The 461,373-nt window shown below is 52.5% G+C and carries 430 protein-coding genes, 8 tRNA genes and 3 pseudogenes (2 of these 441 cut by a window edge); 264 read left to right on the forward strand and 177 right to left on the reverse strand.

Annotated features, from left to right (window positions below):
- Together ABXT62_RS01270 and ABXT62_RS01275 are read right to left on the reverse strand one after the other, a co-directional pair.
- A protein-coding gene (locus tag ABXT62_RS01270; protein WP_415356739.1) for a lipase family alpha/beta hydrolase crosses the window boundary here: on the reverse strand, positions 1-308 show its beginning. 373 nt of this gene lie to the left of the window's left edge; 308 of the gene's 681 nt are visible here — the first part of the coding sequence; the start codon lies at positions 306-308; its stop codon lies off the left edge, out of view.
- Positions 305-1,813 (reverse strand): WS/DGAT/MGAT family O-acyltransferase, encoded by a 1,509-nt coding sequence (locus ABXT62_RS01275; protein WP_415356740.1) that lies wholly within the window; start codon positions 1,811-1,813, stop codon positions 305-307. Before ABXT62_RS01275 ends, ABXT62_RS01270 begins: the two co-directional genes overlap by 4 nt.
- A 366-nt stretch (positions 1,814-2,179) precedes the next feature.
- Here ABXT62_RS01275 and ABXT62_RS01280 point away from each other — a divergent pair, with 366 nt between their 5' ends.
- Complete coding sequence (locus ABXT62_RS01280; RefSeq protein ID WP_415356741.1) at positions 2,180-2,539, forward strand: YMGG-like glycine zipper-containing protein; 360 nt, start codon at positions 2,180-2,182, stop codon at positions 2,537-2,539.
- Positions 2,540-2,551: 12 nt separating this feature from the next.
- Here ABXT62_RS01280 and ABXT62_RS01285 read toward each other — a convergent pair whose 3' ends face one another.
- Complete coding sequence (locus tag ABXT62_RS01285; RefSeq protein WP_415356742.1) at positions 2,552-4,336, reverse strand: AsmA family protein; 1,785 nt, start codon at positions 4,334-4,336, stop codon at positions 2,552-2,554.
- Between the two features lie 232 nt (positions 4,337-4,568).
- Here ABXT62_RS01285 and ABXT62_RS01290 point away from each other — a divergent pair, with 232 nt between their 5' ends.
- Both ABXT62_RS01290 and ABXT62_RS01295 read left to right on the forward strand, forming a co-directional pair.
- On the forward strand, positions 4,569-5,849 hold the full coding sequence (locus tag ABXT62_RS01290; RefSeq protein ID WP_415356743.1) for a serine hydrolase domain-containing protein: 1,281 nt from the start codon (positions 4,569-4,571) through the stop codon (positions 5,847-5,849).
- 114 nt (positions 5,850-5,963) lie between these two features.
- Positions 5,964-6,719 (forward strand): hypothetical protein, encoded by a 756-nt coding sequence (locus ABXT62_RS01295; RefSeq protein WP_415356744.1) that lies wholly within the window; start codon positions 5,964-5,966, stop codon positions 6,717-6,719.
- Between the two features lie 17 nt (positions 6,720-6,736).
- Here the strand turns inward: ABXT62_RS01295 and ABXT62_RS01300 are convergent, their stop codons facing one another.
- The 9 genes from ABXT62_RS01300 to ABXT62_RS01340 all read right to left on the reverse strand — a co-directional run bounded on the left by ABXT62_RS01300 (position 6,737) and on the right by ABXT62_RS01340 (position 18,634).
- Positions 6,737-8,035 (reverse strand): glycosyltransferase family 4 protein, encoded by a 1,299-nt coding sequence (locus ABXT62_RS01300; RefSeq protein WP_415356745.1) that lies wholly within the window; start codon positions 8,033-8,035, stop codon positions 6,737-6,739.
- A 305-nt stretch (positions 8,036-8,340) separates the two neighbouring features.
- Entirely contained in the window at positions 8,341-9,273 is a 933-nt protein-coding gene (locus ABXT62_RS01305; RefSeq protein WP_415356746.1) for a lysophospholipid acyltransferase family protein, read from the reverse strand.
- A 9-nt stretch (positions 9,274-9,282) separates the two neighbouring features.
- Positions 9,283-9,912 carry a sterol desaturase family protein gene (locus ABXT62_RS01310; protein ID WP_415356747.1) on the reverse strand — a complete coding sequence of 210 codons (630 nt, stop codon included), beginning with the start codon at positions 9,910-9,912 and terminating at the stop codon, positions 9,283-9,285.
- Positions 9,884-10,870 carry a lysophospholipid acyltransferase family protein gene (locus ABXT62_RS01315; RefSeq protein WP_415356748.1) on the reverse strand — a complete coding sequence of 329 codons (987 nt, stop codon included), beginning with the start codon at positions 10,868-10,870 and terminating at the stop codon, positions 9,884-9,886. Before ABXT62_RS01315 ends, ABXT62_RS01310 begins: the two co-directional genes overlap by 29 nt.
- A gap of 73 nt (positions 10,871-10,943) precedes the next feature.
- Positions 10,944-11,882, reverse strand: a complete 939-nt coding sequence (locus ABXT62_RS01320) for an NAD-dependent epimerase/dehydratase family protein (RefSeq protein WP_415358244.1) — start codon at positions 11,880-11,882, stop codon at positions 10,944-10,946.
- Complete coding sequence (locus ABXT62_RS01325) at positions 11,879-13,711, reverse strand: fatty acyl-AMP ligase (RefSeq protein WP_415356749.1); 1,833 nt, start codon at positions 13,709-13,711, stop codon at positions 11,879-11,881. Before ABXT62_RS01325 ends, ABXT62_RS01320 begins: the two co-directional genes overlap by 4 nt.
- 475 nt (positions 13,712-14,186) lie before the next feature.
- Positions 14,187-16,145, reverse strand: coding sequence for an asparagine synthase (glutamine-hydrolyzing) (gene asnB, locus ABXT62_RS01330; protein WP_415356750.1), 1,959 nt, complete (start codon positions 16,143-16,145; stop codon positions 14,187-14,189).
- Between the two features lie 13 nt (positions 16,146-16,158).
- On the reverse strand, positions 16,159-17,412 hold the full coding sequence (locus ABXT62_RS01335) for a glycosyltransferase (RefSeq protein ID WP_415356751.1): 1,254 nt from the start codon (positions 17,410-17,412) through the stop codon (positions 16,159-16,161).
- Between the two features lie 4 nt (positions 17,413-17,416).
- Complete coding sequence (locus tag ABXT62_RS01340; protein WP_415356752.1) at positions 17,417-18,634, reverse strand: O-antigen ligase family protein; 1,218 nt, start codon at positions 18,632-18,634, stop codon at positions 17,417-17,419.
- A gap of 189 nt (positions 18,635-18,823) precedes the next feature.
- On the opposite strand from ABXT62_RS01340, the gene ABXT62_RS01345 reads away from it, so the two are divergent.
- Entirely contained in the window at positions 18,824-19,966 is a 1,143-nt protein-coding gene (locus ABXT62_RS01345; protein WP_415356753.1) for a hypothetical protein, read from the forward strand.
- 2 nt (positions 19,967-19,968) lie between these two features.
- Positions 19,969-20,787, forward strand: coding sequence for an NTP transferase domain-containing protein (locus tag ABXT62_RS01350; protein WP_415356754.1), 819 nt, complete (start codon positions 19,969-19,971; stop codon positions 20,785-20,787).
- Between the two features lie 7 nt (positions 20,788-20,794).
- On the opposite strand, the gene ABXT62_RS01355 is transcribed toward ABXT62_RS01350, so the two are convergent.
- Genes ABXT62_RS01355 through ABXT62_RS01370 form a run of 4 tightly spaced genes read right to left on the reverse strand, consistent with a single transcriptional unit; the run spans position 20,795 to position 24,532 of the window.
- Entirely contained in the window at positions 20,795-21,742 is a 948-nt protein-coding gene (locus ABXT62_RS01355) for a metallophosphoesterase family protein (protein WP_415356755.1), read from the reverse strand.
- Between the two features lie 59 nt (positions 21,743-21,801).
- A complete protein-coding gene (murA, locus tag ABXT62_RS01360) occupies positions 21,802-23,052 on the reverse strand; it encodes a UDP-N-acetylglucosamine 1-carboxyvinyltransferase (protein WP_415356756.1) in 1,251 nt (416 codons plus the stop codon).
- Positions 23,052-24,254: a serine palmitoyltransferase gene (gene spt, locus ABXT62_RS01365; protein ID WP_415356757.1), complete on the reverse strand. Its 1,203-nt coding sequence runs from the start codon at positions 24,252-24,254 to the stop codon at positions 23,052-23,054. Before spt ends, murA begins: the two co-directional genes overlap by 1 nt.
- A 35-nt stretch (positions 24,255-24,289) precedes the next feature.
- Positions 24,290-24,532: an acyl carrier protein gene (locus tag ABXT62_RS01370; protein WP_415356758.1), complete on the reverse strand. Its 243-nt coding sequence runs from the start codon at positions 24,530-24,532 to the stop codon at positions 24,290-24,292.
- 77 nt (positions 24,533-24,609) lie between these two features.
- Between ABXT62_RS01370 and ABXT62_RS01375 the strand changes: the two genes are divergently transcribed.
- On the forward strand, positions 24,610-25,656 hold the full coding sequence (locus tag ABXT62_RS01375) for a mitochondrial fission ELM1 family protein (RefSeq protein ID WP_415356759.1): 1,047 nt from the start codon (positions 24,610-24,612) through the stop codon (positions 25,654-25,656).
- Here ABXT62_RS01375 and ABXT62_RS01380 read toward each other — a convergent pair.
- The 3 genes from ABXT62_RS01380 to lptF form a co-directional block, all read right to left on the reverse strand.
- Complete coding sequence (locus ABXT62_RS01380) at positions 25,639-27,384, reverse strand: ABC transporter ATP-binding protein (protein WP_415356760.1); 1,746 nt, start codon at positions 27,382-27,384, stop codon at positions 25,639-25,641. The genes ABXT62_RS01375 and ABXT62_RS01380 overlap by 18 nt on opposite strands.
- A 73-nt stretch (positions 27,385-27,457) precedes the next feature.
- Positions 27,458-28,528, reverse strand: coding sequence for an LPS export ABC transporter permease LptG (gene lptG / locus ABXT62_RS01385; RefSeq protein ID WP_415356761.1), 1,071 nt, complete (start codon positions 28,526-28,528; stop codon positions 27,458-27,460).
- Entirely contained in the window at positions 28,525-29,592 is a 1,068-nt protein-coding gene (gene lptF / locus ABXT62_RS01390) for an LPS export ABC transporter permease LptF (RefSeq protein ID WP_415356762.1), read from the reverse strand. Before lptF ends, lptG begins: the two co-directional genes overlap by 4 nt.
- A gap of 132 nt (positions 29,593-29,724) precedes the next feature.
- On the opposite strand from lptF, the gene ABXT62_RS01395 reads away from it, so the two are divergent.
- Both ABXT62_RS01395 and ABXT62_RS01400 read left to right on the forward strand, forming a co-directional pair.
- Complete coding sequence (locus ABXT62_RS01395) at positions 29,725-30,666, forward strand: sulfotransferase domain-containing protein (RefSeq protein ID WP_415356763.1); 942 nt, start codon at positions 29,725-29,727, stop codon at positions 30,664-30,666.
- A complete protein-coding gene (locus tag ABXT62_RS01400) occupies positions 30,642-31,763 on the forward strand; it encodes a mitochondrial fission ELM1 family protein (RefSeq protein WP_415356764.1) in 1,122 nt (373 codons plus the stop codon). The genes ABXT62_RS01395 and ABXT62_RS01400 overlap by 25 nt, the downstream gene beginning before the upstream one ends.
- Before the next feature lie 91 nt (positions 31,764-31,854).
- On the opposite strand, the gene ABXT62_RS01405 is transcribed toward ABXT62_RS01400, so the two are convergent.
- Both ABXT62_RS01405 and ABXT62_RS01410 read right to left on the reverse strand, forming a co-directional pair.
- Entirely contained in the window at positions 31,855-32,970 is a 1,116-nt protein-coding gene (locus ABXT62_RS01405) for an FAD-dependent oxidoreductase (protein ID WP_415356765.1), read from the reverse strand.
- 65 nt (positions 32,971-33,035) lie between these two features.
- A complete protein-coding gene (locus ABXT62_RS01410) occupies positions 33,036-33,662 on the reverse strand; it encodes a 2OG-Fe(II) oxygenase (protein WP_415356766.1) in 627 nt (208 codons plus the stop codon).
- A gap of 160 nt (positions 33,663-33,822) precedes the next feature.
- Here ABXT62_RS01410 and ABXT62_RS01415 point away from each other — a divergent pair, with 160 nt between their 5' ends.
- On the forward strand, positions 33,823-34,734 hold the full coding sequence (locus tag ABXT62_RS01415) for a sulfotransferase domain-containing protein (protein ID WP_415356767.1): 912 nt from the start codon (positions 33,823-33,825) through the stop codon (positions 34,732-34,734).
- Positions 34,735-34,736: 2 nt separating this feature from the next.
- Positions 34,737-35,669 carry a sulfotransferase domain-containing protein gene (locus tag ABXT62_RS01420; RefSeq protein WP_415356768.1) on the forward strand — a complete coding sequence of 311 codons (933 nt, stop codon included), beginning with the start codon at positions 34,737-34,739 and terminating at the stop codon, positions 35,667-35,669.
- Positions 35,670-35,787: 118 nt separating this feature from the next.
- Here the strand turns inward: ABXT62_RS01420 and ABXT62_RS01425 are convergent, their stop codons facing one another.
- Positions 35,788-36,675, reverse strand: a complete 888-nt coding sequence (locus tag ABXT62_RS01425) for a hypothetical protein (RefSeq protein ID WP_415356769.1) — start codon at positions 36,673-36,675, stop codon at positions 35,788-35,790.
- 135 nt (positions 36,676-36,810) lie between these two features.
- Here ABXT62_RS01425 and ABXT62_RS01430 point away from each other — a divergent pair, with 135 nt between their 5' ends.
- Complete coding sequence (locus ABXT62_RS01430; protein WP_415356770.1) at positions 36,811-37,923, forward strand: mitochondrial fission ELM1 family protein; 1,113 nt, start codon at positions 36,811-36,813, stop codon at positions 37,921-37,923.
- Here the strand turns inward: ABXT62_RS01430 and ABXT62_RS01435 are convergent.
- From ABXT62_RS01435 to ABXT62_RS01450, 4 genes are all read right to left on the reverse strand, one after another.
- Entirely contained in the window at positions 37,898-38,869 is a 972-nt protein-coding gene (locus ABXT62_RS01435; RefSeq protein ID WP_415356771.1) for a hypothetical protein, read from the reverse strand. The two genes, ABXT62_RS01430 and ABXT62_RS01435, sit on opposite strands and share 26 nt — an antisense overlap.
- 102 nt (positions 38,870-38,971) lie before the next feature.
- Entirely contained in the window at positions 38,972-39,925 is a 954-nt protein-coding gene (locus ABXT62_RS01440; protein ID WP_415356772.1) for a hypothetical protein, read from the reverse strand.
- Entirely contained in the window at positions 39,922-40,878 is a 957-nt protein-coding gene (locus ABXT62_RS01445; protein ID WP_415358245.1) for a diacylglycerol/lipid kinase family protein, read from the reverse strand. Before ABXT62_RS01445 ends, ABXT62_RS01440 begins: the two co-directional genes overlap by 4 nt.
- A gap of 5 nt (positions 40,879-40,883) precedes the next feature.
- Complete coding sequence (locus tag ABXT62_RS01450; RefSeq protein ID WP_415356773.1) at positions 40,884-41,723, reverse strand: hypothetical protein; 840 nt, start codon at positions 41,721-41,723, stop codon at positions 40,884-40,886.
- Between the two features lie 273 nt (positions 41,724-41,996).
- On the opposite strand from ABXT62_RS01450, the gene ABXT62_RS01455 reads away from it, so the two are divergent.
- The 4 genes from ABXT62_RS01455 to ABXT62_RS01470 all read left to right on the forward strand — a co-directional run bounded on the left by ABXT62_RS01455 (position 41,997) and on the right by ABXT62_RS01470 (position 45,360).
- Positions 41,997-42,920 (forward strand): sulfotransferase domain-containing protein, encoded by a 924-nt coding sequence (locus tag ABXT62_RS01455; protein ID WP_415356774.1) that lies wholly within the window; start codon positions 41,997-41,999, stop codon positions 42,918-42,920.
- Positions 42,920-43,834, forward strand: a complete 915-nt coding sequence (locus tag ABXT62_RS01460; protein ID WP_415356775.1) for a hypothetical protein — start codon at positions 42,920-42,922, stop codon at positions 43,832-43,834. The genes ABXT62_RS01455 and ABXT62_RS01460 overlap by 1 nt, the downstream gene beginning before the upstream one ends.
- Positions 43,831-44,547, forward strand: a complete 717-nt coding sequence (locus tag ABXT62_RS01465) for a hypothetical protein (protein WP_415356776.1) — start codon at positions 43,831-43,833, stop codon at positions 44,545-44,547. The genes ABXT62_RS01460 and ABXT62_RS01465 overlap by 4 nt, the downstream gene beginning before the upstream one ends.
- Before the next feature lie 108 nt (positions 44,548-44,655).
- Positions 44,656-45,360, forward strand: coding sequence for a DUF3581 family protein (locus ABXT62_RS01470; RefSeq protein ID WP_415356777.1), 705 nt, complete (start codon positions 44,656-44,658; stop codon positions 45,358-45,360).
- A 63-nt stretch (positions 45,361-45,423) separates the two neighbouring features.
- Here ABXT62_RS01470 and ABXT62_RS01475 read toward each other — a convergent pair whose 3' ends face one another.
- Together ABXT62_RS01475 and ABXT62_RS01480 are read right to left on the reverse strand one after the other, a co-directional pair.
- Positions 45,424-46,113 carry a DUF3313 family protein gene (locus ABXT62_RS01475; RefSeq protein WP_415356778.1) on the reverse strand — a complete coding sequence of 230 codons (690 nt, stop codon included), beginning with the start codon at positions 46,111-46,113 and terminating at the stop codon, positions 45,424-45,426.
- Positions 46,114-46,229: 116 nt separating this feature from the next.
- Positions 46,230-47,705, reverse strand: coding sequence for a sulfatase (locus ABXT62_RS01480; protein WP_415356779.1), 1,476 nt, complete (start codon positions 47,703-47,705; stop codon positions 46,230-46,232).
- Positions 47,706-47,847: 142 nt separating this feature from the next.
- On the opposite strand from ABXT62_RS01480, the gene ABXT62_RS01485 reads away from it, so the two are divergent.
- The 6 genes from ABXT62_RS01485 (at position 47,848) to ppnN (ending at position 53,248) form a co-directional block, all read left to right on the forward strand.
- Entirely contained in the window at positions 47,848-48,612 is a 765-nt protein-coding gene (locus tag ABXT62_RS01485; RefSeq protein ID WP_415356780.1) for an SDR family NAD(P)-dependent oxidoreductase, read from the forward strand.
- A 45-nt stretch (positions 48,613-48,657) separates the two neighbouring features.
- The gene (locus ABXT62_RS01490; RefSeq protein WP_415356781.1) at positions 48,658-49,107 is read left to right on the forward strand and encodes an SRPBCC domain-containing protein; all 450 of its coding nucleotides are present in this window, start codon (positions 48,658-48,660) and stop codon (positions 49,105-49,107) included.
- Positions 49,108-49,168: 61 nt separating this feature from the next.
- Entirely contained in the window at positions 49,169-49,855 is a 687-nt protein-coding gene (locus ABXT62_RS01495) for a hypothetical protein (protein WP_415356782.1), read from the forward strand.
- Between the two features lie 333 nt (positions 49,856-50,188).
- Positions 50,189-51,058, forward strand: coding sequence for a TauD/TfdA dioxygenase family protein (locus ABXT62_RS01500; RefSeq protein WP_415356783.1), 870 nt, complete (start codon positions 50,189-50,191; stop codon positions 51,056-51,058).
- Between the two features lie 110 nt (positions 51,059-51,168).
- Positions 51,169-51,762 carry a hypothetical protein gene (locus ABXT62_RS01505; protein WP_415356784.1) on the forward strand — a complete coding sequence of 198 codons (594 nt, stop codon included), beginning with the start codon at positions 51,169-51,171 and terminating at the stop codon, positions 51,760-51,762.
- Positions 51,763-51,889: 127 nt separating this feature from the next.
- On the forward strand, positions 51,890-53,248 hold the full coding sequence (ppnN, locus tag ABXT62_RS01510) for a nucleotide 5'-monophosphate nucleosidase PpnN (RefSeq protein ID WP_415356785.1): 1,359 nt from the start codon (positions 51,890-51,892) through the stop codon (positions 53,246-53,248).
- On the opposite strand, the gene ABXT62_RS01515 is transcribed toward ppnN, so the two are convergent.
- Positions 53,233-53,502 (reverse strand): CBU_0592 family membrane protein, encoded by a 270-nt coding sequence (locus ABXT62_RS01515; protein ID WP_415356786.1) that lies wholly within the window; start codon positions 53,500-53,502, stop codon positions 53,233-53,235. The two genes, ppnN and ABXT62_RS01515, sit on opposite strands and share 16 nt — an antisense overlap.
- Before the next feature lie 125 nt (positions 53,503-53,627).
- Between ABXT62_RS01515 and ABXT62_RS01520 the strand changes: the two genes are divergently transcribed.
- Together ABXT62_RS01520 and ABXT62_RS01525 are read left to right on the forward strand one after the other, a co-directional pair.
- Positions 53,628-54,860 carry an NAD(P)/FAD-dependent oxidoreductase gene (locus tag ABXT62_RS01520; protein ID WP_415356787.1) on the forward strand — a complete coding sequence of 411 codons (1,233 nt, stop codon included), beginning with the start codon at positions 53,628-53,630 and terminating at the stop codon, positions 54,858-54,860.
- Positions 54,861-55,026: 166 nt separating this feature from the next.
- On the forward strand, positions 55,027-56,661 hold the full coding sequence (locus ABXT62_RS01525; protein WP_415356788.1) for an NAD(P)/FAD-dependent oxidoreductase: 1,635 nt from the start codon (positions 55,027-55,029) through the stop codon (positions 56,659-56,661).
- 111 nt (positions 56,662-56,772) lie between these two features.
- Here ABXT62_RS01525 and ABXT62_RS01530 read toward each other — a convergent pair whose 3' ends face one another.
- The 4 genes from ABXT62_RS01530 to speA form a co-directional block, all read right to left on the reverse strand.
- On the reverse strand, positions 56,773-58,695 hold the full coding sequence (locus tag ABXT62_RS01530; RefSeq protein WP_415356789.1) for a B12-binding domain-containing radical SAM protein: 1,923 nt from the start codon (positions 58,693-58,695) through the stop codon (positions 56,773-56,775).
- 102 nt (positions 58,696-58,797) lie between these two features.
- Positions 58,798-59,964 (reverse strand): carboxynorspermidine decarboxylase, encoded by a 1,167-nt coding sequence (gene nspC, locus ABXT62_RS01535; RefSeq protein WP_415356790.1) that lies wholly within the window; start codon positions 59,962-59,964, stop codon positions 58,798-58,800.
- 16 nt (positions 59,965-59,980) lie between these two features.
- A complete protein-coding gene (locus ABXT62_RS01540; protein WP_415356791.1) occupies positions 59,981-61,192 on the reverse strand; it encodes a saccharopine dehydrogenase family protein in 1,212 nt (403 codons plus the stop codon).
- Between the two features lie 26 nt (positions 61,193-61,218).
- Positions 61,219-63,165, reverse strand: a complete 1,947-nt coding sequence (gene speA / locus ABXT62_RS01545) for a biosynthetic arginine decarboxylase (RefSeq protein ID WP_415356792.1) — start codon at positions 63,163-63,165, stop codon at positions 61,219-61,221.
- Positions 63,166-63,567: 402 nt separating this feature from the next.
- Between speA and ABXT62_RS01550 the strand changes: the two genes are divergently transcribed.
- Together ABXT62_RS01550 and ABXT62_RS01555 are read left to right on the forward strand one after the other, a co-directional pair.
- Positions 63,568-65,067: a LysM peptidoglycan-binding domain-containing protein gene (locus ABXT62_RS01550; protein WP_415356793.1), complete on the forward strand. Its 1,500-nt coding sequence runs from the start codon at positions 63,568-63,570 to the stop codon at positions 65,065-65,067.
- A 70-nt stretch (positions 65,068-65,137) separates the two neighbouring features.
- Positions 65,138-65,875 carry an NUDIX hydrolase gene (locus tag ABXT62_RS01555; RefSeq protein ID WP_415356794.1) on the forward strand — a complete coding sequence of 246 codons (738 nt, stop codon included), beginning with the start codon at positions 65,138-65,140 and terminating at the stop codon, positions 65,873-65,875.
- A gap of 114 nt (positions 65,876-65,989) precedes the next feature.
- On the opposite strand, the gene ABXT62_RS01560 is transcribed toward ABXT62_RS01555, so the two are convergent.
- From ABXT62_RS01560 to ABXT62_RS01570, 3 genes are all read right to left on the reverse strand, one after another.
- Positions 65,990-66,619 carry a DUF4136 domain-containing protein gene (locus ABXT62_RS01560; RefSeq protein ID WP_415356795.1) on the reverse strand — a complete coding sequence of 210 codons (630 nt, stop codon included), beginning with the start codon at positions 66,617-66,619 and terminating at the stop codon, positions 65,990-65,992.
- A gap of 85 nt (positions 66,620-66,704) precedes the next feature.
- Entirely contained in the window at positions 66,705-67,607 is a 903-nt protein-coding gene (locus ABXT62_RS01565; protein WP_415356796.1) for a DUF3080 family protein, read from the reverse strand.
- Between the two features lie 93 nt (positions 67,608-67,700).
- Positions 67,701-68,321, reverse strand: a complete 621-nt coding sequence (locus ABXT62_RS01570; RefSeq protein ID WP_415356797.1) for a glutathione S-transferase family protein — start codon at positions 68,319-68,321, stop codon at positions 67,701-67,703.
- Between the two features lie 179 nt (positions 68,322-68,500).
- On the opposite strand from ABXT62_RS01570, the gene ABXT62_RS01575 reads away from it, so the two are divergent.
- Positions 68,501-68,926, forward strand: a complete 426-nt coding sequence (locus tag ABXT62_RS01575) for a c-type cytochrome (RefSeq protein ID WP_415356798.1) — start codon at positions 68,501-68,503, stop codon at positions 68,924-68,926.
- A gap of 11 nt (positions 68,927-68,937) precedes the next feature.
- Here ABXT62_RS01575 and rep read toward each other — a convergent pair whose 3' ends face one another.
- The 6 genes from rep to ABXT62_RS01605 form a co-directional block, all read right to left on the reverse strand.
- Positions 68,938-70,935, reverse strand: coding sequence for a DNA helicase Rep (rep, locus tag ABXT62_RS01580; RefSeq protein WP_415356799.1), 1,998 nt, complete (start codon positions 70,933-70,935; stop codon positions 68,938-68,940).
- Positions 70,936-70,939: 4 nt separating this feature from the next.
- Positions 70,940-71,356, reverse strand: a complete 417-nt coding sequence (locus tag ABXT62_RS01585) for a PaaI family thioesterase (protein WP_415356800.1) — start codon at positions 71,354-71,356, stop codon at positions 70,940-70,942.
- Between the two features lie 44 nt (positions 71,357-71,400).
- Entirely contained in the window at positions 71,401-71,682 is a 282-nt protein-coding gene (locus ABXT62_RS01590; RefSeq protein ID WP_415356801.1) for a pyrimidine/purine nucleoside phosphorylase, read from the reverse strand.
- A gap of 230 nt (positions 71,683-71,912) precedes the next feature.
- A complete protein-coding gene (locus tag ABXT62_RS01595; protein WP_415356802.1) occupies positions 71,913-72,557 on the reverse strand; it encodes a hypothetical protein in 645 nt (214 codons plus the stop codon).
- Positions 72,558-72,759: 202 nt separating this feature from the next.
- The gene (locus ABXT62_RS01600) at positions 72,760-74,247 is read right to left on the reverse strand and encodes a YifB family Mg chelatase-like AAA ATPase (RefSeq protein ID WP_415356803.1); all 1,488 of its coding nucleotides are present in this window, start codon (positions 74,245-74,247) and stop codon (positions 72,760-72,762) included.
- 69 nt (positions 74,248-74,316) lie between these two features.
- On the reverse strand, positions 74,317-74,577 hold the full coding sequence (locus tag ABXT62_RS01605) for an accessory factor UbiK family protein (RefSeq protein ID WP_415356804.1): 261 nt from the start codon (positions 74,575-74,577) through the stop codon (positions 74,317-74,319).
- A 311-nt stretch (positions 74,578-74,888) separates the two neighbouring features.
- Between ABXT62_RS01605 and ABXT62_RS01610 the strand changes: the two genes are divergently transcribed.
- From ABXT62_RS01610 to ABXT62_RS01625, 4 genes are all read left to right on the forward strand, one after another.
- Positions 74,889-75,623 carry a TorF family putative porin gene (locus tag ABXT62_RS01610; protein ID WP_415356805.1) on the forward strand — a complete coding sequence of 245 codons (735 nt, stop codon included), beginning with the start codon at positions 74,889-74,891 and terminating at the stop codon, positions 75,621-75,623.
- A 52-nt stretch (positions 75,624-75,675) separates the two neighbouring features.
- The gene (gene glnK, locus ABXT62_RS01615) at positions 75,676-76,014 is read left to right on the forward strand and encodes a P-II family nitrogen regulator (RefSeq protein WP_415356806.1); all 339 of its coding nucleotides are present in this window, start codon (positions 75,676-75,678) and stop codon (positions 76,012-76,014) included.
- Positions 76,015-76,052: 38 nt separating this feature from the next.
- Positions 76,053-77,309 carry an ammonium transporter gene (locus ABXT62_RS01620; RefSeq protein WP_415356807.1) on the forward strand — a complete coding sequence of 419 codons (1,257 nt, stop codon included), beginning with the start codon at positions 76,053-76,055 and terminating at the stop codon, positions 77,307-77,309.
- A gap of 180 nt (positions 77,310-77,489) precedes the next feature.
- The gene (locus tag ABXT62_RS01625; RefSeq protein WP_415356808.1) at positions 77,490-77,693 is read left to right on the forward strand and encodes an SHOCT domain-containing protein; all 204 of its coding nucleotides are present in this window, start codon (positions 77,490-77,492) and stop codon (positions 77,691-77,693) included.
- Between the two features lie 11 nt (positions 77,694-77,704).
- Here ABXT62_RS01625 and ABXT62_RS01630 read toward each other — a convergent pair whose 3' ends face one another.
- From ABXT62_RS01630 to trhA, 10 genes are all read right to left on the reverse strand, one after another.
- Positions 77,705-78,412, reverse strand: a complete 708-nt coding sequence (locus tag ABXT62_RS01630; protein WP_415356809.1) for an HAD family hydrolase — start codon at positions 78,410-78,412, stop codon at positions 77,705-77,707.
- 1 nt (position 78,413) lies between these two features.
- A complete protein-coding gene (gene xerC, locus ABXT62_RS01635) occupies positions 78,414-79,346 on the reverse strand; it encodes a tyrosine recombinase XerC (protein WP_415356810.1) in 933 nt (310 codons plus the stop codon).
- A gap of 7 nt (positions 79,347-79,353) precedes the next feature.
- Entirely contained in the window at positions 79,354-80,061 is a 708-nt protein-coding gene (locus ABXT62_RS01640) for a DUF484 family protein (RefSeq protein WP_415356811.1), read from the reverse strand.
- A 43-nt stretch (positions 80,062-80,104) separates the two neighbouring features.
- Entirely contained in the window at positions 80,105-80,935 is an 831-nt protein-coding gene (gene dapF, locus ABXT62_RS01645; RefSeq protein WP_415356812.1) for a diaminopimelate epimerase, read from the reverse strand.
- A gap of 18 nt (positions 80,936-80,953) precedes the next feature.
- Positions 80,954-82,219, reverse strand: a complete 1,266-nt coding sequence (gene lysA / locus ABXT62_RS01650; protein WP_415356813.1) for a diaminopimelate decarboxylase — start codon at positions 82,217-82,219, stop codon at positions 80,954-80,956.
- Positions 82,220-82,233: 14 nt separating this feature from the next.
- Positions 82,234-82,416 carry an LPS translocon maturation chaperone LptM gene (gene lptM / locus ABXT62_RS01655; protein WP_415356814.1) on the reverse strand — a complete coding sequence of 61 codons (183 nt, stop codon included), beginning with the start codon at positions 82,414-82,416 and terminating at the stop codon, positions 82,234-82,236.
- A 104-nt stretch (positions 82,417-82,520) separates the two neighbouring features.
- Positions 82,521-82,652: a hypothetical protein gene (locus tag ABXT62_RS01660; protein WP_415356815.1), complete on the reverse strand. Its 132-nt coding sequence runs from the start codon at positions 82,650-82,652 to the stop codon at positions 82,521-82,523.
- 226 nt (positions 82,653-82,878) lie between these two features.
- Positions 82,879-83,739 (reverse strand): class I SAM-dependent methyltransferase, encoded by an 861-nt coding sequence (locus tag ABXT62_RS01665; protein ID WP_415356816.1) that lies wholly within the window; start codon positions 83,737-83,739, stop codon positions 82,879-82,881.
- 674 nt (positions 83,740-84,413) lie between these two features.
- Positions 84,414-85,211, reverse strand: coding sequence for a phytanoyl-CoA dioxygenase family protein (locus ABXT62_RS01670; protein WP_415356817.1), 798 nt, complete (start codon positions 85,209-85,211; stop codon positions 84,414-84,416).
- Positions 85,212-85,774: 563 nt separating this feature from the next.
- Entirely contained in the window at positions 85,775-86,401 is a 627-nt protein-coding gene (gene trhA / locus ABXT62_RS01675; RefSeq protein ID WP_415356818.1) for a PAQR family membrane homeostasis protein TrhA, read from the reverse strand.
- 262 nt (positions 86,402-86,663) lie between these two features.
- Here trhA and ABXT62_RS01680 point away from each other — a divergent pair, with 262 nt between their 5' ends.
- Positions 86,664-86,855: a hypothetical protein gene (locus ABXT62_RS01680; protein ID WP_415356819.1), complete on the forward strand. Its 192-nt coding sequence runs from the start codon at positions 86,664-86,666 to the stop codon at positions 86,853-86,855.
- A 115-nt stretch (positions 86,856-86,970) separates the two neighbouring features.
- Here ABXT62_RS01680 and ABXT62_RS01685 read toward each other — a convergent pair whose 3' ends face one another.
- A complete protein-coding gene (locus ABXT62_RS01685; protein WP_415356820.1) occupies positions 86,971-87,237 on the reverse strand; it encodes a hypothetical protein in 267 nt (88 codons plus the stop codon).
- Between the two features lie 292 nt (positions 87,238-87,529).
- Between ABXT62_RS01685 and cyaY (ABXT62_RS01690) the strand changes: the two genes are divergently transcribed.
- Together cyaY (ABXT62_RS01690) and ABXT62_RS01695 are read left to right on the forward strand one after the other, a co-directional pair.
- The gene (cyaY, locus tag ABXT62_RS01690; protein WP_415356821.1) at positions 87,530-87,853 is read left to right on the forward strand and encodes an iron donor protein CyaY; all 324 of its coding nucleotides are present in this window, start codon (positions 87,530-87,532) and stop codon (positions 87,851-87,853) included.
- Positions 87,854-88,252: 399 nt separating this feature from the next.
- Positions 88,253-89,122, forward strand: a complete 870-nt coding sequence (locus tag ABXT62_RS01695; RefSeq protein ID WP_415356822.1) for a hypothetical protein — start codon at positions 88,253-88,255, stop codon at positions 89,120-89,122.
- A 305-nt stretch (positions 89,123-89,427) separates the two neighbouring features.
- On the opposite strand, the gene ABXT62_RS01700 is transcribed toward ABXT62_RS01695, so the two are convergent.
- Together ABXT62_RS01700 and ABXT62_RS01705 are read right to left on the reverse strand one after the other, a co-directional pair.
- Positions 89,428-89,577, reverse strand: a complete 150-nt coding sequence (locus tag ABXT62_RS01700) for a hypothetical protein (RefSeq protein ID WP_415356823.1) — start codon at positions 89,575-89,577, stop codon at positions 89,428-89,430.
- Positions 89,578-89,849: 272 nt separating this feature from the next.
- The gene (locus tag ABXT62_RS01705; RefSeq protein WP_415356824.1) at positions 89,850-92,390 is read right to left on the reverse strand and encodes a hypothetical protein; all 2,541 of its coding nucleotides are present in this window, start codon (positions 92,388-92,390) and stop codon (positions 89,850-89,852) included.
- Between the two features lie 337 nt (positions 92,391-92,727).
- Between ABXT62_RS01705 and ABXT62_RS01710 the strand changes: the two genes are divergently transcribed.
- From ABXT62_RS01710 to ABXT62_RS01725, 4 genes are all read left to right on the forward strand, one after another.
- Positions 92,728-93,078 (forward strand): hypothetical protein, encoded by a 351-nt coding sequence (locus ABXT62_RS01710; RefSeq protein ID WP_415356825.1) that lies wholly within the window; start codon positions 92,728-92,730, stop codon positions 93,076-93,078.
- A gap of 400 nt (positions 93,079-93,478) precedes the next feature.
- Complete coding sequence (locus ABXT62_RS01715) at positions 93,479-96,100, forward strand: B12-binding domain-containing radical SAM protein (protein ID WP_415356826.1); 2,622 nt, start codon at positions 93,479-93,481, stop codon at positions 96,098-96,100.
- A 279-nt stretch (positions 96,101-96,379) separates the two neighbouring features.
- A complete protein-coding gene (gene cyaY / locus ABXT62_RS01720) occupies positions 96,380-96,703 on the forward strand; it encodes an iron donor protein CyaY (protein WP_415356827.1) in 324 nt (107 codons plus the stop codon).
- Positions 96,690-97,706 carry a DUF3187 family protein gene (locus ABXT62_RS01725; protein ID WP_415356828.1) on the forward strand — a complete coding sequence of 339 codons (1,017 nt, stop codon included), beginning with the start codon at positions 96,690-96,692 and terminating at the stop codon, positions 97,704-97,706. Before cyaY (ABXT62_RS01720) ends, ABXT62_RS01725 begins: the two co-directional genes overlap by 14 nt.
- Positions 97,707-97,743: 37 nt before the next feature.
- Here the strand turns inward: ABXT62_RS01725 and argH are convergent, their stop codons facing one another.
- Positions 97,744-99,150, reverse strand: coding sequence for an argininosuccinate lyase (gene argH, locus ABXT62_RS01730; RefSeq protein ID WP_415356829.1), 1,407 nt, complete (start codon positions 99,148-99,150; stop codon positions 97,744-97,746).
- 219 nt (positions 99,151-99,369) lie between these two features.
- On the opposite strand from argH, the gene hemC reads away from it, so the two are divergent.
- The 5 genes from hemC to ABXT62_RS01755 are packed head-to-tail and all read left to right on the forward strand — an operon-like array spanning position 99,370 to position 103,469.
- Positions 99,370-100,302, forward strand: a complete 933-nt coding sequence (gene hemC, locus ABXT62_RS01735; RefSeq protein WP_415356830.1) for a hydroxymethylbilane synthase — start codon at positions 99,370-99,372, stop codon at positions 100,300-100,302.
- The gene (locus ABXT62_RS01740; protein WP_415356831.1) at positions 100,292-101,083 is read left to right on the forward strand and encodes a uroporphyrinogen-III synthase; all 792 of its coding nucleotides are present in this window, start codon (positions 100,292-100,294) and stop codon (positions 101,081-101,083) included. Before hemC ends, ABXT62_RS01740 begins: the two co-directional genes overlap by 11 nt.
- A gap of 3 nt (positions 101,084-101,086) precedes the next feature.
- Entirely contained in the window at positions 101,087-102,241 is a 1,155-nt protein-coding gene (locus tag ABXT62_RS01745) for a uroporphyrinogen-III C-methyltransferase (protein ID WP_415356832.1), read from the forward strand.
- Positions 102,242-102,244: 3 nt separating this feature from the next.
- Positions 102,245-102,496, forward strand: coding sequence for a hypothetical protein (locus ABXT62_RS01750; RefSeq protein WP_415356833.1), 252 nt, complete (start codon positions 102,245-102,247; stop codon positions 102,494-102,496).
- A 4-nt stretch (positions 102,497-102,500) separates the two neighbouring features.
- Positions 102,501-103,469, forward strand: coding sequence for a heme biosynthesis protein HemY (locus tag ABXT62_RS01755; RefSeq protein WP_415358246.1), 969 nt, complete (start codon positions 102,501-102,503; stop codon positions 103,467-103,469).
- A 64-nt stretch (positions 103,470-103,533) separates the two neighbouring features.
- Here ABXT62_RS01755 and ubiD read toward each other — a convergent pair whose 3' ends face one another.
- The 3 genes from ubiD to trxA form a co-directional block, all read right to left on the reverse strand.
- On the reverse strand, positions 103,534-105,018 hold the full coding sequence (ubiD, locus tag ABXT62_RS01760; RefSeq protein WP_415356834.1) for a 4-hydroxy-3-polyprenylbenzoate decarboxylase: 1,485 nt from the start codon (positions 105,016-105,018) through the stop codon (positions 103,534-103,536).
- 148 nt (positions 105,019-105,166) lie between these two features.
- The gene (gene rho / locus ABXT62_RS01765) at positions 105,167-106,435 is read right to left on the reverse strand and encodes a transcription termination factor Rho (protein ID WP_415356835.1); all 1,269 of its coding nucleotides are present in this window, start codon (positions 106,433-106,435) and stop codon (positions 105,167-105,169) included.
- A gap of 235 nt (positions 106,436-106,670) precedes the next feature.
- Entirely contained in the window at positions 106,671-106,997 is a 327-nt protein-coding gene (trxA, locus tag ABXT62_RS01770) for a thioredoxin TrxA (RefSeq protein ID WP_415356836.1), read from the reverse strand.
- Between the two features lie 374 nt (positions 106,998-107,371).
- Here trxA and ABXT62_RS01775 point away from each other — a divergent pair, with 374 nt between their 5' ends.
- On the forward strand, positions 107,372-109,507 hold the full coding sequence (locus ABXT62_RS01775) for an FAD-dependent oxidoreductase (RefSeq protein WP_415356837.1): 2,136 nt from the start codon (positions 107,372-107,374) through the stop codon (positions 109,505-109,507).
- Positions 109,508-109,522: 15 nt separating this feature from the next.
- Positions 109,523-109,795, forward strand: a complete 273-nt coding sequence (locus ABXT62_RS01780) for a GIY-YIG nuclease family protein (protein ID WP_415356838.1) — start codon at positions 109,523-109,525, stop codon at positions 109,793-109,795.
- 141 nt (positions 109,796-109,936) lie between these two features.
- On the opposite strand, the gene ABXT62_RS01785 is transcribed toward ABXT62_RS01780, so the two are convergent.
- Positions 109,937-111,820, reverse strand: a complete 1,884-nt coding sequence (locus ABXT62_RS01785) for an ABC-F family ATP-binding cassette domain-containing protein (protein WP_415356839.1) — start codon at positions 111,818-111,820, stop codon at positions 109,937-109,939.
- A 76-nt stretch (positions 111,821-111,896) separates the two neighbouring features.
- Between ABXT62_RS01785 and ABXT62_RS01790 the strand changes: the two genes are divergently transcribed.
- Together ABXT62_RS01790 and ABXT62_RS01795 are read left to right on the forward strand one after the other, a co-directional pair.
- Complete coding sequence (locus tag ABXT62_RS01790) at positions 111,897-112,391, forward strand: TIGR02444 family protein (protein ID WP_415356840.1); 495 nt, start codon at positions 111,897-111,899, stop codon at positions 112,389-112,391.
- 152 nt (positions 112,392-112,543) lie between these two features.
- Positions 112,544-113,350: an FKBP-type peptidyl-prolyl cis-trans isomerase gene (locus tag ABXT62_RS01795; protein WP_415356841.1), complete on the forward strand. Its 807-nt coding sequence runs from the start codon at positions 112,544-112,546 to the stop codon at positions 113,348-113,350.
- Between the two features lie 216 nt (positions 113,351-113,566).
- On the opposite strand, the gene ABXT62_RS01800 is transcribed toward ABXT62_RS01795, so the two are convergent.
- The 7 genes from ABXT62_RS01800 to moaA form a co-directional block, all read right to left on the reverse strand.
- Positions 113,567-114,070, reverse strand: a complete 504-nt coding sequence (locus tag ABXT62_RS01800; RefSeq protein WP_415356842.1) for a disulfide bond formation protein B — start codon at positions 114,068-114,070, stop codon at positions 113,567-113,569.
- A 283-nt stretch (positions 114,071-114,353) separates the two neighbouring features.
- Complete coding sequence (gene gshA, locus ABXT62_RS01805) at positions 114,354-115,940, reverse strand: glutamate--cysteine ligase (protein ID WP_415356843.1); 1,587 nt, start codon at positions 115,938-115,940, stop codon at positions 114,354-114,356.
- Between the two features lie 161 nt (positions 115,941-116,101).
- Positions 116,102-117,166 carry a phosphotransferase family protein gene (locus ABXT62_RS01810; protein ID WP_415356844.1) on the reverse strand — a complete coding sequence of 355 codons (1,065 nt, stop codon included), beginning with the start codon at positions 117,164-117,166 and terminating at the stop codon, positions 116,102-116,104.
- 223 nt (positions 117,167-117,389) lie between these two features.
- On the reverse strand, positions 117,390-118,382 hold the full coding sequence (locus ABXT62_RS01815) for an LLM class flavin-dependent oxidoreductase (RefSeq protein WP_415356845.1): 993 nt from the start codon (positions 118,380-118,382) through the stop codon (positions 117,390-117,392).
- A 242-nt stretch (positions 118,383-118,624) separates the two neighbouring features.
- Entirely contained in the window at positions 118,625-120,046 is a 1,422-nt protein-coding gene (locus tag ABXT62_RS01820) for a VWA domain-containing protein (protein WP_415356846.1), read from the reverse strand.
- A gap of 56 nt (positions 120,047-120,102) precedes the next feature.
- The gene (locus tag ABXT62_RS01825) at positions 120,103-121,056 is read right to left on the reverse strand and encodes an AAA family ATPase (RefSeq protein WP_415356847.1); all 954 of its coding nucleotides are present in this window, start codon (positions 121,054-121,056) and stop codon (positions 120,103-120,105) included.
- 59 nt (positions 121,057-121,115) lie between these two features.
- On the reverse strand, positions 121,116-122,123 hold the full coding sequence (gene moaA / locus ABXT62_RS01830; protein WP_415356848.1) for a GTP 3',8-cyclase MoaA: 1,008 nt from the start codon (positions 122,121-122,123) through the stop codon (positions 121,116-121,118).
- A gap of 100 nt (positions 122,124-122,223) precedes the next feature.
- On the opposite strand from moaA, the gene ABXT62_RS01835 reads away from it, so the two are divergent.
- Positions 122,224-123,609: an SLC13 family permease gene (locus ABXT62_RS01835; RefSeq protein ID WP_415356849.1), complete on the forward strand. Its 1,386-nt coding sequence runs from the start codon at positions 122,224-122,226 to the stop codon at positions 123,607-123,609.
- Between the two features lie 24 nt (positions 123,610-123,633).
- Here the strand turns inward: ABXT62_RS01835 and ABXT62_RS01840 are convergent, their stop codons facing one another.
- Positions 123,634-124,113: a peroxiredoxin gene (locus ABXT62_RS01840; RefSeq protein WP_415356850.1), complete on the reverse strand. Its 480-nt coding sequence runs from the start codon at positions 124,111-124,113 to the stop codon at positions 123,634-123,636.
- A 96-nt stretch (positions 124,114-124,209) separates the two neighbouring features.
- On the opposite strand from ABXT62_RS01840, the gene ABXT62_RS01845 reads away from it, so the two are divergent.
- On the forward strand, positions 124,210-124,812 hold the full coding sequence (locus tag ABXT62_RS01845; protein ID WP_415356851.1) for a class I SAM-dependent methyltransferase: 603 nt from the start codon (positions 124,210-124,212) through the stop codon (positions 124,810-124,812).
- On the opposite strand, the gene ABXT62_RS01850 is transcribed toward ABXT62_RS01845, so the two are convergent.
- The 5 genes from ABXT62_RS01850 to hslO all read right to left on the reverse strand — a co-directional run bounded on the left by ABXT62_RS01850 (position 124,809) and on the right by hslO (position 129,425).
- A complete protein-coding gene (locus ABXT62_RS01850; protein WP_415356852.1) occupies positions 124,809-125,465 on the reverse strand; it encodes a TetR/AcrR family transcriptional regulator in 657 nt (218 codons plus the stop codon). The two genes, ABXT62_RS01845 and ABXT62_RS01850, sit on opposite strands and share 4 nt — an antisense overlap.
- Before the next feature lie 12 nt (positions 125,466-125,477).
- Positions 125,478-125,972, reverse strand: coding sequence for a phasin family protein (locus tag ABXT62_RS01855; protein WP_415356853.1), 495 nt, complete (start codon positions 125,970-125,972; stop codon positions 125,478-125,480).
- 153 nt (positions 125,973-126,125) lie between these two features.
- Positions 126,126-126,614: a hypothetical protein gene (locus ABXT62_RS01860; protein WP_415356854.1), complete on the reverse strand. Its 489-nt coding sequence runs from the start codon at positions 126,612-126,614 to the stop codon at positions 126,126-126,128.
- A gap of 200 nt (positions 126,615-126,814) precedes the next feature.
- Positions 126,815-128,377, reverse strand: a complete 1,563-nt coding sequence (locus tag ABXT62_RS01865) for a phosphoenolpyruvate carboxykinase (protein WP_415356855.1) — start codon at positions 128,375-128,377, stop codon at positions 126,815-126,817.
- A 145-nt stretch (positions 128,378-128,522) separates the two neighbouring features.
- Positions 128,523-129,425 carry an Hsp33 family molecular chaperone HslO gene (hslO, locus tag ABXT62_RS01870; RefSeq protein ID WP_415356856.1) on the reverse strand — a complete coding sequence of 301 codons (903 nt, stop codon included), beginning with the start codon at positions 129,423-129,425 and terminating at the stop codon, positions 128,523-128,525.
- A gap of 427 nt (positions 129,426-129,852) precedes the next feature.
- On the opposite strand from hslO, the gene ABXT62_RS01875 reads away from it, so the two are divergent.
- The gene (locus tag ABXT62_RS01875; protein ID WP_415356857.1) at positions 129,853-130,719 is read left to right on the forward strand and encodes a TIGR03619 family F420-dependent LLM class oxidoreductase; all 867 of its coding nucleotides are present in this window, start codon (positions 129,853-129,855) and stop codon (positions 130,717-130,719) included.
- Positions 130,712-132,187, forward strand: a complete 1,476-nt coding sequence (locus ABXT62_RS01880; protein ID WP_415356858.1) for a thiolase C-terminal domain-containing protein — start codon at positions 130,712-130,714, stop codon at positions 132,185-132,187. The genes ABXT62_RS01875 and ABXT62_RS01880 overlap by 8 nt, the downstream gene beginning before the upstream one ends.
- On the opposite strand, the gene ABXT62_RS01885 is transcribed toward ABXT62_RS01880, so the two are convergent.
- Positions 132,184-133,215: an AraC family transcriptional regulator gene (locus tag ABXT62_RS01885; protein ID WP_415356859.1), complete on the reverse strand. Its 1,032-nt coding sequence runs from the start codon at positions 133,213-133,215 to the stop codon at positions 132,184-132,186. The two genes, ABXT62_RS01880 and ABXT62_RS01885, sit on opposite strands and share 4 nt — an antisense overlap.
- A 78-nt stretch (positions 133,216-133,293) precedes the next feature.
- On the opposite strand from ABXT62_RS01885, the gene ABXT62_RS01890 reads away from it, so the two are divergent.
- A complete protein-coding gene (locus tag ABXT62_RS01890) occupies positions 133,294-134,481 on the forward strand; it encodes a ferritin-like domain-containing protein (RefSeq protein WP_415356860.1) in 1,188 nt (395 codons plus the stop codon).
- A gap of 108 nt (positions 134,482-134,589) precedes the next feature.
- Here the strand turns inward: ABXT62_RS01890 and rpsT are convergent, their stop codons facing one another.
- Entirely contained in the window at positions 134,590-134,856 is a 267-nt protein-coding gene (gene rpsT / locus ABXT62_RS01895; protein ID WP_415356861.1) for a 30S ribosomal protein S20, read from the reverse strand.
- Positions 134,857-135,019: 163 nt separating this feature from the next.
- On the opposite strand from rpsT, the gene ABXT62_RS01900 reads away from it, so the two are divergent.
- Both ABXT62_RS01900 and ABXT62_RS01905 read left to right on the forward strand, forming a co-directional pair.
- Positions 135,020-135,646, forward strand: a complete 627-nt coding sequence (locus ABXT62_RS01900; protein ID WP_415356862.1) for a TetR/AcrR family transcriptional regulator — start codon at positions 135,020-135,022, stop codon at positions 135,644-135,646.
- Between the two features lie 63 nt (positions 135,647-135,709).
- On the forward strand, positions 135,710-136,705 hold the full coding sequence (locus tag ABXT62_RS01905; RefSeq protein WP_415356863.1) for a tyrosine-protein phosphatase: 996 nt from the start codon (positions 135,710-135,712) through the stop codon (positions 136,703-136,705).
- Positions 136,706-136,766: 61 nt separating this feature from the next.
- Here the strand turns inward: ABXT62_RS01905 and ABXT62_RS01910 are convergent, their stop codons facing one another.
- Positions 136,767-137,039, reverse strand: a complete 273-nt coding sequence (locus ABXT62_RS01910) for a hypothetical protein (protein WP_415356864.1) — start codon at positions 137,037-137,039, stop codon at positions 136,767-136,769.
- A gap of 630 nt (positions 137,040-137,669) precedes the next feature.
- Between ABXT62_RS01910 and ABXT62_RS01915 the strand changes: the two genes are divergently transcribed.
- Both ABXT62_RS01915 and dinG read left to right on the forward strand, forming a co-directional pair.
- Positions 137,670-138,833: a 1-acyl-sn-glycerol-3-phosphate acyltransferase gene (locus ABXT62_RS01915; RefSeq protein WP_415356865.1), complete on the forward strand. Its 1,164-nt coding sequence runs from the start codon at positions 137,670-137,672 to the stop codon at positions 138,831-138,833.
- Positions 138,827-140,953: an ATP-dependent DNA helicase DinG gene (gene dinG, locus ABXT62_RS01920; RefSeq protein ID WP_415356866.1), complete on the forward strand. Its 2,127-nt coding sequence runs from the start codon at positions 138,827-138,829 to the stop codon at positions 140,951-140,953. Before ABXT62_RS01915 ends, dinG begins: the two co-directional genes overlap by 7 nt.
- Before the next feature lie 12 nt (positions 140,954-140,965).
- On the opposite strand, the gene ABXT62_RS01925 is transcribed toward dinG, so the two are convergent.
- Both ABXT62_RS01925 and ABXT62_RS01930 read right to left on the reverse strand, forming a co-directional pair.
- Complete coding sequence (locus tag ABXT62_RS01925) at positions 140,966-143,215, reverse strand: molybdopterin-dependent oxidoreductase (RefSeq protein ID WP_415356867.1); 2,250 nt, start codon at positions 143,213-143,215, stop codon at positions 140,966-140,968.
- Positions 143,208-143,873: a TetR/AcrR family transcriptional regulator gene (locus tag ABXT62_RS01930; protein WP_415356868.1), complete on the reverse strand. Its 666-nt coding sequence runs from the start codon at positions 143,871-143,873 to the stop codon at positions 143,208-143,210. The genes ABXT62_RS01925 and ABXT62_RS01930 overlap by 8 nt, the downstream gene beginning before the upstream one ends.
- Positions 143,874-143,997: 124 nt before the next feature.
- On the opposite strand from ABXT62_RS01930, the gene ABXT62_RS01935 reads away from it, so the two are divergent.
- The 6 genes from ABXT62_RS01935 to ABXT62_RS01960 all read left to right on the forward strand — a co-directional run bounded on the left by ABXT62_RS01935 (position 143,998) and on the right by ABXT62_RS01960 (position 149,680).
- A complete protein-coding gene (locus tag ABXT62_RS01935) occupies positions 143,998-146,184 on the forward strand; it encodes a molybdopterin-containing oxidoreductase family protein (RefSeq protein ID WP_415356869.1) in 2,187 nt (728 codons plus the stop codon).
- Positions 146,185-146,385: 201 nt separating this feature from the next.
- Positions 146,386-146,697: a YqcC family protein gene (locus ABXT62_RS01940; RefSeq protein ID WP_415356870.1), complete on the forward strand. Its 312-nt coding sequence runs from the start codon at positions 146,386-146,388 to the stop codon at positions 146,695-146,697.
- Positions 146,698-146,939: 242 nt separating this feature from the next.
- Positions 146,940-147,365: a TlpA family protein disulfide reductase gene (locus ABXT62_RS01945; protein ID WP_415356871.1), complete on the forward strand. Its 426-nt coding sequence runs from the start codon at positions 146,940-146,942 to the stop codon at positions 147,363-147,365.
- A gap of 14 nt (positions 147,366-147,379) precedes the next feature.
- The gene (locus tag ABXT62_RS01950) at positions 147,380-147,577 is read left to right on the forward strand and encodes a DUF4266 domain-containing protein (RefSeq protein ID WP_415356872.1); all 198 of its coding nucleotides are present in this window, start codon (positions 147,380-147,382) and stop codon (positions 147,575-147,577) included.
- A complete protein-coding gene (locus ABXT62_RS01955) occupies positions 147,577-148,752 on the forward strand; it encodes a DUF3570 domain-containing protein (protein WP_415356873.1) in 1,176 nt (391 codons plus the stop codon). The genes ABXT62_RS01950 and ABXT62_RS01955 overlap by 1 nt, the downstream gene beginning before the upstream one ends.
- A gap of 13 nt (positions 148,753-148,765) precedes the next feature.
- Positions 148,766-149,680 carry an FAD:protein FMN transferase gene (locus ABXT62_RS01960; RefSeq protein WP_415356874.1) on the forward strand — a complete coding sequence of 305 codons (915 nt, stop codon included), beginning with the start codon at positions 148,766-148,768 and terminating at the stop codon, positions 149,678-149,680.
- 54 nt (positions 149,681-149,734) lie between these two features.
- Here the strand turns inward: ABXT62_RS01960 and ABXT62_RS01965 are convergent, their stop codons facing one another.
- From ABXT62_RS01965 to ABXT62_RS01985, 5 genes are all read right to left on the reverse strand, one after another.
- The gene (locus ABXT62_RS01965) at positions 149,735-149,929 is read right to left on the reverse strand and encodes a hypothetical protein (protein ID WP_415356875.1); all 195 of its coding nucleotides are present in this window, start codon (positions 149,927-149,929) and stop codon (positions 149,735-149,737) included.
- An 85-nt stretch (positions 149,930-150,014) separates the two neighbouring features.
- Complete coding sequence (locus ABXT62_RS01970) at positions 150,015-151,271, reverse strand: ribonucleotide-diphosphate reductase subunit beta (protein ID WP_415356876.1); 1,257 nt, start codon at positions 151,269-151,271, stop codon at positions 150,015-150,017.
- A gap of 57 nt (positions 151,272-151,328) precedes the next feature.
- On the reverse strand, positions 151,329-154,208 hold the full coding sequence (locus ABXT62_RS01975; RefSeq protein ID WP_415356877.1) for a ribonucleoside-diphosphate reductase subunit alpha: 2,880 nt from the start codon (positions 154,206-154,208) through the stop codon (positions 151,329-151,331).
- Between the two features lie 498 nt (positions 154,209-154,706).
- The gene (gene argF / locus ABXT62_RS01980; protein WP_415356878.1) at positions 154,707-155,624 is read right to left on the reverse strand and encodes an ornithine carbamoyltransferase; all 918 of its coding nucleotides are present in this window, start codon (positions 155,622-155,624) and stop codon (positions 154,707-154,709) included.
- A gap of 37 nt (positions 155,625-155,661) precedes the next feature.
- Positions 155,662-156,828 (reverse strand): aspartate aminotransferase family protein, encoded by a 1,167-nt coding sequence (locus ABXT62_RS01985; protein ID WP_415356879.1) that lies wholly within the window; start codon positions 156,826-156,828, stop codon positions 155,662-155,664.
- Between the two features lie 182 nt (positions 156,829-157,010).
- Here ABXT62_RS01985 and grxD point away from each other — a divergent pair, with 182 nt between their 5' ends.
- Positions 157,011-157,340, forward strand: coding sequence for a Grx4 family monothiol glutaredoxin (gene grxD, locus ABXT62_RS01990; RefSeq protein WP_415356880.1), 330 nt, complete (start codon positions 157,011-157,013; stop codon positions 157,338-157,340).
- Positions 157,341-157,487: 147 nt separating this feature from the next.
- Positions 157,488-158,090 (forward strand): peroxiredoxin, encoded by a 603-nt coding sequence (locus ABXT62_RS01995; RefSeq protein ID WP_415356881.1) that lies wholly within the window; start codon positions 157,488-157,490, stop codon positions 158,088-158,090.
- A 97-nt stretch (positions 158,091-158,187) separates the two neighbouring features.
- Here the strand turns inward: ABXT62_RS01995 and ABXT62_RS02000 are convergent, their stop codons facing one another.
- A complete protein-coding gene (locus tag ABXT62_RS02000; protein ID WP_415356882.1) occupies positions 158,188-158,826 on the reverse strand; it encodes a 2-hydroxychromene-2-carboxylate isomerase in 639 nt (212 codons plus the stop codon).
- Positions 158,827-158,921: 95 nt separating this feature from the next.
- Here ABXT62_RS02000 and ABXT62_RS02005 point away from each other — a divergent pair, with 95 nt between their 5' ends.
- From ABXT62_RS02005 to ABXT62_RS02065, 13 genes are all read left to right on the forward strand, one after another.
- Entirely contained in the window at positions 158,922-160,178 is a 1,257-nt protein-coding gene (locus tag ABXT62_RS02005; protein ID WP_415358247.1) for a glutamate-5-semialdehyde dehydrogenase, read from the forward strand.
- A complete protein-coding gene (nadD, locus tag ABXT62_RS02010) occupies positions 160,175-160,843 on the forward strand; it encodes a nicotinate-nucleotide adenylyltransferase (RefSeq protein WP_415356883.1) in 669 nt (222 codons plus the stop codon). Before ABXT62_RS02005 ends, nadD begins: the two co-directional genes overlap by 4 nt.
- A gap of 22 nt (positions 160,844-160,865) precedes the next feature.
- Positions 160,866-161,222: a ribosome silencing factor gene (gene rsfS / locus ABXT62_RS02015; protein WP_415356884.1), complete on the forward strand. Its 357-nt coding sequence runs from the start codon at positions 160,866-160,868 to the stop codon at positions 161,220-161,222.
- Positions 161,222-161,692 (forward strand): 23S rRNA (pseudouridine(1915)-N(3))-methyltransferase RlmH, encoded by a 471-nt coding sequence (gene rlmH, locus ABXT62_RS02020; protein ID WP_415356885.1) that lies wholly within the window; start codon positions 161,222-161,224, stop codon positions 161,690-161,692. The genes rsfS and rlmH overlap by 1 nt, the downstream gene beginning before the upstream one ends.
- Positions 161,693-161,735: 43 nt before the next feature.
- Positions 161,736-163,577 (forward strand): penicillin-binding protein 2, encoded by a 1,842-nt coding sequence (gene mrdA, locus ABXT62_RS02025; protein WP_415356886.1) that lies wholly within the window; start codon positions 161,736-161,738, stop codon positions 163,575-163,577.
- Positions 163,577-164,719 carry a rod shape-determining protein RodA gene (gene rodA / locus ABXT62_RS02030; protein WP_415356887.1) on the forward strand — a complete coding sequence of 381 codons (1,143 nt, stop codon included), beginning with the start codon at positions 163,577-163,579 and terminating at the stop codon, positions 164,717-164,719. Before mrdA ends, rodA begins: the two co-directional genes overlap by 1 nt.
- A gap of 61 nt (positions 164,720-164,780) precedes the next feature.
- The gene (gene mltB / locus ABXT62_RS02035) at positions 164,781-165,776 is read left to right on the forward strand and encodes a lytic murein transglycosylase B (protein WP_415356888.1); all 996 of its coding nucleotides are present in this window, start codon (positions 164,781-164,783) and stop codon (positions 165,774-165,776) included.
- Positions 165,773-166,615 (forward strand): septal ring lytic transglycosylase RlpA family protein, encoded by an 843-nt coding sequence (locus tag ABXT62_RS02040; protein WP_415356889.1) that lies wholly within the window; start codon positions 165,773-165,775, stop codon positions 166,613-166,615. Before mltB ends, ABXT62_RS02040 begins: the two co-directional genes overlap by 4 nt.
- Positions 166,616-166,704: 89 nt before the next feature.
- Positions 166,705-167,868, forward strand: coding sequence for a D-alanyl-D-alanine carboxypeptidase family protein (locus ABXT62_RS02045; RefSeq protein WP_415356890.1), 1,164 nt, complete (start codon positions 166,705-166,707; stop codon positions 167,866-167,868).
- A gap of 33 nt (positions 167,869-167,901) precedes the next feature.
- Positions 167,902-168,171, forward strand: coding sequence for a YbeD family protein (locus ABXT62_RS02050; protein WP_415356891.1), 270 nt, complete (start codon positions 167,902-167,904; stop codon positions 168,169-168,171).
- Positions 168,172-168,174: 3 nt separating this feature from the next.
- On the forward strand, positions 168,175-168,798 hold the full coding sequence (gene lipB, locus ABXT62_RS02055; RefSeq protein WP_415356892.1) for a lipoyl(octanoyl) transferase LipB: 624 nt from the start codon (positions 168,175-168,177) through the stop codon (positions 168,796-168,798).
- A gap of 117 nt (positions 168,799-168,915) precedes the next feature.
- A complete protein-coding gene (locus ABXT62_RS02060) occupies positions 168,916-170,499 on the forward strand; it encodes a peptide chain release factor 3 (protein ID WP_415356893.1) in 1,584 nt (527 codons plus the stop codon).
- Between the two features lie 185 nt (positions 170,500-170,684).
- A complete protein-coding gene (locus ABXT62_RS02065) occupies positions 170,685-171,713 on the forward strand; it encodes an aldo/keto reductase (protein WP_415356894.1) in 1,029 nt (342 codons plus the stop codon).
- Positions 171,714-171,815: 102 nt separating this feature from the next.
- Here ABXT62_RS02065 and ABXT62_RS02070 read toward each other — a convergent pair whose 3' ends face one another.
- From ABXT62_RS02070 to ABXT62_RS02085, 4 genes are all read right to left on the reverse strand, one after another.
- Entirely contained in the window at positions 171,816-172,301 is a 486-nt protein-coding gene (locus ABXT62_RS02070) for a glutathione peroxidase (protein WP_415356895.1), read from the reverse strand.
- Between the two features lie 24 nt (positions 172,302-172,325).
- Positions 172,326-173,507, reverse strand: a complete 1,182-nt coding sequence (locus tag ABXT62_RS02075) for a fatty acid desaturase (RefSeq protein WP_415356896.1) — start codon at positions 173,505-173,507, stop codon at positions 172,326-172,328.
- 386 nt (positions 173,508-173,893) lie between these two features.
- Positions 173,894-175,237, reverse strand: a complete 1,344-nt coding sequence (locus tag ABXT62_RS02080; RefSeq protein WP_415356897.1) for a glutamine synthetase family protein — start codon at positions 175,235-175,237, stop codon at positions 173,894-173,896.
- Positions 175,238-175,380: 143 nt separating this feature from the next.
- Complete coding sequence (locus ABXT62_RS02085; RefSeq protein ID WP_415356898.1) at positions 175,381-176,181, reverse strand: helix-turn-helix transcriptional regulator; 801 nt, start codon at positions 176,179-176,181, stop codon at positions 175,381-175,383.
- 291 nt (positions 176,182-176,472) lie between these two features.
- On the opposite strand from ABXT62_RS02085, the gene ABXT62_RS02090 reads away from it, so the two are divergent.
- Positions 176,473-177,471 (forward strand): AraC family transcriptional regulator ligand-binding domain-containing protein, encoded by a 999-nt coding sequence (locus tag ABXT62_RS02090; protein WP_415356899.1) that lies wholly within the window; start codon positions 176,473-176,475, stop codon positions 177,469-177,471.
- Here the strand turns inward: ABXT62_RS02090 and ABXT62_RS02095 are convergent.
- Entirely contained in the window at positions 177,468-179,177 is a 1,710-nt protein-coding gene (locus tag ABXT62_RS02095; RefSeq protein ID WP_415356900.1) for a proline--tRNA ligase, read from the reverse strand. The two genes, ABXT62_RS02090 and ABXT62_RS02095, sit on opposite strands and share 4 nt — an antisense overlap.
- A gap of 344 nt (positions 179,178-179,521) precedes the next feature.
- Between ABXT62_RS02095 and ABXT62_RS02100 the strand changes: the two genes are divergently transcribed.
- The 16 genes from ABXT62_RS02100 to ABXT62_RS02175 all read left to right on the forward strand — a co-directional run bounded on the left by ABXT62_RS02100 (position 179,522) and on the right by ABXT62_RS02175 (position 191,437).
- On the forward strand, positions 179,522-179,905 hold the full coding sequence (locus tag ABXT62_RS02100) for an HU family DNA-binding protein (protein WP_415356901.1): 384 nt from the start codon (positions 179,522-179,524) through the stop codon (positions 179,903-179,905).
- 191 nt (positions 179,906-180,096) lie between these two features.
- A complete protein-coding gene (locus ABXT62_RS02105; RefSeq protein ID WP_415356902.1) occupies positions 180,097-180,438 on the forward strand; it encodes an FmdB family zinc ribbon protein in 342 nt (113 codons plus the stop codon).
- A 50-nt stretch (positions 180,439-180,488) separates the two neighbouring features.
- Positions 180,489-182,273 carry an aspartate--tRNA ligase gene (gene aspS, locus ABXT62_RS02110; protein WP_415356903.1) on the forward strand — a complete coding sequence of 595 codons (1,785 nt, stop codon included), beginning with the start codon at positions 180,489-180,491 and terminating at the stop codon, positions 182,271-182,273.
- Positions 182,274-182,454: 181 nt separating this feature from the next.
- Positions 182,455-182,973, forward strand: a complete 519-nt coding sequence (gene ruvC / locus ABXT62_RS02115) for a crossover junction endodeoxyribonuclease RuvC (RefSeq protein WP_415356904.1) — start codon at positions 182,455-182,457, stop codon at positions 182,971-182,973.
- A gap of 15 nt (positions 182,974-182,988) precedes the next feature.
- Positions 182,989-183,606 (forward strand): Holliday junction branch migration protein RuvA, encoded by a 618-nt coding sequence (gene ruvA / locus ABXT62_RS02120; protein WP_415356905.1) that lies wholly within the window; start codon positions 182,989-182,991, stop codon positions 183,604-183,606.
- 10 nt (positions 183,607-183,616) lie between these two features.
- Positions 183,617-184,678 (forward strand): Holliday junction branch migration DNA helicase RuvB, encoded by a 1,062-nt coding sequence (gene ruvB / locus ABXT62_RS02125; RefSeq protein ID WP_415356906.1) that lies wholly within the window; start codon positions 183,617-183,619, stop codon positions 184,676-184,678.
- Positions 184,678-185,097, forward strand: a complete 420-nt coding sequence (gene ybgC, locus ABXT62_RS02130) for a tol-pal system-associated acyl-CoA thioesterase (RefSeq protein ID WP_415356907.1) — start codon at positions 184,678-184,680, stop codon at positions 185,095-185,097. Before ruvB ends, ybgC begins: the two co-directional genes overlap by 1 nt.
- A gap of 17 nt (positions 185,098-185,114) precedes the next feature.
- Entirely contained in the window at positions 185,115-185,825 is a 711-nt protein-coding gene (tolQ, locus tag ABXT62_RS02135; RefSeq protein ID WP_415356908.1) for a protein TolQ, read from the forward strand.
- 34 nt (positions 185,826-185,859) lie between these two features.
- Entirely contained in the window at positions 185,860-186,249 is a 390-nt protein-coding gene (gene tolR, locus ABXT62_RS02140) for a protein TolR (protein WP_415358248.1), read from the forward strand.
- The gene (tolA, locus tag ABXT62_RS02145) at positions 186,246-187,025 is read left to right on the forward strand and encodes a cell envelope integrity protein TolA (RefSeq protein ID WP_415356909.1); all 780 of its coding nucleotides are present in this window, start codon (positions 186,246-186,248) and stop codon (positions 187,023-187,025) included. Before tolR ends, tolA begins: the two co-directional genes overlap by 4 nt.
- The gene (gene tolB / locus ABXT62_RS02150; protein WP_415356910.1) at positions 187,025-188,323 is read left to right on the forward strand and encodes a Tol-Pal system beta propeller repeat protein TolB; all 1,299 of its coding nucleotides are present in this window, start codon (positions 187,025-187,027) and stop codon (positions 188,321-188,323) included. Before tolA ends, tolB begins: the two co-directional genes overlap by 1 nt.
- A gap of 57 nt (positions 188,324-188,380) precedes the next feature.
- Positions 188,381-188,932: an OmpA family protein gene (locus tag ABXT62_RS02155; RefSeq protein WP_415356911.1), complete on the forward strand. Its 552-nt coding sequence runs from the start codon at positions 188,381-188,383 to the stop codon at positions 188,930-188,932.
- Positions 188,933-188,935: 3 nt separating this feature from the next.
- Positions 188,936-189,883: a tol-pal system protein YbgF gene (gene ybgF, locus ABXT62_RS02160; protein WP_415356912.1), complete on the forward strand. Its 948-nt coding sequence runs from the start codon at positions 188,936-188,938 to the stop codon at positions 189,881-189,883.
- A 76-nt stretch (positions 189,884-189,959) separates the two neighbouring features.
- Positions 189,960-190,601: a 7-carboxy-7-deazaguanine synthase QueE gene (queE, locus tag ABXT62_RS02165; RefSeq protein WP_415358249.1), complete on the forward strand. Its 642-nt coding sequence runs from the start codon at positions 189,960-189,962 to the stop codon at positions 190,599-190,601.
- Positions 190,602-190,606: 5 nt separating this feature from the next.
- Entirely contained in the window at positions 190,607-191,293 is a 687-nt protein-coding gene (gene queC, locus ABXT62_RS02170; RefSeq protein ID WP_415356913.1) for a 7-cyano-7-deazaguanine synthase QueC, read from the forward strand.
- A gap of 68 nt (positions 191,294-191,361) precedes the next feature.
- Positions 191,362-191,437, forward strand: a tRNA-Lys gene (locus tag ABXT62_RS02175).
- 969 nt (positions 191,438-192,406) lie between these two features.
- Here ABXT62_RS02175 and ABXT62_RS02180 read toward each other — a convergent pair.
- The 6 genes and pseudogenes from ABXT62_RS02180 to ABXT62_RS02205 form a co-directional block, all read right to left on the reverse strand.
- Positions 192,407-192,694 carry a PQQ-binding-like beta-propeller repeat protein gene (locus tag ABXT62_RS02180; RefSeq protein WP_415358250.1) on the reverse strand — a complete coding sequence of 96 codons (288 nt, stop codon included), beginning with the start codon at positions 192,692-192,694 and terminating at the stop codon, positions 192,407-192,409.
- A gap of 177 nt (positions 192,695-192,871) precedes the next feature.
- A complete protein-coding gene (locus ABXT62_RS02185; RefSeq protein ID WP_415356914.1) occupies positions 192,872-193,342 on the reverse strand; it encodes a PQQ-binding-like beta-propeller repeat protein in 471 nt (156 codons plus the stop codon).
- Positions 193,343-193,357: 15 nt separating this feature from the next.
- A complete protein-coding gene (locus ABXT62_RS02190) occupies positions 193,358-194,206 on the reverse strand; it encodes an SDR family NAD(P)-dependent oxidoreductase (protein ID WP_415356915.1) in 849 nt (282 codons plus the stop codon).
- Between the two features lie 73 nt (positions 194,207-194,279).
- Positions 194,280-195,065 carry an SDR family NAD(P)-dependent oxidoreductase gene (locus tag ABXT62_RS02195; protein WP_415356916.1) on the reverse strand — a complete coding sequence of 262 codons (786 nt, stop codon included), beginning with the start codon at positions 195,063-195,065 and terminating at the stop codon, positions 194,280-194,282.
- A gap of 18 nt (positions 195,066-195,083) precedes the next feature.
- The gene (locus ABXT62_RS02200; RefSeq protein ID WP_415356917.1) at positions 195,084-195,830 is read right to left on the reverse strand and encodes an acetoacetate decarboxylase family protein; all 747 of its coding nucleotides are present in this window, start codon (positions 195,828-195,830) and stop codon (positions 195,084-195,086) included.
- Positions 195,831-196,129: 299 nt separating this feature from the next.
- Positions 196,130-196,321, reverse strand: a pseudogene (locus ABXT62_RS02205) (IS91 family transposase); the annotation flags it as partial.
- A 72-nt stretch (positions 196,322-196,393) separates the two neighbouring features.
- On the opposite strand from ABXT62_RS02205, the gene ABXT62_RS02210 reads away from it, so the two are divergent.
- From ABXT62_RS02210 to ABXT62_RS02220, 3 genes are all read left to right on the forward strand, one after another.
- Positions 196,394-196,603, forward strand: coding sequence for a hypothetical protein (locus ABXT62_RS02210; RefSeq protein WP_415356918.1), 210 nt, complete (start codon positions 196,394-196,396; stop codon positions 196,601-196,603).
- A gap of 204 nt (positions 196,604-196,807) precedes the next feature.
- Positions 196,808-197,326: a hypothetical protein gene (locus tag ABXT62_RS02215; protein ID WP_415356919.1), complete on the forward strand. Its 519-nt coding sequence runs from the start codon at positions 196,808-196,810 to the stop codon at positions 197,324-197,326.
- A complete protein-coding gene (locus ABXT62_RS02220; protein WP_415356920.1) occupies positions 197,323-200,055 on the forward strand; it encodes a CotH kinase family protein in 2,733 nt (910 codons plus the stop codon). Before ABXT62_RS02215 ends, ABXT62_RS02220 begins: the two co-directional genes overlap by 4 nt.
- Before the next feature lie 340 nt (positions 200,056-200,395).
- Here ABXT62_RS02220 and ABXT62_RS02225 read toward each other — a convergent pair whose 3' ends face one another.
- Both ABXT62_RS02225 and ABXT62_RS02230 read right to left on the reverse strand, forming a co-directional pair.
- Positions 200,396-200,560, reverse strand: a complete 165-nt coding sequence (locus ABXT62_RS02225; protein ID WP_415356921.1) for a hypothetical protein — start codon at positions 200,558-200,560, stop codon at positions 200,396-200,398.
- 75 nt (positions 200,561-200,635) lie between these two features.
- Complete coding sequence (locus ABXT62_RS02230) at positions 200,636-201,400, reverse strand: class I SAM-dependent methyltransferase (RefSeq protein ID WP_415356922.1); 765 nt, start codon at positions 201,398-201,400, stop codon at positions 200,636-200,638.
- Positions 201,401-202,732: 1,332 nt separating this feature from the next.
- Between ABXT62_RS02230 and ABXT62_RS02235 the strand changes: the two genes are divergently transcribed.
- The gene (locus ABXT62_RS02235; RefSeq protein ID WP_415356923.1) at positions 202,733-203,017 is read left to right on the forward strand and encodes a hypothetical protein; all 285 of its coding nucleotides are present in this window, start codon (positions 202,733-202,735) and stop codon (positions 203,015-203,017) included.
- Between the two features lie 245 nt (positions 203,018-203,262).
- Here the strand turns inward: ABXT62_RS02235 and ABXT62_RS02240 are convergent, their stop codons facing one another.
- The 5 genes from ABXT62_RS02240 to ABXT62_RS02260 all read right to left on the reverse strand — a co-directional run bounded on the left by ABXT62_RS02240 (position 203,263) and on the right by ABXT62_RS02260 (position 209,801).
- Positions 203,263-204,405 (reverse strand): mechanosensitive ion channel family protein, encoded by a 1,143-nt coding sequence (locus ABXT62_RS02240; protein ID WP_415356924.1) that lies wholly within the window; start codon positions 204,403-204,405, stop codon positions 203,263-203,265.
- A 171-nt stretch (positions 204,406-204,576) separates the two neighbouring features.
- Complete coding sequence (gene ilvD, locus ABXT62_RS02245) at positions 204,577-206,256, reverse strand: dihydroxy-acid dehydratase (protein WP_415356925.1); 1,680 nt, start codon at positions 206,254-206,256, stop codon at positions 204,577-204,579.
- Positions 206,257-206,432: 176 nt separating this feature from the next.
- Entirely contained in the window at positions 206,433-208,400 is a 1,968-nt protein-coding gene (locus ABXT62_RS02250) for a M48 family metalloprotease (protein ID WP_415356926.1), read from the reverse strand.
- Positions 208,401-208,420: 20 nt separating this feature from the next.
- Positions 208,421-209,017, reverse strand: a complete 597-nt coding sequence (locus tag ABXT62_RS02255; RefSeq protein ID WP_415356927.1) for a LemA family protein — start codon at positions 209,015-209,017, stop codon at positions 208,421-208,423.
- A 58-nt stretch (positions 209,018-209,075) separates the two neighbouring features.
- A complete protein-coding gene (locus ABXT62_RS02260; protein ID WP_415356928.1) occupies positions 209,076-209,801 on the reverse strand; it encodes a DUF1080 domain-containing protein in 726 nt (241 codons plus the stop codon).
- Between the two features lie 314 nt (positions 209,802-210,115).
- On the opposite strand from ABXT62_RS02260, the gene ABXT62_RS02265 reads away from it, so the two are divergent.
- The 7 genes from ABXT62_RS02265 (at position 210,116) to ABXT62_RS02295 (ending at position 214,652) form a co-directional block, all read left to right on the forward strand.
- Entirely contained in the window at positions 210,116-210,583 is a 468-nt protein-coding gene (locus tag ABXT62_RS02265) for a nitroreductase family deazaflavin-dependent oxidoreductase (RefSeq protein WP_415356929.1), read from the forward strand.
- Between the two features lie 12 nt (positions 210,584-210,595).
- Positions 210,596-210,832, forward strand: coding sequence for a DUF1653 domain-containing protein (locus ABXT62_RS02270; protein WP_415356930.1), 237 nt, complete (start codon positions 210,596-210,598; stop codon positions 210,830-210,832).
- 105 nt (positions 210,833-210,937) lie between these two features.
- A complete protein-coding gene (locus tag ABXT62_RS02275; protein WP_415356931.1) occupies positions 210,938-211,585 on the forward strand; it encodes a flavin reductase family protein in 648 nt (215 codons plus the stop codon).
- Positions 211,586-211,713: 128 nt separating this feature from the next.
- Positions 211,714-212,901 carry a flavin-dependent monooxygenase gene (locus ABXT62_RS02280; protein WP_415356932.1) on the forward strand — a complete coding sequence of 396 codons (1,188 nt, stop codon included), beginning with the start codon at positions 211,714-211,716 and terminating at the stop codon, positions 212,899-212,901.
- Positions 212,902-213,111: 210 nt separating this feature from the next.
- Complete coding sequence (locus ABXT62_RS02285) at positions 213,112-213,342, forward strand: DUF2892 domain-containing protein (RefSeq protein WP_415356933.1); 231 nt, start codon at positions 213,112-213,114, stop codon at positions 213,340-213,342.
- A 75-nt stretch (positions 213,343-213,417) separates the two neighbouring features.
- Positions 213,418-213,945, forward strand: a complete 528-nt coding sequence (locus ABXT62_RS02290; protein WP_415358251.1) for a glutathione peroxidase — start codon at positions 213,418-213,420, stop codon at positions 213,943-213,945.
- 146 nt (positions 213,946-214,091) lie between these two features.
- Positions 214,092-214,652 carry a DUF2452 domain-containing protein gene (locus tag ABXT62_RS02295; protein ID WP_415356934.1) on the forward strand — a complete coding sequence of 187 codons (561 nt, stop codon included), beginning with the start codon at positions 214,092-214,094 and terminating at the stop codon, positions 214,650-214,652.
- A gap of 208 nt (positions 214,653-214,860) precedes the next feature.
- Here the strand turns inward: ABXT62_RS02295 and ABXT62_RS02300 are convergent, their stop codons facing one another.
- Entirely contained in the window at positions 214,861-216,201 is a 1,341-nt protein-coding gene (locus tag ABXT62_RS02300; protein ID WP_415356935.1) for a carotenoid oxygenase family protein, read from the reverse strand.
- Between the two features lie 178 nt (positions 216,202-216,379).
- Here ABXT62_RS02300 and ABXT62_RS02305 point away from each other — a divergent pair, with 178 nt between their 5' ends.
- The 4 genes from ABXT62_RS02305 to ABXT62_RS02320 all read left to right on the forward strand — a co-directional run bounded on the left by ABXT62_RS02305 (position 216,380) and on the right by ABXT62_RS02320 (position 219,906).
- Complete coding sequence (locus ABXT62_RS02305; protein ID WP_415356936.1) at positions 216,380-217,378, forward strand: NAD-dependent epimerase/dehydratase family protein; 999 nt, start codon at positions 216,380-216,382, stop codon at positions 217,376-217,378.
- 81 nt (positions 217,379-217,459) lie between these two features.
- The gene (locus ABXT62_RS02310) at positions 217,460-218,539 is read left to right on the forward strand and encodes a hypothetical protein (protein WP_415356937.1); all 1,080 of its coding nucleotides are present in this window, start codon (positions 217,460-217,462) and stop codon (positions 218,537-218,539) included.
- A gap of 3 nt (positions 218,540-218,542) precedes the next feature.
- Positions 218,543-219,376: a hypothetical protein gene (locus ABXT62_RS02315; RefSeq protein WP_415356938.1), complete on the forward strand. Its 834-nt coding sequence runs from the start codon at positions 218,543-218,545 to the stop codon at positions 219,374-219,376.
- Positions 219,373-219,906 carry a DUF3833 domain-containing protein gene (locus tag ABXT62_RS02320; protein WP_415356939.1) on the forward strand — a complete coding sequence of 178 codons (534 nt, stop codon included), beginning with the start codon at positions 219,373-219,375 and terminating at the stop codon, positions 219,904-219,906. Before ABXT62_RS02315 ends, ABXT62_RS02320 begins: the two co-directional genes overlap by 4 nt.
- Here the strand turns inward: ABXT62_RS02320 and ABXT62_RS02325 are convergent.
- Positions 219,890-220,030 (reverse strand): hypothetical protein, encoded by a 141-nt coding sequence (locus ABXT62_RS02325; protein ID WP_415356940.1) that lies wholly within the window; start codon positions 220,028-220,030, stop codon positions 219,890-219,892. The genes ABXT62_RS02320 and ABXT62_RS02325 overlap by 17 nt on opposite strands.
- Between ABXT62_RS02325 and ABXT62_RS02330 the strand changes: the two genes are divergently transcribed.
- A complete protein-coding gene (locus ABXT62_RS02330) occupies positions 220,029-220,487 on the forward strand; it encodes a pyridoxamine 5'-phosphate oxidase family protein (protein ID WP_415356941.1) in 459 nt (152 codons plus the stop codon). The two genes, ABXT62_RS02325 and ABXT62_RS02330, sit on opposite strands and share 2 nt — an antisense overlap.
- Here ABXT62_RS02330 and ABXT62_RS02335 read toward each other — a convergent pair.
- The gene (locus ABXT62_RS02335; RefSeq protein ID WP_415356942.1) at positions 220,441-221,319 is read right to left on the reverse strand and encodes an NAD-dependent protein deacetylase; all 879 of its coding nucleotides are present in this window, start codon (positions 221,317-221,319) and stop codon (positions 220,441-220,443) included. The two genes, ABXT62_RS02330 and ABXT62_RS02335, sit on opposite strands and share 47 nt — an antisense overlap.
- A 397-nt stretch (positions 221,320-221,716) precedes the next feature.
- Complete coding sequence (locus ABXT62_RS02340) at positions 221,717-221,833, reverse strand: DUF4124 domain-containing protein (protein ID WP_415358252.1); 117 nt, start codon at positions 221,831-221,833, stop codon at positions 221,717-221,719.
- 129 nt (positions 221,834-221,962) lie between these two features.
- Here ABXT62_RS02340 and ABXT62_RS02345 point away from each other — a divergent pair, with 129 nt between their 5' ends.
- The 3 genes from ABXT62_RS02345 to ABXT62_RS02355 are packed head-to-tail and all read left to right on the forward strand — an operon-like array spanning position 221,963 to position 223,323.
- A complete protein-coding gene (locus ABXT62_RS02345) occupies positions 221,963-222,292 on the forward strand; it encodes a heavy-metal-associated domain-containing protein (protein ID WP_415356943.1) in 330 nt (109 codons plus the stop codon).
- A complete protein-coding gene (locus ABXT62_RS02350; RefSeq protein WP_415356944.1) occupies positions 222,292-222,948 on the forward strand; it encodes a hypothetical protein in 657 nt (218 codons plus the stop codon). Before ABXT62_RS02345 ends, ABXT62_RS02350 begins: the two co-directional genes overlap by 1 nt.
- A gap of 9 nt (positions 222,949-222,957) precedes the next feature.
- The gene (locus tag ABXT62_RS02355; RefSeq protein ID WP_415356945.1) at positions 222,958-223,323 is read left to right on the forward strand and encodes a hypothetical protein; all 366 of its coding nucleotides are present in this window, start codon (positions 222,958-222,960) and stop codon (positions 223,321-223,323) included.
- 872 nt (positions 223,324-224,195) lie between these two features.
- On the opposite strand, the gene ABXT62_RS02360 is transcribed toward ABXT62_RS02355, so the two are convergent.
- Positions 224,196-226,220, reverse strand: a complete 2,025-nt coding sequence (locus ABXT62_RS02360) for a neutral/alkaline non-lysosomal ceramidase N-terminal domain-containing protein (RefSeq protein ID WP_415356946.1) — start codon at positions 226,218-226,220, stop codon at positions 224,196-224,198.
- Positions 226,221-226,581: 361 nt separating this feature from the next.
- Between ABXT62_RS02360 and ABXT62_RS02365 the strand changes: the two genes are divergently transcribed.
- Both ABXT62_RS02365 and purU read left to right on the forward strand, forming a co-directional pair.
- On the forward strand, positions 226,582-227,862 hold the full coding sequence (locus ABXT62_RS02365; RefSeq protein ID WP_415356947.1) for an NAD(P)/FAD-dependent oxidoreductase: 1,281 nt from the start codon (positions 226,582-226,584) through the stop codon (positions 227,860-227,862).
- Positions 227,863-227,906: 44 nt separating this feature from the next.
- Positions 227,907-228,779: a formyltetrahydrofolate deformylase gene (gene purU, locus ABXT62_RS02370; protein ID WP_415356948.1), complete on the forward strand. Its 873-nt coding sequence runs from the start codon at positions 227,907-227,909 to the stop codon at positions 228,777-228,779.
- A 20-nt stretch (positions 228,780-228,799) separates the two neighbouring features.
- On the opposite strand, the gene ABXT62_RS02375 is transcribed toward purU, so the two are convergent.
- On the reverse strand, positions 228,800-229,669 hold the full coding sequence (locus tag ABXT62_RS02375; RefSeq protein ID WP_415356949.1) for a DUF3014 domain-containing protein: 870 nt from the start codon (positions 229,667-229,669) through the stop codon (positions 228,800-228,802).
- 242 nt (positions 229,670-229,911) lie between these two features.
- Here ABXT62_RS02375 and ABXT62_RS02380 point away from each other — a divergent pair, with 242 nt between their 5' ends.
- The 5 genes from ABXT62_RS02380 (at position 229,912) to ABXT62_RS02400 (ending at position 234,996) form a co-directional block, all read left to right on the forward strand.
- Positions 229,912-230,607 (forward strand): DsbA family oxidoreductase, encoded by a 696-nt coding sequence (locus ABXT62_RS02380; RefSeq protein WP_415356950.1) that lies wholly within the window; start codon positions 229,912-229,914, stop codon positions 230,605-230,607.
- Positions 230,608-230,867: 260 nt separating this feature from the next.
- On the forward strand, positions 230,868-231,557 hold the full coding sequence (locus ABXT62_RS02385; protein WP_415356951.1) for an ATP-dependent zinc protease: 690 nt from the start codon (positions 230,868-230,870) through the stop codon (positions 231,555-231,557).
- A complete protein-coding gene (locus ABXT62_RS02390) occupies positions 231,554-233,071 on the forward strand; it encodes an inactive transglutaminase family protein (RefSeq protein ID WP_415356952.1) in 1,518 nt (505 codons plus the stop codon). Before ABXT62_RS02385 ends, ABXT62_RS02390 begins: the two co-directional genes overlap by 4 nt.
- Positions 233,071-234,057, forward strand: a complete 987-nt coding sequence (locus ABXT62_RS02395; protein WP_415356953.1) for an alpha-L-glutamate ligase-like protein — start codon at positions 233,071-233,073, stop codon at positions 234,055-234,057. The genes ABXT62_RS02390 and ABXT62_RS02395 overlap by 1 nt, the downstream gene beginning before the upstream one ends.
- Positions 234,058-234,060: 3 nt before the next feature.
- On the forward strand, positions 234,061-234,996 hold the full coding sequence (locus tag ABXT62_RS02400; protein ID WP_415356954.1) for a cation diffusion facilitator family transporter: 936 nt from the start codon (positions 234,061-234,063) through the stop codon (positions 234,994-234,996).
- Between the two features lie 22 nt (positions 234,997-235,018).
- On the opposite strand, the gene ABXT62_RS02405 is transcribed toward ABXT62_RS02400, so the two are convergent.
- Complete coding sequence (locus ABXT62_RS02405) at positions 235,019-237,094, reverse strand: TonB-dependent receptor (RefSeq protein ID WP_415356955.1); 2,076 nt, start codon at positions 237,092-237,094, stop codon at positions 235,019-235,021.
- 511 nt (positions 237,095-237,605) lie between these two features.
- On the opposite strand from ABXT62_RS02405, the gene ABXT62_RS02410 reads away from it, so the two are divergent.
- The 11 genes from ABXT62_RS02410 (at position 237,606) to ABXT62_RS02460 (ending at position 251,246) form a co-directional block, all read left to right on the forward strand.
- Complete coding sequence (locus ABXT62_RS02410; protein ID WP_415356956.1) at positions 237,606-238,787, forward strand: acyl-CoA dehydrogenase family protein; 1,182 nt, start codon at positions 237,606-237,608, stop codon at positions 238,785-238,787.
- Positions 238,788-238,814: 27 nt separating this feature from the next.
- Entirely contained in the window at positions 238,815-239,954 is a 1,140-nt protein-coding gene (locus tag ABXT62_RS02415) for an acyl-CoA dehydrogenase family protein (protein ID WP_415356957.1), read from the forward strand.
- 29 nt (positions 239,955-239,983) lie between these two features.
- On the forward strand, positions 239,984-241,738 hold the full coding sequence (locus tag ABXT62_RS02420; protein WP_415356958.1) for a class I adenylate-forming enzyme family protein: 1,755 nt from the start codon (positions 239,984-239,986) through the stop codon (positions 241,736-241,738).
- 2 nt (positions 241,739-241,740) lie between these two features.
- Positions 241,741-242,955, forward strand: coding sequence for an acyl-CoA dehydrogenase family protein (locus tag ABXT62_RS02425; protein ID WP_415358253.1), 1,215 nt, complete (start codon positions 241,741-241,743; stop codon positions 242,953-242,955).
- Positions 242,956-243,117: 162 nt separating this feature from the next.
- Complete coding sequence (locus tag ABXT62_RS02430) at positions 243,118-245,589, forward strand: TonB-dependent receptor (RefSeq protein WP_415356959.1); 2,472 nt, start codon at positions 243,118-243,120, stop codon at positions 245,587-245,589.
- A 340-nt stretch (positions 245,590-245,929) separates the two neighbouring features.
- Positions 245,930-246,394: a MaoC family dehydratase gene (locus ABXT62_RS02435; RefSeq protein WP_415356960.1), complete on the forward strand. Its 465-nt coding sequence runs from the start codon at positions 245,930-245,932 to the stop codon at positions 246,392-246,394.
- Between the two features lie 41 nt (positions 246,395-246,435).
- Positions 246,436-247,353, forward strand: a complete 918-nt coding sequence (locus ABXT62_RS02440; protein ID WP_415356961.1) for an SDR family NAD(P)-dependent oxidoreductase — start codon at positions 246,436-246,438, stop codon at positions 247,351-247,353.
- 51 nt (positions 247,354-247,404) lie between these two features.
- Positions 247,405-248,583: an acetyl-CoA C-acyltransferase gene (locus ABXT62_RS02445; RefSeq protein ID WP_415356962.1), complete on the forward strand. Its 1,179-nt coding sequence runs from the start codon at positions 247,405-247,407 to the stop codon at positions 248,581-248,583.
- Positions 248,584-248,666: 83 nt separating this feature from the next.
- Positions 248,667-249,644, forward strand: coding sequence for an NADPH:quinone oxidoreductase family protein (locus tag ABXT62_RS02450; protein ID WP_415356963.1), 978 nt, complete (start codon positions 248,667-248,669; stop codon positions 249,642-249,644).
- A 10-nt stretch (positions 249,645-249,654) separates the two neighbouring features.
- Positions 249,655-250,821, forward strand: coding sequence for an iron-containing alcohol dehydrogenase (locus ABXT62_RS02455; RefSeq protein WP_415356964.1), 1,167 nt, complete (start codon positions 249,655-249,657; stop codon positions 250,819-250,821).
- Complete coding sequence (locus ABXT62_RS02460; RefSeq protein ID WP_415356965.1) at positions 250,818-251,246, forward strand: acyl-CoA thioesterase; 429 nt, start codon at positions 250,818-250,820, stop codon at positions 251,244-251,246. Before ABXT62_RS02455 ends, ABXT62_RS02460 begins: the two co-directional genes overlap by 4 nt.
- Before the next feature lie 18 nt (positions 251,247-251,264).
- Here ABXT62_RS02460 and ABXT62_RS02465 read toward each other — a convergent pair whose 3' ends face one another.
- From ABXT62_RS02465 to ABXT62_RS02485, 5 genes are read right to left on the reverse strand one after another with little or no spacing between them, the layout of a single operon-like run.
- A complete protein-coding gene (locus ABXT62_RS02465; protein ID WP_415356966.1) occupies positions 251,265-252,452 on the reverse strand; it encodes an MFS transporter in 1,188 nt (395 codons plus the stop codon).
- Positions 252,453-252,473: 21 nt separating this feature from the next.
- A complete protein-coding gene (locus ABXT62_RS02470; RefSeq protein ID WP_415356967.1) occupies positions 252,474-253,673 on the reverse strand; it encodes an acyl-CoA dehydrogenase family protein in 1,200 nt (399 codons plus the stop codon).
- 32 nt (positions 253,674-253,705) lie between these two features.
- The gene (locus ABXT62_RS02475) at positions 253,706-254,821 is read right to left on the reverse strand and encodes an acyl-CoA dehydrogenase family protein (protein ID WP_415356968.1); all 1,116 of its coding nucleotides are present in this window, start codon (positions 254,819-254,821) and stop codon (positions 253,706-253,708) included.
- Between the two features lie 24 nt (positions 254,822-254,845).
- Complete coding sequence (locus ABXT62_RS02480; protein WP_415356969.1) at positions 254,846-255,502, reverse strand: TetR/AcrR family transcriptional regulator; 657 nt, start codon at positions 255,500-255,502, stop codon at positions 254,846-254,848.
- The gene (locus ABXT62_RS02485) at positions 255,499-256,326 is read right to left on the reverse strand and encodes an SDR family NAD(P)-dependent oxidoreductase (RefSeq protein ID WP_415356970.1); all 828 of its coding nucleotides are present in this window, start codon (positions 256,324-256,326) and stop codon (positions 255,499-255,501) included. The genes ABXT62_RS02480 and ABXT62_RS02485 overlap by 4 nt, the downstream gene beginning before the upstream one ends.
- 364 nt (positions 256,327-256,690) lie before the next feature.
- Between ABXT62_RS02485 and carA the strand changes: the two genes are divergently transcribed.
- The 5 genes from carA to feoB all read left to right on the forward strand — a co-directional run bounded on the left by carA (position 256,691) and on the right by feoB (position 263,787).
- Positions 256,691-257,833: a glutamine-hydrolyzing carbamoyl-phosphate synthase small subunit gene (carA, locus tag ABXT62_RS02490; protein ID WP_415356971.1), complete on the forward strand. Its 1,143-nt coding sequence runs from the start codon at positions 256,691-256,693 to the stop codon at positions 257,831-257,833.
- A 6-nt stretch (positions 257,834-257,839) separates the two neighbouring features.
- Positions 257,840-261,061 (forward strand): carbamoyl-phosphate synthase large subunit, encoded by a 3,222-nt coding sequence (gene carB, locus ABXT62_RS02495; protein WP_415356972.1) that lies wholly within the window; start codon positions 257,840-257,842, stop codon positions 261,059-261,061.
- A complete protein-coding gene (gene greA, locus ABXT62_RS02500; RefSeq protein WP_415356973.1) occupies positions 261,058-261,534 on the forward strand; it encodes a transcription elongation factor GreA in 477 nt (158 codons plus the stop codon). The genes carB and greA overlap by 4 nt, the downstream gene beginning before the upstream one ends.
- 188 nt (positions 261,535-261,722) lie before the next feature.
- Positions 261,723-261,971, forward strand: a complete 249-nt coding sequence (locus ABXT62_RS02505; protein ID WP_415356974.1) for a FeoA family protein — start codon at positions 261,723-261,725, stop codon at positions 261,969-261,971.
- A 10-nt stretch (positions 261,972-261,981) separates the two neighbouring features.
- A complete protein-coding gene (gene feoB, locus ABXT62_RS02510; RefSeq protein WP_415356975.1) occupies positions 261,982-263,787 on the forward strand; it encodes a ferrous iron transporter B in 1,806 nt (601 codons plus the stop codon).
- Positions 263,788-263,874: 87 nt separating this feature from the next.
- Here the strand turns inward: feoB and ABXT62_RS02515 are convergent, their stop codons facing one another.
- On the reverse strand, positions 263,875-264,186 hold the full coding sequence (locus ABXT62_RS02515) for a YhbY family RNA-binding protein (protein ID WP_415356976.1): 312 nt from the start codon (positions 264,184-264,186) through the stop codon (positions 263,875-263,877).
- 92 nt (positions 264,187-264,278) lie between these two features.
- Here ABXT62_RS02515 and rlmE point away from each other — a divergent pair, with 92 nt between their 5' ends.
- From rlmE to ABXT62_RS02555, 8 genes are all read left to right on the forward strand, one after another.
- Entirely contained in the window at positions 264,279-264,905 is a 627-nt protein-coding gene (rlmE, locus tag ABXT62_RS02520) for a 23S rRNA (uridine(2552)-2'-O)-methyltransferase RlmE (protein ID WP_415356977.1), read from the forward strand.
- A 254-nt stretch (positions 264,906-265,159) separates the two neighbouring features.
- Positions 265,160-267,079, forward strand: coding sequence for an ATP-dependent zinc metalloprotease FtsH (gene ftsH, locus ABXT62_RS02525; RefSeq protein ID WP_415358254.1), 1,920 nt, complete (start codon positions 265,160-265,162; stop codon positions 267,077-267,079).
- A 78-nt stretch (positions 267,080-267,157) separates the two neighbouring features.
- The gene (gene folP / locus ABXT62_RS02530; RefSeq protein WP_415356978.1) at positions 267,158-267,976 is read left to right on the forward strand and encodes a dihydropteroate synthase; all 819 of its coding nucleotides are present in this window, start codon (positions 267,158-267,160) and stop codon (positions 267,974-267,976) included.
- On the forward strand, positions 267,973-269,322 hold the full coding sequence (gene glmM / locus ABXT62_RS02535; protein ID WP_415356979.1) for a phosphoglucosamine mutase: 1,350 nt from the start codon (positions 267,973-267,975) through the stop codon (positions 269,320-269,322). The genes folP and glmM overlap by 4 nt, the downstream gene beginning before the upstream one ends.
- 106 nt (positions 269,323-269,428) lie before the next feature.
- A complete protein-coding gene (gene tpiA, locus ABXT62_RS02540) occupies positions 269,429-270,175 on the forward strand; it encodes a triose-phosphate isomerase (protein WP_415356980.1) in 747 nt (248 codons plus the stop codon).
- Positions 270,176-270,215: 40 nt separating this feature from the next.
- Positions 270,216-270,593 (forward strand): preprotein translocase subunit SecG, encoded by a 378-nt coding sequence (gene secG / locus ABXT62_RS02545; RefSeq protein WP_415356981.1) that lies wholly within the window; start codon positions 270,216-270,218, stop codon positions 270,591-270,593.
- A gap of 9 nt (positions 270,594-270,602) precedes the next feature.
- Positions 270,603-270,688, forward strand: a tRNA-Leu gene (locus tag ABXT62_RS02550).
- A 74-nt stretch (positions 270,689-270,762) separates the two neighbouring features.
- Entirely contained in the window at positions 270,763-270,963 is a 201-nt protein-coding gene (locus ABXT62_RS02555; RefSeq protein WP_415356982.1) for a DUF6538 domain-containing protein, read from the forward strand.
- A 280-nt stretch (positions 270,964-271,243) separates the two neighbouring features.
- On the opposite strand, the gene ABXT62_RS02560 is transcribed toward ABXT62_RS02555, so the two are convergent.
- Positions 271,244-271,900, reverse strand: a complete 657-nt coding sequence (locus ABXT62_RS02560; RefSeq protein ID WP_415356983.1) for a tetratricopeptide repeat protein — start codon at positions 271,898-271,900, stop codon at positions 271,244-271,246.
- Between the two features lie 524 nt (positions 271,901-272,424).
- Between ABXT62_RS02560 and ABXT62_RS02565 the strand changes: the two genes are divergently transcribed.
- Entirely contained in the window at positions 272,425-273,909 is a 1,485-nt protein-coding gene (locus tag ABXT62_RS02565; RefSeq protein ID WP_415356984.1) for a leucine-rich repeat domain-containing protein, read from the forward strand.
- 344 nt (positions 273,910-274,253) lie between these two features.
- Here ABXT62_RS02565 and ABXT62_RS02570 read toward each other — a convergent pair.
- Positions 274,254-274,416, reverse strand: a pseudogene (locus ABXT62_RS02570) (IS6 family transposase); the annotation flags it as partial.
- A gap of 125 nt (positions 274,417-274,541) precedes the next feature.
- Positions 274,542-275,861: a lipopolysaccharide biosynthesis protein gene (locus ABXT62_RS02575; RefSeq protein ID WP_415356985.1), complete on the reverse strand. Its 1,320-nt coding sequence runs from the start codon at positions 275,859-275,861 to the stop codon at positions 274,542-274,544.
- A 745-nt stretch (positions 275,862-276,606) separates the two neighbouring features.
- On the opposite strand from ABXT62_RS02575, the gene ABXT62_RS02580 reads away from it, so the two are divergent.
- Both ABXT62_RS02580 and ABXT62_RS02585 read left to right on the forward strand, forming a co-directional pair.
- A complete protein-coding gene (locus tag ABXT62_RS02580; protein ID WP_415356986.1) occupies positions 276,607-280,608 on the forward strand; it encodes a hypothetical protein in 4,002 nt (1,333 codons plus the stop codon).
- Between the two features lie 290 nt (positions 280,609-280,898).
- Positions 280,899-281,108 (forward strand): hypothetical protein, encoded by a 210-nt coding sequence (locus ABXT62_RS02585; protein WP_415356987.1) that lies wholly within the window; start codon positions 280,899-280,901, stop codon positions 281,106-281,108.
- Positions 281,109-281,111: 3 nt separating this feature from the next.
- On the opposite strand, the gene ABXT62_RS02590 is transcribed toward ABXT62_RS02585, so the two are convergent.
- Positions 281,112-281,288 (reverse strand): PqqD family protein, encoded by a 177-nt coding sequence (locus ABXT62_RS02590; protein WP_415358255.1) that lies wholly within the window; start codon positions 281,286-281,288, stop codon positions 281,112-281,114.
- Here ABXT62_RS02590 and ABXT62_RS02595 point away from each other — a divergent pair.
- Positions 281,214-281,411 (forward strand): hypothetical protein, encoded by a 198-nt coding sequence (locus ABXT62_RS02595; RefSeq protein WP_415358266.1) that lies wholly within the window; start codon positions 281,214-281,216, stop codon positions 281,409-281,411. The two genes, ABXT62_RS02590 and ABXT62_RS02595, sit on opposite strands and share 75 nt — an antisense overlap.
- A gap of 437 nt (positions 281,412-281,848) precedes the next feature.
- Here ABXT62_RS02595 and ABXT62_RS02600 read toward each other — a convergent pair whose 3' ends face one another.
- Both ABXT62_RS02600 and ABXT62_RS02605 read right to left on the reverse strand, forming a co-directional pair.
- The gene (locus ABXT62_RS02600) at positions 281,849-282,838 is read right to left on the reverse strand and encodes a hypothetical protein (RefSeq protein WP_415356988.1); all 990 of its coding nucleotides are present in this window, start codon (positions 282,836-282,838) and stop codon (positions 281,849-281,851) included.
- 202 nt (positions 282,839-283,040) lie between these two features.
- Positions 283,041-283,277, reverse strand: a complete 237-nt coding sequence (locus ABXT62_RS02605; RefSeq protein WP_415356989.1) for a DUF2846 domain-containing protein — start codon at positions 283,275-283,277, stop codon at positions 283,041-283,043.
- Between the two features lie 322 nt (positions 283,278-283,599).
- Between ABXT62_RS02605 and ABXT62_RS02610 the strand changes: the two genes are divergently transcribed.
- The 11 genes from ABXT62_RS02610 (at position 283,600) to ABXT62_RS02660 (ending at position 298,335) form a co-directional block, all read left to right on the forward strand.
- A complete protein-coding gene (locus ABXT62_RS02610) occupies positions 283,600-284,217 on the forward strand; it encodes a hypothetical protein (RefSeq protein WP_415356990.1) in 618 nt (205 codons plus the stop codon).
- A 201-nt stretch (positions 284,218-284,418) separates the two neighbouring features.
- Positions 284,419-285,279, forward strand: a complete 861-nt coding sequence (locus ABXT62_RS02615) for a leucine-rich repeat domain-containing protein (protein WP_415356991.1) — start codon at positions 284,419-284,421, stop codon at positions 285,277-285,279.
- A 602-nt stretch (positions 285,280-285,881) separates the two neighbouring features.
- Positions 285,882-287,300 carry a fibronectin type III domain-containing protein gene (locus ABXT62_RS02620; RefSeq protein WP_415356992.1) on the forward strand — a complete coding sequence of 473 codons (1,419 nt, stop codon included), beginning with the start codon at positions 285,882-285,884 and terminating at the stop codon, positions 287,298-287,300.
- Positions 287,301-287,550: 250 nt separating this feature from the next.
- On the forward strand, positions 287,551-287,760 hold the full coding sequence (locus ABXT62_RS02625; protein WP_415356993.1) for a hypothetical protein: 210 nt from the start codon (positions 287,551-287,553) through the stop codon (positions 287,758-287,760).
- A 376-nt stretch (positions 287,761-288,136) separates the two neighbouring features.
- A complete protein-coding gene (locus ABXT62_RS02630; protein ID WP_415356994.1) occupies positions 288,137-289,789 on the forward strand; it encodes a hypothetical protein in 1,653 nt (550 codons plus the stop codon).
- Between the two features lie 129 nt (positions 289,790-289,918).
- Complete coding sequence (locus ABXT62_RS02635) at positions 289,919-291,169, forward strand: imelysin family protein (protein WP_415356995.1); 1,251 nt, start codon at positions 289,919-289,921, stop codon at positions 291,167-291,169.
- 11 nt (positions 291,170-291,180) lie between these two features.
- Positions 291,181-293,370: a TonB-dependent receptor family protein gene (locus ABXT62_RS02640; RefSeq protein WP_415356996.1), complete on the forward strand. Its 2,190-nt coding sequence runs from the start codon at positions 291,181-291,183 to the stop codon at positions 293,368-293,370.
- A 19-nt stretch (positions 293,371-293,389) separates the two neighbouring features.
- Positions 293,390-294,328, forward strand: coding sequence for a sterol desaturase family protein (locus ABXT62_RS02645; protein WP_415356997.1), 939 nt, complete (start codon positions 293,390-293,392; stop codon positions 294,326-294,328).
- Between the two features lie 242 nt (positions 294,329-294,570).
- A complete protein-coding gene (locus ABXT62_RS02650) occupies positions 294,571-295,614 on the forward strand; it encodes a Fe(3+) ABC transporter substrate-binding protein (RefSeq protein ID WP_415356998.1) in 1,044 nt (347 codons plus the stop codon).
- Complete coding sequence (locus ABXT62_RS02655) at positions 295,605-297,299, forward strand: ABC transporter permease (protein WP_415356999.1); 1,695 nt, start codon at positions 295,605-295,607, stop codon at positions 297,297-297,299. Before ABXT62_RS02650 ends, ABXT62_RS02655 begins: the two co-directional genes overlap by 10 nt.
- Positions 297,292-298,335, forward strand: a complete 1,044-nt coding sequence (locus tag ABXT62_RS02660; protein ID WP_415357000.1) for an ABC transporter ATP-binding protein — start codon at positions 297,292-297,294, stop codon at positions 298,333-298,335. Before ABXT62_RS02655 ends, ABXT62_RS02660 begins: the two co-directional genes overlap by 8 nt.
- A 59-nt stretch (positions 298,336-298,394) precedes the next feature.
- On the opposite strand, the gene ABXT62_RS02665 is transcribed toward ABXT62_RS02660, so the two are convergent.
- Complete coding sequence (locus ABXT62_RS02665; RefSeq protein WP_415357001.1) at positions 298,395-299,498, reverse strand: choloylglycine hydrolase family protein; 1,104 nt, start codon at positions 299,496-299,498, stop codon at positions 298,395-298,397.
- A 394-nt stretch (positions 299,499-299,892) separates the two neighbouring features.
- Between ABXT62_RS02665 and ABXT62_RS02670 the strand changes: the two genes are divergently transcribed.
- Positions 299,893-300,828 carry a tetratricopeptide repeat protein gene (locus tag ABXT62_RS02670; RefSeq protein WP_415357002.1) on the forward strand — a complete coding sequence of 312 codons (936 nt, stop codon included), beginning with the start codon at positions 299,893-299,895 and terminating at the stop codon, positions 300,826-300,828.
- A gap of 172 nt (positions 300,829-301,000) precedes the next feature.
- Here the strand turns inward: ABXT62_RS02670 and ABXT62_RS02675 are convergent, their stop codons facing one another.
- Positions 301,001-303,397, reverse strand: a complete 2,397-nt coding sequence (locus ABXT62_RS02675) for a fatty acid cis/trans isomerase (protein WP_415357003.1) — start codon at positions 303,395-303,397, stop codon at positions 301,001-301,003.
- A 1,012-nt stretch (positions 303,398-304,409) separates the two neighbouring features.
- Here ABXT62_RS02675 and ABXT62_RS02680 point away from each other — a divergent pair.
- From ABXT62_RS02680 to pnp, 8 genes are all read left to right on the forward strand, one after another.
- Positions 304,410-304,486, forward strand: a tRNA-Met gene (locus ABXT62_RS02680).
- Positions 304,487-304,572: 86 nt separating this feature from the next.
- The gene (gene rimP / locus ABXT62_RS02685; RefSeq protein WP_415357004.1) at positions 304,573-305,028 is read left to right on the forward strand and encodes a ribosome maturation factor RimP; all 456 of its coding nucleotides are present in this window, start codon (positions 304,573-304,575) and stop codon (positions 305,026-305,028) included.
- Between the two features lie 29 nt (positions 305,029-305,057).
- Positions 305,058-306,551 carry a transcription termination factor NusA gene (gene nusA / locus ABXT62_RS02690; protein WP_415357005.1) on the forward strand — a complete coding sequence of 498 codons (1,494 nt, stop codon included), beginning with the start codon at positions 305,058-305,060 and terminating at the stop codon, positions 306,549-306,551.
- Between the two features lie 53 nt (positions 306,552-306,604).
- Entirely contained in the window at positions 306,605-309,271 is a 2,667-nt protein-coding gene (gene infB / locus ABXT62_RS02695) for a translation initiation factor IF-2 (protein ID WP_415357006.1), read from the forward strand.
- Positions 309,272-309,295: 24 nt separating this feature from the next.
- Complete coding sequence (gene rbfA / locus ABXT62_RS02700; protein WP_415357007.1) at positions 309,296-309,694, forward strand: 30S ribosome-binding factor RbfA; 399 nt, start codon at positions 309,296-309,298, stop codon at positions 309,692-309,694.
- A 3-nt stretch (positions 309,695-309,697) separates the two neighbouring features.
- On the forward strand, positions 309,698-310,627 hold the full coding sequence (truB, locus tag ABXT62_RS02705) for a tRNA pseudouridine(55) synthase TruB (protein ID WP_415357008.1): 930 nt from the start codon (positions 309,698-309,700) through the stop codon (positions 310,625-310,627).
- Positions 310,628-310,719: 92 nt separating this feature from the next.
- Positions 310,720-310,989, forward strand: a complete 270-nt coding sequence (gene rpsO, locus ABXT62_RS02710) for a 30S ribosomal protein S15 (RefSeq protein WP_415357009.1) — start codon at positions 310,720-310,722, stop codon at positions 310,987-310,989.
- A gap of 65 nt (positions 310,990-311,054) precedes the next feature.
- Positions 311,055-313,187, forward strand: coding sequence for a polyribonucleotide nucleotidyltransferase (gene pnp / locus ABXT62_RS02715; protein ID WP_415357010.1), 2,133 nt, complete (start codon positions 311,055-311,057; stop codon positions 313,185-313,187).
- 122 nt (positions 313,188-313,309) lie between these two features.
- On the opposite strand, the gene acs is transcribed toward pnp, so the two are convergent.
- The 11 genes and pseudogenes from acs to dksA all read right to left on the reverse strand — a co-directional run.
- Positions 313,310-315,241, reverse strand: coding sequence for an acetate--CoA ligase (gene acs / locus ABXT62_RS02720; protein ID WP_415357011.1), 1,932 nt, complete (start codon positions 315,239-315,241; stop codon positions 313,310-313,312).
- 98 nt (positions 315,242-315,339) lie between these two features.
- On the reverse strand, positions 315,340-316,227 hold the full coding sequence (panC, locus tag ABXT62_RS02725) for a pantoate--beta-alanine ligase (protein WP_415357012.1): 888 nt from the start codon (positions 316,225-316,227) through the stop codon (positions 315,340-315,342).
- A 268-nt stretch (positions 316,228-316,495) separates the two neighbouring features.
- A complete protein-coding gene (panB, locus tag ABXT62_RS02730) occupies positions 316,496-317,287 on the reverse strand; it encodes a 3-methyl-2-oxobutanoate hydroxymethyltransferase (RefSeq protein ID WP_415357013.1) in 792 nt (263 codons plus the stop codon).
- Between the two features lie 56 nt (positions 317,288-317,343).
- Positions 317,344-318,024: a deoxynucleoside kinase gene (locus ABXT62_RS02735; RefSeq protein ID WP_415357014.1), complete on the reverse strand. Its 681-nt coding sequence runs from the start codon at positions 318,022-318,024 to the stop codon at positions 317,344-317,346.
- A gap of 39 nt (positions 318,025-318,063) precedes the next feature.
- Entirely contained in the window at positions 318,064-318,564 is a 501-nt protein-coding gene (gene folK / locus ABXT62_RS02740; protein ID WP_415357015.1) for a 2-amino-4-hydroxy-6-hydroxymethyldihydropteridine diphosphokinase, read from the reverse strand.
- A complete protein-coding gene (gene pcnB / locus ABXT62_RS02745) occupies positions 318,561-319,925 on the reverse strand; it encodes a polynucleotide adenylyltransferase PcnB (RefSeq protein ID WP_415357016.1) in 1,365 nt (454 codons plus the stop codon). The genes folK and pcnB overlap by 4 nt, the downstream gene beginning before the upstream one ends.
- A 480-nt stretch (positions 319,926-320,405) precedes the next feature.
- On the reverse strand, positions 320,406-321,839 hold the full coding sequence (locus tag ABXT62_RS02750; RefSeq protein ID WP_415357017.1) for a sigma-54-dependent transcriptional regulator: 1,434 nt from the start codon (positions 321,837-321,839) through the stop codon (positions 320,406-320,408).
- Between the two features lie 89 nt (positions 321,840-321,928).
- On the reverse strand, positions 321,929-324,907 hold the full coding sequence (locus tag ABXT62_RS02755) for an ATP-binding protein (protein ID WP_415357018.1): 2,979 nt from the start codon (positions 324,905-324,907) through the stop codon (positions 321,929-321,931).
- A complete protein-coding gene (locus ABXT62_RS02760; protein ID WP_415357019.1) occupies positions 324,897-325,073 on the reverse strand; it encodes a hypothetical protein in 177 nt (58 codons plus the stop codon). The genes ABXT62_RS02755 and ABXT62_RS02760 overlap by 11 nt, the downstream gene beginning before the upstream one ends.
- 102 nt (positions 325,074-325,175) lie before the next feature.
- Entirely contained in the window at positions 325,176-326,078 is a 903-nt protein-coding gene (gene gluQRS, locus ABXT62_RS02765) for a tRNA glutamyl-Q(34) synthetase GluQRS (RefSeq protein ID WP_415357020.1), read from the reverse strand.
- An 18-nt stretch (positions 326,079-326,096) separates the two neighbouring features.
- Positions 326,097-326,504: pseudogene (gene dksA, locus ABXT62_RS02770) on the reverse strand (RNA polymerase-binding protein DksA); the annotation flags it as partial.
- Positions 326,505-327,060: 556 nt separating this feature from the next.
- Between dksA and ABXT62_RS02775 the strand changes: the two are divergent.
- Complete coding sequence (locus ABXT62_RS02775) at positions 327,061-328,248, forward strand: pyridoxal phosphate-dependent aminotransferase (protein WP_415357021.1); 1,188 nt, start codon at positions 327,061-327,063, stop codon at positions 328,246-328,248.
- Positions 328,249-328,360: 112 nt separating this feature from the next.
- The gene (locus ABXT62_RS02780; RefSeq protein ID WP_415357022.1) at positions 328,361-329,083 is read left to right on the forward strand and encodes a M15 family metallopeptidase; all 723 of its coding nucleotides are present in this window, start codon (positions 328,361-328,363) and stop codon (positions 329,081-329,083) included.
- A 54-nt stretch (positions 329,084-329,137) separates the two neighbouring features.
- On the opposite strand, the gene ABXT62_RS02785 is transcribed toward ABXT62_RS02780, so the two are convergent.
- On the reverse strand, positions 329,138-329,782 hold the full coding sequence (locus ABXT62_RS02785; RefSeq protein ID WP_415357023.1) for an inorganic pyrophosphatase: 645 nt from the start codon (positions 329,780-329,782) through the stop codon (positions 329,138-329,140).
- A gap of 120 nt (positions 329,783-329,902) precedes the next feature.
- A complete protein-coding gene (locus tag ABXT62_RS02790) occupies positions 329,903-331,165 on the reverse strand; it encodes a 6-phosphofructokinase (RefSeq protein WP_415357024.1) in 1,263 nt (420 codons plus the stop codon).
- Positions 331,166-331,348: 183 nt separating this feature from the next.
- On the opposite strand from ABXT62_RS02790, the gene mpl reads away from it, so the two are divergent.
- From mpl to ABXT62_RS02810, 4 genes are read left to right on the forward strand one after another with little or no spacing between them, the layout of a single operon-like run.
- On the forward strand, positions 331,349-332,731 hold the full coding sequence (gene mpl / locus ABXT62_RS02795; RefSeq protein ID WP_415357025.1) for a UDP-N-acetylmuramate:L-alanyl-gamma-D-glutamyl-meso-diaminopimelate ligase: 1,383 nt from the start codon (positions 331,349-331,351) through the stop codon (positions 332,729-332,731).
- Positions 332,728-335,307: an efflux RND transporter permease subunit gene (locus ABXT62_RS02800; protein ID WP_415357026.1), complete on the forward strand. Its 2,580-nt coding sequence runs from the start codon at positions 332,728-332,730 to the stop codon at positions 335,305-335,307. The genes mpl and ABXT62_RS02800 overlap by 4 nt, the downstream gene beginning before the upstream one ends.
- Before the next feature lie 46 nt (positions 335,308-335,353).
- Positions 335,354-335,635 carry a YkgJ family cysteine cluster protein gene (locus tag ABXT62_RS02805; protein ID WP_415357027.1) on the forward strand — a complete coding sequence of 94 codons (282 nt, stop codon included), beginning with the start codon at positions 335,354-335,356 and terminating at the stop codon, positions 335,633-335,635.
- Positions 335,632-336,228, forward strand: a complete 597-nt coding sequence (locus tag ABXT62_RS02810; protein WP_415357028.1) for an LON peptidase substrate-binding domain-containing protein — start codon at positions 335,632-335,634, stop codon at positions 336,226-336,228. The genes ABXT62_RS02805 and ABXT62_RS02810 overlap by 4 nt, the downstream gene beginning before the upstream one ends.
- A gap of 21 nt (positions 336,229-336,249) precedes the next feature.
- On the opposite strand, the gene rnt is transcribed toward ABXT62_RS02810, so the two are convergent.
- Both rnt and pyrC read right to left on the reverse strand, forming a co-directional pair.
- The gene (gene rnt, locus ABXT62_RS02815) at positions 336,250-336,885 is read right to left on the reverse strand and encodes a ribonuclease T (protein WP_415357029.1); all 636 of its coding nucleotides are present in this window, start codon (positions 336,883-336,885) and stop codon (positions 336,250-336,252) included.
- Complete coding sequence (gene pyrC / locus ABXT62_RS02820) at positions 336,882-337,934, reverse strand: dihydroorotase (RefSeq protein WP_415357030.1); 1,053 nt, start codon at positions 337,932-337,934, stop codon at positions 336,882-336,884. The genes rnt and pyrC overlap by 4 nt, the downstream gene beginning before the upstream one ends.
- A gap of 159 nt (positions 337,935-338,093) precedes the next feature.
- Between pyrC and ABXT62_RS02825 the strand changes: the two genes are divergently transcribed.
- Both ABXT62_RS02825 and ABXT62_RS02830 read left to right on the forward strand, forming a co-directional pair.
- Positions 338,094-339,314: an argininosuccinate synthase gene (locus ABXT62_RS02825; protein WP_415357031.1), complete on the forward strand. Its 1,221-nt coding sequence runs from the start codon at positions 338,094-338,096 to the stop codon at positions 339,312-339,314.
- Between the two features lie 69 nt (positions 339,315-339,383).
- Positions 339,384-340,166: a class I SAM-dependent methyltransferase gene (locus tag ABXT62_RS02830; RefSeq protein ID WP_415357032.1), complete on the forward strand. Its 783-nt coding sequence runs from the start codon at positions 339,384-339,386 to the stop codon at positions 340,164-340,166.
- Between the two features lie 208 nt (positions 340,167-340,374).
- On the opposite strand, the gene ABXT62_RS02835 is transcribed toward ABXT62_RS02830, so the two are convergent.
- On the reverse strand, positions 340,375-343,476 hold the full coding sequence (locus tag ABXT62_RS02835; RefSeq protein ID WP_415357033.1) for an error-prone DNA polymerase: 3,102 nt from the start codon (positions 343,474-343,476) through the stop codon (positions 340,375-340,377).
- A 232-nt stretch (positions 343,477-343,708) separates the two neighbouring features.
- On the opposite strand from ABXT62_RS02835, the gene ABXT62_RS02840 reads away from it, so the two are divergent.
- From ABXT62_RS02840 to yeiP, 3 genes are all read left to right on the forward strand, one after another.
- Positions 343,709-344,086, forward strand: coding sequence for a DUF3147 family protein (locus tag ABXT62_RS02840; RefSeq protein ID WP_415357034.1), 378 nt, complete (start codon positions 343,709-343,711; stop codon positions 344,084-344,086).
- Positions 344,087-344,240: 154 nt separating this feature from the next.
- Positions 344,241-345,470, forward strand: a complete 1,230-nt coding sequence (locus tag ABXT62_RS02845) for a phytanoyl-CoA dioxygenase family protein (protein WP_415357035.1) — start codon at positions 344,241-344,243, stop codon at positions 345,468-345,470.
- Between the two features lie 66 nt (positions 345,471-345,536).
- Positions 345,537-346,112: an elongation factor P-like protein YeiP gene (yeiP, locus tag ABXT62_RS02850; protein ID WP_415357036.1), complete on the forward strand. Its 576-nt coding sequence runs from the start codon at positions 345,537-345,539 to the stop codon at positions 346,110-346,112.
- Positions 346,113-346,272: 160 nt separating this feature from the next.
- Here yeiP and mqo read toward each other — a convergent pair whose 3' ends face one another.
- Together mqo and ABXT62_RS02860 are read right to left on the reverse strand one after the other, a co-directional pair.
- Positions 346,273-347,769, reverse strand: a complete 1,497-nt coding sequence (mqo, locus tag ABXT62_RS02855; protein ID WP_415357037.1) for a malate dehydrogenase (quinone) — start codon at positions 347,767-347,769, stop codon at positions 346,273-346,275.
- A gap of 61 nt (positions 347,770-347,830) precedes the next feature.
- On the reverse strand, positions 347,831-348,217 hold the full coding sequence (locus ABXT62_RS02860; RefSeq protein ID WP_415357038.1) for a cupin domain-containing protein: 387 nt from the start codon (positions 348,215-348,217) through the stop codon (positions 347,831-347,833).
- A 428-nt stretch (positions 348,218-348,645) separates the two neighbouring features.
- Between ABXT62_RS02860 and ABXT62_RS02865 the strand changes: the two genes are divergently transcribed.
- The 8 genes from ABXT62_RS02865 (at position 348,646) to ABXT62_RS02900 (ending at position 351,694) form a co-directional block, all read left to right on the forward strand.
- Positions 348,646-348,891: a hypothetical protein gene (locus ABXT62_RS02865; protein WP_415357039.1), complete on the forward strand. Its 246-nt coding sequence runs from the start codon at positions 348,646-348,648 to the stop codon at positions 348,889-348,891.
- A 3-nt stretch (positions 348,892-348,894) separates the two neighbouring features.
- Positions 348,895-349,305 carry a VOC family protein gene (locus ABXT62_RS02870; protein WP_415357040.1) on the forward strand — a complete coding sequence of 137 codons (411 nt, stop codon included), beginning with the start codon at positions 348,895-348,897 and terminating at the stop codon, positions 349,303-349,305.
- 162 nt (positions 349,306-349,467) lie between these two features.
- Positions 349,468-349,683 (forward strand): TIGR02450 family Trp-rich protein, encoded by a 216-nt coding sequence (locus ABXT62_RS02875; protein ID WP_415357041.1) that lies wholly within the window; start codon positions 349,468-349,470, stop codon positions 349,681-349,683.
- A 131-nt stretch (positions 349,684-349,814) separates the two neighbouring features.
- Positions 349,815-350,105, forward strand: a complete 291-nt coding sequence (locus ABXT62_RS02880; RefSeq protein ID WP_415357042.1) for an encapsulin-associated ferritin-like protein — start codon at positions 349,815-349,817, stop codon at positions 350,103-350,105.
- A gap of 194 nt (positions 350,106-350,299) precedes the next feature.
- Positions 350,300-350,497 carry a CPXCG motif-containing cysteine-rich protein gene (locus tag ABXT62_RS02885; RefSeq protein WP_415357043.1) on the forward strand — a complete coding sequence of 66 codons (198 nt, stop codon included), beginning with the start codon at positions 350,300-350,302 and terminating at the stop codon, positions 350,495-350,497.
- Between the two features lie 154 nt (positions 350,498-350,651).
- Positions 350,652-350,900 carry an RNA recognition motif domain-containing protein gene (locus tag ABXT62_RS02890; RefSeq protein ID WP_415357044.1) on the forward strand — a complete coding sequence of 83 codons (249 nt, stop codon included), beginning with the start codon at positions 350,652-350,654 and terminating at the stop codon, positions 350,898-350,900.
- 31 nt (positions 350,901-350,931) lie between these two features.
- Complete coding sequence (locus tag ABXT62_RS02895; RefSeq protein ID WP_415357045.1) at positions 350,932-351,192, forward strand: VF530 family DNA-binding protein; 261 nt, start codon at positions 350,932-350,934, stop codon at positions 351,190-351,192.
- Positions 351,193-351,271: 79 nt separating this feature from the next.
- The gene (locus ABXT62_RS02900) at positions 351,272-351,694 is read left to right on the forward strand and encodes a cupin domain-containing protein (RefSeq protein WP_415357046.1); all 423 of its coding nucleotides are present in this window, start codon (positions 351,272-351,274) and stop codon (positions 351,692-351,694) included.
- Positions 351,695-351,769: 75 nt separating this feature from the next.
- Here ABXT62_RS02900 and ABXT62_RS02905 read toward each other — a convergent pair whose 3' ends face one another.
- Complete coding sequence (locus ABXT62_RS02905) at positions 351,770-353,752, reverse strand: alkyl/aryl-sulfatase (RefSeq protein WP_415357047.1); 1,983 nt, start codon at positions 353,750-353,752, stop codon at positions 351,770-351,772.
- A gap of 234 nt (positions 353,753-353,986) precedes the next feature.
- On the opposite strand from ABXT62_RS02905, the gene ABXT62_RS02910 reads away from it, so the two are divergent.
- The 4 genes from ABXT62_RS02910 (at position 353,987) to ABXT62_RS02925 (ending at position 357,078) form a co-directional block, all read left to right on the forward strand.
- Positions 353,987-354,628, forward strand: a complete 642-nt coding sequence (locus tag ABXT62_RS02910; RefSeq protein WP_415357048.1) for an NAD(P)-dependent oxidoreductase — start codon at positions 353,987-353,989, stop codon at positions 354,626-354,628.
- 81 nt (positions 354,629-354,709) lie between these two features.
- Positions 354,710-355,099: a cupin domain-containing protein gene (locus ABXT62_RS02915; protein ID WP_415357049.1), complete on the forward strand. Its 390-nt coding sequence runs from the start codon at positions 354,710-354,712 to the stop codon at positions 355,097-355,099.
- 51 nt (positions 355,100-355,150) lie between these two features.
- Positions 355,151-355,687 carry a pyridoxamine 5'-phosphate oxidase family protein gene (locus ABXT62_RS02920; RefSeq protein WP_415357050.1) on the forward strand — a complete coding sequence of 179 codons (537 nt, stop codon included), beginning with the start codon at positions 355,151-355,153 and terminating at the stop codon, positions 355,685-355,687.
- Between the two features lie 167 nt (positions 355,688-355,854).
- Entirely contained in the window at positions 355,855-357,078 is a 1,224-nt protein-coding gene (locus ABXT62_RS02925; RefSeq protein WP_415357051.1) for a DUF1214 domain-containing protein, read from the forward strand.
- A gap of 113 nt (positions 357,079-357,191) precedes the next feature.
- Here the strand turns inward: ABXT62_RS02925 and ABXT62_RS02930 are convergent, their stop codons facing one another.
- On the reverse strand, positions 357,192-358,556 hold the full coding sequence (locus ABXT62_RS02930; RefSeq protein WP_415357052.1) for a phosphotransferase: 1,365 nt from the start codon (positions 358,554-358,556) through the stop codon (positions 357,192-357,194).
- A 288-nt stretch (positions 358,557-358,844) separates the two neighbouring features.
- On the opposite strand from ABXT62_RS02930, the gene ABXT62_RS02935 reads away from it, so the two are divergent.
- From ABXT62_RS02935 to ABXT62_RS02945, 3 genes are all read left to right on the forward strand, one after another.
- Complete coding sequence (locus ABXT62_RS02935; protein WP_415357053.1) at positions 358,845-360,092, forward strand: sulfotransferase family protein; 1,248 nt, start codon at positions 358,845-358,847, stop codon at positions 360,090-360,092.
- 274 nt (positions 360,093-360,366) lie between these two features.
- Entirely contained in the window at positions 360,367-360,621 is a 255-nt protein-coding gene (locus tag ABXT62_RS02940; RefSeq protein WP_415357054.1) for a DUF2164 domain-containing protein, read from the forward strand.
- Between the two features lie 83 nt (positions 360,622-360,704).
- Positions 360,705-361,727 carry an MBL fold metallo-hydrolase gene (locus ABXT62_RS02945; RefSeq protein ID WP_415357055.1) on the forward strand — a complete coding sequence of 341 codons (1,023 nt, stop codon included), beginning with the start codon at positions 360,705-360,707 and terminating at the stop codon, positions 361,725-361,727.
- A 24-nt stretch (positions 361,728-361,751) separates the two neighbouring features.
- Here the strand turns inward: ABXT62_RS02945 and ABXT62_RS02950 are convergent, their stop codons facing one another.
- Entirely contained in the window at positions 361,752-363,179 is a 1,428-nt protein-coding gene (locus tag ABXT62_RS02950; RefSeq protein WP_415357056.1) for a Y-family DNA polymerase, read from the reverse strand.
- 346 nt (positions 363,180-363,525) lie between these two features.
- On the opposite strand from ABXT62_RS02950, the gene ABXT62_RS02955 reads away from it, so the two are divergent.
- A complete protein-coding gene (locus tag ABXT62_RS02955) occupies positions 363,526-363,831 on the forward strand; it encodes a hypothetical protein (protein ID WP_415357057.1) in 306 nt (101 codons plus the stop codon).
- A 107-nt stretch (positions 363,832-363,938) separates the two neighbouring features.
- On the opposite strand, the gene imuA is transcribed toward ABXT62_RS02955, so the two are convergent.
- The 9 genes from imuA to miaB form a co-directional block, all read right to left on the reverse strand.
- Positions 363,939-364,667, reverse strand: a complete 729-nt coding sequence (gene imuA, locus ABXT62_RS02960) for a translesion DNA synthesis-associated protein ImuA (RefSeq protein ID WP_415357058.1) — start codon at positions 364,665-364,667, stop codon at positions 363,939-363,941.
- A gap of 135 nt (positions 364,668-364,802) precedes the next feature.
- Positions 364,803-365,813: a DNA polymerase III subunit delta gene (gene holA / locus ABXT62_RS02965; RefSeq protein WP_415357059.1), complete on the reverse strand. Its 1,011-nt coding sequence runs from the start codon at positions 365,811-365,813 to the stop codon at positions 364,803-364,805.
- 6 nt (positions 365,814-365,819) lie between these two features.
- Complete coding sequence (gene lptE, locus ABXT62_RS02970; protein WP_415357060.1) at positions 365,820-366,386, reverse strand: LPS assembly lipoprotein LptE; 567 nt, start codon at positions 366,384-366,386, stop codon at positions 365,820-365,822.
- 21 nt (positions 366,387-366,407) lie between these two features.
- Positions 366,408-368,855, reverse strand: a complete 2,448-nt coding sequence (gene leuS / locus ABXT62_RS02975; protein ID WP_415357061.1) for a leucine--tRNA ligase — start codon at positions 368,853-368,855, stop codon at positions 366,408-366,410.
- Between the two features lie 233 nt (positions 368,856-369,088).
- Positions 369,089-370,606 carry an apolipoprotein N-acyltransferase gene (gene lnt, locus ABXT62_RS02980; protein WP_415357062.1) on the reverse strand — a complete coding sequence of 506 codons (1,518 nt, stop codon included), beginning with the start codon at positions 370,604-370,606 and terminating at the stop codon, positions 369,089-369,091.
- A 23-nt stretch (positions 370,607-370,629) separates the two neighbouring features.
- On the reverse strand, positions 370,630-371,478 hold the full coding sequence (locus tag ABXT62_RS02985; RefSeq protein WP_415357063.1) for an HlyC/CorC family transporter: 849 nt from the start codon (positions 371,476-371,478) through the stop codon (positions 370,630-370,632).
- The gene (ybeY, locus tag ABXT62_RS02990; RefSeq protein WP_415357064.1) at positions 371,475-371,954 is read right to left on the reverse strand and encodes an rRNA maturation RNase YbeY; all 480 of its coding nucleotides are present in this window, start codon (positions 371,952-371,954) and stop codon (positions 371,475-371,477) included. Before ybeY ends, ABXT62_RS02985 begins: the two co-directional genes overlap by 4 nt.
- The gene (locus ABXT62_RS02995) at positions 371,951-372,982 is read right to left on the reverse strand and encodes a PhoH family protein (RefSeq protein WP_415357065.1); all 1,032 of its coding nucleotides are present in this window, start codon (positions 372,980-372,982) and stop codon (positions 371,951-371,953) included. Before ABXT62_RS02995 ends, ybeY begins: the two co-directional genes overlap by 4 nt.
- A gap of 63 nt (positions 372,983-373,045) precedes the next feature.
- Positions 373,046-374,377 (reverse strand): tRNA (N6-isopentenyl adenosine(37)-C2)-methylthiotransferase MiaB, encoded by a 1,332-nt coding sequence (gene miaB / locus ABXT62_RS03000; protein WP_415357066.1) that lies wholly within the window; start codon positions 374,375-374,377, stop codon positions 373,046-373,048.
- Positions 374,378-374,692: 315 nt separating this feature from the next.
- Here miaB and ABXT62_RS03005 point away from each other — a divergent pair, with 315 nt between their 5' ends.
- Entirely contained in the window at positions 374,693-375,037 is a 345-nt protein-coding gene (locus ABXT62_RS03005) for a DUF1820 family protein (protein ID WP_415357067.1), read from the forward strand.
- Positions 375,038-375,079: 42 nt separating this feature from the next.
- Here ABXT62_RS03005 and ABXT62_RS03010 read toward each other — a convergent pair whose 3' ends face one another.
- The 3 genes from ABXT62_RS03010 to cmoA all read right to left on the reverse strand — a co-directional run bounded on the left by ABXT62_RS03010 (position 375,080) and on the right by cmoA (position 378,350).
- Positions 375,080-376,363: an aminotransferase class I/II-fold pyridoxal phosphate-dependent enzyme gene (locus tag ABXT62_RS03010; protein ID WP_415357068.1), complete on the reverse strand. Its 1,284-nt coding sequence runs from the start codon at positions 376,361-376,363 to the stop codon at positions 375,080-375,082.
- 242 nt (positions 376,364-376,605) lie between these two features.
- Positions 376,606-377,583 carry a tRNA 5-methoxyuridine(34)/uridine 5-oxyacetic acid(34) synthase CmoB gene (cmoB, locus tag ABXT62_RS03015; RefSeq protein WP_415357069.1) on the reverse strand — a complete coding sequence of 326 codons (978 nt, stop codon included), beginning with the start codon at positions 377,581-377,583 and terminating at the stop codon, positions 376,606-376,608.
- Positions 377,580-378,350, reverse strand: coding sequence for a carboxy-S-adenosyl-L-methionine synthase CmoA (gene cmoA / locus ABXT62_RS03020; protein ID WP_415357070.1), 771 nt, complete (start codon positions 378,348-378,350; stop codon positions 377,580-377,582). Before cmoA ends, cmoB begins: the two co-directional genes overlap by 4 nt.
- A 153-nt stretch (positions 378,351-378,503) precedes the next feature.
- Between cmoA and ABXT62_RS03025 the strand changes: the two genes are divergently transcribed.
- Entirely contained in the window at positions 378,504-379,691 is a 1,188-nt protein-coding gene (locus ABXT62_RS03025) for an aromatic amino acid transaminase (RefSeq protein WP_415357071.1), read from the forward strand.
- Here the strand turns inward: ABXT62_RS03025 and ABXT62_RS03030 are convergent.
- Together ABXT62_RS03030 and ABXT62_RS03035 are read right to left on the reverse strand one after the other, a co-directional pair.
- The gene (locus ABXT62_RS03030) at positions 379,688-380,428 is read right to left on the reverse strand and encodes a phosphoribosyltransferase (protein WP_415357072.1); all 741 of its coding nucleotides are present in this window, start codon (positions 380,426-380,428) and stop codon (positions 379,688-379,690) included. The two genes, ABXT62_RS03025 and ABXT62_RS03030, sit on opposite strands and share 4 nt — an antisense overlap.
- 76 nt (positions 380,429-380,504) lie before the next feature.
- Positions 380,505-382,388, reverse strand: a complete 1,884-nt coding sequence (locus tag ABXT62_RS03035) for an ATP-binding cassette domain-containing protein (RefSeq protein WP_415357073.1) — start codon at positions 382,386-382,388, stop codon at positions 380,505-380,507.
- A 265-nt stretch (positions 382,389-382,653) separates the two neighbouring features.
- Here ABXT62_RS03035 and ABXT62_RS03040 point away from each other — a divergent pair, with 265 nt between their 5' ends.
- A complete protein-coding gene (locus tag ABXT62_RS03040) occupies positions 382,654-383,691 on the forward strand; it encodes a COX15/CtaA family protein (RefSeq protein ID WP_415357074.1) in 1,038 nt (345 codons plus the stop codon).
- Between the two features lie 52 nt (positions 383,692-383,743).
- Here the strand turns inward: ABXT62_RS03040 and ABXT62_RS03045 are convergent, their stop codons facing one another.
- Positions 383,744-384,412 (reverse strand): DNA-3-methyladenine glycosylase I, encoded by a 669-nt coding sequence (locus ABXT62_RS03045; protein ID WP_415357075.1) that lies wholly within the window; start codon positions 384,410-384,412, stop codon positions 383,744-383,746.
- Positions 384,413-384,485: 73 nt separating this feature from the next.
- Complete coding sequence (locus ABXT62_RS03050) at positions 384,486-385,733, reverse strand: cytochrome P450 (protein WP_415357076.1); 1,248 nt, start codon at positions 385,731-385,733, stop codon at positions 384,486-384,488.
- Positions 385,734-385,945: 212 nt separating this feature from the next.
- Between ABXT62_RS03050 and ABXT62_RS03055 the strand changes: the two genes are divergently transcribed.
- Together ABXT62_RS03055 and ABXT62_RS03060 are read left to right on the forward strand one after the other, a co-directional pair.
- A complete protein-coding gene (locus ABXT62_RS03055) occupies positions 385,946-386,776 on the forward strand; it encodes an HAD family hydrolase (RefSeq protein ID WP_415357077.1) in 831 nt (276 codons plus the stop codon).
- Positions 386,777-386,839: 63 nt separating this feature from the next.
- Positions 386,840-387,508, forward strand: coding sequence for a hypothetical protein (locus ABXT62_RS03060; RefSeq protein WP_415357078.1), 669 nt, complete (start codon positions 386,840-386,842; stop codon positions 387,506-387,508).
- A 10-nt stretch (positions 387,509-387,518) separates the two neighbouring features.
- Here ABXT62_RS03060 and ABXT62_RS03065 read toward each other — a convergent pair whose 3' ends face one another.
- The 8 genes from ABXT62_RS03065 to ABXT62_RS03100 all read right to left on the reverse strand — a co-directional run bounded on the left by ABXT62_RS03065 (position 387,519) and on the right by ABXT62_RS03100 (position 395,317).
- Complete coding sequence (locus tag ABXT62_RS03065; RefSeq protein WP_415357079.1) at positions 387,519-388,082, reverse strand: membrane integrity-associated transporter subunit PqiC; 564 nt, start codon at positions 388,080-388,082, stop codon at positions 387,519-387,521.
- A complete protein-coding gene (pqiB, locus tag ABXT62_RS03070) occupies positions 388,079-389,686 on the reverse strand; it encodes an intermembrane transport protein PqiB (RefSeq protein ID WP_415357080.1) in 1,608 nt (535 codons plus the stop codon). The genes ABXT62_RS03065 and pqiB overlap by 4 nt, the downstream gene beginning before the upstream one ends.
- Positions 389,676-390,194 carry a paraquat-inducible protein A gene (locus tag ABXT62_RS03075; RefSeq protein ID WP_415357081.1) on the reverse strand — a complete coding sequence of 173 codons (519 nt, stop codon included), beginning with the start codon at positions 390,192-390,194 and terminating at the stop codon, positions 389,676-389,678. The genes pqiB and ABXT62_RS03075 overlap by 11 nt, the downstream gene beginning before the upstream one ends.
- 104 nt (positions 390,195-390,298) lie before the next feature.
- Complete coding sequence (locus ABXT62_RS03080) at positions 390,299-390,808, reverse strand: paraquat-inducible protein A (RefSeq protein WP_415357082.1); 510 nt, start codon at positions 390,806-390,808, stop codon at positions 390,299-390,301.
- Positions 390,809-390,909: 101 nt separating this feature from the next.
- The gene (locus ABXT62_RS03085; protein ID WP_415357083.1) at positions 390,910-391,263 is read right to left on the reverse strand and encodes a hypothetical protein; all 354 of its coding nucleotides are present in this window, start codon (positions 391,261-391,263) and stop codon (positions 390,910-390,912) included.
- 149 nt (positions 391,264-391,412) lie between these two features.
- Positions 391,413-393,440 carry a DUF3604 domain-containing protein gene (locus ABXT62_RS03090; protein WP_415357084.1) on the reverse strand — a complete coding sequence of 676 codons (2,028 nt, stop codon included), beginning with the start codon at positions 393,438-393,440 and terminating at the stop codon, positions 391,413-391,415.
- Positions 393,441-393,500: 60 nt separating this feature from the next.
- Complete coding sequence (locus ABXT62_RS03095) at positions 393,501-394,679, reverse strand: alpha/beta hydrolase (RefSeq protein WP_415357085.1); 1,179 nt, start codon at positions 394,677-394,679, stop codon at positions 393,501-393,503.
- Positions 394,679-395,317 (reverse strand): VOC family protein, encoded by a 639-nt coding sequence (locus ABXT62_RS03100; protein ID WP_415357086.1) that lies wholly within the window; start codon positions 395,315-395,317, stop codon positions 394,679-394,681. The genes ABXT62_RS03095 and ABXT62_RS03100 overlap by 1 nt, the downstream gene beginning before the upstream one ends.
- A 345-nt stretch (positions 395,318-395,662) precedes the next feature.
- Between ABXT62_RS03100 and ABXT62_RS03105 the strand changes: the two genes are divergently transcribed.
- Positions 395,663-397,237: a sulfatase gene (locus ABXT62_RS03105; RefSeq protein WP_415357087.1), complete on the forward strand. Its 1,575-nt coding sequence runs from the start codon at positions 395,663-395,665 to the stop codon at positions 397,235-397,237.
- Positions 397,238-397,261: 24 nt separating this feature from the next.
- On the opposite strand, the gene ABXT62_RS03110 is transcribed toward ABXT62_RS03105, so the two are convergent.
- The gene (locus ABXT62_RS03110; RefSeq protein ID WP_415357088.1) at positions 397,262-397,627 is read right to left on the reverse strand and encodes a hypothetical protein; all 366 of its coding nucleotides are present in this window, start codon (positions 397,625-397,627) and stop codon (positions 397,262-397,264) included.
- Positions 397,628-397,659: 32 nt separating this feature from the next.
- On the opposite strand from ABXT62_RS03110, the gene ABXT62_RS03115 reads away from it, so the two are divergent.
- The 4 genes from ABXT62_RS03115 to ABXT62_RS03130 all read left to right on the forward strand — a co-directional run bounded on the left by ABXT62_RS03115 (position 397,660) and on the right by ABXT62_RS03130 (position 403,776).
- Positions 397,660-397,953 (forward strand): hypothetical protein, encoded by a 294-nt coding sequence (locus ABXT62_RS03115; protein ID WP_415357089.1) that lies wholly within the window; start codon positions 397,660-397,662, stop codon positions 397,951-397,953.
- Positions 397,937-399,934 (forward strand): DUF3604 domain-containing protein, encoded by a 1,998-nt coding sequence (locus tag ABXT62_RS03120; RefSeq protein WP_415357090.1) that lies wholly within the window; start codon positions 397,937-397,939, stop codon positions 399,932-399,934. The genes ABXT62_RS03115 and ABXT62_RS03120 overlap by 17 nt, the downstream gene beginning before the upstream one ends.
- 91 nt (positions 399,935-400,025) lie before the next feature.
- Entirely contained in the window at positions 400,026-400,799 is a 774-nt protein-coding gene (locus ABXT62_RS03125) for an SDR family NAD(P)-dependent oxidoreductase (protein WP_415357091.1), read from the forward strand.
- A gap of 70 nt (positions 400,800-400,869) precedes the next feature.
- Positions 400,870-403,776, forward strand: a complete 2,907-nt coding sequence (locus ABXT62_RS03130) for a c-type cytochrome (RefSeq protein ID WP_415357092.1) — start codon at positions 400,870-400,872, stop codon at positions 403,774-403,776.
- Between the two features lie 29 nt (positions 403,777-403,805).
- Here ABXT62_RS03130 and ABXT62_RS03135 read toward each other — a convergent pair whose 3' ends face one another.
- Positions 403,806-404,162, reverse strand: coding sequence for a transmembrane 220 family protein (locus tag ABXT62_RS03135; RefSeq protein WP_415357093.1), 357 nt, complete (start codon positions 404,160-404,162; stop codon positions 403,806-403,808).
- Between the two features lie 90 nt (positions 404,163-404,252).
- On the opposite strand from ABXT62_RS03135, the gene ABXT62_RS03140 reads away from it, so the two are divergent.
- The 20 genes from ABXT62_RS03140 (at position 404,253) to tuf (ABXT62_RS03235) (ending at position 426,860) form a co-directional block, all read left to right on the forward strand.
- A complete protein-coding gene (locus ABXT62_RS03140; RefSeq protein WP_415357094.1) occupies positions 404,253-406,133 on the forward strand; it encodes a TonB-dependent receptor plug domain-containing protein in 1,881 nt (626 codons plus the stop codon).
- Between the two features lie 179 nt (positions 406,134-406,312).
- Positions 406,313-406,388 (forward strand) — tRNA-Thr (locus ABXT62_RS03145).
- Positions 406,389-406,530: 142 nt separating this feature from the next.
- Entirely contained in the window at positions 406,531-408,054 is a 1,524-nt protein-coding gene (locus ABXT62_RS03150) for an AMP-binding protein (RefSeq protein WP_415357095.1), read from the forward strand.
- Positions 408,055-408,121: 67 nt separating this feature from the next.
- A tRNA-Tyr gene (locus ABXT62_RS03155) sits at positions 408,122-408,205 on the forward strand.
- 167 nt (positions 408,206-408,372) lie between these two features.
- Positions 408,373-408,446, forward strand: a tRNA-Gly gene (locus ABXT62_RS03160).
- A 16-nt stretch (positions 408,447-408,462) separates the two neighbouring features.
- Positions 408,463-408,538: transfer RNA gene (locus ABXT62_RS03165), tRNA-Thr, on the forward strand.
- Positions 408,539-408,631: 93 nt separating this feature from the next.
- A complete protein-coding gene (gene tuf, locus ABXT62_RS03170; protein ID WP_415357096.1) occupies positions 408,632-409,855 on the forward strand; it encodes an elongation factor Tu in 1,224 nt (407 codons plus the stop codon).
- Between the two features lie 106 nt (positions 409,856-409,961).
- A tRNA-Trp gene (locus tag ABXT62_RS03175) sits at positions 409,962-410,037 on the forward strand.
- Positions 410,038-410,095: 58 nt separating this feature from the next.
- Positions 410,096-410,458 carry a preprotein translocase subunit SecE gene (gene secE / locus ABXT62_RS03180; RefSeq protein ID WP_415357097.1) on the forward strand — a complete coding sequence of 121 codons (363 nt, stop codon included), beginning with the start codon at positions 410,096-410,098 and terminating at the stop codon, positions 410,456-410,458.
- 21 nt (positions 410,459-410,479) lie between these two features.
- Entirely contained in the window at positions 410,480-411,013 is a 534-nt protein-coding gene (gene nusG, locus ABXT62_RS03185) for a transcription termination/antitermination protein NusG (protein ID WP_415357098.1), read from the forward strand.
- Between the two features lie 128 nt (positions 411,014-411,141).
- Positions 411,142-411,576, forward strand: a complete 435-nt coding sequence (rplK, locus tag ABXT62_RS03190; protein ID WP_415357099.1) for a 50S ribosomal protein L11 — start codon at positions 411,142-411,144, stop codon at positions 411,574-411,576.
- A 1-nt stretch (position 411,577) separates the two neighbouring features.
- Entirely contained in the window at positions 411,578-412,273 is a 696-nt protein-coding gene (gene rplA, locus ABXT62_RS03195) for a 50S ribosomal protein L1 (protein WP_415357100.1), read from the forward strand.
- A 370-nt stretch (positions 412,274-412,643) separates the two neighbouring features.
- On the forward strand, positions 412,644-413,174 hold the full coding sequence (rplJ, locus tag ABXT62_RS03200) for a 50S ribosomal protein L10 (RefSeq protein ID WP_415357101.1): 531 nt from the start codon (positions 412,644-412,646) through the stop codon (positions 413,172-413,174).
- A gap of 46 nt (positions 413,175-413,220) precedes the next feature.
- Positions 413,221-413,601 carry a 50S ribosomal protein L7/L12 gene (gene rplL, locus ABXT62_RS03205; protein ID WP_415357102.1) on the forward strand — a complete coding sequence of 127 codons (381 nt, stop codon included), beginning with the start codon at positions 413,221-413,223 and terminating at the stop codon, positions 413,599-413,601.
- A gap of 195 nt (positions 413,602-413,796) precedes the next feature.
- Entirely contained in the window at positions 413,797-417,870 is a 4,074-nt protein-coding gene (gene rpoB / locus ABXT62_RS03210; protein ID WP_415357103.1) for a DNA-directed RNA polymerase subunit beta, read from the forward strand.
- 84 nt (positions 417,871-417,954) lie between these two features.
- Positions 417,955-422,178, forward strand: a complete 4,224-nt coding sequence (gene rpoC / locus ABXT62_RS03215; RefSeq protein WP_415357104.1) for a DNA-directed RNA polymerase subunit beta' — start codon at positions 417,955-417,957, stop codon at positions 422,176-422,178.
- Between the two features lie 323 nt (positions 422,179-422,501).
- A complete protein-coding gene (rpsL, locus tag ABXT62_RS03220; RefSeq protein WP_415357105.1) occupies positions 422,502-422,873 on the forward strand; it encodes a 30S ribosomal protein S12 in 372 nt (123 codons plus the stop codon).
- A gap of 111 nt (positions 422,874-422,984) precedes the next feature.
- Positions 422,985-423,455, forward strand: a complete 471-nt coding sequence (rpsG, locus tag ABXT62_RS03225) for a 30S ribosomal protein S7 (RefSeq protein WP_415357106.1) — start codon at positions 422,985-422,987, stop codon at positions 423,453-423,455.
- Between the two features lie 39 nt (positions 423,456-423,494).
- Positions 423,495-425,606 carry an elongation factor G gene (gene fusA / locus ABXT62_RS03230; RefSeq protein WP_415357107.1) on the forward strand — a complete coding sequence of 704 codons (2,112 nt, stop codon included), beginning with the start codon at positions 423,495-423,497 and terminating at the stop codon, positions 425,604-425,606.
- Positions 425,607-425,636: 30 nt separating this feature from the next.
- Positions 425,637-426,860 (forward strand): elongation factor Tu, encoded by a 1,224-nt coding sequence (gene tuf / locus ABXT62_RS03235; RefSeq protein WP_415357096.1) that lies wholly within the window; start codon positions 425,637-425,639, stop codon positions 426,858-426,860.
- Positions 426,861-427,031: 171 nt separating this feature from the next.
- Here the strand turns inward: tuf (ABXT62_RS03235) and ABXT62_RS03240 are convergent, their stop codons facing one another.
- The gene (locus ABXT62_RS03240; protein WP_415357108.1) at positions 427,032-427,460 is read right to left on the reverse strand and encodes a TM2 domain-containing protein; all 429 of its coding nucleotides are present in this window, start codon (positions 427,458-427,460) and stop codon (positions 427,032-427,034) included.
- Positions 427,461-427,788: 328 nt separating this feature from the next.
- Between ABXT62_RS03240 and rpsJ the strand changes: the two genes are divergently transcribed.
- From rpsJ to rplQ, 28 genes are all read left to right on the forward strand, one after another.
- Positions 427,789-428,100 carry a 30S ribosomal protein S10 gene (gene rpsJ / locus ABXT62_RS03245; RefSeq protein WP_415357109.1) on the forward strand — a complete coding sequence of 104 codons (312 nt, stop codon included), beginning with the start codon at positions 427,789-427,791 and terminating at the stop codon, positions 428,098-428,100.
- Positions 428,101-428,206: 106 nt separating this feature from the next.
- A complete protein-coding gene (rplC, locus tag ABXT62_RS03250) occupies positions 428,207-428,842 on the forward strand; it encodes a 50S ribosomal protein L3 (RefSeq protein WP_415357110.1) in 636 nt (211 codons plus the stop codon).
- Between the two features lie 18 nt (positions 428,843-428,860).
- On the forward strand, positions 428,861-429,478 hold the full coding sequence (gene rplD / locus ABXT62_RS03255) for a 50S ribosomal protein L4 (RefSeq protein ID WP_415357111.1): 618 nt from the start codon (positions 428,861-428,863) through the stop codon (positions 429,476-429,478).
- Entirely contained in the window at positions 429,475-429,771 is a 297-nt protein-coding gene (gene rplW, locus ABXT62_RS03260) for a 50S ribosomal protein L23 (RefSeq protein ID WP_415357112.1), read from the forward strand. Before rplD ends, rplW begins: the two co-directional genes overlap by 4 nt.
- Positions 429,772-429,785: 14 nt before the next feature.
- Positions 429,786-430,613, forward strand: a complete 828-nt coding sequence (rplB, locus tag ABXT62_RS03265) for a 50S ribosomal protein L2 (RefSeq protein WP_415357113.1) — start codon at positions 429,786-429,788, stop codon at positions 430,611-430,613.
- Between the two features lie 38 nt (positions 430,614-430,651).
- A complete protein-coding gene (rpsS, locus tag ABXT62_RS03270; protein WP_415357114.1) occupies positions 430,652-430,927 on the forward strand; it encodes a 30S ribosomal protein S19 in 276 nt (91 codons plus the stop codon).
- A gap of 27 nt (positions 430,928-430,954) precedes the next feature.
- Positions 430,955-431,293, forward strand: a complete 339-nt coding sequence (gene rplV, locus ABXT62_RS03275; protein WP_415357115.1) for a 50S ribosomal protein L22 — start codon at positions 430,955-430,957, stop codon at positions 431,291-431,293.
- 17 nt (positions 431,294-431,310) lie between these two features.
- Positions 431,311-431,982, forward strand: coding sequence for a 30S ribosomal protein S3 (gene rpsC / locus ABXT62_RS03280; protein WP_415357116.1), 672 nt, complete (start codon positions 431,311-431,313; stop codon positions 431,980-431,982).
- Between the two features lie 11 nt (positions 431,983-431,993).
- A complete protein-coding gene (gene rplP, locus ABXT62_RS03285; RefSeq protein WP_415357117.1) occupies positions 431,994-432,407 on the forward strand; it encodes a 50S ribosomal protein L16 in 414 nt (137 codons plus the stop codon).
- A complete protein-coding gene (gene rpmC / locus ABXT62_RS03290; protein ID WP_415357118.1) occupies positions 432,407-432,598 on the forward strand; it encodes a 50S ribosomal protein L29 in 192 nt (63 codons plus the stop codon). The genes rplP and rpmC overlap by 1 nt, the downstream gene beginning before the upstream one ends.
- Before the next feature lies 1 nt (position 432,599).
- Positions 432,600-432,860, forward strand: coding sequence for a 30S ribosomal protein S17 (rpsQ, locus tag ABXT62_RS03295; protein WP_415357119.1), 261 nt, complete (start codon positions 432,600-432,602; stop codon positions 432,858-432,860).
- A gap of 58 nt (positions 432,861-432,918) precedes the next feature.
- Positions 432,919-433,287 (forward strand): 50S ribosomal protein L14, encoded by a 369-nt coding sequence (gene rplN, locus ABXT62_RS03300; protein WP_415357120.1) that lies wholly within the window; start codon positions 432,919-432,921, stop codon positions 433,285-433,287.
- Positions 433,288-433,314: 27 nt separating this feature from the next.
- Positions 433,315-433,629: a 50S ribosomal protein L24 gene (gene rplX, locus ABXT62_RS03305; RefSeq protein WP_415357121.1), complete on the forward strand. Its 315-nt coding sequence runs from the start codon at positions 433,315-433,317 to the stop codon at positions 433,627-433,629.
- Between the two features lie 35 nt (positions 433,630-433,664).
- The gene (rplE, locus tag ABXT62_RS03310; protein ID WP_415357122.1) at positions 433,665-434,204 is read left to right on the forward strand and encodes a 50S ribosomal protein L5; all 540 of its coding nucleotides are present in this window, start codon (positions 433,665-433,667) and stop codon (positions 434,202-434,204) included.
- A 12-nt stretch (positions 434,205-434,216) separates the two neighbouring features.
- Entirely contained in the window at positions 434,217-434,522 is a 306-nt protein-coding gene (gene rpsN / locus ABXT62_RS03315) for a 30S ribosomal protein S14 (protein WP_415357123.1), read from the forward strand.
- 32 nt (positions 434,523-434,554) lie between these two features.
- Positions 434,555-434,950, forward strand: coding sequence for a 30S ribosomal protein S8 (gene rpsH / locus ABXT62_RS03320; RefSeq protein WP_415357124.1), 396 nt, complete (start codon positions 434,555-434,557; stop codon positions 434,948-434,950).
- Positions 434,951-434,980: 30 nt separating this feature from the next.
- Positions 434,981-435,508 carry a 50S ribosomal protein L6 gene (gene rplF, locus ABXT62_RS03325; protein ID WP_415357125.1) on the forward strand — a complete coding sequence of 176 codons (528 nt, stop codon included), beginning with the start codon at positions 434,981-434,983 and terminating at the stop codon, positions 435,506-435,508.
- Between the two features lie 9 nt (positions 435,509-435,517).
- Positions 435,518-435,868, forward strand: a complete 351-nt coding sequence (gene rplR, locus ABXT62_RS03330) for a 50S ribosomal protein L18 (RefSeq protein WP_415357126.1) — start codon at positions 435,518-435,520, stop codon at positions 435,866-435,868.
- A gap of 9 nt (positions 435,869-435,877) precedes the next feature.
- A complete protein-coding gene (rpsE, locus tag ABXT62_RS03335; protein WP_415357127.1) occupies positions 435,878-436,390 on the forward strand; it encodes a 30S ribosomal protein S5 in 513 nt (170 codons plus the stop codon).
- A gap of 18 nt (positions 436,391-436,408) precedes the next feature.
- Entirely contained in the window at positions 436,409-436,591 is a 183-nt protein-coding gene (rpmD, locus tag ABXT62_RS03340; protein ID WP_415357128.1) for a 50S ribosomal protein L30, read from the forward strand.
- A 15-nt stretch (positions 436,592-436,606) separates the two neighbouring features.
- Entirely contained in the window at positions 436,607-437,041 is a 435-nt protein-coding gene (gene rplO, locus ABXT62_RS03345) for a 50S ribosomal protein L15 (protein WP_415358256.1), read from the forward strand.
- A complete protein-coding gene (gene secY, locus ABXT62_RS03350) occupies positions 437,042-438,370 on the forward strand; it encodes a preprotein translocase subunit SecY (RefSeq protein WP_415357129.1) in 1,329 nt (442 codons plus the stop codon).
- Positions 438,371-438,409: 39 nt separating this feature from the next.
- Complete coding sequence (gene rpmJ, locus ABXT62_RS03355; protein ID WP_415357130.1) at positions 438,410-438,526, forward strand: 50S ribosomal protein L36; 117 nt, start codon at positions 438,410-438,412, stop codon at positions 438,524-438,526.
- 145 nt (positions 438,527-438,671) lie between these two features.
- Positions 438,672-439,028, forward strand: coding sequence for a 30S ribosomal protein S13 (gene rpsM, locus ABXT62_RS03360; protein ID WP_415357131.1), 357 nt, complete (start codon positions 438,672-438,674; stop codon positions 439,026-439,028).
- Between the two features lie 74 nt (positions 439,029-439,102).
- Complete coding sequence (gene rpsK / locus ABXT62_RS03365) at positions 439,103-439,495, forward strand: 30S ribosomal protein S11 (RefSeq protein WP_415357132.1); 393 nt, start codon at positions 439,103-439,105, stop codon at positions 439,493-439,495.
- A gap of 21 nt (positions 439,496-439,516) precedes the next feature.
- Positions 439,517-440,137 carry a 30S ribosomal protein S4 gene (rpsD, locus tag ABXT62_RS03370; protein ID WP_415357133.1) on the forward strand — a complete coding sequence of 207 codons (621 nt, stop codon included), beginning with the start codon at positions 439,517-439,519 and terminating at the stop codon, positions 440,135-440,137.
- A 36-nt stretch (positions 440,138-440,173) separates the two neighbouring features.
- The gene (locus ABXT62_RS03375) at positions 440,174-441,178 is read left to right on the forward strand and encodes a DNA-directed RNA polymerase subunit alpha (protein ID WP_415357134.1); all 1,005 of its coding nucleotides are present in this window, start codon (positions 440,174-440,176) and stop codon (positions 441,176-441,178) included.
- A gap of 58 nt (positions 441,179-441,236) precedes the next feature.
- The gene (rplQ, locus tag ABXT62_RS03380) at positions 441,237-441,626 is read left to right on the forward strand and encodes a 50S ribosomal protein L17 (RefSeq protein ID WP_415357135.1); all 390 of its coding nucleotides are present in this window, start codon (positions 441,237-441,239) and stop codon (positions 441,624-441,626) included.
- 80 nt (positions 441,627-441,706) lie between these two features.
- Here the strand turns inward: rplQ and uvrA are convergent, their stop codons facing one another.
- Positions 441,707-444,553, reverse strand: a complete 2,847-nt coding sequence (gene uvrA / locus ABXT62_RS03385; protein ID WP_415357136.1) for an excinuclease ABC subunit UvrA — start codon at positions 444,551-444,553, stop codon at positions 441,707-441,709.
- A gap of 175 nt (positions 444,554-444,728) precedes the next feature.
- Between uvrA and ABXT62_RS03390 the strand changes: the two genes are divergently transcribed.
- From ABXT62_RS03390 to glp, 5 genes are all read left to right on the forward strand, one after another.
- Positions 444,729-445,952, forward strand: a complete 1,224-nt coding sequence (locus tag ABXT62_RS03390; protein ID WP_415357137.1) for an MFS transporter — start codon at positions 444,729-444,731, stop codon at positions 445,950-445,952.
- Positions 445,953-446,099: 147 nt separating this feature from the next.
- A complete protein-coding gene (gene ssb / locus ABXT62_RS03395; RefSeq protein WP_415357138.1) occupies positions 446,100-446,588 on the forward strand; it encodes a single-stranded DNA-binding protein in 489 nt (162 codons plus the stop codon).
- A gap of 51 nt (positions 446,589-446,639) precedes the next feature.
- Positions 446,640-447,509, forward strand: coding sequence for an SDR family oxidoreductase (locus tag ABXT62_RS03400; RefSeq protein ID WP_415357139.1), 870 nt, complete (start codon positions 446,640-446,642; stop codon positions 447,507-447,509).
- A gap of 14 nt (positions 447,510-447,523) precedes the next feature.
- A complete protein-coding gene (gene moaB, locus ABXT62_RS03405; protein WP_415358257.1) occupies positions 447,524-448,042 on the forward strand; it encodes a molybdenum cofactor biosynthesis protein B in 519 nt (172 codons plus the stop codon).
- A 2-nt stretch (positions 448,043-448,044) separates the two neighbouring features.
- Positions 448,045-449,259, forward strand: a complete 1,215-nt coding sequence (gene glp / locus ABXT62_RS03410; protein ID WP_415357140.1) for a gephyrin-like molybdotransferase Glp — start codon at positions 448,045-448,047, stop codon at positions 449,257-449,259.
- 61 nt (positions 449,260-449,320) lie between these two features.
- Here glp and fabB read toward each other — a convergent pair whose 3' ends face one another.
- Positions 449,321-450,547, reverse strand: coding sequence for a beta-ketoacyl-ACP synthase I (gene fabB, locus ABXT62_RS03415; RefSeq protein ID WP_415357141.1), 1,227 nt, complete (start codon positions 450,545-450,547; stop codon positions 449,321-449,323).
- 4 nt (positions 450,548-450,551) lie between these two features.
- Positions 450,552-451,067, reverse strand: coding sequence for a 3-hydroxyacyl-[acyl-carrier-protein] dehydratase FabA (gene fabA, locus ABXT62_RS03420; RefSeq protein ID WP_415357142.1), 516 nt, complete (start codon positions 451,065-451,067; stop codon positions 450,552-450,554).
- A gap of 247 nt (positions 451,068-451,314) precedes the next feature.
- Between fabA and ABXT62_RS03425 the strand changes: the two genes are divergently transcribed.
- The 3 genes from ABXT62_RS03425 to ABXT62_RS03435 are packed head-to-tail and all read left to right on the forward strand — an operon-like array spanning position 451,315 to position 454,941.
- A complete protein-coding gene (locus tag ABXT62_RS03425) occupies positions 451,315-452,724 on the forward strand; it encodes a mannose-1-phosphate guanylyltransferase/mannose-6-phosphate isomerase (RefSeq protein ID WP_415357143.1) in 1,410 nt (469 codons plus the stop codon).
- Positions 452,725-452,752: 28 nt separating this feature from the next.
- Positions 452,753-453,580 carry a UTP--glucose-1-phosphate uridylyltransferase GalU gene (galU, locus tag ABXT62_RS03430; protein WP_415357144.1) on the forward strand — a complete coding sequence of 276 codons (828 nt, stop codon included), beginning with the start codon at positions 452,753-452,755 and terminating at the stop codon, positions 453,578-453,580.
- 11 nt (positions 453,581-453,591) lie between these two features.
- Entirely contained in the window at positions 453,592-454,941 is a 1,350-nt protein-coding gene (locus ABXT62_RS03435; RefSeq protein ID WP_415357145.1) for a phosphomannomutase, read from the forward strand.
- Between the two features lie 31 nt (positions 454,942-454,972).
- Here the strand turns inward: ABXT62_RS03435 and pgi are convergent, their stop codons facing one another.
- Complete coding sequence (gene pgi, locus ABXT62_RS03440; protein ID WP_415357146.1) at positions 454,973-456,610, reverse strand: glucose-6-phosphate isomerase; 1,638 nt, start codon at positions 456,608-456,610, stop codon at positions 454,973-454,975.
- 19 nt (positions 456,611-456,629) lie between these two features.
- On the reverse strand, positions 456,630-457,592 hold the full coding sequence (locus ABXT62_RS03445; RefSeq protein WP_415357147.1) for a polyprenyl synthetase family protein: 963 nt from the start codon (positions 457,590-457,592) through the stop codon (positions 456,630-456,632).
- Between the two features lie 290 nt (positions 457,593-457,882).
- Here ABXT62_RS03445 and rplU point away from each other — a divergent pair, with 290 nt between their 5' ends.
- The 4 genes from rplU to proB all read left to right on the forward strand — a co-directional run bounded on the left by rplU (position 457,883) and on the right by proB (position 460,926).
- On the forward strand, positions 457,883-458,191 hold the full coding sequence (rplU, locus tag ABXT62_RS03450) for a 50S ribosomal protein L21 (protein WP_415357148.1): 309 nt from the start codon (positions 457,883-457,885) through the stop codon (positions 458,189-458,191).
- Positions 458,192-458,206: 15 nt separating this feature from the next.
- Positions 458,207-458,464 carry a 50S ribosomal protein L27 gene (gene rpmA / locus ABXT62_RS03455; protein WP_415357149.1) on the forward strand — a complete coding sequence of 86 codons (258 nt, stop codon included), beginning with the start codon at positions 458,207-458,209 and terminating at the stop codon, positions 458,462-458,464.
- A 129-nt stretch (positions 458,465-458,593) separates the two neighbouring features.
- Entirely contained in the window at positions 458,594-459,796 is a 1,203-nt protein-coding gene (gene cgtA, locus ABXT62_RS03460) for an Obg family GTPase CgtA (protein WP_415357150.1), read from the forward strand.
- Between the two features lie 8 nt (positions 459,797-459,804).
- Complete coding sequence (gene proB, locus ABXT62_RS03465; protein ID WP_415357151.1) at positions 459,805-460,926, forward strand: glutamate 5-kinase; 1,122 nt, start codon at positions 459,805-459,807, stop codon at positions 460,924-460,926.
- 41 nt (positions 460,927-460,967) lie between these two features.
- Here the strand turns inward: proB and ABXT62_RS03470 are convergent, their stop codons facing one another.
- Positions 460,968-461,373, reverse strand: partial view of an aldehyde dehydrogenase family protein gene (locus ABXT62_RS03470; RefSeq protein ID WP_415357152.1) — the end only. The gene runs 1,136 nt beyond the window's last position; 406 of the gene's 1,542 nt are visible here — the last part of the coding sequence; the start codon falls outside the window, past its right edge — the gene reads right to left on this strand; the stop codon is at positions 460,968-460,970.

Consider the following 461,373-nt stretch of genomic DNA (forward strand, 5'->3'; position numbering starts at 1 on the left):
ATTTTGCCATTACCTGCTGCGATAAGCGACGCCATCGATTTACGTAGACCTCCTTCGTCGAAACTTTGAGTTCCCATGTTGCGGCCCTGGTCCCAGCCCACGGCGGTGTGGCCAAGATGCCGCAGGAACTCTATTAATGGCCGGTTGCCGCGGTCGTCACCCAGAAATCCCGGAATAACCATCACGCTTTGTGGTCGTTGGGTGGGTGGTAGTTTGCGTAGCAGTGGGGTGGCTATTTTTAGGAATATAGCGTCCGTCAGTGCGCGCGGGGCATCACTCAAAGCCAGCAGCAAATTGGGCGGCTTCACGCTTGAGCGGCACGCTTGGGCTTGGGCTTGGGCTTGGGCTTGGGCTTGGGTTTGGTGCTGGTGGCCTTTTTTGATTTGGCTGCCGTTGCTTTCACAGTGGAATTTGCTGCGGCTAACAATTCATCAAAACTGTCTTGCAAACACTGTCGATAGAAGTCTGGATCCGGCATCATCACGCGGCAACTGGTTGCGCTGATAGTGAACTGGCCACAGTAGCTGCCGATCACATGGAACAGCCCGACACCATCCTGAACGGGCCCGGTACCAAAATTCGCGACCATTTTTGCGCCGGTGTGATAAAGGGGTATTGGTGGCCCCGGCACGTTCGTAATCACGCAGTTGAAAGAAGGATTCATATGGTTGGCCAAGCCCCAGCGGCTCGCTAAGCGGGCCGCCTGCGCGGTCAGCATGGAGGGTATGAACTGTGTGTAATCCGTCATTGCTTTGGCGCCGATAGCGTTGGTCAGCTCCTTGGCCTTGCTGCTACTGTCATGCACCGCTTGCAGCCGCTCTAGAGGGTCTGCCACATCACTGCGCACCTGTACCGTCATGGTGGCGACGATATTGCCCCCGGACGTGTCCTTGTCCGAACGGATATTGATGGGTGCCATGGCCGCCAGTGAGTGCGCGGGCAATTCGTCATGAAATTGCAGGTACTTTCGCAGGGCGCCGCCGACGATGGCGATGGCGGCGTCATTGACGGTGGCACCGGCGACTGAATTCTTGATTTTTTTCACATCATCTAGGGCTACGCTCATCGCATTGAATACCCGGTGCGGCGATACCGTACGATTAAAGCGGGTGCGCGGCACATTCCTAACACGGCTCAGCTGGCCACGGGACAGTCCGGCAACTGCCTTGGCCATGCCCGGCATGGTATTGCGGGCCACACTGACAAAGTGGAACGGCTTGCGAATGTTGTTGAGCTGGGCTCTGAGCATGAGTTCTATTGAGGAGGGTTCGGTGTCGACACTGATCGTCTTGGTTTTGGGCGCAGCGGTGTAATCCGGTGTCAGGTCGTGGGTTGCCGCTGTCAATTCCATGCCAGAGGTGCCATCAATAGCGGCATGGTGTGTCTTGGAAAACATGGCAAAGCTGCCCTTGGGAACACCTTCTACGTTGTCCAAGCCTTCGATAATATAGAGCTCCCACAGCGGGTGCGCGCGGTCCAACTGCCGTGCGTGAAGGCGTGAGATTACAATGCACAGTTGACGCCAGTCGCCTGGCTTGGGCAGTGCGATGTGCCGGATGTGGAATTCTGGATCATAGGCACCGTCGGTGACCCAGTAGGGGTGATCAAAATTCAGTGGGACCTTCAGTAATTTCTGCGTCATCACAGGAAGACCCATCAAGCGATTGTTGGTGTTCCGTATGATTTCCTTGAACCGGACTTTGCCGCCGGGGGCGGTGGATTGATCATAAATTGACAGCCCCGATATGTGCATCGGGGCATTGGGTGTTTCCGCATAGAGAAATGAAGCGTCTAGGCCCGTTAGCTGTTTCATAGATTGGATCTCCTGTCATGGGCTAGAGGGCATACTGGACCTCGACACTATAGGTCTGCAGTTGGTTAGCGTAGCCGCTGATCGCGCCGAAGCTATTTATGGATTCACGCTGACCCAGATTTCTTCTTCGGTCAGATTCTCGCCACGGAGAATAACACGGATACCCTGGGCAGGGTCGCTACGCCATAAAAACTACTTGGGCGCCTGTCACATAGGTGACACTCGAGCCATTGTTTTCGATGCCACCCCTGATGACGGGCGGTTGCAGGCAGCGCTCTGATATCACCGCTCCTCGTGATCTCTAGCGCGTGGCGTGCTAGTCTTTAGGATACGCACATTGAATTAGCCATCTGCTGGAGAATAACTGTGAAGAATATAGTGGTCGCCATCATAGTGCCGCTGGTTATTATTGCCTGCACGACGACGGACGAAATCATCATCGATCAGAAAGGCGTCAATATGAGCGCTTATCAGCAGGACCTGGCCGAGTGCCAAACGTATGCCAAGCAGGTCAAGACTGGAGAGAAAGCCACCAAAGGCGCTGCTTCAGGTGCGTTAGTGGGCGGCTTAATCGGCGCGATTACCGGAGGCAGTAGCGGCGCAGTCACGGGGGCCGGTGTGGGTGCCGTTGGCGGTGGCGCAAAGGGTGCGAACCAGGGCCAGCAGAGTGAGGTGCAGGTTGTTAAGCGCTGCCTCAGTGGTCGCGGTTATCGGGTACTTAACTAGCAGCGAGGTGGGCTAGTCCCCTCTGTTAAATAGTTTATTGAACAGCTTGCTCGCCTTCTTTTCGAGCTTATCCAACCCTTCATTAATGGTTAGGTCTTGCACGATTTTCGCTGTGTCCACGCGGCACCAGCTGGCCGGCTCCGTGCCCACACTGCCGGCACAGTTGACCGGCCAGTCGATGGCAGTCAGACGCTTACTGACCCGACAGGCGTGATCCAGTTGCTCCAGTTTCTCTGACAAACGGCCTTTGAAGGCCGCAACAAAATTCTGTTTGACCAGATCGTAGTTTCCACTGCCGATGAGTGCAATCCCCGGCAGTTCGGCGCGGAGGGGGTTCAGGGTTGCCTTCCCGTTCGCTACCTGAATGCTGGCGAAAAGCGTCTCAAAGCGGGTGTTGGCAGGAAAACTCGCCGTTAGTGACTCATTATTGGTGAGCGCTACCGCTTTACACAGCGACTTCTCGACACTGATGCCCTGCAGTACCACGTTGTCAGTGGTTAGTTTGATGGGGCCATTCAGGGCCGCTATCAGCTCGTTTGTTGAGCGTCCCCGACTGCCCAGTTGCCAGTTCACTGTGGCGTTGCCGGAGAGCATCCGTGCTGATTCGGTTGCTGCCAAGGCCGTGGCGATATCGAGTCGTGTGAGGCTGCCTCTTGTCTTGAGAGAGGCGGTATCACCCCTGCCGTCCAAGGTGGCAGTAGCAGCCAGCTCGCCGCCATACAGATTCCCTGTCAGATCCGATACCTCGATCAGGCCATTAAGCGCGCGTAAATTGATATGTAGATTGTTCACTGTGTGGTCGCCAAAGCGGGCGCTTTTAATGTCGAGTACGGCCTGGGTGTCGATCAGGCGCAAGGCGGCCAGGGGCAGAGCTTCATTCCAGCCTGCCGATGTAGATACCTCCCCAGCCGCAGTAGCAGCCTTGGGCCCCGCCAGTGCCAGTAGTGCCTTATCCAAAACATTAATCTGTAAAACGGCGTCGACCCTAGGGCTCTCGCCGTTGGCATAATGTAGGCTTCCTGTGCCGTGAGTCTCTCCCGACTCGAATGTCAGCTGCAGGTCTGCCACCTCGCGTGAGACGTCAATGGTGCCGTTGGTTTGCACCTGGACAGGTATGGCTGTGGCCCCACTTATCTTCATCACGATGTTATCTAAGTTGATTTGTTGCGTGTGTTGGTTGATACGAAGATTGCCGTCCAGACTCAGCGCCATAGGCTGTTCGCCAGGCCGTGTTAATTGCAGTTCTATCGCAATAGGACTCTGCTCTAGGTTCAGGTTCATCGCCTGCAGTTTAACCAGCTCCAGTAGGGTAGAAACCGCGCCAGTCGAATCGATTTCTTCCCAGCGAGCATCGGTAATCAGCAGTCGCTTCACCCTGAGCGAAAGAGGCACTGCAAGGGCAGCAACTCCATCGGCAGCAATGTCAGTTCCACGGGTGCCGTTGTCGACCCCTTCCGTGTGAGGCTCACTGCGGACAATCAGACCTTCCAAGCTGACGGTGTCAATTGCGATATTGCCTTTGAGTAGAGGCAACAGTTGTACCCCCATTTTAACTGAGCGTGCCCGCAGGTCTCGATGGTCTTGCCCATCCAGCACCACAGCGACATCGGACAGAGAAATGCCCAGTGTTGGGAACAGGGTCAGTTCGGTGTCACCCGCGACGGTCAGCGTCGCGCCGGTCTGCTTATAGAGAGCCGATGTCGCGATGTCCAATATGGCTGCTTTGTCAGCCAGCAGTGGTATCAGCGCCACAGCCAAGATTAGTAGCAGCAGTGGAATCAAGACTATGCGGTACATGTAAGGCTCCTCATATTAGGTCGGCGCAGCGTCATTTCTTCACTCTGACAATAGTAAAGCAGGCTGTATTTTAGTGCTTGTGAATTCGACAAGTATCGCCATAAATGCGTTCAGTACGGCGGGCGACGAGGTAGGGTGTGTTTTCACCCGGCGTGCAATCTGTGATATGTTTTGTCGTGAGGCAATGTCAACTTGCCATAAGATAACGATAGGGATTAAGCGGGGACGCTCTGTGACATTAAAGCTTATACAGAATCGAACACTGCATCTGGACGGACGAATCCATCCGGACTTCGGGGCGGTGGAAGCGACGTTGCGAAATCAACTGGGGAGTCACCCTGGTGGCGCGGCAGTGTGTGTTTACCATCGAGGAGAATGTGTGGTGGACCTGTGGGGCGGGTACAAGGATGATGAGGGCACGCTCTGGACTCAGGACACAATGGCGCCGAGCTTTTCCACCACAAAAGGGGTTGCTGCTACCCTGCTGCATATCCACGCTGACCGAGGACTTATTGATTACGACGCTCGCGTCGCTGACTACTGGCCCGAATTCGGTCAGGCTGGAAAGGAGGAGATCACGGTGCGGCAGGTACTGTCACACCAATCAGGGTTGTACCATATTCGCCAGATGGTCGACCACGTGGATCGCCTGTTGGATTGGAAATATATGATCCGTGCTATCGAGCAGACCACGCCAGTGCATCCTCCAGGGACACGTACTGGCTATCATGGACTGACGTTTGGTTTCCTCGTTGGCGAGATCATCCAGCGCGTCACCGGGAAGAAATTCTCTCAATTAGTACAGAAGGAGATCGCCAAACCACTGAAGTTGGATGGATTGTTTATTGGCACGCCGGAGCATCAGATAGCACGAGCAGCCAAGCTGATTTTTCCAGCTTCGATCAAGCGGATGGCGCAGACCTCACTGGGTAGTAAACTTGAGGTCGGTGCTAGTCGGCTTAGTCAGCTACTACAGCGTCTTGGGGTAGACTCAGATCTTTCAAGTATATTCGACGCTCTCGCGCCGCGCGGAGTGAGTGATTTTGACTTCGGTTCCCCTGAGTCCCTGCGGGCTGCGATTCCGGCAGCCAACGGTTTGTTTACCGCCCGTTCCCTTGCCAAGATGTATGCTCTATTGGCTAATGGTGGAGAATTTGAAGGTGTGCGCTTGCTGTCGGAAAAATCTCTGGCGCGGGCTACTACCCTGCAAAAACCAACCGGAAAACTTTCAGTGATTCCTTTCGATATGCGCTGGCGCCTGGGTTATCACGGGGTAGCAACAACGCGCGGTTTTCCGCGCCAAGCTTTTGGCCACTTTGGCTTCGGTGGCTCTGGTGCTTGGGCAGATCCGGCGCAGGAGTTGTCGGTTGCCCTTATCGTTAATAGTGGAATGGGTTCGCCCTTTGGTGATTTGCGAACAGCGAGTATTGGTGGCGCCGCGTTGGCTTGTGTCAAAGCGCGCTCCAGGTCCGCGGGCTTGCTTAGGGAGCCGATGAGTCTAGCTACAATATGAGAAAGATTTAGACTCTGCGCCAGTCGGTCTCGGCTGCGCAATTTCCGCACTAAAAATCGGCTGTCCCTGTCCTTGACGTGGCCGTATACTAATGTTTTTGTCGGCAGCAAGACAATGATCAGCAATACTTACCTTAATTCCAACGTTCTGGATGCCATCGACGCCGGAAGCTTTCAGGCACAGAAGCCTTTCCCCTGGGTCAATCCACAGCATTTCATTGTTGAAGATCGCTATTGTGAATTGTTAGAAAATATACCTGACATAAGCAATTTTAATGCCTTTTTCGGCAAGCAGCGCAAACACGGGCAAGCCAGTCACGACCGCTATATTCTAGATTATGAGCGTGGCATGGAGCTTGCGCCGCAGTGGCGTGATTTTGTCGAAGAGCTATGCAATGACCGTTATCGTCGTTTTATTTGCGGTCTGTTGAATGTATCCCATGTGCGTTTTCGTTTTCACTGGCACTTCACACCTAGTGGCGGCGAGGTGTCCCCGCACTGTGATTCCAAAGGAAAGTTGGGTTCGCAGATTTTCTATCTCAATACTGCCGACGACTGGCAGTGGGGGTGGGGTGGTGAGACCACCATTCTTGACGATAAAGGTCGCTTTGCTGCCGATAACGCGCCTTCATTCGATGACTTCGACGCAGAGTACCCGGCGGCAACAAAAGATAACCGCAGTATACTTTTTGGGCGGCGGGGCAATTCATGGCACGGCGTAAGACGTATCAATTGCCCAGAGAATTATTATCGTAAAGTCTTTATCGTAGTTTTTGAGGAATACCGGCCACTACGAATGGCTTTCAAGAAAACCCGACGACTATTGACCGGGGCACAACAGGTGACAAAAAAAGAAAGCCTGATGTATTGATTCTTTGGTGTGCGGGTTTAGCGCCTGCGCATGGCGTTAACAGCGAGTTCTTCATAGAGCTCAGCGTAGTGATCAAGGCTCCGCTGTTGGTCGCCGTTATCAACGACATACCGATGGCCTTTATTGCCAAAGGTGGTTCTACGCTCTTGATTCTGCAATAGACTAGTCAGTGCCAAGGCAATGGCCTCGTGATTGCGCTCCACCAACTGGTAGTGTTCCCCAGCCTGGCCGATTCCCGCAGAAATACCAAGATAGGGCGTGACTAGGCAGGGTAACCCCGTTGCCATGGCTTCCAATACAGAGTTGGGTGTGCCTTCACGGTTTGATGCGAGCAGAGAGATATCCGACGCGCGTAAATAGTCCTCCACATCGTCCACAATGCCGGTGAAGTGAACCTGATCAGTGGCTCCCGAGTTCTCGATAAGATCTGTGATTTCACTGCCGAATGTCTTCAACTTGGGATCATGGATATCACTACGGGGACCCACAAACAGCATGTGCGTATTGGGGAACTGGTGCAATAGCTCGCGCCATGCACGAAGAGCGATGTCCGGTCCCTTGCGCGGCATCACTGCACCTACCATAACGACAACCTTGTGACCCTCGGGTATACCAAAACGACGGCGTAGAGCCTCTCTACTTCGCTGTTCTTGGTCTGACTGAATCGGGTGAAACCGCTGCAGATTAACGCCGTTAGGAATATATTCTATACGGGTGGTAACGCCGATACTGCGCAAAAACTCTTCGATCGCCTCGCTATTGGTTACCAGAGTATCGAATGCGTTGTAGACCCGGCGATAGCCGCGGCGTCGAAAAATACGTTTAGCCGGTTTTTGTTGCCAGGTGGGAAATTGGGAGACCGAGTATACGGTCGCGATACCAGCGCCTTTCAGTCGGCGCAGCCAGGGCAGTGCCTCGGGCCGCATGTTGGTTATGAGTTGGGCTACTGTGGGGCGATCGGTCTGGCTCTGGCATATTTCTAGCAGTGCGTCATAGTAGATCTGCGTGCGTGTTCGGCTCTTGCTGTCCGGTAAGCGGATGCGCTGCAGAGGGGCGCCATCGAGTACGCCCTCAGACAGCCATGATCCTGGTGTTGACTCGTACCAGTCTAGCTTTGTGTCCGCCTCACTGCGTTCCTGAATCTGGGGTGTGCCCGTCATAACCCGAACATCCAGATTGCGGTTAATCAATCCCGGGATGTAACTTCGATAGCGATTTTGAGCGCCACCATAAGTGGGGTAGAAGTGGGGTGAGGTCAGCCAAAGTCTCGTGCGTTTTTTATGATTAGACGAGATAGGGCTCTCTTCCTGAAACAAAGCTATGGCTGAAGCGAGGATCGAACCAGCGTGTTTATATTGCTAGTCTATCTGATTGTCTGCGATCGTAAAAGGCTGTCTGGATACGGGCATGGAATCTAATTGCCCTGCTGTATACCTCTCGGCGAAGTGCCATCCCCGCCCCGCATTGTTCTTGTCTCAGAAGCCTAAAGGAGCTGTGCTATGTTTTGTCGGTTTTTGAGGCATTTGCACAACGCCTGTAGTAGTCGTATTTAAATAACTCTTTCGATCTACGGGTCACCTACGGCGGTTTATGGTGGAGGAGCGCAGATACAGTGAGCACCCTATAGTTTGTGCGCTTTCGGCCAGCGACGCTTTAGGCAAACCCACTCCTGTGGATACTCCCTGATCCAGTCTTCGAAATGATGGTGGACAATTTCGGTCATCGCGACAGCCTGTTCCTTCACCGGTGCATCAGGAATAGGACTAACTAGGGGATCATAAACGGTTACCCGGTAACGTCCTCCGGGCAGACGTTCGGCGCGAGACACGACTACCGCTGCTCCCGTGCGCAGGGCCAGGCCGATTGCGCTGGTGTTGGTGAGCGCATCAACGCCAAAAAAGGGGATGAGCTTGCCAGCATCCGGACGCGTGTCCATCGCCATAATAATACTTTCGCCCGCTTTCAATGCTTTGATTAGGGGACGTGGCCCTGCATCTGCGGATATTAGCTTTTCACCGAAAGATCGGCGTGAGCCCAGTAAGAGGTGTTGTATGATCGGATTGGATTCTGGCGCATAGATGGCGTTGATGGTGAAGCCGAACTGTCGCGTGACCAGTGAGGCAACCTGCCAAGCTCCTACGTGTGCAGTCATAAATACAGTCGCTTGTTTGCTCTCCATGTGCTTTTGAGCCTGTGGCTCAAGTACAAACTCGATGCGTTGTTCGCGCTCCTCCCAGATCTGTTCCAGTTTGAGTAACTCCGCGGCAGAGTAACCCAAGTAGCGAAAAACTTTCTTTGTGGTTCGCTCTCGCCATTCTGGGGAGCTATCCGGAAATGCGATGGCAAAATTAGCACGCGCTTTATCCGCTTTGTCTGAATAAGCACTGCCCAAGCCGAAGGTAAAAGCAGACAATCGCAGAGCAAGCCCCAAACTGAGTTTGCGCATGAGCCAAAATATGAAGCGAAAGACTGCAGCTTCGACCCATTGAGCGGCAGAGGATAGAGCCGGCGCTTTGCGTGCCAGTCGCTTGGGGATCAGGTAAAACTCGGGCATCGGGCAGCCTCAGTGTCGCCCAGGGTCTGATCCGAATACCCAGTCCCAGATCGGAGAGCTGACGCCGAAGCGCCCGCCTTCTCCGGAATGATGATGTTTTAAATGGTAGTGCTTGATGAACTTCGCCACCGGATTTTTCATCGGGAAGTGATGCGTAGAATAGTGGATATAGTCATAAATTAGATAGCCAATAATAAAACCCCCACAAAATGGCTGAATCCACGGCTGTGGAATGACAAGCCCGAACAGAAAGTAGAGCGCTGCCATGATAGGAATCGCGCCGGTGGGGGGCATGACTAGCCGAGTTTTGTCCTTGGGGTCTGCATGGTGATTGCCGTGGAACAGAAACACTAACCATTTACTCGCCTTGTTGCTTGCAGGAAAATGAAACAAAAAGCGGTGAAGGCAGTATTCGCTGAGCGTCCACACAAACATGCCCGCCAGGGCTATAAAAAATACTGGCCAGCCCGGGAGCTCATAGAAAGACAAGCTCCGCCATAGCAGCCACCCCGCGATGGGTGTCCACATCAACAGCGGGGTAATGGGGTGCACATGCGACAAGCGTTCGAGAAGATCATTCTCGAACAGGCGTATAGATTGATGCTGTTTTTCAGCTTGCACAGGATTCGGTGTCGGCATCACTGTCAGACTCCTCCGTTTGTTGTGTTGTATTTTTTGGCCACAGTCGCTTCGAGCAGAACCAATCTTCCGGTTGCTGGCGAATCCAGTTTTCGAACTGGTGGTGAACCTGCTGGATCATATCGATGGCCTGGGTGGTTTCGTCAAGGCCGGTATCCTCGGGGACAATCGGCGGGTGAAACGTGACGCGGTAGTGGGCGTCCTTTAATCGCTCGACCTGCACTGGAACCAGATCGCAGTTGAGTTTCAGTGCGAGCTTCGCGGGCATGATAGTCGAGAGCTTATCACGTCCAAAAAATCGTATAAATTTTCCTTCGTCAACCCGTCTGTCCATTACCATGGCGACGCTCTGCCCTTTTTTCAATGCGCGCATCAGCAATCGGGCGCTGTTGTCTCTGGGCAATAGTTCGCTGTTCAATGCTTGGCGAGACTCTAACAGCATGCGGTCCAAAAGAGGATTGCTTGGAGGGCTGTAAAGGCTGACATTTCGAATGCCCAGTTTTGCCATGGCAGAGCACACCACCTCCCAGTTACTTTGGTGTGCCGTCACGATGACACAGGGCCTAGTGGGATTCTCGCAGGCCTCTAGCGGTTCGCGAATATTAATAATGAGCCGGTCATCCTCTTTCAGTATAGTGTCCAGATGTGGATATTCGGCCAATACGCGGCCCGAGCGGCCCCAGGCGCGAATGACCAGTTCATCGATTTCCGCATTATTCAGTTCAGGAAATGCGATCACCATATTCGCTCGGAATATCGCTGTTTTTTTCTTCAACTTTGGGCCGATCCAACTGCCTACAGAGTCGCCGAACCGGGATGCCATATCGATGGGCAGTAGCCTTGCTAGGCGCGTGATCAGCGAGACAACCACAACGTCCAGGCGCCACAGCAGAACCCGCAGGAACCGATGGTCGCGCGCCCATTTACTTAAAGAATTGCCGACAATGAACTCAGCCACAGGTGAAATTACCCAACATGTTTTCTTGCATCAAGTGGCTAATTATAACGCACTATACCCGACGGATTCGCGGTCATAATGTCGATAATTTTAGCTGATCTAGTCCTTCGCGTAGCTCTAGCCTAGGCATCCATCCGGTTACAGTGGTCATCGGACCGTTGTCTACCACCCAGTCCTCGTGGCGCAGTTCACGCAATTTGGATGGTGTCAGCATGGGCGCTTTGCCTGTGATTCTAGCGGCATTGCTATTGACCGCTGCGACACCGTTTAAGAGCCAATTGGGGATGCGCCAAAGGCGAACCTTTCGGGACCAGTGGTCTGCGGCAATATTGGCCAATTCACGCCAGCTATAGCCGCCATCTTTCCCATCACAGAGGGACAGAACCTGATGAATTGCCCCTTCGCTTTGTAGGCAGACCACGATGGCATCCACCAGGTCTGACACATGAATCAGCGACAGGCGGGCATCGGGTGAGCCTGGTACCAGGACTATCCCCCGCTGCATCCACTGAAATATCGGCAGCATCTCTTGGTCGCCTGGCCCATAGACGGCGGGTGGACGCAGGATAATCCACTCAAGGTCCCGAACCTGTGTGAGTAGTTTTTCTCCTTCGCATTTACTGTGGGCATACCATGATAGTTGGGGTTCACGGGCAGCAAGGGATGACAGTAGTAAAATCTTGGGTGGTCGCGTTTGAGCCCCAATCGCATTGAGCAATGCCAAGGTGCCTAATACGTTCACACGATCAAATGCGCCTTGAGAATTACCTCTTACAGCACCTGCGCCGTGTATCACGAAAGCACAATCGGTAACAAGTTGTTGCAGGGCGCAAGCGTCTTCGAGATCTCCTTGGATCAAGGCGACGCCCTGTGCGGCCAAACGTGATGCTTTAGGGCGATTTCTCACCAGTGCCCGGACCTGAAAGCCTTGCTCCAGCAAGCGCTGGCAGAGCACGGTGCCGATAAATCCGGTGGCTCCCGTAACGGCGATGAGGCTGCCTGTGGGAGTCAGGCTGAAGCCACCCTCAGGAGACCTTCTGCGGCGGCGTTGAGCTTGTCGATATCATTGTTGTTGATAAAGTCGAGTCGCGCCTTCGCCCGTGACAGTTTGCCGGAAGATGTTTTGGGCAGAGAATGAGTTGGAACCAGTTCTACGTAGCAGTCGAGACTCATCTCCATACGCACGAGCGCCGTGAGGCGGCGCACTAGGTTGTTGCGAATGCCGGGATCCCTTTGACGGCATTGCACTAGCAGTACACAGAGCTCTTCGCCTTTACTGTTCGGCGCGGAAAATGCCACCGCGTCGCCGGCCCGAACTTCGGATTGAGTTTCGGCAACATGCTCAAGATCCTGGGGCCAAATATTACGCCCGTGAATAATGATCAGGTCTTTCTTGCGGCCAGTAATGGTTAACGCACCATCGACCATGTAGCCGATATCTCCGGTGTTAAGCCAGCCGTCTTGACTGAGCACATGACCGGTTTCTTCCGGCAAATTGAAATATCCCGACATGACGCTGGGGCCGCGCAAATAGATCACGCCACTTCGCCAGTCTTCCAAGACTTGGTTGTCATCGCGGACTTCTACCTCAAAGCTGGGCATCGGAGTGCCGCAATTAACGAAATGACGACCCCGGCCTTGCGTATCTTCTTCATCCATCACTATCACCTGGTGGTGATCCGAGAGGTGGTCGCTGTCAATATGGTGTGTGGTGAAGCCTGTCCAAAGGGGTGAAAAACTGACTCCAAGAGTACATTCAGCCATGCCATAGCACGCCAGGAGCGCGCGACGATCGAAACCGGCCGGCTCCATCATTTCGGCGAAGTACTCTAATGTTTGCGGGTGGATCATTTCAGCGCCGATACCTGCTACGCGCCAATGACTGAGGTCGTAAGTTGAAATATCACTGGCACGGACCCGGCGTGCGCATAGATCATAACCGAATGAAGGGGCGAAGGAGATGGTGGCGCGGGTCTTGGTCATCAATGATAACCACTGGCGCGGCCGCATGGCGAACTCGCGAGTGTCTAGGTAGTCAATGGAAATCTGCGCGGCCATAGGAACCAATACGAAACCGACCAAGCCCATATCGTGGTAGAAGGGTAGCCAGGACATCATGCGGTCTGAACTGCTCATTTCCAGGCCGTGGGAGACAATACCGTGCAGATTGGCCATAGCGGTACGGTGCTTGATGACGACACCCCGAGGGAAGCGTGTACTGCCTGAGGTGTACTGAATGTAGGAAATATCATCAGGTTCAGCCTGATGTAGAGGCTGCACATCGGAGGGCAGAGCATGAAATGCCTTAGGTGCGTCCACCATGCGCATGGAAAGACCTTCGCTGGCCTCCTGCAAGAAGGAAAGATACCCCTCTGATGCTATACCGATCTCCGCGTCGCTGGCTTCCAGCAACTGTTTCAGCTGCGCCACGTAGGCGCAGTGAGCGCCGACTTTTACTGAGGCAGGCAGTGCCACAGGAATCAAGCCGGCGTATTGGCAGGCGTAGAAAAACCGAATGAATTCAGGGTTTGTTTCTGCGACAAGTGCAACACGGTCGCCTTTTGTCAGACCTAGCCCCATTAGCTTATGCGCCAGCTCAATTGCCTGTAGGCGCAGCTCGCGGTAGGTAATGCTGGCGTAGATGTCACCTCGGCCGGTGTAGAAGTTTGAGCCAGTGTCGCCCTGAGCCGCATAGTCGAGTGCTTCGGTTAATGTCGCGAAATCAGCTGAGCGAAATGGCATTAGGTGGCGTGTGGGTGTGGCAATGGCATTTACGTGTGACAATGTAGATTCCTCGTTTTCGGCGATCTGTCCGCCGCGCAACTCTTCGAAAATAAGCACTACTTACCGCTTAAGTACGCGGCAACGATGCGCATTTCAAAAATGTCTAAGTGCCGTTTTGTTGTTGTTCATGTATGTAGACGTACATGTTGGCACCCTTTGTCCAGGCCCCGGAAAAGGGCAACCTGATGAGGAGTTATCCTACCATTTGGTGCTTTTGTACTGATAGGAAATAATACCGCTGGCTGATGGGAACAATCCCATTGAAAGATTCTAGAGGCGATAGCGCAGGCTGCTGCGGGCGTCTGGAGTGCCGTCAGAGCTCGGTGAGCCTAGGCTGGTATCGAGGTCAAATCATGGGAAAATTAATTCTAACTACCTGTTTTTAAAGTATTATTTTTTATTCTAGTATTTTTGCGGCGCCAGAAGTGAAGGCGCTCACCGTGTGTGTTTCCAGGCGATTTTTTCGTGCAAGTGAGTTGATTGACCGCCGGGGCGGCCCTGTGCCTACCTCATTCGGGTTAATTTGAGGCGTTCATGTGTCAGAGGCCTGGGCCCTCCACCACGCCTGGAACATAAGGACTGACCATATCAGCTCAGAGTGATTGGCCCAGCCATAAAGGTGCTGATGCCAGGCGTCTCGGATGCTCTTCACGTCGAAAATGCCCTGCTCTGTTAAAGTTTTTTCTGAAATTAGGTCCTCGGCCCAATCCCTCAGCGGACCCACGAGCCACTCCTTGATCGGCACGCTGAATCCACGTTTTGGCCGGTCAATCAAAGCCGGCGGGACATACCGGCCCAACAGGTCTCTAAGTACGCGTTTACCCGTGTTGCCGTCGAATAAATAGGCGCTAGGTAGCGACCAAGCGAGTTCTAGCACCCGGTGGTCCAGAAGAGGTGCTCGTGCCTCAAGGCCGACCGCCATGCTGGCGCGGTCAACCTTGACCAAAATGTCGTCTGGAAGATAGCCCGTGTAATCATAGTGGAGCATAGCCAGCAGTGGATCCTCAACATCTGCCCAGTAGGCTGGGTCGGACAATGGTGTTGCTGGAGTTACCGCTCCTGATACAAATTGATCTACGCTCAGACATTTATTGAATTTGTTGGCCAGAATCTCCTGCGGTGAATTGGCCGTCCAGTTACAGGAGCGTTGGCTGATTTTTGCGAGTTTGCGAGTCCAGCGAGGTACGTTCACGCCTTTGCTCGCATAGCTCTTCGCGTAGCGCCAACTTCCTGTGCCCAGCGCACCTGTAACTGGGCGGGCAATGCTCCTTGCGCTCGCGGGCATACGTTGCACATCGCGCCAGTGATTCAGGCAGTTTCTGTAGCGTCGGTAGCCGGCCATCTGCTCATCGCCGCCATCACCGGTCAGGACGACTTTAAGCTGCTCCCGTGCCAGCTTACAGACCAGGTAGGTGGGAATCTGTGAGGAATCAGCGAATGGCTCATCGTACATATGTGGCAACTGTTCAACCACATCCAGCGCCTGATCGGGGGTGACATACATTTCGTAGTGATCAGTTTTCAGATGTTTGGCCACGGCGGAAGCGTACTCGGCCTCATTGTATTTTTCTTCCCAAAATCCGATGCTGAACGTCTTGACAGGTCGGTCCGACACCTTCTGCATCAATGCGACGATCATGGAAGAGTCGATGCCCCCAGACAGCAATGCCCCAAGCTCTACGTCCGCCACCATGCGGTCTCCAACCGCCTCCTGCAGCACTTCGTCCAGCTTGTCGATCGCACCGTCATAACTCCCTGTGAATCTATTTCGTTCACCGTGTTCGGCAATATTTTTCGCGGACCAAAACTGGGTTGGGTGCGCGTCCCAGGGCTTACAATCCTGCGGTATCTTTAGCAGGCTACCCGGGGGAAGTTTGCGTACCTGCCGATAAATAGAGCTGGGCTGGGATACCCATCCATATTGCAGATACTGGCCCAGAGCGTTGCGATCCAATTCATTCTCGAAATCTGGATGTTGGCGCAAAGCTTTGAGTTCCGAGCCGAACAGGAAGCTGTTGCCGCACCAGCCATAATACAACGGCTTTTTGCCTACCCGATCCCGCGCTAACCACAGACAGCGTTCTTTTCGGTCCCACAGTGCCAGCGCAAACATACCTTCGAATTTACTCACGGCTTTTTCTACACCCAGGTGCTGCACTGCGGCTAGAATCACTTCCGTATCGGAGTGCCCCCGATAGGGATAAGTGGATACGCCGTGTTCTTGCCGCAGTCGGGGGAAATTATAGACTTCACCATTGAACGAAAGCACGTAGCGGCCTGAGGCTGACACCATCGGCTGCGCGCCGGCCTCAGACAGGTCAATGATAGACAGCCGACGATGGCCAAGCGCCAGGGGGAATGAAGGGTCCACCCAGACGCCACCCGCATCGGGGCCGCGATGAATGATGGTGTCTGCCATGGCCTGACAGCGCCGCGCGATATCCTCTTGGGCGCCGCCTCTATACTGGATAAAACCGGTAATTCCACACATAGCAATTCGTCTCTTATGTTCGATCTGCAGCCTGATTGACAGCAGTGTCAAGCAGTGCAAGGTAGTTGTTGACAGCGCGCTCAACAGAAAAATCTTCCGCCCTGCGTAGTAATATTTCCCTGGGCGTGGGGTCGTCCAGTTCAGCGAGAACGGCCTTCGCCATCTCATCTGCGTTACCGATACTCACTAAAGCACCATAGTTTCCGTCTTCAAGAATTTCGCTTGAGCCACCAGGGCAATCGGTACTGACGACCGGGCAACCGCAGGCTAGGGCCTGAATGAGGACGCCTGGTAGACCTTCATACGCGGACGACAATACGAGCACAGAGGCCCGCGCCATGTACTGGAAAGGATTCTCTACGAACCCAGGCATGTAGACGTCGGCTTGAATGCCCAGTGTGCACACCAACTGCTCAAGATCATCGCGCAGTCTGCCCTCTCCAAGGATGACCAGCCGTGCTTCCCTGTCTGCGCGCACAGCAGCAAACGCGCGGATAAGAGTGGCGAAATCTTTCTGTTCCGTGAATCGCCCTGCCGCCAGAATGACGGGCGGTTCATCCTGCGCAAACCACGGGTGTTCCAGTGGCTGTTGTGCGCGTGTGCGCAGGTTATCATCTACGACAGGGTTGTGGACCGTGATGACAGAATCCTGATGTAATCCAATGGTTGTGATTAACTCATCAGCCACATGATCTGATACGGCTACAACACGGTTTGCTTTTGGGTAGGTTCGCCGCACTAGCTCAGGTAAGTAGCGCCATCGCCATTTGCGAGAATTAGATGGTGCGGCGCAATAGGACGATAGCGCAATACGCTCACTGACAATGACAGGCACTCGTGAGCCAGACAGTTCTTTGGCCCAGATGGCGCTAAGGTTGGCATAGGGAAGAGCAGATAAGATGACATCAGGCTGGCTGGCCACAATATACCTCTGCAAGGACCGTATGCGTGCGACCTCCGGGGCAGTTTTTTTCGCCAACAACACGGGGCGTAGTCTGACGAAAAAGTCTTGTAGGTTACTTCTGGCAATGATCCATCGCGCCCGCAAACCGCCGGTTGCTTCCAGTTCGATCATGGTTGCCCCTGCGGGGATCTCATCAAGGAATGCGCCTTTAGCCTGACATAGTACGATGTCAACCTCTCGTCCTTTCGCCAGGAAGCCTGTGGCTAAATTCAACATTGACCGCTCTGCGCCACCGCCTTCAAGTGATGGGAGAAGGACCGCGATCTTTTCGGCTCGGGTGCAGGTAGGTGACTGTGTTGGCATCAGTTCAGGTTCTTGTTCGCACAGCAGTAGTGAGCGGGTTATAAAAACCCGAAGGTGACGGTTTACTGCGGTAGCTGATTAAAAGGGCTAAGGGGAACCAGAATAACATCCACTGGTCTCTGGGTCGTTCAATAAGCGTGTCCACCCCCGTCATCATCGTGCAGACGGTGAAGATTAGGATGCAAAAAATACTGAAGTCGCCCTGCTGCTGGCCCCATGCCCAGGCGTGGTGAAATGCGACCACCAATAGCAGAAGGAATATGATCACACCGACCGCGCCCCCCTGCCAGAATAACTGTAGGAACGCATTATGCGCCGTTTCAAAAACGTGCCCCGCCACTTCAACGGATACTGGTGATAATAGACCACGACCTAACAAGGGGGTAGCTTTGGCCTCGTCCCATATGGCCGTCCAAATTAGTGGCCGCAATCCCCGTCCTCTTTGAAAAACCTGATCCAGCACCTCGGGGAAAGCCATAAAAAGTAAGCCCGCTAAGGCGACTAGAGGGCCTAGATACAACAGTCTTTTATTTTTTTGCATCAAGCACACTAAGGTTAGCAAGGCTATGATCATAGCTGTAAAAGCGGTTCGGCTTTGGCCGAACCATGCGACGCAGATGAATGCTCCGATGCTGAAAATAAATACCCAATTTAACTTCCGCCCTGGGAATCGCATCACAAAAAATGCGGCCAGTAGTGCGAATATGGCATACACATTGGAAAACTCATTGATATTGGTTAAGGATCCAATAGGGTTCAGTCGCATCGCGGGGAACGAGTTGTTACTATAAAAAACGACAATGCTTATTACAGCCGCAAAGGTAGCGAACAAAATACATGCCTGTAACGTGCGTTCAAAAAAACTGCGGTTCCAGTGCACCAGAAAATGCGTAACGGCAATAAAACTGATGAGGTTTACGGCGATCGTGGCCTTCTGGCCAAGCCGGTACCAGTTCAGTGGGTCGCTCCAGAAACCGGACAACAGAAGATAGAGAATGTATGCCACAATCGTCTGGAACAGCTTGTGTTTCCAGACTTCTTTGATACTTCCGACCACCACAAACAGGCTTAAGATAAACATAACTCGGGCATAAAACTGATAAGGCGCGCTGTAATCATTGAAAATAAAATAGCTGCACAGGAATACGCCATAGGCGGCCAGTAACAGGAAGGGGAATGCTCGCCTTAAATAATCTGAGGGGGTCAATTTTGTGTTGTTCACTAAATATCAAAGTCCGTTCTGCGCGTCCCGAAATCACTTGGTACCAATGGTACTGGATCATACGACCGAGATTAACAGTATACACAGGAGGTCGGTTGTTAGGCACTATTGGTCTTTTTTAAGCTCCCCCGCCTCTATATACTATTCCATCTTAGGCAGGTAAGCACAGCCCTCAAGCATAAGGCAGCCATGAGCCAGAATAACAATGTATCCATCTCTGTGGAGGTGGTGACCGGGGCCAAGGCGTTGCGCCAGTTTTTGGCTCTACCTCATCGTATCTACGCATCTGATCCTGCCTGGATTGCGCCGCTGGATTTCATGAAGCGTGAGCAGCTTTCCAAGGCTAACCACTTTTTCGAGCATGCTCGCTGGCGCGCTTGGATTGCCTATAGAAACGGCATCACAGTAGGACGAATCACCGCACAGATTGATGAAATGCACCTGCAGCAACACGCCGACGCTGTCGGATATTTCGGCATGCTGGAGGCAGATGATGACCCGGCTATATTTTCGGCCCTGTTTGGCGCAGCCGAAGACTGGCTGAGAAGTGAGGGAATGCAGCAGGTGCGCGGCCCCTTTAATTTACACGTCAACGAAGAGGTGGGGCTGTTGGTAGATGGGTTTGCCACGGCGCCCTACGTACTGATGGGCCATGCGCGCCGCTGGTACGGCCCCTCAGTGGAAGCCCAGGGTTATGTGGGCGCGAAAGACCTTCTGGCTTATCAGGTGCGCCCTGACTTTGAAGCTCCCCGAGTCATGGAACGGCTGGCCAGTCGAGTCTCGCAGCGGGTAAAAGTCCGCCCAATAAGACGCAAGCAGCTGTTGGAGGACGCCCGCATCATGCTGGAAATCTTCAATGATGCGTGGCAAAAAAATTGGGGGTTTGTGCCCTTAGCAGAGTCTGATTGGCTTGAAACCGTGTCAACACTTGCCAAGCTGATGCCGGATGACTACATCCAGATCGCAGAGTATGACGGCGAGCCGGTCGCCTTTATTGTGGCACTACCTAATCTCAATGAGGCTGCCCATGACCTTAATGGCCGTTTATTGCCCTTTGGTTGGGCCAAGCTCCTTTGGCGTCTTAAGGTGCGTCATCCCAAAACCGCCCGCGTCCCCCTGATGGGCGTTAAGCAGAGTTTTCAGCATTCTCGCCTCGGCCCAACTCTGGCTTTCATGGTCATAGACGCTGTGCGCAAGGCGTTGCATGCCCGTGGTGTAAAGGATGTTGAGATGGGTTGGATACTTGAGGATAACGACGGCATGCGCAGTATTATTGAAACCATTGGCGGCGTCGCGTATAAACGCTACCGCGTCTATCAAAAAGAATTATAGTTATGCAGCTTGATCCTGAATCACATCAAATGGTCGCCATCGTGCTGGCAGGCGATCGTACCAAGGCCGACTCATTGATCAACCACACCGAGGCCGGCAGCAAGGCCATGATTGATCTGGATGGCGTCCCTATGGTTCGCAGGGTGCTCGACTCCCTGCGCGTTTCACGGATGGTGAGTAGAATCTATATGGCCGGGCCTGAGGCCAGTGAGGTGGCGACTGATCCGGCTCTGCAAAAGTGGATTGACGACGGCGAAATGAGTTGGAGTGAGCCCGGTGTCAGTCCCAGCACCAGTGCCTATGAGGTCATGTCGCGGTTGGGCCCTGAGGATGCAGTGCTACTGACGACTGCCGACCACCCATTATTGACGCCTGAAATTGTTGATGCATTCGGTCGGCAGAGCCTAGCAGACGATGTTGATGTCACGGTGGGTCTAGCGCCCTATGCACTGGTTGCTGAGGCCTATCCCGGCATACGTAAAACGGTACTGCACTTCAGTGACGGGGACTTCTGCGGCTGCAACCTGTTTGCCTTCATTACCCCAGAAGGACGGCGCGCTGCCAAGTTCTGGCGCAAGATCGAACAAGAACGCAAGAAGCCACTGGTGGTCATTGGCTTGCTGGGGTGGTGGGCAGTTATACGTTATCGCTTCGGATTCCTGTCCCTGGAAGAGGCGTTGGCCAAACTGAGTAAGCGTCTGGGACTGCGCATGCGTGCGGTCATTCTGCCTTACGCGAATGCCGCCATAGACGTGGATTCAATCGCTGACCTGATGTTGGTCAAGGGCGCGCTGGCGAAAGCGGCGGAAGAAGACGCCTGATAAAGTGCTAATGGCTGCGATTGATTCGCAGCGTTCTGTTTGCCCCTTCACAAAACTCCCCCACTTCAGGTCGGTAGCGCCGCGAATCGATGCTTGCCTGCCAGCCTCCGCCAGTGCGTTCTATTTGATAGCGGTTGTAATGGGCGATATCTGCCCCGTGCAGTCCCAGGGCAGAGGCCGATGGGACAGCGATAATGGGCAGGCTGCCATGGCGAGTCTGTAGTTCGTTGTAATGTGCGCGGTGCCCGTGTCCGTGCAAAACCATTTCGGCGCCATGTTCCTCCAACAGGGCCTGTATTTCGGGTGCGTTGGTCAGGCGTTTACGCCACTTTTCTTTTCCCGCCACTGGACAATGATGCAAATAGACGACCCGGAACAGGCCTGCATCCGCTGTGCGTTGCAATAGCGCCGGTAGCCTGTTCAATTGTTCGCTATCAATAGTGCCTGTGGCCATAAGAGGTGGCTTGGGGCAAGCGCTGGACAACCCGATAAAGGCGATGCCCTCGCGCACTCTCAGGCTGGGGAAGTTCACTGTTTCCCCTGCGGTGTTGTGGTCGTTATCTGAGGCCATATAGTCCTGCCATAAGGCGAAGGTCTCGCTCCAGGGTGCGGCAACACAAGCGTCGTGATTGCCCGGTACCAGCGCTATTTGGCCGGGATTACCCAGTTCCTGCAGCCACTGCCGAGCCTGTTCGAACTCCTGCGGCAAACCGATATGGGTCAGGTCGCCGGTGACGAGTAGTTGATCGAGCTCCGATAACTCTAAGTCGCGCTGGAGTGCTTCGAGAACTTCCGTGCGGTGCTCGAAGCGGCGTTTTCTGCGCCAGGACAGGTAGCCTAGGCCCCGCTTACTAAAAAGGTCGCGCCCGCGCACTCCTTTCAGCGAACTGAGGTGGGGATCCGAGAGTTGTGCAAAGCACTGCGGCATGGCTTGATGTTCCTCGTCGCCTGTCATTGTAGCATTTACCGATTAGCGCCTGACATCGGAACCAATAGTGCTGTGCTCGTTTGGTGTTAAGCGCGGCGGATGGAGGCCCCCAGCTCTGCTAGCTTCCTGTCGATATTGGCGTAACCACGATCGAGATGATAGACACGGTCGATGACAGTCTCGCCCTCGGCAGCCAGAGCAGCAATGATTAATGAGGCAGAGGCGCGCAAGTCAGTGGCCATAACCTGAGCGCCCTGCAGTCGCTCGCGACCCCGAACAATGGCGGTTCGGCCCTGCAACTCAATATCCGCTCCCATGCGTTGTAGCTCAGCGACGTGCATAAAGCGGTTTTCGAAGATGTTTTCTACTACCGTGGCAGAGCCTTCGGCCAACGCGTTGAGCGCCATGAATTGGGCCTGCATGTCGGTGGGGAAAGCAGGAAAGGGTGCTGTGTGTATATTGACTGCCTTACAGCGCTTGCCGTCAGTGTCGAGATGAATCCAATCTGGTCCCAGTTTCAGACGGCAGCCCGCCTGTTCAAGTTTGTCTAATACGTGCTGTAGATAGTCGGGATTGGTCTCCAGCACGGTGATACTGCCGCGCGTAGCAGCGGCAGCGGCTAGGAATGTTCCAGTTTCTATGCGGTCAGGCGGCACCTTGTGGGTGGCGCCGTGCAGGTGCTTGACGCCTTCGATGGTAATGGTGCTGGTGCCCGCGCCAGCAATGTGGGCACCCATAGATTGCAGTAACCGCGCCAGATCGCTTATTTCCGGCTCCATGGCACAGTTTTTTAGAGTTGTTACGCCCTCGGCTAGAGTGGCGGCCATTAGGAGGTTTTCAGTGGCTGTGACCGAAGGTACATCGAATGCGAAATGTGCCCCTCGCAAGCGCTTAGCCTTGGCTTTTATATAGCCCGCCTCGATACGGATGTCTGCGCCCAGTGCCTGCAGTCCAACAATATGCTCATTGACGGGCCGTGAACCAATGGCGCAGCCTCCTGGTAGCGATACATCGGCTTCCCCAAAGCGGGCCAGCAGTGGGCCGAGGAGAAGGATTGAGGCGCGGATGGTCTTTACTAGCTCATAGGGTGCTCGTACCGAATGTATTTGGTTGCTGTCGAGGACCAGTTCGGTACCAGTGCGCTGCACTTGCGTGCCGAGCAATTCCAGCAGTTGCAACGCTGTGCCTATATCGCGCACGTCAGGTAAATTGCTGATGTGCAGGGGTTCGGCACTGAGCAAAGAGGCAGCAATAATCGGGAGGGCAGCATTTTTTGCACCTGCTACTGTGACCTCACCACGCAATGGGCCGTTACCCGTGATAAAAATTTGTTCCATCAGTGTGCCTGTGTGCCGGTAATGAGGCCGGCAGATTTCAGGCCGGCATAGGCGGCGATGATGGCATCGATCTGCGCGCTCGTGTGGGCTGCGCTGACGCTATTACGCAGAAGGAAATTGGTCGAAGGTGAGGCTGGTGGGATAACCAAATTGACATAGACTCCAGCCTCCATCAGCGCCTTCCAGCAGTCGATTGTGCGTGAGCGATCCTCCATCGCCACCGCAACGACCGGGCTCGCGGTGGGGCCTACTGGGAGGCCCATAGACTTTAACCCCTGATAAAGACGGTTGCAGTTGTCCCACAATTTTGCCTGTAATTCGGGTTCAGCGGCAGTTATGCGCAACGCTTCGCGTGTGGAAGCGATGACAGAGGGTGAGGACGATGCGGTGAAGATATAGGAGTTGATGCAAAAGCGAATGGCCGCCAATTCCGCATGCCGGCTGACACAAAACCCACCGATGGCGCCCAGGCTCTTACTGAATGTCCCGCAAAAAAAGTCGACATCTGCTTCCACTCCAGCGGCTTGGGCTGCACCTCGTCCGGTAGCACCCATGACGCCCATGGAATGGGCTTCATCCACAAACAGATAGCCACCGTACTCGCGTTTAACAGCAGCAATTTCCTGCAGTGGCGCAACATCGCCCAGCATAGAATAAATGCCTTCTGCGATAATTAACGTCTGATGAGCACGATCACCCAGCCGGCGCAGTCGCTTGGCAAGATCCTCGGGGTCGCTGTGCTTGAAACGTATAATCTCTGCACCGCTCAGTTTGACCCCGGTGTAAATACTCGCGTGGCTGTCTGCATCAAGGAGAATTACATCTCCAGGGCCGGCCAACGTGGCGCACATGCCCATGGTTGCGGTATAGCCCGTGGAGAATACGATTGCATTGTCTACACCGTAGAACTGCGCTATTTCGGTTTCCAACGCTTGATGTTCAGCGAAAGAGCCGTTGGCGAGTCGGGACCCGGTGGTGCCCGTCCCCCAGAGTGCTGTGGCATCTTGGGCGGCTTTAATGCAGCGCGGGTCAAAAGACAACCCGAGATAATTATTCGTGCCCGCTAGGATGACGTTGCGGCCTTGCACAACGCCCTCTGTGGCAGACAGAATTTTTTCGGTAATGGCGCCAAAGGGCTCAACGCTGCGCTCTGCGAGCTCGGCCTGAAAGTCGGCCATAGGTTTAAACTTGTCGAACATCATGGTTTTGATCTGCCTCGGGAATTCACCAGTGACGCTTAGAGATTGAGCTGTCTGACCTTTGTTGCGAGGTCACCAATCGTGTTGACGTCAGGAAGGATATTTAAGGGAATGGATATGTCGAAGTGATCCTCGATTTTTTCGATAAACTCCATCACTTCTAGGGAGCTAAGCCCGATATCTGCAACCAGCGAAGTGTTTTCAGACAAAATCAGCTTGTTTTTATTCTGTGATTCGAGTGCGCTGCAGAGGAAGCTGAGGTATTCCGAATAATCGATCATTTTGTTGCTGCTCTTGCGTCGATCAAGGTAAGTCGCTAAATTTCAGAGGCTTAAACTATACCGATGGAATAATAGTAATGCCAGTAATTTGGTTGATAGACGCCTATCGCGCAGGAGAGCGTGGGCAGGTGCGTGCGCTAGTCGATGCATTAGGCTGGCCCTGCAAGGTTAAGGTGCTGAGCTATCGCAGCCATGTTTTTTTACCTCATGCATTGGGCCAGTCGACCCTGCGGGGTATCACCTTTGAGTCCGCTGCGACACTCAGTCCTCCTTGGCCGGATCTGGTGATCAGTAGTGGCGTGCGCAATGAACCAATCTGTCGGTGGATTCGAGCCCAGTCCGGAGATCGGACACGTTATGTGCATGTTGGGCGACCCTGGGGAGCATTGGATTCTTTTGACCTGGTGATTACCACGCCACAATATCGTGTGCCGCCTCATCCCAAAGTGCTCAACAATATGCTGACTTTGCACAGTGTGACAGCGCCGCGTCTGGCGCAGGCTCGGATTCAATGGGAGTCGACGTTTGCTGATTTGCCAGGTCCGCGTTTCGCAGTAATGGTGGGGGGTAACAGCGGACCATTCACGCTAGGGCCGCAGGCGGCAGCCCGCTTGGGTGCGGAGGCTTCCCGCGTGGCGAAGGCTCACGGCGGGTCGCTGCTGGTCTCCACCAGTTCGCGTACCTGCTCGGCGGCACAGGATGCACTGCAGTCTGCCATTACCGTGCCGAGCTACTTTTATCGCTGGCCGGGCGAGGGTTTAGAGAATCCCTACGAGGGTATTTTGGCGTGGGCTGATCATTTGATTGTTACCGGTGACAGTATTGCGATGTTGTCGGAGGCCTTGGCCACGGGTAAGCCCGTGGCCATATTTGATCTAGGTGGCATGCGTGACTTCCATGATAGGACTGTTAGAGATTTTCGCCTAGGCGGCGCGCTTTACGCAGCACTGCTGCGCTGGTTCTGGCAGCCGCTGAGCCGGGATATTACGTTGGTGCATAGTCAACTGCATGAGTCAGGCTGCGCCACATGGATGGAGGAAGCACGAGTGACGCCAAAGGTGCCGGCGCAGACCGACCTGCAGCGCGCTGTCGCAGCTGTGCGCAAACTACTTGGCAAGGGCTGACTGGTCTTCCCTGGGCAATAAGCTGGCAGTGCCATTGGTCATCCTGTAGACATAATCGGCCGCCTGTACCATGGCGCGATTATGGGAAATAGCCAAAATGGTGAGCTGCCCTTTCAGGCCCCCCAGCGTTTTACAAATAGCATCCTCGCTCTCGCGATCCAAGGCACTAGTGGCTTCATCGAGAATTAACAGGCGTGGTCGGTTTACCAGCGCCCGAGCGATTACGATACGCTGGCGCTGACCACCGGAGAGTTTCCCGCCCCTCTCGCCGACCATTGTACTCAAGCCCTCTGGCAGCCCGGACACGAATTCCCAGGCATCGGCAGCGCGCAGTGCCTGCTCCGCGTCGTTGATGCTCAGTTTCGGGTCTCCTAGCGTCACATTATGCAAGATGCTGTCATGCAGCAGAATGGTGTCCTGCGGTACGTAGCCTATCATGTTGCGCCATAGTCTGAGGTCGACCTCCCGCAGCGGAGTGCCGTCTATTAGAATCTCGCCCCTCTTGGGCTGGAGTAGGCCTATCGTCAGATCGACAATAGTGGTTTTCCCTGCGCCAGAAGATCCGACCAGTGTTGTTAATGAGCCCGCTTTAATCTGCAAGGATAAGCCGTTAAATACAGGGTGCCGCTCGTCGTAATCAAAAGTGACGTTGGCGAAGTCGATGGCTGTTTCAAAGTGTGGGCTGACGTTGCCGCCAAGATGCTCTTCGGCATTGCTGGCATCATTGATGGAATCCAACAGGGCCCAGTAAGCGCTCTCCCCCTGTGCCAGTTTTTGGTATTGCTTTTGTACTTTTCCAAAGAATGCAAAAGCACGGCCTAAGGCAACGACTAACACCATGACTACGGGCAGATCCATGCTGAATTTGGCCACTGAGACATACACGCCCAGGCAAATAAATGCGGTGAACATCAGTTCTTGACCCGAGTCCAGTGAAGCGGCGCTCATCACCTGGCGGCGCAGGGCCTTGTTCAGACGATTAGTGTCCTGCGCTAGTACCTTATCCGCGAGGTGTTCCCGCGCCATTGCCTTTAATGGTTTGACCGATTGTAGGGTATCGGTAAGATTAGACATGAGTGACGTCATTAGCAGTGTCTGTTTTTTACCGGCCCGACGGGTGATTCTTACCAAAAAGTGCGACAGGCCAATCACGATAATCCCGGCGCCGATGCCCGCCACCGATGCCTGCCAGGACAATGCAAAGGCTACGGCCCCATAGATCAGTCCTTGAATCAGGTAGATGATCGCGTTGGCGCCATTGATAAAAGCAGCAGACGATCGCTGGGCTTCTGAGGCCAGTGCATTGGTTAATTTGCCTACAGGCTGATGCAAAAAATATTCCCATTTGCTGCGCAATACCACACGCAGCAACTGCAGGCGTAAGTCGGTGCTGACTTGGGCTGCGGTATAACCTACCTGCCGCTGACCTATAAGCAGAAATAGACTTTTAAAGGCAACCCCACCCAGTACAATTAGAAGCATATTGAGCAGGGTAGGCGTAATACCAATGCTCGCCAGTGTGTCGAGCACGGTGCGTTCAAACTCATTTTGGTTGCCCAAATCTGCGCCGGGTAACATGTTGGTCGCTTCGGGGCCCAGTGCAATATTCACCAGCGGTAGCAGAGCGGATAGTCCGATACCCTCGGCTGCACCCGACAGCAGCAGCGCCAAAATCATAAGCGCGCTTTGCCAGCGATAGGCGCGAAAAAAGCTGAGTATCAGGCGCACGTGGGTATGTCCTCGGCAGTGACTAGCGCGAAAAGCGCTGTCAATTTTGTCATAACGTGCGTCACATTTTGCCTCACCAACGCATACGCCGCAGCAGTAACAGGGCGGCGGCAAGCGTAATTAACGTCGGTAACAGAGCTACCAGTGGAATATTCCATTGCAAAAGTTGTCCGAGTGAGAAAATAATCTGTGCGCCTAGATAGAACAGTATACCCAGTACAGCACCAATGCCTATGCTGACACCCAAGCTGCGATCGCGCCCCGCAGTGATGCTCGCACTGATTGAGGTGCCCAGTAGAACCATGGCACAAACGGTCAGTGGCATCAGCAGTCTTTGCCAGAATGCATTCATGTACTTTCCTACGGGCTGCCCATTAGTGGCCCGATATTGGCTGTATCGATAGAGTAACGACAGATTCATGCTGGCAACCGGGAGTGTGAGTGTAGGCAGCTCGTCACGGGACCAAAGGTTAGTAATTTCCAGTGCATCATGGGTCTGGGTTTGAAGTTGACCGTCCACTAATATTTTTTCTTTGACCGTTTGAAATACCCATGTTCTATCGTCTTTGACGATTGCTGTGTTCGCTTGCATGGCGCGAACCAGCTGATTGGACTCATCAAATTCGAAGAGACTAATGCCGCCCGGCACGTTGTCCTCGGACATGATTGTCAGATGGATGTAACTCTGCCCGTCTGTCGACCAGACTCCGCCATCGGGAAGCCATCCGGACGTTCCATCGCGCAATCGCTGCCGTTCCTGTCCTGCCGATTGCTGCAGCTGTGGCGTGACGTATTCCATACAGACCCAGAGCCCGGCCATTAGCAGCACGGTCGGTAAGGCGAGTGTGGCGAGCAACTGTGTCGGGGAGAAACCGGTACAGCTGACGATGGTTAACTCGTTGTAGCGGTCGAGGCTGGACAGCGCAACGATACTGCCTAGCAGCGCAATCACCGGGGCCAGATTCACTAATTGGTTGGGTAAGATGAGCAGCGTATAGCGCGCCACTGCGAGCGTATTGTATTGATATCCGGTATGATCCAACTCTTGGGTGAAGCTGATCAGACCGAAAATGGCCCCCAGTACCACCATGACAAGCAGCCAGCCTTTGACTACGCTTAATCCTATATAGCGTTGTAGGATCATCGCCGTTTCATCCTTGGGAACGTCAGTAGTAGTGCCAGCAGCCCGGCCTGCAGGACATAGGCAGTCCACAGCCCCGGTATCGCCCCGAGTGTACCTTGCTCCATGAGAGTGCGCAGCACGCTGACCATGGAGAACAGTGTGATGTAAGCTAATAGGGCAATAGAAACGTTGCGAAAGCGGGATTCTCTTGGTGCGGAGCGAGCCAGTGGCACGGCAATCAAGGCGAGAAGTATCGTTGCTAGCGGCGTAGTTATTCGCCACTGGTATTCCGCGACATCCTTGGGATTGGAGGATTGTGACAGGTTCAGCGTGGTTTCCGCCTTGCGCCGGTATTTCTCTTGCGCCTCATCGTTGGGCAGTTGGACGACCAACTCTTTGAACTTCAGCGTCAAATCCTTTTGCCCGCTATTGTCCAGCAGGTAATTGTAACCATTATAAAAAGTCGCTTGCATAGCTTGACCAGGATTGAGCGTGGGCATCGCCGCCGATTCTGCAACGATGATCTCAGAGCGCGCCTCCTTCTGGTAATTCTTTTGTAGGAATACACCCTTGTGTAACCCCCTTTCCAGGTCTACGTCTTGGGCAATAAAGGTGTAGTCGCTGCCATCCATGGTGACGAACTCGTCGGCTGACATCTGTTTTAAATCAAATTGAGCTGCGGCCTGTGATTCCAAGGCGTAGCTGGTGCGAAAAGCCCACGGGCGACCCAGAGTGGACATCAATCCGGTGATGAGAGCGATGACCAGTGCAAGCTTCAAAACCGCTTGCAGAATACGTGCCCTACTAACGCCTGCGGCATAGAGCGCGCTCATCTCGGAGTCACGGTAGAGTCGGCCGATAGCCGACAACACTGAGAAGAAAAATGCCGAGGGCAACAATATCTCCAGTGTGATCAGAGTATTGAGGCTGACAAGCTTGAGCGCAGTCAGCATATCCAGTTGCCCGCTTGCGGCGAGGGTCAGTTGGCGTGCCGCGGAAAAGCCGATAAAAATCAGTACTAGGAGGCCGAGCCCCGTACAGAAGGGGCGAATAATTTCCCGGCTGATGTGGCGGTCGATAATCAAGGGGGTCGTGTTCCTGTCGATGCAGGCCGCTATTCTACATGAAGCGCCCTTATCTGGTCATTTTGGCTTGCTTCGAGCATAATTGCACGCTTTGCGAATGCAACTACATTCTGCCTGCGAGTATTACACTAAATGTTAAATTTGAGTGATGGTGTCAAGAAGGCGCTGATTCTCATTCCAACTCAGCCCCTGCCAGCCAGGGCTCGGGTTGCCGTGCGTCGTAAACACTTGGCTCGCCTAGAGATGGCCAAAGCGCAGCGTGCCAATTTTTTGATTATCGGGCACCCTAAGAGCGGCAACACCTGGCTCAAAGTGATGATTTCGCGCTTGTATCAGTTGCGGTACAACCTGCCCGAGTCGACGCTTATCAACACTGACGAATTTGCGCGTAAAATCCCTGAGATTCCTCGTTTGGCAGCAACCAACGCCTACTACAGTTATGAGGGCGAGGTGGGTAAACTGCTGGCCTGTGGCGCGCTCGATAACCCGCTGCGGCATAAGCCGGTGTTATTTCTGGCACGTAACCCGATCGATATTGCGGTGTCCTGGTTTCATCAGTTTACCAAGCGTCAGTCCCGAGCTAAGCAGGAGCTCATTAACCATTTTGTGGATCACCCCATTGATCGCCGCACGGTGCAGATGTGGGATTTTGTGCGCCATTCGGATATTGGCCTGCCCAGCCTTATCGAATACCAGAACACCTGGGCCCGCAACGTGCGGCAACTGGAGCATGGAATGCTGGCTCGTTATGAGGATTTACGTGCTCAGCCAGTGCCAACACTGCATCGGATTACGCAGCTCATGGGTGAGGACTTCAGTGTAGACGAAATTAGCGCGGCGGTGGAATGGGGTTCCTTCGACAACCTGCAGAAGTTGGAGACCAGTGGGACTTTTAGTCAGGGCGGCATGAAGCTGGTGAACGCCAGTGACCCCAGTACGTTTAAGGTCAGGCGGGGGAAAGTCGGTGGTTATCGAGAAGATTTTGATGTGGCCCAAGTGGCGGAACTCGAAGCTTTGGTGCGGGACAATATTCTGCCGGAGCTGGGCTATTGTCAGGGCGTAACGGACGCCTGACGGTGACACCTCGTACCTGGGTTATCCTCAGTGACAAGCGAGGCGATAACGGCCAAGTGGATACGATCGTTGACGCACTGCCGTGGCCGGCCGAACACAAATACGTGCACATGCGTCCCGAATGGGTGCTGGGTAAGCCGCGCTATCGACCTTCCTTGGATCACCTTGATTTGAGTCGCAGCGACACTCTAGAGGGCCCATGGCCCGATTTGATTATTACCGTTGGCCGGCGTCCTTCGATGGCGGCTCTTTGGGTGCGCAAGCAATCGGGCAATAAGACTAAAATAGTACTGGTGGGTAAGCCGTCCGGACATATGCTCGATTTTTCTCTGGTGGTTGCCAGCGCCGAGAACCAGCTGCCACCGATGCACAACTATTTACCGATCACTTTGCCTCTGATGCGTGTCGGCCCTGACGATGTGGCAAGTGAGGTTTTGGCCTGGCAGGAACGGTTCGACGGACTGCGCAAGCCATTGATTGCTATGCTGGTCGGTGGTGAGACCAACCCGTTCATTATGAATCGGCAGGTAGCCAACGATTTGGTGGCGACGGCGCACTGGGTTGTTGATGAGTTGGGCGGTACGCCCTATGTCACTACCAGTCGCCGCACCACGCCCGAGGTGGTGGAGATATTGCGTCGTGATCTTCCAGAACAGGCTGTTTTTTATGCATGGTCTGCAGAGGCAGAGGATAATCCCTATCGGGCTCTACTGGGTTGCGCCGACGGGTTCATCGTGACAGCCGACAGCGTGTCCATGATGGTGGAAGTTATCTATCTGCACAAACCGCTGGCGATTTTTCCCTTACCTGGGGGTTGGCTGGGCCGTATTGATCAACGGCGCCGCTCATTGGCTCACTGGCTGTTTAATCCAACACTGGATTCTACTTGGGATCGTTGGCGCCATCGTCTTGCGAGGGGGTTTTACTATGTGGATATCTTCAAGGTGTTGTGCGCTACTCGAGATTTCCGCGCGTTTCATCGCCTGCTGGTCGACAAGGGACTGGCGGTCTGGTCAGGACAACCCTTTGTGCAGCCCAGTGCGCAATTGCCTGATGATGCAGGCTTAGTAGTAAGGCGTATTCAGACACTTTTTTAGTGCCGATTGCTGCGACTGGACTAACATCGGCGCACTTTCTGTCGCCGCAGGCGTGGGCCTTGAGCGTCTAACCAGAGAGGGCATTTGTTCCTTAAGCTTTGTGGATACCTTTGTAAATCATTTTACGGACCGCCAGTGGAAACAATAGGGTGCGGATTGTCCAATTGGGGAAGCGAAAACTGCTACCTTCTGGTTGAAATACGCGCAAGCCATCGCCCTGTACGCCGAAGATTGAGCCCCAGCGATAGCGTGGCGACTCATAGCGTTTCATGCTGATGTTTCTACCGTCAAGATAAGCGTGAATATTGTGTCCGAGCAGGCGGTATCCCCAGTTTCGAGCCGAGCTTCGATGAGGGTCTGAGGCGGCAATGTCGCCCACTGCGAAGACATTGTCATAGCCGTCCACACGCAAAAAAGGGTCAGTTTTTACAAAACCATCGTCGTTAAGCATGTCGGCCGGAATGAAGTCGTTGTTGGGGGTCATTTTGCCGACTGCCCACAGTGTAATGTCGGCGTTAAAGTCGTCTTGCCCGCTTGAGAATGCAATGGGTTCAGTGGTAAAACGATCGCATTGAAAGCCATCCGGTATGACTGCGCGATGATTGGGGCGTAAGTTCACGCCAGCATCGAGCAAGTGCTGCTCTGCGCTGTTGCGCACTTTAGGGTGATAGCCGGGCAGGGGCTGGCTTTCACTGAAGAAAAAGTGCACAGATTTTTCGGGACATCGTGCCGCTAGGTTGGCCGCGACACTCGCGCCAGTGGCGCCGCCCCCAATGATCGCTATCAATTGCGCCCGCAACAGTTGTTGTGAGGCGCGGTCAGTGTTCTGGTTGATGGAATCAGTACTTTCCAGCACATTGTTGCGCCAGAAGCCGTTGGTCACGCCCGAAGAGATCACCAGTGCATCGTAGTGCTCCACCTGTTCGCTGTCATCGTGCAGCCGCACGGTAACGGTGGTTGTGCCGGGATCGATAGCCGTAATCAGCCCTTGCAGCGTGCGTACCCCGCGCAGCTGCTTGTAGCGGCTAAAGGGCATCAAATAGTCTTTTTTCCACGCTTTGGGCTGTGTCAGGCGCATGCCCAACTCCTGGCCACTCACTAGGCAGGGCTTGGGGCTGATTCCCACGATATCGAAGTTCTTGCCCAGATTGATGGCAACCAAGAGCCCGGTATCACCAAATCCGGCTATCACAACGCGCTTTTTCACTATTTTATGCCTTGATGTGATGATCGCTACTCTGGGTCACCGTTTTCAATCCAGCGCCACGTTACTCAGCGCATCCCGAGCACGTTTTTCATAAAATGCGTGCCCAAACGACTTGCACGCTGGGCGACAACAGCAAACAGGCCCTGATCTAGGTAGTTTATCTGCACCATGCGACGTTCGCCGACAAATTGGGTATGCCCGTGCCAGGAGTGATCAGTGCGGCGAAATGCGAGAAGGTTGCCCCCCGATGGAATAACCTGAGCAGCATAGTTCTCAATGTCGTCTTTTGAGCGCAGCAGGCGCAGTTGGCCGGCTTCGTTGTCCCATTTCTCGTTGAAGTAGACCAGTACCGTAATAACCTTACTCTTGTGATCGGTGTGAATGTTGCCATCGGTACGTTCGCAGAACTTACGCACCGTCACGGTAGTCGGCAGGGAAACTAAATCCATATCGAAGTGCTCGCCAAGCACGGCCGCAAATTCTGGACTCTGCAACTCCTGCATCAACTGTTTGAAGGCGACGCCATAAGTGAGACTTTCCAGCGTGTGGTTGGCCGCACTGTCTATCGCGGGATAGTCGCGGTTGACTTGCTCCAGTGAGGGGGCGTCGAGGAAGCCCGGTACTACTAGGTAGTCATAGGGATCAGTTTCTACGCGCGCCGCGCGCAGAGCATTAAGATTGGTCAGTGGCATCAGTGCATTTTAGTACGCCTGTTGTAAGTCCGGCAAGGCAGCGATCAGCCTGAGGATGTTAATAGTGCGGTAAATCAGGTCTTACCCATTAGTGCGGCAAACAGTGATATACGGTATTATTCTTAGCCTTTTCAAGACGTTGCCGAGGATAATTCAATCTATGGCCGATAGAGCAATGGTCGTTGTACGCCATATCATTTCATTGCTCTGCTTTTGGCTGCCTGCTGAACGCCGTAAAAAAATAGAACGCTGGCTGCGTGGGCGCGAAGAGTTTAGGAAGCTACAACGCAGTGACTGGGTACTGATGAGCTGGGGTAAATCGGGCAGGACCTGGTTGCGGGTGATGCTGTCCAGGGCCTATCAACTGAAAGGCAATCTGGATGCGAGTGACTTGCTGGATTTTGATAATTTCAAGCAGCATGACCCACAGCTGCCTGCGGTATTTTTTACCCACAATAACTATCTGCGCGATTACACCGGCAACCAGTATTCCAAAATTCACTTCCAGGGCAAGCGCATCGTTCTTCTTGTGCGTGACCCGCGCGATGTCGCTGTATCCCAGTTTTTCCAGTGGCAGTTTCGCATGCGCCCTAAAAAGAAGTTCATCAATGACTACCCGCCCCATGGGTCGGCGATAGACGTCTGGGACTTTGTTTTGGATAAAGAGGCCGGGGTGCCACGTATTGTTGACTACTTCAATGGCTGGGCGCAGGCAATTCCTGAATTGAAAGATGTGTTGGTGGTTCGTTATGAGGATATGCGTAAGGAGCCCAGTGATGTGTTGGCAAAAATACTGGCCTTTACTGGCACTGAAGTGACTGCAGACCAGGTGGAGCAGGCGGTAGAATTTGCTGCCTATGACAACATGAAAAAAATGGAAGAGGATACGTTTTTTAAAGGCAGTGGTGCCCGAGTCAAGCCGGGTGACAAGGACAACCCTCAGTCCTTCAAAGTACGCAAGGCCAAGGTCGGCGGCTATCGCGATTACTTCAGCGATGAGCAGTGCCAGCAGCTCGAAAAAATGGTGGCTCAGTTGGATCCACTGTTCGGTTACGGGGGGGAGCAGCCGTGAATATGGCTTTTCAAAATGTACGCCAAGCCTTGCAGACAGCGAGTAAGAAGCTCTCGCGTCGAGCGTTGCACTGGCGTATGCGTGGTCAGCCAGAAGCAGATATTCTGGTGGCCGAGCGCAAGCTCCGCGGCGTAGAGCAGTTTGACAAGCTGCACAGGGCTGACGTCGTGATAGTGTCTTTCGGTAAAAGCGGACGGACCTGGTTGCGGGTGATGATCTCTCATCTATTTCGTGTGATGTACAAGTTTCCTGAAAATGCCATTCTGGGGTTTGATAACTTCCATAATCTTAATCGCGAAGTCCCCAAAACGTTTTTTACGCACGACAATTACATCAAAGATTTTACCGGAGACTTCGACACGAAGGCCCCGTTTTATGACAAGCGCGTGATCCTGCTTGCCCGGGACCCTCGCGATGTCGCGGTATCACAGTTTTTTCAATGGAAGTTCCGGGTGAAGTCTACCAAGATAGCAATCAACAACTATCCGCCACGGGGCAGTGATATAAGTCTGTTCGATTTTGTCATGGGCGACAACGGCGGCAGTATGCAGGCCGTGACCGATTATCTGAATTTATGGGCGCGGGAAGTGGATAAGATGGAGTGCTTTCATTTGCTGCGCTATGAGGACCTGCGCGCGCGGCCGCGTGAAGAACTGCGCCGCATGCTCGACTTCATGCAGGTGGACGCCACTGAGACGCAAGTCAATGCAGCCGTGGATTACTCTTCTTATGAGAATATGAAAAAAATGGAAGGGTCGCAGCAGCTTCGCCTCGCTGGCGGCCGCATGATGCCTCGCGATAAGGATAACCCCGACAGCTTCAAGGTTCGTCGCGCCAAAGTCGGTGGTTATCGTGATTACTTCACTGATGAAGAAGTCGCCACAATCGACGCTAGACTGGCGGACACCCTGGCCCCCCTCTTTAATTACAAGTAATCCGTCCTTTCGAATTCCCGGCCAACGCAAGGCGAGTGCTTTCTCCGTTTGAGCTTTAGGTAGGACCCGTGTTTTTGGCCGTCTTTCCCGTATCGCTCGTGAATCGTTAACGGTTGAGTCAGGCGCCGATTAGTTCCAGTGCATCAGGGCGTAAGTGCCCCTGAGCAATCTCCTCACGCAGCAGGGCTTCAGTAAATTCGCCGTCTTCGAGTGCTTCGCGCACCAATCCAAAAAAGAAGGCTTCCTGGCTTGGGTCGGGGTGAGCGGCGTAGGTGCCGGCAAATGTATAATCGCCAAACAAGGCACGGCGACCACGCCGCAACCAGTGTCTGGGGGGAAATAACTGGAACGTGTCTGCGGGGCGATAGTCGACCTTGAGACCTGTTTTCCAGGGTTGTGTTTTGCGTTTGGTATTGTGCAGCAGTTTAGTGTCTTCAGTCAGATGATCGAAATCGTTCCATTGATTTTCGAGTGGGTTAACTGTTGCGGGGTTTTCCAGTTTAAGCGATATCCATTCCATGTAATCCCGTTTTGCTGGCTCGAACATATCCGCAAAGTTGCTTTCAAACTGCCAATGCTGGAGTTTGGCGCAATCAAGCAGCATCACACTAGAGGCGTAAGCACCTTTGCGACCCTTGCGCCCAGATTTTGGGCGACACAGGATCGACGCGCCTGCCATGTCACGGCTCAGTAACTCCCAAATATCCCCAACGGCGAAAATATCTGGATCCATGATCACTGCGCGGCCTTTGTAGTTCATCAGTTGGGGTGGGGCGAAGCGCAGCGGGGTAAAGGATTGTAGGTCGTCATTCAGCCACGGGCGCAATTCACCGTCTCGGCGGTAGAACTGTCCTTCACGCTCCAGCATGCAGGGGTAGCTCTTTAACTCGATGAATTTCACATCGAATTTATCCGTGTGAGCAGAACGTTTGCGCAGCGAATAACGACTGACCAGTGCGCCTAGCATCTGCTTGTGGTTTGTGTGAATAAAAACGGTTGGTTTCAAACTGTTTCTTCTCGCGCATAATGTGTGGGATAGTTTAACGCTACTGCGACCTTCTACAAACGTCTGGCTTTGGCAATTTTTGGAGCGACGCTCTGGCGTGGCCGTTACCGACAATCGATGTAATAAGGAAACTGGGTGGGCGAGGGTCAATTAACAGTCTGGTGTCTGCTGGGGAAGAAAGCCGGCGATAATACGCAGGTGCGCGCTCTGGCTGCGGAATTGGACTTGGACAGCGTAGAGAAGTCTATAGCGGCCAGGCCCTGGGAACTGTTGAGTCATCTCGGCACTGGGGCGACGCTTGTGGGGATCGATCGCCGCCAATCCAGTGATTTGCAGGCTCCCTGGCCGGATATTGTGATCAGCGCCGGGCGTCGCAATGAGCCTGTAGCACAGTGGATAAGGCAGCAATCTGGTGGACTCACTCGTCTGGTCCATATTGGCCGCCCCTGGGCGTCTCTGTCGAGTTGGGATCTGATCGTGACGACCCCACAGTACTTTTTGCCACAGCAGGACAACATCCTGCACAACACTCTGCCATTGCACCGTGTGTCGCTGGAAGGCCTCAGAAGTGCCGAAAATCAGTTGCGCCCGCAGTTGGCGGCCCTCCCGCGTCCTTGGTTGGCAGTGCTTGTAGGGGGTGACAGTGGCCGCTTTGTGATGACCGGTGAGAAGGGTCGGCGGCTGGGCTCACTGGCTGCGGATCTTGCTACTGCTGCAGGCGGCTCTGTGTTGTTGACCGACAGTGCACGCACACCGCGTGCGGCCGGAGATGCTTTGCAGGCGCAATTGACCGCCCCGAATCTTTGCTACCGTTGGGGCAGTGGGGATGACAACCCTTATCGAGGACTGTTGGCGCTGGCAGATGCTTTTGTGGTCACTGGCGAGTCCATGTCCATGCTGGGCGAAGCCGTCGATACGGGCCGGCCGCTTTACATATTTGATGTGGGCGACGGCGCGGCGCATTGGTGGACGCTGCCGCACAGCTATCGCTACAAACCGCTCAGTCACCGCGTTGCAATGCGTTTCGGGCCCGCCCGTATGCGGCGCGATATTGGTAATATTCAGAATACTTTGGTGCGCGATGGTGGGGCACGATGGCTAGAGCCCAGTATGATCCACGCTGCTGCAGATAGCTTGAGGGCGACTATCGCGTCGCCTTCTGCTCCTTCGCAGGGGTCCGGATCAGTTGCACACAATGAACTGAAGCGCGCAGCGCAGACGGTCAGGCAGCTTGTGATAACGCGCTGAGCGGATGCAGCGGTGCCGAGGGTAAATCGGGGGTATTGGCCAGAACTTCCAAGGCGTCGTGGCGCACATGGTTCTGTGCCATCTCAGCGCGCAAGAAGTCCTCGCTAATCTTGCCCTCTTGTATGCACTCCTTAAGCAGACCAAAGAAGAAAGCTTCCTGGTTGCGATCGGGGTGCTGCTTATAGTTACCTAAAAAAGCGTACTCGCCAAACAGTTTGCGGCGCGCGCGCATGATCCAGGCTGCAGGGGGGAACAGGCGAAAGCGTTCCGCGGGACGCCAGTCGGTAGGCAGGCCAGTCTTCCATGGTTGAGTCTTGCGCCGCGTGGTGTGGAGCAATTTGGTGTCCAGTGAGAACTTGTCGAAATCGTTCCACTGGGTCTCGAAAAAACCGATTGAGGCTTGATCCTCTTCCTTCAGACATATCCAAGGCTGGTAATCCTGGGTGAAATCGAACATGGCTTCAAAGCTTTTATGGGCATCCCAATGAGGGAGTTTAGCGCAATCAAGCAGCATAACGCTGCTGGCCATGCATTTATCGATCAGACCCTTGGGGCCGGATCGCATGCGGCACATGATGGCATTGTCCTCCATGTTCCGACTAAGTAGCGCCCAAATATCGGCAGTGGCGAAGATGTCGGGGTCGATGACCACAGCGCGGCCCTCGTAATTCATCAGCTTTGGCGGCATGAACCGTGTTGGCGTAAAAGACTGCAAATCGTCATTCAGCCAGGTACGCTTGACGCCGTCACGAAGGTACTCTTGACCCTCCCTAGCAGCGAAAAAGGGGTAGTCGCGGCTGTCCATAATCTGCACATCGAACTTGTCGTTGTTGAGGGAGTAGCGACGCAGGGCGTGTTTGGCGACGATGGCACCGGTAATTTGCTTATGGTTGGTTTGAATAAATACGGAGGCTTTCATGGGGTTGCCAAGGCTGTCAGAGGTCACTTTAATGAGCCTAAAACTATAAAGGAATACGTCTTAATTTGCTATTTCGAGGAACTGTTTTGAACGTGAATAGTACGCGCTACGCTGGATGTCAGTCCGTTATTACTTAAAAATCCCGCGGCGGTAAAGACCCCAAAAAAATCCCCATAGGTGGATGAGTGGCGCACGCCTGACTGCATCGGGGATGAGGATTTCCTCCCCCGAGTGACGCTCGAGCTTCCAGGCTATGTAGTCCAATCCGCCCTCGAAAGTGAACAGCGCTTTGATCAGCCGCACGATAGATAGGAGCTTACCTTGGCCCCGTCGCAGCGCCCATGCCAGCGTCGCAAGTCGGCGCTTGATGGTGCCAATCTGGCTGCGATAATGCAGTTCCTCGTCCTGCGTGTGCAAGGAGAAGGAAAACCCGAGGTCGCTTGCGTGATGCCGCGTCAGGGCTCCATAGAAGTCTAGGGACGTGCTTGCTAACTCCTGGGCCCGCCCGCCGCGCTCTGTACGCAGTTCTGTCGCATAGCTTAGGCTTAGCGATTGCTCCCACAAGGTCAGAAGGCTGCCCTGAGCGGGTAGAGCTGGCAGAGCCTTTTGCAGCAGGGTATGCGCTGCCTGCGTGAGGGCTGTTTCTATCTGACCTCGTACTGATTGGTCACGGGCATATAAGATGCGGGTGGGCTGCGCGAAACGGCCCCAGATATAGGACTCGAACCAGGCTGGTGAGCAACCTGTTTGGAAATCCTGCAAGGAAATGACGGTGACTTTGCTGCGCAGGGTCTTGCCCTCATTGCCATCGTCTACCGGCTTTTGCTCGGCATAGAAGACATTGGGAGGTAACAGCCAGTTAGCAGCCGCTAGTAGAGGGCGGCGATAGGCTGCGCGATAGTTATCGCAGATCAGATACAGGTCCAGCAGCCCGTCATAGATATCGCCGCTGCGTAGGCAGGAGCCATACACTAACGTGCTGCAGATAGTACCGTGATGGCGGGCATCAAGTTGTGCCAACAGCGCCGCTAGCGTCGGGTCCGATACTGCATCGGGGCCGGCGACCTTGGGGTGGGTACTCACAGGCGCAAAAATGCCAGAGGTTCGCTGGCGCTTATCGTCGCAGCTTGGGCAACCTGCAGTAGTTCTCCGTCCAGATTGATTTTACCTTCCATTTTAAGCGTTACTCTATTGGTGTTGTGACTATGGTAGCCCGATGCCGGCATCGCATTGCGACTGTGACGACCGCGCACAATAGAGAAGAAGGTGCGGGCAAAGCGAGTACAGCCTTGCTCCATGAGCGTCAGGCGAATGGCGCCAGGCTCTGTGCTCCAGAACGGGCGCATACCGAAAGCCAGACGCTGCAGAGTGCTCACGGCGAGGATTAGGGTGCTGTATTGGGTCGGATCACTGTCTTCAAGTGACAGTGTGATGTCGACCTGCTGATTGAACTCTGGGTCGTCACGTACGACCCCCCACACAGTGCGCAGTGTGCCCAGCGCGAGGCTAAAATCATCGCGCAGGCCCCGCGAGTGGATTTCTTTGTGGGCGTATTCCGTGCCATGAATGACTGCCCCACCACCGAGAAACATTCCATAGCGCTCGGGTTGGTCGGTGTCTATGACCACCCGCAGCATTGCCCGTTGCGCGATTTTATTAGCAGTTTCACGGTTGCCTTCACTCCACCGGCAGAAGTCCGTGACCGCCTTATTAAGTGAGCCACGCAGGCCTACATCCCCAGCACTCATGTTGGCTGTGCCGCCCGGCAGTAGGGCGATTAGAGGTGGGGTGACGAAGGGTTTTGATTCTAAAAGCGCACCAAGAATGGCCGCCACTGTCCCATCGCCGCCATTGATTGCCAGTACCCGGACATTGAGGTCGGCAAGTTCCTGCAGCACAGGCCTGATATCAGCCGTACAGTGCGTAATACGGTGGTGAATGCTTGGATACCCCTCGATACGTGAGCGGATGCCTTCGAATTGGTCGCGGTTGTGGCCGCTGCTGGGGTTGCTGATCAGACCTATCGGACCTGCCATCGGTCTCACAATAGGGATTCCCTCATAGTGACGGACTTGAGGTTGATTTCGGTGGCGCCAATGCGCGGTGCCTGACCGCGTATTTGCAGTGGCAAGCCAGTAGCGCGGTCGAAGAACAAAATAATCTCTCCATTCAGTCCAAGCAGCCTGAAGTCATTTTTTTTCTCGAGTATCGTGTCCGGCTTAGCGTGTATGGCCACGGCCAGTGTTTCACGCGTGCCAGCGGCACGGTCTTCCCCCGTGATGTCGTAGTCAACGGTGATCGGGATGCCATTGCCACTGGTGAGATGTACTCGATAGAAGTTCAAATCGGTGTGGACCAGCACATCCAGAGATTTCCCTGGCCCTTGCGCCTGCAACTGTTGTGCAAGCAGCAGCAGCATGTAGGGCGTTGTCACCATGATTTCATTTGCCGAAGCAGGATAGACAAGCTCCGTGCGCGACGTTGCTGGCCAATCCTGGGGTAGGGTATCGTCATTAGTCACCGGCTCGCGACGTTCACGGACTATAAAATCGGCCTCATACTCGTAGGATTTCACCCGTTCTTGCTTGCCTTGGCTAAGGCGCGAGCGGGTGAGTGCCCGGCCCGTGGCTGGCTCAAAATTCACCCGCACTCGCTCTGAATTACTCACTACAGAGCTCTCGACGTACAATTCCCAGCGCTCCGGATCATCAGCGACGGGAAGAACTTCGATGCGTGATCGCGCTGTGGCCCAAAACGCTGTTTGCTCGAACTCCACTACACGCCACTCAGGTAGCTGCGGGGCTTCGATGATAGAGGCCTGGCTAACGCTGGTTAGCGCCATGAACACGTTGATGAAGATAATTCTAGCTAGCTTAGTCATATTGAATAACCATCGTGACGAAAAAAGTGACCTTGGGCCAGAGCCGCTCTGGGAGCGTTAACTCCCCGGGCGGTTGGTGAGAGGCTTGCTCGCGACGTTTAGTCAACGCGGTGAGAGCTTCAGCTGAAGGCCATGTGTTTAGCTAATCCCCATTAAAATCAATTGCTTGTGGCGATCTGCGAAAGCCGTTAAAAATACCACACATCCTTGAGAATGGCATGATCATCCTATAACCTTCGCTTCGCGATCTGTCCGCGATCAGGAGAAATTTACATGCATATGATTATCAAGCGACTGATCAAATGGTTGGTACGGGCAATTTCGGTATTTTTACCAGAAGCTAAGGCGCACGAGTTACAGCGCTGGCGTCGAGGTAGAGAGGAATTCTGGAAGTACAACCACTGTCAGTACATCTTTGCCTCTTACGGTAAGAGCGGCCGCACGTGGGTGCGGGTAATGATCTCGCGCTACTACCAGTTGGTGTACAAGTTGCCCGACAACATTCTAATGGGCTTTGATAATTTTACCCGGCTCAACGGGGATATCCCTAAAATCTTCTTTACCCATGATAACTACCTGCGCGGCTACACGGGTAATGTCGATTCGAAACAAGATTTTTATAGCAAGAAGACGGTGCTGCTAGTGCGCAACCCCATCGATGTCGCAGTGTCACAGTTTTTTCAGTGGAAGTACCGCATGCGGCCGGAGAAGAAGGCCATGAATCACTATCCCGCACATGAGGCGGATATTTCGGTTTACGATTTTGTGAAGGACGACAATCAGGGCCTCTCGCACATCATTGAATTTCTTAACAATTGGGCTAGGGAGCTACCAAAAATTCAGCATTTGCTGGTGGTACGGTATGAAGACTTGCGCTCACATCCTGAACAGGAAATGGCGAAAATTGTCACATTTCTGGGGCTTGAAGCTACTACAGACTATCTCCGGGATACGGCGGAGTTTGCTTCGGTGGAGAATCTGCGCAAGAAAGAACAGGAAAATTATTTCTGGCGCAGTGGCAGTCGCGTGCAGGCCAAGGACGTCAATGATCCCAATACGTTCAAGGTACGAAAAGCCAAGGTCGGCGGTTACCGCGATTATTTTGATGACGATCAAGTGGCGGAGTTGGATGCTATGGTAGATTCGTTCCTTCTTCCGGCGTTCGGTTATACCAGCACAGAGGTCGCGGAGGCATAGTGACGAATAACTGCGTCTTTATTCACACCAATGAGCGGCAATGGCTGGGTGCTTTGGTGGCTGAATATTCCTTTCGGCGAAATTCAGCCCATGCGGACAAGTTTGACGTTAAGTTTATTCATACTCGTGACTACCCCTATCTCAGTGCCAAGGAAGGCCATACCTTCCTGCGCGGTGGTAATGAGCGTGTTTGGCACATGGACGATTTGCAATCTTTTACGCCGCTGCGCTTTTTGCCGCCTAAGTTAATGAATTGGCAGGGACGTGCGGTGCTGACCGATCCAGATATCTTTGCAGTGGGTGATATCTACGAACTGTTGCAAAAGGATATGAAGGGCGCCGCTGTTATGGGCCGTCGTCGCTCAGGAAGCCAAGAGAAAGCATCCCAGGTGGCCACCAGCGTGATGTTGATGGACTGTTCACGTCTGCGGCATTGGGATGCCGAATTGGAGTTCGATCAGCTGTTCCGCTCGGAAATAGACTATAAGAAGTGGATGGTGCTCGCCTACGACGACCCCGCCAATATCGGCTACCTGGAAGACTGCTGGAACGACTTTGACCATCTCGACGCCAACACGCGCTTACTGCACAATACGAAGCGCAAAACACAGCCATGGAAAACAGGTTTACCTGTGGATTACACGCCCGCTGAAAAATTCAAGGGTAACCCGCTACTGGCCTCTGCCAACAGCTTGCGGATAAAGATGTTTGGTCAATATGGCCTGCTGGGTCGTTACAAAAAACATCCGGACCTGCGCCAACAGCAGTTTTTTTTCGGCCTGCTGAAAGAGTGTCTGCATTCAGGACATGTCAGCGAAGATCTTGTGCGAGACGAAATCAGTAAAAATCATGTGCGCCATGACGCTTTTGAAGTGTTGGACCGCACTCCCAATCTAGAGGGAATGGCCGCGTGAACTACCTAAACATTGAGAAACTGCGCAGTCTAACTCGAGAAGAATTCTTGGCCGTTAATCCCTATCCGTATTTCAATAGCGAAGGCGTTCTGACTGAATCAGGCTTCCAGGATCTGTTGGAGAATATGCCGCCACAGCAGATGTTCGAACAGAAATTTGGTTATGAACGTCGGGCTGGACAGGCACCACATGACCGGTACTCACTAGAATATACGCCGGATATGCCCGTGCCTAAACCGTGGAAGGAATTCATCGATGAGCTTTGCTCCGATGCCTACCGTAAAGAAATCGAGCGTTTGTTAGGTGCGAAAAAAGCAGAGTTTCGCTTTCATTGGCACTATACCCCCAGTGGTGCGGATGTTTCCCCGCATTGTGATGCCAAGCGCGAACACGGTTCGCATCTGTTTTATTTTAATTCCACTGACGATTGGGACGCTGCATGGGGCGGCTCCACGCTGGTATTAGACGATGGCGGTCGACTAGATTATAACTCGGCCCCTGATATTAAAGAGTTCGATCACGTTATCGAATGCGACTGCCTCGGGAACTACAGCTCTCTTATACTGCGTGGGGATCATGCCTGGCACGCGGTGAATCCGATCGAATGTCCTGAAGATCGTCTGCGTAGAGTTTTCATTATTGTGGTCAATCCGGACAATCTATTCTGGAAGTTACGTGATCGGCTCATAGGTAAAAAAATTCAGCGTTTTTGACCCCTATATTGACGGCCATTTACTCAAATGGGCCTCCTGGTGCGCTCTGCAGTCAATTAGCTGATAAACTGCATAATCAAAAGCAACTACTGGCGAGTCAATTCGACCATGATCATCGATCGATATTTTAGCGAGCCTAATGGCAATGTTTGCTTTACGCGCGAGCAAGGCAGTAATTTTGCCAAGCAAATGGCCGATGATTTTAATCCTCTGCACGATATTGATGCTAAACGATTTTGCATCCCCGGCGATCTGTTGTTTTCTATTATTCTAGCGAAGTACGGGATCAGCCAGCATATGGAATTCGTCTTTTCCGGTATGGTTGTCGCAGGCGTGCAACTCCTTATGCCCGAGCCCGCGCAAGAAATGCACATCAATGATGAGGAGGGGAGGGAGTATCTGCGGGTGAAGCGCGCGGGGAATATATCTCATGACGAATCTTTGCTTCAGAATCTGACGCAGAGTTATGTGCAATTTTCTGGCCAAACCTTCCCGCATATTCTGGTGCCACTTCTCGCTGAGCAAAATGTAATGATTCGCCCTGATCGTCCGCTGGTCATTTATGAGAGTATGTCTATCGACCTTGACAGACTTGACGTCGAGAAGCCGTTACTTCGTGGCGACTACAACAAACTTGAGGTCAACGGAAAGCGCGGTAGTGTTGAGCTGGCGTTTCATCTTGAGGATGATGGAGAAGTTGTTGGACGCGGGAAGAAGCATATGTTGCTGATGGGCCTGCGTGAGTATGACGAGGACGCCATCGCAGGCGCCATTAGTTCCTATAACGACAGTAAGCTATCTTTTTCGACATAATAATTATATCCCGCAACGCAGACCACGCGACCGCAGTGTTGTCCCCCTGCGGTCATCAGAACGCTACTCCGCAATTTTCTGGCTGTGGACTCTATCCAGTTGCGCGCGTATCTGCATAGCCCACGAAGTGAAAACTCGGCGCACTTGCGCTGCATTGGTGATGCTATTGTTTAGGCCCCACAGGGAGGATCCGGACCGAGTGTCTTTTGCCAGAGCGAGCACTTCGCCGGTTTCAGAGTCGCTGAACGTAACCTCGACACTGATCTTGCCGGCGCCCTCTGTCACAATTTTATTGCGCCCTGCAGGCCGTGAGCGATTATCGTCCTTCGGCGCTGTGGGTGCGATGCGGGTCAACTTGGCTGATATCAGCAGCACATCGTCACCGGCCGCCGTGACAAGCGGGTAAGTTTTTTGCAAAGCAAGTTGCTTTGACATCGCCTCCTGAAAGTCTTTTTGTAGCCTTAGTTTGTCGGCGTCGGTAAGTTCCCAGTTGGGGGTTCTAGTGGTCCTGTAGCTGGTGGTTGGCTGGATGATCTCCACATTATCCACGCCCAGAGGTGCCAGCAGAATGGCAGTGTATTTGTTGAAATCAGCACTGGGATCCATGTAGGCCAGTTTGGCGCGGGAGTGGTCAACGCGAACGAGGTTGCCCTGAATGACCTCCGCGTTTTCGCCGGTTTGGATCTGGGGTGTATTTTGACAAGCGACCAGCAACAGAAACGCCAGCGCACTGCCAACCATTGAATAGTTCATGATAATTGCCCTCATGCATTGTTTAAAAAAAGCTGCGTCAGGTTCTACGCAGTTCCGGGGGTATTCACGAATACCGTTTTTCGTTATTCACTTTGCATGCGATCTTGGCCAATTTGCTATTTCCAGCCCCGCTTGTTCTCAGCCATTTCACGGTTTTTGGCCTCGAAGGCAGCGCGCAGTTGCATTAACTTTTTGGGGTTCCGATTGGACGTATCATAGGATTCCCGCGTGTCGCCCGCCAGATCAAAAAGCCATTCTTTCTTTGGAATGGCAACACCTATCGGTGCCTGATCGGTACCATAGAGAACGCCTGCAGGGCCACGGTACTTAAAGTGCTGGTCGCGCACCGCGAACAAAGTCTCACCATCATAGTAGTAAAGATAGTCGTGCGGAGACGGTCCACCATGAGTCAAAATGCTAAGAATACTGCGGCCATCGAGGATTCGATCCGAAGGCGAAGGTAGCTGTAATAGGTCCAGTACCGTTGGTAGTAGATCAATGCCCATTGCCATTGCATGTTCAGTCCTGTCTGGCGTGATGCCCGCTGGCCAGTGGGCGATGAAGGGCACCCGCATACCACCTTCGAAGGTGTTGCCCTTGCGACCACGCTGATCGCCTGCGTCACCTAGAAACCAGGGGCCATTGTCTGAGGTGATGATGATCAGTGTATTGTTCAGATTTCCAGTGCGCTCCAGTGCCGCAACAATTGATCCAACGCTGTCGTCTATTTCCTCCAGCACGTCACCGTAAAGACCGGCCCTGGAAGTGCCGCTGCGCTCGGGTCTAGTGGAGAGTGGAGCGTGAGGGAAATTGTGGGCGAAATAGAGGAAGAAGGGCTCCTCAGCATGTTGCTGGATGAAATTGGTAGCCGCTTGAGTGTAGCGCTCGGTTAGGAAGCGCTGGTCTACCGGTGCTTCGGCGGCGATGTTGCGGTTGGCATAGAGGGCAAAGGGCTGCATGTCGTTGCTGTATAAAGCGCCAAAGTAACTGTCAAATCCCATGTCGTTGGGTAGTGATGGACTGCGATCTCCAAGGTGCCATTTGCCGACCATACCGGTGGCGTAGCCTGCCGCGCTCAGTAACTCGGCTAGGGTGATTTCCTCCGCCGGCAGGCGCACATTGGCCTTGGGAGTTAGCATCGTGTTGAACAAAAATTTCTCGGCGCCTCCGGTTGGAAAGACCACATTGGGCAGTCCCGCTCGCGCTGCCAGTCGCCCAGTGAGATACCCTGCGCGTGACGGAGTGCACACCGGTGCAGGGGAATAAAAGTCTGTTAGCACAACGCCGTCGGCGGCCAATGCGTTGATATTGGGGGTCGCGATCATCAGGCTATTTTCGGCACCTGCGCCAACATCGCCGTAGCCCATGTCATCATAAAGGATAAAGACAATATTGGGAGCGGTTCGATCAGTTTTATCGTGTTGGCTGATTTGGGTCAGATAATCGTGTTTGTTGTTAAGCCTGGTCTGATTCTCGGATTGCCCGCTGCCGGCCAGACGATATCCCATAAAAAGGACGATCAGCACAATCAGCAATAACAGGGTGCTGACGGCTGCTGTGACTCTGTTCCAAAAAAAAGTGAAAATTTTCATCTTGGTTCAGTTTCCATCAATGTAGCGGCCCAATTGCACTGGAAATTGGCGTATCAGGCAGAGATACTGTCATATTAGTCCGACCCACTCAAATTCTTCTGTTGCATAACAATGCGGCGAAACTGGTCTTGGAGACCACATTATGAAAAACCTGCAGGGAAAGGGCATTTTGGTTTGCGGCGGTGCTACCGGTATTGGCGCAGCCACTGTTCGCCGTTTATGCGAAGAAGGCGCACGCGTCGGCGTTGGTGATTTCAATATGACTGCGGCCGAGGGTTTGGTCGAAGAATTGAATGCTGCCGGCTTCGACGCCATGGCTTGGTACTTTGACCAGTCCGATGAGGCAACGATTACTACCCTGGTCGATTCAGCGGTTGAACACTTCGGTCGGCTGGATGGCTTGTTCGCCAACGTAGCAGATTTACAATCGGTGCTGGTGGATGGGGATATCCTTAGCAATGACAGCGCTTTATGGGAACGCACCCTACGGGTGAATGTGATCGGTACCGCAATGTTGGTGCGCGCGGCTCTCCCTCACATGTTGGAGCAGGGCAGCGGTTGCGTGGTGCTAACGTCCTCCGATGCAGCGGTGATTGGCGAAGCTGAGCGACCGGCTTATGCTGCGTCTAAGGCGGGCGTTAATTCGTTGTGTCGCCACATTGCCTCCAAGTGGGGTCAAAAAGGTATTCGATGCAACGTGATATCACCAGGCTTTGTGTTGACCGAGCAGTTGGACGCGAACATGAGTCAGGCGATGAAAGATTCGATGCGAAAGGGTGTGCGCAGTCAGCGCCATGGCGCGCCGCAGGACATTGCCGGCGCAGTAGCCTTCTTGTTGTCTGATGACGGCGAATGGGTCAACGGCCAGACCTGGCGGGTCAATGGCGGGATAAGCTACGCCAATTAATTGATCCGTTAGTATCATTCATTTGTCACCCGAAGGAGTTTTTACATGATTACTGAAAATAGTGTCTCGACTGAAATCGTGATCAATGCGCCAGCAGCGATGGTGTGGGATATCATTTTAGATTTTGCGAACTACGGTTTGTGGAACACATTTTGTCCCAGCATGAAGGGCGAAGCGGTACTTGGCTCACCGCTTGAAATGGAGGTGAATTTGGGTAACGGGTTACAGTCGCAGGTGGAGTATGTGACAAAAATTGAGCCCATCCACACTATTGTATGGTCCATGGAGAATAAGCCCGGTGATCCAATTCATGCGGACCGCGTCCAGCGCATAACCCCTATTGATGAATTCAGCTGTCACTATTGGAGTAGTGATGAATTCAGTGGTGAGTTTTCAGGGCCGATGATTGAACAGATGGGTCAGCAGGTGGAAAAGGGTTTCAATGATTGCGCTGCGGGCCTTAAGGCGCGTGCCGAGTCACTGTATCGAGCGTAAGGATAATTATCCGTCGCGGAGTCCGGTATCCATTAATTATTATGAGAGAGGGTAGTGCAGCGTGGAAAAGAGTATTTATTTTTTGCAAAAGCCCGCGACGGTCTCAATCGAGACGTTTCGGGATAGCCTGCTCAATAAGCTGGTACCGCATCTGCAGTCATTGGGGGCGTCACAGCTGACCATCAATATTGCCGATCTCAACCCGAGCATACAAGAGCAGGCTCCGAGTCGCCTGATAGGGCCCTGGCAGAGACTGTCAGCTGCGGTGTCATTTTGGCACGATTGTCTGGATCAGCGTGCACCTCTTGAGGCGAGTCTGGCAGATATCAGCGACACCATCATCGGCTATCTAGTCACGGAATCTGTGCCGCAGGTTTTCGATCCGGTGTGGGAGGGAGGGCAACGTCGGCCGGGTGTGACTCAGTTTGGCGCCAACGGTAAGCCGCAAGACGTGTCTGATGAGGCGTTCTATCACAATTGGCAGGTTCTGCATTCCACCTCCTCATTTGATCTACATCCTCTTCGCTGGTCTTATGTGCGAAACGCTGTGGCGAGGCCGTTGACAGCAGACGCGCCTGCATACCGCGCTATCGTGTGTGAGCATTTTCGCGAACTGTCTGACTTTACGGATGATGAGCGCTACTTCGGATCGCAGGAAGCCGTAGTAGCCATGCTGAAAGAACTCCCCGGATTCTGTGATTTCAATAATATGGTCTCTCTGGCGACCAGCGAGTATTATTTTCGATAGGGAGAAAGCAGGGCACTGTTGCTAACTCGCGCGACTGACGGCCTCATATTTGACGCCGCACAAAGCGGGCACAAAATGTTGGTCTGCGCCTTGCCCAGCAGATCCTTGCAAATGGCTCAGGCTATGATTGCTGGTCTCCCGTGATTGACCGAGTGGTCGCTTTGTGACGCATCGGGTGCGCTGCTCGCGAATTTTTTGCTAGATAAAGTCGGCAATGATTATTGCATGATGTGCACACTGGTATACAGTATTGCCAAGGGGTTAGATTGTGCTCAATGAGAGGCTTGGTGTCTCCTCGAAAGCGCAATAATTACGGTCTATGGGAGGCGTTCAATGATTAAGGTTATCCCGTCTGGCCAGGCCTGTGGCGCTGCCGTCACCGGGCTGGATCTTTCCAAGCGTCTCGATGTCGGCACATTGCGGACAGTCCGGTCGGCCTGGTTAGAACATCATATCCTCGCCTTCCCTGACCAGACCTTGACGAATGCCGATCTAGAGAGGATTGTCCAAAGCTTGGGGGTTTTTGGCAGTGAGCCCTATTTTGAGCCAATGGCGGGGAGTGAGCATGTGGTGGCATTGACCCGAAAGGCGGACGAAAAAGCGCCTTTATTTGCCGAGAACTGGCACTCCGACTGGAGTTTCATGGAGCAGCCGCCAATTGGTACCTGCTTATACAGCGTTGTCATTCCGCCAATCGGCGGAGACACGGGGTTTATCAATCAGCAAAAGGCTTTGGCAGAAATGCCCCCAGCATTGCGCGCAAAAATTGAGGGACGCATAGCACTGCATTCAGCAGCGGGAGCCTATGCTCCCGATGGTATGTACGGCGAGAAGGATAGGGCCGCAGGGCGCAGTATGGCTATTCGTTACTCTGAGGATGCCAGGGACGTGCGCGGCCATCCCTTTATCTTGCAACACCCGGAAAGCGGCCGTGAGACGTTGCTGGGTTGCCTTGGCTACATTGTAGGCGTGGAAGGCATGACAGACGACGACGCGTTTTCCTTGCTGTTGGAGTTGCATCAATGGCAAACGCGGGAAGAGTTCCAGTACAGCCATAAATGGCAGGAAAATATGTTTGTGATCTGGGACAATCGAAGCCTACTGCATAAGGCCAACGGCGGTTACGATGGCTACGATCGCTTGCTGCACAGGATCACGGTGGCATCAGACCCGCAAAAGTACCTCCATGCGACTGCGGCCTAAACACCCGTCTGATTGCAATTGAGTGACTGCGACAACAAGATTTGCCATACTCAATTTTTAATGTTTGACTGGGCACATCAACATCCCCCACCTTATAGGAAGCATACGTTATGACGTTTAAAGCAATTACAGCATTGTCCGTCGCCTTAGTGGTCGCTTTGGCCGGCTGCGCTAGTACGACCCCCGGAACCGGCTCGAGTCGCAATCAGGTTATTTCTGTGCAATACGGCACTGTCGAGAACGTACAGCAGGTGGCGATGGCGCCTAGTTATGGTGCAAGCTCTCTCATTGGCGGCGCGCTTGGGTTACTGGCAACGGGCGGGCGCTCAAACCTGACGAAGGTTGCGGGTACTGCGGCTGGCGCGGGACTGGGTGCCCTTGTTGCAAACGAAACCGCCGGAACTGCGGAGCGCTTCACTGTGCGTCTAGTGAATAACAGTACGATTGATATTGTGTTGGAAAATCAGGATGTTCGGGTAGGAGACTGCGTTTCTGTGGAGCAGGGCACGCATGCCAATCTCAGGCGCGTCTCTTCAGTATTGTGTTCAACTCCTGCGTCGCACCCCGCTTACAGTTCGATGAACGCAGAAACCATGCGTGAGTCGTCTGATTGTGTGGCGGCCAAGCAAGAGCTACTCAAGGCCGCCACGACGGAGCAGACTGATATCGCTTACAAGAAAATGCGTGCGCTCTGCGAAAGTTAATATCGCCAGGAAGATGCCTTGCCGTCTTCTTGATCTGGTTATAGTAGAAACACAGGAACCTCACCATGCATTGATGGGGTTCCTGTAGTTGCAAAATTTCATTATTAGTGAGTGCTAGATCCACATCATGGAAAAAATCACTCATGTTATTGTTAATCCCCTTAAGTCGCTAAACCTTCTTTCCAGAGAAGATGTCGACGGGCTTACGAGTAGCGGCGGTGATTTGTTGGCATTGTTTCGACACTGTGCCCTGGCAATTCTGAACACCGACAGTGTGAAGGATGATGCCGAAGAACTTCTGACCGACTACGCCGACTTTGATGTTCGCCTGATCCCGCAGCCGCGTGGTCTTAGGTTAGAGCTGTTTAATGCGCCGCCTCAGTCGTTTGTCGATGGCAAAATGATCCGTGGTATCCAAGAGCATTTGTTTTCCGCACTGCGTGATATTGTGTATACCGATTTTAAAATAACGGCGGTCCAGCCCAAGCTGCTCAGTTCTGCTCAGATTACCGACACGGTATTTCGTATCCTGCGCAATGCCCGCGTCGTGCGACCTGACCAGTCACCCCAAATAGTGGTGTGTTGGGGCGGGCACTCTATTCCTCGTCAAGAGTATGACTATGCTAAACACATAGGCTATCAACTAGGCCTGCGTGGGCTGGATATTGTGACCGGTTGTGGTATTGGCGCAATGAAAGGGCCGATGAAGGGCGCTGCGGTAGGGCATGCCAAGCAGCATATCAAGAGCGGCCGTTACATCGGGATCAGCGAACCGGGCATCATCGCTTCTGAATCACCTAACGCTATCGTCAATGAGTTGGTGATCATGCCAGATATTGAGAAACGCCTGGAAGCTTTTGTCCGGCTTGCACACTCTATTATTGTGTTTCCCGGAGGAGTAGGAACCGTTGAAGAGGTTCTCTACCTGCTTAGCATCCTAATGCACCCAGACAACAATCAAGCCATTCCACTGGTATTCGCCGGGCCAGAATCCTGCCGCGAGTACTTTGAGGAACTGGAGCGATTTCTGGTCGATTGCCTGGGCGAGGACGTGCGTCGCCACTATCGTGTTATCGTGGGCGGCGCGGAAGACGTTGGCCGCGCTATCCGTTCGGCCAACGATGACGTACATGCAAAACGTCGCGCCACGCAGCAGGCATACTATTTCAACTGGGAATTGGTGATCTCGCCCGATCTGCAGGAGCCCTTTGTTCCTACACACGACGCGATGGCGGCACTGCAGCTTGATGCCCACTTGCCCAAGCATGAATTAGCCAGTGCGCTGCGTCGTGCATTTTCGGGCCTGGTGGCTGGCAACGTGAAGGCATTCGGCATTGAACAGGTGCGTCTGCACGGTCCCTACCAGCTGTCGGGTGACAAGAAATTTCTATCCAGCATGGATCGACTGTTGCAGATGTTGGTGAGGCAGAAACGAATGAAGTTGGATCAGGAGAAATATCAGCCTTGCTATCAACTGGTGGAATGATCGCTCACTGCGGGTCGGCGCCAGTATTTCCACAGGCCAATCATTGAAGCACCTATCCAGAAAATTTCAATCACCAAACTGGCAAGATTAAAGTTGAAGCACAGACTAAAAAAGAGAAAGATACCGCCCACCAGATTTATCACATTGTAGCTAAGGCTTTTAGGATCAATCCGCTCGAGCTGCAATAAATAGTAGGCCAGTACCACCATGAATGCGCCCAACATGCCGATAGCGTCAATAATATGGTTTTGCATAGCCAATAGTCCAATGTGGGCCGGTAGAGACTGAGCCTATCACACAATAATTAGTTCAGTCGCGATGGTGGGTATATTCAGAAGGTTATTCACTTGAAGTTCACGTTTCAGTCGATGAGAAATTCTTGCACGAACGAATAGAACACTACGATGTCGTTATTCTCGGCGCTGGCGCGGCGGGATTATTCTGTGCTGCGGTCGCTGGCGCGCGCGGCCGTCGCGTTTTGGTGTTGGAAAAAGCCAATAAGGTGGGTAAAAAGATCCTTATGTCCGGCGGTGGCCGCTGCAACTTCACTAATCGCGTTGTGGAGCCGGAGCACTTTGTTTCTGGCAATCCACACTTTTGTAAGTCGGCTCTGAGCCGCTATACGCAATGGGACTTTATTGCCTTGGTTGAGCGCTACGGTATTGACTACGAAGAGCGCGCACACGGACAGCTGTTTTGTCAGAATTCGGCTCAGGATATTCTCACGATGCTATTGCAGGAATGCGATAAAGCAGGGGTGACGGTCTCCTCTCGGTGTGGGGTCAAGTCCATTGAGGCCGCGGGTGATTCAACCGGTCGTTTTTCTGTGTCTTTTGATCAGGGGCCAGATACAGAAAAATCTAATCGCTCCGCCGTTTGCCAATCGCTGGTGGTGGCCACCGGAGCACTTTCCATACCCACGCTGGGCGGCAGTGGTATCGGTTATGACATCGCCGCGCAGTTTTCATTGCCATTGACCGAGCGCCGCGCCGGACTGGTGCCGCTGATGTTCAGTGACGACATGAAGTCAATCTGTGAGCGATTGTCTGGCGTGGCGTTGGAAGTGGATGTCCACTGTAACGGCCAGTCCTTTACTGAAAATTTGTTATTCACCCATCGGGGTGTCAGTGGCCCGGTGATACTGCAAATTTCCAATTACTGGTACCCTGGCAACACAGTCTCGATCAACCTACTACCCAGCCTCGATATCAGCCAGTGGTTGCTGCAGTCAAAGCGCGATCAGGGCCATAGCTTGCTGCGTAGTCTGTTGGCGCAAAAATTGCCAAAAGCGCTAGTGGCGGAGCTACAAACGCTCTGGTGGTCAAATGATGCAGAGCGGAAGCTGGCGGACTACAGTGACAGAAGGCTGAGCGAGCTTGCCGCGCTATTGGGTAGTTGGATATTGAAACCCTCAGGCACAGAAGGTTACCGTACGGCAGAGGTTACTCTGGGGGGCGTGGATACGGTGGGCATGAGTTCCCGGACCATGGAGGCCGGGGGTCATGATGGCCTATTCTTTATCGGAGAGGTATTAGATGTGAGTGGCCATTTAGGGGGATACAACTTTCAATGGGCCTGGTCTTCTGGTTTTTGTGCAGGACAGTATGTTTAGCGGTCAATAATGTATTTGAGATGATGATATTACCGCTTAAGTCGCGGCCGTAGAGATCGGCCTCGGCACGCAGCGGCGACTTGTTTTCAGTCACCGATATGCGAGAGACTCATTGTATTTTAGTCGCTGATATTCAACCAAAACTTAATGAAGTAAACCTGCTGCTATGCTCAGACTAAATGAAATTAAACTCTCGCTCGATCATGGCGCTGATGATCTGACGGCGGCTATCGCCGAGCGATTGGGCATCAGTGAGAAAGATGTCTGCAGTTTTAGCGTTTTCAAACGCAGTTATGACGCGCGTAAAAAAGCCAACATCTTGTTAATTTACCAATTAGATGTCGAGCTGCGCTCTGCACAAGAGCACAAGCTGTTAGAGCAGTTTAAAAATGACTCTCGTGTTAGCCAGAGTCCGGACACGCATTATCGTTTCGTCGCGCAGGCTGATCCGCATTTTCCGCAGGCCGAGCAGCAGCGGCCTATCATTGTTGGCTTTGGCCCCTGTGGGATTTTGACCGCTCTGCTGCTTGCCCAGATGGGCCTCAAGCCGATTGTGCTGGAGCGGGGGCGCGAAGTGCGTCAGCGCACGAAGGATACCTGGGCAATGTGGCGCAAACGTGAGCTCAATACCGAATCTAATGTCCAGTTTGGTGAGGGCGGCGCCGGCACATTTTCAGACGGCAAGCTTTATAGTCAGGTTAAAGACCGCCGTCATTTAGGCCGCAAAGTGCTGTCCGAATTTGTGAAGGCTGGCGCACCGAATGAAATTTTGTTTGTGAGCAAGCCACATATCGGCACCTTCAAGTTGGTAACAATGGTGGAAAAGATGCGTGCAGAAATCATTCGCTTGGGAGGCGAGGTGCGTTTTGGAGTGAAAGTGGAATCACTGTTGCGCGAACAAGACAGTGACGGCGCTGGCCAAGTTACCGGGCTGACCACTGGCAGTGGTGAAACGCTATTGAGTAGACACATTGTACTAGCAATAGGACATAGCGCTCGTGACACGTTTCAAATGTTGTTGGACCAAGGGGTGTACATAGAATCCAAGCCGTTTTCCATAGGCTTTCGTATTGAGCATCCGCAGTCGATAATTGATCAGGCACGTTTTGGTGAATACGCGGGCAATGCGATATTGGGGGCAGCAGATTACAAGCTGGTACATCATTGTGATAATGGCCGCACCGTATACAGCTTTTGCATGTGCCCAGGCGGTACCGTTGTTGCAGCGACCTCGGAAGAGGGTCGTGTAGTGACTAATGGAATGTCACAGTATTCACGCAACGAGCGCAATGCCAATTCAGCGATTGTCGTCGGCATAAACCCAGATGAAGATTACCCGGGCAATATTTTTGCGGGTATTGACCTACAGCGCGAACTGGAATCGCTCGCCTATAAAATGGGCGGTGAGAATTATAATGCGCCGGCACAGCTGGTCGGTGACTTTCTTCAGGGTCGGCCATCGCAAGCGTTAGGTGGCGTGGTGCCATCTTATCAGCCGGGAGTCACATTGACTGACTTGTCCGAGGCATTACCAGGATTTGCGATTGCCGCCATTCGTGAGGCAATTCCGGCGTTTGACAGACAAATAAAAGGCTTTGCGATGTCAGATGCGGTACTGACCGGCATCGAAACCCGAAGTTCATCTCCTATCTGTATTAGGCGTGGCGAGGACTGCCAGAGTATAAATACTCGTGGTCTATACCCGGCCGGGGAGGGCGCCGGTTATGCGGGCGGCATATTGTCAGCGGCTATAGATGGCATCAAGGTTGCTGAGGCAATGGCGCTGGATATGCTGCAATAGATGTCTGAAAAATCGGCCCACAAAAGTCGGCCTGGCTCATCTATTGATACAGGCCGCAGATCGGTCCGCGCTACCATTGGAACGATTCTATCTGCTGTGGTGATCAGCGTTTCAGGCCGGCAGTGCTAAAGCCTGAACCGTCACTGGTTGTAATTTTGCAGCGTGCTCGTCTTTGCTGGTAGATCGCTCCGCGTGAATCCATACGCCACCATCCGGATCCTTGATGATGTCACCGACGCCGCCAGGAATATGGATTCCGATTTCAGTGGGCTGCTCAGCAAACAAAGCCGCAGCGGGAAGATCCATACCCTCCAATGTATCCATCACCTTATCAGCGTCAAAATCGAAGTGGGCGGTAACGTCGCGGGTGGCGCCCGTGTGAGGAGCAAAGGCCTGATCCAGTTCTAGCAACTGAGTGACGCGGTGCTTTAATCTCGCCGCTTCCACGTTATTATCCATGTGATCTTCAATCCACTGTAATGCTACGCGCTGCACGCATTGATAGGTGCGCTCGGGATACGTAAATGAGGTAACAAATAGCTCCTCACGAAATTCATACACTCCCATCTTGTCAGCAGCATTGAGGCCGGGAATTTCTTCGCTAAATTCGGCACACAAGGCGTGCAGCATTGAACGCATCATCCCCGCCACCGGCACGGCCTCACTCAAAGCAAGATAGCGCAGTGTGAGTGGCATCATGTAACCACGACTCATTAACAAATGCGCGGTGATCAGGAAGTAGCCTTCCAGACCCTCTTCAATAGGGAAGCTCATGCACCCCACGACGTACTCCCCCTTGGCCTTGCCGTAACCCGCGACCGGCAGAGTTTCTATCTGATATTCCTCACGCTTGCCGTAGAATTCGGTGCCGGGCAGCAGGGTGTACCCGAAAATATTAATGGTGGGAAAGACTGCAAAGAGCCGATCGAGATTGGTCTCAAAGCTGGCCAGATTGTCACCGATCAACCCCCAGATCAGTTCACAGGCAATCGGTACGCGGGCTTTCGCCATCTCGCGCGCAATGGGCTCGTATTTGTTGGCGTCCATATTGGTACGGTGGCATAACTCCAGCGCCAGCGGTGTTAATGTTTGCAACGCTAGATGGTAATGCGGGAGTAAGTTATTTTCATGCAGCAACAACACAATTTCCTGTGATCGTGGGCCGTGTTTTTTGGACCAGGAGGTCGCAAAGGTATGAGGGAGGCCGGTACGTTGCTTTATCTCGCACAAGGCCTTTGCCTTCTCTACATCCTCGCGTAATGCGCCAAAATTGGAATCGGTCAGCCAGATGTTCTTGATGCCGGCATCGACAATGAAATTCCAGTCGTGCCGTATCCGGTCCACAGAAAAGGACAACATTTTGGTGCCAATAGCGCCGGTTCCCCATTCGCAAAAGGCGCACTTGTAGGGGCAGCCACGACTGGTTTCGTAGGCGATGCAGTCATACGGATTACCTTCATCGTCCAGTAAGCTGATGACGTCAAGGGCTGACGGCAACAGATTGAGATTGCGAAAACGTGGCCGCTCCGGGGTCATCACCAATTCGCCCTTTTGAACAAAAGCCAGGCCGGCAACGTCAGGCCACTGCTCAGGACCCGACGCATCCAGGAAATCGGTAAAGGTTGCTTCACCCTCGCCCATGACGACAATGTCCACCGCCTCTGAAAACAGATAGTCACTGGCTTTTTGCACGTGAGGGCCGCCGACAACAATCAATATTTCAGGACACAGGTCTTTGACTTCTCGCATCAGATCGAGAAACTCTGCAGCGTTCCACGTATACACGGAAAATCCGATTACCGGCTGCATACCCTGAGCTGCGGCTGCTTGCGCGCGAGGGAGCTCCTCTTTCTGCCATTGTTCGAGCCACTGAGAAATACGCTCGGGATGATTAACAAAATGCACCAGCTGGATGTCCGTCTGAGCGGTGTTTTTGCCAAACTCATGATAATAAGCCTTGAGGCCGCCCGTGGTCATGGGGGCCGCGGGGAACGTGTCTGAATCCAAAGATAAAAGCCAGATGGGACGCTGCATGGTAACAAATCCGCAAGATTGGGAAGGAGACATTATCCTCAACAATCCCGCGAATGTCAGCGAATTTCTCTCATAATACCGTTTACAGGCCTATTGAGTGTGTCAGGACAGGCGCCCCTTAAACGCCTCATAGCCAAACTCACGCACAATTTCAAGTGCGTCAGTTGCGGAATTCCATAGTGCAATGGCGGGCAACTTGGTGCCGTTAAAGGTGCTGGTTTTGACCATCGTGTAGTGGGACATATCGCCGAACATGAGGCGCTGCCCGACCTGCAGTGGTTCGGAAAAGCTGTAGTCGCCCATGACATCGCCGGCTAGGCACGTCAGGCCGCCCAGGCGGTAAGTATGTTCGCGTTCTTGCGGCTCCGATGCGCCTAGAATATCCGCGCGGTAAGGCATTTCCAGCAGGTCCGGCATATGACAGGTTGCAGAGGTATCGACAATGGCCTGATCCAGTTGGTTCCAGCTTAGGTCCAGCACTTCAGTGACCAAGACCCCGGTGCCAATAGCAACCGCCTCACCAGGCTCAAGATAAACCTGCACGTCATATCGGCTCGAGAATTCACGGATACAGGCGGTCAGCTCGTCCCTCTGGTAGCCCGGCAGCGTGATGTGATGCCCACCACCAAAGTTGACCCATTGCAGGTCGGCCAGCAGGTGCCCGAATTGTTCTTCTACCGCCCGCAGTGTTCGCTGCAGCGGAGGAAAATCCTGCTCGCACAGCGTATGGAAATGCAGGCCACTGATGTGCTCAAGTTCATTGGCATCCAATTCCGATAACGGAATACCCAGTCGAGAACCTGGAGCACAGGGGTCGTAGATTGGAACGTCCCCTTCGGAGTGTTGAGGATTGATGCGCAGGCCAAATTGTAGTCCCGGCCGGCGGGTTCTGGCCTCCAATGCGAGTGGCCGAAAGCGGTGCCACTGCGCGCAGCTGTTAAACACCACATGATCAGCGATAGCGAGAATTTCTTTTAGGTCGTCTTCGGTATAGGCAGCGCTAAAGACATGAACTTCGCCTGCGTAATATTCTCGCCCTAGGCGAGCCTCATGTAGGCCGCTGGCACAGGTGCCACTGAGATAGCTGGATACGAGCGGCGCCAGACGCCACATAGAAAAAGCTTTCAATGCGGATAACACCTTTGCTCCGCTGTCTTCTGCCAACTGTGCGAGAATTTTCAAGTTGCGTTCTACGGCGACTTCATCAACCACGAAGCAGGGTGATGGCAGCCTATTGAGATCCAGTTTTTCAAAGTTCGTGAATTGCAAGGCTCTCTCCGTTACGCTAGTTCTCGACGATGTCCAGTTGGAAATTTGGATCCAGCTCCACCACCTTCCACGGCAGTCCATAGCGATTCATGTCGTCCATAAACGGATCGGGATCGCACTGCTCTATATTCCAGACGCCGGGTTCGCGCCACTTACCTTCCAGTATCATTTTGGCGCCAATGACTGCGGGGACTCCAGTAGTGTAGGAGATAGCCTGTGACTGAACCTCCTCATAGCAGCGTTGATGGTCACTGATATTGTAGATATACATGACCTTTTCTTTGCCTTCTTTGACTCCGCGTACGATACAGCCGATGCATGTTTTGCCTTTGGTGCGTGCCCCCAAAGTAGAGGGCTCGGGCAGTAGGTGCGCCAAAAATTGGATGGGTACTATGGATTGACCTTGGTATTCCACAGGCGCAATGCTAGTCATACCGACATTTTCTAGCACTTGCAGGTGTTTCAGGTAGTTGTCGGAAAAGCTCATCCAGAACTGGGCGCGCTTCAGGCTGGGGAAGTGCTTGCTGAGTGACTCCAGTTCCTCGTGATACATCCGATAAATATTGAATGTGCCAACGTCATCTGGACAGCTATAACGCGCTTTTTTTGACATGGCTGTGGTCGTTATAAACTCCCCGTTTTCCCAGTGGCGACATTGCGCAGACACTTCGCGAATATTAATCTCAGGATTAAAGTTAGTGGCAAAGGGATGGCCGTGGTCGCCGCCGTTGACATCGATGATATCGAGTTCATGAATTTCATCGAAGTAGTGCTTGGCGATATAGGCGGTAAAGACATTGGTCGCGCCGGGGTCGAACCCGCTGCCTAATAAGGCGGTCAATCCTGCGTCCACAAAACGTTGCTGATAATCCCACTGCCATCGATACTCAAATTGGGCCGTATCGATCGGCTCGTAGTTGGCCGTATCCAGGTAGTGGACTCCGGCTTCAAGGCAGGCGTCCATAATGGTCAGGTCCTGATAGGGTAGCGCCACGTTGATGACCAGTTCTGGTTTTTCTTGCCGTAGCAGGTTGACCAATGCGGGCACATTGTCTGCATCCACCTGTGCTGTGCGGATGGGCCGACTCAGCTGGGCGGCAATCGTCTTGCATTTCGACTCGGTGCGACTGGCTAAAACGATTTCGGTAAACACCTCACTCAACTGCGCGCATTTGTGCGCCACTACGCCGCCAACACCACCCGCCCCGATGATCATCACTTTAGACATTGTCCTGTTCCCCGTCTTCATCTGTTCTATTCATGCTCAAAATAAGTATACCCGTGCAGGCTTTCCTTAAAAGCCCGCAAAATCGACTGACGTTGGGCGATGGTTATTTTACCGCTGCGCACGGCGTCTTCTGCCACTAAGCGAAACTTTTCCTGCATCTGTTTGGGTTCATACTCAACATAACTCAGAACATCAGAGATACTGTCACCGTGGAATTCACGCTCAAACTCGAATGTGCCATCGGGATCAATGGCAACGTTGACCACGTTGGTGTCGCCGAACAGGTTGTGTAAGTCCCCGAGCGTTTCCTGATAAGCGCCCACAAGAAACACGCTAAGGTAGTAATCTTCGTCTGGTTTTAATGCATGCAGGTTGAGTGTTCGGCTGATTCCTTCCGGGGTGGAGAAGTGATCTATCTTGCCATCACAGTCACAGGTTAAGTCGGCCAATACCGCCGACCGGGTGGGCTGCTCGTTGAGCCGATGAATCGGCATAATGGGAAACACTTGATCAATTGCCCAGATGTCTGGAAGTGACTGGAACAGGCTGAAGTTGCCGTAATAGATGTCTGACAATAATTCGGGTAGATTTTCGAGCTCAGGTGGCACCCTGTTCAATTGAGGAAGTATCGCTGCGACCTTCTGCAAGACGGCCAAGTAGAGGTTTTCTCCCAATGCCCTCTCCCGCAGAGTAGCCTGACCATGGTGGAATTCTTCACGTAACTCGTCTCGATAGAACAGAGCGTCGTTATAGCTTTCCTGAAAGTTGTCTGCGCACACTGTTTTGAGTGCCGACTGAAGGTTGACCAGTGTTTCGTTGCAATCCGCCGGCAGATTGTCAGCGATCGGTCCAGGGCTGCTGGTGCGCACATCGAGTATGTTGAACAGCAACATCGATGAATAGGCAACGGTGGCACGACCGGATTCGGTGATAATGACAGGATGTGCAATGCCGAGTGGATCGAAGGTCTCACAGATGCTCTCTACAATATTGGTGCAGTATTCGTGCAGCTGGTAGTTCATGCTGTGAGTGCTGTTGGTGCGCGCGCCCTCGTAGTCTACTGCGAGGCCGCCGCCTAAATCGAGATAACCCATCGGTGCGCCTTCCTCGACCAGGCCAGCGTAAAAACGGCAGGCATCTAGTACACCGCTGCGTACATTGCGAATATTGGGAATCTGGGAGCCTAGATGACAATGCAATAGCTGTAGGCAGTGCAGCATCCCGGCGTCGCGTAGGTTATCCACAATACTGATCAGTGAATCTGTGGACAATCCAAATATAGAGCGATCTCCACTGTCTTGGCTCCAGTGACCATCAACTGCGACGCTATTTTTGATGCGCACACCAATGAGCGGCTCGACGCCCAGTATCCGGCTGCGCTCAAGCACGAGTGGCAATTCGGTGATGGACTCCAGCACAAAGAAACAGGCAATGCCCATTTGTCTGGCATAGAGTCCCAGATCGATAAACTCGGCATCTTTGTAGCCATTGCATACAATCAGGCTGTCGTGATCCTTCAGCTGCGACAGTGCGATAATCAGCTCCGCTTTACTGCCTGCTTCAAAGCCGTGGTGATACCGGCGCCCGTAGTCGGCTATTTCTTCGATAACGTGGCACTGCTGGTTGACCTTGATAGGAAATACGCCGCGGTACGTATTCTGGTAGCCGCCTTGTTCTATGGCCTGTGCAAAAGATTCGTTCAAGAGCTTGATGCGGTGATCAAGCAGGTTGCGGATACGCAGCACCGCCGGCATGTGCAGTCCCCTCGCGCGCATGCCCAATACAATATCCATAATAGACACAGCGACCTGATGCTCTCCGAAATCTACGTTCACCTGTGCTTCGCCCTGCTCTGAAAGATCAAAGTATCCGGCGCCCCAGGTGTTGATGCCATAGAGTTCTGCGCTGCACTCGCTGCTCCAGCCTGCAGGCGTGGCTGCAGCTGATGTGATAGTGGGGCGCTCTTTGGGCATACGTTGTATCTCGTCTTATACAGTTGCTACGGGCAATGACCCGCGGTTGCATGATGTCTGCCGCTCGAGACCAACGGAACCTCAGGCGCAGGCCTGAGCATTCGATGACATAAGATGTCTATTGCTATCACGTCGGCGCGATTTTATTCCTGCCTGAGGAGAACGCAAGTATTTTCTGGCTCAGGTGCGTCTGAGCTTAGCCAGGATTCGCCCTATGGCAACGGCAACTCAATGGTCAAGGCCGCCAAAACAGTGGTTATCCGTGACGCCGCTCTGCAAAAAAATAGACCAGTGTGGTGAGCGAATAGGCCTCGGCTGACTCCAAATAGAAGGTCAATGGTTACAGGTTGAAAAAACTCTGGTATAAACTCACGCAACAGCTCATTTTCAAGGCTACAAGATATGGTCCGAGTAGTCATTTTCGCCACTCTTTTGTTACTCGCGTCTCTCCGTGTTAGTGCGTCAACCTTTCCCCGACCCCCAGCGTTAGAGCCAGCCGTCAGTTTTTGGGTCAAGGTCTATACCCAAATTTCTACTCAACAGGGATTCATTCATGACGATGAAAATCTGTCCGTTATCTACCAGACAGTTAGTGTTTCGCCTGCGCTCACTAGGCGCCAACGGGACCAGCAGATCGCCGCCGCGACCCAGCGTGTCAGGAACGCACTGAACAGCCTCGGCCAGGGTAAACTCAGCGCTTTCAGCGCCACTGAAACAGAGGTGCTTGCCGCCTGGCCGCTAGAAACGTCCTCTGAGACCTTTGCCCTCGCAGCTCAGCGGGTTCGTTTCCAACTGGGTCAATCGGACCGTTTTCTCGCCGGACTAGCCCGTTCTGGACAATGGAAACAGCATATCCGCGAAGTTCTAATCCACCATGATTTGCCTCTGGAATTGGGGGTGCTGCCCCATGTGGAGTCTTCCTTTAATCCCCGCGCGTACTCTAAGGTAGCAGCGGCGGGGATGTGGCAATTTATGCCTGCCACCGCACGTCAGTATATGCGGGTGGATACTGTGATGGATGAGCGCATGGACCCTTTCATCGCAACTGAAGGCGCGGCTAGGCTACTCAAGACTAATTATAAAATTACGGGCACCTGGCCATTGGCCCTGACCAGTTACAATCATGGTGCGGGCGGAATGACGCGTGCGGCAAAGACATTGGGCACCAAGGATATCGGCGTTATTGTTCGCAAGTACAAGAGTCCCTCCTTCGGTTTTGCCTCGCGCAACTTTTACGCCTCATTTCTTGCAGCGCTGCAGATTGATAGTGATCCCGGGCGCTATTTCCGCAAAGTAGCATGGGAGTCACCCACGTCTTTCGATGTTGTTACGTTGCCGGATTACATTTCAGCCAGTGCGTTGGCCCGCGCTGCCGGTATTAGTCTTGATCAGCTAAAACGTCACAATCCGGCACTGCTGGAGCCGGTATGGAGTGGGGATAAATATATTCCCCAGGGTTATCCTTTGCGGGTGCCCAAGGCGCAACTCAATAGACCGCTGGAGAAGACGGTGGCGTCCTTGTCTTCGAATGCCTATTTCAGTCAGCAAAAGCCAGACCGCATGCATCGCGTCGTTCCGGGTGATTCTTTGTCGACCATAGCCCAACGCTACGGGACTTCTGTATCAAACTTGATGGCCCTCAATGGTTTACGCAGTCACTCTATCCGCGCGGGTAAATCTCTACGCTTGCCGGGCTATAAGCCGGGCCAACCTTCGTCGGTCGCGAGCATCGTCGGTGGTCAGTTACAGGCGCGCGAGTATGTTATTCGAAGTGGCGACTCATTGTGGAGCATTGCGCGGCGGTTCAAGGTTTCCATGCAACAACTGGTAGCATGGAATGCGCTTTCTATTAAGAAGGCGATCCAGCCAGGTCAAAAATTAAAAATAGCCAGCGCCGGGTAAGATCTCTTTCATCTAAGGTATATTTGGGGGTGTGTTTGGGGTGTTTCCGGTTGAGCAATAAGGAAGATGAATGAACTGCAATGAGCAGCGTGATTCCAGTTACGTTTCCCCTGATGAGTTACGCAATACAACGCGGGCGGTGCGCCCCAAGGATGCGGCCACTCTGATTATTGTGCGTGGCGGCGGCAAGGAGCCACGTGTGCTAATGGGTAAGCGTGCCGCCAGCCATAAATTCATGCCGAATAAATTTGTTTTTCCCGGTGGCAAGGTGGATCCGGCGGATAGCCGCATTGTACCGCCGCACGATTTGCACCCGCAAGTGATGAAACGTCTGCGCCGAGGTTGCTCCGAAGTCCGGGCGCGTGCACTCGCATTAGCTGCAATTCGGGAGACCTACGAGGAGACAGGGCTGATCGTTGGAGAACCCCATACACACACAATTAAAACGCGCTCGCAACACTGGGCTGATTTTCTGCAGCACGATGTCAATCCACGACTGGATGTCCTGCACCTTATTGCCCGGGCCATTACGCCGCCTTACCGCGATCGTCGATTTGATGCCCGCTTCTTTATGGTTGATGCGGAACATATTCAAGGGGAGGTACATGAGCGGCCACAGGGTTCGGGAGAGCTGTTAGATTTGCACTGGGTGGGGCTGTCAAAGGCGCAGGAAATGGACCAACTCCCGCACATCACTCGAGCCGTGTTGCAGGAGTTAGAGCGGCGGTTACGTGAGGGGGCAGGCCCCGAAACGCCTGGTCCGTTCGTTCTTGTGCGCAATGGCAAGTCTGTAATCGAGTCAATCTGAAGAGTACCCCCGAAAAATCTAGCATTAGAGGCAAGCTCCTCAGGCACGCGAGATCGCCACTAATGCATTATCTAGAATCCGGCGGGCCCATGTACATGATTGGATTTTAGTGCGTTATCGGCCTGGCGGAAAAGAGGCAAAAATCGCGGTAGCGGCGGCATTGTATTTACCTTGGTCTTCGCTGTGCTGGCCTTTGAGGCGCGATTGAGTCACACCACGCCATACCGATTTTTTCAGCTCGGGGTCTATCATGTCGACGATGAACGTCCCCTGCGTATAGTTTTGTACCGAGACCTCAGTACGGGTTGGGCTGCAGTTCCAGCAATTGTATGCACTATAGCGATTGTAGCCCCCGTAATATCCACCGTATCCCCTGCCCATACCCATGCCCATCGTGGGAGTCTGATAGGTGCGCACGTCAGTTTTGTTCTGCGTGTCCAAAGTCCAACTGAGTAAAAGATCAGCCGTGGACGCATCCGTTACCATCTGAAAGCCTCGGTTGGTCAGTGCATAGGATAGCGCCTCGTCGATACGGTCGCGCTGTATGTCGCTCAGCTGCATCGGGTTATCACCTAAGACTTCGCCAGAGTTTCGATAAAAAGCGATAGTTTTCACCGCACTAAAGTCATAATCGGCTTTGTAATCTACGGTTGGCTTGGGTGGTCCGCTAGCGCAGGCGGCCAATAAGATGCTGACTGAAAATACAGTCAGTGCTCGCAATAGGGTCACAGAGGAATTGATCATTAGAATCTCCATTAGAGGTGGGCGCATGTCGTTGCGATTGTGACTTCAGTGTAACCAATTATTAGGAGTTTGGGCACGAAGGGGGTCAATTTATGCCGCAGGGTTGGGGTAAGGATGGAGGCGACTGGAGGAATTTACCGGTGGCGGCGGCTGTCACTCGATCATTTCGGTCATCCATCCAATAGCGATATTGCAGTGGTAGGATGCTAGCAAGATGCGTTTCCAGAGCTTTGACGAGTGTCAGTCGTGATTGCAGCCGTCCAACTGCAGGATCAGCGGCGAGTACCCCGCTACTCTGGGTATGCAGCGCCTGCAGCAGTGCTCCTGCGTCGCCCCCGGCGACTTGGCTAAGCAATACTTCGAAGTCACGATTCTGTGCCTGGTAATCGCCACTCAACCAGCGACACACATGCCGGTTGATACGCTTTAGCGCAGATACCGCTACAGCGAGGCTCACAACCGGATAATCTCCGGGGGCTCTCGGGGCCAGCCAGAACGACCGGTACTCGTCGCTGCCTAGAGTCGCATTGAAGATCAGCGCGGGTAATTGCTTCTGTCTCTGGCGCCAGGCTGCATCGATGGCATTCGCCAGCGTGCTGTTGTGGTCACGCAGCAGGTCAATGCACGGTGGCGCGAGCTGCAGATATTCCAGCTCCAGTAGGAGCCGCTGTGACGGTTTTGCATATCGACCGAGGCTACTGTTGCGCTTGCCAATGGTAGCTTGCACGGTACACCCACTCAGGTTCACTAGATCGAGCGTGTCGAGAGTCCCCCAGGGTATAGGCAGCTGCAGATCGACGACTACCGGTGGCACCTTAAGTTCGTCGGAGGGGGCGATAGATTGGGCTGCGCCTGTTCTACTGAGGTAAACCTCAAGCGGTGTATCAGGCTCGGCAGGCTGACAACCGTCTAGCAGAATGAGAAACGCACTGCACAGGAGCCATCGACTGCGCTCATGCTGACTTCCAGGAGTGCGTCGATGCAGCATAAATCGCTTCCTGCAGAGGCCCACTCCTTTATAGCGCAAAGGGCCATGATATGCGGCATCAATTCTAGTCTATTAGCTGCAGCGCAGCGGGTTTCAGGCTGCTCGGGCGCTTGCGCGCTGATGCCAGGCTTGCAAGTCGGGACAGGTGTCGGGGATGGATTCTTTTATCCAAGCCAGAAAATCGATCATCACCAGTAGATCAATATCAGCAATCGTAAAATTGTCACCTGCCAGCCAGGTTGATGAGGCCAGATGTGCGTCCAGTTGCGGCAGAATGTGGTGTATTTGCATTAAACCGCGTTCTGCCAGCTCAGGTATTTGGGGGGTATCTAGCGGCCCCGGCAGCGCCCGATTGTGAAAGTTTTTGCCGCGGTTACGCAGGGCGCTGGCGATGGCCACCATCAGGCCTTGAAACAGTCTGTGGCACCAGCTGATAGCTTGGGCCCGTTCTAATGGTGTGCTGCCCATAAGCGGTTGCTCGGGATGGAGTTCTTCCAGATAAGAGAACATGCCAATCACTTCTGTCAGCACTGTGCCGTCGTCTAGCACTAGGGCTGGTAGGGTGCATGCTGGGTTGACCTGCCGGTAGCTGTTATTCAGTTGCTCGGCTGTCATCATATCGATCTGTTGTGTGTCGATTTGAATGTCTTTGAGTTTGAGGAATAGGGAGAGGCGCCGTGGGTTGGGGGCGGGGTCATACGTATAGAGTTTCATTTGTGGCCTTTTTTGTTGCGGAAAAGATGACGGGTGAGCGGATCCTACTAGAGCCCTGCGCCAAAGTGGTGCTAGTGTGTCGCTCTTTTTTGTCTGGGGCAATAGTTTCAATCATCACGTTTTAACACCGACCATATGTGGCTATAATGCGCCGCTGACCAACCGAGGAACTCGCCGTGATGAATCGTATAGCTTTTAGTTTTTTAGTCGCCCTGCTGGCTGGCAGCGCTTTTGCTGCAGATTTGAGCGATGCCCAGCGTAACGCCATAGTGGAGCGGATCAAGCCGGTGGGCGAATCGTGTGTGGAAGGTGATAACACCTGCGCCGCAGCCCCTGCCACTGTAGTGAGTGCCGAACCGCGCTCAGGGGAAGCGGTTTACAACGCAGCTTGTATGGCCTGTCACAGTACTGGCGCCGCAGGTGCGCCTAAATATGGCGATGCCGTGGCCTGGAGTGGTCGAATCGCTAAGGGCATGCCGGCTTTGTACGCCACTGGCGTTGGGGGTGTTCCCGGCACCGGCATGATAGCCAAGGGGGGTTGCATGACCTGTTCTGATGAGGATGTGTATGCTGCTGTGGACTACATGGTTGCTGGCAGCCAGTAAAGAGGACCTGCTCAGGCGAATAAATCCTTAAGCCCGGCCAACGTTTCTTGGCCGCGCTCCTCATTGGCGTCCTGCGTGTCCTGACCACCGCCTTGCCATTGCAGGTCATCTTGGGGTAATTCGGCGATAAAGCGGCTGGGCTCACAGTTGATGGTTTCGCCAAACTGGCGACGCTTCAGAGCCATGGTCATGCTCAGGGTTTGTTGCGCTCGAGTGATGCCGACATAGGCCAGTCGCCGTTCCTCCTCAATGTTATCTTCCTCGATACTCGCTCGGTGGGGCAATAGTTTCTCCTCCATGCCGATAATGTAGACGTGCGGAAACTCCAAGCCCTTGGCGGCGTGCAGCGTCATTAGCTGCACACTTTCGGGCCCTTTTTCTTCCTCGTCTTGCTGCTCCAGAAGATCTCGCAGCACCAGGCGGGAGATCGCCTCATCTAGCGCAACTTGCTCGTTCGACATAACCCGCTGCAGGCCGTCGATCAAAAAATGGACATTACCCATACGCCGTTCTGCCACGTCCTCGCTGGAACTGAGTTGGTCAAGCCAGCCCTCGTAGTCAATGTCGCGTATCATTTGCCGCACACCTGAGACGCTGTCGTAGCCGGCGCAGCTGCTGCGCACGCCATCCATCCACTGCCGAAACTCGCGCAGGCGTTTGAGCCCGGCCTCGGGTACCTGATTCGAATCAATGCTGCTACAGGCCTGATTCAGGCTGCAACGATTGGCGAGCGCGAAATTGCCCAATGCTTCAAGTGTCGAGGTGCCGAGCTTGCGTCTGGGTACGTTGGCGATACGCAAAAAAGCGTTGTCATCGTTCTCGTTTATGATGAGACGGAGGTAGGCCATGATGTCCTTCACCTCATTGCGGGCGAAGAATGACGTTCCCCCGCTGAGATGGTAGGGCACCTGCTGCTGTTGCAGCGCCAACTCAATCAAGCGTGACTGGTGGTTACCTCGATACAGGATGGCATAGTCGCCAAAGCGTGTGCGTCGGCGTAACTTATGGTCAAGAATTTCTGCAACAACCTGATCTGCTTCGTGTTGCTCGTCACTGCAGCGAATAATGCGGATAGGTTCACCGTAGCCCAGTTCACTCCAAAGCTGTTTGTCGAACACGTGCGGATTATTGGCGATCAGGGTGTTGGCAGCCTTGAGTATGCGTGCCGTGGAGCGATAGTTTTGCTCCAGTTTGACAACTTTCAGACCGGAAAAGTCCTCTTGCAGTTGTACCAGATTCTCGGGCCGGGCACCGCGCCAGGCATAAATGGATTGGTCATCGTCTCCTACTACCGTAAGCCCGCTGCCGAGGCCTATCAGCTGTTTTACCAGTAGATACTGGCTAGAATTGGTGTCCTGATATTCATCGACCAACAGGTAGTGGATTTGGTTCTGCCACTTTTCCAGAATGGCGGGTGAGTGCTCAAAGAGTATTGTAGGGAGCAGGATCAAGTCGTCGAAATCAAGCGCATTGTAGGCTTTCAGGGCACGTTTGTAGCGCAGGTAGGCTTGTGCACACAGCATGTCCGCTGGACTGGTGGCATTCGCCAGCGCCTGTTCTGGTAGCACGCGATCATTTTTCCAATTGGAGATACGTTGCGCGATGGTGTTCGCCTGGTCGCCCTCTGCACCGTACTCCTGAATCAGTAGATCACGTATCAGGGTGCGAGTGTCCTCCCCATCGAAGATGGAAAAACCCGATTTAAGCCCTAGCGCCTTGCGCTCGGTGCGGATGATCTTCAGACCTAATTGGTGAAACGTGCTGACCGTGAGCCCTTCCGCCGCATTGCCACGCAACAGTTTGCCTATCCGTTCTTTCATCTCGCGTGCCGCTTTATTGGTAAAGGTTACCGCTGCAACGTGACTGGCATTGATGCCACAGATATCCACTAGATAGGCAATTTTTTGGGTGATAACACTGGTTTTACCACTGCCAGCACCGGCGAGAACCAAAAGGGGGCCGTCGATATAGCGCACGGCCTCGCGTTGTCGGAGGTTCAGTTGTGGCACGCGGTTAACGATTCCTGACCACTTTTGCGACGGAACTGGCTGTGGCAGTGAGAAGTCCGTCGCTGTTGTAGAGTCGAGCCTCTAAAAAGGCGGTTTTATAGCTGCATTTGATGATCTTGCCGACCGCCCGCAGGCAGCCTGCTCGGGTAGGTTCCAGATAAGTGGTATTGATGTCGAGGGATGAGAGCCCGCTTATATCTTCGCCTGAGGCAAAGACAGCGTGGCTCATGGCTGCGTCCAGCATTACCGTGATGAATCCCCCTTGCACCACGTCGATAGAATGACAAAAGTCCGTACTGACCATAAATTCAAAGCTGCAGGATTGTTCCTGCTGATCGATAGCCACAATTTTACCGCCTAGCATCGCTATAAAGCCGGGCCGGTGTGCATTGAGCCGTTCAATGATCGAAAACTCGCTCATGTCAGGGTGTCTCCGCGGAATACGCTGGCGCTACAGAAGTGATTTTATTCATACGTGCACAAGTAGGCTGTCTCTGTCGATACTTGAACGTCGAACGTTTCGTTAGCGGCTACGATAAAGTGGTCTCCTGCATTGTAGGTTACCCAGTCTCCTGCGCCAGGTAGCCTCACGGTGAGAGCCCCGCTGATAACGCTCATGGTTTCTTTTTGAGTGGTGCCAAACTCGAACTCTCCAGCGGCCATCACGCCAACAGAGGCGGGAAGTGTTGCGGTCTGAAAAGCGATGGAAGCGACCTTGCCATCAAAATATTGGTTAATGTGAAACATTGAACTCCTCAGAACAGTTTGCATAAAAAATACGGGAGATGATTTTCGCTTTTTTTTAAGGGCAAAGTAAAAAGAAAAATGCCGTGAGCGTGAATTAAAAAGGCAAAAAGGCCATTGTTGTGTGTCCGATTAGCACATGCCCCGGGTTTTTTAGTTTAACTGGCCGTGCGCCTGCTCAGAATTCCCTTATTTGTCTTATAGATGCAACACCATCAGGTATGTTTGCAACCCTAGATATCCTGAGAGATGGATCCGCCCTCTAGCTCTGCATCCAGCAAGGCGCCGGTGATGTTATCCATGGGGGACTCACGGTGCTTCTCCGCCAGATTCGTTGCGTATTGGATGACCTCCAGTGACGCCAGCTGTCCCTCTAACTCGGAAATTGACATATCCGGGTCATCGGCGAAGATCATGGTGTTGGTCCATTCAAAAAACTTCTTGCGATCTTTAAGCGGTACGCCCAGTAGTTCCAGAATGCCGATTAATGGCAGTTCTGCGGAGACCTCCTCTACGAATTCGCACGCTCCTTTGCTCACCACCGCATCGACGATACGTTTTGCATGCTCGCGGAATTTGGGTGCATAGGATTCAACGCGCTTTGGCGTAAACGCATTGCGCACAACGCGACGCACCTTCTGGTGTTGAGGCGGGTCCATATTAATAATGGTGTGACAGTGGATGTTATCGACCATGTCCTGGTCGTATTCCATGGGGAAGGCGGAGCGGGCTGCGGAGGAGAAGAGTATTGGATTCTTGGAAACAGTATCCATTTCTGTGATCCGCGTGACCACCCAATAGGGCACCCTAGTGATGGGATCCTCCAGCTTAACGACCGGGCCAGATTCGCGGATTTCTGTAAGTTTGCCGCAGGGCATACCCTCAGCGTAAGTGCCCGGGTCGAGTAGGTTGGCGAAAGGGCATTGGTCAACAGGTTTCTCCGACGATCAAAATGAGTCTATCTAAGCAGCGGCTCAAACCAACAACTATTAGTTTATAGCTGATTTTCGCATAATGGAATCTTCGGGTAACGCTCATCAGGCAACGGGGTGCAGTCCAGTTCCAGCTGTCGTTCTTGTGTCAGTAGCGGTAGGCAAGTGCCTCGGTGATATGGGCTATACCGATGGACTTGGACTGTTCGAGATCCGCGAGTGTGCGCGCTACCCGCAGTGTCCGATGCAACCCTCTTCCCGATAGGTGCATTTGCGTTGCGGCCGATATAAGACTTTTACTCTCTGCCTTTCCCAGTGCGCAAATGCGTCCTAACTTGTCGGGAGACAGCTGTGAATTAGGGCTACCTTGGCGCTCTTCTTGCAGCACGCGGCAGCGATAGACCCGCTCTTGGACCACCGCAGATGCTTCGCCGAACGTGGCTGGGGCCAATAATTCCCTAGGCGTTAACCGGCTGACCTGAACGTGGAGGTCGATACGGTCCAGTAGCGGCCCTGACACCCGTGATCGATAGCGCTGGATTTGTTCCGGTGTGCAGCGGCAGGGCCGATCGGGGTCGCCGAGGTAGCCGCAGGGGCAGGGGTTCATTGCGGCGACTAACTGAAATCGCGCAGGGTAGGTGATCCTGTGGCTAGCGCGCGCGAGAGTGATCTCACCGGACTCCATCGGTTCCCTTAGGACTTCGAGGCAATGGCGGCTAAATTCTGGCAATTCGTCCAAAAACAGCACACCCCCATGAGCTAGGGAGATTTCTCCCGGACGCGGCTTGCTGCCGCCACCGACTAGAGCCGCAGCGCTGGCGCTGTGGTGTGGATTGCGAAATGGCCGCTGAAAGACAAAGTCGCCCTCGGCAGAAGGGCTGTCAATATCGCGTAAGGCCAGACCAAGCAGGACCTCGTGCGGGGCAGGTGGCGGCAGTATGCCGGGCAAGCGACTGGCAAGAAGCGTTTTTCCCGTGCCCGGAGGGCCCCAGAGTAAGAGGTTGTGGCCACCCCCAGCGGCTATTTCCAGTGCGCGCCGGGCACCTTCCTGTCCTACAACGTCGCACAAATCCGGGTGACCCTGCACCGTAGCGGCGACGCCGGCCTGCGTGACTGCGATTTTCTCACTGCCGTTGAGGTGCGCGCAGAGTGTGAGAATGTCTGGCGCGGCAATCACCCTACTGCCCGGGACGATTGCGGCAGCTGAGGCGCATGCGGTGGCAACGACCAGTTGGCGACCCTTGCCGCTCGCCGCGACGGCGGCGGCAACGACACCTGGGACGGGCCGCAGGCTGCCATCGAGAGCCAACTCTGCGAGAAATTCATGTTGTGCAAGAGAGTGCTGTGGCATTTGCCCAGAGGCACTGAGAATACCCAGTGCGATCGGCAGGTCAAAGCGCCCGCCTTCCTTGGGCAGGTCGGCCGGAGCCAGGTTTACGGTGATACGGCGATCAGGGAAGGTGAAGTGGGAGTTGAGGATGGCGCTGCGTACGCGGTCTTTGCTCTCTCGCACGGCTGTCTCTGGCAAGCCAACGATATTAAAGGCCGGCAGGCCGTTGGATAAATGCGTTTCTACTTCTACCAAAGGGGCGTCAATGCCCGATAGCGCACGGCTATAAATTACAGACAGTTCCATGGCTCTTCCTTGAGCGTGTTATTGTTGCTTCTGTGACGGGATCCTGCGCGCTGGCTGAACCCCCGCTATTCACTTCTGGGTCAGGTGTTCCAGTTCTTGGGTCATTTCCTCCAATGTCGCTTCCAGTAAAACCACGCGGGCACGGGTACGCTGGAGTATTTCAGTTTGGGCGTCAAACTCCTCGCGGCTCACCATATCAAGTCGAGACAATGTCGATTGCGCCAATGCGCGCAGGCTTTTATCCACGTCACTCTTAACGCCGCTGGCGCCGACCAGTTCGCTGACCTGCTGTAGAAGCTCCCAAGGAGGTGGGGGTACTTTTAGTGCCATGAGCTTACCTTTGCGCGTAATTGTGAGTCGGCCAAAGTCTAGACCATTTTTCCGACCGGGCACAGCGCATAAACACGCACCGTATTGGTGCGCCGCACGATAATGTGGCCTTGTCACGGGTTCCAATGAGCACATATTAAGAGAATATATTTCATATCTTATTGAAAAATAACAATAATATATTTTTTGGCACAGACTCTGCATTATCTCGGCTGACAGTCTAGTGAGGTGGACGCAAAGCCCCCCGCAGCACCCAGATACTGCCTGACTAGTACTGCGTAATTTGACGTTAAACTCTAGGAGTAGATAACATGAAAAACAAAATACTGTTAACCGCAGTAGCCACTTCAACCCTTTTGGCTGGTATAGCCGCAACGTCCGCACAGGCCTTTGATATCAGCGGCAACATGGCACTGGTATCCGACTACCGATTCCGTGGTATCTCTCAGACCGGTGAAGACGCCGCTGTGCAGGGCGGATTGGATGCGTCTTTCGAGTCTGGTTTCTATGTAGGAACGTGGGCATCGTCGGTTGATTTTGGCGATGTTGATGATGGTAGCGGCAGCTTTGGAACGATGGAGATTGACTATTATGCCGGATGGGGTGGTCCTATCGGCGATACCGACTTCAGTGTTGATGTCGGTTATATGTATTACCAGTATCCGGGCGACACCGTTAACCCTAGCGGCGACTATGCGGAGTTTCACGTCACCGGTTCTTGGGAGGATTTGTCTGTGGGTGTGATTTACTCTGACGACTTTTATGCTGAGACGGGTAAGTACATGTACTATTCCGGCGACTACAGTATGACTTTCGCGGAAGACTTTTCTCTGGCGTTACACGCTGGCTACAACGATTTTGATGAAGCCGGTTTCTTCGCAACCGATACGGATACGTACGCCGACTACTCGGTGACTCTCGGCTATACGTTCAAAGGGGTTGACCTGTCGGTGGCTTGGGTAGGCACAGACCTGGACGATGTGGATTGCTTCGACTCCAGCATCTGTGATGATACTGCCGTTTTCAGCATTAGCAAAAGCCTTTAACCGCCTCGGGTCGACCAGTTTTCTGGTCGACGCTCTCACTCTGGAGATTTTTATGAAACTAATTACGGCCATTGTTAAGCCATTTAAGCTAGACGACGTGCGCGAGGCGCTGTCAGAGATTGGCGTTCAAGGAATTACTGTGACCGAGGTCAAAGGGTTCGGGCGACAGAAGGGCCACACGGAGCTCTATCGTGGGGCGGAATACGTTGTCGATTTTCTGCCAAAAATAAAGATTGAGGTGGCCGTTGCCGGCGGTGCTGTAGATCAAACCATCGAAGCCATTACCAATGCAGCCAATACCGGCAAAATTGGTGACGGCAAGGTATTCGTCTCCGAACTGGAGCAAGTGATTCGTATTCGTACCGGCGAGACCGGCGAAGACGCAATTTAACCATATCCCTAAACGACCGTTAGCGGAGAACTATACTCATGGAACAAAATATTTTCGAACTACAGTACGCCCTAGACACATTTTACTTCCTGATCTGCGGTGCACTCGTAATGTGGATGGCAGCAGGGTTCGCTATGCTGGAGGCAGGCCTGGTCCGCTCCAAGAACACGACAGAGATACTACTGAAGAACATCTCACTGTATGCAGTGGCATGTACCATGTACATGATCTGCGGTTACGCGATTATGTACGGAGGTGGTGACTTCTCTCTGTTTTTGAATGACATCGAGTCTAACGGCGTGACGGGTGCAGAAGAGCCAGCCACTTATGCGCCCTCTGCTGATTTCTTCTTCCAGGTAGTGTTTGTCGCTACGGCAATGTCTATCGTGTCCGGTGCTGTAGCCGAGCGTATGAAATTGTGGGCATTTCTTGCCTTCGCGGTTGTTATGACGGCCTTCATCTACCCGATGGAAGGCTCCTGGACCTGGGGTGGACAGTCGGTTTTTGGCATGTACACACTGGGCGATCTTGGCTTCTCTGACTTTGCTGGGTCTGGCATCGTGCACATGGCCGGCGCGTCCGCAGCTCTCGCTGGTGTGCTTCTGCTGGGAGCACGAAAAGGTAAGTACGGCGCAGACGGCTCGATTAAGCCGATCCCCGGCGCCAATATGCCTATGGCAACGTTAGGAACCTTCGTCCTATGGATGGGCTGGTTCGGCTTTAATGGCGGCTCTGTGCTGGCAACAGCGAGTGTTGACAGTGCCAACGCTGTTGCAGTGGTTTTCATGAACACTAATGCGGCGGCGGCGGGTGGTCTGATCGCGGCCATGGTCTTAGCCAAAGTTATGTTTGGCAAGGCGGATCTGACTATGGCGCTTAACGGTGCATTAGCCGGGCTGGTCGCCATTACTGCCGAGCCATCTACCCCCACCGCTTTGCAGGCTACATTATTCGGCGGTCTTGGTGGTGTGTTGGTGGTGTTTGCCATTATCACATTGGATAAGCTGAAGATTGATGATCCTGTTGGTGCCATCTCAGTACACGGCGTGGTCGGTCTGTTGGGGCTGCTACTAGTGCCGTTTACCAACGACGGCTCATCATTTAGCGGCCAGCTTATCGGCGCTGCCACTATATTTGTCTGGGTCTTTGGGACGAGCCTGATAGTTTGGGGCATTCTGAAAGCGGTCATGGGTATCCGTGTCAGCGAGCAGGAAGAATACGAGGGTGTAGATATGTCAGAGTGCGGCATGGAAGCCTACCCTGAATTTGTTGGCGCCAGCGGCAGCGGTCGCTAGCAAGGACAGACTTTGCGGGCGCATTTAACCATGCGTTTTTTTGGGGGCCTTCGGGCCCCTTTTTTTGTTATACCTTAGGAGCCTGCGTTATAATGGTATCGGTTAATGACGTTTCGCGTGCTATTGTTGTGTCACTAGAGCGTGTATCTCACGAGAATGAACTTTGAGGAAGACTAAGCAATGTATAAACAAATCATTATCGCCTCCAGTATTGCAGTGCTCACCATGAGTTTAGCCGCGTGTGGCGGCGGCGGAGCCACCACCCAGGTTGATGCCAGGGGAACTCAGGGACAGCAGTTGATGGATCTTAAGGAAGCTCTTGATAAGGGCGTGATAAATCAGAAAGAGTACGATCAAACAAAGAAAAAAATACTGAAGTCCTGAATTCGCACGTTTTATCGATGGTCACTGATGTCGAGGATGGCCTTCGGTAATTGTCGGAGGTTCTCGATTTCCCTGTCCGCCCTGTCCCCATCTGGCCAGGTTTTCTGTCGAGAATTCACCCATACCGTGTGCATGCCCATGTCGCGGGCACCCCGAATATCATGTTCAGGATCATCACCCACGTGAATAATCTGCTCAGCAGCAACGCCCGTTTGTTTTAGTGCGGCTTGGAACATGGCGGGATGAGGCTTGCTAGCGCCCATGTGTTCGGCCGAAAATGCGAAATCAAAATAGTCGGCGGCATCGGTCTTGTAGATGTCAGCATTACCATTAGTTAAGGCTCCTAGGGTGTAGCGTTGCGCTAGTCGTTCCAGAACACCCAAGGCTTCCTCGTAAAATACCACCTTATGCCGCGCCACTAAAAACACTTCAAATGCTTGTTGCGCGCCGATGTGTGCATCTTCTTTGGAGTAACCCCCGGCAATCTGGAGTTCGTAAAGCATTTGGGTGCGCATTTGGCTGACGTGGTGCAATAGCTCAGGGTGGCGTTTCCAGACGGATTTTTTAAACTCTAACAGGGACTCCTGGTCGAAAGCGTCCACAGCGCCGGGGCGGTGTTGCAGTAGCCACTGTTGTTGCACTTGCTCCGCCTTGATGAGAGCAGGTTCTACATCCCATAAGGTATTATCTAGATCAAAGGTGATGACGGAAATTGTCATCTTAGCTATCTTTGCGACGTTTGGCCCGCGGGTGCGATGCATCGTACACCTTGGCGAGGTGCTGAAAGTCGAGATGAGTGTAAATCTGTGTGGTCGAGATGTTTGCATGGCCCAGTAGTTCTTGGACGGCTCGCAGGTCGCCGCTGGATTCCAGCATGTGACTGGCAAACGAGTGGCGCAACATGTGAGGATGTATGTCCTGATGCATGCCGGATTTGCGACCCTGAAGCTTCAGCCGGGCCTGAATATTGCGCACACTGATGCGGCGGCCGCGATTACTGGTGAAAAGAGCACCAGGGTCGGCTGTCTCTGCAGGGTCTAACGGGCGCAGTTCCAGCCAGCGCGCAATGGTCTGCAGTGCTGTGGAGCCTACCGGGACGGTTCGCGTTTTTCTACCCTTGCCGGTTACGGTCAACAGTTTGGATTGTGGGTCTATGTCGTTGACATTCACCGCGGCTAATTCCGCCAGGCGCAGCCCCGAGGAGTAAAACAATTCCGCCATCGCGCTGTCGCGACATGCGACCGCTGTTTCTGACTCGAAGACCAGATACTTGTCTACCTGATCTGCATCCAGAGTTTTGGGTAGCTTGCGGGGCTTGCGAGGAGCCTGCACGCTGGTCGCGGGATTGCGCAGTACGCCGTTTTCACGCCCGAGAAAGTTAAAATACGAGCGGGTGGCGGAGAGACTGCGCTGAATGCTGCCACCGGCCAGACCTCGACGGTGTAGCTGGCTTGCCCATGCACGAATATCGGCCTCTACCAGCTCCTCCATGGCATCCTTATTGTGTGTTTCGCAGTAACGCTGCAGGGATAGCAAGTCGCGCTTGTAGTTACTGGTGGTATGAGGCGAAAGTCTGCGTACGTCTTGCAGATAAGTGATAAATCGCGCTGCGGACTCGTTTAGTGTAGCGTCCAGCGCGGTGTCTTCGATCACGATGCGCTTAGTGGTTCGTATTGGGTAGGTTGGGAAGCAGCTTCACGATAACGTCCGCGATATGAGCGAGAAAGAGTGTGCCCGTCTTGCTGTTGTAGCGGTTGGCGTCTGAGCTACCAACTGCGATCAGTCCTAACTGTTCGGTAGATCCCAATGGCATGATGGCGGCCGAACCGACCCCCTTTCCTTCCGGGAAGAGAAATATGAGTTCCTCCGTCCTCAGCGTGCCGCAGATGGCCTTGTGACCTCGGAAGAGGGAGCCGATCTCTTGTTTCACCCTCTCATGTGATGTGGTTCGACACCCTTCAGTATTGTCGTTTTTGGCGTACAGGATCATACTAGCGTGTTCTACATTAAAGTCAGCCGCCATCGATGTGATGAAGGTGCTGTAAAGTGCCTCGACAGAATTGGCATCCAGTAGCTTCAGCACCAGTGTGCGCGTTTTCTCAAATAGAGCATCGTTGTCCTTTGCATTCGCGGAAAGAGCTTTAAGTCGTTGGCGTAGTTCCGTGCTGCGTTCGCGCATAACACTGACCTGCTTCTCCACTAGCGATACGGCGCTACCTGATGCATGTGAAACATGCAGAAAGTCCAGCATATCGGGATAGCGCTGCAGAAAATCATCATGGTTTTTAAGGTATTCACGCACAATCTCGTCATTGATTTCGCTGTCTGCGCTTTGCACGTCTGTATTCTGTTCTTTGCTGACTGCCATGATTGTTACCTCTCCTACCTTGGATGGCCCCGCTGACGAGGACTCAAATTTTTATGGTTCCGTCGAACACCACCGCAGTGGGCCCTGTCATTATCACCGACTGGCCTTCTCCCGCCCACGATACCGAAAGCTTACCCCCCGGCAACGCTACTGTCACGGAATCACTCAGCCAGCCGCGTGAAATACCGTAAACAACAGCGGCACAGGCGCCCGTCCCACAGGCCAGAGTTTCGCCAACGCTCCGCTCATAGACGCGCAGCTTAATTTCCTTTTTCGAAACGATTTGCATGAAACCGACGTTAACGTGTTGTGGAAAGTCAGAATGTGACTCGATAAGCGGCCCGAGACGCTCGATCTCGCTCCCGCTGGTGCTCTCAACCCGCAATATAGCATGCGGATTTCCCATCGACACTGAGCCAATTTCCAACTCTGTACTGTCTACCAGAAGGGGATAACTCTGCTGTCTGGCAGCCACCGCGAGGGGAATCTTTTCGGGTTCGAACTCCGGCGCACCCATATCGACTTCAACTTCATGGTTGCGGAGTACGCGCAGTTCAATAATACCTGCCGCCGTTTCCACGCTGATAGTCCGCTTGCGGGTCAGGTTCTTTTCGCGGACGAAGATGGCGAAACAACGAGCGCCATTACCGCACTGCTGCACCTCGTTGCCGTCGGCATTGTAGATGCGGTAATGAAAATCCACCTTTGGATTGTGCGGCGCTTCTACTACCAGTACCTGATCGCACCCCACGCCAAAATGTCGGTCCGCTAGCCTGCGCACGTCTTGCGGGCGGAGCTTGTAATCCTGGCTGATCAGGTCAATAACGACAAAGTCGTTGCCCGCGCCGTGCATTTTGGTGAAGTGTAACTGCATACTAAGCTCGTGGTCTGATTAGTCAGAGGCGTTTTGGTCGGGTAACACGATTTCGCCACGGATAAGATCCGCCAGCGTTTCTCGGGGTCGCACCAGATGTGTGTGATCAACGTCTACCATGATTTCTGGAGCGCGACCACGACTGTTGTAATTGGAACTCATGGTAAAACCATAGGCACCCGCGCCAAACATCGCCAGAAGATCACCCTGAGCCAGTGTCAGCTCTCTTCCTTTTCCAAGGAAATCACCGGTTTCACACACGGGGCCTACCACATCCCATTGCGCACATTGTCCCTCTGCATTTTTCTCCACGCGCTGGATGTCCATCCATGCCTCATAAAGTGCCGGGCGAAGCATATCGTTCATCGCCGTATCAACCAGCGCAAAGTGATGGTCAGGCGTAGATTTAAGATACTCCACCTGCATGACCAGCACGCCTGCGTTGGCGGCAATAGAGCGTCCGGGCTCAAACATTAACTGTACATTGCGGTCGCCCAGCACCTGCCTAATCGCAGCGATGTACTGCCCGATGGAGGGCGGCTCTTCGTCGCGGTAATGTACGCCCAGTCCGCCGCCCAGATCCAGATGGCGAATGACGATGCCCAGCCCCGCTAACGTATCGACTAGCTCCAGTAGGCGGTGCAGAGCGTCGATAAACGGACTGACTTCGGTCAGTTGTGAGCCTATGTGGCAATCCAGCCCAACGATCTGCACGTTATCCAATTGTGCGGCGTGCTGGTATACCCGCAGCGCCTCATCGATCGTCAGCCCGAACTTATTTTCACGCAGGCCGGTAGAGATATAGGGATGCGTTTTTGCATCCACATCCGGGTTCACTCTGATGGATATGGGAGCGATCTGACCACGCTGACCGGCGACGTTGTTAAGCACTTCCAGTTCTGCTGCTGATTCAAGGTTGAAGCAGTGAATGCCCAGTTCCAGCGCCCTCGCCATCTCTTCAGGCTTTTTGCTGACACCAGAAAATACGACTTTGGATGGATCGCCGCCAGCGGCGACTACCCGTTCCAGTTCACCACCCGAGACGATATCGAACCCTGCGCCTAGTTTAGCCAGTATACTAAGTACCGCTAGATTGGAGTTGGCCTTTACTGCGTAGCAAATCAGGTGCTTGGCACCTTCAAGCGCTTGTCGGTATTCCATGAAGGCATCTTCCAGAGCCGATCGGGAATAAATATAGCAAGGCGTACCGTGGGCGGCAGCGATCGCTCTGACGGCAACATTTTCCGCGTACAAGCTGCCCTCACGATAAGTAAAATAGTTCATTGGTTAGCCTCGGCTCAGGACGCTTTGTTCTTCTGCTCGGCGCCGTCTACAGGTGCGGCGGGTGGGCGTGGGGCTTCCTCGGACGGCATATATAGCGCCCCTGTCTGCCCACACCCGCCGAGGACGCCAATGGTGAGTGCAATTAGCATGAAGATATGGGAATAAGGCATACGCTGCTCCAGTTTATAATGGGGCAAATTATACCGCCTGCTGGTAAGCGGCGCGAACAGCCCTTACCATTGAATTGTGCACACTCTGGCGGAACACGCCCTGTTGACTCGCATGATAAAGGAGGCAATGCCTATTTGTTTATCGTTGAACGATTGCGCACAGCGACCATGCCTTGAGGTTTTTTTATTGGCACATGGCGCTCGGTGGGTGTCTCTAGTTCTGGCATGGCGACCTTTTGCCGCGCTTTGGCAGGCCTTGCCAAAGTGACCTCCTCACACCAGTGGTGGTTTGGAGCAAGGACGCCTTGGTAGCGGGTGAGATTGATTCTGGGCGCTGTGCCGGTATCAATTCACCCTCTAAAGGTGTTGTGTAAAAGCGCTGACAGTTAGCTAACGCTGAGGATGGCGGGGCGGTTGCTGTAAACTGGCACTAGGTCCGATCGCAAGAAGCGCCGGCGCCTAGGTCCAAATCGTCTCTTCCTGTACTGTCTATGCGGCAGTTTTTCTGCCGACGATATAAAATAGAAAATCCTTGGTGTTAAGTGAAGTGTCCTTGTCGAATAATCTAAACGTTTTTAGTACTCTGCTGACAATATTTTTTAAAAATTTGTGCCTGCGTAATACGATTTCGAATGAGAGGCCTATAGGGTATATTCTTTTCCCCCACTGTTTGTCTACTATCGTTAATCCCATACTCTCGAGATAATTTTCGAGAGATTTTTCTGAAAAGTAAAAAAGATGTGCTATCGATAGATGCTGTCCTTTAGTCCCAAATAATTTCGAGTGTACAGTGAAAATGTTGGGAACTTCAATGACTATTACGCCGTGTTCAGCTAACACGTGGTCTTTGATCGTATTAATAAATTCAGTCGGTCTGGGAACGTGCTCCAGAACATTGAACAGTGCGACGACATCACATTTATTTTGAAAATCTATATTTTTAAGATCTATTTCCTCGTGAACAGTTAGGCCTAGATGTTCTCTGCCATAAGTCACTGCATCTTTGTTTAGCTCAGCTCCAGAAGAATCAAACCCTGACTTTCGTGCTTCATCTAAAAACAGTCCTCCGCTACAGCCCACCTCGAAAATTTTACCCTCAGATTTAAATTTTTTGATTTGATCCAGTCGCCATTGTGCTGTTTTTCGACGACCGTTTTCGTTTTTCAAGTAATTCACAACATACTTTTTATGGTCAGCGTAGTTCATTTCTATCTGTGGATTTGAAAAAGTAACCTGGCAGCTTTTGCAGGTTACGATATTAGAATGATCTTTAATTCTTTTGTAGAGCATGACGAAGTCACTCGCGCCACATAATGCACAAGATTCAAGTGTGGTTTCTCTGCTGCCCATTTTTCGCTCCTGTCATAGCCCTATTATTTTATCAGCGTATAGAGAATTAAAGGAAGAATATTTTTTTAGTAATGAAGCCAGGCTGCAATAAACTAACGGCAGAAAACATTCAGGCCTGCTTGCATTAGCGCGGAATTTTAACCAAAATTTATAGCTGTCGTCCCATAATCTATCTGACCGTATCACTGGAAAATTTAAATATCAATATAATTTATGCTGCGGGGGATCGATTAAAGCAGCGCGGATTTCGGTCGCCGAAGCTGTAACTAAATTTGCGTAACTGCCTAACATTAACCCAAACGCTTGATGAGGATGGGCAGGTTGTGGACAAGAAAGAGGCACAGGCAATCACCTAATCGCGGCCTCTGACTGCGGTTTATCCTATCGTTTACCTGCACTGGATTTTCGTACCAACCGTATCAGATAGGAAGGACTTTGAGCTCAAAAGGCCACGTGCAGGCACCCAGTCTTCCGTCAAGCATAGGAAATATGAACGGGGTGTGTTGACTAGGTCATCGACTCGTTCCTGAGCCGGCCCTGACAGCTTCGCGAAGATGTTATCTACTGTCCCGACATCGTACTCGCATCATTGAGGAAGTCATTCATGTTCGTTCATTGTTGAATGCGCGAGGCAAGCGCGGTGACGATGCAAGAGGCCTCGCTTTCGCGCCTATTTAATGGTGCGTCACGTAGTCGTGCGGATCTTCGCCGCGGACCAGGCGGTAGTCGTCACGAGGGCAGTACTTGTCGAGCGTATGCTTGTGGCCACCCCAGATGTCCTCGCAGCGAGCGTTGGCGAAGTGGATAGCAATGGCCCGACGTAGCCCTTCCGTCTTGTTGAAGCCTGAGCCGTGGATGATATTCGAGTGAAAGAACACCGTATCACCAGCCTCCATCTCGATGTGGACCCGGGCGCTCGTGTCCACGCCCTTCACGCCGAGGAAGAGGTGATTCTTGTGCTCCCAATCCGGATAGTCGTGGTCGTGTGTTTCGCCCTTGTGACTCCCCGGGATCATCACGAGGCAACCGTTTTCACGAGTGATGGGCTCGAGAGCTGACCAGACTCCGACGATGGAATCCGCGGGGCGGAAGGGAAAGTAGATGAGATCCTGATGCAGCGGGTGCCGCCCATCAACGTGGGGCGGCTTATTGAGATACATGCTGTTCATGGAAATGAGGTCGGGCCCAATCAATTGTTCCACTTGGTTCAGCAGGGGCGCGAAGGCCGAGTACTTGCGCAGCACCGGATCGGCCTGAACAAAGTTCATCTTGCTGATGCCGTGAGCCTTGGTCTTCGGCGTGACCAGGCCCTTTGCCACCTCGACATTTCTGACCACCTGCATGTTCTCGGCAGGTTCGCAGACGCCGTCCGCTACGTCGGCAAAGCGCTGATTCAGCTCAGCAATCAGGTCCGCCGGCAATAGGCCGCGGCGAACGACATAACCGTTTTCAAAATACTCGTCTCTCATCATTCCTCGCGATTTATTTGAGGCCTATACGATGAGTATAGGGCAAAAAACCCACTGTTGTGAGTAGAGTTTCTGGCTGATTTTGCTAATTGAACATTAGAGCTTCGTAAAAAGCTTACCCATTGTCCTAACTATGTGCAGTTACCCGTAAGGAGACCATTCGTATCTGTTTATTCCTGAAGGAGCGCCCGCAACAGTCCGTCCCATGCGGTTGTTTAGCGTCCTTGCTGATTGTGCGTTGTAGTTTTAGATTTGCTTGAAGCCCATAGGGGCAATGTCGCTGGCGATGAAGGATAGTGGCTTGGTATAAAAGGCGATTGCGTGTTATTTGATGTAGGTTATAAATGGAAGATGGGACAGTTTAGTGAGCAACCTTGGAAAATTGAACACACCTATCTGCTGGAGGTGCACGGTATGCCAGCCATGAAATTACGAATGGAAATTCACTCGCTCAAAGACTGTGTTGCTAACAGATTAAAAGATACTATGCCCTTAGGCATGGTGATTGCCGGCATGTTTGTCGTCAAGGCAGTACCGCGACCGTGTATGCTGATCTCTAACACTGACTATCTAACGTATCCAACTATCGAAATGAAATGGCATATGGATCCAGATAGAACGAACAAATGCCAGATCCCATGAGCATGGCGAAGCTTGCTCTGATTATCGAGTATATAAAAAAGAATGCCGACTGTGTAGGCTACTCCACCAGCAGTTAACCAGGCTAAACCAGCAGTGGGGAGTGTTGCCCGAAGATCTGAATAGCTGAGCGCACAAAGCCAGCCCATGACGAGATAAATCAAAATCTGCAGCCATTCAATACGATTGCGAACCAAAACATCTAGCAGCAAACCGACAACTGCCATAAGCCATATCAGCGCCAGTATGAACGCACCATTACGATTATGAAGGGACACTAGCATATAGGGTGTATAGGTTCCTGCGATTAACAAGTAAATCGCAACGTGATCGAGTTTCTGGAAGATTCTTTTTAATTTCGGCGGATGAAAGCTGTGATACAACGTGGACATTGTGTACAAGAGGACCAAAGTAAACCCAAAGACGACGAACCCAATAAGTAGCGGTGTATTCTGTTCTACAATACCGATAGTTATTAAGGAGCCAAAGCCGACCAGGGCCAGAACTGCACCGACTAAATGCGTAATGCTATTAAGTTTTTCACCATTGTACATATTCTAATTAGACCACAATCCTATCTGTCGTCGCCAAACTTTATGCTAATTACCATGCAGAATTTCATGGACGTGAACTACGTCAGATCAGTCTGGCGGGAAGCGGTGCTGACCTAATACACTGATCGTCGCTCAGGCCCGCTTAAACTGTTCAATTTTATATCTATGTCTGATTTTCCCCTGTCTGAAATTATATCGATGTCTCATGGTGCCCTACTGTGTGCCACCCAGTAGCACACAGTAGGGCGCAGAGCGTAGGTAGTTGACATTGTGGCAAATTGAACGCCAAGCGTTAGCGCAGAAAACCATCATGGATGCTCATGATCCGGAATTTGACACAGCGTATCGCGTTGATGCTGACAGTGGCAGAGTGGACGACTCGTTGGATAAATGCTCGGGCACAGTCAATCCTGATCAGTTAGATGCCGATGACGATGGTATCGATGACCTATAGGAACTTCCACGGGATTGCTGAGATAGCTTGCGGTGAAGTCGCCCGCCTCTGTGCGGGCTTTGTATTGCCCTGAATTTTATCTGACCACACTGACCGGCGACGTTGTTAAGCACTTCTAGTTCTGCTGCTGATTCAAGGTGAAGCAGCGAATGCCCAGTTCCAGCGCCCTCGCCATCTCTTCAGGCTTTTTGCTGACACCAGAAAATACGACTTGGGATGGATCGCCGCCAGCGGCGACTACCCGTTCCAGCTCACCACCCGAGATGATATCGAACCCTGCGCCTAGTTTAGCCAGTATACTAAGTACCGCTAGATTGGAGTTGGCCTTTACTGCGTAGCAAATCAGGTGCTTGGCACCTCCAAGCGCTTGTCGGTATTCCATGAAGGCATCTTCCAGCGCCGATCGGGACTAAATATAGCAAAGCGTAGCGCGGGCGGCAGCGATCGCTCTGACGGCAACATTTTCCGCGTACAGACTGCTCTCACGATACGTAAAATAGCCCATTGGTGAGACTCGGTTCAGGACACCAATGGTAAGTGCAAGTAGCATGAAGATATGAGAATAAGTCATGACGCTGCTCTAGCCTGTAATGGTGCACGTTATACCGTCCGCTGGTAAGCGCTGCGAACAGCCCTTATTATTGAATTATGCACACTCTAGCGGACCAAGTCCTGTGACAACTGAATCAGAATTCAATGCGTTGATAGAACAGACCTTTGAGGCGTTGGAAGAGGCCTTGGATCAGATTGATACGGATATCGACTATCAGCTAGCTGGCAGCGTGCTCACCGTCGAGTTCGACAATGAAACAAAACTGGTGTTCAGTCGTCAGCCACCAACACGGCAGTTATGGCTAGCGGCGCGCTCCGGGGGTTTTCACTTTGCCTATGATGAAGCCGTGGGCGATTGGCGCGGAACCCGCGATGGGCAGTTGTTTCGACCTTTTGTGGTTGATCAGATGCAGGTTCAGGGTGGCGTTACTTTTGAGTGGCTTTGATCTTTTGGCCCAGACGGTGCGAGCACACCGAATACAGAGAATCGCAGGATTCCTGGCCAGTCGTGGCGCACTATGACGCTCAATAATTCTTTGAAATTTCGCTTTTGGAATACCGCTATTGTCAGTACTGCCGAAAACCCGAGTTTTCACAGGTCAATCAATAGAAGTACTACTGGGAAATCGTATGGTGTAGCGTTTTGCGTGCCCTCGTTGGTGAGTGGGCAAGTAACTCAACACTGTGAGTCATTTGGGCTCGAGTTTAGGATGTATGGAGTATGCCATCTTTAGGCCGCGAAACGGCAAGACCGAGCACTTGTCCGCGGAGTCACTTGGCTTGCAGCCACCCTTTTCTCGTATTAGCATATGTATTCAAAAGTGATGGTGAGGACATATGATTGTATGAAGTTTTCTCTGGAATTGTTTCAACGCACCCGTCGCGGTGCCGAAACTACTCAGCGGCCTATCATTGTTGCGTTGTTCTTGGTTATTTTTGGCGTCGGGTATGCGCTAACGACTAATGAGGTAAATGCTCGTGAGTCGAATCCTATTCTTAAAGCTGATTTCATGTTTACTGATGATTTTGAGCGAGATAATGCCGGCGACCTTGGTGGTGATTGGTTGGATTGTGCTAATGTCATGCCAGACAGTTTTGATCCATTGGGAGTCTACGATGGCGGGGTCGTCATTTCTGACCCATACACTAGGCCAGGAAAATATGCTCAGCCTCCGCTGGTTCACCCGGGAAAAGATGGAGAGATTTATCCTGGTATTGGGTGCGCCTATATTGACACAGGCGCAACGACTGTTTCCGTCAAAATGGTATGGAGCGGAAATTATGGAGCAGAGAAGGGCCCACTGCTTTTTCATGTTGAGTCCACTCCACTATTGTACGTGACACCCTCCAATCCGCGGTTTGGTTTTGGTGCGTGGATATCGCAGCTTTTTGGTGTCCCGGTGGTGTTCGTGGGTTACATCGCCTCCCCGCCGGAGAACTTCGAGGTGATTGCGACAGCTAGGCTGCCTGAACACAAGACTGGTACGCCACGAGAGATAGAACTCAGGGCTGAAAAACCAGGTAAGGTTACTATGTGGGTGGATGGGCAGCAACTGCTGTTCAACTCCGACGAGCTTGCTTGGGTGGACGTCGACCCGACCATGATTCACAGTACGCTCCATGGAGTTGCAGTTGATGCGCATTTCGTAGCGCCTCAATCAAACATACCAACAATAAAAGGTATTGAAACAGTCACGATAAGAAGCTTAGATTAGCTGGACATTGTCCCTGCCGCAAAATAGCAGGGTGAATACCACCTTAAACACTACTTACCTTAAGGCTACGGATTCCTCTTTCAACGCTTTCGGGTACTGCCTGTAGCTTCGTTGTTGCGCCATAAGTAACACCTCTATGATTGATTATATTGTCACGCATAAAAGTGTCCGGGTCCATTGGACCAGAACAATAACGTATAGTGCCGTTGTAGCGTTCGATGTAGGCCTCCTAGTGCAGCTTGCCGGGTCAGATTAATTCAGTCTGAATGCGTCGCCCCGACCTTATCCTCTAATTCAGCCCTAGTTCAACGTAAATACGTCAGATCCGTTTGGGATTCCAGCCAAATTTTTTTGACACTGTGCAGATAGCCACGAAATAGGCCGAAGCCCAACTCGTTCTGGTTGTGCGTTAGTCGAGTCAGCCACTTGGCAATCTCAGCAGAATTATCAGACAAGATTAACTGCCTGCGTCTCGTTCGTCGCACTTGCGCTTGATGGTGACTTCGTTAAGCCTTGCCCTGCGTCACTTTTAGCATTGAAATACTCATGTAAAAGCAGCATGATTCTTTGCAAATAGCTGCTTCGACAAATGTGGAATTACAATTTCGCGGATATGAGCGAGGCCTGCATTGATTCGTCAGCTCTGAGACACTCGACCAACGGCTGAATGCATCATTGCAACCCTGCCAGCTTACATTGTTCGTTGAGTCGAATTAGTATAGTTGACTTACCAACTTTCAGCACCCTTCGAATAGATAGCAATACCCGTGCAGTTCGAACCACTCCTCTTTGGATCCATGAGCATGGGGTAGTCCGTTGCAGCAATCTGACAGGATAGAGGGAAAGGATTCTGTGCCAATAGTTTATAGTCTTGTCCATTGGATTTGTATATATAGTTAGTACTGCCGTCCACACTGTCTCTCTGGTCTCGAGGAAGTTCGGAAATGTAGCTTGGCGTTAGTCCTTGTATCCATTGTGATTTGCTTTCTCCCAAGTTTGAATAAAGACCATCCCAGCCATTACGTGCCTGAGTTGCAGAGCCTTTCTTGCTCGAAGCAGGGTAATAGCCATTCTCCGAGTAATAATGGTCTAAAGCATTTTTGATTGAGAAAAAATCTGATTTAACCTGAGTGAGATACTCATGAGAATGATGCTGGACTGGCTGACAGCCGGGATCGTCGTTAGATGGCGCGCATTTACAAAGGAACGTTGTTGACTCGCCCGCGAAAGTCGGCGCAGTTGTAATACTCTTGATTCTAATCTCAGGCACTTTATTCGCCGTTGCAAACCAACGGATGTTATCGGGTACCCTAGTACTGATGCATAGTTCATCACGGTGTCGAGACTCGCTTTGCCAAGTTCTCAGATCACTATCAGTCCATACACTTGTGGTAGGTGAGATGATGTCAGTTGCGGACCTGAGACCTGTGAGGAAGAAATCACCTTCATCGGAGTCGACTCTGTTATACGGTAGGTGGCCGAAGGGGGACGAGAGCGCATAAAAACCCGTGGGGACTACTTCCCTGTCGCCCAGCGCCAACCGAATTTCTGCCTGACGTGCGATACCTTTCGCATAGTGTTTGACCGCCCAATCTTGTTCATTCTCGAGCGAAGAATACCGACCGATCACAAATCGATAGGCCTCGTTACGAGAGCTATCATTCGGCGAAATACCGAATGGAGCGAGACTCGGGACCTCATGTCTTTCCGGCTGAACTTGCAACCATGCAGTAAGGTTATGAGTGTCGGGGAGTGTTAAAAGCGGTATTAGGTATCTTTTCACTTGGTGATGAGAACCATAGAGGACGGCAACGGTTAACATCGCAGCAATGAAAGTGGTCATAGTTGTAAAAGTGGATCTTTCCCCGGCCCAACGGAGATAGAAAATTATATATGCTACAAACATGGGTACCATCATGAAGGCAGAGCTTTGAATATGCGAACTATCGGAGCGCAGGTAGCTTATTAGATTAAGGCTAGTTGCGGAGGCGATAATCGCAGCGAAGATGGCGATGTCTCGCATGTAAAATTGATTCGCCTGAGCACTAGAAATTAAATGTATGGCGGCAGCAAGTATGGGTACACCCAAGACTATGATTCCAACGAAGATTAGTCCGGACGTATTATTTGCGAGTTTTTGTGTGTCGGTAAAGAATAGTGAGCTTGCACCTGCGAACACTCGTCCTGAATATTCAGTATATAAGTTGAAAAAATCTAAAACTCTGTCAAAGCCATAAAAACAGACGATCAGAACAAAGAATGTAGTGGCAAACGTAGCAATAAAAAGCAGGTACGACTTGATATAATTTTTTAAAGTGCATGTACGAAATCGGAGTAATAGGATAAAAACTAAGCTATAAGAGATGATGCCGCCGCCAAACATTTCCTGGCTTATTATTGCAAAAACAGACCAAGCCATTCCTAGTATAACGAGCTTCAAGTACTTTCGAGAAGGTTTTGAATCCGTCGTCAAAATTCGAGCAAGAATAACGCTAAATATCGGTATCATCATCCACCGGTGCAGAAGCCCCCATCCTGGCCAAGCGAAATTGTATAGTATGCTGAAGGCGGAGAAAGCTGAGAGGAAAATGATGGACCCGAACAAAGGACCTGTGAGGATGACGATAAACCCGCAAAAGGCAACTAGTGTGATCAAGTTCAACAATAGTTGGATTCGATATGCATCGGCCAAAGTGAGCGAAAAAATATCGGTTAGTTTCCCCATTAGATAGAGCATCCCTGGGCCATACTGGGTTGGCGTTTCGAGATAGAGTATTTTGCCGTGCTCCAAGTATTGAGAAAGTGGGGCGAGCAGAACCGTCAAGTGAGAATCAAGGCTCCCGTTTATTATGGTGGAGCCAAATAAGGAGTTGAAGTATGGGAGGAATACACTTGTGAAAGAGATATAGGAAAAAGCAAAAAATAGTAGTAATTTGATAGGCCAATATGCGTTGACGTATAATTTGGATCCAGTAGGTATTATATGAGCTGGTGCTATCTCTGGCCCTATTAGATTGATAAGCGCCAAGCGTGTTGTAACAAAGAAAACGATATAGATGTATAGGAAGATGAGGGGGCGTGTGTTGCTTGACTCCCAAAGCAATACCCCTTCGTTTGTCAACCACTGTGGTTGATAAAAATTATTGTAGTAGATGAACGCAAGCACGAAAAGAATGAACGCCGCTAGATCGAACACCAGCAGTACTTTCCGACTACTGTGGGCATCTCCCGAATGTGGGCTGCAAGGGAAAGAGGAAAGTAACTGCATTTCTAATGGGCCTGCAAATATTTTTGTGTAACTGGCTAAGCTAATCAAGCTTGATCAATTGAGCTTAAAAATCGATCATATACTGATTGCGTGCCGTTTTGAAATTGTAAATTTCTTTTTTACTGGCTTGTCGTAGACTGGACGTGCCGGTCATTCCTCCCCGCTGATACTGGACTTCGCAGGTTTTATTAGACGCCTTCTAGCCTCGGAAAATAGGCTTCTTCAAACTTAGCGGGTGAAACACCACCAGTATGACTGTGGCGCTTCACCCGATTGTAGAACATCTCAATAAAATGGGCCTTCCCCAATCGTAGTGCGTAATTTAGCCTGATCAATTATGAAATATACGCAGCTATATAGCCAGATACTGGGCATTGAGAATCCTTGGAATGTGACCGACGTGAAGGTCTCTCTGCCGGAGGGTGAAGTCGAAGTTTTTGTTGAGCGCGGTGGCAGTAAGTTGATTTGTCCCATTAGCCTGTTCGTGAGTCGCATAGGATTTTCTTTGGTTAACACGCTTTTCGAAGTTAGCAAACAAGCTTTCTGCAACCGCGTTGTCGTGACAGTTACCCCTCGGCGACTCGTTGACGGCTCAGTAAGGGCCCTCGGTCCGCCATGCTGGAACTGGCGTGTAGTTGCGGAGGACCAACCAGCCGCGCCCGCGTTACGCAGGGCATCACTTAGTTAGTTCCGGCCTTCCTGTGTCAGCATGCCTGTCGCTTCATTTTTTCACCAAGCAATGTGATAGGGGGAGGCAAGTGACAGAAAACTTCAGGTTTGCTGGGAGTCATTCCCTGCCTCCTGTTAGCAAGGTCTAGGAATATTCAAGTCGGGAATCTATGTGGGCAGATCTAGCCGCAGCAAACTCTGTTAGTGATCAAAAAAATGGGCACAAAGTGCTCGCAGAACCCGTCTTCTGGGGATATACTCGCATATTAAGTATCAGAGCAATACTTGGTCACCCCTGCCGACTCGGTGTATAAACCTCATGACAGGGGTGCAATCGCAGACTTATCTGTCAGGTCTCGGACGTCTGTTCATTTATCCTTTGCGAGCACGATAATGAGTCAAAGAGGGAGAGAAAACCTTTGTCAGCACAGATAAAAATGCTACTTCAACCCGGCGCCACTCCAAATCCTCGCGTTGTGGTTGGCCTCCTTGCCGATGGGCCTCATTTTGTGGGCTTTAATGCCAAGAGCCATCGACTCGCAAAGCCAATTCAACAGGTTGGCCGAAAGTTAGACTTAGTTCACCTGGAATTACTAAGTGCACTGGTCAGTGCCGGCCCTGAATCCGATGGGCGTTTGTTGGATCGTATCTGCAATGAATTCAATGCGGAACAAAGTGACCTTGAAAAGATCGTTAGGCGATACCGTAAACTATCACCAATGGAGAGTGCCAGTTCTGATATTTGGCAGCCTTCAGCGGTCGCCATAGAAGACACGCAAGACGACATTAACGCATCCAATGTCAACCTTCTGGAGCCGGATCGATTATTGGTCGTGCGTATTCCGCTTCTTCTTCGCTTGGGTAAGCTGGGCTTTGAGCAAATCAACCATAGAGGTCAGGTCGCTTTAAGTCTCAGTGCGGTAGAGCTCTCAGCGCTACGATATCTCACCAAACCTACTACGATCGGTCAGTTCATGCAGCGAATAGCTGACAGCGATGAACGACTTATCAGTGATCAGGTAAAGCCGTTACTAGAACGTCTTCTGATCGCCAGATTACTCAGATCATTCGAGCCTGAAGATTCGGCAATAGAAGAAATTTTTTATGGTGTTGCGAAATATAACCGCGAGTTCGAGCAGGTGAAGCAATCTCTATTCAAGGCAATTGAACGTGCGGAGAGTCGCAACCCCATTAGACCAGGCAGGGTCCCAGTTTATCCGATTAATTTCGAACCCCTAGTGGCTCCGCTTGCATTGGGCTTTCTTTACACCTCGGCACGTCAGTATAAGGACGGTTTACTCGACGAGCTATTTGATTTTAGACCCAACTGGCTTACCGACGCGTCAGCGCCGGTCCCCGAGGGTCCCGCAGTGATGCTGCATTCACACTACATCTGGAACTCGTCCAAAATGCTCGCTTCAGCAGAGCGGATGAAAGCGGCAAATCCACTCGCTTTGAATATCCATGGCGGTCCCGATGTTCCAAAATATACGGCGGATGTAACGCACTATTTTGCGGAGCATCCCTATGTTGATATCGTTGTGCACGGTGAAGGAGAGGTCACAATTTGTGAAATCCTCGAAGTGCTGGAACCAGAACTACAAACGCGTGAGCCCCTAAAGCTGTCTGTATTGGATGGTGTTGCAGGGCTTTCATACCGGGGAACCGACGGGCAACCGGTGCGGACAGCTGATCGAGAACGTATTAAAAGTCTGGACGAGGTACCGTCGCCGTACCTGACAGGCGAGTTTGATGTTTTTGCTGAAGCGGGAAGTCCGTCCATGTTATTGGAGAGTAACCGGGGCTGCCCATATGGCTGTACGTTCTGTGATTGGGGATCGGCCACTACGTCCAAAATCCGGAAGTTTGATCTAGACAGGATATTTGCTGAACTGGAATGGTGCTCCAAGAATAACGTTACAGATGTTGTCTTTGCGGATGCCAACTTCGGAGTATTCGACAGGGATGTAGAAATTGCCCAGCATTTGGCTGGACTAAAAAAGGCGCATGGATTCCCTATACATATGGGCACCAACTACGCTAAGAATTCCGTCAAGAATCTGAAGCCCATCATAAAAACGTTAGTAGATGCGGACATCATTGCAATGGGTCTACTATCACTGCAGTCGATGGATGAAAACACTCTGGCGGTGATCGATCGTTCTAATATTAAGCTGAGCAAATATGAAGCATTGGCGCGGGAGTTTCGAGATAATGGTCTCCCGCTGTACGTTGACCTGATGCTGGGTTTGCCTGGCTCGACTCCCGAATCATTTCTCAATGATTTGCAAGAGTGTATGGATAGGGAGGTCTACCCCAAGATATTTCCAACCGTTCTGTTGGTAAATAGCCCAATGAATGAACCGTCTTACCGTGAAAAGCACGGCATAACTGCCCTCCCCGGCCAGGTCGTTACTTCAGCTGCATCTTTTACCGAAGATGACTATCATGAGATGGGTGCGATTCGACGTCTTTTTTTGTTCACAGATAAATTTGGAGTTCTTCGCCATGCACTGCGCTATGCGAGGCAAGAGACGGGCCAGCGAGAGATCGATTTGCTGCGTCGCCTCATGGCCGCTGCGGATGATCCCGGCGACTGCTGGCCGGCGCTGCGCTTCACCTTGCTCTATGGGCCCGTTCTGATGGTTCCGCCAGTAGACTGGGGCTGGTTTCTGAATGACCTACGCCGCTTCTTCATCGAGCAGTTCGGCATTACTGATGACGCCGCACTGGATAGCGTGTTGCGTGCGCAGCATGCGATGCTTCCTGCGCCGGAGAGATCTCTACCCGAGACCATCGAGCTTTCCTGCGACTACGCCGCTTGGTATGCGGACATTCAGGCCTCCAGGGAAGATGGACATCGTCAGGACTGGGATACAGTGGTTGCTCCGTTGCGCTCTTATGGCCCCGGAACGCTCTCCGTAGCGGACCCACGTATGATCTGTGATAACCAGCAGGGGCGAAGGCTGACTGAAGGGGGGCAATGGCAGACTTGGGAGCTGAGCTCTGAAATTGCCCGTCCATCTGGAGAGGACATTTAGAAAAGGCAGATGCTAGAGGGCACTAGAGGCAGGCATTCGGCGACTCCACTGCATTGGTTGTATAGTTCACTGGCAGATATCCGGCAGATACTCGTAAAACACACTGAGACTCGGCTAGCGGAGGCGCGTCAACTCGGGTCGATGCGTGGGTATTTCTCACCTCACATCGATTCAAGTGTCGCTAGTTAGCGCTCGGCTGCGTCCACACTGGGGGCCGTATAGATGCGGCAGGAACAGCCCCTATTATTGAATTGTGCACATTTTGGCGGAACAAATCCTGTGATAACTGAACCAGAGTTCAATGCGTTGATAGAACACACCTTTGAGGCGTTGGAAGAGGCCTTGGATCAGATTGACACGGATATTGACTATCAGATGTCTGGCAGTGTGCTCACCGTCGAGTTCGACAATGAAACAAAACTGGTGTTTAGCCGTCAGCCACCAACACGGCAGCTATGGCTAGCGGCGCGCTCCGGGGGTTTTCACTTTGCCTACGATGAAGCTGTGGGCGATTGGCGCGGAACCCGCGATGGGCAGTTGTTTCGACCTTTTGTGGTTGATCAGATGCAGGTTCAGGGAGGCGTTACTTTTGAATGGCTTTGATTTTTGGGTTCAGACGGTGCGAGCATCTCGAATACAGACTATCGCAGGATTGCTGGCCATCCTTGGCGTATTGCCGGCGTCGGCGAGCGAGCCCTTGTATGTTAAGAATCTGAGTCCGGTGGCAGGGTTAATGGGCCTTCCCTCCCAGCGAGACGCGCAGACGACCCCGAGCGGTAAGGTAGCGGTGGCACTTTACGGCAGTGTTGCTAATGATTATGTCAACGAGAGCAGCGACACTGAATTTCTCAATCTGGATGGGGAGACCCTGCGTGTCGCCCTTGAATTGCGTTATGGGCTGGCGGAAAACTGGGGCATACAGTTAGAGGTGCCTTGGTTGCAACAGAGTGGCGGAGAGCTAGACGGCGCCATTGATGATTGGCACGATTTTTGGGGAATGTCCGATGGCGGGCGATCTGATGTGCCCAGGGATATCCTGGATTATCAATACACGAGCCCAGCGGGTGGCTTTTCCCTGCAGGATGACACCTCTGGCATGGGCGATATCAGCCTATCCTTGAACCACGTCTTTTATCAGGATGAGAGTTCTGCTGTTAGTCTGGCGTTGGGCTACAAGTTTGGCACGGGCGACGAAGACGAATTTTTAGGCAGTGGTGCCGATGATGCCTTTATTGCCCTGCGTTTCTCTGGCGCCCAAATGTCGAATTTGCCATTGACATGGCATGGGCAGGCAGGCTATTTGCACGCAGGGGATAGCAATTTGTTCGACGGTTTTCAAGAGCAGAACCTCTGGTTTGCAGGGCTCGCAGTAGACTGGCAATTCGCCCAGCGGTGGTCGCTCATCGCCCAGCTCGATGGCCACGCAGCGCCTCTCGATAGCAGTCTGGCCGGCGTGGGTGATGATGCTGTAATGGCGACCTTGGGCACGCGTTGGTATTTTGCGCCTCATTGGTCGATGGATTTTAATTTTGTTGAGGATATTCGCGTTGCAACGGCGCCGGATGTGACGTTTCAGGCGAGCCTGCGCTACCGCCCGGAGTCCTGAGCAGACCCCCGGCCAATTACCGGCCAAGCGTTATCGATTAAGAAGCCTGCCTTGCCTGCACCGTAGATCGGGCCCGCAATGCTGCCTCTGTTACCTGGTCTGGCGCGGTGCCGCCCAGATGGTTCCTCGCGGTGACCGATCCCTCCAGCGTGAGGACTTCGAACACATCCTCACGGATATCGGCGCAGAAGTTCTGCAGAGTCGTTAGCGTCATGTCCGATAAGTCTTTCCCGCACTCAATACCGTGGGCTACGGCTTTGCCGACGACTTCGTGTGCGTCGCGAAAGGGTAGCCCCAGACGCACGAGGTAGTCTGCCAAATCAGTGGCGGTAGAGAAACCGCGCCGCGCTGCTTCGTGCATCACCTCTGCCTTTGGCTTGATTGCCGGAACCATATCAGCGTAGGCTCGTAGGGAGTCGAACACCGTATCGATAGTGTCAAACAGCGGCTCTTTGTCCTCCTGATTGTCTTTGTTATAGGCCAATGGCTGACTCTTCATCAGTGTTAGCAGGGCAATGAGGTGGCCATTGACGCGCCCTACTTTGCCGCGCACCAGCTCCGGCACGTCCGGGTTCTTCTTCTGCGGCATGATGGAAGAGCCGGTACAGAAGCGGTCGGGCAGTTCAATGAAATTAAATTGGGCAGAGCTCCACAGCACCAGTTCTTCAGACATGCGTGACAGGTGGGTCATGAGCAGGGCAGCGAAAGCGCAAAATTCGATGGCAAAGTCGCGATCGGATACTGAGTCCAAGGAGTTTTCTGTCGGCTTATCAAAACCCAGGGCCGCCGCCGTGTGCGCGCGATCTATGGGATAAGTGGTGCCCGCCAGAGCCGCCGCGCCTAGCGGCGACTGGTTAAGTCGCGCACGACAGTCCATTAGGCGGCCGTAGTCGCGCTCCAGCATCTCATTCCAGGCCAGCAGGTGGTGGCCAAAAACAACGGGCTGAGCGGTCTGTAAATGGGTAAAGCCCGGCATGATAGTGGTGGTATGGGCTGCTGCGAGGTCAATTGTGCCCTGTTGCAGGCGGGTGAGTTCACCGGCGATGCTATCAATAGCCGCGCGCAGATAAAGACGGATATCAGTGGCAACCTGATCGTTACGGGATCGGCCGGTGTGCAGTTTTTTGCCGGCCACGCCAATCAGTGCGGTCAGGCGGGCTTCGATGTTCATGTGCACGTCTTCTAGCTCGATTGACCACTGGAAGTTGCCTTCGTCGATTTCCTTTTGTATCTGGGCCAGACCGCCCTCGATGTCCTCGAGTTCTGCTGGGGTCAGCACATCCACTGAGCGCAGCATTCGAGCGTGGGCCAGTGAGCCTTCAATATCCTGGGCGGCCATGCGCAGGTCGAATCCCACTGAGGCAGTGAAACGTTGCACGAAAGCGTCTGTCGCTTCATTGAAGCGGCCGCCCCACAGTTTGCTGGTGTCCTTTTCTTTGCTCATAGTGCTCGAAATTCCGTAGTCGCTTCGTGCTCTAGACGTATTTTCGCCTGATTTATTAAAGAGAGTATACCAGCTACGCGGTTATGTCGGTCGAGGTTTTGCCTATCCTCCTCGGGAGAAGAGGATGGCTTCTCCTTTGGATATCTTCAAATTGCTGGGTGTCGCTGACTTGGTGCCTGACTGTTATCATGGGAAGTGTGAACTTATAGGATTTCGAGCATGTCGCGCAAATTGATCATCGCTACTCGGGAAAGCCCTCTTGCCCTGTGGCAGGCGGAATTTGTCCGGTCTGCCCTGACTCAGGCATATCCCGATGTGGACGTGCAATTGCTGGGCATGACCTCGCGCGGAGACCAGTTGCTGGATGTGCCGCTGGCTAAAGTGGGCGGCAAGGGCCTGTTTGTAAAAGAGTTGGAAGAAGCGCTGTTGGACGGCCGTGCGGACATCGCGGTGCATTCCATGAAGGATGTTCCCATGGCGTTTCCGGCAGGATTGGGGCTGGGGGTTATCTGCGCCCGTGAAGACCCTTCCGATGCCTTTGTTAGCAACCAATACCGCACCCTTGAAGAGTTACCTGCTGGGAGCGTAGTGGGGACCTCTAGCCTGCGGCGTGAGTGTCAGTTGCGGTCGAGGCGCCCCGATCTCGACATCAAGTTTCTGCGCGGTAACGTCAATACCCGACTGCGCAAGCTCGATGAGGCAGAGTATGACGCCATCATTTTGGCCAGTGCCGGACTCATACGTCTCGGTTTTGCGGGTCGCATTGCCCAGCAAATGGATATTTGCGACTCTTTGCCGGCCGGTGGCCAGGGCGCTGTGGGGATAGAACTGCGCAGCGACGATAGTGCCGTGCTGTCGCTGCTACAGGTTGTCCACCACGAACCTACCGCCAGGCGTGTAATAGCTGAACGAGCAATGAATAAACGACTTGAAGGCGGTTGCCAGGTACCGATAGGCTGCTATGCGGACTATGTTGATGGCGGCGAGACATTGTTATTGCGAGGACTCGTTGGTAACCCTGACGGCTCGCAAATATTACGCGCAGAAGCCATTGCGCCTGCGGCCGAGGCGGAGCAGCTCGGTATTTCTGTCGCGGAAGACTTATTGTCGCAAGGCGCTGCGGCTATTTTGGCGGATGTCTATGGTGACTGAGATCGCCTCCGCATTGGGCCGGATACTGGTGACGCGCCCGGCGGGCGATGCGTCAGATAGGCTGTGCGCGGCACTTAAAATGGACGGCTACGAGGTCTTCAGCCAACCTCTGTTGGTTTTGAAAAGATTGCCGCAGCTTCCTGTCGCGCAGTGTCAGATGTTGCTGCACCTGGACCTCTATCAGCACGTTATTTTTATCAGCTCCAATGCAGTGCATTTTGGCATGGCCCTGATTGAAGATCATTGGCCCCAGCTGCCAGTAGGCCTAAACTGGTATGCCATTGGTGCCGCGACGGCCGCTAGACTTGAGCATTTCGGGATTGAGGCCGTCACGCCGGGAAGTGTGATGACCAGCGAGGGCTTGCTGGCCCTTTCATTGTTGCAGAATGTGCGCGATCAGCGCGTGCTCATTGTCAAGGGGCAGGGTGGTCGTGAAACTTTGGCACAGGAACTTACACGACGCGGTGCTTTAGTAGAAGAACTGCCTTGTTACTGCCGCTCCCTCCCGGAGATGCCTGCAGGCGAGCTGGCTGCGAATGTGACCCAGTGGGGTATTGACGTGATCATGATCACCAGTGGTGAGGGGCTGTCTAACCTACAGGTATTGCTTAGCCCAGCAGAAACTACTAAGTTAAAGCGCATAGGCTTGATTGTGCCATCGCAACGGGTTGCCCATATGGCACAGATTGCGGGTTTCGATCAGATTGTGACGGCTGAAAACGCATCGGATTTGGCGATGTTGCGCGCTCTGAAGGAATGGCGACGTGGCACTGGAGAATGATAATTGAGTGATCAGGACAATACCAATAATGAGCAATCTGACGAGACATCCGCGACCGTGGTAGCCCCAGTAGAAAGGCCTGCCATTCAAGGCGCAGCCATTGCTGTCAAGTCATCTGCCGCGCCTCGCAAGAGTTCCTCATTGGTTGCCTGGTTGGCATTACTTCTGGTTATCGCGCTGACGCTGGGCGTGGCTTGGGTCGTGCGGGAAGGCCAGGCTAAGGAGCTAGCATTGACGCAAAGGATGGCACAGCTCGAAACGGTTGCCCAAGGTAAGCAGGCCAGCCAGAAAGCGCTGGAAAATGAATTGCGGACCGGTTTGGCCTCAGGGCTCGCCACTCTTGAAACGAAAGAAGGCGGCGAATTGTCCCGACTGTCTAAAAGTCTTGAATCTCTAAAGGCGCAATTGGCAAAGCAGCAGACGACACTGGCGCGCTTCAGCGGCGCCGAGCGCGAAAACTGGCTGCTTGCTGAAACAGGGCATTTGCTGCGCTTAGCTAACCAGCGACTGGTGATGGGCGCAGACCCTGTTGCTGCCGAGGCGCTGCTGAAGAGTGCCGATACTGTTTTGCGTGGCGTTGATGATCCTAGCCTTCACGTTGTGCGCGCTGCTATTGCTAAAGAGATTGCCACATTGCGGGCCCTTCCCAAGGTGGACCTGGAAGGAATCTATCTCAGGCTTGCGGCATTGATGGAGCAGGCCGACAAGCTGGTCATCTTCCAGCTGCCCAAACAGGCAGAACGCCCGCAGCCAGCGCCGGCAAGTGATTGGCAAGGTCGGCTACATCAAGGCTATAAAGCGGCCCTGAGCAAGCTTTCTGACTATGTCATTATCCGTCGGCGGGATGTCCCCATGCAGGCCCTGATGGACCCACAATGGGAGGGACTGGTGCGACAGAATCTGCGCATGTTGTTAGAGCAGGCGCAGATCGCGCTGCTGTCAGACAATCAGGCGGTCTACGTCGCGAGTCTCAAGTCAGCCCAGCAAGGTGTAGCGCAGTTTCAGGCGTCAGATGAGGTCGGTGCCAAAGCGATCTCTGGTGAGATTACTCGGCTGCAGGGGCTCACTATCGGTATCGCGCAGCCCGATATCTCACGATCACTGCAGGCTCTGGATGATGCTATTGAGAAGCGCTTGCAATCCGAAGGCGGCCAATAGGTCATGCGTAAATTATTCATTATTTCTCTGGTCGCACTGCTGCTGGGTGTAGGTGTCGTTGCTCTTATTGAGGCCGACCCTGGCTATGTACTGCTGTCCTTTGGCAACTACACATTGGAGGCAAGCCTATGGGTGGGTTTGTTGTTATTTGCGCTTCTGCTTCTGGCGGTTTACCTGCTGGTTCGTTTGAACGTATCGGATTATTGGCGGACAGCGGTCGCTATTCTCGTGGCTGGGAACCCGCAAGGTAGATAAGGCCCTGCGACTCAGTACCCGCGGATTGATCAGTTTTACCGAGGGTAACTGGGTCGAAGCGCGGCGTCAGTTATTAAGTGGCGTGCAAAACAACGAGGCACCGTTGATCAATTATCTACTGGCGGCTCAGTCCAGCGCAAAATTACACGATACCGACAAAGTGCCTGAGTATTTGCATGCGGCCGGTGAAGCGGAGCCTACAGCCGCTGTGGCGATTGAAATGATGCATGCTGAAATGAAATTGCAGGCCTCAGAATATAAGCAGGCCCTTGCATTGCTGACACAGGCAAAAAGCAATGTCCCCCGTCACCCGTATGTGCTTAGCCTGTTAAGCCAAGCGTACCAAGGGTTGAATGACTGGGACACGCTGCTGGAGTTGTTGCCGCAGCTGCGAAAGCACAAACAGCTGTCGAGTGAGGCGTTTCAGCGACTCGAGAAGCAGGTTCATCACAACAGATTGCAGCGGTGTAATGCAGATTTAGATCGGTTGCACGCAATTTGGAAAAAAGTGCCAAAGCCCTTACAGAGCGATGTCGGCATTGCCGAGATCTATGTGCGTAATCTCATCAAGTGTGAAGATTATGACTCGGCCGAGAGGGTCATCCTGCATGCCCTGAAGCAGGCGTGGCAACCCGCTTTGGTTCGGGAGTATGGTTATTTAAAGGGCCAGAATGCCAGTCGTCAATTGTCCCAGGCTGAAAAGTGGTTGAAAGCTCACCCAGACGACCCCCAGTTATTACTGTGTTTGGGCCGTTTATCGGCGCGCAATCAAGTGTGGAGCAAGTCACGGCTATATTTCGAGAGCAGTTACCGGGTTGAACACAGTGCGGAGATTTGCGCTGAGTTGGGTCGTTTGTTGACAAGTCTTGGTGAAAGCGAGGCAGCCAATGCGTATTTTCGCGAGGGTTTGTTGCTGAGCGAAGATGAGCTGCCCGATCTGGCGCTGCCGCTTAAAATCGCCACTGACGCCTAAATCCTTGCGCGGTAGCAAATATTATTGAGTTTTATCGTGTTGACGACACGCAGCCGATAGCAGACTAGAGTTTGATGCCAAGCTCGTCCCACAATTCATCGATCCGTTGTTTCACCGGCTCGCTCATGGCAATGGGGTGGCCCCACTCACGCTGGGTTTCCCCCGGCCATTTGTTAGTCGCATCAAAGCCAACCTTGGAGCCGAGTCCAGATACCGGTGAGGCAAAGTCCAGGTAGTCAATGGGCGTATTCTCGATGAAGACTGAATCTCGCTGCGGGTCCATGCGTGTGGTCATTGCCCAGATGACATCTTTCCAATCTCTGGCATTCACATCCTCGTCTGTGACAATGACGAACTTGGTATACATAAACTGTCGCAGAAAAGACCATACGCCCAACATGATGCGTTTGGCATGTCCCGGGTATTCCTTGCGTATGGTAACCACCGCTAGGCGGTAGGAACAGCCTTCTGGCGGCAGGTAAAAGTCGATAATCTCTGGAAATTGCTTTTGCAATATCGGAATGAATACTTCATTGAGAGCCATGCCCAGTATGGCGGGTTCGTCAGGTGGGCGTCCGGTGTGGGTGCTGTGGTAAATCGGTGATTCTCGGTGCGTGATGGCCTCAACGGTAAACACAGGGAAGCGCTCGACCTCATTGTAATAACCCGTATGGTCGCCAAACGGGCCTTCGTCAGCCATTTCGTCCGGCGCGATATACCCTTCCAGAATGTATTCTGCCGAGGCTGGCAATTGTAGGCCATGTTCGCGGCACAGCGGTGTGAAACATTCAGCCACCTCGGTCTTACTGCCACGCAGCAGACCGGCAAAGGCGTACTCTGAGAGGGTGTCAGGAATTGGGGTGACGGCCGCTAGGGTTGTGGCCGGGTCAGCGCCCAGTGCAACAGCCACCGGGTAGCGTTGTCCAGGGTGCTTTTTCTGCCACTCTCTGAAATCCAGCGCGCCGCCACGGTGTGACAGCCAGCGCATGATCAGTTTGTTGCGCGCCAGAAGTTGCAGGCGATAAATCCCCAGGTTCTGGCGTTCCTTGCTCGGCCCACGGGTGATCACCAGTGGCCAGGTAATGAGCGGTGCTGCATCGCCCGGCCAGCAGGTCTGAATAGGCAGCGTATAAAGATCAACATCTGCGCCCTGCTTTACGTGGTATTGGCAAAGTGGATTGCGCACCACCTTGGGCGCCATGTGCAAAACTCGCTTTAGCAGGGGTGCTTTGTCCCACAGGTCACGCATGCCCTTGGGCGGATCCGGCTGGCGCAGATAAGCGAGCAGCTCTCCGATTTCGCGGAGGGCGGTTAGGTCTTGTGCGCCCATGCCCAGGGCAACACGTTGCTCAGTACCGAACAGATTAGCGAGTACCGGTGTGTTAAAACCTTTCGGATTTTCGAACAAGAGGGCAGGACCGCCGGCGCGCAGGGTGCGGTCGGCGATTTCTGTTATTTCGAGTTTGGGGTCGACCTCAGTTTGAATGCGCACCAGTTCACCGCGCTTTTCCAGCGCAGCAATAAAATCTCTGAGATCAGTGTATTTCACTAGGCTTTGTCTATTCGTTAACGTTTAACGCAGGACATTACACGTTGTAACATCGAGAGGCAACGCGTCTAGGCCGCTTGTTGCCACTGTTATTTTGATGTCCCAGCACAAGCTTCGCTGTCACGCATTATTCGATCGGAACCCGGGATTACTTGCGCTTCATAGACTTAAAGAATTCTTCGTTCGTCTTGGTTTCTTTAAGCTTGTCAGTCAAGAACTCAATAGCGGCGGTGTCTTCCATGCCGTGCAGCAGTTTGCGCAGGATCCACATGCGCTGTAATTCATCATCCGCGGTAAGCAGCTCTTCCCGGCGCGTGCCAGAGCGACGAATATTGATGGCGGGATAAACGCGCTTTTCAGAGATCTTGCGATCTAGATGTAATTCTAGGTTGCCAGTGCCTTTAAATTCTTCATAGATCACTTCATCCATCTTGGAGCCGGTGTCGACCAGGGCCGTCGCAATAATTGAAAGGCTGCCGCCTTCCTCGATATTACGCGCTGCGCCAAAGAAGCGCTTTGGGCGCTCCAGAGCATGGGCGTCAACACCGCCGGTCAATACTTTTCCAGAGCTAGGAATAACGGTGTTGTAGGCGCGAGCCAAGCGAGTTATCGAATCTAGCAAGATCACCACGTCCTTTTTGTGTTCTACCAGACGTTTGGCTTTCTCGATCACCATGTCGGCAACCTGCACGTGGCGCGACGGCGGCTCATCAAAGGTAGAAGCCACCACTTCGGCGCCTCGAATGCCCACTGAGCGTTGCATTTCAGTCACTTCTTCCGGGCGTTCATCAATCAATAGCACAATGATGTAACACTCGGGGTTGTTGGTGATTATCGCTTGGGCGATACTTTGCATCATGATCGTTTTGCCCGCTTTGGGCGGTGCAACCAGTAATCCGCGCTGACCTTTTCCGATGGGTGCAACCAGATCAATAATTCGGCCTGTGAGATCCTCGGTGCTACCGTTACCTGTTTCCAGGGTCAGGCGCTGGTCTGGGAACAGCGGTGTGAGGTTTTCAAACAGGGCCTTGTGTTTGGAATTTTCAGGCTTGTCGAGGTTGACCTCGTCCACCTTTAGAAGGGCAAAGTAGCGCTCGCTGTCTTTAGGTGGGCGAATTTTGCCGGAGATGGTGTCACCCGTGCGCAGGTTAAACCGGCGAATTTGGCTGGGTGAAACGTATATATCGTCGGGGCCGGCCAAGTACGAGCTGTCGGCGGAGCGTAGGAAGCCAAAGCCATCCTGTAAAATCTCCAGTACGCCATCACCGTAAATGTCTTCACCGCTTTTGGCGTGACGCTTCAGTACGGCAAAAATAATATCTTGTTTGCGCGAGCGGGCCATGTTGTCCAAGCCCATCTCTTTCGCGATATCAATGATGTCTTGGGTAGATTTTGCTTTTAAGTCAGTCAGATTCATAAGGAAGGTAAGTATGTGTGTGATTAGAAAGAAGTATGGGGTGCAAATGAAAGCTTGTCGGAGATACCAACAAAAAGCGGCTTTTTCGTGAGTTACAAGTTTATTGTGTGGGCACAGGAATATGCACCGGATTGGAATGTAGCACGGCCCGATAGGGCCGTCTACTGCTTTTTTCTCTCAATAGGCCAAGCGATTACGCATGTTGGGAGCTTCTGTGGCCCTAGCTTCTATTTTTTTAGATCACTTCCTCGATGAAATCTTTCAATTGCGTCTTGGATAATGCGCCAACCTTGGTGGCCTCTGCGTTGCCATTCTTGAACATGATTAACGTTGGGATGCCGCGAATGCCGAACTTCTGGGGAATGTCCGGATTGGCGTCTACGTCGACTTTGCATATCTTTAATTTGCCGCCGTAATCCGCGGCAAGCTCATCAAGCACCGGTGCGATCATTTTGCAGGGGCCACACCATTCTGCCCAAAAATCTACTAATACGGGGACGTCGGAATTTAATACTTCCGCATCAAAAGTGGCATCGCTGATGTGTACGATTTGATCGCTCATGTTGTTCTCCGGTTGATTCAAGGTCTTGATAATGACATGGTTTTGAAAGCAGGTAATGATACCACTGGATTGTTGGTGCACAACTGTCGGACTAGAGTTTTTTGGCAGGGCCATATTTCCGAGCACTGTTCGCCGAATGCGGTTCGATCCGCCTGCGTTTTTGGGCTCTAGCCTCTAGGCACGCTAAGAAGTGCATTTAGGCGCGCCCGAGTCCAGTTAGCTAGTACTTTATACGGCCCTGAGGCGATTTTTGTTCTACGCTTTTTTCGAAACTAAAATAATAGTGAACCTTGCCGTGATAGGCTGGCATCAGGTGGTTGTCTGATCTTCTGAGATTTAGGCATACTCGAGCTAATTAATGTCAGGTTATCAATGTGCGCAACCCCAAAATTCTAGTAATAGTCATTATCGTATTTGCCCTCAGTGCCTGGTGGTTCTTCGATCTGGCCAGCTACCTGCAGCTTGAAACCCTGCAGCAAGGCATCGGTGGTCTGCGCGAGTGGTGCGGGAACAATCCGTTGTTGGCTGGCCTGATATTTTTTGCGGGCTATATTGTTGTCACGGCGCTGTCGTTGCCCGGTTCAGCCGTGATGACATTGGCTGGCGGCGCCCTTTTCGGCTTTTGGTATGCAATGCTGCTGGTATCATTTGCCAGTAGTATTGGGGCGACTTTGGCTTTCCTTGTTTCGCGACTGCTGTTGAGGGACTGGGTTCAGCAGCGTTTTAGCCGGCATCTGGGTGCGTTAAACAGAGGTTTTGCAAAAGACGGCTCCTTCTATCTATTTTCGCTTCGACTGGTGCCAATCTTTCCGTTTTTTATGATCAATTTACTGATGGGTTTGCTGCCGATTCGCCCCTGGCCTTTTTACTGGGTGTCGCAGCTGGGTATGTTGCCGGCCACGGTGGTGTTCGTAAATGCGGGGACACAATTAGGCCAGTTAGAGTCGCTTTACGGCATAATTTCTTTGCCGCTATTGGGCTCCTTTGCCCTGTTGGCGCTATTTCCTTTTATTGCCAGATGGTTACTTGGGGCTCTAAAGCCTCGGCTGATTCTGGCTGCCTATCCCAAGCCCAAACAGTTCGATAATAACTTGATTGTGATTGGAGCCGGCTCGGGGGGTCTAGTTGCTTCGCTTATTGCAGCGACTGTAAAGGCGAAAGTTACCCTGATTGAGCGTCACCAGATGGGTGGTGATTGCCTAAATACTGGCTGCGTGCCCAGCAAGGCTCTGATTCGCTCTGCGCGCATTGCGCAATATGCGCGGCGAGCAGAAGAATTTGGGTTGGCTCCGATGTCGGTAGAGGTGAATTTCCCCAAGGTGATGCAGCGTGTCCAGAATATTATCAAGACGATCGAACCACATGATTCGGTGGAGCGGTTCACTGAGTTAGGCGTGAACTGTGTTCAGGGTGATGCAAAAATTCTCTCGCCGTGGGAGGTGGAGGTCAATGGCCACACGCTGACGGCGAAAAATATTGTGATAGCCACAGGTGCCCGGCCCAGAGTTCCTGATATCCCTGGTCTCGCCGCGCTTGATTACCTGACGTCAGATACGGTGTGGGATATTAGGGACTTGCCCGAACGCTTGCTGGTAGTGGGAGCGGGGCCCATCGGTTGTGAGCTGGCGCAATCATTTGCTCGGCTGGGTAGCAAAGTCACGCTGGTGACCCATGCTGACCGACTGCTGCCTCGTGAAGACACGGAGGTTTCTGAACGGGTACACGCAGAATTTCGGCGACAACATGTAAAGGTGCATGCAAATTATAACCCGCTATTTTTTGACGCTGCGGAGAACGAGCAGACCTGTGTTTTCAGTACCCCGCGAGGACAGCGGGAATTGAGTTTTGACCGCGTATTGCTCGCGGTTGGTCGCAGTGCCAATGTTGAGGGGCTGGGACTGGAAAATCTGGATATTGCTGTTGGCCCTGAAGGGACGGTTGAAGTGGATGCATGTTTGCGTACCGCTATACCGACTATTTTCGCCTGTGGCGATGTGGCCGGCCCCTACATGTTTACCCACATGGCGAGCCATCAAGCTTGGTATGCAGCCGTAAATGCATTGTTTGGTCGCTTTCGCACGTTCAAGGTGGATTACTCGGTAGTACCCTGGGCGACATTCACTGACCCCGAGGTGGCGCGTGTTGGTTTGAATGAGGACGAGGCGCGGGCCGCCAATATCGCCTTTGAGGTAAGCCGCTACGAACTGTCTGAGCTGGACCGTGCCATTGCTGATGGTGAGGCACACGGGTTCATTAAAGTGCTGACCGAGCCGGGTCGTGACCGTATTCTCGGAGCCACTATTGTAGGCTACCACGCCTCGGAATTAATCAATGAATTTGTGTTGGCAATGAAACATGGTTTGGGTCTAGGGAAAATACTGGCGACTATCCACATTTACCCGACGCTCAGCGAGGGCAACAAGTTTTTGGCAGGTGAATGGCGTAAGGCGCGCAAGCCGGAAGGACTATTACGTTGGGTCGAGCGTTATCATCGATGGAATCGAGGCTGAATGTAGCATCTAATCGTGACGGCATTATTGGGCGAGGCATGGCACGTCTATATCGTGAAATGTGCTGACGCGACACTTTACACGGGGGTTACCAAAGATCTCCAGCGCCGTCTTCAGCAACACAATGGCGAACAAACTGGCGGCCCCAAATATACCCGAGGCCGTCGACCTGTGTGTTTGATGTGGTCTAAGGAGGCTCCTAATCACGGAGCTGCACTACAACGCGAAATAGCAATTAAACAACTCAGTAGAAGGGAAAAGCTTCGGTTGATAGGCAATGAGCGATAACTAAGTCCGTTCCCGATCTACTGCCAGAATAATCTGCTTACGTTAATGAAGATCTCGAGGTGTGATGAAGTCACAGCACTTCTGACTACATTTTTAACGGGCCGCCACGATAGCTTAAGTGCAGTGTCGAGGCCGCTGCAGTTATTGTGATAGTTCTTCCAGAGCCTGCTGCTGATCGAGCCAGACTTCATCCAGTTCTTCCGCCCGAACTTTGAGTTCCCCTTCGCGTTTGAGTAGGTCAGCCAGTGTCTGCCGGTGATCTTCCGTATAGAGATCGTTGTTTTCAAGCTGTGTGCGCACGTCGTGCATAGCGAGACTGACCTTGGACATGTCAGCTTCGGTTTTATTCAGCTGTTTTTGTAGCGGTTTGAGTTTTTCACGCAGCGTGGCTGCTTGCTGGCGTTTTTCCTTGCGCGAGGTGTCGGTAGTTCCCGCATCTCGTTTTTCGGTTTGCCTGTAGCTGGATAAAATCCAGCGCTCGTATCCCTCAAGGTCCTCCGTGTATTCCTCGACCTGGCCATCGTGAACCAGCAGTAATTCTTCTGCCGTATTACGCAGCATATGGCGGTCATGGCTCACCAGTACCAGGGCGCCTTCGTAGGCCTGCAAGGCGACTTCCATGGCGTGGCGCATCTCTAGGTCGAGGTGGTTAGTGGGCTCGTCCAGTACCAACAGGTTGGGCTTTTGCCAGACCACCATTGCCAGTGCTAGGCGTGCTTTCTCGCCTCCTGAGAAGGGGGCAACGGCGGCGGTGGCGGCATCACCGCGGAAATTGAAACCACCCAGAAAATTGAGAATGTCCTGTTCCCGTGCGTCCGGGCTAAGTCGTTGCAGGTGAAGGACTGGGCTGGCCTGCATGTCCAGAGCCTCTAGTTGCTGCTGATCAAAGTAGCCGATGCTGACATGCTCTCCGACAATGCGCGTGCCACCCAGCAGAGGGAGCTCACCAATGAGGCTTTTCAGCAGAGTGGATTTTCCGGCACCGTTTCTGCCTAACAGTCCATAGCGGCTGCCGGGACGTAACTGTATGTCCACACCGGACAGCACGGTTACGCCACCGTATCCCAGCATAGCCTCATCCAGACGCAGCAGGGGGTCGCTGCTTCTCGGTGGTGCAGGAAAGCTGAAGTCAAAGGGTGAATCGGCATGGGCCGGGGCCAGAGACTGCATGCGTTCCAGTTCCTTCAGCCGACTCTGTGCCTGCTTGGCCTTGGTGGCCTTGTAGCGAAAACGCCGCACGAAATCATCGATCTCGGCGATGCGCCGCTGTTGTTTATCATAGTTGGCTTGCTGGTTGGCGAGACGCTCAGCGCGCAGCCGTTCGAAGTCGGAGTAATTACCTTTATAGGTGAACAGTTGTTTTTGCTCAATATGCAGGATGCGTTCGCAGGTGGCATCGATGAAGTCTCGGTCGTGAGAAATCATCAGCAGCGTGCCGCCATATTGCTGCAGCCACTGTTGTAGCCACAGTGTGGCATCTAGGTCTAGGTGGTTGGTGGGTTCGTCTAGTAACAGGATGTCTGAAGGTGTCATTAGCGCGCGCGCCAGGTTCAGACGTATACGCCATCCGCCGGAAAATTCGCTGACCGACCTGCCTGCGGCATCTTCGGCGAATCCGAGGCCCTGCAGAAGGCGCTGTGCTCTGCGCTCTGCGCTATAGCCGTCAATTTCCTCCAGCTGGGTGTGAACGCTAGCGGTTTTATCGAATTCCCCAGCCGCTTCCAGCGCTGCCACTTCGTCATGTAACCGGCCTAACAGCGCATCGCCGCGCCAAATGTATTCTCCTGCAGGCAGCGAGGTCGCGTGAATTTCCTGCGCCATATGCGATAGCCGTAACGTATTTATGCCCTCGATGTCGCCAGCATCGGCACCAAGCTTATCGAGTAATAGTGAGAACAGGCTAGATTTGCCACAGCCATTCGCACCAATCAGCGCCAGTCGCTGTCCGGGCTGTATGGTGGCATTGGCACCTTGCAGCAGCAGTTTGCTGCCGCGACGAAAGTCTATGTTACGCAGTATGATCATGAGGTTGCGAATTCTACCCGCCGGATCCGCTGCGGGCTAGTGCAGCCGGGCACGGTTGGTGTAAGGTTTGTCGCAAGTGCATAAGCGAATTGGTTACATGATGAGCAACAACCCGCTGTGGGACTACTCTATTGCCACGTACAGCCTAGAAGGGGTGGCTCCCGCATGCCTTGCGTTGCAGGACATGTTTGGCCTAGATGTGAACGTGTTATTTTATGCGGCGTGGCTGGCACAGCGGGAGCAGCGTCTCAGTCATGACCATCTGGCTGGGGTGGAGGCCCTCATCGCGGATTGGCGGCATGACATGGTCAAACCGCTGCGCGCCTTGCGTCAACGATGGCGCCAAGTACCTGATGCGGTAGGTGTACGTGACGAGATCAAATCCTTGGAGTTACGCGCAGAACGACAGCAGCAGGACACGATGTATGCGTATTATCAGGGGTCTGCTGGATTGCCCTGGGCCGCCCGGCCCTTGCGTGAAAACTTGGCGCTGGTTGCGTCTTTCTCGGGTCAGGAGGACGAGGGCCGGTTTGCTGCTATAGAGCGTTTGACCCTGTTGTTCCGGCCGTGAGGCAGGGGTAGCGTCTAAGCTTTGTGGGTAGTAAGATAGCCGGTCCATTGTGGGAGCTCGGGGAACAACTGATGTCATCCCTAGAGTCAAACGTCACAATGGTAAGCACATACACAATTCTCACGATTTTTTTGAAGACAATGGGACGAATTATGAAGAAGTATTTACTGCTGTTTACGTTAGCCAGTCTTGTCGCTCTGCAAGGTTGTAACCAAAAAACACCGGCTGCCGCTGGGGATGAAGCCACAACCACCGCTCCTGCTGCAGATGCTGCTCCAGCTGCAGACGCTGATTTGGCAACCTCTGATCAACGTTTGAGCTATGGCATTGCGTTTGGCCTTGGTCAGCGCATGGCTGCTGACGGTGTGCCTCTAGATACGGGCGCATTTAATGCGGGACTCTCCGACGCGTTGGCGGGTTCAGAGTCACGTCTGACCGAGGAAGAAATTGCCGCAGAAATGCAGGCTTATCAGGAAAAAGCAACGGCTGAGATGGCGGCGGTACAGGCCGAAGCGGGCGCAGCCAATGCTGCTGCGTCGGCTGCATTCTTGGAAGCTAACGGAGCCAAAGACGGTGTGGTCACGACCGAATCAGGTCTGCAATATGAGCTGATTACGGAAGGAACAGGCCCAATGCCTGGACCAGACGATCAAGTCGAAGTGCACTACCGCGGTACGCTAGTTGATGGCACGGTGTTTGATTCGTCCATCGACCGTGGCGAGACAGTGACCTTTGGCGTTAGTCAGGTCATTCCCGGTTGGACAGAGGCATTGCAGCTAATGCCTACTGGCTCCAAGTGGCTCTTGGCGATTCCGTCTGATCTGGCCTATGGCGCCGGCGGTGCGGGTCAGGTGATTGGACCCGATTCAGCGTTGATTTTTGAAGTTGAACTGATCGCCATTCCCGATCAAGCGGACGCAAGCGGATCTGACGCAGCAGAGCCTGCTGCCGAAGGCTAAGCTAAACCGACTTCGGCGTCTTGGGTTTTACCTGGCGTCGGTGTCGATTGTGAAGACCGGCAATCAGCGGGTCTTCCAGCATAAAGCGTGCCACCAGCACCTCTGAAAGGGCTGAGATGCCGCGCTTTAACTTCTCCAGATATCTTTCAGTCCTTTAAATGCTCTGCATCGACAATACCCACTGACCCCAAACTTGTTCAGAAAGCGGCCAATGTTTTACACAGGAGTGCGTCGTACTGTCTGCCACAGACAGATTAGAATCGCGGCACAGAATACGGCTAACGTTTGTTCCGGAATACTAAAGCTGAGCAATGACCAGCTGACATTTGCGCAATTCCCGTCACCGGCAAAAACAATACTTAGCGTGTCCTCGAAAGGCAGGTTTTCCAACATATAATCTAGGCTGGGGCCGCAGGCCGGCACTTGGTCTTCGGGTAGGTGTTGCAGCCACACATGTCGAGCGGCCACGGCCGCGCCTGCGCACGCGGCCAGTCCACACAGTGCCGCGTATACCCGGCTACCCCAGCCAAGTGGATTGTGCAGGGCTGCGATCAGGGCTATCGAGCCCCACGCTACGACAAAGACCCTCTGTGTCATGCACAGGGGGCAGGCCTCCAAGTTGAGAAATGCCTGTAGATAGAGTCGCGCAAACAGCATCGATACCACCGCCAAGAGCACGAGGCCGATAAATACCAGTCGGGGGGAGGGGGCGTGTGGCATGGATTCTACATTCCTCGCGGTGATCATAGCTCAATGGGCGACGTGGCTACACTAGGGGCTTTTCCCTCTCAGCGCAATGCTGGGTCTTGCCGTATTCCTGCAGGCGCCATGGCTCAAAGACGCTTCATGTTCCACCCGATTAAGATAGGTCACTGTATTAAAGTCTGCTAACGGCACATCAGAAAACCGCGACCGGTGCAGACTGAGGTAGTGATCAAAGCTGAGATCAATGAGCATTTCGGCATAGCGCCGCAGGTTGGGAGGAAGTGCACCGTCAGAGACCCTAAAGTCCCTCGTACTGGCTGAAGAAGTTGTCTAGATAGTGCTTGAAGCTGATATCGTCCGACGCTTCGATATCACGCTGGGCCAGTAATGAACGCTGTGCCTCCTCTTCGAAGGCAATCTGAACATCCGTTGAAAGCGTTCGTTCACGGAAGTATTGTGCCCATTTCTCGCTGTAGGTCATGGCCAGGCGAAAGAAAGGCAGATTTTTGTCGTGCATTTCTTTCAGGATACGCGCTGAGGGCGTTAACTCCGGATCTGCTACCTTGCCAAGTTGACAGTCCAGGCTGGCAATGTAGTCGCCTGAATCATGCGCCGTGTCGAGCATTTCGGCAATCGGGCGCATCGCACTGAGTAGCTCATTGGCCCACTCGACCATGGGAATGTCATCGCTTCCGTTGTTAAGCTGCAGGCCTGGTTGCCTGCCAGTATTTACCACCGCCTTTAAGTTGGCGTTCTGCACGAGCTGCTCATCATCGTTGCAGGCCGGACTATCTTGCAGCAGGCAATACAGTAGGAAGGTATCGAGGGATCGCATTTGCGTATCGTCGAGGCCCACGGGAGAGAATGGGTTGATGTCGACGCTGCGCACTTCGATATATTCGATGCCGGCTCGGACTAATGCGCACAACGGAGTTTCTCCTGAGTTTGCCACCCGTTTAGGTCGTATCGAGCTATAAAATTCATTCTCGATTTGCAGCAGGCTGTCATTTAACTGCTGGTAGTTGCCCTCCTGGCCAGAGGGGATATCACTGTAAGTCGAATGCCGCTGCTTTATCGCGCTGGACAAAGTATCCACATAATCGTCGAGAGAGTTGTAGCAGACATTCAAATCTTTCTGGGCGTCGCTGCTGTAGCCAAGCTCGCCCATTCTCAACGCTGTGCCATAGGGCAGATAAAGACTTTTAGCTTGGTCGTCAAAGGCTTCCATGCCATGGCGATCGAGTCCTCCTAGAAAGCTGGAGCAGACCGCGGGAGATGCGCCGAACAGATAAATTAGCAGCCATGAGTAGCGCCGAAAATTGCGGATCAGTCCCAGGTAGCGTTCGCTGATATAGTCTTGTTTCTCGCCTGGGCAGCCGGCACTCTCCCAAGCGTGGTTCCAGTATTCCTGTGGCATAGAAAAGTTATAGTGAATGCCGGCAATGGCCTGCATGATACGGCCGTAGCGGTGACCCAAGCCCGATCGATAAACCGTTTTCATGCGCGCCACATTGGAGCTGCCATACTGCGCTACCGGTATGCTTGCGTCACCCGACATAATGCAGGGCATGCTGGCCGACCACAGTATTTCGTCCCCAATTTTTTGATAGACAAAACTGTGAATGTCTTCCAGTAATTGCAGGCTGCCTTCCATGCTGGTATTGACCGGGGTAATAAATTCCAGCAGCGCTTCTGAATAATCGGTGGTAATAAAAGAGTGGGTTAGGGCGGAGCCCAGTCCAGCGGGGTGCGGTGTCTGTGCCAGTGTTCCCTTGGCCTCGATGCGCAGGCTCTCTTTCTCAATGCCGCGTTTGATACCTGTGAGCATACCCCTGGCTTCAGGTTGCCCCAGTGCCTGCAACTGCTTTTGCAAATGGGAAGACAATCGGAACTCCTTTTGATGAACAGGTTTGCAGGCTATCGCAAAGCCGTTTTCGGACAAGCATTCGCTTGTGCGGTTTATGCAGCGTATAGAAGACGGCGGCAAGTGTATCTGTCAAAGTCGACAGAGTACAGTTGCGCCGCTGTTTCTACCTCAACGGCGGCTCAGATAATACGGTCCAAATATTTCTCCAGTAGCTGGCAGGCGAAACTATTTTGTACTTCACTGTCCTGCCCTGTGGCCAGCATAATGCGGGACATAATAAGTCCAAAGCGCATCCCGGCAAAAATTTGGTAGTAGGCATAGTCACGGGCTGAAAAACCCGAGGCTTGCTCCCATTGAGCAATCGTTTGCTCATAAGTTGGCAGACCTTCCAGTCGCGGCATTCCCAGTCCCTCAGCGAACGTAGCGTCAAGATAATTGAACCAAGCCAGATCCTGCACTGGATTGCCCAGAACTGCCATCTCCCAGTCCAGCACTGCGGCGATACCCTCCAGCGACGGTTTAAAGATAATATTACCCAAGCGAGCGTCACCCCAGCACAGTACAGTGGATTCCTCCTTTGGTTGGTTGGCCTGCAGCCAGTCCAGTGCCCGTTGTCCAATGTCGTGGCCTGCACCTTCCAGCGCCCAGTTCAGATAATTTTCCCAGTACACTAATTGCTGTTGCAGTGGCGTTTTGCCCGGCACCAATAGTTTGCCGAAGCCCATTTCCTGGTAGTCCAGTTGATGATAGCGCGCCATGGTGTCCACCGATGTACGCCAAAGATGTTGACGTTGTTCTATACTGGTTTCATGCATCATCCAGCCATCCATATTGTAAGGGGGCATGTCGGTGGGTATGCGACCATCTGTCCGCTTCATTAGGTAGAACTGTACGCCCAGCAAAGACTTATCTGTCTCTAGCCCGCACAATTCTGGCACGGGTATATCGCTGAATCGCCCGACAGCGTCCATTACTTCATACTGCAGGCTCAAGTCGTAGTCCGGAAATACCGGGCGCTCAATTGCCGGCTGTAGTCGTGCCACCAGCGACTCACTGCGTTGCTGTCCGTCTTCGTCCCAGGTTATGTCAAACAAAAGTGTGACATTGGACATGCCGGTGGCCTCCGGAATAGAAAGTTCTTCGATGCGGACGTCTCGTCCCCGATTTGATGAAATCCAAGATTCCAGCTTTCGACGAGTGCCATCGATATCTTCTATCAGTGGTGTTGGGCGGGCGTTATCCACGGGTTAGCTCCTAAGCTTTGGCGATTGACAGTTTGATAGAATACTTGCGATCAGCTTCTCTGGCTACTGCGCGGTTGATGATGGGGAAGATAGAAAGAACTCTGCACAAGTGACCTCTAGCGAGATTCTTTAACGCAACGAAATTACAGAAATTACTTAGCAAATTATGGGTCAGGCTCAGCATGCTGACCTTTAGCGTACGCTGCATGAATAGAGCGATTTTTTACGCGACCCCTTCTTCGCGCAAGATTGGCATTACTTCATCCATGAACAGATGCAGGCTGGACCATGCTAAATCTGGATGGATGCCACCACATAATGGGTGAAACATGATCGGTTGTGCTCCGACCATATCTCGGGCCGCGTCTATGAGCTCTTGTGGGCGGTAGACTTTGTAGGCTCTGCTGCTACGCAAATCATCGCTACTGTCAAAGTGCTTATAGGGGCTGAAAACCTGCGCCTTTTCTGCCCAGTCTGCATACATGTTCGTTTCATGTAGTACGTGAGGAGCAATTATTTCCCAGTAGGCGTCGGGGTCTTTTGAGACAAAGGTTACCGTGGAGGGAGCGCTTGGCATGGGTCCGGGGTCTGGCTTTCCTAGCGCTTTCAATGCTTCACGGTAGTATTCGAAAATCTCGGGTCCGGAAGGGATAAAGAAATCAGAATCGCGGGCAGCGCGCCGAGCAGCAGCCTTGCTGCTGCCCCCCATTAAGATCATTGGACGAGGCTGGCTAAAGGGTTTTGGCGTAATAGTAATAGCGCGACCCTCGTATTCAAAAGCCTCTCCACTCCATGCTTTTTTAAGAAAGGGACCGATGTCATCCATGTACTTTTTACGCACGCTAAGGTCTTTGCCGACGGCAATAAACTCTTCTTCTCGGTAGCCTCCGCTGACTACAGGTATAACGCGACCTCGACTGATGATATCTAATACCGCCAGGTCCTCTGCTAATCGCACGGGGTCGTGTAAAGGGGCAATCAGCGCGGATATAAAAATGCGCATACTTTTTGTGCGTGTCGCGATCGCGGAGGCCAATACCAATGGAGAGGGGCAGTAGCCGTCCGGGGAGCCATGATGTTCTGACAGGTGCACGCTGCCGATGTTGTTGTTGTCCCCCCATGCGCACATTTCGATTGCAGCCTGGTAGAGATCAGCCTGTGATGTTTTTGCGATTTCAGGTTGGCGCATATCAAACCGAAGCATAACATCAGGCATAGTGTCTCCTTGGCAATCTTGGGGTATACAATTTCATTCGCTTAGCTTCCATAGAATTGCTGTAATGAGATATCCCCAGAGCAACACGAGCAGTACTAGGCGCCATTTTCCAGACTTCGATCTTTCCTTGATCGGATTAAAGTCTTGAACGATATTATATGAACCGCAGGCCGGGCACTCGCCACGTTGGCCGCTATTTTTTCCACGATAGCTGCAATCTTTGCAGTGGAAAGTCATGAGGGTTATCGAGTGCTCTTTAGGAGTTGATCGACGATGCGTTCGAGTTGCTTAAGATTATTACACTCAGCGCTAAAATGACAAGCGCTTTGGTAACGCAGCATTTCTGAATCACCGCTACCCCAGGCTCTGCGTGACTCGGGGTTGAGCCAGATTACCTGCCGTGCGCGCTGGAAAATGCTTTGCAGTATCTCCAGTTTCGGATCGCCGTTATTATTGCGGGCATCCCCGAGAATGATCACTGTCGTATTACTGTTGATGTCGTCCAGTGCCAGTTTGGAGAAGTCCATGAGGCTATTGCCGTAATCCGTGGCGCCGCCGTATTTCCAGTTAACCAGTTCGATGGCTTTCTCGACAGGATAGTCATCAAAATATGTGCTCACTTCGCCCAAGTGGCTTGAAAAAGCAAAACTGCGTACCTTTGGTAGAATATCTTGCAGGCTGTAGAGGAACAGGAGTAAAAATTTCGAGTAGGCAGCGACGGAACCACTGACATCACATATCGCCAATATCTGCGGCTTTTCCTTTTTTACTTGTCGCCAAAAGGTATTGAACATGACGCCATCATTGGGGATGCCCTTGCGCAGAGTCTTGGCCATATTCAGTTGGCCGCGTTTAAGTCGCCTGCGTTTGTGTGAATGGCGGCTGGCCAGTTTTTTGGCCATCTTCCGTATCAACTCATGCACCTTGTGAAGGTATATATGCTCGATATTGTTTAGCCGCGTTTTGCTCAGAATGTCGTCCATGAATTGCTGGGTTTTACCCTCGGCGTGCAATAGATATTCTCGCTCCACATAATCACGTACCTGCTGCCGCAGGATATCGCGGTAGCGTTGGAGCACGGCCAGTGCTGGACTCTCAGCTCTTTCCAGTTCAATCACTGCGTTGCGAACTTGCTCCTCACCCATCGCATCGAGTATTCGCCTAGTGAACTGGCCTTTTTGCGTAAACATTTGAATTTTCTGCAGGTCTACGCGTTGTGCCGCCGCATTAATCGCGAGGGTTAGCTCATTACGGTTGTTGTTAAGCAGGTTCTGCATTAAGGGGGTCTGCAACAGAGATTCTAGGGACGGATTTTTTTCCGAAGCCAGTTCCAGTGCTGAGAGTTGGCTGCCGGAAAAATCTTCTGTCTGCGCGGCAGTGTCATCTGTCGAGTCTAGGTCTTTGTTTTCGTCCTGGTCGCTGGGCATGTCCGAAGAGGAAAAATCAGCGAGGTCCTGTTGAAAAAACCGATCGAAGCAGTCCAGAAAGATCACTTCTTCTGCGGGCGTCTTCGCCAGTGTCATCGCCAGGCCGTCGCGCAACAGATTGCGATCGGAGTAACCCAGCGTAGTGGTTACCCCCACGGCATCTAATGTCTCTGCTGGAGAAACTCTTATGTCGTGGCTGCGCAAGACCTGAATAAAATCGACAAGATTGGACTGCATGGTCCCTGATTCCCCGTGCTGTTATTGTCAGCCAAGTTTTTTTCAGCGGCTGATGATTATCCTGTGCGTGTGTCTGATGAGCTAGTACTCAAAAGGCTGCGCAATTCGCTATCCGTGGCTTCGATATCTTCCTCATATTTCAACAGGACATTGAGCGTGCTGCGGACCAGCTCTTCTTCTAACTGATTGGCATGTAACAGCACTAGGCTGCGCGCCCAATCGATGGTTTCTGAAATAGCCGGCGCTTTCTTTAGGTCCAGCTGTCGCAACGAGTGCACAAACCCCACGAGTTGGTGACGCAACTGTTCATTCACGTCCGGGACGCGGCTGCGAATGATTCGCTCTTCGAGCTCCACTGTCGGGAACGGAATATACAAGTGGAGGCACCTCCGTTTGAGTGCATCGGAAATATCCCGTGTGTTATTGCTGGTTAGGAATACCATGGGAGTCGTGCGAGCTTTTACTGTGCCAATTTCAGGAATAGATATCTGGTAATCAGACAAAATTTCCAGCAATAATGATTCGAACTCATAATCAGATTTGTCGACTTCATCGATCAGTAAAATGGCGCCTTTTTCCTGCTGCATGGCTTTGAGTAAAGGGCGTGGCTCCAGGAATTCCTCAGAGTAGAAAATGTCACCAAACTGATGCAACTTCGCGACGGACTCAGCGAGGCCGGTTGCCCCTTGCAATAAATCCCCGAGCTTTTCCTTCAGCACCTGTGTGTACAGTAACTGTTTCCCGTACTTCCACTCGTAGAGTGCCTTGGCCTCATCCAAACCTTCATAACATTGCAGGCGAATTAGCGGTGTATCGAGTAACAGAGCAATCGTTTTAGCCAGCTCTGTCTTGCCTACACCCGGGGGGCCCTCAATCAGAATAGGTTTACGTAACTGAAAAGCCAAAAAGACAGCTGTCGCAATCTTACGGCTACAGATGTAACCGAAAGATTCAAAACCCTGCTCAATGAGCTCAACAGACTCAAGCTGCGGAAAATGTTGTGTGTGCAACGGAATACCTCGATTCTCAAGCGGCTATTGTACGCGATACTCGCTGAGAGAAAACATGCTTATCCGCCGGTTGTATTCATAAAGCGAACGATGTCGGGTGCCTCGTCTAGGTCGAAGTGATGGCTTTCGGGCTTTATGGACATAGCATTGATGATGGTTCTCTTGAGTGTGTCCAGTGTGTAATCTTTCGCGCGGATTACTCCGCGCAGGTCGACCGAGTGTTCATTGCCTAGGCACAGCAGCAGCTGCCCTTCAGCGGTCACGCGCACCCGATTACACAGATGGCAAAAGTTATGACTATGAGGGGAAATAAAGCCGATCCGCGTTGGGCCGCCTGTGGTGCGGAAGTAGCGAGCGGGGCCAGCGGTGTCTTCTGGGTCACCCAGTGGTTCCAGTGTGTACTGTCTCGAAATAATGTCGCGCAATGCCTCGCTGCTGCAGAAGCTCAAGGCGCGGTCGTGCTCATCAATTAGCCCCAATGGCATCTCTTCGATAAAAGCGATATCAATATTGCGTTGATAGGCGAAATTGACCAGATCAAGTACTTCATCCTCGTTGCGACCCTTGAGGATGACTGCATTGAGCCTTATCTGCTCGAAGCCCGCTTCAATAGCCGCGTCGATGCCCGCGATGACCTGGTTCAGGTTGCCATGTCGTGTGAGTTGGCGAAATCTGCGGGGTTGCAGACTATCTAGACTAATATTGATGCGAGTCACGCCAAGTTCGTGCAAATCTGAAGCCATACGATGTAGCTGCGAGCCATTGGTTGTTATCGCCAATTGGTCAAGACCGGGCAGTTGCCCAAGGGGTTCGATTAACGCCAAAATATTGTTGCGGATCAGGGGTTCGCCCCCAGTGAGGCGTATCTTGCCAACACCGAGCTCAACAAAGGCGCGCGCTACCTCTTGTATCTCTTCCAGCGTTAGCACCTGTTCTTTTGGAGTAAATGTCATGTCCTCCGCCATGCAGTAGACGCAGCGAAAGTCGCAGCGATCGGTGACGGAGAGGCGGACGTAGTCAACCCGACGCTGAAAGCGATCGATCAGTACCTGAGGAAGGTCATTCATAATGTCATCGAGTGTAGCGCTTTGCAGCGCACTGCTCCAGTGTGGGGTTTACACCAACCGATGACTGGGACAGGATGGTTGCTAATATCATACTCAGGGGATGAATTTGTCGTCGATAGGTCAGTGGGCTCTTTGGGTGGGACCTGTGTTGGGAACAGTGGCTGCGGCCGTCAGTATGTCCGCCGGCTACGGTTCGGATATGGCTATCGTCGGATTTGTCGCGGTGTTGTGTGTCATCTGGTGGATATTTGAGCCGGTCCCTATACCTGTTACCTCGCTATTGCCGCTAGCGATATTGCCTTTATTGGGTGTGCTGAGTCCCAGTGAAGTCGGCGAAGCCTATGGCTCACCCTTGATCTTGCTGCTGCTCGGTGGCTTTTTACTGTCGAAGGCGATGGAACACTCTGGCGCGCATCGCCGCATAGCGCTGGGTATGGTGGCGTTGTTCGGGGTTAGCAGTGGTCGTCGGCTCGTGATGGGTTTTATGGCAGCGGCGGCCGTGCTGAGTATGTGGATATCCAACACGGCCACAGCGCTAATGCTCTTGCCTGTTGCGTTGGCAGTGCTTGACGCTGTTGACGACAAGTCGCGCCTCGCGCCTCCTCTGCTACTCGGCATTGCTTATGCCGCGAATATTGGGGGCCTAGGAACACCCATAGGTACGCCCCCGAATCTGATCTTTATGCAGGTCTACCAGGAAACGACTGGGCAGGTGATTAGTTTTACTCAGTGGATGGGTTGGGCGCTACCGGTCGTTGTATTGATGGTGCCAGCCATGGCCCTGATATTGACACGCAATTTGAGGGGTGCGTTGGAGTTACAATTACCTGAGGTGGGGCCTTGGCGTTCACATGAGCGCCGCGTAATGGTGGTGTTTGGCTTGACCGCTCTTGCCTGGATTACGCGCAGTGAACCCTTTGGTGGCTGGAAGGCATGGTTGGACTTGCCGCAGGCTAACGATGCGTCTGTGGCTTTGCTCGCGGTGGTGGCTCTGTTTCTTGTGCCCGACGGTAAGGGCCAGCGTCTGTTGAGCTGGGAGCGCGCCAGTACCATTCCGTGGGGCGTATTGTTGTTGTTTGCGGGCGGTATTTGTCTTGCAAAGGGGTTTGTGAGTTCGGGGATGAGTGACTTGATCGGGCTGTGGCTGACGGAAATGATCAGTATGCCTATGTACTTACTGATGGCGCTTGTTTGCCTATTGGTGACTTTTATGACCGAAGGGACGTCCAATACGGCCAGCACCGCACTGCTAATGCCGATACTGGCAGCAGCGGCGCTGGCGGCGGGAATCTCGCCGGAATTAATCATGGTGCCGGCAGCGATGAGTGCCAGTTGTGCCTTCATGTTGCCTGTTGCTACGGGGCCTAACACAGTCGTGTTTGGCACCGGACAGATCACCATTGCCCGAATGGCGCGAGAGGGTTTTATTATCAACCTTCTAGGGGCAGCGGTTATCAGCAGCGTATGCTACCTGTTGCTCACGTGAGCCGAGGCACCGCTAGAAGAGACGCTAGAGCAGGGCCATCATAGTTTCGGCAGAGCTCACGTCTACGCCCGCACCCTCTTCTACATTCAGATGGCTAACGGCGCCGTCCTCAACAATCATGGCAAAGCGCTGGCTGCGCATACCCATGCCAAATCCATTGCCATCCAATTCCAAGCCAAGTGCTGCCGCAAAGTCTCCGTTGCCGTCCGCCAGCATTAACAGTGCTTCTGCATTTTGGGCTTTACCCCAGGCGCCCATTACGAAGCCATCATTTACTGACATACAGACGATAGTGTCTACGCCTTTGGCTTTGATCTTGTCAGCGTTTACCACGTACCCGGGTAAGTGAGTGATACTACAGCCTGGCGTGAACGCTCCCGGCACGGCGAACAACAGCACTTTTTTGCCGGCGAAAATCTCGTCAGTGGTGATGTCTGTTGGACCTTTTTCGCCCATGGTCTTCATTGTGCAGGCGGGAATTTTGTCTCCGGTCTTAATAGTCATGTTACGCTCCAGTAGAAATATAGTGTCCAAAGTGAGCAGGAATAGTACCAGATGTTGGGTGAAATACACTGTCTCCTGTGCAAGGGAGTCGAAATAATGTCTTACTTTAGGGACAGGAACCGCTCCTATTTGTGTTGCAGTACCTGCGGGCTGGTGTTCGTGCCGCCCGCCGAGTATGTGTCCCGGTGTGCCGAGAAAGCTGAGTATGAATTACATCAAAATGACATTGACGACCTTGGTTACCGAAAGTTCCTGTCGCGATTGATGTCTCCCCTCGTCGAGCGGCTATCCCCCGGCGCCCATGGCCTGGACTTCGGTTGCGGCCCGGGGCCGGCTCTGGCGTATATGTTGCGGGACATTGGATTTGAGGTGTCTCTCTACGACAGTTTCTTCGTGCCCGATGAGGGCCCACTGGATGCGGAGTATGATTTTATTTGCGCCACTGAGGTGGTCGAACACCTGCATCGTCCCGCACAGGAGCTGGAACGTTTATGGTCGTTGCTGCGTCCGGGTGGCTGGATGGGCGTTATGACCAAGTTAGTCCTTGATCGCACTGCGTTTGCCCGCTGGCACTATAAAAATGACCCCACGCATGTGTGCTTTTTTAGTGTGGACACGTGGCGTTGGTGGGCACGGAATCATGATGCCAGTTTGGAAATCATTGGGGCAGACGTCATCTTGCTCCAGAGAGCGTCCTAATTGTCCCCGGCCAGCATCTCGATATAAGTGTCTTCGCACTCGCGGTAAAAACTGAGCTCATCATCACCAAGATAGGGCGCGACCATGGTTAGCAGCTGTAATACGCCCTGGTGAATAGTGACCTGTGGTGAGCGATTGTCATGCAGCAGGGCTTCGTAGTTGAACCAGAATGTCAGATTCAACGTCATGTTGTCGACCAGTCCGAGCAACTGCTGATCTCTAGCATCAATGACGTCCTGTTGCAGGAGTGCCTGACAAATCGCATAAAGAGCAGCACGTTTCAATTGAATCAGTCGCTTGAAACCGCGCTTGATGCTGGAATAGCGTTGCAGGATGTTGTCGAGATTGTGGTACAAAAAACGGTATTGATACATCTCCTCCATAACGACATAAAGATAGTACCAATTGTCTTCCGCGCTCCCACGCCCAGTGCTTAGAGGGCGTTCTATTGGAGCCGTTAGAGTATGACTCATGCCCAGCTCGTATTGCTGGAATAGCTCGGCAATGATCTGATCTTTACCTTTGAAATGGTAATAGAGATTGCCGGGGCTGATATCCATTTCATTGGCAATGTCTATAGTCGTAGTGTCGGCCTCGCCCTCCTCATTAAACAGCGCGAGGCTAGTGTGGAGAATACGGTCCCTTGTTTTCATGCTAGGTCGGCATCAGACTTTACGTTTTTTTGCGGCGGCTTTGGCCCGAGGCGGGCTTTTTTTGCTGGCCCCTCCCCGAGCGGGAGATGCCGTGGCGACGGGTTTTTTGGTCCGGGTAGCGGCCTTGCCTGTGGAGGTGCTATTGCTGCGCTGCTCTGCAAGCGCCTTGCTGAGTCGGTCTACTTTCCTGGTGAGCTGGTCGACTTTTTTGTGTAGGGCTGCCAAGTCTTCGATGCGGGCTGGTCGCTGATTATGAAAATTTTCGCGGACTCGGTTGATTCGTTCTTCCACCGAATGCCGGGCTGCGATGGTGCTACCCTTGGCATCCTCTTCCAGGGCGGTGCCGGCTTTCACCAGATCACGAAACAATTTTGGTGGCTCGAGTGCTTTTTCCAATCTTCCCTGTGCGTCCTCCACGGCTTTGCCGTAGGCACCTAAACCCGCGAGCCATATATTTTTGGCGATTTCACTGGCTTTGTCTGTGACCTTACTCTTTTCATCATCCATGTCATATGCCTTTTTAGCTACTGACGGTGGGCTACTAGGTTAATGTATTCAATCGGCCCATTAAAACAGATTAACAGACAAAAAAAAGGGGCCACAGAGTGGCCCCAAAAAATCCTCATAGACAGAGGTAATCAGTTCTGGATGGAGTGCTGCTTAGGCAGCAGATTTGAAGCGTACAGATCCCTTCAATTCTTCAAAGCGTGCTTTGGCTTTTTTCAGTTGAGTTTGCAGAGCTTTGCGGTCAGTTAGATTTTCCAGCTCCAGTTTAGGTAGATCAATGTCGTCAATAGCGACTTTAGCCACCTTCTCTAGCTTTGCGCCACGCGTGACCAGCTCCATGTAGGCTTTGTCAGCTTTCTTACGGCGCGCTTTCAGCTCTTTTTGCAAGCTGCCAAACTGTTCCTGTGCTTGGTCGTACGCCTTACCATAGAAGCCAAGGCTAGCCAGAAAAACATTGCGGCCAGTTTCCTGGGCATTAGCAACAAAATCCGGTGTAGATTTTTTTGCGGTGGCGCGCTTGGCGGCCGGTTTTTTTGTGGCGACAGACTTACGTTTTGCGACAGGCTTGCTCTTTGCAACAGGCTTGCGCTTGGCAGCGGGCTTACGAGTGGCTTTCGTTGCTGTTTTCTTTGCTTCGGCCATGATTCAGCTCCTTGGGAGGGATAAAAAAATTTAATGGCCGTTGCCAGCCGTTGGGAAGCAGAATACGGAAGAAAATTAGAATAAACATACTAATGTAAGTCATTTTTTTTACGTTTAGCGTCGTCGCCTCTCTAGGCGGCCAAACAACAGTGCCTTGCATAAAGGGTCACCGAACAGAGAGCCTTTTGCAATTTTCTGAATTATAGGCGGGACTTGGGCCCTGCTGCGGTGATGTCCTGCGACACCTGAAACTTCTTAATGTTTTCCTCAAACAGGGCGGCTAATTTGCTCGCCTGTTCGTCATAGACCGCTGCACTACCCCAGCCTTTGCGTGGGTCGACGTATTTGGCGTCGACGCCCGGGATTTCGGTTGGGAAATGTAGGTTGATAATGTCCAAATGATCGGTGGGGGCATTTAACAACACACCGCTCTGGCAAGCCTGAACGACTGCGCGGGTAACTGGGATGGGAAATCGTGACCCTGTTCCGCCAGGAGCACCTGACCCACCTGCCCAGCCGGTATTCACCAGATAGACATGGCTATCGAAATCGTCGATGCGCTTCATCAGCAATTCGGCGTAGTCACTGGCCGGTCGCGGCATGAATGGAGCACCGAAGCAGGTGGAAAAAGTCGGGTGTATGCCCGCTTCAGCGCCTAGTTCAGTGGAGCCCACTCTGGCGGTATAGCCGCTGAGGAAGTGGAATGCTGCGGCTTCCTTGGACAATATTGAGACCGGGGGTAACACGCCGGAGACATCACATGTCAGGAAGATCACGCACTTTGGCTCGCCGCCACTGTTGGTGTCAGTGCGTTTTTCGACATGCTCCAGCGGGTAACAGCAGCGGCCATTCTCCGTGAGGTTTGTGTCGCAATAGTCGGCAAGACGGCTGTCATCTACGACGACATTTTCGACAATGGCGCCAAACCGGATAGCGTCCCAAATCACTGGCTCATTCTTTTGACTCAAGTCAATGGTTTTGGCGTAGCAACCCCCTTCAAGGTTGAAAACTGAGCCCTTGGCCCAGCCGTGTTCGTCATCACCGATCAGGTAGCGATCCGGGTCGGCGGAGAGTGTGGTTTTGCCCGTTCCAGATAAACCAAAGAATAGAGTGGTGTCGCCATCTTCGCCCACGTTGGCACTGCAGTGCATGGGCATAACATCTTTTTCAGGTAATAAGAAATTTTGCACCGAGAACATGGATTTTTTCATTTCTCCGGCATAGCGCATGCCAGCAAGCAGTACCTTGCGCTGGGCGAAATTAATGATAACAACGCCATCGGAGTTGGTGCCATCGCGCTCAGGGTCACACTCGAAACTAGCGACGTTGAGAATATTCCATTCGGGCTTTCGGCCGGCATTATAGGTCTTGGGGCGGATAAACATATTGCGCCCAAACAGAGCCTGCCAAGCGGTTTCTGTTGTGACTTTCACGGGCAGGTAGTGATCGCTGTGCTCGCCCACATGAAGGTGGGTAATGAATTTCTCACGAACCTCCAAATGTGACTGCACACGATCCCACAGAGCGTCAAACTTGTCGCTGTCGAAGGGCCGATTTACGCTGCCCCAGTCGATGCTGTCTGCGGTGCTGGGTTCTTTGACCACAAATCGGTCAGCAGGTGAGCGGCCTGTGCGTCTTCCTGTTGTCACCAGCAGAGCGCCGGTATTGGTCAATATTCCCTCTCCGCGCTTTAGTGATGCTTCAATCAGCTTGGAAGGTGCCAGGTTGGTGTGCTCCTGGGCGGTATGGGTATCTACAGTCATTGTTCGTCCTGTCAGTATGCAGCGCTAGCCGGGTCGAGCCTTTGCGCCAATTATCGGGCCCTAGCTGGTGCCCGATTATGTCAGAATCGTCGCGTTATGCGAAATATATCGGGCATAATTTCAGCGAATTCCGCCTAGCAGGCGCTCAGTGTAAGATTTTTGCCTCATCGTCTCCTAAAATATTGGCGAGGTCACTGCGGGTATACTGGTAGTGCTGGTTGCAAAATTCACAGTCCATGATGATGCTGCCTAGTTCTTCTAATAACTCTTCGATGTCGGCGGGATTTAAAGTGAGTAAGGCCTTGTGGGTGCGCTCGCGGGAGCAGCTGCAGTGAAAACTGACATCAGAAGGTTCAAATAGGCGCACGCGGTCTTCATGGTAGAGTTGGTAGAGCAACTGTTCACTCTCAACTTGGCGTAGCTCACAGTCCGTCACAGTGGACGCCAGTGAATAGACGTGCTCCCACTGTTGCGCTCGCTGGTCATCGTCAGTGGTGATGAGTGCAGGCAGCTGCTGTAATAGCAGGCCTGCTGCCTGGTGCCCGTCGGCTGTCAGCCAGACGCGGGTGTTCAATTGCTCGGACCGTTTAAAGTAGCCATCCAGACTGTTGGACAGCGAACCTTGCTCGAGCGGGACGATACCCTGATAACGCTGGCCATGGGTCGGATCGATGGTGATTGCTAGTTGGCCGTCCTTAAGCAGCTGATCATTGCTATCGGAAGTAGCCTGGCTCGCTCCCCGGGCAATACCGCGCACGCGCAAGCGGTGGTCGCATTCCACCATCAGCAGCGGTATCTCGCCTTCTGATCGCACCTGCAAAATCAATGTCCCCTCGAACTTGAGATTGGTGCTCAACAGCACTGCGGCGGCCAGAAATTCGCCCAGTAGACGACTCACGGCTAAGGGATACTGGTGGATGGCGATTATTTCGCGATACGCCGAGTCGAGGTGGACGATTTCGCCACGGATATCCGCGTCCTCAAATAGGAAGCGCCGTGTTCCATCACTGCTCGGCGGTATTTCGGTGGAATCAAGGGTTTCAGGCATGCTGTTGCTCCCGCAAAGTGGCTAAGTAAATACCCAAAGCACTCTGGATGCCAGAGCGAAGACCGTTTCGGCAAGATGTTTACATCACAGGCGTCCTCCGTTTAGCCCTGTTCGATCTGTTTCCCCAGCTTAAGGAACACCTATTGGGCAGCCTGTTTGCACTGTGACCGAGTATCCCCAAAATTAGCCGGAGCAACGGCATTAATCCCCCGCAGGATTCATTTTCGATGCTCTCATCATGTCCTACCCTTGCGCCTAGAGCAGACATTACGACTCTCGCCCCGCCAGCAACCGGGTGCAGGGTTTAGTATGTGAGGCCAGCTATGAATAATTTCACCCTCTCTGAGACCTTGACCCTATTAGCGGCTACAGTATGTTTTTTGAGCCAAGCAATAGGCTTCCCTTTTACTGTTTGAGGATTTAGGCAATGAGATTCAGTTATCAGATTGGCATGTGTGAGGCCGACCATTATCTGCCTTTGGCCAGAGCGGCAGAACAGGCGGGTTTCGATGGCATTACGATTCCCGATAGCATTTGTTATCCCCAGGAGGCCAGTTCTAAATACCCCTATAACAATGATGGCAGCAGGGAGTTTCTGGAAAGCGTGCCGTTCATTGAAAGTCTTATTGCGATTGCAGCAATGGCGGCTGTTACCGAGAAAATTCGACTCGCGACATTCGTCTATAAACTGGCCGTGCGCCAGGCGCCCGTTGTGGCCAAACAGGTACAGGGCATTCAGTCGTTGTCCGGCAATCGTTTTGATTTTGGTATTGGGATTAGCCCGTGGGAGGAGGATTTTGCGATCTGTGGCGTGCCCTGGGAAAAGCGTGGGAAGCGATTAGATGAACAAATCGATATTTTGCGCGGACTAGAGACCGGCGAGTATTTCGGCTATGTGGGCGAAATCCACAATATGCCGGCCAACAAGATGAACCCAGTGCCCACCAAGCCAACCCCGCTGCTGATTGGCGGACACACAGAGCTAGCCTTGAAACGCGCTGCGCGGGTGGGTGATGGCTGGATGTGTGCAGGTGCGAATATTGAGGAGCTGGAGGCGTATATCGGCCGCATTAATCAGCTGCGTCAGGAATACGGGACGGCGGATAAGCCTTTTAGGGTATATACCACCGGACAGAATGCCTTCACTCCTGAGGGTATTGAAAAGCTCGAAAGCATTGGGGTGTCTGACGTCATTATCGGTTTTCGCAATGTGTATGCAATGGAAGCCGATAAGCCTTTGGAAGAAAAAATCGGCATGCTGAACTGGTACGCGGGCGAGTTTATTCATGGCTGAGTGCGGGGTCACTACTCCGGTCCTAGTCGGTGTGGGTGCTGTTCAGCAGCACATTGAGGATTATGAGTGTGCGCTGGAACCGGTAGCCCTGATGGAGCAGGCTTTGCGCAATGCCGCCGTCGACGCAGGCAGCATGCAGCTCCTGAGTTTGGCAGATGAAATTCTGGTGCCGAAAAGTCTCTGGAGCTACACAGATCCAGGGCGTTTGCTGGCCGCTTCTTTGGGCGCACACTCTGCCACTACGCTACTGGCGGAATTTGGGATATTGCAACAGAGCCTGTTGACCCGAGCCTGCCAGCGCATAAAGGATGGAGACGCCGACGTGATACTGGTTGCCGGTGGAGAGGCGAGGTTCCGCGCTCTGTGTGCAGGCAAGGCCGGTGTTGAGGCTTTCGAAACCCCACAAAACGGTGCTGAGCCGGACATCACTTTGCAACCCCAGGATGAGATGTGGTCATCTGTGGAGTCAGACAGCGGTTTGGGTATGCCTGTCGGTTACTACGCTATCCTCGATAGCGCGTTGCGCTACAAGCAAGGTTTGACTGTGGACCAGCACAGAGATCAGATAGCCAGTATGTATGCCAGGTTGAGTGAACTAGCGGCAGATAATCCGGATGCCTGGTCCGGCCAAGTCGTGTCGGCGTCCCATATTCGGGAGCATTCTGCTGCCAATCGTATGCTGGCTTTTCCTTACACCAAATTGCATAACAGTCAGTGGAATGTTGATCAGGCGGCTGGTCTTATATTGTGTTCTGCGGGCGTCGCCGAGACATTAGGTATCGAGCGCAGCAAGTGGGTGTTTCCACAGGCGTTTACGGAATCGAATGACATGTCGGTGGTCGCCAGTCGCAAGGACCTCGGCGCCAGCCCAGGATTTCGTGTTGCGGGGCAGGTCGCCATGACGTTGGCGGGTGTGGATTTTAATGATATTCGCTTTTGCGAGCTCTATTCCTGCTTCCCCTATGCGGTTCGTGTGCAGTTAGAAGAATTTGGCTTGAATTTAAACCGTGATGTGAGTGTTACCGGAGGGATGACCTTCGGTGGAGGTCCTTTGAATAATTTTGCCTTGCAGGCTACGGTGAAAATGGCTCAGTTGTTGCGTAAAAACCCTGCAGAGACCGGGCTAGTGACCACGGTAAGTGGCTTGCTGACCAAGCAGGCGTGTGCGTTGTGGTCGGCCAATCCGGGAGTCAGGGAATGGAGCTGTGCAGATGTTACTGATCAGGTGCGTGAGCAGAGTGATGTGTGTGAGGTGGTTTCAAATTATACAGGGAAGGGCTCCGTTGCCGGCTATACGGTACTGCATCAGGGATCGGATCCTTGGCGCGCTGTGGCCGTATTCGATTTGCCCGATGGCCAACGCACTGTGGCGTATAGTGAGGATCCTGCCATGATGGAGGCCATGATGACGCAAGAGTGCTGTGGCATGTCTTATGATGTGTCCGCAGGACGGTTTCAGTCACACTAGTCTTTGCGAACCTCTCCGGGTGTCATTCCTGTCCATTTAAGATAGGCCCGGCGGAAGTTTGAGGGATCACTGAAGCCTATTTTATAGGCGATACTGGATAAAGACAGACGTGTATTTTGCAGGTAGCGGGTAGCGTGTTCGACGCGCACCTGATCCAGCAATTGCTGAAAAGACTGCTGTTCTTCATCCAGGCGCCGTCGGTATGTGCGTGGGCTTAAATTGAGCATAGTGGCGATTCGCGGCATCTGAGGATACTGGCCCTCCAGTTTGCGTAATAACCGCAGGGTCTGCTCGGCCACTGATTTTTCTTCTTCCAGATCTGCCAGCAAACGGGCGCATTCCGCCTCATAAAGATTCCGCAATACCGGGTTGGAGGAAGGAACGGGCGTACTGAGGAGGTCGCGATGAAATAAAATACCGCCTCTTACGCAGTTGAAGTAAACCTCGTTTCCTAGGGCCTCGTAATAGATGCTGGAGTGAGCCGGCTCTGGATAAGGCAGCTCCATGTGCAGACACAAATCAGGTGCATTTAATAAACCACGCAGTGTGTTAACGAAGGCGCCGTATAAAAGCTCATACCCAAACTCGACCGACACATCGCTCGGCGTGCTGACCAGCGTTAGGACACACTGCTCGCCGATGGTCTCGAGTTCGAGCTGGATTCCTGATGCCAATAGGTGGTAGTACTTCAGCAGCAAATCCATAACCTGTGCCAGGTCACGGCAGGTCATAAAGGCCTGACCCAGTATAGCGTGAGCGCTCAGATTAAGACGCAATCCCAGTTTTAGCCCCAGTGCGGGGTTATCCGTTAGCCTTTGGGCGTTTGCGACGAGTTGGTTGAAGTCCGCATCATCGATGCGAGCACCGATTCCGGAAATACCACTTTCTGCAAGCGTGGTGCCAGCGAGCAAGCTGTCACGTGCGCAACCCTGACTCTCCGCCATGTCGATAAGAATCAGGATGTACTGAGCGGGTGTGGTGGTATTAGGCATCCCGCTATTTGGCCACAAAAGACTGCTATTTGACAAGACTTTACCTTGTCCGATTTTTGGCTATGGCCCATAGTAAATTCTTGAAATCAATAACCAACTAGACGAGCGATGACTATGCAAATTAAATGGACCGAAGAGGCACCCCGAAAAATCCAGCGCCACGCAGGCGCCGATTACCCCAGTGAAAACCCTGATCTGGAGGACCTGCTGACCAGTGCCGATGTTGACCATGTGGCCGAGATTTTTCAGACTCCGCTGAGTGGCTCTTATAATTGGGATTATGATGTTCAGGATGATCGGATTAAGAAGCTCTATGATCTTGGCAAGCAGCTCAACTGGGACCCCGAGATGGACATCGACTGGGACCGTCCGTGGCCCACGGAAGAGCGGGCCCCAGAGATGATGAACCTGCATGATTATGAGCCTTATCTGGCCATGGATGAAAAAACGAAGGATGAGTTCTGGTTGCATATGAACGCTTGGAGCCTGTCCCAATTTCTGCACGGTGAGCAGGGGGCGCTGTTGGTAGCCTCGCAGCTTTGCTCCTGTGCGCCCACGTTGAACGCCAAGCTTTACGCGGCCTCGCAAACCTTTGATGAGGCGCGCCATGTCGAGGTGTTCAATAAATACCTGCGGCAGCGAGTGGGAATGACCTATCCGATCAATACGCATCTGAAAAGCATTATTGACAAAATCCTCACCGATGAGCGTTGGGATATGAAGTTCATTGGCATGCAAATAGTGATCGAAGGTCTTGCGCTATCAGCTTTCGGTACAGCCCGTGAAACTACACCCGATGAGGTTCTTAAGGATGTGTTGTATCTCGTCACTCGGGATGAAGCGCGGCACGTGACGTTTGGGGTCAACTACCTAGAAGAGTTCGTTAAGACGTTGACCGACGAAGAACGCGAAGAGCGAGCCCAGTTCGCTTATGAGGCCTGTGCTATTAGTCGCGAGCGCCTGGTGGCTACAGACGTATTTCGTCACTTTGGCTGGGATGTGGAAGAGGCTCGCAAAAAAGTGCTGGAAGGGTTTGTGATGTCCACCTTCCGCAATCTGTTGTTTCAGCGTGTCATTCCTAATCTCGCTCGTATCGGCTTGCTGACGGAGAAAATACGCCCAAAATTCGAGTCTTTAGGTGTCCTGGATTACGAAAATTTAGCCACTGATGGTGATATCGATTGGTCAGTACTGGAGCGTCCACTCGATACGCAGGAAGCCCAGTCGTATGAGCAGAGTATGTTGGCTGCGTTCGCTAAGAAGCATGAGGAGGTAGAGGCGAGGGTTGATTCCGCTGCCTGAGTGGTTGCATTCGCCCTGCTGAGCCGCGGGACAGTGGGTGTTAAATAATCGAGGCGCAAAAAAGCCGGCATAGTAGCCGGCTTTTTTGTATCTGGCAGGTGTGCAGCGCTATACAGTCAACGCCTTAACCTGCGCGTTAAGACGACTTTTGTGACGTGCTGCCTTGTTTTTGTGGATGATGCCCTTGTCTGCTAAGCGGTCGATGACCGGTACGGCATGGTCATAGGCTGATTTTGCTGCTGCAGGATCGCCGCTACCGATGGCGGCGTTGACCTTTTTAATCACGGTGCGAACAAGCGACCGCAAACTAGAGTTATGTGTGCGACGCTTTTCTGACTGGCGGGCACGTTTTTTTGCTTGTGGTGAATTCGCCACGGTGTATTACCTCGATTGAGAGTCAAAAAATTGAGAGGCGCGATTATTCACATTCGCTATCCGCTTGTCAACTGCTGTGATGCTGGTTTGCCCACTACGAGCTGAGGTATACTAACGCCTATTAGTCATTATTTGTCGATTGTTGAGGCTGACGTGTTTACGAATGGATAATTCAGTGGTGGCGACCGCCCCTCCCCGCGGCACTTCGGATCGGATTCTCGATGCGGCGGAAGACATCTTTGCCGAAAAAGGCTACAGCGCAACTTCGCTGGGTGATGTTGCAGACCGCGTAGGCATTCGCTCCCCCAGCCTGTATAACCATTTCAAGAACAAGGAGGCCCTGTATGAGGCGGTACTTGAGCGTTTGCTTACGGATTTCTCGGCACCTCTGGCAGAACTAGACAGTGGGCCCGTGACCAATGAGAGGGTCTTCCAATGGCTGGAGACCATCGTTCGTCTACACCATGCCAACCCCAACCTTGCTCGATTACTGCAACATGCAGCCCTTTCTGGCGGGCCTCATACCAATCAATTGATTGATCGGTTGTTTCGCCCCATGTTTCAGTCGGGAGCAAAAATAGAGGGCGCGGACATTAGTTTATTCGAAAACTCGGGGTTACAGCCCTGGGCGGTAATGGCTTTTAATAATCTGGTCATGTCTTACGTCACGATGGCGCCGATGTACCGGGACCTACTCGGGGAGGATCCGTTCAGCGACAAAGCCTTGAAGAATCAGCTTAAGCTTGTCAAAACCCTGCTACGAGCCGTTTTTGAGTACAAAGGGGAGTAGGTTTTTTACACTTACGTTAGCATGTAGCACGCAATAAATTATCTAAGAGGTCTGTTCTAGATCATGTTGGTTTCAAATGCAGTACACATCTGGCGTGAGTCAGACGGTGATTATTATATAGAGTGGCGGGCCAGTCAGCCCGATACCCAAGTCACGGTTGAGCCGGTTATAGCCAGTAGCGCAGCACAAGCGCATTACGATGCTGATACCGAACAGGCTCGCGTGTCAGGTCTCGCACCCGCGAGCCGCCATTTTTTTCGTGTGCGTGATCAGCACGGCACTGAAGTATTAGCGGCAGAGCGTAAACTGGGGATGCAGGGAACGCCAAACTTCAGAGATTTTGGTGGATACCGCACTATCGACGGGCGTTTGGTGAAGTGGGGTTTTTTGTTCCGCTCCGGCCAGCTGTCGAATTTGAGTGACCAGGATGTGGCATTGCTGGCTACCCTGGAGCTTGATCTGGTCTGTGATTTCAGGCGCCTAGAGGAGCAGGAAGCTGACCCCAGCAGGTTGCCCGTAAGCAATCCCCCGCGAATAGCGAGCTTGCCGATTAGTCCCGGCAGTAACGCGCAATTTTTTGAGCAAGTGGGAGGTCAATTCGGTGACCGGCAGGCCATGTTCGATTTTATGGTGGAGATCAATAGAGATTTTGCCGAGGCCCAGAGCGAGACATACGCCCAAATGTTCCGCGAGATATTGGATGTGGAAGACGCCCGATTTTTGGTGCACTGTGCCGCGGGCAAGGATCGTACCGGCTTTGCCGCAGCGGTCATTCTCCTGGCGCTGGGAGTCTCGCAGGAAGTCGTGATGCAAGATTACATGCTTACCAAGCGGTTCTTTAGCCCTCACCAGGAGATCGACCGCTTGCGGCAAAAGTATCAGATGCAGCAGATGGAGACTGAATCCATTTTGCCAATGCTGGAGGTGCATGAGGATTATTTGTCTCGCGCCCTAATGGCGATCACACAAAACTATCCGTCAATAGAGGTTTATCTGGAGGAGGCGCTGGGTATGGGGTCTACCGAAGTCGCTCAGTTGCGAGCACGTTATCTAGATTAACGCTTGAAAAAGGCAAAGCCGCCACCATAGTCGTGGCGGCTTTACGGCATCAAGGCTAAGATTAAGACGCCTTGCACGCGGTTTTGGCGGCTTTGATCTGCTTCTTCTCGCAGGCTGTGCTGCTTGCATCACCAACACACCATTTGCCCCGGTTGTTCCAGGCCGTTAGGTCAGCGCGTTTACCATTGGAACACTTCACGGTGTAGTTCGCATAGGCAATGCCATCAGTGGTTGCGGCATTTGACTCAAATACGATACTGGTAGGCTTGGCAGCAAAGCTGTGGGCGGAAAAGATTACCAAAGCCGCCGTCGCTGCAAATTTCAATATATTCATTACAAATCCTTGTCTACTCGCTGAGGGTGATCGGCTCGATCTGCAACTGTGGTCGAAGAGCGGGCCTTGAAGTCACATTGTACGGTCTATGGCTGATGTTAGATCAGTTACGATTTAGTAACTATTTGGGTATTATCGTAACAGTGTCTTTTTGTTTGAGTTGTCATTATATTTACAACTAATTGAATAATAACAAGTATATAGAGTTTTGGCGATATTTTGCTTGGCCGCATTAATGATCTTTAATGTCTCTATTGGTAACGTGGTGAGGTTAGAGGGTGGCTTTAACGTGCAATAAGATCCAGCGGCAAAGCCTTTTGCGTGGCCTCTAAGTAAACGCACTGACAGGTTCCCCGCGATAGGCCAGATATCCGCCCACATCACTTTGCACTGGGCTACAGTGGTTTGGTTAATTGCTCTGATCTGTATTGAGGCCAGATATTGCGCCTGACTGGGCGCAACATGCTGCAGCTGTAGTATACTCGCCGCCACGGTGGGTTGGAGGGTGCTAGGCGTGATGTTTTGTCTCTTTAAATGGCACTGGCTATCAACCTAGGAGCCGTGAACCTTGTGACGAATTTTGGTGGTCTTGAGTATGCTGTGGATCTTTGGTGAATTGAGAAGACTGGCTTGACCGATCCTTTTGTAGATATCCGGCCCTACAGAGATGGAGAGGTGGCGGCCGTCCTGTCGCGCTTGCTTGATAATCCGGAGTTTTTGGGTGCTCTAGCAACGTATCGACTGGGTCGATTGGCCTCCCTTATGCCCGGGCTGGTGCGCTTGTTTGTGCGTTATCGGCTCGCTCGTGAAGTGCGTGGCGTGTCGGACGTACGGTCGATACAAGTTATTATCGAACGCTATATGACGCGGATGATTGAAGGCGCCACGGGCGGATTCAGCGTATCAGGCTTAGAGCAGCTTAAGCCTGTGCGCCCCTACCTTTACATGAGTAATCACCGTGACATTGCGATGGACCCTGCCTTTACTAACTATGCGCTGCACCGTGGCGGTTATGAGACCGCGCGGATTGCCATCGGCGACAATCTGCTGACCAAGCCCTGGGTCTCAGACTTAATGAGGTTAAACAAAAGCTTCATTGTCAGGCGTTCAGTCAATGGCCCGCGAGAATTGTTGGCCGCATCCAAAACGCTGGCCAACTATATTCAACACTCGCTGCTGCTGGAGAACTCGCCGGTTTGGATCGCCCAGCGAGAAGGGCGAGCAAAGGACGGTATTGACCGCACAGAACCGGTTATTATAAAGATGTTATCCATGAGTCGTGACAAAAGTCAGCGTGACTTCGGTGAGCATATCGAGGGTCTAGGTATTGTGCCCGTCGCCGTATCCTATGAACTTGATCCCTGTGATGCTATGAAGGCCAAAGAATTATTTGAAAAAGCGACCAAGGGCAGTTACGAAAAAGCCGAACAGGAGGACGTCGCCTCGATTGCTAAGGGTATCGCTGGTGAGAAAGGCCGCGTCCACGTCTCTTTTGGCACCCCTTTGGGCGGCAACCTGAATACGCCAGATGCGGTTGCAAGCGAGGTTGATAGACAAATTATCACTCAGTATTGCCTGCACCCTACCAATCTTTATGCCTACCGTCGGCTATATGGAGGCAATGCCCTAATGTCCACAAAGTTCCATGTGGAGGAGGGGGATTACAGTGAGGCGGCTTTTGATGCTCGCATCGCGGCTATGCCGGAAGCGCATCGTCCCTTCGCGCTGGGTATCTATGCCAATGCGGTGGTCAGTAAACTGGCGCTGGCCGACCGCTCGCCGACGTCTTGCTGAACGAGGATCTAAAAGACCGCATCCGCGAGGCCTATAACGCGATTGTGGAGAGCAAATCTCTCACTCCGCGCTGGGGACAGCGGCAGATGATTGCGGAGATTGCCAATACGTTGTCTCGCATTCCTCCCCCGGGAGAAAATCACAGCGACCTGCCTGCCGTTTGTGTCATCGAGGCGGGTACCGGGACCGGCAAAACGATTGCATACGCAGTCGCGGCGATCACCATGGCTCGGGCTCTCGGCAAACGTCTGGTGGTTGCCACCGCGACAATTGCCCTGCAGGAACAGTTCGTTAACAAGGACCTGCCGGACATCCGTCAAAGCAGCGGCATGGACTTCACTTTTGCTCTGGCAAAGGGGCGACGACGTTATGTCTGTCTATCAAAACTCGATCGAATGATGGCGGACAGTCAGGGAGAGTCATCCCTGATCCCGTTGTACCCCGACGGGTTTGGTGCGCCGCTTTTGGCAGAGGCCTTGCCCACTTACGACGCTATGCTCGATGCTCTGGGTCGAGGGGAGTGGGATGGCGACAGGGACAACTGGCCCGATAGTATCGGCGAGCAAGTCTGGTTTGGCGTGACCACAGATCACAGTCAATGCAGTGGTCGGCGCTGCCCCAATATTAGTCAGTGCAGCTTCTTTCATGCCCGAGACGAGTTGCAAAATGCAGACATTATCGTCACCAACCATGATCTTGTCCTTGCGGATCTCGCCCTCGGCGGTGGTGCGATTTTGTCACCACCGGAAGAAAGCATTTATGTGTTTGACGAGGGCCACCATCTTCCCGATAAAGCGCTGTCGCACTTTGCGAGCTTCTGCCGGCTGCATACCACCATAGTGTGGTTGCAGGACAGTGCCAAGTCGCTGGCGCATTCAGCACCTGCACTGGTTGCCATTGACGGTGTACAGAAGCTGTTGCAGACCTTGCCCGCAGAAATGGAGCAAACTGTTGCTGCACTGCATGTGGCTGAGCAGACTGTAGCAGCCTTGTTTGAAGAAGCTGAATTCGATGACAGGCGGGATGAGCAACAATTGCGGCTAGAACACGGACTGGTGCCCGCTACATTGATCCCCGTAGCGGCAGAACTCGTAGGTCAATTCCAGAAGTTGAGTAGTGTCCTTTCACGCCTGGAGACGATGCTTGAAGAGGCGCTGGATGATGATTTTGCCGGCTTGGACAAATCGGAAATAGACACCTGGCACATCAACGTTGGCGGCATGTTGGGCCGCGTGGATGCTGCCCTCACCTTGTGGCTGGAGTATGCGGTGAGCGGCGAAGGCGAGTTACCGCCGAAGGCGCGCTGGATCACGCAGATGAATAACGCGGGACAGTCGGGCTTTGAGCTGCGCTGTAGTCCAGTCTTGGCAGCGGAGATCCTGCAAGACTGTTTATGGTCAAAGGCTGCCGGCGTGATTGTGACCTCGGCCACAATTACCGCACTCAATTCATTTGATCGCTTCAAACTCCATTCCGGTGCGCCATCAGACGCCAATTACAAAGCGGTGGCCAGCCCCTTTAATTATGCCAATGCCACGTTTATTGTGCCTGCCATGGACTGCGACCCCGGCGACGCACAGGCTCACACGGAAGCCCTTATTGAGCGCTTCCCCCATATTTTGGACCAGAATGAGGGCAGTCTGGTCCTGTTTTCCTCGCGCCGGCAAATGCAGGACGTCTATCAAGGGGTCAGCGGAGAGTTCAGTGGTCGAATATTGATGCAGGGGGACTACAGTAAGCAGGAAATTTTACGTCGGCATAAGGAGGCGATCGATGGCGGGCGCGGTAGCGTCATCTTCGGTCTGGCTAGTTTTGCAGAGGGAGTAGATCTGCCTGGAGATTACTGCCGTCACGTGGTGATAGCCAAAATCCCCTTTGCAGTGCCAGACAGTCCGCTGGAGGCCGCCTTGGCAGAGTGGGTGGAAGCGCAGGGCCGCAATGCTTTTATGGAAATCAGTGTGCCGGACGCAGCCTTGCGTTTGGTTCAGGCCAGCGGTCGGCTGCTGCGCACAGAACAGGACAGTGGTCGAGTCACGTTGATGGATCGACGTATTCTGACTCGACGTTACGGCCGCGATATTCTCGATTCGCTGCCGCCATTTACGCGTGAGCTGGGATAAACCGAGATCTCCTTATACGGCAAATAGCTGAACCGGCACGCCATTGACAATACAGGTGCTTGAGGCCTCATCTAACGATTCGTCTATGAGGTCGTTGCAACTTATACCGGGCAGAATAGACGCAGCGTTACTTTGTTTTGATTCTGTATAAACATGCCCGAAACCGTGCGGAATACTCACCACACCGGGCATCATCTCGTCGGATATTTCTACCGGTATTACCGCCTCGCCTACGTTCGATACTACCTTTACATCGGCCTCATGTTTGAGTCCAAGACGCTCCGCATCGGCAGGATTGATTTTTGCGGTGCAACGATTACTGCCGCGTATATACGGCTTCAGGTTGTGCAGCCAGGAATTCATATCACGGACATGGCGGCGACCGATGAGCAGCATATCATTACCGCTGTCGGCCTGGGCATTCTGCCCTGACCGGTCTTCAAATCGTTGCTGCAGGCGAGTCAAATCATTTGCAAAGACTTCATGCATCAGATCTATGCGCTTGCCCGGCGTGCGTAATATACCGGGAAGGCGCTGCTGCAGTGGCCCAAGGTCCATGGACGCTTGCGGGTGGTCCTTGATCGCCTGTAACGATATACCCTTACGGTGTCCAAATTGATCTCCATAAGGCCCACTTCGAATCATTAAGTCAGCGAAGCGCTCCGGAGACGAGTCACCGCTAATCTGTTCATTGATCGTATCAGCGCTTAGTGAATAGCCATCTTCTTCAGCCCGCTCTATGACCATATCGATCATGCCCTGGTAGACGAAGCCATCCATCTCGTCGCGACTCAGCCCCGACATGCGCGCGGCCAACTCTAAGATAATTTCGCCAAGGTCTTTAAGGCCAGGAGCGGGCTCGAAGGTCTTAGGTGAAAAAGATAGGTAGTTTCTAGTGGTGAAGTTCTGGAAGGTAACATCAATATTACTGTGCTCGGGGTGGACGGTACTGGGTAGGATTATGTCTGCCTGGCTAGTCGTTTCATTGACATAAATATCCAGTGCCACCATAAAATCGAGCGTGTCGAGAGCCTTGTGGATCTTATCGCCGCGCGGAACAGACAATACCGGGTTGCCACAAATCGTTAATAAGCCACGTACCTCATTGCCGGGTGCGGTGATTTCTTCGGCCATCAACGATGCTGGAAGCTCACCGCAGGTTTCAGGTACTCCCCGCACCTTAGAATGCCAGCGCCCGTAGGGTTTAATGTCGCCCGCGCCGCCGGGCCCGAAGCCACCTGTGGGTGCCGTGGCCAGCATCATGCCACCCTCGCGGTCAAAATTACCAGTCAGTAGGCTGATCACCATTAGCATCCAGTGTGATGCAAGTCCAAATTCTTGCGTACACAGTCCGATGCGACCGTAAAGCGCCGCTTTTTCTGCTGCACAGTAATCCGTGACTAATTGACGTAATGTCTCGGCGGGGACACCGGTCAAAGAAGCCGTGCTTTCTGGCGTGTAGTTGGCCACCGCTCGGCGCAGCTCATCCACGTTATCGATGTGCTCTGACAAATGTCCTAGCTGTATGTCATTTCTTTCAAACAGGGTATTCGCAAAGGCCATCAAGAAGTAAGCATCAGTGCCCGGCTGAATAAATAGATGCTGATCGGCTGCTTCTGCCGTCTCCGTCCGGCGTGGATCAATCACCACACACTTACCACCGCGCTGCTGAATATCCATCATGGCACGCTTGACATCCGGTGTGCCTAGAATACTGCCCTGCGACACAAGAGGATTTGCACCCATGCATATAAACAGTTCTGTGCGCGATAAATCTGGGACGGGGAACAACCACTCGTGACCAATTAAGCCCCAGCAAACCCGCTGCTGCGGCATCTGATCGACGGTGCCGGCAGAGAAAAAACGTTCGGTGCCAATTGCCGTCATCAGTGCTTGCAAGTAGACACCTGCGGCAAAGTCATGCCCGAGTGGATTGCCAACGTATATCGACAGCGCATCTTTTCCATGTGTATCGCGGATGTGGGAGAACTTCGCCGCAATGGTATCAAGCGCTTCATCCCACGAGATTTCCTGCCAACCATCTGCGGTTTTTTTCACGGGGTGGCGCAAGCGCTCGGTATCTTCATAGATGTAATTGAAGGCCTGTGACTTTGCGCACACATAGCCTTTTGAGCGATGATCGTCAGGGTCGCCCTTTATGGACACGATTTTTTTTTGATCGCGGTCCACTTGCATAATCAGGCCACAGCAGGCTTCGCAGGTAGGACAAATTCTTCGCAGCGTTTCAATATTGTCAGACATCTTTAATCCTTTTTATATTACTAGCGGTGGCAGCGCGCAACAGGAGTTGCTCCAGAACAAAGGGTAATAGACTCTGTCCGCCGGGTGGGGAGTTTCGCAGCACTAGCTCAATACGGCGCGTGTCTTCGCGGCTTAAGTACTGTAATTCAGGGGCAACCAAGGCAGCAATATTGTCGCCATAGGCTTCGGCTAAAATGCAATCCATAACAATGGCTTGGCTCAATATTGAAGACGCGCTGCTTAATTCCTCGTCTTCAAGACCGGCCTGTTCGAGCACTCCTACCAGTTGTGCCTGTATGCGTAACCATTGGCTGGAAACCTGTCGGCGTTCACCGACCAACTTGGCTATTTGCGGGTATAAGCTGAAGTGAGTCTGTACTTGCGACACCCATTGCCTGACTTTGCCTTGCCAATCAGGAGCCGTCAATTGCAATGTCAGCCTGGCTAGAACCAACTCGGATACGCCTAGCAAAAGATCGTCGCGGTTTTGAATATGGGTATACAAGGACATTGGCGCGACATTCAATTGGCGGGCAACACCGTTTACGGACACTTCTGAGATGCCGTTTTCCAGTAGGCTTAAGGCCGCCAAAAGCACCTGCTCACGAGACATTCGCGGTGGTCGACCCCGCTTTACAAGTGCTGTGTTAGTGGCCATGACTCACCTCTGGTTTACGGCGATATCGCCATCGCTTGATTTAGCGTATAGCATACGGTAATGTTTCGAAATCTAGCTGTCAAGCGGCTTTAACGCCGTCGACCCTACATTGAGGATGCTGAAAATGGTCACCACAAAACGCACGTTTTGCTCCCTCTGCGAATCTTTCTGTGGCCTTGAAGTAGACGTAGAAAACAACAAGATTGTCGACATTCGGCCAGACAACGACCATGTTGTCACCCAAGGTTATGCGTGTGTTAAGGGCACCAAATTTGATTCGGTGCAACACAGTCCAGATCGCATAACAGAACCACAGAAGCGTGTAGGCAATGAATGGCAGTCCATTGGCTGGGACCAGGCCTTAACAGAAATTGCCGATAAAATGGCACGGCTTAAGCGAGAGCATGGAGCGCAATCGGTCAGCCACTTTGTGGGAGCGCCTGGTGGTGCAAATTTACTAGCACCCATATTCAGGGGTGAACTGTACAAAGGGCTGGGCTCAAATCGCATGTATGGCACTGGCACCTGCGACACCATGAATAAGTTTCGTGTCAATGGCGATATGTATGGCTCACCGATGCGGCTGGCTTATCCGGATGTCGACCATACCCAATTTATGATGATTCTCGGAGCCAACCCGCTTATCTCTGGCAATACCCTTTATCACTTGCCCCGCTCGCGTGAACGTTTTGGAGGTATTATTCAGCGCGGCGGCCGGGTTGTATTTATTAACCCCCGACGAATCGAAAGTGCGGGTAACGCCGAGCACCTATTTATTCGCCCCGATACCGATGTGTATTTCTTAGCCGCCTTCTGCAATGAGATCATTCAGCGCGATGCAGTGGCACATGAGCGCATTGAAAGAACCATGAAGAACTTCGATGCGCTGAAACAAACCGTATCGCCATGGACACCGGAGCGACAAGCAAAGGTTACCGGCATCTCTGCATCTGCTCTCATCGATCTGGTAGACAGCTATGTGAGCGCGGGCGCCGCGGCACTGAATATGGCGACCGGTGTTAATCAGGGTCGCAGCGGCACACTGTGCTATTGGCTGCTGGAATCGATCAGTGCCATCTCCGGCAACTTCGACCGCAAAGGCGGCAATTTGATCGGTGAGGGTATTATTGATTTCGCAAGCCAAGCAAAAGACGACCCACAAATGAAGCTGGGCTTTCACCGTGAAGATGATCTCCCTACTGTGAGTGGGCAGCAGGCTGCGGGTATGGTCGCCGATGATATTCTCAATGGACACGTGCGAGGTATGATCGTTGAGGCCTCGAATCCTTTGTTAGCGTGTGGCAATCCGGATGGACGCCTGCAGCGGGCGATGAGCGAATTGGACCTGCTGGTGAGCGTAGACCTATTTCGTAATGAAACAGGTAACCTGGCGCACTACATATTGCCCGCAACCACATGGATGGAGCGCAGCGGCATGCCTTATGCTTTGCAGTCCTTTGTCGGCTGCACGGCAACTCCGTATTTGTATGCCTCAGGGCCCGCGCTGGAGCCGCCTCCCGGAGTGCGCCACGAATGGTGGATCTATGTGCGCCTAGCAGACAAGCTGGGTGTCACGCTCTTCGATAATAAATTTATGAGCGGATTTCTCAAACTGGCGGCAAAATTTGCTTATACGCGCTTTGAGTTTATCAAGGTGCCAGAGCTGATAATCAATGGAATGCTGAAAAAGGCAGGCCAACCAAGCCTCAAAAGCATGCTGAACGATCACCCCCACGGCATTCGCCTGCCTGATAATGAGGGTGACAATTTTCTCGGTACTGACAGGGTGCTGACCGAGGACGGTCTGGTTGACCTTGCACCACAACCCTATGTGGATCGATTTAACAGCGCTATCGAGGATCTCTATCAGGAAGAGTTAAACAGCTTGGGTAAAATGAAACTGATTGGCAAGCGTGAGGTGAAACGCATGAACAGCTCGTCTGCAAACTCCCCTCGACTGGTGAAGGACGGCACCAACTACGCCTATCTCAGCCCTCAAGACGCCGACCGCATCGGTATAAATACCTTGGAACTAGTCGATGTTACCTCGAAGTTTGGGAAAATAACTATTCCGGCAAAAATCACTGATGAGATGATGCCTGGTACCGTGGCAATTCCGCAGTGCTGGGGGCACGAAGATGCTGATGGCTTACGGCATGCGCAGCAACATCCGGGCGTAAACTCAAATTTACTTGCAGGCGATGGTCGCGACAATATTGAAGAGTTGTCTGGAATGTCTCATTTGTCAGGTATTATCGTCGATATCGTAAAATCTCTGCCTGCTGGCGATACCCTCGTGCGGACGCTATAGTTTAACGTCACAGAGCTTGAAGACTGCCGAACGGGTTGTCTGCGGAGGTCATTGAAAACCAGTATATTCACGATGACCTTTGGGCTGTTCCAGAGGCTTTATTGTTTTCGATAAAGCCCCTGCGATATTAAATACCATTAGAGTAGATGGTCTACCAGACAGCTTTTGATCGCTTGGCCTTACCAGACACCTGAGGTAGGTATGAATACTCAAATAGCGGAATCACTTATCGATATTGAGGCTCAGCTGCGTCAGCTTGGGCAATGGGAAAAAGCGTCTCCTGAGCCCTCCGCCCTGGTCTCCGATCAGCCTTTTTGCGTGGATACACTAACGCTGCCACAGTGGTTACAGTTTGTTTTTTTACCCACACTTTACGCGATGCTGAGGGACGGGCGAGAGCTGCCTCAGGGCTGCGGTATCGCGCCAATGGCAGAAGAATATTATCGCGGGACGGGTCTTTCCAGCAGTGAGTTAGTGGCTGTTCTGATGAGAGTCGACGAGTTGCTGTCCTGACAAGCCCAGGCAAAAAGTCCGAACATTTATTGTACTATTCAGGATGCTGACCTTGGCTCCAAACTATGCTAATGTCGATGCGTTTTATAAAATAATGTGTGAATTTCAATATGCTCAGCAAACCGTTCAGTAAATTAATGTTCTTATCCTCTATTCCGTCTCGATGTTGGTGTGTATTTCGCCAAGTAATATTGGGAGTGTTTCTTTGTCTGCCATTGTGGGCTCACGCAGCCGGAGCAGTTGTGGGACAAGAGGCGCCCGCCGTGCGTTTGCCGTCACTGTCTGGCGGTGAAGATGTGAGTCTTAATTCGTTACGCGGTAAAGTTGTCTATTTGGATTTCTGGGCTTCGTGGTGTGGCCCCTGTCGTGTCTCCTTCCCAATTTTAGAAAAACTGGCAAACGAGTTGGGCCCGGAGGGGTTTGAGGTGCTGGCTATAAATGTGGATGAGGTGGAAGCAGATGCCCAGCAGTTCCTGTCTGATATTCCGGTGAGTTATTTGGTGGTGCGTGATGCGGAGGGTGTCTCGCCACAAGCTTACGGAATTCTGGGGATGCCTACGGGCTATCTTATCGACCGAGAGGGCGTGGTTCGCGAAATACATCAGGGCTTTAGAAAAAGTGATGGTGATCAATTGCGGGCCGAAATTGTTAAGCTGCTAGGAGAATAATAATTCTAAAATTTATGACAGGAATTTTATTGGTTATCGTGCTTTGCGGCTGCGAAACAGTGCAGCCGTGGGAGCGTGGGATCCTTTCTAAAGATGAAATGCAGTGGCAGCCTAATGTGATGGAATCGCGGCTGCGTAATCAGGTTTACGCAAGTAAGGAAGCTTCGTCTGGCGGCACGGGAGCGGCTGGCGGCGGCTGTGGGTGTAACTGATGCCATCTCGTAAGGACGATCTCAATAAGACACTCGTTGCACTCACTTCGAGCGCATTTTTGTTGCCTGCTTATCAGAGCGCTATGGCCGATGCACCGCCGGAATTTACTGAAATAGGTATGCGCTACAGTAAATATAAGGAAGACGATCTATCTGCTAAAAAGACCATTAACGGGGTACGCAGCGAGAGAATGGACATTGATGTGGCCCAGTTCCATCTGTTGGCGCCCGTGTCAGATGACTGGTCTGTTGCTTTAGATGTGGGGTGGGAGGATATGAGCGGCGCCTCACCCTGGTTTGTTGGCGAAATTCGCGACGGTGACGGTGACCCAAAGGTTGTGATGAGTGGAGCCAGTATCGAGGATACGCGGACTGAAGTGAGCGTTACTACCCGCTACTATTTTGACAGCGGCACCGCCGGTGTTAACTATACCTATTCCGATGAGGACGACTACGAATCTAAATCGGTAAGCCTAGATGGTTCGCTTAACAGTGAAGATGGGTTGACCACCTACAGCGGCTCATTGAGTGCATCTGATGATGATATCACGCCGACTCAGGGAACCTATCCGACCAATACATTGTCAGCCACTAAGGACATACGCTCGGCTTGGATAGGGGTATCGCGTATTATCAGTAAACGCGCACTGGTGCGTTTTGGGCTTAGCTATACCTATCGCGACGGTTATCTTACGGACCCCTACAAGTATAAGGATAACCGTCCGGATGAACGCAAGGAGTGGACCGCTAGTGCAGGGTACCGTCATTTTTTTGCTGAGCAAAATGCTGCACTGCATGTGGATTATCGGTATTTTGATGATGACTGGGACATCGCATCACAGACTCTTGACGTCGCATGGATCCAAAACGTTGGACAGGACATAACAGTGGCACCGTTCATTCGATATTACACGCAGGATAGGGCGAAGTTCTTTTCTGTAGTGATAAATGACGACAACGACAGCGATTATTTTTCGGATGACTATCGGTTGTCTTCGTTCGGGGCCTTTTCTTACGGCTTGCGAGTGAACTACGAGATTGGTAACTGGTCTGTTAACGCTGATGCAGAGCGTTATCAAACCGACGAGAGCTGGGGTCTATACAGTGGCGAGGAAGCGCCGGCCCTTGTTGATACTTGGCGTTATGGCGTTGGGCTGAGCTACGCCTTTAGATAGGTGCTGGTTGTTGATGGTGCGCATCGAGCACAACTTTCAAGCTATGGGTGGTCCTTGCTGCCTGCGTCTGGATGCGGATGATGATGCCGTGGCAGGGGTTGCCATCGCAGCCGCTGTCGCAGAGGTGACCCGCCTTGAGAAAAAATACAGTCGCTACCTTGATGAATCCCTAACCAGTCAAATCAACCGCGCCGCCGGCGCGGGAATACCCGTACCTATCGATCAAGAAACATCAGCTCTGCTCAGCTATGCAAATACCGTATGGCAGGAAAGCGATGGGCTGTTTGATTTAACATCCGGTGTACTGCGCTTGGCCTGGGATTTTAAATCCGGTCGTTGCCCTGATCAGCTGGAAATTGATGCTCTGCTGCCCTTGGTGGGGTGGGATTTGGTGCAGCGGGAGCAGGACAACGTGTATCTCCCCAGGGCGGGAATGGAGCTGGACTTTGGTGGCTGTGTGAAAGAGTACGCCGCCGATAGTGCTGCCATGCAATTGCGACGCCACGGGGTTGCGTCTGCCCTGGTCGATCTGGCCGGTGATATGGTTGCGCTTGGTACGCCTCAAGGCAACGCTAGCGGGGTTTCAGGTTGGCCGATAGGCATTCGGCACCCGGTTGAAAAAGACAAAGCGTTGGCCGGCGTACATCTGCCTGAAGGCGGGCTAGCCAGCAGTGGCGACTACGAGCGTTGCCTGCACATTGACGGCAAACGTTACGGCCATATTTTGCATCCGCGCACAGGTTGGCCGGTCCAGGGTCTGGTTGCTGTTAGTGTATTAGCGGAGCAGTGCCTTGTGGCAGGCAGCTCGGCAACTATCGCCATGTTAAAGCCGGCTGGCGAGGCGCTGGACTGGCTGGATAACTTGGGTCTGCCGTGGCTGGCGATAGACGCCGATCTCAACTGTCATGGTAGCCTAGCGGCTTCGTAGCACGTTAGCAGGGGGTAGGGTCCATCGGTTATGTGCAGCCTGAGTCCGATACTCTTAATGCAATATGCGATCCGATTGCATGTCGATCTGTAAATCTTTGGTCTGATCTGAAGCCGCGGCTTCCTGCTGTTGCATATGATTGCGCAGACGTCCGACCACGCTGGTCATAACATCAATGGTCTGGCTGAGTTGATCGAGTGCTATCAGGATGGCTTCTGTTTCGGACGGGTTTTTATCACTGTTTGCCATGCGAGATTCCTCAGTGAAAGCTGTTGCTCAACATCTACTTTTTGTATAGCGGCCACCTGACTGTCAGAGTGACCGCCTGCGTATCTTAATCCCAGGTCAGTGCGCCGCCTGTCTGGTATTCAATGACCCGCGTCTCGAAGAAGTTTTTCTCTTTGCGCAAATCCATAATTTCAGACATCCATGGGAAAGGGTTTTGCGCGCCTGCGTACTGCTCCGGCAAACCCAGCTGTGACAGGCGTCGGTTAGCGATGAAGTGCAGGTATTCTTCCATCATCGCTGCATTCATGCCCAGCACGCCGCGGGGCATGGTGTCACGGGCGTATTCAATCTCTAACTGCGTGCCTTCCAGAATCATCTGGATGGCTTCCTGTTGGAACTCAGGTGTCCACAACTGCGGATTTTCGAGCTTGATCTGATTGATCACATCGATACCAAAGTTCAGGTGCATTGACTCATCGCGCAGGATGTACTGGAATTGTTCCGCTACGCCCATCATCTTATTACGGCGGCCCATAGAGAGGATCTGGGTAAAGCCACAGTAGAAGAAAATACCCTCAGTGACGGCATAGAATCCAATCAGATTGCGCAGCAAAGTCTGATCCGTTTCTGGGGTGCCGGTGTTGAAGTTGGGGTCACTCAGCTCGTGCGTATGGCTGAGGCTCCAGGCCGCTTTTTTGGCGACAGAGGGTACTTCACGGTACATGTTGAAAACTTCGGCCTCATCCATTCCCAGTGACTCAATGCAGTACTGATAAGCGTGGGTGTGGATGGCTTCCTCAAATGCTTGGCGCAGTATGTACTGGCGACACTCGGGATTGGTGATCAGCCGATAAATCGCCAGCACCAAATTGTTTGCCACCAGAGAATCTGCGGTAGAGAAATACCCCAGATTGCGCATAACGATACGACGTTCGTCATCGGTCAGGCCTTCGGGGTTCTTCCAGGTAGCCACGTCAGCGGTCATGTTGACCTCTTGCGGCATCCAGTGATTGGCGCAACCGTCGATGTATTTCTGCCAGGCCCAATCATACTTAAATGGCACCAGCTGATTGAGGTCGGCGCGGCAGTTGATCATGGCTTTTTCGTCTACCGAAACTCTGGCCGCGCCCATTTCAAGTTCCTCGAGACCTGCAGCAATATCAATGTGCTCGACCGCCTCGATGGCTTTGGCCATAGGGTCTGCGCTGCCGGCTACACTTTCGAGCTTTGGCGCAGGAGCTGCGGCAGAAGCAACAGCAACAGCAGGCTCTTCTGCAGGCTGCTCAGGTGTGGTCGGCATGCTCAATACTGCTGAGCTAGCAGGCGTCGTTTCTTCTTTATGGTAATCTTCCCAACTTAACATTTCTTTTACTTCCTGATTTTTGTTGTTTGATGTGGTCAATGGTTTATTGTCTCTTGCCTACTGGCAAGCCTCACAGTCCGGCTCGTCTATCGAGCACGCCGCAGGGACAGGAGCAGGTCCGCCAGCCAATTCATTCGACACTGAATTGAGTGTGCCGGTATCGATGGTGGACTTCTCTGTGCCGGATGCCGCCAGCGAACGCAGATAATAAGTCGTTTTCAAGCCACTGAACCAAGCCATACGGTAAGTGACATCCAGCTTCTTACCATTGGCATTATTGATGTACAGATTCAGTGATTGAGCTTGGTCTATCCACTTTTGGCGGCGGCTGGCCGATTCCACTAACCAGCGCGGTTCTACTTCGAACGCGGTCGAGTAAATGGCCTTTAGGTCTGCCGGTATGCGGTCGATGGACTGCACGCTGCCGTCGTAGTATTTTAGGTCGTTGACCATGACCTTATCCCACAGTCCGCACCCCTTTAAGTCACGTACCAAATACGGGTTCACGACAGTGAATTCGCCCGACAGATTGGATTTGACGTACAGGTTCTGGTAGGTCGGTTCGATAGATTGAGAAACGCCGGTAATGTTAGCGATAGTTGCTGTAGGGGCGATTGCCATCACGTTGGAGTTGCGCATACCCTGACTCTTGACGGTCGCACGCAGTGAGTCCCAGTCGAGGGTATGGCTTTTGTCGACTTGGATATAGTTTTGGCCGCGCTCATCTATCAGCTTGTCCAGCGAATCAAGCGGGAATATGCCCTGACTCCAAAGCGAGCCCTCATAACTAGAGTAAGCACCACGCTCCGCTGCCAGCTCACTAGACGCTGCAATAGCGTAGTAGCTGATGGCTTCCATAGAACGATCTGCGAATTCAACCGCATCATCGGAGCCATAGGCCAGGTGCTTCTTGTAAAGCGCGTCTTGGAAACCCATAAGCCCCAGACCTATAGGACGATGGCGCATGTTGGATGCTTCGGCCTGGGGTACCGAGTAGTAGTTGATGTTGATCACGTTATCCAGCATGCGAACCGCTGTGCGCACGGTTTGCTGCAGTTTTTCCAGATTGAGTCCATTCTCGTCAATATGCCGGGGTAGATTGACTGAGCCCAGGTTACACACCGCGATCTCGTCTTTATTGGTGTTGAGTGTGATCTCGGTACACAGGTTGGAAGAGTGCACAACACCAACGTGCTGCTGTGGTGAGCGTATGTTGCAGGGGTCTTTGAAGGTCATCCAGGGGTGGCCAGTCTCGAACAGCATACCCAGCATCTTGCGCCACAGGTTTTCCGCTTTGAGGGTCTTAAACAGCTTGATTTCGCCTTTACGCGCCATCTCCTCGTATTGGCTGTAGCGCTCCTCAAAGGCTTTGCCGTAAAGATCGTGCAGGTCCGGCGCATCATTGGGTGAGAACAGGGTCCAGTTACCACCGTCGAAGACCCGCTTCATGAAAAGATCGGGTATCCAGTTGGCGGTATTCATGTCGTGCGTACGACGGCGATCGTCGCCCGTGTTTTTGCGCAGTTCGACAAACTCCTCGATGTCCAGGTGCCATGTCTCCAGATAAGCGCACACGGCCCCCTTGCGCTTGCCACCTTGGTTTACCGCGACTGCCGTATCATTGACGACTTTGAGAAAGGGCACCACTCCTTGAGATTTGCCATTGGTGCCCTTGATGTAGGCACCCAATGCGCGCACTGGCGTCCAGTCATTGCCCAGTCCACCGGCAAATTTGGATAGCATGGCGTTGTCCTGTATCGCACCGTATATGCCATACAGGTTGTCCGGTATCGTTGTGAGGTAGCAGGAGGACAACTGTGGGCGCAATGTGCCCGCATTAAACAGCGTTGGTGTGGAGCTCATGTAATCGAATGATGACAGTAATTGGTAGAATTCGATGGCTCTGGCGTTACGATCATCCTCTTCAACGGCGAGCCCCATGGCTACGCGCATGAAAAAGACTTGTGGCAACTCGATGCGGGTGTTGTCGCTATGAATGAAGTAGCGGTCATACAGGGTTTGTAATCCGAGATAGGTAAACTGTAGATCACGCTCGGGCAACAGTGCTTTGCCGAGTCTGGCGAGGTCGTATTCCTGCAAGTTGGGCGCCAGCAACTCCAGTGTGATCCCTTTTTTTATGTACGCCGCCAGTGCTACAGAGTACAGAGCACCCATATCTTCCTGGGTGGCGCTGTTAGCCACGCCTAGAAAGCTCAAAGCTTCAGATCGCAAATTGTCACAGAGCAGGCGGGCTGCGACGAAAGAATAGTTGGGCTCCTGTTCGATCATGGTGCGGGCGGTGATGACCAGAGACGTACTCAATTCAGCTTGGCTGACGCCGTCGTAGAGATTCCTCAAGGCCTCATCTAGGATGTCAGTTTCACTGACATCCGACAGTTCGAAACAGGCCTCGTTGACGATAGTGTGCAGGCGGTCGATATCTAATGGTGCGCGGTGGCCGTCGGCCTGCACTACTGTGATATTGCCAGCTGCGGCTTGGGTGGCGGGGGACAGGGCGATTTTGGCGGCACGTTTTTGCGCCTGTTGTTCCCGGTAGATGACGTAATCTCGGGCAATTTTATGTTCCCCTGAGCGCATCAGGGATAGTTCTACCTGATCCTGTACGTCTTCGATATGAATGGTTCCGCCGGAGGGCATGCGGCGTTGGAATGTCGCCATCACCAATTCGGTCAGTTGGGCGACCGTTTCATGGATGCGGCTGGATGCGGCTGCTGTGCCACCTTCTACTGCGAGAAACGCCTTGGTGATAGCGACGGATATTTTGCTGGCCTCGAAGGGCACCACGGTACCGTTACGCTTAATGACCCGCAATTTACCCGGCGCAGTGGCGGCAATGGCGCCACTAACGATGGAAGATTCCTTTGGTGGTGTGATGACTTCGGCGGAAGTATCGCCCTGGTTGATCTCTGTTTGCATGTTCTCTCCGAAATTCTTGGCATTAGTGCCTGCGTCTAATTTTTTTATAAGTGGCTACGTGGCAAAACTTCTATAACTGCACAGCCTGCCCTGTAGCGGGACAAACTCCCTATGGCAACAGCAGTAGAGGAGCCCTATTTTAGAGGCTAATCCGCTGCATTCTTTATTGGCTTTTTGGCTGCCATACCCATATGTTGGGGTAAATGTTTTGCTCAGGTACAAGATAATGCGCCTCTAGGTGCAATGCAAGTGAATTAGGCTGGGTTTAATTTGTGGATAAGATGTTGATAGTTCTGCGCGTATGTAACTACTAACAGTAGAGGCCTTGAGTTGTCTGTGGAGAGCTCCCTGTAGAAGGTTCATAATGGATGCTAGGTGCTTATCGAATTAATTGTTATAAAAACACATATTTGATATTCCCCCTGGATATTTGAGGGAGAAGGTTGTTGTCGATCCGGATAATATAGCGCCATGGACAGGCTCAGACTTGCGCAAATTTTAGGCGCGATTAGACAACAACAGCATTTCCATCAGGGCTTTTTGCGCATGCAGACGATTCTCCGCCTCATCCCAGATCACGGTGTCGGGGGCATCCATCAATTGTGCGCTGATTTCTTCTCCGCGGTGGGCGGGCAGGCAGTGCATGTAGAGGGCATCACTGGCCGCCAGACTCATCAGCTCGCTGTTGACCTGATAGCGTGCGAATAACTGGGCGCGCTCGCGTTGCTCATTTTCCTGGCCCATGGAGGCCCAGACGTCAGTCACCACCAGATCGGCGCCGCGCGCGGCGGTCGCTGGATCGTGCTCAATGATGACCCGGTCACTATTGGCTTTGAGTAACGCACTGTCAGGCTCGAACCCCGGGGGGCAAGCGATGCGCAGCTCAAAATCGAATTGCCGTGCGGCATTGATGTAAGACTGGCACATGTTATTGCCATCTCCCACCCAGCACGCACTCTTGCCGGCGATGCTGCCGCGGTGCTCAGTCCAAGTCTGCATGTCCGCCAGCAGTTGACAAGGGTGGTAGTCGTCAGTCAGAGCGTTGATGACGGGCACAGAAGAGTGCGCCGCAAAGCGTTCTACAATGTCGTGTCCGAAGGTGCGGAGCATGACGATGTCGACCATTGACGAGATCACCTTGGCGCTGTCTTCAATCGGTTCTCCGCGCCCCAATTGGGTGTCCTGAGCCGATAGGAACATGGCATGCCCCCCCAACTGAGCCATGCCCGCCTCAAACGATACCCGGGTGCGGGTTGACGATTTGGCAAAAAACATCGCCAATACGCTGCCTGGGAACGCACGCTGGTCTTTGCCTGCGCGGTATGCCTGCTTCATTTCAATGCTTCGCAGGATGAGTTGCTGCAACTCCTGCGGGCTAAAATCTAAAAGTGTTAAAAAGTGCCGAATATCTGACATGGTCAGTCCTGCCTTTTACCTAAGTGTTATCGTGAGTTCAGTCGAAGTTGAGAATCAGATCGGCGACGCCATTGGCCAGTTCGCGCGCTTCTTGTTCATTGATCACCAATGGCGGTAATAATCGGACTGTTTTGCCGTCGGTGACGTTGATCAGCAAGCCTGCGTCTAGGCCATGCTTTACCAGTTCGCCACAATTTTTGTGCAGCTCGATGCCCAGCATCAGTCCTTGGCCGCGAATCTCTTTGAATTGCTTGGCGCTGCCTAGCTTTTCGAGCAGGGTCTCAGTGATCAGCTGTCCCATGGCGATTGCATTGGCACACAATTGATCTTGCACAATGGCGTTAACGACAGCCAGTCCGACCGAGCATACCAGCGGGTTGCCGCCAAAGGTCGAGCCGTGCTGGCCAGCGCCCAATACCTGCGCCGCAGCCCCGCGGGCCAGACAAGTTCCAATGGGCACTCCGTTACCCAGTCCCTTGGCAGTGGTAACCACATCGGGCACCAGATCTAGACCTTGATAGGCAAAATAGGTGCCGGTGCGGCCGTTGCCGGTCTGTACTTCATCAAGCATGAGCAGCCAGCCCTGTTCGTCACAGATTAGTCGAGCAGCCTGAAGGTACTCTGGATCCAGCAGCTTGACGCCGCCTTCGCCCTGGATGGGTTCTGCAAGGAATGCCACGACATCGGGATTGTTTGCCGCTATCTGTTGCAGGGCGGCTATATCGTTGCAAGGTGCACGAACGAAACCCGTCACCAGTGGTTCAAAGCCCGCCTGAATCTTGCGATTGCCAGTTGCGCTGAGCGTCGCTAGTGTCCGGCCATGAAAGGCACCTTCGAGCACCACGATCGCGGGTTTTTTAATCCCACGATTGTGACCGTAAAGACGCGCGAGTTTTATCGCCGCTTCATTGGCCTCGGCTCCGGAATTGCCGAAGAAGCAATTGTCCATGCCTGCCAACTGTGTCAGGACCGTGCCCAGTTGCTCCTGTGCTTCAATGCGATACAGGTTAGAGGTGTGCACCAGTTTGTCGGCCTGCTCCCGAATGGCGGCGGTAACCGCCGGGTGCGCATGGCCCAGTCCGTTGACAGCAATACCCGAAATCCCGTCGAGATAGCGTCGCCCCTCGGTATCATAGACGTACACGCCTTCTCCGTGACTGAATGTCACGGGCAAACGAGCGTAAGTCTGCATCAGCGCCGACATGGCTCTGGCTCCCCCAAAAACGCAAAAAGGCAGCGGGAGCTGCCTCAAAAAGCATGACTATAGACATATGATGAAGGATTGGCAATCGACTTGAACAGACAGGGCCCATTTGTGTTAATAATAGGGTAAAATCACCCACTAAACACAAACCCCTTTACGGCTATAACTAGGCGGGACAGTTGATGGATACTATCGAGACAATCAAAGAACAGCTGCAGAACAACCAAATTTTGCTCTACATGAAAGGTTCCCCAAATCAGCCCCAGTGCGGATTTTCGGCCCGCACCGTGGAGGCGTTGATGGCCTGCGGAGAACGCTTCGCCTATGTGGACATCTTGACCAATCCTGATATTCGAGCCACGCTCCCGGTCTACGGTAACTGGCCTACCTTTCCGCAATTGTGGGTTAATGGCGAGTTGGTTGGGGGCTGTGATATCGTCACTGAGATGCACGAAAGCGGAGAGTTACAAACATTGATCACAGAACAGGGCGCCACGCAGTTGCCTGAATAGGATTGTCTTGCGATAGCCTTTCGCTATCGAAACGATACCTACAATTAAATAGGCGATATAAACGGGCCTGTGTATTATCCCGCGTCGAGTGCACTGCCTCATGAGGAGGTGATGTGACTCAATGGACGAGTGAGGGAGTTTAGATACATGGGCGTTTTAGTTGGTAAGTTGGCACCTGATTTTGATGTGGCGGCAGTACTCGGTACGGGGGAGATTGTTGATTCCTACAAGCGCTCCGAGGTGATGGCAGGAAAGTACGGCCTCGTTTTTTTCTACCCGTTGGACTTCACCTTTGTGTGCCCTTCAGAGTTGATCGCGTTGGATCATCGTATGGATAAATTCCGAGAGCTGGGGGTAGAGGTCGTGGCTGTGTCCATTGATTCTCAGTTTACGCATAATGCCTGGCGCAATACGGCGGTCAGCGACGGCGGTATTGGCGCAGTGACCTACACCATGGCCGCTGATATTAACCACGATATCTGTCGTGCTTATGATGTGGAAGCGTCTGATGGCGTGGCTTTCCGTGGGGCCTTTATTATCGATCGAGAGGGCAATGTGCGCTCTCAGTTGGTGAATGATCTGCCGCTAGGGAGAAACATTGATGAGTTGATTCGTCTGGTGGAGGCATTACAGTTCACCGACGAACATGGTGAAGTATGCCCGGCGGGCTGGAACAAGGGTGACAAGGGCATGAATGCCTCACCTGATGGTGTAGCAGCCTATTTGGCGGAGAATGCTCAAGCGCTGTAAGTGACCTGGTTGCACACAAAAAGCGGGCATTGTGCCCGCTTTTTTGTGCCCCGTATTTGTTGAGATTGCAGGTACCGTCGGATGAGTGACGTCAGCCTTATTGGGCGTCCACTCGCTGTTTCAGACGAGATCCAACCAATTCCAGGCGATCATTTCCAAAATACATGTCATCGCCATCGATAAACAGGGTCGGAGAACCGTAGCCGCCCCGTGCGATAAGTTCGTCGGTGTTCTGGCGCAGCAGGTCTTTGTAATGTTGGTTGGTAATGGCGCTGAAGAAGCCCTCGGAGTTCAGGCCCACGCGCGCGCAAATCGCATCCAGTACTTGATCATCAGCGATATTGGGAGATCCGCTATCCCAATAAGCCTCAAAAACAGCTCGAGAGTAGGGCACCATCAGGTCCTGTTGCTCCGCATAAAAAGCGCCACGCATCGCTTTTACACTGCTGATCGGGTGACCCTCGGGCATCTCCGCGCGCACACCGCAGAGCCGCGCCCAGTCTTGCATATCCTTTATGTAGTAGTTGAGGCGCGGACTGCCGCTACTGCTGAACATCGCCTCGCGCGCTTTGTAGACCTCCTGATTGACGGCATTAAAAACGCCGCCGACCAGAATCGGACGCCAGCGTATCGGTAACGCTAACTGCTCCATCATTGGAATAATTCGCGTGAATGCGAAGTAGGTCCACGGGCTAGAGCAGTCGTAGAAGAACTCCAGAGTCGGTTTTACTGCCATGGTTTTACCTGCGAGAAATTCAGCAGTGAGCCTAGCACATCCCCAGCGTTGATCAGGTATAATTGCCGCTTTGCGTTAGGAAGAGTTGGTTCGTGATGGACGTTGATCAGTACATGCAAGAGTTGGGCATCGCCGCGCGTGCGGCATCGCATGTTGTCGCGGCTTCGCCGCCGGCTGTGCGTAATCGTAGCCTGCTGGCTATGCACGACGCCCTGGACGGCGCACGCGCTGCACTGGCCCAGGCCAATGCAGTAGACATGGAGCAGGGCCGTGCAAAGGCATTGGATGCGCCATTACTGGACCGCCTGGAGCTGACACCCGCGCGCATTGATGCGATGTTGGAAGGCCTGCGTCAGGTCGCCGCGCTGCCAGACCCAGTGGGCAGTATTTCGGAAATGAGAAGCATGGAGAGTGGCATCCAAGTGGGGCGTATGCGCGTACCCTTGGGGGTGATCGGGATCATCTATGAATCGCGGCCCAATGTGACGGTGGAGGCGGCGAGCCTGTGCCTCAAATCCGGCAATGCTGCCATCCTGCGCGGAGGTTCTGAGTGTTTGGCCTCTAATACGGCAATTGCTCAATGCCTGACGCAGGGCTTGCAGGTGGCCGGATTGCCCGCCGCTGCGGTGCAGGTTGTGGCCGTGGCAGACCGGGCGGCAGTGGGGCAGCTAATTACGATGCCCCAGTATGTGGATGTGATTATTCCCCGGGGCGGCAAGGGTCTTATCGAACGCATCAGTCGGGACGCTAAAGTGCCGGTCATCAAGCACCTAGACGGCGTGTGTCACGTTTATATTGACGACGGTGCCGACGATGATATGGCGGTAAGTATTGCTTTCAATGCCAAGACGCAGCGTTATGGTACCTGTAATACGATGGAAACACTGCTGATTGCGGCATCGAAGGTGGCCGAGATTTTGCCGCGGCTTGCACAAGCCTATGCTGAGGCAGGAGTAGAATTACGCGGTTGCTCTGCTGCGCGACAGGTATTACCGGATATCAAAGTGGCCAGCGAGCTGGACTGGCGCGAAGAATACTTGGCCCCTATTCTGGCGGTGCGGGTGGTGGATGGGCTTGATCAGGCGATTGAGCACATCAACACTTACAGCTCTCAGCACACCGACAGCATTGTCACGCGGGATCACGGACGGGCCCTGCGTTTTTTGCGGGAAGTGGATTCCAGTTCGGTGATGGTCAATGCGTCCACGCGTTTAGCAGATGGCTTCGAGTACGGCCTCGGTGCGGAGATCGGCATCTCTACTGACAAACTACATGCCCGAGGACCCGTGGGTCTGGAAGGACTCACTACGCAAAAGTTCGTCGTGTTTGGCGAGGGGCAGCTTCGCACTTGAGTGCGCCTCTTCCCTCTTTTCCCCTTTTGTCCCCGTTGGTCGGGGTCTTCGGTGGCACCTTCAATCCTGTACATTATGGCCATCTGCGTTCAGCGCTGGAGCTGGTGGAAAGGCTGCAACTGGAGCAGTTGCGCCTGATGCCCAGTGCGTCGCCGCCCCACCGTGATGCTCCAGAATGTAGCGCCGAGCGACGCGCGGCGATGGTAGAACTGGCCGTAAGTGGAGAGCCTCGCCTAGTTTGCGATGCCAGAGAAATGCAACGGCCCGGTAAGTCCTATACCATAGACAGCCTGATCGAGTTACGGGGTGAGCTGGGCACACAGCAGGGCCTCTGTATGGTGCTCGGTTGTGATGCAGTGCAGGACATTGCGACTTGGCACCGCTGGCAAGAGCTGCTGGACTGGGCCCATATCGTCATTATCGCGCGACCGGGTTGGCAGCTGCCGCGCGCAGGGAAGTTGGCGCAGTGGTTGAAAGCTCACCAGTTGGAGAGTCCAGAGCTATTGCGGCAGCGTCCCTGTGGAGGGATTGTCATCGAGGAGTTGCGCCCACTGGCGATATCCTCTACCGAGATACGGGATTTGCTGGCCTCCGGTCGTTCAGCCCGCTACCTGATGCCGCAGTCGGTATTGGACTATATTCAAACGCACACACTTTATTGTTAAATAATTGGATCGTTTTATATGAATGTCAAAATTAATCAGCCCTATGGAACCTGAAGAATTCGCGCGGTTTGTCGTCGATGCGCTGGACGACCTCAAGTCGGTTAATACGGTAACGCTGGATGTTAGGGACCTGACGGATGTGACAGATTATCTGGTCATCACCAGTGGTACCTCTAGCCGTCATGTGAAATCGCTAGCTAGCCATGTTTCAGTGGAAGCCAAGAAGCGAGACATCCACCCCCTCGGCATGGAGGGTGACGATGCGGGTGATTGGGTGCTGGTGGATTTCAGTCATGTGGTCGTCCACGTCATGCTGCCCGAGATGCGGGATTTTTACGATCTGGAGCGCTTGTGGGCGAACCCTGAAGTCATCGACTGATGCGAATCAGTGTCGTCGCGGTGGGGACTCGGATGCCAGCATGGGTCATTCAGGGTGTTGAGGAATATAGCAAACGCATGCCACGCGAATTAAAACCGCTGTGGCGAGAGATTCCCTTGGCCCGCAGAGCTAAAGACACTGCTGGGGATCAGGCATGCGTGGCAGAAGGCGATCAAATATTAAAGGCTATTCCCGCGGCGGAGCGAGTAATTGCCTTAGATGTGGAGGGCAAACGTATCTCCACCGCGCAGCTGGCAGGGCAACTGGCGGTGTGGCAAATGTCGGGAGACAATTACAGTATTTTGATTGGTGGGCCCGATGGGCTTTCCCCGGGCTGCCTAGCGCGCGCTGATCAATGTTGGTCGCTCAGTGATCTAACGTTGCCGCATCCGCTGGTGAGAGTGCTGTTGGCAGAGCAGTTGTATCGGGCTTGGACAATCACTGTCAACCACCCGTATCATCGCGCATAGTGATAACCCCCTTAACGCAGTGCAGGTTCGGCAAGCCATCTAAATGCTACCTCAATTTGATTTAAAAGATTCGCAGCTTGAGTCCCGCATCTTTGGCAGCCGCACTATTATTGCGGTCTGCTTGGTGATGGTGTTGCTGGGTCTCATCCTTATGCGCTATTACGCATTACAGATCACAGAGTATGAGGTCTACCGCACACAGTCTGAGCGTAATCGTGTGCAGTTGCAGCCGCTGCCACCCAAACGCGGTCTTATTTATGACCGCAATGGTGTTCTACTGGCGGACAACCGGCCCAGTTACGTTCTCTCTGTGGTGCGCGAGCGGGTGGGAGATTTAGACGTCGCTCTGTCAGAGTTGCAGACACTGTTACCGGTTTCAGAGCGCGATTTAGAAAATTTCCACAAGAAGGTCAACCGCAGCCGGCCTTATGAGCCGGTGCCTTTGCGCTTTCGCCTGACCGAAAATGAGCGTGCTCTGCTGGCAGTCAACCGCTTTCGTCTGCCAGGCGTGGTCGTAGAGGCCCGGTTGCTTCGTCACTATCCCTATGGCGAGTTGTTTTCCCACGCCCTTGGCTATGTCGGGCGTATCAGTGAAGAGGAAGTGCAGGCGCTAGACGAGACCGACTATCGCGGCACCTTTTATGTGGGCAAAGTGGGCGTCGAGAAGTTCTATGAAGACATCCTGCACGGGGATGTGGGTTACCAGAATGTTGAAAGCAACGCCCACGGGCGCGTGCTGCGTGTGCTCGAGCGATTCCTCCCGGTGACGGGCAAAGACCTGACGCTGTCCCTTGACTACCGCGTACAGCTCGCCGCTTTCGATGCCCTCGGTGATCGGCGCGGCGCAGTAGTTGCAATCAATCCTCTGTCCGGCGAGGTACTGGCGCTGGTATCCACCCCGGGATTTGATACAAACTTATTTGTTAATGGCATCAGCTATGAAGACTATAACGCGCTGCGCGACTCACTGGATGTTCCCCTATTCAACCGGGCCATTCAGGGCTCCTATCCTCCCGGTTCCACCATCAAGCCTTTTATGGCGATGGCTGGGCTTAAGTCGGGGTTGGTGACACCTGAATCAACGGTGGCTGATCCTGGCTGGTACAGCCTCCCAGGTGACTCGCACCGTTATCGGGATTGGATTTTGCGGATAAGAGGCACGGGACATGCGCCTTTTGTCAATATGAAAATGGCCATTTCTGAATCCTGTGATGTGTATTTTTATGATCTCGCCCGCCGCTTGACGATAGACCGTATGGCCGAGTATCTGCACCCTTTCGGTTTCGGAGAACGCACGGGTGTTGATACCACCAGTGAGCGCGCTGGTATACTGCCGTCAACGCGCTGGAAGCGGGCTGCAATGGGCCAGCCTTGGTACCCAGGAGAAACCATCAGCGCGGGTATTGGTCAGGGGTATATGCTGGCGTCGCCTCTGCAACTGGCGGTTGCTACCGGTGTTATGGCGAGCAAAGGACAGCGCCGGATTCCGCATCTGGTGATGGCGGTGGACGGAGAACCGTTACCGGTCATTTCATTAGATCCGCTGGTGGCGCCAGCCGAGTACTGGGACGCGATATTTGATGGCATGCGCGAAGTTGTGCATGGTCGCAATGGCACGGCGAAAGCTCTGGCCCAAGGGATAGCCTATGAAATGGCGGGAAAGACCGGTACCGCCCAGGTTATCGGTATCGCGCAAAATGCCGTGTATAACGAGGCTGACGTCTCGGAGCGGCATCGACACCATGGGTTGTTTATCGCGTTTGCTCCGATCGAGGCGCCGACCATTGCTGTGGGTATTATCGTAGAGAACGGCGGAGGAAGCTCCGCAGCATCACCAATAGCGCGCGAGGTGATTGATGCCTGGCTATCGATCGAGCCCGGCTGATGGGTGATTATGTTCGGCAGCTGCCGCATCAGGGTTCCCATGACATGGCCAGGCGCCCCAGCGTGGTCAGGCGCGTTCATATTGATGTGCCCTTGTTGCTGCTGCTCCTGCTGTTAACGTTTTACGGTCTGGTGGTGCTGTACAGTGCATCGGGCCAGAGTGCGGCAGCGGTTATTCGTCAGGGGAGCTACTTAGCCCTAGGCTATGTGATTATGATTTTGGCGGCGCAAATCAGCTTGCAGCGCTATGCGCGTTTGGCGCCGTGGCTATATCTTGTAGGGTTAACAATACTGGCAGCAGTGGTGTTCGTGGGGGTCGGTGCAAAGGGCGCCCAGCGTTGGTTGGAGGTCGGGGGCTTTCGCTTTCAGCCCTCGGAGATTATGAAACTCGTAGTGCCGTTGGTCGTCGCCTGGTTCTTGGCTGGACGGGCTCTGCCGCCGGGATTATTTTCTATAGGTGGCTCATTGATTTTGTTGGGGTTGCCCGCCATGTTGATCGTGATACAGCCAGATCTGGGTACGTCGCTGTTGATCGCCGCCAGTGGTTTGTCCGTTCTGTTTATGGCGGGCCTTCGCTGGCGCTATATTTTCGGTGCGGTGGTGCTTGCGGCAGCATCGGCATGGCCGGCCTGGATGTATGGGCTTAAGGACTATCAGAAACAACGCATTCTTACTATGCTTAACCCTGACAGTGACAAGCTGGGAGCGGGATGGAATATTATCCAGTCCAAGACAGCCATCGGCTCGGGCGGCTGGCAGGGTAAGGGTTGGCTACAGAGTACCCAGTCACGGTTGGACTTCCTGCCGGAGAGCCACACGGATTTCATTATCGCGGTGCTGGCAGAGGAGCACGGCTTGCAGGGTATAATACTGCTTATGGGGATTTATCTACTGATTTTGTTGCGCGGCTTCTGGATTGGCGTGCACGCGCAAACCAGTTTCGGTCGTATGATGGCAGGAAGCCTGACATTGACGTTTTTCGTGTATATCTTTGTTAATATGGGAATGGTCGCCGGTTTGATGCCGGTGGTAGGTGTTCCACTGCCATTGGTAAGTGCCGGTGGAACCTCTGTGGTCACGCTACTCGCAGGCTTTGGCATTCTCATGGCGATTAGTACGGAAAGTCGCAGTGGCGCTATGTGAGCGCAGCGTGATGCGGCAATATTTTATCCACCCTTTGTCTGAAGAGATTGAGTTTTAGCCTATGCTTTTACGTCTGAAAATTATACTTGTTGTGTCCTGTCTGTGGACGGCTTTGTCTTGCGCTGCGGATAACTATGATGCCAATCCGTCTGCTCAGGTGGTGATTGATGAGCTGGTCGTGGAGGAGGGCTTTGACCGCGAACAACTTATGCTGATTTTTGCACAGGCTGAGCGCAAGGACTCCATACTGAAAGCCATTGCCCGACCGGCTGAGAAGACCAAGGCCTGGTATGAGTATCGGGCTATCTTTCTCAATGATAAGCGCGAAGATCAGGGGGTTGAGTTTTTTAACCGATATCGTGTGGAGCTAGGCCGTGCTGAACGCGAGTTCGGTGTGCCAGCAGAAATTATCGTTGCTATTATCGGAGTAGAAACATCCTACGGGCGGGTAGCCGGGAGTTACCGGGTGATCGACGCGCTTTCGACGCTGGCATTTGACTACCCGCCGCGCTCGCCTTTTTTTACCAGCGAGCTGAAAAACGTTTTGATTCTGTCGCGGGATCAGGGCATTGACCCGATGAGTTTGATGGGGTCATATGCTGGGGCCATGGGCTATGGTCAGTTTATGCCCAGCAGTTACCGCAACTATGCTATCGATTTTGACAATGACGACATAGTCGACATCTGGAACAACCCCGTGGATGCCATCGGCAGTGTCGCCAATTATTTCAAGCAACATGGATGGCGCACCGGCGAGATTGTAGTGTCTGCTGCCACCGCGGCGAAAAACACACCGGAGGCAATTTTCGTTAAAAACCGCAAGGATTTGCACCCGACACGCACGGTGGCGCAGTTTGCGGCAGAAGGTGTGGTGGCGAAAATAAAGCTGGATCCAGAGGCGCTGGCAACGGCCATGAAATTTGAGCAGAAAGATGGCTACGAGTACTGGCTCGGTCTGCACAATTTTTATGTCATCACACGCTATAACCATAGTGCCATGTACGCGATGTGTGTCTATCAGCTCAGTCAGGCACTGGCTGCCCGAGTGGCGCGGTGAGCCTTCACCCGTCTATCGCGGCCTTCGTCGGTCTCCCTTTTTTTCTCGCGGCTTGTTCCACACCGCCGCTGTCTCAGTCACCGCCCTTGCCACAAGACAACGCTGATGTTTCTGTCTCTGAACGCTACCACGTCGAACAAGATTCCGCTCCGCTTCGACCCATCAGTCAGGGTGAGGTTTTCGATGCGATACCGCAGGCGGACCCCATACTGAGGTTCGGTAACGTGAGCCCTTATGTTATCGATGGCGTTACCTACCATGTGCTGGAGGATTATCGTGATTACCGCGAGCAGGGTACTGCGTCCTGGTACGGGGCAAAGTTTAGTGGACATAAAACATCCAACGGTGAGCTATATGACTTGTATCAGCCCAGTGCCGCCCATAAGACTCTTCCTATTCCCAGCTACGCGCGTGTGACCAATCTGGACAATGGCAAGAGCATCGTAGTGCGGGTCAACGATCGAGGACCTTTCCACTCTGATCGTATTATAGATCTGTCCTACGCCGCCGCTGTAAAACTCGGCTATATGGAGCAGGGTACTGCGCAAGTAGAGGTTGAGGTGATGGAGGTTGTCGGTGTCGAGGATCGTCGTGATCCCCTCTACGGTAATTATCGTTATCTTCAACTTGGGGCCTTCGGCAGAGAGGCCAGTGCGCAAACTCTGGTAGAAGCGTTAAAGCCGTTATTGACCGCAGAGGTGTTTGTGAGCGCGGTCGAATCGGACGGCACATTGCTCTACCGGGTACGGGTGGGTCCAGTGGATGACAAAAGCCATCTGCTAGCGGTGCAACAACAATTGCTGGATAGTGGGTATGATGCCGGGCAGCCGTTGCCCTAGGTAGTCTTCATCGGCATGGTTTCTTTCTCTCCCTCCCTCCATGAGTTACCATCGGCCCCTATCCAATTCTCCTCAGGTTTTCTAACATTATGATTCGATTAGTCTTGGTATTGTTACTGACAGTGTCCTCACTCGGTGTGCAGGCAGGCAACCCTTTGCCCGCACCACCGCAACTGGCGGCCAAGGCGTATCTTTTGGTTGATGCTGCCAGTGGCGCGGTGCTGGTCGAACACAACGCGGACGAAATTTTGCCTCCGGCAAGCCTAACCAAGATGATGACTGCCTACGTGTTGGCTGAAGAAATCGAGGCAGGGCGTGTCAGTGAGGCCGATATGGTGAGGATCAGTGAGAACGCCTGGTCGCAGAATCCGCTATTCAACGGTTCTTCCCTGATGTGGATACAGCCTGGCATGGATGTGTCCATTGCCGATTTACAGCGCGGCATCATCATCTCCTCAGGTAACGATGCCACCTTGGCTGTCGCGGAGCATATCGCCGGCAGTGAAGCCGTGTTTGCCGAAATGATGAACATCAACGCCGACAGGCTGGGTATGGTCAACACCCGATACGTGAATTCTCATGGCTTACCGGATCCTGCGCATATGACGACGGCGCGGGATTTGGCCATTCTGGCCAAGGCCATGATCATCGACCATCCCGAGCAGTACAAAATCTATAGGGAACCCGAGTTCACGTATAACGATATTCGACAGTACAATCGCAATACCTTGATGCTGGTAGATGATTCTGTGGATGGTCTCAAGACAGGCCATACTAAAGAGGCTGGTTATTGTTTGGTTGCGTCTGCAGAGCGCAAGGGCATGCGCCTGATCTCGGTGGTGATGGGTACCGATAGCACAAAGGCGCGCAAAAATGATACCGCCGCTCTGCTCAATTACGGGTTCCGTTTTTACGAGACCAAGTCTGTATTTGAGCCCATGACGGAGTTGGCGAAACCGCGCGTCTGGAAAGGACAGCAGGATTATGTGGCGGTGGGTTTGTTGAACGAAGCGGTGTTGACTCTGCCGCGCGGTAAACACGATAACCTGGTGACCGCAGTGGAAGTGAATCCGGAGTTGGTTGCGCCGCTTGCCGTAGGTGACTCGGTAGGTACTGTGACTGTGAGTCTGAACGATGAGGTGGTGTTGCAAGAACCGTTAGTTGTTTTGGCGTCGATTGAGCCGAGCGGTTTCTTCGCCCGTCAGTGGGATGCTCTTCTGATGTTTTTCGCCGGCCTATTTGGGCGCGGATAACGGTCTAGTAGAAAAGTCCCGGAGTGCGTTGTTGTGCAAGAGCCTGAAGCCCCAAAAATAGAGTTTCCCTGCGATTATCCCATCAAGGTTCTAGGTGTCAGTAGCGATGCCTTCGAGCCGATTGTGCTGGCAGTATTCGAACGCCACGCCCCCGGGTTCAATCGGCAGAACATTGCCGGCAAAGCCAGTAGTAAAGGCACCTTCACATCGCTGACCATCACTATCACGGCAACCGGTTCTGATCAGTTGGAAGCTCTGCATCAGGATCTGCTGGCGACCGGGCATGTAAAGATGGTGATTTGACCGGTGCCCGCGCCAGAGCTGATTCTGCGTGAGTTGGGTCTTGTTGATTATCAGTCAACGCTGACGGCAATGCGTCAACTCACTGATTCGCGTGTCGCCGATTCACCCGACGAGCTGTGGTTATTGCAGCATCCGGCAGTGTTCACGCAAGGACAGGCCGGCAAGGCCGAACATCTATTGGCTCCAGGAGATATTCCCATCATTCTGGCGGATCGCGGCGGGCAGGTTACCTATCATGGCCCGGGGCAGTGGGTACTTTATTTGATGGTGGATATGCGTCGTCGCCCAATGGGTGTGCGCGACCTCGTCAATCTGATCGAGCGCAGTGTGCTGCAGCTGCTGGAAGAATATGCGATTTCCGCTGTGCTAAAACCCGGTGCTCCCGGTGTTTACGTGGCGGACGAGAAAATCGCTTCCCTGGGCCTGCGGGTTCGCCGAGGCTGCAGCTACCATGGGCTGGCTCTCAACGTGGATATGGATTTAGAGCCATTCGGACGGATTAATCCCTGTGGCTATGAGGGCTTGCAGGTGACGTCTATGGCGAAACAGTTGCCCGGTGTCGGGCTCAAACTGGAACTCATTGGTCAGCGCTTGATGGACATCGCTGCGAGCATGCTGCGCGTTTAAGACACTGACGCTTACATTCCCATAACATGCCCTGCTTTAGGTTATAATCGCGCCCCTTTGGTGTTTGCGCCCGTATTGTGGCGTTAGAAATCTGTATTTACGTGGAGATTCAGGTCATTGTCCGACAGTAAATTAGCCTCCGAAATTGGCATTAGAAGAACCTTCGCCATCATCTCTCACCCGGACGCGGGTAAAACGACGATTACGGAGAAGCTTCTGCTTCTGGGTAATGCTATCCAAGTAGCGGGAAGCGTGAAGGGTAAGAAAGGTCCTCACGCCACGTCCGACTGGATGAGTATGGAGCAGGAGCGCGGTATTTCCGTGACCTCTTCGGTGATGCAGTTCCCCTATCGCGAACGCACCATCAATTTGCTGGACACGCCCGGGCACGAAGATTTTTCTGAGGATACATACCGCACACTCACGGCGGTAGACTCTGCTCTGATGGTGATTGATGGCGCCAAGGGCGTGGAGGATCGCACCATCAAATTGATGCGCGTCTGCCGTCTGCGTGATACGCCTATATTCAGTTTTGTGAACAAGATGGATCGGGATATCCGCGACCCTATTGACCTGCTCGATGAAATTGAAGCCGTACTGAAAATACAGGGCGCCCCTATCAACTGGCCCATTGGCATGGGTGCGGAGTTCAAGGGCGTGTATAACTTGTATACCGACACCATTCATCAGTACACCCCCGGGAAAGGCAGCGTACTACCGGATGACCGGATTATTACAGGGCTGGGCAGTGACGAAGCACGCGCGCTGTTGGGTGATGAGTACCTGCGATTCTGTGAAGAAATTGAACTGGTGCGCGGCGCTAGCCATGTCTTCGACGTTGACGCTTTTCTCGCTGGTCGTCTAAGTCCAGTGTTCTTTGGTACCGCCCTTGGTAATTTCGGGGTGCGGGAAATGCTGGACGATTTCGTGCGGTGGGCGCCAGCGCCGCTGGATCGCGACGCCATTGATCGCACTGTGGCGGCAACCGAGAGCAAATTCAGTGGTTTTGTATTCAAGATCCAGGCCAATATGGATCCGCGCCATCGCGATCGTATTGCGTTTATGCGGGTATGCTCCGGTCGCTACCTCAAGGGCATGAAAATGCAGCATGTGCGCATTGGTAAGGAAGTGAAGATCGTGGACGCGGTGACCTTTCATGCGGGAGAGCGGGTGCTGGTGGAGGAGGCGGTGTCGGGTGACATCATTGGCCTGCACAACCACGGTACTATACAGATTGGCGATACCTTTACAGACGGTGAGGCCTTGCAGTTTAGCGGTATCCCGCATTTTGCACCCGAGCTGTTTCGTCGTATTCGCCTGACCGACCCGATGAAATCCAAGCAGTTACAGCGTGGGTTGCAACAGTTATCAGAGGAGGGTTCTACCCAAGTATTTTCACCGATCATGTCCGCTGACTTGATCGTGGGTGCAGTGGGCCCGCTACAATTTGAAGTGGTGGCCTATCGTCTTAGGGATGAGTACAAGGTGGAGGCGCGCTATGAACCGGTGAATGTGTATACGGCGCGTTGGATTACTTGTGACGATAAGCGCAAGCTGGAAGACTTTCGCAAGAAAGCGGCAGACCACCTTTCTATGGATGCGGGGGGTCATCTCACCTATCTTGCGCCTACCCGGGTCAACCTGTCTCTCATGGAAGAACGGTGGCCCGAACTTATTTTTAGTGCCACTCGGGAACACTGAACACCAACTCAAAAAGTGTTTAAGGAGTGTATTCATTTAGGCAGCACCTGTTATCGGTGCTTCCGCTGCGCTGCGGGGTCGCCTTAGCTTGGCAAATTTTAGTGTCGGCAAGTGGTGCTGGTGGCAAAAGTACTGCCGTCTTGTGATACTGGTAATCCTCTCGATCTTGCGCGGAGACGCACCTTATGCTCAAACCTGTTCAACTCGGCAACAGCGGCTTACATGTATCCCAGCTCTGTCTAGGGACTATGAACTTCGGCGTACCCGGACAGGGTCATCAGGGTAGCTGGACGCTAGATATTGATGACTCCAGAGAGATATTTCGTGCTGCCATAGACCTTGGCCTGTTCTATTTTGACTGTGCGAATTTTTATGGTATCGGTGCCTGCGAAGAGGTGATTGGCAAGCTGCTGCGCGAGATGTTACCCCGTGACGAGTATGTGCTCACCACCAAGGTTGCGATGCCTATGGGTAGCAATGCCAACATGTCTGGCCTCTCGCGCAAGCATATTATTGAGGGTATGGACCGCAGTCTGCAGCGGCTGGGTGTGGATTATGTCGACCAACTTATTATTCACCGTCATCCTCACGGTATGCCCTGGCATGTGGCGGTGCCGATAGAGGAAACGCTGGGTGCGTTGAATGATCTGGTAAAGGCCGGCAAGGTTCTCTATCTGGGCGGTTCGTCTATGTTCGCTTGGCAATTTGCCGAGTTACAGATGACAGCTGAGCGTCATGGCTGGGCCAAATTTATTTCCATGCAAAATCATTACAATCTGATCTATCGTGAAGAAGAGAGGGAGATGAACCCTTACTGTGTGCAATCGGGCGTTGGTCTGACGCCCTGGTCACCCTTGGCACGCGGTATTCTTGCCGGGTCCTATAAAGGTGGCTTAGATGGTGGCACTACCAAGCGTTCATCGGGTGCCGATATGGATCGGACCTTGGCCCTCTATCGTGGCGAGAACGATTTTAAGATTGCGCAAAGAGTCATTGAGACGGCGGAAAAGTATGGTAAAGCGCCCGCGCAAATTGCGCTAGCGTGGCTGCTTAGCAAGCCCGGTGTTTGCGCGCCGGTCGTGGGCGTCAGCAAAGTCTCTCAGCTTGTCGGGCTGGTTGAGGCAACCGACATTGTGCTGGGACCGGACGATATCGATTACCTTGAAGAGCTCTATCGGCCATTAGATAATCTGCTGACCTTGGGTATGTCCTAAGGGGCATACCCGCTATGTTCGTTCTGCCCGGGTCAAGTGTGACTAATAATAAACCGCACTGCGCGCGGCTGCTACGCGTAACTCGGGAGTGCTCATGGGCACTTAGGCGAGCAATTTTTCGATGTCTTTCGCAATAGCCTTGGGGGTGTCTTTGGGCGCGTAACGCTTTACAACGTTGCCGGAGGCGTCGATTAAAAACTTGGTGAAGTTCCATTTGATGCCCTCGCTACCCAGCACCCCGGGGGCTGATTTTTTGAGGTGTTTGAACAGGGGGTCAGCGTCTGCCCCATTGACTTCTACTTTGCCAAACATGGGAAAGCTCACGCCGTAGTTAAGCTGGCAGAATTCCATAATCTCGCCGTTGCTGCCTGGGTCCTGTTTGCCGAATTGGTTGCAGGGAAAACCTAGAATTTCCAGTCCCTTGTCTTTGTATGTCGCATACATCTCTTCGAGTCCTGCAAATTGTGGTGTGAAGCCACATTTGGACGCAGTATTGACGACTAGCAGAACTTTGCCTTTGTAATCTTCGAGAGATTTGTCTTTGCCCTGTGGCGTTTGACAGCTGAAATCGTAAACGGTATTCGTCATGGTAGTTCCTCTGGTGTGGAATGATCAGGCCATTTGTGCCTGATGAAAATTTACCTGCTCCATCAATAGGCTAATACGCTTGCGTTGCATTTTAAGCGAATATTCCAAGGTTTTAAGCTTGGTCAGCAGTGCTGCGTGCTCCCATTTTTGTTGGAGGTGCAGTTTCCCTTCTTCTAGGACATCGCTCAGCTGTTCTTTTGTGCGCTCATAGCGTTCCGCTTGCAGAACTGTCCATTCGTTGATGGAGTTGGTGAATAATTGATACTCGCGTTCCAATAAGTCTTGCAGCGAGTCACTGTCTTGTGACGCATTCAGCTTATTGCGTGCTCGCTCGAAGGCAGTGTCTAAAATGACGCGCTGAATCTTAAAATCGGAGACCCGGTTTAGGTTGCTCGCCAGTCCCAGATATTGGCATAGGGCAATCATCCACTTGGTCGGGTCCCATTGCCACCAACGAATGCCATTGCGATAGTCAGTCTGGAACATGTGATGATAGTTATGGTAACCCTCGCCGTAGGTGAGGAAGGCGAGAAAGCCATTGTCTCGTGCGCTGTTGGTTTCGGTATAGGGTCGGCTCCCCCAATAGTGAGCCAGGGAATTAATGAAAAAGGTCACGTGATGGTTCACCACCAAACGCAGCAGCCCGACCAGTAACAACGTGCCGATCACATCGCCGTGCCAGAAGCCTAAAAGTAATGGCAGACCTAGGTTCATGAAGAGGGTGAGTGGAATATAGTGCTTGTGTTGCCAGGTGACGACCGGGTCACGAAGTAAATCCTTGGCGTTACTAAAGTCCGGCGTATCGGTGTTGTACTCGCGCAGCATCCAGCCAATGTGACTAAACCACAACCCGCGTCCGGCCGAGTAGGGATCACGTTCATTGTCATCGATATGGCGGTGGTGTCTGCGGTGGTCTGAGGCCCAGATCAAAATGCTGTTTTGCAGTGCCCCTGCTCCCCAGAACGCAAAGAACCACTTGAGCGCAGGACTCGCTTCATAGGCTTTGTGAGCCCATAGTCGATGGAAGCCTCCGGTGATAGATAAGCCGTTTAAGTAGAGGAAGGCAAGCGCCCACAACCACTGAAAAGCGTCATAGCCTTTATAACCCCCCCATAGGGGCACCAGAATCAGGGCCGCGATAGGGAAGCCTAGGAAAATGACGACGTTCACCAGATTCAGTGTCGGTTTTGTTGTGTTTTTGATCATGGGGTTATCAGGTCTCCATTTGGCCTGCACATCGTAAACGGACTAATTTTTGGGTAATAAAAGTGTTCCGCTTCTCACCGCCGGCCAGTCTACAGTATCACGTAGTTTCTTTCACACTTGCTGAATATGGACTAATAGACTCAGCTTGTTTTTTTGAGCGTAATCATTCGACACCCCCTGCGTCTAGGTTGTTCAGTGGATCGAGTGTTTCACAAATTCGCCAGTCGCACGCCAGAGGGCGCGGAGCGACTCATTGAGGCGCAGGGAGCATCTTCATCCGACGTGCTAAAGCGAGGTTGCTGTATAGGGTTTAGAGGGTGTAAGTGGCCTTTTGTTCCGCAGATGGCTTCTGTTTATGCGCCTTCCGTGCTGCGGCTGTGTCTGTTCTAAAGTTTTTCGAGGTAGGACTGATACTCCAGAGGGGTGATACGTTTGCGGAACTCTTCCACTTCCTGCTGCTTGGTGAGGGTGTAAATACGCTGTAACTCGCTTCCAAGACTGTCGCGAATAAACTCTGATTCGCTGAACAGGTTTACCGCATCGGGCATGTAAACGGGCAGCTTCGCGACTTCCTGAGCGTAGCCATCGCCGCTAGTGGGGTCGCCCGGCGACAAGTTCTGTTCAATGCCATCCAGCATTGCAGACAGTAACACTGCGAACAACAAGTATGGGTTGGCATCTGCCCCGGCAACCCGGTGCTCCAGTCTTCGGGCCGCGGGGTTGCCGGCCGGCACACGTATCGCTACTGTCCGGTTTTCATAGCCCCAGCAGGGGTAGGTGGGTGCATGGAAGCCCGGCTGAAAACGCCGGTAACCGTTAAAGCTGGGAGTAAAAACAGCGACTGAATCTGCCATGTTCAATAAGCAGCCAGCAATGGCGTTGTGAAGCAAGGGCGAGCCCTTTTCAGTGCCATCGTCGAAAATATTGACCCCGTTCTCATCCAGCACGCTGCAATGTACATGCAACCCATTGCCCGCCTCATTTTCAAAGGGCTTGGGCATAAAGCTGGCGATCAGGTCGTGTTTGGCGGCTACGCCCTTGATCAGGCGCTTCATCATGAGGATTTGTTTCGCCGCAAGCACCGGGTTATCAACGTGCTGCATGTTGATTTCGTACTGTGATGGGGCCGACTCCTTCGCGACCCCGTCGAACGGGATATCCTGGACTTCGCATGCCAATCGCAGATCTTCCAGCATCGCCTGGTGATGATTGAGTACATCCAGGTCATAGGTGTTGCCACCGACGGGAAATCCCCCGAGGGGAGCGGGGCAGGTGTGCAGAGGCAAGGAGTCGTCGAATCGGACCAGGCTGAACTCCAGTTCAGCCGCAACCACTGGCCGCCAGCCTACTTGCTGGTACCGCGCGAGGACCTTTTTTAGCACATGGCGTGGATCGCCGCTGTAGGGTGAGCCATCGGCGTTGAACATGGAGAGCATGATCTGTCCGTGCTGGCCGCCAGCGGCCCAGGGCGTTGGCAAGAGGGACCCTTCTACTGGACGACAGATGCCATCGGCATCCCCGCTGGCGAAGACTAGCTGCTCAACGTCGCGGCCCCATATATCGAGGCTGAGAGCAGTTTTGGGCAGTTTTAACTCCCCCTCGAAGATTTTTTTCAGTTTGTGGCGGGGTACCCACTTGCCCCGCATAATCCCATTGCAGTCGGGGAGCAGCGCTTCGATGGTTGTGATTTCAGGGTGAGCCCGCCGGAACCAATCGGCTTCAAGTGACATCTATTTAAAGTCCATGTGTTCGGTGAGGCTCCACTATCTAGGGTTTAGCCGATAGACTCAATACCCCACCTTGGGCAACCGCCCGAGTTGGAGGTCATCAGGCACTTGATGCAGAGCCACATTTGGACCGAGCCACGCGGTATTCAGCGGGGCGACATATAGATGCTGAGTGGATCTTTGCCCTCAGCCTGGCCTAAGCAGGACATTGAGTTGAGAAACAAGGAGAAGAGATCAGTCTGGGAACTCACATCCAGTTTGCGGTAGATACTCTTCCGGTGCCGACGAACAGTTTCGACCGCAATTTTTAGTCGCTCAGCAGAAATGCCCGTGCCGTAGCCGCGCAGCATAAGCTCCAGCACATCCTTTTCCCGAGGAGACAGCAGCGATTCTCCAAACGTGCGAAAAGCGAGATCAATCTGATGATCAATGCCCGGCTGGATCAGGTTGGTTGCTGCAAAGTCGCTGTTTTCAGTGTGACTTTTGATAAGCTCGGATACCGGTTCCGCCAGTAGATACAGGGACTCGTAATCTTTGTCGGTGAACGGACCGCGCTCGGGTAGGCGCATAATGCTCAGGTTGATGACATTGCCCGCCTGTAATTTGGAAAGGTATACCACCTCATCGCAGGTGCCAGTGTCAGAATAGTAATTGAGATAGTAATCAGAGTCCTGCAGCTTGCCCATTGTAACCCGCGACAGGCGGTAAATCTTGGCGCGAGGTTGGTTCATAGACGTTTGATAGAACGGGTCCTCCCGGTAAGGTCCCTCCAGGTACTGATCAATCTGGGAGGCGATCGCATGCTGGGGTATACCGTGAAACAGCACTCTGGGAGGCAGATCTTTGTGGTACAGCCAAACTTGGGGGTAATCGACTTTGACCTGCCCGTCGATGGCATCGATCAGCGCAGGGAAAAATTGCTCGGTACCCAGGGCAGCGATAGCCATGGAAATATCCCGATTCCATTTGCTCAGTTGAGCGATATCTGTCATAAGGCCTTAAGATACGGACATAACAACATTTTTGCTACTCAGTTGTCAGGCACCGCGGGGTTGTCAAACTCATGGGTCAAGTAATCATCCTGCAAGGGACTTCCGCTAGGTCGTGGTGTCGTCATCACCGCTCACTGAGTTCACCTTTGACGTCATGTTGCGCTATGCTGTGCAGTCGGTCCGGAGGCTACCTGTGTTATGTCCATAGAAAGGGTTAATTCAGCGTTGTACAAAAAGGCAGTGCCCATGGAGTTCACAAGGGCGCTGCTTGCGCAGGCGCGGGCCTACAACTGCGATGTTGAGGGCATTTTACGGGCCGCAGGGTTTCCATTCGACCCACTGCGTCAGGATGTGCAGACCGTCCTTGTGTCGCGAGAACAGTATTCGCGACTGTGTTTGGCCGTAATTCGAGAGCTCGGTGATGAATCGGGTGGTGTGATGCCTGACGTGCAAACCCCGATTGGGACCACACGTCTGATCGCGCTCAGCATGATCAATAGTTCTAATCTGTTATCCGCCCTGCATCGTGGCATTGAGTTTAATGGGGTATGCCGAGTGCGTCAGGGTGCTGACGTTATCAATCGGTTGACCGTTGATCATGAGCGCAAAGAGGCCACCCTGACCTATCTTTCTCAAAATGACACCAAGCAGTTCCAGCACAGCGTTCTCTGTAATCTGGCTATTTGGCTACGATTTGGTGGCTGGTTGATCGATCAGCGCATCGATGTGACTAGCGCTACCTGCGCCGGTCCGAAGCCGAAATTTCTGGCCGGGATGCGCCATTTTTTCCCCTGCCCGGTGGAATATGGCCAGACTGTCAATTCAGTGACCTTCAGCGCTCGCCACTTAGATGCTGAACTGGTTCGCGATGAGAAGGCCCTCGAGCAATTTCTGAAGCTTGCGCCCTATTACATGATTATCGAGCCCCTGCTCAGCACTTTCAGTATCACGCATCGCATCCGAGGTATTCTTGGCGACGACTTTCGACAGGAGATGCCCAGCTTTGAGGGTTTGACGGTGCTATTGAATATGTCAGCGCGCACACTGCGCCGCCGTCTGGATAAAGAGGGTACCTCTTACCAGCGCATTAAAGATAATGCTCGACGCGATGTGGCCATCTCAATGTTAAGCCGTGATCGACTGACCGTCAGTGAAGTGGCAGAGCAGGTCGGCTTCTCCGATCCGAGTGCGTTTCACCGTTCTTTCAAGAAATGGACAGGGGAATCTCCGGGCTCGTACCGCTAGTGTATTCGCTCTCGTAGGAAGTCGAGAATTTCATCCTTTGCAATGAGCTCGGACGCTTCCCCACACCGGCTTTTATATTCGATATTGCCATCCGCGAGTGCGCGATCGGCTATCACGATGCGATGCGGGATGCCGATGAGCTCCATATCGGCGAACTTGACTCCTGGCCGTTCGTTGCGATCATCCAGCAGCACTTCCACGCCGGCCGCCTGAAGTTGCTGATAGAGGTCTTCGGCGCACCGCGCAACATCTTCTGACTTATGCATATTCAGTGGCACAATCGCCAACTGGAAAGGTGCCATGCTGTCAGGCCAGATGATGCCATTGTCGTCGTGGTTTTGCTCGATGGCGGATGCCACGATTCGGCTTACCCCAATGCCATAGCAGCCCATGGTTATCGTGACATTTTTACCGTTTTCGTTCAGCACCTGGGCATTCATGGCCTCGCTGTATTTGGTGCCTAGCTGGAATATATGACCGACCTCGATGCCGCGCATGATCTCCAGGTGACCCTTCCCGTCGGGACTCGGATCTCCGGCCACTACATTGCGCAGGTCTGCAATCGATCCAGAGGGGCAGTCCCGATCCCAGTTGACGCCTGTGAGATGAACGTCATCCGTGTTGGCGCCGCAGGTAAAGCTCGCCAGTTGCGCTGCGCTGCGATCGACAATGATCGGCAGTTCTAGCCCTGCAGGGCCTAGCGAGCCAAAGCCCGTTCCACATGTGGCGCGCACCTGTTCTTCGTTTGCCATGTGCAGTGGGACAGCGACGTCGGGAAGCCTTTCTGCCTTAATAGTGTTCAGTTGGTGGTCTCCCCGAAGGACCAGGGCCACTAACGAACCCTCCTCTTTACCGTCGACAATGAGTGTTTTAACACTAGCGGCGGGGTCAATCGACAGGAGTATCGACAGTTCCTCGATCGTCCTGACGCCGGGAGTAGACACTCTTTGCAGAGCCGCTGTCGGCTGCGGGCGCTCGACTGGGGAGGCAAGGGCTTCAGCCATTTCCACATTAGCGGCATAGTCACTAGTGTCGCTAAACGCGATGGCGTCCTCGCCAGAACTTGCCAGCACATGGAACTCGTGTGAAGTGCTGCCACCAATACTGCCACTATCGGCGATTACCGGACGAAATTTCAGTCCTAGTCGGGTGAAAATAGTGGTGTAGGCGTCAAACATGACCTGATAAGTCTGCTCCAGCGATGTTTGGTCAATATGGAACGAGTACGCATCCTTCATTAAAAACTCGCGGGAGCGCATGATACCGAAGCGGGGCCGAATCTCATCCCGAACCTTAGTCTGTATCTGATAAAAGTTAAGGGGCAGCTGTTTGTAGCTCTTGATTTCGTCACTTACCAGGCGGGTAATGACCTCTTCATGGGTAGGGCCGAGGCAAAACTCGCGCTGATGGCGATCTCGAACGCGCAGGAGCTCCGGACCATATTCCTCCCAGCGCCCCGATTCCTGCCATAACTCGGCGGGCTGTAGCACCGGCATGCTCACTTCTTGTGCCCCAGCGGCATCCATTTCCTGACGAACAATGCACTCTACTTTGCGCAAAACGCGCAGACCTAGGGGTAGCCAGGTGTAGAGTCCCGCGGCTAATTTTCGAATCAGTCCAGCGCGAAGCATCAGCTGGTGGCTGATAACCTCCGCATCGGTAGGTGTTTCTTTTTGAGTTGCTATCAGGAATTGACTGGTGCGCATGAAAATATCCGGTGATTAGGCTTCTTGCAGAACACCTAGTTTACGTCTGAATAAGATAAGCGTACAGCGTTGCATTCAGGGTGTTTTTTTTGGCATGGGTTGAGATATTTATCTTGAGTGCGAGTCCGCACTTTTATGATGCGTATTTGTTTCTTAAGGGCTTAAAGAGCTAAAAACATAGCTTATTTTGGCGCAATCGAAGAAAACACTTGTATTGCAGCGTTTCATGTTTTATATATTCGGTTGTGGCTTGTGACCGCGCTGTTTTCGTGAAACTAGGAAACGCATAGTCTGAGTTTTTTGGGAGAATTTCATTTCATCTTTTAGGGAAGGTAGAAAATAAAATGGCGACTAAAAAAGCAGTAAAAAAGGCTCCAAAAAAAGCAGCACCCGCAGTTAAAAAAGTGGGTCCGGCGATTCAAGCGAAAATGACCAAAAGTCAGATTGTTGCAAGCTTGGCTGAGAGCACCGGCTTGACTAAAAAGCAGGTCGGTTCGGTCATGGATGAGTATGACACTCTGATCCAGCGTAGTCTCAAGAAGCGTTCAGTGGGTGAGTTTACTGTGCCTGGCATGATGAAAATCACCACCGTGAGCAAACCCGCTAAAAAAGCACGCAAAGGCATCAATCCTTTCACCAAGGAAGAACAGATGTTTAAAGCCAAGCCCGCGAGCATTGGCGTAAAGGTTCGTCCGCTGAAAAAGATGAAGGAATTCGCCGGTTCCTAGGTAGATCTATAGCCAGCTTGCTGTGGCGAGCTGGCTAGTACGTCCTTTCTCATCGCACTTGCCCTGTGTTGGTCTCTTCTGACGCTCTATTTTGCCCACCCCTGCGCTTGGCCTGCCAGCTCGCATGGGTTAAAATGCCCGCCTCAAATTATTACGTCACTTCGCGATTTAACCATTGATGGGACCGCTCCATGCCGATTTATGAGTATCAGTGTCAGGCTTGTCAGAATCAAATAGAGGCTTTGCAGAAGATTAGCGACACGCCTTTGCTTGACTGCCCGCAGTGCGGTGAGGCGTCTTTGAAAAAGAAGGTATCTGCAGCTGCTTTTCGCCTCAAGGGCAGTGGTTGGTACGAAACTGACTTCAAGACAGGGAATAAGAAAAACCTGGTAGGTGGCGGTGACGGCGGTGACGGCGGTGGCGGGAGCGCCGGCAACGCTGGTGCCGGTGCCGGAGATAAGTCCGCCTCGTCCGACTCTGGCTCGACCAAATCCAGTGAGAGTAAATCGGGTGATAGTAAAAAGACAGCCTAATTCCTGGCCCATTGTGGGTCCGGCCAGCTAATCCATACGGAATCCAGATTATGCGCAGTCATTATTGTGGCGCTTTGAGCACAGATAATATTGATGAAACGGTTACTTTGTGCGGTTGGGTGGATCGGCGCCGGGATCATGGCGGTGTCATTTTTCTTGATTTGCGTGACCAGCGGGGCATTGTGCAGGTGGTATATGACCCCGACACGGATGAACATTTTCAGCGTGCCGACCGTGTTCGTAGCGAATATGTCCTCAAAGTGACTGGGCGGGTGCGGGCGCGTTCCGATGCCACCGTGAATTCGGCCATGTGCACAGGCGAGATAGAAGTACTGGGCAAGGAACTGGAAATTCTCAATACCGCTGCGACGCCGCCCTTCCAATTAGATGAATACACAAATGTCGGTGAAGACGTGCGCCTGCAGTACCGATATATGGACCTGCGCCGGCAGCAAATGCAGGACCGCCTGATTTTGCGCTCCAGAATCACTAGCGCAGTGCGAGGCTTCCTCGACGGCGAGGGGTTTCTGGATATTGAAACACCGATTCTCACGCGGGCGACGCCTGAGGGCGCTCGTGACTATCTGGTGCCTAGCCGCACTCATCCGGGTCAGTTCTTTGCTTTGCCGCAGTCACCTCAATTGTTCAAGCAGTTGTTAATGGTGGCGGGTTTCGATCGCTATTATCAGGTTGCCAAATGCTTTCGGGACGAGGACCTGCGCGCCGATCGGCAGCCTGAGTTTACCCAGATTGATATCGAAACGGCCTTTTTAGGCGAACAAGAGATTATGGCCATTACTGAGCGCATGATTCGCGAATTGTTCCAGGCTGTACTGGAAGTCGATTTGCCTGCGTTTCCCCACATTAGCTATGCGGAAGCCATGGAGCGCTATGGTTCGGACAAGCCCGATCTGCGTATCCCGCTGGAACTGGTCAGCGTGGATGACCTGATGCAGCAGGTCGAGTTTAAAGTGTTTCGCGGGCCGGCAGATGACCCCGAAGGAAGAGTTGCGGCGCTGAAAGTGACTGGCGGAGCGTCTATCAGTCGCAAAGAAATCGACGCCTACACCCAATATGTGTCCATCTACGGCGCCCGTGGGCTTGCTTGGATTAAGGTCAATGACATTGGGGCGGGGGTGGCGGGTCTGCAATCTCCTATTCTGAAATTCATGCCTGATGACGTCGTCGCACAGATGATGGAACGGCTAGGTGCTGCCGATGGCGATATCATTTTCTTTGGAGCTGATCGAGCGCGGGTGGTCAATGAGGCCCTTGGGGCTTTGCGAATCAAGGTTGCCGAAGATCAGGGCTTAGTGGCTGAGGGATGGGCGCCGGTGTGGGTTGTGGATTTCCCCATGTTTGAAAAGGATGCCAATGGTGCTTGGACGTCGCTACATCACCCCTTTACCGCACCCGCTTGCGACGCAAAGCAGCTCGCGGCCAGCCCGGGCGAGGCGCTATCTCGCGCCTATGACATGGTGTTAAACGGCTGTGAACTCGGTGGTGGCAGCATCCGTATCCATAAGCATGAGATGCAGCAGGCGGTATTTCGCATTCTGAATATCGATGAGGCAGAGGCTGAGGAAAAATTCGGGTTCCTACTGAACGCGTTACAGTATGGCGCGCCGCCTCATGGGGGGTTGGCATTTGGTTTGGACCGGCTGGTAATGTTGATGACGGGCGCCAAGTCTATTCGTGATGTGATCGCTTTCCCGAAGACCCAGAGTGCGGCCTGCGTCATGACCCGCGCGCCCGGGGATGTCAGTGCTGAGCAGTTGAAAGAGCTGAATATCAGACTGCGCCAGAGCCGCGAAGCCATCGAGAAGGCAGAATAGGTTACCTCTCTCTATAAAAAGGCAGGGCGTTTCACTCCGCGGCCGTGGTCCCCGTGTCTTAAGTAGGACATGGCGGGAGTTCATTCATTAGGCCTCGGCTGCAAAATCATATGTTCTGCCTACAGACCAACCCCGCAAACTTGTCCATAATGGTAGCCTGAAGTATCTGGCGGAAATTGGCATGTCGCTTATCCTAGGGATCGACCCTGGCTCACGTAAAACAGGCTTTGGCATTATCAGTTATGTGTCCGGGCGCAGCGAGTACATTACCAGTGGGGTGATTCGCTTGTCCGGGGATGAATTGCCGGAGCGACTGCGGGTCATTTTTGACAGTGTGACTGAACTGGTTGAATTGCATTGCCCACAGGAACTGGCGATCGAGCAGGTATTTATGGCGAAAAACGCCGGCTCCGCGCTAAAACTGGGGCAGGCGCGTGGTGCTGCGATTGTGGCCTGTGCCGTGCAGGATATGATAGTTGCGGAGTACTCGGCTCGCCAGATCAAGCAGTCGGTAGTCGGAACCGGGGCGGCAGACAAAGAGCAGGTGCAGCACATGGTTAAGGTCTTGCTCAGATTGCCATCGGCGCCGCAGGAAGATGCAGCGGATGCGCTGGCCGCAGCGCTGTGTCACGCGCATACACAACAAAGTATGATCAATATGGCCGGCGCCAAGTCTGTGCGCCGACGTCGAATACGCTGACAGGACTCCCACCGGATGATAGGTAGAATCAGAGGACGTCTCGTCCATAAGCAGGCCCCAGCCATTCTGGTGGAAGTGGGGGGTGTCGGCTATGAATTGCAGGTTCCCATGACGACGTTGTTCCAGTTGCCAGAGTTGGACTCGGAGGTGTCGCTGCTCACACATTTTGTGGTTCGCGAAGATGCCCAGCTGCTCTACGGCTTCATTGACGATAGAGACCGGAGTCTGTTTCGCCAGTTGATCAAGGTCAGTGGCGTTGGCCCCAAGCTGGCGCTGACAATTTTGTCGGGAATGGATGCGCAAAGCTTTGCTCACTGTGTGCAGCGTGATGATATTTCTTCTCTTACGGCATTGCCCGGTGTTGGCAAGAAGACAGCAGAGCGTCTGTTGATTGAGATGCGCGACAAACTCAAGGAATGGCTGGTCCGTGCGCAGGATGAGCAGGGTGAGGAGAGCCGCGGCGCCTCCCTGGCTCCCTTCACGGATATCGTTGCCGACGCCGAAGGCGCTTTGATTACTCTGGGTTATAAACCGCAGGAGGCCAGTCGCATGGTGTCAGTTGTTAACGATGATAGTGTGGTTAGCAGCGAGGAGCTGATACGTCGTGCTCTGAAATCCATGGTGAAAGTGTGAGGCCAGTCGCATGATTGAAACGGACCGCCTGATTGCGGCACAGACTGATAGCCCGCGCGAAGACGTCATAGACCGAGCGATTCGCCCCAAAACGCTCGACGAGTATGTCGGTCAGCAGGTTGTGAAGGAGCAAATGAGCATTTTTCTGCAGGCGGCTAAAGGCCGCGGAGAGCCTTTGGATCATACCTTGATATTTGGTCCTCCGGGTCTGGGCAAAACGACCTTGGCCAGCATCATCGCTCAGGAGATGGGCGTTTCGCTTAAAACAACCTCCGGCCCGGTGTTAGAGAAGGCCGGCGATATTGCCGCCTTGATGACGAATCTCGAACCCGGAGACGTGCTGTTTATCGATGAAATCCACCGTCTTAGCCCGCTGGTGGAAGAGATACTGTATCCCGCGATGGAAGATTATCAGCTGGACATAATGATAGGTGAGGGCCCGGCGGCCCGCTCGATAAAGCTGGATTTGCCACCGTTCACGCTGGTGGGAGCCACGACCCGGGCAGGACTGTTGACCTCTCCTTTGCGGGACCGATTCGGTATTGTTCAGCGGTTGGAGTTTTACGAGGTGGCAGACCTTGCGCTTATCGTGCAGCGCTCTGCGCAGATACTGGATATTGGTATCGATGCCGCAGGTGCGACCGAGATAGCCTGCCGTTCCCGTGGCACTCCGCGAATTGCCAACAGGTTGCTGCGCCGGGTGCGGGATTATGCCGAGGTGAAAGCGGATGGTTATATCACTAACGAGATTGCCGATCGCGCCCTAGACATGCTCAGCGTGGATCAGAAGGGTTTTGACCATCTAGACCGCAGGCTGTTATTGGCACTCATCGAAAAGTTTGATGGTGGCCCGGTGGGTGTAGACAGTCTGGCTGCCGCAATCTCTGAAGAGCGTGGCACAATCGAGGATGTGCTGGAGCCGTACTTGATCCAGCAGGGCTTCATGCTGCGCACGCCTCGTGGTCGCATGGCGACGCGCAGTGCCTACCTGCATTTCGGTTTGCCCGGTTCTCCCAGTGCCACCGTGGGTGGCACTCTGCCTCCGGCTGCGGAAGAGAGTGGCGAGTCCTAGTGGGCACAACGGAATTTTCACATCAGTTGCGGGTCTACATTGAGGACACCGATGCGGGCGGCATTGTATATTACGTCAATTACCTCAAGTTTATGGAGCGAGCTCGCACAGAATTTATGCGATCACTCGGCTACGGAACGGGTTATATTTTCAGTTCGGATCTAATGTTTGTGGTGTGCGATGTGGCGGTTACCTACAATCTGCCGGCGCGTTTGGATGATGAGCTGGAGGTTACCGCTAGCGTCGTTCAAGTGCGCGGAGCCGCTCTGGTGTTTCAGCAGACTGTGCGTCGCCGCGATGAGTTGCTGGCGCGCGGCGAGGTGACTGTCGCCTGTGTAGATCGGTCCAGTGTCAAGCCGCGTCGACTCCCGACGGAGATGGCGACGCAATTGCGGGCGATGGAACAAAAAGAAGCGTAAATTTAAGGGAGCACACGTTGGAAGAACAATTGAGTTTGATGGAGCTGGTATGGAACGCAAGCTTCACTGTGCAGTTTGTGATGGTCATATTACTGTTGGCCTCTATTTTCTCGTGGTACATGATCGTTAATCGGTATCTCTACTTTCGCAATGCTAATGATGAGATGTATCGATTTGAAGAACGCTTTTGGTCGGGGATTGATTTGTCCCAGCTCTATCGAGAGGGCAATGAAAAGGCGTCGGATGGCAGCGCGATTCTGGGTATGGAAAGTATATTTCGCGCCGGTTTTAAAGAGTTTTCCCGCCTCGCGCAACAGCCTGAAATGGATTCTGAGGCGGTCATTGAGGGGTCTCGCCGGGCGATGCGGGTTGCGGTCATGCGTGAGGAAGAACGTCTCGAACGCCATCTGGCGTTTCTGGCGTCGGTGGGTTCCACCAGCCCTTATATCGGTCTGTTTGGTACGGTGTGGGGGATCATGCACTCCTTTCGCGGGCTAGCCAATTCTACTCAGGCAACGCTGGCCACCGTGGCGCCGGGTATCTCTGAGGCACTGGTAGCCACAGCGATGGGATTGTTTGCGGCAATCCCCGCCGTACTGGCCTACAACCGTTTTGCTTCCAGGGTTGAAGTGCTCAGTAATCGCTACGACACCTTCATGGATGAGTTTTCCGGTATCCTCTACCGTCAAGCTTTTGCTTTGCGCTCACGAGAAAAGAAGGCGGAGTAGCGCGGTGTCTCGCAATCGTAAAAAACGTAAACCTATGTCAGAGATCAATGTTGTACCTTACATTGATGTGATGCTGGTGCTGTTGATCATTTTTATGGTAACGGCACCCATGCTGATGCAGGGTGTGAAGGTTGATTTGCCCGAAGCAAGCGCTGACCCTGTGGAGAATCAGGACAGTGAGCCGGTCATTGTGTCGGTTGATGCAGCAGGCCAACTGTTCCTTAATCTCGGGCAAGAGGAGCAGGTTCTGTCTTTGGCAACCATTAAGGATCGTGTGGCGGCAGTGATGCGCCGCAGCCCAGAGAAGCCTGTGATGGTCTGGGGTGATCGGGCCGTTCCCTATGGAGAGGTAGTGACGGTGATGGTCGCACTGCAGGAGGCCGGTGCTCCCAGCGTTGGTCTGGTCACTGAAACACCCCAGTGACAACCTCACTCTATGCCAAGCCAGTGATGCCACGCATTATATTGCGGCCGGCACTGGCCACTCTGTTGATACACGGTTTGCTGTTGTATTTGCTGACGGCCAACTGGGAGACTACTGAACGTGAGATTATTCGGGCTAAGCCTGCGCCAAATGTTATTAATGCCCGTCTCGTGGACATTAGCGAAATTTCCAAGCCCAAAGCGGCGCCACCGAAGCCCAAAGCGGTTAATGTGAAACCAAAGTCCAAGCCCAAGGCAACGCCACCGAAGCCCGAAGCAGTTACCCCGAAACCAAAGCCTGCGCCGCCCAAGCCGAATCCTATACCCAAGCCAAAGTCTAAGCCTACGCCTACGCCTACGCCTACGCCAGTAAAGCCGACGCCGCCTCAGCAAAGTAACCGGGATGCGTTCGCCGCAATCGTTCGCGATGAGCTCGCCACCGCTGACGCGCAGCAGCAGGCGACGGTAACGGCAGGGGAAATGTCCGCAAGTTTCGTCTCTTTGATACAGCGGACCGTAGTAAACTATTGGAGTCGTCCTCCCAGTGCACGCAATGGGATGGAATGTGAGCTGTCGATACAGCTGATTCCCACCGGGGAAGTGGTTAACGTCACATTGGTCAGGAGTAGCGGTAATTCCGCCTTCGATAGCTCAGCGATCAATGCTGTTCAGAAAGCGGGAGCCTTTCCTGAGCTGCAAAACTTGCCCAGCCGGGAGTTTGAAAAAAACTTTAGGCGTCTTACACTAATATTCAAGCCAGAGGATTTACGTTACTAATGAAACGACTACTGACTGCCCTGATGAGCGTCGTGCTGGCGATAAGTACCGCAACTGCATGGGCGCAATTGACTATTGAAATTTCTCAGGGTGCGGATAACCCCACGGCTATCGCAGTAGTGCCCTTTGCCTGGCAAGGTGTAGGCGTTGCGCCGGAGGAGATCGCGTCCATAGTGGACGGCGACTTGGCCCGTAGCGGCCAGTTTGCGCCCATAGCGCGGTCCGATATGCTGGGCAATCCCACCACAGAAGCTGAGGTTTTTTACCGTGATTGGCGCTCCCTCAGTGCTGAATATCTGCTCATTGGTCGGGTTTCGTTGGAACCGAGTGTATTGCGAGTAGATTACGAACTTTTCGACGTACTGCGTCAAGCCAAGGTGCTGACCGGCTATGAATCTGGTCCTGCCAGTGATGCACGTATGCTGGCCCACAGGGTGGCCGATGCGGTGTATGAAAAGCTCACAGGAGTGCCCGGGGCGTTTGCGACCAAGCTGCTCTATATCTCCGTTGATCGAGTGCCCGGCCGCAACGATTACTCCCGCTTGACGATGTCGGACTCCGATGGCGCGCGACCGGTCGTGCTGTTTGACACGCAGGAGCCGTTGCTCACGCCAACCTGGTCTCCTGACGGGAAGCATATCGCTTACGTCTCTTTTGAGACGGGACGCCCCGCCATTTACCGACAAGAAATCGCCACCGGACAACGCGAACAGCTGACCAATTTTTCGGGCCTCAACAGCTCGCCAGCCTGGTCTCCCGATGGTAAAACCATGGCGATGGTGTTGTCCAAAGACGGTAACGCGGATATTTACCTAATGGACTTGGCGACTAAAAAGCTCACACAATTGACGCGTCACTATGCGATTGATACTGAGCCTGCATGGATGCCGGACGGCCGATCGCTACTGTTCACCTCGGACCGCGGTGGCAAGCCGCAAATTTATCGTTATGACCTCAGCTCTGGTAAGACCGATCGCGTCACCTACGAGGGTACTTACAACGCCCGCGCGCGCGTATCCCAGGATGGTAGAAGTGTCGTGATGGTACATCAGGCAGAGGGTCGATTTCACATCGCAGTACTGGATTTGGTGACCAATCGTATGCAGATATTGACCTCAACCGACTTGGATGAAAGTCCCAGTATCGCGCCAAATGGCTCTATGGTATTGTACGCTACCAAGTATAAAGATCGGAGCATTCTCGCTGCTGTCGCTGTGGATGGAGAGGCGAAATTCAGGCTCCCTGCCAGTAAAGGCGATGTGCGAGAACCGGCGTGGTCGCCTTATTTGGCGCGCTAAAAGTTCGCGCATTCTAGCGGGTATTTAACCATGACGAAAACGGAAGGATTGAGGACTATGAAGCATCTTACTGTGGCTAGTAAAGCTATTGCACTGCTGTTCTCAGCGGCGTTGTTGGTTGCTTGTTCTGGTAGTGATACAAAAGAAGAAGACGAAGCTGCGGCCGCTGCAGCGGCGGCTGCAGCGGCGTCAGCGTCAGCCGCTCAATCTGCTCAAGCTGCTCAAGCTGCTCAGGGTGCTGCGGTCTCTGCTGAAATGGCAGCGCTGGAAGAGGCAGCCGCCTCTGCAGGAACGGTATTCTACTTCGAATATGACAGCGCCAACTTAACCCCTGAAGCCCTTGACGCATTGAATGCCAATATTGCGCTACTGCAGCGTAACAATACCAATGTCCGCCTGGAAGGTCATACCGATGAGCGCGGTACACGCGAGTACAACCTTGCTCTGGGTGAGGGGCGGGCGAACTCCGTCCGTGAATACATGATTGCCAGTGGTATCTCCGGCTCTCGTATTGAGACTATTAGCTTTGGTGAAGAACGTCCCATAGCCTACGGCACGGGTGAGGCCAACTGGTCTCAAAATCGCCGTGTCGAACTCAAGCTGCAATAATTGATGGGCTTATCTGTCGGCAAAGCGCTTGTAACATGCGGGCTGGTTATTCTGGCTGCACCGTTGTCTTTTGTAGTCTCTGCGCAGTATGTGGATCTTGAGGCTGAGCGTGCGGCGGCGCAGGCGGCTGGACGCACAAGTACTGGCGTAAGCCAACCCACCGCGAATGCACCTGCTCTAAATGACCCTTACAGTGCCCGACCTGCGCAGGCATACCCTGCCGCGAGTTACGGTGCGAACACAGCCCCTTCAGCGGCTACGGCCGTCACGTATTCGGATGCCAGCGCTGCGCCGACTCCGGAGGCCGGTAGTCAAACGGGCGGTACGGATCTGCGTAATCTATTTTTGCAGATGCAACAGTTGCAGCAGGAAGTCAGACGCCTGAACGGAAAAGTAGAGGAGCAATCGTTCGAGTTAAGCTCTCTCAAGGAGCAGAGCCTGCAGCGCTATATGGACCTGGATAAGCGTGTTAGTGGCGCTAGTCCCGATACTGCAGGCGGCTCCGCAGCACCGACTGTGGCGGCCTCTGTCGCCACGAGCAACCTGGCGGCTGGTGTCGAGCAGCCTGGTGAAGCGAGCGCCTATAATGCGGCCTATGCGCTGGTGCAGGGGCGGCAGTTTGACAAGGCGATACCCGCTTTTCAGCAGTTTCTGCAGCGATTCCCCGGTGGTCTCTATGCCGCCAATGCGCATTATTGGCTCGGTGAGCTGTATCTGGTGAAGGCGCCGCCGGACCTGGAGGCCTCGAGACAGTCTTTTGTACTGTTGCTGGCTGAGTACCCTGATAATAGTAAAGCGCCGGATGCTCTGTATAAGTTGGGCACGGTGCAGTTCAAGAAGGGCAATCGGGAAAAAGCCAGAGAATACATGGATCTCGTGATCAGTCAGTATGGCAGTACTAACAACGCTGTTGTAAAACTGGCCAGGGAATTCATAGCCCAGAACTATTGATCGGTGCGATCCGGTGACGAACCCTACTCATAACGACGCTGTCTTATCCCGCGTTGGCACAGCCACTCAAGCGGATATAACTGTGCGCCTCACGGAAATCTTTTACTCTTTGCAGGGGGAGGCGCGCACAGTGGGTTTGCCCACCGTTTTTGTCCGTCTCACCGGATGCCCGCTGCGCTGTGTCTACTGCGACACCGAGTATGCGTTTAGTGGGGGCTACCTGCTCAGTCTTGCAGATATTGCCAAGCAGGTTGCCGCTCACGAGCCTCACTATGTCACCGTAACGGGTGGCGAGCCACTCGCTCAGCCCAATTGTCTGCCCCTCCTTAACAGACTGTGCGACGCCGGTTACGAAGTATCACTGGAAACGGGCGGGGCGATGAGCCTAGAGGGCGTGGACCCACGCGTCGTGACAGTGTTGGATCTGAAAACCCCGGCATCTGGAGAAATGCAGCGCAACGATTACAGCAATATTTCGCTGCTGCGCAAGCACCATCAGGTCAAGTTTGTTATTTGTGATCGTCAGGATTATGAATGGGCTCGGTTTAAGCTGGATGAATATGGTTTGCTCGAGCGTGTCTCGGATGTGCTTTTTTCTCCAAGCTTTGGACAACTTGAAGGCCGACAATTGGCAGAGTGGATTCTGACGGATAATCTGCAGGTCAGAATGCAGTTGCAGCTGCACAAGTTACTGTGGAATGACGAACCAGGCCATTAATCGCCATGAGTGAACAAAAGCGCGCTGTTATTCTGGTGTCCGGCGGACTTGATTCCACCACGGTGCTTGCCATGGCACAGTCACAGGGCTATGCCTGCTACACCCTCAGTTTTGATTACGGACAGCGTCACCGCGCTGAGCTGTATGCCGCCGACAGGGTCTCCCGTGCTCTTGGGGACGTAGAACACAAGTTGGTTAAACTCAATCTGGACAGTATCGGCGGATCTGCACTCACTGACATGTCCATCGCCGTACCCGAGGAAGAAACGGCAGGGATACCTATCACCTATGTGCCAGCGCGCAATACGGTATTTCTGTCGATAGCACTAGGCTGGGCGGAGGTGCTGGGTGCGCACGATATCTTTATTGGCGTGAATGCGGTGGATTATTCCGGTTATCCGGATTGTCGTCCGGAATACATTGCAGCGTTTGAGACGATGGCCAATCTCGCGACGCGGGCAGGGGTCGAGGGACAAAAAATCACGATACACACGCCCCTGATGAGATTGGGAAAAGGTGACATTATCCTCGCTGGCATAGCGCTGGGGGTAGACTATGCCATTACAGTCTCCTGCTATCAGGCCACTGAGGAGGGTCTTGCCTGTGGTAAATGCGACAGTTGCCGCCTGCGTCGCCAGGGTTTTGCCGACACGGGTTTGGAGGACCCCACACATTACCTTCATACGCATTAGCGCTATGACCTTCCGTAAAAAGCGCTTGATTTTTTATCCTTTTTCCGTAATATGCCCCTCTCTTTCTGGGGCCGTTAGCTCAGTTGGTAGAGCAGTTGGCTTTTAACCAATTGGTCGCGCGTTCGAGTCGCGCACGGCCCACCATGTTTCTCTATATAATCAGTCACTTAGAAGCCTGCAAATTGCAGGTTTTTTTGTGACTTACCCATAAATGAAGCTGAGCGCTGGTGTCGTTCTTGCTAGCGAACTAATCGTTCCGAATGTGTGATGTGTAACTAGAAGCCCGTACCAATTCGCTGAAGCGCAAAGGCAAGTTACCCGGGGGGTATGCTTGCCAGTTGGCAAGCGAAGGTTAGTTGCTGCGGCTGTATCCAGATGATAAAAATCTGCAAAAGTTTTTCTAAAAAATATGTTATATAAATCTTTGAGTGTTTTCGATCAACGCTCTCTACATTCTTGGGAGTGACAAGGCTGCGGGCGCCAGCCAAAGCAGCCGAAGGCACGACCAAGGTGAAGTCATATTATTATTTTCTTATTGGCTCAGCAGGCATCGGCTAAGGCCTTAGGCTGCGCCCGGCCTTGCCTCGCCTGGAAGGAATTCAGTGGGTTCAGTGTCTTGCATTATGAGAAATAACGGCCCCCGAAGGAGCCGCTGTGCATATTGCAGTGACTGAGCGAGCTTACTCAGGCTTCTCTCGCCAACAAAAAACCCGCACTAGGCGGGCTTGAGAAGGCTCAGGCTTTACGCAGCTTACTGATGGCCAGAACGATGCCTCAAATCTAGTTAGCCCTAAGACTGTGATGGGCGAGGTCGGACTCGCATCAAAGTTAAATGTGTCGCCAAGGCAATAGGCATTGTAGCCAGTAATAGGTGAGCCGCCATCATCCGCCACACTGACGCTGATGGAAACCTGTGCGTTGCCGGGTTCGATATTAGTGATTTGTGGCGCGGAAGGTGGGGCCACGGGTGTAAATGGTGCACTGAATGAGGATGCTGGACCGTCTCCTACCGCACGGTGTTCCTTACGAGAGGAGTCAGACGGAAAAGGCAGTTGCTTGAGATCAGGGACCGATTTTTAAATGTCTCGAGAACTTAACTTGTCGAGACCATAATTATGGCTCAACAACTTCTAGTACGATAAAAGCGTTGCCAGCCTGTTGGTCAAACGTGGAGTAACCGGCATTAACAAACAACTGCCCGCTATCAAGGTAGACCCCGCCGAGGTCAATAGCGCCGCCAGATGCTTTGTTAGCATTGATTGCCGTAAAATCGCCATTGGTATCAAAACTCCATAAAGGCGCTCCGTTATGAGCATCAAAAGCACGTATGTGGCCATCGAGTGATGGCGCAAATACTAAATTGTCAGTGATTGTTACCGCTGCTGATAAACAGGGTGACAGCTATCAATGGGATCTCCGTTATCATCTGTGCAAATGTCAGGAGCTGGTGTTGCCCATAAACGTTTCCCGGTGGCAATATCATAAGCGTGCAGAGATGGGTTAGGTTTGCCTTTCGGGTTTTGGCCTAGGATTTCAACAACCCTATCACTGATCGGTACGTATAAAACTCCTTTGGCTTCATCGACGCCCATACTGAAATGTATGCCGCCTAATTTTCCACCTGTGCCTGGTTTTTGTTGCCACAATAACTTTCCCTTTTGATCCGGGTCCAAGGCATACACCGCGCCATTTTTCGCAGCCGGTTTCTCGATCCAGTGCGTATACAACACCAGGCTCGTCACCAATAAAGACCGTGTCGGGAGTAATAAAAGGTTGGCTGTGGGGTGTTTTAGTATCAGGTAATGCAAAGACCCATTTTACTTGTAACTTCGATAAATTTTCTGGGGTGATTCCTGCATCGGTTTCACTAATAAATCGGTGATGTTTATTATTGATTCCCCAGCCATTAATATCTGCGGTTAGATTGATAGATGTAGAAGTTTCTGGAGAACATTTATTAGCCAGTGCTCCACTAGAAATAATGAAGAGAAGAACGGCGCTGATAATTTTTGTAGGGTAAAAATTGGTGTGTTTTATCATGGGCAGCATAATTTACCTGTTATTCTAAATTGCAGGTGGAGCAAAAGTAGGATTTCGCAGTAAACGAATGTCTTCAAGCCGAGTGTCTGCAGTGTCACGCCAGGGGTTGCCGCTGGGCGGTAAAATATAAAAAAGATTATCTTTAATCGCCTGTAGTACACGATCAGCTAACACACGTGGAGATAGAGATTCGGCTGTAGCGTCGGTAATGGCTGTCATCGACATAGTCTGCATATCTGTGATGTTTTCTTCTGCAAGGTTAGCGGGGCGATTTCGTGCTGAAGTAGCAATGCCGGTATCAACCAGCTCTGGGCACAAACATGACACATTGATTTGTGGTGCGACCATGGCGAGTTCGTGGAACAGGCATTCACTTAGCGCCAAGGCTGCATGCTTGGTCATATGATAAATGCCGGCAAACGGCAAAGTGCACATCGAGGCCATTGATGATGTGTTGACGATATGGCACTCGTCGCCTTGTGCGATCATCTGCGGCACAAAATTGCGCAGACCATGAATAATTCCCCATTGATTAACTCTGATGAGCCATTCGTAATCGTCTTCTGTTTGCTCCCAAATATGTCCGCCAGTATACACGCCGGCATTATTGCAAAGCACTTGGACGCTACCAAAGCGATCGATGGTTGCCTGGCATAGCGCGGCAACTGATTCGCCAGAGCCAACATCGGTGAGAACGCCGATGGCATGCGCGCCGATTGATTTAACGGACTCAACCGCTGCGTCTAACTTACCTTGCTCAATATCAGCGAGTACAACATTCATGCCTTGCTCTGCGAATACTTTAGCTAATTCAAAACCTATTCCACTCGCGGCGCCTGTAACTACAGCGGTTTTACCATTGAATTCATTCATGTTTTTATCCGAAGTCTGGTTAATAGTATGTGAGTATCATAAACATCATTAGGTGAATCCTAGTTTTTCATATTTAGCTGTTAGCCGCATGCATTACTTTCCACAAGAGTAGTGGTGAAAATCGTCTAAGCCAATGTAATATTTTTACCTCTGCTCCAGGCCAAATATACCGTTTGCCTTTTGACAGCCCTTTTTCAATATCGTCGATAACAGATTCTGGTTCTAGAAATCGTTTTCTTTCTATCGAATAGGTGACGGTTTTGGGTGAAGAGGTTGCTGTCGCTTGATCGAGTAAAGGCGTGTTTACCAAAGGTGGGCACACCAGCATAAAATGTATATTGCTGTGACGGTTCTCTTCGATCAGGATTTCCATATAGGCGTTGGTCGCCGCTTTTGTTGCGCAGTAAGCACCACATTCGGGGACCAATACGGACCCGCCACTTGAGCCGAAAACAATCACCTCTCCTTTGTTTTGAGCGAGCATGTCTTTCAATACAGCTTTTGTGACATTGACAGTGCCGCCATAATTAATGCCCATTAGGTTATTGATGGTGGCGGTGTCCATATCGGTTAGCTTTCCGGTGGGCATAATTGCTGCGCAATGCACTAGACGATCAATATTGCCTCTCTGCGTTTTAATCTCCTTTAGAACAGACTCTACTTGCTGTTGGTTGCTTACATCGCAGTGAAAAATGCTGATGTTGTTAGTCTGTTGCATTGATTGTAGATTTTCTTCGCTGCAATCTAATACAGCGACATGAGTGCCAGTTGCGGCCATGCGCAGAGCAAAGATACGGCCCATGCCACTGGCGCCGCCAGTCACTACCGCTGTTGAGATTTTTTTATTTTCCGATTTCATTGCTTATCAATTATCAATTTATAAAAGTTTCGGTGCGCTCATACTAAAATTTAAGTGGCCCATGTGCCCAGATAATAATGGTTTTTTGGGTAAGCCCAGACGGCGAAAGGGTTCAGTGAGAGGATGCTTTGAAAGCGTGAGTTTACCACTGCGGTGATACGTTACATCGGTAAATCTTTGAGTTAGATAACCTATATGTGGCGCCCCCTCAAAAATCGAATACACCGGTGAATTGATAGGCTTTGGTGATTTTTTCCCCCGATTAGGAACTCGATAACACAGTAGTTCCTGCCCATCTTTATGCAGTGTAGTGGTGGTGTGGCTGTCGTCGCGATGGTGTTGAATATCTTCTATGGTTTTGGGGTAGCCCCACATTTGAATGCCACATTCGAGCGCAGACTTTTCTGTTACAGGTAAATACCATGTGAACGAAGGTTGATCACCTCTAAGTATATTAATCCAGGTACTGATATAGGGTATTAGCGACTTGCGCGGAAACGTATTAACAAAGAAGGCGCAGCCAATTTCCTCATAGTTGCCGCATTGTGTGTCGGTGTAGTGTACGCCAGCAAAGCTTAGGATCGCCTTGCCCGGCGCAATCTCCGCTACACTAAACCCACTATCTGCAATCAATTCATTTGCGACCTGACTGGAAACTACATACATGCCTACGGATGTGCTGCCATCGTGAAATAAAGTTGGGTAACCTAGATCGGCCCCCTCTATATTAAATCGACGATCCGTATGCGGATTATTTGAAAGCATCTAGTATTTTCTCCCACACATTATTATTGCAGCAAAAGCCACTAGCCCCATTTACCATTACCATAGGGCGTGTTCCAGCAATGGGCTAATTTATTTTTTCAACTTTAAATACTTCAATGTCGCAAAGGTTTTATTTTTCGTCTTTGTGAGAGCTTATTTCCCACGCATAAGCAGGATAAATGCGACATTTTTTAACGATCTAGCACAAACAACCGGATGAGGCAGACGCAGAGGTTTGTCACCGCTCATGCGACTTTCCAGAATCTATTCAATTTGAGCAGGCATCTGGTTGAAGCATGCAGCCGCTGGGCCCAGGTCATAGCCGCATGACGCTGGATCGATGAGACGACGTCACTATTGACAGGTCGCATTGCACCTTTGCGTCGCTTTGCCGGAGTGACCAGTCCGCGCCAGCGATGGTTCGGCGCGAGGACGCCATGATAACGGGTAAGATTGACCCTCGGCTTCGGTGCCAGGGCTGCCAATCGTGACCCGGTGCGCCCGCCATCGGTGGTAAGGGTACCAAGATTCCTACATTTATTCTGAACAAGTTCGACCCACTGATGGACAAAGCCTTCGGTAAAACCGACGAAGGCCTGAGCTTGTTCTCATCCGCCGTCAATTACATCTATGGTGGCGGCGGCGTTGTGACCAACTGTTTCAGCATCGACCTTGAGAACAGCCGTATCTATATGCCGGCTGCGGCGGCACAGACGAAGAAGATGGTACAGCAGGCTGAACAGCGGCATAAGGAGTCACTGATTTGCGGATAGCGGATTGCGCCGGTGCCACCGGTTGCGATACTCTCTATTTTTTGTTCATTAGTGATCAACATATACCATGTGCTTCATGCAACCATATCAATATACAAGGGAATTAAATTATTGTCTTACACGGTGGCTTTACGAGTCTCGGTATATTGGAAGCGTGCAAGGTGGACAATCATTTACTTCCATTTGGTTAAGTAGATAACGTGTATGGCCGTAGTTAACCTACTCAGAAGTGGCTGCCTTTTCGTAACTGTTCTCGCGATGCTGTCATTTGCTATCTGGCATCTCAAGCCTGAACTGGTTCATCAATTGGATGCGGAGCTCAACGCCAGATTTGACGCAGAGATAAAACAGCAAGCCAAAGAGATCGTGCGGCTTTACCAGGCAGGCGATTACGCGGCAACCATGGAGCTAGCTTTGCAAGAACTGCGGCGAATCGACGATGTAAGAAAGTTGCACGTCGTTTACGGCACCAAGCGGGATATCCTTCTCAAGCTATTTCAATCCAGTGCAAAGCTGGGAGCAGCCAAAATGGAGGTGAGCCTACCGGTTATTGCTGACTGGGCAGCCTCAGATGAGCGCGATGTTGACGCGCTTAAGGCGTACATACACCTGCTGCAGAACATCCCAGGGCGAGAACCAGAACTGCAAGAGGCAATGACCCGGCTGCAGCGCCAATTTCCCGGGATGCCTGCATCACCTGCGCCGGGAATGGACGCAGCATGAGATTTCTTCGTCTCATCTGGCGCTACAGTCTGATTATCACCCTGCCTGTTTCTCTTCTTTTTGCCACCTGGGGTTTACGGACGCTTCAGCTTTACTACGCGGATTATCAGTTTGCCGTCTTTTCTCGATCCACAATACTTTACGATTCCGGCAGGGTTACGGCTGTATACCTGCAAGATTCTGTGCAGAAAGCGCTACTAGGCTCAAAGGTTGACGCCGACTTCAATCTCTACATTAATGATGGCGTCTTACGTCAACTGAATAATGATTTGCCATATAGCGGACTTGGCGGGGAAAATTTCAAGCCCGCATACATGACTTATCCGAATGGTGAAATTGAGAGAGTAAAAATTCGTTATCGTGGGGACATGACAAATCATTGGCTCTTCAAAGAAAAATCATTCCGCATCAAGACGCGGAAAAAAAGGATGCTGCTGGGTAATATGCGGCGATTCAACCTCGTTGTGAATGAACAATATGATATCATTGGGCCTCATCTATCATATCGACTTGCTAACATGATGGGCTTACTCGCTCCCGCAAGTGAGATGGTGACGGTCAACATCAACGGAAAATTTGACGGGCTGAGAATGTTTGTTGAACAAGTCGATGAGTCATTTCTAAGGCGAAGAAATATCATGCCTGGAGATATTTACTCAGGAGATAATATTGGCAGGGGTAGATACTGGGGCCTATCCCCGTACTTGTTCGAAACCAGTTTAAACTGGGATAAAGCTTCCGCCAACAATCATTTCCCACCAGACAGCAAGGCTCCACTCGACGCGATGCTGGAGTCGGCTAAGAGGAAAGATTTCTCCAGCCTGGACATGAAAGCCTTTGGTACTTTTGCTGCATATATTGACCTAATTAATAGCTGGCACCACGATAATATTCATAACTGGAAATTGCATTACGATCATTATACTGAGCGTTTTTCGCCTATCGTCTGGGATAGTGCCGGTTGGGAAGATTACTGGGTGGGCAAGCCCGGTCGAGGCGGAATTACCTCAATGGATCTGCTGAGGTATCTTTATCTTGACCACGACTTTCTGTACGAACGCCAGAAAGCACTTCTTAAATTTTATCGGAATTTCGAGCCCGAGTTTATGCAGGTTGTCGAAGATGACGTGCTGGCGCTTCAGGAAAAGGCGGCGCACGTTACGCATTATGTTGCTTTGTTAAAAGAAATTTACGGTTCTACTGAAGTACAACAGGCAGTGGGCAAGTTTCCGGACAAGGTGGGAAGAGTTCTTCGTGAAGTCAAGGAGGCAACTGCCAGTTTATCTGGAGCTTATGCATTTGAGCCAACGGCAGCTGGTGTGCGCATAGAAATTTCGGGAGTTCCGGTTAACAAGCTGCGAATTGAGTTTGAGCCCGGCACACACCTGCCAGAGCAAATTATTGTGCGATATAAATTGGATGGCGAATTAATAGAGCGGGATGTGTCTCTGCTGTTGGAACGAGATGGCAACAGCATTGTCGTGAATCAACGTTTGATGCCTGCTTCCGTTTTAGAGCCACGCCATAGATTTCGTGCGGCGACTTACGATCTATTAATTGAAGGTGATAGTAAGGATGCCATCACGCAAGTGTGGGTGAGCCCAATGTCTCTGGATGATGCAGAAATTCCAGCAAGTCAGCAGCAGGGCATAAAAATTGTTGAATTTATCGGCGAATCAAATATCGTTAACGAGCCGATAAATCCTGAACCAGTAATATTCAGTGGCAGCGTCGCTATAAACGATTTCAGGACAATATACAGAGATGTTGTCATCGAACCAGGCACACAACTCGTTTTTGGAGAGGGGGCGGGTCTCAAAATTTATGGAAAGCTGCATGCAGTTGGGACGCAGGCGTTGCCTATTACATTTACTGGTAAAAGTAGTGATACCCCCTGGGGCGCCCTCGTTCTCAAAGACGATGGAGCGAGTGGTTCAAAAATCGTACACTGTAATTTCGAAAATGGCAGCGGACTGAAAGGAAGTACGTTTGAATACACTGCCATGCTGTCCATTCACAATGTCGCGGATATGTTGATAGAGAAATCTCTTTTCAAGGACAGCCGCATCACGGATGACATGCTTCATGCGGTATACAGTGATCTGACCATATTGGACAGTGAATTTCGCCGGTCGCGTTCAGATGCAGCAGATCTCGATATCTCTACCGCACAGATTATTAACTCTAGATTTTTGGACAGTGGAAATGATGGGCTGGACCTGATGAGTACCCGAGCAGTAGTTCGCAGAAGCGAATTCGCAAACTCAGGAGACAAAGCCATATCAGTGGGCGAGAATTCTGAATTGACGGCCGTTAATAGCATCTTTTCAAACAACGAGATAGGAGTACAAAGCAAGGATCGCTCTCACGCTTTCATTTTCAATTCCGTGATCAGCGGGAACAAGATCGGAATTGAAGCATATCAGAAGAATCTGCAATATGGCGGGGGTGGAACGTTGACTGTTGTAAATAGCATTCTCGAGAGAAATCAGAAAACTGCGACCGCCGATGAAATCTCAAAGGTAGCCGTGATTGATTCATACGTTGATGCAATAACCAAAGGCGAATCGAACGTCGCCTACTCGCTCATTGACTCTCGCGACAGATTTCGCCCGGCAGGAGATGCGCTGAGCGTGCTAGCCGGAGATGTTAAGGCTGCGGCGGCGTTCAGTATGTTTGCAGACCGCAGAGTGCGAGGGCTGACACCATCAAAGGGAGATGGTCGTTAAACCCGTCGAACCTCACTGTTCAGCGCTCAGAGCTAAAATATTATATAAGCAAATAGCCAGTGCCCGGCGACAGATTCACTGGTGTCGATAACCAAGGCCGGATCCTGATTTTCCTTCAGCCGTAAGACCGGTGAGTTAATCGCAGCGATCGAACAAATACTCGGTGCAGGTGTAAACCGAGCGGTGCAATCTCTTGGTGTAGCACTACTATCGCTCGCGTCAGTTGCCAGCGCGTTCGGGCCAGCAATACAATATCGTCCATGTAGCGAACATAAAGCACCAGACGCTTTGCTTAAGTATAGAACAAATATTCGTGAACGCTCCGCCAATCGGATCGACACTAGGCAGCAGTGGATTCAATATGGTCAACCTGATCGGGCTTTTGCCGTGCGGCCACCATCTCGATGGAAAGCCCCTTCAAGAGTACATCCCTACCCGCAAAAGTCGCGATACCAATGGTGGCGATGGCGAATGGAAAAGCGGAGGAAAGCGGGTCTTTGCTCATTGAGCCTGTCGCTCCAAGCCTGGCGTTATCGTACTTTATCGGTTGGGGTCCCCAATGCCGACCGGTGAACCCCTGCTAACTTTCCAGACCGTCGAATACGCTAGGCTGTGTAACTACAACCAAATGCGGGTGATGTCTTTGGGGTTGTAGCCGATTCCTGATTATTCTGCGAAGAGATTCCCACCATCTTCCGCGCAGTGGATTATGTTTTCCACGGATTGCGAGTGTGAGATCAAAGTCGGTGGTGAAGGTCCGCGTAGCCCGAAACTGCCTTGCTTCCAGAAAAGACTTTATCGTAGCTTCGGACCAACTCCGCACGTGCTGAAAACGATGAAAAAGTTTGCCGGATTCAGGACAAAGAATGTAGCTTTCCTGAAGGTCTTCCTCATTCGGAGTCGTGAATATGATATGGGTATTGGATCCGGACAGTTTGCCCAGTGTTTCCAGCAGACTGTCCAATTGGTCATCGTACAAGTGCTCGATGACTTCTGCGGCAATAATGGCATCAAACTTCAGCCCTGACGCATCGATTTCATGTTGGTCGTAAACGCCCAGAAATCGCTTGTTGTCGCCGAAGTCGGCCAAGACCAATTCTCGCGCCAATTGTGATGTGTCCATAGCAGCAACGCTAAATCCGGCTTCGAGCAACGGCCCGATCAGATTTCCGGGACCACAGCCATAATCCAGGACCGTACATCGACTCGGCAGGTAGCTCTCAAACTGTTTTATAATCTGGTATCGACGGGAGCGGGTAAAAAAATTCGTGGGGAAATTCGCCTCGTAATCCCAGAAATTCCGCACCATCTCTGGCGTCCAGACCAACAGGTCATAATCTTTCATGGTCAGGTGAGGCTCTCAGACTAATGGGGAAGGCGTTCTGACGGGTCAAGTATATCTTCTGTGGTCTGATGTACTCAAGCCTGAGCGACTTCTGGGTTTTCTGGCCCAGCGGAATTAATTTGCCAAATATGAATTATCACAACATATCAGTACCTATTTGACGATAACGGATGGCGAGTTTGCCCGCTCCTCGCAAAATGCGAGGCAAATCGCCTAGTGCATCACGACAAAAGTGATCTTTTATGCAGATTGTGCAGTTGCATTTCTCCTCCCGTACAGCAGTCAGTAATACCTTACAGGTTCTAAGTCGCTAATTTAACTTGCAAATCCCTGATATTTCGCCCCATTTACAGTTCTTGGCTTCACTATACATGTCAGTAAATGGAGGGGGAGGCCGATGAGTATCTCATCCGTTGAAGTATAGGACAAATAAACGGCCTATTGAGATTAAATTTCCTGACTCATGCCCCTAACTGAACGGGAGAAATTCGCGACATACCCGCCTACTGCCCTGAAAAGTTGTTCGCTGAGGTGACCGCACAATGCATATTATGATGATAGGGTGATTCAGTCAGGGCCACTTTTAAAGTAATCACATTGCGATCACCTGGCGCCGGCGCAGCTGGAGCAGGGGGTGATCACGAATACAGTAGAGAGTGGTCATAAGTACTCATTGGCATCTCTCTCACAGGGCTAGGCTGGTCGAGAGAGGACTGAGCTAAGCGTTTAACACTCGGTGTTATATAGTCTTTGTTATGGTTTTGACGTGCACTAGTCTATCGACATACTAAAAGTTAAGAACTTTAGTATGCAGGGTATGCATCGGTATTGATGAGAGCTTGGTTAGGGGGGCTGTAGTCTATATCATAGAAAACCTTTCAGGCTGCTCGTAAGCGTGGCCACTACAGCCTTGTTTGAGCGGGTAAAAATCCCTACCCATGGTCACACAGAAAAACCAATGGATACAAAGGGCCAACGTAGCGATTTAGAGCTTTTTATGGGTAAGGTGATGTCGCATAACCTGTTGTTTAATAACGTTAAGATCTAATTCGAGCGGTTGGCTTTTAACCAATTGGTCGCGCGTTCGAGTCGCGCACGGCCCACCATGTTTCTTGATATCATCAGTTACTTAGAAGCCTGCAAATTGCAGCCTTTTTTGTTTGTCTCCCATAGATGGGGTACTGGATTATAAATAAACGAAAACCCCCTCAAAAAGCGCTGTTGCCGCTCTACTTTAGGACGACTAAAAGGCCCTTTGCAGCGGTCATTTTTGCAACAGGTTAAAAATAGGCTACACTTGGCTCAGCAAAAACTCTTAAATAGGATGGCAACATGATCAAGCAAATTGCAATAGCGGCAGCCATGGCAGCAGCACTGTCAGCAACACAGGTCGTTGCTCAGACATATGAATCTCCTAAGCAATCGGCAGAGGAAGTCAGTAGCGGTGAAGAACGTCTGCAGCGGAACGAAAACGAAGCGGAGCAGCAAGCCCAACAGTCTCAGCAGCAACGCGAAGAACAAGAACGCCAGCTCGAGATACAGACGGAAGCACAACAGTACCAGCTCGAGAAAGACCAGCAGCAAACTAATGCCATTATGAGCGGCAATGACGACTAAACCTGTTAGGGCATGGACGCCCTCTGGCGCTCGCCTTGCCTATACGACTATTCAATTGCAGATTTTTGGGGTCTGTAAAATGTCTTAACGTGGTACGGTTAGCTTTTCATTACTCATAGCCGTTCGGCTCTGAAACCACTGCCAATAGTATTGTTCAGGTCCTTCACGCGACACCGCTTCCCTTCAGGTGCCGCTACCTCTTCTGTCTGAGCTTATTATCGATTTACTCTAAGCGCGCCACACTATTACGTGGCTTGAGGACTTGGTTCCGCACCTTCGCTTGAAATATCTAAGGTCATCGTGGTGAAGGCAATTTCAGCGTCATGGCGATAAATAATTCGCCCTATATCCATCATAATTTTGTCCTGAATGGCTTGAAATTTTAACCAGTTGGTCACTTTCGTAAATGTATAGACTTGAAAGTTTAGAGAGGACCCTCCGAAAAATCCTTCTGTCGTAGAACCCATATCGGTACTGCCATTCACCACGTTGACGAGGGTTAAGCAATTTTGGTCAATGTCTGGGTGCTCACCAAGATAGGTATAAATGTCTTTTTGGATAGCTTCAAATTTATCAAAATCGTCATATCTCAGGCCGATGTATTGCAATATTCTACGATTTGACATTCTTGAGGCATTGACGACTGCCTGTGTAATTAAGAGATTATTCGGCGTAAAAATCAATCTTTTATCAAACGTCCTAATATGCGTTAGACGCCAACTGATCTTTTCAACGGTGCCTTGAATTGTACCGTCTATCGTGTAAATCCAATCGCCAACCGCATAAGGGCTGTCCAAATAAATAATGAGACCACCAAAAACACTCGAAATAGTATCCTTAAAGACCAAAGCGATAATTGCCAATCCCCCGCCTAAGTAGGCGACGCCCTGGGCAACTTTAAGTCCAAGAATTGCAGCAATGACAAAAACCATAACGGCAATCGTTAGCGCTTGCCCAAGTTTATGTATTTGCTCAATTTTTGCAAAGTTGTTGTATCCGCCATCTGTTCGCGTTTTTTTGGTAATCGAATAGGTTTTCAATCGCGATAAAAAAGTATTCATTAATACAAAGAAACAAAGGGCCAAGCCAAGCTCAACGCCCGGTGTTACAACCTGATCGAAAAAACTGGTGAACCTAAACCATGTCAAAACATGCATGGCCATGAAATAAAAACCAATGACCATGGTTGCGAGCTGTAGTGGCTTATTAAGGGAGAGGTAAAACAAAATTTTAATTGTGTGTGAGTGTTGTGTTGCTTTTTCATAGCGTCGAAAAAACAAGCGAATTGAGAGCTCCATCGCTATGGTCACGAAAAAAATTATCGCGACAATTATCATCTGTGATAATGAAATATCATATGCCTTAAAAAAATCTAATAGGTTGTCCATAATTCAGTGGTTTGCCTCGATATAATATTCTTAGGTTTTTTTTACACGCTCCAGCTGTAATAAATGCAACTCAAAACTAACCGACTCACGATCCTATAGATAACCCAAGGCAGCGATTTTTGGAGGCGCATGCGGCGGTTAGTCATCTTGTCGAGTGAGTTAGACGCCCCATCACACCTCTAAGTATTTGTCGGTGACAGCACCTTCGCTGGCTGAGCTGACGAGTTTGGCATACTTGGCGAGCGTACCGCGAGTCGCGTAAGGCGCAGGTGCAGTCCATGCCGCGCGGCGAACTGCCAATTCTGCATCATCGACATGCAGGATAATCTCGGCATTCTCTGCGTCAACGGTAATCTTATCCCCGTCCTGCACCAATGCAATGGGGCCACCGAGATGAGCCTCTGGCGTTACATGACCGATCACAAACCCTCTCGATCCCCCAGAAAACCGTCCGTCAGTGAGCAGCGCCACCTCCTGAGAAAGACCGCGGCCATTGATGGCACTGGTGGGACTCAGCATCTCGCGCATGCCCGGCCCACCTTTGGGCCCTTCGTAACGCACGATCACCACGTCACCCGCCACAATCTGGCCAGCCATAATGGCTGCCATTGCAGCCTCCTCACCTTGAAAGCAGCGCGCAGTCCCGGTGAAGGTTAGGCCCTCATGCCCGGTAATTTTAGCCACTGCACCTTCCGGTGCCAGATTGCCGCGCAGTATCACCAGATGGCTGTCTTTTTTAATGGGATTTGACAGTGGGCGAATAATTTTTTGCTCGGCGGGATAGTCCTCGACCACAGCAAGGTTGTCCGCGAGTGTTTTGCCGGTCACGGTCATGCAGTCACCGTGTAACAAACCTTCCTGAAGTAACATTTTCATCAGTGGCAAAATGCCGCCTATCGCGATCAATTCACTCATTGCATACTGCCCCGCAGGGCGCATATCAGCCAACACAGGGACACGCTTGCCGACGCGACTAAAGTCGTCCAGCGATAGAGGAATATTGGCGGCGTGGGCAATGGCGATGAGATGCAGTACTGCGTTGGTGGAGCCCTCGAGCGCGATGGTAATCGTGATGGCGTTTTCAAAGGCCTCGCGGCTCAGCATGTCGCTGGGCTTGAGTCCCAGTTTGATCAGGTTTCGAACCGCGGCCCCGGCGTTGTAGCTGTCCTGCTTCTTATCCTGACTGATGGCATTTTGAGCCGAACTGCCCGGCAGCGATAGACCGAGTGCCTCCATTGCAGAGGCCATCGTGTTGGCGGTATACATTCCGCCGCAGGAGCCAGGTCCAGGGATGGCAGTAGTTTCAATCTCGGTCAATTCAATGTCCGATACCCTGCCAGCGGCGTGCCCGCCTACCGCTTCAAACACAGAGACGATATCGCGTCGCTCGGCACCCGGCAGAATCGTACCGCCATACACAAAGACACTGGGGCGATCCATGCGTGCCATAGCAATTCCGCAGGCTGGCATATTCTTATCGCAGCCACCGATGGTCACAAACCCGTCAAAGCCTTGGGCGCCGACCACGGTTTCGATCGAGTCTGCAATCACCTCACGCGATACCAATGAATAGCGCATGCCTGGTGTACCCATAGAAATGCCATCTGACACAGTAATGGTGTTAAACAATACCGATTTGGCCCCCGCCTCATCGGCCCCCGCAGCCGCAGCGTCAGCCAGTTCGTTGATGTGCATGTTACAGGGGGTCACCATGCTCCACGTGGAGGCGATACCGATCTGTGGCTTATTGAAGTCCTCACGTTTGAATCCCGTCGGGTAAAGCATCGCTCGACTCGGTGCCTGCTCGACGCCGTCGACGATGATAGAACTGTAGGGGCGTTCGTTGGTCATGGACATTCCTTGCTTGTAATGTGAGGTTTCTATCGGGGTGCAGAATAAAACGCTGGGGCCTTGGGAGTCAAATAGCGGGCCGCTCTTGCTACCGTGCCGCAGACTTTGCCAGCAATGCTACTTTTACCGTTTTATGGCGTTTCAGGTGAGCCTGTGCGGTGCACTCACAAGGGCGTTCAGGTGTGCTCTGCGCCTAACGCAATGGAGGACGGCATGGGGCAGTCCATCACCGCAGCCACGCTGGCGATAATGTCTCGTTCCGTTGGGTTTAGTGCGCCATCGCTGCTGGCGGCCAGGGTCATGGCTTTTAATAAGCGTGGCTTCTGCAGAGGGTAACAGTCTGCTAATTCATGCACCGCTCTGCCGAAGGCCTCAACGCTGGCGTGTTCCCGGGTCACAATGTCCATATCAGTGAAACCGAGGGTATTGGCACCTAGGCAAAATAGCGCCTGTGATTCACCGTCGCCTTCATAGGCCAGCACTGACAACACGGTTCGTATCGAGTTGGCTACCGTTTGCAGCCTGCGATAGCGAGCTCGGCTGGGTTTAACGCGGATGAATTCCGGATCCAGATAGTGCCGTACCAATTGGAATAAGCACCATTCGTGTAACTCTACTTGATGATCGGCTCGGATCAGCTTGACTAGGGTGTCCTTGAATGTCCGATATTGTCGGGCGGACATAGACTTCAGTGCAGGCAGGCACATCTCTAGAAGAGGCCGCCGATGGGAGGCATCCAGTGCACGGACGCCGGGGCGAAGTGTGGTGACTAGGGTGTCTAGCCCGGTTATTCCTGCAGCGGTGATGATGTTTAACTGGGCCTGTTGCAGCGGCCTCTGTTCGCCTATCAGCAGAGAATAGACCAGCGCATGTGCGCCTAATGGCTCGTGACTATGCTGTACAAAGACCATCGGGATTGTCTGCTTCCTGGCAGTGTCCTGATCCAGCTGGTCGGGGCCAGCTTCAAAGTCTGCATCCTCTAACAGATCTTTAGGTCTGGGTCCGTCAGCAAGTGCCCCGACGATAGCGGCTGCAACGAGGGCGGATCGCCCGACGCCCGCCTCTGCTGCTGTCGACTCAGAAGGTTGCTGCGCGTAGCGCACTGTCTCGCGCTCAATGTACCGCCCGTCCCATTGCAGATCCACCCGCTCAATGCGCTTATGCAGTGGCGGATGGGTGGCAAAGGCCTGCCACAACCGGTGCTCGATCTGCCCGAAAAAAATATGTGACATCTCGCTGGCGCGAGCGGCGTGAACTAACGTGCCGGGTCTGTAGCCGCCAATCACTTTCAGCGCATCGCCTATACCATCGGAACTGCGGGTAAATTGTACGGCGCTGGCGTCCGCCAGATATTCTTTTTGTCTGGAAATTGCTGACTTAATAAAGCCCGCTGCAACGCCGCCCAGCCACCCTAAGAGCCACAGGGCAAGACCAGCGAGGGTTAAGCCTCCACTGAGTTTGCCGCTGCGAGCGCTCGCCCCCGTGCGCACCCGGCTGCTGCGCAGCAGAACATAGCCTACATCGCCGATGAAGGTGATGCCTTTTAAGAGGGCGGCGAGACGAATGTTGAGGCGCATATCGCCGTTGAGTATGTGACTGAATTCGTGGGCGATTACGCCCTGCAATTCATGGCGTTTAAGATGCTCGATGGTCCCCCGAGTGACTGCCACCACAGCATCGGCTGGGCTTATGCCTGCGGCGAAGGCATTGATACCCCGTTCGCCGTTCAATACATACAATGGCGGCACGGGCATGTTCGCGGCTAGCGCCATCTCTTCAACAACATTGAGACAACGTCGCTCGGAGGCATCCCTCGATTGTGGCAGAATTCGTGTGCCACCCATACTTTCGGCGACGGCCTTGCCACCGGTAGACAATGCTATCCACTTGATTAGCACAACCAGTGCGACGGTGGTGGTTATTAGCAAACCAATATTCCCGAAACGTGCCCAGCTAAAGTAGGACAGAAAGTCGGCCATTCCTTTCTGGTTGCCACTGTAAACAGCGTAGTTTTGGCTGAAAAACAGGAATGCCGCGACTGCGGCGTTGGTAAGAATGACCAGCAGCAGGACCGCAAGCAGGAAAAACAGCACCAACATTCGCGTATTGCGCCGGGCGAGGTCCTGTTGCGCAAAGAAGTCCATGGGATCTGCTGATCAGTAGGCTAGAACGTGACTTGGGGTGCGGCCTGTATTTGAGCGGAGTCGTCGAAGTTCAACAACGAGGCATCCTCTGGGTGGCCGAATTTCACGGCGAGCATGACGGGCGGGAAGCTTTGACGGTAGCTGTTGTAAGCCATAACGGCATCATTAAAGCCCTGTCGCGCAAAGGCGACACGATTTTCCGTGGTGATGAGTTCCTCAGAAACCTGCATCATGTTTTCGTTCGCTTTCAGGTCCGGGTAGGCTTCCATTGTGACATTGAGTTTGCCCATGGCACCACTCAGTGTCCCTTCGGCAGAGGCCAACTTTCCCAATTCAACTTTGCTCAGATTGCCATTGCCCATCGCCTTCAGAATCGCCGCCGCATCGTTGCGGGCGTTGATGACAGCTTCTAGTGTCTCGCGTTCGTGCGCCATATAGGCTTTAGCCGTTTCCACCAGATTGGGTATCAGGTCGTAACGCCGTTTGAGCTGTACCTCAATTTGCGCAAAGGCGTTGAGATACCGATTTTTCAGTGTCACTAGGGTGTTGTAGATGGCGATGGAGTAGATCACCAGGCACAGCAATAGTAGCCAGAATACGATGGTCGATAAGTCCATATAACATTCTCCTAGTCGATGTGTCGTCAATTGCGTTCTCAGGCTTCGATGTGCTGTTTTATAAATCACGCACACGAATATTACGATACCACACAGGGTCGCCATGATCCTGCAGCACGAGGTAGCCCTCGTCGAATTTCCCATAGCCGGGCATACCCGCGAATTTGCTGGCCGCAGCCAACGCATTCCACTCGTCACTACCGCGCTGAATACTGACGACCTTAACCCCGTTTAGCCAGTGCTCGATGTGATTGTCCTTCACCCGAAGTAGCACGTCATTCCATTCTCCCGACGCTCGCACTGTCTCAGGCTCAGCGGATATCATGCCGTAAAGATCTCCAGCTCTGTGAGTCTTGATTTGTCCATCGCTATGGCCTTCGTTGTCCAGTACCTGCATTTCAATGCCGGTGCGCCACGAGATATTCTCCGTTTCATCTTTTACCAGATAGAAAATACCGCTGTTGCCTCCTGCAGAGATCTTCCATTGCAGGCTGAGCTCGAAGTTCTGGAATGTCTCGCGGTAGTAGACGAGGTCGCCGCCAGGGCCGCCGAAGACGATGCTTTTGATCATATCCCACATTGGGAAGGGTCCACTCTGCACCAGTGTCAGCACGCCGTCCTGCGCTTCCCATTTGCGCACAGCATTCGCATCACCCCCATAATTACGCCACCCCGCAAGTGTTTCACCATCGAAAATATCTCGCCATCCGTCTTCGGATATTGCGGCCAACGGTTGCACCAGCACGATGGGTAGGAATACTAGCGCAATAATCCATTTTTTCATTTTTCTTATCTCAAGAATGCAGTAAGAATCTTGCAGTAGTGCAAGAGTGGCCTATGTTATACCCGTTGTCATGCGGCGCAAGGGATCCCATTAATCGTGGGGTGCTGCCGTCGCTTGCTAATGCGGAGAATGAAATAGGGGTGATCAATCTGTGGGCTAGCGTGCGTCGTTAACGGGCCCATTTATGTACGATTGGTGAATTATTTGGCCTGATAAAAGGAATAGTGGGCTTCTAACGTGCCTTGCGTTCGCCCATCTGGTATACATTATAGGCATGCTGTAACCATACTTTATCGCCTATAAGGACTACCCGTATGACAGACACTATTCAGCCCTTTACCCCAAAGCAGGAAAAAATCGGCAGCTGGATCATTAACAAGGTTGGTCGCTGGCAGACAACCGTCTATGAACTCACTGGTGGGCGTCTATGGAACACCTTTTTAGGCGGCCCAGTTGCTATTTTGACCACCGTTGGGCGCAAAACCGGCGCCGTTCGGAAAGTCCCATTGCTGTTTTTGAAACACGGTGACAATGTCGTGATGACGGCTTCGAAGGGAGGGATGTCCAAATTGCCGATCTGGTACCACAACGTTGTGGCAGCCAGCACTGTCGACATCCAGGTGCGTACGGAAAAGAAAACCTATCGCATGCGCGAGGCCAACGTCGAGGAAGAAGCGACGCTTTGGCCACTGCTGGAAGCGATGTATCCCGATTATAAGGACTATCGCGCTCGCACCGAGGGCGTGCGGACCATTCCAGTACTGATTTTTGAACCAGTCTGAGTGGAGCCTGACGTGGACGATTCGGGGCGAGACGGCGCGGCGGTGCTGAGACCGGGAAGATATCGACACTTCAAAGGGGGTGAGTATCAGGTGCAGGGCGTCGCCACACACTCCGAGACAGGCGAGCAGCTGGTGGTGTATACGCCACTCTATGGAGAGGGAGGGCTGTGGATTCGACCGCTGTCGATGTTTCTCGAAGCGGTGGATCGAGACGGCAAACAGCAGCCGAGGTTTGTCTATATCGATTAGCGCTCTCTCAAGGGGAGTCGAAATTCTAGTCGTAACACAACGGTGATACCCCGCCATATGGTCCGAAAAGCTGCATCGGTCGTATGCACTGTTTAGGAGAATACAATGCAATTCCAATCATCAGATATCAAGGCAATGGATCCGCGCCGCCGGGCGGCGTTTATGAATTCGGTGTCGGGGTTTAAATCTGCAAATTTGGTAGGCACCGTGAACGCAAAGGGCCAGACCAATCTAGCGATTATGAGCTCAGCCGTGCATTTGGGATCAAGTCCTCCACTGCTGGCACTCATTATTAGGCCCAGTAGTGATGAGCACCAGACACTTGCCAATATTTTAGAGAGCGGTTGCTATAGCCTCAATCATGTTACGTCATCCATTGTGGAGCAGGGTCACCAGACGGCAGCACGGTACCCTGAGGATATGTCTGAGTTTGACGCCACGGGTCTTTCGCCAGTCTGGCATGCGGGTTTTGGCGCGCCGATGGTGGCCGAGGCCGGTATCAAATTAGGCCTATCGCTGCGAGAACATCATGAGCTGGCGATAAATGGCACTAATCTGGTCATAGGCGAGGTGGTGCTGGCGGATCTGCCGGCTGGGTGCATGGCCGAAGATGGCGCCCTCGATTTGGTGAGTGCGGGCACTGTTGCACTCAGCGGTTTGGACACTTATTGTCAAGCGGTCACCTTTAAGCGCATGGCTTATGCTAAAACTCATTTGCCTCCCCAGGTGCTATGGGATGCGAGCGCGCAGTAGGGGTTATTAGGCAGGCTTCTAAAACAGCGGATCCCGATTTGAATGAGTCGCTTTCCCCCATACAGGGGATGTGCCGTTATTCTTAAGGGGTAATCTAGGACACTGATGCAAATAATCGGAGAAGAACCATGAACATATCTGTAGATACTGAAGCGCTCCGCGTCGCTGATGAAGGGGCCGCTATGCTGCAAAGAGTGGAGTCTCTGCATCCGCTGCTGCGAGCCAACACCGGCAAGGCACTTGAGGATCGGCGTGTGCCCGTGGAAAATATTGATGCCCTCAAAAAAGCAGGGTTTTTCCTTGCGCTGCAGCCAGCGCGATGGGGGGGTTACGAGCTCAATCCTCAGGATTTCTTCCGTATGCAAATGTCTATTGGTGAAAGTTGCATGTCCACTGCCTGGGCTAGCGGCATCGTCGCTGTGCACGCCTTCCAAATTGCGCTCATGGATCCCCGGGCTCAAGAGGATGTATGGGGGAAAGACATTCATACTCGGGTCTCGTCCTCTTATGCGCCGATGGGCAAGGTTGAAAACGCGGACGGTGGTTTTCGATTCAGTGGCCGCTGGGGCTGGAGCAGCGGGTGTGATCACTGTACTTGGGTGCTGCTGGGCGGCATTTTACCGGACGGCACGTACCGTACATTCCTCCTTCCCAAGAGCGATTACCGTATTGACGATACATGGAATTCCATGGGCCTCACGGGTACTGGATCCAACGACATTGTGGTGGAAGATGTTTTTGTGCCTGATTACCGCACCCATAAACAAACCGATGGGTTTGAAGGGACTAACCCCGGAGTGACTCACGATAGCGCGCCTTTGTACCACATGCCGTGGGCACAATTATTTATTCGAGTGGTTTCCACACCTGCTATAGGCGCTGCAAGGCACGCCCTGTCCCTTTACACGGAATTGGTCAAGGGGAAGGCCAGTGGTGATATCACGAAGCTGGCGCAGGATACTGGCACTCAGGTGCGAATTGCTGAGGCTAAAAACAGCATTGAAGAGATGACCACGATTCTACTGTCGAACTTCGATGCGATGATGGATACCATGCGCCATGGTGGAGTTATTCCTCTGGACGATAGAATTCTCTACAGGTATCAAGCTTCGCTGGTGATAGAAAAGTCGATGGGTGTGGTAGATTCGTTGTTTTCTTCTGCCGGCGGCTCGTCTGTGTTTCACGGCAGCGCCATTCAGCAGTGTTTCTTGGATATTCATACGGCCAGGGCGCACGTGGCAAATAACCCTATTGGTTTTGCGCGCAATATGGGAGCTGTGGCACTGGGCGCGGCTAATCAAGACTTCTTCCTTTGATGCGGAAAAACCACTATCTGCTGGTGCTTTAATATTCCAGTGTGATTTCTCTGTGCTTAACGCCGCTGGATCTGGCATCCGGTGGCGTTGTTGTGCACAGGGGGCTTATCTTCAGGCAACTCAATGTTCATTTGTGCCGCAAAGTAATCCAAAATTGCTGCTTAGGCGTATATTTAGGCAATTCAGATGGATCAATAGGGGGGCCTGATCATGATTGAACGTAACCTAGGTAATATCGAGCGTTTAGTGCGACTTCTTATTGGCGTCGCTTTTGGTCTATGGGCATTCATGCAGCCGCAATTAAACGGAATCGAATGGTTAGTCATAATGACTTCCCTCTTACTGATCCTTAACGGAATTTTCTCGCGATGCTACGTCTGGTATCTGTTCGATGTGAACACCAATAAAAAAGCCGGTCCTAGCAGCACGTCTATTTGCTAAAGAGACGCAGTGGAGGCCAATATTTGTCTCCCCTATGCTGATAGCCAAAATTTGATAAAGAGAGCAATGTCTATGATGCGCGCAATAGTGCTATCGACGGTCTTATTTTTTGGGGGAGCTGCTGTAGCAGGCTGCCCTGAATACCTAAATCATGATCTTCGTAAGTTACACTCACAAGAGTTGATCAATCTCTGTGAAATGAGTCCTGGCCAGCCACTGCTCATTGTCAACACTGCAAGTCACTGTGGCTATACAAAGCAATTTAAAGGCTTGCAAGAATTGAATGACCAGTACCGTGACCAAGGTCTCAGGGTTGTTGGATTTGCCAGTGATGATTTCCGTCAAGAAGCCAACAATGAGGAAGAGGCAGCGAATGTCTGCTATGTCAATTACGGTGTTACGTTCACGATGTTCGCACCGACCCATGTGCGCGGGGATGACGCTAATCCGGTGTTTCGCGAGCTTGCTATTCAAACTGAAGCGCCGAGTTGGAACTTCAACAAGTATGTCGTCGATTCCACGGGCAAAGTTGTCATGCATTTCGACAGCAGCACGTCGCCTGATAGCCCAGCGCTGAAGAAAGCCATTGAGAGCGTTCTCTAGTGTTATGAAAACCGCTTGCTTTAAGTCGGCCATGTTAAATGACCCGTCTTTCCAACAGAGATAGTGTGACCGTGCCGATGTCTACGCCTATCAAAAACCCAAACCCGCAGGGGAAAGGCGTTGTTCCGATCCTAAGGGATTGGTCGATGATGCAGCCCACAGTGTCTGGCCCCAAAGATGCCGGAGAATTCCTTCGAGACTATGCGATTTCTTCGCTGATTCTCACCGCAAGGTTTGGTTTTAAGCCAGTCGTGGGGAACACCTACTACCTTTACACCGGAGAGAAAGGGTGGACATTGTCTCTTATATCACCCAGTGAGTGGGGTCAAAGTAGCCCTGGAGAATTTTTGGCGAGCTGTCGGTTGCGCATTGATATGACATGGGAAATGAGTATTGACGAGCTCGCCGAAGACTCCGATGCTTTGGCTAGAGCCAGAGAGTTTATACACGGCTTTGTCGATGCCATTGCAGAACAGGACTCAATCTCTACGCATCTTCCTTTTTACGAAAGTCACTTGCCCTACTATCAGCGGATGCTGGGCACTGCCCTGGCATCGTCCTTAAAAAAATCTCTGCCCGCTTCCGGGGACAGTATGAAAGCGCTCATGGCGGAGCAGTCTTCGCCCCGCACGGATTCGGGCTATCTGCTTTCTGCCGATGCTTCTGGCGCTAGCGTTCTCCAAGGGCGCCCGTCGCAAATCGCATAATTTTTGCAATCGCTGTCGCAGCCGCGGCACGGTAGACGCGGATGCACATTGTCTGATGCCGCCTTAGACGGCTTGCCTAATTCCACACTGGGTTCACTGTTCATTGGTGTATGTCCTCTGTTTTTTTGTCTTTCGTGCCACTCTAAAGCTTGCCAGGCAAGAAGCACTGCCGTCTGGCGCAGGCGCTATATTAAGGGTTGAGACGCCCTTAGTCAGTTGAGGGGATCCAGTTGCCGTGGAAGCCGAACGGCACTCGTCTTGGTAAGTGGATAGTGGCGGCGGGGCCTGCGGCTATATCCTTTGCTTCAAGGATGACGACGTCACTGGAATCACTTTCGGCATCATACACGAAGGACATTAACCAACCGTCGTCCTCGGATGTCGAGTCTTGCCTTGGAACAAAAACAGGCTCCATAAAATGCCTTGCCATGCCCTCGTTGTAGGTCTCTTTTCGACTCTGCTGCAGGTCATGTTTGATGAGTCCACCTGCGGAAAACCCAGCATCCAGTGCAACAGTGTACCCATAGCGATAAGGTTTACCGGTAAGCTGTTCCGCGATACGGGGGAATTCTTGTCCCTGATCATCGAGCCGAGTTTCTTGCACTCGCGTCTTCAGCGGATCAATAACCCACCTATCCAGAGTTACAGTGCCTTCATTCGGTCCACGCATGTCGGTTGCAAACATCTTTGGATGGCGCAATACATCCAAGACGACTCGCCCCATGGCGTCCTCATAGCCGTTCATTGGATGAAAGACATAGCATGGGTCGACCTCGTGCCATGTGACCTCCTCTGCTGCTCCATGCCGAGGAAGCAATCCAACCCTGGCGCCGTATTCAGCGCTCCAACGATAAGGCAGGCTTGCGCCGGCCTCTGCAGCCTTCATGTCCAGTATTACCGGCAGGTCCAGAAGGATAAAGTAACTTTTGGTGATCATACAATCATGCACCATGGGCTGCCCCGGAACAGGGACATTGACCGCGCGAATGACCTCGCCCTCTGCACTGATGACCACATGCTGTATATAATTCCACAGTGGAGAATAGACGGCGGCATGCAATTCACCGGTGTCCGCATCAAGGTGGGGGTGTGCCGACAGACCGCCGGGCAGGGTTCCACCAAAATTAGTGCGTGTTACTGTTTCAAGAGCGGAATTCAGCTGCACTGGGAGATTTCCACCTTCGACCAGCGCCAGTCTTTTTCCAGCATGAAATATAATATTGGTATTGGCGACCCCACCGCCAAGTTGTAATGCATTTTCGGGGCCTTGCACCGGCGGCCAGCCTTTGACTGCAACAATCTCATCATCGCGCACGTAACGGCTTCGGAACCACTCGGCTTTTCCGTCGCGCAACTGAAGGCCGTGTACCATACCGTTACCGAGGAACCAATGATGCGTCGCCGGGTCTGGATTCACAGGGTTGGGGCCTATGCGTAATAACTGGCCAGCCAATTCGGGTGGTATATGGCCGCTAACCTTAAGCGTCTCGGCGGTGACTTCGGTATCCACTGGCGCAAAGTTTTCCACGAGGTAAGGATTCTCTGTCATGTCAACGCTCGGATAGTTGTGCTTATCGCTGTGTGTAAAGTCACATAGTGAAGGTACTACGTACGCCGGTAAAGCGCCGATCACAAAAACCTGGGAAAGTCCTCCAAATCATCCGATACGGGCGCAAGAGCGTACAAGCTATAGGATTTAGTGAACTGCCCCCGGAGATGCCAGAAAAATGGCCACTAGCAAGCGTATTGTCACCATAACCGGCGCCACCGGTTTTGTAGGCAGACATTTTGTTGAACGTCTTGTCAGCGAAAAAAAGTACCGCATTAGATGTCTCGTTCGCCACACCAGTGATGTCTCTCCATTGCGGGCCTTGGATCCCGACATCAGCTTCCACTACGGCGACATTACCCGAAAATCAAGCTTATCTGCAGCCTTTAAGGGGGCCTGGGGAGTGGTGAATATAGCGGGCTATCGCGAATTTTGGAGCCGCGACAAAAGGCACTTTTATGCTCTCAATGAGCGCGGTGCAACGAATGTGTTTGAGTCCTGTCTTGAAGCAGGTGTAGAAAAAGTGGTTCAGGTGAGTACTCCGCTGGCCTATGGCGTGCCGGATACCCTACCCTTTAATGAACAGACGCCTCCCGGTCGGCATCCCAGCAATTATGCGAGAAGTAAATATCTGGGCGACCAGGCGGGATGGGCAATGTATGAAGACAAGGGCTTGCCGCTCACTATCGTACATCTTGCGGCAGTCATCGGTGCGGGGGATGACAAAGAGACCATGGAAGTGAAGAGAGCGGTGGATGGGAAGCTACCCGCATTGATTGGGGCAGATACCACGTACACCTATGTCTATGTCAAAGACGCGGCTGATGCAATTGCACGAGCGTTGATCAAAAAAGATTCTGTTGGGCGCAGTTATCTTATCGGGAATCAGCGCGCTACCACGCGAGACTATTTCAAAATCATTGGCAGAATCGCTGATGTGCCGGTGCCAAACTGGAATATACCTGAGTCCTTTTTGTGGCCACTGGCCATGGGGATGGATATCGTTGCTCGTAAGACCGGCAGACGCCCTATGATGCCGTTGGATGTATTGAAAACAACGGCGGCGGGCTCCCTGCTATTTGATCCTTCTCGAGGGATCAAGGAGTTGGGCATGTCGTATACGGCATTGGAGACAGCGCTGGCCGAATCCGTCGCAGAGATTCGAGAAACGGGTTGAAGATTTAATCGCTCCAGTAGCGCCCGCTGCTGTTGCAGGTGTTTTATAAGCGCATTCATTAGTCTATAAGGAGATAAATTCATGTCATACAAGGTCGTTACATGGGGTACAGGAAATGTTGGGAGCTATGCTGTGCGGGCAGTACTGGGCCACCCCGAGCTAGAGTTAGTTGCGCATATTGTCAGTTCCCCTGAAAAATCGGGCCGCGATGTTGGTGAGTTAATTGGCCTTGAGCAGCTGGCTGGCGTTCTGGCTACAGATAACGTCGATGAAGCCTTAGCGACTCGACCTGACTGCGTTATCTATACCGCCCACTCAGAGACGCGCATGATGGAGGCGGCGGAGGATCAGGCAAAATGTCTTCGTCAGGGTATCAATGTGGTGTCGAGCTCATTGTTTATGTTGCAGTATCCTCACAATCCAGGGATTACATTCCTGGCAGATCCTTTAAAGGCGGCCTGCGAAGAAGGCAAGTCTACCTGCTTTAATAATGGTATTGACCCAGGCTTCGCCAACGACACTATGCCGCTCGTTTTTACGGGATTGTCAGAGTACTGGAGCAGTATTCGCATGCGTGAAATTGTCAATTATGCGACGTATGAGCAGGAGCACACGATTCGCGAGGTGATGGGTTTTGGCTATCCGATAGATCATGACTGCATGTTGTTCAGAGAGGGTATGCTTTCTTTGGGATGGGGTGGCTCGGTTCACTCGGTAGCGGCCGGTTTGGGTGTCACCCTGGATAAAGTCTACGAAGTACATGAGCGTCTCCCTCTAACAGAAGACATTCACAATGGCATGGGGACGTTTAAGGCTGGCACTACTGGCGCTATGCGTTTTGAGGTCAGAGGCGTTATGGATGGCAGGGAAGTCGTGGTGCTGGAGCACGTGACGCGACTCACCGATGATATCGCGCCCGATTGGCCCCAAGGCAAGGGTTATCGGGTCATTATCGAGGGTGAGCCACGCATGGAAATTTCCATGGATATGGAGGATCGTAATGGTGATCATGCTGTGGCAGGTGTTATTCAAACGGCGACCGCTATCGTGAATGCGGTGCCGGCGGTAGTAGAACATACGCCTGGTTTGGTTGCCGCAATGGAGCTTCCCAAAATAACCGGGAAAGGACTCTACAGGCCGCACGATACGGACGCGAGCTAGCTTGTGACAGGCACAATTCCTCGCATATGTCACCTCGTCTGCCTTTTCGCTTTGGTTCTGTTGCAAGTGACGCAGCAGGCCTATGCAAAAGAGGTGAGCGTTCGGGTCGTTGGTGCAGCGTTTGATCTGGACAGCACAGCACCCCTGTATACGGAAACGCATTGTGTCAGTGACAATGCGCTGACGCATAACGTGCTCTACAGAGATATGGAACAAGAGCTGATCGCACATAAGGTGCTGGACTATTCATCTGGACCGTTGACGCCATCTTTTGTGCAGCACAATTTTTACTCGCAAGAGGTGATAGCTGTCGAGCTGAGACAGGATCAGCTTATAATGACCGTGAAAGCCGCGGGTAACCCGGAGCCGCAAGAATTTCTGTTCCCGGTTTCACAAGCCAGCATGCCGATAGTCATTGATGCCGGCTTCGACAACTTTGTGACACAAAACTGGAATGCTCTTGTCGGCGGTCAAAGTAAGCAGTTTCAGTTCCCGTTTGCAGCCAGGGAGAGCCTGGTAGATTTACGCGTCAAGGCGGCGCGCTGCAGCTATAGCAACGAGACAGACCAATGTTTTATTCTGAGACTAGACAATTGGTTAATCGGCAGGCTGGTTTCCTCCATCGAACTTGGATATGACCCTGTTTTGAAACGCCTCACTCGGTTCCGGGGTCTCTCCAATATTGGTGATGCTAAGGGCGCTGGCCAGTCAGTTGATATCCGTTATCGCTACCAAGATATGACGGCGCTGCCTTGCTCTCTGGACGATCTAAAGTTGATGGGCATTGACGAGGCTAGCGACATTGCGATGACACAAGCTAAGGACGGATCATCATGAAAGCAACATCGGTAGCATGGGTGTGTGCAGCCTTACTGATTATGCTTAATGGATGTTCCGCGGTGCCGATTGAGGAATATGCTGAAAATAGTCCCGCCCTTGTGGCCGAAACATTTTTTAGCGGAGAGCTGATTGCAAGTGGCATCGTTAAGGATCGTAGTGGTCGGGTAATTCGCTACTTCAACGCCACCATCGATGCGAGCTGGGAGGGTGGTGTTGGGACCCTCGACGAACAGTTTGTGTTTGATGATGGCGAGGAACAAACGAGGGTATGGACACTAGAACGAACAGCCGCCGGCGCCTATATAGCAACGGCGGGTGACGTTATTGGTGAGTCCCAAATGAAAGTGTTGGGCAATAGTTTGTTTATGCAATATGTTCTGCGTATCCCCTATGGTGACGGCACGATAGACGTAAACGTTGATGATCGGATGTATTTGGTTTCAGACACGGTGCTGCTGAATGAGTCAGTGATGTCCAAGTGGGGTTTTCACGTTGGCCAGATTACATTGGTTATCCAGAAGAAATAATCGCCCGCTTACCACTGATCGCCCTATGCAGCGTAGGCCTAGAAAATCCGTTATGATGCGCTGCTATGGCGCTGTCCTGCTGGGATAGCACGATCTCACTGGCGACTTCTGGAGAAACGAACATGGCACTCGCCCTTAAAGGCCCTTGGGGAAAGACGGAGATAGACGCCTACTTGCAACACAGTACGTTTCCTTTGCGCCTGGCGTGCGTAGGTGAGGATGGGTTTCCGCGCGTTGTATCGGTGTGGTATATATTTGATGGTGAGTACTTCCGTTGTGTATCGCACCGGTCCTCCCAATTGATCCGCCTGCTAGAGCGCAGCGACCGAGTTGGTTTTGAGTTGGCGCCTAATGAGCCGCCCTACCACGGTGTCAGGGGGCAGGGCATTGCGCGGCTGAGTTCCGCTGCTGATGGTGAAGTACTCCGTGAAATGCTGCAGCGCTATCTCGGCGGCACGGATTCCAAATTGGGGAGCTGGCTGCTGTCTCGCGTCGAGGACGAGATTTTGATAACCATCGAACCTTTGCGTTTATTTACCTGGGATTATCGCGAGCGGATGGCTGGCAGCGACCCTGCTTGATGTGCTCGATGGCTCGCGTAAGGAGCGGGCCGGCCGGTGACTGTAGTTTTACGTGAGCGAGGTCGTCGGCACGCGTGATGCCAGGGTTGATGATCACGACAGGTTTACCCAGTTCACTGGCCCTGCGGCAGAAACGATAGCCGGAAAAAACCATCAGTGAACTTCCTATTGCGATAAGGGCGTCCGCCTCCTTCAACGCGTCAAGGCAGGTGGCCACTCTCGAAGAAGGAACGCTTCCACCGAAGAAAACCACATTTGGCATCAGATCACCGCTGCAGTTATGACACTTGGGTAGCGACAGTGCGTGAAACATATCTTCAGATACCTCCATGTCACCGTCCGGTCTTGCCAGATGGCTGGATTGAACGGCGCTGAGCCACGGGTTTTGCTTTTTCAGTAGACTTTGGATGCTTTCTCTGGGGTGAAGAGCATCGCAACTGAGGCAGCGAACCTGATCTATCCGGCCATGCAGGTCAACGACGTTGCGGCTTCCTGCGCACTGGTGGAGTCTGTCCACGTTTTGGGTTATCACCAGTTCGATAGAGCCGCACTGCTCGAGCTCTGCTAGTGCAACATGTGCAGGATTGGGAAGCGCATCTCGCATGACCGGCCAGCCAAGCCATGAGCGCGCCCAGTAGCGCTGTCGCGTACTTTCGTCACTCAGAAATGACTGTTCCTGTATGGGTTTCGAGTGCAGCCAGGTGCCCCGCTGATCGCGGTAGGTGGGTATCCCAGAGTCATGACTGATGCCTGCCCCAGTCAATACCACCAGTCTCGGATGTTCGGCCAGAATATTGGCCAGGGTGAGTGCGTCCTGCTGCAGTCTTTTCATAACGGTACTATACGATGACGGGTGGTGATTGGATTAAGGATCGTATTCCTTGTAGCCTGGACAAGGCACTGATGATCCAGTCTACACTCAGGAAGGTATTCTGTGTGTCCTGGTCGTCATAGCCTTATCCGTTATGGGCTCTACTTTGACTAAGATGGCGTTAAATAGGCGGGCAGGGCGAAGGTGATGGTGGCGTATTGCCGATTCTTCGCATTACCGGTATTTGCCTTGCGTTTTGCCAGAATTAGCCGTTGAATAGCAGCATGGTAAACATTCTACATCGTAGCTCGGCCGTGTTGAGGGTCATTCTGTTCGTGTTCGCCGTGAACGCATCCTCATCCTATGGCAGTTGTTTTTGGGGTGCCGACACGTCCCAACCCCAGTCCGATATGCCTTGTCACCAGGCGGAAAACACCCGTGAGGCAGTGGATGAAACCTGTTGCGCTGCCTGTGTTGGCTTGCAAGGACTGTCGGAATATACGATTCTCCCTCTGGATGCTGCCGTTATAGGCACATCGCCTAGACTTTCCGCACGTCCAATCAATACGCCAGAACCCCGCTACAGGCCACCCATAGCATAGTCTTCTTAGATTGGTGCGCCTCCGCGGCGCGTTTATATTCAATGTTAAGAGGTGACTCTGTGATGAAAAATCTGACAGTATCAGTGTGTCTATTCATGCTGTTTGCAACACCGGCTATTGCCCAAAACTATATCGTCAACGTGCACGGAATGGTCTGCGAGCTTTGTTCTCTTGGCGTTGCCAAGAACATTCGCAAATTGTCTTTTGTGGATGCCGCAAAATATGATGAGGGCGTGCGAGTGGACGTTCAAAACCAGACGGTCTTCGTTGCAGTTCGCGATGATACGTCGCTTGACAAGCAAGCGCTGTTCGCGGCTATTGAAGAGGGTGGCTATAGCCCTGTGGATATTTGGCGGCTAACAGATTCGGGAGAACGACTGGAGCTGCAATAATGAAAGGGCTGCTCATTGTATTGCTCTTGGGGGTAACCTCCACAGCGGCTTTAGCGCATCAGCCCGTCGTCGACATGGCCCCGAGGTGGAATGGGGGCTATGGATTTCAAACCCGTGTTGAACATGCCAATTCCGATACCATAACGTGGCTGGAGGGTGTCTATACGTTTAAGCCTGCGCTTCGAATGACGCTGAAGATACCGTATAGCGGTGATGGACTCGGCCATTCAATTTTCGCCGTACCGCTGAAGAAGTATAAAAATGCTGCGCGGTACACGTCGAACTGGGGGCTGACGCCGTCGGTGCGCGTGCCTACCGGCGGAGGGAACGATTGGGACGGGGGCGTAAGTCTCAGTTATAGCTCTGAATCCGTGGATGTCTATCAGCTGTATGATCTGCACTTCCTGGGCGATCGTCGCGGGCTCGATATCAATGTAGGGACGGTTCATGCCGATGGACAGGGTTCTGCGTGGTTCACGCTTTGGGATGTCACTGCTGTTGATTCTGACTCTGGGCAGCGCATTCTGACGGGCCCAGTACTGGTCTATTTTAGGCGCAATATCGCAGCTCGGCTGGAATACAAGCTGGCGGCCTACGACGACGACGACGAGTGGAGTGGTAATTACCTGAGTTTTACCCTTGGAATCGTCTATTAGGAGAACATTATGCGAAAACCTCGTTCCTGGAGCTGGCTTCTGTTGTTTACCACCTCAGGCACGCTGCTGTGCTGCGCTATTCCGATCACGCTGGTGTCACTGGGCCTGGGTGCAACTGTTGCGACCATGGTGAGCTCTGCGCCGTGGATTATTACCTTGAGCCAGTATAAAGGCTGGATGTTCCTCCTGTCCGGCGTGTTGATTGGGCTGTCGGCCTGGTCTGTTTACCGGTCGGAGCGAAGCTGTCCACTGGACCCGGAGCTAGCCGCCGCCTGTCAGCGTGCCGATGTCTGGAACCGACGATTTATCTGGGTCGCGGGGGGTATGTGGGCTGCGGGATTTGTGGCAGCTTACGGATTACCCTTAGTGCGATGACTGTGACTCCTCGGTATCAGCGTTGTCTTCGGTGCCCTCAGCATTATGCTCAAGAGTTGCCGTAAGACTCTACTAGATTCAGGCTAGATTGCGATCCACAGGTGGACGTGACTGAAAAATAAAATGTTGATCTTCATTAGCCTTACAAGCGGTTGTCGAGCGAAAAGGTAGAGTCTATAAAAAAAGAATTTATCGGTGGTAAACCAAAAAATAAATATCGACCAAAACTACAAAAATTTACGCTTTTATTATTGTTGTCTGGTCTCCGCAAAGAGTACGATATTAATCGCGGTCTTAAGGAGTGAGAGGGTAAGGCCGTGAATTAGGATGTTTTGATTTTTGCGATACATCCCTTGCTGCACAGATTGGTGGATGCTCGCGGAGTTGCAAAACATAAGTGTGCATATGCGCGAAGAGGCATGGCCATTCAGGACCTGATTCAAGTTTCTTTCATCACGTTGAGAGGCTACTACGGTAGTTATCTCGTAAAGGATGAGGAGGACGGAAGATGGCGTCTATCATTATTAATATCGCGTTATTCTTTTTGGTGCTGTTTTTTTTGTTGCCCGGCATGATGATTTTTTCAATGTTGATGCGGGATCACGTTGACTCGCACACCCCAACGGAACGTGAACCAGTGAGAAATACTCGATAGCGAGGCTAGAAGCCTAGGGGGACGGACTTAATCCCCTAACGTTCTTGTTGAGTAGTGCTGTTTGCCAAAAAGCGTGTAATAACGCGAGGCATTCTGCACGTCCTTATTCGGGGTCACAACTCTGAGGCCATCTCGGAGTAGGGTTTCTTGGCCCTAGCGATTCTGCACTTCTAATCGTGTTCAAGCTACTCAGGTAGTTGTTCCTTTATCAGTAACGCTAAGGGTCGATATAAATCAGTTCCGACACGCCGCTAAAGTTGCCGTCTGCACCATCGTATCCAGAATGTGTGAGTCGGTATTCGCCAGTGGGGGTGTCGGCCGGTATCTCCCAGCTGATTTGGGCAACGTAAGCCCCACCTTCTATTCGCCAGCGTATCCTTGTACTCCAGTCACTATCATCGGCAATCGCTTGCCACCCCTTTGCCGTCTTCTGCTCTATTAACAAGAAATTATTGCCGGTGGGGTAGTGTGCCGTGGGGTTGGTGGACCAGAACTCAGTGAGCACTGTCTCGCCGCCCTGATAATGTGTTTTTGCCAGGGGCAAAGTGTCACCGTAGCTTGCACCCTGTGGAGGTGGAGTCGCCGTACCTAGTGGTAATGGCAGCCCCACTGACTTTTCGCGCCAGTCATCGTAGTGGATGTCCGAGGTAACAGCAGTACCCGACTGCAGGGCGCTGGCCAGTTGGCTTGCAACCTGTTGGTAGGCGGCTAGGGACCAGCGTCCGTGCAGTGTATGCGCGGCTTCATACTGCTGCAGCATATACTCCTGTGGCGTGGTGACATAACCGGCATAGCCATTAGCATAGCCTGCTAATACGATATACTGGGCCCAATCGCCCAATTCCTGCATGACGGTGTCGCGCAAGCGTCGGCCGGCCATGGTGGTCACTTCGACCGGCAGCGCCAGTATCACCAGTTGACCGATTCGTGCAACCGTAACCGAGTGTATCTGTGATTGCAGGGGTGGATTGCCAGTACCGGTTTCAAATAAAATCGGCTTCGGTCGCTGGCAAGTTTTCACCGCTTCAGTCCATTTTGGTGCGCCAGTGACCAGTCGGATCAGTCCGTCTCGCCACAGGCTTTGATCGGTCATACCTTCCTTAAAAAGGAAGTGTCCTCCACCATCTTCCGTTGAGCCGCCGGCGAAGGAGTAACCATAGGCAGAAGGGCAGGTGTGCTGAAGACCTTTTCCAGTGAAATCATGTTGTACCGGATAGTTGCTGAGGTCGACGTAGATACGGCGTGAATCGATAGGGCCCTCAAGCGTTTCCGTCGCCTGTGTAAACAGCTTCTGTGCTACCTCCAGCTGACGATCCCCCATAATGCGGGTAGTCTCGACATCAGTGTCCCCCGGACCCGTATTGTCCAGATTTGTATTGGGTGAGACGTCACCGGGATCTGAATTTGCGAAGGCGGCCACGAAATCATCGGCAGAGTCATAGGTCGTACCGTGTTGGCGCTCCATTTGCAGTGAGGCATAGCCCTTGTGGTCGCCAGAGATAAGATGATTGTAGAAGTTCATAGCAGTAGGATGCAGCGCATACCAGTTGAATACGCCGATTTCACCTGAATCGTCAACAAACTTCAGTAGGATCATCTCGGTGTTTGTGTCTTCCTCATAGCGTGCGCGTTCTTGCGGTGGGTTTTGCAGATACGCGATTACCGAGCGATTGGCACCGGCGTTGATCACTGCTCCACTGTTAATGAAAACAGTGCCCAGTTGCAGGTCTTCGTCGGCCTTCACAATGGAGGTGGTGATCCCTGCTACGATGGCTTCAAAATGTTCTGGGTAGAGACCCCCATCAAGTCCGGTTGTGCTGCGTGACTGCCAATAGCCACCTGGTCCTGAGTGGGTGTGGGTCGCAGTGATAATGACATTGTCGAGATTGTAGCGCGCACCAAAGCGCTTCTGCAGCCGCTCAACGACCGCCAGATGGATGTGGTGGTCAATACTGCCCAGGTCGGCGCTGACCAGCACCAGTCGGCTGTTGAGGTCGTCAGCCTGCACCATAATAAACGCGCGAGAACGCTGACGGATATGAATGCCTTCGCCGACTTGGTCCGGGTGCCCAAAACCCCATAGCATCACCCCCACAGCTGGGCCTGTGACATCGGCGATACCGCGCCCGATAAGATAGGACTGCGCATTCTGTGCGTGGACAGAAGCGCTATATAACAGCAGGCTGAAACACAGTACCAATACTTGTCTGGCCGCACTGCCATAGGATGTTACTGCAGCCACGCTGGCTCTCCCAATTATTGAACGTGTGTTATTAATAGCAAGGGAAGTGGCGTAACACAACCACGCCATTTCTCGGTCAGTAGGACTGCGTCCGCAACGGTTCCAGCGCGCTGTATCGGCCACGGGAGGGCGAGTAGAGACAATGGTTCGATGGCATCTGGGTGGTGATTTGAATGACTTTGCGTCATAGGAGCCGATGACCTGTCTGGCTAACTGTCTATATCTGGGGTTGTAAATTTCCATGGGGAGGTTTGGGAGTTCTTGTTGACGGTATAGCTTGGCGCGGTTTGGCTTAGCTGGCATGATGTATTCATCACAATCTATGGACTAAAGTACGGGAAGGGTGCCCGCCGATATTCTAATGAATTACCCAGACTCACATTGTTCGTCGTATTATGCGGCGACATCTAACGAAACCCTTGAGTATCCTCCCTTACGCACTGATGTTCGCACGGATGTCTGTGTGATTGGCGCGGGGTTTACTGGAATCGCTACCGCTTTGACCCTCGCGGAGCGCGGTTACAGTGTTACGGTGCTGGAGCAAAATAAGGTCGGCTGGGGTGCCTCTGGTCGCAGTGGAGGGCAAATGATCGGCGGTCTGCCCGGCGAGGCCAGTCTGAAAAAACGCTGGGGTGATACCCACGCCGACACGGTATTCGAGTTGGGCTATCGCGGGCACGCTATCATTGCCCAGCGCGTGCAGCAGTATGGTATCGATTGTGATCTGAAATACGGCTATATCGATGTGGCACTCAGGCCTCGGCACTTGGAACAACAAAAGCGTTGGCACGAGGAGCTATGCGGCCGGGGTATGGAGGACCACTTGCGCCTAGTGGCGGCGGACGAGTTGCCTGATGTGCTGGGCACTGATCAATACCTAGGCGGCCTAATCAATAACCGCAATGGCCATCTGCATCCCCTCAACCTGTGCTTAGGAGAGGCGCGCGCTGCTGCGGGTCTGGGTGTCTCCCTATACGAGGGCACTGAGGTTACGGGTATTGAACACGGTTCAAGGCCCGTCGTCGCCACTCGACAAGGAAGGGTGACCGCAGATTTCGTAGTGCTGGCCGGTAATGCCTATCATCATCTCGAGCCCGATAGGTTGTCGGGCTTGGTATTTCCCTCAGGCACCTATATTTTAGCGACTGAGCCGCTGACCGAAGCGGAGGTGGCGCAAATCAATCCACTGGATCTTGCCGTCTGTGACCAGAACCAAGTGCTGGATTATTTCCGGTTGTCTGCGGATCGTCGGCTGTTATTTGGCGGGGGGTGTAACTACTCCGGCCGAGAGCCCCGCAGCATCGAAAGGGCCATGGCGCCGCGCCTGCGAAGGGTTTATCCGCAACTGGCCCACAAGCGGATTGATTATGCCTGGGGCGGAAAAGTGGGTGTTGTGGTGAACCGTACACCGTTATTGGGCCGCATCGGTGAAAACATATTTTACGCGCAGGGTTACAGTGGCCATGGCGTCAGCCTGAGCCATGCGTGTGGTGAGGTCATGGCGGATGCGGTGGCCGGTACATTTGGGCGCATGGACATATTTTCTCAGGTACCTCATCGCAGAATACCTTTCGGCCCCGCCGTTGGCGGCTATGCAGTGGCGCTGGGCATGCTCTATTTGCGTCTGCTCGATTTACTTTAAACTAAACTATGAAGCGGCGTATACGCCAGATAGACTCATGAATTATGAATGACACCAACCAAAACGGTAGTTATACCCTTGTCGTATCCTGTCCGGACGCGATTGGTATCGTGGCCGCAGTTTCTAGCTTCGTTGCCGAGCGTGAGGGTTCTCTATTGGAGTCAAACCACCACACGGATGTTGAGCAGGGTTGGTTCTACATGCGCAATGTCATTGGTGCTGCATCATTGGCGGTTAGTCTTGAGGCGTTTCGGGCTGATTTTGGACATCTCGCTAAGACGTTTGGGATGAAGTGGCGCGTCAGTGATAACAATGAACTGCAACGTGTGGTGATCCTTGTCAGCCAAGCCTCCCACTGCCTTGCCGACATTCTCAACCGCTGGGAGAGTGGTGAACTACCCTGTCAGATTCCTTGTGTTATTTCCAACCACGAGAATTTGCGCAGTATGGTGGAGTGGCACGGCATTCCTTTTCACTATGTGCCTGTGCCGCAGGTAGACAAGGCCGCGGCTTTTGTCACTGTGACGGAAATCATCACGCAATATCAGGCCGATACGGTAGTGCTGGCCCGCTATATGCAGATCGTCCCGTCCACATTATGCGAACAGTTCACGGATCGTCTGATTAACATTCATCATAGCTTTTTGCCCTCCTTTATTGGCGCTAATCCATACCAGAAAGCTTATGAGCGTGGCGTTAAACTGATTGGTGCTACCTGCCACTATGTGACGGAGGACCTCGATGAGGGACCGATTATTGAACAGGATGTGGTCAGAGTGAATCACAGCTGTGACAAGGATGATTTGGTGAGGCTGGGTCGCGACGCAGAGCAGGCCGTTCTGTCCCGGGGCTTACGCTACCACCTAGAAGACAGAGTGATTGTGCGAGGGAATAAGACCATCGTGTTTTCCTCCTGACTCTCGATAATGGCGCTAACTCACTGCGCTAGCAAGCCTTCGCGCAGAGCGCGAGCTTGCTGCTTGATCCGGCTGATATTATCGGGTCCCATGCGCAGCAGCTGTTTTTGCACGGCGGGTAAGTTTTCTAACGCGGGATCCGCGAAGACATACACGACGGACTTGGGTTGCAGCGCAATCGGTTCTATTATTTCCGGCGTTGCCAGTACCTGATCTAGCGCACGAATGATGGTATTGTCGAAGTCCCCAGGGTCTAGCCCCAGATACTGAAAGGCTTGCTCATACATCGGGCGCAAGGCGTGAAACGTGCTCACCAGCCGCCTGCTGTCGAGCGCTGTCAGGGTATCTGTATAGCTGTCATAGCGCTGGTAGCTGGAAGGGCTTATATAGATCACCTCGCCCTCCTCCACTACGCTAAAGGCCTGCTTGGGTGGGTCGCCCGGCAACAATTTTTTCAGGATAACCCCTCGTCCCAGTCCGTCGATGAATGCTGCGCTGACGTTTATTGGGTGCTCGTTGCTCATGAGTTTGCTCATGATCGAATCGGTTCCGGTGGCGGCCAGTTCCTGGCGTAGCATGCTATCACCGTCCATCAGTTCGATTTGATCAGCACTAGTCTCGGCTGCCAAGACTGTGTTATCTGCGCCTGCTAATACTGCAAGGGGTTCAGGCTGCTGAGGGATGTCTGGAGTCGTGGGCAGGTCGGGCTGTATTGCAGGGACTGCCATGGCTGGCACCGAGACAACACTGGGTCCCGATTTTTTCTCCTCTGATTGGAACCAGTAAAACACTAGCCCCCCGATGACGGCCAGTGCAAGGAATAACTCGAGGAAAGGAAACCTACTGCGTTCCGACTCCACGCTCAAATGCTCATCAGGATTTGCTTTCATCGATTGTGTTCCTCTAATGTGTGTTAACCCTATGCAGTAGCGCGGGGGAGTACTTTATTTAAGACAGGATACGCTAGGTAAAGTTCACGGGCTAGCCATTGGCCTGCGAAGAAGCGGTGAGGCCTGGCCAAGCGTGTATTTAAGCGTGAGCGCAAGAAAAAAGAAAAACCACAGATCATGGCCAAGGTCTGAATTTCTGTGCGCTGCCTAGAGTCGCATTTGAGAATATATGACTCTATGATGTGCAGGGTAAACAGAATATCGGAGAAATCATGGGGCAGCAGCTTCAAGTCCAGTCGCTACAAGTCGATATTGTTTCAGATGTGGTGTGTCCGTGGTGCATCATCGGTTATAAACAGTTGATGCTGGCGCTGTCATCGATGCCCGGAGAGTTTGACGTGGCAATTCATTGGCACCCGTTCGAGCTTAATCCGCAGATGCCCGAGGAAGGGCAGAACCTGCAGGAACACTTGGCACAGAAATACAATAGCTCTCCCGAACAAAGCCAGATGGCGCGAACGCGACTTTCAACGCTGGGCGAGTCTCTCGGTTTTACCTTTGATTACTTCGACGGCATGCGCATGGTCAATACCTTTCGCGCGCACCAGTTGTTGCACTGGGCCGGCGAGCAGGGTCGTCAGACAGAACTGAAGTTGGCGTTGTTTGAAGCGTTTTTTACGTGCAGGGAAGATGTCAGCGTCCCGGGTGTGCTGGCCACAGTGGCCGCAAGGGCGGGTTTGGATGGCGCAGAGGCAAGCCTCGTTTTGTCTGACCAACGCTATGCGGGTGAGGTTCGTGCTCAGCAGCAGCACTGGCTGGACCAGGATGTGCATGCTGTGCCGACATTTGTCTTCCAGAAGCAATATATTGTTCCGGGAGCGCAAGAGGCGGAGGCCTTTGTCCGGTTGTTGAAGAGGATTCAAACGAGGGCCGCCTAACGAGCATATCCGTCGAAGATCCTATTGAGATCACGCAGCTCAGAACACCGACATGAGAATTATTTGTCAGCATCAGTTGCGACGAACGTCGCGCTAGCCCAGTACGGTAATTTACATTCGCGGCCGCGCTAGTTAGAGTTGCACCCCGTTTACGCAAGCCGCACTGCCATAGTTGGACGTATATGATTAATTGCAAGACCCCCTTCCTTGTTGTGTCTATAGCGCTTCTGCCTCTACTGGGAGGTTGCGAGGTCATTCCTGTGAGCGCAAAGGTTGAGGATTCCCGTCTCGATCAGCTCGTCTCTAGTATGGATCAGACCTTGGCGAATCAGGCGACGGTCAATACACAGCTGCAGGAGCAGCGACGACAGTTAGAGCTCCAGCAACAACATTTAGTGTTAATGAGTCAGGATATTGACGAGGCGTTTAAGGGTCTTGTCGAAGAGAATTGCCCGAGGGCGGAGGCCTGTCCTGCGTTACTAAAGTCATCTGGTAAGATGCGCGTGGGCGCGCTGGAGACGATCTGGCTGCCTGATCTTGATTTGGCGCTCATTGCGAGAATTGATACGGGCGCGAAAACCTCTTCCATCGACGCCAGTAACATTGAGCTGTTTGAGCGCGACGGTAAGCGATGGGTACGGTTTGAGATTCTTGATCCCATATCGGACAAATTGGTATCCTTGGAGCGCAGGCTCAAGCGCACAGTGGGTATTGTCCAGTCTGGCACACAGGAGTCGAAGCGGCGGCCGGTGGTCAAAATGAGCGTTTTAATTGGAGACCTTGAACAGATTGCGGAATTTAGCCTGAACAGTGGTAGTCATAGGAGTTACCAAGCGTTGATAGGTCGCAGTATTCTGAAAGACGTTATGATCGTGGATGTGAGCAGGAAAAATATTGCGCCCTATATCCGCTCGCAGACGTCATCTGCCAGCAAAGATAAAACCCAGTGAATCAGAAGTGGACGTTCCACACGATACTCATCCTGATGGCCTTAATCGGGATGGGGACCGCAGTGATGCGCCATCTGTCGGCTGGAACGCCGTTTTTACCGGGACAGGCGAAATCCGTATGGCTGGTTGAAGCGCGGGTCGACTTTGACACTACAGGCGGCCCCGTGAGTGCCAGTCTCAGCTTGCCTGACGACCATCCACCCGGTTTTGAGCTTTTTGAGGAGCAGGCTGCCTCTCCCGGATATGGCTTTACCGTTCTAGGGGAAGGTGATAATCGGCGTGCGGAGTGGACCAAGCGCGAGGCTGAAGGAGAGCAGTCACTCTATTACAGTGCCCAGTTGGTCGAGTCAGATAGTGATGGCGCCAGTGCGGCGGAGCCGGTATTTTCGTCCAGAGAATACAACAATTATTGGGAGGATGCGCAAGAGCTGGCGGCGAAGGAAGTGCTTGGTCTTGCACGGGGAAAGTCCAGCTCTCCTTTGAGCCTGACGCGTGAACTGATCAAATTGCTCAATAGCCCTTCGTCCCAGAATGCCGCCCTGTTGCGCTCAGATACTTTGGGCCAAGCGGAGTTGTTGATACATTTTCTGAATCGTGCCGATATTCCTGCTCGGTATGTGATGGGGCTTTATCTTGAGGATGCCCGACGTCGGCAGATACTGACACCGATGGTTGAGATTTACACCGAGCAAGAGTGGCTGCTGGTCAATCCCAAAACGGGCGATGTGGGGGTGCCGCCCAACTTGCTGCTGTGGCACCGTGGTGGCGTTTCCGTGCTGGATGTGTCTGGCGGCAAGAACTCACGCGTTCATTTTTCAATGATTCGACAGACGGTTCCTGCCGCGCAGTTGGCCCAGATTACTAAGAGCGACAGTATTTTTTCACGACTCGGTGTCCAGCGTTTGCCGATTGAAGAGCAGAGCATGTTTAAGTTGCTGCTGCTATTGCCGTTGGGCGCGGCGGTGGTGGTGTTTATGCGGGTCATTATTGGTTTGAAGACATCGGGCACCTTCATGCCGGTACTGATTGCGCTGGCTTTTCTGCAGACCTCCTTGGTCGAGGGCCTGATCAGCTTTGTGCTGGTCGTTGCCGCTGGTTTAGCGCTACGCGGTTATCTGAGTCGGCTGAACCTTCTATTGGTGGCACGTATTGCCGCACTGATTGTATTGGTGATATTCATGATTTCGGCCTTTAGTATTATCGGTTACCAGCTCGGCTACAGTGCTGGCATGACGATTACTTTTTTCCCCATGATTATCATTGCCTGGACGATTGAGCGGATGTCGATTCTCTGGGAGGAAGATGGCCCCAGTGAGGTCGTGAGTCAGGGCGGCGGGAGTTTGTTGGTGGCGGTGATCGCTTATCTTTTGATGCAGATGCCACTCTTTGTCCACCTCACGTTTAATTTTCCAGAGCTTAATCTGGTATTGTTGGCCTCTATTTTGGCCATGGGGCAGTACACCGGCTACAAACTGTCAGAGCTGTGGCGCTTTAGAGCAATGGATGACCTCTGATGAGTAAGCCATGGGTCTCGATCAGGCGTTTGAAAGAATTCGGTATGCTGGGGATGAATTGCCGTAATGTGGACTTCATTAATCGCTATAATCAGCGCAAACACTTCCCTCTGGTCGACAACAAACTCAAAACTAAACTTTTAGCCCAAGAGTATTCCGTACCCACGCCGGGGCTAAAATTTGTGGTCCGTGAGCAGCATGAGATCAGCCATATTGAGCAACAGCTTGCGGATCTTGACAGCTTTGTACTCAAGCCGGCAAAAGGTTCGGGAGGGAAAGGTATATTGGTCGTGACCGGCCGTCAGGGAGACCAGTTTGTTCGTAGCTCAGGCGCGCTGATTGACATTACTGATATTCGGCGGCATATGAGCAACATTCTTGCGGGCCTTTACTCCCTAGCGGGCTCGGCGGATGTGGCAATTATTGAAGACCTTATCGCCTTTGACGATTGTTTTGTGGGGTATTCCCACGAGGGTGTGCCTGATATTCGGATCATTGTTTTTCGTGGTTACCCGGTCATGGCTATGCTGCGCCTCGCCACTGCCGCCTCCGACGGTAAGGCCAATCTGCACCAGGGGGCAGTGGGTGTCGGGCTGGCGCTTGATTCGGGTCGCTGCTTGAAGGCTGCACAGTTTGGTAGGCCGATCAAGTTGCACCCCGATACGGGGTGTTCATTAAGCGATATCCGGATATCCGGGTGGCGAGACATTCTGCTATTGGCATCGCAGTGCTATGATATGACTAGCCTGGGGTATATCGGTACTGATATTGTCCTGGACAAGTTTGCAGGTCCGCAGTTGCTGGAGCTGAACGCTAGGCCGGGCTTGGCGATTCAAATCACCAATGGCCGTGGGTTGTTACCCCGCCTGCGTCACATCGAGCATATGAGTCTGAACCGGCGCTTTCGCGCCGAGCAGCGTGTGGACTACTCTATGCATCAGTTTGCCGAGGAGGGTTCTGCGACACAGAGTGCAGATGCAGGATAAATAATGCAATCCACTGTTGAGCCAGTATTGACGTCGAGAAAAGATATGGCCCGCCTGATGCGTCTGGCGACCTATGCTTCTATTTCTGTGGCCATCGTTCTGGTTTTTGGTAAAACGATCGCTTGGGCCCTCACTGATTCGGTGAGTCTGCTGGCCACTCTCATTGACTCTATTCTGGATGGGCTGGCCTCCCTGATTAACCTGTTTGCCGTGCGACATGCGATCACTCCAGCCGATAAAGAACACCGTTTTGGTCATGGCAAGGCAGAGGCATTAGCAGGGCTGGCCCAGGCAGCATTTATTGCCGGATCCGCAGGCTTTTTGTTGCTGGAATCGGGTCGACGTCTTATTGATCCCGTGCCTTTGGAATCCTATGGGCTCGGTCTAGTGATAATGACCTTTTCTATCATCCTCACGCTGGCGCTGATGTCCTTCCAGCGGTATGTCATTCTTAAGACGGGCTCCACCGCGATCAAGGCAGACGCCCTCCATTACCGCACGGATTTTCTGGTTAACGTCTCTGTTATTATTGCGCTGGTGCTCGCCGTTGAAGGCTGGGGAGGATTTGACGCTTTGTTTGCAATAGGCATTGCGGTTTTTATCTTGTACAGCTCCTGGGGAATTGTGCGCCAGTCCCTTGACGACCTGATGGATAGGGAGCTTCCTGTCGACGAGCGCGACGCCATCACTCGTATTGCAGTCGCGCACTCGAAAGTGCACGGTTTACATGACTTGCGGACTCGGCGGTCCGGCATCGCCACCTTTGTTCAGTTGCATCTCGAAGTGGACGACGAACTGAACTTATTGGAAGCGCATAAAATATCTGACGAGGTGGAGCTAAGACTGCAGGAGGCATATCCCGCAGCTGAAATTATTATCCACCTTGACCCAATTTCTGTGGTGCCCTTTGAGCCGGTACCTGAATTTCTGAAAACATAGACGCTAATGTAGCCGATAGTATTTAAAACGTGTACATCACACGTGCAAAAATATTGGCTCCGTAGCTCGGTAGGCGAGCACCGAGCGCAATGTCCGGGTTGATCGCTCGGTTGTAACCACCCAGATGATCCTCGTAGCGCTTGTCGAGTACATTATCTACGCCTGCGGCCAGTTGTAGGTTTTTGGTGGCATACCATGTGGCATTCAGATTGATCAGACCATAGCTGGATGATTCTTGTTCATTATTTACCACGCTGACATCGTCCTGTTTGGCATACCCCACCGTTTCAATCGTCGCGGTCCATGCGGGAGCAGTGTAGGTAAGGCTAACAGTGGCGTTGGGTGCGGCGATCCGATAGAGGTTGTCGTCACTCGAATCATCACGCTCGCCACGCACATAGTTTACCAGCCCCGACAGAGACCACTGCTCGCTCAGGTACCAAGCCCAGTCCATATCAAAGCCGTACAGCTGAGCGTCTACATTGTTGAATTGCAGTGGGTCTGGATTGTTGGTGCCGTTCTGAGCATTCATCATTCGCACAAAGGCGATTGCAGCCGTGTCTTCGCTGACGGTTCCTTGAATATAATCTTTGACCTTGCTATAAAAAATGCGCGGCGACAGCGTTAGACTGCCGTTGCTGTAGTTCAGGCCTGACTCAATCTGCGAGGATACTTCCGGATTAAGAGCAATGGTTCCGGTATAGGTGTAGCCGTCTGCCAGTCCCGCCGTCGCTTGCAGTGGCAGCCACAAGTAACGTTCCTGATAACTCGGAGAGCGGTTCTTTTGAGCCACTCCGAGGTACCAGCTGGTATTGTCTGTGGCTCTAAACCAGGCTTTTGCAGCGAGGTCGAGATTGTTGTCAACTTGTCTGAGTTTGGAATTATTGAAGGTGTCGCGCAAGGTCGCTGCGGCAGGCATCATCATTGCAGGCGTGGCATTGACTTTATCTGCATCCATCTCCACGCGATTGAAGCGTAGTCCAAACTCCCCGCTCCAATGGCTGGTAAAATTCTCCGTGCGTTCGAAAAATACTCCCAGCACCTCTCGCTTGGCATTATTAAAGTTTTCGACAAAAAACATGGGGCTGTTGGGGTTATCAATATCTGAATTGTGTTTTGCGCTGAAGCCGTCGAAGCCAAACGTTGACGAGCCCGTGTTATCGAACACGGTAGTCATTAATTTAAAGCCCATATTGTCACTGGAGGCGCTGTTGCGTCTCCACTGGCTTGCCGTGGGTGCCTCGCGCAGTAAATAATTTGTCATCGTGTGGTCGAGGTTACTGCTGAACAGCGAGACCATGATATTGACCACCTCATTTCGATCGAAGTTGTAGTGCAAGCTGTACAAATCGCCCTTGATCGTTTCTATGTCCATTGGCAGTGCCGGGGTGCCGCTGTCGCCGGTGTCGTTATACCCATAGTCCAGCTGTACGGTGTGATTGCCCGTGCGAAAGCCGTAGCCTAGGTCGTAACGCTGGCGCTCGTATTCGGTTGGCCGGATTTTGCCGTCCGGAAATTCAGCATCGTCGCCATTTTCTGTCATGGCGGCCACTCTGACTCTATTGTGCTTGTTGCCGGCATAGACTGCTGACTCAAGGTGATAAGCATCGTTCACCGACTGGGCATTACCAATCAGTCGGCCTCCCAGTTCGAAGTCTTCTCCAGCACCAAATTCACCTTGTATCGATTTGACGTCGATGGCCCCGCCGATGGACTCCTGGGCCACACTGACGGGGACGATACCGCGGTAGATTTTCAGCGACTCCAATTGACCACCCACCGCATAGGACATTGGCGGATCCATCCAGTTGGGTCCTGAGGGGGCAAGATGCGTTCCATCCAGGGAGACGGCTATTCGTGAGCCGAACATGCCTCGATACTGAGGGATGCCGGTGAGCGGCCCATTGGTGTTGACGTTGGCCCCGGGTGCCTTCTTCAATAACTGTGCCAGATCTGATGAGATCAGTAGTTCATCGGCCACATCGATGGTAAGCGTATTCTGGCTGGCAGTGACCACCAATTCTTCCAGATGGTCCGCCTGCACTGGCAATGCACACAGCACTGTGGCGATGGCCATATGATAGGGTTTTGTCAGCATGGGTGCTCCATTGTCTAAAAATGCACTGGATTGTGGATTTCTTCGGGAAGAATTACGGTATCACGTGTGATTGTCCTATGAAGTGGTTCAAATAATCAAATTTTCATCTCGATAGTGTCGGTGGTGAGATCAAAAGACTATCGCTGATTCATGGGAAAAATGCCTACGCGATCACTGCAGACTGTAATTGGCCGATCAGTGTCGGTGAGGTCAGGCTCCAACTTGATTGCTTATGGCAGGATGATCAGTTTACGCTGGGCAACGCCTCCTCAACGGATCTATCACCCCCGATGTGGAGGGGTGAGGTGATCTTCGAGTTTTTGTGCCGACGACGTCATCGCGCCCCCTTTTGCGGTGAGTGATACTTGAACAGCACTAAAACATACTGTATGTTCAAACGCTGATTTCGGGTGGGTTGATGGCTCGCCTTTCGCATTTTTACTGAAGCGTTTTGCTCCGTGTGTCTGTCAGGCTCATCGATAGTAATCCGCCCCGACAATGAGGTAACCCCGTGAGCGACCTTGAACAGTTTCGCCAGGAGACGCGAGTCTGGCTGCAGGAAAATTGTCCCGAGGCCATGCGTCAGCAGGCCAAAGGCTTTGAGGATATTTTCAATGGGGGCCGCAACCCTGAATTCATCCACCCTGATCAAAAGCTTTGGTGCGACCGTATGGCTGCTCGTGGCTGGACGGTTCCCCACTGGCCTAGAGAGTACGGTGGCGGCGGGCTAAGTAAAGAAGAGGTGAGAGTCCTCGCTCAGGAGATGGCGGCCATCCGTGCCCGCCCTGCATTGAGCAGTTTTGGTATTTCCATGCTCGGCCCTGCTTTGCTGCACTTTGGTTCTGAGGAGCAAAAGCTTGAACATCTGCCTAAAATCGTGCGCGGTGAAATTCGCTGGTGTCAGGGTTACTCTGAACCAAACTCTGGCTCTGACTTGGCCAGCCTCGCGACCAAAGCCGAAGACAAGGGTGATCATTATCTGATCAACGGCCAGAAAATCTGGACGTCCTATGCAGATAAGTCTGACTGGATATTTTGTCTTGTGCGCACCGACAACTCGGGCACCAAGCACGAGGGTATCAGCTTTGTGCTGTTCGATATGGCGCAGGAGGGCGTGACGACTCGTCCCATCAAATTGATCAGCGGCAGCTCCCCGTTTTGCGAAACCTTCTTTGATAACGCGATCGCAGACAAGAAAAACCTGGTTGGAGAAGAGGGTAAAGGCTGGACCATCGCTAAGTACCTGCTGACGCATGAGCGGGAGATGATTTCCGCTTTCGGGGCCGCACCTAAAAAGTCTGTCGGGCAAGTGGCGCTGGATAATATCGGGGCCGATGCCTCTGGCCGTTTGTCCAACTCAATACTGCGCCAGAATATCGCCCAGTATCAGCTCGATACTATGGCTTTCGGCGCGACCATGGCGCGCGTCGGAGACGAATCAAAAGCTGGGAAGGGTCTCGGTGCGGCGTCCTCCATATTCAAATACTACGGTACGGAACTGAATAAGCGGCGCAATGAACTGAATCTGGCAGTATGCGGTGAATCTGGTTTGGGCTGGGAGGGCGAGGAATATCATCAGGGTGTGGTCAGTCGAGATTGGCTGCGCTCCAAGGGGAATTCTATCGAGGGTGGGACCTCTGAGGTGCAGCTGAATATTATTGCCAAGCGTGTGCTTGGACTTCCCGACGCATAGCCCCGGTCACACAGAGGATTATTGAAAATGGCATTGGTTTTGAATGAAGAGCAGGTGATGCTAAAGGAATCTGCTGCTGGTTTTTTGGCGGACAACGCTACTGTGACACATCTGCGCGCATTGCGTGACAGCAATAGCGAACGTGGGTTCAGCGACGACGTATGGAATGAAATGGCGCAGATGGGCTGGGCGGGTATCGCCATCCCGGAGGCCTTTGGTGGCTTAGGCTATGGATATACCGGTTTAGGGCTATTGCTGGAGCAGGCAGGCCGTAATCTTAGCGCCAGCCCCCTGCAATCGACCGTTCTGGTGGCCGCAACTTTAATTGGCGAATTGGGGAGCTCGCAGCAAAAAGAGGAGCTGTTGCCTGCTATTGCTGCAGGCCAGAAGCTCATTAGTTTGGCACTGCAGGAAGGGCCGCATCACGCACCACAGCAAAGCGCATTGAGTGCGACGTTGAATGAGGGCGACTATATCCTTAGTGGCACTAAATTGATGGTGTTGGATGCGGTTTCTGCGCACACTTTTATTGTCATCGCGCGCACCAGTGGGACGCCCGGTGAGGAGCAGGGATTAAGCGCTTTTCTGCTCGATGCGGGCACCGCTGGTCTGACTGTGGAGCGACGTAGCCTGGTAGATTCGCGCAGTGTAGGTGCACTGGTGTGCGACAATGTGCGGGTTCCTGCGGCTAATCTTCTGGGTGCGCCCGGAAGCGCTTGGGTTGGGCTTAACCGCGCACTGGATATCGCCAATATCGGACTGGCGTCAGAGTTGCTGGGTGTGTCGACCGAAGTGTTTGAGAGGACCATCGCCTATCTTCAAGAGCGTAAGCAATTTGGCCGTGTGATTGGCTCCTTTCAGGGTTTACAGCATCGTGCTGCAGAGCTGTTTGCAGAGCTGGAGCTGGCGCGATCGATTGTATTGAAGGCACTCCATACAGTTGATGACGGCGACCAAGAGTTGTCTTTGATTGCCAGCGCGGCCAAGGCAAAGTTGTGCGAAGTGGCCCAGCGCGCGACCAATGAGGCTATCCAGATGCATGGCGGCATCGGCATGACTGATGAGTACGAGATCGGGTTTTTCATCAAGCGAGCGCGGGTCGTTCAGCACACCTTTGGCGACTATAATTACCATCTGGATCGCTTTGCGCACTTTAGCGGCTTCTAAGCATACGGTAGAGACGGAATCCCATAATAATGAATGCAGAACTAAAGCACTTTGACGAAGCGGTTGCCAGCCTCACCGCAGTCGGCCAGGGTTTTGAAGTGAACACAGTAGAGCTTGCGGGTGTTCAATACCGCAACTTTGCCACGTTGCCTGCCAACCTTGCGCAGTACTTTACCGTCATGTTGCAGCACGCTGAAAAAGAGTTTGCAGTCTACCTGGACGAGCGCTATACCTTTGGCCAAGGCTACCAGCACAGTTGTGAATTTGGCGCCGCGTTAGTAGAGCGCTATGGTTTGGTAAAGGGTGACCGAGTGGCCATCCTGAGCCGTAACAACCCGCAGTGGATGATGGCTTTTATTGGGATCACTTCTGTGGGTTGCGTGGCCGTGCCGATGAACGGCTGGTGGACGACAGAAGAATTGGACTACGGTTTTGCGGATAGTGGTGCCAAGATTGTGGTAGCCGATCGCGCGCGGGTGCAGCGACTGGCCACTATTGTAGAAAAGCATGATCTGCACATTATCGCTATTGATGATTGCAGTAGTCTTGGTGTTGAGCACACGGTGTTTGCCGAATTACTGCGGGAGTTCTCGGGTAGAGGCATGCCCGAAAAAGAGGTTGCCCTAGAGGATCACGCTACCATTATGTACACCTCGGGTTCCACCGGCCACCCTAAAGGCGCATTGTCTTCCCATAGAGGCGTCCTGGCGGCGCTCTACAGTTGGATGTGTATGGGCGTTGCTACCAAAATGACAGGGGCTCAGGCTGTTCGAGAGCAGGGACTGCCGCCTTGTGCGCTGGTGACAATTCCATTGTTTCATTGTACGGGTAGCCACTCGGCCTTCATGCTGTCTTTGGTGGTGGGTCGTAAAATGGTGATCATGCATAAGTGGGATGCGCAGGAGGCCCTGCGGCTGATCGAGGCGGAAAAAGTGACTTGGTTCAATGGCGTACCGACTATGTCGGCGGAGTTGCAGGCGGCAGCGGCGACCACAGTGCGGGATATTACATCACTGACGGAGATTATGGCAGGCGGTGCTGCGCGTCCCCCGGAGCAGGTCAAAAAAATCAGTGGTACGTTTAAAAATTCCACACCGGGGATTGGCTACGGACTGACGGAAACGAATGCATTGGGGGCGGTGAATGCGGGTGCCTTCTATGTCGCCAGACCGGACAGCGCGGGGCGAGTCGTGCCTCCGGTGACGGAGTTTCGCATCATTTCGGAAGACGGCCATGAGCGGGCCACAGGTGAGCGGGGTGAGCTGTGCATCAAGTCTCCGGCCAATATACTGGGTTACTGGAACAAGCCGGAAGCCACGGCAGAAGCCTTTGTTGACGGTTGGTTTCATACCGGCGATATTGCCTATCTGGACGAGGACGGGTTTCTTTACATCGTTGATCGGATCAAGGAAATTATTATTCGAGGGGGTGAAAACATTAGCTGCATTGAAGTGGAGGCCGCTATTTATTCACATCCAGACATTCACGAAGTCGCGGTATTTGGGCTGCCGGATGAGCGCTTAGGCGAGGTCGTCGGGGCTGCCGTGGTATTGCGAGAGGGCGTTCAACTTGGCGCAGATGAGCTGCGCGTCTATTTATCCGAGCACTTGGCAATGTTCAAGATACCGGCCTATATTTGGTTCCCAACTGAACAGCTGCCGCGTATCGCATCCGGAAAGATTTTTAAACGACAGATCAAGGCAGACTATGCTGCCAAGCTGACACTGAATAAACAGCCGCAAAATAAGGTTAATCAACCGAATGAAGATGGAGAAGGAAAATGACGATGGATTTAGGCGTTAGTGCAAAACTGGTACCGCTGCTTGAAGAGGTGCGGTGCTTTATTGAGAAAGAAATTCTGCCGGTAGAGGTCGAGTTCTATGAAGATATTGCGGTGGGCGATCGATGGGAGTGGACGCAGCGTCAGACCGATATTCGGGAGGGTCTGAAGACCAAGGCCAAGGCGCAGGGGTTGTGGAATTTCTTTCTCACCGAAGGTGACTCCGGTTCCGGCCTGAATACGGTGGAGTACGCCTATCTTGCCGAAGAGATGGGTAAGTCACATTTGGCCGCAGAGGTCTTTAATTGCGCTGCTCCCGATACGGGGAATATGGAGGTGCTACACAAATACGGTACCGAGGAGCAGAAAAAGCAGTGGCTGGAGCCGCTGTTAAACGGTGACATCCGTTCTGCTTTTTCCATGACTGAGCCGGGAGTGGCGTCTTCTGATGCCACTAATGTCTGCACGGAGGCGGTACTCGATGGCGACGAGTGGGTAATCAACGGAGAGAAGCACTACGTGTCTGGTGCTGGCGATCCGCGCTGTAAGATAATGATTGTCATGGTAAAAACGGAGCCGGACGCCCCCAAACATCAGCAGCAGTCACAGATACTAGTTCCCACGGACACCCCTGGGTTTGAAAACCTGCGAGCCATGAACGTGTTCTCAATGGATGATGCGCCCCACGGCCACATGCATCAAAAATTCACCAACGTGCGGGTACCCAAGGAAAATATTCTTCTGGGCTCCGGTCGCGGTTTTGAGATTTCTCAGGGTCGGCTTGGGCCGGGTCGTATACACCACTGTATGCGCGCCATCGGTGCTGCAGAAAAAGCACTAGAACTGCTCTGCCAGCGCGCTGTGTCGCGTGTCGCTTTTGGTAAGCCGCTGGCACGCCTGGGCGGTAATATCGACATTATCGCAAATGCTCGAATGGACATTGAACAGGCTCGCTTGCTCACGCTGAAGACGGCGTGGATGATGGATAATGTCGATGCGAAAGAAGCGCGCATATGGATTTCGATGATCAAGACTGCGGTGCCTAATATTTCTATTCGTATTGTGGACGAGGCCATTCAGATGTTTGGTGCATTGGGTGTTAGTCAAGATACGCCGCTGGCGAATATGTATATGTCCCAGCGCACGCTGCGTTTAGCCGATGGGCCCGATGCAGTGCACCGCATGGTGGTGGGCCGTCATGAGCTCAAGCGTTACGCATAGCGCACAATGCAGCCCTGCGAGGCGGCTAAGGAGGGCCTCCCTGGTTGAGTGAATAGCGATGGCTTTTCACTTGATCAGAACCGGTGGTTGAAAAAATCGCTTTGATTCGGTGAGAGACTGATGTACGTTCTATAAAAGATAAATAATAGCGGAATAGACGAAATGAATGTTGCTACTAAGCGGTGCGCGCCGTTTCTCGCGTTGATAGCGTTTTCTCCCGTTGCCTCTCTGGTTTGGGCTGCTACCGGAGGCAACTCGCTTGAAGAAATCATTGTAACGGCCAATAAGCGGGAAGCCTCGCTGATGGATACGGCCGCATCAATCAGCGCCTTTGACAGCGCCACGCTTGATCAGTTGGGTATAACGGGCAGTCAGGATCTGGTGGTACATACGCCTTCCCTGTCGATTACAACGTTTAGGGTCAGTATCCGCGGGGTGGGTCGGCCCCAACTGGCGGTTGGTTCGGAGCCGGGGATCGGCATTTACTGGGACGGCGTTTACAATACTGAAAACGGTATATTTAACTACTCCGAGTTCATGGATATTGAGCGCATTGAGGTATTGCGGGGGCCGCAGGGCATCCTTTATGGGCGCAATTCGGTTGGCGGCGCCATAAGCTTTATCAGTAAGCGACCTAGCGAGGAGTGGGAGGGTAACGTTACAGCGCAACTCACCAACTACGACGGCAGACTCATTCAGGGGTTGGCTAGCGGCCCGATCACTGACACATTGAGTGTGTTGGCGGGTGCGTCTTATATCAGCCACGAGGGATTCCAGAAAAACACGTACAACGGCAAGGACTATGAGCAGGACAAAACGCCCTATGCTACGGTGAGCCTGCAGTATCAGCCCAATGATCGCTGGAATACCGTACTCAAGGTCATAGGCGTAGACCGCGATTACCGGCAGGGAAACGGTTACATACTGGAGCCTTTTGCACGTGAGTTAGCGCAACCCGTAGCGAATGATACTACGGGAGCGCTCATTAGCTTGCCGGGTATGTTCCCCGCGCAGAACTTCGTCAATATGCGCCAGGGCCTGGCCATAGAGAATCCCGCGCTGCAAGATGAGAATAAAGTAACACAAGACCGTAATCCAAATCTCAAGAACCGGCGCTGGGCGATTTTTCTGAATAGCGAATACAGCGCAGACACTTTCACCCTCAAGTATACCGGGGGGTATAACAAATACTGGTTTGATACGACAAGTGATGCCGACGCCAGCGTTCAGGCGGACTCGGGCGTCGACTGGAGCAAGCTCACTGCCAAAGTCGGAACTCTTGATGTTCCTGTCGCGGATCTCCCCGGCTTCCCAGCCCCAGAGAATCCGATTACCGGCGCCGATATGACCTTCAACGTCGACCAGGAGGCGAGATTCAGCTCCCACGAATTGCAGTACTCGTCGGAATGGGACAGTGATTTCTCGCTGTTGGGCGGACTTTATTATTATCACAGCGACGAATCGCAGGTCGTGGATTTTCGAGAGTGGAATGATAAGTTAATGGAGACGTACCAATTTCTCGTCGATCTTGCTAATGCGGTTGGCGTCGATGTGCCCAATGTTGTCAGTAAAGACAACTATCTTTATCGTGGTGAAGCGAGCGTAGATACCCGCTCCTATGCATCCTATGGGCAGCTATCGTGGGACCTGTCGCCCGAGACTATCTTAACCGCCGGTTTACGCTATTCTTATGACGAGAAAAAAGGCAATGATAATACCTTTGTGCAGTATGTGGGTGATCCTGATAATCCGACCGTGTACAGGGCCGAAGATGACAGTTGGGATAAGTGGACCTGGCGTTTGGGTGCAGACCATTATTTGACGCCGGATCAGTTTCTGTATGCCTTTGTCGCGACCGGCTACCGCTCTGGTGGCTTTAATTTCCAAAAGCCCAGCGCTACTACAGATGTTGATGTGGTGAAGCCGGAAGAAATTATCTCCTATGAGATAGGCTATAAAGGGTCAACATTTGAAAACCGGTTGAATGTAGGTGCCTCTGTGTATTACTACGATTACACCAACTTACAGGTGATTAAGCAGGACGTGGAAAACGGCATCGCCTTGAACACCTTTCAAAATGCCAAAGACGCAGAAGCTGCCGGTCTGGAACTGGACTTTAGAGCCCTGCCGACACCGAGCATCATGCTCAGCGGAACGTACTCTTACAATTTCACGGAGTTTAAAACCTTCTCCAGCAAAGATGCCAACGCTTGCACCTTGGGGCCCTATGCAGTGGGCGATACTCAGAATCCGCTATGCACGGACGAGCAAGATCTCCAAGGCAATGAATTTGTGTTGACGCCCAAAAACAAGGCGTCTTTGAATGCCACCTACTTCTGGCAGATGTTTGATCTCGATTGGTCAGCTACCGGCACTTATTCCTACACCGGCAAACAGTGGATGTCGATTTTCAATGATCCAGAATATGATAGAGTCGACAGCTATGACCGTTGGGATGCGCGTGTGAATATGGCTGCCCTCGATCAGCAATGGGAGGTGACTGCATTCGTCAAAAATATCGCCGATGATCGGAATATCATCAGCCGAGGCCGGCCCAGTACTGTGACCCAAAACGCGACATCTGTGCTGTCTGATCCCCGTATTTATGGGTTGAAAGTGCAATACAACTTTTAACCTTGCGCTCGGGGACGACTCTCACCGGCTCAGAGTGTCTCCGATTCCAGTTCCGGTTCCGGTTCAATAATGCCTCAGGCTCAGCCGGGTCCAACGCGGTATGGCTTGGCGTCGCGTGCACACAGCGGGTTGAGGTATAAAATACTTGAACCGGCCAAATACATACTGTATGTTCAAATCCCTTTTTAAGCTGATATGTTCAGTTCATCGTTGCTTCCGGTAGATCTTTGACCGAAAACCATCTTTCGCTATCAGCGCCCACAGTGGGGGTGGGTGAAACAGCATCGATCGACAACAATCAACCGTTTCTGTTGCAGCAAAAACCGATGAGGAGCACACCATGGCAGTAAAGATCGTACCCAAAGAAGAAATGTTGGACGCTATCGGCACTAAGTTTGAGCCCGGCGAGTGGATTGAGGTGACACAGGATCGTATCAATGTCTTTGCCGATTGCACCGAGGATCATCAGTTTATCCACGTGGACGAAGAAGCAGCAAAAAACACGCCTTTTGGCAGCACCATCGCCCATGGCTTCTTGACCCTGTCCTTGCTGTCTAAAATGGCCGAAGGTAACGGCGTTATCCCTGAGAACATCGTCATGGGCCTCAATTATGGCTTTGACAAGGTGCGTTTTCTGTCGCCAGTGAAATCAGGTAAGCGCGTTCGCGCGAACGCAGAAGTCGCTGATATCGTCCGCAAAGATGAGAATCGATTTCTGATTAAGCAGGTGATTTCTGTAGAGATTGAGGGAGAAGACACTCCTGCCTTGGTCGCAGAATGGTTGAGTATGGTTATTGCCGGCTGATCAGCCGGCCTATTTATTTTTCTATTGAGAGGATTTCAGTAATGTCTATTCGTTATGACGGTAAAGTCGCAATCGTTACCGGTTCTGGGCAGGGCTTGGGTCGCAGCCACGCCATCGAGCTGGCTAAACGTGGCGCGAAGGTTGTAATCAACGATCTGGGCGGCGGTGTTGATGGTTCAGGTGGCTCATCCGATGCTGCCAAGGCTGTTGTGGCAGAAATTGAAGCGCTGGGCGGTGAAGCGATAGCCAACGGTGCCAATGTCGCCAAATACGACGAAGTTGAGGCTATGGTAAAGCAGGCGATGGAGAAGTGGGGCCGTGTTGACATCTTGGTCAATAATGCCGGCATTTTGCGCGATAAAAGCTTCACCAAAGGCAGTCTGGATGACTTTAAACTGGTACTTGATGTTCATCTGATGGGCAGTGTCAATTGCACCAAGGCCTGTTGGGATATCATGCGTGATCAGGCCTACGGCCGCATCGTGGTCACCACATCGTCATCAGGTCTGTACGGTAACTTTGGTCAGACCAACTATGGCAGCGCCAAGATGGGTGTTATCGGCATGATGAATACATTGGCTCAGGAGGGTGCAAAATATGATATCCGCATTAACGCCCTAGCGCCTACGGCCGGTACCCGCATGACCGAAGGTCTGATTCCTGAGGAGGCCTTTGCACTGCTGACGCCTGAGACGGTAACACCTGCGGTACTGTATATGGCCAGTGACGACGCTCCCAACAAGACAATCATTTGTGCTGGTGCCGGTGCCTATTCAGTCGCCAAGATTATTGAAACCGATGGCGTCTGGCTAACACCTGAAGATCAGACCCCCGAGGGTATCGCGGCCAACTGGGATGCGATTACTTCTTCGGAAGGTCAAACACAGCCCCAGGCAGGTTTTGAACAGACGGTAAAATTCACCGGCAAGGCTATGACAGGCCTGGGCCTGAATAAGTAAACATTGACTCAAGGGGCCTTCATTGGTGCCCTGTTATTGGAGAGAAGAGACATGAAAGAAGCAGTTATTGTATCCACCGCTCGCACCCCGATTGGTAAGGCCTTTCGGGGCGGTTTTAATAATCTTGGTGGGGCGACTTTGGGCGCAGTTTCGGTGGCCGAAGCCGTCAGGCGTGCCGGTATTGATCCGGCTCGCGTCGAAGATGTGATTATGGGCAGTGCTTTGCAACAAGGCGCCACCGGCTCCAATATTGCGCGTCAGATTGCGTTGCGGGCCGGCCTGCCGATTACCACTTCTGGTATGACAATAGACCGCCAGTGTTCATCGGGTTTGATGGCGGTAGCGACGGCTGCGAAGCAGGTCATGTACGACGGTATGGACTGTGTGATCGGTGGTGGACTGGAGTCTATCTCGCTAGTGCAAAATGAACACATGAATCTGCACCGCATGGTAGACGACGAGTTGATGGCGATTGAGCCCAATATGTTCGTGCCGATGCTGCAGACAGCGGAAATTGTCGGTCAGCGTTACAATATTTCACGTGAGGCGATGGACGAATACGGATTGCAATCGCAGGAACGCACCGCAGCGGCGTATGCCGCTGGCAAGTTTGCCGATGAGCTGGTAGACGTGACCTGTAAACGCATTGCCTGGGACAAAGCGACTGGCAATTCCTCAGAAGTCGAAGCGACTGTGTCTGCCGACGAAGGTTTGCGTGGCACGACACTGGAAGGTCTTCAGGGGCTGAAGACTGTGGTCGAAGGTGGCACTATCACTGCCGGCAACGCATCCCAGTTGTCTGACGGTTCTTCTGCTCAGCTGATTATGGATTCAAAAGTGGCTGAAAGCGAAGGTTTACAGCCCTTGGGCCTATACCGTGGAATGGCGGTTGCCGGTTGTGCTCCCGATGAGATGGGAATCGGCCCGGTCTTTGCTGTGCCCAAGCTGCTTAAGCAGCACGGTCTGACGGTTGATGACATTGGCCTATGGGAACTCAACGAAGCCTTTGCCGTGCAGGTGATTTATTGTCGCGACCAGTTGGGCATCGACAACGATAAGCTCAATGTGAACGGCGGCGCTATTTCTGTTGGGCACCCCTATGGCATGAGTGGTTCTCGCATGATCGGTCACGCGTTAATCGAAGGTAAGCGCCGTGGTGTTAAATACGTCGTGATTACAATGTGTGTCGGTGGCGGCATGGGTGCAGCAGGCTTATTCGAAGTCGCGTGATACTGCACTGAGTAAAACGGCGCTTGCGGGCGCCGTTTTTGTTTTTGTCTGCAATACCGACTTCGATGACCTGAGGAATAACTATGAAAGCAGTGACATGCAAAGAACACGGTCTGCCGGATAAATTGGAGTTGGTGTTGGACTGGCCGGAACCCGAAGTGGGTGAGCACGATGTCTTGATTGACGTTAAAGCTGCGGGTCTGAATTTCCCCGATGTGCTGATGATACAGGGCAAGTACCAGTACCAGCCTGAGATGCCGTTTATCCCAGGTGGCGAGTGTGCGGGAGTAGTGGCAGCAGTCGGAGCCAACGTCAGTCGGTTCAAGGTAGGAGACAAGGTGCTATCCGCCGGTGGCTCCGGCGCATTTTGTCAAAAAATTGCGGTCAGTGAACTTAGCGCGTTTCCCATGCCCGATGGGCTGAGCTTCGAGCAGGCCGCTGGCGTTAGCATTACCTACTTTACCTCCTACTACGCCCTCAAACAGCGGGCCAATATCCAGCCTGGCGAAACTTTGCTGGTGCTGGGAGCGGCCGGAGGTGTCGGGACCAGTGCTATTGAACTGGGTAAACAAATGGGCGCCAAGGTGATTGCTGCAGCAAGTAGCGATGAGAAGCTTAAGCTATGCAAGAAGTTGGGTGCCGATGAACTCATCAACTACAGTGAAGTGAACCTGAAGGATACCATCAAGGAATTGACGGGCGGAAAAGGTGTGGATGTAGTTTACGACCCGGTGGGTGGTGATTATGCAGAGCCGGCGCTTCGCGGTATGGCTTGGAACGGTCGTTATCTGGTGATTGGTTTCGCCAGCGGTCCAATTCCCAAGATCGCACTCAACCTGGCTTTGCTCAAAGGCTGTTCTATCGTCGGTGTATTCTGGGGACGCTTTACAGGCGAGGAGCCCGAGGTTAATTTAAAGAATATTGAGGAGCTGTGGGAGCTGTTCGCCAGTGGCGAAATTAGTCCTGTGGTAACCGACAGCTTTCCTGTCGAGCGGTATGAAGAAGCCTTCAACTGTATGATAGAGCGTCGCGCACGCGGCAAGGTCATTATCACCATGTAGGGAGTCTGGGATGCAGAGCTTTGAATTCACTGCGGTCGCTAGAATTATCAATGGGGTTGGCAGTGCACTGGAACTTGCAGCCCAGTGTAGGCGCTTGGGTGTAGAGCGTCCTCTGCTGGTTACCGATCCTGGATTGATGTCTATCGGCTTGATACAGCCAGTGCTTGCCGCGCTGGAAAAAGAAGGGCTCTCACCGTTGGTGTTTGACCAAGTGCGCGAAGATCCACCCGAAGCTACGGTACTGGCTGCCGCCGAACTGGCGCGCCGTGGCAATATCGATGGCGTCATCGCGGTTGGCGGTGGCAGTTCAATGGACGTGGCCAAGGTGGTGGCAGTACTGCTTGGTTCTCAGCAAACACTATCTGAGCTGTATGGAGTGGATCAGGTAACCGGCGGCAGATTGCCATTGATACTGGTGCCTACAACCGCAGGAACAGGTTCCGAGGTGACACCGGTGGCGGTTATCACCACTGGGGAGACGACCAAGGCCGGGGTCTCGTCGCCGGTATTGTTGCCGGATGTGGCAGTATTGGATGCCTCGCTAACCTTGGGCTTACCGGCCTCTATTACCGCCATGACCGGTGTTGATGCCATGGTTCACGCCATCGAAGCTTACACGTCCCGGCATAAAAAAAACCCCTTGTCCGATAATCTGGCCGTTAAGGCCTTAGCGTTGTTGTCGCGCAATATTCGCACCGCTGTGCATGAGGGTGGTAATCGTGAGGCGCGAGAAAATATGCTTTTGGGCGCCTGTCTGGCAGGTCAGGCATTTGCGAATGCCCCCGTCGGCGCGGTACATGCATTGGCGTATCCGTTGGGCGGCCACTACCATATTCCCCACGGCTTGAGTAACTCGCTCGTGTTGCCTTGTGTGTTGGAGTTTAATGCGTCGCATGCGGAGGAACTCTACGCAGAGCTGGCTGAGGTGGTGATTGGAGCCCCGGTTGCGGGCAGCGCCAGTGCCAAAAGCGCGGCATTGACGGCTGCACTGCGTCAACTTGTCGACGATGTAAAATTGCCTGCTACATTGCAACAGGCCGGAGTGAAAGAAAGCGATCTGGAAATGTTGGCCAGTGATGCCATGCTGCAGCAGCGCCTGCTGATGAATAATCCGCGGGACGTGTCTTATGAAGACGCGCTATCCATTTACAAAGCCGCCTACGGAGGTGGCGCATGAGTCAGGAGGCACTACCCACGCGGGCCGACTACAAAGTGTTCTACCCGATCTCTACGCGCTGGTCTGACAATGATATTTATGGCCATGTGAACAACGTGGCCTACTACGCTTATTTCGATACCGTGGCTAACCGCTACCTCATTGAAGAGGGCGGGCTGGATATTAGTGACGCTACTATCGTTGGCTATGTGGTGAGTTCAGGTTGCGAATATCATGCTCCTATTGCTTATCCCGAGTCCGTAGAGGCCGGTTTGCGTGTAGACCGGCTCGGCAATAGTTCAGTGCAATACGGTATTGCCATTTTTAGGGAGGGTGAGCAGGTCGCGTCTGCACATGGTTATTTCGTGCACGTTTTTGTTGAGCGAGCGGAAAATCGTTCTGTACCGATTCCGAAAAACCTGCGCGTGGCACTGGAGCGCCTTTAAGTACCGATGCGTTGTTGATCAGCGGTCATTGATGACTAACACCACCAGTACAATAAAGAGCACCCCAGTGCTGAACAGCGGTGCCAGAGCGGTGTGATACTGATACAACCCGCCGGCGCAGATGGGGCCGATCGCAAACCCTATTGCGGGACATGAGCTTACCAGCCCCGCAGCTGCGCCTTGTTCCTCCGTCGATACGGCCAGCGAAGCACCCGCGGCAATCGAAGGCATGCAAAGCGCCATACCGATGCCGAGAAAGGCCATGCCAACAGACAGGACCATAAAGGTTTCAAAGCCCGAAATCACCGCCGCGCCTATCAGCATGAACAGTAAGCCAATGCGAACGAACTGCGTGGGCCGCAATTGCAGCCGTTGCATCACGGTGATCTGAGTTAGGAACGTAAACGTGGCGCAGACCAGCAAAGCTGCGCCGGTCATTTGCGCCGTCTCAATGCCACTGAGGTGAAGTTTATCCTGCAGCTGGAATCCTAGGGTCTGTTGTATGCTAGAAAACCCAATGAACAAACCAACGGCGGTGATCAGTAGCAATGTAATGCGTTTATCCGTATAGCGCAGCTTTCGTGAGGACTTGCGATTTGTGTGTTGCGCATCAGGTGTAACCGGTAATTTTCGCCATACCACCATGGCGGCGGCAGCGGCCAAGGCGGCAGCAAAATACAGGGGGGCCAGCAGGCCAAAAGTGGCCAGAGCGCCACTCACGGCAGGGCCAAGAATGGTGCCCATGCTGTTAGCGGTGCCCAGTCGAGCCATGGTTTTTGTGCGTTCGTCTCGACTGGTATGGTCGGCGGCGTAGGCCGCGCTGGCGGGGCCAGTGGCTGACATGACAATCGATTGGCAGCAGCGCGTTATCAGCAGTATCACATAGAGTAACGTGCCGCTGAGCAGACCGGTCATCCCCGCATAGAATACACTGGTAAACAGCACGGTACCCACCGTATATCCGATCAATCCGGTGATCATAATCGGTTTACGCCCAATGCGATCGCTAAGCCGGCCCCAATGCGGAGCGGCAAGCCCGAAAATTAATGCGGATAGCGCGATAATAGACGTGATTTGCAATTCGCCTAGATGCACTTCTCGACCTAACGGCGCGAGGATGGCAAACACCAGGGACTGTCCCATCCCGGTGGACATAAGCGCCAGGATGAGGACAGTCAGCTGTTGGCGAGTCAGTCTTCCTGACAAGGGAAGGCCTGCCGCGCAGGGCTACTTGAGTTCAGAGGAAGATTTCTCTAGTACCCGGCGCGCCACGATCAATTGTTGTATCTGCTGTGTACCTTCAAAGATATCCAGAATCTTGGAGTCACGCGCGAATTTCTCCAGCAGAATATTTTCGCTATATCCCAGACTCTGACACAGAGCCACGCAGCGCAGAGTGATGTTATTGCCCACGCGGCCGGCTTTAGCTTTGCACATGGACGCTTCCATCGAGTTGGGCATTTTGTTGTCCGCCATCCAGGCGGCCTTCAATACCAGCAACCTAGCGCCGTGCCACTCGGCTTCCATTTGACACAGTTCTGCTTCCACTGCAGTGAGGTTGGCCGGCTTTTTGTCGAACTTTAGTTCCACGCCTTCCTCTTTCAGTAGCTCGCGAGACATGTCCAGCGCAGCGCGCGACGCGCCGATAGCCATAGCCGCGACCGGGGGGCGCGTATTGTCAAAAGTTTGCATGACACCACCAAACGCTTTCTTGCGGCCCTCTGCATCTGTTGCCAGTTCCGCGCTGCCAAGGATATTGGTTTTGGGAATTCTGCAGTCGTTAAAGCTGATCGCCGCTGTATCAGACGCTCGTATGCCAAGCTTGTGTTCCAGTCGGGTGACTTCGCACCCGGGCGTGCCCTTTTCGACAATGAACGATTTGATAGCGGCTTTGCCGAGTGACTTGTCCAGCGTGGCCCAGACGACCAGCGTGTCGCTGCGCTCGCCATCGGTGACATAAATTTTCTCGCCGTTAAGCACCCATTCGTCACCATCCGCCACGGCCGTGGTGCTGATGCTGGCGGAGTCCGAGCCGGTGCCGGGTTCGGTAATACACATGGCGGCGTAGCTGCCGCCGTATTTTTTTACTTGCTCGGGTGTACCTACCGCGGTAATCGCGGCGTTGCCCAAGCCGCTGCCGGGCATGGCTAAAAATAGACCGACATCACCCCAGCAGAGGCCAAACAAACCCACTACGGCCCCCATGTTGCCGCCATTCACCACAGTGCCTGCTGGGATAGATGTCTTGGGGCCTGAAGGGGCAGAACGCGCACCGCCGATCAATTTGGCGACCTCTTCCATTTCCTTGGGGTAGGTGTGTTCTTCCTTATCATACTTGCGCGAGTAGGGGCGCATCATGTGTTCGGCCAACATCATGACCTGTCCGAAAGTTTCTTCATGCTTCTTGCTGAGTTCGAGATTAATCATTGCTTTTGCTCCTGAATTCGAAAGTCATAGGGTCAGACGCTGGCCATGCCTTCCAGCATGGCGATGGCGCGAAGATCTCGATACCACAGCTCCACTGGATGCTCGGTGCAGAAACCATGGCCGCCCAGAAGTTGTACGCCGTCGGTGCCGATCTTCATCGCGTGTTCAGCGCAGAATACTTTAGCGAGATAGGCGTGCTCATGAAAATCCAGACACTGTTCCGCCCGTGATGCCGCGCGCCAAGTCATCAAGCGCATAGCCTCTAGCTCAATGGCAATGTCAGCAATCATGAACGCCACAGATTGACGGTTGGTGATAGGCTCGCCAAAGGCAATTCTCTCGTTGCAGTAGGTTTTAACGTAATCCAGTACCGCCTGGCAGGTGCCTACCGCGAGGGCGCATATGCCGATACGGCTTAGGTCAATAAAGCGCTGTAGATCAAAGGGACCTTCGCCCAAAAGGGCGCTGGATGGCAGTTGCACATTGTCCAGCGTTAGCGTCGCTAACTGCGCGCCGTGCAGCCCCATATTCTCTTCTACAGTGCGCGTCATGCCTGTGGGAGTACCCTCGACAATAAAGGCCGCAGGGTCGCCATTTTCCATGTGCGCAATGATCAGCACCAGTTCCGCATCCATGCCCAGTGGCACCATGGATTTGGTCCCCGACAGACTAAATCCTTCGCTGTTGGCCGTGGCACTCGTTGCGGGTTCGGTGGGTTCAAAGGTCGCTCGCGGCTCTAGTAACGCCGTGGTGGCTGCTTTGAATTTCTCTGAGCAAAAGAGCGGCAGGTATTTTTCGCGCTGTGCGTCCGAACCTTGATCTATCAAGGTGTTGATAAAAGCTGCGGGGCTTATGGACCCTAAGGCCAGAGATAAATCACCGTGTGCGAGATCTTCCAAGATCAACGCGTTGGAGGAGGGTGAGCGGTCGACACCCGCGCCGCCCAGGGCTTCTGGAATAGGTAGCAGCGAGATTCCGAGCTCGACAGTTTTAGGGTAAAAGTCCTGCGCTGGACTGTCACCGGCGTCTACGATTTTGGCCAGTGGTCTTATCTCTACGGTAGCGAAGCGCTGCATGGTTTCGCGATTCATACGCTGATCGTCCGTCAGGGTCAGATCGAATATCAGGTCTTGAGTTTCGTCGGTCATTGCGTGCTCTCTTGTTTCATGGGGTTATGGCGTGGTCAGGCTGGGAGCCTGCAGGCCGCCGATGAGGTAGTCAACCAGATGGTCTAGCAGGGTGTCCTCATCAAAATGGCTAAGGTCTCCCAGTGGTGTGTGTGTGAGCCAGAAAACTTCTGCAACGCCGTGAAACACATTGGTGCTCATGAACATCAGTCGCAACCGTCGGACCGGCGTGGGCAGTGCGGGCAATTCTTCTGCTAAAGCTCGGTCCAGCCGCTGCGAGAAGGGCGCACACATTGCATTAACCATACTGGAGATTTCGGCATCACTCTCACTTACCAGTCGGGACAGGAACTTTACCCCGTCTGCGCCCCAGCGTTGTCTTGCGGGCAACTTTACTAGCGGGCGCAGCGTATCACGACAAGCACTGCGCAGTGACCGCTTCGATAGATGCTCTGGCCGCAGGGCGGTAGCAATATGTCCTAATTCATTGGCAATCATGTCTATTAGCGCTTGGATTACGCCCGTTTTGTTGTGAAAGTGGTAATGCATCGCCGCGGAGTTTTTTGAGCCTGCCTCGATACTGATGCGACGCAATGAAACCGCATGCAGGCCTTCACGGGCATAGAGTCGCAATGCCATTAGCAGCAGACGCTCGCGGGTGTCTGCATTTTTCTCCGATGTTGCATGGGCGAGTGTGGTCATGTCACTAACTTAGTAGAGGCATTCCTGGTCAGTAGTCCTAGGATCTGGGGGTAGCGCACAGGAAATAGGCGGCACACAAGGGAAAAAAGTCTGGCATCCATGCCGATTAGGAGGCGTTTCTTGTGTTTCTCGATGGCAGCAATGATTTGCGCGGCGGCTTTTTCCGGGCTCGTGTGCGCCAATTTCTGAAACTCCGTGTCACGCTCGTCGGCATTGACGTCAGAATCTTCGCTGCGTGCAGCGCGAGCAATGTTGGTCTTAATGCCACCGGGGTGCACGCAACAGACGTGGACGTTGCTGCCGTCCATCTCTTGGCGCAGGGCTTCAGTGTAACCACGCACAGCAAATTTTGCCGCATTGTAAGCCGATTGAGTGGGCGCGGAAAACAGACCAAATACCGAAGAAATATTCACTAAGTGTCCTTGTTGGGATTGGCGCAAAAGCGGCAAAAAGGCCTGTGTGCCGTAAACAACACCCCAAAAGTTGACGCCCATCAGCCATTCGAAGTCTTCGTAGCGGTTGTTCTCGACGTTTGATATGAGAGCGACGCCGGCATTGTTGATAACGATGTCAACGTGCCCTTTGACCTCGGCGATCTTTTCAGCCCAAGCATAGACGCTCGTTTTGTCAGCGACATCCAGAACTTGCCCATCGGCAGGGACATCTTGACGCGGCAGTAATGCAAGGGTTTCATTCAGGCTAGCGGCACTGATGTCGCTCAGGAAAAGCTCGCAGCCCTCGCGGTTTAGTTGCAGTGCCAGCGCGCGACCGATACCTGAGCCGGCGCCAGTGAGCGCCGCAATTTTGCCATCCGCATAGGTCATAATTAGGCCTTTCTTGTCCTGTTAGATGGACATGATGATAGGGATTTTTTTCATTAAAGCAACTGCTTTAGAGAATTTTTGTCTTCGGCCGATGTGTAAGACCCATGGGCTTATTGGGGTCAGGGCGATTGAACTAAAATCGAAATCCTGTGTGAATCACGAGACAGTGGTCTGGACACTATGGAGCGCATCCCCTACAATCTCACGCCAGATTACGCACCCCCGACTAGCGCATCGGGAGCAGTGTGCACCTGCGATTAATTACAGCTGTATTGATGTAAAAAGGCGAGATGCGGTTCACCGTATCTCGCCTTTTTGCGAGCGCGCGCAGCTGGCGTTACGCCACTGAACGATGGAGGTATGTTTGTCCATTCCGGCCATATTAGCCCTTGAAGATGGCAGTATTTTTAGAGGGTTGGCAATAGGCGCCACTGGGACCTCAGTGGGCGAGGTGGTATTCAATACCGCCATGAGTGGCTATCAGGAAATCCTCACAGACCCTTCCTATGCGCGCCAGATTGTCACTCTGACTTACCCCCATATTGGTAATACCGGTACGAACGACGAAGACGAGGAGTCCAATGCGATTTGGGCGACGGGTCTTGTGATCAGGAGCTTACCTTTGCTCGCCAGCAATTATCGTAACCAGCAAGGGCTCTCCGAGTACTTATGTCGCCATAATATTGTTGCGATTGCTGAAATTGATACGCGTCGGCTTACCCGTATTCTGCGCGAGAAAGGTGCCTTAAGTGGTTGTTTGATGGCGGGTGAGGGGGTTGACGAAGCGGATGCCCTAGCGCAGGCGCGAGATTTTGCCGGCCTTCAGGGTATGGACCTCGCCAAAGAAGTCACCGCAACCCAAAGCTACACGTGGCGGGAAGGTAGTTGGGCTATAGGGGCGGGCCACACTGAGCGTGCTAAAGCTGATTTGCCTTGGCATGTTGTGGCCTACGACTTTGGCGTCAAACGCAATATTTTGAGGTTGTTGGTTGATCATGGTTGCCGCCTGACAGTGGTTCCTGCTCAGACCCCGGCAGCCGAAGTCCTCGCCATGAATCCAGATGGTATCTTCCTGTCCAACGGCCCGGGTGACCCAGAGCCATGTCGCTATGCGGTTGAGGCTATTCAATCTATTCTTGCAACAGATGTCCCCGTGTTTGGTATTTGTCTGGGCCACCAGTTGCTGGGCCTGGCGAGTGGCGCGGCGACTGTAAAAATGAAGTTTGGCCATCACGGTGCCAACCACCCGGTAAAAAACCTGGACGACGGGACGGTCTTGATCACCAGCCAGAACCACGGGTTCGCCGTTGATGAGCATAGTCTGCCGGACAACTTACGCATTACCCACACGTCTCTTTTCGACGGTAGTCTGCAGGGGATGCATCGCACCGATAAGGACGCCTTCAGCTTCCAAGGTCACCCAGAAGCTAGCCCGGGACCGCATGATGCTGCGCCGCTGTTCAAACACTTTATTGAATTGATCACTGCACGGGCCCAAAAGAAGTAAGCCACTATGCCGAAGCGTACTGACATAAAAAGCATTCTGATCCTCGGTGCAGGCCCTATTATTATTGGTCAAGCCTGCGAGTTTGATTACTCTGGTGCGCAGGCCTGCAAGGCGCTGCGCGAGGAAGGCTACCGGGTCATTTTGGTGAACTCCAACCCCGCCACTATTATGACCGACCCTGCAATGGCCGATGCTACCTATATCGAGCCCATCGAATGGCAGACGGTGGCCCGTATTATTGAAATAGAGCGCCCCGATGCTCTGTTGCCCACCATGGGCGGCCAGACGGCACTCAACTGTGCTCTGGACCTGGCCCGTGAAGGTGTGTTGGAGGCGCATGGCGTGGAGATGATAGGGGCCAGCAAAGAGGCGATCGACAAGGCAGAAGATCGCCAGTTGTTTGATAAAGCGATGAAGAGCATAGGTTTGGATACGCCGCGTTCTGTTATCGCCCACAGCCTCGAGGAAGCTTTTCAGGTACAGGATTCCATCGGTTTTCCGTGCATTATTCGCCCCTCTTTTACCATGGGGGGGTCTGGTGGTGGCATCGCCTATAACCGCAGTGAATTCGAGGAAATTTGTCGGCGCGGACTGGATTTATCGCCGACCAATGAGTTGTTGATAGACGAATCTCTCATCGGCTGGAAAGAGTTCGAGATGGAGGTGGTTCGCGATAAAAACGACAACTGCATCATTGTCTGTGCGATTGAGAACTTTGATGCAATGGGCGTGCACACGGGTGATTCAATCACTGTGGCGCCCGCACAGACACTAACCGATAAAGAATATCAGATTATGCGCAATGCCTCTGTGGCGGTGCTGCGTGAGATTGGAGTGGAAACTGGCGGTTCCAATGTGCAGTTCGGGCAGGATCCGAAAACCGGTCGTATGGTGATCATTGAAATGAACCCCAGAGTGTCCCGCTCCTCGGCATTGGCATCCAAGGCCACGGGTTTTCCCATCGCCAAGGTGGCGGCCAAGTTGGCAATTGGTTATACGCTAGATGAGTTACTCAATGACATTACCGGCGGCGTAACGCCCGCGTCCTTCGAACCCTCCATTGATTATGTTGTTACAAAGATTCCCCGCTTTGCGTTTGAAAAGTTTAGCGGTGCAGACGATCGTCTCACTACCCAGATGAAGTCCGTGGGTGAAGTGATGGCCATAGGCCGGACATTCCAGGAGTCTCTGCAAAAAGCACTGCGAGGCCTCGAGGTGGATTCCGCCGGATTTGAACATATGATCGACGTGGACGACCCTGAGCTGCGCACTGAACTCGTATCAGAGCTTACCAACCCGGGGCCAAACCGTATCTGGTATCTCGGAGATGCCTTCCGCGCGGGGATGAGTTTGGACGAGGTGTCTCGCTACTCTGGTGTGGACCCTTGGTTCCTTGTGCAGATCCAGGATATTGTGTTTACGGAGGACAGCCTAAAAACGATCAGTCTGGAAAAGATTGATCATGCGAAAATGTTTGAACTCAAGCGCAAGGGCTTCTCAGACGAACGCCTTTCGGTATTGCTGGCTGCGTCGGAGACGAAAGTGCGGGAGCACCGCCACAGCTTGGGTGTGCGTCCGGTGTTCAAACGGGTGGATACCTGTGCGGCAGAGTTTGCCTCTACCACAGCCTATATGTATTCAACGTACGAGGAAGAGTGCGAAGCGGCGCCCACAGAGCGAGATAAAATTCTGATATTGGGCGGTGGCCCCAACCGTATTGGTCAGGGTATTGAATTCGATTATTGCTGCGTGCATGCGGCGTTGGCATTGAGCGAGGATGGCTATGAAACCATTATGGTCAACTGCAATCCAGAAACAGTCTCCACAGATTATGACACCTCCGACCGCCTTTATTTTGAGCCAGTGACGCTGGAGGATGTTCTTGAAATCGTCGATTTAGAGAAGCCCAAGGGTGTGATTGTGCAGTTTGGTGGCCAGACCCCGCTCAAGCTCGCACGGGCACTGGAGGCTCATGGCGTGCCCATTATAGGCACGACGCCGGATGCGATCGACCGAGCGGAGGATCGTGAGCGTTTCCAGAAAATGATACAGAAGCTGGAGTTGAAGCAGCCTAACAATACGACGGTGCGCAGCACTGAAGCAGCAGTAGAGGCGGCCAAGGCCATTGGTTATCCTCTGGTAGTGCGGCCTTCCTATGTGCTCGGTGGTCGTGCCATGGAGATCGTCTATCGTGAGGAAGACCTGCTGCGCTATATGCGCGACGCAGTGCAGGCTTCCGATGAAGCTCCGGTGTTGTTGGACAGTTTTCTCAGTGCAGCGATTGAGGTGGATATCGACGCCGTTAGTGACGGTGAAGAAGTCGTAATCGGCGCGATCATGCAGCACATTGAGCAGGCTGGCGTGCATTCAGGTGACTCCGCCTGTTCCCTTCCGCCCTACAGCCTAGATGCTGAGGTGCAGGATGAAATGCGCGCGCAGGTGAAAAAAATGGCATTGGAACTAGGCGTCAAAGGACTGATGAATGTGCAGCTGGCTTGGCAGGACGATGAGATCTACGTGATTGAGGTCAATCCGCGTGCCTCGCGCACCGTGCCGTTTGTGTCCAAGTGTATAGGCGTCTCCCTCGCCAAGATTGCCGCCCGCTGTATGGTGGGACAAACGCTGGCCGAGCAGAAGTTTACCCGCGAAATTGTACCGCCTTACTTCAGTGTCAAAGAGGCGGTATTGCCGTTTAACAAATTTCCGGGCGTGGATCCGATTCTGGGGCCGGAAATGAAATCCACTGGCGAAGTCATGGGCACGGGCGACACCTTCGCCGAGGCATTTGCCAAGGCCCAGTTGGGCGTTGGTACTGGAACGCCTACCGGGGGTGCCGCTCTGCTCAGCGTCCGCGATGTGGACAAGCCTGGTATTGTAGCGGTGGCTCAGGACCTCTCAGATTTGGGGTTCTCTCTGGTGGCAACGGGCGGTACCGCTCAGGTACTGGAGCAGGCGGGCCTCACGGTACGCCGGGTGAATAAGGTGACCGAAGGCAGGCCTCACATCGTGGATATGATTAAGAACGATGAGGCAGATTTTATCGTCAACACCACCGAGGGCAGGCGTGCTATTGAGGACTCGGCTTCTATTCGCGCCAGTGCTGAATCGCACGGTGTATTTTACACAACCACCCTGACGGCCGCAGAGGCAATCTGCATGGCATTGAAGTTCAAGGGTGAAAAGACAGTGCGGCGTCTTCAGGATCTGCACAGGAGAATTGACTCATGACTAGGTTTCCGATGACATTGGCTGGGGAAACTACGCTCAGAAAAGAACTGGATCGATTAAAAAAGGTGGATCGGCCGCGCATTGTGCAAGCTATCGCAGAGGCGCGAGCACACGGCGACCTCAAGGAGAATGCCGAGTATCATGCGGCGCGTGATCAGCAGAGTTTTGCCGAGGGTCGTATCCTGGAGATTGAGGGGAAGCTGGGCAACGTCCAAGTCATTGATATCACGGCTATTCCCAAGACAGGCAGGGTGATCTTTGGCGCCACCGTTGATCTCATCAACGTGGGCACAGACGAGACTGTGAGATACCGCATCGTGGGTGAAGATGAGGCCGATGTGAAGAGCAATATGATTTCGGTGGGCTCGCCCATTGCACGTGCTCTGATAGGGAAAGAAGAGGGCGATGTGGTCGTCGTCAAGGCCCCCAGCGGTGATATCGAGTACGAAATTGACCAGGTACATCACCTCTGATTTAGGGGATTGGTCGCCTCAAAATGCTATGGCGCGGGCGTCAAGGGTTGCTGCTATCGATTGACGCGGGCGCTATCATGTTTTGGAAAAATGTCTCGCTTTAAAGGGGCAATTTTCAGTCAAATCAATAATGCAAATAATTCTCATTTAGATTATCATCGATTTTTTAGTTCAGCCGCAAGAGCACTATGAGCCTCTCCCTTTGGGCCCTAAAAACGGGTGACCACTGCGAAATTCTGGGTTACGACGACGCTCTCGATGAGAAGTATCGTATTCGTTTAATGGAATTCGGTTTTCACCGCGGCGAATCAGTGTCTTGTCTGCATTCGCTCGGTTTTGGGGCGCCTAAAGTCTACCGCGTCAGCAATACGGTCTATTCATTGGACGATGAGGTTGCTACCCACATTTTGGTTAACATTATTCCTAGTCATGCCTAAAGTTCTCCTGATGGGCAGCCCTAATTCGGGCAAAAGTATGTTGTTCAATCGCCTGACGGGGCTGCACCATAAGGTGGCCAATTTCCCGGGTATCACCGTGGATGTCAGTGTTGGTCGAATGCAGGCGATGCCAGATTTTGATCTGGTGGACTTCCCGGGGACATACTCGCTACAGGCTATTTCGGCGGACGAGAAGGTCGCGGTGGAGAACTTCGAGCGGGCGTTAGTAGACCCCAATGTTGTTCAGGTACTGTGTGTTATTGATGCTACTCGGCTGGAAAAAAGCCTCTACTTTACCCTGCAGGTTATTCGCGAGTGCGTGCGGCACGGCAAGCCGGTCTCTGTATTGGCTAATATGATAGATGTACTGGACACGCATAAATTAAGTTTGGATACGCAGGGGCTGTCTGCTGCATTGCAGACGCCAGTAATGCCGACCTCTGCACGCTCTGGAAAGGGCTTGGAAGCGGTTATCAACGAGCTTAAAGCAGACCATGCTGGCATGAGTAGCGCGTATGTGGAGCTGCCCGATGAGCAGTTGCGTGCGAAAGCACACGAACTCGCACATCGCTTTGGCCCCAAAGGCGATGTGTTGATCAGGAACCAGACCCGATTGGATAGTATTTTTCTCCATTCGGTGATCGGCGGTGTTGCCTTTTTCTTTATTATGTACCTGTTGTTTCAGTCCATATTCACCTGGTCCGCACCGTTGATGGATGCGGTCGAGTATGTGCTCAGCACAATGGCGGACTGGATTGTGCCTTTGATCAGTAATCAGGTGGCGAGGGACTTTACCTCTGACGCACTGTTTGGCGGAATCGGCGCTTTTTTGGTCTTCGTGCCGCAAATTTTTGTGCTGACTTTTATTATCGGGTTGCTGGAAGACTCGGGCTACATGGCGCGAGCTGCTCTGATCTGTCATAAACCGCTGCGCCTGTTCGGCCTCACAGGAAAAAGCTTCATTCCCATGCTGTCGGGGGTGGCTTGTGCCATTCCCGCGATCTACGCGGCGCGCGCGATCGACTCACCACGCAAGCGGTTGCTGACCTATATGGCAATCCCGTTGATGCCCTGTTCTGCTCGATTGCCGGTTTACACGTTGCTGATTGCCGCCTTTATTCCCGCGGGAACGGCACTGGGCGGACTGCTCGGATGGCAGGGCATGGCCATGTTTGCTATTTATTTTTTTGGTATGTTTTGCGGGCTGCTGGTAACGGCATTGGTATCACGCACCAGTAAGGATCATTATAACGACCTGCCTTTTGTGCTGGAGCTGCCACCCTACAGGCTCCCTAGCATGCGACCTCTATTGCGTAATTCCTGGAACCGCTCAAAACACTTTGTAACCAAGGCCGGCAAAATCATATTTGCGGTGACGGTTGTTATTTGGATACTGGGCTATTTCCCGAACTACGGTACTGATCTGGGTGCTTCTTGGTTGGGATATATGGGCCATATCATCGAGCCATTGTTCGCCCCGCTAGGTCTTGACTGGCGCTATGGCGTTGCCATTTTAAGTTCCTTTCTGGCGCGGGAAGTATTTGTCGGCACACTGGGGACTATCTTTGGGATTGAATCTGCGGATGAGCACATGGCTCCATTGGTGCAGCATATTCAAAACAGTGACCTTGCCTTGGGGTCGGGCATTGCGCTACTGGTTTTTTTCGCCATCGCACTGCAATGTGTTTCGACATTGGCGATCCTTGCGAAGGAAAGCCAATCCAATTCGTTGGGGATAAAACTGTTCGTCGGATACTTTCTGTTTGCTTATGTTGCAGCGATTATGGCGTATCAACTGACCAATTTTTTGACCTGACACCGATGGCTGCCAATCCATTCTTTCGTATTGAAATAGCCTGATCTACGTCGATATCAGCTGCGCCAGCAGCGCGTAAGCGCTTGGTTAGAGCGGCTTGATTAGATTGGATAATCGCGGGTCAGGCGCGGCAGAGCGGCGCAGCACGACAATGACGCTGCCAATACTCTGTACCATTTCGGCTCCGGTTTGCTTGCAAATCTTCTCGGCCAGTGCGGCGCGAGCCTCACGCGAGCCCACGGCGATTTTGACTTTGATCAACTCATGGTCGGTTAGGGCTCGATCAAGCTCCGCGCTGACAGTCTCGCTAAGGCCTTTGCCAGCGATAGTGACCACTGGATTGAGCTTATGACCTATAGCGCGCAGCTGTTTGATGTCGGGTTTTGTTTTCTTACTCATAGTCTTTCCAATGTACAATGCCCATCACTGCCGGGGCGGGCTAGTCTACACAAGCCGCCCCGAGCAAGAAACCGAAATTACAGTGGTCTCCTATGGCGAAGAAACGACCCTCCAGTAAAGCATGGCTAAAAGAACACCGCGATGACCCCTATGTGCAGCAGGCCCAGCGAGAGGGTTATCGCTCACGGGCGTGCTATAAGCTGCTGGAGCTGCAAGAAAAGGATAAATTTATCCGCCCCGGCATGACAGTATTGGACCTGGGTAGTGCGCCGGGCGGTTGGTCGCAGGTGGCGATTGCCCGGGTGGGGGATCACGGCAAGGTGATTGCCTCGGATATCCTGCCCATGGACGGATTAGCCGGTGTGACCTTCATTGAGGGAGATTTCACCGAAGTGCAGGTCTTTGACAGTATTATTGCGGCGCTTGATGGCAAACAGGTGGATGTGGTCATTTCCGACATGGCACCCAATATGAGCGGGGTGAGCGCCGTAGATCAGCCTCGCGCGATCTATCTGGTGGAACTTGCCTTGGATATGGCGCAACAGGTATTGGCCCCCGGGGGCACGTTTGTCACCAAAGTGTTTCATGGAGAGGGTTTTGATCAGGTGTTTCAAGCCACGAAAGGCTATTTTGTCAAGGTGTTGACGCGCAAACCGAAGGCTTCCAGACCCCGCTCAAGGGAGGTGTATATGGTGGCAAAAGAGTTCCGTGGCCCCTGATAATTGTATTATCGGACACCTTGAAACATGGAGACATTGCCCCAAGTATAGTAAATTGTAACTGAATGAATGGGTGAATCGAGCCTGCCAATGCGCCGCTGGGCGCTATTTGTCACCTTTCTTTATCAGACGCGACGGCATTCGGCAGTAATGTGACGCGTTAAGGGCACCGTATTCGTCCCCGTTACTGCTGCAGTGCAGTGCGAGCGGCGCATCTGTTGAAAATCTTTAAAGAGGTATTGGTATTGAACACTATGGTTAAGAATTTATTGCTTTGGCTGGTGATAGCAGCGGTGCTGTTGTCCGTATTCAACAACTTCAATATGAAGGGTGCCACCGAGCAGGTCGGCTATTCTCAGCTTATTGAGGAGGTTCAGCAGGACAAAGTGAAGAAAGTGGTCGTGGATGGGTTAACAATTTCGAGTGAGCGCTATGACGGCTCTAAATTTGAAACCATTCGCCCGATGATGGAAGACCCCAAGCTGATCGACGATTTGCTGCAGCATAACGTCGAGGTAGAGGGGCGTAAGCCTGAGCAGCAAAGCGTCTGGACCCAGCTATTGGTCGCCAGTTTCCCTATTCTTATTATTATTGCCGTATTTATGTTCTTCATGCGCCAGATGCAGGGCGGCGGTGGCGGTCGCGGCGGGCCTATGAGCTTTGGCAAGAGCAAGGCCAAGCTGCTGGGCGAGGATCAGATCACCACCACGTTCGCGGATGTTGCGGGGGTGGATGAAGCGAAACAAGACGTTCAGGAGTTGGTGGAGTTTCTGCGCGATCCCAGTCGTTTTCAGAAATTGGGCGGGCGTATTCCGCGCGGCGTACTGATGGTAGGGCAGCCCGGTACCGGCAAGACCTTGCTGGCTAAGGCCATTGCCGGCGAGGCGAAAGTGCCATTCTTCTCGATATCGGGCTCAGATTTTGTGGAGATGTTTGTGGGTGTAGGTGCTTCTCGTGTGCGAGATATGTTTGAGCAAGCCAAGAAGCAGGCGCCTTGCATTATCTTTATTGACGAAATTGATGCAGTGGGACGTCACCGGGGCGCCGGCCTCGGTGGTGGCCATGACGAGCGTGAGCAAACGCTCAACCAATTACTGGTAGAGATGGATGGTTTTGAGGTGAACGACGGCGTGATCGTTATCGCCGCCACTAACCGCCCTGATGTTCTCGATCCAGCCCTGTTGAGGCCGGGCCGGTTTGACCGGCAGGTGGTGGTGAGTCTCCCTGATATCCGTGGTCGTGAGCATATTCTCAAAGTGCATATGCGCAAGGTGCCTTTGGCGGAAGATGTGGAGGCGTCTAAAATTGCGCGCGGTACACCGGGCTTCTCTGGTGCTGACCTGGCGAATCTGGTCAACGAAGCGGCGCTGTTTGCTGCACGCAGCAATGTGCGTACCGTGGGTATGATCCACTTTGAATTGGCCAAAGACAAGATCATGATGGGTGCAGAGCGCAAATCTATGGTCATGTCCGAAAAGGAAAAGCGCAATACCGCTTACCATGAAGCGGGGCATGCAATTGTTGGTCGTTTGATGCCGGAACATGATCCAGTCTACAAGGTGAGTATTATTCCTCGAGGACGCGCGCTGGGTGTCACCATGTTTCTGCCAGAGGAAGATCGGTACAGCCATAGCCGCCGGTTTATTATCAGCCAGATTTGCAGCCTCTTTGGGGGTCGTATCGCCGAGGAAATGACCCTTGGGAAGGATGGCGTTACGACAGGGGCATCGAACGATATTCAGCGCGCAACCGATATTGCCCGAAATATGGTTACCAAGTGGGGTTTGTCAGAGAAAATGGGCCCTCTGATGTATGACGAGGCCACTGAGGAAGTGTTTCTGGGTCGCAGTGCGGGTCAGCCGCATATCAGCCATTCCGGGGAGACAGCAAAGCAGATTGATCATGAGGTTCGGCGTATTATCGACGAGTGCTATGCCACCGCGCAGCGAGTGCTGGAAGAAAATTTTGATAAATTGCATGTGATGGCAGAGGCCCTGATGGTCTACGAAACGATTGATGCCGGGCAGATCGACGACATCATGTCCGGGCGGGAGCCCCGCGAGCCCAAGGACTGGGGCAAGACTGACAGTGATGACACGCCGCAGTCCAACGCGGATGCCGCACAGGACGATTCCCCCGCTAGTCCGATTGGCGGTCCTGCTGGCGAGCACTGATCTGACGCCGTTAACATAGTGGTTGTTACTCAATATTCAGCCGGTCCGGTGTTGGAATGTGCCGGGCGCCGGCTGGACTTGTCCCGCCCGGTTGTTATGGGCATCATTAACGTGACTCCAGATTCGTTTTCTGACGGTGCTACGCTGTATCGTGGTTCAAATCTTGATATCGAGAGGGCGATGACACGTGCTCGAGAGATGGTGGCATCGGGAGCGGCTATTCTGGATATCGGAGGGGAGTCTACCCGCCCCGGCGCTAGCCCGGTCTCTGTGAACGAAGAAATGGACAGAGTATTGCCATTGGTGGCGCGCATAGCGGCGGAATTGGAAACCGTCATCTCCGTCGACACGAGTACCCCGGTATTGATGCGTGAGGCGGCGAATGCGGGCGCAGGTTTATTGAACGACGTCCGTGCGCTCACGCGAGAAGGGGCCCTAGAGGCGGCCGCTGCAGCGAACGTGCCTATCTGTTTGATGCATATGCAGGGCGAGCCCGGCAACATGCAAGTTGCTCCACACTATGATGATGTTGTGGAGGACGTCTGTGAATATTTGCAGTCCAGAATCGCCTCCTGCGAACGACAAGGTATCGCCCGAAACCGCCTGTTATTGGATCCTGGGTTTGGGTTTGGTAAGTCCGTCACTCACAATCTGAAGTTGCTGCGTGAGTTGCCCCGTCTAGCGGCAATCGGTCTCCCGCTTGTTGTGAGTCTGTCGCGTAAATCGCTGATTGGCAAACTGTTGGGCAGGGAGGTGGGGCAGCGTCTTCCGGCGAGTCTCGCGCTGGCGGTGCTTGCTGCCCAGCGCGGTGCTGCGGTCATAAGGACGCACGATGTGGCCGCCACTGTTGATGCTGTGTCGATGTTAATGGCCTTGGAGGAGTGTGTGGACTTATGAGCAAGCGCTATTTTGGTACTGATGGTATTCGTGGCAAAGTCGGTGAGTTCCCAATTACGCCGGACTTTATGCTCAAACTAGGCTGGGCCAGCGGACGCGTATTCTCGAGAGCGTCTAATCGGGGGCAGCAGTGCACGGTGATAATCGGCAAAGACACCCGTATTTCTGGCTATATGTTCGAGTCTGCTCTGGAGGCTGGCCTGGTCGCGGCTGGAGTGAATGTGAAGCTACTGGGGCCCATGCCTACGCCGGCGATTGCGCTCATGACGCGTAAACAGAATGCGGATGCCGGCATCGTCATCAGTGCGTCACACAACCCTTTTTACGACAATGGCATTAAGTTTTTTGGCGCCGATGGTGCCAAGCTGTCCGATGAGGTGGAGCGTGCCATTGAGGCAGAGTTGGAGCAGGAGATTTCTGTCGTTGAATCGCGCAATATTGGCAAGGTACTGCGAGTTGAGGATGCTGCTGGGCGTTATGTCGAATTTTGCAAGGCGACTGTTCCCGAGGGATTCAGTTTGCGAGGCCTAAGCATCGCCATAGATTGCGCGCACGGAGCCACCTACCACATTGCTCCCAGTGTTCTTAGTGAGTTGGGTGCAGAAGTGATTATTATGGGGGCACAGCCCGACGGCTTCAATATTAACGAAGGTGTCGGTTCCACCGACATGGCCGCGCTATCCGCACTGGTCAGAGATAAGGGGGCGGATATTGGCATCGCTTACGACGGTGACGGTGATCGTGTATTAATGACAGATAGCATGGGCGAGATTATCGATGGCGACGAATTGGTCTACATTATCGCTATGCACCGCTTGGCCATGGGAATCAGTGACGGCGGTGTGGTAGGTACCCAAATGTCAAATCTGGGGCTCGAATTGGCACTTGAAGAGGCGGGGTTAGAGTTTGTGCGGGCGCAGGTGGGTGATCGTCACGTCAAAGCAATGATGGAAGCGAACGGCTGGCTTTTGGGGGGAGAATCCTCTGGGCATATCATTTGTTCTGATGTGACGACCACTGGTGACGGTATTATCGCTTCATTGCAGGTCCTGATGGCACTGCAGGGGACGAAAGGGGGGGTGCAGGCACTGCGGGCAGGCATTACCTTGTATCCCCAGACCATGATTAACATCACCGTGAGCGAAAGACCCAATCTGGAAGACCACCCTGAAATAAGCGCTGCTGTGGCGTCTGCTGAGCGGCGCCTAGGCAAGCAGGGCAGAGTCCTGCTGCGCCCCTCCGGCACTGAGCCTAAGGTGCGGGTAATGATTGAAGGAAGAGATCATGAAGAGGTGGCACTTTTGTGCGCCGAGCTGGCAGCAGAGGTAGAGCGGATTCTTGCTTGAATTGCAGCCGATGTTTGATTCTGGCTTGACAGTATTGGGTAGGGTCCTTGTCACGGGGGGCTATCTTGGTTAAGATTGCGGCCGCTTTTTTGACTGGGGGATCCAGATGCGTCAGCCTCTGGTTGTAGGTAACTGGAAGATGCAGGGTTCTCTAGCCGGTGTCGAGGCATTGCTTGGGGATCTTGTGAGTGCGACGCCAGCTGCTGGGGTTGAGGTGGTGGTGTGTCCTACTTACGTGCATCTGGCGCAAGCGGTGAGTTTGTGCCGGTTTTCGTCTTTAACGCTAGGCGCCCAGGACTGTAGTCATGTCCAATCGGGAGCCTATACCGGTGAGGTGTCTCCGGCAATGTTGGCCGAGATAGGGTGCCGCTGGGTGATCCTTGGGCACTCGGAACGAAGACAGTATCAGGGTGAATCCGACGTTCTGATTGCCGCTAAGTTGATGTCTGCGGCAGAGGCAGGCTTGAGGCCTATTGTTTGTGTTGGGGAAACACGCGAGCAACGCGAAGCGGGAGCCGCACAAGCGGTGGTTAGTACTCAGCTTGAAGAGGCCTTGAAGGGTCGGGCGAACTTAGCTCAGTTAGTGTTAGCCTATGAACCCGTATGGGCGATTGGGACCGGACTGACGGCTACGCCGGAACAGGCGCAGCAAATGCATGCCTTTATGCGCGTATGTCTGGCCGATATTGCCAATGTGGATTCAGCTGCCACAAGGATTTTGTATGGCGGTAGTGTGAAGCCTGACAACGCGGCGCAGCTGTTTGCGCAGCCTGATATAGATGGCGCTCTGGTGGGAGGTGCTGCTCTAGTTGCAGCAGACTTCTTGGCGATTATTAACGCAGCGGCTGCGTGACAAAAAATTGTAAGTTGTCCCCTGGAGGGACTTGAATATTATGGAACAGATAATTTTGGGTGCGCACCTACTTGTCGCATTAGCGATTATTGGCTTGATCCTGTTGCAGCAGGGTAAAGGGGCAGAAATGGGCGCGTCATTCGGTGCGGGTGGCTCCCAGACGCTCTTTGGTAGCGGTGGCGGAGGAAGTGTCCTGACCAAAGTGACGGCCTGCTTGGTCGCTCTGTTTTTTGCCACCAGTTTTGGCCTGGCTGTGCTGATCAATCAAAAATCTGCCCTTGTAGATGACCTCGACTTGGCTATTCCTGCGGCGGTAGAGGTAAAGCCTGCTGCAGTTGACGCAGAGCTGCCTGTTCTGGACACAGCCTCCCCCGCCGTCACGGGATCTAAAGGGGATGACTTACCAAGCTTAGACTGACAAATATTTGCCGAAGTGGTGGAATTGGTAGACACGCCATCTTGAGGGGGTGGTGAGCTATGCTCGTGCGGGTTCAAGTCCCGCTTTCGGCACCAAATATCGTATAGCCCTTTAAACAAGGGTTTTGCAGCATCAGTGGTTATGAGTTGGCACAAAATGGCACAAACTCATGGCACAAAACCTCTTGCTCAGATCCTCTGGGTATTATTTTCGTTATATCATCCGTCCCTGCCACAGACCGCTGCTTCCAATCAAGGAGCTACGGTACACTCTCCGCACATCGTCACGCAGACTGGCTAACAAACGAGCTAGAGCTGTGGCAGCTAGCATCGTTAACTTTGCCGTCACTGGCCATCAGGAAACTGCGTAAAGCCTGAGCTTTCTCAAGCCCGCCTAGTGCGGGTTTTTTGTTGGCGAGAGAATCCTGAGTAAGCTCGCTCGGATATTGCGATAAACAGCGGCTCCTTCGGGGGCCGTTTTGCTGTCAGGCGCTGCGGCCCATAGCCGACTTCCCCCACCTGGCCCCTGTGGTGCGCGAAAGGGGCTTGTTTAAGTCTTATTTTTAGTTTCTCACTCGACCACCACCATCAACGAATTTACAAAGGCGATGCCGTAGAGGTTGGTAGGACTGCGGGTAGAATCAGAGCCAGCTACCCGCAGGTTTTATAATCCTTAGCCAAACACTCGCGGCTTAATGTCTGGGCTTCTTCTATTTGGGCTGATGTCATGCTGTCTTGGAGCTTGCCTTTGTTTTCCTTCGCATTCTCATCTCCCTGCGCTGCCGCGAGGTTCCACCACATATAAGCCATCACGTTGTCCTGTGGAACGCCTTCACCCTTGGCATACATAAAGGCCAGATTTTCTTGAGCACTGGCGACTCCTTGCTCTGCAGCTTTGGTGTACCACTTAACGGCAGTAGCATCATCCTGTGGAACGCCTAGACCGTTGTCATACATCAAACCCAGATTCAATTGAGCATCGGCATACCCTTGCTCAGCAGCCTTGGTGTACCATTTAACAGCTGTGGCATTGTCCTTTGGTACGCCTTCACCGTCGGCATACATAAGGGCTAGATTGTATTGAGCCTTGGCGTAGCCTTGCTCTGCAGCTTTGGTCCACCACTTCATGGCAACGGCACTATCCTGTGGTACACCATCACCGCGGTCATACATCTGGCCGAGATTGCTTTGAGCCCACGCTTCACCCTGTCCGGCAGCGGCCCTCCATTCAGCTATTTCCTTCGGAGATGGTTGAGCAACTGCCATCATAGACAGGCTAAGTAATAGTGCTGCGATTATGGATTTCATAATGCTTTCTCTGGCATTGTTTAAGGTCATACTGGCTGAAAGCCTATCAAACTTGGCTTACACATTACATGGGGGAATGCCTGCTTAATATCAATGATGCGGAGAGAACGCTGCTTTTAGCACAGCTCACGCTCAGATATTTAAAGGATCTGCTAGCGTAACGATAAAGCTAGGGTCGGGGCGGTGAAGATGCCGCTTCGGTTCTTTGTCAGATTTACAGTCAGGGGAGAAAGCAGCGATATAGCGCCCTACATACAGTGATCTCTGGCAGATACAATGCTGTGACACGCGCTCACGCTTCTACTTTCCTCCCGATCAAGGGCAACACCAGTTGAGGCAGCTCACAGCGCCACTACAGCCGTACATCCACTGTGGGTCTAACGTATCCCCAAAGTAAAAGATAGCGGCCACCTAGCACTTCACTCGACCACCACAACACTGCTCTCAACCCCGCAGCACCGATGCGACCCATCGGAATTCAAGTGTTATAATCCGCCGCCAATAAACCACGGCAAGCTCTTGTTATGAAACTAACAGCACCACAGCGCGGCGTACTCGCCTCATTCGCATTCTTGCTTATTTCGATGCTATCGGCTCAGACTTTGGCCTTTGATGACGGTCGCTTCCGTTATACCGTTACAAGTGGAACGACTGTTGGAGTAACGGGTGCAACAAGGAGTAACCGAGACAAAGACTTAGTGATTCCTGCCACAGCTTCGGATGATGGGACAACCTACAGCGTTACGAGCATTGGGGGTTATGCTTTCTACGTCAAGGCCCTCACCAGCGTGACTATTCCAGACAGCGTTACGAGCATTGGGCAAAATGCTTTCTACAACAACGACCTCACCAGCGTGATTATTGGAAACAGCGTTACGAGCATTGGGGAGAGTGCTTTCTTAGGCAACACCTTCACCAGTGTGATTATTCCAGACAGCGTTACGAGCATTGGGAGAGCTGCTTTCGCCGGAAACTTCCTCACCAGCGTGACTATTCCAGACAGCGTTACGACCATGGGGGAATATGCTTTCCAGTACAACGCTCTTACCAGCGTGATTATTGGGAACGGCGTTACAACCATTGGGAAGCGTACTTTCTACAACAACGACCTCACCAGCGTGAACATTCCAGACAGCGTTACGAGCATTGGGGAGAGTGCTTTCGAAACCAACGACCTCACCAGCGTGATTATTGGAAACAGCGTTACGACCATTGGGTCCTTTGCTTTCCAAAACAACGCCCTCACCAGCGTGAACATTCCAGACAGCGTTACGAGCATTGGGGAGAGTGCTTTCGAAACCAACGACCTCACCAGCGTGATTATTGGAAACAGCGTTACGACCATTGGGTCCTTTGCTTTCCAAAACAACGCCCTCACCAGCGTGACTATTCCAGCCAGCGTTACGAGCATTGGGGAGTTTGTTTTTAACAACAACGCCCTCACCAGCGCGCACTTTGGAGGCAACTTTGGTGACTTTCAACTCAACATGTTCGATGTCAATCCCACCCTAACGACGATCACCTACTGTGAAGGGATAACGAGTTGGCCGCAGGACTTTAGCAATGGCTCGACCACGATCACAGCGACGTCGATAGTTTGCTCGCCACCGGACGCCCCGACCATAGACTCGATAACGCCAGGCGCCGGTCAGCTTACCGTCGCCTTTACCCCGGGGATTGACAATGGCTCGCCAGCTTACAGCTACGAAGCCTCCTGCCTCCGTGTGGTGGGTTCGGGGCGGATTCGGGTAGACGTAGTTGGCCCCACGTCACCTATTACAGTCCCCTCGATGTACAATGGCGACACGTATGAGTGTTTTGTAACAGCGACGAACATTATAGGAACGAGTCCCGCATCTGCAACGAGTGAACCATTCGTTGTCGGGGGCCCAGACACCGTCGCGCCGCCGTCTAGCGCAACGCCTGTCCCAACTAGCCCACTGTGGCTACTGGGCATCATGGCAGGACTGCTGTCGCTGGTGGGCATTAGGAAACTGCGTAAAGCCTGAATATCTCTGACCACCTAAGCCCGCCTAGTGCGGGTTTTTTTGGGCTGGGGATTAGTCCGTAGTGGGGCGGTAAGCATCGTGCGTGCGCAGGTTTCGAGGCACCCCATGCGGACAACCCATTACAGATTATCGTGTGCGGTGTATGATGTCGTGCATGCCGGCGGTGGGCAGCAACCAGGGAGCCGCTACTGTCGCGCAATTGACAAAGATGTACCAAAAGATGTCACAAAAGACATAATAATACTGTTTATATAGTCTTATGATCTTCACAAAGACTTCATCGATGAAAAAGCTATCGCCGTATTCACGATGATTTCGCTTCAGCCTTTGAGTGTATATAGCTCCAAATTTTATACACCACAGGCGAATCGCTTCACGGCTGACAGTGATGCCCCGCTCGGCGAGCAAATCCTCGATATCTCGATGGCTGAGATTGAATCTGTAGTAGAGCCAAACGGCGTAGGAAATGATATCGGGTGGGAATCGGTAGCGTTGGTAGGCATTCATTCCCGATTCTGGCAATTGGGGCGACTTAACTTGTCAGCACTTATCTAAGTGGGCCCGCGATTAGGTGCTTTCATCCAAGACGGTGAAAAGGGCAGCGGCTTACAGCAAGATTATTCTCCGCGAGTTTATTTGTAAGTAGCCTTGCCACCGCTATGTTCTGGTTTCCATTTTGCCACGACACGGTGACCAGCTAAAATGCAGCCGAGATTGGCCCCTATCGTCGCACCAATCTGCGCGATTGCGACGCCTTGGATACCTAAGTGACTCCCCAGGTACGCCATTCCGATCAACCCCGCAACCACCCAACCACCGAGAATCAAAACGGACTGCCCTAGACCGACGAGGTATTGGCTAGCCATCATGGGTAAAAAAAGGAACGCACTGATCGCAAACCCGACCAAGTAAATTATAAATGCGTTCGTCGCGACTTCGTACTCCTCACCATACAAATCAAGTAATTGCTTGGCATAAAGCAACTGAAGCACCCCGATGACTACCGCAGTTCCGCCGACCCAGCGAAACCACGCAAAGTTAATTTTTCGCAAAGCGACGGTGTTCTTATCGTTGACGGCATCGGTCATGATAGGTGAAAAAATCGCACTTGCCCCCATTGCCAGAAACAGCATAAAACCAGCAAGTTCTCCAGCCGCGCCCAGAAAAGCGGCTCCCGTGTCGTCATCTTCAAGCCAACTAACGGCCACTACGCCCCCCCTGTCCAGCACTGTCATGCAAAACATCGCGAGGGAAAACAACGTACCAGCACGCAACCAATCCATAGATTCAAGCCGATGCGAGCCCCTTCGAAATTCCTCTGGTTCGGCCGCTTGTCGAATTCGATAAAGAGCAAGCAGGACTGCGCCATAAGCCAACCCGTAAATGACCACCGCATGGATTACGTCGAGTTCCTCCCAGCCCAAGGCTGTTACCAAAAGGGTCAGAAGAATAATAATGATAAACGGGGCCAAACTATGCACCGAATTTCCTAGAAGATATCTTCCGTGTGCGGCCGCTGAACCGACAAAAAAGCGAGACAGGGCAAGCAGGGGCAGGAGTGCCAAAACCAGCGCAAAATTCATGTGCTCGTGAAAGGGGTCATCGTGAAAAAAAATGTGTGCTGGCACCAGTATCACAATGCAAGCTAGGCAAGTTGCAATGATCATCATAGGCCCAATTCTTCTTAAGCCGCGCGCCGCTTCAAAATCACCAGAGCGCTGGGCACGACGAAAAACTTGCATCGTCAACCGCTCCATACCCAACGATGCGAACATCAGCACGATAATTGTCAGGTTGATTCCGGAAGCGAATTCTCCAAATTCGGTAACGCTCAGGGTGCGAGCCAATAAGATGCTCGCAACAATAGCCAGAACACCGCGAGCTACTCCTAGGCACAGGCCAAAAAAAATTTCCTGACGCGCTGGCAGCACGATCGGAGACGGTGTGTTCATGCATTGCACCTATAGAGATATAAGGCGGCAAGATTTGTACTAAACTTTTTATCGGTACCTGGGCTCCAAAGTAAATATAGCGCTAAGAGCCCGACTTCTGACGTTACGCCAAGTAGCCAAACGGTATGCATTCGAGCATGGGGCATCCAAACTTCGTGAAAAATATATGTATCAGCGGTGAGATCGACAATTGGTGGATTTAGTGCGTATGCCGCTATCGAAAGCGACATCAGGAGCTTGCCCAATAAGTTCATATTCGGTTAACCCCCTAGGTTGAATGCATAGCAGCTTTGGGGCGGACTACGCAGTAGGCCCTCCCAGCAGGCGTAGCCTGCGCTAACAGCGTCTTGTTAAGTGGTCGCCCGGACGCGACGATAGTCTATATATAGAAACACCCAAAGAATACAGCCAAATACAAAATATAAGGCTAGCAGATAATCTATACGAATTGGCAGAGCCTCAGACACTGGGACAGTAAGTCAGGCCAAGACGCCAAAATAGACCGCGAGAACGGGTAAACGCGAGGCGCCAAAAAGATAAGCCAAAAATGCTGCGGTCAAACGTCCCGAAATTTGCCAAAAAAGCGACGCTGGCGAGGTCGTCGAAGAAGAAAGCCTGAGCCCAAAGGGTCTGACAACGCACAATTTCTGGGATAGTCTAGAAGAACGCACTACAATAAAACAATAAAATGATAAAATGATGAAATAATATAACATATGAATCAAAAACAAACGGTTGCGTCTTTATGATCAGATTAGTGTCTATACTGTTGTCGTCCCTAATGGTAATGAGTTGTAGTCAGGGGTCGGGGGAAACCTCTGGTCTTGCGATAGAAACGTGGGAAACCTCTGTTCTTACGATAGAAACAGAAGAAAAAGGTCCAATCGAAGGCGGTAAGCAATGGGTGGAGATTGCAGCGCTTCAGTCGTCGGTTCTACCCCCCGATCGATATAATTTTGGGGTCCGGAAAAAAGGCAACGCGCGCGCATTCCATAGTCCGGGTTCCAGTAGTCAGTCGTATGCCAGCGTGCTCCTTCCCCCCGGTGAATATATTGCTTCAGTAGAAGCATTTAGCTCTGAAGGCGACACCAAGATAGCGTCTAAAGAGTTCACGATAGCTGGAAGCCCCCCCAGCGAGGTCAGCTTACAAGGTATATCTTGGTCTTTTAATCTTGATGATAATGCCCAAGGCGATATATTGCGCGTCGATGTAAAGCATGGTGCGCTGCCGACGGGATTGGTGAGTGCAATCTATAGTCCCCAAAGTGCGCTCGGGCCATCGAGTGGGAGTCCCCAAAGTGCGCTCGGGTCATCGAGTGTTAGTTCCCAACGTGCGGTCGGATCATCGAGTGTTAGTTCCCAAGGTGCGGTCGGGTCATCGAGTGTTAGTGCCCAAGGTGCGGTCGGGTCATCGAGTGTTAGTGCCCAAGGTGCGCTTGAGTCATCGAATGGTAGTTTCCCGCTTGCGCTCGGGTCATCAGAGGGTGGCTGTGAATCGATGCTTACCAACGCGGGCGAGGGCCTGAGTTTAACCAGCGGAATTGTTACGCTTGGTTCTGTGGCTTTTCCCGAACTCGCAATAGCGAAGGAGGTGACGGCAGGCACAATAGAAGTCACAAGCGCTAGCCTTAAAATCAGTGGTGGTAAAGACAGTAGTTCTTGTATCCAGAGTCAAATCGATGCCATCAACGATCAGCTTGCGTATCAAGAAGACCAGATCCTAGGGCTTTATGACGAAATTGATCGAGATGAACAGGCATTTTTCTATTATCTTAGCGATATCAACAGCGATGTGTCTGAACTTATAACGATTTCATTCAATGATGCGATCGGCCGTGTAAAGCAAGATTTTAAAATCTTCATGCAGAAGGGTGGATTTTGGGACCCAACGGCCAGTGATACTCCGCAAGTTTGGACAACCGAGGGTGTTCAGCGCGCCATTGACCCCATAGTGCTTGCATCCTGTGGAAAATCTGAATCTGTTTGTTGCGTTAACGATAATCCTGACGAGGTGCCGTCTTTTTGTGCTGATGTTGAAGATGACAACGACGGCCCATTTGATGCTTTAGCGACTAGCCGCCAGCCCGATACTTTTGCCGAAGATGTTGGCCATGTGAGCAACTCAAGCTACGGCGGCGGATGTGTGTACGATTGTTATAAAAATATTACTCAATCCGACAACCGAGATATTGGTTTACTCTTTAAGCACTACGCACAGTCGCTCGACTCAGCGGTGTCAATTTGTGCCTCCCCCAACGCGAGTGTGCGCGTGCATTGCCCATCTGGCAAAACCGATAAGGGCAATGTTTGGGACCCCACCGTTTGTGGTAGCCCTGAAGACGTTGGGACTCCAGCTTGCGTAAGTGAGCCTACTAATGCTGCTGACTCTTTCAATATTGTTCCGTTGTTTGATCAATATAATGATGCAATAGGAGCAGTTTATGTGAGAGCTGTTAGTGCTTTGCAGGCCGCTCATACCCAGGAGCAGTTGATTAACTGGCTGAACATTTACCGCTATATCGCAAGCACAGAGAATGGTGTTGGCATCAAGTCCATCACGAACCCTGCAGCATTGCCCGGCACTCACTACAGCCCTGCTAGCAGTATGTGGTGTGGGAAGGAAGGTTATCCAGCGACCCCTGAAGAGCATGCAGATGCGTTTAACTGTGCGCAAACACAGTTGGGTTTGGTGTATGCACAAAGACTCAATATTTTATATGCAACAACCTTGAACCATATGATTAGCGACTTGGCTGTTGACGGTCAGGTGTACCCATCGGAGCCATTGGAAGCACCGAGTGAATGGGCGCAATGGGCTGAAGGAAAAAGCTGGAGCATCGACTACGCCACAGAAATAGGTAAGGCGCTACCTGCTATTTTTTGGGACGGTAGCCGAACCCCGATTGATCTATTAAAACGGGTTGCAGGCCGAAATTCACCTTCGCCCAGCGGTGTTGTTTGGACGGAAGGCAGCGTGCTATACCAAAGTTATCAAATTAAAAAAGTCGATACCTGTATGCGCAGCTTGAGACGATTCAATAGTGATGCCACGAATTCCAGCACCGACATTATTGATGCAGTGGGCAGCTTTGAAGATTGTCCATCTCTATTTGCACTGAGTGATCAGACGCCGGTTAACCAAGGTTATTACGATGGTGCAATGTTGCAGCCTTACAGTCTCACTGTGGCTCCAGGTGGTTTCGATTGTCCCGCGTCGTGCGGTGTCAATGAATGTGCATCAGGGTTGAATAACTCAATTTCGCCGGAAGGGGGCCAGGGCCTGGTTGATGGCCAATGTCGTGGGTTTTGTTCCGACAGTAACACGTGCGGAGATTATCGTTATGCCACTGGCAATGCTGTCGATTGCACCCGTTGCGGGTCTGAAGGCGCGGTGGCTCAACCGTCGCTGGCACTGAGTGCCCCCATGCCGGGTAATATTGCATTATGTGCAGCTAAGGTTGTACCTACAGTCAGCGCTTCCGAAAGCGAGACCATTAATTGCCCTGGTGTTGACCAAACAATGTATTACGGCAAGCGGTATGTCAATGCTTTAGGTGCGGGTGCCGCAAACCCAGGCGACGGCACTGAGGCTAGCTTTGTACAAATGATGAGTGATACCACTACGTCGTTTAAAACAGGCGAAACCCAGTCATTGGCATGCAGCGTTGATACTTTCCCAGAGGGAGACGTGATCGAGGGTTTTTATGGCCAATGTTTTTGTGGTGTAGATGGCACGCAGCTAACGTGGTATCGGCCGCAAGATAGACCAGACACAGGCCTTGCAGCACTGCCAGCTAATTTGAGTTATTTGGCCTGCGGCAATTATAAAGCCCCCAACTCGCCTAATGTAGTTGACGAGTACTATTCGTTGAGCAGCGAGCTAAAAAACGAGCCGCCAACGCAATATCGAGATAAGATAACCACAGACCAAAAAACGTTTGAGTCAGATATAGGCGTTACCAGCGCTGAAAATGGTGGCGCTGGAGTTAGGTATGAAGTGGCTTTTGCTAACATCGACTCTCAATGCAATGACGCAGGCCCCGGCCAGATACTTGTCACGATGTTGCCTATGGCCGACTTGCCTCAGGGTACTATTAATAATTATCTAAACCTCGCCAAGGTAACGCAGCCTCAATGTCTTTTCCCTGCAACTGACCGCAAGATCGTTACCGATGTAGGCCAGCCTGCTTACATGGCTTCGCTGGAACTCGGTGCTGGTCTCCGCGAAGCAATGCTGTGCGGGTGGGTTAATGACGACGGTGGCGATTGCGGCAAGGGAAATGGTAGTGAGCGAATTATTGAAGAGGAGCAGCGTTGCAGCGGGGTCAAGTTCAATCAGATTACCAATAGGGACAATGACACCTACTATACCTATCCTCTGCAAATCAGACCCAAAAATCTAGCAACAGGAGAGTTAGCGGGTGGACCGCGAATCCCCATTGACTTGCTCATGCAGTGCAGTGATGACGGCGCTTTGGAATGTGAAGATCAAAGTACCTGCATGCACATGGTGACGTTTAAGTCAGCGGGCGACGCCGATGAAGAATTGGCGAAACGAGGGTTTGTCTGCACAACGACAAAAAACGATCCTAGTAATCCCGGCAATAGGGATATAAGAGCCAGTATGGAATGCAGACTCCAGGATGGAAGAAAATATCAAATAGCTTTGTCACAGGAGGTGGCGTGGGTCGGCCCCGATGAAGATGGCCGTGTGGGCGTTGTGATTACTGAGTTGGATGCCAACTAGGCTATTCAACACATTGCATTGGCTTTGGCTGGGCAGTATCTCCTTGGCTCACGCCGGCGTTACTGCACGGCAGTTTAGATTGAATAACAACAACGGCCCCCAAAGGGGCCGTTGTTGTTTGTGCTCGATTTCGCTCGGCTTGGGTTTACTATATCGGAGTTAAGGGCTCTAAGCCCTTTTATCTGTCTTATACTTCAGCCTGCCAGCGTCCAACGCAGGCTTTTATGTAACGGAAGCAGCATTGCACCCTTATCATGTTTAGCAAAATGAGCGCTTAGCTCGGTGGCCTTATGAGCGAACTCACCACGTATCAGCATCACTACGAGGCCTTTGGTCTTAACATTCTCATCGATATGCTGCTGCCTGAGCTGCCGATGCATGCCGGCGCAGATTTGAGTTCATTGGCAGTGCACATTGCGGCTTCGAATCATGAGGATTGGCCGCCGTTGGTGGCAAATGAACACAGTACGCCATCGCTGCAAATGGCGCTGGGGGATTAACGCTTAAGGCATCAACACAACAACACGCTTTATGCAGGCTTGATGAAGCCAAGCTTGGACGTCTTGTCTGCATTGATCAACTTCAACCGAATAGATAGACACTAAATGAGTGCAGATTTCATCCAGAGATTGCGGTTGGCTGAGTGCATCCCAGATGGCCGACCCTTCGTCGTTGAGGATGAGATAATCGCTGGTTTTGCTCTGAAACAGTGCGATTTCGCCATCCAATTCGCTGAAAACGGCTTCTGGGTTGCGTTTGAAGCAGGCGTTGAGGTCAGTGTTGATAACGGGTTCCTTGGATAGCTACGATCACAGCGCCAGTGTACAACGACCGCGCTCGTATTTGTGCTCCATCAAGGCACAAATTAAGAGCCGTCATTAAAAAAATGCATGCGATTCTTGCGGATTTAAAGGTTAATTTACACCCCAAGAAACGTTTTATTGGGACAACTATAATGGGGGTTTGATTTTCTGGGATATTGGCTGGAACCGAATAAACCGCTTGTGCCGTCAAGTACAAGCTTAACTCGCCTCTTAAATCATGCTCGCCAGCTTTATGAGCAAACAGCTGATATCAATCGGTTGCGGGAGTATGTGCAAAGGTGGGTTCATTGGCATCGCAGCGGATTGCGAGGTTTGATTGATGAACGCAATCGCTTTCAACGGTTTTGGCTGTCCGTCATGAACACACTCAACATAACGGATAATAAAGCCCGCCCACTATAAGAGCGGACGTCAGTCTATTTATTCACGCTTATGTTAATGTTAATTGCCGTACAGGAAGCATTTTTACCAATAACAAAAGCGCAATTATCATGCACCCGGACATCCCTATTGTTGACGACACTCGAAAGCACAAAACTGGTCACTCTAGAGGCCTTAATGGATTCGGGTGTTGCAAAACGATAAAGAATGTCCGCCGATACTCGTCCTTCAAAGGCATCGTCGTAAGACAGGTTGGTGCCAACGCTGAAACCATTACCCATGTTGTACGCAATACGCCCTTGCACGCCAGAGCCATCCACTGCGCCTAGGTCGCCCTTTTGGTAGTAGTAACCGATAGAGGTTTCGAACTCGGGCGTAATGCTGTAACCCACATCGACACCGTAGGTATCTAAAGACCCACCGTTATAAACACTGTTGAGTCGGTACTCTTTGTCATCGACAGGCACCAGTGCATAGACATTGACGTTCCACGTATCCGAGACCGCCTCTATGCCGAAGGCCACCTGCTGGAAATCAACCGTTTGAGAGTTGGTCACTGGCACACCGTTATCCGTAGAACCTGTTGCCATCTCACGCGAATCATAGCCGCCATTCACACCCAACATCCAAGCGTTGTCATCGGTGAGCCAGCGATAGCCTATGCGTGTCGAAGTCGATAGCGTGGTGCCATCCACTTCTGTATTGATAATACTGGAGTAGTCGTCGAAGTCTGCAAAGTTCGCATTGGCAAGGACGTCCAAAAACAATACGCCGTTGTCGCTCACCATCATGGGCAGGAAGAAACCAAGGCCCGCTTGGTTAGGTGTGCCTGCGCCTTGTGTGGCCCCTTGGAAGCCCCAGTTGAACTTCACCACGTCTTTGAGATTGACCTCACTCTCAATAGGTTCACCTGCACTGTTGTCTTGAGCTTCTTGCGCAAACACATTTGCTGACAGTAGCATTGAGAGCATCAGAACTGCTGGGCTGAGTAGATGACGTTTTAGGGCTGTTGAAGTGTGGGGCATTGGAAGAATCTTCTATGGTTAGATTGTGCGCGGATTATACCACGCTGGCTCCTGTGTAATAGGGCTCATCGACAACAAAAAATCCGCACTAGGCGGGTTTGAGAAGGCTCAGGCTTTACGCAGCTTCCTGATGCCCACTAGCGACAGCAAACCTGCCATGATGCCAAGTAGCCACAGTGGGCTGGTGGGGACGGGAGTGGTGCTATCGACTGCAAGAGCCAGCTTTAGCCAGCTCAAGCTTGGAAATTTCTTTTTTACCCTTTTCTTCGCTAACAAGCTTGAGACGAGCACCGCCGACGAAAACTCCCATTGTTATGTACTGTTCTATGAAATAGTTTTTACTCGATTCTGGATTAACTGCAATTACATTCGGGGAGAATTCAGATTCTGTGGATATTTTATATTCTTGACCAGACTCTACGGTTTCATAAAAAAACATAAGCGGCGCAGTCTATATCTACTAAAGATTATAAATATAGAGGTTTAAGACACCGCCCTCTAACTCTGTCCCAACTCAAGAATGCCCTGCGACCAGACCCCTTCGCGCCTACCTGTGACGAAGAAGCTGACGCACTTAATGGTGCACCGCCCTGGGCGGGATTCTGGCTGGAGCCACCAACGATTACGCAGCGGTTTAAGCACTGGACGGACTATGCCGCACACCAAATTCGGAAGTTACCCAATGACGGACAAATACCGAGCGCGCATCAAATACCCACTAACAGTCCGCTAACTCCCGGTGTTTGGGTGAAGGCATAAAGATGGCCGCCGAGAAAGATCTAGGCTTTAGGGCAGTTGGAGATATCGAAATTGGAGGCAAGCCCGGTGAGCCTGAGCGCGAAGTATTTGCCAGGGCGAGTCTCAGTCCGCTCATGAAGGCTGCGGGGACAATCCATGAGTACGCCGTCTCAATTACAGACTATGAAATCTGCGACCTGATGGTCGTTCTTGATAAACAGGTATCGGAGACCTTGAGTGGATCAGACCTGAAGGTGGCTCAACGAATACTCGCAGGGCAGGCTTTTACGCTGGACGCCATTTTTAATAAGCTGGCCATTGAGGCCGCGAATAATATCGACACAGACCATGCCAATGTCGAGCTGTACTTGAAGTTTGCATTAAGGGCGCAGTCGCAGAGTCGCGCAGCTTTCCTCGCACTAAACGATATTATGAACCCTAGCCTGGCTAACTTTGTGAATCAGGCCAATATATCGGCTGGGCATCAGCAGATAAATAACCATGTGGAAAAAGAAAGTCCGCCAAGCGAACTAATGGAGCAACGTCATGAACGGATGGACACCAGAACGCCGAGAGAGGCAGGCACGGCTTATTCAACAGTGGAGGCCATGGGAGCAGTCGACAGGCCCGACAAGCAATGAAGGGAAGAAGAGGGTGTCGGGTAACGCTTACAAGGGCGCAGTGAGGCCAAGACTCCGCCAGGTGTCTGGGCTGTTGCGGGTGCAGAGCAGACAGTTGGAGGCGTTTTTATCGACTAGACCATAGGGTTTCCCCTATTTAGCAGCGCAGTCCAGATAGGATATACTCCGTCATGCAAAGATTGATCTGCGCTTGGAGATACAATGGGACACACAACAATACGCCGGCTTTTAGCCCCGCTAATTTTTTTTAGTTCTGTGCTGCTATCGGCTCAGGCTTTGGCCTTTGATGTCGGTGGCTTCAGTTATGATGTCCTTAATGCAACTGATGTCGAAGTAACGGGCCGCGCAGCGGGTAACACTGACACGGACATAGTGATTCCTGCCACTGTTGTGTATAGCGGAATCACTTACGACGTTAAAACCGTTGGGTATGCTGCTTTCGACACCAACGCCCTCACCAGCGTGATTATTCCAGACAGCGTTACGACCATTGGGAGTAATGCTTTCTACGGGAACGCCCTCACCAGTGTGACTATTCCAGACAGCGTTACGACCATTGGGGATTCTGCTTTCCCTGGCAACGCCCTCACCAGCGTGATTATTCCAGACAGCGTTACGACCATTGGGAATTTTGCTTTCATTGACAGCGGCCTCACCAGCGTGATTATTGCAGACAGCGTTACGACCATTGGGAATTTTGCTTTTTACAATAACGCCCTCACCAGCGTGACTATTCCAGATAGCGTTGAGGCCATTGGGCTTGGTGCTTTTGGCTTAAACGCCCTCACCAGCGCGGTCTTTGGAGGCAACTTTGGCGGCTTTCAACTCGACATGTTTGAATACAATGCCGATCTAGCGACCATCACCTATGCGCAGGGCGCTTCGGGATGGGATGCTCCGCTGCGGGTCTTTACGGCTGACACTGGCCCAACAGGAAGTGTCACTGCGGAAGCAGCAGCTTCATCAGCAGCAACGCCCGTCCCAACCAGTCCACTGTGGCTGTTGGGCATCATGGCAGGACTGCTGTCGCTGGTGGGCATCAGGAAACTTCGTAAAGCCTGAGCCTTCTCAAGTCCGCCTAGTGCGGGTTATTGACCCTCATGGATATTTTGGTATATTGCTTTCAAATAAATCACGGAAGATGCTTCTAATGACTAACACTTCCACAGCTTCAGCATCGGCACCAACCTGTCTTACGACGATGCCTTTGACGGACGAGTATCGGCGGATATCACTTATCGCTTTAGTGGAGCAAGTACAATAGCAAAACGTAAAGACGTTCAACAGCAACATATAATCAATGACTTAACATCAACACTAAGCAATCGCGATGTGCGGGTGCACGACTCCGTTAACTACTGCGTTCGTAACGGAGTAGGAGGCATTAACTGCATCCCCGGATGTTTGGTTTCGGTTCCTGTGTGGATTAACAATAAACCCTTACCCGTATGTATAGTTGATAGTAAATAATAAACATGCGCTGCGGCCCATAGCCGACGTCCCCCACCTGGCCCCTGTGGTGCGCAAAAGGGGCTTGTCTGGGTTGTACGTTTAGTGTCTCACTCGACCACAACAACACTGCTCTCAACCCCGCAGCACCGATGCGACCCATCGGAATTCAAGTGTTATAATCCGCCGCCAATAAACCACGGCAAGCTCTTGTTATGAAACTAACAGCACCACAGCGCGGCGTACTCGCCTCATTCGCATTCTTGCTTATTTCGATGCTATCGGCTCAGACTTTGGCCTTTGATGACGGTCGCTTCCGTTATACCGTTACAAGTGGAACGACTGTTGGAGTAACGGGTGCAACAAGGAGTAACCGAGACAAAGACTTAGTGATTCCTGCCACAGCTTCGGATGATGGGACAACCTACAGCGTTACGAGCATTGGGGGTTATGCTTTCTACGTCAAGGCCCTCACCAGCGTGACTATTCCAGACAGCGTTACGAGCATTGGGCAAAATGCTTTCTACAACAACGACCTCACCAGCGTGAACATTCCAAACAGCGTTACGAGCATTGGGGAGAGTGCTTTCCAAGGCAACACCTTCACCAGTGTGATTATTCCAGACAGCGTTACGAGCATTGGGAAGCGTACTTTCGCCGGAAACTTCCTCACCAGCGTGACTATTCCAGACAGCGTTACGACCATTGGGGAATATGCTTTCCAGTACAACGCTCTTACCAGCGTGATTATTGGGAACGGCGTTACAACCATTGGGAAGCGTACTTTCTACAACAACGACCTCACCAGCGTGAACATTCCAGACAGCGTTACGAGCATTGGGGAGAGTGCTTTCGAAACCAACGACCTCACCAGCGTGACTATTCCAGCCAGCGTTACGAGCATTGGGGGTTCTGCTTTCTACTTCAACGACCTCACCAGCGTGATTATTGGAAACAGCGTTACGACCATTGGGTCCTTTGCTTTCCAAAACAACGCCCTCACCAGCGTGGTTATTCCAGCCAGCGTTACGAGCATTGGGGAGTTTGTTTTTAACAACAACGCCCTCACCAGCGCGCACTTTGGAGGCAACTTTGGTGACTTTCAACTCAACATGTTCGATGTCAATCCCAACCTGACGACGATCACCTACTGTGAAGGGACAACGGGTTGGCCGCAGGACTTTAGCAATGGCTCGACCACGATCACAGCGACGTCGATAGTTTGCTCGCCACCGGACGCCCCGACCATAGACTCGATAACGCCAGGCGCCGGTCAGCTTACCGTCGCCTTTACCCCGGGGATTGACAATGGCTCGCCAGCTTCCCGCTACACAGCCTCCTGCCTCCGTGTGGTGGGTTCGGGGCGGATTCGGGTAGACGTAGTTGGCCCCACGTCACCTATTACAGTCCCCTCGATGTACAATGGCGACACGTATGAGTGTTTTGTAACAGCGACGAACATTATAGGAACGAGTCCCGCATCTGCAACGAGTGAACCATTCGTTGTCGGGGGCCCAGACACCGTCGCGCCGCCGTATAGCGCCACGCCTGTCCCAACCAGCCCACTGTGGCTACTGGGCATCATGGCAGGACTGCTGTCGCTGGTGGGCATTAGGAAACTGCGTAAAGTCTGAGTAAGCTCGCTCGGCGAATGCAATAAACAGCGGCTCCTTCGGGGGCCGTTTTGCTGTGAGGTGTTCCTACGCTAAAAGCGATATAAGAGTGGAGAATTACTTAGCATCATTAGCACAGCGGACCGACGACAACGATGGCTATTATGTCGAAATCAGTGGTGTGGACTCCATCATCGGCAATCCAATCAGAGTGGAATGGAAGCCGATGAGCGATAAAATGAGAGCGTAATGCCACGAGTTTAGGCGCAGGATGTTATTCATCAACATTGCCACAGGAGCCACTGCCAGCTTTTTGCAGGAGATGCCAGAAGAACTCCGAGACCACAAGAAGATCACCACCGAGCTCATGGAGATTCCACAGGACTGGATCGAGCAGATACCAGACCACTTGAATAAGGCGCCGTTGCAACAACCACTGAAACGACTAACGGAGGAGGTTGTATCCTTGTCGCGAAGGTGAGCCAGGGGCCTATCGAGGATGTTCTGATCCTCAATGCAAGCGATGACGTTGCCGGATTCACCGCAATGACCACAAACCTCGATATCGATATTGAATACGCGCTTGAGTCGGTCGGCCCCAGACCTTGCGACGTTTTGGTCAGCGGGTGAGCGAACTTTAGTACCCGTGATTCCGTGGACACCGCTGCAGCGCGCTCTAGCCTCACTAGCGAGAAGGCCCGGTCGTGCAAAAAAACTTACCCTGACGCGCTAAATAATGTTGCGAATGAGAATGAGAATGTTTATCATTAGCGCCAGTGTCGACAAAAGTGAACCGGGGAGGCCCCGGTCGCCGGCAAACAACGCGCTTGTATTAATCATTTAGCTAGGAGCACCACATGAATAGTCAACGCCTTTTTGGCCTAAGCCTGATCTTCATCAGCGCACTGTCACTCTCAGCTTGTGGTGGCGGTGGGGGTAACAATGATGAACCCTTTATCAACCCCATTGAACCGGTAGATCCGGTCGCTCCCCCAGTTGTTGACACAGACAATGACACCATACCAGACGTAACTGACAACTGTGTCAACGATCCCAATACCGACCAGGCTGACGCCGACGTGAACGGTGAAGGCGATGTTTGTGACCCTATGCCGACTAACTATGCCTTTGAAAACGCCAATGGCGCCAGCACGGTGTCGTACACGGGGCAGACCGCTCGTCAGATACTGCTCAGTGACCTGGTCACCAAGCTGAATTCACTTGAGCGCAGTGCAGACAATGTGCCTGCACAAGTGGCCAATGATCTCAACTTCTATATCTGTCTAGATGCTGACATTCGCGACGCAGACTATCCACCGACTTTTAAGCTTTCTGACGATGGGCTGATGATTGGCAACAGCACCATGGAGGCCAATGATAGGCTGGTCCCAGCGGATGTATCCAGCGGCAAGAGAATTTGTAATAAGATCGCGGGTGAAGATAAAGCGGATCATATTTTGGGCGGTGAGTTTTTTGGCGGAACCGCCGCAACGCCGCTGCTGCAGATTAATGAGTGGGTGGCTCTAGTCGCAGAGGAATCTGCCGACACCACCGACACCATTTCTACCGCCACGGGAACGGCTAATATCGGAACTCCGTCAATTTCTGAAGATGGTCGGAACTACCGTCAGCTTCTTCAGAAATTTATCTTAGGCGCACTGACGTTTTCTCAGGGAACCGCGGATTACTGGAGCATTGATTATGGCTCCGATAGCAATCTGACATTGGCTGAGGGTAAGACTTATTCCGAGGGCGCCCACGACTATGATGAGTCCGTTGGTTACTTTGGTATGTCACGGGCCTACGGTATAATGTCTGATGCAGAGATCAAAGACCCCGGTTATGCAGATAATATCGTGGTTGATGGGCTGATTGATGTCCGCAGCGAATACAACTTCGGCAATTCGCAAAACTGTGCGAAGCGAGACTTAGGCTCGGCGGACAATGCAAATCCCACGAACTTTACAGGGGAAGTCGTCAACGCAATCATCATAGGCCGTCAAATCCTGAATAATGCGCAAGCTGATGCAACGGAAACATCACCGGGCAGCTTGAGTCCTGACGCGGCAGCAGCGCTGGCAGTGCAGATCGAGATCGCCGCACTGACGTGGGAAAAGTGCATCGCCGCCACGGTAGTGCACTATATCAACGACGTACAAGGCGATATGGCCAATTTCGTTGGTGATGAGTTCGCAGACTTGGATAATTTCAAGGATCTGGCCAAACACTGGAGCGAAGGGACTGGTTTTGCACTGGGCTTGCAGTTCAGCCCGTTCTCACCTTTTCGTGACGCAAGTGTCCCAGGCATCGATGTGAATTCCTTGAAAACGATACTTCAACTATTGGGGACAGCCCCGGTGCTGGCCGACGGTACGCAAAACGGTCTATTGTTCAATGGAGCCAGCAGTCCTGCTGCGGCCCGGGAGGACTATCTGGCAAACTTGAATCAAGCTCGCGATATACTCCAAAAAGCGTACGGGTTCGATGCTACAAACGTTGCTAATTGGTAAGTCTGTGGAGCAGTCTTTAAGTAGGCTGCTCTTTCACTAGCAGGAGATCGGTTCTCCTGTCATTCGCTGCGGCGAAACTTCAGGCGCGAAAGCGCCTTTCTTGCGATCTAAAAGAGGGTATTCCACACCATGTCTTTCTGTATCAGAGCAACGCTTCTAACGGTATTCCTGGCACTTCCACTGGTGGGTTGCGTGGATGGCAGCACTGGCGGCTCCGAGTCTGACAATTTTGACGCGGACGCCTTTGACTTCACTGCCATGTTTGCCAACTATGCCGACAACATTATTTTGCCGAACTACGAAGCCGTAACAACACTGGCGACAGATATCGGGGCCGAATCTGGACCGATCTCAACCTATTGTCAGAGCATCGGCACCGCGAATGAGAGTGCCGCTGTTGGCGCAGCCAAGAACGCTTGGGACGACTTGATGCTGGCAATCCAGCAGACGGAAATGCATATCATTGGACCGGCAGCCAGCAATGATAACGCGTCGCAAAACCGTCTCAACTCCTTCGCCACCGGCAGCCTCAGTCTGTGCGGTGTGGACCAGTCGGTGGTGCAATCGGCGGAAAACGCCGGATTCGATATTGAAAGTAAAACCGTCCGCCAGCGCGGCATTGGTGCTTTAGAATATCTGCTGTTCAACCCAGACCTGGCACAAAACTGCCCCAGCCAGATCGTTGAAACAGCCGATTGGGACAGCCGGCCCGCTGAACAGCGCCAATTATTGCGCTGTGAGTACGCCATCGTCGTCGCGACGGATATTGCTAACACCGCTGCAGGGCTGCGAGACGCTTGGTCTAGCGATGACGGCGATTACCGCAGCACCTTCATCAACCCGGCGAATACGGTCGACAGTCTCGAAGCACTGTCTGACGGGCTTTTCTATCTCGATTACGGTGTCGCGGATCTCAAATTGGCTATTCCCACTGGCATCAGCGATGAGTGTCTCGCGTTGTCTTGCCCTCAGAGCGTGGAGTCACCGTACAGTCAATACTCACTGGACAGTATCAAAGCAAACTTACAGTCCTTTAATATTTTGATGACGGGCGGATCCGGCCTGGGCTTCGACGACCTTATCGACGATGCCGGAGTGCCTGCGCTTAACCAGCGCTTTGCAGATAATACTGCGGCAGCCATTGCCTTGATCGACACTGCCTCTGAGTCACTTTTTGAACAGGCGACGGCAATCGATTCCAGCGCCGCGGAAATGGAGTGCATGAATGACTACTTAAACGCTAACCCGAGTTCACCGGGGCGTTTTTCTGCGTGTACTCTTCTAGGCGCGATCAAGCTGATTGTCGACGACCTGAAAGTGGGCTTTGTGGCCGTGATTGATGTGGACTTGCCCGACAGGGCCCAGTCCGATAACGACTGAGAGGAAATAACGTGAAACATATCATCAAAAGTCTGTCTGCTGTGCTTGTGCTGGGTGCTGTGGATGTCATAGCGGCCGATGGCCAGAGCGACGACGCATTCGACAAGCAATTTATGGAGGAAGTCATCGTGTCGGGCGGCAAGGAGGGTGCTCGCACCATGTCCGGCTCCGCGTATGTGCTGGACAAGGCAGACCTAGAACAATTTGACTTTTCCGATCTGAACAAGGTGCTGTCAACGATACCTGGCGTCTACATCCGTCAGGAGGACGGCTTCGGATTGCGTCCCAATATTGGTCTGCGTGGCGTCACCAGTGAACGCAGCCAAAAAATTACCCTGATGGAGGACGGCATCCTGATTACGCCGGCGCCATACTCGGCCCCGGCAGCTTACTACATGCCCAATGTGAGCCGTATGAGCACACTCGAGGTTGTCAAAGGACCGGCGACTATTAAGTACGGTCCGAATAATGTGGGAGGCTCTGTCAATCTGGTAACGCCTGCGATTCCCGATGAACAAACGGGCTTTGTCGATCTGGGCGCCGGCAGCGATGGCTATGAGAAGTATCAGGCTTTTTTTGGTGACCGGATCGGTGATTTTGGCTATTGGATTGACGGACTGCGCTTTGGCAGCGACGGTTTTAAGGAGTTGGATACGGGCGGGGACACGGGGTTTGAGCGCAACGACATTAACGTCAAATTGCAGTGGGTGCCGGACGACTTTTTAGGGGTGCCACAGCGCTTTATCTTGAAAGCGGGCTACGCTGATGAGAATTCCGATGAGACTTATCTCGGCCTGACGCAGCAGGATTTTGACAACAACCCACTGCGCCGCTATGCCGCCAGTCAACGGGACAATTTCGACTCAGAACACCGTCTAGTGAATCTGGACCACGGTTTGTATTTGACCGAATCGCTGACGATTGGCACCCAGATCTATTGGAACCATTTCAAGCGATCCTGGAACAAGCTGGACGGTTTTGTGGAAGGGCCCAGTCTGAACGACATCTTGGAGCAGCCAGATCTATTCCCGCGTCAGATCGATATTATACGTGGTGACATAAACTCTAATCCGGTGGCCACCGACACGCTGGGGGTTACCGACAATGACCGCGAGTATGAATCTGCAGGCATTCAGATGGCGGCCGACTATACCGTCGATTATGGCGAGTTTGCACACAACGTTGAAGTGGGTTTGCGCTATCACTACGACTCCATCGATCGCGACCACTTGTCTCGCAGTTACCTAATGAGCGACAGCGACATGGTCAGTGACGGGATTGAGCGCGGCAACAAAACGCTTAACGACGCTCACACTGATGCTGTCGCCACTTATTTACGCGATACCGTGGACTGGCGAGACTGGAAGTTCAATGCGGGGATTCGGTATGAGTATATCGATAGTCACTTCAATGATGAACTGAACAACCGTCAGAGCCGCAATTCTCAATCTCTATTAGCACCGGGCGCAGGAGTGTTCTGGCAGTATACCGATCAGCTTGGTTTTCTGTTGGGCATCAATAAGGGCTTTTCACCCACTGGGGCTTCTGCCTCGAGTAATGTGGATGCAGAAGAGGCGATTAACTTCGAATATGGCCTGCGCTACGACACCGAAGTGCTGCAGGCGCAGGTGATTGGTTTCTTTAGTGACTACGACAATCTTATCGGGCGTTGCCGTGCCAGTGACAGCGGCTGTGAAGTCGGTGAGGAATTTAACGGTGGTGAAGTACAGATTGCCGGTCTTGAGGTGTATGGCAATTATCTTGTCAACGCAGGCGGAGCCGTCGAGTTTCCGATCAATGTCAGCTACACCCATACGGAATCCTCGTTTCAGACGTCGTTCGACTCCAGCTTCTCCCAATGGGGGAATGTCAAACAGGGCGATGCGCTGCCTTATCTGCCTGAAAACATCGGCCGGATACAGTTTGGTGCCGAGGCTGCGCGATGGGAGGCTTTCGCTGCAGTGAGTTATCAGGGCGAGATGAGGGATAAAGCCGGGCGAGGTAGCTTTGATGACGTCATCCATACAGATGAGTACACAACCCTCGACCTGTCCGTCTTGTGGCGGCCCTCCGACGCCTGGTTGGTGCAGTTCACTGTTGACAATGTCACTGAGGAAGAAGCCATCGTCTCTTGGCGACCTTTTGGCGCGCGCCCCAATTCTCCACGTCTTTATCGGGGCCGTGTGAGGTATACGTTCTAATGCAGCGCAGACTGTCGCTATGATTGAGCTGGCAGACCTTTTTATAGCGCCGTTGCAGGGGCCAGTGGATCCAAGCAAACGCCTGTTTTGGATGTTCTTACTCAGCTCTATACTGATGGCATCGCTGGCGGTGAGTTGGCGTAACCGACAGTTTAATCTAGCGCGTCAGGTGTCTGCACTTTTTTCTAAGCAGTATTGGTTGCATCGATCCAACCTTACCGATGCCGGTCTGCTGCTGTTGAATCATGCGTTACATATCCTGCTAATCATTCCTCTGGTAGGCAGCTATTTGGCGGGCACGGTGGCTGTGGGTAGCGTGATGCAAAGCCAGTTCGGCGATGCGCCAGACTTGCCGGGGTCCACACTTGCGGTGGGGATAGCCTACACACTGGTGTTATTTTTAATGGAAGACCTGAGCCGCTTCGGTCTGCACCGAGCATTCCATCGGTTTCCCTTGCTATGGCACTTTCATCGCACGCACCACAGCGCCACGAATCTCACACCACTCACGGTGCACCGCGTACACCCCGTGGAATCCTGCGCCTATTTTTTTCGCGGTTTCATTGTTTTCAGCGGGGTCAGTGGCTTATTTCTGTACCTGTTCGGCGGTCGCCTCAGCGGTATCGACATACTAGGCGTAGACTGTCTTGGCTTCCTGTTCAACTTTTTTGGTGCCAATTTGCGGCACACCCCGATCTGGCTGGGGTTTGGCCGACTGGAGCGGCTCCTCATCAGTCCGGCACAACACCAAATTCACCACAGCGTTGCGTCGCACCACCGGGGCAAAAACCTCGGCAGCTGCCTGTCTATCTGGGATCGACTCAGCGGTAGTTGGTTGGCTTCCGGTGCCTATCAGCAACTCGAATTTGGGCTGAGCCCACAAGCCGATATTGAGACTGCGCGCGAGGATAGGGCGCTGGGCTATCGTTTGCCGGCTCGTCTGACGGTGCCTTCTTAATTGGGTTGAGCCTTTACTATCCTGTAGTCTAAGATTGATCATCCAATCAGAGGCTAGGCATCGATATCAATGTGTCACTGAGAGACGCCGCCGCCCGCGTCACGACGGGTAATGGCAAGAAGAACGCAATAAGGCCTGCGGTATGATCGGCGCAGGTTGTACTTGATGAGTGCAATGGGCACTTGCTTCCGGTCTTCAAATGAGAATAATTGGCATTCTCAAAAAACCAAGGACGTTCCACTATGCTTACTGCTTTCTTTGCCCGCCGGGCGCGCCACCTGCTGATCGCGCTGGTCCTTGTTTCGTTCAGCCTTGTGGCGCCGGCATTTGCCGCCGATACCGTCAATGTCTATTCAGCCCGCAAAGAGGCGTTAATTAAGCCTCTGTTGGACAGGTTCAGCGCCGAGACCGGTGTCACCGTGAATCTTGTCACCGGAAAAGGTGATGCCCTGTTGACCCGATTGCAGGCCGAAGGGCGCAACTCCCCAGCGGATGTGCTGATTACGACGGATGCGGGACGCCTTTATCGAGCTCAGGAAGCCGGTGTGCTGCAGGCAGTCGAATCTGACACACTGCTGCGGGAAGTTCCCGCCCATCTGCGCAGTCCCCAAAACCAGTGGTTCGGGCTGTCGGTCAGGGCGCGTGCGATTGTCTATGCCACTGACCGAGTGAACGCCTCCGAGCTGAGCACCTATGAAGACTTGGCCGATCCGCGCTGGAAGGGACGTATCTGTATTCGCTCCTCCAGTAATATCTATAACCAGTCACTGGTAGCGGGTATGTTGGCGACGCAGGGTGTCGCTAGCACAGAGGCATGGCTGGCCGCGTTCGTGCCCAACTTTGCGCGACCACCCCAGGGGGGCGATCGCGATCAGGTGTTGGCCGTCGCCGCCGGTCAGTGTGATATTGCCGTGGTCAACAGCTATTATCTGGGCGCTATGATTACTTCCGGCGAACCGACACAGCAGGCGGCGGCCGAACAGGTGGCAATTTTTTGGCCTAATCAGGACGGCCGCGGCACGCACGTGAATATTAGCGGAGCGGGCGTGATCGGCGGCAGTAAAAACCGGGCCCAGGCCATCGCCCTCATCGAATTTTTAGCGCGCGATGACAGCCAACAGTGGTATGCCGAGGCCAACAATGAGTACCCGGTGCGCCCTGATATTGCGCCCAGTGCCCTGTTGCAATCTTGGGGTGAATTCAAGGCAGATCAAGTGGATGCCAGCGAATTGGGGCGTCTAAATAGCGCCGCGCTGATGGCCATGGACCGGGCACGTTGGAAGTAGAGGCTACTTCCATAGCGGTCGCCGTCGCTGGCCCTACCCGCTGGCAGCGGATCGCTGGCACCGATACAGTGTGGCGCCTGTGTCTGTTACTGGGCGCGGCGCTTATCGCGCTGCCTGTCGTGGTTGTTGTAGCGAGCCTATGGCAACCGTATAGCCCCGTATGGCAGCATCTGCTGGATACGGTGCTGGCCGATTATGTGGTCAACTCCCTGTTGCTGATGGCAGGTGTGGGCCTTGGCACCTTGGTGCTGGGTGTGAGTTCTGCCTGGCTCACCGCCATGTGCGAGTTCCCGGGGCGTCGTTTCTTTACTTGGGCCTTGCTGCTACCCATGGCAATGCCTGCGTATATTATTGCTTATACCTATACGGGTTTATTGGATTTTGCCGGCCCCCTGCAAACCGCCTTGCGTGACACCTTTGGTTGGCGTTATGGGGAGTACTGGTTCCCCGAGATTCGGTCACTGGGTGGGGCGATCTGCATGCTCTCTTTGGTGCTCTATCCTTACGTCTATCTGCTAGTGCGCGTGGCGTTCACAGAACAGTCCACTGCGCTGCTGGAGGCCAGTCGCAGCCTCGGTCGCGGCCCCTGGCGCACGTTTTTTGGTGTTGCGCTGCCGGTGGCGCGGCCGGCGATTGCTGCGGGGGTCAGCCTGGTGCTGATGGAGGCGCTGGCAGATTATGGCACGGTGGACTATTTTGGCGTCAGTACCTTTACCACCGGCATTTTTCGCACCTGGTACGGCCTGGGTGAGCTGACCACCGCGGCCCAATTGGCCTCTTTGCTGTTGCTGTTTGTCTTTGTGCTGTTTGCTCTGGAACGGCTTTCACGGCAGCGCCTGCGCTTTCACCATGGCACTGTGAGCAAAGCGATACAGCGCATTCCTCTGCGCGGTTGGCGCGCGGCTGGCACCCGTGCTTGGTTGGCGCTGATATTGCTGGCGGCTTTTGTCATACCCACTACTCAGCTGGCTTTGTGGGCTGGGACCCATTGGCGCAGCAGTGTAGATGCAGGTTTCATGACTCTGGTTAGCAACACGTTTATGTTGGCGGCGATTGCCAGCCTGTGTTGCTTGGCAGTGGCGCTGTTTCTGGCCTACGGCAAGCGGCTATTCCCGGACTGGCTGACGGTGGCTGCTGTGCGCACTGCGGGCATGGGGTATGCTGTGCCCGGTACCGTCATTGCAGTGGGGGTATTGATTCCGTTTGCTTGGCTGGATAATCATATCGACCTGTTGATGCAAGAAAACTTTGGAATGCCCACGGGGCTGCTGTTGAGTGGTTCGCTGGCAGCGCTAGTGTTTGCCTACGTGGTGCGTTTTTTATCGGTATCACTGCAGACGGTGGAGTCCGGCCTATCGCGAATTGGCAGCAGCCTCGATGAATCTGCGCGTTCACTGGGCGCCAGTGCCGGCGGTGTACTGAGGCGAGTACATTTGCCCATACTGCGAGGCAGCCTGCTGACGGCGTTACTATTGGTATTTGTGGATGTGCTGAAGGAGTTGCCTGCGACGCTCATTTTGCGGCCATTCAATTTCAATACCTTGGCGGTGCGTGCCTTTGAACTCGCCTCCGACGAGCGGCTTGCCGCCGCTGCTACCCCCGCTCTGGCCATTGTGTTGATAGGCCTATTGCCCGTCATTTTACTGAACCGGGGTATGACCGCAGGGGAGGATGGCCATGGCTGAGCATCTGAAACTGCGTGATGTGTCGGTGCACTACGGCGCTTTTACCGCTGCGCACAATGTCTCCCTGTCCCTGCAGGCGGGTGAGATCGGTTGCCTGCTGGGACCCTCTGGCTGCGGTAAGACCACATTGCTGCGCGCCATCGGTGGTTTTGAACCGCTGTCGGCTGGAGAGATAAGCCTGCAGGGGAACACGATCAGCGGCGTCGGTAACACACTCCCGCCCGAACAGCGCCAGGTGGGTATGGTGTTTCAGGACTTTGCTTTGTTCCCGCACCTTGATGTCGGCCGCAATGTGGCCTTTGGTCTTAGTTATATGAACCGCTCTCAGCGCGCCGCCAGAGTGTCGGATATGCTGGAGCTTGTTGGGCTGGGTCAGTCGGGCAGGGCTTACCCGCATGAGTTATCGGGAGGTCAGCAGCAGCGCGTGGCCCTAGCCAGAGCACTGGCACCAAAGCCGCGTATTGTGCTGCTGGATGAACCCTTTTCCGGCCTCGATAGTGAACTGCGAGAGCAGTTGGCGGGCGAGGTGCGGCAACTGCTGCAGCGTAATCAGATGACAGCGCTGTTGGTGACCCACGATCAGCATGAGGCATTTGCCATGGCCGATCAGATAACGTTAATCAATGGCGGTACCGTGGTGCAAAGTGGAACACCTGACGATTTATACCATCGCCCCATCGACGCGTTTACCGCCGGCTTCATTGGTGAAGGGGCGGTGATAGCGGTGCAGGTGAATGGCGACGGGACCCTAGATTTTGGTCTGGGGTTGTTACAGGCTCCCGGTGCAGCGCAGTATGCGGGCCGCAGCGCGGGGCTTCTGCTGCGGCCGACGGATATTGCGTATGCCGCGCACAGCAGTGTCAGCCTGCCCGTTGCAGCGCGCGCGTTCCGTGGCGCCCAGTATCTGTATCAGCTGCAATTGCCCGATGGCCAGCTTATTCTCTGCTTAGCTCCGGTAAACACTCATGTTAGCGTCGGCGAGTCGCTACCGGTAAGTTGCCATTTGGATGCACTCTCACTGTTTGAGCCGTCCTGAAATGGCATAGTGAAAATGATCCACTATCTTGACAAACAACGGCCCCAAGTCAGCCGAGTTTATTTTAAGAGCTGTGAGGTCATGTCGTTATTAGGGTAGGGCAATTGGTCTACCGCCCACGCCATTGATTTCCCCGATGTAAATACTTGGTTTAAATCTATCTCTATGTAATTGGTGCGGTTGGAATAATTCGCTATCTTCATGCGGTTATTTTTCAGATCCTTTAGGTTAACCCACTGCGTGTAATCAGAGACAACCTCTTTGCCAGCGGTACTTCTAGAGACCCCCTTTGGTATATCCACGTTATTAAGCAAATGCGCCATTAATTGAGAGGCATCCGCGCTTTCATTAGGCTGGTATGCGAACTGGCTTAGATAGGCTGCTCGCACAAAGCGACCCGGTGGTGTGTAATCTGCTGATAAACCCATCAATCCCCCGCCCTGACCAATTTCCGTAACGTTAGTGCCATTGACAACGACCGAGGGTGTTGCCGTATTCGTCAGCGAAAGATAGTTGCGAATATTATTAATGTGCCAATCATACGTTGGAGCATTCGTCAGCACATTGGCTACGTTGTCATGAATGACCATTTGGCCCTTAACAAACTCCACAATCATGCTGTCACCGGTGCGATCGGTCAAAACAAAATGCAACCATGGTGGCGTTGGCGATCCCTTGATTTCACTTGGGTTATACCAAACCTTATACTTTGGCAATTCTGCTTTTAATTCTTTTACAGTGCTAAACATACCCAGAACTAATGTTCCAAAGTTGATAATCGAAACATACTCTTTGTCTTGAGGGGTTATTTTTTGATACTCCGTAAAGCCCGGCAAAAAATTTCCGCTGAGACCTAAGCCAACTTCGTTTTGACCCTCAAGAATTGCTGGGGATCCCTCTAACACAGCCGGGTAAATGCCTGCGAATGCATACTTAGTCGAGAGCTTTTTTGATGGCAGGTTTAGAAAATCCGGAGCGCTAATTAATACAGGGCTACCTTGAGGCTGAGCCAACAGGGTCCACTTCATATCAAAAGCCCACTCCATAGTACGGCCCGCAATAACCGTGCCGTCTTTAGCTTTCAAGTTAATCGCCGTACAGGCGTTTGCTAGCGGCGCAAAAATCATTGATATCGCCACAATACTGCTGAGTAATGTCTTCATATGATGTCCAATAAATAGTTTTTAACCGTTATTAATATACGCACTAACTTGACCTTCAGAATCAATTCATTGCAACGATTGATTCCTTAGGCCCGCAGCTTAAGTGACGCCATGATGGTGTTGCTCTGACGGCGTTTAAACACAGGGGTTATAGCGTTAGAATGCTCGCTGGCGCGCGCGTGTTCGGCAGTCCATATAAAGAATGCTTAAGACAGTAAAGAGATAATAATTACGTGCTTATCCAGTTTAAAGCACTGCAGACCCGCCTGCCGTAATCTGGGGCAGACCGCTATTTTGATTCGTCCGAGTCTGTCAGGCTGCAGTTAATCGTGTATATTTGTGGTCTGCCTTCGATTCGCACGGATGGCCAACATTGAGCTTCAGGACGTTAAAGATGACGAATATTGGTGCAAGTGCTAAAGAGCGAAGTATTCTGTTGATAGTGCGAACCGGTGTGTTGTGGGTCGCAGCCGTCATGGTATTGTCAATCGCTCCGGAAGCAAAAGCTGACGATTGGTCTCCCGAAAAAATAGCAGAATACAGAGCCGCTGCCGCAAAAGGTGAAGCATGGGCTCAATCCAATCTAGGCATTGCCTATGCAGAAGGCATGGGTGTTCCTGAAGATGATGCTGCGGCTGCGAAGTTGTACACCAGGGCTGCAGAGCAAGGGCATGCTCAGGCTCAAAACAACTTGGGCCTTATGTATGACTACGGGGACGCTGTGCCTGAGGATGATGCGACTGCTGCGAAGTGGTACACCAAGGCTGCAGAGCAAGGGAATGTCGATGCGCAATACAATCTGGGTAACATGTATAGGTTCGGTGAAGGTGTGCCTGAAGATGATGCTATCGCTGCGAAGTGGTACACCAAAGCTGCAGAACAAGGAGATGCCCAGGCTCAATCCAATCTGGGTAACATGTATGACAACGGTAATGGTGTGTCTGAGAATGATGCCACTGCTGCGAAGTGGTACACCAAGGCCGCAGAGCAAGGAAATGTCGACGCTCAATACAATCTGGGTAACCTGTATAGATTCGGTGACGGCGTGGCTCAGAATGATGCCACCGCCCTGAAGTGGTACACCAAGGCGGCAGAGCAAGGGGCTGCGGGTGCTCAACTCAATCTGGGTCTTATGTATGCGAAGGGTGAGGGTGTGCCTGAGAATAATATGCCTGCGTATATGTGGATAAACCTAGCGGCAGCGCAAGGGCATGAGTATGCAAAAACACTGAAAGACAGAATCAAAGATGGAATGACACCTGCGGACATATCAAAAGCACAGGCATTAAGCCGTGAGTGTTTGGCGAAAAGCTATAAGAATTGTGGCTAGGTTGGCAGCGAGCTGTTTCTCAGAAAAATGATTCTTTTTTTAAAAGGGAAGTTCATCTCGGCTCCCTGACGTTAAGGCGCGCCTTAGAGGAGCTTCAAAGAGGGTCCCTATATCAACCTCAGGGTTCCTGTTTGATCTGGAGAGATCACCGACCCACGGTGGCCAAAGCCTATCAATACACTGAATCAGTTAGGTCGTAATAGGACAGATCAAACACACCAGCATCCTGCTTTCGATGGGTGAAATTCCAGTCGTTGAACCAATCATAGGTCGACCAGAAATTGGCCTGGTTGCGCAGTACCGCGTAACGATCTCGAAATTCAAGAAAATCAGACATTGATTGCACGTCACGCAGTTGCTGAACGAAAGCGGGTGTTTGTTCGACGTCGATTTCCATAAAGAGATTGGGAAAACCACCCACCACGTCCGGATATACGCTCATGGTATACAGGTCGGGAAGTTCCACCCCATTCTGAAAAAGAATCGTGTATTGGGTTTCATAAACGCGGTTCAGCACCAGGGTATAGAGCCGAGACTCTTTCCCCTGCTTGACTCTCATGACAATCATGCTTGGCATGTAGCGCGGAAACTTATAGTCGGTAGTGACGGTCATCGTCGAGATAGCCTCGACCCACTCGTCGAAATTAGAAACGCCCTTCTCAAGTGGATAAGGCTTCTTGACCCACGGATTGAGGTGGTCGATGGGTCCAGTAATCGTGGAGCCCATATGAGCCTCAATATTACTCACTATCCCCACAAGCGGATGCGCGGGATCGTTGTTCTTAATCGGAGACGGCTGGTCTTTTGCGGCGAAGCTTGTCAGGTGAAGTCCCACATCGCCAATCCCTTTACTCCAGCTGTTGCGGGTTTTTTCACGCATGTCTTCAGGTAGAAATAATAGGAAGTCGTCCTCAAATTCCTGCCGCAAAAAATTAAAGAAGCCTACGGTCTCAAGCTTTCCGGTGTCACTTCCCCAGTATTCAAAGTGCGCCACGGTGTCGTAATAGATACGCTCAAAACCGCTGAAGCCCATGACCCACTGGCTTCGCGGAATCCCGCCCTGCCGCCCGGTCATGACCCAGGTATTGCTTTCATGGCGAAGGATCGTGAGCCAGGCATTCTTGTTTGTCTTATTCCCGTCCCAAAGTGCATCAATCGTGTAGCCGTCCGGAAAGAGCCGCTCCACCGCCTTTCCATAAGCGGTGTCATAGCGTTCATTCCCAATGGGCGAACGATCCATTAAAGCCTCCCAATCGCCGAGCCCCAACTGCGGGTCGAGCACCGATACATCATGGTCTGGATCCATGAAATAGACCCAGAACTGGTCCTTAACCGCGTAAGTAGCGATCTGCCCCAGGCAAACAGGGCCCGAAGTAATCCCCGCTACGATGACCGCCGAGTTCTCGATCAGGAAAAGATAGCGGGACTTCTCTGGAATGGCTTGATACATGACGAACGGATTGCCCACATCCCAGGGTGCATCAAAGCCTTCATCCTTGGCCCACTTCCTATCAAAAAAGACCGATTCCAAATGGGCAATATCGCTTCGCCCTAGTTGCCAAATAAAATGATTTTTCTGAACGGGCCGAGACGTCATCTTCTGCAGTCGATAATAGAACTGCTCGACGCCCGCATAGGTCATCGGGTTGTCATAGGGGTGCGGAGAATCAATTACCACGACTTTCGGTGTGGGTTTGCCGGCTGCGACCTCTTTGAGTGAGTTGCCGGCTGTCTTTGAACGCACCAACTTGAAGAGCTCGCCCGTGCTTTCATCCAGCGTGAGGGTCGAGAGGTAGACATGATCAAAGATATAGCGGGAAACCAGCTGGTGTTGCGCATCGGGCTGATTGAAGAACGCCTCCCAGCGAGCCACGATCTCCGGGTTGGCCAGAGCGGAGGCTTTTGATAGATCCGCTTCGGTGGGTCCAGGTGAGCCGGCTGAGACCCACTGCTTAATCTGCGCTAGCTGCGACTCATCCAATGCCGGAAGCCCATAGGGCATGCCCTCGGCTGGATTGGCGGTCAGGTGGGACGCAAGGGCGTCGGATGTACTCTGACAAGAATGTTTGTAGCGGTGGTTGCTCGACATTAACGCTTTCCGCGAAAAGCCCGGCTGATTGTTCTGATGCCCCACAGTCACAAGTTGTGAGATCATCGATCCCGCTAGATTTTCGGTCGCATTTCCCCCTCGCGACACTATTGGGTAAAAACCATCCTTGCGCCACCCCTCAGTCGTCGCATGAACGTCCATCCCTGTTCGCTTAAAATTATCAAAATGTAACGAATAGGGGTTTCTTCCGAAGCCCCCTCGCTCGACAGCACGAAAAGAAGAAAGCTTCACATTGCAGGGCGAACCAATGCAGCCGTGACAGGCGATGCACCGATTGTCAAAGAGCGGTTGAATTTCACTGGCATAAGTGGCCGATGCGCCGGGCGTCGGCTCTGCGACAGCTACCTTTTCACTGGTATTCGTCCCGGCGACCGAAGAACTATCGCTGCAGCCTAAAGCCAGCGCCGAGAATATCAGCACGAAAAAAAGAGAGCCGAATGGCTTGAGGTACTGAGGCATCGTTATGATTCCCTTATTTAACAAGTTCGCCGTAAAATATTGCGATCGCTCTGGTTTCAGTAAGGAGTAGAGTCGACGCCGCTTCGACTCGCCCGCAGAAAATCTGGCATCACGTCAAAAATACTATTGCTGCTCTTCATCTGGCCCTCGGAAAGCTGATTGGAAACGACAATCATTAGATTATAAGGAAAGTAAACGGGTTGTGTCGAGCATATTGTCTAGTCCGGCCTGGTCAGTGAGGAGGCAAGATGATGCTCGTCTAGCGAAGGATAATGCGAAAGGACGCTTAGCCTTCAGTCGAGGATGGGGTCGACGCGAGTAGTTTATAATGCCCACATACTGATCGCAGTACTTCAACTGCGGCAGGGGCGCTGGTGCCTAGTTCTGGTGTTCAAAAACGGATGTTGAAAAAGAGATCCTAGGGCTAGGATATGTCTGCTAGACTATTCGGCCTCACTGATGGAGTCACGCTATGGTTGGGCAGTTGCAGACGGTGCTGAATTGGGTTGGGTTTATATGCCTAGTCTATATGGCTACGTTCGCCATGATATATGGTGTTGGCATGGAAATATTCAGTTTAGAAATTCCTCATCCTAACAGCTTTTTTATAGACCTATTCTTTATCAAGCTCGCCCTTTACCCCATATGCCTTTTGGCTCAATACATCATATGTGGCAAGGTCACGATTCTGCCGTGGAGGCCATAGATGCTAGACGGCATAGACGCCATTATAGACGCCATAGGGGACGCTGCAGCGGCGGAGGCTATTGCATCGACTCACCCTGTATCGTGAGTGACCCAGGCTAGTCAATCAAGCGGCTCGCTAATGGGCGCTGCGCTATTGCTACTGATAATCAGCCGCTGCCTGCAAAATTAGTCTATTTTTCGCTCTTCTCACGGTTGACCGGGGTAGTGGGCCTACCTATAATGCATCTCCTCGAAATTGGAGCCTAAATAAGTCGGGCTTCGGGTGTCAGTGCCGAGGGGCCTGTCACAGTCGAGTAAGCTTTGATGCGGGGTGGAGCAGTCTGGTAGCTCGTCGGGCTCATAACCCGAAGGTCGTCGGTTCAAATCCGGCCCCCGCTACCAATTAGCGCTGTTAGCTTTGGAGCTATAGTGTGAAATTAAAAGCCCCTTTTTAGGGGCTTTTTTGTACATGGAGAAAAGAACCGGCAGTGGCGAGCAAAGATCAGCAAATTGCGGAGATGTTGCAATCCACTGTGGTTGCATTGGGTTACCAGTTATGGGGTGTGGAGTACACGCCACAGGGCAGGCACAGTATTGTGCGGGTCTTTATAGACAGCCCTGCAGGCATCTCGGTTGATGACTGCGCTGGTGTCAGTGCACAGGTGAGTAGCATTCTGGATGTGGAAGATCCGGTTGCGGGGGAATACACGCTAGAAGTTTCCTCCCCCGGCATGGATCGGCTGTTGTTCAAGCTGGAGCAGTATTCCGGTTATGTGGGTGAGACGGTGGAGTTGCGTTTACGCAGTGCCTTTGAGGGGCGGCGCAGGTTCAAGGGTATTTTGAAAGGTATTGAGGGTGATGAGGTTGTGATTCAGATAGATGATCACGATTTATTGTTGCCTTTCGGCGCGATTGAAAAAGCGCGGGTACAACCCCGCATCTAAACGCGGCAAGTGAATTGGCGAGGCTTGAGATGACGAAAGAAATTCTGTTGGTGGCTGAGGCTGTCTCTAATGAGAAGGGCGTGTCTGAGGACATAATCTTCGAAGCGATAGAGCTGGCGTTGGCGACGGCGACCCAAAAGCGTTACGACGAAGAGGCGGACATTTTGGTCACTATTGATCGTACTACGGGCGATTATGTTTCCAAGCGTCGCTGGCTGGTTGTGCCAGATGATGAAATGGCGCTGCTGGGGACTCAGTTCACTACCGAGGAAGCCATAGAGCAGGATCCAAATCTGAAGCCCGGGGACATTTACGAGGAGGAGGTGGAGAGCATCGCATTTGGCCGCATCGCCGCACAGACTGCCAAGCAAGTGATTATTCAGCGAGTTCGTGACGCTGAGCGCGCACAGGTTGTTGACCAGTATTTGAGTCGTGTGGGTGAGCTTATTGCCGGTACGGTAAAAAAGGTAACGCGAGACAATGTGATTATTGATATGGGCAGCAACGCCGAAGGTCTGCTGCCGCGGGATCAATTGGTGGGTCGCGAGACATTCCGAGTTAATGATCGGGTGCGCGCTATTCTTAAGGAAATCAGTACAGAACCTCGGGGCCCGCAGTTAATTTTGAGCCGCTCATGTACAGAAATGTTGATAGAGTTGTTCAAAATCGAGGTGCCAGAGATTGCTGAGGAAGTCATTCAGATTCGTGCCGCAGCGCGCGATCCGGGCTCCCGTGCGAAGATCGCTGTAAAAACTAACGACCAGCGTATTGATCCAGTGGGTGCGTGTGTCGGTATGCGCGGATCGCGTGTACAAGCGGTCTCCAGCGAGCTCGACAACGAGCGTGTCGATATCGTGCTGTGGGATGACAACCCCGCACAATTGGTGATCAATGCCATGGCGCCTGCGGAAGTTGAGTCCATTGTGGTGGATGAGGACAACCGCACCATGGATGTTGCCGTATCCAAAGACAATCTGGCGCAGGCGATCGGTCGTTCTGGCCAAAATGTGCGTCTGGCGGCTCAGCTAACCGAATGGACTATTAATGTCATGAGTCTTGAGGATGCTGCTGAGAAGCAGGAAGCGGAGTCCACTGAAGTTATTCAGGTGTTTGTCGATGCCCTTGATATTGACGAGGATGTGGCCGGAATTTTGGTCGAAGAAGGCTTTGCCACACTGGAAGAAGTGGCCTATGTGCCTCTGGCAGAACTGACTGCTATTGAAGGGTTCGATGAGGATATCGCAGAGGAACTGCGTGCACGAGCCAAGGGCGCGTTGTTGACCCAGGCCATTGCGTCTGAGGAGGAGGTAGGCTCGCATGAGCCGGCCGAGGATCTCTTAACCATGGAGGGTATGGATCGCCACTTGGCCTACATCTTAGCTGGTCGTGCGATTGTCACCATGGAAGATTTGGCAGAGCAGGCGGTGGATGATCTCATGGACATCCCGGAGATGACTGAAGAACGTGCCGGTGAATTGATTATGACTGCAAGGGCACCCTGGTTTGCAGAGGCAGAAGAGTAACCTGAGATTGCACGATTAATTGCGCTACGACAGGATACCAAGGAGAGTATTGAATGGGTCAGGTGACAGTAAAGCAGCTCGCTGAAGTGGTAGGCGCCTCCTCGGAGCGCCTTTTGGCACAGATGAGAGAAGCGGGATTGCCTCACACGGGGGCAGAACAAGCTGTGTCTGATGAGGATAAGCAGACACTGCTGACTTACCTGAAGCAAAGTCATGGGGAGCCAGCGGATGCCCCCAAGCGAATTACGTTAAAGCGAAAGACTATTAGTACCTTACGGACCTCCGCGTCGCAGGGTAGAAAAACCGTCAATGTCGAAGTGCGAAAGAAACGTACCTATGTAAAACGCGATTCGGAAGAGTTGGTTGATGCAGAGGTGCCCGTTGATGGTGATTTGGCAGAACATGATCAGGAAGTCATTGTAGAAGTAGAAGACGTGTCTGCCCAGGCCGTGGCGGAATTAGAAGCTCAGGAAGCGGCGGCAGCTGAGCGTGAGCAACTCGCGGCGGCGGTGACCGAGTTAGAGGCCAGCGCGGAGGAAGATCCGGCTAATCTGGACCCAGAGGTACTGCGACAGCGGGCAGCGGCGCGCCGCAAGCTCAAGGAAGCCAATGAAGCTGTGTCCCGCCGGGATGCAGCTGATGCCCGCAAGGCAGCTGAAGATCAGATCAAGGCTGAAACGCTGGCTGCTAGCGAGGAGAAAGCGAAAGAGAGTGGCAAGCGACCGAAGCGTCTTCATGAGGTGCCATCTGCCGCACCTGGCGGGGATAACGATAGCCGCAAGCCTCGCAATAAGCTGGCTCGTAATTCACCCGCTGGTCGGGGTAAGCAGCGTAATCACAATTTATCTCTGGCGGATTTGGATTCTGAACCGGGAGCGGGTCGCCGTCGCGGTGGTCGTAAGAAAATCAGAACCTCGCACGAAGAACATTCCAAGCACGGGTTTGAAATGCCAACGGAAAGAAAAATGCAGCAAGTGGAAATTATGGATATGAATTCCATTGCCGATCTTGCGCAGCAGATGTCAGTTAAGACCGGAGCCGTCATCAAAGAGTTGATGAAACTCGGTGTGATGGCAAATATCAACCAGATGATTGATCAGGATACTGCGACGTTATTGGTGGAAGAATTTGGTCACGGCTTCAAACTTGTCAGCGCTGATGCGTTGGAGGAAAAGCTTGAGGAAGCCCTGTCACAGCGCGAAGGTATTGAAGAATCTCGGGCGCCAGTGGTTACCGTAATGGGGCATGTGGACCACGGTAAGACGTCGTTGCTCGATTACATTCGCAAGAGTCAGGTAGCGTCGGGCGAGGCTGGAGGCATTACTCAGCATATCGGCGCCTACCACGTGGAAACCGACCGCGGCATGATTTCGTTTCTCGATACACCGGGGCACGCCGCGTTTACTGCGATGCGTGCGCGTGGAGCCAAAAGTACAGATATTGTGATTCTGGTTGTCGCTGCAGATGACGGTGTTATGCCTCAGACTGAAGAAGCAGTCAAACACGCCAAGGCCGCTAATGTGCCTATTATTGTTGCGGTTAATAAGATTGACAAAGAGGGTGTGGATCCCGAGCGCATCAAGAGTGAATTGGCCGCCAAAGATGTCATACCCGAAGAGTGGGGAGGAGATACACAATTTATTCATGTTTCGGCTCAAACCGGTGAAGGCGTGGACGGTCTGCTTGATGCGATATTGCTACAGTCGGAACTGTTGGAACTGACCGCTGCGCGCGATATACCTGCACAAGGTATTGTGATCGAATCCCGTCTGGACAAAGGGCGTGGACCTGTCGCATCGCTATTGATTCAAAGTGGCACACTGCGCAAGGGCGACATCGTTCTTGCTGGCCTGCAGTTCGGACGAGTGCGCGCCATGATGGATGAAAATGGTCAGGTAATCGATGAGGCGGGCCCCAGCATACCTGTAGAAATTTTGGGTCTGGATGCTGCTCCTGCGGCAGGTGATTTGTTTGCGGTTGTCGAGAGTGAAAAGCATGCTCGTGAGGTCGCCGATTTCCGACAGGAAAAGACGCGCAATATGAAAATACAGCGTCAGCAGGCCGCCAAACTGGATAACATGTTTGATAGCATGACGGCAGTTGGTAGGAAAACGCTCAATGTGGTGGTCAAGGCAGATGTAAGGGGTTCGCTGGAGGCCATTCAGTCGGCTCTCCTCGAGATCGGGAACGACGAGGTTCAAGTGAATATTATCACTGGCGGTGTCGGCGGCATCACTGAGACAGACGTCAATTTGGCAGTAACTTCCAGTGCGGTTGTGTTCGGTTTCAATGTGCGAGCGGACAATGCAGCGCGAAGGTTGGTGGAAGCTGAAGTCATTGACATGCGTTATTACAATGTCATTTACGATTTGATCGACGATGTGAAGGCAGCTCTGACAGGCATGTTAGCGCCTGAATTGAGAGAAAATATTGTGGGTATCGCCGAGGTCCGGGACGTATTCAGTTCGCCCAAGTTTGGCCAGATTGCGGGTTGTATGGTGATCGAGGGAACCGTTCATCGTTCCAAGCCCATCCGCGTGCTGCGCGACAGTGTGGTGATTTATCAGGGCGAGTTGGAATCATTGCGTCGTTTCAAGGATGACGCCAATGAAGTGCGTAATGGCACGGAATGTGGAATCGGTGTGAAGAACTACACTGATGTCAAAGCGGGTGACCTCATCGAAGTCTATGAAGTCAAGGAGATAGCCCGCTCTCTTTAAGCGGTGTTGTAATGAGTATGATTAATGGCTAAAGAATACGCCAGGACACAACGCGTCGCCGACTATCTGCAGCGTGAGTTGGCTTTGCTGATTCAGCACCAAGTGCGAGACCCTCGTGTTGGTATGGTCAGCATTACTGGCGTCGACGTGAGTCGGGACCTCGGCCATGCCAAGGTCTACTACACGGCGCTGGACAGTAATTCGAGCGAGGATGCGAGTGAGTCTACCGAGGTGCTAAACAAGGCCTCTGGCTTCTTGCGCAGTCAGCTGTCCAAGGACAGCAATATGCGTACTGTGCCGAATCTGCGGTTTTATTTTGACGGCAGTGTGGGTCGCGGCCGTAGTTTAGAAGACTTGATCCAGCGCGCGACAGATGCAGACCGAGAGTTAGGCCTGCACAATGATGACGAGTCGAAGAGCTAGCGGATGGCCAGGGTTCGCCGTGGGCGCCCGGTGGATGGCATTCTACTGCTGGACAAACCCCTAGGGGTTAGTTCGAATCATGCATTGCAGAGCGTTAAGCGACTGTATGAGGCCGCCAAGGCTGGCCATACCGGCAGTCTTGATCCGCTAGCCACTGGCGTGTTGCCACTGTGCTTTGGTGAGGCAACCAAGTTTTCTCAGTATTTGCTGGATGCAGACAAAGCCTACGAGAGTACATTCGTGCTCGGTACCGTCACCGATACGGGTGATGCAGAAGGGCGGGTGCTGGAAGATAAAGATGCCAGCGGCGTGACAGAGAGTGACGTTATTACAGCATTGCAAGCCTTCGAGGGCGAGATAGAACAGATTCCCTCGATGTTTTCTGCCATCAAGCAGGGCGGGCAGCCCCTTTACAAGTTAGCGCGTAAGGGTCTGGAGGTGGAGCGCAAACCGCGCTCTGTGGTCATAAAGACGCTACAGCTGCGCGCTTTCCGTGGCGGTGAAAGGCCTGAGGCGGATATTTACCTGGAGTGCAGCAAGGGTACCTATGTGAGATCGCTGGCGGAGGATCTCGGTCGCGCAATCGGCTGCGGTGCCTTTGTTAGCGCGTTGCGGCGAACCAGGGCGGGACCGTTTGGAATTGAAGACAGTATGACCCTGAGCGGCCTTGAAGCACTGAAGGGTACCGGTGAGTCTGGCGTGCTGGACACGCTTTTATTGCCCACGGATGCCGCCTTGGGGGCACTGCCGCTGGTTCGCCTCAGTGAATCCAGCGGTTTTTACATGCGCCAGGGTCAGCCGGTAATGGTGTCAAATGGCCCCCGAGATGGTATTGTGCGCGTCGCCCTCGACTCGGGAGAGTTTTTGGGGGTTGGAGAAATGTTGGATGACGGGCGAGTAGCGCCGCGTCGTCTGATTGTCACCGGGAGGTGACGCGAACCTGTCTGTAAATCTGCACGGACAGGCTCTTTTATTCATGAAGGGTGGTACGCCACCTAAGGCAGATTAAGCAAGAGGAAAGAGCAATGGCATTACATGTAGAAAAGAAAGCAGAGATTGTAAAAGAATATCAGGTGGCCGACGGCGATACTGGTTCCCCAGAGGTACAGGTAGCACTGCTGACCGCGAATATTGAGCAGTTGCAGGGGCACTTCAAAACGCATTCACATGACCACCACTCCCGCCGAGGTCTGATCAGGATGGTTAACCAGCGTCGCAAGTTGCTGGACTACCTCAAGCGCAAGAGTGTTCCGCGTTACAGTGATCTGATTAAGCGACTTGGCCTACGTAGATAGGCCACACCCTTGCCGGGGCGCTCATGGGAACGTCTCGGTGTCATTTTGAGAATTGGAGAATTAAAGTGAATCCAGTAACTAAAACATTCCAGTACGGTGGCCAGACTGTCACTTTGGAGACTGGTCGTATTGCTCGGCAAGCAAGTGGAGCCGTCTTGGTGACCGTTGAGAACACTTCTGTGTTGTGCACCGTGGTTGCGGAAAAAACCGAGCGACCAGGCCGCGATTTCTTCCCGTTGGCAGTTCATTATCAAGAAAAAGCCTATGCGGTAGGTAGAATACCCGGTGGCTTCTTTAAGCGTGAAGCCCGTCCTAGTGAAAAAGAGACACTGACGTCTCGTCTGATCGATCGTCCGATCCGTCCCTTGTTTCCAAAGGGCTTTATGAACGAAGTGCAAGTTATCTGTACCGTTATGTCTGCGGATAAGCATATCGATCCTGATATCCCTGCGATGATTGGCACGTCTGCCGCGTTGGCAATTTCCGGCTGCCCATTCAATGGTCCAATCGGCGGAGCTCGGGTTGGCTTTAATGAAGCCCAAGGCTACTTCCTTAACCCCACCTACGCACAGTTGGCAGATAGCAAGTTGGACATGATTGTCGCTGGCACGAAGGATGCAGTGCTGATGGTTGAGTCTCAGGCTCAGGAATTGAGCGAAGACCAAATGTTGGGCGCGGTACTGTTTGCACACCAGGAAATGCAGGCGGTTATTCAGGCGATCAATGAATTGGTTGCTGAAGCAGGCAAACCTCGCTGGGAGTGGAAACTTCCCGATGTCGATGAAGCATTAATGACGGCTGTTGAAGATCAGGTCAAGGTTGATTTGGGCGAAGCATACCGTATCACCGAGAAGGCAGTTCGTTACGAGCGTGTCAGTGGAATTCGCGCTGCGGCAATAGCGGCGCTGGCTGTGGAGGGAGGCCCTTCTACAGACGAAGTGAAGAACATCTTCAAGAAAATTGAAAAGAGTTTGGTACGCAAACGCATTTTGTCTGGCGAACCGCGTATTGACGGCCGTGATACGCGCACTGTGCGTCCCATCGCGTGTGAGGTTGACGTACTCTCCAAGGTTCACGGTAGTGCTCTGTTTACACGTGGCGAGACACAGGCTATTGGCGCGGTAACACTCGGTTCTACGCGTGACTCTCAGATAATCGATGCGTTGGAAGGCGAGCGTAGAGATCCCTTTATGCTGCACTACAATTTCCCTCCGTATTCTGTCGGTGAAGCAGGTCGTGTTGGCTTTACAAATCGTCGCGAAGTGGGTCATGGTCGTTTAGCGCGTCGTGGTCTGACCGCTGTTCTGCCGACCAATGAGGATTTTCCCTACACTATTCGTGTCGTCTCAGAGATTACGGAGTCTAATGGCTCCAGCTCCATGGCCTCGGTTTGTGTTGGTTCCCTGGCATTGATGGCTGCAGGCGTACCCTTGAAAGCGCCCGTTGCCGGCATCGCGATGGGTCTGGTAAAAGAAGGTAACCAGTTTGCTGTGCTTACCGATATATTAGGTGATGAAGATCACCTTGGTGATATGGATTTTAAAGTGGCAGGAACTGCAGAGGGTGTGACTGCGCTGCAGATGGACATCAAGATTGAAGGCATCAATGAGCAGATCATGGAAGTCGCATTGGAACAGGCACAGGTTGCCCGTTTGCACATCTTGGGCCAGATGAATGAAGTGCTGCCATCAGCTCGTACCGTAACATCTGAAAATGCTCCTAGCATGACCACACTCAAAGTTGATTCCGATAAAATCCGGGATATCATCGGCAAAGGTGGTGCGATGATCCGATCAATCACTGAGCAGTCCGGTGCGACGGTCGATATTGATGACGATGGTACTGTGCGTATCTTTGGTCAGGATCAGGCTTCGCGAGATGCGGCAGTGGCTTTGGTTGAAGAGATTACAGCAGAAGCAGAAATTGGGGCAGTGTATGAAGGAACGGTTGCACGTATCGTAGACTTTGGCGCCTTCATTAACATCCTGCCAGGTAAGGATGGACTAGTACACATTTCGCAGATTGCGAATGAGCGTGTGGAGAATGTGTCTGACCATCTTAAGGAAGGTGAAGTTGTGCGAGTCAAAGTGCTGGATGTAGATCAGCGTGGCCGTATCAAGCTTTCTATCAAGGAGTTACTTGAGGACGAGGCTTCTACTGCTGAGGAATCTCCGGCGGCACAGGAAGCGTCTGAGTAAATCATCGTCTAAGCCTTTTTGGGGCTGACAAAGGGATGTGCTGTTAGGCACGTCCCTTTTTTTTATCAAGATTTTTTGTCAGCCTCAAGCTGAATGAGATTGTTGTGTGATGCCGGGGCGGCTCAGGACGGTCGATTCTTTACCAGGTTCTCCACTACAGATGGATCTGCTAGCGTACTGATATCGCCTAGGTTATCCAGTTCGTTTTCAGCGATTTTACGCAGGATTCTGCGCATAATTTTTCCTGAACGGGTTTTAGGTAGCCCGGGTGCCCACTGAATTATATCGGGTTTAGCGATGGTTCCAATTTCTGCCGCGCATGAGGCTATCAATTCGGCCCGTAACTTTTCGGATGGCTCGACACCCTGCATGGGTGTGACGTAGGCGTAGATGCCCTGGCCTTTGATGTCGTGAGGATAGCCCACCACTGCAGCCTCAGAGATTAGCGCGTGCAGCACGAGGGCGCTTTCGATTTCGGCAGTACCCAAGCGGTGACCAGAGACGTTAAGCACGTCATCCACGCGACCGGTGATTCTATAATAGCCATCCTCATCACGACTGGCACCGTCTCCGGTGAAGTAGTAGCCGGGGTAGGGTTTGAAATAGGTATCAATCATGCGCTGATGGTCACCATACACACTGCGGATTTGGCCAGGCCAGGACGATTTAATGACAAGGTAGCCTGCGCCAGGCCCTTCGATTTCGACGCCTTGTTCAGTTAACAATGCCAGGTCGACGCCGAAGAAGGGTAGGCTCGCGGAACCGGGCTTCAGGGCCATGGCTCCGGGTAGGGGAGTGATCATGTGAGCACCTGTTTCCGTTTGCCACCAGGTGTCTACGATAGGGCAGCGAGAGTCGCCAATCACGTTGTAATACCACTCCCAGGCTTCCGGGTTGATGGGTTCCCCCACGGTGCCCAATAGCCTCAGGCTTGCGCGTGAGCTGCGAGTGACTGGCTCATCGCCCATCGCGTGAAGGGCGCGGATTGCTGTAGGTGCAGTGTAAAACGTGTTGACCTGGTGTTTGTCGATAACCTCCCAGCAGCGGCCTGCGTCGGGATAGGTAGGCACGCCCTCAAACATCAGAGAAATTGCGCCATTGGCGAGCGGGCCATAGATAATATAAGTGTGCCCAGTTATCCATCCCACATCAGCCGTACACCAGAAAACGTCACCTTCGCGATAGTCAAACACATACTTGAATGACATGGCGGATTGCAGGAGGTAGCCGCCAGTGGTGTGTAGAACCCCTTTGGGTTTGCCGGTGGAACCTGATGTATAGAGTATGAAGAGAGGGTCCTCTGCATCCATGGACTCGGGTGTGCAATCGCTGTCTGCACTGTCAACTGTGTCGTGGTACCAGATGTCCCGGTCTTCGTGCCATTCGATATCCCCGCCGGTGTGTTTTACTACCAGACAGGTATGAATATTGGGGCAGGCGGCCAGCGCCTTGTCTGCATTGGCCTTGAGTGAGACCTTCTTACCTCCGCGAACACCTTCATCTGCGGTGATCAGAGTCTGACAGTTTGAGTCCAATATTCGATCTTTAAGGGCTTCTGGAGAAAATCCGCCAAACACCACCGAGTGCACAGCACCAATGCGGGTGCAGGCTAACATCGCAAAGGCCGCTTCAGGAATCATCGGCATATAGATACAGACCCGGTCGCCCTTGCGCACACCGCGAGCTTTTAGAGTGTTGGCCAATCTGCAGACGTGATCTTTCAATTCACCATAGGTAATGTGTTTGCAGTCGGCCGGATCATCGCCTTCCCAGATCAGTGCTGTCTGGTCAGCTCGTTGGGGTAGGTGCCGGTCAATGCAATTGTAGGATACATTGAGCTTGCCTCCGGCGAACCATTCGGCATCACCCTTGCTGAAGTCATAGCGGACAACGGTGTCCCACGTGTGATCCCAATCCAAAAATTCATTAGCCATTTCTGCCCAGAAGGTTTCAGGATCATTCAATGACTGCTGATACATATCCCGATAGCGTTGAGCATCTATATGGGCGTCGTTGAAATTGGCAGGTACTGGACGGGTGAGAGAGATAGGCATATGGTTTTCCCTTAATATATTTGCGCAGCACAAGACAATACGTGCCCGGCTGTGTTGTGCAAGCCGGTCGCTGACAACGGGATAAAAAGAATGCGGGTTTAGTGGCCGCTGGCCAGCATGCCCCAATCGGATACTGGGTTGAGTGACAGCCTCACGTTGTCAATAAGACGCGTGGAGCCCAGACAAGCCGCCGCTAGGATAGCAATTTCCTCAGTGTCTTCTGTAACGGCAAGAAGAGTGTGGGCATCGCGAACGGCAAAGTAGTCTGCATCAAACCCCGCCTGCAGTAACTTGATACGTGCGTGTGATTCCAATTCAAAAAAGTTGTCAAAGCCACACGCAATAGCTTCACGGCAACTATTAAGGGTTTGGTTTAATGTGGGCGCGATACGCCTCTGCTCAAAGGAGAGGTAACCGTTACGAGAACTTTTGGCCAAGCCATCCTCGTCACGGGTGGTAGCGACCCCGACGATGTTGATCGGTATACACAGGTCTTTCACCATTTTTCGGACAATAGACAGCTGTTGGAAGTCTTTCTCACCGAAAACCGCTATGTCGGGCTGTACGATATTGAACAATTTGCTAACGACGGTGGTAACGCCGTCAAAATGACCTGGTCGACTACTACCACAGAGCGTTTCACCCAAGTCAGGAACGTGCACGAGAGTTTGAGCCTGCATCCCTTCCGGGTAAATGTCTTTTACACCAGGCGTATACAAAACTTGAACGCCTTCGCTGAATAATTTTTCTTTGTCAGCGGCCAGTGTGCGAGGGTAGGCATCAAGGTCGTCGCTAGGACCAAATTGCAAGGGATTGATGAAAATGCTGACGACAACGATGTCACATAGCTGACGAGCTTTGCGGACGAGGTCCAAATGGCCCTCGTGCAGATTTCCCATCGTCGGGACAAAACCAATGCTCTGACCATTGTGGCGAAAACCGCGAAGAGCGGATTGCAACTGAGCATTGCTGCTATAAGTTCGCATATCTACTGTATCCCTGAGGTCCGAAATGACAACGCTAAACCAGCAAAACAACACGGGTTTTAACTCTTACCCTGAACTCGATTCTACTCTTGGATTGCTCGGAAGTATGCCTCAACATATCTCGCCCAGCAACGTGTTTTTAGGGACAATTCACATTATTTGTTACGAAAAGAAGCAGCAAAAGAGCCGTAACCGTGTTCTTACACCACATTGAGTCTGTGAGTGCTCACTTATCATGCGATAACACTGCAGCCGTGCTCAGCGGTGATCAGTTGTAAGTATGCTCTTCCTGCGGGTAACGGCCCGCTTTGACCGCGTCGACAAAGGCGCGGAGACCGCCGGCAATACTGGATTGGTCTTCCATGAAGTTTTGTACGAATCGTGCCGTGTGCTGCGAAAGTCCGAGCAAGTCGTGCATGACTAAAACCTGCCCATCGGTATCGCGTCCTGCGCCGATACCAATGACGGGAATATCCAGCTTCCGAGTGATATCGGCGGCCAGGTGTGAGGGCACGCACTCCAGTACCACCAGGCTCGCGCCGGCGTCCTGAATTTCCACAGCATCTGCCAAAATAGACTTGGCTTCCTTGGGTGTCCGCCCCTGTACTTTGAAGCCTCCAAACGTATTGACAGATTGGGGCGTGAGGCCGAGGTGGGCGCATACAGGAATTCCACGCTCGACCAAACTGCTGATGGTGTCGCTCAGCCAAGTGCCGCCTTCCATTTTCACCATATGCGCACCTGCTTGCATAAGTTGAGTGGCGCTCTCCATAGCCTGTTGCGTGGTTGTATAACTCATAAACGGGAGGTCTGCGATAACCAGTGATTTCGGCTCTGCTCGGCATACGCACTGTGTATGGTAGGCCATGTCGGAGATCGTCACCGGTATAGTACTGTCGTGGCCCTGTAGCACCATGCCCAGAGAATCGCCCACCAGAATTGCTTCTGCACCTACCTCGCTGATAATCCGTGAGAAGGTGGCGTCATAGGCAGTGATACAGACAAACTTTTCACCGCTGGCTTTCATCTTGTCCAGGGTGCTAATCGTAATTTTACCCATGGCTAGAGTCCTGTCTGATTCTTTGTCACTACTTCAGGTTCTGCACGGTAGCAACACTATCTGAAAAATGTGGGATTGAAGTAGTGGCGCCCACTACGAATATCGAGCAAATAATTTACCAGGTCTTTGTAATCTGCTGCGTTGTTTGCCAGGTCGATTTCGCTGGCGTTGACGATGAGCAATGGAGCGTCATCGTAATATAGAAAGAACTCACTGTACACTTCGTTCAGTCGTTCAAGATAGCCCCTGTCTATGTTTCTCTCGATGGCTAAACCCCGGTTTTCGATGCGAGATAGCAAGACATCGGTGGATGCCTGCAGGTAAACGACAAGGTCAGGCTTAGGCGCATCTATGGTGAGCTGTTTATAGACCTTGTCATAGAGCTGATACTCATCTCTGTCTAGGTTAATTCTCGCAAACAGCGGGTCTTTCTCGATGAGAAAGTCGGTCACGCGCGCGGGCTCAAAAATGTCAGCCTGACGGATATCCTGGATCTTTTGGGCCCGTTGAAAGAGGAAAAACAATTGAGTCGCTAAGGCTGCCTGCTTGCGACGCTGGTAGAATTTTTCAAGGAACGGATTCTCTTCAGCTTCCTCAAGCAGCACAGCATAGTTGAAGCTGGCGGCCAGTTTTTTGGCGAGGGTTGTCTTACCTACCCCTATGGAGCCTTCCACGGCAATGAAGGCAGGCGGGGTGCGCCCCTTCAAATCTATCTTGATAGCCCTTGTGTCCGGCATTAGGCATGGCCCTCTTTTGTGCTACCCGCTTGGCGAGTGTTAGTTGACTAGTAGCGGGTATTCAGTCCTGATCAGGTCTGCATCTGTACACTGTTGTAATAACGTATCCAGATCACTTCCGTCTGGCAATACCAGATTAGTGTCGCTGATTTCACGCAGGGGATACAGTACGAAATTGCGTTGCTGCATGCGCGGGTGCGGCACGGTTAATCGCAGCGAATCTATCTGTAGGTCGCCGTATAACAGCAGGTCGATATCGAGGGTGCGAGCCCCCCACCGAATATCTCGTACACGGCCTTGATCCAGTTCTATCTGTTGTACGGCGTCCAGTAGTGCTATCGGGGACAGATTCGTAGCAAGCAGCAGTACAGCATTGAGGTAATTGGGTTGGATGCCTGGTCCGACCGCCGCACTGCTGTAAAGGCTCGATATCCGTTCAATACGTGTGTCCCGCAGCTGTTCCAGTGCGGCCAAAGCTTTGTGCAATTGATTTTTTGGGTCGCACAGATTGCTGCCCAGACCAATGTAGGCGGGTGTCACGGTGCGGGGTTGGGGCGACGCTTCCGAATTCTTTTGGGTCGCTTGTGGTTGTCCTCCATAGATGCCGCTTTTTCCAAACGCTGCTCTGGCGGCAACTCCTGAATCTCCGTCCACCAGCTGCCCAGTTCACCGGTGTCTTCTCCGGCTTGCTCTCGCAGTAGTAGAAAATCATAAGCAGCCCTGAAGCGACGGTGCTCGATCAGTTCCACGGCCTTACGTCCTGACCGTCGCTGCAGACGCAGTTGAAACTCCCAAATTTCTCGCATTGGTTGACTGAAGCGACGGGGAATAGAAATGTGCTTAACGGCTTCTGTAATTGCGCTGTGTGCCGCACTGTGCATTGCCACCATCGGCGCCTCACCGCTGCTCTCAAGGACTTCAAATTGCTTGCTGACAATTGGCCACAAGAGGGCCGCGAGAATAAAGGCTGGTGTCACATGCTTGCCCTCGGCCAGACGCTCGTCGGTATTGCCCATGGCCGCCTGAACCAATGTCAGTGCTTTGTCGTCCTGTTGGATGCATTGGCTGGTGCCCGGAAACAGGTAGCGCAGTAGGTCGTATTCCAGAAGGTTGTCCAGTGTTTTTGCAGCGCTTCCTGCGAGGAACAGTTTCAGAAATTCGTCAAACAATCGCGCGGCGGGAATCTCTGCGAGCAGGTGCGCACAGCGAGGAATAGCCTCGGCTGTCTGTTGATCAATGCTGAAATCAAGTTTGGCTGCGAAACGAACCACACGTAACATACGCACGGGGTCTTCTGTGTAGCGCTGCTCTGGAATGCCGATAATACAAATAGTGCGGTTTTCGAGATCTTTAAGACCGTGTAGGTGATCGAATACTTCGAACTTGCCGGAATCGTAGTACAGGGCGTTTACGCTGAGATCGCGTCGCGCAGCATCTTCTTCCAGTGTGCCGTAGACATTATCTCGAAGCAGAAGGCCGCTGGCAGACTGTCGGGAGTGGTTGCCCCCCTTCTCGTCTTGTTGGCTTTCATTGAGTTTGGTGTCGTGATGGCCGCGGAAGGTGGTTACTTCTATGATCTCGCGACCAAAACGCACGTGTACAATTCGAAAGCGACGACCAATGATGCGGGAATTGCGAAACAGTGCCGTTACAGCTTCTGGTGTCGCATCCGTTGCGATATCAAAGTCCTTGGGACGCCCGCCGAGTAACAGGTCGCGAACTGCGCCCCCAACGAGATAGGCCTGGAATCCACCGCTACGTAATCGCGACATGACCTTGAGCGCACCGTCGCTGATATTTTTGCGGGATATACAGTGTTGATCCCTAGGGATTATGTCCAAACGAATAAGAGCCTGTTGAGGGTTTTCTACCGGTCTTAAGTCTACCACAGAAGTAATCACGGTGCCGCTGGATGGGCGAGCAAAGTGCGGGCAAAAGAAAGGGGAAACACTGTTTCCCCCGTCCAGATCTTCCTTTAGGAATTATTTTTATTGCTGTGTGTTGTTATTTTTATTGAGATGATCAAAACAACGTCAGTTTTGAATGCTTTACTGCCTCCAGGGGCCTAAAAAGTCGCATCGCCAGTCGCCAAATTGACCTTAGACCATCGCCTTTCGGCTTCGCATAATACGCAAAAAAACAAAAATGAAGGGAAGATATCTTCCCCCATCCAGATCCATATCAGGCTTTGTTATTTTTATTGCAGCAGCTATTATTTTTATTGGTCTACTACCTTTTACATAGCAAATTCCATGCCAAATTAAATTATTCTATACTAATCAGGGGGTTATAATTTATGGCGTATACTGGGTCCAGGAGGAAAGACCTTTTTGTTACTAAAATACTCTCGTTTGAGGTGTGCGTTCGCGCTTGGGTAACGGTTATTTGTCCTCAGTAGCAGTGATTTTGGTTCGGTTATTCACATTGCCCTTATTTCTGGGCATACCAAATCGTTGGCGGCGCTCCCACAGGCATTTGCGGCTGACACCTAACTTTTGCGCCAGCTCCGTTTCGCTCATGGAATCCTGGTGTTCCAGCACGAAGCGCTGAAAATAATCCTCCAGTGACAGGTTTTCTCCGGGGTCATGATTTGGTGTGACGGCACTTGGGCTGATCGAAGCATTGGGGCTCTCCTGACCGCGAATACGGTTGATGTTGACCAGTTCGAGATCAATGCCGAGTGCTTGATTGTCGATTTCTTCACCGTTGGACAAGACTACTGCCCGTTCAATGGCGTGCTCCAGCTCTCTGACATTTCCCGGCCATTGGTAGGTTGTAATAGCTTGGATGGCTCGCGGAGACAAGCGCATAAGGCTTTTCCCGGAACGTCCTGTCTGGGTTTCCAGCATACGTTCGGCCAGATACAGGATGTCTTTGCCCCGTTCTCTCAGGGGTGGTAGCGCCAAGCAAAGGACATTTATCCGATAGAATAGGTCTTTGCGGAACAATCCGTCCGCTGCCAGACTTTGCAAATTGCGGTGGGTAGCGCAGATCAGTCGAACGTTGACCTTGCGCGAATGCACCGACCCTATGCGACGAATTTCTCCCTCCTGAATAAAGCGCAGCAGTCGTGCCTGCGCCTCCATGGGCAGTTCGCCAATCTCATCGAGAAACAGCGTGCCCCCATCAGCGGCTTCAATCAGCCCCATACGACTGGCGTTGGCGCCCGTGAAGGCGCCTTTTTCGTAGCCAAACAGCTCAGACTCGATAAGTGTATCGGGAATTGCTGCGCAGTTGACCGAAATCATGATGTTATCGGCGCGCAGGCTACTTTCGTGTACGCTGCGCGCCACCAACTCCTTACCCGTCCCTGTTTCACCTAGCACCAGCACTGTAGAGTCAGTGGGCGCCATTTTTTTGATATGCTCAAAGAGCAACCGCATCGCGGGACAATTGCCGATTATGCCGTCCACCGCAGAAAACGTTCCGTCGATGGTTGCGGACTCTTTCGCAGGACGAGCGGTAGGGTGATCGGCAATGATGCGTTGCACGGCGATGACCATATCGCCGTGATCAAAAGGTTTGGCGATATAGTCCACTGCGCCCATACGCATAGAATCTACGGCTGATCGCAGGCTGGCATAGCTGGTCATAATTAATACCGGCACATCCCCCGCTTTTTTAATCAGGTCGGTACCTGGCGCGCCAGGAAGACGTAAGTCACTGATGACGAGGTCAAAATTGGTAAAAGTGTGATCTTTTTCCGCTTCTTGTACTGAGCCGGCCTCGCTGACCTGAAAGTTGTGTCGTTCCAGTAGGCGACGCAAAGCAGTCCTGATAACGGACTCATCTTCGACAATGAGAATCTTTTGCATACGGTGTTACCTATGAGTCATTCCTACTCAACATACTACTCCCCAGTGGAATATTCCAGCCTAGGCGAGCAGATGCCTCTTACTTAAGGTTACATTTCATAGCCCGGCCCGTAACAGGCGGACGATAAAGATAGGGTGACCCGGGTGCCGCATTGAGCATCCTGGCTTACTGGGCTCGTGAGATGAACTTTGCCATTCATGTCATCCATAATGCTAAATACCAGTGCCAGCCCCAGTCCGGTGCCAACACCGGGATCCTTGGTGGTGAAGAAAGGCTCGAAGACCTGGGCCTGTAGTGCCTGTGGAATGCCGCTGCCGTTGTCTTCCACATCAATTTGTACTTGATCACCACCTGTACTGGCCCGTATATGCACCTCCCCGTTGTTGTCACAAGCGTCTCTGGCGTTACCCAGCAGGTTGATAAACACCTGTAACAGGCGCTGGCTATCTGCCAGTACCAGTAATTCCCGGTCGCACTGATTGTCAAACTGCACCGGCGTGGCTTCTCTGTCTAAGGCCAACAAATGAATGGCTTCGTCCACACAGTCTGCTAGGTTGGCGGGCGCCAGTTTAGTCTTTTCCAAAGATGAGCCCGCGTGTGAAAAGTTCATCAGTGATTCTACTATCCGCGTGACCCGACTGGTTTGCTTAAGGATATCCTGCGCCATGATGCGGATTTCCTTCGGGTCTGATTCGTACTCGAGATTTTGTGCAAGACACGCGATGCCAGTGACTGGGTTGCCGATTTCATGAGCGACACCGGCGGCGAGACGACCAATTGACGCCAAGCGTTCATTTTGTAGCAGCTCTTCTTCCAGTAATTCGATGTCGGTAATGTCCTCCACCATGATGACTGTATTGCTATCATGGTTGTCCTTGATCAGTGTTTTGTGCAGATCAACCCAGCGTGAAGGACTGTTCTCCATAGCGACTTCTTTTTTTATCACCGTTTCAGTGTCCCCTCGCAGAAACCCTTCAAGAATAGAGCCCCATGGATGCGGGATGTTGCCCAATAAAGATCCCAGAACATCAGTTGGCGCGATTCCGGTGATCCGCTGCATACTTTGATTCCACATGAGTAGCTCGCCGTCGGCACTAATCGAGCAAGCGCCTATAGGGAGTTTGTCCAGTGTTTCTCTGTGGTGTCTGCGCAGATTATCCAGATCCGCCGCCAATCCTGTAAAATGGGGTTTGGTCTGATCGAGGGTTCGCTCCATCAGGTGGATGTCTTCGGTGTCGGTGTGCGCGCCAGGCAGGAAGGGAATGCGGCCTTCGATGATACGGTGGGCGACGGCAGGACCCAGTAGCCCCGACAAATTTGCTTCTAGTCGCGCGCGCAGGCGCCTCAGAGCATAGGGCCTGGTCTCAGAGGACGAAAATTGTAGTTCACTTAGCGCTCTTTCGACTTCGGATTTTGCAGTGTTTTCTCCCAGAGACAACGCCAGGCGCTGGCTGAATGCTGCAGGGCTGTAGACGGACAATATCCGACGTGTAGGTCGGGCGAGGTCGTCCATAGAGCAAATCTCTGCGGCAATTTTTTCCTCGTCTGAGCTCCTTCTTGTCACAAGCGAAATGACAATGAACAAGGCGGTATTGATTCCCAATGAAACCAGAGCAGTGGCTGTCGACAACTTATCGTTGTGCCCTAGCACCTTGGAGTAGAGCGAGGTGAGCAGTTCCGGGTTTTGTCCGCCGAACAGCGGTAACAGCATTGAGAAAAACCAGATGCCCAGTCCGCCGCTGAGACCAACGAGGAGGCCGGTGCGGTTGGCTCGGGGCCAATAGGGAGTAGCAATGATGCCTGGCAGAAACTGTAGTGTGCCAATGAACGCCACCAACGCCAGCTGCGAGAGGCTTTGCCGACCGTTTAGTGTCGTAAAAAAGATATACCCGGCCAGAATAAGAATCGTAATTAGACCCCGGCGCAGCCATTTGAGCTGAACATAGATATCTTGTCTTCGATTGATTTGCAGCGGACGAAAAGGCAGCACCAGGTGATTGAGACACATATTGGACAGTGCCAGTGTCGTGATGATAATAGTGGCACTGGAGGCTGATAGGCCCGCTACAAAGGCGGCGGTACTGATCGCACCGGACTGCAGGGCCATGCCAATCGCCAGCCCAGTGTAGTCCATCGGCAACTCGTGGCCCAGCTTGACCCCTGCCCAGGTCACCGGAAGAATGGGCAGACTCAGTAACAGCAGATAGAGCGGAAGCCCCCAAGTGGCAATGCGCAAGCCGCGACTGTCGTTGTTTTCGGCAAAAGCCATATGAAAGATGTGGGGCATACACACTGCGCCCGCGAAAAATATCAGCAACAGGGCGCGGGCATCGTCGCCCTGGATAGGCTGGGCCAGTTGATTGCTCATCTGCGGATTTTCAAGTAACCACTGTTCCAGCCCCGCAATGCCCCCGAATACGGCGTAAACCGCTGCGAAGAAAAGAATCAACATAGCACTTAACTTGACTAGCGATTCAAACGCGATGGCAGTCACTAAACCGGTGTTACGGTGCTGAGATGATACATGGCGAGTACCGAACAGGATGGAAAATACTGTGATGATGACGCAAAAAAGAAATGCCAGCAGGTTATTTCGATTTCCACCGAACGACTCGGTCGCACTGTCACCAGCAAGGATATGGATGCTCTCGGATACTGCCTGAATTTGGAGCGCGAGCAGCGGCAGCAGTGTGATGCACATAGCAACGGTCACCGCAGACCCGACCCAAGGGCTGCGAAAACGGAACGTCAGGACGTCTGCCAGAGAAGCGAGTTGATAGACCCTGCACAGTCGCAACAGAGGCATCAACAGTACGAGGGGCAACACAAACATTAAGACCACGCCGAGGTAGTACAGTAAAAAGTTGTAGCCGAACTGGTGGGCCATGGCGATCACGCCATTGCTGGCCATTGCTCCAGCGAATACACCTAGAGAAAGGACATAGACGGCGGGGTGATGGGTAATGCGTTTCGGGATGATGCCGCGGTCGGCCAGATAAGCCACTGCAAACAAGCCGGTAAGATAAGCAATAATAACCAGCAGTATTTGACTGAGGCTAAAGATCATCTGGATATCTCTTGCGCTGGTTCCAGTAGGCTGCTGCCACGATCAACAGCCACAACTGGTAGGGCCGGTACCAGGCGACTTCTGAACTGACCACCCAGCTCTCGATCGCGGGAAAAAAAATCAGCACAACGCCGACAGTCAGTAACAGGAAGCGGTTGATATACATGATCCAAGTTCCCCCATTAGTAGCCGTTACTGTATTGATGAAAACATTGCTGAAACGCTGTCTGGCATTGGATACTACTGAAGCGACTGCTGTGCGTAAAGTTCATGCACTCAGGCCAATGCTGGCGGCAGGGATGGACGACACGGCTGGGACCTGCTCGAGTGACCAGTGCTCGATAGCGTAGGCTAGCAGTTGTTCGACGCTCGCCAGCGCCGCCGGTGGTTCGCATTGGTGCAGGAAGCGCAAGGCACAGAGCAGGTTACTGTGAGCCATGCGGTTGTCCAGTGCGGGCGCGTGGTTCTGTTTGCTAAATTTTTGTCCCTGCCCAGTTGTTATGACAGGAAGGTGGCAATAGCGGGGAGTAGGATAATCCAAGCGTTGCTGCAGAAAGATCTGGCGTGGTGTTGAGTCGAGCAGGTCCGACCCGCGCACAACGTGGGTGATACCCTGCTCGGCATCGTCGACGACCACTGCTAGCTGATAGGCATACAGTTTGTCCTTTCGTTTTACCACGAAATCTTGCAGAGATTGACCCAGCAATGTGTGCTCTGGCCCTTGCAGTCTATCTGTGAACAGAATGTCCTGTTCACAAGGAACACTGATTCTGACAGCAGCAGGGCCGGATATTTTTGTCTGAGATGTTCGGCAATTGCCCTGACAGGCGCCGCTTGTGCTCAGTATTGCGCGGGTGCAGTCACAGGGGAAAAGGTTGCCGCGATCCGCTAGATGAGTGAGCGCAGCGGCGTATGCTGAGGTCCGTGTACTCTGGTACAGGATATTTTCGTCCCAGTGTAAGCCGTGACATTGCAGGCTGTGGAGGATGCTGTCGGCAGCGCCAGGTTCCTCGCGGGGAAGGTCAAGGTCTTCCATGCGGACCAGCCAGCTGCCAGTGGAGTGACGAGCGTCTAGAAAGCTTGCTAGGGCAGCAATCAGAGAGCCTAGGTGCAGCGGACCGGTGGGCGAGGGCGCGAAACGCCCTCGGTACTGTATGTTAGAGCGGGGCACCGTTAGCGCCCGCAGAGCTTAGCCCATTTCCTGTTTTTCTTTGATCTCGGCCAGCGTCTTGCAATCGATACATTGGGTCGCAGTCGGTCTGGCTTCGAGACGCTTGATGCCTATATCAACGCCACAGGCCTCACAGTATCCGTAGTCGTCAACATCAATGAGCTCCATAGTGGAGTCGATCTTCTTGATCAGCTTGCGCTCTCTGTCTCGTGTGCGCAATTCCAGACTGAATTCTTCTTCCTGAGTGGCTCGATCGGCTGGATCAGGGAAGTTGGCAGCTTCATCTTTCATATGGTTTACAGTGCGATCCACTTCTTGCATCAAATCGCTCTTCCAATTCAGCAAGATCGTCTTAAAATGCTCGCGCTGTTGCTCATTCATGTACTTTTCGCCCCGTTTCGGTTTGTAGGGCTCGAAATTGTTGAACTCAAGGCCGACTGAATTCTTGGGCGCTTTGGGTCTTTTGACTGTTTTAGTCGCAGTAGCGGCCTTAGCGCCCTTAGCGGGTTTGACCGTTTTAGTCGCAGCGGCGGCCTTAGCGGGTTTGACCGTTTTAGTCGCAGTGGCGGCCTTAGCAGGTTTGCTTGTTTTAGTCACAGCGGCGGCCTTAGCGGGTTTGCTTGTTTTAGTCGCAGCGGCGGCCTTAGCGGGTTTGCCTGTTTTAGTCGCAGCAGCGGCCTTAACGGGTTTGACCGCTTTAGTCGCAGCGGCGGCTTTAGCGGGTTTGACCGCTTTAGTCGTTTTGGTCGTTTTCGGTGTTTTGGCTGCTCGAGGCATGGTTATTTTTCCATACGGCAAAGGTAACTTGACAATGTCTACAATTCTTCTGGTAAGGGCTGCCAAGAGGGGCCCAAATCCGAGGGCGGAGAAGCTACCAGATAACAGCGGGTCCTGCCAGTATTTCCTTACGCTTTTTCTCGCTTGCTATCACCCCCAATCAGCAGTTGCTAGTATGGCCGGCTTGCCACAGTCGAGGTTATCTATGTTGGATCCGAGAAAATCCATTTATAGGCCAGGGGGCTTTTCCCAGCGCATGGCTGAAATTGAGCCATTCAGGGTGGTGGAAGTGTTGGCTCGAGCAACGCAGTTGGCAGCGGGCGGTGCCGACATTGTGCACATGGCGGCTGGCGAGCCCGATTTTGTTACCGCGGCGCCCATCGTAGAAGCGGGTCAGGCCGCTCTCGCGCGCGGTGCGACGCACTATTCCCAGGCTGCCGGCATTCCACAACTGCGCGAGGCGTTGTCACGGCATTACGCTGACGTCTACGGTTTAGACATTGCACCTTCGCGTATCCTCATTACGCCCGGTGCTTCCGGTGCCCTGTTATTGATTGCGGCACTGTTAATGAACCCCGGTGACGGCATGCTTATGACCGACCCCGGTTATCCCTGCAATCGACACTTTATGCGCCTGGTGGAAGGGCGTGGGCAATTGGTGCCGGTGGGTGCTGGCAGCAACTACCAATTGAATGCCGAACTGGTCCAGGCCCACTGGCAGGACAATACTATCGGGGCCATGGTGGCTTCACCGGCAAACCCCACCGGCACTGCGCTGTCCCAGGAGGAACTGACGGGTCTGTCGGGGGCCGTGCGATCGCGTAATGGCTATCTACTGGTAGATGAGATTTATCATGGGCTGGTTTATGACGGATCGGCTCCATCGGTATTGGAAGTCGACCCCGATGCGTTCGTTATCAATAGCTTTTCGAAATACTTCGGCATGACGGGTTGGCGTCTGGGTTGGCTGGTAGCGCCAGAGGCGGCGACGGCTGAGATGGAGAAGCTGTCTCAGAATTTATTTATTTCGATGTCTACCATGGCCCAGTATGCAGCGCTAGCAGGTTTTGAGCCGGGGACACGGGAGATACTGGAACAGCGCCGGGAGATATTTGGTCAGCGCAGGGACTACCTGTTATCAGCGGTGCAGGAACTGGGCTTTTTGGTGCCCTGTCATCCACAGGGGGCTTTCTATATCTATGCTGATGCCAGCCGTTTTACCGACGATAGTCAGCAATTTTGCCTGAACTTACTCGAGGAGCACGGCATCGCTCTGACGCCGGGTGTGGATTTCGGTCATCACCTGGCTAGTCAGCATGTGCGTTTCTCCTACACGACGAGCATGGATCGTCTGGAGCTTGCTGTGGAGCGGCTGGCGAAGGTGTTGGGTTGATAGAGGCACACAAGTGTTGCTTTTCTCAGGTTCGCGTTAGGATACTCAAGACAAAGCGGTATCGTGGAAATTCCGGTGCCAGAATTAAGCAACTTCAGCGGAGATGCCACCTATGGTCAGGGCGCTCAACCCAAGGCAGTTAACGGGACTGGATGAAACGCATCTTGTCATGCTCGCCGACGGCCATCGTTTACAAAGCGAGGTAGCTCGAGCCTTTACGGTGCTCCAGTCAGATGCCCGCAACGCTGGCTTCGAACTGTCGATAGCCAGTAGTTTTCGACCTTTCTACCGCCAACTCGCCATTTGGAACGGCAAGGCCGCCGGCACCCGACCGATACACGATGATCATGGTCGCCCTATATCGATCGAACGATTGTCCCGCACGGAACAGCTCCATGCGATCTTGCGTTACTCGGCAATGCCTGGTACGTCGCGGCATCACTGGGGCACGGATCTAGATGTGTACGACGCTGCGGCCGTGCCTTCAGAGTATCTGTTGCAGTTATCCCCCGATGAAGTTGCTGCAGGCGGTGTATTCGATCGGCTGCATTGTTGGCTGGATGCGAGATTGGCCGCTGGTGAGTCACACGGATTTTTTCGACCCTATGGGAAAGATCGCGGCGGTGTTGCACCCGAGCGCTGGCACCTGAGCTACGCGCCGTTGTCAGTTGCGTGTGCTGCGCAGTTTAACAGTGCAGCACTGGCTTTTTGTTGGGGCTGTGAGGCCGTTGAAGAGGAGATGCTATTAAAAGCGGAGGTTGACGCAGATTTGCCGCAAATCTTGGCGCGGTATGTTGCTGTGCCCGAAGATTGGTGTCCCACTATCTTGTTGTAAACACCCCTCTGTGAATCGTGATGTGATATCGAGAGGGGGACTGTGTGCTGGACGTTACTCGCTCGCCTTCGCTTCAGTGTGTAGGTGCCCGAAGTGATGATTGTAATCTAGTTCGGCAGCGGCAATGACTTTTAGGGCTTCCTCGCGACCATAGACAAGGTCCACCTTAACGTTGTTCTCTTTGCCTGGAACCATTTTGTAGGTAGAAAAGTAATGCTGCAGGCGCTCGGTTTTGATCGCTGGCAGGTCAGCGATGTCGTGCACATCGCCCCAGATGTTGTCTCCCTCAAGCACCGCCACAATTTTGTCGTCGGCTTCGCCGCCATCAATCATTTGAATGCCACCCACCACTCGGGCTTTTAGCAGAATGTCTGCGCGGGTGATGTGACGCTCGGAAAACACGCAGATGTCCAGTGGGTCGCCGTCCGCAACCTCCACTCCCGGGCAGCGCTTGGCGACTTCTTCCGCACAGTAAGTCCGCGGAATGAAACCATAGAGAGCCGGTGGACTTGATGTCGTGCGCTGAGGCCGGTCTACCATCAGGAAGCCCGATGCTTTATCCAGCTCATATTTGACGACGTCAGAAGGTGTCATTTCGATGTAAACCTGAACGATATCTTTGGGCGCGTCATCCGCCCGCACGTGCAGGCCATGCCAGGGGTGGCGGCGCCATCGATTAAACTCACTATTGCTATACATGGTTTTACCTCGAATTCATGGGGGTTGGTTGCAAGATTCAGACGGGGCGCAGTGTACAGATAACAGCAGGCAAAATCTTGCCCGAGTCGAGAAAAATTAGTGGTTATGTAGGGTTTATCGCTACAATTTGAACGGAGTTTTTAGTTTTCGTGGCACGGATATGTTTTTCAATCGGACATAGTTTGGCAAACCGTTGCGGTATTCTGGATAGGCCTCCCCCGCGATGAGAGGCGTCAGATAGGCTTTTGCTGCATCGGTAATACCAAAACCGTCGCGGCTGATGTAGTTGCGTGGCATCTTTTTCTCGCGATTGGCCACATCTTCCAGAGATGCCTCACCGATGGACCAGCTGTAGCGTTTTCCTTTGCCGCGCACGATGCAGGGCATAATGGCATTGTCGCCACGCAGGGCAAACGTAACAGCAGCCTCGCCCACTGCATAAGCTTGATCCACATCAGTCTGGGAGGCAATATGCCGTGCCGAGCGTTGCAGATAATCCGCCACCGCCCAGTGATATTTGTAACCGAACTCTAATTTAATCATCTGCGCTAACTGCGGGGCTAGCCCGCCCAGTTGGCTGTGGCCAAAGGCATCTTTGAGCCCGGACTCTGCCAGGAAGGTGCCGTCCTTGTATTGGGCTCCCTCTGAGGCGACGATGACACAGTAGCCGTGACGTTTGACGGTGCGCTGTACTTTCGCCATGAACTTGTCTCGGTCAAAGGCGATTTCTGGAAACAGAATTATGTGCGGGGCATCGCCTTTTTGCGTCGCGGCTAAACCACTGGCTGCAGCAATCCAGCCGGCATGGCGCCCCATAACTTCCAGGATGAAGACTTTGGTGGAGGTCTCACACATTGAGGCTACATCCATCGCCGCTTCGCGCGTGGAGATGGCGATGTACTTCGCCACAGAACCAAATCCTGGGCAGTTGTCGGTCAGCGGAAGGTCATTATCGATCGTTTTTGGTATGTGGATGGCTTGCAGTGGATAACCGGTGGCCTGGCCCAACTGAGAGACCTTTAGGCAGGTGTCAGCAGAGTCTCCCCCTCCGTTATAAAAGAAGTAGCCGATGTTGTGCGCCTTGAACACCTCAAGAAGCCGTTCATACTCGGCAGGGTTTTCCTGCAGACTTTTCAGTTTGTGGCGGCAGGAGCCGAAAGCACCTGCGGGCGTTGTCAGCAGCCCATGAATGGCGGCGGCGCTTTCCTTGCTGGTATCGATCAGGTCCTCTTGCAGCGCGCCAATGATGCCGTTGCGGCCAGCGTAGACCTTGCCGATCTGTGAGCGATGCTTCCTGGCGGTCTCAATGACGCCACAGGCAGAAGCATTAATCACAGCCGTGACGCCGCCAGACTGGGCGTAGAAGGCATTTCTCTTTGGCATGTATTGTCGGTTCCTGATGGAGGGAGCGCGCATGCTCCGGCTACGTTAATGAGGTTGTTTGGTTTCGGCTTAGAGTGTACGGCAATTGGCACAACTTGTGCACTGCCGCGATGGTTTTGCTTCGCTGACTGTAGCGGTCGACAAGCACATGCTATTATGCGCCTTTTATGCAGGGAGCAGTTGTTGAAAGGGCACATTCATATTCTCGGCATTTGTGGCACGTTCATGGGTGGCATCGCATTGCTGGCGAGGGAGTTGGGTTATCGGGTGACGGGTTCTGATGCCAGTGTCTATCCTCCCATGAGCACTCAACTGCGTGCTGCCGGTATCGACCTGATGGAAGGTTATTCCCCCGAGCATTTGCAACCACGCCCGGATTGCGTGGTGGTCGGCAACGCTATGACACGGGGCAACCCATTAGTTGAGTATTTGCTGAATACGGGCCTGCCCTATACATCAGGGCCTCAGTGGCTGGCAGAGCATATGCTACAGGGCAAATGGGTGTTGGCAGTGTCTGGCACTCATGGCAAAACCACCACTAGTAGCATGCTGGCCTGGATACTGGAATACGCAGGGATGGCGCCGGGCTTTCTCATTGGTGGAGTGCCTGCGAATTTTGGCGTCTCGGCGCGCTGTGGTGATTCGGATTTTTTTGTGGTTGAGGCCGATGAGTACGACACTGCATTTTTTGATAAACGGTCCAAATTTGTTCACTATCGTCCGCGCACCTTGACGATTAATAATCTGGAGTTCGATCATGCCGACATTTTCGATAATTTGGCGGCAATTCAGCGCCAGTTTCACCATGTCGTGCGCTGCGTCCCCGGTGAGGGACTGATTGTGTGCCGCCATGCCGTTCAGGCTATAGAGGACACGCTGGCCATGGGTTGCTGGACGCCCACAACGTCTTTTGGCATCGGCGAGAACAGCACTGCTGACTGGAGTGCACAACTGCTGGCAGAAGACGGTTCGGCATTTCGTGTGGCGTTTGGTGGCGGCGAGGCCAGAGATGTCTATTGGTCACACTGTGGCCGTCACAATGTTGAAAATGCGCTTGCCGCCCTCGTGGCGGCGCGACATGCCGGTGTTACACCGGATGTGGCAGTGGCAGCCCTCGAAGAATTCCAGGGTGTCAAACGCCGACTGGAATTGTTGGGTAGGCCCGGCGATGTGGCGCTGTACGATGATTTTGCTCATCACCCGACGGCTATTGCGACGACTTTGCAGGGGCTGCGCGCGCGCGCCGGAAGTGGTCGCGTCATTGCACTGATAGAGCCCCGCTCCAATACCATGCGCATGGGTGAGCATCGACAACAGCTGGCGGCGGCCACTGCGGAGGCCGATTCGGTCTATTGGTTCCAGCCTGCGGGCATCGACTGGTCGCTGGAATCGGTGGTAGCGGACAGTCCGGTGCCTGCGACGGTGATAGACGATGTGGACGCGCTGGTGATGCGGGTTGCGGCTGAGGTCGTTGCCGGTGATCAGGTTGTCATTATGAGCAATGGTGGCTTTGGTGGTATTCACCAGAAACTTCTGAATCACTTGCAGGATGTAGCATCCCTATGAATGCATCACTTTCGTCTTTTTACGATGTTCTGGTGCTGCGCCGTCCGTGGCTATCCCTGCTTCTAGTGGTGCTGTTGCTGGCAGCAATGTCGACGCAACTGGACAAAATCAAAATCGATGCTTCTGCCGACTCCCTAATGTTGCAGGGTGACCCCTCTTTGGAGTTCTACCGGCAGGTCTCCAAAGAGTATAGCGCTGAAGACTTTGTGCTAATTACTTGGCAGCCCAATGCACCGCTGTTGTCGCCGCAGTCGCTGGAACCACTGGGCGAGATGGCCGAGGCATTGAGGCGGCTAGACGGCGTATCTTCTGTTGTCACCATTTTGGATGTGCCGCTGTTGGAGAGTCCGCCCGTTACGCTGTCCGATATGATATCCGCTGATCCCCTGCCTACGCTGGAGCAGCCGGATCTGGATCTGGATATGGTGCTGCGAGAACTTACCACCAGTCCGATTTATGCCGATCTACTGGTGAGTCGTGACGGTCTCATCAGTGCTGTACAGATCAACCTGTATCGTGATGAGCTCTATTTCGAATTACTGGATACGCGTGAAGCCCTGCGGTCCAAGCGGAATAGTGAAAGTCTCTCCGCATCACAGCGCAGAGAGCTGGAGTCTATCGAGGCAGCGTTCAAGATTCGCTCGGCGGTTGTGCTGGAGCGTGATCAGCTATTGGTGCAAAACGTGCGGAAAATCGCTGCACAGTATACGGGTCATGCTCGATTGTTTGTCGGCGGCGTGCCGATGATTGCTGCAGACATGGTGAGCTTCGTCAGTAACGATCTAGTGGTTTTCGGCAGTGCGATTTTGGGCATCATGATGGTGGCGCTGGCTATTATTTTTCGTCGTGTGCGTTGGGTTGTGATTCCACTGGTTACCTGTGCAGGGACGGTGCTGATCATGCTCGGTCTGCTCGGTGCACTGGACTGGCGCATGACGGTCATCTCGTCTAATTTTGTTGCGGTGTTACTCATCATTTCTCTGGCCATGGCTATCCACCTGATAGTGCGCTACCGAGAGTTACATGCTGAGGATCCAGACGGAGATTTTCACGAGCGCGTGCTGCAGAGCATGAAGCTGATGGCGGTACCGTGTTTTTACACCGGTCTTACGACGATAGTAGCCTTCATGTCTCTGGTGGTGTCGGGTATCCAGCCGGTCATCGATTTTGGCTGGATGATGACGGTGGGTGTGTGCGTGGCATTGCTGATGTCGTTTGTTGTTGTGCCCTGCCTGATGCTGGTTTGGCCAGAAGGTAGACCGCATCACCATTCGGGAAGCGATCCTGCGCTCACTGCGTTCTTCGCTCGTCTGACCGACCGGCATGGAAACAGTGTTTTGTTGGTCAGTGGCCTGTTGGTTGTTCTTGTCGTCGTCGGCATCAGTCGCCTTCAGGTAGAAAACCGCTTCATTGATTATTTCAAAAAAACGACGGAGATCTATCAGGGTATGGAGTTGCTGGACACCATGCTAGGCGGCACTATCCCTCTGGACATTATTATTTCGCCCCCCGACAGGGACGCGCCATTACCGGGCTTAGAGAGGGTCGCGTCCAGCTCGGAACCGATACCAATATCCGCCGATGATCCCTTCGCCTTAGACGATGCGTTCGGTGACGATGACTGGGACGATGAGTTCGCAAATGACACGGATGAGTTCGCCACTTCAGCAGACAATTTTCAGCCCAGCTACTGGTTTAGTTTGGCGGGTATGCGCGAGCTTGATCGGGTGCACAACTACATCGACTCCTTGCCTGAGACAGGTAAAGTGCTGTCGTTGTCAACTGTGTTCGCGGTGGTGAAAGATTTGATGGGGCAAGATATCGGTGGCGTTGAACTGGCGATCGTACAAAAGAGCTTCCCCGATGATCTAAAAGAACTGATGGTCTCTCCTTATTTCTCTGAACAGAATGAACAGGTGAGATTGACGGTGCGTGTGAGAGAAACCAGTAAAGACCTGCGCCGAGATGAGTTTCTGCGCGGCGTGCGTGAGCACCTTGAAGGGCCACTCGGTTTGGCGCCGGAGCGAATACAGTTCACCGGCATGTTGGTTCTTTATAATAATGTGTTACAAAGTCTGTTTCAGTCACAGATACTCACGCTTGGTGCCGTCTTTGGCGCCATTCTCATTATGTTCTTGCTGTTGTTTCGATCACTGTCTCTGGCTTTGATCACGTTGGCGCCCAATATGCTGGCCGCGGGCCTAGTATTGGGCGCTATGGGCCTTTTGGGTATTCCTTTGGATATCATGACGATTACTATCGCCGCTATCGTTGTGGGCATCGGTGTCGATGACTGCATTCATTACGTTCATCGTTTTATCAAAGAGTTCGCGGTGGATCGGGACTACTGCGCCGCCATGTATCGCTGCCACAATAGCATCGGTCGTGCGATGTACTACACCACACTGACGGTAGTGGTCGGATTTTCGACTCTCACGCTATCCAATTTTAATCCCAGTATTTATTTTGGACTGCTCACCGTGCTGGCCATGGCGGCTGCGGTATTGGGTGCGTTGTTACTCCTGCCACGTTTAATTCTCGTATTTAAGCCCTTAGGTCCTGAGGGCACTGCGTGAGTTGCCTTGGCGTTAAATTCGCACGAGCGCAGCGGCCCCGCGTCTGATGGAGTGTCGAACAGACTGCGGCGCCTGTTGTATCGCTATTTCAATTCATCAGCCTTTTTACGCCATGCCAAACGGTAAGCCGGCTGGCGTGTCCTGTGTTCACTTAAGCCCGAGCATGCGCTGTATCTTGTTTGGCGATGCGCGACGTCCTGATTTGTGTGATGCTTTTAAAGCGGAACGCGAATTCTGCGGTGATAATCGTGAGCAGGCTTTGGTCCGGCTGGCCCAGCTTGAGCTGCAAAGTTTGCCAGACGCGCTGGCTCTCGAAGGTGACGTATGACTGAGCTATCGTTGTTTCCGCTGTCGGGGGTGTTGCTGCCCTTCGGCCGTATGCCGCTAAAAATCTTTGAACAGCGTTATCTCGATTTGGTGCGCGAAAGCATGAAGGCTGATACTCCCTTCGGTGTGGTGTGGATACGCCATGGCGGCGAAGTCGGGCAGCGTGGTCGTGCGGCACCTGAGTTGGGGGACTACGGCACCTGTGCCCGTATCGTGGACTGGGATCAACTGTCCAATGGCCTGCTTGGAATTACCATTGAAGGAGCCCAGCGCTTTGAGTTGCACAAGACGCACACGCGCTCTAATGGATTAGTAGTGGGGCAAGTTGACCTGCAGCAGCCTACCGCTGCGACACCTTTATCTGAAGAGTGGCTGTCATTGCTGGACGTCTTACGCAGCCTCGAAACACATCCGCATGTGCAGCGTATGAATCTGCGTGTGGATTACAATGATGCCTGGCAGGTTGGTTATACCCTGTTGCAGCTGTTGCCGCTGGAGGAGTGTCTGAAGTACGAGTTACTGGGTATCGACAACATTGAGGGGTTGATGTCGGAGTTGCATCTGCTGCTGAACCAGATTAGTGGTGAGGACTAGTTGGGGCTTGTGCTCCTTGCTTTAGCTAAACTCGGGTAACCACCCGCCTGATTCTTTCCAACGATTGACGATGTCACAAAATAATTCTGCTGTGCGCTCCGCATCATAGGCAGCGGAGTGTGCTTCGTTGTTGTCAAAAGCAATGCCGGCTTCGGCGCAGGCCTTGGCCAAGACGGTTTGTCCGAAGGCTAAGCCGGCCAAAGTAGCAGTATCGAAAAATGAAAAGGGGTGGAACGGATTGCGCTTGATGCCGCAGCGCTCCGCCGCCGCAGTGATGAAGCCGGCGTCGAAGTGTGCATTGTGTCCGACGAGGATCGCGCGGGTACATTGTCGGTCGCGGATCTCCTTACGAACGACGTTGAATAATTCTCCCAGCGCTTCTTCTTCTGTAACAGCCTCTCTAAAGGGGTGATAAGGGTCTATGCCGGTGAAATCCAACGCCGCTTGCTCGATGTTTGCGCCTTCAAAAGGCTGGATATGATAATTGTAGGTGCGGTGTACCGCCAATTGTCCGTCTTCGTCCATGCGTACGGTGGTCGCGCCCACTTCTAGCAAGGCATCGGTGCCGGCAACGAAGCCACCGGTCTCCACATCGATTATCACCGGTAGGAATCCGCGAAAGCGATCGTTGATCTCGTGCTCAGTAATACTTTTCACACGTCGGCTCCGGAATCGATTACCTGCCAGGCTACTGATTCGGCCGCGCGCAGCGGGGTCAGGGTGCCTGTTCCCAGAGGAATTTTTGCGGGGATATCCCAACTCTTTTTATGCAAGGTAATTGTGTCCTTATTACGCGGCATGCGGTAGAAATCTGCTCCGAAGTGGGACGCGAATGGTTCCAGTTTTTCAAGGGCGTTTAGCTGTTCAAAGATTTCAGTATAAAACTCTACTGCCGCATGGGCGGAGTAGATTCCGGCGCAGCCACAGCTGTTTTCTTTGCTGTCCGTGCTATGGGGCGCTGAATCTGTACCCAAGAAGAATTTAGAATTACCCGAAATAGCGGCTGCCTGCAGCGCCTCTTGATGGGTGTTACGCTTGAGCACGGGCAGGCAATAATAGTGGGGTCGAATGCCGCCCACCAGCATGTCGTTACGGTTAAACATTAAATGATGCGGTGTAATGGTAGCGGCGACATTCGTACCCGCAGCACTGACGAACTGCACGGCATCGGCAGTGGTGATATGTTCCAGCACGATACGCAGGGACGGGAAACGTGCTGCGATTGGTGCCAGATGTCGAGCAATGAAGACCTTTTCCCGATCGAAAATGTCGATGTCGCGATCAGTGACCTCGCCGTGAATCAATAAGGGTAGGTCAGCTTCTTCCATAGCGGCCAGAGTCGGAAAGAGTTTTTCCAGTTCAGCCACCCCTGCGGAAGAGTTGGTGGTTGCGCCCGCCGGGTATAATTTGATGGCATGCACGCCATCAGTGGCGGCGGCCAGGCGAACCTCTGCCGCTGTGGTCTGGTCTGTGAGATAAAGTACCATCAGTGGTTCAAACTGCCGTGGCAGCGTACTCATGGCCTCAATAATGCGATCACGATACGCGAGCGCCTGCGCAACAGTCGCTGCCGGGGGCACTATGTTGGGCATAATGACTGCTCGGCCGAAATAGCGAGCTAGGTCTGCACAGGTTCGCTGCAGGGCGGCCCCGTCTCTCAGGTGCACATGCCAGTCATCTGGGCGGGTAATGGTCAGTTCGATCACGAGGAACCTTATAGCTTAAAAAAACAGATTAAGATTCTACCACAGAAGAGGGTAGACTCTTTACAGCGTGGCCTCCTTTAAGGGCTTAGGGACTGGGAATTGAGACCTCCCAGCGTTAGAATGTTCGCCCACTTTGATCCTAGCTCCGAGGAGCCTCAAATGTCAGATGTAAATAAGGTTGTGTTGGCCTATTCCGGCGGTCTGGATACGTCAGTCATTGTGCGTTGGTTGCAGGACAATTACGCCTGCGAAGTGGTGACGTTTACTGCCGATATTGGCCAGGGTGAGGAAGTCGAGCCCGCACGTGCCAAGGCTGAGGCGATGGGCGTCAAAGAAATCTATATCGATGACCTGCGTGAAGAATTTGTACGTGATTTTGTTTTCCCCATGTTTCGCGCCAATACCATCTATGAAGGAGAGTACCTGCTCGGGACCTCTATTGCGCGACCGCTCATCGCCAAGCGCCTGATAGAAATAGCGAATGAAACCGGCGCCGATGCAATCTCGCACGGTGCCACGGGCAAAGGCAATGATCAGGTGCGTTTTGAGCTGGGTGCCTACGCCTTGAAGCCGGGGATTCAGGTGATTGCCCCTTGGCGGGAATGGGATCTGAGCTCACGCGAATCGCTGATGGCTTATTGTGAAACGCATGACATTCCGGTGGATTATGCCAGTGCGAAGAAAAAATCCCCTTACTCGATGGACGCTAACTTGCTGCATATCTCCTATGAGGGCGATCTGCTGGAGAATCCTTGGAACGAGCCCGAAGAGTCCATGTGGCGCTGGAGTGTCAACCCGGAGGCCGCACCGGACAGTGCGACCTATATAGAACTTGAATTTGAGCGCGGCGACATCGTCGCTATCGATGGCCAGACGATGACCCCAGCGACCGTCCTGGAGCAGCTGAATAAAGTCGGCGGCGCGAATGGCATAGGCCGCGATGATATTGTTGAAAACCGTTACGTGGGTATGAAATCTCGCGGTTGCTATGAAACGCCTGGCGGTACAATTATGCTCAAGGCCCATCGTGCAATCGAATCTATTACGTTAGATCGTGAGGTTGCACATCTCAAGGATGAACTCATGCCGCGTTATGCGCTAATGATTTATAACGGCTATTGGTGGTCGCCGGAACGCAAGATGTTGCAAGCGGCGATCGATGATTCCCAGGCGGTTGTTAATGGTACGGTGCGGCTAAAGCTTTATAAGGGTAATGTGATGGTTGTGGGACGTCAGTCTGAAGATAGTCTGTTTGATGAGAGCATTGCCACGTTTGAGGACGATGCCGGGGCTTACAATCAGGCAGATGCAGAGGGTTTTATTAAACTGAACGCACTGCGAATGCGCATTGCTGCAGACAAAGGACGTTCGCCGCAGTAGACCGGCTTTACCATAACAAGCGCGCAGATGGCGCATCCCTGGCGACATTATCGAGGGTGGAATAATCGGATGAGCAAGATTTTGAGAATGGAAGAAGTCGACGGTGTCACTTTTGAGTTGCGGCCGAACCTGCGGCAGCCCACTCAGGCTGGACGCGTTTGTTTGCGCAAAACACCAAAATTAATCGAGCGGTACAATGCCCTCGCACTGGAGCTGCAAGGCTGCAATATGGTGGAGGTAGGTATAGATCAAGGCGGCGGCACTGCGTATTTCACCAAGCTGCTGCGACCTAAAGCGCTGCTGGGTATTGAGCTTTCCTCTGAGCCGGTCTGCTCGTTGCAGTCTTTTTTGGAAGAACACGACAAGAAAAAGTGTGTTGATGTTCGCTGGGGAGTAGATCAGTCGGACACCCAGAAAGTGCCGGAACTCGTACAGGAAGTATTTGGTGATGAATACCTTGATGTAGTGGTGGATGATGCGAGCCATCTCTACGGCCCTTCGGTTGCGACGTTTGAGATGCTTTTCCCCCGTCTGCGTCAGGCAGGTGTTTATATTATTGAAGATTGGTCAGCGGATCACCTGATAGAACGCAGGTTGATGGAAGAGGCGGCGAGTGACCCCGAAGATTTTGCGCGACGAGTTGCGGTAGCGGGGGATGTGGTTCAGAAAACCCCGTTCAGTATGTTGATAGCTCAGTTGGTGGTAGCATCCGCTCGAAATCCCGACTGGATTCCTCTGGTGCGTGTAGCCAGAGGCATTTGCGAAGTTCGCCGCGGCATAGCACCTATCGCATCGGGTACACCGCTACGGGATTACCTAGGAGAACTTGGCCAGTCGATGTTCAATGTGTGACGCATTGATAGCTTTTTGGTCGCAGAAGAGTGTAGCGTTGATTAGTAAGTAGTTCTGCTAACCGCTAACGCAATAGCGCCGGTGGATGAATGAGTGTCTATATTTCGTCAGGTGGACGCAGAGGGTTTATTCAAAGAAAAATTGATAAGGCGCGTGCCAGATAGGAATTCCAATGATATCGTTCGTGAACTTGGCAGCATCCAATGCATTAATAAAAGTCATGCGACCGTACGGATAAGTTGTCCAACTCATGAGAATAATCATACAGAGCACCGGCGATCACATGGGTGACGTTATCTTTGGTGTCTACAATGCCGTTCACCAGTAACAGTTTTCCGTTCATCAACGCCTGGCGAAAGTGTTGTTGTGTTCGCTCCCACACTACAATATTGCTGTTGCCAGTTTCATCTTCCAGAGTAAGAAATAAAACGCCCGAGGCAGTTCCCGGACGCTGGCGACAGGTGACGAGTCCTGCAATGCGCACGAAACGTTTATGCCCAATGGATGCCAGATCGGTGTGGCGCTTGCAGCGGTTGAAAGGGGCGCGGTCGCGCAACAAACTCAATGGATGGGCGCGCAAGGTGAGACCGGTGGCGCGGTAGTCTGAGAGGACTTCCTCCGCTATCTGTGGTGCGGGCAACTGCACGCCATCGTCGAAGTAACTGGCGTTCTGGTACTGTTCATCGCGTAACAAGGGTTTGGGTTGTTCCAGTGCCATGATTTGCCACTGCGACTGATGTCGATGTCCGCTCAGCGATTGCAGAGCGTCCGCATCTGCTAGTGCTTCCATGTCACGCTTGTTCAGGGCGGCCCACTGACGCAAATGGCTGATCTGGCGAAAAGGGTTGCGTTGTCGCGCTTCTACCACTCTCTGCGCGCCTTGCCGGCTTAGGCCCCTGACCAAGCGCAGGCCCAGTCGTAGCGCTGGTTGGTTCTGTTGTGCAGAGCGGCTGTCCAACAGCTGGTGATCCCAGTCGCTATGGTTGACGTCGATAGACAATACGGTGACGCCGTGGCGGCGGGCGTCCTGAATTAACTGTGAGGGGCTGTAAAACCCCATAGGCTGACTATTGAGCAGCCCCACAACAAACGCGGCCGGGTGATGGCGCTTGAGCCATGCGGAAATATACGCCAGAAGAGCAAAGCTGGCAGAGTGTGATTCCGGAAAACCGTAACCCCCGAAGCCCTTGATCTGCTCGAACAGGCGTCGAGCAAAATCCTCGTTGTAGCCGCGTTCGATCATGCCTTGGGTGAGCTTTTCCTCGAAGGTCAGCAGTTTGCTGTTTCTGCCCCAGCTGGTAATGGCGCGGCGCAGCTGGTCTGCTTCGCCGCCGGAGAAACCTGCCGCTACCATGGCGAGTTTGATCACCTGCTCCTGAAAAATAGGCACGCCGAGTGTTCGCTCTAGCACTTCCTTGATGGCGTCGTCGGGGTAGGACGCCAGCTCCAGCCCCTGTTTGCGTCGTAGGTACGGGTGCACCATATCGCCCTGAATAGGACCAGGGCGCACAATAGCGACTTGAATGACCAGATCGTAGAAACACTCAGGCTTGAGCCGCGGTAGCATAGACATCTGCGCCCGTGACTCGATCTGGAATACGCCAATGGTATCGGCAATTTGCAGCATGCGGTAAGTGGACGGGTCGTCTTTGGGGATGTCGCTGAGCGTTTTGATGGTGGGGCAGTAGCGCTGCACCATCTGTAGGCTCTTGCGAATGGCAGACAACATGCCTAAGGCTAGAATGTCTACCTTGAGCAGGCCCATAGACTCGATGTCCTCCTTGTCCCACTGGATAATAGTGCGTTCTGCCATGCTGGCATTCTCCACGGGTACCAGCGTCGAGATAGGGCTGCGGGTGATCACAAAGCCACCCACATGCTGTGACAGGTGCCTGGGAAAGCCCAGGATTTGTTGCACCAGTGAATAAAACAGCTCTGCCTGCTGGCTGTGGCTGGCGACACCTTGCTCTTCAAATCGTTTGTTGAGATCTGCCGAGCGATCCCACCACGCCATAGATTTTGCCAGGTCGTCGACGAACACCGGATCCAGCCCCAGTGCTTTGCCCACATCGCGCACCGCGCTGCGTGAGCGGTAGGTGATGACCGTGGCGGCCAGAGCAGCGCGCTTGCGGGAGTATTTGTCATAGATATACTGAATCACTTCCTCCCGCCGTTCGTGTTCAAAGTCCACGTCGATATCCGGTGGCTCGTCTCGTTCTCTGGAGATAAAGCGCTCAAACAGTAAAGAGATTTGCTCGGGTGATACCTCCGTAATAAAGAGGCAGTAGCACACCACCGAGTTGGCCGCTGAACCGCGGCCTTGGCACAAAATGTCGCGGGAGCGGGCAAAGCGCACGATGTCGTACACGGTGAGGAAATAATATTCGTAGTGCAGTTCCTCTATTAGCGCCAGCTCCTTATCGATGCTCTGCTGTATCTTTGTGGGAATACCTCGGGGCCAGCGAGCATCTGAGCCTGTCGTCACCAGCTCGCGCAGATATTGATTGGCGCTGTAACCCGATGGCACCACCTCTTCGGGATATTCATAACGCAGCTCATCCAGGCTGAAATTGCAGAGTCTGGCAATGTGTAGAGTTTGATCCAGTAGTGCAGGGGGGTAGAGCCATTGCAATTTGTCGATAGTGCGCAGGTGTTGCTGGCTATTGCCCAGGCGTCGCCGACCCAATTGAGCGATGCTGGTACTGTGATAGAGTGCGGTAAACACATCATGCAGGGGTTTACGTTTGGCGGTATGCATGCGCACATCGCCGCAGGCTAGCATCGGAATATCCAATTCCTGGGCCAACTGCTGCAGCCTGAGGTAGCGCTGTACTTCATTGTTACCCAGTAGGTGATTGACGCCGAGCCACAGACGATCTTTGCACAACCGCTTGAGTTGCAGACCATAGGCGTGACTGTTTTCATCGTTCATTTGGGGCAGCCAGATCAGAAAGCAGCGTTTGAGGTGAAATATTACGTCACGCAGGGTGACCCGGTATTCTCCTTTGGGGCTGCGCCGGCGAGCCATGCTGATGAGGCCGGACAGCTCGCTGTAGGCATCCCGAGTAGGCACGAGTACTACCAGTCGAATGCCTTCCTCCAGTCTCAGCTCGCTGCCGATGATGAGCTGGATGCCGGCTTCCTTCGCGGCCACATGGGCTTTGACTATCCCTGCAAAGGAACACTCGTCCGTGATGGCTAGTGCGCGATACCCGAGCGCGGCGGCGCGCTCCACCAGTTCGTGGGGATGAGAGGCGCTGCGCAGGAAGCTGTAACAGCTAAGGCAGTGAAGTTCGGCGTAGCTTGACATTATACTGTATAAATATACAGTATTTTTGAGCCTGTCAAATAGATTGAATTAATTTTAATCTGATGGTGAATCGCCCTTCACACGTAACCTCCCACTATTTGAGATAGAAGCGCATTGTCGGGCGTCAAAGAAAGTCAATCCGATGACCGCTTTGCATGAGAAAAGGGGCTCACATATACTCGAGCTCTGCGGGACCTCGTGAGACGCCCAGACCGTTGGCAGAGTAGGCGCTATGCGTCTTAGCTGTGGAGGCTATGAATTGATTTATTACGCCATAAAAATTGCGATTACCACTATCCTTATCGTGGCGATTTCAGAGATTTCTAAGAGAAACTCTCTTGTCGGTGCCGTCTTGGCATCTATTCCGCTTGTTTCGGTTTTGGCAATGTTTTGGCTGTACATCGATACGGGTGATTCAACAAAAGTAAGCAACTTGTCATCCAGTATTTTTTGGTTGGTTTTACCCTCGTTAACACTATTCTTAACATTGCCGATTTTGCTCAAACTTGAACTTCATTTTTACTGGGCCATAGCAATATCAATCGGTCTCACCTTTTTGAGTTACTTATTAATGCTGGCAGTATTAAATTATTTTGGGGTAAAGTTATAAACGATGTATAGAAATGCCAGCTAATATTGACAGGCTGCTAGGGCCGCTTAACCAGTATACGCTGCTGCTCGAAATATTTTTTAACGACGTAGACATTCTCTAATGACACTTGCCGTGGTGTCCTCGCAGGTTAATAAAAATAAGGAGTCACTCCATGTCCATCGATTGCCGTACCCGCCGCCATCGTGATCGCAGACCCTTCGACCGAGACGCAATCTTCGACTCGTTGATTCCGGAAGCGTTGTCTCGCAATGCGGAGCTCGCCGCTCGAGGCCTGCGCTACAAGAACCTGCCAGCCCTCACGCTCAGCGTTGGTGATCGCACCGTCACATTATGCGAACGGCGCGGCGCGCTCCGCATTGAAGCGGGGTACGCATCCGACAGTGCAACTGCAAAACTTGATTGTGATGCTCTCTCGGATCTTGTCCAAGACTGGACGACAACAATGGGACTGGCGATGAACTCACGCGTTAAGATGACTCAGGGCAGCTTCGAGCATTGGATTGGCTGGGAGCCGGTGCTCCGTGCACTATTCGATGGTCGCCCTGTTCACGAAGCTGGCGCCATCACAGTGACCGATAGAGACGGCAGCGATCTGGATCTCAGTCGAGCGTTCGAACGTGACGATGATCGCGATGAGATCTCCCACTTCCTTCACCAAGCTGGATTTTTGCATCTGCGTGGTGTCTTCACAGAGGCAGAGATGGCCGCCGTGTCTGCCGACCTCGACGCTGCCCTTGAGCGTGCGCGTCCCGACGATGGTGCATCGTGGTGGGCAGGAGATTCGAAAGGTGTGCAGCAGGCTGTGCGTGTACTGTTTTTTCAAGAACAATCCGCCGCGCTGCGTGTCCTGCTTCAGGACGACCGGCTATCATGGCTCGCCAAGATCACAGGAGACGATCTTTGTGGCAGTGCTAAGGGCGCAGGCTGGCTGGGCGCGGAGGGCCTGATCAAGCCGCTCGATATCAAAAGTGGTCTTTCCGATCTCCCTTGGCATAAGGACTGTGGGCAAGGACAACACTCTTACTACTGTAACGGCCTCTCGATTGGCATTTCCGTTACCGGCGCGGACGAACGCAGCGGTGCACTTGGCGTTGTCCCAGGCTCCCATCGTGCCAATGTTCAGACTGCGGGTAAAGACGACAGTCTTGATTTGCCGGTGATAAAGCTAGTCACGCGAACGGGTGACCTAACAGTGCATTGCAGTGATACGCTGCATCGCGCCTATCCGCCCATCGAACGCCCACGGAAGGTCGTCTACACGGGCTTTCGGCAGCCGCTTATGGAGGGTGACGCAGTCGAGCAAGTCTCGGTCGAAAAACAGCGTGCGGATCGAGCGCAGCTGACGAGTGTGCAGGACCGCATTGCAGATGCAGAGGCTTAAGAGAATACGCATGTCAGCAGGCGTATAAAAATTTGAATATTGTTGCAAAAATCAGGACGAGAGAAAATGCCAAAGGCAAGTGAAATTAAGAAAGGTTCCGCTGTTGAGTATAACGATAAGACCTATATGGTCAGCGATATTGAGCGTTCGGTTCCGCAAGGTCGTGCAGGGGGCAGCATCTACCGTATGCGTATGTATGATGTAGTCACTCAAAATAAAATTGATGAGACGTTTAAGGATTCAGATATTTTGAATTTGGCAGACCTTATACGAAAACCTGTCATGCTGTCCTACGTCGACGGCAATGAATATATCTTTATGGATACGGGTGATTACACGCCATATAGCCTAAATAAAGAGTCCATTGCTGATCAAGTTCTTTTCATTAATGAGGCCACAACTGGCGTCCATGTGATTATGGTTAACGACAGTCCGGTAGCGCTTGATTTGCCGTCTAATGTTGAGCTTGAAGTGATTGAGACTGATCCATCAATCAAGGGCGGCTCTGCAACCTCAAGAACGAAGCCGGCGTTACTATCGACCAGGTTGACCGTGCAAGTGCCGGAACATATCTCTGTTGGCGATAAAATAAAGGTCAGTGTGGAAGAGCGTAAGTTTTTGTCTCGAGCAGACGCCAAATAACGTCCCACGCAGTGATAATGGCGGGCACTGTGTGACTCAATATGAAGTTAAAAACGCTATCTGGTGTTTGATTTTTTTATCTCTGTCAGGATAATACTTCTATCCCTAGCGTCCGCCGATTTTTTAGCCTGTGTTCCACTACATCATGGGATTATAATCGCTAGTGCTTGCTCAGGTTCAGGGTTTCGGCGGTATCCGCGCGAACGCGCGCGGATAGGGCTGCATCGGTTTTTAGATCGTAGCCGTAGGAGGGAATCATTTCCTTTAGTTTGGGCACCCAGTGGCCGACGAGTTGCTCGTGAAAGCAGTTCTCGAGCATGTGGACCATGATCGAGACCGCGGTCGAGGCCCCTGGCGATGCGCCTAATACAGCGACTATCGACGAGTCAGCGGAATGCACGATTTCGGTGCCGAACTCGAGCTTTCCGGTATGCGCCTTATCCTTCCGAATGATTTGTACGCGCTGCCCTGCGACCACAACTTCCCAGTCTGCAACATTCGTCTGTGGATAGAACTCACGCAGGGAATCGTAGCGGTGGGAGGCACTTTGCAGAACTTGTCCAACCAAGTACTCCTCGAGAGGAAAATTGTCGCGCGCTACCGCGAGGAGTGGCAGGATATTGTTCAACCGTACCGACTTTGGGAGATCGAAGAGCGAGCCATTTTTAAGGAATCGGGTCGAAAATCCTGCGTAGGGCCCGAACAGTAACCAGCGCTTGTCGTCTATGATGCGGGTGTCGAGATGCGGCACCGACATCGGAGGAGAGCCCTTGGCCGCCAAGCCGTAGACCTTAGCGCTGTGCTGATCAACTACTTCCGGGTTACCGCAGCGTAGCCAAAGCCCGCTCACCGGAAAGCCAGCATAACCCTTGGATTCTGGAATGCCAGACTTTTGCAGCAGCGGGAGCGCGCCCCCGCCTGCTCCGAGGAACACGTATTTCGCGTTCACGATACGCCGTGCGCCCGTTATCGCATCTTTGACAAAGAGTCGCCATCCGCCACCTGCTCTTCGCTCCAGGTCGATCACTGATTGAGAGAAGCGAACGCTGAAATCCTCCTGCTTCTGCAGATAGGCCAACAGGCTGGAAGTGAGCGCGCCATAGTTAACGTCGGTACCGTTTAGGGTGCGAGTTGCCGCCACCTTCTGGTGTGGGTCACGTCCCTCCATAATCAGGGGTGTCCACTCCGCGATCTTCGCGTGATCTTCAGAATACTCCTGACCGTGGTAACAATGATGACTACTCATCGCCGCATGACGCTTCTTGAGAAAGGCCTGATTGTCTTCACCGATAACGAAGCTCATATGAGGCACCGGCTGGATGAACTCGTTAGGGCTCGGTATTGCACCCTTTTTGACCAGATATGACCAGAATTGCAGCGACATGTCGAATTCGACGTTAACCTCTAGCGCCCTCGCGATGTCTATGCTGCCATCTGCGCCCATTGGTGTGTAGTTCAGTTCACAGTTAGCCGCATGTCCGGTACCGGCATTGTTCCACGCTCCCGAACTTTCTTGGGCCTCCCCCGGCAGCTGTTCAAGAATCTCAAGCTTTAAATGCGGCTGTAATTCTTTTAAAAAAGCTCCTAGCGTCGTGCTCATGATGCCCGCGCCGATTAAGGCTACATCGATCTCTTCTTCAGCCGTAGCCTCATTCATTAACCTCTCCTTCTAGTGCTGTGCTGTTGTGGCCTGCGTGAATCATATAAAATTTAGATAGTCATTTCAAAGGCTTAAAAGGTACATGCGCATCAGATGCCAGCACGATATAAACACGGCGCCAGGGTTGATCGTCGATGATCCTCCAGGAATGACCGCCACCGACAGTGTCCTCCGCTAGAAGTATATCACCAGTGGCGAGCTGAAAACGCTGTCCTTCTCGCGTTTCGAATTCGAGAGTCCCGCTCAAGGTGATGACTAGCTGCCGCACTGGGGCCGTGTGCCATGTTAGCGTGCCGCCCGGCTTCGTCTCGCGAAACGACGTCGTTGTGACCAACGACTCGTCGCTGAAGAGATCGCCACCAGCCGCGGGACCGAGGTCGATCATGCCTTCTTCGAACTGGGAGTTCTCGTCATCGCCAGTCCATATTCTCACGCATCGAAACACAGGGCTTTCCTCTTTGTCTGTTAGAATTGTTTTGTTATCTTTGTTGTGGCCAGTCACTAAGGCACGTGACCCCGAGCGGGTCTTGATCAGGGCCCTACGCTATTGTATGAGCTAGTCTATCGCTTTGCCATATTATTTGATTTTGGGCGATGATATCGTGTTTTTTCACAGATTAGATCAGATGTTATTGTGCAGGCTGCTTCCCCAGTGACGTCGGCTTGGGGGTTATGCTACAGGAGTTTCTTATCAGTGAGAGCTTGAGTCTGGGGTAAACCTACCTCATCGAGAGTGCTGAAAAAGTATCATTCGTGGTGGTTTTCAAGGCTCAAATATGAAACCTTATGTGTTGGATGATACGTTACGCCATGTTGCGCACTGGCTGCGGCAGCTTTAAATCTCAGACCCTTGGTTCGCAAGAGGCACTATTAATGAAGAAATCATATCTACTGCTCATCGTTTTGGTTGTTTGTCTTAGTGGTTGTTCTTTAAGTGACGCCGTCAACTCTGACGACGGCAAGTTGCCCGGCTCAGATAGAGATATACATGGCTGTATTGCCTCGGCGGGTTACTCATGGTGCGGCCGGTCTAATCAATGTGAACGACCTTGGGAGCTAGCGGAGAAGGAGGGCTTCGACAATAATCGCGAACAGTTTGAAGCATACTGCAAGGGTTGAGGGATGACAGCCTCACTGACACACCTTGCGTTGCATGTGAGGGACCTGGATGCCTGCATAGATTTTTACACGTCGTATGCTGATATGCATTTGGTTCATGATCGGGTTTCGGGCAGCAAGCGTGTGGTCTGGCTTGCCGAGAAGGAAAAAGAGATAAATTTTATACTAGTGCTCATACCAGGTGGTCCAGGGAGAGTGCAGTCGGCTGAAGATTTTTCTCATCTCGGTTTCGCTTTGGCGACTCGCGATGCGGTAGATGCTGTTGCTGAGCGCGCGAAAATAGCAGGAATTTTGGAGTGGACGCCCAGAGACGAGCCATATCCAGTGGGCTATTACTGTGGCATCAAAGATCCCGACGGTAATTTTATAGAGTTCAGTTATGGACAACCTTTGGGGCCGGGTGCATCTCTATAGCCTCCCGACGTTATCAGTCGGTCATTACGAGTAAAAGACCGAGTGGCAGGCGCTACTTTTCTACTCATTCATAGAGATCGTGTATGAGACAAGTTGAGTTTCACCGGTCGCGCGTATTGTTTCTTAATCTCATGCTGACAGTGGGTAAAGTAAGGAATTTAAGTGAATACAATTAATCCTAGGAAGTTACTCAATAGCAAATGGACTGCTGTCAATCCTAAAGAGAAGGAAAAACACTTCCTTGTAACCGAAGTCGACTTTAACGAAGAAGGAGAGCCAGTTCTTTGTCTCATAGAGGCTGTTATCTCTAGTCGTGCGGCCCCAATACAGTGGCATGAGTTAGAAGACACGAATAAATGGCTTCATGGCTGGAAATAATGAATACTGTTCGTTGGATGTTCTAACCCGTAAATTAGCGTTAGGTATTCGGTGCTGAAGCGGCGAGTCGCCAGCCAATGATTGATGTTTTATGAAATACAATTCCACCACGCTTTTTTAAGGAGAGAAATATGTCAAATGAAGGCTATCACGAGCCAATAGGCGAACTTACTGACGAAACTAGAGATATGCATAGAGCGATTACATCGCTAATGGAAGAGCTTGAAGCGGTAGACTGGTACAATCAAAGAGTTGATGCGTGTAAAAATGAAGAATTGAAGGCAATATTGGCGCATAACAGAGATGAAGAAAAAGAGCACGCGGCGATGGTCCTCGAATGGATCAGACGACAAGATCCAAGATTTGACAAAGAGTTAAAAGATTATCTCTTTACAGATAAGCCGATTACACACGAAAAATAAGCATAAAAGCCTGCAAGACTTTCCGCTTTCTAGTGATTATGCGCTGGGCGGGTCTTGCTGGTGCGCCGCGACTAACACTGCATCGCGGCTGTTTTACTTGCAGATTCATTGTGCGCTATGGGGGTGAGTATCATGCAGGTAATAGGACTAAAAAAATCTATTCCACAGCACGACAGAGCGGTTGTCGCTGAGTGATGGACTCTTTACTAGAAGAAGTAGTGAGTTGTCCTTACTGCGGAGAGTCGATCAGAGTTCTGATAGACCATCAAGAAGCGGGTCAGCAGTATATTGAGGATTGCCAAGTGTGCTGCAGGCCAATCACTTTTAGCCTGCGTGTTGATGCGATGGGCTATATGTCTGTCACCGTATACGATGAAAACGAAACAGTCTAACCCGGGGCTCAACCGGGGACTAAGAAGTTTTCGGTGGCATCGTTGCTTTCACGTTTTACGGCTGTGCGAGTGCGGCGGTTAAGGGCGTTATGTGACATGTGCCGAGTTTATAATTTTTTGATATTGACAGGACGCCTATAAGGGTGAGCTTCTTATGAAACTGATAATTCGAAATCTTGACCGCAGTACTACCGAAGGCGAAATAAAAATTCTGTTTGAGGAATATGGCACGGTGCAATCCTGTGATCTTGTGATGGATAAAGCTCTGGGTGTTTCCAAGGGGTTTGGTTTTGTGCAGATGCCAAAAGCCGCAGAGGCTAAAGTTGCGATGAAGGCTATAAACAACAAAAGTATTGGTAACAGTAAAGTCCGTGTAAAAAAGGCCGAAGACCGTACGGCGTGAGTGCGCGATTCGGTTGTGGTGTATTGACAGCATGAATACTAAACAGCCCGATAACCCTCTACACGGAATTACACTGGAGTGCATTCTTGAAAATCTTGTCGAGCACTACGGCTGGAGTGGCTTGGCTTTAAAAATCACCATCAACTGTTTCAGAAAAGATCCATCGATTAAGTCATCGCTCAAGTTTTTACGCAGAACGCCATGGGCGAGGCAAAAAGTTGAGGCATTGTATATATCAACGTTTCAAAAAAAATCTCCTTGGGCCAATTCAACGTATGGCGCAAAAAAATGAGGTTTTATCAAAAGCCGAAAAAATATTTGAGGAATGTATTTTTCTAATAAAAAAACTAAAGTTCACTAGGAAGTATTTTATGAGAGTTTTCAAGATACTTGCACTGTTGTTTTTAAATTTCTTTATTACGGCGGCTTATGCTGATGTGCTTTTGGAGACATCGTCTACATGGGAGGGCGGTAAAATAATATATCCCAAGGGTGAGCCCGAGATAACGTCGGTAATACTTACAGTTGATGAAGGTGAAGTGACGCCGTTTCACTGCCATCCGGTTCCGACGCTAGGGTATATCCTGCAAGGGAGTCTGGAGGTTGAAACAAAATCTGGGAAGAAGGTCAGATTCAATAAGGGAGAGTCAGTGGTTGAAGTGATGAGGACTGTTCACCGTGGCCATGCCATCAATGGCCCGGTCGAGGTTGTCGTTTTCTATGTAGGGGAACAGTCGACCCCCAATACTGTGCTGCCTGATAATGACCCGGAATCCATTTACTGCGATCCATAACGCAGCTACGACGCCTCTTCGGGGAAGATGTCAGGGCGCACTCATGGATGCACTGCTGGATTCCAGACCCTGCTGTTAAGGCGTCACAATATTGAATGAGGCCTCCGGCGTGTCCAGCAGAGCAAAAAATTTCACTAGACCTAGCTTGCTGCCCTCAATAGAAATATCGTCCGAAAATAGTATGTCGCTTGCTCCCGCGCCTCCCGTCAGCATCTGTACAAAGAGCGCATGTGTGATATAAATACTCGCGTCTGCATTGGGTGAGGGACTTCCTTTGTGCTGGTGGAGGACGGCATTTTCTAACTCCAGGACGTAGTTCTCTTCTAGGTCGGTAAAGGTGATGTTCAAGACGAAGGTCTCGCCGTCTGCCTTAGGCCCGTTAAGCATGACCGCCATAAGCTCAAAGAATTGATCAACGGGCGTCTCTTCGATCAGGTCAATCGCGTTGGAGAGGTCGAGGCCTGCTGCAGGAGCGCCCTGCCGTAGCTCGAGTGCGCCTGTAAGGTACACGTCGCGCCAGGGGCCTGACTCCGCCATGTAGGCCATTTGATCGTAGGTTTGCGCTAATAAAGCTTTGGCTGCTTTATTGTCCGGTTCTGCAAACACCAGATGATTGAGCAACTCTGCAACCCAACGATACTCGCCTTCAGCGAAGTCTGTTCTGGCCTGTTTCATGATGGCGTCACTGCCGCCCATCATCTCAACATAGCGTTCAGCTGACATTCGCGGTGGCAAGGGGTCGAGGTTGGCCGGGTTGCCGTCATACCAGCCAAAGTACATCTGGTATACGGCTTTGGCATTGTGCTTTAGCGTGCCGTAGTAGCCACGATTAGAAAAGCTGGTGCGCAGTGCCTCGGGCATTTCTAGTAAATCGGCGATCTCTCTCGGTGTGTGACCACTAGCAGCCAGGCGTAGGGTCTGATCGTGAATGTACCGGTACATATCGCGTTGCTTCTTCAAGAAATCGATGATCGTCTCATTGCCCCACAGGGGCCAGTGATGACTGCCAAAATACACCTCAGTATCCGGAAATAATTCGATGGCCTCGTTAATGTAGTGGCTCCATTTGCGGGCATCACGCACCTTGGCACCACGCAGGGTATAGAGGTTATGCATATTACGAGATACGACTTCGGCGCCGCAGAAGGCTTTCAGTTCTGGTAGGTAAAAAGTCAGCTCAGCCGGCGCTTCGGAGCCCGCCGCATTTTGGAAAATGAACTCAACCCCGTCGATGATGGTCGACTCTCCAGTGGTATCGATAATGTGGGTAGGCGCAGCTATACCGGGGCTGCCAAAGGCAGGGCCTTTTCCAAGCCCAGATCCAATGTGGCCTTTTGCAGAGTGTTCTAGCTGGCTGCCGTACATGTACATAGAGCGCCGACTCATGGTGCTGCCCACGATAACGTTTTCACTAGTAGCCTCATCCATGAACCCAGCCGGGGCAAAAATCTCTGTGTTGTCTTCAGCACCTAGAACGGATGCTACCCCGCCGAAGTGATCTATATGGGAGTGGGTGAAAATAATCGCTGAAACTGGCTTGTTCCCGAGGTGTTCTCTGGCAAAAGCAATTGCGGCAGCAGCGGTTTCCTTGGAGGTCAGTGGATCTACGATGATCCACCCGGTTTGCCCTTCGATAATACTCATATTGGAGAGATCGAAGCCACGCAATTGGTATACGCCCTCAGTGACCTCATAAAGCCCGTGATTATTATTCAGTGTGGCCTGACGCCACAGGCTGGGATTAACGGTATCTGGGGCCTCGCCTTGTATAAAATCGTAGGAGGGCATATCCCAGACAATGGAATCCCCGGGGCCCGCTACCTCAAGCGCTGTTGGCACAGCGATGAGACCTCGGCGTGCATCTTCGAAGTCCGTCTGGTCGCCGAGATTCAATTCCTTTCGAACTTTAGCGTTAGCGAAGATCGTGGCGTTGGTAGCTGGCGTATTGCCCTGAGCGCCTATTGTAGTATCTGTGGGCTGCTCTCTCTCACACGCTAACAGTAGTGCAAGAAGAGCAAAAATCAGAAGCCCTTTTCCGAACCTTAGGACTTTGGGCATGGAGTTTCTCCTGGTTTGAGATTCAATGGCGAATCGAAATGATAGGATAAGATTTTAAGCCAGTCGCTGGCAGCTGTTTGCCTTGCTCTTAAGCAGGAAAAGCACCGAGCTAAACATTAGGTGTGCAACACGATAGTATAGAGCCGCGGTATACTGTCAAGCTGTATGGTGAGGTGATGAGTCGCGCTATCATGCGGTGACACCGTTGAAATGTTGTTCAGGATTTGTATTGATATGAAAGTGTCTCTTTTCGGTGCTACTGGTAATTTGGGTAGGGAATGTCTCGACCAATGTTTGCAGGCCGGTCATGACATGACCGTACTAGTGCGCAGCCCAGAAAAACTGCCGGATGGATTGCGAGACGCCATTACCGTTATCAAGGGTGACGGCTTGATCGCTGAGGATGTTGCCCGTGCTATTCCATCCGGGACAGATGCAATTCTGTTTGCGATAGGGGTTGATGAAAGAACCTCGCCACCTGATCTGTGTACAGATGTTACGCGTCATATTCTAGCCGTTATGCGCAAGCAGCAGAGCCTGAAGCTGGTCTGGTGTGGCGGTGGTAGTAATATTCGTGTAGACGATGTAATGACGTTTGGGGCACGATTTGTGCGCTGGTTCTCGGAAACCTTTCTCAGGCATCGACATGCAGACAAAGAGCATCAGTTGAATCTTTTAGATGAGAATACGGATCTCTGCTGGATGGGAGTGCGGCCACTGCAGATGAGACCCGGGGTAAAGAAGGGTGAGTATCGACTGGGCTACAACGCATTCAGTGGCTTATCCAGCATTTCCTTTGCCGACTGCGCGCACGCCATGGTGGAAATGCTTGAAGATGACACATGGCGAGGTCGGGTGCCGATTGTGCAGTACTAGTCGCCAGTCGCTTGGCGGTGTTACCGTTATGGGTCATTGCAATATAAGTCCTCAGTAAACCTAAAAATAGGAAACAGTGAAATGACAGAGCTGGCGAGTGCGATGAAGGCCTGTACAAAATCTAACAGTGCGACCCCTGAGCACCTCATCGCCGAAGGTTGCTTCATTAGCGAGTTATCGAACTCCGCAGATGATCCCGATATCTCTATCGCACGAGCACGTCTGGAGCCAGGCAAGACAACTCGGTGGCATTATTTACAGGGGACGGGTGAGCGTTATGTTGTCCTTGAGGGTTCTGGTCTAGTGGAGATTGATGATCTCAAGCCAAATCATGTCAGCGTTGGAGATGTAGTGCTGATTCCGCCTGAGGCGCACCAGCGCATCACTAACACGGGCTCTAGTGACCTGGTATTTCTGGCGATCTGTTCACCTCGTTTTTCCGAGGCTGTATACGTTGATAGTGAGGATTGAACAGCACATCGCCTTTGAGACAATGTCGCCTTGGCATACTGGAGAAAAGTTATGTCTGAGAAATTTGAAAAGCTTGATCACTCGCATAAAGTGTTTATCCAGCAGCAGCATCTGTACTTTGTGAGTACAGCGGGCGCAGAGGGTTATGTCAATGTATCACCTAAGGGCATGGACAGTTTTCGTATTCTTGACGATTCTACTGTTGCCTGGTTGAACCTGACTGGGAGTGGCAATGAGACGGCCGCACATGTCCTGGAAAACGGCCGTATGACAGTTATGTTTTGTTCTTTCGGCAAGCAGCCACTGATTATGCGTCTCTATGGTCAGGCGGTGGCGATTCATCCTCGTGACGAGCGCTGGGATGAATTATCAGCGCTGTTCCCTTCCTATACGGGAGCACGCCAAGTTTTTTCCTTGAGTATAGAGCTAGTGCAGACCTCTTGCGGTTACGCTGTGCCTTATTTCAGACTAGAGGGAGAGAGGCCCACGCTGACTAAGTGGGCTGATAACCATGGTGAAGCCGGCATAAGTGACTACTGGATGGAGAAGAATGCTAAGAGTCTGAATGATACAGACACTGGAATATGATGAAGACAGGTCAGCCCTAGAAAGCCCAGCTCGCTGCTCACAATCACGTCTCTAGAGGAGTTTGGCGTTCGAAAATTTAATGTAATATCATTTATTTTCATGCCGACTTGATACTCTGAACAGAGGCTAGGCACCACGTTTACTAATTAGTGAGGAGCACCACCAACATGATAAAGAAGTTAATTGCATTCGTTCTAGTGCTGGTGGTGGGTGTTTACATCGGATTTCAGTTGCCCCGTGGTGCCGGCCTTGTAGCCGCGATAACGAGTGTTGGAAGTAGTCATGAGTCAAACTATACCGGATTAAAATCAAATCAGGCGATGATCGATTTTAAGGCTATGTTCGATCGCACGCATCAAATGGTGTTGGATGAGGCACAAACACAGCAAGAGGCTATAGAGGGCATGCGCTGGTTGCTGCGGGTGATGGCGATGAGTGCTGAAGTGGCGGCTGATGGTAATCCGCGCTATCCGCATTTTCAGCAAATGGATACGCTAGTTCGCAAGGTCGGTGGTGATAATCCGGACGCCGAGTATCATAATGTTCAGATTGATGGGCAGTATGATTATATTATTACGGGGATCCGAGGGACTGTCCCCTATATTGGGTTTACGATCACGGGGGGTAAAGGTATGACCCCGCGCCGCCAAGTTGGGTATATCAACGACCTCGAATTGAATGTTGATGAACAGGGCAACTTCACGTTGCTGCTTACCAAAGAACAGCCAGATCTTGATGCTTACGGGAACTCTGCTGGTCCGGCCAACTGGATACAAATACCTGAAGATGCCTCTGGCATTTTGGTTAGAGAATACATTGCCGACCGCAGCGTTGAAGTGCTGCCGACACTGTCAATCGAGATACTGGGAGAGAAACCACCGTTTGTGCCGCCCACTGATGATGACATTGCCAACGCATTGATCGGTACAAGCTATGCATTTTTAAAGCTGTCAACGCTGCACAAATACGTGCTGCCTGAATTGCTGGAGGAAAAAAACAGGTTCATCCAAACCACCTCCGAGTCACTGGGTGGCGCAATCAGTAGTGCAGATAATTTATATATGGTGGGAAGTTATCAACTGGCTCAAGATGAAGCACTGGTGGTTCGGGTTGAGCCCCCGCAATCGCGGTATTGGAACTTCACCTTAGAATCTCGTTGGCACGAAACAACCGATTATTTGCATCGTCCCGTATCGCTAACGCTAGAAGAAGTGACTTATGAGAGTGATGGCAAGGTTGAATTTGTGATTGCTCATCAAAATCCTGGGCACCCAAATTGGCTCGATACCAGTGGTCAAGAGTTTGGGTTCATGACCTTCCGATGGCTGGGCAGTAAAGGCGACAACATTCCCATGCCGGATGTTAAAGTAGTCAAGCTTAGTGATTTGTAGAACCTGTCGCCGCGTTTCGCTTCCGTAGTACATATGCCAGCGGAGATATGTGTTGGTCACAGTAGCGCTAACGCTTAGGCCTTCAACTGTGGTGCCAGACCAAAACACGAGTCTCAGTCCAGAGCTGACCATTGACGATCTGGATACAGCTCGACAACAGGCGCATAGAGCCACTCATCCCGATAGGCTTTGCGCGCAAGATATTGCAGTAATTTTTCATCATCCAGGGTCCGCGCTTCAATGGCAGTGACAAGCGCCTGCTGCGCCTGCGTCACACCAGCAAAACGGTGGCCCAGCAACTCACCTATTTCTTCACGCTCGGTGTCGTTCAAGGTGGCACTAAAACGCGAACGCCGGTCTAGGCATTCTATAAGTCTTGCCGCGTCCTGGGCTCTTGAATGAGCAAACGCATTGTCAACCCGTGGCAAAACATCGCGCCGTAAACTATCGGCGGCTGTGCTCACGAGTAGATCGGCCCGTGCCGTTGTGGTTGGCATTTCGGGACGCGCAATGCGTATACCCATCGCATCGGCAATGCCTTCACAGGTGGCTCGGTCAGTAACATAGCGATAACACAGATACCACGCGAGCGGCTCCTGCTGCGGCGGTTTGGCACACACTGCGTGAATTCCCACCATGCCGCGTACGTTTTGCTGAATGCGGTAATACTGCGCTGAGAAACGCTGATAGGGTAAACCCGATTCCTGCTCGTACAATTTGAACAGCCCGTCAAGACCGCCGCAGGGGTTCCAGAACTCACGCACACAGATATTGCCCAGATCCTCCATCGGGTCGCCCCAGTGACCCCACTCCCAGTCAACGACTACGCTGACCTTATTCTGCTGAAACATAAAATTAACCGGGCCGGTGTCGCCCTGAACCAAAGCCATTTGCGGCACCTCCAGAGGCACGTGCTGCCGCAGCCATTGGACCGCATAAGTCATTAGCGGATCAGTGTAGTTGTCCAAAAAGCGTTTAAAGTTGCGCAGTTGGAGATCGAGGTCTCCCAGCGCCAGTTCTGCCGCGGTCTGCGGTTTCGCGCCCAACACCTTATCAAGGCCAAGCGTATCAGTGTTGAGGCGGTGCAAGCGCGCTATGATTTTGATGAAGTCCTGCATAATCGCTCGCTGACGTGCCGTGTCTTCTAGCTTATCAATGTCCGAGCGACCCGCGTCTCGCGCAAGCAACGCAGCGCAATGGTCATCACTCCAGGCATACAGCCTTGGCGCCGGAATATCAGTGTCCTCAAGCGCTTGACAGATCATAGCTTCTTTATAGAGTGACGCTGCACTTCCCTTAATCGGGTTTCGGTCCAAGCGGAGGAATCCTTCCGTCACGTGGCCTCCGGGTGCGGTAATGTCCACTACCCATGCTTCCCTGCGCGCAAGGTGCCGCTCCAGACGTGTAATAGAGCCACCACCACTTTGTTCCACCCATTCATAGAGACCATGGGGTAAGTCATGAAAAATTTTACTCATCCTTCAGTCTCGCTCTAGATCGCGCATTTGACACGTTTATAGCCTGATGATGATGACAACAACAAGCATTTGCCGCCAAATATGCTGTAGCGACCAGATTGTTAGTCTAATGCCTTAGGCCCCTGTTGTTGCGCAACTGGCCCCGGAGATCTTAATAGGCCTTGTTGTTAACAATCGTGAGCTTAGACCCCTAGGTCTGGTAACTGTGGGCCGTAATCCGTATATTTTGCGTATTGTTGGGCAGCGTTACCGTGGCGTTGTTTTTTTCCCACTGAATGTGTGCCTATTATGAAAACGCTCGCCGAAAGATTCCCTCGTCCAGATTTAGTCAACCGGATTAATTTAATGGCCAAGACAGTCGGCGGAGCGGCTGAATTAATCAGCCTCGAAGCCAACGAAATGATTGAGGCCAGCCGCCGTGTCACTGGGTTAAGTGATTTTGGTGAGCGTATTGATGGTGATTGGCAGGGCCGATTGAAGGGCTTGGTTGCAAGCCTAGATGCCGAAGCTGATTTAAATGTTATGGGCCGACTTCAAGTGCGACAAGAGATTTTACGTTGTTTGCAAAGCCGACTATATCTCACTAAAAAAATCACCGAGCAGCCCGAAATCCTGAATGAAGAAATTGTTGAGCCGTTTATTATTACCGGCACAGGACGTTCGGGCACCACAATTACGCTTGAGTTGCTCAGCCAGGATGTAGACTCACTGGCACCCATCGCATGGAAGGCTTTTCACCCCACCGATGACTTGGGTGACGAAGCAACCCTGTTGCGGCTCACTGAGTGTGAGCAAGACTTATGGCTAGATGTCTGCCCGCAAATGGCCGCCATACATGAGTTGCGTTCGGACATTCCGGATGAGTGCATCGGTGTTCAAAAGCCCTCTTTTGGTGGCATGCTTTGGTGGGTGCTTCATGACGTACAAACGTTTCCAATGGATCCTGAGGCGGCGATGAAATACCAAAAAGTTGTTATGCAGGTGATGCAGTTCGAACACAGGAAAAAACATGCGGGTAACAAAGTGCCGCACTGGGTACTAAAAACACCAACGTATCTACCGATGCTTGATTTGGTATTCTCGATGTATCCTGACGCTTGGATTATCCTGAACCACAGAGATCCATTAAAAACAGTGCCTTCTGGTATGTCGACTCTAGCGGCCACTCGGTACATGCGTAGTGATAGAGAGGGTTCAGAGCAGTTGCTAGAGCTTGCGGGTAATGCCAGAAATGACATGATGATGGATGTGTATCGAAGGAGACAAGCTGGCGAACTCCCACAACGTTTTATCGACTTACATTTTAGTGATTTAATGAGGGATCCGGTGAAAGCATTAGAAGGGGTTTATCGCCAAGCAGGAAAGGCTTTCAGTCAAGATTATCAACGTGCGATTACAGGATATTTGGCGCAGAAGCCAAAAGGTAAACATGGGAAGCACCAGTACTTGCCAGAAGACTGGGGCATGGATACTGAAACGTTAGAGCAACAAGCCCAAGACTACATAGAGAGTTATCAGGTTGAGAAAGAGTCATAAGTAGGCGCTGGCTACTACTGTAGCAGATGGAAGCCGACCCCGTGGTCGAGAATTAGTTGACCACTGCACGCACCGAGATCGCTGTCCAACTGCTAGGCCGATGAGTCCGGTGTTCTTTCATGCAGGCGATCACGCTTATGCATTATTTCGAATGCAAAATAGCAGCAAATAAGATAAGACAAAATGGGGAAAATGTATGTTATGGCGTTAGTATATTAGGATATACAGTGCAACATAAAAACTTTTTTAAGACTTATCGATCATAAGGGTAATCATGTCAGAAATTGTATTTACGAGTGACGAGCGCGATATTATTTGTCGCAAGATACAGCTTTATTTGCACGAGGAGCTCGATCAGGAAGTAGGGCAGTTCGATGCGGGTTTCTTGTTGGATTTTTTTGCCGAGGAAATTGGAGCCTATTTTTACAATCGGGGTTTGTATGACGCCCAAGGTATTTTGGCAAGCCGCATGGAAAATATCGCTGAAGCAATTTATGAAATTGAAAAGCCGACACAGTTTATCAAGTAGCATTGCACCGGCTCAGCGGGCTGAGGAAGCGGTGTCTGCGTTGCACGAACCTGGCGCTCAATGCATCAATTAGAGGATTTTTTATGAGTTTGCGGCGTGGCGTTCTGGCACTGTTATTGTTGGTTGTTCTGTCCTCGGCATTGTTCCTAGTTTATGCCCTGAATATTTACACAGCGGTACCGGTAGAGCCTGAGTGGGCAGTGTTAGGTGCCGATCCTATACCGGAGGATGCGGTGACGGTGCGCTTTAGCGGCACAGCGACCTTGTTGTTTAGTGACGGCGAGACACAATGGATGACGGATGGGTGGTTTAGTCGCCCTGGTCCCCTGCGTTTGTTATTGGGAAAAATTGCGCCGGATCTGTCGAACATAGAGCGGGGTCTGGCGGACAATCATGTTGTTGAATTGGCGGCGGTGTTGCCGGTGCACTCTCATTATGATCACGCTATGGATGCGCCAGAGGTTGCCAGGCGCACTGGCGCGTTATTACTTGGTTCGGAGTCCACGGCCAATATTGGCCGTGGATGGGGGCTGCCCGAGTCGCAGATACAGGTGCTGGTAGACCGCGAACCTGTGCAGTTGGGGAAGTTTGTGATTACGCCGATTGAATCCCGACATTTTGAGTTTCCCGACCCAGCGATTCGCGAGCGTGCGCTGGGAAACCCAGAGCTTACCGTGCCTTTGGTGCCACCGGTGCGCGTGTTTGATTACCGCGTGGGTACCGCGTGGGTCCTGCATGTCAGTCACCCCAAGGGAAGTTGGTTAATAGTGGGTAGTGCGGGTTATGTGGAGGGCGCATTGCAGGGTCTGGACGCTGATATTGTCTTTCTCGGCGTCGGTGGTTTGGGGTCGCAAACAGCCGATTACCGCGAGACGTTCTGGCGCGAGACAGTGGATGCCACCGCACCCACGCATATTATCCCTATTCATTTTGACAGTCTCACAGGGCCGGCGGAAGGCCCGTTTAGGGGGCCGGTCCAGGCAGTGACTTTCATTTCCGGGGGGCAGGAAGATACTCGGTTATTTCTGCATGATAAGGCAGCCGACAATCCTGAATTACACTTTAGTACGCTGCCTCGTTTTGAGGAGGTGGTGTTGTTCGAGTGATCGCATGATGCTGGGCGTTCGCTGTCAGACAAAAGCCCCGTGGACATACCATTGCTGGGTCAGGCGGTCACGAAACACCCAGTAGCGTTGGCCGCCCTTATCTGCCGCGATGTAATAATCCCTACTCACCGGCTCTTGCCACCAGTTGTCCTCAATCCGTTCTGGTCCACATACCATGCTTAGGGCGCCGTTCCAGTACAGATTTTTGCCGTGTTGGCGTAGTTCTTTGGGTTGTGGCATCAACCAGAAGGGGCGCTGGGCGCAGTGTGGACTTGGGCTATGTTCATTCCCAGGATGGTCGTTGCTGACCAGCATCGCAAACTCTGGCAGGTGCTCGTCCCGACAACCGAGCTTTTTAACGGCCTGTAATCCCAGTCGGTTGCGCAGCCGGTCTAGCAGGGCAGCCAGAGGTTCACGCTGGTTGTGGGGGTTGAACAGATCGATACTTTCCTGCTGGCCGGGTTGCAGTTGCGGACACGCCAGGGCTAGGCCTTCTACGCTGTTGGTCAGATTCAGTTGTTCAAAGCGAAGACAGGTGAGCTGGTGCCAGTTTTTCCAGTCACTGTGGCTGCTGGCACTGCGCACACAGATATTCTGTAGTTTTTTATCACTGCTGATTAGCTGCCAGTTAATTTCACTGGTCTGCAGTTGGGTGTTGCGCAGAAAATAACACAATGACTGCAGCAGTTGTTGCACGGCGGGGGTTAGCTCATGGTTGGTTTTTACCTCGTAGCCAAACCAATATTCATCTTTGAAGCTCGAGGGGGGGCAGTAGTCTGTCTGCAGGTCTTCTCGCTGGCCCATAAGCTGTTGTAGAAAATGGGTAAACGCTTTGCCACAGCGCCGGCCCAGTGCCGCAGGTGGCAGCGCGAGCACATCACCCACTGTGTGCAGGCCTGCCCGGCGTAGAGAGTTCACGGTAGCAGTGAATTCTTTCAGGAGATTCAGGGGCAGGGGGCTCAGCCGTTGTTCCAGTGGTTGCTGTATCGCCATGGCCGTGACTCTGGGAGCAAAGGACAGTAGCCAGGCGGCTTTGGGCGTCGGCGCCAGTCCGTGATGTGCGCAATAGCCGCGGCTGCTGATGCCCATGGCCACTTCTGCTAGCAGAGCATCCAGCCCTTGGTACAGACTTAGGCAGCCCTCGATTTCCAGCTGCAGACAGTCGAATTGCCAGGTGTAAAGGGTAGGAGTGATGCTATAAGCCCAGCAGCACAGTTGCTGCAGGCAGCGTTGTTCCGCCTGCTTGTCTCGTTCCAGCAAGCGGATCGGCTCTTCGCCTGCGAGTGCCCGTACCGTCGCGGCACCCATGCCCTGACGTATTCCTAGGGCGGCGGCACAGTCATTGATACGAATCACGCGCTGTGCGGCCATGACTGCCACGGGCTGTTGTTCACAGTGGCTCAGGCATTGCAGAGGTAGCTGGTCAAAGCGCAGGCACAGCCAAAGGCTCACAATTTTTTCCCTCGAGTAGTGGCCTGTAAACGGCAAAGACAACATTTTTATGATAGCAATAATACTGTATATACATACAGTATTATTGCTATCTATTTCTCTGCCGGCAGCGATAAAGCACCACTTTTGTGGTGTCTGGGCCACATTCTGTACCCTTAATTGTTACCTTAGGTGACAAATTGGTGCACGAATTAGAACTTTGGATCACTGCTTTAGATCACTATTTATGTACAATATTTAATGAATAATATGCAGAATCGAGGTTGTGATTGATCTGCGATGGGTAGATAGTAGTAACATATTCTTTGAGTTATGTTACTTAAAGTTACATGCGGGAGATCTACTGATGAAAGTTTTATTAATGACTGTCCTGATCTGTCTGGCATTCAATGCCTCTGCTGACTGTCCTGTTAAGAGGCCGGGCGAGTTGCCCGTGTTGCCTGATGGCGCAGTCGCCAGTGATGAAGTAATGTACAGGGGGCAGTTGGCGGCAGAAAAGTACCTGCTGCATGCGGAGGCCTACATAGGATGTGACGTAATGGGCCCTCAGCAACACCTAATTTTGGTCGCAAAAGTCGAAGACTTTTCTCGAGTTTACAATGATGAAGTCATTGAATTCCAGGTTCGCTCCAATCTCCTTGCAGAGAAATAGGACTCGTACTCTCCAGCAGGTAAGTGAAGATGAGTGTGATTAGGAAACCTACAACCTCTATGGCGGGCGGATAAACAAGCGTGCATGGGCAATTAAGTCGCCGCAGGCTACACGCCCATTGCAGGACTGTGTTGGCTATTAGCTGTCCAGACCGGTAATTCCCATAGTTGTGGTTGCAGTAGCTCATCTTTTGCGGGAGATAGATCCACGTCGATGGACTGGTTGCCGCCACGTTGCTTGAGTATGTGTACTTTGCGGTACTCGCGCATCTGCATGCGCAGGCTGGAGGGAGCGCTGTTGTGGTGTGCCTGGTTGGGGCGAAACAGTACGGCCAGGCTATTCCCATTGGCGGCCGCCAATTGTAGTTTGCGCAATTCGCTGTAGCTGTAGTCTTGTGCGCCCAGCCAGCTGAATACTGCGCTGCAGGTGGTACTGCGCAGAGCTTGTTCGGTCGCCCATAAACGCTCCTGACGATTTTTAGGATGGACCATCAAAATCTGTTGGGTGTCGATACCTCGAGCGGCCAAAAGTGGGGCATAGGGTGTATAGGGTGGAGCGATAAATACTTGCCAGCGGCCCTGGTCACTAAGGCGCTCCATGGCGGGCAGGAACAGGCCCATGGCGCCCAGCCCACAGCCGTCGCTTAGCAACTCAATGGTACCGTCCAGAGGCCAGCCGCCCTGCTGCAATTGTGCATCCAGTGCTGCATGGCCAGAGGAAAGGCTCGAAGAGCCGTTGCAATCGCTATTCGCTGAAATACTCTGACCCTGAAAGTGGGGGGGGCGCCCACGCCAAGTGTCGTTGCGATTGATAATCTGTTCCAGCATCTCATTCATAGCCTGCACCTCGGGGTTGTCTGTCTATAAAACTGTATATACATACAGTAGTATTGAAAAAGACAGAATGCAAGCTATGAATGACGGGGTTGGGAGCTGTCGAATTCTATAATAGGCCAGAAAACAAGCGAGTACTTAATTAGCCCGGCATAGCGTGATGACCAGACGTGAGAGATTATCCCAGGGTTTGCCGTCAGCAAAACCTTTGATACTGCCGTCCGCTCGAGCGGCCTGCTCCAGCAGCAAAGATAACGAGTGCGTGTTGTGGCGCGTTAGCGCGGCCTGCATCAAGGGCATGCGATTTTGCCATACGCGCCGAGAGCTGAGCGCCTGCTGTGTACTTTGACCGCTGTCGCAATCCAGTTGTGCTTCGTAAAGAGTCCGAATCTCCCGGACTAAGGCCCACAATACCACTGGGGGCTCCGTACCTGCTGCGCGAAGTCCATACAGCATGCGCAAGCTGACGCTGGCGTTGCCTTTCAGGGCGTTATCGGCCATGTCGAACAGGTTGTAGCGGGCATTGTCGGATACCGCTTCGGTGACCGTTTGCATCGTAATTTTAGAATCTGCTGCCAACAGTTTCAGTTTTTCAACTTCCTGCACCGCGGCCAACAGGTTGCCCTCCATCCGCTCACACAGCAACCGCAGGGCATCGTCATCGATACTCATGCCAGCGTTGCGGACTCTTTGTTGCAGCCAGCGGGGCAGATTCTTGGCATCCACCGGCCACACCTGGACAGTGACACCCGCCTTGTCGAGGGCCTTATACCACTTGCTATTGGTCGATTGTTTGTCAATTTTTCCCGACACAATCAGCAGTACATCGTCGCCGCTGGCGATGTCTAGATATTCGCACAGGGCTTTGCTGCCTTCCGCTCCTGGCTTGCCACTGGGTAGACGCAGCTCAATCAGCTTGCGATCGGCAAACAGTGACATGTTAGAAGCGCTATGCAGGATATCCTGCCAGTTGAAATTAGAGACGCCCCCTTCGATAATCTCACGTTCGTTACAATTCTCTGCTCGTGCTTTCTGGCGAATTTGGTCACAGCACTCCTGCAATAACAGGGGCTCATCGCCACTCACCAGATAGACAGGAAGAAGTTTTTGCTGCAGATGGTCGGCCAGTTTCTCGGGGTATAGGCGCATGACTGACTATTGCGCCGGGACAGAGGCTGGTGTTGTCGTTGGAAGTGAAGCGGGTGTCGAGTACTGGAAACTGGCAGCGTAAAAACTAATACGCCGCATGATCTGTGCGGCCAGTTCAGTGCTCATTTCGCCCTGGATCAGCCGAACTTCCGCGGCCTTGCCGACCACATTACGCGGGTTATTTTCCATTTGCTTAACCACCAGCACAGTGGTTAGCGGCATAATTTCCTCGTTGCGGGCATCGACTATCCTAAATTTCGAGCTCATGGTGAGTTCGAGTTCGGCGACTCGGGCCTCGGAGTTGAGAGAAAGATTGCGTTGTTTAAAGAGCTCTGGACTCAGCACCAGCCTGAAAGTGGCATTTTCACGATCGGTCCACTGCACATCATTGGCGGCAAGCTGTGACACCACGTCCCGGCTGAAGTCACTGTTTGGGCTGTTAGTGACCAGATACATACTCTTCCATGCTTCCGGTATGGCCATGCTGCCCAGACCACGCAGTTGGAATCCGCAGGCAGCAAGTAGACAGGTCATGACAAAAATTAAGCTGTATTGGCTAAGGCGACTGTCCATGGTGAGTCTCATCGTCAGGGGTTAGTTGGCCACGATATTAATGAGTTTGCCCGGCACTACAATAACTTTACGCACGGTGAGTTCTTCCAAAAAACGCCCCACGTTCTGCTGCGAACGTGCCAGCGATTCTACGGTATCCTTATCGGCATCGACGGGGACTTCTATTCTCGCGCGTACTTTGCCGTTCACCTGAACGACTATTTCGATGCTGTCGCGGGGAAGAGCGCCTTCGTCAACACGGGGCCAAGGGGCATTGAGAATATCACCCTTGCCACCGAGGATCGGCCACAGTGCGTGACACACATGGGGCACAATGGGATTGAGCATCAACACGATAGCGTGGAGAGCCTCGTCAATTATGCTACGACTGGATTCATCGTTGTCCAGTTTGCCCAGTTCGTTGCACAGCTCCATGATCGCGGCGATGGCCGTATTAAATGTCTGACGGCGACCATAATCGTCACTCACCTTGGCAATGGTTTCATGCGTTTTGCGGCGGGTATTTTTTTGTTGATCGTTCAGGGCGGCTATGTCCAGCGCCAAGACAGGACCGGATGCAGTGTGTATAGCCGCCATTTTCCAAAGTCGTTTGAGGAATCGGTTGGCACCCTCCACACCTGAGTCTGACCACTCCAGAGATTGCTCTGGAGGCGCCGCGAACATGCTGAACAGGCGCACAGTGTCGGCACCGTAGCGATCAATCAACGACTGCGGGTCGACGGTGTTGCCCTTGGATTTGGACATTTTGACGCCGTCTTTCAGTACCATTCCTTGAGTCAGCAAACGGATGAATGGCTCATCAGAATTCACCAGCCCCTCGTCCCGCATCAGCTTGTGGAAAAAGCGCGAGTACAGCAGATGGAGGATAGCGTGTTCGATACCACCCACATACTGGTCTACCGGGGCCCAATAATCCGCCTCGGCATCCAGCATAGTTTGGTTATTATTGGCGCAAGCGTAGCGTGCATAGTACCAAGAGGATTCCATGAAAGTATCGAAGGTGTCGGTTTCTCGGATGGCATCTTTGCCGCAACGAGGACAATGGGTTTGGTAAAATTCAGGCATCTGTTTGAGGGGAGAGCCCTCTCCCACAAATTTGATGTCGGTGGGCAGGACGACCGGCAAGTCCTCGGCAGGGACAGCAACCGCACCGCAGCTGTCACAGTTAATAATGGGAATGGGTGCGCCCCAATAGCGCTGGCGTGAGACGCCCCAGTCCCGCAGGCGAAAGTTTACAGAACGCTTTCCCTTGCCCTCAGCCTCAAGGCGATCGGCGATAGTCGAAAAGGCCTGCTGGAAATCCAGACCGTCGAATTCGCCTGAATTGACCAGCACCCCCTTTTCAGTAAACGCGCCAAGGCTAAGATCACACGCTTGATCGTTGGCAGGGGAGATGACCTGCGCGATGGGTAGGTCGTAGCGTGTCGCAAACTCCCAGTCGCGCTGATCGTGACCGGGCACTGACATGACGGCACCCGAGCCATAACTCATGAGTACGAAATTGGCGGCCCAAACAGGCAGCTCTTTGCCGGTTATGGGGTGGGTGGCCATTAGACCGGTCGCCATGCCCACCTTTTCCATGGTAGCCATGTCGGCTTCGGCGACCTTGATGTTGCCCTGTGACTCGATGAAAGCAGCCAGTTCCGGCTTGCCTTTAGCCGCTGCTCTGGCCAGAGGATGCTGGAGTGCGACGGCCAGGTAGGTCACGCCCATCAGTGTGTCTGGGCGGGTAGTGTAAACACTCAGTGTCGTGCCATCAGCGAGGGTGAAATCCAGATCCACTCCTTCGGAGCGGCCGATCCAGTTGCGCTGCATGGTGCGCACCTGCTCCGGCCACTGGTCCAGTTTGTCTAGGTCAGCTAACAGTTGTTCGGCGTAGTCGGTTATCTTAATGAACCACTGGTCGATCTCGCGCCGTTCCACCGGAGTATCACAGCGCCAGCAACAGCCGTTGACGACCTGTTCGTTAGCCAGCACGGTCTGGTCGGTTTCACACCAGTTGACCTCGGCCTTTTTCTTGTATGCCAACCCTTTTTCAAACAGGCGGGTAAAAAACCACTGTTCCCAGCGGTAGTATGTTGGATCGCACGTGGCCAGCTCTCGGTCCCAGTCGTAGGCGAAACCTAGCCGCTGCAGTTGTGTTCGCATGTAATCGATGTTCTGGGCAGTCCACTGCGCCGGTGGAACGTTATTCTTGATAGCCGCGTTTTCCGCAGGCAGGCCAAAGGCATCCCAGCCCATGGGTTGCAGGACATTCTTGCCTTGCATGCGCTGATAGCGAGCGATCACGTCGGCAATGGTGTAGTTGCGTACGTGCCCCATGTGCAGCTGACCGCTGGGGTAGGGAAACATGGCGAGGCAATAGAATTTTTCTCGCGTATCGTCCTGTTTTACGGCGAAGCTATTGCTTGAAAGCCATTGTTCCTGTGCGACCTTTTCCAGAGTCTGTGGGTTGTAGTGCTGATCCATTACGAGTTACGCGAAGCGTCCTTGGTATGAGGTGAGAAATCGAACGAATTGCAATCTCTTATGAGGCTGCTGCGAGCGAAAATTAAGCGTGGATTCTAGCAGTTATTGTGGTTGGCTGCGAAGGGTCTGGTTAGAAGCAGCTTATTCGTGGTGCACGGCTTACCGCGGTGAACTTGGCCGCGCTCAGCACATACCATAAGAAGATTGACTTGCGCGTGAGGTGCAAAGCTCTGCTAGTTGTCGCGCCAGAATCCAAAGTACATAAGCGCCATGAGTAGCAGGCTGATGAAGCAGCCGGCGATAATGGGGGTGTTGCCAAAACTGCTAAAGGGCGTATTGCCTAGCATGACTTCTGCCTCCCCTGTTAGCGTGGTGGCTACGAATTGCTCGGTACGTTTCACGATGTGCCCCTGGTGATCAATAATGGCGGAGATGCCGTTATTGGTAGCTCGGAGCACAAATCGTCCATTTTCACGGCCCCGCATCTGGGCGATTTGTAGGTGTTGCCAGGGACCGATGGAGTCACCAAACCAACTGTCGTTACTGATCGTTACTAACAGGTCTGCATCACGAGCGCTCTTGGCTACAAGACCGCCGTAGACTATTTCATAGCAAATAAAAGGCGCAATACGGTAGCCCGCTGCCCGCAGGGGCTGTTGCGCTTGCGGCCCAGCACTGAAGGCAGACATGGGTAAATCAAAAAAGTCGATCAGGCCGCGTAACTGGTCCTCCAGTGGGACATATTCTCCAAAGGGCACTAATCGCTGCTTATGATAGATACCTTCTCCATAGCCCAGTGCGGCGATGCTGTTGTAGTAAGTACTGCTGCCTGCCGCACGAAACGGAATGCCGGTGATCAGGGTAGTGTTGGCGTCCGCTGCACGACGTGCCAACGGGCCGAGGAATTCCTGCGCCCGCTGATAGTAGTTGGGGACTGCTGATTCAGGCCAGATAACAATATCGTGCCCCAATATCGGGTCGGTGGCTTCACTTAATTGTTTCAGGATGGGTTGGTACCACTGTGGGTCCCATTTATTCTCCTGCGAAACATTGGGCTGGACGATAGCCACTGTAAGTGGCTTTTCGCTGGCTTTGGCAACCCACTGCGTTGGCTTGAGGATAGCACCGCCGCCCCACACAGTGACCATTATGACCGCATAGGTAGTACATGTGATTAATTTTCGACTGCGCCATGCAAGAAACAGACAGGTGCCTGAGAGTGCGCAGATGAACGACAACCCGAACACGCCTGTTATAGGCGCCCATCCTGATAGCCAGGTTTCAGCATGGGCGTAGCCAAGATAGAGCCAAGGGAAGCCAGTGAGAAACCAATCACGAAGCCATTCAAACAGCACCCAAAGAGCCGGAAAACCTACCAGCATGCCGCCGGGCAGGGGGCGGATAAACTGCACATAGCACCACGCAAACAGTGCCTGTAGCAGTGCCAGTGCGGCACAAAACAGTGCGGTCAACCCCGCGGCGAGGAGAATGCTGGCATGGCCGTGGACATGGATGCTGACGTAGATCCAGGAAATTCCGGTACCGAACATGCCCAGACCGAAAAGCCAGCCGCGCCACAGGCCCTGCCGAGCGCTGCAGGCACACAGTAGGTAGGCATAAATGGCACAACTTAAAATGCCCGCCGGCCAGATATTGAAGGGCGACAGTGACAGTGTGACCATGGCTCCGGCCAGTGGGGCAGACACTAGGACGACTAGAGGGTTAAGGCCGATGCCGGTTTCTGCGCGCATGAATTATTATCGCTGTTTGCTGGCTAGTCTTGTGACGGGCTAACGTGGAGGCTGTAAATTTTTCGCTGGTCGGCTTTGACCACCTCAAATTTGAAACCATCAATAACGGTAAACTCATGAGGCGCAGGCATATGTCCAAACGCATGTATGACCAGCCCTCCGATAGTATCGAATTCTTCATCGCTGCACTCGGATTCAAAAAAAGTATTGAACTCTTCAATCGGTGTGAGCGCATTCACCATAAATAACTGGTCAGCTATAACGTGGATAAATCGATCGGCCTCTGTGTCGGTCTCATCCTCAATCTCGCCAACGATTTCCTCCAGCACATCTTCGATAGTCACCAGTCCGGCTACGCCGCCGTACTCATCGATAACGATAGCCATATGATTGTGCTTTTCACGAAATTCGCGCAGCAGGATGTTGAGGCGCTTACTCTCCGGGACCACCATCGTGGTGCGCAGCATATCTGTCACCTTGAACGCGTCATTATCCGGAGCGAGAATTTGCGGCAGAAGGTCCTTGGCCAGCAGAATGCCCAGAATCTCGTCAGGACTGTCTCCAATCACCGGGTAGCGGGAGTGGGCCGACGCAATGATCTGGGGCAAAATGTCGTCCAGAGTCGCTTCCGCCTTAATAGAAACCATTTGCGAGCGAGGGATCATGATGTCTCTGGTTTGCATATCACTCACCTGCATCGCCCCTTCCATTATGCTGCGAGCGTCCTGGTCTATGACCTCGTTGTCAGCGGCCACGGTTAGCACATCTTCAAGATCCCGACGGGTGCGTGGTTCAGAGTTGAACAGTAGCGCTATTTTGTCTATCCAGGATTTATCGCTGGCCAAACTCCCAGAGCGGTCGTCGTTCGTCACAGTAAATACTCGCAGGGCCGAGTTAGGTTGTATGGACACGCGTAATTCAGGTCCATAAGAATGGTGCTTTCCAGAGCTTCCATTATTTTAGCGTCTTCCTCTTCGATATGGTCATAGCCCAACAGATGGAGCGCGCCATGAATGGCCATATGGGCCCAATGTGCGCTCTGGCTCTTACCTTGCTGCGTCGCCTCAACCCCGACTACGGGCGCACAGATGACGATATCGCCCAACAGAGGTATGTCCAGTTCTGTGGGTAGATTCGCTGGAAAGCTAAGCACGTTAGTCGTCCCTTTTTTGCCGCGATAGGTTTCGTTCAGCTGTGCCATTTCATCCTGGTCGACCAGTCGAACACTGACTTCCACCTGCTCCAGTGTTGTTCGACCGGTTAATGCTGCGCCTATCCACTTGCGTAGGTCTTCCTCCGCTGGCAGAGGCTCACTGCTCGCTGTCTGAATATCCACGAGCAGCTTCATTGGCTCTTGTCCACAGGCGTAGCGTTATTCTCAGCGATATCATAGGCCTCGACAATGCGCTGTACCAGTGGGTGACGAACCACATCTTTGTTGCCGAAATAGGTAAACCCGAGGCCTTGAACGCCGTCCAGTATATTGCTTGCATGCGTCAGTCCCGATGGTGAGCCTCGGGGCAGGTCGATTTGTGTGGCGTCGCCGGTAATTACGGCGGTGGATCCAAAGCCGATGCGGGTGAGGAACATCTTCATTTGTTCCCGGGTGGTGTTTTGGGCCTCATCGAGAATGATGAAGGCATTGTTCAACGTTCGCCCACGCATAAAGGCCAGGGGGGCCACTTCGATAATATTGCGCTCGATATATTTACTGACCGTTTCGAAGCCCAGCATTTCATAGAGGGCATCGTAGAGTGGACGTAAATACGGGTCAATTTTTTGGCTCAGATCGCCGGGTAGAAAACCTAGCTTTTCGCCCGCCTCTACGGCTGGGCGCACCAGCATAATACGGCGCACCCGTTCCTCAAGTAAGGCCTCGACGCCACATGCAACCGCAAGGTAGGTCTTGCCAGTGCCGGCGGGACCTATACCAAAGGTGATATCAAATTCCTTGATGGTTCTTACATAGGCTTGCTGGTTTTCGCCCCGCGGTTTGACGGAGATCCGTTTGGTGCGAATGATCTGATTGGGCTCAATGGAGGGCTCTGGGCTTGATGATTGGATCAGGCTTCCCAATTCTGCCTCATGCAAGTGCAGGTGCAGTGACTCTGGACTCAGTGCCACGCCTTGGCAGACCTCAGTATAGACGCGAATCAACAGCTGCTCAGTTGCGGCCACATTGACGGCGGGACCACTAAGCCGTAACAGGTTACCCCGTGCGTTGATGATGACTCCAAGGCGCTGCTCTATTTGGCGTAAATGACTATCCAGATGGCCACACAATGTCGCCAATTGACGTGCATCATCGGGTTCCAGAGTCAGGCTTTGTTGAATCAACTGTCGAGGTGACGGTTGCGGGGGAGGTTTGCTGTTCAAAGTATCCTGTCGCCACCAAGGGCAATGCAATTAGTGGTAAGGATATACCGGAATTCGCGGGCGTCAACCATCGAATATCACTCCGCGCAGAGAATTCGGCAGGGCATCGACGATCTCAACATTCACAAAACGTCCGATTAGTGACAAGTCTGTTGCTGAAAAATTCACCGCCCGATTGTTTTCAGTGCGGCCCTGCAGCTGCCCTGGGTCCTTTTTGGACAGGCCTGTCACCAGAATACGTTGTGTCGTACCGACCATGCGGCGACTGATTTCGGCAGCCTGCTGGAGAATTCGAGCCTGCAATATTTGCAGCCGCTGCTTCTTGGTGTCCTCGTCGGTGTTATCCGGAAGTTCCGCTGCAGGTGTGCCCGGGCGAGCGCTATAGATAAAGCTGAATGAGCTGTCAAATCCTATCGTCTCAATCAATTTCATGGTGGCAGCAAAGTCGTCCTCGGTTTCACCGGGAAAACCAATAATAAAGTCCGAAGAGATGCTGATGTTGGGGCGAATGGCGCGCAGGCGGCGTATTTTCGATTTATATTCCACAGCAGTATGGCCACGCTTCATGGCAGCCAGGATGCGGTCAGAGCCGCTTTGCACTGGCAGGTGCAGATGATCTACTAGCTGTGGTATTTGAGCGTAGGCGTCGATCAGTGCGTCGGAAAACTCCACGGGGTGGGACGTTGTGTAGCGGATGCGCTCTATGCCGGGGATGCGCGAGACAAAATGCAGTAGTTCCGCAAAGTCGACAATCTCGCCCTCGTGGTTGGGTCCGCGATAGGCGTTTACATTTTGTCCCAGCAGGTTCACTTCGTGGACCCCGCCAGCGGCCAAGTGGGCGACTTCTGCGATCACATCATCCAGTGGCCTGGAGACTTCTTCACCGCGGGTATAGGGCACGACGCAAAAGGTGCAGTATTTGCTGCAACCCTCCATGACGGACACGAAGGCACTGGGGCCCTCGACCTTGGGCTGAGGAAGATTGTCGAATTTCTCGATCTCAGGAAAACTGACATCCACAATCAGTGTGTCGCCGGATCCGCGCTGCTCTAGCATTTCGGGCAGCCGATGCAGAGTCTGGGGGCCGAAAACGAGATCGACGTAGGGTGCGCGACGGCCAATTTCTGCCCCCTCCTGGCTGGCAACGCAGCCGCCTACGCCGATGATTAAGTCGGGGTTTTTCAGTTTCAGTTTCTTCCAGCGCCCCAGCTGATGGAACACCTTTTCCTGAGCTTTTTCCCTTATGGAACAAGTATTTAACAGTAATACATCGGCGTCCTCAGGATTCTCTGTGGGAACCAGATTGTGGCTCTCCTGTAACAGATCCCGCATACGAGCTGAGTCGTATTCGTTCATCTGACAGCCATGGGTTTTGATGTAGAGTTTCTTGCTCACTGGAATGTTGCAGCGGGTTGACCGCTGATATCGCTCTGAGTCGGAACACGGGACGGGCATTATACAGAGTTGATGGCGGCAAACCTAGTGCGACCCGCTGCCGTTTTTTGTGGCATTCGATGCTGTCCAGATAAGACATTACGCTATATCCGCTGGGGTGTGGTAGGTGTGTCGCCACAGAGTAGGGGGCATACTGGTGCTGAAACTGGTATTCTGCAGACGCGGTGGTAATATTGCTGCTCATCAAAATCAGGTGTCCTGTCGCTGCCTGTTTGTAGGTTAGTGACTTCGCTCCAGGTGCTACACGAGAATACAATGGCCAACCAACCCGTATACAAAGTTATTTTTCAGAACGGCAGTCAGGTGTTCGAGGTGTTCGCCCGTCAAATCTACCAGAGCGATATGTGGGGTTTTATCGAAGTTGAGGAGTTTGTTTTTGGCGAGCGCTCCCAGATTCTCGTGGATCCGGGTGAGGAAAAACTCAAAAACGAATTTAATGGCGTCAAGCGCAGCTATATCCCCATGCAGGCTATTATTCGTATTGATGAGGTGGATAAAGAAGGCTGCAGTAAGGTCTCCAGTGTCACACCTGCCGATAGTAATGTAACCAGTTTACCCTTCGCGGGCCTAAACCCCGGCCAGAAAGGCGGCGAAGAGTAGGGCTACCCCGCCACACTTTAGGGCAAAAACAGGCCTTCGCCTCTAGCGCTTCCGTTGCAGGCAGTGCTCAATTGAGGCAAGTTTCACGCAGATCACAAAAGCATTGATGGCAGCCTTTACGTCCTCAAGGTGCGGGAAAGTCGGTGACAAGCGGATATTGGTGTCTTGTGGGTCCTCGCTATAGGGAAACGTAGCGCCTGCCGGTGTGAGTTTTACGCCAATAGATTCAGCCAGCTTTACCACTTTCTTGGCCAGTCCGGGCATTGTATTGAAGGACACGAAATACCCGCCACGGGGTGAAGACCAAGCCCCCATCCCGCTGTTCGATAGTTCGTGTTTTAGCGTATTCAACACGCACTCAAAGCGTGGCCTGATGATGGCGGCATGCGCTGTCATGTGTTCTGCAAGCGTTTCTGGGTTCGCCAGGAAGCGCACATGACGCAGTTGATTCACCTTGTCCGGTCCAATCGTCTGGAGGGCCAAGTGCTGTTTCAGGGCCGTCAAATTTTCTTCACTGCTGGCCAGAAATGCAACACCGGCGCCGGCAAAAGTGATTTTGGAGGTGGAGCCGAATTGGAACAGGTTGTCCATCGTGCCGTATTTGTAGCACAGGTCTCTTATGGGCATCAAAGATGAGGCATCGTCATACAGTGTGTGAACCGCATACGCGTTGTCCCACATTACGATAAAGTGATCCCCTGCAATAAGACCCAGACGAGCTATTCGTTCCACGGTCTCGTCGCTGTAGACGCCGCCGGTGGGATTGGAGAAGCGCGGCACACACCACAGCCCTTTAATTAAAGGGTCCTCTTTCACCAATCTTTCAATTCGGTCCATATCGGGTCCGGTGCCGAGCATGGGTACGGCAATCATCTCAATGCCGAGGTGTTCGCAAATGGCGAAGTGGCGATCATAGCCGGGAGTGGGGCACAGAAATTTTACCGTATCATTGTTTCCCCAGGCGGAGGGAGGGCCGGAAAGTCCTTCTGTAAGTGCGAAATCAATAGTGTTGTACATCAATGTTAGGCTGGAATTACCTCCGACAAAGGTCTCTTCGGGCGGCGTATTTAGTACCCTAGAAAACAGCGCTCTCGCCTCAGCGAGTCCCTCCAGACCCCCATAATTACGCACGTCAGTGCCGTTCTCTGCGAGATAATTACCTTGGAGAATTCCGTCTAGAGCATCCGATAAAGCGACCTGCTCGCTGCAGGGTTTGCCCCGGGTGAGATCGAGTGCCAAGTTTAATTCTTTCAGTGCACTGTACTGTTTCAGCACACTGTCCAGTTGTGTCGAAAGTTCAGCGACTGATAGCTGATCAATATGCACGGCTTTCTCCTCGTGTAACAGCGTCCATAGGGGGTGGCGATTGCCAGGAGCAAGTATAACGATAACTGCAGGGCAGTAAAATGCATTGATGATAGCAAGGCTGGAAAGTTCCGATCTCACTAGATCAGTAGGGCCAAGTGCAGAGGTGAAGAGTGCACAGCCCTCGGTGCTCGAACAGAGTTGTCGGAATGCGGCGTCACGCGCAGTTACCTCAAGTATGCGCGCAGTGTCTAGTGCTGGATTTAATTGGGTATACGAGCTGTCACAATAGCGCGGCGTGGCGCCGGATGCCCCTCAATTGATTTTTTTGAGTCCTCAGGGTCGAGAAAATTCGCCAGTGAATGGAACGTCATCCACTGTGTAGAGCGCTGCTCCTCCGTCGTGGTGTCACCGACGTCCACCAGTTGTGGGTCGACAAAACCGAGCTTATATAACCAGCTTAACAAAGTGTCACAGCTGGGCAGGAACCAGACATTGCCCATGCGAGCGTAGCGACCTTCCGGTAACAGGGTATCTCCCAACTCACCCTCGATGACCAGCGTTTCCAGCACTAACTGCCCACCTGGGCGTAGGCAATCCTTAAGTTCTTGCAGGTGATCCAGTGGCGAACGTCGGTGGTAGAGAACGCCCATGGAAAAGACGGTATCGAAGGCTTGTAGTTTGGCTGGCACTTGTTCAATGCCCATTGGCAGTAACCAGATATTGTCCTGCTGCAGGTATTTTTGTAGCGCCCAGAACTGCACTATAAACAGCGGGGTGGGGTCGATGCCTATGACCTCCTCTGCACCATCGCCCAGCATGCGCCAACAGTGATAGCCGCTGCCGCAGCCGACGTCCAGTACACGCCGTCCTTTCAGGGGGTCGATGTCCTCGCGCAGCCGATCCCATTTCCAGTCAGAGCGCCACTCTGTGTCGATGTGTATGTCGAAAAGTTCGAACGGACCTTTGCGCCAGGGGTGCAGTCTCTGCAGCGCGTCACGTAGCCGTGCCGACATGGGTTCGTCGAGAGGGAGGGCAGAGTTTGCACCCACTCGGGATGTGTCTAGGTGAATACTCTCTACCGGCAAGGGCGGCAGGTCCTGCAGCGCCTGCAACCATCGCGGCAGGTCGCCGTGGCGTTCCTGGCTTAGGCCATTGTCAATTTGCTGCTCAAGCACTTGTGCCCACCGGTCCAGCTCGCTATCGCGCCAGCGATCTATCAGGGGCTGATAATTTATCATTTAAGTGCGACGAGAGATGCAAAATTGAAGCACTGAAACCAGACGTCGCAGCTGCTGAAGCCGGCAGCGTTAATGCGTTGTTTGTGCAGATTAAGCGTCTCTGGTAGCAGCACAGTCTCCAGCGCATTGCGCTTGCCTGCAACTTCCAGATCACTGTAGCCGTTGGCGCGTTTGAACTGATGATGTAGTTCGATATTGAGCTCATCCAGGTACGGATCTTCGAAGGTGACTTTCTCTGATAGCACCATAATCCCTCCGGGCTGCAACCCTCGATAGATGCCTTCGATCACCTCGTCGCGCAACGCTCTGGGGATAAATTGCAGGGTGAAGTTGAGCACTACCACTGAGGCGTTCTGGATGACTACATCCTGTAAATCGGCGCAGGTCAGGTCAATGGGGGTGTCATGGGTATCGGTATCAATGATGCTTTTGCAGCGATCCAGCATGGCGGTAGAATTGTCCACGCTAATGATTTTACAGTTCGGCTGCAGGATATTTTGACGCATCGCCAAGGTCGACGCGCCCAGAGAGCAACCTAGATCATACAGTGAGCTTTCGGCAGTGGCGTACTTTCCCGCGAGCAGCCCGGTCATAGCCACAATGGTGGAGTAGCCGGGTACAGAGCGTTTGATCATGTCCGGGAATACGCGAGCGACGCTCTCATCGAACGCAAATAGGCCGTGTTCGGACAGCGGGTCGGCATAGAGTGAATCATGGTCTTCAGTCACAAATAATGCCAGCGCCGAAAATAGGTAAAATGTATACACGATGGATCTAAGTTATAATTCTAGCATGAATTAAAAGCCGGGGTGAATTCTGTAAGTCATGTCGACGTGGCAAGTGTTGGGCTATAATATTCTGGTCGTCTAGCCGGTCCGGAGACCGCGGTCGAAACAGATGTAAATCACTAGGGAATCCTCATGCTGCAAGACCTCCAACCATTGCCCGTCGATCCAATTCTTGGTCTGGCGGCCGCTTGCCGAGCAGACTCTAATCCTAATAAGGTTGATCTGACCGTTGGCATTTACATGGACGACCAGGGCGTATGTCCGGTGTTCGAAGCTGTGAAGCAGGCTCAGCGCAGGCTTGAGGCAGAGGAGGTCACCAAAGCATATCTGCCTCCTGCTGGTGATGAAAATTTCAATCTTGGCATACAGCGCCTGACGCTGGGCGAGGCTAGTGCCGCGCTTGCCGAAAATCGCGTCAGCAGCATACAGACTCCCGGTGGGTGTGGCGCCTTGCGCATAGGTGCTGAGATTGTCCATGCGGCGGCACCCGGCGCACGAGTATGGCTGTCTGATCCCACTTGGCCGGTACATATACCGCTGCTGGGAAGTGTCGGCCTCGAGTTTCAGACCTATCGATATTATGATCCTGAGACACACGGCGTCAACTTTGACAGCATGGTGCAGGACCTAAAAGAAGCTGTGGTAGGAGATGTAGTGCTGCTGCAAGGGTGTTGCCACAATCCTTGTGGCGCTGATCTGTCTTTGTCTCAATGGGCCGTCATTGCTGATATGGCCGAGCAACAGGGTTTTACCCCGTTTGTCGATTTCGCTTACCAGGGGTTCGGGGATGGTCTGGAACAGGATGCTGCGGGTTTACGCTTGCTGGTAGCACGCCTGCCAGAGGTGATTATCGCTACGTCCTGCTCCAAGAATCTGGGGCTTTACCGTGAGCGCACTGGCGCGACTATTTTTGTTTGTCGCGACCCCGCCAACGCCCGCGCAGTCATTAGCCAGGCTCAGGTGGCGGCGCGGCGGATCTATTCCATGCCGCCGGCACACGGCGCCCTATTGGCAGGCCGCATTTTGACGAATGATCATCTGGGTGGTATCTGGCGTGCGGAGTTGGAGGTTATGTGCCAGCGTATCAATAGTCTGCGCAGTATCTTGCGGGAGGCGTTGGAAGTCCGCTGCGGTGGAGATTATAGTTTTATTGAGAGGGAAAAAGGTATGTTCTCTTTTCTCGGTCTGAGTGCCGTGCAGGCGCAGCGCCTGCGGCAGGATTACGGAGTGTATATGCTCGATTCCTCACGTATCAATGTGGCGGGCGTGAATACTCGGAACATCGATTATCTTGCGGAGTCAGTGTCGAAAGTACTCTAGCCCGCGGCAAACACTTCTTCGAGATAATAATCGGTCAGCGCCTGCGGGTAGCCAATAATATCGACTAGTCGACGACGACATTCGGCAAGGTTTGCGCCCCGGCTTTTCCATATAGGTACGCGCTTCACCATGGTCTCAACGTATTCCCGCGGGGTGATGATCCAGGTGTCTTGTTGTAGTTCACCAAAAAAAAAGTCTACCGGACAGGCACTCATTGCCATGGGTTTCATATAGAGCGCGAGAGTCAATATTTTTTTCGCCCCCTTCTCTGCCAGATACTGGATGAGGAATTCCATGGTGCCGCCGCGATCGCCTAAGTCATCAATGATGAGCACAGTTTCGTCGAGAATCGGTATTGAAATGTCCTGCTGTACCTGCGGATTTTCGTGGCGCTCATTGGGGCCTTTATAAAGCGATATGCCAATGGTGCCAAACTCTATCGATGGTGTTCCCTGAGGTCGGCCCTTGCCTAAGTGATCGTGGAGGAGTATGCCCGGTAGCATGCCGCCCATGGTGGCCATCAGTGCGCGTGTTATAGGTGCTCCGTCCGGCGATTGTTCCTGCTGATACTGATGCACTTGTTGTGACAATGCGAATACGGCCATGGCCTCAACGGCATCCGGGATAAGCAAAAAGGAGAGTTCATCATCGGGGATGGCGATACCCTCCGGTGCTTTCCAGAAATCGATATCGATTTCACTAGCCGAGCAGTGAACCTGTTGCTGGTATGTGCTCATGACGTCTCCGCTGACAGTGCCCGCGCTATTGTAACGACAATCTGGCACCACCGCATGGCCTTTGAGACTAAGCTGATCAACCTTCCAGCTCTTCCCAGCGCGCAAAGGTCATTTCCATTTCGGACTCTACCGTCGCTAATTCGCCTAGTACCTTCTGAATCTGATCCTGATCGCCCTGGTAAAAACCGGACTGGGAAATGGTGTCCTCAAGGGCCTGTTGACGCTGTTCCAAGCTTTCTATTGCGCCGGGCAAGCTGTCCCGTTCCCGTTGGTCCTTGTAGGAGAGTTTAGATTTTTTCGCGGACCCAGTGGTTAAATCTTTACCCGCTCTGGGCGCAGTGGATGCCGGTGTCGCCTTTTCCGTACGGTCTTGAAGTTTCCCTCCCCGCGCGTCCCAATCGCTGTAGCCACCTGCATGCTCGCTAACGACACCATCGCCTTCGAGCACGAGTAGACTGGTGACCACGTTGTCCATAAAATCTCGGTCGTGGCTGACCAGCAGCACGGTTCCATTGAAGGTGAGTAGTATCTCTTCCAAAAGCTCCAGTGTTTCGATGTCTAGGTCGTTAGTGGGTTCATCGAGTACCAGTAGATTAGCGGGTTTGCTAAATAGTTTGGCTAAGATGGCCCGATTCTGCTCCCCTCCAGAAAGGGCCTTCACCGGAGTACGCACACGCTCGGGGCTAAAGAGAAAATCGCCCAGGTAGGAAATCGCATGGCGTCGCTTACCATTGATTTCGATAAAATCTTGGCCACCGCAGACGTTATCGATCAGATTTTTCTGTGGATCCAGTTGGCCTCTGAGTTGATCGGAGTAAGCGACTTCCAGCTTGCTGCCGAAATGAATTTTTCCAGCGTCTGGTTGCAGTTGCCCCAGCAGGATCTTCACCAGGGTGGACTTACCGGCACCGTTAGGTCCGACGATTCCCACACGGTCTCCCCTCTGGATAATGGTGGAGACATCCTTCAGCACGCACAGGTCGCCGAAGTGCTTGTCCACGTGCTTTAGTTCCGCCACAATCTTTCCGGATTTGCCTGATCCTTCTACAGCAAAGGTAGCGCTGCCTGTGCGCTCGCGCCGACTCTGACGCTCATTACGCATGTCTTTGAGGGCGCGAACACGACCCTCGTTGCGGGTGCGCCGTGCTTTGATGCCTTGGCGAATCCAGACCTCTTCCTGTGCCAACTTCTTGTCAAATAAGTCGTTGGCTCGCTCCTCGGCCTGCAATTGGTGTTCCCTATGGCGCAGGAAGCCCTGATAGTCTCCGCGCCACTGAGTGAGATGTCCTCGGTCGAGCTCAGCGATACTGTTGGCTACGTTTTGCAGGAATCGTCGATCGTGGGTAATGAGGATGATGGCACCCTGGAAATTCGCCAGTTGTTCCTCTAACCAGCGTATAGCAGGAATATCCAGGTGATTCGTCGGTTCATCCAGCAGCAATATATCTGGTTGGCTTACCAGTGCCTGCGCTAGGGCGACCCGCCGGCGCCAACCGCCAGAGAGTTCGCTCATGGTTGCCTCTGCGGGGAGTTGTAACTGACTAATGGTGGTCTCAACACGTTGTTGCAATGTCCAGCCATCGGCCGCTTCCAGCTGCTGTTGAACGCGTGCGAGGACATCCATATCTGCTGGAGGGTCAGCTTGTATAAGATGGTGATATTCGCTTAAGAGGCGGCCGGCTTCGGCAATTCCGGAGGCAACAGCATCATAAACCGAGAGCTGGTCTGCTTGGGGCAGGGTTTGCTGCAGGCGAGCAATACGTACTCCAGGTCGCACCCAGCACTCGCCGGAGTCCGATGTCAACTCTCCTGACAGTACTTTGAGCAAAGTGGTCTTGCCAGCACCATTACGGCCTAGCAGGCCCAGTTTTTCTCCCCGGTCGATAGTTAGGTTTATGTCATCCAATAGCACCTGCGTGCCGTATTGAAGGTGAACTGAGTCTAAGCTTAGAAGTGACATGGGTAACCGCAGTGAGTGTATGGGTGCGCATTCTACGACAGCAATGCACACGCTGGCCACATTCGGGTAACGGGTATAAAATGCCTTGGCGGTTTACAGCATAGAAAAATGGCTCTTAATGGCCTAAATTCGTTGTTCAGACAATATATATTGAGATTATTCACATTGGCACAGAGTCTTACTTTCATTAGCGAAAACCTGTTGGTCCCTAAAAAGGGATTGATGGCCCCGTGAAGGATGACCGAGGGAGCTTCCAGTAAAAACCATGAGTAACATTGACCAAATACGTTATGACCGACAGGTAGCGCAGTGGCTGGCTTTGTGTGCCGTAGTTATATTCGGCATGATTATGCTGGGTGGAATTACCAGGCTCACACATTCGGGGCTGTCGATGGTTGAGTGGAAGCCTCTGGTCGGCGCTATTCCCCCGTTGACGGAGCAGGACTGGCTGCAGGAATTTGATAAGTACAAGCAGTTCCCTGAATATCAAAAAATCAACACTGGCATGAGTCTTGACGGATTCAAATCCATTTTTATGTATGAGTATCTGCATCGTCTATTGGGACGTGTGATTGGTATTTTATTTGCATTGCCGATGCTTTATTTTTTCTTACGCGGGCGCGTGAGGCCGGGACTTGCGCCAAGCCTGGTGGCCTTGCTCTTTATGGGAGGACTACAGGGATTTTTGGGTTGGTACATGGTGAAGAGCGGCCTGGTCGATAACCCACGCGTCAGCCAATACCGTCTCACAGCGCATCTGGGCGTTGCCGTAGCTATTTATGCTTATATGTTGTGGCTCGTGTTTAGCTTGTTGTTTACAAAGGGAGCTACTCGAGAGAAAAGACACAACAACAACGCGCGATGGACCCTAGTGCTGGTGGCTCTGGTGTATCTGATGATTCTATCGGGGGGTCTGGTGGCCGGCACTCGCGCTGGTCTGGCTTACTCTACTTGGCCATTAATGGGCACTTCTTTTATCCCACCTGGACTGTATGCGTCTGCACCACCATGGCTTGCGATATTTGAGGACATTACTACCATACAATTTAATCACCGCATGCTTGCTTATGTGCTGTTCGTCTTGCTGAATGCGTTTGCCGTGATAGTTTATCGAAGCTCGCCAAAGGGGTATGGAAAACTTGGTGCAGTCTTATTGATGGCGGCGTTGTGGATGCAGATGATTCTGGGTATTAGTACATTGTTATTGCATGTGCCGGTTTCTCTCGCGACTGCGCACCAGGGTGGTGCGGTATTGCTGCTGACGGCTACGGTGTTCCTTAGTCATGTGCAGCTGCGTCAATAACAGCCTGTAAAGTACTCTTGTTGGTCGTTTTTCTGGACACACGCTGTCGTTGCTACAACGAGAGTGCACAGATTCGGCTGATATGGCTGTAAGGAAGTCCTGATTCTTCATGCCATACGTTGAAGGTGTTCTGTATAAGCCCCAGCTCGCGCTTGCTGCTAGGATTGTTGCCAATATCGAGACCACTGCGTTGCAGGCAGCGAACGACATCACCGGTGATGATAAAGGTGTCTTTTCCCATATTGCGCAAGACGCGCTGCCCGGTCATGCCACCTAGTCGACTGCCACGCTTTTTCATCGCGGCGAACAGTCCAATCAAATCATGTGTGGGCCACCTGCTGATAAATTTTCCAACGCTACCGTGCTCTTGAGTGATATCCAGTATGAACTGAGCGTTGGCCTGGACTCCCAGTACTTTCTGGCGGTTGCGAATGATGCGCGGGTTCTGCGCGAAGCGGTCGATCTGGTCCGGGCTGAGCATGACAATTTTATCTGGCGGGAAACCAAAGAATACTTCCTCAAAACCATCCCATTTGTGATCAACGACGCGCCATACAAAGCCCGCCTGAAAGACGCAGCGGGTCATCTGCGCAAGCCAGCGGTTATCCTGAGTTTGTGCCAGTGCCCGAGTGCTGCGCACCGTGGGCATCATCTCTTCCAGACGGAGCTGTCCCCCTTGGTGGTCACGAGCGCGTTGAATAATGTGTTCGAAGCGTTTCAATTACGTATTGCCTTGGCTGTTATTACAAAATAGCGGGTTGGCGTTTAATCCGCAGACAGGCCAGGAATAGGCATCACCCGCTGTTGGTTTTTAACAGCAGTTGCTTAAATACGACCGCGTTGTGATCACTGGCATCACGTTCTGGCTCTTTCATTAGTTCCACATCAGGAAAGCGCTTGAACAGTTCCGAAATTGTTAGGTAGAGCTGGCGCTTGGCCAGGGCCGCACCGATACAGAAGCGGGGCCCGTAGCCGAATAGCACATCCGGATCGAACACCCGCTCCACATCAAATTTTTCAGGATTTTCGTAGTAGTCTGGATTGTAATCCTTCAGGTGCGGCATCATCAGTACCATCACCCCTTTGCGCAACTGCTGGCCCATAAACTCCATGTCTTGCGGTGCATAACGCGCGAAACCCATTTTGGAGGAGAGACCCCAGCGATTGACCTCGCAGAACGCGTTAGCGAAACTGTCCGGCGTTGCAAGCGCTTTTGCGATCTGGTCCCGATCGTTTTTAAGTAGGGCATAAACCGTCCACTGCTGGGCTACCAGAGTAGTATCTGCACCCGCGCCGATTAGAGCGAGAACAAGTGTGATGATGTCACCTTCCTCAAAACCTTCGTTCTCCGCTTCGATACGCAGCAGCGTACTGAGAAAATCATCTTGTACTGGCGCAGAGCGTCGCTCGTCGATAATTTTCTTGATAATGTCGATAGCTCGGTTGCTGTCCTGACGGGCACTTTCGCGTTGCTCATCGGAGATGGTGGGGTTCCACGTCTCGGTGAAGGTGACGATCACTTGCTTGATTTCCGGCCAGTATTTTTCAGGTATTCCCACCATGCGCGTGATGGATATAAAAGGTATGTGGAAGGCGATTTTTTCGTTATAGTCGAAAACATCGGGCTCACCCAGTTCATCGAAAAGTTTTTTGATCTCGGGTTCAATTTTAGCTTGGATTTTGTCTACAACATTGCGAGAGAAAGCTGGAGCGGTGACGCGTCGCACTAGGCGATGATGGTCGGGGTCCGCAAGCAGGCTGTGTCCGATCAGGGCGCGCTCGAAGTTACTCCACTCGTCTTCAGGCGGCCTGCTTGGGGCGAACTCCCAATCATAAAAGTCAGAGGATAAAGGCTCTGTCTTCCAGCATGCCATGATGTCGTCCAGGCGGGTAATGATCCAGGCCTGCCAGGGCTCATACCAAACAAGTCGTCCGCGCTTCGCCAATTCTAGGCACTGCGTAATCGGATTTTCCATGTATTCTTGCGAATTAGGATTAAAAATATCTTCGATGGGCGGCAGGTTCTCGGCAGATGCGACCATGCTTGTCTCCTCATTGCAGGTGCGAGAGTTCACTATCCTGCGTGGCTAATGTATTGCTTGAGTGAATATTATCAAGTTATTTAAAAGTATACATCTGTATACCTTTCGGTTGTACTATTACTCGCGTTTGTTTGAATTTGAATTCAGATGAGAAAAATGGGGGCCAAACTGAGGTCCGAGAATGTATTTCAAGAAAATGGATATCGACGTCGATGGACCTCATAGTTTTTGATCTGGATGGCACCTTGTTAAATAAGAAATCGCAGGTGTCCGAGCATACACGCGATACTCTGCGGCAGCTACGCGAGCGCGATATTGCTTATACGGTTGCCACCGGGCGCACATTACAGTCTGCGCGGAATTTGTTGGATGGCCAGGGCTTCACACTGCCGCATATTTATAAAAATGGGGTGCTGATCTGGCGCCCCGAAAGTGATCTTTACAGTCACAGTAACTTGTTAACGCGTTCTGAAATTGGAACTATTTTAGAGGCCTTTCTAGCCGTCGCGGTAACGCCTTTTATTTTTACGGTAGAGCCGAGTAATCGCCACGTCGTGTATCATCTGCCAATGCAGAACGATACAGAGCGACGGCTCGCCAAGATCTTCAGTCAAGACCGAGGTATAGAAATCCTTCCAGTCACTGAAATGCCCTCTGGCGCCGAAATAACCAACATCAGCGCATTGGGCGCCCGCGAGGCAATTGAGTCTGTCGCTGATCTGGTTCAAACTCAAGAGCACTTGATGGCCTATGCCGGCACTGCAATTGAAGGCGAGAGCCTTTACTGGATAGATATTCATCACAGTGCTGCCAGCAAGGGAGGGGCGGTTTCTAAGCTGAAGCAGGATCTTGGTGTTAGTCGGGTAATTTGTTTTGGCGATAGCGACAATGATCTCAGTATGTTCGCGATGGCAGATGAGAGTTATGCGCCGAGTAATGCAAAAGATGAGGTCCGGGCCGTCGCCACGGCGGTTATCGGGCACCACAATGAAGATGGCATCTCACGGTTTTTGCGCGAACGTTTCGATTTGGCAATGCATTAATGAGACTCAATAAGTCCATGGCATGGAGTAGATGCTTGTTATGACTCAGGATAACCTTCATTAATGCGATTGCTGCTCATAGCGCTTGCCCCGTTGTTTCTCTGTGCCTGTGGTGGTTATGAGTTAAAAAATCTGGCCAAGTCGGATATCGACCTCGTCACAGACCAATTCATCATCAAAACACGAGAAGACGTTAGTGAATTGGCGGTTATGTTGTACAAGCGCAACCCTGAACAGTTAGCTAAAAACCCTGGCATGACCATTGAAGGCCGCCTCGCCCAGCTCAAAGTCCGTCGATACAAGTTGCAGTTTCTGGAGCTGGAATATAACCAGGGCATCGATGCCATGAATCTGGCCTTTAATCCTTCTTTTACCGGCGATCGCGTCTTTGCTCTGACCGTCGGCCTGGGAAGTATGTTGCGGCAGGCTTATGCCTACCAGCCTGAGATGTTTCTGCCTGATCAACTTGACGCACAAGTATTGTTAACCAGTGCCCAGAACGTAGAGATGTTGGTGTGGAAACTAAAAAATGCTCGCAAGCCTAATGGCGAACACTACATAATTACTTATGAGAAATGGGGCGTGGTAGACAACCTAAGCTTTGAGCGTCTGTTCGGTGAGATCATTGTGCTGCAGGAGATGATGGCAGGTATCGTCGGTGATTCAGATAACCGCACAGTGACCGGTGCCGTGTACGCAGTGTCGAAGGTTTTTATCCCGCTCCCAATTTAGGCTTTGATTTTTATTTGGGTGGTGGCGGGACTAGTGACGCGGCTATCTTCTTTGCCAATTCTTCTAGCAGCGCTGTCTCAGCGTCGACCATGGCACTATACCCGTCTGCCCTCAAAGCGCGTGATTTCGAGAAGCGATTGAGATCGACCACCTCGTCGTTACGAACCAGCCACCAGTAGGCCACAATTTGCGCCCTACCATCGAGTGTTCCGTCGAGCTTATCGATACGGATATTAACCACGGTAGCATCTTTACTGAGGTTTGCCGGCATCAGTTCCTGGCCATTGGCTTTTGCAATGTCTGCGGTAAGGAGAGAGCGCACGCCATCATAGATGGGCTCGGCCCAGAGATGGTTGACTGCTGGGCGGATTTGGCTGTCAGCCATGTCTATCACTAGTCCGAGCTGGTTTAGGTAGGGCGCAATTTCTATTGTACCCAGGGCAAAGTCTACAGATGGACTGAGCTTGCTAGACGGTAAATCTTGATTTGACCGCAATAGGTAATAGCTAGGCTCAACAGCCTGGCTTGCACAGCCGGACAACAGCACCAACAATAATAAACTCGCGACTTTCATTGTTCGCTTACCTCTGGAATAGGATCGACCTCTGGACTGGAGGGGAATATTACAGCGCTGGGCTGCCTCGATAATTTACCTGTTAAGGATTCCAAGTTGGCCAAAGTACGGCTCAGCGACAGCAGGCTCGAATTAAGGGTTTGAGAGGCATCCGAGTTCGGAGATAGACTGTTTATTAGGTCTCTGAGTTCCTGCACTGTTTGGTCTAGATGCGTCGGCAGTTGCTGCGTGCTCTGATTATCTAAAATGGACTCCAGGCTTTCTAGGTTCTGGTTGAGACTCGCTACAGTGTCTGCTAATGGGAGCGCATCGATGGTGTTCAGGATGGACGTCACTTTTTCCTCGATTTGCGCCAGTCCGGTCTCAATAGTTGGAATGGTGGTGTATTGCATGAAGGTTCCGAGCGTGGCTTTTTCAGCAGTAGGGTAGTAATCAAGATTAATATATTGTGCTCCTGTGAGTAGGTTACCCCTTTCCATGGACCCCCGGAGCCCATTTCCCACCCCTAATCTGATGGTTTCCTCGACGACTACGAGCGAAGCCTCGGTATCAGATAGTTCCATACGGCCGGGCTCGACATACACTAAAACGGGTATAGGAGCGCCTTCGCCTTCCTGTCCCGCTTCAATTTGCTCCAACTGGCCTTCTTTAAATAGCACCCGTACGACGTTGCCTACCCTAATGCCACGGTATTCAACCGGCGCTCCGGGGCTTAGCCCTTTGACAGAGTGGGTAAAAGAAACTACGTAGTAGGCTCCATAACGGAAAGGGTTTTCCAGTATGTCCTTGTAAGACTTGTATAACTCGAATGTAGAATTTTTCGTTACTTTACTGCCATCTTTGATGCCCGTCGGCACACCGAAGGTCACGCCGCCGAATAATATAGTGTCTATCGAACCGGTTTGAACCTTGAAGCCAGTCGCGCCTGTGCTCACGGATATGCCACTAACATCCCAGAAGCGGACACTGCTATTCACCAGTTCATGGTACGGGGCATCGATGAATATCTGATAGTGTACGAGCTTATCGTCGGGATTGAATGTCATGGTTTCAACCCGTCCAACCTTATAACCTTTGTAGAGTACTGTATCGCCAGCGGTAACAGAAGATGCGTGATTGCTGGTCAGTTTCAGCCGCAGCCCGGGTGCATCTGCAGGGGTTAGCGGAGGCTGGTCCAATCCCACAAATTTTCTTTCTTCCGTTTTGCTCGAGCCAGGTGCCAGCTCGATATAGGCGCCAGACAGAAGCGTATTTAGGCCGGTGATGTTACCCAGCCCTACCCGGGCAGTGACAACCCAAAATCCAGTGTCTTTGATGAGTAGCGGCACTGCTTGGCGGTTCATTTTAACTTTAGCGATAACGCCATCGAGATGGTCGTTCAGGCGCACCTCATTGACCAGACCCATATCGACGCTGCGATACTTTATCTTGGTTTTTCCTTCCTCCAAACCGTCGGCCGTTTTGAAGGCAATCTCGATGTTCGGGCCTTGGGTCATCCAGTTGTGTAAAACCATATAGGCACCCAGTACAAGCGCGAGCAAAGGAATAAACCAGATGCCGGAAATTTTGCGACTCTTGCTGACTTTAGCGTGTTCAGTTGGCACTATTTTTTTCTTCCATATTGTCCCAAATGAGACGGGAATCGAAGTTTTCGGCCGCGATCATAGTAATGATAACGACGCCGGCGAATAACAGGGCTGCGATACCGGGCTTAATTGTCAGTATTCCACCAAGCTGCACGAGCGCAACCAGTATGGTCACCACGAAGATATCGACCATGGACCACTTTCCCACAAACTCTGTTATACGGTAGAGGGTTGAGCGCTTTCGCAGGTCTAGGGACGACTGCTGTTGCACAGACCAGACAAGGTAAAACATGGCCATTAATTTCGCTGACGGAACCATCACGCTGAAGATAAAAATGACCAGCGCGACCGGCGCCGAACCCAAGTTAATCAGTAGCACTACGCCCCCCATTATTGTGGTGCCTTCGGCAGAGCTGAGGGAATCAGTATACATAACGGGGTAGAGATTGGCTGGGATATAAAGCAGGCAAGCGGTGATGAGCAGTGCCAGAGTGCGCTGGATGCTGTCGTTCTTCCGCAGATGCATTGCGGAACCGCAGCGAGGGCAATGATGCACGTCTGCAGGGGCCAATTTTAGGCACATATGACACGCTGCGAGGTTGCTTTGTGCTGCTGTTGCAGGCAAAGCACTCACTGCGCTTTTAGCGCTTCAATGCGCTCCCAGCACTGGTAACGGTCGAGGCTGGACACTGCTAGCGTAAAGCAGACGGTAAATGCGGCATAAGCCCAGAAGGAAATACCAATCACTACGGTCGCCATCGCGGCAATTTTCACCAGGGCGACAATGACGGCAATGATAAACACTTCTACCATGGACCACTGCTGGCCTAAAAAAATGCCTTTCGCTAGCGGCACTAACCATGAATGATAACGGCCTTGGTTGATGAGAATGCACAGCGCTGCCATCATCGCCAGCACGGTCGCTGGGATAACGATAATAAATGCGGCGACGAGTGCGCCAACTTCTGGCATGCCGTAAGACCATAGCGCGGCGGGAGTCTGCAACAGCGTGATGTTACTTTCTACGCCACTTCTGGACAGAGAAAGAAAGGAGTAGCTGCTGGCGAAAACGAGAAACATCAGGCCGGCGCTAGAGTAGGCAAGTACACGGTGGTTGGCGTCATCGTAGCATCGGGTCAAAAAACATCCACAGCGCGGGCAGGATGCGCTTTCGCCGTGTTTCGTAGCCGCTACGCTCACCAGCAGGTCACAGCTTTGACAGGCAATGTCGCTCCCCATGATTAGTGAGGGAGCCCTTCTGTAGCGTGGACATCAGGGTTGTAGCCTTTTTCCATCTCGCCAATGGTCTGCTGTAACTGCTCGGGGGACTCTGCTCTGATGCGCGCCGCCTCGGCCATGAGCTGGTCTTCGGATTCACTGTCTATACTGGGTCCTCTCACCTGTTCGGCATAGGTTTGCCCATTGGCATCGAGGCAGGGGTCAAGTCCACCACCCTCTCCGCAGACACGGACCACACCGCCGTCATAAGTCACCCGCTCTCCTACTACATTGCCCACAGATTGTGCTAGGGCACCTGCCATGGGCAGGCAAAGTAACAGCGTCAGAGCGGCGCTAAATCGAGGTAGTGATGTCATAGTTGGCTTCCTGGGCTTTTAACCGGTTTTGTCGCTTTCGGGAAATAATGGCAATGCGGTCATGATATTACTCGGTCTGCAGGGACATTCAAGCCCGAGCGCTTGGCCGAAAGCGGCAGGGTATCCTAATAATGTGTTTTTCAGGGCGATTATACTGGCGGCGTGTACCAGATGGGTGAGCTCCATGCGCGCTCCTGAATAACTTTCTGGTGTTCTGGCGCACAGCAGTTTTCCATACCTTGAGGAATGCTCCCTGGATCGTCGCAGCGCACGCCGGCATTGGCACAGATGCGCTGACTCCAGCGACAGCTGGGATTTTCCAACACGCGGGTATAATAAAAAGCCTGTGCAGAGGAATTAAAGTCGTTATCCTGCCACACGCTGCAAAGTTGACTATGACCGCTGCCGTTGGGCTCGCAAGTATTGATATCTACGCTGGCATTGTTGTCCCCGCCGGCGACACCGAGTACTTTCTCGTGCAGTTCGCCATTCTCATGCCAGCCTTTAACGAGCTGGATGCGTTGCAGCGGACTGCCTGGGTATTCAGGGGTGCCATTGTCCATGCTGGCAGAGACGAGAAAGCGAGGAGACGCGTTGGCGACGGCGGCAGGGGGCAGATCTCCACCCATGGGCACTCCCCCCGCATAACCTTGAGTGACCATATCATCCATCTCACAGAGATTTTCGGGATAATTCCAGCCTCCAAAGAACCGCAGTACAGGGCGGGTCCCGCTAGTTGCATAGGCCTCTCGCCGTTGCATGGCGGCGAACAAAGCATCGCGGCTGTTCTCCTCGGCGTACAGCACCGCCAGACCTCCAGGGCCATACTCCAGTTCATCCGGCAGACCTGCGGGCATGCCATCACGAGCACCCATTCCTGCGCCCCCGTGCCCCGGATGATTTTTCTCCATAGTCAGTCCTGGCGCCGCGATATGGGTGTCGGTACTAGAAATCATGCCGAATTTGAAGCTGTTCACACCCAGTTCAGCCTGCTGCTGCAGCCCTTTCTTGAGAGCATAGCGCAGAAAATTAGTCTCAGACGGTGGTGTTGTAACCGGGATTATGTCTTCACCAAGGACGGGACTCAGAAATTCTAGGACGGCGAACTGAGTGTGCCCAGTATTTTTTCCGCCAAAACTGTCATAGCCCAACTTCTCGAAGTTGCAGTACTCGTCTTCTGACCAAACTGGCAGGCGACTGTCACACTCCGAAGAACCCTTGTGCTGCATTACTTCAAAAAGAGTATTCCAGCGAGCCCTGCGAGCGGCTTCCTGAGCAGTGACTGGATCTGCTGGAATGTCGGCGTTGGTAATGCGAGCGGTTTCAAACATCAGTCCGCCTGATATATTGGAGTTGTGTGGTATCACCACCGCGTCACACCCAGGCTTCCCTAAGACACATTCTTCATCTAAATAGTCCCAAAGCTGCACCTGAGAAGGTGTCTCTATCCAACTCATGGCCCGGTTAGGAACGTGCTCGTTGCGAAAAATTACATTGTGATGCAAGTTCTGCCCGGTTCCGCCACTAGCGGTCCATTCGTAACCCACGAAGCTGGTAAAGCTGCAATCGCTGCTTCGGTCATAGGCGTCCTCGGTATCCCTTTGAATGTCCTTCCAAGTGTCAGCGGCTTGAGCAAAACAAATGTCATTATTGTCCCCGCACAGTCCCCAGCGTGTTTTGTATGCCATGCCCAAGGTGGCAAAGGTGAGGAAGGAGAGCCTTGGTATGTTTCGGTGTGCGATGCACACGGGGTGCCAGTAACCCGGTAGACCCTCGGTCGTGCACATGCGCATCTCACCCATGAATTCGGAGTGGTCTGTGACGGCAGTGAAATCTAGCGGACGATCGAGCTGTATGGTGCGTGTTGGTTTGTCGTTCTCGTCATAGGGCTGGATGCCCATTGGGTGACCTTGCGCAAATCGGTAAGCATCAGCCGGTGTGTTGCGTGTGTCCTGGCTGCTGGCATCAAAAGACCAAGAAGTGTGCACGTGCATATCGCCAAAATGTGGCCGCCGCTCGGCGGTGTAACTGGCGCACGGCTCGCGCTCTTCTGTTCGCGAGAACGGAGGGGGCGATGCGCTAATTTCTGCGACCTCGATTGGACGTGGTGCTTCTGCCAAAGCGGATGTCGAAAGGCTTAAGATTGCTGTGAGCTGCAGAGTTTTACGCAGAGGCATTTATTGATTCCTAAGGTAGTTTTGGTGAAAATGGCGCTCGTGCTGGATTCGCGGACATAATCATACGTCCGTCAACCCTTGTTTTCGCAACCATGCCGTGCAGGTTTGTTCTGCTTGTCGCAGCTGTTCATGTTGACCGAGGTAGTAATGAGTAGCGCCAATAATCTCAACAAATTCCTTGTTGTTGTTAGCCACTGCATCAAACAGTCTTTTTGCGTGACTTGGTGTGCAGGCGTCATCGGCGGCGTTGTTAATGACCAGTGTCGGTAGGCTCATGCTAGCAGCATCATCAACACCATTGGCATTGGACTCATCATAACTCCATTGTGACAACCAGCTGCGCAATGTGGTGAAACGGGCGAGTCCGATTGGACTGTTGTTCACGACTTTTGGATCACCGAGAAAACAGGTGTTAGGCCTCCGCTCGTTAGGGTCGATACTGTTGTCTAGCCATACCGGTGCTGCCATTGTGCCGTGAACGGTAAACGCAAATTCTTCATTGGATTTGCCCTGTGCTCGTAATGCTTCCAACTTCGCTTTAACCCAGGCTGTAATACGTCGATTTCGGGCGATTTGGGCGGCCTGATAACGCTTTTGAAATTCGACACTATAGGGTGGCTGATTGGGGTTGTCCGGATTGTATAGGTCGAGCTCAGGGTCACGGATATCGGGGTTGGTTTCATCCAGAATGGAGGCGTCCATCCATTCGGTCAATGTCAGCGCACGGCTGACATGTGCGGCCAGTAGCATCATGCCGTCCGCAGGAATTAGATTTTCCTCCTGTAAATTCGGCGGATCCCCCGCTGGCGTAGAGACCACTGTGGCGTGCTCGGCCTGGCGCTGATAAAACAAGGCAAGCGAGCCGCCTCCACTCCATCCACCAAGAATGACTTTTTCGTAGCCCAGCCGCTCCTTTGCATCCCTGATGCACTCGCCCATATCCAACGCCACTTTCTCCATGATGAGTGCGGTGTCGTTATTGGGGTAGCGGCTTTGACAATAGATAACATGATGTCCGGCTTTGGCAAGTGCCATCGGCAGCGGTAGATACTCACCGCCGCCAATCGGATGCATAAAAATGATGACGGTTTTTGATTGCGACGCCGCTGGTCGCATTAGGTGGGAGCGCAACACAACATGGTCAACGCCTCCGTAGACGTCCTTGAAGCCGGCAGATTTTTCCTGAAAGAGCATCAGGTATGCTGTTCTTTCGATACCCTTATCAGTATCTACAAACATCAGGTTTTCTTCGAAGGCGATTTTTGCGTGTCGGAGTGCGGAGCGAGCAGTGCGCTGCAGCGCGAATCAATAGCATCGGCGCCAAAAATTTCGATTTTCTTCGCCCGTGTGCGCGCGCTCCATTCTGCAATTTGTTGCCTTGCATTGCTTTTTTCTTCTAAGAGTACGGCATCGTGCTTGGCGGTTTTGTGAGTAATCTCCAAGGCATAGCCGTTCGGGTCAAAGAAGTACACGGATTCAACAAACTCGTGATCGATAGGGCCAAAAATAAAATCTCCGGCAGCACTAATCTTATCTTTCCAGGCCAGCATTGACTCGATATTTTCTGTTTCGAATGCGATGTGGATATCAAAGCTATCCTTGATTTCAAACTGCTCTGGTTTGGCGTGACCCGGTTCATCAAAAAAAGCGATGTAATTGCCATCGCCAAGCTCGAGGAAAAGGTGCAAAAACGGGCGTTGTTTTTCAGTGCCGGGTGAGTTTTCAAGAGACAGTGCCGCCGCCAGTGGTAGGCCTAGGACATCTTCATAAAACCATCGCGTTTGTTCGGCATCGCGGCAGCGCAAGGCTAGATGGTGAATATTCCCCAGTGGTCTAAGCACAGCTGTCTTGTCGGTTACCGTCGAGGATTTTTGCATTAGTCTAGTCTTCTTCAATTATATTTTTGACTATTAACTTCGTATGGTAGCAGCGCATGTGCTGAAAAGCACTCGTGGCTCAACTCACAATATTCAGGCTGCGCTTGTCAGGATAGACTTCTGTGACATGATGTCTAACGCGCGTTGCAACCAGCGGGTAATTTCGACACGATTATCGGGTCAAAGCAATGGGAGTCTATGACATGTGTGCTTCTAAACCATATTGTTCGGAACATGCGGAAATGGCCTATGTCGTTGTATTTGATAATGTATATCGCTTCCAAATAGATTCCCTTTGTGGGTGAGATGGGGTACTACTGAGCGCAAAATAATGGGGGTATGTCTATGCTTAAGTTTGATGGGAATCAAACAGGTCGACTGGTTTCGACACTGTTATCGTTGACTTTTAGCATGAGTTTAGCTGCCAGGGAACGTCCCAATATTGTGTTTATTTTCTCCGATGACCACGCCGTTAGCGCCGTCAGTGCCTACGGTGACAGCTTAGTGGAGACCCCCAATATTGACCGCATTGCAGCGGGCGGTATCCGGTTTGATCGCGCCTATGTCGGAAATGCGATCTGCGGACCTAGTCGAGCGACATTGCTTACCGGCCTGCATAGTCACGCAAACGGATTCTACAGTAATGAATGGTCTGGTCCCTTCGATGGCGAGCAACAAACGCTTTCCAGTCTTTTGCAGGGGGCCGGTTACCAAACTGCGGTTATCGGAAAATGGCATTTGTACAGCGACCCCGTGGGCTTTGATCACTGGGACGTCATCGACAACGTGTTCGAGCAGGGTACCTACTACAACCCAGTATTCAGAACTTCCAATGGTGTGGAAGAGACGACGGGTTACGTCGCGGACTTGGTGACCGATAAAACGATTGCCTGGCTGGGGCAGGCGAAACAAGAAGACAGACCCTTCTTCCTGCTTTACAACCACAAGACGCCACACCGCGATTGGCTGCCGGGGCCGGAGGAACTGCGCGACTGGAATGAGGAAGCGCAGCTCAAGGAGCCCGACTCCCTGTTCCGAAATCTGGATGGCCTGACGCAAGCGCGCAGCGAAGCGCGTATGAGAATAGAAGATTACATGACCGACAACGACGTCAAACTGCGTATGGGTAAGGATCTGACGCCTGAACAAGCTGCGCTATGGCAAAATGCATTTGCCGAGGGCAATCTTCAGTATGAAAAAGCGGATCTGACAGGACAGGACGATCTACGCTGGAAGTACCAACGCTATGTCAAAACCTATGCGGCATCAGTGAAGAGCATGGATCGTCAGATAGGCCGGCTGTTGGATTATCTCGAGGCTAATGGTTTGATGAAAAATACTATCGTCCTGTACAGTTCTGACCAAGGCTTTTTCCTCGGAGAAAACGGCTGGTTCGACAAACGCTGGATGGATGAGGTGTCCTCTCAGGTGCCGCTGCTGATGGAGTGGCGAGGACACATCACGCCCGGCAGCACATCGGATGCTTTGGTACAGAACATCGATTTTGCGCCCACACTGCTGGCCGCTGCGGGTGTAGCACCCAAAACACCAATGCATGGGGTAAGTCTGTTGCCGTTGTTTAAGGACAGCCCCAGGCCCTGGCACCGCGACCTGTACTATCACTTCTACGAAAACCCTGGCTTTCACGGCGTCGCCCGCCACTACGGTGTCCGTACCGAGCGCTATAAGCTGGTTTACTACTACCAGAATGATGAGTGGGAATTATTTGATCTGGTGACCGATCCAGAGGATCAGGTGAATCTCTACGGCAAACAGGGTTACGCTGCTATCACCCAGGATCTGCAGAAGCGCTTGCAGGCCCTGCGGGCCCAGTACCAGGTGCCAGAGATTGACCCCGAGGTGCCGTGGTACCAAGGGCCGGCGATTCGAGCGGTTGAGAAGTTGATGATGTGGTTGTGATGGTGTGACCTGCTATTGCTGGGATTATCTTTGCTCACTGCGCATGATGACGATCTGGCTATCCAGTTGATCGACCTGTATGACCAGTCCATTCTCAAGCTCATTGAAATCAGTCGCCAGCACTAGCGGATGCCGCAGGCGATAGGTTCGCCGTGCGGTCAAGGCGGGAACATTGTTAGCACCCTGGTCGTTGTAGCTGAGATCAAACAGGTACTGGTCGGCATTGAGTTTCCCGGCTATACCCAGGTCGCGGGAATTATCGAGGTGTTGTTGGAAAGTCAGCACCCCCTTCGTTGTTAGCCCGCTGTCATTGGCGGCAGCGTTCGGGTCGACAATGTAGCGTACCATCAGTGCGATGGCACCACGGCTTAGCTGTGGGTGGGGCGACATGACGCGCACTCCCCACGCGCCTGCGCGCTGAGATGGATGCCTGGCTGGCAAGGGCTGGGGACTGGAGCGCGGAGTCAGAATCCGCTATGGTCGCTAGGCTCGAGCCGAGCGGCGAGCGGCAGGTGACGCCCGCACCGACTCTCTCTTTGGAGGAGGGGGCGCTGGTGATTACGCCGTCCGCGGCTGGACATTCGCTGGAATACCGCGTTGGAGGTGGCCGATGGCAACTCTATACGGAGCCCGCCAGCGTCAACAACAATAATGGAATAGAAGCTAGGGCAGTGCGCTATGGCTGGGAGGAGAGTGAGAGTGTCAGTGGTTTCTAATTCAGGCAGACGTAAGCGGGTTCAAACTGGACGACAGTTTTTTATCATTGGCACGTTATTCAGCGTTTTGGCGTTGTTCGCGGTGCCCACGGCGGCTGAGTCTGAGCGCGTACCATGCGCAACGCAGGCGCCTCAGAAACGAGCTTTCTTTGGGGATTTGCATGTGCACACGCGTTACTCGCTGGATGCTAGCACCCAGGGAACACGCACCACCCCAGCACAGGCCTATCAGTTTGCGCGTGGCGAGCGTATCGGCATACAACCGTGGACGCCGGACGGTAAGGCCGAGCGCTCGCTGCAACTATCCAGTCCGCTAGATTTCGCCATGGTGTCGGATCATGCGGAATTGATTGGTGAGGTTTATATGTGTAACACGCCGGAGTTTGAAGGTTACAACTCCTGGCAGTGCCTCGTCTATCGTCACTGGTCGCGTGGGGCATTCTATTTGTTCAATTATATGGCAACGATTGAGCAATCGCATCTGGGCCAGTGCGGCGATGACGCTGCATTGTGCCTACGTGCGGCATTGCAACCCTGGCAGGCAACGCAACAGGCAGCTGAGGACTTTTACGATCGCAGCGCAGATTGCGAGTTCACCACGTTTGTAGGATACGAATGGACCGGTATGGATTCGTCCAACGGCGGCAATCTGCACCGTAATGTCGTGTTTCGCAACGCGGAGGTCCCGCGGCTTCCCGCCAGTTTTATCGACGAGCCTGCGGCACATTTGCTGTGGGCTTCCCTGCGAGATAATTGTAACGACTCAGGGAGCGGCTGTGATTCCCTCGTGATCCCTCATAATTCCAATTACAGTGCCGGCTCGATGTTTACTGGCCTGATGGATGACGGGGCGCCAATGACTGAAGAGTATGCGGCCTCGCGTGCGCGCTTTGAGCCGCTGGTAGAGATCATGCAGCACAAGGGCGCGTCTGAATGTTACTTCGAGATGGGTGTCACGGAGGATGAACTGTGCGCGTTCGAGCAGTTACCCAAGGATAATATTGCCGGTTTCAATGACCCGCCCACGCCGAACACCGGTTTTGTGCGCAAAGTGCTGGTCGATGGCTTGGTGATCGAAAACGAACTGGGTGTAAACCCCTACCAGTTTGGCGTGATTGCCAGCACAGATACGCACCTGGGTACGCCCGGTGCAGCGCGTGAAGATCTGTTCTTGGGTCACGGTGGTGCCGGTGTGTCTGCAGAAAAGGAAATTCCACTTGGTCTGCCTGATGAGTTGATTTACAACCCGGGTGGGCTCGCTGTTTTGTGGGCGCATGAAAATAGCCGCGAGGCGCTATTTGATGCAATGCGCCGGCGCGAAGCCTATGGCACCAGCGGCCCGCGTATTATTAGCCGATTCTTCGCCGGCTGGGATTTTCCGGCGAACCTGTGCGAGGCCCCCAATCGTATTGAACGCGCCTATGCCGACGGTGTTCCCATGGGCTCAATATTGCCTAATGAACGGGGCGCACACACGCGACCTACCTTCCTTGTCACGGCCAGTCAGGATGCCGGAACGCCGACTACTCCGGGCACACCTTTGCAGCGCTTGCAGGTGATCAAGGGCTGGGTGGATGCAAGCGGTCAGCGCCACGAGCGCGTCGTGGATGTAGCCGGTAATGCCGACAACGGTGCTGCGGTCGACCTGCAGTCCTGCGCCGCCAGCGGCAGCGGTTTTGCTGACCTGTGCACGGTATGGGTCGATAAGGATTTTGATCCCAGTGAGCGCGCTTACTATTACTCGCGCGCGGTAGAGAATCCAACCTGTCGCTGGAGCCAGCGGATGTGCGCCGCGGCGGGTGTGAACTGTGCGCGGCCCGAGACTATCAGTGATGGCTATGAAGGCTGTTGTGTCGCGGAACACCGCCCTATTGTGCAGGAACGGGCATGGTCTTCTCCGGTTTGGTATAGCCCTGCCTCGGCACCCGATTCTGGCGCATTAGGGGTTAGCGCGTCCCGAGTAAATGGGTCGTCTAATTGAACCAGCAATAGGCATTTACAGAACTGTCGATGTCACACTGCTGAGTCGCGCTATAATTTGGTCGACATTTTAATAATAGGGAGATATCAACGTGTCTAACTCAGCAAAAGTAATATTGATTACCGGAGGTGGTAGCGGCATGGGCCGTGAAGCCGCGAGACGTTTTGCTGCGGAAGGGGCCACAGTCGCATTGTTCGATGTCAATGCCGCCGGAATGGCTGAAACAGTGGGGACATTTGACAGTATTCACAGCTGGACCGTGGACATGACCGATTTTGCCGCCGTCTGCGCCGCAGTGCGAGACGTTGAAGAAAAGCATGGGCCCATTGATCGGTTATATAACTGCGCAGCAATTATGCCATTTGGCAAACTGGTAGAGCAGGACAACGCCATTATTCACAAACAGATGGCGATTAACTACGGTGGCCTGGTTAACATTACACAAGCGGTATTGCCGGGAATGCTGGAACGAGGCCACGGTGATTTTGTGAGTTTCGCCTCCATGGCGGGTATTATTCCAATGTTGTTAACCGGCGCTTATACGGCAACGAAGTTTGCGGTGCGCGCCTTTACGGAGACCCTGTACCACGAGAACCTCAACTCTGGCATTCGTTTTGCCTGTGTGTGTCCTCCGGCAGTTGCCACGCCATTACTGCAGCAGGGACGCGATTCCGCTTGGCCAAAGATGCTAGAAGAGCAATCAGAACCCATAGCCCCCAAAGTCGTTATCGATGCCATTGAGAGCTGCCTCAAAAAAGGTAAGTTTTTTGTCTATCCGACTCGCGATGCCAAGATTGGAGCAATCATGCGTCGACTGCTCCCCGGGCTTATCTGGAAGCAGATACATCAGGTCGAAGGTTTTTAGTCTGAGTCAGACGGCTCGTTCACTATAGACTGTGCCCGCATATGCCTCCTAGAAATCAACGATCGTCGTTATGAAAAAAATTATTGTTCTCTTGTTGTTAGTCGCCGTGGGAGCCGGTTGTTACTTCCTGGTATTTCTAAAGCCCGCCGCGCTGGAAGCTCAACTGGGAGAGAATTACCGTATCGACGATTTTGAGTGGTTTTGGCTGAAGGAAAATGGCAGCGAGCCGCTGTTTTATGAAACGCTGGACAATAAACCTGCGCCAGTATTGTCACCGCAAGAGTCACTGTCGGCCTTTAGTATTGCTCCGGGCTTTGAGGTTGAACTGGTCGCTGCAGAGCCGCTGGTAGAGGAACCGGTGGCGATGGCTTGGGATGAGTACGGCCGTCTTTACGTGGTCGAGATGCGAAGTTATATGCTCGATGCCTATGGTGCTGGTGGCGATCTACCGGTAGGTCGCGTGGTGCGGTTGGAGGATACCAATGGTGATGGGCGCATGGATACTAGCGAGATTTTTCTTGGCGGGTTGGTCAATCCGCGCGCGGTGGCAGTGGTGAATGAGGGCATCCTAATTGGCGAGCCGCCTAATCTATGGCTCTGCGAACTGCCCACCCGCAGTGCCCTCTGTGAGAAAAAACGCAGTATTGGAAGTTATGCGGATGACGTTGAAACAGCGAATGTAGAGCATATGGAAAACGGCCTGATGCAGGGGCTGGATAACTGGTTTTACAATTCTAAATCGTCGCGTAGTGTGCGCATCGAAGCCGGTGAATTGCTAGAGCGCGAAGGTTTTTTCCGTGGGCAGTGGGGTATCACCAAGGATGACTTTGGCCGCCTGCTGTACAACCACAATTCCACCTGGTTGCAGGCAGATTTTTTTGCGGCTGAAGATATTGTGCAGCCGCATGAGCAGACTTACCCCGAGGGACTGGGTGTGAATCTGACGAATCCCGCGAATGTCTATTCCGTGCGCGTTAACCCGGGCGTCAATCGTGCCTACCTGCCTGGCACTTTGCGAGAGGATGGACGTCTCAACGAGGCCACCGGGGTTAGCGGCCTTGTATCTTATCGTGGTGACCAGTTCCCAAAGGAATATCACGCTGATGTGTTCGTGCCGGAAGTCGCGGGGAACGTCGTTGCTCAGTTTGCGATTAGCGAGGAGGGCATTGCACTGAAGGCTACCCAGCGTCTTTATGACGATGATAAATGGGGCAAGCGAGATTTCTTAGGTTCAACAGATGAACGCTTCCGTCCGGTCGATGCAATGAATGGTCCTGATGGTGCGCTCTACATTATCGACATGTATCGCGGCATCGTGCAGGACGATTACTACATGACCGACGAACTGCGGGAGCAGGTTTTTGCAAGGGAGTTGGAGACACCTGTCGGTATGGGGCGTATCTGGCGTGTTCGACATGCCGGCGGAAAAACGGCGCGACACTTTCCTGATTTTGGCGACGCCAGCGACGCAGAGCTGATCCTCGCGCTGGGCCACCCCAATGGCTGGGTGCGTGACACGGCACAGCGCTTATTGTTGGGTCGCGGCGGCGATCATGCAGTGGCTTTGGCAACGATTGCCTCTAGCGATAATACGGTTGCGGCCTTGCACGCTATCTGGACGTTACACGGCAGGGGTGAATTGCAGCGTAAGTTGGTCATGAAGATTGCGCGCTTGGATGACACACAGCGGCAGATTCAGGCCCTGCGTGCTGGACGGTCGTTGCTGTCTGCTGCTGATCTGGTGACATTGTATGAGGAGCTATCGCCGGATTCTGCTGACGTGTTGTCAATGCAGCTGGCCTTTGCCATGGGAGATCATGCATCTGACGCGAGTGTGCGGCGCGCTCTCGTAACGTTGCTGACGGCTAGCCTTAAAAGTCCCTATATACGACAGGCGGTCGTGCGTGCAGTGGCAGGAGAAGAGCTGTTATTCCTACGTGAGTACCTAGGTTCCGAGCATCTGGGGGCTGTGTCTGAAGCCGCAAGAACCGCCTTGAGCTCACTTGCCAGTGGAGCATACCGCAGTCTACGCGGTGATATTACGTCGGGCGAAAGTGCCAATCCCGCACTGCTAGAATTATTGGCTCTGGCGGAATCTCGCAGCAATGACAACGCCTGGCAACAGATGGCGATGCTTGAGGGCATAAAGAGCGTGGCGGCCAGTACGGACTTTGTTCCTGCCGTTCTGGAGGCGTCGCCTGAGATATTCTCTGACGGTTCCATCAGTGAGCAGGACCCATTGTGGGAAGCTCGTATGAGGGGCCGGGCGGCTTTTACTTGGCCCGGCGATGAACTCGCTCTGGGCATTATGCCATTGAGCCCCGGGCAGTTGGAGGGGATGGCACTTGGAGAGCGTTTCTATTTGCAGTGCGGTACTTGTCACTCTGCCGATGGAGCTGGCATCGCGGGCTTGGCTCCGTCCTTGGTGGGCGCTATCTGGGTAACTGGGCCACCGGAATGGCTGGCGCGGATCATCTTGCAGGGATTGAATGGTCCCGTGGAAGTGAAAGGGGAAATCTGGAATGGCGTCATGCCGGCTCACGGACACCTGTCCGAGCTGAATGATGAAACGCTTGCTGGACTGATGACGTATGTGCGGCGCAGTTGGGGAAATAAAGCAGACCCTGTCAGCGTCACCACTGCTGCAGAGAGTCGCGTGGCTAGTGCCGATCGAACGCTGCCCTGGACGGTGGCGGAACTGCAGTCTGTGCCCTACGATCGCGGTTACGGGTCATTTGAGGGTGCCTACTCCATCAGTTTCGTGACATTTACAGTCATCGAAAAATCCGACGGGTTGCATCTTGAAGTTCCCATGTATGGCGGTGGCCTGATGGAACCGCTAAGTGCGACTACTTTTATGGCTGGCGCCGGCGGGGAGAACGTGAAACTTGAATTTATCGTTGACGAGGATGGTACGGTCAACACGATGTTGATGTATCGCAAGGGCGAGAAAATCCTGATCAAGCGCAAGGAGTGAAGACAGTTGAAGATCGTGTCATGCTAGCATTACACCACACGTCCGCGGTAACTGAGTACGCCTGCCCAAAGCCCGACTAAAAGCAGCCCACCAATTTCTCGAGCCTGTTCTACAGTGTTTGTTTTCATACTGATGGATGTAAAGATGTCTTCAAGAGATACCTGTCCGACAATACTGGGCAGTAGAGTGCCGATCCAGGCCACACTAATGACCGCCAATACGCGCGGTGGCCAGCGCGGCGGTTCTAGGCGAAACTCAACGATGCACATGCCGGCGGCCGCTAAATACCAACAGATCCATAAAATGGCATCGGTATCGTTGTACTGTACCGTAGCGCACAGAAGATAAATGATGAGGAAAATTGCGTTGAGTACGGTAGTTGCCATAGTCGACCAGAGCTCCTTGCAAACACCTTACTATGCGAAGGGAAAGTGTATCGTAGATTCACAATCAAATTTAGGAATGCGGAATAAATAATGCAAGGAAAAGTAACTTTCTTTACCGCTATTTTGCTTATAGCAGGCGGTGCTAGCGCTACTGTTGATCCTATTATGGAGGATGTTCTGATTACAGGGACGTTGTCTCCCCAGCGCGCACTCACTTCGTCAGTGTCGGTACTGGATTCACAGCAGATCAAGGCGCTGAACAAAACCACGGTCGCCGACCTGTTAAAAACGTTACCGGGTCTTTTAGTGGAAGAGCAGGGTGGCCCTGGTGGGCTGACCGCGGTATCCATTCGTGGCGGTGAATCGAATTTTACGCTTGTGCTTGTAGACGGTATAGCAGTAAACGATCCCACCAACTCTCGCGGAGGTGGTTTTGACTTTGCAAATCTTAATCCGAACATGGTCGATAGGATAGAGGTAGTGCGTGGTGCCCAGTCGGCTATTTACGGTTCAGATGCACTAGCGGGTGTTATCAATATTATTACCCGCAAACCGACGCAGGGTCATAATCAGGATGTGTATGTTGAGCTGGGTGAGCACGATTACTCCGAGGTGGGTCTCAGTGCGCTAGGTAGTGTGGGTGATGTCAATTACACATTGGAACTGGCGACGCGCGATGACGGTGAGCCAGTGCCAGGGAGCAGCCGAGAAAATAATAGCGCGCATCTACGCTTAGGGTGGCAGCCTGTTGCAGGTCATGACATCAACCTCGGTTACCGCTACATCGATGGCGATAGAACATCTTATCCTGAGCAGAGCGGTGGGCCGCAATATGCTCTATTTGATGAGCAAGATAAAAGCGACTACACCCAGAAAATTGTCTATCTGGGCTGGGCGGCCCAGATTTCATCCGTATGGCGTAGTGCGGTGACGGCCAATCGCTTTGAGGCCAAAGACCGTTACCAGTCGCCAGGAATTCCGCCGTATTTTGAAGTGCCTCCGAATTCAGCAGATACAGAGTTTACGCGTGATCATTTGCAATGGATTAATTCGCTGCAGTTGGCGCAGGGCTACAGTGTCAACGTGGGCGCAGATTATCGGCATGAAGACGGTCAAAGCGAAGGCTTTATCGAATACTTTGGAGATCTGAATCCTACGGATTTCGACCTGGATCGCGATACCGCTGGTTTCTTTGCGGGCGTCACTGCTAGTCCAACGGATGCGCTGCTGTTACAAGGTAGCCTGCGCTATGACAACCCGGAGGGCTTTGATAGCGAAACGTCATTTCAGGCGGGGGTGCAGTACACCGTCGGTTCGGGTGTTGCGGTCGCTGCAAACTGGGGTGAGGCCTACAAACTGCCCAGTTTTTTTGCCCTTGGCCATGCATTGGTGGGCAACCCAGACCTGAAACCTGAGCAAGGCGAAAGCTGGGATCTCGGTGTGACCTGGGAGGCCGCTGATGTGCTGCGCTTGGCTGCCACCGTATTCCACAATGATTTTCGCGACCTTGTAGATTTCGATGATGAAACCTTTCGCAACGTCAATCGTAGCAATGTGCAGACCCGTGGTGTGGAGTTGCAGGTCGATTGGCAGCCAGTGACAGCATTCAGCTTGCGTAGCCAGGCAACCTATACCGATATCGACGTCAAGAATGAGGATACGGTACTCACAGGTCGTCCTGAATGGACTGCCAGTGCAGTCGCCCAGTGGCACATTACCGAGCAGTTAAATGTTGCGCTGGACTATGTGTATACCGGCCGGCAGTGGGCGGCTTCGCGGCATACCGGTGCAGAGGTGACAGAGGAGCTGAATGACTTCGGTCGGCTGGACTGGGTGCTGCGCTGGCAGCCAGTGGCGGCTTGGCAGGTGCAACTCTCTGCGGACAATCTGCTGAATGAGCATTATGAAACCGCAGTGGGCTTTAACGCCCCGCAGCGGGAATTTCGAATCGGTGTGGTATTTAGTCATTAGGTTATGCACAACGAATACGTCCGGTTAATGTGTAATCTGATACAGACTCCCCGGTCGCCTTCGCCACTAACATTCCCAAAAAAATTATTTCCGTCCCGCGATTGCATCGACAATGCTCTTTATCTACAATCGCACCCCTTCAAACAGGTCAGGTGTCCATCTGTCCTGCGTTGAACAAGGCTGGCGTAGCTCAGTAGGTAGAGCAGCTGATTTGTAATCAGCCGGTCGGGGGTTCGATTCCTCTCGCCAGCTCCATATTGAATGTCCTTTCCAGTGACAGGCTTGGGAGTCTCAGCAGGTTTGCGGTGCTGTATCGCTAAGCTTACTCGTGTTCCGGCAAATGGAATGCCAACTGGGTTAGAGTTTTCGTGTCGATAACACTGGGACGGGGCGGTCGATGAGTAGCAAAAGTCAGTTAAATCTATATTCATCTTTCAGACGCAATTTCCCCGCGCTTGAAACGGTGTTATTGACGACCAATGCGGGCACTTTTTATACCTACGAAGACGCCGAGCATTGCTCCGCGCAGATTGCTAATTACCTGATAGAGATGGGCCTAAAAAGAGGCGATCGCGTTTCGGCGCAGGTGCCAAAGTCGCCTCAGGCCCTGTGGTTATATCTCGCGGTAGTGAGGGCGGGAATGGTATTTCATCCTTTAAATACAGCCTATACCGATGAGGAGCTGCACTTTTTCTTGCAGGATGCTGCACCTGCGATGTTAGTCTGCGACAGTAACCGAAGCGAGGCCTTGCAGGCTTTATGTCAGAGCGTGGGCACACCCTATTTGTGTACGTTGGATGCTGACGGAGGTGGCACGTTGATGCAGGGCGCACAACAGTGCTCGGTCCGGTTTGATACGGCAGCAACAAATGCAGCAGACCTAGCGGCACTGGTTTACTCCTCCGGAACCACGGGGCGACCCAAGGGCATAATGTTGTCCCATGGAAATCTAGTGGAAAATATCTCAGTGCTGGTTGATTACTGGGGTTTTGGTGAGGATGACTGCTTGCTTCATGCGCTACCGATTTTTCATGTGCACGGTTTATTTGTGGCTATTGGCTGTGTCCTGATGAGTGGGAGTAGCCTGCGTTGGTTGCATGAGTTCGACGTCAAAACGGTGATGAAAAACCTGCCATACAGCACCGTTATGATGGGCGTGCCAACCTATTACACGCGTCTACTGGCTGAGCGGGATTTCAATGTCCAACATTGTGTCCGTGTTCGGCTGTTTGTTTCTGGGTCTGCGCCCTTGCTGGCAGATACTTTTGTTGAGTTTGAGCAGCGCACGGGTCACCGCATTCTGGAAAGGTACGGTATGACCGAAACAGGTATGAATACGTCTAACCCGTTGCGTGGGGAGCGGCGAGCTGGAACCGTGGGGTTTCCTCTGCCGGGTGTAGAAGTGCGGATTTGTGGTGCCGACAATAAGATCTTGGAAGGAAAAGTCGTAGGAGGGCTTCAAGTTCGTGGGTCAAATGTCTTTAGTGGTTACTGGAATATGCCGAAAAAAACTGCCGAAGATTTTACCTCGGACGGCTTTTTTATCACTGGTGATCAGGCGTGCATGGACGAGGAGGGCTATATCTCGATTGTCGGACGGTCCAAGGACATGGTCATCAGTGGTGGCCTGAATGTTTATCCAAAAGAGATAGAGCGGCTGATAGACGAATTATCAGGGGTGAAGGAGTCTGCTGTTATCGGGTTGCCGGACACAGATTTTGGAGAAGTCGTTGTGGCGGTAGTAGTATTGGTTAATGATGCCATCCTCTCTGGGGAGCAGGTCCGGGACGCGCTGAAGGCGAGGGTCGCAAACTTCAAGGTGCCAAAAAGAGTCTTTTTTGTTGACGAACTACCCCGTAATGCCATGGGTAAGGTCCAAAAAGAGACCATGCGAAAGGAATATGGCTCGAAAGCGACGTAAGTTGATCATTTTGTTGGGGTCTGTGGTTGACAACGGGGCGGTCGATCAGGACAATATGCCGCCTTTCGGAGGGGTTCCCGAGTGGCCAAAGGGATCAGACTGTAAATCTGACGCGCGAGCTTCGGTGGTTCGAATCCACCCCCCTCCACCATGAATAAAGACTCTGAGGTGGCGTGAGATTTTAGGGGCTAAATAGGGGCGATTGGGACATTGGTGTTCCATGGAAGGCTAAGGTGTGGCCATTTGAGCTAGGGACGTCGGGGCTAGGCCAGCCGAGTGTTTCAAGGTCATTTGATGAAGGGTTTGAGAAGGTGATTGGCGGGTATAGTTCATTGGTAGAACGTCAGCCTTCCAAGCTGAATAGGTGGGTTCGATTCCCACTACCCGCTCCAAAGTTGGGAAGGATGCGCTCATATAGCTCAGTCGGTAGAGCACTTCCTTGGTAAGGAAGAGGTCACCGGTTCGAATCCGGTTATGAGCTCCAGTATTGGCGCAGCTGGTTGTAATTATTGAATTTATTTTTATTTAGGTGGTTCGACCGAAAGGCGATATCCGGTGTTTATAGGAGACTGTTGTAATGTCAAAAGAAGCATTTGAGCGTAGTAAACCCCACGTTAACGTTGGCACCATTGGTCACGTTGACCACGGCAAGACAACACTGACAGCGGCACTGACCAAGGTCTGTGCGGACACCTGGGGTGGACAGGTTGTCGGTTTTGACGGTATTGATAACGCCCCTGAAGAGAAGGCGCGCGGTATCACCATTTCGACGTCTCACGTGGAATACAATTCGCCGGAGCGTCACTATGCTCACGTGGATTGCCCGGGTCACGCTGACTATGTCAAGAACATGATTACTGGTGCGGCGCAGATGGATGGCGCGATTTTGGTGTGTGGAGCGACTGATGGCCCTATGCCACAGACGCGCGAGCACATTTTGCTGTCCCGTCAGGTCGGCGTTCCGTTCATTGTTGTCTTTTTGAACAAGGCTGATTTGCTGGCAGAAGACTGCGGCGGTGCTGAGTCTGAGGAATTTGCTGAGATGAAGGAACTGGTTGAAATGGAGCTACGTGAGCTTCTTGACCAGTATGATTTCCCGGGAGACGACACGCCAATCATCTGTGGTTCTGCGCTGATGGCGTTGAATGGGGAAGATGACCATGAGTTGGGTGTGACTGCGGTCAAGACCTTGGTTGAGACGCTTGATTCGTTCATTCCTGAGCCGGTGCGTGCGATTGAGCAGCCGTTCCTGATGCCGGTAGAGGACGTATTCTCTATTTCAGGCCGTGGTACGGTCGTTACTGGCCGTGTTGAGCGTGGCATTGTGAAGGTGGGTGAGGAGATCGAGATTATCGGTATCCGCGACACTCAAAAGACGACCTGTACGGGTGTTGAGATGTTTCGCAAGCTTCTCGATGAGGGGCGTGCGGGCGAGAATGTGGGTGTATTGCTGCGCGGTACTAAGCGCGAAGATGTCCAGCGTGGTCAGGTGCTGGCGAAGCCGGGTTCTGTCAATCCGCACACGATGTTTGAGGCTGAGGTTTACATTCTCTCTAAGGAAGAGGGAGGCCGTCATACGCCATTCTTTAAGGGTTACCGACCACAGTTTTACTTCCGTACCACGGATGTGACAGGTGCGTGTGAGTTGCCTGAGGGTGTTGAGATGGTAATGCCGGGTGATAACGTTCAGATGGTTGCGACGTTAATGGCACCGATTGCGATGGAAGAAGGTCTTCGTTTTGCGATTCGTGAGGGTGGCCGTACTGTTGGCGCCGGTGTTGTCGCCAAGATTATTGAGTAAACGACTGCCTGGGCAGTCGGGGGGCAGATCTGAAATTTGCCCTCTCCGCAACTAAGCCGAACCGCTTGAATGAGCAGTTCGGCTTAGTTGTCTCAGCGTAAGGTTTAGGCCAGTAGCTCAATTGGCAGAGCAGCGGTCTCCAAAACCGCAGGTTGGGGGTTCGATTCCCTCCTGGCCTGCCATTTATTGGCGGGTACTGCGCCCGAGTGGGGCGCTGTCTAATGTGACAAGGTTGATTTGATGAGTGAGGAAACAACGGCGAATAGGTTTGACACGGTCAAGTGGGTCGTCGTAATTGCCCTGATTGCTGTGGCAGTGGTCGGCAATAGCTACTACTCAGACCAGTCGCTGCTGTACCGTGTGTTGGGTATTCTTGCTATTGCCGCGGTAGCTGGCATGGTCGCTTTGCAGACGGCTAAAGGTGTCGCTTTCTGGGCGTTGGTGAAAGGATCAAGAACGGAAATACGCAAGGTTGTCTGGCCTACAAGGCAGGAAACAGTGCAAACCACCATGATAGTGGTGGCATTTGTGTTGCTGGTGGCGTTGTTGCTCTGGGGTTTAGACGCATTCCTGAGCTGGCTGGTGTCACGTGCAATTGCTTAACAACGAAATAAGGGTTAACTGATGGCAATGCGCTGGTATGTAATTCATGCCTATTCGGGATATGAGAATAAGGTTGCCGCGGCGCTAAAGGAGCGTATCGAACTGCATCATATGCAGGATCGCTTTGGAGATGTGCTAGTGCCTACCGAAGAAATCGTGGAAATGCGCGGTGGACAGAAAAGGCGTAGTGAGCGCAAGTTCTTTCCTGGCTATGTGCTGGTTCAGATGGAGCTGGGCGATGATACCTGGCACCTGGTAAAGGAAACGCCTCGAGTTCTTGGATTCATTGGTGGTAAGGCAGACGCCCCTGCCCCGATTACCGAGAAGGAAGTAGCGGCAATACTGCAGCGAGTGGAAGATGGGGTGGAAGCACCTCGGCCCAAGACGCTGTTTGAGCCTGGAGAGATGGTGCGGGTTGTTGATGGCCCCTTTAATGACTTCAACGGTGTCGTCGAGGATGTTAACTACGAGAAGAGCCGTCTCAATGTAGCGGTATTGATATTTGGGCGGTCCACTCCGGTGGAGCTCGAATTTAGTCAGGTAGAGAAGGCCTGATTGAAAATGTAATTGTGCGGGGATGGTGGGTAATCATCCTCTTTATCAAATGGCGGCACAGCTGCCTTTATGGGGAGCTCTAGTAGGCCCAAACGGCCCAAACAGCGATTGTACCCGGGAGAAAAGATATGGCTAAAAAAGTTCAGGCTTATATAAAGCTGCAGGTGAAGGCCGGCCAGGCGAACCCTAGTCCCCCTGTAGGGCCAGCATTGGGCCAGCACGGCGTGAATATTATGGAATTTTGTAAGGCGTTCAACGCTGAGACCCAAAGCATGGAGCCCGGTCTCCCAATTCCAGTCGTGATTACGGTCTATGCTGACCGCTCATTTACTTTTATTAAGAAAACGCCACCGGCTTCCGTATTGCTGTTGAAGCTTGCCAATCTTAAAAAGGGTTCCGGTACGCCTAACACCCATAAAGTGGGGAAGGTGAACCGTGCGCAGTTGGAGGAGGTGGCTACGATGAAGTGGCCTGACCTCACTGCCGCTGACATGGACGCCGCCGTGCGTACCATTGCTGGCAGTGCCCGTTCCGCCGGTATTGACGTAGAAGGGGTGAAGTAAGATGGCCAAAATGTCCAAACGCGTTCGACTATTTAAAGAAAAAATTGACCCTCAGAAGGCCTACCCACTTGATGTGGCGGTTAAATTCCTGAAGGAATTATCCACCGTTAAGTTCAACGAGACGGTTGAGGTTGCAGTGAATCTGGGTATCGATTCCCGTAAGTCAGACCAGGCTGTGCGCGGTGCAACTACCCTGCCTTTCGGGACTGGTTCTGATGTTCGTGTCGCTGTTTTCGCTCAGGGTGATGCGGTCGAAAAAGCTAAAGCCGCTGGCGCTGATCTGGTCGGTATGGAAGATCTGGCAGAGCAAATCAAGGGTGGCATGATGGACTTTGATGTTGTCATTGCCTCTCCGGATGCCATGCGAGTGGTGGGTCAATTAGGTCAGGTCCTGGGTCCACGTGGCCTGATGCCAAACCCCAAGACTGGCACGGTAACGCCTGATGTTGAAACCGCAGTGAAGAATGCGAAAGCGGGTCAGGTGCGTTACCGCACAGACAAGAACGGCATCATTCACGGTGGTATAGGTAAGATTAATTTCGAGCTGGAAGCCATTCACGGCAATCTGGCAGCATTGATGTCTGATTTGAAGAAGGCTAAGCCTGCCTCATCGAAAGGTGTCTACATTAAAAAAATTAGCCTGAGTACCACGATGGGTCCGGGCATTACTATCGATCAGGTGTCGGTAGAGAGTTGATCGAGTCGCCCTCACAAGGGGCGGTTCCTCAAAACCCTTCAGGGAAGGAGGGTGTTGTAGATTGGCATCGATATCTACGGATTCGATCCAGTCCACTTTGAGGTCTTTAGACAAGGCGCCGGGCGTTTAACCCATTTAGCTGAGAACTGAAGGCCATCAAAGACCGTAGGTGCCAAAGCCGAAGTAGTCCTTCAGTGGCGGCTTAATCACGGCAAGTCTTTCGGGGCGCGCCATAGCCTACGCAGATGGTGAACATGTTCACCACGCACAAGCAGTGTTGACATAGAATTGTCGACATTTAAATGTGCCGGCCAGAAGCAATATTATTGTTTTAGGGCGGTACAAACTTAGCAATCCAGGAGTAACTCCAGTGGCAATAGGACTCGAAGACAAGAAAGCGATCGTAGCTGAAGTTAACGAGACTGCCACCAGTGCACTGTCCCTGATTATCGCCGACTCACGTGGCGTGACTGTGGATGGAATGACGGCATTGCGCCAAAAAGCGCGTGAAAACCAGGTGACTCTCCGTGTCGTGCGGAACACCCTGGCTAAGCGGGCGCTGGCAGGGACCGAGTACGAGTGTGTCAACGACATTCTCTCCGGTCCCTCCCTGTTCGGATTTTCAATGGAAGATCCAGGCGCAGCAGCTCGAATTTTCAAAGACTTTGCGAAAGCAAATAAAGACTTTGAAGTAAAAGCATTGGCGGTAAGTGGCCAGATGCTGGGTGCAGATCAGTTGGATGTTCTGGCTAAGTTGCCTACGCGTGATCAGGCACTCTCAATTTTGATGAGTGTTATGAAGGCGCCGGTAACAAAGCTGGTCCAGACAATGAACGAAGTACCTGGGAAACTGGTTCGCACACTCGCAGCAGTACGCGATCAGAAAGAGACAGCGGCGTAAGCCTCTGTTTGTGGATAACTAATCAGCTAAATAGGAGATATGAGTCATGGCTCTGTCTAAAGATGATATTTTGAATGCAGTTGCCGATATGAGCGTCATGGACATCGTGTCGCTCATCGAAGCAATGGAAGAGAAGTTTGGCGTTACTGCAGCAGCAGCTGTAGCCGCTGCGCCGGCCGCCTCAGGCGGAGACGCTGGCGCTGCTGAAGAAGAGCAGACTGAGTTTGACGTTATTCTCACCGCAGCTGGTGAGAAGAAAGTAAACGTTATCAAGGTCGTTCGTGCGATTACCGGCCTGGGCTTGAAAGAAGCCAAGGGCTTGGTTGACAACGCGCCCTCCAGCATCAAGGAAGGTGCTCCCAAGGCGGAAGCTGAGGAAGTCAAAAAGCAACTTGAAGAAGCCGGCGGTTCTGCTGAACTCAAGTAAGGTTGAGAAGAGTCTGGCTTAGGCTGGATATGGCCAAGGCTGGTGAGCGCGGTGCTCGCCGGCCTTTTCCCACTTCAAGAAATGAAAATTTTTTAGGGTTGGTGCAGACTGTGCAGCAACCTTATTTTAGTTCTTTTAAGAGCTAGTTAATTGTCCGATAAGGCAATGAAAAGTTAATCACGCTGGGGAGTACTGATGGCATACTCGTACACTGAGAAAAAACGTATTCGCAAAGATTTCGGCGTTTTGCCGAAGGTAATGGATGTACCTTATCTGCTTGCGATCCAAATGGACTCTTACCGGAAATTCACCCAGCAGGGTGTTGCCCTTGATGCGCGGGGCGATTACGGTTTGCACGCTGCTTTCAAGTCAGTGTTTCCTATCGTCAGCTACAGTGGGAACGCAGCACTGGAATATGTCGATTACCGATTGGGCAAGCCTGTCTTTGACGTGAGCGAGTGCCAATCGCGTGGCGTAACCTACTCATGCTCATTGCGCGTAAAGGTCCGGTTGATCATTTACGACAAAGAGTCGTCTAACAAGACCATCAAGGACATCAAGGAACAGGAAGTCTATATGGGGGAAATCCCTCTGATGACCGACAACGGTACTTTCGTTATCAATGGTACCGAGCGAGTCATTGTCTCTCAGTTGCACCGTTCTCCTGGTGTGTTCTTTGATCATGACAAGGGTAAGACCCACTCATCAGGCAAGCTACTGTACTCAGCCAGGGTGATTCCTTATCGTGGTTCATGGCTTGATTTTGAGTTCGATCCTAAGGATCTTGTGTTTGTTCGTATTGATCGTCGCCGCAAACTCCCGGCGACAATTTTGCTGCGCGCACTCGGCTATGAGGCCGAAGAAATCTTAGAGATGTTCTACGACACCAATGTGTTCACTGTCTCCAAGAGCGGTAAGTATACAATGGCGCTGATCCCCGAGCGCTTGCGCGGCGATGTGGCGGCATTCGATATTAAGTCTGGAAAAAAACTCATCGTTGAGCAAGGACGTCGCGTTACTGCGCGCCATATTCGTGAGCTTGAAGAGGCGAAAATAAAGTCCCTTGAGATTCCTGAAGACTATTTGTTTGGCCGGTCTTTGGCTGAAAATGTCATCGATAAGAAAACGGGAGAGGTAGTTGTCGAGTGCAATACTGAAATCACTGCAGAGGTCATGGAGAAGTTAACAGAGGTTGGTGTCACCAAGATTAAAACCTTATATACCAATGAGCTCGATTGTGGTTCTTTTATCTCAGACACTTTGCGTCAGGACTCTACCCGAAACCAGCTGGAAGCTCTGGTTGAGATTTACCGCATGATGCGCCCAGGAGAGCCGCCAACGAAGGAGTCTGCTGAAAATCTCTTTCAGAATCTGTTCTTTTCTGCCGACCGTTATGACCTGTCCGCTGTTGGCCGCATGAAATTCAATCGCCGCCTTGGTCGAGAGGAAGTTATCGGAAGCGGAGTGCTTGATCGAATCGATATTGTAGAGGTTCTGAAGACTCTGGTAGGCATTCGCAATGGTAGAGGCATGGTCGATGACATTGATCATCTCGGTAACCGTCGGGTTCGCAGTGTGGGAGAAATGGCAGAGAACCAGTTCCGAGTCGGTCTGGTGCGAGTTGAGCGCGCGGTAAAAGAGCGTTTATCTATGGCAGAGAGCGAGGGCCTCATGCCGCAGGACCTTATCAATGCCAAGCCTGTTTCTGCTGCCGTTAAAGAGTTTTTTGGCTCTAGTCAGTTGTCTCAGTTTATGGACCAGAACAACCCCTTGTCAGAAGTGACACACAAACGGCGTGTATCTGCACTTGGGCCAGGTGGTTTGACGCGCGAGCGTGCCGGATTCGAAGTACGCGATGTGCATCCGACCCACTATGGTCGTGTGTGCCCTATTGAAACACCGGAGGGCCCGAACATTGGTCTCATCAACTCTCTGGCGACCTATGCACGCACCAACGATTATGGGTTTCTTGAAACGCCCTATCGTAAGGTAGTTAAGGGTAAGGTTACTGATGATATCGAGTTTTTGTCCGCGATTAATGAGGCTGAGCATGTTATTGCACAGGCGTCGGCGACGCTGGACAAGAACATGAAGTTTGTGGACGAGCTGATTGCGGTTCGTCACATGAGCGAGTTCACTGTAATGCCGCCAGAGCGTGTGGGCTATATGGATGTGTCGCCTAAGCAGGTCGTTTCAGTGGCAGCGGCTCTGATTCCGTTTTTGGAGCACGACGATGCTAACCGTGCCCTTATGGGGTCTAACATGCAGCGTCAAGCTGTGCCAACGCTTGTGGCTGACAAGCCCCTTGTCGGAACAGGGATGGAGCGCTATGTCGCAACGGACTCCGGTGTTTGCATGGTCGCAGAGCGGTCTGGAGTCATCGACTCTGCGGACGCTAGCCGTATTGTGGTTCGTGTTAATCAAAAGGACGTTGGTGTTGATGAGGCGCCGGTTGATATCTACAACCTGACCAAGTACACGCGGTCGAATCAGAACACCTGCATTAACCAGCGCCCTATCGTAAAAGAGGGTGATGCGATCGAGCGTGGCGACATTCTCGCCGATGGTCCTTCCATAGATCTGGGTGAGCTTGCGCTGGGACAGAATATGCGAATCGCATTTATGCCCTGGAATGGCTACAACTTTGAAGACTCGATACTGGTCAGTGAGCGAGTGGTAAAAGAAGATCGCTTTACCACCATTCATATACAGGAACTTACCTGCATCGCTCGTGATACCAAGCTGGGATCCGAAGAGATTTCGGGTGACATACCCAACGTCGGTGAGGGCGCTCTGTCTAAGCTGGATGAGTCCGGTATTGTTTATATCGGTGCCGAGGTTGAGGCGGGCGATATTCTGGTCGGAAAGGTCACGCCTAAGGGCGAGACCCAACTGACTCCCGAAGAAAAGCTTCTGCGTGCCATTTTTGGTGAGAAAGCGTCTGACGTCAAAGATACGTCACTACGCGTTCCGACCAGCGCTAAAGGGACCGTAATAGACGTTCAGGTCTTTACGCGAGATGGCTTAGAGAAAGATGCCCGCGCGCTGCAGATCGAGAAGCACCAATTAGACCAATACCGTAAAGATCTGAAAGAAGAATACCGGATCTTCGAGGAAGCTATCTTTGCTCACTTGGGAAGTACTCTCAAGGGTAAGAGCACGGTTAGCGGTGGCGGCTTTAGCAAGGGAACGACTCTAACGCCTGCGATGTTAGCCGAATTGGATCGAGACCAATGGTTCAAGTTGAAGCTGTCAGACGCCAAGGCGAATGATGCTCTAGTATCGGCTGAACGGCAGTTGGAAGAACAAAACAAACTTCTTGAAGATCGCTTTGAGGACAAAAGGGGCAAGTTGCAAAGTGGCGACGACCTGGCGCCTGGTGTGCTGAAGATTGTTAAGGTCTACTTGGCGATAAAACGCCGCATCCAGCCGGGTGATAAAATGGCCGGACGTCATGGTAACAAGGGCGTGATCTCGGTGATTATGCCGGTGGAAGATATGCCTTATGACGAGAACGGGGAGCCGGTCGATATTGTACTGAACCCATTGGGTGTGCCCTCGCGAATGAACGTAGGTCAGATCTTGGAAACTCACCTTGGCATGGCTGCCAAGGGCCTGGGTGACAAAATCAATGCCATGATTAAAGAGCAGCAAAAGGTGTCAGAGGTACGTAAGTTCCTTGAAGCTATCTATAACAATGGCGATGGTCGTATTGAGGACATCAAGTCCTTCAGTGATACCGACGTAATGGAGTTGGCAGCCAACCTTTCACAGGGTGTCCCTATGGCCACTCCGGTTTTTGATGGCGCGGCAGAGGACTCTATCAAACGATTGCTGAAGTTGGCGGACCTCCCTGAAAGTGGCCAGTTCACTTTGTATGATGGCCGCAGTGGCGAGGCCTTCGAGCGACCTGTGACAGTTGGGTACATGTATATGTTGAAGCTGAATCACCTGGTGGATGACAAAATGCATGCCCGATCAACTGGGTCGTATAGTCTGGTTACGCAGCAACCGTTAGGTGGTAAAGCACAGTTTGGCGGCCAGCGTTTTGGGGAGATGGAAGTCTGGGCATTGGAAGCTTACGGTGCGGCTTACACGTTGCAAGAGATGCTGACGGTCAAGTCTGATGACATCGCCGGGCGGACGAAAATGTACAAGAATATTGTTGATGGTGACCATCGTATGGAGCCGGGCATGCCCGAGTCTTTTAATGTGTTGGTTAAGGAAATACGCTCTCTGGCTATCGATATCGATCTCGAGAACGATTAAAAAAACATACCTATTGTACTTGGTGGCGGTGTATTGGATTTTCCATGCACCGCCTGGAAGTGAAAAACTCGCGGAGGAAACGCCTTGAAAGACTTACTTAATCTATTAAAGTCCCAGGGACAAAACGACGATTTCGACTCTATTCGTATTGGCTTGGCATCACCGGAGCTGATTCGCTCCTGGTCATTTGGCGAAGTGAAAAAGCCTGAGACTATTAATTACCGTACTTTTAAGCCAGAACGGGACGGCCTGTTTTGTGCCAAAATTTTTGGCCCAGTGAAAGACTATGAATGTTTGTGCGGCAAGTATAAGCGCCTCAAGCACCGTGGTGTTATTTGTGAGAAATGCGGTGTGGAGGTTGCGCTAGCCAATGTTCGCCGTCAACGCATGGGCCATATTGAGCTGGCTAGTCCTGTAGCGCATATTTGGTTCTTGAAGTCACTGCCGTCACGCATCGGTCTGTTGCTGGATATGACATTGCGGGATATCGAGCGCGTACTCTACTTTGAATCCTATGTGGTGACCGAGCCGGGGATGACAACGTTGGAGCAGAGCCAGTTGCTGTCTGATGAACAGTACTATGAGGCTATGGAAGAATTTGGTGATGAGTTCTCCGCCAAAATGGGTGCAGAGGCTATCCAAGACCTCATGATGCAGTTGGATCTAAAACACGAAATTGCGACCCTGCGTGAAGAGATCCCCATCACCAATTCAGAGACTAAGATCAAGAAGTTGTCCAAGCGCCTTAAGCTAATGGAAGCCTTCGCCGGCTCTGGTAATAAGCCCCAGTGGATGGTGTTGAATGTGCTTCCGGTACTTCCGCCGGATTTGCGTCCGCTGGTGCCACTGGACGGCGGTCGATTTGCGACGTCTGATTTGAACGACTTGTACCGCCGTGTCATAAACAGGAATAACCGATTGAAGCGTCTGCTCGATCTTAATGCGCCTGACATCATTGTGCGTAATGAGAAGCGAATGTTGCAGGAATCTGTAGATGCACTTCTCGATAACGGGCGTCGTGGTCGCGCGATTACTGGGTCGAACAAACGACCGTTGAAATCTCTCGCAGATATGATCAAGGGTAAGCAGGGTCGTTTTCGTCAGAACCTGTTGGGTAAGCGAGTAGATTATTCTGGTCGTTCTGTCATCGTGGTAGGTCCAACTCTCCGATTGCATCAATGTGGCCTTCCCAAGAAGATGGCCCTTGAATTGTTCAAGCCGTTTATTTTCGGCAAACTGGAAGCACGTGGTTTAGCGACGACAATTAAAGCCGCCAAGAAGATGGTGGAGCGGGAGCCTCCAGAAGTTTGGGATATTCTCGCTGAAGTCATTCGAGAGCACCCCGTCCTATTGAACCGGGCTCCGACATTGCACCGATTGGGCATTCAAGCCTTCGAGCCAGTGCTTATCGAGGGTAAAGCGATTCAGCTGCATCCACTGGTGTGTGCTGCTTACAACGCTGACTTTGACGGGGACCAAATGGCGGTGCACGTTCCGCTGACTATCGAAGCGCAACTTGAAGCGCGCGCTTTGATGATGTCCACCAACAACATACTATCTCCAGCAAGCGGAGAGCCCATTATTGTGCCCTCACAAGACGTGGTTCTTGGGCTTTACTACATGACGCGGGAGCGTGTGAATGCTAAGGGCGAGGGGATGGTTTTCGCCAATATCTCTGAAGTGCATCGCGCTTTCGTTGGCGGGCATGTCAACCTACATGCCCGTGTAAAGGTGCGCATTCATGAGGTGGAGAAGACCGACGAAGGCGAAACGAATGAAAAGACCTTTATTGCGGATACGACAGTGGGTCGCGCTCTCTTGTGGGAAATTGTGCCTGCTGGAATAGCGTTTGCCATGGTCAACCAGAATATGGTGAAGAAAGCGATTTCTAAAGTGATCAATCAGTGTTATCGCATGGTTGGCTTGAAGGCCACGGTGATCTTTGCTGACCAACTAATGTACACAGGCTACGAGTATTCGACGCGCTCTGGTGCATCGATTGGTGTGAATGACTTCGTTATTCCGGAAGAGAAGGTCGCCCTGATCGATCGCGCCGACGCTGAGGTGAAGGAGATTGAGAATCAGTATGCTGCAGGCCTAGTAACTCAGGGTGAGAAGTATAACAAGGTGATCGATATCTGGTCTCGTGCGAATGACTTGGTGTCTAAGGCGATGATGGAAGGCCTTTCCATGGAGCCAGTGATCAATCGCGAAGGAAAGGAGGAGCAGCAGGCTTCCTTTAACTCCGTGTATATTTACGCAGACTCGGGGGCACGGGGTTCACCCGCCCAGATCCGTCAGCTGGCCGGTATGCGTGGTCTGATGGCCAAGCCGGATGGCTCGATTATTGAGACACCGATTACTGCCAACTTCCGTGAAGGCCTTAATGTATTGCAGTACTTTATTTCTACCCACGGTGCACGTAAGGGATTGGCTGATACGGCGCTCAAGACGGCTAACTCAGGATATCTGACGCGTCGTTTGGTCGATGTTGCGCAGGATCTGGTAGTGACGGAGGAAGACTGTGGCACTAGCTATGGTTTGTTAATGGCACCCGTTATTGACGGTGGCGACATCATCGAGTCATTGGGTGATCGTGTCTTGGGGCGTCTTGTCGTAAAAGATGTGATAAGGCCTGGTACTGAGGATGAGATTGCTATCACTGCTGGCACCATGCTTGATGAGTTATGGATTAAGCGACTCGAAGAAATGGGTATTGACGAAATTGAGGTTCGGTCTCCGATCACCTGTGAAACTCGTCACGGTATTTGTTCAGCCTGTTATGGTAGAGATTTGGCGCGTGGGCATCGAATCAACATGGGTGAAGCAGTCGGTGTTGTGGCTGCGCAGTCCATTGGTGAGCCAGGGACTCAGCTGACTATGCGTACCTTCCACATCGGTGGCGCAGCGTCAAGAGCGACCGCACAGGACAACATCGAGGTTATGAACGATGGAGTCGTGCGGTTGCACAATTTGAAGACTGTTGAGCGAATCGATGGTGATTTGGTTGCTGTTAGTCGTTCAGGTGAGCTGTCGGTGCTGGATGTTCGTGGTCGTGAGCGTGAGCGATATAAGCTTCCCTACGGTGCTCTGTTGAAGGTCAAGGATAACCAAGAAGTGAGCAAGGGCTCAAGGGTTGCCAGCTGGGACCCCCACACTCACCCGATCATTACCGAGGTGGCTGGAACGATCAAGTTCAGCGGCATGGAAGAGGGCATTACTATTAGGCGTCAGACAGATGAATTAACTGGTCTGTCCAGTATCTCTGTCATGGATGCTGGAGAGCGTCCTCTTGCTGGTAAGGATATTCGTCCGGCTATTACTCTGGTAGACGGTAAGGGCAAGGAGCTTTGTCTGGCCAATACCAATGTGCCAGCCCACTACTTCCTGCCGCCTGATGCTCAGGTCAGCATAGAGAACGGTGCCAAGATAAACACTGGCGATATCATTGCCCGTATCCCGCAGGAGAGTTCCAAAACTCGTGATATTACCGGTGGTCTACCGCGTGTTGCTGACCTGTTCGAGGCACGTAAACCTAAGGAACCGGCGATCTTGGCAGAGATTTCAGGGACTGTCAGTTTTGGTAAGGAAACCAAAGGCAAGCGGCGTCTAGTGATTACGCCGACCCAAGGCGAGACGTTGGTAGACGGTTCAGATCACTATGAAGCTCTGATCCCCAAGTGGCGTGTTATGTCTGTGTTTGAGGGTGAGAACGTAGAGAAGGGTGAAGTTGTCTCCGAAGGTGCTCCTAGCCCGCATGACATCCTGCGCCTGAAAGGCATTAAAGAACTGGCCAAGTACATCGTCAATGAGATACAGGAAGTCTATCGTTTGCAGGGTGTAAAGATTAACGATAAGCACATTGAAGTTATTGTTCGTCAGATGTTGCGTAAAGTGATTATCACCTCTTCTGGGGATTCGAACTTGATTAAGGGAGAGCAGGTGGAATATACGGCTCTACTTGAAGAGAACGAGCGCTTGATGGCCGCAAACTTGGTGCCTGCTGCGGGTGAGCGAGAGCTCCTGGGTATCACCAAGTCATCCCTTGCAACCGAAAGCTTCATCTCCGCAGCCTCTTTTCAGGAGACGACCCGTGTCCTCACAGAAGCGGCGGTTACTGGCAAGCGTGATTACTTGCGAGGTCTTAAGGAGAACGTGGTCGTCGGGCGTCTTATTCCAGCGGGTACAGGACTGGCCTATCACGCCGAGCGAAAGCGTGTGCGCGCCAGTGAGGATGAGAACAAGATAATGGTGTCAGCTCAGGAAATCGAAGCCGCGTTGACAGAAGCGCTTCAGGCTGACGATTAACGAAGTGAGTCACCTAATGTGACGGGGAGGAGAGCGGCAGTTCTCAGCCCCTTTAATTGTATTAAGCGGCACGACTGGTCTAAATTGTAGGCTGCGGGTCTAGTTTGTTAGTTGATTGACGCTGTGTAGTTCGCGAATTTCGTGGAATCGGTCGCCTGCCCTGAGCGGGTTGACTCCTATACGCAGCGTCTATAGAATGCCGCCTCCTCTTTCTGGAGGTGGGTTCCTGCGGACTAGAGATTTAGTTGACAGGATGTCCTTTGCAGGACTTGAGGTCGGCCATAACGGTCATGAGAAGTAACTATATTTGGAGTTTTAAATAGATGGCAACGGTCAACCAATTGGTTCGTAAGCCTCGGAAACGGAAAGTAGAGAAGAGTGGTGTGCCTGCTTTGCAGAGCTGTCCGCAGCGCCGTGGCGTCTGCACCCGCGTTTATACTACTACACCGAAGAAGCCAAATTCTGCACTGCGCAAGGTTTGCCGTGTGCGTCTGACTAATGGTTATGAGGTTTCCTCATATATCGGCGGTGAGGGCCACAACTTGCAGGAGCACAGTGTGGTATTGATTCGCGGTGGCCGCGTAAAAGACTTACCGGGTGTGCGTTATCACACGGTACGTGGCAGCTTGGATACCTCTGGAGTCGCTAACCGTCGCAACGGTCGCTCCAAGTATGGCACCAAGCGACCCAAGTAATCGAGCTTTACGAGCGTAACGACACTAACGATATAAGTAAGGCCGAACCTCTGCCTCCCCCGCATTTGTTGCAGGTTGGTGTTCGGGTAACCTGAAGAGAGAGTATATAGCATGCCTAGAAGACGAATAGTTGCCAAGCGAGAAATACTGCCGGATCCGAAATTCGGCAACGTGACTCTGGCAAAATTTATGAACCACGTCATGGAAAGTGGAAAAAAATCTGTTGCGGAGACCATCGTATATGGTGCTTTGACAATCGTTCAGGAACGTCTGAATAAAGATCCTATAGAAGCATTCGATGAAGCACTAGAAAATATTGCACCTATGGTGGAAGTAAAAGCTCGCCGTGTGGGTGGTGCTACCTATCAGGTCCCCGTCGAAGTTCGTACGTCTCGTAGAGTCGCATTGGCTATGCGTTGGTTGGTGGAGTACGCGCGTAAGCGTGGTGAGAAGTCCATGCGCCAGCGCCTTGCCGGGGAAATCATCGATGCGTCTCAGGGCAAAGGTAATGCCGTGAAGAAGCGTGAAGATGTGCACCGTATGGCAGAAGCTAACAAGGCTTTTTCGCACTACCGTTTCTAACTCTTTTCGCCCTACAACTTTATTATTGGGGATCTAATCGTGGCACGTAAAACTCCTATTAGCCGGTATCGTAATATTGGCATCTGCGCGCATGTGGACGCGGGTAAAACAACCACCACTGAACGCGTATTATTTTACACTGGCCTTTCTCACAAGATAGGTGAGGTGCACGATGGTGCAGCTACCATGGACTGGATGGAGCAGGAGCAAGAGCGCGGTATTACGATTACTTCAGCCGCAACAACCTGTTTTTGGAAGGGTATGGATGCCCAGTTTGAAGACCATCGTATTAATATCATCGACACGCCTGGGCACGTAGACTTTACTATTGAGGTAGAGCGTTCGTTACGTGTTCTAGATGGCGCTGTAGTCGTACTGTGTGGTTCATCCGGCGTACAGCCTCAGACTGAGACAGTTTGGCGGCAGGCAAATAAATATGAAGTGCCGCGCATGGTGTTCGTGAATAAGATGGATCGTGCGGGCGCAGATTTCCATATGGTGGTGAGTCAGCTTAGAGATCGGCTTGGCGCTGTTGCAGTGCCTATTCAAATGACTATAGGCGCCGAGGAAGACTTTAAGGGCGTTATCGATCTCGTGAAGAACAAGGCCATCCTTTGGAGCGAAGCTGATCAAGGTATGAGCTTTGAGTACGCAGACGTCCCGGAAGATATGGTTGAGCAGGTCGCAGAAATGCGTGAGTTCATGATTGAAGCGGCAGCAGAAGCCAACGATGAGTTCATGGAGAAGTACCTCGACGGAGGAGAGCTCTCTGAGGAGGAAATCAAGCAAGGGATTCGGGCGCGCACGCTAGCCAATGAAATTATCCCTGTGCTGGGTGGTTCTGCCTTTAAGAACAAAGGTGTTCAGGCAATGCTTGACGCCGTGATCGACTACATGCCGTCTCCCACTGAGGTCAAGGCGATTCAGGGAACCCTGCTAGATAAGGACAGCACGGTTGCTGTTCGTGAAGCGGATGACGATGCTCCCTTTGCGGCATTGGCTTTCAAGATAGCCACAGACCCTTTTGTAGGTACACTGACTTTTTTCCGTGTTTATTCGGGAAAACTGGAGAGCGGTACCGGTATTTATAACTCAGTCAAAGAGAAAAAAGAGCGGGTTGGTCGTATGGTGCAAATGCACGCCAACAGCCGTGAGGAAATCAAAGAAGTACGAGCGGGCGACATTGCCGCTGCAATTGGCCTGAAAGATGTGACTACTGGCGATACGCTGTGTGACTTGGACAAGCCGATTGTACTTGAGCGTATGGTGTTTCCTGAGCCGGTGATTTCGGTAGCGGTTGAGCCGAAGTCTAAGCCCGATCAGGAGAAGATGGGCGTTGCGCTGGGTAAGCTGGCTCAGGAGGATCCGTCGTTTCGGGTTCGGACCGATGAAGAGTCTGGCCAGACCATTATCTCTGGAATGGGTGAACTGCACCTGGACGTTCTGGTCGACCGCATGCGTCGTGAATTTAGCGTAGAGGCCAATATTGGTAAGCCCCAGGTCGCTTATCGTGAGGCGATTCGCAACACGTCGGAGATTGAAGGTAAATTTGTTCGTCAGTCTGGCGGTCGTGGTCAGTACGGGCATGTTTGGGTCAGGTTCGAGCCATCGGAAGATGGCAACGCTGAAGGGCTAGAGTTCGTCAATGAGGTCGTCGGTGGCACCGTTCCTCGTGAGTACGTTCCAGCCGTTCAGAAAGGGATTGAAGAGCAGATGAAGAATGGGGTCTTGGCGGGCTACCCTCTGCTTGGGCTAAAAGCCACACTGTTCGATGGGTCTTTTCACGATGTGGATTCTAATGAAATGGCATTCAAGATTGCCGCTTCCCTGGCGACCAAGAAATTAGCTCAAAATGGTGGTGCGGTGCTACTTGAGCCCATCATGGCGGTTGAAGTCGTTACACCTGAGGAAAACATGGGCGACGTGGTCGGCGACCTCAACCGTCGTCGCGGTCTTATTGGCGGTATGGACGAGAGCTCAATGGGCAAAGTCATTACCGCAGATGTGCCCTTGGCGGAAATGTTCGGTTATGCAACTGATCTGCGGTCAGCGACCCAGGGTAGGGCGACCTACACCATGGAATTTGCTAAGTATGCAGAGGCTCCGAATAATATTGCGCAAGAAATTATTTCCAAAAACCAAACCAACTGATATTGAGCTATCTCACAGAGGTGAATAAAAGTGTCAAAAGAAGCATTTGAGCGTAGTAAACCCCACGTTAACGTTGGCACCATTGGTCACGTTGACCACGGCAAGACAACACTGACAGCGGCACTGACCAAGGTCTGTGCGGACACCTGGGGTGGACAGGTTGTCGGTTTTGACGGTATTGATAACGCCCCTGAAGAGAAGGCGCGCGGTATCACCATTTCGACGTCTCACGTGGAATACAATTCGCCGGAGCGTCACTATGCTCACGTGGATTGCCCGGGTCACGCTGACTATGTCAAGAACATGATTACTGGTGCGGCGCAGATGGATGGCGCGATTTTGGTGTGTGGAGCGACTGATGGCCCTATGCCACAGACGCGCGAGCACATTTTGCTGTCCCGTCAGGTCGGCGTTCCGTTCATTGTTGTCTTTTTGAACAAGGCTGATTTGCTGGCAGAAGACTGCGGCGGTGCTGAGTCTGAGGAATTTGCTGAGATGAAGGAACTGGTTGAAATGGAGCTACGTGAGCTTCTTGACCAGTATGATTTCCCGGGAGACGACACGCCAATCATCTGTGGTTCTGCGCTGATGGCGTTGAATGGGGAAGATGACCATGAGTTGGGTGTGACTGCGGTCAAGACCTTGGTTGAGACGCTTGATTCGTTCATTCCTGAGCCGGTGCGTGCGATTGAGCAGCCGTTCCTGATGCCGGTAGAGGACGTATTCTCTATTTCAGGCCGTGGTACGGTCGTTACTGGCCGTGTTGAGCGTGGCATTGTGAAGGTGGGTGAGGAGATCGAGATTATCGGTATCCGCGACACTCAAAAGACGACCTGTACGGGTGTTGAGATGTTTCGCAAGCTTCTCGATGAGGGGCGTGCGGGCGAGAATGTGGGTGTATTGCTGCGCGGTACTAAGCGCGAAGATGTCCAGCGTGGTCAGGTGCTGGCGAAGCCGGGTTCTGTCAATCCGCACACGATGTTTGAGGCTGAGGTTTACATTCTCTCTAAGGAAGAGGGAGGCCGTCATACGCCATTCTTTAAGGGTTACCGACCACAGTTTTACTTCCGTACCACGGATGTGACAGGTGCGTGTGAGTTGCCTGAGGGTGTTGAGATGGTAATGCCGGGTGATAACGTTCAGATGGTTGCGACGTTAATGGCACCGATTGCGATGGAAGAAGGTCTTCGTTTTGCGATTCGTGAGGGTGGCCGTACTGTTGGCGCCGGTGTTGTCGCTAAGATTATTGAGTAATGTCTTGATGACAGGCTAAATCGAAGGGCCCGGTATTTGCCGGGCTTTTTTGTGGGTGAAGCGTTTTATTATTGGGTATTGTGGCGAGAGCTGGCGCTGTTGGCTGCACTAGGGGCGCTCTGATGGTTGCAGCTCTGCCTTCCCGCTGCTCCCTAGAGAGTTCCGCTCAGCTCAATAACCGCGGTTAAGCTCAGAAAGCTGCTCATTAAGCGTAAGAAAATCGTAGAGGACGCCAATCGCCACTATCACGGCGAAAGGTGGGAAGGCGACTGCTAGCAAAGTAAGCCCAAGGTATAACAACCCGGTAAAAACTTTGCCCATATAAAAGCGATGGACTCCGAAGACACCCAGAAAGGTTAGCAATATCCACGTCAGGTTGTAATTGACCGGCCCAGGGATAAAACGGCGTTCCGCCTCCCGCTCCATCGATGGAATCAGGAATAGATCGATGAACCAGCCGATAAAGAAAAGCCCGAGGGTGAAAAACCAGATGACACCCGTAATCTGTTTCCCGTAATAAAAGCGGTGTGCACCAATAAAGCCAAATATCCATAATAGGTAGCCTAGAAGCATTGAATGTGTGCGCTGACCTTGTTCCATGACCTTTTCCTAAAAAAGAGCTTTCGCAGGCGTCCATGTTCGACGTTGCCGGCATACACGTCAAGTCGAGGATACACAGGTAGGATTTGGTCTCAGCAGCGCATTTGACCGTCCGGCGCATTGGGCGGCCGGTAAACGTCGTGTCTTATGCCAAACTTAGGCAGACCTTTTGGTTATAGAGGGCCACCCCGGGCCAGTTTGCAAGTGTGTGTAATTAAATCCACGTCACGCTTGACAGAACCCGGGTCCGTCATTAGAATTCGTTTTCCTTTTTCGGGGGGCTCCATTGCGACCCTCTGGCTTTTTTTGCTGTTTGGAGTTCAATTAGGTGCAAAGTCAACGTATTCGAATTCGCCTCAAGGCTTTTGATCATCGACTGATAGACTCGTCTACTCAGGAAATCGTGGAGACGGCACGCCGCACCGGTGCGCTCGTTAAGGGCCCAATCCCTCTTCCTACAAGGAAGGAAAAGTTTACTGTGTTGATTTCACCGCACGTGAACAAGGACGCTCGTGATCAGTACGAAATCCGTACCCACAAGCGTATGTTGGATATTGTAGAGCCTACGGAAAAAACCGTTGATGCTCTCATGAAGCTCGACCTGGCAGCAGGTGTAGAAGTACAAATTAGTCTTGGTTAACAATAAGTTATAGCAAGACCTGCTTGGAGCAGGAGCTCCGAGTGTGTAACGCCTAGCAATGGGCGGCCATAGAGGGTTCAGCCCCGTACACTGAGAGGTTAGTAAAATGGCTATTGGTTTAGTCGGTCGTAAGTCCGGTATGACGCGTGTTTTCACTGAAGACGGCGTTTCAGTTCCTGTAACCGTAGTGGAGGTATCTCCAAACCGCGTTACTCAAGTCAAAGATCTCGATAGCGATGGCTATCGAGCAATTCAGGTTACTGCGGGAGCTCGCAAGGCTTCAAGAGTCAGTAAATCTCAGGCTGGTCAGTTTGCTAAAGCGGGCGTAGAGGCGGGTACAGGCCTTTGGGAGTTCCGTTTGAGCGAGGCCGATGAGGCGCCTGAAGTTGGTTCTAATTTGACCGTTGAGCGGTTCGAGGTAGGTCAAAAGGTTGATGTGGCTGGAAAATCCAAAGGTAAGGGTTTTCAGGGCGTCATCAAGCGCTGGAATTTCTCGATGCAGGACGCTACACACGGTAATTCACTGTCGCATCGTGCTCCTGGCTCGATTGGTCAGTGCCAGACGCCCGGTCGTGTATGGAAGGGCAAGAAGATGTCAGGTCACATGGGTGCTGTGAACGTCACGATTCAAGGGCTAGAAGTTGTCCGAGTTGATGTAGATCGGAACTTGTTACTTATCAAGGGTGCCATACCTGGTGCACCCGGCGGTGACGTGTTTGTTCGTCCCGCAGTCAAAGCTTAAGGTTAGGGGGTCTCTAACGTGGAATTAAGTGTATTAAAGTCAGGTAGCAGTGAAGCGGGTTCCGTCTCGGTCTCCGATGTTACTTTTGCGCGTGAATACAATGAAGACCTGGTTCACCAAGTGGTAACAGCCTATATGGCTGGCGCCCGTCAGGGTACTCGTGGCCAGAAGAATCGGGCGGCGGTAAGCGGTGGCGGTAAGAAGCCATGGCGACAAAAAGGCACAGGCCGTGCTCGCGCGGGAACTATACGCTCCCCCATTTGGCGCGGTGGAGGTGTAACCTTCGCGGCTCAACCGCAGGATCACGGTCAGAAAGTGAATCGCAAAATGTACCGTGCCGCTATGCAGTCAATTATGTCCGAGCTGGCGCGCCAAGATCGTCTGATGGTTGTAGAAAGTTTGGATTTGGAAGCACCTAAGACCAAGCTTTTGGTAAAGCACCTCAGTGAATACGGCGTAGAAAACGTACTGATTGTGTCTGCAGAAGTCGATGAAAATCTGTATCTGGCGGCCCGAAATCTGCATGCAGTAGATGTGCTTGATGTGGAAGGTGTTGACCCGCTGAGCCTGATAGGGCATGACAAGGTAATGATCACTGTCGACGCAGTGAAGAAATTCGAGGAGATGTTGGGATGAACCAGGAGCGCATATTTCAAGTGCTGATAGGCCCGCATACTTCCGAGAAGGCTACCATCATTGCGGATTTGAGTAATCAATATGTATTCAAGGTCGCTATCGATGCATCTAAGCTGGAAGTTAAGAAGTCGGTTGAGCAGCTTTTCAAGGTCAAGGTTGTCAACGTGAATACCTTGAGAGTGAAGGGTAAAGTAAAGCGTAACAAGAACGGTTACAGCACCAAATCGACTTGGAAAAAAGCGTATGTCAAGCTGGAGCAGGGTCATGACATCGACTTTGCACTGGCGGATTAAGGAGCAGTAGCGAAATGGCAGTTTTAAAGAGTAAGCCCACCTCCCCCGGTCGTCGCCATGTCGTCCGAGTGGTAAGTGATGATCTTCACAAGGGCGCCCCGTATGGGCCGTTGTTGGAAAATCAGACGAGGAATGGCGGCCGAAATAACAATGGGCGGATTACAACCCGTCACGTCGGTGGTGGCCACAAGCAGCACTATCGGATAATCGATTTTAAACGCAACAAGGATGCCGTTCCTGCAAAGGTTGAGCGTCTGGAGTATGACCCGAATCGTACAGCGCACATTGCCCTGCTATTGTTTGCTGACGGAGAGCGCCGCTACATCATCGCGCCCAAAGGCGTGAAGTCAGGGGATGTTCTTCAATCAGGGGCCGCTGCACCGATTAAAGCAGGTAACTGTTTGCCCCTGCGTAATATCCCTGTTGGTTCAGTGTTGCATTGTATTGAGTTGAAGCCTGGTAAAGGCGCGCAGATTGCGCGTTCCGCTGGTGCCTCTGTTCAGCTTGTGGCGCGTGAAGGTCAATATGCCACTTTGCGCTTGCGCTCCGGTGAAATGCGCAAAGTATTGGCTGATTGCCGAGCAACACTGGGCGAAGTCTCTAACTCAGAGCACAATTTACGTAAGTTAGGTAAGGCTGGCGCTTCTCGTTGGCGCGGTGTCAGGCCCACTGTTCGTGGTGTCGCGATGAACCCGGTAGATCACCCCCATGGTGGTGGTGAAGGGCGCACCTCAGGGGGCCGTCATCCAGTGAGTCCGTGGGGTACTCCTGCGAAAGGTTACAAAACGCGTAAGAACAAGCGCACTGATAGTTTGATTGTCCGCCGTCGCGGTAAGAAATAAATTCGCTTGTTAGAGCAAAGAGACTAGAGGAAGACATTGTGCCGCGTTCACTGAAGAAAGGCCCGTTTATCGATCTTCACCTGATGAAGAAAGTTGAAGCTGCGATAGAGAGCAATGACCGTAGACCCATCAAGACCTGGTCGCGGCGCTCTATGGTATCACCCGATATGGTTGGGCTGACTATCGCCATCCATAACGGCCGTCAACATATACCGGTCCTTGTGAATGAAGACATGGTCGGGCATAAACTTGGGGAGTTTGCGGTAACGCGTACTTTCCGAGGACATATCGCGGACAAGGCGACCAAGCGTTAGACGCTTATCTGTAGCGAGGCATAGAAAATGGAAGTAGCAGCAAAATTGAAAGGCGCACAGATTTCGGCGCAGAAGGTTCGCCTTGTTGCGGATCAGGTGCGCGGTCTGCGTGTAGAAGAGGCCCTCGGGCTACTCGAGTTCAGCTCTAAGAAAGCGGCTCATATCGTCAAGAAATTACTCGACTCAGCGATAGCTAATGCTGAGAACAATGAAGGTGCAGACGTCGATGAGTTAGCGGTGTCCAGCATTTTTGTAGACGAAGGTATGACTATGAAGCGTTTGCGGCCTCGAGCTAAAGGGCGTGCGGATCGGATTTTAAAGCGCAGCTGCCATGTCACTATAAAAGTTGCAGATAGCTACCGCTAAGTTTAGGAGAAGATTAAATGGGTCAGAAAGTACATCCAACCGGTATACGACTAGGGATTGTCAAAGATCATACATCGATCTGGTATGCCGAAAACAAGAATTACGCCAAGCAGCTGATCACTGATCTGCAGACGCGAGCCTATATTGAGAAGGCTCTGGACCACGCATCGGTTAGTCGCATCGTGATCGAGCGGCCAGCGCAGACAGCTCGCATCACTATTCACACTGCCCGACCAGGTATTATTATTGGTAAGAAAGGTGAGGATGTCGATAAGCTGCGCAAAGATCTTACGAAGAGAATGGGCGTACCTGTCCACATTAATATTGAAGAGATTCGAAAGCCGGATCTGGATGCAAAGTTGGTGGCGCAAAATGTTGCGCAACAGCTAGAACGTCGAGTGATGTTCCGTAGAGCCATGAAGCGCGTAGTGCAAAATGCAATGAGGCAAGGTGCTGAGGGTATCAAGGTTCAGATTGGGGGCAGATTGGGTGGAGCAGAAATTGCTCGTTCCGAATGGTATCGGGAAGGGCGAGTGCCTTTGCACACGTTGCGCGCGGATATAGATTACGCCACGTATGAAGCTGCAACGACCTACGGCATTCTGGGTGTGAAGGTTTGGATTTTTAAGGGCGAAGTTATTGGCACTGAAGGCCAAGTTGACGGCGCCAAGAAGACAGCAACTAATTAAGGGTTACGCAGATGCTTCAACCAAAGCGTACGAAATTTCGCAAGATGATGAAGGGTCGCAATCGCGGTCTAGCTGAGCGCGGCAGCAAAGTTAGTTTCGGCGAATACGGGTTAAAGGCCGTAAGCCGTGGTCGTCTCACGGCGCGCCAGATTGAGGCAGCACGTCGAGCAATGACTCGTCATATCAAGCGCGGCGGGAAAATCTGGATTCGCGTGTTCCCTGACAAGCCGATAACCGGTAAGCCTTTAGAAGTGCGTCAGGGTAAAGGTAAAGGTAATGTAGAGTACTGGGTAGCTCAGATTCAGCCCGGTAGAGTGCTTTATGAGCTCCAGGGTGTTTCTGAAGAGATGGCGCGGGAAGCTTTTGCGTTGGCGTCAGCTAAGATCCCAATCGCGACACAATTTGTTAAACGGACGGTGATGTGATGAAAGCTAGCGAATTACGTGCAATGTCTGGCGACGACCTGGGTAAGACACTGCTGACGCTGCGCGAAGCGCAGTTTAAGATGCGTATGCAGAAGGCGACCGGGGAGTTGGGGCAAACTCACTTTCTGCAACAGAACCAACGAGATATTGCTCGTGTGAAGACTTTACTCACTGAAAAGGCGGGTGGCTAGGATGTCGGTAGCAGAGAAGCGTGTAAGACTTGCAACGGGCAAAGTTGTGAGCAATAAGATGGACAAAACAATAACTGTCCTGATAGAGCGGCGGGAGAAGCATCCTGTTTACGGCAAATATATGACGCGTTCTTCAAAAATTCATGCGCATGATGAAAGCAACCAATGTGGCGTTGGCGATACTGTTACTGTTGCAGAATCCCGCCCTCTTTCCAAAACGAAGACTTGGAAATTGTTAGAAGTAGTTGTGAGTGCGTCTTAGGTCTGACCTAGATACAAGCAGTTAGAGGTTCGCGGCACGTCCGCAGTGGGAGTAGAAGATGATTCAGACACAGTCGTATTTGGAAGTCGCTGATAACAGCGGTGCTCGCAGAGTGATGTGTATCAAGGTGCTCGGTGGATCTAAGCGTCGTTATGCACGTGTAGGAGACCTTATTAAGGTAACGGTTAAGGAAGCGATTCCCCGTGGCAAGGTCAAGAAAGGGCAGGTGATGACTGCGGTTGTTGTCCGAACTAGAAAGGGTGTACGCCGTCCGGACGGGTCGCTTATCAAGTTCGATGATAACGCAGCGGTTCTTTTGAATGCACAGGACGCCCCTATAGGTACGCGTATATTTGGTCCGGTAACACGGGAATTGCGTGGTGAAAAGTTTATGAAGATTATTTCCTTAGCCCCGGAAGTTATCTAGGCCGCTGGATAGGTATAGGTAGAAGCAATGTTAAAGATTAAGAGCGAAGACGAAGTGATTATCCTGGCCGGCAAGGACCGGGGTAAGCGTGGAAAAGTGCGCAAGGTACTGGATAACAATAAGGTCATTGTGTCTGGAATCAATATGGTGAAGAAGCATACCAAGGCTAATCCCGATGCGGGAGTGGCTGGGGGTATTATAGAAAATGAAGCCGCGATACAGATATCTAACGTGGCGATATTCAACCCGAGTACTGCTAAGGCTGATCGAGTAGGTATAAAGGTAGATGGAGATCGCAAGGTCCGAATTTTTAAATCCAGTGGTGAGGAGATCGACGCATAGGCTCTCAGGGGCTTAGTGGTCGACAGGTAGAAGACATGGCAGCGTTGAAAGACAAGTACAAAAGCGAAATTGTTCCTCAATTGAAGGAGGAACTGGGCTTAGCCAATGTGATGGAAGTCCCGCGCATTACCAAGATCACACTGAATATGGGCGTGGGAGAGGCTTTGGGCGACAAAAAAGTGTTGGAAAACGCAGTCGCTGATATGGAGAAGATCTCGGGTCAGAAGGTTGTTGTAACCAAGGCTCGCAAATCAATCGCGGGCTTTAAGGTTAGAGACGGCTGGCCGATTGGCTGTAAGGTGACACTGCGCTCTGAGCGCATGTATGAATTTTTGGATCGGCTGGTTAGCATAGCCATTCCACGTGTCCGAGATTTTCGAGGCGTGAGCGCCAAGTCTTTCGACGGGCGAGGTAACTTTGCTATGGGTATAACCGAGCAAATTATATTTCCGGAAATCGAGTACGATAAAGTTGACGCATTGCGTGGTATGGACATCACGATTACCACCTCAGCTCGTACGGATGATGAAGGTCGAGCACTTCTGCGCGCTTTCAACTTCCCACTTAAGGATTAAGAGGCTTTATAGATGGCAAAAAAATCAATGATTGCGCGCGAGAAAAAGCGTACGCAGACTGTAGCGAAGTACGCGGTAAAGCGTGCGTCACTGAAGGCGATTTTGGGCGATACAATGGCCTCTGACGACGACAAGTGGGATGCGCAGGTTAGATTGCAAAAACTGCCGCGTGACGCTAGTCCAGTCCGCCAGCGGCGTCGCTGTGCGATTACCGGTAGGCCGCATGGGGTCTATAGGAAATTTGGCCTTTGCCGAAACAAGTTGCGTGAAGCCGCAATGCGTGGCGACGTGCCAGGTTTGGTTAAATCGAGCTGGTAGCCGGAAAATTGGTTTACGGAGATTAATTGATTATGAGTATGCAAGACCCCCTAGCAGATATGTTGACCCGCATTCGTAACGCACAGATGGCGGGTAAAGAGCGTGTTGAAATGCCTGGCTCGAAGTTAAAGGCGGCCGTGGCCAAAGTATTACAAGATGAGGGATATGTTGATAGTTTTAGCGCGACCGTAGAGGCAGGCAAGCCCCGCCTAGCGATTGAGTTGAAATATCATCTGGGCAAGCCAGTTGTTGCGGAAATAGATCGCATCAGTCGGCCTAGCTTGCGTCGATATTCGGGCAGCGGCGAGCTGCCTTCGGTGCGTGCCGGTCTGGGCGTCGCCATTATTTCGACCTCGCGCGGTGTAATGACCGACCGAGCAGCTCGCGCGGCTGGTATCGGCGGCGAAGTACTTTGTACTGTTTACTAAATCCTGTTTTGAGTTAAAGAGTATTTCTAAATGTCTAGAGTCGCAAGAGATCCAATCCAGCTTCCCAGCGGTGTAGAGGTCAACCTCAATGGTAGCGATGTCACTGTAAAGGGTACCAAAGGTACGCTGGCAGTTTCGCTTTCAGAAGGTATCCACTTCACCCAGGATGACGGTGTTATTACGTTTGCATATGACAACCCAAAACTGGGTGCCATGGCCGGAACAACACGTGCACTGGTAAACAATATGGTCAAAGGCGTAAGCGAGGGCTGGGAGAAAAAGCTGGTGCTAAATGGCGTAGGCTATCGGGCCAAGGTTAATGGGGATGTTGTCAATCTGACAGTGGGACTTTCTCATCCAGTGAATTACCAGCTGCCAAGCGGTGTTTCTGCTCAGAGTCCTACTCCAACCGAAGTGATTTTACAGGGTATTGACAAGCATGCGGTCGGACAGGCCGCAGCCGAACTTCGCAGCTTTCGCCCTCCAGAGCCTTATAAAGGCAAGGGTATCCGCTACGCTGATGAGTTTGTTCGTCGTAAAGAAGCCAAGAAGAAATAGGTATTTGAGATGAGTACAAAAAATGATTCAAGGTTACGTCGCGCACGCCGCTCTCGTACCCAAATTCGTAGTCTGGGAATGAACCGGTTGAGTGTCCATCGTACTCCTCGACATATTTATGCTCAGATTATTGCTCCCGCTGGAGACAAAGTGATTGCGAGTGCTTCTACATTGGACTCTGATCTTCGAAGTGGTGCTACTGGGAACATTGCGGCGGCAGAGAAAGTGGGCAAGTTGGTCGCTGAACGCGCTAAAAAAGCAGGTGTTGTAGCGGTAGCGTTTGATCGCAGTGGGTTTAGGTATCACGGCCGGGTTAAGGCCTTGGCCGATGCTGCTCGTGAAACCGGATTGGAATTCTAGGGTAAAGATATGGCTTTTAACGATCAGAAAAAGCAGCAACAGGACGGCGACCTTCAGGAGAAGCTGGTACAGGTTAACCGTGTATCCAAAGTGGTAAAGGGCGGTCGTATTTTTAGTTTCACTGCCCTTACGGTCGTGGGTGATGGTAAAGGTAAAGTGGGCTTCGGTCGCGGCAAAGCTCGCGAAGTTCCAGCCGCTATTCAAAAGGCGATGGAGGCGGCGCGTCGGAACATGATACAGGTTCAGCTTAACAGCGGGACCATTCAGTATCCAATTAAGGCAGCCCATGGCGCATCTAAGGTTTATATGCAGCCTGCCTCAGAAGGTACTGGGGTGATCGCCGGTGGTGCGATGCGGGCGGTGCTTGAAATTGCGGGTGTGCATAATGTATTAGCCAAATGCTACGGATCGACCAATCCGATCAATGTAGTAAGGGCAACTTTCAATGGTCTCCGTGATATGTCTTCACCAGAAGACATTGCCGCCAAGCGCGGAAAGACCGTCGAAGAAATTCTGAATTAACTATTAGGTTCGCTAGTCATGGCTAAAGCATCTATCAAAGTAACCCAGGTCAGAAGTGGCTTTCATCGCCTGAAAAATCATAGGGCGTGTCTAGCAGGTCTGGGTTTGCGTCGTATTGGCCACACGGTGGAGGTTGAGGATACGCCTTCCGTGAGGGGCATGATAAACCAAGTGCACTACCTAGTAAGGGTAGAGGAGTAAAGTATGTCGGACGTAATGCGGCTGAATAGCCTGAGCCCCGCGCCGGGAGCTAAGAAAAATCCCAAGCGTGTAGGGCGGGGCATTGGAAGTGGCACGGGTAAGACCGCAGGTCGTGGCCACAAGGGTCAAAAGGCTCGTTCGGGTGGAGGGATTCGCCCTGGATTCGAGGGGGGCCAGATGCCATTGCAGAAGCGTCTCCCGAAGTACGGATTCTCTTCTCGTATCAGTCGCACTACTGCGCAGATTCGTCTGGGCGAGTTGAATGCGATAGAGGGTGATGTTGTAGACCTTGAGGCGTTAAAAAACGCAGATCTTGTCAGAGATAACGTTGTGCGTGCCCGTGTTTTTCTTTCCGGTGAGTTGGGTAAAGCGCTTACCATAAAGGGCCTTGTGGTTACCAAGGGTGCACGTGAGGCCATAGAAAAGGCCGGTGGGAAAGTAGAGGAATAAATGGCAACCGCACAAACGCCTTCAGGTAATAAAGCGGGACTTAGCGAGCTCTTCACTCGTCTGCGTTTCGTTTTGATTGCAATTATCGTTTATCGGATTGGAACTCATATTCCCGTACCGGGAATCGATCCTAAGCAACTCGCTGCCTTGTTCAACCAAAACCAAGGCACGATTCTTGGGTTGGCAAATATGTTTTCCGGCGGTGCGCTGGAGCGTATGAGTATTTTGGCCCTTGGGATTATGCCGTATATATCCGCATCTATCATCATGCAGTTGATGTCGGCAGTGACACCCCAGCTAGAGCAGTTGAAGAAGGAAGGAGAGTCTGGCCGCCGAAGAATCAGCCAGTACACGCGCTATCTCACTGTGGTATTAGCCATTATTCAGGCCGTCGGTATGACAGCGGGTATGGCCAATCAAGGCATGGCGTATGATCCCTCGATACTTTTTTATGTGATTGCGGTCACTTCTCTGGTCACCGGCGCGGTATTTATGATGTGGCTTGGGGAACAGATTACCGAGAAGGGTGTAGGCAACGGCATATCTTTGTTGATTTTCGCTGGGATTGTAGCTGGTTTGCCTGCAGCTATCGGCCAATCGTTGGAGCAAGCTAGACAGGGAGAACTGAATGTCCTGATCCTGCTGTTTATTCTGACTCTGGCGATAGCAGTCATTTACATGATCGTATTCATTGAACGTGGTCAGCGACGCATTACCGTGAACTACGCTAAGAGACAGCAGGGTCGCAAGATGTATCAGGCCCAAAGTTCGCATTTGCCACTGAAGGTCAATATGGCTGGAGTGATACCGGCTATTTTTGCGAGCAGTATATTGCTGTTCCCTGCCTCTATCGCCCAATGGTTTAGTACTGGGAATTCTGCAGACTGGTTACAGGACATGGCAGTGGCAATCGGTCCTGGCCAGCCTTTAAATATATTGCTGTTCACGGTGTTTGTTGTCTTTTTCTGCTTCTTCTATACCGCTTTGATGTTCAATCCGGTTGAGGTCGCTGACAACCTTAAGCGTTCAGGCGCTTTTGTTCCGGGGATCAGGCCGGGTGAGAAAACGGCCAATTATATCGATGGTGTGCTGACTCGGTTGACCGTCTTCGGGTCGGCCTATATTGCACTGGTGTGCTTGATGCCGCAGTTTTTGGTCGTTATGTGGAACGTGCCGTTTTATCTGGGTGGAACCTCACTGCTGATTGTGGTGGTGGTGGTGATGGATTTCATGGCGCAAGTTCAGAGCCATCTGATGTCGCACCAATATGATTCGGTGATGAAAAAGGCGAATTTGAAAAGTTATGGTGGCGCCGGGCGAGCCCGTTAAGTAGTCAGGCCCAGGTTATCCAAGTAGGGAGTAGGTGTAATGAAGGTACGTGCATCAGTAAAGAAGATTTGCAGAAACTGTAAGGTGGTCCGCCGAAAGGGCGTGGTCCGTGTGATTTGTGAGACGGATCCTCGACATAAGCAGCGTCAGGGCTGAGGTTGATCATCAATAGTTGATTTTTATGAACGATATCGCTAGACTGCTGCGCCGTTTGTATAGGCCTAGAAGCTTGTCTGGTTTCAGGTTAACGACACGACGAGGCTGCAGCATGCAGCGACGACAAATGATTGGAGAAAGTTGAATGGCTCGTATTGCCGGCGTCAACATACCAGATAACAAGCATACCGTTATCTCATTAACATATATTTTCGGTGTCGGTCGCAGTCAGGCACGTCGCCTCTGTGCGGATACTGGTGTGGCGGAAAGCGCCAAAATCAGTGCGTTGACAGAGCAGGATATGGATGCGCTTCGTGCCAAAGTAGGCGACTTGATGGTGGAGGGTGATCTGCGTCGAGAAGTGTCTATGAACATCAAGCGCTTGATGGATCTGGGTTGTAATCGTGGTCTACGGCACCGTAGGGGTTTACCTTTGCGTGGGCAACGGACCAAGACTAACGCCCGTACTCGTAAAGGACCACGTAAGCCGATTCGTAAGTAAACATTATATTTACGAATTCTTTTTAGTGTAGCTGCACCCTAGTGCAGTGTTGATATTAAGGCAGGAATTTAAGTATGGCGAAGCCAAGTGCGAAAAGCACTCGTAAGAAAATAACCAAGACGGTTATCGACGGTATTGCGCATATTCACGCATCCTTCAATAACACGATCATTACTATCACAGACCGTCAGGGTAATACTCTGAGTTGGGCGACATCCGGAGGCTCCGGTTTTCGTGGTTCGCGTAAAAGCACACCCTTTGCTGCGCAGGTTGCAGCAGAACGGGCCGGTGAAGCGGCAAAGGACTACGGACTTCAAAACCTTGATGTGCAGGTGAAAGGTCCGGGGCCTGGTAGAGAGTCCGCGGTTCGTGCACTCAACACCTGTGGTTATAATATCAGCAACATCACTGACGTCACGCCTATTCCACACAACGGCTGTCGTCCGCCCAAGAAACGTCGCGTATAACGCTTACAGGATAGAATTGACATGGCTCGATATATTGGACCCAAGTGCAAACTCTCCCGTCGTGAAGGGACGGATCTGTTCCTTAAGAGCGGAGTTCGCTCGTTGGAAAGTAAGTGTAAGCTAGACGCCATTCCTGGTCAGCACGGAGCCCGTCGTGGTCGTCTGTCTGACTATGGTGTGCAGTTGCGAGAGAAGCAGAAGGTACGTCGCATCTATGGCGTGCTGGAGAAGCAGTTCCGCAACTATTATAAGGAAGCTGCGCGTCTCAAAGGGGCCACAGGTGAAAACCTGTTACAACTCCTCGAGAGCCGACTGGATAATGTGGTTTACCGCATGGGTTTTGGATCTACCCGGGCGGAATCACGGCAGCTAGTGTCTCATAAGGCCATTTTGGTGAATGGCGTTATTGTTAATGTCGCCTCTTATAAGGTGCAGGCAGGAGATGTTGTTTCCTTGCGCGAGAAGGCCAAAAAGCAGCTGCGCGTGCAGTCCGCTTTGGCACTGGCTTCTCATCGCGGAGATTCCGAGTGGCTAGACGTTAACAGCGAGAAGCTGGAAGGGGTATTCAAGACAGTACCTGATCGGCAGGACCTCTCGTCCGAGATCAATGAAAACTTGATTGTCGAGCTTTACTCGAAGTAACCCACTGAAGGACTAACCTAAAAGACAGGTGCCCCAATGCAGAGTGCAGTGAACGAATTTTTGACCCCCCGCGTGATCAATGTTGAAGAGAAGAACAGCACGCGCTCCCAGGTAACCCTCGAGCCTCTGGAGCGTGGTTTTGGCCACACTCTTGGTAATGCGCTTCGTCGTATATTACTCTCTTCGATGCCCGGTAGTGCGATTACCGAGGTTGAGATTGAGGGTGTGCTGCATGAATACAGCGCGATCGAGGGTGTGCAGGAGGATGTCATCGAAATCCTTCTTAACCTCAAAGGCGTGGCTCTGGTGATGAACGGTAAAGAGGAAGCCGAACTGACACTGAGTAAAAAAGGTCCGGGTACCGTTACAGCGGGCGATATTGAGGTAGATCACGATATTGAAGTCCGTAACCCTGAGCATGTTATTTGTCACCTTAACGCTGGTGCAGAAATAAATATGCGACTGACTGTTGCGCTCGGTCGCGGATACTCTCCTGCCGATTCCCGTGAAAATCCCGAGGAAGAAACGCGTTCTATTGGGCGCCTGCAATTGGATGCGACCTTTTCTCCTGTGTATCGTGTGTCCTATGTCGTAGAGGCAGCTCGAGTTGAGCAGCGTACTGACCTGGATAAGTTGGTGCTTGATTTGGAGACCAACGGAACGATAGACCCTGAAGAAGCGATTCGTCGCGCAGCCACTATCCTGCAACAACAGCTGGCAGTGTTTGTCGACCTCGAAAGTGAGAGCGAGTCTGAATCTGTCGTGGAGGAAGACGAAGTCGATCCAATTCTGCTGCGGCCTGTAGATGACTTGGAGCTGACAGTCCGCTCCGCCAACTGCCTCAAAGCCGAGAACATATACTATATAGGTGACCTGGTGCAACGCACCGAAGTTGAATTACTCAAGACGCCAAACTTGGGCAAGAAGTCGCTTACTGAAATTAAGGATGTGCTGGCTTCGCGCAGTCTGTCTTTGGGTATGCGCTTGGACAACTGGCCGCCAGCGAGTTTGAAAAACGATGATCGGGTTTTAAGCATCTAAGCAGGCCCGATTAACAGATATCAGTGCTGCGATAGCACAGTAAAATAGGATAGCAAAAATGCGTCATCGTCACAGTGGACGTCAACTGAATCGTAATAGCTCGCACCGTAAAGCCATGTTTCGCAATATGACTGTTTCGTTGGTGGAGCATGAGCTGATTCGGACAACCTTGCCAAAAGCGAAAGAACTGCGCGGTTATGCAGAGCCGCTTATCACCCTAGCGAAAAAGGACAGCGTAGCCAATCGTCGCCTAGCTTTCGATAGGACGCGGGACAGCTCGGCCGTGGGTAAACTGTTCAACGAGTTAGGCCCTCGCTATCAGGAGCGCCCGGGTGGTTATATTCGCATTCTCAAATGCGGTTATCGCACAGGGGATAAAGCGCCTATGGCCTATGTCGAACTGGTTGATCGTCCTCAAGTCGAGACGACGGAAGACGACGAAGATTGATAACGTTTTGAGGTCTGATTAAAATTGAAAGCCGGGCATCGCTCCCGGCTTTTTTGTATCAAGAGCAAGCATGTTTTTATTTAGGCCGCTTTTTTTCTTTGTGTGCGTTTTAGTATGGGCCCCAAGAAATGACCCGTAAATGAGGCCTTTATTTTTGCCACATCTTCAGGCGTTCCCGTCGCGATTACGTTGCCGCCACCACTACCCCCTTCAGGTCCTAGATCCACAACCCAGTCCGCCGTCTTAATGACATCGAGGTTGTGCTCAATAATCACCACGGTATTACCGTGATCTCGCAATCGGTGGAGAACAACCAGCAGTTGCCTGATATCTTCAAAGTGTAATCCGGTAGTAGGCTCGTCCAGAATATACAGTGTTTTCCCTGTGTCCCGTTTAGAGAGTTCCCGTGACAACTTGATCCTCTGGGCTTCACCGCCTGAAAGGGTGGTAGCCGCTTGGCCCAGACGAATGTAGGAGAGGCCGACGTCCATTAGGGTCTGAATTTTTCGAGCAATCGTAGGGACAGGTTCGAAGAACGGTAGTGCATCCTCAATGGTCATTTCTAAAACTTCATGGATATTCTTGCCCTTGTACCGCACTTCTAGTGTTTCTCGGTTATAACGTTTTCCCTTACAAACATCGCAGGGTACATATATATCGGGTAGGAAATGCATCTCGACTTTTGTAACGCCGTCGCCTTGGCAGGCTTCGCAGCGACCGCCTTTCACATTGAAACTGAACCTTCCGGGTTTATATCCTCTGGAACGCGCCTCCTGTGTGCCAGAGAACAATTCTCGTACCGGGGTAAAAATGCCGGTGTAGGTTGCAGGATTCGATCGCGGAGTGCGGCCAATAGGGCTTTGGTCGATGTCTATGCACTTATCGATATACTCCATTCCCGTTATCGACTCAAAGGGCGCTGGGGTTAGAGTGGTTGCCCCATTCAACTCAGTGGCGGCGATTGGATAGAGCGTACTGTTTACCAAAGATGATTTTCCTGAGCCTGAAACTCCTGTGACACAGGTGAGCAAGCCCAGTGGAAGTTCTAGGGTGACCGATTGGAGGTTGTTGCCCGTTGCCCCCTTTAACACCAGCATGCGCGCTGGATCTATCTGCGTGCGCCGCTTTGGGATGCTGATCGTTTTTGCACCCGAGAGATAGGCCCCGGTAAGTGAGTGCTCATTGTTCAGGATATCCTCGAGAGTGCCTGAAGCGACAATCTGACCCCCATGTATCCCGGCCCCAGGACCGATATCAATAATATGGTCTGCACTGCGAATAGCGTCTTCATCGTGCTCCACTACCAGCACGGTATTACCCATGTCTCTCAAATGGGTGAGTGTGGCCAGAAGCCGCTCGTTGTCCCGTTGGTGGAGGCCAATAGATGGCTCATCCAGAATGTACATAACGCCCACAAGGCCAGCGCCAATCTGAGAGGCCAGACGTATACGTTGGGCTTCACCGCCCGACAGTGTTTCGGCACTGCGGTTTAACGACAGATAGCTCAACCCTACATCTACCAAAAAACGGTAGCGCGCTCGCAATTCTTTAAGAATCTTGTCAGCGATTTGACCGCGGCGGCCTTTAAGTTGCAATTGATTAAAGTAAACTTCAGCCTCGCCGACTGGCATTGCTGTGATACTCGGGAGGTTATGTTCATCGACAAACACGTGTCGAGCGTCGCGGCGCAATCGAGTCCCGTGGCAGTCAGGGCAGGGTTGGGTAGCCAAAAATTTGGACAATTCCTCTCGCACTGATTGCGACTCTGTATCTCGATAACGGCGTTCCATGTTGGGAAGAATGCCCTCGAACGCGTGCTTGCGTTTAAAAATATCTCCTCGGTCATTGATATAGGAAAAGGCAATTTCCTGAGTGCCGCTCCCACGAAGGATGATTTTCCGGTGTTTTTTACTCAGCTGATTGAACGGACTATCAATACTGAAGTCATAGTGTTCAGCGAGCGAATTCAACATGTGGAAGTAGTAGACATTGCGTCGGTCCCAGCCGCGTATTGCACCTTCAGCCAGGCTCGACTCGGGGAATAGTACCAAGCGCTCTTCATCGAAGAATTGTTTGACACCGAGCCCATCACAGCCACTACAAGCCCCCGCTGGGTTGTTGAACGAAAATAGGCGAGGCTCCAACTCGTCAATACTATGGCCACATTCAGGGCAGGCGAAGCGTGCGGAAAAACTGATGTCTTTGTTTTTGTCTTCCATATAGCTGATAGACGCTAACCCATCCGTTAGGTTCAGCGCGGTCTCAAAGGATTCTGCCAGACGAATACCAAGATCCCCTCGAACCTTAAAGCGGTCTACGACCACCTCGATACGATGCTTTTTCTTTTTATCCAACGCCGGCACATCATCTAGGTCGGCGACGACTCCATTAATGCGTGCGCGGACAAAGCCTCCGGCCCGCAGTTCTTCTAGTGTATGTAGGTGCTCGCCTTTACGGTCGCGCACTACTGGAGCCAGCAGCATGAGTTTTGTTTCTTCGGGCAATGCCAGGACCAAATCCACCATTTGGCTCACGGTCTGGGCCTGCAGGTTGATATCGTGATCAGGGCAGCGTGGCTCTCCCACCCGGGCGTACAACAAGCGCAGGTAATCGTAAATTTCCGTGATGGTGCCAACTGTGGAGCGGGGGTTGTGGGAGGTTGACTTCTGCTCGATGGAAATGGCTGGTGATAGACCCTCTATGTGGTCCACATCAGGCTTTTCCATGATTGAAAGAAACTGGCGGGCATAGGTCGACAGCGACTCTACATAGCGGCGCTGGCCCTCAGCATAGAGGGTGTCAAAGGCGAGTGAGGATTTGCCGGAGCCCGACAAGCCAGTGATGACCACTAATTTGTCCCGCGGAATATCGAGGTCGATGTTTTTGAGGTTGTGTGTTCGTGCCCCGCGTACTTGTATAGTGTCCATAAGAACTCTGGTGCCGCCTTGAAATCTAAACCCGATATTATATGCCTAGACCTAGGTGTGAGGCAAAAACCTCGCTTATATTTTTCCGCATGGACGTGTTTGGATGTTCTGTAGGACTTGGAAATGATAGCATTAGCTGCTGCTTTTCTGGCCGCTTCTTGGTGAAATACGCATAGTGATTACTGAAAACCCCATGACAGGACGCGAGCGTCGAGCGGTAGGTTCGCTGGCGCTGCTGTACTGCTTTCGCATGCTTGGCCTGTTTATGGTGCTGCCGCTGCTGGCCCTGTACGCGTCAGATCTAGCGGACGCAACCCCAACCATGATTGGACTGGCGTTAGGTATTTATGGTCTGACTCAGGCGATATTACAGATTCCTTTTGGGTGGCTGTCTGATCGGGTAGGTCGCAAGCCGGTCATTATCTTTGGATTACTGTTGTTCGCTTTGGGGAGTGTGATCGCGGCAATGGCCGATAGTATGAACGGTATTATTTTGGGCCGTACACTGCAGGGCAGCGGTGCTATTGCCAGTACCGTGATGGCACTAGTAGCCGACTTGACACGAGAAGAGCAGCGTACAAAGGCAATGGCATTGGTCGGTATTAGCATCGGTCTGTCTTTTGCCGTGGCCATGGTGCTAGGTCCGGTTGTTGCCGCAGTGGGGGGCCTTGCCGGCGTTTTCTGGTTTACGGCAGTGCTCGCAGCAGTCGGAATTGGAATTGTTATTCTGCTGGTGCCAACTCCGCACAGTGCCAGTGGTGACCATCAGGAAGAGGGTGCAAGGTTGGGATTTATAGGCCGCGGTCTTGTAGACGCAGGACTGGTTCGGCTCAATTTTGGAGTATTTGTTTTACATTTTATTCTTGTGGCCTGCTTTCTTGTGCTGCCAGGGGTGCTCGAACAGACCTTTGGTGTTGGCCGCGAGCAACACTGGATGGTGTATCTACCCGTGTTGCTGCTCTCAGTCGTCGGTATGGTGCCGCTGATGATTCTGGCAGAACGCGGCAAGCGGCCGCGTCAGATGTTCTTGCTGGGTATTGCATTGATTTTTGCGGCGATCGGTGTGCTGGGCTTCACTGCTACCAATCTGCTGTTCTATGGCGGCCTTTGGCTGTTTTTTGTGGGGTTTAATTATCTAGAGGCGACCCTTCCCTCGCTGGTTAGTAAGACGGTGTTTGCCGGGGGCAAGGGGACCGCAATGGGCGTTTACTCTTCCTGTCAGTTTATGGGTGCATTCGCCGGTGGTGCTGGTGGAGGTTGGCTATTAGATCACCTAGGTAGTGGCGTGCTGACTGGCGTGTGCCTTGCGCTGGCCGCTGGCTGGTGGCTGGTGGTTCAGACTGCCCCTGTGCCTAAGGATGTGACGAATATCACTCCCACTCCCTTGACCGAGACCTGATCTGTACAGATTTGGCGGTCATAGTGGGAGGGGTTCAGGTTCAATTATAGAACTTTGGCCGGAGTTGGTGTCGCAATTGAATGATGAGGTTGCTATAGTCAATAGTCAAATTCGCTATCGATTCTGTGTAAAAAATGAGGAAAATTTATGGCCACACGGGGCATTAACAAAGTCATTCTGATAGGTAATCTTGGCAATGATCCGGAGACCCGCTTTTTTCCTGATGGTGGTGCTGTTACGAATGCCAGTGTCGCCACCAGCGAAAGCTGGAAGGACAAGCAGACCGGCCAAATGCAGGAACGTACCGAGTGGCACCGAGTCATTTTTCGTGATCGTGGAAACTTCAGGCTAGGACAGATAGCCGGAGAGTATTTGAAAAAAGGCTCTAAGGTCTATGTTGAGGGTTCTCTGCGTACGCGTAAATGGCAGGACAAAGAGGGCCAGGACCGTTATACGACGGAAATCCAAGCCGATGAAATGCAGATGTTAGATTCGCGCAGCGCAAGCTCGGGTGACGCCCATGATGGTGCGAACGTTATGCAAAATCCACCCTCAAGGGCCCCTTCTGCCCCTGTAGCCGCGGCTCCAATCCCAGAAGGAGACTCGGGAAATTTTGACGACGACATACCGTTCTAGGGGATGCGCTTGATGGCTGGACAGTAGTTGCCGATCGGTTGTGCATCGAAGATGCGTGTACTCGTATTGGGATCCGATACGCCTCTAGGCGTCGCGTTGATCCGTCGACAAGCACTGTCAGGGCGCCACGAATTGGTGTCCATGAGTTGCTCAGCCTGTCGCTGGAAGAGCGAGCGACAGGCGAAAAAAAGTATCGTACGCGCGAAGAGCGATGTGGTTGTTGATCTTCGTATAGACTTTGCTGGAGAGGGTGGTCCGCAGATTCAGGAGCTGGACTTGCAACGCTGCCACTGGGTGGCCAAGGCCTGTCATCGAACCGATGCTACTTACCTCTATGTCTCTAGTTCGACGGTCTTCTCTGGCGAACTGGAGAGACCCTACCTGGAGGAGGACTCGCCAGATAACGAGGAAGTCGCTGGCCGTCTCCTTGCGCGTGCTGAACACATCGTCGCCGATGTCTGCTTGCGCCACCTAATATTGCGGTTTGGTCCTGTCTTCTCCAGTGAGGGCATGAATCTCATTACGCGATTGCTGGGCTCGCTGCGCGGGGGCGATAGTTTGGTGCTGGACAATAACTTGCGTGGTTGTCCGGTCGCCGCCGATGATGGTGCTAGGGTCCTATTGGCGGTGCTTGATCAGCTGGGTACGGGGTTGGAACCATGGGGAACTTATCACTATGGCAGTTCTGATGCGGCTACCTATTATGAATTTGCGGAGGCCTTGCTGGCTTGTGCCTCGCAGTTTTTTGAGTTCAGCCCTTTGGCGGTGCAACTGGAGCGGGAGACTGATGAGTTGAGGTCGCTCAATCGGACACTCGACTGCAGCAAGATACGCAATACATTTGCCGTTAGACAGATTCCTTGGCGCAGTGCGATTGGCGATGTGGTGAAACAGTATTACGAGCAGCAGCAGCAGGAGTGAGCAGTATGGGTCTAATGACCGACGAAAATTTAAAGGGTCTGTCCATAGCAGTTTTAACAGTGTCCGATACGCGCACGCGGGAAAACGATACGTCCGGAGACTTTCTGGTCAAAGCGCTGGAGGAAGCAGGGCACCACACTGGGAACAGAACCATAGTGCGCGACGATATTTACCAGATACGCGCGGTCCTGTCGGCACTGATTGCTGACGTGGGCATCAATGCAGTGCTCATGACTGGCGGCACAGGGTTTTCGGGGAGGGACTCTACCCCCGAGGCAGTGCGACCGCTCTTTGATAAAGCGATTGATGGGTTTGGGGAGGTGTTTCGCGCCTTGTCTTATGAGGAGATTGGCTCTTCGACAGTGCAGTCTCGTGCCCTTGCGGGCTTTGCCAACAGTACCGTCATATTTTGTATGCCAGGTTCCACCGGCGCCTGTAAGACAGCATGGAACGGCCTTATTTGTCAGCAGCTGGATAGTGGCCACCGCCCCTGTAATTTCGTTGGCGTGCTCAGCGTGCTTGAACACGAGTGACTTTGCCCCCCTTGACCCCTTTGATGCCGGTTGCAGAGGCACTGGCAATGGTTCTCTCCGCTGCTCAGCACATCAATGAGACGATTGATGTGCCTCTTCTCGATGCTCATGGTTACGTGCTTTCCCAGGATGTATTGTCAACAATCGACGTCCCGCCGGCTGATAATAGTGCGATGGATGGATATGCCTTACGTGCCAGTGATACGGAGCAAACGCTCGCTGTAAGTCAGCGTATTCCTGCCGGCACTGTTGGCTCACCTTTGGAGGAGGCTTGCGCCGCTCGAATTTTTACCGGAGCAGCGATTCCTGCCGGTGCGGATGCGGTGGTGATGCAGGAAAACTGTACTGAAGTAGCCGGCAAAGTGAGCGTGTCAGGCTCTGTGATAACAGGGCAGAATATTCGTTATCGTGGACAGGATATAAAGTCTGGCGACACTGTTTTGGAAAAGGGACGCATATTACGCCCTCAGGACATGGGGATGTTGGCCTCCATTGGCTGTGCGCGCGCTAAGGTCTATCGTCCATTGCGTGTCGCCGTGCTATCAACCGGCGACGAGTTGTTTGAACCGGGTAGCGGTGAGTTGCCCGAGGGTGGAATTTATAATTCAAACCGTTATACCTTAGCCGGATTGTTGAGCAATCTTCATATGGAATTTGTCGATTGCGGAATGGTTGTGGATGACGCAGATGCTACTGCACAGGCGCTGCGGAATGCCAGCGAGCTTGCCGACTGTGTTATCACCACTGGTGGTGTTTCAGTGGGTGAGGAAGACCATGTTAAGGCCCAAGTGCAGCGTCTGGGGCGACTGGATCTTTGGAAGCTTGCAATAAAACCGGGCAAACCTCTGGCTTTTGGGAGTATTGGCAATACATCGTTCATTGGCTTGCCAGGGAATCCCACCTCTGTTTTTGTTACTTTTTGCTTGATAGCACGCCCGTTCCTTTTAAAAATGCAGGGTGTTGCTGAGCCTGAGTCACCTCGCTTGCAGGCGGTGGCCGCCTTCTCGGTTAGTAAGCCAGGTGGTCGACAAGACTACCTCCGCGTTATTGTGGAAAACACATCGCAGGGCTTGCTAGCGAAGAAATTTTCAAACCAGAGCTCCGGCGTGCTCAGTTCGGTAAGTCATAGCAATGCATTGGCAGTGATTCCGCCTGGCGTTGTCGTATCTGAAGGCGATACCTTAGAAATAATACTGCTTGATTCGATAGCGGGGTAATTGAGACGCTGTTAGCGTTGCGCGCCCCTCTTAGAATATCAGTCTGCCTGCGCTGTCATGGCTAATCGGAAAACTTCTGAAACACGAGAGAAGCGTTAGTTCCACCGAATCCAAAACTGTTGGACATCACCCGTTGCAAATCGACATCGTCATGACGCGCAAGCGCGATAGGTAAACCGTCAGCTTGCGGGTCCAGTGCCTCGATGTTGGCCGAGGCGGCGATAAAGCCCTGCTGCTGCATTAACAGTGAATAAATCGCCTCTTGCACGCCAGCAGCACCAAGAGAGTGGCCGGACAGCGATTTGGTGGAGCCAATCACTGGTGTCTTGTCCCCACCCCGGAATACCTCTCGAACGGCCTTCAGTTCTTGAATGTCGCCTGCGGGTGTACTGGTGCCATGGGCATTAATGTAATCAACCGATCCTTCGACAGTGCTCAGCGCTTGGTGCATGCAGCGCACAGCGCCTTCGCCGGAGGGTGAGACCATGTCGTAACCGTCAGATGTGGCACCGTAGCCCACTAATTCCGCATAGATTTTAGCGTCCCTAGCTTTGGCATGCTCCAGTTCTTCTACCACCAGCATACCGCCACCTCCCGCTATGACGAAGCCGTCTCGGTTGGCGTCATAGGCTCGGGAGGCACGTTCCGGGGTGTCATTGTATTTGGTAGATAGCGCGCCCATGGCGTCAAATAAACAACTGAGTGTCCAGTGTAATTCCTCGCCACCGCCGGCAAATACTATGTCTTGTTTGCCCAGCTGAATCTGCTCCATGGCGTTTCCAATACAGTGAGCACTAGTGGAACACGCTGAAGAGATTGAATAATTAACGCCTTTGATTTTGAAGGGTGTGGCAAGACAAGCGGACACCGTGCTGCCCATAGTTTGGGTGACACGATAAGGGCCAACGCGGCGCAGGCCGCGCTCGCGCATGATGTCTGAGGCTTCGGTCTGACTCAAAGAAGAGGCTCCTCCTGAGCCGGCTATTATCCCTGTGCGTTCGTGAGAAACCTCGGATTCTTGTAGCCCGGCGTCATCGATTGCCCGCTGCATCGCGATATAGGCATAAGCTGCTGCATTGCCCATAAAGCGCAATTTTTTTCGGTCGATGTGTGCTTCGATGTCAATTATTGGAGAACCTGAGACATGCGAACGCATGCCTATGTCGATCTGTTCCTGATTGGCCGTGATGCCAGAGCGGCCTTCATACAGAGACTTCGAAACTGTGTCGGCATCGTTGCCCAGACAGGAGACTATGCCCAGACCTGTGATAACTATTCGTTTACGCATAGGACTAAAAAGACTCCGTTGATTTAAATAGGCCGACTCGCAAATCTTTTGCAACATAAATTTCAGTGCCGTCAACCGAGAGGGCCCCGTCGGCAATACCCATGATTAACTTGCGCTCAATCACACGTTTGATATCAATCTTATAGACTATTTTGCTCGCGCTGGGGAGTATTTGGCCACTGAACTTGACCTCTCCGCAGCCTAATGCGCGTCCTCGTCCGGGGTTATCCCGCCATCCGAGAAAAAACCCGAGGAGCTGCCACATAGCGTCCAAGCCAAGACATCCGGGCATGACCGGATCCCCTGGAAAGTGACATTGGAAAAACCACAAGTCAGGGTTGATATCCAGCTCGGCGATGATTTCCCCTTTACCATAATTGCCCCCTTCCGAACTGATATGAGCAATACGGTCAATCATCAACATTTTGTCTATCGGTAGTTGAGCATTTCCCACGCCAAAGAGCTCACCCTTGCCGCAAGCGATCAGTTCGTCTTTGGAGTATGTGTCTTTACCAATCATAGATTTTCCAGTATTGCTTTGAGCGAGGTATATTGTTTTCCAACCACAAAATAAATAGGCCTGTTTGCCGCGGATAATACGAGTGCGCAATTTGTGCGCCTATTTTAATAGTTGGGAGTCACAAGTCCAGTGGTTTACTGGTCAAAAATATAGCGTTCAGTTAACATCAAGCAGCGGCTGTGTTTTGCGACCCGATGTTGCATAGTATGGTCATGTAGACTGGTTCTTCACATTACAGGGGATTTGGATGTTAACACCCGTACTTCTTTCTGGTGGCGTAGGCAGTAGGTTGTGGCCAGTCTCCAGAGAGAGCCACCCTAAACAGTTTTTAGCGCTGGCTGGGGAGCTCACGATGTTACAGGAAACCCTGCGGCGCACTAGCGGCTTGGAAGCTGCTGCGCCGATCGTAGTGTGCAATGAGGAACACCGCTTTATGGTAGCGGAGCAACTACGACAGTTGGACTTGCAGCCCAGTGCCCTGATTCTTGAGCCACAGGGACGCAATACCGCGCCGGCGTTAGCGTTGGCGGCCTTACAGGCTGTTACCATAGATCCGGAATCCATTTTACTGGTATTGCCAGCAGATCATTTGATTACGGATGTCGAGGCCTTTATTGCAGCGGTCGAAAAATCTCTGCCGTTTGCCGGTGAGGGCAGGTTGATGACCTTTGGCGTGGTTCCCACGGCGCCCGAGACAGGTTATGGCTATATCAAATGTGGGCCTGGCCTGGCAGATGACCTGTACGAGTTGGAGCGTTTTGTTGAAAAGCCCGACGCTGCTGTAGCTCACGATTATATGGAAAGTGGTGGCTACCTGTGGAACAGCGGAATGTTTCTGTTGCGTGCACAAACCTATCTTGATGAGTTGGGTAAGCGCGCACCTGACATTTTGGCGTGCTGCGAACAGGCGATGCACGCCGCGACGGCCGATATGTATTTTGTGCGGCCTGACGCCCAGCTATTTGAGCGGTGTCCATCTGACAGTATTGATTATGCTGTCATGGAAAAGACAGACGCCGGAGCCGTAGTTTCCCTCAATTGTGGTTGGAGCGACGTAGGCGCGTGGTCCGCTTTGTGGGAGGTGGCCGAGCGCGACGCGGACGGTAACGTATTTCGGGGAGATGTCATTATGGACAACTGCCGTGGAAGTTATTTTCGCAGCGAATCGCGTCTGGTGGCTGCGACAGGAGTGGAAAACCTCGTGGTCGTCGAAACTGCGGATGCGATACTTATCGCCGACCGTGATAAAGTGCAGGACGTTAAGCGCATCGTTACAGCATTAAAGCAAGGGCGACGTCCGGAAGCCACTCTGCACCGACGCGTTTATCGCCCCTGGGGCTGCTATGAATCGCTCATAACGTCAGAGCGTTTTCAGGTGAAGCGTATTGTCGTCAACCCTGGGCAACGACTGTCTTTGCAGATGCATCATCATCGCGCTGAGCACTGGATCGTCGTCAAGGGCACTGCTGAGGTCACCTGTGAGGATAAAGTGTTTATGTTGGCAGAGGATGAGTCCACCTATATACCACTAGGCCATAAACATCGCCTCGCCAATCCTGGACATATACCGTTGGAAATAATTGAAGTTCAGTCTGGAGCGTATTTGGGCGAAGATGATATTGTGCGCTTTGAAGACGTATACGGCCGCAGTCAATGATGCGGGCTCAAAATAGAGGATTATTGCTTTGATTAAAAAATGTCTATTTCCCGTGGCAGGTTATGGTACCCGATTTCTTCCCGCCACTAAAAGTATGCCCAAAGAAATGCTGCCGGTGGTTAACAAGCCACTGGTGCAATATGGGGTCGAGGAGGCCATTGAAGCAGGCATGACGACATGCGCAATGGTCACCGGTCGCGGAAAGCGCGCGATTACCGATCATTTTGATATTAGTTATGAGCTCGAGCATCAGATTTCTGGTAGCGGCAAAGAAGCGTACCTCGAAGGTATCCGCGGCGTTCTGGAAAAGGGTATTTTTACTCAGGTGCGCCAACGCGAAATGAAAGGTCTGGGACATGCGATTCTTACTGGAGAACCGCTGATAGGAAATGAACCTTTTGGCGTTCTGCTTTCGGACGATTTATGCATGAATAATGGCTCTGGGGTGTTATCTCAGATGGTGCAACTTTTTAAGCAATTTCGATGTTCCATTGTTGCTATTCAGGAAGTGCCGGAAGATGAAACACATAAGTATGGAGTCATTCGAGGTGAGAGCCTGAGCAACGGTGTTTATCGAGTTGATGAGATGGTGGAAAAGCCAGACCCCAAGGACGCACCGTCGAACTTGGCGATCATCGGGCGATATATACTCACGCCGGATATATTCGATATTCTTCGTGTGACCAAGCCCGGCGCCAACGGTGAGATTCAGATCACCGATGCGCTGCAAACTCAGGCTCAAAACGGATGTGTCATGGCCTACAAATTCAAAGGGCGTCGCTTCGATTGTGGCAGTGTTCCGGGCTTTGTAGAGGCCACGAACTTTATCTATGAGAACTATTACCTGCCAAAATAAGTGAGCGCCGTGTGCAAGAAATTACCTGTTTTAAGGCTTACGATGTCCGTGGGCGAGTTCCAGATCAACTCAACGACGACATTGCTCGTCGTATCGGGCGTGCCTACGCTGACGTCGTCAAGCCCCGGCAGGTGGTTGTGGGGCACGACATACGTTTGACCAGCGAAGCCATTAAGGCCGCTGTGACCGAGGGTCTGCTCGAGCAGGGCGTTGATGTGTACGATATCGGCCTGTGTGGTACTGAAGAAATATACTTCGCTACATCGCATGCCGGTATGGATGGTGGTATCGCCATCACGGCTAGTCATAACCCAAAGGATTACAACGGGATGAAATTCGTGCGTGAGGAGTCGCGTCCGATTTCCGGGGATACTGGCCTGTTCGATATCAAGAAGTTGGCTGAGCAGGATCAGTTTACGCCAGCAGCTGAGCGCGGACAGTGGTATCCACTGAATACGTCCGAAGCTTATGTGCAGCATCTGTTGTCCTATGTCGATACCGCCAGCCTGAAGTCGCTTAAAATCGTGGTAGATGCGGGAAATGGTGGAGCGGGCCGGGTAGTTGACCTGCTGGAGCAGCATTTGCCGTTTGAGTTTATCAAGCTTCATCATAATGCGGATGGAAACTTTCCAAACGGTGTACCTAACCCACTGTTGCCAGAGAATCGCGTCGCTGCAACAGCCGCCGTGCGAGACCATGGGGCAGATCTCGGGTTGGGCTGGGACGGAGATTTCGACCGCTGCTTTTTCTACGACGAAGATGGTAATTTTATAGAAGGTTACTACGTGGTCGGTCTATTAGCTGAAGCATTTTTGAAGCAGCAAGGTCCAGCTCGCATCGTTCATGATCCGCGACTGACGTGGAACACAGTTGATATTGTGCAGTCATTGGGTGGCGAGGCGGTACAGAGCAAAACCGGCCACGCGTTTATCAAGGAGCGGATGCGGCTCGAAAATGCAGTGTATGGTGGTGAAATGAGCGCCCACCATTACTTTCGTGATTTTGCTTATTGTGACAGCGGTATGATTCCCTGGCTATTGGTAGCGGGTTTGATTAGTAGCAGTGGTCAGCCGCTTTCCAGACTAGTCGCTGAGCGCATGGCGGCGTATCCCTGCAGTGGGGAGATCAATCGCACCATTGAAAATCCGATGGCGGTGCTGACGAAGATAGAAGCGGTCTATCGCGACCAAGCAGAATCTGTTGAGCACGTCGACGGTTTGAGCATGTCTATGGGCGAATGGCGCTTCAATGTCCGAATGTCTAATACCGAACCACTAGTGCGCCTGAATGTGGAAAGTCGTGGCGATCAAGCTCTCATGAAAGAGAAAACGACAGAGCTACTGGCCTTGATTGACGCCTGATCTGAGGGGTTGAAGTGGGTCTGATGTCGGCTCACTTCTGAGCATTTTTCCAGCGCTGTATTAGTCGTTCAGTAGCACCATCCATAATGTTTCTATTGTCTGTGTCTTGCAGTTTTTGCGATATACCCACGCTGATTTCCTTCCCTAATTCAACGCCCCATTGATCGAAGGGATTAATGTTCCACAGTCGGGCGCTGCAAAAGGTACGGTGTTCATACAGCGCCAACAGCGCACCCAGAGTCGCCGGATTAAGCGATTCCATAGTAATGACACTGCTGGGGCGATTGCCCGGCATCACTAGGTGCGGGGCAAGGTCTTCTGCTTTTTTGTTATCCAGTCCGCGCTGTAGCAAAGCGTCTTTGGCGGCCTTGAGTGAGCGGCCTACCATCAGTGTGCGGCTCTGCGCCAAACAGTTGGCCACTAGGTTTAAATGTTGCTGTGCCATGCCGGTATGAGTCGTCAGCGGGAGTACAAAATCCACAGGACACAGCAGTTGGCCTTGGTGTAATAGCTGATGAAAAGAATGCTGGCCCAAGGTGCCAGTTGAGCCCCATAGAACCGGGCCAGTCGTGTAATCAAGAGGCTGGCCGTCGACACTGACACGCTTGCCGTTGCTTTCCATGGTCAGTTGCTGCAAGAAGTCAGGCAAACGTTCCAGGCTATGGTCATAGGGCAGCACTACATGATTTTTGGCGCCGAGAAAATTACAGTACCATAGCTCCAGTAGGCTCATAAGCAGGGGCATATTGGCACTCGGCGCGCAGGTGTAAAAATGTTGGTCCATCGATTCGGCCCCAGCCAAAAATTCGGCGAACCTCTCCCAGCCAACAGCAATGGCGCAGCTGAGGCCAATCGCAGACCACACTGAGTAACGACCGCCTACCCAGTCCCATAAGGGTAGGCAGTGGCCCGCGGGTATGCCGAAGTCTTCTGCTGCTTGCAGATTGGTAGTGATGGCCAGGAAATGTTTTTCCAGTTCCGTCGCTTTGGCGCCGGCAGTTAACATCCACGCTCGTGCTTCGAGGCTATTGGCAAGAGTTTCCTCGGTGCGAAAGGATTTTGAGCAGATAATGAACAGTGTGGAAGCCGCATCTAGGTGCAGTAACGTCTCTTGCAGATCTGCCGGATCCGCATTGGCCACATAGTGACATCGGATATTGCCTCGGAAGGGCTTTAATGCCGACGTGACCAGTCTCGGACCGAGGTCGGAGCCGCCAATCCCAATATTGACGACATCCGTAATGACCGCGCCCGAATAGCCAGTATGCTCGCCCCGGTTAAGCCTTTGCGCAATGGCCTGCATGCGGCCTCGGGTTGCCACCACGTCTTTGAATTTGTCGGTGTGTCCCTCGCTACTGGAGGCCCGCAGTAGCGTATGCAGTGCGGGTCTATTCTCTGTGTTGTTGACAGGTTTCCCGCTAAACAGGTCGACGATACTCTGGTGTAGCCCAGCCTGTGTTGCCAGATTGAGCAGAGATGCTAGAGCATCGTGGTTTAGTAGGTGTTTAGAGTAATCAAGTTGCAGGCCCGCAGCTTCGAGGGTGAATTTCTCAGCGCGACTATCATCCTCCTTGAAAAGTCGTTCTAGCGACGCCTGCTTCAATGCTGCAGCGTGGGCCTTTACCTCTGCATAGGCTGGAAGGTCTGGTAGGAGCATGTGCGCTGTCATTGATGGTGCCTACCCTGTTTTAGTGATCTCGGTTGATCGATAGCTCCGTGAGACGTTCAAGGGCATCACGCGCTTTGCTGCAAGGTAGTATAGCCAATTTCTCCAGCGCGAGGTTATAGTGGTGTCTAGCTCGTGCTTGAGTGTAGTCGATGGAGCCGCACCGTCTGACGATAGCAATAATTTGATCGATCTGGTCGGTATTTTTTTCAGTGATTGCATGGCGGATAATCGCTTGCTCAGCAGCACTGGCCTCGAGTAGCGCGTGTATGAGGGGCAGGGTGACTTTACCCTCTGTGAGGTCATCCCCCACATTTTTACCCATCGTGTCGGCATTGCCGTCGTAATCCAGAACATCGTCAATCATTTGGAAGGCGATGCCGAGGTTGAGGCCAAATTCTCGTAGGGTGTCCCGGTTTTTTTCCTTCTCGCCAGACAGAGTAGCAGCACCGTAGCAGGCCGCCGCGAACAGAATAGCGGTTTTTCGCGTAATCACGTCCAAGTATTGCACTTCATTCGTGTTTACATCACCTGCGCGGGTTAATTGCAGCACCTCACCTTCAGCGATAATATTGGTGGTCTCTGCCATATGGGTCAGTATAGGCATGCTTCCTAGCTGGACCATCAATTGAAAAGCGCGTGTATAGAGGAAGTCGCCGACTAATACTGAAGGGGCGTTGCCAAATTTAGCATTGGCGGTGGGGCGCCCACGGCGCAGAGTGGAAATGTCGACCACGTCGTCATGTAGCAGGGTAGCGGTATGAATAAATTCGACAATCGCAGCAAAGGTGACATGCTCGTCACTACACTCCCCTAAGGCGGAGGCGCTGAGGAGCACCAGCAGGGGCCGGAGTCGTTTGCCGCCGGCATCGATAATGTAATGCCCGACGTTTTCCACCATATCAACGTTAGAGTGGAGTTGTTCGATGATGAGTTGATTAACTCGCTCGAAGTCCTGTGCGACGGTGGCGTGTATTTGATGCATAGGGTGTGATTGCGAATGAAAAGTGCAAGCGCATGCTAGGGTGCGCCCACTGACCTGTCAAGCTGGGGATGTTCGGACGACTCCGCCGAGACCAATCGCAACCCCTTGTTTTTATGTTAAATTAACCCTTGCTCCGCCCCTCCAATTTAAGTAAAATCGCCGCCCTCTGGATGCTACTGTGCTTGATTGCAGTCGTTAAGAGTCAATTCAACTGTTTGTGCCTGGCTCTGCCCCCTTGATTTACAAGGGATTATTTTAAATGCGAGAAGGCTAATTAAACGGAGCGCACTATGTACGCAGTAATAGAAAGCGGTGGCAAGCAACACCGTGTTATTGAGGGCGAGACCCTTAAACTGGAAAAAATTGAAGTACCCACTGGTGAAACTATTGAATTCGATAGGGTTCTGATGGTCGGTGGCGCTGAGATTAAGATTGGCACGCCGCTGGTCGCTGGCGGAAAAGTATCCGCTGAAGTGATTGCCCACGGACGTCATAAGAAGATCAAAATCATTAAATTTAATCGCCGTAAGCACTTTCGCAAAGAAACTGGCCATCGCCAGTGGTTTACTGAAGTGAAGATCACGGGTATTACGGCTTAAGGGAGGGCTTGGACAGTGGCACATAAAAAAGCTGGTGGTAGTACCCGTAACGGGCGCGATTCGGTAAGCAAACGTCTGGGCGTCAAATGCTTTGGCGGTGAGGCAGTGAAGGCAGGTAACATCATCGTGCGTCAGCGTGGCACGCGCTTTCACCCAGGGGAAAATGTGGGTATCGGCAAAGATCATACGCTGTTCGCGAAGGCAGATGGCAAGATAGAATTTATTGTTCGTGGCCCGAAAAGCCGCAAGTTTGTGCAGGTCGTGAGCGCCTGAATCGATGGCAGACAAGCCAAGCGATCAAAGGCCTCGTCAATTGACGGGGCTTTTTTTTATGCCCACGATGGTCCCAGCTATCAGAGATTTTGGTGACTAAGCGATCAGATGCTCTAGTCAGGGGTAAAAATGAAATTCGTAGATGAGGCAAGTATCAATGTATACGCCGGCAAAGGTGGTAACGGCTGCCTAAGCTTCCGGCGTGAAAAGTATATTGAAAGAGGTGGGCCCGACGGTGGCGACGGGGGTGATGGGGGTAGTGTCATCGTCGAGGCTGATGAAGCCCTCAATACCATGATCGATTTCCGCTTTAAGCGGCATTATCGGGCTCAGACGGGTGAAACCGGTGCCGGCCGCAACTGCACTGGCAAGGGTGGGGAGGATTTGGTGTTGCGCGTGCCCCTGGGCACTACAGTGATTGATGAAGATCTGGGTGAAGTATTAGGAGACCTGTCAGTGCCTGGCCAACAGCTGGTCGTCGCGCAAGGAGGGTTTCACGGTCTGGGGAACGCTCGCTACAAATCCAGCACCAATCGTGCCCCTCGGCAGACATCGCCTGGCAGTGACGGAGAGGTTCGCAGTTTGAAGCTGGAGCTTAAAGTGTTGGCAGACGTGGGTCTTCTGGGGCTGCCAAATGCGGGTAAATCGACGCTGATTCGCTCAGTATCTGCCGCTAAACCTAAGGTAGCAGACTATCCGTTTACGACCCTGGTACCCAACCTCGGTGTGGTGAGTGTAGAGGCTCACCGAAGCTTTGTTATGGCGGATATCCCCGGTTTGATTGAGGGCGCCTCTGACGGGGCGGGTCTTGGTATTCGTTTTCTCAAGCATCTGACACGCAATCGTATTCTGTTACATCTGGTCGATATGGCGCCGTATGACGGAGTCGAGCCCGCAGACGCCGCGCTGACCATCGTGCGGGAACTGGAACGCTTCAGCCCTACGCTCGCTCAGCGTGAACGCTGGCTTGTACTTAACAAAAGCGACCTAGTGGACGCTGAAACATTCGCGCAGCGCCGCGATGCGGTGTTGGCGGCGCTTGACTGGCATGGCCCTGTGTACTCCATTTCCGCGATTCGATCAGAGGGCACAGCGCCGATGTGCGGTGATCTGATGACCTATCTGGAGGAGTGCCGCGCGCGGGAAGCGGCGCAGCCTGAGTTAGCGGATGCCGAGAAAGAACTGCAAAGCCGCATGCAACTTGAAGGTCGACAGCGTATCGATGAACTTCGCGCAGAGCAGAGTCGCGCGCCGTTGGAAGACGATGATATTGATGATATCGATATCGATGATGATGACGATTTTGAAGTTGATGTCGAGTATCGTCCATAGGACAGCAAATGACTGAACGAGCAGAAATTGCCAGCGCGCGACGCTGGGTAGTCAAAGTGGGCAGTGCACTGCTCACCGATGACGGCCGTGGTCTTGATGTTGATGTCATTTCGGCATTGGTGAAACAGTTGGCGCAACTGCGCGAGTCAGGTTGTGAGGTGGTCTTGGTGTCCAGCGGCGCGGTAGCGGCGGGCATTGTGCGCCTGAGTTGGGATGTGCGCCCACAGCTGATACACGAGCTTCAGGCGGCTGCTGCGGTGGGACAGTCGGCGCTAATACAAAGCTACGAGACAGCCTTCAAGCGCTACGGTGTTGCCACCGCGCAAATATTGTTGGTACACGACGATGTGGTTGCCCGAGACCGCTATCTGAATGCACGCCGTACCCTTCAGACGCTACTAAACCTGGGGGTGGTGCCCATCGTCAATGAAAACGATACCGTGGTCACAGAGGAAATCCGCTTTGGAGATAACGATACGTTGGCAGCTCTGGTGGCCAACCTTATCGATGCGGATGTGCTGGTTCTGCTAACCGATCAGGAAGGTTTTTGTGAGGAGGATCCTCGTCGTAATCCTGCGGCAAAGCTAATCGAGTCGTGTGATGTAGACGACGTTCGGTTGGACGACATGGCAGGAGAAGGCGGCATTCTGGGTCGGGGTGGGATGGTGACGAAGCTGCGCGCTGCGCGACTGGCAGCCCGTTCTGGCACAGAGACGGTGATTGCGTCGGGCAGAGTAGATAACATTCTAAATAGCGTGGCCGCAGGTGCCAATGTCGGAACCTGGCTAAAGACTGACAAACGGCCACATAATGCACGCAAGCAGTGGCTAGCAGGTATGGAGCAGCCTTCAGGGCGTCTAGAGTTGGATGACGATGCGGTGCGCGTCCTGATTGAATCTGATAGCAGTTTGCTGTCTGCAGGCGTGTGCAGTGTGCAGGGAGATTTTGCGCGGGGCGATATGGTGTCTTGCCACGACTTCCAGGGCCGTGAAGTAGCCCGCGGACTGGTGAACTACAGTGCGGTTGAAACCCTGCTTATCATGGGTTTACCTTCAAGTGACATCGAGTCTACTCTCGGTTACCGGGGCGATGAAGAACTGATCCGCCGCGATAACCTGGTTCTGCTTTAGGCGCTATACGTCGGGCACTGGTTAGGCTTGGGCTGGCTGACCTAGCTCAGCCAGCGTCCCAGAGATGTCTTCACCCAGAGGAAGTTCATTAGTTTCTTCATGCCCTCTGCGCTTTTGGCGCTGTAGGGATAACCATTCTGCATTTTACCACCGAAGCGATCGATTACGATGGGCATTTCATGGCAATAGCCGCGGATGCCTTTCTTGCCGTTGACCTGGCCCAGCCCTGAGTTTTTCTTCCCCCCAAACGGTGCGGCGGGAATACCATAGCTCACTGCCATGTCGTTGACACTGCAGGCGCCGGTATCGATGGCTGCCGCTAACCGGTATCCCTTGTCTTTATCTTTGGTCCACACGTTACCATTGAGCCCAAATTCAGAATCATTGGCCAAGGCCACGGCTTCATTTTCGTTATCCACTTTTTGGATGCACAAAACGGGGCCAAAT

Source organism: Halioglobus sp. Uisw_031, from assembly GCF_047729875.1.
Classification (GTDB): domain Bacteria; phylum Pseudomonadota; class Gammaproteobacteria; order Pseudomonadales; family Halieaceae; genus Marimicrobium.

What these genes read in the sequence shown, in the direction of transcription:
- ABXT62_RS01275 (WP_415356740.1), bottom strand. Translation starts at nt 1,813, where the DNA reads ATGAAACAGCTAACGGGCCTAGACGCTTCATTTCTCTATGCGGAAACA.
- ABXT62_RS01285 (WP_415356742.1), bottom strand. Translation starts at nt 4,336, where the DNA reads ATGTACCGCATAGTCTTGATTCCACTGCTGCTACTAATCTTGGCTGTG.
- ABXT62_RS01295 (WP_415356744.1), top strand. Translation starts at nt 5,964, where the DNA reads ATGATCAGCAATACTTACCTTAATTCCAACGTTCTGGATGCCATCGAC.
- ABXT62_RS01305 (WP_415356746.1), bottom strand. Translation starts at nt 9,273, where the DNA reads ATGCCCGAGTTTTACCTGATCCCCAAGCGACTGGCACGCAAAGCGCCG.
- ABXT62_RS01310 (WP_415356747.1), bottom strand. Translation starts at nt 9,912, where the DNA reads ATGCCGACACCGAATCCTGTGCAAGCTGAAAAACAGCATCAATCTATA.
- asnB (WP_415356750.1), bottom strand. Translation starts at nt 16,145, where the DNA reads ATGTGTGGAATTACCGGTTTTATCCAGTATAGAGGCGGCGCCCAAGAG.
- ABXT62_RS01335 (WP_415356751.1), bottom strand. Translation starts at nt 17,412, where the DNA reads ATGCCAACACAGTCACCTACCTGCACCCGAGCCGAAAAGATCGCGGTC.
- ABXT62_RS01345 (WP_415356753.1), top strand. Translation starts at nt 18,824, where the DNA reads ATGAGCCAGAATAACAATGTATCCATCTCTGTGGAGGTGGTGACCGGG.
- ABXT62_RS01350 (WP_415356754.1), top strand. Translation starts at nt 19,969, where the DNA reads ATGCAGCTTGATCCTGAATCACATCAAATGGTCGCCATCGTGCTGGCA.
- ABXT62_RS01355 (WP_415356755.1), bottom strand. Translation starts at nt 21,742, where the DNA reads ATGACAGGCGACGAGGAACATCAAGCCATGCCGCAGTGCTTTGCACAA.
- murA (WP_415356756.1), bottom strand. Translation starts at nt 23,052, where the DNA reads ATGGAACAAATTTTTATCACGGGTAACGGCCCATTGCGTGGTGAGGTC.
- spt (WP_415356757.1), bottom strand. Translation starts at nt 24,254, where the DNA reads ATGATGTTCGACAAGTTTAAACCTATGGCCGACTTTCAGGCCGAGCTC.
- ABXT62_RS01370 (WP_415356758.1), bottom strand. Translation starts at nt 24,532, where the DNA reads ATGATCGATTATTCGGAATACCTCAGCTTCCTCTGCAGCGCACTCGAA.
- ABXT62_RS01375 (WP_415356759.1), top strand. Translation starts at nt 24,610, where the DNA reads ATGCCAGTAATTTGGTTGATAGACGCCTATCGCGCAGGAGAGCGTGGG.
- lptG (WP_415356761.1), bottom strand. Translation starts at nt 28,528, where the DNA reads ATGATCCTACAACGCTATATAGGATTAAGCGTAGTCAAAGGCTGGCTG.
- ABXT62_RS01395 (WP_415356763.1), top strand. Translation starts at nt 29,725, where the DNA reads ATGTTAAATTTGAGTGATGGTGTCAAGAAGGCGCTGATTCTCATTCCA.
- ABXT62_RS01410 (WP_415356766.1), bottom strand. Translation starts at nt 33,662, where the DNA reads ATGCCACTGACCAATCTTAATGCTCTGCGCGCGGCGCGCGTAGAAACT.
- ABXT62_RS01415 (WP_415356767.1), top strand. Translation starts at nt 33,823, where the DNA reads ATGGCCGATAGAGCAATGGTCGTTGTACGCCATATCATTTCATTGCTC.
- ABXT62_RS01420 (WP_415356768.1), top strand. Translation starts at nt 34,737, where the DNA reads ATGGCTTTTCAAAATGTACGCCAAGCCTTGCAGACAGCGAGTAAGAAG.
- ABXT62_RS01445 (WP_415358245.1), bottom strand. Translation starts at nt 40,878, where the DNA reads ATGGCAGGTCCGATAGGTCTGATCAGCAACCCCAGCAGCGGCCACAAC.
- ABXT62_RS01450 (WP_415356773.1), bottom strand. Translation starts at nt 41,723, where the DNA reads ATGACTAAGCTAGCTAGAATTATCTTCATCAACGTGTTCATGGCGCTA.
- ABXT62_RS01455 (WP_415356774.1), top strand. Translation starts at nt 41,997, where the DNA reads ATGCATATGATTATCAAGCGACTGATCAAATGGTTGGTACGGGCAATT.
- ABXT62_RS01470 (WP_415356777.1), top strand. Translation starts at nt 44,656, where the DNA reads ATGATCATCGATCGATATTTTAGCGAGCCTAATGGCAATGTTTGCTTT.
- ABXT62_RS01475 (WP_415356778.1), bottom strand. Translation starts at nt 46,113, where the DNA reads ATGAACTATTCAATGGTTGGCAGTGCGCTGGCGTTTCTGTTGCTGGTC.
- ABXT62_RS01480 (WP_415356779.1), bottom strand. Translation starts at nt 47,705, where the DNA reads ATGAAAATTTTCACTTTTTTTTGGAACAGAGTCACAGCAGCCGTCAGC.
- ABXT62_RS01485 (WP_415356780.1), top strand. Translation starts at nt 47,848, where the DNA reads ATGAAAAACCTGCAGGGAAAGGGCATTTTGGTTTGCGGCGGTGCTACC.
- ABXT62_RS01490 (WP_415356781.1), top strand. Translation starts at nt 48,658, where the DNA reads ATGATTACTGAAAATAGTGTCTCGACTGAAATCGTGATCAATGCGCCA.
- ABXT62_RS01500 (WP_415356783.1), top strand. Translation starts at nt 50,189, where the DNA reads ATGATTAAGGTTATCCCGTCTGGCCAGGCCTGTGGCGCTGCCGTCACC.
- ABXT62_RS01505 (WP_415356784.1), top strand. Translation starts at nt 51,169, where the DNA reads ATGACGTTTAAAGCAATTACAGCATTGTCCGTCGCCTTAGTGGTCGCT.
- ppnN (WP_415356785.1), top strand. Translation starts at nt 51,890, where the DNA reads ATGGAAAAAATCACTCATGTTATTGTTAATCCCCTTAAGTCGCTAAAC.
- ABXT62_RS01515 (WP_415356786.1), bottom strand. Translation starts at nt 53,502, where the DNA reads ATGCAAAACCATATTATTGACGCTATCGGCATGTTGGGCGCATTCATG.
- ABXT62_RS01525 (WP_415356788.1), top strand. Translation starts at nt 55,027, where the DNA reads ATGCTCAGACTAAATGAAATTAAACTCTCGCTCGATCATGGCGCTGAT.
- ABXT62_RS01530 (WP_415356789.1), bottom strand. Translation starts at nt 58,695, where the DNA reads ATGCAGCGTCCCATCTGGCTTTTATCTTTGGATTCAGACACGTTCCCC.
- ABXT62_RS01540 (WP_415356791.1), bottom strand. Translation starts at nt 61,192, where the DNA reads ATGTCTAAAGTGATGATCATCGGGGCGGGTGGTGTTGGCGGCGTAGTG.
- speA (WP_415356792.1), bottom strand. Translation starts at nt 63,165, where the DNA reads ATGCCCAAAGAGCGCCCCACTATCACATCAGCTGCAGCCACGCCTGCA.
- ABXT62_RS01550 (WP_415356793.1), top strand. Translation starts at nt 63,568, where the DNA reads ATGGTCCGAGTAGTCATTTTCGCCACTCTTTTGTTACTCGCGTCTCTC.
- ABXT62_RS01555 (WP_415356794.1), top strand. Translation starts at nt 65,138, where the DNA reads ATGAACTGCAATGAGCAGCGTGATTCCAGTTACGTTTCCCCTGATGAG.
- ABXT62_RS01560 (WP_415356795.1), bottom strand. Translation starts at nt 66,619, where the DNA reads ATGATCAATTCCTCTGTGACCCTATTGCGAGCACTGACTGTATTTTCA.
- ABXT62_RS01565 (WP_415356796.1), bottom strand. Translation starts at nt 67,607, where the DNA reads ATGCTGCATCGACGCACTCCTGGAAGTCAGCATGAGCGCAGTCGATGG.
- ABXT62_RS01570 (WP_415356797.1), bottom strand. Translation starts at nt 68,321, where the DNA reads ATGAAACTCTATACGTATGACCCCGCCCCCAACCCACGGCGCCTCTCC.
- ABXT62_RS01575 (WP_415356798.1), top strand. Translation starts at nt 68,501, where the DNA reads ATGAATCGTATAGCTTTTAGTTTTTTAGTCGCCCTGCTGGCTGGCAGC.
- ABXT62_RS01585 (WP_415356800.1), bottom strand. Translation starts at nt 71,356, where the DNA reads ATGAGCGAGTTTTCGATCATTGAACGGCTCAATGCACACCGGCCCGGC.
- ABXT62_RS01590 (WP_415356801.1), bottom strand. Translation starts at nt 71,682, where the DNA reads ATGTTTCACATTAACCAATATTTTGATGGCAAGGTCGCTTCCATCGCT.
- ABXT62_RS01595 (WP_415356802.1), bottom strand. Translation starts at nt 72,557, where the DNA reads ATGCCCTGCGGCAAACTTACAGAAATCCGCGAATCTGGCCCGGTCGTT.
- ABXT62_RS01600 (WP_415356803.1), bottom strand. Translation starts at nt 74,247, where the DNA reads ATGGAACTGTCTGTAATTTATAGCCGTGCGCTATCGGGCATTGACGCC.
- ABXT62_RS01605 (WP_415356804.1), bottom strand. Translation starts at nt 74,577, where the DNA reads ATGGCACTAAAAGTACCCCCACCTCCTTGGGAGCTTCTACAGCAGGTC.
- ABXT62_RS01610 (WP_415356805.1), top strand. Translation starts at nt 74,889, where the DNA reads ATGAAAAACAAAATACTGTTAACCGCAGTAGCCACTTCAACCCTTTTG.
- glnK (WP_415356806.1), top strand. Translation starts at nt 75,676, where the DNA reads ATGAAACTAATTACGGCCATTGTTAAGCCATTTAAGCTAGACGACGTG.
- ABXT62_RS01620 (WP_415356807.1), top strand. Translation starts at nt 76,053, where the DNA reads ATGGAACAAAATATTTTCGAACTACAGTACGCCCTAGACACATTTTAC.
- ABXT62_RS01625 (WP_415356808.1), top strand. Translation starts at nt 77,490, where the DNA reads ATGTATAAACAAATCATTATCGCCTCCAGTATTGCAGTGCTCACCATG.
- ABXT62_RS01630 (WP_415356809.1), bottom strand. Translation starts at nt 78,412, where the DNA reads ATGACAATTTCCGTCATCACCTTTGATCTAGATAATACCTTATGGGAT.
- ABXT62_RS01640 (WP_415356811.1), bottom strand. Translation starts at nt 80,061, where the DNA reads ATGGCAGTCAGCAAAGAACAGAATACAGACGTGCAAAGCGCAGACAGC.
- dapF (WP_415356812.1), bottom strand. Translation starts at nt 80,935, where the DNA reads ATGCAGTTACACTTCACCAAAATGCACGGCGCGGGCAACGACTTTGTC.
- lysA (WP_415356813.1), bottom strand. Translation starts at nt 82,219, where the DNA reads ATGAACTATTTTACTTATCGTGAGGGCAGCTTGTACGCGGAAAATGTT.
- ABXT62_RS01665 (WP_415356816.1), bottom strand. Translation starts at nt 83,739, where the DNA reads ATGGGCAGCAGAGAAACCACACTTGAATCTTGTGCATTATGTGGCGCG.
- ABXT62_RS01670 (WP_415356817.1), bottom strand. Translation starts at nt 85,211, where the DNA reads ATGATGAGAGACGAGTATTTTGAAAACGGTTATGTCGTTCGCCGCGGC.
- trhA (WP_415356818.1), bottom strand. Translation starts at nt 86,401, where the DNA reads ATGTACAATGGTGAAAAACTTAATAGCATTACGCATTTAGTCGGTGCA.
- ABXT62_RS01685 (WP_415356820.1), bottom strand. Translation starts at nt 87,237, where the DNA reads ATGGAATACCGACAAGCGCTTGGAGGTGCCAAGCACCTGATTTGCTAC.
- ABXT62_RS01695 (WP_415356822.1), top strand. Translation starts at nt 88,253, where the DNA reads ATGAAGTTTTCTCTGGAATTGTTTCAACGCACCCGTCGCGGTGCCGAA.
- ABXT62_RS01705 (WP_415356824.1), bottom strand. Translation starts at nt 92,390, where the DNA reads ATGCAGTTACTTTCCTCTTTCCCTTGCAGCCCACATTCGGGAGATGCC.
- ABXT62_RS01710 (WP_415356825.1), top strand. Translation starts at nt 92,728, where the DNA reads ATGAAATATACGCAGCTATATAGCCAGATACTGGGCATTGAGAATCCT.
- argH (WP_415356829.1), bottom strand. Translation starts at nt 99,150, where the DNA reads ATGAGCAAAGAAAAGGACACCAGCAAACTGTGGGGCGGCCGCTTCAAT.
- hemC (WP_415356830.1), top strand. Translation starts at nt 99,370, where the DNA reads ATGTCGCGCAAATTGATCATCGCTACTCGGGAAAGCCCTCTTGCCCTG.
- ABXT62_RS01740 (WP_415356831.1), top strand. Translation starts at nt 100,292, where the DNA reads ATGGTGACTGAGATCGCCTCCGCATTGGGCCGGATACTGGTGACGCGC.
- ABXT62_RS01750 (WP_415356833.1), top strand. Translation starts at nt 102,245, where the DNA reads ATGCGTAAATTATTCATTATTTCTCTGGTCGCACTGCTGCTGGGTGTA.
- rho (WP_415356835.1), bottom strand. Translation starts at nt 106,435, where the DNA reads ATGAATCTGACTGACTTAAAAGCAAAATCTACCCAAGACATCATTGAT.
- trxA (WP_415356836.1), bottom strand. Translation starts at nt 106,997, where the DNA reads ATGAGCGATCAAATCGTACACATCAGCGATGCCACTTTTGATGCGGAA.
- ABXT62_RS01785 (WP_415356839.1), bottom strand. Translation starts at nt 111,820, where the DNA reads ATGATCATACTGCGTAACATAGACTTTCGTCGCGGCAGCAAACTGCTG.
- ABXT62_RS01795 (WP_415356841.1), top strand. Translation starts at nt 112,544, where the DNA reads ATGAAGAAGTATTTACTGCTGTTTACGTTAGCCAGTCTTGTCGCTCTG.
- ABXT62_RS01800 (WP_415356842.1), bottom strand. Translation starts at nt 114,070, where the DNA reads ATGCCACACGCCCCCTCCCCCCGACTGGTATTTATCGGCCTCGTGCTC.
- ABXT62_RS01815 (WP_415356845.1), bottom strand. Translation starts at nt 118,382, where the DNA reads ATGCCTGATGTTATGCTTCGGTTTGATATGCGCCAACCTGAAATCGCA.
- ABXT62_RS01820 (WP_415356846.1), bottom strand. Translation starts at nt 120,046, where the DNA reads ATGCAGTCCAATCTTGTCGATTTTATTCAGGTCTTGCGCAGCCACGAC.
- moaA (WP_415356848.1), bottom strand. Translation starts at nt 122,123, where the DNA reads ATGAATGACCTTCCTCAGGTACTGATCGATCGCTTTCAGCGTCGGGTT.
- ABXT62_RS01835 (WP_415356849.1), top strand. Translation starts at nt 122,224, where the DNA reads ATGAATTTGTCGTCGATAGGTCAGTGGGCTCTTTGGGTGGGACCTGTG.
- ABXT62_RS01840 (WP_415356850.1), bottom strand. Translation starts at nt 124,113, where the DNA reads ATGACTATTAAGACCGGAGACAAAATTCCCGCCTGCACAATGAAGACC.
- ABXT62_RS01845 (WP_415356851.1), top strand. Translation starts at nt 124,210, where the DNA reads ATGTCTTACTTTAGGGACAGGAACCGCTCCTATTTGTGTTGCAGTACC.
- ABXT62_RS01850 (WP_415356852.1), bottom strand. Translation starts at nt 125,465, where the DNA reads ATGAAAACAAGGGACCGTATTCTCCACACTAGCCTCGCGCTGTTTAAT.
- ABXT62_RS01855 (WP_415356853.1), bottom strand. Translation starts at nt 125,972, where the DNA reads ATGGATGATGAAAAGAGTAAGGTCACAGACAAAGCCAGTGAAATCGCC.
- ABXT62_RS01860 (WP_415356854.1), bottom strand. Translation starts at nt 126,614, where the DNA reads ATGGCCGAAGCAAAGAAAACAGCAACGAAAGCCACTCGTAAGCCCGCT.
- ABXT62_RS01865 (WP_415356855.1), bottom strand. Translation starts at nt 128,377, where the DNA reads ATGACTGTAGATACCCATACCGCCCAGGAGCACACCAACCTGGCACCT.
- hslO (WP_415356856.1), bottom strand. Translation starts at nt 129,425, where the DNA reads ATGCCTGAAACCCTTGATTCCACCGAAATACCGCCGAGCAGTGATGGA.
- ABXT62_RS01875 (WP_415356857.1), top strand. Translation starts at nt 129,853, where the DNA reads ATGAGATTCAGTTATCAGATTGGCATGTGTGAGGCCGACCATTATCTG.
- ABXT62_RS01880 (WP_415356858.1), top strand. Translation starts at nt 130,712, where the DNA reads ATGGCTGAGTGCGGGGTCACTACTCCGGTCCTAGTCGGTGTGGGTGCT.
- ABXT62_RS01890 (WP_415356860.1), top strand. Translation starts at nt 133,294, where the DNA reads ATGCAAATTAAATGGACCGAAGAGGCACCCCGAAAAATCCAGCGCCAC.
- ABXT62_RS01900 (WP_415356862.1), top strand. Translation starts at nt 135,020, where the DNA reads ATGGATAATTCAGTGGTGGCGACCGCCCCTCCCCGCGGCACTTCGGAT.
- ABXT62_RS01905 (WP_415356863.1), top strand. Translation starts at nt 135,710, where the DNA reads ATGTTGGTTTCAAATGCAGTACACATCTGGCGTGAGTCAGACGGTGAT.
- ABXT62_RS01910 (WP_415356864.1), bottom strand. Translation starts at nt 137,039, where the DNA reads ATGAATATATTGAAATTTGCAGCGACGGCGGCTTTGGTAATCTTTTCC.
- ABXT62_RS01925 (WP_415356867.1), bottom strand. Translation starts at nt 143,215, where the DNA reads ATGTCTGACAATATTGAAACGCTGCGAAGAATTTGTCCTACCTGCGAA.
- ABXT62_RS01930 (WP_415356868.1), bottom strand. Translation starts at nt 143,873, where the DNA reads ATGGCCACTAACACAGCACTTGTAAAGCGGGGTCGACCACCGCGAATG.
- ABXT62_RS01935 (WP_415356869.1), top strand. Translation starts at nt 143,998, where the DNA reads ATGGTCACCACAAAACGCACGTTTTGCTCCCTCTGCGAATCTTTCTGT.
- ABXT62_RS01940 (WP_415356870.1), top strand. Translation starts at nt 146,386, where the DNA reads ATGAATACTCAAATAGCGGAATCACTTATCGATATTGAGGCTCAGCTG.
- ABXT62_RS01950 (WP_415356872.1), top strand. Translation starts at nt 147,380, where the DNA reads ATGACAGGAATTTTATTGGTTATCGTGCTTTGCGGCTGCGAAACAGTG.
- ABXT62_RS01955 (WP_415356873.1), top strand. Translation starts at nt 147,577, where the DNA reads ATGCCATCTCGTAAGGACGATCTCAATAAGACACTCGTTGCACTCACT.
- ABXT62_RS01960 (WP_415356874.1), top strand. Translation starts at nt 148,766, where the DNA reads ATGGTGCGCATCGAGCACAACTTTCAAGCTATGGGTGGTCCTTGCTGC.
- ABXT62_RS01965 (WP_415356875.1), bottom strand. Translation starts at nt 149,929, where the DNA reads ATGGCAAACAGTGATAAAAACCCGTCCGAAACAGAAGCCATCCTGATA.
- ABXT62_RS01970 (WP_415356876.1), bottom strand. Translation starts at nt 151,271, where the DNA reads ATGTTAAGTTGGGAAGATTACCATAAAGAAGAAACGACGCCTGCTAGC.
- ABXT62_RS01975 (WP_415356877.1), bottom strand. Translation starts at nt 154,208, where the DNA reads ATGCAAACAGAGATCAACCAGGGCGATACTTCCGCCGAAGTCATCACA.
- argF (WP_415356878.1), bottom strand. Translation starts at nt 155,624, where the DNA reads ATGTCAGATATTCGGCACTTTTTAACACTTTTAGATTTTAGCCCGCAG.
- ABXT62_RS01985 (WP_415356879.1), bottom strand. Translation starts at nt 156,828, where the DNA reads ATGTCGGCGCTGATGCAGACTTACGCTCGTTTGCCCGTGACATTCAGT.
- grxD (WP_415356880.1), top strand. Translation starts at nt 157,011, where the DNA reads ATGGATACTATCGAGACAATCAAAGAACAGCTGCAGAACAACCAAATT.
- ABXT62_RS01995 (WP_415356881.1), top strand. Translation starts at nt 157,488, where the DNA reads ATGGGCGTTTTAGTTGGTAAGTTGGCACCTGATTTTGATGTGGCGGCA.
- ABXT62_RS02000 (WP_415356882.1), bottom strand. Translation starts at nt 158,826, where the DNA reads ATGGCAGTAAAACCGACTCTGGAGTTCTTCTACGACTGCTCTAGCCCG.
- ABXT62_RS02005 (WP_415358247.1), top strand. Translation starts at nt 158,922, where the DNA reads ATGGACGTTGATCAGTACATGCAAGAGTTGGGCATCGCCGCGCGTGCG.
- rsfS (WP_415356884.1), top strand. Translation starts at nt 160,866, where the DNA reads ATGTCAAAATTAATCAGCCCTATGGAACCTGAAGAATTCGCGCGGTTT.
- rlmH (WP_415356885.1), top strand. Translation starts at nt 161,222, where the DNA reads ATGCGAATCAGTGTCGTCGCGGTGGGGACTCGGATGCCAGCATGGGTC.
- mrdA (WP_415356886.1), top strand. Translation starts at nt 161,736, where the DNA reads ATGCTACCTCAATTTGATTTAAAAGATTCGCAGCTTGAGTCCCGCATC.
- rodA (WP_415356887.1), top strand. Translation starts at nt 163,577, where the DNA reads ATGGGTGATTATGTTCGGCAGCTGCCGCATCAGGGTTCCCATGACATG.
- mltB (WP_415356888.1), top strand. Translation starts at nt 164,781, where the DNA reads ATGCTTTTACGTCTGAAAATTATACTTGTTGTGTCCTGTCTGTGGACG.
- ABXT62_RS02045 (WP_415356890.1), top strand. Translation starts at nt 166,705, where the DNA reads ATGATTCGATTAGTCTTGGTATTGTTACTGACAGTGTCCTCACTCGGT.
- ABXT62_RS02065 (WP_415356894.1), top strand. Translation starts at nt 170,685, where the DNA reads ATGCTCAAACCTGTTCAACTCGGCAACAGCGGCTTACATGTATCCCAG.
- ABXT62_RS02070 (WP_415356895.1), bottom strand. Translation starts at nt 172,301, where the DNA reads ATGACGAATACCGTTTACGATTTCAGCTGTCAAACGCCACAGGGCAAA.
- ABXT62_RS02075 (WP_415356896.1), bottom strand. Translation starts at nt 173,507, where the DNA reads ATGATCAAAAACACAACAAAACCGACACTGAATCTGGTGAACGTCGTC.
- ABXT62_RS02080 (WP_415356897.1), bottom strand. Translation starts at nt 175,237, where the DNA reads ATGTCACTTGAAGCCGATTGGTTCCGGCGGGCTCACCCTGAAATCACA.
- ABXT62_RS02085 (WP_415356898.1), bottom strand. Translation starts at nt 176,181, where the DNA reads ATGGCTATCGCTGCCCTGGGTACCGAGCAATTTTTCCCTGCGCTGATC.
- ABXT62_RS02090 (WP_415356899.1), top strand. Translation starts at nt 176,473, where the DNA reads ATGGAGTTCACAAGGGCGCTGCTTGCGCAGGCGCGGGCCTACAACTGC.
- ABXT62_RS02095 (WP_415356900.1), bottom strand. Translation starts at nt 179,177, where the DNA reads ATGCGCACCAGTCAATTCCTGATAGCAACTCAAAAAGAAACACCTACC.
- ABXT62_RS02100 (WP_415356901.1), top strand. Translation starts at nt 179,522, where the DNA reads ATGGCGACTAAAAAAGCAGTAAAAAAGGCTCCAAAAAAAGCAGCACCC.
- ABXT62_RS02105 (WP_415356902.1), top strand. Translation starts at nt 180,097, where the DNA reads ATGCCGATTTATGAGTATCAGTGTCAGGCTTGTCAGAATCAAATAGAG.
- aspS (WP_415356903.1), top strand. Translation starts at nt 180,489, where the DNA reads ATGCGCAGTCATTATTGTGGCGCTTTGAGCACAGATAATATTGATGAA.
- ruvC (WP_415356904.1), top strand. Translation starts at nt 182,455, where the DNA reads ATGTCGCTTATCCTAGGGATCGACCCTGGCTCACGTAAAACAGGCTTT.
- ruvA (WP_415356905.1), top strand. Translation starts at nt 182,989, where the DNA reads ATGATAGGTAGAATCAGAGGACGTCTCGTCCATAAGCAGGCCCCAGCC.
- ruvB (WP_415356906.1), top strand. Translation starts at nt 183,617, where the DNA reads ATGATTGAAACGGACCGCCTGATTGCGGCACAGACTGATAGCCCGCGC.
- tolR (WP_415358248.1), top strand. Translation starts at nt 185,860, where the DNA reads ATGTCAGAGATCAATGTTGTACCTTACATTGATGTGATGCTGGTGCTG.
- tolB (WP_415356910.1), top strand. Translation starts at nt 187,025, where the DNA reads ATGAAACGACTACTGACTGCCCTGATGAGCGTCGTGCTGGCGATAAGT.
- ABXT62_RS02155 (WP_415356911.1), top strand. Translation starts at nt 188,381, where the DNA reads ATGAAGCATCTTACTGTGGCTAGTAAAGCTATTGCACTGCTGTTCTCA.
- ybgF (WP_415356912.1), top strand. Translation starts at nt 188,936, where the DNA reads ATGGGCTTATCTGTCGGCAAAGCGCTTGTAACATGCGGGCTGGTTATT.
- queC (WP_415356913.1), top strand. Translation starts at nt 190,607, where the DNA reads ATGAGTGAACAAAAGCGCGCTGTTATTCTGGTGTCCGGCGGACTTGAT.
- ABXT62_RS02185 (WP_415356914.1), bottom strand. Translation starts at nt 193,342, where the DNA reads ATGCTGCCCATGATAAAACACACCAATTTTTACCCTACAAAAATTATC.
- ABXT62_RS02190 (WP_415356915.1), bottom strand. Translation starts at nt 194,206, where the DNA reads ATGAATGAATTCAATGGTAAAACCGCTGTAGTTACAGGCGCCGCGAGT.
- ABXT62_RS02195 (WP_415356916.1), bottom strand. Translation starts at nt 195,065, where the DNA reads ATGAAATCGGAAAATAAAAAAATCTCAACAGCGGTAGTGACTGGCGGC.
- ABXT62_RS02200 (WP_415356917.1), bottom strand. Translation starts at nt 195,830, where the DNA reads ATGCTTTCAAATAATCCGCATACGGATCGTCGATTTAATATAGAGGGG.
- ABXT62_RS02210 (WP_415356918.1), top strand. Translation starts at nt 196,394, where the DNA reads ATGGACAAAGCCTTCGGTAAAACCGACGAAGGCCTGAGCTTGTTCTCA.
- ABXT62_RS02215 (WP_415356919.1), top strand. Translation starts at nt 196,808, where the DNA reads ATGGCCGTAGTTAACCTACTCAGAAGTGGCTGCCTTTTCGTAACTGTT.
- ABXT62_RS02220 (WP_415356920.1), top strand. Translation starts at nt 197,323, where the DNA reads ATGAGATTTCTTCGTCTCATCTGGCGCTACAGTCTGATTATCACCCTG.
- ABXT62_RS02225 (WP_415356921.1), bottom strand. Translation starts at nt 200,560, where the DNA reads ATGAGCAAAGACCCGCTTTCCTCCGCTTTTCCATTCGCCATCGCCACC.
- ABXT62_RS02230 (WP_415356922.1), bottom strand. Translation starts at nt 201,400, where the DNA reads ATGAAAGATTATGACCTGTTGGTCTGGACGCCAGAGATGGTGCGGAAT.
- ABXT62_RS02235 (WP_415356923.1), top strand. Translation starts at nt 202,733, where the DNA reads ATGATCAAGCAAATTGCAATAGCGGCAGCCATGGCAGCAGCACTGTCA.
- ABXT62_RS02240 (WP_415356924.1), bottom strand. Translation starts at nt 204,405, where the DNA reads ATGGACAACCTATTAGATTTTTTTAAGGCATATGATATTTCATTATCA.
- ilvD (WP_415356925.1), bottom strand. Translation starts at nt 206,256, where the DNA reads ATGACCAACGAACGCCCCTACAGTTCTATCATCGTCGACGGCGTCGAG.
- ABXT62_RS02250 (WP_415356926.1), bottom strand. Translation starts at nt 208,400, where the DNA reads ATGGACTTCTTTGCGCAACAGGACCTCGCCCGGCGCAATACGCGAATG.
- ABXT62_RS02255 (WP_415356927.1), bottom strand. Translation starts at nt 209,017, where the DNA reads ATGGACTTATCGACCATCGTATTCTGGCTACTATTGCTGTGCCTGGTG.
- ABXT62_RS02260 (WP_415356928.1), bottom strand. Translation starts at nt 209,801, where the DNA reads ATGAAAAAATGGATTATTGCGCTAGTATTCCTACCCATCGTGCTGGTG.
- ABXT62_RS02265 (WP_415356929.1), top strand. Translation starts at nt 210,116, where the DNA reads ATGACAGACACTATTCAGCCCTTTACCCCAAAGCAGGAAAAAATCGGC.
- ABXT62_RS02275 (WP_415356931.1), top strand. Translation starts at nt 210,938, where the DNA reads ATGCAATTCCAATCATCAGATATCAAGGCAATGGATCCGCGCCGCCGG.
- ABXT62_RS02280 (WP_415356932.1), top strand. Translation starts at nt 211,714, where the DNA reads ATGAACATATCTGTAGATACTGAAGCGCTCCGCGTCGCTGATGAAGGG.
- ABXT62_RS02285 (WP_415356933.1), top strand. Translation starts at nt 213,112, where the DNA reads ATGATTGAACGTAACCTAGGTAATATCGAGCGTTTAGTGCGACTTCTT.
- ABXT62_RS02290 (WP_415358251.1), top strand. Translation starts at nt 213,418, where the DNA reads ATGCGCGCAATAGTGCTATCGACGGTCTTATTTTTTGGGGGAGCTGCT.
- ABXT62_RS02295 (WP_415356934.1), top strand. Translation starts at nt 214,092, where the DNA reads ATGATGCAGCCCACAGTGTCTGGCCCCAAAGATGCCGGAGAATTCCTT.
- ABXT62_RS02300 (WP_415356935.1), bottom strand. Translation starts at nt 216,201, where the DNA reads ATGACAGAGAATCCTTACCTCGTGGAAAACTTTGCGCCAGTGGATACC.
- ABXT62_RS02305 (WP_415356936.1), top strand. Translation starts at nt 216,380, where the DNA reads ATGGCCACTAGCAAGCGTATTGTCACCATAACCGGCGCCACCGGTTTT.
- ABXT62_RS02310 (WP_415356937.1), top strand. Translation starts at nt 217,460, where the DNA reads ATGTCATACAAGGTCGTTACATGGGGTACAGGAAATGTTGGGAGCTAT.
- ABXT62_RS02320 (WP_415356939.1), top strand. Translation starts at nt 219,373, where the DNA reads ATGAAAGCAACATCGGTAGCATGGGTGTGTGCAGCCTTACTGATTATG.
- ABXT62_RS02330 (WP_415356941.1), top strand. Translation starts at nt 220,029, where the DNA reads ATGGCACTCGCCCTTAAAGGCCCTTGGGGAAAGACGGAGATAGACGCC.
- ABXT62_RS02325 (WP_415356940.1), bottom strand. Translation starts at nt 220,030, where the DNA reads ATGTTCGTTTCTCCAGAAGTCGCCAGTGAGATCGTGCTATCCCAGCAG.
- ABXT62_RS02335 (WP_415356942.1), bottom strand. Translation starts at nt 221,319, where the DNA reads ATGAAAAGACTGCAGCAGGACGCACTCACCCTGGCCAATATTCTGGCC.
- ABXT62_RS02345 (WP_415356943.1), top strand. Translation starts at nt 221,963, where the DNA reads ATGAAAAATCTGACAGTATCAGTGTGTCTATTCATGCTGTTTGCAACA.
- ABXT62_RS02350 (WP_415356944.1), top strand. Translation starts at nt 222,292, where the DNA reads ATGAAAGGGCTGCTCATTGTATTGCTCTTGGGGGTAACCTCCACAGCG.
- ABXT62_RS02355 (WP_415356945.1), top strand. Translation starts at nt 222,958, where the DNA reads ATGCGAAAACCTCGTTCCTGGAGCTGGCTTCTGTTGTTTACCACCTCA.
- ABXT62_RS02365 (WP_415356947.1), top strand. Translation starts at nt 226,582, where the DNA reads ATGAATTACCCAGACTCACATTGTTCGTCGTATTATGCGGCGACATCT.
- purU (WP_415356948.1), top strand. Translation starts at nt 227,907, where the DNA reads ATGAATGACACCAACCAAAACGGTAGTTATACCCTTGTCGTATCCTGT.
- ABXT62_RS02375 (WP_415356949.1), bottom strand. Translation starts at nt 229,669, where the DNA reads ATGAAAGCAAATCCTGATGAGCATTTGAGCGTGGAGTCGGAACGCAGT.
- ABXT62_RS02395 (WP_415356953.1), top strand. Translation starts at nt 233,071, where the DNA reads ATGAGTAAGCCATGGGTCTCGATCAGGCGTTTGAAAGAATTCGGTATG.
- ABXT62_RS02400 (WP_415356954.1), top strand. Translation starts at nt 234,061, where the DNA reads ATGCAATCCACTGTTGAGCCAGTATTGACGTCGAGAAAAGATATGGCC.
- ABXT62_RS02405 (WP_415356955.1), bottom strand. Translation starts at nt 237,094, where the DNA reads ATGCTGACAAAACCCTATCATATGGCCATCGCCACAGTGCTGTGTGCA.
- ABXT62_RS02415 (WP_415356957.1), top strand. Translation starts at nt 238,815, where the DNA reads ATGGCATTGGTTTTGAATGAAGAGCAGGTGATGCTAAAGGAATCTGCT.
- ABXT62_RS02420 (WP_415356958.1), top strand. Translation starts at nt 239,984, where the DNA reads ATGAATGCAGAACTAAAGCACTTTGACGAAGCGGTTGCCAGCCTCACC.
- ABXT62_RS02425 (WP_415358253.1), top strand. Translation starts at nt 241,741, where the DNA reads ATGGATTTAGGCGTTAGTGCAAAACTGGTACCGCTGCTTGAAGAGGTG.
- ABXT62_RS02430 (WP_415356959.1), top strand. Translation starts at nt 243,118, where the DNA reads ATGAATGTTGCTACTAAGCGGTGCGCGCCGTTTCTCGCGTTGATAGCG.
- ABXT62_RS02435 (WP_415356960.1), top strand. Translation starts at nt 245,930, where the DNA reads ATGGCAGTAAAGATCGTACCCAAAGAAGAAATGTTGGACGCTATCGGC.
- ABXT62_RS02440 (WP_415356961.1), top strand. Translation starts at nt 246,436, where the DNA reads ATGTCTATTCGTTATGACGGTAAAGTCGCAATCGTTACCGGTTCTGGG.
- ABXT62_RS02445 (WP_415356962.1), top strand. Translation starts at nt 247,405, where the DNA reads ATGAAAGAAGCAGTTATTGTATCCACCGCTCGCACCCCGATTGGTAAG.
- ABXT62_RS02450 (WP_415356963.1), top strand. Translation starts at nt 248,667, where the DNA reads ATGAAAGCAGTGACATGCAAAGAACACGGTCTGCCGGATAAATTGGAG.
- ABXT62_RS02455 (WP_415356964.1), top strand. Translation starts at nt 249,655, where the DNA reads ATGCAGAGCTTTGAATTCACTGCGGTCGCTAGAATTATCAATGGGGTT.
- ABXT62_RS02460 (WP_415356965.1), top strand. Translation starts at nt 250,818, where the DNA reads ATGAGTCAGGAGGCACTACCCACGCGGGCCGACTACAAAGTGTTCTAC.
- ABXT62_RS02470 (WP_415356967.1), bottom strand. Translation starts at nt 253,673, where the DNA reads ATGATTAATCTCGAACTCAGCAAGAAGCATGAAGAAACTTTCGGACAG.
- ABXT62_RS02475 (WP_415356968.1), bottom strand. Translation starts at nt 254,821, where the DNA reads ATGACCGACGAAACTCAAGACCTGATATTCGATCTGACCCTGACGGAC.
- ABXT62_RS02480 (WP_415356969.1), bottom strand. Translation starts at nt 255,502, where the DNA reads ATGACCACACTCGCCCATGCAACATCGGAGAAAAATGCAGACACCCGC.
- ABXT62_RS02485 (WP_415356970.1), bottom strand. Translation starts at nt 256,326, where the DNA reads ATGACCTATGCGGATGGCAAAATTGCGGCGCTCACTGGCGCCGGCTCA.
- carB (WP_415356972.1), top strand. Translation starts at nt 257,840, where the DNA reads ATGCCGAAGCGTACTGACATAAAAAGCATTCTGATCCTCGGTGCAGGC.
- greA (WP_415356973.1), top strand. Translation starts at nt 261,058, where the DNA reads ATGACTAGGTTTCCGATGACATTGGCTGGGGAAACTACGCTCAGAAAA.
- ABXT62_RS02505 (WP_415356974.1), top strand. Translation starts at nt 261,723, where the DNA reads ATGAGCCTCTCCCTTTGGGCCCTAAAAACGGGTGACCACTGCGAAATT.
- feoB (WP_415356975.1), top strand. Translation starts at nt 261,982, where the DNA reads ATGGGCAGCCCTAATTCGGGCAAAAGTATGTTGTTCAATCGCCTGACG.
- ABXT62_RS02515 (WP_415356976.1), bottom strand. Translation starts at nt 264,186, where the DNA reads ATGAGTAAGAAAACAAAACCCGACATCAAACAGCTGCGCGCTATAGGT.
- rlmE (WP_415356977.1), top strand. Translation starts at nt 264,279, where the DNA reads ATGGCGAAGAAACGACCCTCCAGTAAAGCATGGCTAAAAGAACACCGC.
- ftsH (WP_415358254.1), top strand. Translation starts at nt 265,160, where the DNA reads ATGGTTAAGAATTTATTGCTTTGGCTGGTGATAGCAGCGGTGCTGTTG.
- glmM (WP_415356979.1), top strand. Translation starts at nt 267,973, where the DNA reads ATGAGCAAGCGCTATTTTGGTACTGATGGTATTCGTGGCAAAGTCGGT.
- tpiA (WP_415356980.1), top strand. Translation starts at nt 269,429, where the DNA reads ATGCGTCAGCCTCTGGTTGTAGGTAACTGGAAGATGCAGGGTTCTCTA.
- secG (WP_415356981.1), top strand. Translation starts at nt 270,216, where the DNA reads ATGGAACAGATAATTTTGGGTGCGCACCTACTTGTCGCATTAGCGATT.
- ABXT62_RS02555 (WP_415356982.1), top strand. Translation starts at nt 270,763, where the DNA reads ATGGCACAAAACCTCTTGCTCAGATCCTCTGGGTATTATTTTCGTTAT.
- ABXT62_RS02560 (WP_415356983.1), bottom strand. Translation starts at nt 271,900, where the DNA reads ATGAAATCCATAATCGCAGCACTATTACTTAGCCTGTCTATGATGGCA.
- ABXT62_RS02565 (WP_415356984.1), top strand. Translation starts at nt 272,425, where the DNA reads ATGAAACTAACAGCACCACAGCGCGGCGTACTCGCCTCATTCGCATTC.
- ABXT62_RS02575 (WP_415356985.1), bottom strand. Translation starts at nt 275,861, where the DNA reads ATGAACACACCGTCTCCGATCGTGCTGCCAGCGCGTCAGGAAATTTTT.
- ABXT62_RS02580 (WP_415356986.1), top strand. Translation starts at nt 276,607, where the DNA reads ATGATCAGATTAGTGTCTATACTGTTGTCGTCCCTAATGGTAATGAGT.
- ABXT62_RS02585 (WP_415356987.1), top strand. Translation starts at nt 280,899, where the DNA reads ATGAGCGAACTCACCACGTATCAGCATCACTACGAGGCCTTTGGTCTT.
- ABXT62_RS02595 (WP_415358266.1), top strand. Translation starts at nt 281,214, where the DNA reads ATGAGTGCAGATTTCATCCAGAGATTGCGGTTGGCTGAGTGCATCCCA.
- ABXT62_RS02600 (WP_415356988.1), bottom strand. Translation starts at nt 282,838, where the DNA reads ATGCCCCACACTTCAACAGCCCTAAAACGTCATCTACTCAGCCCAGCA.
- ABXT62_RS02605 (WP_415356989.1), bottom strand. Translation starts at nt 283,277, where the DNA reads ATGTTTTTTTATGAAACCGTAGAGTCTGGTCAAGAATATAAAATATCC.
- ABXT62_RS02610 (WP_415356990.1), top strand. Translation starts at nt 283,600, where the DNA reads ATGGCCGCCGAGAAAGATCTAGGCTTTAGGGCAGTTGGAGATATCGAA.
- ABXT62_RS02615 (WP_415356991.1), top strand. Translation starts at nt 284,419, where the DNA reads ATGGGACACACAACAATACGCCGGCTTTTAGCCCCGCTAATTTTTTTT.
- ABXT62_RS02620 (WP_415356992.1), top strand. Translation starts at nt 285,882, where the DNA reads ATGAAACTAACAGCACCACAGCGCGGCGTACTCGCCTCATTCGCATTC.
- ABXT62_RS02625 (WP_415356993.1), top strand. Translation starts at nt 287,551, where the DNA reads ATGTTATTCATCAACATTGCCACAGGAGCCACTGCCAGCTTTTTGCAG.
- ABXT62_RS02630 (WP_415356994.1), top strand. Translation starts at nt 288,137, where the DNA reads ATGAATAGTCAACGCCTTTTTGGCCTAAGCCTGATCTTCATCAGCGCA.
- ABXT62_RS02635 (WP_415356995.1), top strand. Translation starts at nt 289,919, where the DNA reads ATGTCTTTCTGTATCAGAGCAACGCTTCTAACGGTATTCCTGGCACTT.
- ABXT62_RS02645 (WP_415356997.1), top strand. Translation starts at nt 293,390, where the DNA reads ATGATTGAGCTGGCAGACCTTTTTATAGCGCCGTTGCAGGGGCCAGTG.
- ABXT62_RS02650 (WP_415356998.1), top strand. Translation starts at nt 294,571, where the DNA reads ATGCTTACTGCTTTCTTTGCCCGCCGGGCGCGCCACCTGCTGATCGCG.
- ABXT62_RS02660 (WP_415357000.1), top strand. Translation starts at nt 297,292, where the DNA reads ATGGCTGAGCATCTGAAACTGCGTGATGTGTCGGTGCACTACGGCGCT.
- ABXT62_RS02665 (WP_415357001.1), bottom strand. Translation starts at nt 299,498, where the DNA reads ATGAAGACATTACTCAGCAGTATTGTGGCGATATCAATGATTTTTGCG.
- ABXT62_RS02670 (WP_415357002.1), top strand. Translation starts at nt 299,893, where the DNA reads ATGACGAATATTGGTGCAAGTGCTAAAGAGCGAAGTATTCTGTTGATA.
- ABXT62_RS02675 (WP_415357003.1), bottom strand. Translation starts at nt 303,397, where the DNA reads ATGCCTCAGTACCTCAAGCCATTCGGCTCTCTTTTTTTCGTGCTGATA.
- nusA (WP_415357005.1), top strand. Translation starts at nt 305,058, where the DNA reads ATGACGAAAGAAATTCTGTTGGTGGCTGAGGCTGTCTCTAATGAGAAG.
- infB (WP_415357006.1), top strand. Translation starts at nt 306,605, where the DNA reads ATGGGTCAGGTGACAGTAAAGCAGCTCGCTGAAGTGGTAGGCGCCTCC.
- rbfA (WP_415357007.1), top strand. Translation starts at nt 309,296, where the DNA reads ATGGCTAAAGAATACGCCAGGACACAACGCGTCGCCGACTATCTGCAG.
- truB (WP_415357008.1), top strand. Translation starts at nt 309,698, where the DNA reads ATGGCCAGGGTTCGCCGTGGGCGCCCGGTGGATGGCATTCTACTGCTG.
- rpsO (WP_415357009.1), top strand. Translation starts at nt 310,720, where the DNA reads ATGGCATTACATGTAGAAAAGAAAGCAGAGATTGTAAAAGAATATCAG.
- acs (WP_415357011.1), bottom strand. Translation starts at nt 315,241, where the DNA reads ATGCCTATCTCTCTCACCCGTCCAGTACCTGCCAATTTCAACGACGCC.
- panC (WP_415357012.1), bottom strand. Translation starts at nt 316,227, where the DNA reads ATGCGAACTTATAGCAGCAATGCTCAGTTGCAATCCGCTCTTCGCGGT.
- panB (WP_415357013.1), bottom strand. Translation starts at nt 317,287, where the DNA reads ATGGGTAAAATTACGATTAGCACCCTGGACAAGATGAAAGCCAGCGGT.
- ABXT62_RS02735 (WP_415357014.1), bottom strand. Translation starts at nt 318,024, where the DNA reads ATGCCGGACACAAGGGCTATCAAGATAGATTTGAAGGGGCGCACCCCG.
- ABXT62_RS02750 (WP_415357017.1), bottom strand. Translation starts at nt 321,839, where the DNA reads ATGCAAAAGATTCTCATTGTCGAAGATGAGTCCGTTATCAGGACTGCT.
- ABXT62_RS02755 (WP_415357018.1), bottom strand. Translation starts at nt 324,907, where the DNA reads ATGATCTTTAGCCTCAGTCAAATACTGCTGGTTATTATTGCTTATCTT.
- ABXT62_RS02760 (WP_415357019.1), bottom strand. Translation starts at nt 325,073, where the DNA reads ATGTATATCAACCGCTTCCTGTTACTGACTGTCGGCGTTGTGCTGATT.
- ABXT62_RS02775 (WP_415357021.1), top strand. Translation starts at nt 327,061, where the DNA reads ATGTTGGATCCGAGAAAATCCATTTATAGGCCAGGGGGCTTTTCCCAG.
- ABXT62_RS02780 (WP_415357022.1), top strand. Translation starts at nt 328,361, where the DNA reads ATGGTCAGGGCGCTCAACCCAAGGCAGTTAACGGGACTGGATGAAACG.
- ABXT62_RS02785 (WP_415357023.1), bottom strand. Translation starts at nt 329,782, where the DNA reads ATGTATAGCAATAGTGAGTTTAATCGATGGCGCCGCCACCCCTGGCAT.
- ABXT62_RS02790 (WP_415357024.1), bottom strand. Translation starts at nt 331,165, where the DNA reads ATGCCAAAGAGAAATGCCTTCTACGCCCAGTCTGGCGGCGTCACGGCT.
- ABXT62_RS02800 (WP_415357026.1), top strand. Translation starts at nt 332,728, where the DNA reads ATGAATGCATCACTTTCGTCTTTTTACGATGTTCTGGTGCTGCGCCGT.
- ABXT62_RS02805 (WP_415357027.1), top strand. Translation starts at nt 335,354, where the DNA reads ATGGAGTGTCGAACAGACTGCGGCGCCTGTTGTATCGCTATTTCAATT.
- ABXT62_RS02810 (WP_415357028.1), top strand. Translation starts at nt 335,632, where the DNA reads ATGACTGAGCTATCGTTGTTTCCGCTGTCGGGGGTGTTGCTGCCCTTC.
- ABXT62_RS02825 (WP_415357031.1), top strand. Translation starts at nt 338,094, where the DNA reads ATGTCAGATGTAAATAAGGTTGTGTTGGCCTATTCCGGCGGTCTGGAT.
- ABXT62_RS02830 (WP_415357032.1), top strand. Translation starts at nt 339,384, where the DNA reads ATGAGCAAGATTTTGAGAATGGAAGAAGTCGACGGTGTCACTTTTGAG.
- ABXT62_RS02835 (WP_415357033.1), bottom strand. Translation starts at nt 343,476, where the DNA reads ATGTCAAGCTACGCCGAACTTCACTGCCTTAGCTGTTACAGCTTCCTG.
- ABXT62_RS02840 (WP_415357034.1), top strand. Translation starts at nt 343,709, where the DNA reads ATGCGTCTTAGCTGTGGAGGCTATGAATTGATTTATTACGCCATAAAA.
- ABXT62_RS02845 (WP_415357035.1), top strand. Translation starts at nt 344,241, where the DNA reads ATGTCCATCGATTGCCGTACCCGCCGCCATCGTGATCGCAGACCCTTC.
- yeiP (WP_415357036.1), top strand. Translation starts at nt 345,537, where the DNA reads ATGCCAAAGGCAAGTGAAATTAAGAAAGGTTCCGCTGTTGAGTATAAC.
- mqo (WP_415357037.1), bottom strand. Translation starts at nt 347,769, where the DNA reads ATGAATGAGGCTACGGCTGAAGAAGAGATCGATGTAGCCTTAATCGGC.
- ABXT62_RS02865 (WP_415357039.1), top strand. Translation starts at nt 348,646, where the DNA reads ATGAAGAAATCATATCTACTGCTCATCGTTTTGGTTGTTTGTCTTAGT.
- ABXT62_RS02870 (WP_415357040.1), top strand. Translation starts at nt 348,895, where the DNA reads ATGACAGCCTCACTGACACACCTTGCGTTGCATGTGAGGGACCTGGAT.
- ABXT62_RS02880 (WP_415357042.1), top strand. Translation starts at nt 349,815, where the DNA reads ATGTCAAATGAAGGCTATCACGAGCCAATAGGCGAACTTACTGACGAA.
- ABXT62_RS02885 (WP_415357043.1), top strand. Translation starts at nt 350,300, where the DNA reads ATGGACTCTTTACTAGAAGAAGTAGTGAGTTGTCCTTACTGCGGAGAG.
- ABXT62_RS02890 (WP_415357044.1), top strand. Translation starts at nt 350,652, where the DNA reads ATGAAACTGATAATTCGAAATCTTGACCGCAGTACTACCGAAGGCGAA.
- ABXT62_RS02895 (WP_415357045.1), top strand. Translation starts at nt 350,932, where the DNA reads ATGAATACTAAACAGCCCGATAACCCTCTACACGGAATTACACTGGAG.
- ABXT62_RS02900 (WP_415357046.1), top strand. Translation starts at nt 351,272, where the DNA reads ATGAGAGTTTTCAAGATACTTGCACTGTTGTTTTTAAATTTCTTTATT.
- ABXT62_RS02905 (WP_415357047.1), bottom strand. Translation starts at nt 353,752, where the DNA reads ATGCCCAAAGTCCTAAGGTTCGGAAAAGGGCTTCTGATTTTTGCTCTT.
- ABXT62_RS02910 (WP_415357048.1), top strand. Translation starts at nt 353,987, where the DNA reads ATGAAAGTGTCTCTTTTCGGTGCTACTGGTAATTTGGGTAGGGAATGT.
- ABXT62_RS02915 (WP_415357049.1), top strand. Translation starts at nt 354,710, where the DNA reads ATGACAGAGCTGGCGAGTGCGATGAAGGCCTGTACAAAATCTAACAGT.
- ABXT62_RS02920 (WP_415357050.1), top strand. Translation starts at nt 355,151, where the DNA reads ATGTCTGAGAAATTTGAAAAGCTTGATCACTCGCATAAAGTGTTTATC.
- ABXT62_RS02925 (WP_415357051.1), top strand. Translation starts at nt 355,855, where the DNA reads ATGATAAAGAAGTTAATTGCATTCGTTCTAGTGCTGGTGGTGGGTGTT.
- ABXT62_RS02930 (WP_415357052.1), bottom strand. Translation starts at nt 358,556, where the DNA reads ATGAGTAAAATTTTTCATGACTTACCCCATGGTCTCTATGAATGGGTG.
- ABXT62_RS02935 (WP_415357053.1), top strand. Translation starts at nt 358,845, where the DNA reads ATGAAAACGCTCGCCGAAAGATTCCCTCGTCCAGATTTAGTCAACCGG.
- ABXT62_RS02940 (WP_415357054.1), top strand. Translation starts at nt 360,367, where the DNA reads ATGTCAGAAATTGTATTTACGAGTGACGAGCGCGATATTATTTGTCGC.
- ABXT62_RS02945 (WP_415357055.1), top strand. Translation starts at nt 360,705, where the DNA reads ATGAGTTTGCGGCGTGGCGTTCTGGCACTGTTATTGTTGGTTGTTCTG.
- ABXT62_RS02955 (WP_415357057.1), top strand. Translation starts at nt 363,526, where the DNA reads ATGAAAGTTTTATTAATGACTGTCCTGATCTGTCTGGCATTCAATGCC.
- imuA (WP_415357058.1), bottom strand. Translation starts at nt 364,667, where the DNA reads ATGAATGAGATGCTGGAACAGATTATCAATCGCAACGACACTTGGCGT.
- holA (WP_415357059.1), bottom strand. Translation starts at nt 365,813, where the DNA reads ATGCGCCTATACCCCGAGAAACTGGCCGACCATCTGCAGCAAAAACTT.
- lptE (WP_415357060.1), bottom strand. Translation starts at nt 366,386, where the DNA reads ATGGACAGTCGCCTTAGCCAATACAGCTTAATTTTTGTCATGACCTGT.
- leuS (WP_415357061.1), bottom strand. Translation starts at nt 368,855, where the DNA reads ATGGATCAGCACTACAACCCACAGACTCTGGAAAAGGTCGCACAGGAA.
- lnt (WP_415357062.1), bottom strand. Translation starts at nt 370,606, where the DNA reads ATGCGCGCAGAAACCGGCATCGGCCTTAACCCTCTAGTCGTCCTAGTG.
- ybeY (WP_415357064.1), bottom strand. Translation starts at nt 371,954, where the DNA reads ATGAAGCTGCTCGTGGATATTCAGACAGCGAGCAGTGAGCCTCTGCCA.
- ABXT62_RS03005 (WP_415357067.1), top strand. Translation starts at nt 374,693, where the DNA reads ATGGCCAACCAACCCGTATACAAAGTTATTTTTCAGAACGGCAGTCAG.
- cmoB (WP_415357069.1), bottom strand. Translation starts at nt 377,583, where the DNA reads ATGATAAATTATCAGCCCCTGATAGATCGCTGGCGCGATAGCGAGCTG.
- ABXT62_RS03025 (WP_415357071.1), top strand. Translation starts at nt 378,504, where the DNA reads ATGCTGCAAGACCTCCAACCATTGCCCGTCGATCCAATTCTTGGTCTG.
- ABXT62_RS03030 (WP_415357072.1), bottom strand. Translation starts at nt 380,428, where the DNA reads ATGAGCACATACCAGCAACAGGTTCACTGCTCGGCTAGTGAAATCGAT.
- ABXT62_RS03035 (WP_415357073.1), bottom strand. Translation starts at nt 382,388, where the DNA reads ATGTCACTTCTAAGCTTAGACTCAGTTCACCTTCAATACGGCACGCAG.
- ABXT62_RS03040 (WP_415357074.1), top strand. Translation starts at nt 382,654, where the DNA reads ATGAGTAACATTGACCAAATACGTTATGACCGACAGGTAGCGCAGTGG.
- ABXT62_RS03050 (WP_415357076.1), bottom strand. Translation starts at nt 385,733, where the DNA reads ATGGTCGCATCTGCCGAGAACCTGCCGCCCATCGAAGATATTTTTAAT.
- ABXT62_RS03055 (WP_415357077.1), top strand. Translation starts at nt 385,946, where the DNA reads ATGGACCTCATAGTTTTTGATCTGGATGGCACCTTGTTAAATAAGAAA.
- ABXT62_RS03060 (WP_415357078.1), top strand. Translation starts at nt 386,840, where the DNA reads ATGCGATTGCTGCTCATAGCGCTTGCCCCGTTGTTTCTCTGTGCCTGT.
- ABXT62_RS03065 (WP_415357079.1), bottom strand. Translation starts at nt 388,082, where the DNA reads ATGAAAGTCGCGAGTTTATTATTGTTGGTGCTGTTGTCCGGCTGTGCA.
- ABXT62_RS03075 (WP_415357081.1), bottom strand. Translation starts at nt 390,194, where the DNA reads ATGCATCTGCGGAAGAACGACAGCATCCAGCGCACTCTGGCACTGCTC.
- ABXT62_RS03085 (WP_415357083.1), bottom strand. Translation starts at nt 391,263, where the DNA reads ATGACATCACTACCTCGATTTAGCGCCGCTCTGACGCTGTTACTTTGC.
- ABXT62_RS03090 (WP_415357084.1), bottom strand. Translation starts at nt 393,440, where the DNA reads ATGCCTCTGCGTAAAACTCTGCAGCTCACAGCAATCTTAAGCCTTTCG.
- ABXT62_RS03095 (WP_415357085.1), bottom strand. Translation starts at nt 394,679, where the DNA reads ATGTTTGTAGATACTGATAAGGGTATCGAAAGAACAGCATACCTGATG.
- ABXT62_RS03100 (WP_415357086.1), bottom strand. Translation starts at nt 395,317, where the DNA reads ATGCAAAAATCCTCGACGGTAACCGACAAGACAGCTGTGCTTAGACCA.
- ABXT62_RS03105 (WP_415357087.1), top strand. Translation starts at nt 395,663, where the DNA reads ATGCTTAAGTTTGATGGGAATCAAACAGGTCGACTGGTTTCGACACTG.
- ABXT62_RS03110 (WP_415357088.1), bottom strand. Translation starts at nt 397,627, where the DNA reads ATGTCGCCCCACCCACAGCTAAGCCGTGGTGCCATCGCACTGATGGTA.
- ABXT62_RS03115 (WP_415357089.1), top strand. Translation starts at nt 397,660, where the DNA reads ATGGATGCCTGGCTGGCAAGGGCTGGGGACTGGAGCGCGGAGTCAGAA.
- ABXT62_RS03130 (WP_415357092.1), top strand. Translation starts at nt 400,870, where the DNA reads ATGAAAAAAATTATTGTTCTCTTGTTGTTAGTCGCCGTGGGAGCCGGT.
- ABXT62_RS03135 (WP_415357093.1), bottom strand. Translation starts at nt 404,162, where the DNA reads ATGGCAACTACCGTACTCAACGCAATTTTCCTCATCATTTATCTTCTG.
- ABXT62_RS03140 (WP_415357094.1), top strand. Translation starts at nt 404,253, where the DNA reads ATGCAAGGAAAAGTAACTTTCTTTACCGCTATTTTGCTTATAGCAGGC.
- ABXT62_RS03150 (WP_415357095.1), top strand. Translation starts at nt 406,531, where the DNA reads ATGAGTAGCAAAAGTCAGTTAAATCTATATTCATCTTTCAGACGCAAT.
- tuf (WP_415357096.1), top strand. Translation starts at nt 408,632, where the DNA reads ATGTCAAAAGAAGCATTTGAGCGTAGTAAACCCCACGTTAACGTTGGC.
- secE (WP_415357097.1), top strand. Translation starts at nt 410,096, where the DNA reads ATGAGTGAGGAAACAACGGCGAATAGGTTTGACACGGTCAAGTGGGTC.
- nusG (WP_415357098.1), top strand. Translation starts at nt 410,480, where the DNA reads ATGGCAATGCGCTGGTATGTAATTCATGCCTATTCGGGATATGAGAAT.
- rplK (WP_415357099.1), top strand. Translation starts at nt 411,142, where the DNA reads ATGGCTAAAAAAGTTCAGGCTTATATAAAGCTGCAGGTGAAGGCCGGC.
- rplA (WP_415357100.1), top strand. Translation starts at nt 411,578, where the DNA reads ATGGCCAAAATGTCCAAACGCGTTCGACTATTTAAAGAAAAAATTGAC.
- rplL (WP_415357102.1), top strand. Translation starts at nt 413,221, where the DNA reads ATGGCTCTGTCTAAAGATGATATTTTGAATGCAGTTGCCGATATGAGC.
- rpoB (WP_415357103.1), top strand. Translation starts at nt 413,797, where the DNA reads ATGGCATACTCGTACACTGAGAAAAAACGTATTCGCAAAGATTTCGGC.
- rpsL (WP_415357105.1), top strand. Translation starts at nt 422,502, where the DNA reads ATGGCAACGGTCAACCAATTGGTTCGTAAGCCTCGGAAACGGAAAGTA.
- rpsG (WP_415357106.1), top strand. Translation starts at nt 422,985, where the DNA reads ATGCCTAGAAGACGAATAGTTGCCAAGCGAGAAATACTGCCGGATCCG.
- ABXT62_RS03240 (WP_415357108.1), bottom strand. Translation starts at nt 427,460, where the DNA reads ATGGAACAAGGTCAGCGCACACATTCAATGCTTCTAGGCTACCTATTA.
- rplC (WP_415357110.1), top strand. Translation starts at nt 428,207, where the DNA reads ATGGCTATTGGTTTAGTCGGTCGTAAGTCCGGTATGACGCGTGTTTTC.
- rplW (WP_415357112.1), top strand. Translation starts at nt 429,475, where the DNA reads ATGAACCAGGAGCGCATATTTCAAGTGCTGATAGGCCCGCATACTTCC.
- rplB (WP_415357113.1), top strand. Translation starts at nt 429,786, where the DNA reads ATGGCAGTTTTAAAGAGTAAGCCCACCTCCCCCGGTCGTCGCCATGTC.
- rplV (WP_415357115.1), top strand. Translation starts at nt 430,955, where the DNA reads ATGGAAGTAGCAGCAAAATTGAAAGGCGCACAGATTTCGGCGCAGAAG.
- rpsC (WP_415357116.1), top strand. Translation starts at nt 431,311, where the DNA reads ATGGGTCAGAAAGTACATCCAACCGGTATACGACTAGGGATTGTCAAA.
- rplP (WP_415357117.1), top strand. Translation starts at nt 431,994, where the DNA reads ATGCTTCAACCAAAGCGTACGAAATTTCGCAAGATGATGAAGGGTCGC.
- rpmC (WP_415357118.1), top strand. Translation starts at nt 432,407, where the DNA reads ATGAAAGCTAGCGAATTACGTGCAATGTCTGGCGACGACCTGGGTAAG.
- rpsQ (WP_415357119.1), top strand. Translation starts at nt 432,600, where the DNA reads ATGTCGGTAGCAGAGAAGCGTGTAAGACTTGCAACGGGCAAAGTTGTG.
- rplN (WP_415357120.1), top strand. Translation starts at nt 432,919, where the DNA reads ATGATTCAGACACAGTCGTATTTGGAAGTCGCTGATAACAGCGGTGCT.
- rplX (WP_415357121.1), top strand. Translation starts at nt 433,315, where the DNA reads ATGTTAAAGATTAAGAGCGAAGACGAAGTGATTATCCTGGCCGGCAAG.
- rplE (WP_415357122.1), top strand. Translation starts at nt 433,665, where the DNA reads ATGGCAGCGTTGAAAGACAAGTACAAAAGCGAAATTGTTCCTCAATTG.
- rpsN (WP_415357123.1), top strand. Translation starts at nt 434,217, where the DNA reads ATGGCAAAAAAATCAATGATTGCGCGCGAGAAAAAGCGTACGCAGACT.
- rpsH (WP_415357124.1), top strand. Translation starts at nt 434,555, where the DNA reads ATGAGTATGCAAGACCCCCTAGCAGATATGTTGACCCGCATTCGTAAC.
- rplF (WP_415357125.1), top strand. Translation starts at nt 434,981, where the DNA reads ATGTCTAGAGTCGCAAGAGATCCAATCCAGCTTCCCAGCGGTGTAGAG.
- rplR (WP_415357126.1), top strand. Translation starts at nt 435,518, where the DNA reads ATGAGTACAAAAAATGATTCAAGGTTACGTCGCGCACGCCGCTCTCGT.
- rpsE (WP_415357127.1), top strand. Translation starts at nt 435,878, where the DNA reads ATGGCTTTTAACGATCAGAAAAAGCAGCAACAGGACGGCGACCTTCAG.
- rpmD (WP_415357128.1), top strand. Translation starts at nt 436,409, where the DNA reads ATGGCTAAAGCATCTATCAAAGTAACCCAGGTCAGAAGTGGCTTTCAT.
- rplO (WP_415358256.1), top strand. Translation starts at nt 436,607, where the DNA reads ATGCGGCTGAATAGCCTGAGCCCCGCGCCGGGAGCTAAGAAAAATCCC.
- secY (WP_415357129.1), top strand. Translation starts at nt 437,042, where the DNA reads ATGGCAACCGCACAAACGCCTTCAGGTAATAAAGCGGGACTTAGCGAG.
- rpmJ (WP_415357130.1), top strand. Translation starts at nt 438,410, where the DNA reads ATGAAGGTACGTGCATCAGTAAAGAAGATTTGCAGAAACTGTAAGGTG.
- rpsM (WP_415357131.1), top strand. Translation starts at nt 438,672, where the DNA reads ATGGCTCGTATTGCCGGCGTCAACATACCAGATAACAAGCATACCGTT.
- rpsK (WP_415357132.1), top strand. Translation starts at nt 439,103, where the DNA reads ATGGCGAAGCCAAGTGCGAAAAGCACTCGTAAGAAAATAACCAAGACG.
- rpsD (WP_415357133.1), top strand. Translation starts at nt 439,517, where the DNA reads ATGGCTCGATATATTGGACCCAAGTGCAAACTCTCCCGTCGTGAAGGG.
- ABXT62_RS03375 (WP_415357134.1), top strand. Translation starts at nt 440,174, where the DNA reads ATGCAGAGTGCAGTGAACGAATTTTTGACCCCCCGCGTGATCAATGTT.
- rplQ (WP_415357135.1), top strand. Translation starts at nt 441,237, where the DNA reads ATGCGTCATCGTCACAGTGGACGTCAACTGAATCGTAATAGCTCGCAC.
- uvrA (WP_415357136.1), bottom strand. Translation starts at nt 444,553, where the DNA reads ATGGACACTATACAAGTACGCGGGGCACGAACACACAACCTCAAAAAC.
- ssb (WP_415357138.1), top strand. Translation starts at nt 446,100, where the DNA reads ATGGCCACACGGGGCATTAACAAAGTCATTCTGATAGGTAATCTTGGC.
- ABXT62_RS03400 (WP_415357139.1), top strand. Translation starts at nt 446,640, where the DNA reads ATGCGTGTACTCGTATTGGGATCCGATACGCCTCTAGGCGTCGCGTTG.
- moaB (WP_415358257.1), top strand. Translation starts at nt 447,524, where the DNA reads ATGACCGACGAAAATTTAAAGGGTCTGTCCATAGCAGTTTTAACAGTG.
- fabB (WP_415357141.1), bottom strand. Translation starts at nt 450,547, where the DNA reads ATGCGTAAACGAATAGTTATCACAGGTCTGGGCATAGTCTCCTGTCTG.
- fabA (WP_415357142.1), bottom strand. Translation starts at nt 451,067, where the DNA reads ATGATTGGTAAAGACACATACTCCAAAGACGAACTGATCGCTTGCGGC.
- ABXT62_RS03425 (WP_415357143.1), top strand. Translation starts at nt 451,315, where the DNA reads ATGTTAACACCCGTACTTCTTTCTGGTGGCGTAGGCAGTAGGTTGTGG.
- pgi (WP_415357146.1), bottom strand. Translation starts at nt 456,610, where the DNA reads ATGACAGCGCACATGCTCCTACCAGACCTTCCAGCCTATGCAGAGGTA.
- ABXT62_RS03445 (WP_415357147.1), bottom strand. Translation starts at nt 457,592, where the DNA reads ATGCATCAAATACACGCCACCGTCGCACAGGACTTCGAGCGAGTTAAT.
- rplU (WP_415357148.1), top strand. Translation starts at nt 457,883, where the DNA reads ATGTACGCAGTAATAGAAAGCGGTGGCAAGCAACACCGTGTTATTGAG.
- cgtA (WP_415357150.1), top strand. Translation starts at nt 458,594, where the DNA reads ATGAAATTCGTAGATGAGGCAAGTATCAATGTATACGCCGGCAAAGGT.
- proB (WP_415357151.1), top strand. Translation starts at nt 459,805, where the DNA reads ATGACTGAACGAGCAGAAATTGCCAGCGCGCGACGCTGGGTAGTCAAA.